This is a genomic window from Nocardioides candidus (genome assembly GCF_041321175.1).
In the GTDB taxonomy this organism is placed as follows: Bacteria; Actinomycetota; Actinomycetes; order Propionibacteriales; family Nocardioidaceae; genus Nocardioides.
In genome coordinates, this window is record NZ_JBGGWC010000004.1 from 1 (window position 1) to 450,472 (window position 450,472).

440 protein-coding genes, 1 tRNA gene and 2 pseudogenes (1 of these 443 cut by a window edge) are annotated in these 450,472 nt (G+C 71.2%); 166 read left to right on the forward strand and 277 right to left on the reverse strand.

The annotated features are described in order from the left end of the window. Positions 1–460, forward strand: a 460-nt coding sequence (locus ACAX67_RS17165) for a transposase (protein WP_370705097.1), incomplete at its 5' end; no start/stop codon positions are given. A gap of 365 nt (positions 461–825) precedes the next feature. Here the strand turns inward: ACAX67_RS17165 and ACAX67_RS17170 are convergent. The 5 genes from ACAX67_RS17170 to ACAX67_RS17190 form a co-directional block, all read right to left on the reverse strand. Next, on the reverse strand, positions 826–1,329 hold the full coding sequence (locus ACAX67_RS17170) for a hypothetical protein (RefSeq protein WP_370705098.1): 504 nt from the start codon (positions 1,327–1,329) through the stop codon (positions 826–828). Between the two features lie 52 nt (positions 1,330–1,381). Next, positions 1,382–2,035: a calcium-binding protein gene (locus tag ACAX67_RS17175; RefSeq protein ID WP_370705099.1), complete on the reverse strand. Its 654-nt coding sequence runs from the start codon at positions 2,033–2,035 to the stop codon at positions 1,382–1,384. Positions 2,036–2,215: 180 nt separating this feature from the next. Next, the gene (locus tag ACAX67_RS17180) at positions 2,216–3,430 is read right to left on the reverse strand and encodes an oxygenase MpaB family protein (RefSeq protein ID WP_370705100.1); all 1,215 of its coding nucleotides are present in this window, start codon (positions 3,428–3,430) and stop codon (positions 2,216–2,218) included. Between the two features lie 75 nt (positions 3,431–3,505). Continuing rightward, the gene (locus tag ACAX67_RS17185; RefSeq protein ID WP_370705101.1) at positions 3,506–3,955 is read right to left on the reverse strand and encodes a DUF6918 family protein; all 450 of its coding nucleotides are present in this window, start codon (positions 3,953–3,955) and stop codon (positions 3,506–3,508) included. A gap of 264 nt (positions 3,956–4,219) precedes the next feature. Next, positions 4,220–4,681 carry a VOC family protein gene (locus ACAX67_RS17190; RefSeq protein ID WP_370705102.1) on the reverse strand — a complete coding sequence of 154 codons (462 nt, stop codon included), beginning with the start codon at positions 4,679–4,681 and terminating at the stop codon, positions 4,220–4,222. Positions 4,682–4,770: 89 nt separating this feature from the next. On the opposite strand from ACAX67_RS17190, the gene ACAX67_RS17195 reads away from it, so the two are divergent. Continuing rightward, complete coding sequence (locus ACAX67_RS17195; protein ID WP_370705103.1) at positions 4,771–5,832, forward strand: tellurite resistance/C4-dicarboxylate transporter family protein; 1,062 nt, start codon at positions 4,771–4,773, stop codon at positions 5,830–5,832. Here the strand turns inward: ACAX67_RS17195 and ACAX67_RS17200 are convergent. Together ACAX67_RS17200 and ACAX67_RS17205 are read right to left on the reverse strand one after the other, a co-directional pair. Beyond that, positions 5,817–8,174 carry an ATP-binding cassette domain-containing protein gene (locus ACAX67_RS17200; RefSeq protein ID WP_370705104.1) on the reverse strand — a complete coding sequence of 786 codons (2,358 nt, stop codon included), beginning with the start codon at positions 8,172–8,174 and terminating at the stop codon, positions 5,817–5,819. The genes ACAX67_RS17195 and ACAX67_RS17200 overlap by 16 nt on opposite strands. A 26-nt stretch (positions 8,175–8,200) precedes the next feature. Continuing rightward, a complete protein-coding gene (locus tag ACAX67_RS17205; RefSeq protein WP_370705105.1) occupies positions 8,201–8,611 on the reverse strand; it encodes a VOC family protein in 411 nt (136 codons plus the stop codon). An 83-nt stretch (positions 8,612–8,694) separates the two neighbouring features. On the opposite strand from ACAX67_RS17205, the gene ACAX67_RS17210 reads away from it, so the two are divergent. Continuing rightward, complete coding sequence (locus ACAX67_RS17210; protein ID WP_370705106.1) at positions 8,695–9,858, forward strand: alpha-hydroxy-acid oxidizing protein; 1,164 nt, start codon at positions 8,695–8,697, stop codon at positions 9,856–9,858. Here ACAX67_RS17210 and ACAX67_RS17215 read toward each other — a convergent pair. From ACAX67_RS17215 to ACAX67_RS17235, 5 genes are all read right to left on the reverse strand, one after another. Beyond that, positions 9,845–10,693, reverse strand: coding sequence for an SDR family oxidoreductase (locus ACAX67_RS17215; protein ID WP_370705107.1), 849 nt, complete (start codon positions 10,691–10,693; stop codon positions 9,845–9,847). The genes ACAX67_RS17210 and ACAX67_RS17215 overlap by 14 nt on opposite strands. After that, the gene (locus ACAX67_RS17220; RefSeq protein ID WP_370705108.1) at positions 10,690–11,124 is read right to left on the reverse strand and encodes a helix-turn-helix transcriptional regulator; all 435 of its coding nucleotides are present in this window, start codon (positions 11,122–11,124) and stop codon (positions 10,690–10,692) included. The genes ACAX67_RS17215 and ACAX67_RS17220 overlap by 4 nt, the downstream gene beginning before the upstream one ends. A gap of 43 nt (positions 11,125–11,167) precedes the next feature. Continuing rightward, positions 11,168–11,923, reverse strand: a complete 756-nt coding sequence (locus ACAX67_RS17225; RefSeq protein ID WP_370705109.1) for an alpha/beta hydrolase family protein — start codon at positions 11,921–11,923, stop codon at positions 11,168–11,170. A 36-nt stretch (positions 11,924–11,959) separates the two neighbouring features. After that, positions 11,960–12,160 (reverse strand): hypothetical protein, encoded by a 201-nt coding sequence (locus ACAX67_RS17230; RefSeq protein WP_370705110.1) that lies wholly within the window; start codon positions 12,158–12,160, stop codon positions 11,960–11,962. Positions 12,161–12,266: 106 nt separating this feature from the next. Beyond that, positions 12,267–13,505, reverse strand: a complete 1,239-nt coding sequence (locus ACAX67_RS17235) for a GGDEF domain-containing protein (RefSeq protein ID WP_370705111.1) — start codon at positions 13,503–13,505, stop codon at positions 12,267–12,269. Positions 13,506–13,810: 305 nt separating this feature from the next. Here ACAX67_RS17235 and ACAX67_RS17240 point away from each other — a divergent pair, with 305 nt between their 5' ends. Further along, a complete protein-coding gene (locus tag ACAX67_RS17240) occupies positions 13,811–13,960 on the forward strand; it encodes a hypothetical protein (RefSeq protein ID WP_370705112.1) in 150 nt (49 codons plus the stop codon). A 53-nt stretch (positions 13,961–14,013) separates the two neighbouring features. Beyond that, complete coding sequence (locus tag ACAX67_RS17245; RefSeq protein WP_370705113.1) at positions 14,014–14,547, forward strand: META domain-containing protein; 534 nt, start codon at positions 14,014–14,016, stop codon at positions 14,545–14,547. Between the two features lie 3 nt (positions 14,548–14,550). Here ACAX67_RS17245 and ACAX67_RS17250 read toward each other — a convergent pair whose 3' ends face one another. Beyond that, positions 14,551–15,567 (reverse strand): zinc-dependent alcohol dehydrogenase family protein, encoded by a 1,017-nt coding sequence (locus ACAX67_RS17250; RefSeq protein WP_370705114.1) that lies wholly within the window; start codon positions 15,565–15,567, stop codon positions 14,551–14,553. 95 nt (positions 15,568–15,662) lie between these two features. Between ACAX67_RS17250 and relB the strand changes: the two genes are divergently transcribed. The 4 genes from relB to ACAX67_RS17270 all read left to right on the forward strand — a co-directional run bounded on the left by relB (position 15,663) and on the right by ACAX67_RS17270 (position 19,915). After that, on the forward strand, positions 15,663–17,213 hold the full coding sequence (gene relB / locus ACAX67_RS17255; RefSeq protein WP_370705115.1) for a type II toxin-antitoxin system RelB family anti-toxin: 1,551 nt from the start codon (positions 15,663–15,665) through the stop codon (positions 17,211–17,213). A gap of 8 nt (positions 17,214–17,221) precedes the next feature. Next, a complete protein-coding gene (locus tag ACAX67_RS17260; protein WP_370705116.1) occupies positions 17,222–17,995 on the forward strand; it encodes a glycerophosphodiester phosphodiesterase family protein in 774 nt (257 codons plus the stop codon). After that, the gene (locus tag ACAX67_RS17265) at positions 17,992–19,362 is read left to right on the forward strand and encodes an MFS transporter (RefSeq protein WP_370705117.1); all 1,371 of its coding nucleotides are present in this window, start codon (positions 17,992–17,994) and stop codon (positions 19,360–19,362) included. Before ACAX67_RS17260 ends, ACAX67_RS17265 begins: the two co-directional genes overlap by 4 nt. A gap of 163 nt (positions 19,363–19,525) precedes the next feature. Next, entirely contained in the window at positions 19,526–19,915 is a 390-nt protein-coding gene (locus ACAX67_RS17270) for an RNA polymerase-binding protein RbpA (RefSeq protein WP_370705118.1), read from the forward strand. 10 nt (positions 19,916–19,925) lie between these two features. On the opposite strand, the gene ACAX67_RS17275 is transcribed toward ACAX67_RS17270, so the two are convergent. The 7 genes from ACAX67_RS17275 to kdd form a co-directional block, all read right to left on the reverse strand. After that, positions 19,926–20,408, reverse strand: a complete 483-nt coding sequence (locus ACAX67_RS17275) for an FxsA family protein (RefSeq protein WP_370705119.1) — start codon at positions 20,406–20,408, stop codon at positions 19,926–19,928. A 10-nt stretch (positions 20,409–20,418) separates the two neighbouring features. After that, a complete protein-coding gene (locus ACAX67_RS17280; RefSeq protein WP_370705120.1) occupies positions 20,419–21,231 on the reverse strand; it encodes a polyprenol monophosphomannose synthase in 813 nt (270 codons plus the stop codon). Continuing rightward, positions 21,218–22,828 (reverse strand): apolipoprotein N-acyltransferase, encoded by a 1,611-nt coding sequence (gene lnt, locus ACAX67_RS17285; RefSeq protein ID WP_370705121.1) that lies wholly within the window; start codon positions 22,826–22,828, stop codon positions 21,218–21,220. Before lnt ends, ACAX67_RS17280 begins: the two co-directional genes overlap by 14 nt. Before the next feature lie 421 nt (positions 22,829–23,249). Next, positions 23,250–23,642, reverse strand: coding sequence for a 3-aminobutyryl-CoA ammonia lyase (gene kal, locus ACAX67_RS17290; RefSeq protein ID WP_370705122.1), 393 nt, complete (start codon positions 23,640–23,642; stop codon positions 23,250–23,252). Continuing rightward, positions 23,639–24,382, reverse strand: coding sequence for a lysine 5,6-aminomutase subunit beta (gene kamE, locus ACAX67_RS17295; RefSeq protein ID WP_370705123.1), 744 nt, complete (start codon positions 24,380–24,382; stop codon positions 23,639–23,641). Before kamE ends, kal begins: the two co-directional genes overlap by 4 nt. Beyond that, entirely contained in the window at positions 24,379–25,944 is a 1,566-nt protein-coding gene (gene kamD, locus ACAX67_RS17300; protein ID WP_370705124.1) for a lysine 5,6-aminomutase subunit alpha, read from the reverse strand. Before kamD ends, kamE begins: the two co-directional genes overlap by 4 nt. Further along, positions 25,941–26,981: an L-erythro-3,5-diaminohexanoate dehydrogenase gene (kdd, locus tag ACAX67_RS17305; protein WP_370705125.1), complete on the reverse strand. Its 1,041-nt coding sequence runs from the start codon at positions 26,979–26,981 to the stop codon at positions 25,941–25,943. The genes kamD and kdd overlap by 4 nt, the downstream gene beginning before the upstream one ends. A gap of 90 nt (positions 26,982–27,071) precedes the next feature. Here kdd and ACAX67_RS17310 point away from each other — a divergent pair, with 90 nt between their 5' ends. Then, positions 27,072–28,538 carry a KamA family radical SAM protein gene (locus ACAX67_RS17310; protein WP_370705126.1) on the forward strand — a complete coding sequence of 489 codons (1,467 nt, stop codon included), beginning with the start codon at positions 27,072–27,074 and terminating at the stop codon, positions 28,536–28,538. Positions 28,539–28,553: 15 nt separating this feature from the next. Here ACAX67_RS17310 and ACAX67_RS17315 read toward each other — a convergent pair whose 3' ends face one another. After that, positions 28,554–29,021, reverse strand: coding sequence for an Lrp/AsnC family transcriptional regulator (locus tag ACAX67_RS17315; protein ID WP_370705127.1), 468 nt, complete (start codon positions 29,019–29,021; stop codon positions 28,554–28,556). Between the two features lie 50 nt (positions 29,022–29,071). Here ACAX67_RS17315 and ACAX67_RS17320 point away from each other — a divergent pair, with 50 nt between their 5' ends. Beyond that, positions 29,072–30,004: a 5'-3' exonuclease gene (locus ACAX67_RS17320; RefSeq protein ID WP_370705128.1), complete on the forward strand. Its 933-nt coding sequence runs from the start codon at positions 29,072–29,074 to the stop codon at positions 30,002–30,004. 8 nt (positions 30,005–30,012) lie between these two features. Here ACAX67_RS17320 and ACAX67_RS17325 read toward each other — a convergent pair whose 3' ends face one another. The 10 genes from ACAX67_RS17325 to pafA form a co-directional block, all read right to left on the reverse strand. After that, a complete protein-coding gene (locus ACAX67_RS17325; RefSeq protein WP_370705129.1) occupies positions 30,013–30,900 on the reverse strand; it encodes an alpha/beta fold hydrolase in 888 nt (295 codons plus the stop codon). A 72-nt stretch (positions 30,901–30,972) separates the two neighbouring features. After that, the gene (locus ACAX67_RS17330; protein WP_370705130.1) at positions 30,973–33,708 is read right to left on the reverse strand and encodes a DEAD/DEAH box helicase; all 2,736 of its coding nucleotides are present in this window, start codon (positions 33,706–33,708) and stop codon (positions 30,973–30,975) included. After that, the gene (locus ACAX67_RS17335) at positions 33,705–34,577 is read right to left on the reverse strand and encodes a diacylglycerol/lipid kinase family protein (RefSeq protein ID WP_370705131.1); all 873 of its coding nucleotides are present in this window, start codon (positions 34,575–34,577) and stop codon (positions 33,705–33,707) included. The genes ACAX67_RS17330 and ACAX67_RS17335 overlap by 4 nt, the downstream gene beginning before the upstream one ends. Positions 34,578–34,599: 22 nt before the next feature. Further along, positions 34,600–35,025 carry a hypothetical protein gene (locus ACAX67_RS17340; RefSeq protein WP_370705132.1) on the reverse strand — a complete coding sequence of 142 codons (426 nt, stop codon included), beginning with the start codon at positions 35,023–35,025 and terminating at the stop codon, positions 34,600–34,602. Then, positions 35,022–35,789: a twin-arginine translocase subunit TatC gene (gene tatC / locus ACAX67_RS17345; protein ID WP_370705133.1), complete on the reverse strand. Its 768-nt coding sequence runs from the start codon at positions 35,787–35,789 to the stop codon at positions 35,022–35,024. The genes ACAX67_RS17340 and tatC overlap by 4 nt, the downstream gene beginning before the upstream one ends. Positions 35,790–35,865: 76 nt before the next feature. Then, the gene (locus ACAX67_RS17350; RefSeq protein ID WP_370705134.1) at positions 35,866–36,126 is read right to left on the reverse strand and encodes a twin-arginine translocase TatA/TatE family subunit; all 261 of its coding nucleotides are present in this window, start codon (positions 36,124–36,126) and stop codon (positions 35,866–35,868) included. Between the two features lie 56 nt (positions 36,127–36,182). Then, entirely contained in the window at positions 36,183–37,190 is a 1,008-nt protein-coding gene (locus tag ACAX67_RS17355) for a helix-turn-helix transcriptional regulator (RefSeq protein ID WP_370705135.1), read from the reverse strand. Further along, the gene (locus ACAX67_RS17360) at positions 37,190–38,149 is read right to left on the reverse strand and encodes a helix-turn-helix transcriptional regulator (RefSeq protein ID WP_370705136.1); all 960 of its coding nucleotides are present in this window, start codon (positions 38,147–38,149) and stop codon (positions 37,190–37,192) included. The genes ACAX67_RS17355 and ACAX67_RS17360 overlap by 1 nt, the downstream gene beginning before the upstream one ends. Positions 38,150–38,170: 21 nt before the next feature. Continuing rightward, positions 38,171–39,169 (reverse strand): FKBP-type peptidyl-prolyl cis-trans isomerase, encoded by a 999-nt coding sequence (locus ACAX67_RS17365; protein ID WP_370705137.1) that lies wholly within the window; start codon positions 39,167–39,169, stop codon positions 38,171–38,173. A 33-nt stretch (positions 39,170–39,202) separates the two neighbouring features. Beyond that, on the reverse strand, positions 39,203–40,564 hold the full coding sequence (pafA, locus tag ACAX67_RS17370; RefSeq protein WP_370705138.1) for a Pup--protein ligase: 1,362 nt from the start codon (positions 40,562–40,564) through the stop codon (positions 39,203–39,205). Between the two features lie 101 nt (positions 40,565–40,665). On the opposite strand from pafA, the gene ACAX67_RS17375 reads away from it, so the two are divergent. The 3 genes from ACAX67_RS17375 to ACAX67_RS17385 all read left to right on the forward strand — a co-directional run bounded on the left by ACAX67_RS17375 (position 40,666) and on the right by ACAX67_RS17385 (position 43,794). Then, positions 40,666–42,108 carry an FAD-dependent oxidoreductase gene (locus tag ACAX67_RS17375; RefSeq protein ID WP_370705139.1) on the forward strand — a complete coding sequence of 481 codons (1,443 nt, stop codon included), beginning with the start codon at positions 40,666–40,668 and terminating at the stop codon, positions 42,106–42,108. A 97-nt stretch (positions 42,109–42,205) separates the two neighbouring features. Next, positions 42,206–43,132: a helix-turn-helix transcriptional regulator gene (locus ACAX67_RS17380; protein WP_370705140.1), complete on the forward strand. Its 927-nt coding sequence runs from the start codon at positions 42,206–42,208 to the stop codon at positions 43,130–43,132. 86 nt (positions 43,133–43,218) lie between these two features. Next, the gene (locus ACAX67_RS17385; protein WP_370705141.1) at positions 43,219–43,794 is read left to right on the forward strand and encodes an ANTAR domain-containing protein; all 576 of its coding nucleotides are present in this window, start codon (positions 43,219–43,221) and stop codon (positions 43,792–43,794) included. An 11-nt stretch (positions 43,795–43,805) separates the two neighbouring features. Here the strand turns inward: ACAX67_RS17385 and prcA are convergent, their stop codons facing one another. The 4 genes from prcA to dop are packed head-to-tail and all read right to left on the reverse strand — an operon-like array spanning position 43,806 to position 47,202. Beyond that, on the reverse strand, positions 43,806–44,630 hold the full coding sequence (gene prcA, locus ACAX67_RS17390) for a proteasome subunit alpha (protein ID WP_370705142.1): 825 nt from the start codon (positions 44,628–44,630) through the stop codon (positions 43,806–43,808). After that, entirely contained in the window at positions 44,627–45,445 is an 819-nt protein-coding gene (gene prcB, locus ACAX67_RS17395) for a proteasome subunit beta (RefSeq protein ID WP_370705527.1), read from the reverse strand. Before prcB ends, prcA begins: the two co-directional genes overlap by 4 nt. Positions 45,446–45,474: 29 nt before the next feature. Then, entirely contained in the window at positions 45,475–45,672 is a 198-nt protein-coding gene (locus tag ACAX67_RS17400) for a ubiquitin-like protein Pup (protein ID WP_370705143.1), read from the reverse strand. Between the two features lie 21 nt (positions 45,673–45,693). Continuing rightward, a complete protein-coding gene (gene dop / locus ACAX67_RS17405) occupies positions 45,694–47,202 on the reverse strand; it encodes a depupylase/deamidase Dop (protein WP_370705144.1) in 1,509 nt (502 codons plus the stop codon). Between the two features lie 73 nt (positions 47,203–47,275). Between dop and ACAX67_RS17410 the strand changes: the two genes are divergently transcribed. Next, positions 47,276–48,109, forward strand: coding sequence for a DUF1206 domain-containing protein (locus ACAX67_RS17410; RefSeq protein WP_370705145.1), 834 nt, complete (start codon positions 47,276–47,278; stop codon positions 48,107–48,109). A 57-nt stretch (positions 48,110–48,166) separates the two neighbouring features. Here the strand turns inward: ACAX67_RS17410 and arc are convergent, their stop codons facing one another. The 4 genes from arc to ACAX67_RS17430 form a co-directional block, all read right to left on the reverse strand. After that, positions 48,167–49,918 carry a proteasome ATPase gene (gene arc / locus ACAX67_RS17415; protein WP_370705146.1) on the reverse strand — a complete coding sequence of 584 codons (1,752 nt, stop codon included), beginning with the start codon at positions 49,916–49,918 and terminating at the stop codon, positions 48,167–48,169. Between the two features lie 76 nt (positions 49,919–49,994). Next, positions 49,995–50,768, reverse strand: coding sequence for a glutamine amidotransferase (locus ACAX67_RS17420; protein ID WP_370705147.1), 774 nt, complete (start codon positions 50,766–50,768; stop codon positions 49,995–49,997). Between the two features lies 1 nt (position 50,769). Continuing rightward, positions 50,770–51,690, reverse strand: coding sequence for a tRNA (adenine-N1)-methyltransferase (locus tag ACAX67_RS17425; protein ID WP_370705528.1), 921 nt, complete (start codon positions 51,688–51,690; stop codon positions 50,770–50,772). A gap of 76 nt (positions 51,691–51,766) precedes the next feature. After that, entirely contained in the window at positions 51,767–52,921 is a 1,155-nt protein-coding gene (locus ACAX67_RS17430) for a site-2 protease family protein (protein WP_370705148.1), read from the reverse strand. Positions 52,922–53,019: 98 nt separating this feature from the next. On the opposite strand from ACAX67_RS17430, the gene ACAX67_RS17435 reads away from it, so the two are divergent. Beyond that, positions 53,020–53,937, forward strand: coding sequence for a RecB family exonuclease (locus ACAX67_RS17435; protein ID WP_370705149.1), 918 nt, complete (start codon positions 53,020–53,022; stop codon positions 53,935–53,937). On the opposite strand, the gene ACAX67_RS17440 is transcribed toward ACAX67_RS17435, so the two are convergent. From ACAX67_RS17440 to metH, 7 genes are all read right to left on the reverse strand, one after another. After that, positions 53,898–55,217, reverse strand: a complete 1,320-nt coding sequence (locus ACAX67_RS17440; protein ID WP_370705150.1) for an ABC transporter ATP-binding protein — start codon at positions 55,215–55,217, stop codon at positions 53,898–53,900. The two genes, ACAX67_RS17435 and ACAX67_RS17440, sit on opposite strands and share 40 nt — an antisense overlap. Continuing rightward, entirely contained in the window at positions 55,201–56,256 is a 1,056-nt protein-coding gene (locus tag ACAX67_RS17445; RefSeq protein ID WP_370705151.1) for an ABC transporter ATP-binding protein, read from the reverse strand. The genes ACAX67_RS17440 and ACAX67_RS17445 overlap by 17 nt, the downstream gene beginning before the upstream one ends. Then, positions 56,253–57,197: an ABC transporter permease gene (locus ACAX67_RS17450; RefSeq protein ID WP_370705152.1), complete on the reverse strand. Its 945-nt coding sequence runs from the start codon at positions 57,195–57,197 to the stop codon at positions 56,253–56,255. Before ACAX67_RS17450 ends, ACAX67_RS17445 begins: the two co-directional genes overlap by 4 nt. Then, entirely contained in the window at positions 57,197–58,225 is a 1,029-nt protein-coding gene (locus ACAX67_RS17455; RefSeq protein WP_370705153.1) for an ABC transporter permease, read from the reverse strand. The genes ACAX67_RS17450 and ACAX67_RS17455 overlap by 1 nt, the downstream gene beginning before the upstream one ends. 70 nt (positions 58,226–58,295) lie before the next feature. Then, positions 58,296–59,915, reverse strand: coding sequence for an ABC transporter substrate-binding protein (locus tag ACAX67_RS17460; protein WP_370705154.1), 1,620 nt, complete (start codon positions 59,913–59,915; stop codon positions 58,296–58,298). A gap of 87 nt (positions 59,916–60,002) precedes the next feature. Next, positions 60,003–60,710, reverse strand: coding sequence for an HAD family hydrolase (locus ACAX67_RS17465; protein ID WP_370705155.1), 708 nt, complete (start codon positions 60,708–60,710; stop codon positions 60,003–60,005). Further along, on the reverse strand, positions 60,710–64,459 hold the full coding sequence (metH, locus tag ACAX67_RS17470) for a methionine synthase (RefSeq protein ID WP_370705156.1): 3,750 nt from the start codon (positions 64,457–64,459) through the stop codon (positions 60,710–60,712). The genes ACAX67_RS17465 and metH overlap by 1 nt, the downstream gene beginning before the upstream one ends. Before the next feature lie 154 nt (positions 64,460–64,613). Here metH and ACAX67_RS17475 point away from each other — a divergent pair, with 154 nt between their 5' ends. Next, positions 64,614–65,462 (forward strand): PAC2 family protein, encoded by an 849-nt coding sequence (locus ACAX67_RS17475; protein WP_370705157.1) that lies wholly within the window; start codon positions 64,614–64,616, stop codon positions 65,460–65,462. 3 nt (positions 65,463–65,465) lie between these two features. On the opposite strand, the gene mshC is transcribed toward ACAX67_RS17475, so the two are convergent. The 4 genes from mshC to ACAX67_RS17495 form a co-directional block, all read right to left on the reverse strand. Beyond that, the gene (gene mshC, locus ACAX67_RS17480) at positions 65,466–66,707 is read right to left on the reverse strand and encodes a cysteine--1-D-myo-inosityl 2-amino-2-deoxy-alpha-D-glucopyranoside ligase (protein ID WP_370705158.1); all 1,242 of its coding nucleotides are present in this window, start codon (positions 66,705–66,707) and stop codon (positions 65,466–65,468) included. A gap of 64 nt (positions 66,708–66,771) precedes the next feature. Next, on the reverse strand, positions 66,772–67,527 hold the full coding sequence (locus tag ACAX67_RS17485; RefSeq protein WP_370705159.1) for an Rv2133c family protein: 756 nt from the start codon (positions 67,525–67,527) through the stop codon (positions 66,772–66,774). A gap of 8 nt (positions 67,528–67,535) precedes the next feature. Next, complete coding sequence (locus ACAX67_RS17490; protein WP_370705160.1) at positions 67,536–68,111, reverse strand: Rv2134c family protein; 576 nt, start codon at positions 68,109–68,111, stop codon at positions 67,536–67,538. Between the two features lie 9 nt (positions 68,112–68,120). After that, complete coding sequence (locus ACAX67_RS17495) at positions 68,121–68,837, reverse strand: histidine phosphatase family protein (RefSeq protein WP_370705161.1); 717 nt, start codon at positions 68,835–68,837, stop codon at positions 68,121–68,123. Between the two features lie 30 nt (positions 68,838–68,867). On the opposite strand from ACAX67_RS17495, the gene corA reads away from it, so the two are divergent. Next, the gene (corA, locus tag ACAX67_RS17500) at positions 68,868–69,851 is read left to right on the forward strand and encodes a magnesium/cobalt transporter CorA (RefSeq protein WP_370705162.1); all 984 of its coding nucleotides are present in this window, start codon (positions 68,868–68,870) and stop codon (positions 69,849–69,851) included. Positions 69,852–69,991: 140 nt separating this feature from the next. Here corA and ACAX67_RS17505 read toward each other — a convergent pair whose 3' ends face one another. Together ACAX67_RS17505 and ACAX67_RS17510 are read right to left on the reverse strand one after the other, a co-directional pair. After that, entirely contained in the window at positions 69,992–70,816 is an 825-nt protein-coding gene (locus ACAX67_RS17505; RefSeq protein WP_370705163.1) for a class I SAM-dependent methyltransferase, read from the reverse strand. A 74-nt stretch (positions 70,817–70,890) separates the two neighbouring features. After that, a complete protein-coding gene (locus tag ACAX67_RS17510) occupies positions 70,891–71,715 on the reverse strand; it encodes an undecaprenyl-diphosphate phosphatase (protein WP_370705164.1) in 825 nt (274 codons plus the stop codon). Between the two features lie 96 nt (positions 71,716–71,811). On the opposite strand from ACAX67_RS17510, the gene ACAX67_RS17515 reads away from it, so the two are divergent. After that, positions 71,812–72,762, forward strand: a complete 951-nt coding sequence (locus ACAX67_RS17515) for an aldo/keto reductase (RefSeq protein ID WP_370705165.1) — start codon at positions 71,812–71,814, stop codon at positions 72,760–72,762. A 14-nt stretch (positions 72,763–72,776) separates the two neighbouring features. Beyond that, on the forward strand, positions 72,777–72,959 hold the full coding sequence (locus ACAX67_RS17520) for a DUF5703 family protein (protein ID WP_370705166.1): 183 nt from the start codon (positions 72,777–72,779) through the stop codon (positions 72,957–72,959). A 13-nt stretch (positions 72,960–72,972) separates the two neighbouring features. Here ACAX67_RS17520 and ACAX67_RS17525 read toward each other — a convergent pair whose 3' ends face one another. Beyond that, positions 72,973–74,286 carry a M20/M25/M40 family metallo-hydrolase gene (locus tag ACAX67_RS17525; protein ID WP_370705167.1) on the reverse strand — a complete coding sequence of 438 codons (1,314 nt, stop codon included), beginning with the start codon at positions 74,284–74,286 and terminating at the stop codon, positions 72,973–72,975. 170 nt (positions 74,287–74,456) lie between these two features. Here ACAX67_RS17525 and ACAX67_RS17530 point away from each other — a divergent pair, with 170 nt between their 5' ends. Together ACAX67_RS17530 and ACAX67_RS17535 are read left to right on the forward strand one after the other, a co-directional pair. Further along, positions 74,457–75,029, forward strand: coding sequence for an ester cyclase (locus tag ACAX67_RS17530; RefSeq protein ID WP_370705168.1), 573 nt, complete (start codon positions 74,457–74,459; stop codon positions 75,027–75,029). Positions 75,030–75,086: 57 nt separating this feature from the next. Next, positions 75,087–75,527 (forward strand): hypothetical protein, encoded by a 441-nt coding sequence (locus ACAX67_RS17535; protein WP_370705169.1) that lies wholly within the window; start codon positions 75,087–75,089, stop codon positions 75,525–75,527. Positions 75,528–75,607: 80 nt separating this feature from the next. On the opposite strand, the gene ACAX67_RS17540 is transcribed toward ACAX67_RS17535, so the two are convergent. The 8 genes from ACAX67_RS17540 to ACAX67_RS17575 form a co-directional block, all read right to left on the reverse strand. Then, complete coding sequence (locus tag ACAX67_RS17540; RefSeq protein ID WP_370705170.1) at positions 75,608–76,930, reverse strand: choice-of-anchor P domain-containing protein; 1,323 nt, start codon at positions 76,928–76,930, stop codon at positions 75,608–75,610. Between the two features lie 87 nt (positions 76,931–77,017). Continuing rightward, positions 77,018–77,389 (reverse strand): cupin domain-containing protein, encoded by a 372-nt coding sequence (locus ACAX67_RS17545; RefSeq protein WP_370705171.1) that lies wholly within the window; start codon positions 77,387–77,389, stop codon positions 77,018–77,020. Continuing rightward, positions 77,322–77,822 carry a hemerythrin domain-containing protein gene (locus ACAX67_RS17550; RefSeq protein ID WP_370705172.1) on the reverse strand — a complete coding sequence of 167 codons (501 nt, stop codon included), beginning with the start codon at positions 77,820–77,822 and terminating at the stop codon, positions 77,322–77,324. The genes ACAX67_RS17545 and ACAX67_RS17550 overlap by 68 nt, the downstream gene beginning before the upstream one ends. A gap of 18 nt (positions 77,823–77,840) precedes the next feature. Continuing rightward, positions 77,841–78,566, reverse strand: a complete 726-nt coding sequence (gene narI, locus ACAX67_RS17555; RefSeq protein WP_370705173.1) for a respiratory nitrate reductase subunit gamma — start codon at positions 78,564–78,566, stop codon at positions 77,841–77,843. After that, entirely contained in the window at positions 78,566–79,294 is a 729-nt protein-coding gene (narJ, locus tag ACAX67_RS17560; RefSeq protein WP_370705174.1) for a nitrate reductase molybdenum cofactor assembly chaperone, read from the reverse strand. Before narJ ends, narI begins: the two co-directional genes overlap by 1 nt. Continuing rightward, complete coding sequence (gene narH, locus ACAX67_RS17565; RefSeq protein ID WP_370705175.1) at positions 79,291–81,033, reverse strand: nitrate reductase subunit beta; 1,743 nt, start codon at positions 81,031–81,033, stop codon at positions 79,291–79,293. Before narH ends, narJ begins: the two co-directional genes overlap by 4 nt. After that, complete coding sequence (locus tag ACAX67_RS17570; protein WP_370705529.1) at positions 81,033–84,722, reverse strand: nitrate reductase subunit alpha; 3,690 nt, start codon at positions 84,720–84,722, stop codon at positions 81,033–81,035. Before ACAX67_RS17570 ends, narH begins: the two co-directional genes overlap by 1 nt. Positions 84,723–84,826: 104 nt before the next feature. Continuing rightward, positions 84,827–86,080, reverse strand: a complete 1,254-nt coding sequence (locus tag ACAX67_RS17575) for an MFS transporter (RefSeq protein WP_370705176.1) — start codon at positions 86,078–86,080, stop codon at positions 84,827–84,829. Positions 86,081–86,343: 263 nt separating this feature from the next. Between ACAX67_RS17575 and ACAX67_RS17580 the strand changes: the two genes are divergently transcribed. Both ACAX67_RS17580 and ACAX67_RS17585 read left to right on the forward strand, forming a co-directional pair. Further along, positions 86,344–88,869: a molybdopterin oxidoreductase family protein gene (locus ACAX67_RS17580; RefSeq protein ID WP_370705177.1), complete on the forward strand. Its 2,526-nt coding sequence runs from the start codon at positions 86,344–86,346 to the stop codon at positions 88,867–88,869. Continuing rightward, the gene (locus tag ACAX67_RS17585) at positions 88,869–89,339 is read left to right on the forward strand and encodes a hypothetical protein (protein WP_370705178.1); all 471 of its coding nucleotides are present in this window, start codon (positions 88,869–88,871) and stop codon (positions 89,337–89,339) included. The genes ACAX67_RS17580 and ACAX67_RS17585 overlap by 1 nt, the downstream gene beginning before the upstream one ends. Positions 89,340–89,358: 19 nt before the next feature. Here the strand turns inward: ACAX67_RS17585 and ACAX67_RS17590 are convergent, their stop codons facing one another. Then, entirely contained in the window at positions 89,359–90,660 is a 1,302-nt protein-coding gene (locus tag ACAX67_RS17590) for a DUF2254 family protein (RefSeq protein ID WP_370705179.1), read from the reverse strand. Positions 90,661–90,755: 95 nt separating this feature from the next. Here ACAX67_RS17590 and ACAX67_RS17595 point away from each other — a divergent pair, with 95 nt between their 5' ends. Continuing rightward, positions 90,756–91,829: a potassium channel family protein gene (locus ACAX67_RS17595; RefSeq protein WP_370705180.1), complete on the forward strand. Its 1,074-nt coding sequence runs from the start codon at positions 90,756–90,758 to the stop codon at positions 91,827–91,829. 98 nt (positions 91,830–91,927) lie between these two features. Here ACAX67_RS17595 and ACAX67_RS17600 read toward each other — a convergent pair whose 3' ends face one another. From ACAX67_RS17600 to ACAX67_RS17635, 8 genes are all read right to left on the reverse strand, one after another. Next, on the reverse strand, positions 91,928–92,749 hold the full coding sequence (locus ACAX67_RS17600; protein ID WP_370705181.1) for a hypothetical protein: 822 nt from the start codon (positions 92,747–92,749) through the stop codon (positions 91,928–91,930). Continuing rightward, positions 92,746–93,927, reverse strand: a complete 1,182-nt coding sequence (locus tag ACAX67_RS17605; protein ID WP_370705182.1) for an enolase C-terminal domain-like protein — start codon at positions 93,925–93,927, stop codon at positions 92,746–92,748. Before ACAX67_RS17605 ends, ACAX67_RS17600 begins: the two co-directional genes overlap by 4 nt. Continuing rightward, positions 93,924–95,720 carry a thiamine pyrophosphate-requiring protein gene (locus tag ACAX67_RS17610; protein ID WP_370705183.1) on the reverse strand — a complete coding sequence of 599 codons (1,797 nt, stop codon included), beginning with the start codon at positions 95,718–95,720 and terminating at the stop codon, positions 93,924–93,926. Before ACAX67_RS17610 ends, ACAX67_RS17605 begins: the two co-directional genes overlap by 4 nt. Before the next feature lies 1 nt (position 95,721). Further along, the gene (locus tag ACAX67_RS17615; protein ID WP_370705184.1) at positions 95,722–98,721 is read right to left on the reverse strand and encodes an FAD-binding and (Fe-S)-binding domain-containing protein; all 3,000 of its coding nucleotides are present in this window, start codon (positions 98,719–98,721) and stop codon (positions 95,722–95,724) included. Between the two features lie 8 nt (positions 98,722–98,729). Further along, positions 98,730–99,074, reverse strand: a complete 345-nt coding sequence (locus ACAX67_RS17620) for a hypothetical protein (protein WP_370705185.1) — start codon at positions 99,072–99,074, stop codon at positions 98,730–98,732. Between the two features lie 56 nt (positions 99,075–99,130). Further along, on the reverse strand, positions 99,131–100,066 hold the full coding sequence (locus ACAX67_RS17625; protein ID WP_370705186.1) for an SDR family oxidoreductase: 936 nt from the start codon (positions 100,064–100,066) through the stop codon (positions 99,131–99,133). A 180-nt stretch (positions 100,067–100,246) separates the two neighbouring features. Beyond that, positions 100,247–102,082, reverse strand: coding sequence for a glycoside hydrolase family 15 protein (locus ACAX67_RS17630; protein WP_370705187.1), 1,836 nt, complete (start codon positions 102,080–102,082; stop codon positions 100,247–100,249). Continuing rightward, positions 102,075–103,136 carry a glucose 1-dehydrogenase gene (locus ACAX67_RS17635; protein ID WP_370705188.1) on the reverse strand — a complete coding sequence of 354 codons (1,062 nt, stop codon included), beginning with the start codon at positions 103,134–103,136 and terminating at the stop codon, positions 102,075–102,077. The genes ACAX67_RS17630 and ACAX67_RS17635 overlap by 8 nt, the downstream gene beginning before the upstream one ends. A 103-nt stretch (positions 103,137–103,239) precedes the next feature. Between ACAX67_RS17635 and ACAX67_RS17640 the strand changes: the two genes are divergently transcribed. The 3 genes from ACAX67_RS17640 to ACAX67_RS17650 all read left to right on the forward strand — a co-directional run bounded on the left by ACAX67_RS17640 (position 103,240) and on the right by ACAX67_RS17650 (position 106,387). Further along, positions 103,240–103,728 carry a MarR family winged helix-turn-helix transcriptional regulator gene (locus ACAX67_RS17640; RefSeq protein WP_370705189.1) on the forward strand — a complete coding sequence of 163 codons (489 nt, stop codon included), beginning with the start codon at positions 103,240–103,242 and terminating at the stop codon, positions 103,726–103,728. A 34-nt stretch (positions 103,729–103,762) separates the two neighbouring features. After that, positions 103,763–104,704 carry an aldose 1-epimerase family protein gene (locus tag ACAX67_RS17645; RefSeq protein ID WP_370705190.1) on the forward strand — a complete coding sequence of 314 codons (942 nt, stop codon included), beginning with the start codon at positions 103,763–103,765 and terminating at the stop codon, positions 104,702–104,704. A 141-nt stretch (positions 104,705–104,845) separates the two neighbouring features. After that, a complete protein-coding gene (locus ACAX67_RS17650) occupies positions 104,846–106,387 on the forward strand; it encodes a hypothetical protein (RefSeq protein WP_370705191.1) in 1,542 nt (513 codons plus the stop codon). Between the two features lie 313 nt (positions 106,388–106,700). On the opposite strand, the gene ACAX67_RS17655 is transcribed toward ACAX67_RS17650, so the two are convergent. Both ACAX67_RS17655 and ACAX67_RS17660 read right to left on the reverse strand, forming a co-directional pair. Beyond that, complete coding sequence (locus ACAX67_RS17655; RefSeq protein ID WP_370705192.1) at positions 106,701–107,378, reverse strand: type 1 glutamine amidotransferase family protein; 678 nt, start codon at positions 107,376–107,378, stop codon at positions 106,701–106,703. A gap of 66 nt (positions 107,379–107,444) precedes the next feature. Then, positions 107,445–107,530, reverse strand: a tRNA-Leu gene (locus ACAX67_RS17660). Between the two features lie 168 nt (positions 107,531–107,698). Between ACAX67_RS17660 and ACAX67_RS17665 the strand changes: the two genes are divergently transcribed. Beyond that, positions 107,699–107,977: a Fe-S cluster assembly protein HesB gene (locus ACAX67_RS17665; protein ID WP_370705193.1), complete on the forward strand. Its 279-nt coding sequence runs from the start codon at positions 107,699–107,701 to the stop codon at positions 107,975–107,977. A gap of 45 nt (positions 107,978–108,022) precedes the next feature. Here ACAX67_RS17665 and ACAX67_RS17670 read toward each other — a convergent pair whose 3' ends face one another. Both ACAX67_RS17670 and ACAX67_RS17675 read right to left on the reverse strand, forming a co-directional pair. Continuing rightward, positions 108,023–108,601: a M23 family metallopeptidase gene (locus ACAX67_RS17670; RefSeq protein ID WP_370705194.1), complete on the reverse strand. Its 579-nt coding sequence runs from the start codon at positions 108,599–108,601 to the stop codon at positions 108,023–108,025. A gap of 172 nt (positions 108,602–108,773) precedes the next feature. After that, complete coding sequence (locus ACAX67_RS17675) at positions 108,774–109,244, reverse strand: HNH endonuclease (RefSeq protein WP_370705195.1); 471 nt, start codon at positions 109,242–109,244, stop codon at positions 108,774–108,776. Between the two features lie 92 nt (positions 109,245–109,336). Between ACAX67_RS17675 and ACAX67_RS17680 the strand changes: the two genes are divergently transcribed. Continuing rightward, complete coding sequence (locus ACAX67_RS17680) at positions 109,337–109,927, forward strand: LysR family transcriptional regulator substrate-binding protein (RefSeq protein ID WP_370705196.1); 591 nt, start codon at positions 109,337–109,339, stop codon at positions 109,925–109,927. Positions 109,928–109,934: 7 nt separating this feature from the next. Here ACAX67_RS17680 and ACAX67_RS17685 read toward each other — a convergent pair whose 3' ends face one another. The 6 genes from ACAX67_RS17685 to ACAX67_RS17710 form a co-directional block, all read right to left on the reverse strand. Continuing rightward, complete coding sequence (locus tag ACAX67_RS17685) at positions 109,935–110,444, reverse strand: calcium-binding protein (protein WP_370705197.1); 510 nt, start codon at positions 110,442–110,444, stop codon at positions 109,935–109,937. A gap of 101 nt (positions 110,445–110,545) precedes the next feature. Beyond that, entirely contained in the window at positions 110,546–111,181 is a 636-nt protein-coding gene (locus tag ACAX67_RS17690; protein WP_370705198.1) for an RNA polymerase sigma factor, read from the reverse strand. Beyond that, on the reverse strand, positions 111,181–112,200 hold the full coding sequence (locus ACAX67_RS17695) for a serine/threonine-protein kinase (protein WP_370705199.1): 1,020 nt from the start codon (positions 112,198–112,200) through the stop codon (positions 111,181–111,183). The genes ACAX67_RS17690 and ACAX67_RS17695 overlap by 1 nt, the downstream gene beginning before the upstream one ends. Before the next feature lie 73 nt (positions 112,201–112,273). Beyond that, positions 112,274–113,596: a choice-of-anchor P domain-containing protein gene (locus ACAX67_RS17700; RefSeq protein WP_370705200.1), complete on the reverse strand. Its 1,323-nt coding sequence runs from the start codon at positions 113,594–113,596 to the stop codon at positions 112,274–112,276. 81 nt (positions 113,597–113,677) lie between these two features. Next, a complete protein-coding gene (locus ACAX67_RS17705; RefSeq protein WP_370705201.1) occupies positions 113,678–114,232 on the reverse strand; it encodes a nucleosidase in 555 nt (184 codons plus the stop codon). After that, on the reverse strand, positions 114,229–115,668 hold the full coding sequence (locus ACAX67_RS17710; RefSeq protein ID WP_370705202.1) for a GuaB1 family IMP dehydrogenase-related protein: 1,440 nt from the start codon (positions 115,666–115,668) through the stop codon (positions 114,229–114,231). Before ACAX67_RS17710 ends, ACAX67_RS17705 begins: the two co-directional genes overlap by 4 nt. 61 nt (positions 115,669–115,729) lie before the next feature. Between ACAX67_RS17710 and galK the strand changes: the two genes are divergently transcribed. Continuing rightward, a complete protein-coding gene (gene galK / locus ACAX67_RS17715; RefSeq protein ID WP_370705203.1) occupies positions 115,730–116,848 on the forward strand; it encodes a galactokinase in 1,119 nt (372 codons plus the stop codon). Between the two features lie 34 nt (positions 116,849–116,882). After that, positions 116,883–117,113 carry a hypothetical protein gene (locus ACAX67_RS17720; protein ID WP_370705204.1) on the forward strand — a complete coding sequence of 77 codons (231 nt, stop codon included), beginning with the start codon at positions 116,883–116,885 and terminating at the stop codon, positions 117,111–117,113. Between the two features lie 101 nt (positions 117,114–117,214). On the opposite strand, the gene ACAX67_RS17725 is transcribed toward ACAX67_RS17720, so the two are convergent. Together ACAX67_RS17725 and ACAX67_RS17730 are read right to left on the reverse strand one after the other, a co-directional pair. Further along, positions 117,215–118,438, reverse strand: coding sequence for an acyl-CoA dehydrogenase family protein (locus ACAX67_RS17725; protein WP_370705205.1), 1,224 nt, complete (start codon positions 118,436–118,438; stop codon positions 117,215–117,217). Beyond that, a complete protein-coding gene (locus ACAX67_RS17730) occupies positions 118,438–119,805 on the reverse strand; it encodes an acyl-CoA dehydrogenase family protein (protein WP_370705206.1) in 1,368 nt (455 codons plus the stop codon). Before ACAX67_RS17730 ends, ACAX67_RS17725 begins: the two co-directional genes overlap by 1 nt. Before the next feature lie 97 nt (positions 119,806–119,902). Between ACAX67_RS17730 and def the strand changes: the two genes are divergently transcribed. Further along, positions 119,903–120,499, forward strand: a complete 597-nt coding sequence (gene def / locus ACAX67_RS17735; RefSeq protein ID WP_370705207.1) for a peptide deformylase — start codon at positions 119,903–119,905, stop codon at positions 120,497–120,499. Positions 120,500–120,506: 7 nt separating this feature from the next. On the opposite strand, the gene ACAX67_RS17740 is transcribed toward def, so the two are convergent. After that, on the reverse strand, positions 120,507–122,042 hold the full coding sequence (locus ACAX67_RS17740) for a sensor histidine kinase (RefSeq protein ID WP_370705208.1): 1,536 nt from the start codon (positions 122,040–122,042) through the stop codon (positions 120,507–120,509). Then, positions 122,036–123,586: a sensor histidine kinase gene (locus ACAX67_RS17745; protein ID WP_370705209.1), complete on the reverse strand. Its 1,551-nt coding sequence runs from the start codon at positions 123,584–123,586 to the stop codon at positions 122,036–122,038. Before ACAX67_RS17745 ends, ACAX67_RS17740 begins: the two co-directional genes overlap by 7 nt. An 84-nt stretch (positions 123,587–123,670) precedes the next feature. Between ACAX67_RS17745 and ACAX67_RS17750 the strand changes: the two genes are divergently transcribed. Continuing rightward, positions 123,671–124,672 carry a response regulator gene (locus ACAX67_RS17750; protein WP_370705210.1) on the forward strand — a complete coding sequence of 334 codons (1,002 nt, stop codon included), beginning with the start codon at positions 123,671–123,673 and terminating at the stop codon, positions 124,670–124,672. 7 nt (positions 124,673–124,679) lie between these two features. Here the strand turns inward: ACAX67_RS17750 and ACAX67_RS17755 are convergent, their stop codons facing one another. The 3 genes from ACAX67_RS17755 to cobA form a co-directional block, all read right to left on the reverse strand. Then, positions 124,680–125,573: an alpha/beta hydrolase gene (locus ACAX67_RS17755; RefSeq protein ID WP_370705211.1), complete on the reverse strand. Its 894-nt coding sequence runs from the start codon at positions 125,571–125,573 to the stop codon at positions 124,680–124,682. 159 nt (positions 125,574–125,732) lie between these two features. Then, complete coding sequence (locus ACAX67_RS17760) at positions 125,733–126,536, reverse strand: TrmH family RNA methyltransferase (RefSeq protein ID WP_370705212.1); 804 nt, start codon at positions 126,534–126,536, stop codon at positions 125,733–125,735. Further along, entirely contained in the window at positions 126,529–127,794 is a 1,266-nt protein-coding gene (gene cobA / locus ACAX67_RS17765; protein WP_370705213.1) for a uroporphyrinogen-III C-methyltransferase, read from the reverse strand. Before cobA ends, ACAX67_RS17760 begins: the two co-directional genes overlap by 8 nt. Positions 127,795–127,898: 104 nt before the next feature. Between cobA and ACAX67_RS17770 the strand changes: the two genes are divergently transcribed. The 3 genes from ACAX67_RS17770 (at position 127,899) to ACAX67_RS17780 (ending at position 130,850) form a co-directional block, all read left to right on the forward strand. Continuing rightward, a complete protein-coding gene (locus ACAX67_RS17770) occupies positions 127,899–128,426 on the forward strand; it encodes a YbhB/YbcL family Raf kinase inhibitor-like protein (protein ID WP_370705214.1) in 528 nt (175 codons plus the stop codon). 10 nt (positions 128,427–128,436) lie between these two features. Further along, the gene (locus ACAX67_RS17775; protein ID WP_370705215.1) at positions 128,437–128,775 is read left to right on the forward strand and encodes a hypothetical protein; all 339 of its coding nucleotides are present in this window, start codon (positions 128,437–128,439) and stop codon (positions 128,773–128,775) included. Positions 128,776–128,837: 62 nt separating this feature from the next. Beyond that, a complete protein-coding gene (locus tag ACAX67_RS17780) occupies positions 128,838–130,850 on the forward strand; it encodes an elongation factor G (RefSeq protein WP_370705216.1) in 2,013 nt (670 codons plus the stop codon). On the opposite strand, the gene ACAX67_RS17785 is transcribed toward ACAX67_RS17780, so the two are convergent. From ACAX67_RS17785 to ACAX67_RS17795, 3 genes are all read right to left on the reverse strand, one after another. Then, positions 130,851–131,477 (reverse strand): CE1759 family FMN reductase, encoded by a 627-nt coding sequence (locus ACAX67_RS17785; RefSeq protein WP_370705217.1) that lies wholly within the window; start codon positions 131,475–131,477, stop codon positions 130,851–130,853. Next, positions 131,474–132,604 carry an LLM class flavin-dependent oxidoreductase gene (locus ACAX67_RS17790; RefSeq protein ID WP_370705218.1) on the reverse strand — a complete coding sequence of 377 codons (1,131 nt, stop codon included), beginning with the start codon at positions 132,602–132,604 and terminating at the stop codon, positions 131,474–131,476. Before ACAX67_RS17790 ends, ACAX67_RS17785 begins: the two co-directional genes overlap by 4 nt. Positions 132,605–132,685: 81 nt before the next feature. After that, positions 132,686–133,408 carry a PP2C family protein-serine/threonine phosphatase gene (locus ACAX67_RS17795; protein WP_370705219.1) on the reverse strand — a complete coding sequence of 241 codons (723 nt, stop codon included), beginning with the start codon at positions 133,406–133,408 and terminating at the stop codon, positions 132,686–132,688. A 68-nt stretch (positions 133,409–133,476) separates the two neighbouring features. Here ACAX67_RS17795 and ACAX67_RS17800 point away from each other — a divergent pair, with 68 nt between their 5' ends. The 5 genes from ACAX67_RS17800 to ACAX67_RS17820 are packed head-to-tail and all read left to right on the forward strand — an operon-like array spanning position 133,477 to position 138,170. Then, positions 133,477–134,718 carry a tetratricopeptide repeat protein gene (locus ACAX67_RS17800; protein ID WP_370705220.1) on the forward strand — a complete coding sequence of 414 codons (1,242 nt, stop codon included), beginning with the start codon at positions 133,477–133,479 and terminating at the stop codon, positions 134,716–134,718. Continuing rightward, positions 134,715–135,761 carry a tetratricopeptide repeat protein gene (locus ACAX67_RS17805; RefSeq protein ID WP_370705221.1) on the forward strand — a complete coding sequence of 349 codons (1,047 nt, stop codon included), beginning with the start codon at positions 134,715–134,717 and terminating at the stop codon, positions 135,759–135,761. The genes ACAX67_RS17800 and ACAX67_RS17805 overlap by 4 nt, the downstream gene beginning before the upstream one ends. Further along, positions 135,761–136,792, forward strand: coding sequence for a tetratricopeptide repeat protein (locus ACAX67_RS17810; protein WP_370705222.1), 1,032 nt, complete (start codon positions 135,761–135,763; stop codon positions 136,790–136,792). The genes ACAX67_RS17805 and ACAX67_RS17810 overlap by 1 nt, the downstream gene beginning before the upstream one ends. Before the next feature lie 28 nt (positions 136,793–136,820). Further along, positions 136,821–137,798, forward strand: coding sequence for an alpha/beta hydrolase (locus ACAX67_RS17815; protein ID WP_370705223.1), 978 nt, complete (start codon positions 136,821–136,823; stop codon positions 137,796–137,798). A 9-nt stretch (positions 137,799–137,807) separates the two neighbouring features. Continuing rightward, a complete protein-coding gene (locus tag ACAX67_RS17820) occupies positions 137,808–138,170 on the forward strand; it encodes a DUF4267 domain-containing protein (protein WP_370705224.1) in 363 nt (120 codons plus the stop codon). Between the two features lie 5 nt (positions 138,171–138,175). Here ACAX67_RS17820 and ACAX67_RS17825 read toward each other — a convergent pair whose 3' ends face one another. The 3 genes from ACAX67_RS17825 to ACAX67_RS17835 are packed head-to-tail and all read right to left on the reverse strand — an operon-like array spanning position 138,176 to position 140,290. After that, a complete protein-coding gene (locus tag ACAX67_RS17825) occupies positions 138,176–138,646 on the reverse strand; it encodes a DUF4190 domain-containing protein (protein ID WP_370705225.1) in 471 nt (156 codons plus the stop codon). 49 nt (positions 138,647–138,695) lie between these two features. Beyond that, positions 138,696–139,499, reverse strand: coding sequence for a sulfite exporter TauE/SafE family protein (locus ACAX67_RS17830; RefSeq protein WP_370705226.1), 804 nt, complete (start codon positions 139,497–139,499; stop codon positions 138,696–138,698). Continuing rightward, a complete protein-coding gene (locus ACAX67_RS17835; protein WP_370705227.1) occupies positions 139,496–140,290 on the reverse strand; it encodes an ABC transporter ATP-binding protein in 795 nt (264 codons plus the stop codon). The genes ACAX67_RS17830 and ACAX67_RS17835 overlap by 4 nt, the downstream gene beginning before the upstream one ends. A gap of 96 nt (positions 140,291–140,386) precedes the next feature. Here ACAX67_RS17835 and ACAX67_RS17840 point away from each other — a divergent pair, with 96 nt between their 5' ends. Next, a complete protein-coding gene (locus tag ACAX67_RS17840) occupies positions 140,387–141,124 on the forward strand; it encodes an Rv1486c family protein (RefSeq protein WP_370705228.1) in 738 nt (245 codons plus the stop codon). A gap of 25 nt (positions 141,125–141,149) precedes the next feature. Further along, positions 141,150–142,367: a phosphoserine phosphatase SerB gene (gene serB, locus ACAX67_RS17845; RefSeq protein WP_370705229.1), complete on the forward strand. Its 1,218-nt coding sequence runs from the start codon at positions 141,150–141,152 to the stop codon at positions 142,365–142,367. 126 nt (positions 142,368–142,493) lie between these two features. Here serB and ACAX67_RS17850 read toward each other — a convergent pair whose 3' ends face one another. After that, positions 142,494–142,838, reverse strand: coding sequence for a hypothetical protein (locus ACAX67_RS17850; protein WP_370705230.1), 345 nt, complete (start codon positions 142,836–142,838; stop codon positions 142,494–142,496). Between the two features lie 19 nt (positions 142,839–142,857). After that, positions 142,858–143,388: a SixA phosphatase family protein gene (locus ACAX67_RS17855; RefSeq protein WP_370705231.1), complete on the reverse strand. Its 531-nt coding sequence runs from the start codon at positions 143,386–143,388 to the stop codon at positions 142,858–142,860. A 37-nt stretch (positions 143,389–143,425) separates the two neighbouring features. Between ACAX67_RS17855 and ACAX67_RS17860 the strand changes: the two genes are divergently transcribed. After that, the gene (locus ACAX67_RS17860; RefSeq protein ID WP_370705232.1) at positions 143,426–144,139 is read left to right on the forward strand and encodes a YwaF family protein; all 714 of its coding nucleotides are present in this window, start codon (positions 143,426–143,428) and stop codon (positions 144,137–144,139) included. On the opposite strand, the gene fabI is transcribed toward ACAX67_RS17860, so the two are convergent. From fabI to ACAX67_RS17875, 3 genes are read right to left on the reverse strand one after another with little or no spacing between them, the layout of a single operon-like run. Then, positions 144,084–144,863: an enoyl-ACP reductase FabI gene (fabI, locus tag ACAX67_RS17865; RefSeq protein ID WP_370705233.1), complete on the reverse strand. Its 780-nt coding sequence runs from the start codon at positions 144,861–144,863 to the stop codon at positions 144,084–144,086. The genes ACAX67_RS17860 and fabI overlap by 56 nt on opposite strands. Before the next feature lies 1 nt (position 144,864). Further along, positions 144,865–145,602, reverse strand: coding sequence for a beta-ketoacyl-ACP reductase (locus ACAX67_RS17870; RefSeq protein ID WP_370705234.1), 738 nt, complete (start codon positions 145,600–145,602; stop codon positions 144,865–144,867). Positions 145,603–145,659: 57 nt separating this feature from the next. Next, positions 145,660–146,550 carry an HxlR-like winged helix-turn-helix transcriptional regulator gene (locus ACAX67_RS17875; protein WP_370705235.1) on the reverse strand — a complete coding sequence of 297 codons (891 nt, stop codon included), beginning with the start codon at positions 146,548–146,550 and terminating at the stop codon, positions 145,660–145,662. Positions 146,551–146,601: 51 nt separating this feature from the next. Here ACAX67_RS17875 and ACAX67_RS17880 point away from each other — a divergent pair, with 51 nt between their 5' ends. Next, positions 146,602–147,843, forward strand: coding sequence for an MFS transporter (locus ACAX67_RS17880; RefSeq protein WP_370705236.1), 1,242 nt, complete (start codon positions 146,602–146,604; stop codon positions 147,841–147,843). A 4-nt stretch (positions 147,844–147,847) separates the two neighbouring features. On the opposite strand, the gene ACAX67_RS17885 is transcribed toward ACAX67_RS17880, so the two are convergent. Beyond that, positions 147,848–148,060 (reverse strand): dodecin, encoded by a 213-nt coding sequence (locus ACAX67_RS17885; RefSeq protein ID WP_370705237.1) that lies wholly within the window; start codon positions 148,058–148,060, stop codon positions 147,848–147,850. 51 nt (positions 148,061–148,111) lie between these two features. Here ACAX67_RS17885 and ACAX67_RS17890 point away from each other — a divergent pair, with 51 nt between their 5' ends. From ACAX67_RS17890 to ACAX67_RS17910, 5 genes are all read left to right on the forward strand, one after another. Beyond that, entirely contained in the window at positions 148,112–148,396 is a 285-nt protein-coding gene (locus ACAX67_RS17890; protein ID WP_370705238.1) for a DUF3099 domain-containing protein, read from the forward strand. Beyond that, positions 148,393–148,605, forward strand: coding sequence for an acetone carboxylase (locus tag ACAX67_RS17895; protein WP_370705239.1), 213 nt, complete (start codon positions 148,393–148,395; stop codon positions 148,603–148,605). Before ACAX67_RS17890 ends, ACAX67_RS17895 begins: the two co-directional genes overlap by 4 nt. Before the next feature lie 63 nt (positions 148,606–148,668). Beyond that, positions 148,669–151,941: a hypothetical protein gene (locus ACAX67_RS17900; RefSeq protein WP_370705240.1), complete on the forward strand. Its 3,273-nt coding sequence runs from the start codon at positions 148,669–148,671 to the stop codon at positions 151,939–151,941. Positions 151,942–152,122: 181 nt separating this feature from the next. Continuing rightward, complete coding sequence (locus ACAX67_RS17905) at positions 152,123–152,455, forward strand: HEAT repeat domain-containing protein (RefSeq protein WP_370705241.1); 333 nt, start codon at positions 152,123–152,125, stop codon at positions 152,453–152,455. 119 nt (positions 152,456–152,574) lie between these two features. Beyond that, a complete protein-coding gene (locus ACAX67_RS17910; protein WP_370705242.1) occupies positions 152,575–153,009 on the forward strand; it encodes a hypothetical protein in 435 nt (144 codons plus the stop codon). 84 nt (positions 153,010–153,093) lie between these two features. Here the strand turns inward: ACAX67_RS17910 and ACAX67_RS17915 are convergent, their stop codons facing one another. Further along, a complete protein-coding gene (locus ACAX67_RS17915) occupies positions 153,094–153,372 on the reverse strand; it encodes a hypothetical protein (RefSeq protein ID WP_370705243.1) in 279 nt (92 codons plus the stop codon). 1,186 nt (positions 153,373–154,558) lie between these two features. After that, a complete protein-coding gene (locus ACAX67_RS17920; RefSeq protein ID WP_370705244.1) occupies positions 154,559–155,677 on the reverse strand; it encodes a hypothetical protein in 1,119 nt (372 codons plus the stop codon). A 167-nt stretch (positions 155,678–155,844) separates the two neighbouring features. On the opposite strand from ACAX67_RS17920, the gene ACAX67_RS17925 reads away from it, so the two are divergent. The 4 genes from ACAX67_RS17925 to ACAX67_RS17940 all read left to right on the forward strand — a co-directional run bounded on the left by ACAX67_RS17925 (position 155,845) and on the right by ACAX67_RS17940 (position 158,442). Beyond that, positions 155,845–156,330 (forward strand): SigE family RNA polymerase sigma factor, encoded by a 486-nt coding sequence (locus ACAX67_RS17925; RefSeq protein WP_370705245.1) that lies wholly within the window; start codon positions 155,845–155,847, stop codon positions 156,328–156,330. Next, a complete protein-coding gene (locus ACAX67_RS17930) occupies positions 156,327–157,484 on the forward strand; it encodes a DUF4232 domain-containing protein (RefSeq protein WP_370705246.1) in 1,158 nt (385 codons plus the stop codon). The genes ACAX67_RS17925 and ACAX67_RS17930 overlap by 4 nt, the downstream gene beginning before the upstream one ends. A gap of 84 nt (positions 157,485–157,568) precedes the next feature. Beyond that, positions 157,569–157,877 carry an immunity protein CdiI family protein gene (locus ACAX67_RS17935; RefSeq protein WP_370705247.1) on the forward strand — a complete coding sequence of 103 codons (309 nt, stop codon included), beginning with the start codon at positions 157,569–157,571 and terminating at the stop codon, positions 157,875–157,877. A 91-nt stretch (positions 157,878–157,968) separates the two neighbouring features. Continuing rightward, positions 157,969–158,442, forward strand: a complete 474-nt coding sequence (locus ACAX67_RS17940; protein ID WP_370705248.1) for a DUF4265 domain-containing protein — start codon at positions 157,969–157,971, stop codon at positions 158,440–158,442. Between the two features lie 123 nt (positions 158,443–158,565). Here ACAX67_RS17940 and ACAX67_RS17945 read toward each other — a convergent pair whose 3' ends face one another. Then, a complete protein-coding gene (locus tag ACAX67_RS17945) occupies positions 158,566–159,018 on the reverse strand; it encodes a hypothetical protein (RefSeq protein WP_370705249.1) in 453 nt (150 codons plus the stop codon). 158 nt (positions 159,019–159,176) lie between these two features. Here ACAX67_RS17945 and ACAX67_RS17950 point away from each other — a divergent pair, with 158 nt between their 5' ends. After that, complete coding sequence (locus ACAX67_RS17950; protein ID WP_370705250.1) at positions 159,177–159,581, forward strand: hypothetical protein; 405 nt, start codon at positions 159,177–159,179, stop codon at positions 159,579–159,581. 75 nt (positions 159,582–159,656) lie between these two features. Beyond that, on the forward strand, positions 159,657–160,301 hold the full coding sequence (locus tag ACAX67_RS17955; protein WP_370705251.1) for a class I SAM-dependent methyltransferase: 645 nt from the start codon (positions 159,657–159,659) through the stop codon (positions 160,299–160,301). 976 nt (positions 160,302–161,277) lie between these two features. On the opposite strand, the gene moaA is transcribed toward ACAX67_RS17955, so the two are convergent. Then, entirely contained in the window at positions 161,278–162,270 is a 993-nt protein-coding gene (gene moaA / locus ACAX67_RS17960) for a GTP 3',8-cyclase MoaA (RefSeq protein ID WP_370705252.1), read from the reverse strand. Positions 162,271–162,326: 56 nt separating this feature from the next. Here moaA and ACAX67_RS17965 point away from each other — a divergent pair, with 56 nt between their 5' ends. Beyond that, on the forward strand, positions 162,327–163,121 hold the full coding sequence (locus ACAX67_RS17965) for an SURF1 family cytochrome oxidase biogenesis protein (RefSeq protein WP_370705253.1): 795 nt from the start codon (positions 162,327–162,329) through the stop codon (positions 163,119–163,121). 17 nt (positions 163,122–163,138) lie between these two features. Here ACAX67_RS17965 and ACAX67_RS17970 read toward each other — a convergent pair whose 3' ends face one another. Beyond that, on the reverse strand, positions 163,139–163,906 hold the full coding sequence (locus ACAX67_RS17970; protein ID WP_370705254.1) for an SDR family oxidoreductase: 768 nt from the start codon (positions 163,904–163,906) through the stop codon (positions 163,139–163,141). 134 nt (positions 163,907–164,040) lie between these two features. Between ACAX67_RS17970 and ACAX67_RS17975 the strand changes: the two genes are divergently transcribed. Next, positions 164,041–166,002: a carboxypeptidase regulatory-like domain-containing protein gene (locus tag ACAX67_RS17975; RefSeq protein ID WP_370705255.1), complete on the forward strand. Its 1,962-nt coding sequence runs from the start codon at positions 164,041–164,043 to the stop codon at positions 166,000–166,002. On the opposite strand, the gene ACAX67_RS17980 is transcribed toward ACAX67_RS17975, so the two are convergent. The 4 genes from ACAX67_RS17980 to ACAX67_RS17995 form a co-directional block, all read right to left on the reverse strand. Next, positions 165,999–167,741, reverse strand: a complete 1,743-nt coding sequence (locus ACAX67_RS17980; RefSeq protein ID WP_370705256.1) for a glycerol-3-phosphate dehydrogenase/oxidase — start codon at positions 167,739–167,741, stop codon at positions 165,999–166,001. The genes ACAX67_RS17975 and ACAX67_RS17980 overlap by 4 nt on opposite strands. Positions 167,742–167,763: 22 nt before the next feature. Further along, complete coding sequence (locus ACAX67_RS17985) at positions 167,764–168,930, reverse strand: ATP-binding protein (protein WP_370705257.1); 1,167 nt, start codon at positions 168,928–168,930, stop codon at positions 167,764–167,766. Positions 168,931–169,017: 87 nt separating this feature from the next. Continuing rightward, complete coding sequence (gene glpK, locus ACAX67_RS17990; RefSeq protein WP_370705258.1) at positions 169,018–170,547, reverse strand: glycerol kinase GlpK; 1,530 nt, start codon at positions 170,545–170,547, stop codon at positions 169,018–169,020. A gap of 57 nt (positions 170,548–170,604) precedes the next feature. Then, the gene (locus tag ACAX67_RS17995; protein ID WP_370705259.1) at positions 170,605–172,389 is read right to left on the reverse strand and encodes a glycoside hydrolase family 9 protein; all 1,785 of its coding nucleotides are present in this window, start codon (positions 172,387–172,389) and stop codon (positions 170,605–170,607) included. 113 nt (positions 172,390–172,502) lie between these two features. On the opposite strand from ACAX67_RS17995, the gene ACAX67_RS18000 reads away from it, so the two are divergent. The 4 genes from ACAX67_RS18000 (at position 172,503) to ACAX67_RS18015 (ending at position 177,786) form a co-directional block, all read left to right on the forward strand. After that, entirely contained in the window at positions 172,503–173,243 is a 741-nt protein-coding gene (locus ACAX67_RS18000) for an SDR family NAD(P)-dependent oxidoreductase (RefSeq protein ID WP_370705260.1), read from the forward strand. A gap of 1 nt (position 173,244) precedes the next feature. Continuing rightward, on the forward strand, positions 173,245–174,327 hold the full coding sequence (locus ACAX67_RS18005; protein ID WP_370705261.1) for an S-adenosylmethionine:tRNA ribosyltransferase-isomerase: 1,083 nt from the start codon (positions 173,245–173,247) through the stop codon (positions 174,325–174,327). Between the two features lie 115 nt (positions 174,328–174,442). Further along, positions 174,443–175,237, forward strand: coding sequence for an ABC transporter ATP-binding protein (locus tag ACAX67_RS18010; protein WP_370705262.1), 795 nt, complete (start codon positions 174,443–174,445; stop codon positions 175,235–175,237). A 2-nt stretch (positions 175,238–175,239) separates the two neighbouring features. After that, on the forward strand, positions 175,240–177,786 hold the full coding sequence (locus ACAX67_RS18015; protein WP_370705263.1) for an ABC transporter permease: 2,547 nt from the start codon (positions 175,240–175,242) through the stop codon (positions 177,784–177,786). Between the two features lie 66 nt (positions 177,787–177,852). Here the strand turns inward: ACAX67_RS18015 and ACAX67_RS18020 are convergent, their stop codons facing one another. After that, positions 177,853–179,451: an ABC-F family ATP-binding cassette domain-containing protein gene (locus tag ACAX67_RS18020; protein WP_370705264.1), complete on the reverse strand. Its 1,599-nt coding sequence runs from the start codon at positions 179,449–179,451 to the stop codon at positions 177,853–177,855. A 67-nt stretch (positions 179,452–179,518) separates the two neighbouring features. On the opposite strand from ACAX67_RS18020, the gene ypfJ reads away from it, so the two are divergent. Further along, positions 179,519–180,499 carry a KPN_02809 family neutral zinc metallopeptidase gene (gene ypfJ / locus ACAX67_RS18025; protein ID WP_370705265.1) on the forward strand — a complete coding sequence of 327 codons (981 nt, stop codon included), beginning with the start codon at positions 179,519–179,521 and terminating at the stop codon, positions 180,497–180,499. A 27-nt stretch (positions 180,500–180,526) separates the two neighbouring features. On the opposite strand, the gene ACAX67_RS18030 is transcribed toward ypfJ, so the two are convergent. From ACAX67_RS18030 to ACAX67_RS18040, 3 genes are read right to left on the reverse strand one after another with little or no spacing between them, the layout of a single operon-like run. Next, a complete protein-coding gene (locus ACAX67_RS18030; RefSeq protein ID WP_370705266.1) occupies positions 180,527–181,426 on the reverse strand; it encodes a phosphotransferase in 900 nt (299 codons plus the stop codon). Positions 181,427–181,457: 31 nt separating this feature from the next. Then, entirely contained in the window at positions 181,458–183,020 is a 1,563-nt protein-coding gene (locus tag ACAX67_RS18035; RefSeq protein ID WP_370705267.1) for an ABC transporter permease, read from the reverse strand. Beyond that, positions 183,017–183,958, reverse strand: coding sequence for an ABC transporter ATP-binding protein (locus ACAX67_RS18040; protein ID WP_370705268.1), 942 nt, complete (start codon positions 183,956–183,958; stop codon positions 183,017–183,019). Before ACAX67_RS18040 ends, ACAX67_RS18035 begins: the two co-directional genes overlap by 4 nt. 15 nt (positions 183,959–183,973) lie before the next feature. Here ACAX67_RS18040 and ACAX67_RS18045 point away from each other — a divergent pair, with 15 nt between their 5' ends. After that, entirely contained in the window at positions 183,974–184,432 is a 459-nt protein-coding gene (locus ACAX67_RS18045) for a GNAT family N-acetyltransferase (RefSeq protein WP_370705269.1), read from the forward strand. Between the two features lie 26 nt (positions 184,433–184,458). Continuing rightward, complete coding sequence (locus ACAX67_RS18050) at positions 184,459–185,208, forward strand: hypothetical protein (RefSeq protein WP_370705270.1); 750 nt, start codon at positions 184,459–184,461, stop codon at positions 185,206–185,208. On the opposite strand, the gene ACAX67_RS18055 is transcribed toward ACAX67_RS18050, so the two are convergent. Continuing rightward, the gene (locus ACAX67_RS18055; RefSeq protein WP_370705271.1) at positions 185,205–185,822 is read right to left on the reverse strand and encodes an acVLRF1 family peptidyl-tRNA hydrolase; all 618 of its coding nucleotides are present in this window, start codon (positions 185,820–185,822) and stop codon (positions 185,205–185,207) included. The genes ACAX67_RS18050 and ACAX67_RS18055 overlap by 4 nt on opposite strands. A gap of 50 nt (positions 185,823–185,872) precedes the next feature. Between ACAX67_RS18055 and ACAX67_RS18060 the strand changes: the two genes are divergently transcribed. Beyond that, positions 185,873–186,364: an SRPBCC family protein gene (locus tag ACAX67_RS18060; RefSeq protein ID WP_370705530.1), complete on the forward strand. Its 492-nt coding sequence runs from the start codon at positions 185,873–185,875 to the stop codon at positions 186,362–186,364. A gap of 21 nt (positions 186,365–186,385) precedes the next feature. Further along, positions 186,386–186,904 carry an SRPBCC family protein gene (locus ACAX67_RS18065; protein ID WP_370705272.1) on the forward strand — a complete coding sequence of 173 codons (519 nt, stop codon included), beginning with the start codon at positions 186,386–186,388 and terminating at the stop codon, positions 186,902–186,904. Here the strand turns inward: ACAX67_RS18065 and ACAX67_RS18070 are convergent. From ACAX67_RS18070 to ACAX67_RS18115, 10 genes are all read right to left on the reverse strand, one after another. After that, positions 186,894–187,289: a metal-sulfur cluster assembly factor gene (locus ACAX67_RS18070; protein WP_370705273.1), complete on the reverse strand. Its 396-nt coding sequence runs from the start codon at positions 187,287–187,289 to the stop codon at positions 186,894–186,896. The two genes, ACAX67_RS18065 and ACAX67_RS18070, sit on opposite strands and share 11 nt — an antisense overlap. Further along, positions 187,282–187,737: a Fe-S cluster assembly sulfur transfer protein SufU gene (gene sufU / locus ACAX67_RS18075; protein ID WP_370705274.1), complete on the reverse strand. Its 456-nt coding sequence runs from the start codon at positions 187,735–187,737 to the stop codon at positions 187,282–187,284. The genes ACAX67_RS18070 and sufU overlap by 8 nt, the downstream gene beginning before the upstream one ends. Then, entirely contained in the window at positions 187,737–189,020 is a 1,284-nt protein-coding gene (locus ACAX67_RS18080) for a cysteine desulfurase (RefSeq protein WP_370705275.1), read from the reverse strand. The genes sufU and ACAX67_RS18080 overlap by 1 nt, the downstream gene beginning before the upstream one ends. A 2-nt stretch (positions 189,021–189,022) precedes the next feature. Next, on the reverse strand, positions 189,023–189,781 hold the full coding sequence (gene sufC, locus ACAX67_RS18085) for a Fe-S cluster assembly ATPase SufC (RefSeq protein WP_370705276.1): 759 nt from the start codon (positions 189,779–189,781) through the stop codon (positions 189,023–189,025). Then, entirely contained in the window at positions 189,778–190,128 is a 351-nt protein-coding gene (locus ACAX67_RS18090; RefSeq protein WP_370705277.1) for a non-heme iron oxygenase ferredoxin subunit, read from the reverse strand. Before ACAX67_RS18090 ends, sufC begins: the two co-directional genes overlap by 4 nt. After that, the gene (gene sufD / locus ACAX67_RS18095) at positions 190,125–191,315 is read right to left on the reverse strand and encodes a Fe-S cluster assembly protein SufD (RefSeq protein ID WP_370705278.1); all 1,191 of its coding nucleotides are present in this window, start codon (positions 191,313–191,315) and stop codon (positions 190,125–190,127) included. The genes ACAX67_RS18090 and sufD overlap by 4 nt, the downstream gene beginning before the upstream one ends. Continuing rightward, positions 191,315–192,733, reverse strand: a complete 1,419-nt coding sequence (gene sufB, locus ACAX67_RS18100) for a Fe-S cluster assembly protein SufB (RefSeq protein WP_370705279.1) — start codon at positions 192,731–192,733, stop codon at positions 191,315–191,317. Before sufB ends, sufD begins: the two co-directional genes overlap by 1 nt. Further along, positions 192,730–193,398, reverse strand: coding sequence for a helix-turn-helix transcriptional regulator (locus ACAX67_RS18105; RefSeq protein ID WP_370705531.1), 669 nt, complete (start codon positions 193,396–193,398; stop codon positions 192,730–192,732). Before ACAX67_RS18105 ends, sufB begins: the two co-directional genes overlap by 4 nt. Before the next feature lie 66 nt (positions 193,399–193,464). Further along, on the reverse strand, positions 193,465–193,875 hold the full coding sequence (locus tag ACAX67_RS18110; RefSeq protein ID WP_370705280.1) for a hypothetical protein: 411 nt from the start codon (positions 193,873–193,875) through the stop codon (positions 193,465–193,467). Next, complete coding sequence (locus ACAX67_RS18115) at positions 193,872–194,234, reverse strand: hypothetical protein (protein WP_370705281.1); 363 nt, start codon at positions 194,232–194,234, stop codon at positions 193,872–193,874. Before ACAX67_RS18115 ends, ACAX67_RS18110 begins: the two co-directional genes overlap by 4 nt. A gap of 114 nt (positions 194,235–194,348) precedes the next feature. Here ACAX67_RS18115 and ACAX67_RS18120 point away from each other — a divergent pair, with 114 nt between their 5' ends. Genes ACAX67_RS18120 through ACAX67_RS18135 form a run of 4 tightly spaced genes read left to right on the forward strand, consistent with a single transcriptional unit; the run spans position 194,349 to position 197,930 of the window. Beyond that, the gene (locus ACAX67_RS18120) at positions 194,349–195,311 is read left to right on the forward strand and encodes a hypothetical protein (RefSeq protein WP_370705282.1); all 963 of its coding nucleotides are present in this window, start codon (positions 194,349–194,351) and stop codon (positions 195,309–195,311) included. Positions 195,312–195,316: 5 nt separating this feature from the next. Next, positions 195,317–196,252 (forward strand): ABC transporter ATP-binding protein, encoded by a 936-nt coding sequence (locus ACAX67_RS18125; RefSeq protein ID WP_370705283.1) that lies wholly within the window; start codon positions 195,317–195,319, stop codon positions 196,250–196,252. After that, on the forward strand, positions 196,249–197,019 hold the full coding sequence (locus ACAX67_RS18130; protein WP_370705284.1) for an ABC transporter permease: 771 nt from the start codon (positions 196,249–196,251) through the stop codon (positions 197,017–197,019). The genes ACAX67_RS18125 and ACAX67_RS18130 overlap by 4 nt, the downstream gene beginning before the upstream one ends. A 2-nt stretch (positions 197,020–197,021) precedes the next feature. Beyond that, positions 197,022–197,930, forward strand: a complete 909-nt coding sequence (locus ACAX67_RS18135; protein ID WP_370705285.1) for a COX15/CtaA family protein — start codon at positions 197,022–197,024, stop codon at positions 197,928–197,930. A gap of 76 nt (positions 197,931–198,006) precedes the next feature. Here ACAX67_RS18135 and ACAX67_RS18140 read toward each other — a convergent pair whose 3' ends face one another. Continuing rightward, positions 198,007–198,981 carry a heme o synthase gene (locus ACAX67_RS18140; protein ID WP_370705286.1) on the reverse strand — a complete coding sequence of 325 codons (975 nt, stop codon included), beginning with the start codon at positions 198,979–198,981 and terminating at the stop codon, positions 198,007–198,009. Between the two features lie 136 nt (positions 198,982–199,117). Here ACAX67_RS18140 and tkt point away from each other — a divergent pair, with 136 nt between their 5' ends. Genes tkt through pgl form a run of 4 tightly spaced genes read left to right on the forward strand, consistent with a single transcriptional unit; the run spans position 199,118 to position 204,811 of the window. Beyond that, complete coding sequence (gene tkt, locus ACAX67_RS18145; protein WP_370705287.1) at positions 199,118–201,235, forward strand: transketolase; 2,118 nt, start codon at positions 199,118–199,120, stop codon at positions 201,233–201,235. Between the two features lie 48 nt (positions 201,236–201,283). Further along, positions 201,284–202,378, forward strand: coding sequence for a transaldolase (gene tal / locus ACAX67_RS18150; protein WP_370705288.1), 1,095 nt, complete (start codon positions 201,284–201,286; stop codon positions 202,376–202,378). A gap of 25 nt (positions 202,379–202,403) precedes the next feature. Further along, positions 202,404–204,074: a glucose-6-phosphate isomerase gene (gene pgi / locus ACAX67_RS18155; protein ID WP_370705289.1), complete on the forward strand. Its 1,671-nt coding sequence runs from the start codon at positions 202,404–202,406 to the stop codon at positions 204,072–204,074. Next, complete coding sequence (pgl, locus tag ACAX67_RS18160; protein ID WP_370705290.1) at positions 204,074–204,811, forward strand: 6-phosphogluconolactonase; 738 nt, start codon at positions 204,074–204,076, stop codon at positions 204,809–204,811. The genes pgi and pgl overlap by 1 nt, the downstream gene beginning before the upstream one ends. A gap of 27 nt (positions 204,812–204,838) precedes the next feature. Here pgl and ACAX67_RS18165 read toward each other — a convergent pair whose 3' ends face one another. The 9 genes from ACAX67_RS18165 to uvrC all read right to left on the reverse strand — a co-directional run bounded on the left by ACAX67_RS18165 (position 204,839) and on the right by uvrC (position 213,682). Beyond that, positions 204,839–205,198: an RNA polymerase-binding protein RbpA gene (locus ACAX67_RS18165; RefSeq protein WP_370705291.1), complete on the reverse strand. Its 360-nt coding sequence runs from the start codon at positions 205,196–205,198 to the stop codon at positions 204,839–204,841. An 81-nt stretch (positions 205,199–205,279) separates the two neighbouring features. Then, entirely contained in the window at positions 205,280–205,513 is a 234-nt protein-coding gene (gene secG, locus ACAX67_RS18170; protein WP_370705532.1) for a preprotein translocase subunit SecG, read from the reverse strand. A gap of 65 nt (positions 205,514–205,578) precedes the next feature. Further along, entirely contained in the window at positions 205,579–206,382 is an 804-nt protein-coding gene (tpiA, locus tag ACAX67_RS18175) for a triose-phosphate isomerase (protein ID WP_370705292.1), read from the reverse strand. Between the two features lies 1 nt (position 206,383). After that, on the reverse strand, positions 206,384–207,616 hold the full coding sequence (locus tag ACAX67_RS18180) for a phosphoglycerate kinase (protein ID WP_370705293.1): 1,233 nt from the start codon (positions 207,614–207,616) through the stop codon (positions 206,384–206,386). A gap of 2 nt (positions 207,617–207,618) precedes the next feature. Further along, positions 207,619–208,617, reverse strand: coding sequence for a type I glyceraldehyde-3-phosphate dehydrogenase (gene gap / locus ACAX67_RS18185; protein WP_370705294.1), 999 nt, complete (start codon positions 208,615–208,617; stop codon positions 207,619–207,621). Positions 208,618–208,780: 163 nt separating this feature from the next. Beyond that, positions 208,781–209,767: a DNA-binding protein WhiA gene (gene whiA / locus ACAX67_RS18190; protein WP_370705295.1), complete on the reverse strand. Its 987-nt coding sequence runs from the start codon at positions 209,765–209,767 to the stop codon at positions 208,781–208,783. A gap of 47 nt (positions 209,768–209,814) precedes the next feature. Then, on the reverse strand, positions 209,815–210,795 hold the full coding sequence (locus ACAX67_RS18195; protein ID WP_370705296.1) for a gluconeogenesis factor YvcK family protein: 981 nt from the start codon (positions 210,793–210,795) through the stop codon (positions 209,815–209,817). After that, on the reverse strand, positions 210,792–211,679 hold the full coding sequence (rapZ, locus tag ACAX67_RS18200) for an RNase adapter RapZ (protein WP_370705297.1): 888 nt from the start codon (positions 211,677–211,679) through the stop codon (positions 210,792–210,794). The genes ACAX67_RS18195 and rapZ overlap by 4 nt, the downstream gene beginning before the upstream one ends. Continuing rightward, entirely contained in the window at positions 211,676–213,682 is a 2,007-nt protein-coding gene (uvrC, locus tag ACAX67_RS18205) for an excinuclease ABC subunit UvrC (protein ID WP_370705298.1), read from the reverse strand. The genes rapZ and uvrC overlap by 4 nt, the downstream gene beginning before the upstream one ends. A 120-nt stretch (positions 213,683–213,802) precedes the next feature. Between uvrC and ACAX67_RS18210 the strand changes: the two genes are divergently transcribed. Beyond that, on the forward strand, positions 213,803–215,095 hold the full coding sequence (locus tag ACAX67_RS18210; protein ID WP_370705299.1) for a tetratricopeptide repeat protein: 1,293 nt from the start codon (positions 213,803–213,805) through the stop codon (positions 215,093–215,095). Here the strand turns inward: ACAX67_RS18210 and ACAX67_RS18215 are convergent. The 3 genes from ACAX67_RS18215 to uvrA form a co-directional block, all read right to left on the reverse strand. After that, a complete protein-coding gene (locus tag ACAX67_RS18215) occupies positions 215,085–215,507 on the reverse strand; it encodes a QcrA and Rieske domain-containing protein (RefSeq protein ID WP_370705300.1) in 423 nt (140 codons plus the stop codon). The two genes, ACAX67_RS18210 and ACAX67_RS18215, sit on opposite strands and share 11 nt — an antisense overlap. Further along, a complete protein-coding gene (locus ACAX67_RS18220) occupies positions 215,504–215,998 on the reverse strand; it encodes a Rieske (2Fe-2S) protein (RefSeq protein ID WP_370705301.1) in 495 nt (164 codons plus the stop codon). The genes ACAX67_RS18215 and ACAX67_RS18220 overlap by 4 nt, the downstream gene beginning before the upstream one ends. Positions 215,999–216,070: 72 nt before the next feature. Beyond that, positions 216,071–219,022, reverse strand: a complete 2,952-nt coding sequence (gene uvrA / locus ACAX67_RS18225) for an excinuclease ABC subunit UvrA (RefSeq protein ID WP_370705302.1) — start codon at positions 219,020–219,022, stop codon at positions 216,071–216,073. 163 nt (positions 219,023–219,185) lie between these two features. Between uvrA and ACAX67_RS18230 the strand changes: the two genes are divergently transcribed. From ACAX67_RS18230 to ACAX67_RS18240, 3 genes are read left to right on the forward strand one after another with little or no spacing between them, the layout of a single operon-like run. Beyond that, the gene (locus ACAX67_RS18230; RefSeq protein WP_370705303.1) at positions 219,186–219,872 is read left to right on the forward strand and encodes a maleylpyruvate isomerase family mycothiol-dependent enzyme; all 687 of its coding nucleotides are present in this window, start codon (positions 219,186–219,188) and stop codon (positions 219,870–219,872) included. Further along, on the forward strand, positions 219,869–220,552 hold the full coding sequence (locus ACAX67_RS18235; protein WP_370705304.1) for an MBL fold metallo-hydrolase: 684 nt from the start codon (positions 219,869–219,871) through the stop codon (positions 220,550–220,552). Before ACAX67_RS18230 ends, ACAX67_RS18235 begins: the two co-directional genes overlap by 4 nt. Further along, the gene (locus ACAX67_RS18240; RefSeq protein ID WP_370705305.1) at positions 220,549–220,806 is read left to right on the forward strand and encodes a hypothetical protein; all 258 of its coding nucleotides are present in this window, start codon (positions 220,549–220,551) and stop codon (positions 220,804–220,806) included. Before ACAX67_RS18235 ends, ACAX67_RS18240 begins: the two co-directional genes overlap by 4 nt. Before the next feature lie 10 nt (positions 220,807–220,816). Here ACAX67_RS18240 and ACAX67_RS18245 read toward each other — a convergent pair whose 3' ends face one another. Further along, positions 220,817–221,719 (reverse strand): cation diffusion facilitator family transporter, encoded by a 903-nt coding sequence (locus ACAX67_RS18245; RefSeq protein WP_370705306.1) that lies wholly within the window; start codon positions 221,717–221,719, stop codon positions 220,817–220,819. A gap of 258 nt (positions 221,720–221,977) precedes the next feature. On the opposite strand from ACAX67_RS18245, the gene ACAX67_RS18250 reads away from it, so the two are divergent. From ACAX67_RS18250 to ACAX67_RS18260, 3 genes are read left to right on the forward strand one after another with little or no spacing between them, the layout of a single operon-like run. Continuing rightward, positions 221,978–223,879 (forward strand): hypothetical protein, encoded by a 1,902-nt coding sequence (locus ACAX67_RS18250; protein ID WP_370705307.1) that lies wholly within the window; start codon positions 221,978–221,980, stop codon positions 223,877–223,879. Then, the gene (locus ACAX67_RS18255; protein ID WP_370705308.1) at positions 223,876–224,793 is read left to right on the forward strand and encodes an SDR family oxidoreductase; all 918 of its coding nucleotides are present in this window, start codon (positions 223,876–223,878) and stop codon (positions 224,791–224,793) included. Before ACAX67_RS18250 ends, ACAX67_RS18255 begins: the two co-directional genes overlap by 4 nt. Positions 224,794–224,795: 2 nt before the next feature. Further along, on the forward strand, positions 224,796–226,244 hold the full coding sequence (locus ACAX67_RS18260) for a flavin-containing monooxygenase (RefSeq protein ID WP_370705309.1): 1,449 nt from the start codon (positions 224,796–224,798) through the stop codon (positions 226,242–226,244). On the opposite strand, the gene ACAX67_RS18265 is transcribed toward ACAX67_RS18260, so the two are convergent. After that, a complete protein-coding gene (locus ACAX67_RS18265) occupies positions 226,237–226,650 on the reverse strand; it encodes a MarR family winged helix-turn-helix transcriptional regulator (protein WP_370705310.1) in 414 nt (137 codons plus the stop codon). The two genes, ACAX67_RS18260 and ACAX67_RS18265, sit on opposite strands and share 8 nt — an antisense overlap. Beyond that, the gene (locus ACAX67_RS18270) at positions 226,650–228,425 is read right to left on the reverse strand and encodes an MFS transporter (protein WP_370705311.1); all 1,776 of its coding nucleotides are present in this window, start codon (positions 228,423–228,425) and stop codon (positions 226,650–226,652) included. The genes ACAX67_RS18265 and ACAX67_RS18270 overlap by 1 nt, the downstream gene beginning before the upstream one ends. 176 nt (positions 228,426–228,601) lie before the next feature. Here ACAX67_RS18270 and ACAX67_RS18275 point away from each other — a divergent pair, with 176 nt between their 5' ends. Then, the gene (locus ACAX67_RS18275) at positions 228,602–228,979 is read left to right on the forward strand and encodes a hypothetical protein (protein ID WP_370705312.1); all 378 of its coding nucleotides are present in this window, start codon (positions 228,602–228,604) and stop codon (positions 228,977–228,979) included. A 4-nt stretch (positions 228,980–228,983) separates the two neighbouring features. On the opposite strand, the gene ACAX67_RS18280 is transcribed toward ACAX67_RS18275, so the two are convergent. Genes ACAX67_RS18280 through ACAX67_RS18290 form a run of 3 tightly spaced genes read right to left on the reverse strand, consistent with a single transcriptional unit; the run spans position 228,984 to position 231,565 of the window. Next, complete coding sequence (locus tag ACAX67_RS18280) at positions 228,984–230,084, reverse strand: 2Fe-2S iron-sulfur cluster-binding protein (protein ID WP_370705313.1); 1,101 nt, start codon at positions 230,082–230,084, stop codon at positions 228,984–228,986. A gap of 12 nt (positions 230,085–230,096) precedes the next feature. After that, positions 230,097–230,396 carry a hypothetical protein gene (locus ACAX67_RS18285; protein ID WP_370705314.1) on the reverse strand — a complete coding sequence of 100 codons (300 nt, stop codon included), beginning with the start codon at positions 230,394–230,396 and terminating at the stop codon, positions 230,097–230,099. After that, complete coding sequence (locus tag ACAX67_RS18290; protein ID WP_370705315.1) at positions 230,396–231,565, reverse strand: 3-ketosteroid-9-alpha-monooxygenase, oxygenase component; 1,170 nt, start codon at positions 231,563–231,565, stop codon at positions 230,396–230,398. The genes ACAX67_RS18285 and ACAX67_RS18290 overlap by 1 nt, the downstream gene beginning before the upstream one ends. Before the next feature lie 95 nt (positions 231,566–231,660). Between ACAX67_RS18290 and ACAX67_RS18295 the strand changes: the two genes are divergently transcribed. The 4 genes from ACAX67_RS18295 (at position 231,661) to ACAX67_RS18310 (ending at position 236,282) form a co-directional block, all read left to right on the forward strand. Further along, on the forward strand, positions 231,661–232,878 hold the full coding sequence (locus tag ACAX67_RS18295; protein ID WP_370705316.1) for an acyl-CoA dehydrogenase family protein: 1,218 nt from the start codon (positions 231,661–231,663) through the stop codon (positions 232,876–232,878). A 186-nt stretch (positions 232,879–233,064) separates the two neighbouring features. After that, positions 233,065–234,102, forward strand: a complete 1,038-nt coding sequence (locus ACAX67_RS18300) for an acyl-CoA dehydrogenase family protein (protein WP_370705317.1) — start codon at positions 233,065–233,067, stop codon at positions 234,100–234,102. A 24-nt stretch (positions 234,103–234,126) separates the two neighbouring features. Beyond that, positions 234,127–235,617, forward strand: a complete 1,491-nt coding sequence (locus ACAX67_RS18305; protein WP_370705318.1) for an acyl-CoA carboxylase subunit beta — start codon at positions 234,127–234,129, stop codon at positions 235,615–235,617. Between the two features lie 32 nt (positions 235,618–235,649). Next, positions 235,650–236,282 (forward strand): maleylpyruvate isomerase N-terminal domain-containing protein, encoded by a 633-nt coding sequence (locus ACAX67_RS18310; protein WP_370705319.1) that lies wholly within the window; start codon positions 235,650–235,652, stop codon positions 236,280–236,282. Positions 236,283–236,297: 15 nt separating this feature from the next. On the opposite strand, the gene ACAX67_RS18315 is transcribed toward ACAX67_RS18310, so the two are convergent. From ACAX67_RS18315 to ACAX67_RS18330, 4 genes are all read right to left on the reverse strand, one after another. Next, on the reverse strand, positions 236,298–236,531 hold the full coding sequence (locus ACAX67_RS18315) for a DUF1272 domain-containing protein (protein ID WP_370705533.1): 234 nt from the start codon (positions 236,529–236,531) through the stop codon (positions 236,298–236,300). A gap of 266 nt (positions 236,532–236,797) precedes the next feature. Further along, positions 236,798–238,279, reverse strand: coding sequence for an LVIVD repeat-containing protein (locus tag ACAX67_RS18320; RefSeq protein WP_370705320.1), 1,482 nt, complete (start codon positions 238,277–238,279; stop codon positions 236,798–236,800). 12 nt (positions 238,280–238,291) lie between these two features. Further along, the gene (locus ACAX67_RS18325; RefSeq protein WP_370705321.1) at positions 238,292–239,398 is read right to left on the reverse strand and encodes an NAD(P)H-dependent flavin oxidoreductase; all 1,107 of its coding nucleotides are present in this window, start codon (positions 239,396–239,398) and stop codon (positions 238,292–238,294) included. Further along, positions 239,398–241,062: an acyl-CoA synthetase gene (locus tag ACAX67_RS18330; protein WP_370705322.1), complete on the reverse strand. Its 1,665-nt coding sequence runs from the start codon at positions 241,060–241,062 to the stop codon at positions 239,398–239,400. The genes ACAX67_RS18325 and ACAX67_RS18330 overlap by 1 nt, the downstream gene beginning before the upstream one ends. A 47-nt stretch (positions 241,063–241,109) precedes the next feature. Between ACAX67_RS18330 and ACAX67_RS18335 the strand changes: the two genes are divergently transcribed. After that, on the forward strand, positions 241,110–241,892 hold the full coding sequence (locus ACAX67_RS18335; RefSeq protein ID WP_370705323.1) for a crotonase/enoyl-CoA hydratase family protein: 783 nt from the start codon (positions 241,110–241,112) through the stop codon (positions 241,890–241,892). Between the two features lie 39 nt (positions 241,893–241,931). Beyond that, positions 241,932–242,621: a type III secretion system chaperone family protein gene (locus tag ACAX67_RS18340; RefSeq protein ID WP_370705324.1), complete on the forward strand. Its 690-nt coding sequence runs from the start codon at positions 241,932–241,934 to the stop codon at positions 242,619–242,621. Positions 242,622–242,657: 36 nt separating this feature from the next. Here the strand turns inward: ACAX67_RS18340 and ACAX67_RS18345 are convergent, their stop codons facing one another. The 4 genes and pseudogenes from ACAX67_RS18345 to ACAX67_RS18360 form a co-directional block, all read right to left on the reverse strand. Continuing rightward, on the reverse strand, positions 242,658–243,977 hold the full coding sequence (locus tag ACAX67_RS18345; protein WP_370705325.1) for a hypothetical protein: 1,320 nt from the start codon (positions 243,975–243,977) through the stop codon (positions 242,658–242,660). A gap of 267 nt (positions 243,978–244,244) precedes the next feature. Continuing rightward, on the reverse strand, positions 244,245–245,516 hold the full coding sequence (locus ACAX67_RS18350) for a hypothetical protein (RefSeq protein ID WP_370705326.1): 1,272 nt from the start codon (positions 245,514–245,516) through the stop codon (positions 244,245–244,247). Between the two features lie 50 nt (positions 245,517–245,566). Continuing rightward, positions 245,567–247,072, reverse strand: a complete 1,506-nt coding sequence (locus ACAX67_RS18355; protein WP_370705536.1) for a hypothetical protein — start codon at positions 247,070–247,072, stop codon at positions 245,567–245,569. 69 nt (positions 247,073–247,141) lie between these two features. Beyond that, positions 247,142–247,207 (reverse strand): annotated as a pseudogene (locus tag ACAX67_RS18360) (zinc-ribbon domain-containing protein); the annotation flags it as partial. 164 nt (positions 247,208–247,371) lie between these two features. Here ACAX67_RS18360 and ACAX67_RS18365 point away from each other — a divergent pair. Both ACAX67_RS18365 and ACAX67_RS18370 read left to right on the forward strand, forming a co-directional pair. After that, positions 247,372–249,945 (forward strand): ATP-binding protein, encoded by a 2,574-nt coding sequence (locus ACAX67_RS18365; protein ID WP_370705327.1) that lies wholly within the window; start codon positions 247,372–247,374, stop codon positions 249,943–249,945. Between the two features lie 107 nt (positions 249,946–250,052). Beyond that, on the forward strand, positions 250,053–250,304 hold the full coding sequence (locus tag ACAX67_RS18370; protein ID WP_370705328.1) for a DUF4242 domain-containing protein: 252 nt from the start codon (positions 250,053–250,055) through the stop codon (positions 250,302–250,304). A 31-nt stretch (positions 250,305–250,335) separates the two neighbouring features. Here the strand turns inward: ACAX67_RS18370 and fadD8 are convergent, their stop codons facing one another. Continuing rightward, a complete protein-coding gene (gene fadD8 / locus ACAX67_RS18375; protein ID WP_370705329.1) occupies positions 250,336–251,952 on the reverse strand; it encodes a fatty-acid--CoA ligase FadD8 in 1,617 nt (538 codons plus the stop codon). Positions 251,953–252,056: 104 nt separating this feature from the next. Here fadD8 and lepB point away from each other — a divergent pair, with 104 nt between their 5' ends. Beyond that, positions 252,057–252,656: a signal peptidase I gene (gene lepB, locus ACAX67_RS18380; RefSeq protein WP_370705330.1), complete on the forward strand. Its 600-nt coding sequence runs from the start codon at positions 252,057–252,059 to the stop codon at positions 252,654–252,656. A 5-nt stretch (positions 252,657–252,661) separates the two neighbouring features. Here the strand turns inward: lepB and ACAX67_RS18385 are convergent, their stop codons facing one another. Together ACAX67_RS18385 and ACAX67_RS18390 are read right to left on the reverse strand one after the other, a co-directional pair. Further along, positions 252,662–253,045: a hypothetical protein gene (locus ACAX67_RS18385; RefSeq protein WP_370705331.1), complete on the reverse strand. Its 384-nt coding sequence runs from the start codon at positions 253,043–253,045 to the stop codon at positions 252,662–252,664. Between the two features lie 55 nt (positions 253,046–253,100). Beyond that, positions 253,101–254,144 (reverse strand): LLM class F420-dependent oxidoreductase, encoded by a 1,044-nt coding sequence (locus ACAX67_RS18390; protein WP_370705332.1) that lies wholly within the window; start codon positions 254,142–254,144, stop codon positions 253,101–253,103. Between the two features lie 55 nt (positions 254,145–254,199). On the opposite strand from ACAX67_RS18390, the gene ACAX67_RS18395 reads away from it, so the two are divergent. The 5 genes from ACAX67_RS18395 (at position 254,200) to map (ending at position 259,140) form a co-directional block, all read left to right on the forward strand. Further along, complete coding sequence (locus ACAX67_RS18395; RefSeq protein ID WP_370705333.1) at positions 254,200–255,231, forward strand: Zn-ribbon domain-containing OB-fold protein; 1,032 nt, start codon at positions 254,200–254,202, stop codon at positions 255,229–255,231. A 13-nt stretch (positions 255,232–255,244) separates the two neighbouring features. Further along, positions 255,245–256,312, forward strand: coding sequence for a thiolase family protein (locus ACAX67_RS18400; RefSeq protein WP_370705334.1), 1,068 nt, complete (start codon positions 255,245–255,247; stop codon positions 256,310–256,312). Then, positions 256,312–257,475, forward strand: coding sequence for a thiolase family protein (locus ACAX67_RS18405; protein ID WP_370705335.1), 1,164 nt, complete (start codon positions 256,312–256,314; stop codon positions 257,473–257,475). Before ACAX67_RS18400 ends, ACAX67_RS18405 begins: the two co-directional genes overlap by 1 nt. Before the next feature lie 9 nt (positions 257,476–257,484). Continuing rightward, complete coding sequence (locus tag ACAX67_RS18410) at positions 257,485–258,291, forward strand: enoyl-CoA hydratase (protein WP_370705336.1); 807 nt, start codon at positions 257,485–257,487, stop codon at positions 258,289–258,291. 81 nt (positions 258,292–258,372) lie between these two features. Beyond that, on the forward strand, positions 258,373–259,140 hold the full coding sequence (map, locus tag ACAX67_RS18415; protein WP_370705337.1) for a type I methionyl aminopeptidase: 768 nt from the start codon (positions 258,373–258,375) through the stop codon (positions 259,138–259,140). Positions 259,141–259,155: 15 nt separating this feature from the next. Here the strand turns inward: map and ACAX67_RS18420 are convergent, their stop codons facing one another. Genes ACAX67_RS18420 through ACAX67_RS18435 form a run of 4 tightly spaced genes read right to left on the reverse strand, consistent with a single transcriptional unit; the run spans position 259,156 to position 264,324 of the window. Continuing rightward, the gene (locus ACAX67_RS18420; RefSeq protein ID WP_370705338.1) at positions 259,156–259,311 is read right to left on the reverse strand and encodes a hypothetical protein; all 156 of its coding nucleotides are present in this window, start codon (positions 259,309–259,311) and stop codon (positions 259,156–259,158) included. Between the two features lie 18 nt (positions 259,312–259,329). Then, the gene (locus ACAX67_RS18425; protein ID WP_370705339.1) at positions 259,330–261,777 is read right to left on the reverse strand and encodes an ELWxxDGT repeat protein; all 2,448 of its coding nucleotides are present in this window, start codon (positions 261,775–261,777) and stop codon (positions 259,330–259,332) included. Positions 261,778–261,826: 49 nt separating this feature from the next. Beyond that, complete coding sequence (locus tag ACAX67_RS18430) at positions 261,827–263,071, reverse strand: cytochrome P450 (RefSeq protein ID WP_370705340.1); 1,245 nt, start codon at positions 263,069–263,071, stop codon at positions 261,827–261,829. Between the two features lie 17 nt (positions 263,072–263,088). After that, entirely contained in the window at positions 263,089–264,324 is a 1,236-nt protein-coding gene (locus ACAX67_RS18435; RefSeq protein WP_370705341.1) for a cytochrome P450, read from the reverse strand. A 165-nt stretch (positions 264,325–264,489) separates the two neighbouring features. Here ACAX67_RS18435 and ACAX67_RS18440 point away from each other — a divergent pair, with 165 nt between their 5' ends. Together ACAX67_RS18440 and ACAX67_RS18445 are read left to right on the forward strand one after the other, a co-directional pair. Continuing rightward, positions 264,490–265,653, forward strand: a complete 1,164-nt coding sequence (locus ACAX67_RS18440; RefSeq protein WP_370705342.1) for a steroid 3-ketoacyl-CoA thiolase — start codon at positions 264,490–264,492, stop codon at positions 265,651–265,653. A 179-nt stretch (positions 265,654–265,832) separates the two neighbouring features. After that, complete coding sequence (locus tag ACAX67_RS18445) at positions 265,833–266,777, forward strand: type IV toxin-antitoxin system AbiEi family antitoxin domain-containing protein (protein WP_370705343.1); 945 nt, start codon at positions 265,833–265,835, stop codon at positions 266,775–266,777. Positions 266,778–266,880: 103 nt separating this feature from the next. Here the strand turns inward: ACAX67_RS18445 and ACAX67_RS18450 are convergent, their stop codons facing one another. Continuing rightward, positions 266,881–267,759, reverse strand: coding sequence for an SDR family oxidoreductase (locus ACAX67_RS18450; protein WP_370705344.1), 879 nt, complete (start codon positions 267,757–267,759; stop codon positions 266,881–266,883). Further along, positions 267,756–268,535 carry an SDR family oxidoreductase gene (locus ACAX67_RS18455; RefSeq protein WP_370705345.1) on the reverse strand — a complete coding sequence of 260 codons (780 nt, stop codon included), beginning with the start codon at positions 268,533–268,535 and terminating at the stop codon, positions 267,756–267,758. The genes ACAX67_RS18450 and ACAX67_RS18455 overlap by 4 nt, the downstream gene beginning before the upstream one ends. Positions 268,536–268,575: 40 nt before the next feature. On the opposite strand from ACAX67_RS18455, the gene ACAX67_RS18460 reads away from it, so the two are divergent. From ACAX67_RS18460 to ACAX67_RS18475, 4 genes are read left to right on the forward strand one after another with little or no spacing between them, the layout of a single operon-like run. Beyond that, positions 268,576–269,340 carry an enoyl-CoA hydratase family protein gene (locus tag ACAX67_RS18460; protein WP_370705346.1) on the forward strand — a complete coding sequence of 255 codons (765 nt, stop codon included), beginning with the start codon at positions 268,576–268,578 and terminating at the stop codon, positions 269,338–269,340. Further along, the gene (locus ACAX67_RS18465; protein ID WP_370705347.1) at positions 269,337–270,227 is read left to right on the forward strand and encodes a CoA transferase subunit A; all 891 of its coding nucleotides are present in this window, start codon (positions 269,337–269,339) and stop codon (positions 270,225–270,227) included. The genes ACAX67_RS18460 and ACAX67_RS18465 overlap by 4 nt, the downstream gene beginning before the upstream one ends. Further along, a complete protein-coding gene (locus ACAX67_RS18470; RefSeq protein ID WP_370705348.1) occupies positions 270,224–270,994 on the forward strand; it encodes a CoA-transferase subunit beta in 771 nt (256 codons plus the stop codon). Before ACAX67_RS18465 ends, ACAX67_RS18470 begins: the two co-directional genes overlap by 4 nt. Next, positions 270,991–272,064 (forward strand): NAD(P)H-dependent flavin oxidoreductase, encoded by a 1,074-nt coding sequence (locus ACAX67_RS18475; protein ID WP_370705349.1) that lies wholly within the window; start codon positions 270,991–270,993, stop codon positions 272,062–272,064. The genes ACAX67_RS18470 and ACAX67_RS18475 overlap by 4 nt, the downstream gene beginning before the upstream one ends. Positions 272,065–272,068: 4 nt before the next feature. Here the strand turns inward: ACAX67_RS18475 and ACAX67_RS18480 are convergent, their stop codons facing one another. From ACAX67_RS18480 to ACAX67_RS18495, 4 genes are all read right to left on the reverse strand, one after another. Beyond that, positions 272,069–274,366, reverse strand: a complete 2,298-nt coding sequence (locus ACAX67_RS18480) for a M4 family metallopeptidase (protein WP_370705350.1) — start codon at positions 274,364–274,366, stop codon at positions 272,069–272,071. A 209-nt stretch (positions 274,367–274,575) separates the two neighbouring features. Beyond that, positions 274,576–274,953, reverse strand: coding sequence for a DsrE family protein (locus ACAX67_RS18485; RefSeq protein WP_370705351.1), 378 nt, complete (start codon positions 274,951–274,953; stop codon positions 274,576–274,578). A gap of 135 nt (positions 274,954–275,088) precedes the next feature. Further along, entirely contained in the window at positions 275,089–276,144 is a 1,056-nt protein-coding gene (locus ACAX67_RS18490; RefSeq protein WP_370705352.1) for an alpha/beta fold hydrolase, read from the reverse strand. Between the two features lie 28 nt (positions 276,145–276,172). Further along, positions 276,173–277,159 (reverse strand): GNAT family N-acetyltransferase, encoded by a 987-nt coding sequence (locus ACAX67_RS18495; RefSeq protein ID WP_370705353.1) that lies wholly within the window; start codon positions 277,157–277,159, stop codon positions 276,173–276,175. Positions 277,160–277,225: 66 nt separating this feature from the next. On the opposite strand from ACAX67_RS18495, the gene ACAX67_RS18500 reads away from it, so the two are divergent. Beyond that, on the forward strand, positions 277,226–277,579 hold the full coding sequence (locus tag ACAX67_RS18500) for a hypothetical protein (RefSeq protein ID WP_370705354.1): 354 nt from the start codon (positions 277,226–277,228) through the stop codon (positions 277,577–277,579). A gap of 9 nt (positions 277,580–277,588) precedes the next feature. Here the strand turns inward: ACAX67_RS18500 and ACAX67_RS18505 are convergent, their stop codons facing one another. Further along, complete coding sequence (locus ACAX67_RS18505) at positions 277,589–278,401, reverse strand: hypothetical protein (RefSeq protein ID WP_370705355.1); 813 nt, start codon at positions 278,399–278,401, stop codon at positions 277,589–277,591. Positions 278,402–278,436: 35 nt separating this feature from the next. Between ACAX67_RS18505 and ACAX67_RS18510 the strand changes: the two genes are divergently transcribed. Beyond that, positions 278,437–278,802: a hypothetical protein gene (locus ACAX67_RS18510; protein WP_370705356.1), complete on the forward strand. Its 366-nt coding sequence runs from the start codon at positions 278,437–278,439 to the stop codon at positions 278,800–278,802. Positions 278,803–278,851: 49 nt separating this feature from the next. Beyond that, positions 278,852–280,639 (forward strand): thiamine pyrophosphate-requiring protein, encoded by a 1,788-nt coding sequence (locus tag ACAX67_RS18515; RefSeq protein ID WP_370705357.1) that lies wholly within the window; start codon positions 278,852–278,854, stop codon positions 280,637–280,639. A gap of 435 nt (positions 280,640–281,074) precedes the next feature. Here ACAX67_RS18515 and ACAX67_RS18520 read toward each other — a convergent pair whose 3' ends face one another. The 4 genes from ACAX67_RS18520 to ACAX67_RS18535 are packed head-to-tail and all read right to left on the reverse strand — an operon-like array spanning position 281,075 to position 284,833. After that, complete coding sequence (locus tag ACAX67_RS18520) at positions 281,075–282,247, reverse strand: acetyl-CoA C-acetyltransferase (protein WP_370705358.1); 1,173 nt, start codon at positions 282,245–282,247, stop codon at positions 281,075–281,077. Further along, positions 282,244–282,843: a TetR/AcrR family transcriptional regulator gene (locus ACAX67_RS18525; protein ID WP_370705359.1), complete on the reverse strand. Its 600-nt coding sequence runs from the start codon at positions 282,841–282,843 to the stop codon at positions 282,244–282,246. Before ACAX67_RS18525 ends, ACAX67_RS18520 begins: the two co-directional genes overlap by 4 nt. Continuing rightward, positions 282,821–283,624: an SDR family oxidoreductase gene (locus ACAX67_RS18530; protein WP_370705360.1), complete on the reverse strand. Its 804-nt coding sequence runs from the start codon at positions 283,622–283,624 to the stop codon at positions 282,821–282,823. The genes ACAX67_RS18525 and ACAX67_RS18530 overlap by 23 nt, the downstream gene beginning before the upstream one ends. Beyond that, a complete protein-coding gene (locus ACAX67_RS18535; protein ID WP_370705361.1) occupies positions 283,625–284,833 on the reverse strand; it encodes an acyl-CoA dehydrogenase family protein in 1,209 nt (402 codons plus the stop codon). It abuts the gene before it with no gap. Positions 284,834–284,920: 87 nt separating this feature from the next. On the opposite strand from ACAX67_RS18535, the gene ACAX67_RS18540 reads away from it, so the two are divergent. The 4 genes from ACAX67_RS18540 to ACAX67_RS18555 are packed head-to-tail and all read left to right on the forward strand — an operon-like array spanning position 284,921 to position 289,466. Further along, complete coding sequence (locus ACAX67_RS18540) at positions 284,921–286,417, forward strand: FadD3 family acyl-CoA ligase (protein ID WP_370705362.1); 1,497 nt, start codon at positions 284,921–284,923, stop codon at positions 286,415–286,417. A gap of 34 nt (positions 286,418–286,451) precedes the next feature. Continuing rightward, complete coding sequence (locus tag ACAX67_RS18545) at positions 286,452–287,600, forward strand: acyl-CoA dehydrogenase family protein (protein ID WP_370705363.1); 1,149 nt, start codon at positions 286,452–286,454, stop codon at positions 287,598–287,600. Next, a complete protein-coding gene (locus ACAX67_RS18550) occupies positions 287,597–288,487 on the forward strand; it encodes an acyl-CoA dehydrogenase family protein (protein ID WP_370705364.1) in 891 nt (296 codons plus the stop codon). Before ACAX67_RS18545 ends, ACAX67_RS18550 begins: the two co-directional genes overlap by 4 nt. A 1-nt stretch (position 288,488) precedes the next feature. After that, on the forward strand, positions 288,489–289,466 hold the full coding sequence (locus ACAX67_RS18555) for an acyl-CoA dehydrogenase family protein (protein WP_370705365.1): 978 nt from the start codon (positions 288,489–288,491) through the stop codon (positions 289,464–289,466). Here ACAX67_RS18555 and ACAX67_RS18560 read toward each other — a convergent pair. Genes ACAX67_RS18560 through ACAX67_RS18570 form a run of 3 tightly spaced genes read right to left on the reverse strand, consistent with a single transcriptional unit; the run spans position 289,456 to position 292,277 of the window. Next, on the reverse strand, positions 289,456–289,905 hold the full coding sequence (locus ACAX67_RS18560) for an acyl-CoA thioesterase (protein WP_370705366.1): 450 nt from the start codon (positions 289,903–289,905) through the stop codon (positions 289,456–289,458). The genes ACAX67_RS18555 and ACAX67_RS18560 overlap by 11 nt on opposite strands. Positions 289,906–289,914: 9 nt before the next feature. Further along, on the reverse strand, positions 289,915–290,538 hold the full coding sequence (locus ACAX67_RS18565) for a TetR/AcrR family transcriptional regulator (protein WP_370705367.1): 624 nt from the start codon (positions 290,536–290,538) through the stop codon (positions 289,915–289,917). Further along, positions 290,535–292,277 (reverse strand): N-acyl-D-amino-acid deacylase family protein, encoded by a 1,743-nt coding sequence (locus ACAX67_RS18570; protein ID WP_370705368.1) that lies wholly within the window; start codon positions 292,275–292,277, stop codon positions 290,535–290,537. Before ACAX67_RS18570 ends, ACAX67_RS18565 begins: the two co-directional genes overlap by 4 nt. Before the next feature lie 162 nt (positions 292,278–292,439). Here ACAX67_RS18570 and ACAX67_RS18575 point away from each other — a divergent pair, with 162 nt between their 5' ends. Then, positions 292,440–293,696 (forward strand): serine/threonine-protein kinase, encoded by a 1,257-nt coding sequence (locus tag ACAX67_RS18575; protein WP_370705369.1) that lies wholly within the window; start codon positions 292,440–292,442, stop codon positions 293,694–293,696. Between the two features lies 1 nt (position 293,697). Here ACAX67_RS18575 and ACAX67_RS18580 read toward each other — a convergent pair whose 3' ends face one another. The 9 genes from ACAX67_RS18580 to ACAX67_RS18620 form a co-directional block, all read right to left on the reverse strand. Beyond that, positions 293,698–294,210, reverse strand: coding sequence for a TetR/AcrR family transcriptional regulator (locus ACAX67_RS18580; protein WP_370705370.1), 513 nt, complete (start codon positions 294,208–294,210; stop codon positions 293,698–293,700). Between the two features lie 42 nt (positions 294,211–294,252). Next, on the reverse strand, positions 294,253–295,170 hold the full coding sequence (locus ACAX67_RS18585; RefSeq protein WP_370705371.1) for a trypsin-like serine peptidase: 918 nt from the start codon (positions 295,168–295,170) through the stop codon (positions 294,253–294,255). Positions 295,171–295,263: 93 nt separating this feature from the next. Beyond that, the gene (locus tag ACAX67_RS18590) at positions 295,264–295,929 is read right to left on the reverse strand and encodes a flavin reductase family protein (protein ID WP_370705372.1); all 666 of its coding nucleotides are present in this window, start codon (positions 295,927–295,929) and stop codon (positions 295,264–295,266) included. 19 nt (positions 295,930–295,948) lie between these two features. Next, positions 295,949–296,845 (reverse strand): iron-dependent extradiol dioxygenase HsaC, encoded by an 897-nt coding sequence (gene hsaC / locus ACAX67_RS18595; RefSeq protein ID WP_370705373.1) that lies wholly within the window; start codon positions 296,843–296,845, stop codon positions 295,949–295,951. Then, positions 296,842–297,732: a 4,5:9,10-diseco-3-hydroxy-5,9,17-trioxoandrosta-1(10),2-diene-4-oate hydrolase gene (hsaD, locus tag ACAX67_RS18600; RefSeq protein WP_370705374.1), complete on the reverse strand. Its 891-nt coding sequence runs from the start codon at positions 297,730–297,732 to the stop codon at positions 296,842–296,844. Before hsaD ends, hsaC begins: the two co-directional genes overlap by 4 nt. Then, a complete protein-coding gene (hsaA, locus tag ACAX67_RS18605) occupies positions 297,732–298,913 on the reverse strand; it encodes a 3-hydroxy-9,10-secoandrosta-1,3,5(10)-triene-9,17-dione monooxygenase oxygenase subunit (RefSeq protein WP_370705375.1) in 1,182 nt (393 codons plus the stop codon). The genes hsaD and hsaA overlap by 1 nt, the downstream gene beginning before the upstream one ends. A 60-nt stretch (positions 298,914–298,973) precedes the next feature. Next, positions 298,974–300,065: a 4-hydroxy-2-oxovalerate aldolase gene (gene dmpG, locus ACAX67_RS18610; RefSeq protein ID WP_370705376.1), complete on the reverse strand. Its 1,092-nt coding sequence runs from the start codon at positions 300,063–300,065 to the stop codon at positions 298,974–298,976. Positions 300,066–300,080: 15 nt separating this feature from the next. Continuing rightward, a complete protein-coding gene (locus ACAX67_RS18615; protein WP_370705377.1) occupies positions 300,081–300,980 on the reverse strand; it encodes an acetaldehyde dehydrogenase (acetylating) in 900 nt (299 codons plus the stop codon). 8 nt (positions 300,981–300,988) lie between these two features. Further along, the gene (locus ACAX67_RS18620; RefSeq protein ID WP_370705378.1) at positions 300,989–301,795 is read right to left on the reverse strand and encodes a 2-keto-4-pentenoate hydratase; all 807 of its coding nucleotides are present in this window, start codon (positions 301,793–301,795) and stop codon (positions 300,989–300,991) included. A 35-nt stretch (positions 301,796–301,830) separates the two neighbouring features. On the opposite strand from ACAX67_RS18620, the gene kstD reads away from it, so the two are divergent. The 4 genes and pseudogenes from kstD (at position 301,831) to ACAX67_RS18640 (ending at position 304,875) form a co-directional block, all read left to right on the forward strand. Next, on the forward strand, positions 301,831–303,519 hold the full coding sequence (kstD, locus tag ACAX67_RS18625; RefSeq protein ID WP_370705379.1) for a 3-oxosteroid 1-dehydrogenase: 1,689 nt from the start codon (positions 301,831–301,833) through the stop codon (positions 303,517–303,519). Next, positions 303,519–304,394 (forward strand): enoyl-CoA hydratase ChsH3, encoded by an 876-nt coding sequence (chsH3, locus tag ACAX67_RS18630; RefSeq protein WP_370705380.1) that lies wholly within the window; start codon positions 303,519–303,521, stop codon positions 304,392–304,394. The genes kstD and chsH3 overlap by 1 nt, the downstream gene beginning before the upstream one ends. 39 nt (positions 304,395–304,433) lie before the next feature. After that, a pseudogene (locus ACAX67_RS18635) lies at positions 304,434–304,685 on the forward strand (OsmC family peroxiredoxin); the annotation flags it as partial. Between the two features lie 58 nt (positions 304,686–304,743). After that, the gene (locus tag ACAX67_RS18640; RefSeq protein WP_370705537.1) at positions 304,744–304,875 is read left to right on the forward strand and encodes an OsmC family protein; all 132 of its coding nucleotides are present in this window, start codon (positions 304,744–304,746) and stop codon (positions 304,873–304,875) included. An 87-nt stretch (positions 304,876–304,962) separates the two neighbouring features. On the opposite strand, the gene ACAX67_RS18645 is transcribed toward ACAX67_RS18640, so the two are convergent. Beyond that, a complete protein-coding gene (locus ACAX67_RS18645) occupies positions 304,963–305,523 on the reverse strand; it encodes a GNAT family N-acetyltransferase (protein ID WP_370705381.1) in 561 nt (186 codons plus the stop codon). Between the two features lie 159 nt (positions 305,524–305,682). On the opposite strand from ACAX67_RS18645, the gene ACAX67_RS18650 reads away from it, so the two are divergent. Then, complete coding sequence (locus ACAX67_RS18650; protein WP_370705382.1) at positions 305,683–306,441, forward strand: dienelactone hydrolase family protein; 759 nt, start codon at positions 305,683–305,685, stop codon at positions 306,439–306,441. 15 nt (positions 306,442–306,456) lie between these two features. Here ACAX67_RS18650 and ACAX67_RS18655 read toward each other — a convergent pair whose 3' ends face one another. From ACAX67_RS18655 to ACAX67_RS18665, 3 genes are read right to left on the reverse strand one after another with little or no spacing between them, the layout of a single operon-like run. Further along, positions 306,457–306,738: an LPXTG cell wall anchor domain-containing protein gene (locus ACAX67_RS18655; RefSeq protein WP_370705383.1), complete on the reverse strand. Its 282-nt coding sequence runs from the start codon at positions 306,736–306,738 to the stop codon at positions 306,457–306,459. A gap of 13 nt (positions 306,739–306,751) precedes the next feature. Continuing rightward, complete coding sequence (locus tag ACAX67_RS18660; protein WP_370705384.1) at positions 306,752–308,509, reverse strand: sodium:solute symporter family protein; 1,758 nt, start codon at positions 308,507–308,509, stop codon at positions 306,752–306,754. Between the two features lie 47 nt (positions 308,510–308,556). Continuing rightward, a complete protein-coding gene (locus ACAX67_RS18665) occupies positions 308,557–309,009 on the reverse strand; it encodes an MOSC domain-containing protein (RefSeq protein ID WP_370705385.1) in 453 nt (150 codons plus the stop codon). A 51-nt stretch (positions 309,010–309,060) separates the two neighbouring features. Between ACAX67_RS18665 and ACAX67_RS18670 the strand changes: the two genes are divergently transcribed. Then, a complete protein-coding gene (locus ACAX67_RS18670) occupies positions 309,061–310,257 on the forward strand; it encodes a DUF480 domain-containing protein (protein WP_370705386.1) in 1,197 nt (398 codons plus the stop codon). 36 nt (positions 310,258–310,293) lie between these two features. Here the strand turns inward: ACAX67_RS18670 and ACAX67_RS18675 are convergent, their stop codons facing one another. The 7 genes from ACAX67_RS18675 to ACAX67_RS18705 all read right to left on the reverse strand — a co-directional run bounded on the left by ACAX67_RS18675 (position 310,294) and on the right by ACAX67_RS18705 (position 316,983). Next, on the reverse strand, positions 310,294–310,779 hold the full coding sequence (locus tag ACAX67_RS18675; RefSeq protein ID WP_370705387.1) for a DinB family protein: 486 nt from the start codon (positions 310,777–310,779) through the stop codon (positions 310,294–310,296). Positions 310,780–310,849: 70 nt separating this feature from the next. Then, positions 310,850–312,019: a lipid-transfer protein gene (locus ACAX67_RS18680; RefSeq protein ID WP_370705388.1), complete on the reverse strand. Its 1,170-nt coding sequence runs from the start codon at positions 312,017–312,019 to the stop codon at positions 310,850–310,852. After that, positions 312,016–312,414, reverse strand: coding sequence for a MaoC family dehydratase (locus ACAX67_RS18685; RefSeq protein ID WP_370705389.1), 399 nt, complete (start codon positions 312,412–312,414; stop codon positions 312,016–312,018). Before ACAX67_RS18685 ends, ACAX67_RS18680 begins: the two co-directional genes overlap by 4 nt. Next, positions 312,411–312,800 carry a Zn-ribbon domain-containing OB-fold protein gene (locus ACAX67_RS18690; RefSeq protein ID WP_370705390.1) on the reverse strand — a complete coding sequence of 130 codons (390 nt, stop codon included), beginning with the start codon at positions 312,798–312,800 and terminating at the stop codon, positions 312,411–312,413. The genes ACAX67_RS18685 and ACAX67_RS18690 overlap by 4 nt, the downstream gene beginning before the upstream one ends. Next, positions 312,800–313,342, reverse strand: coding sequence for an FAS1-like dehydratase domain-containing protein (locus ACAX67_RS18695; protein WP_370705391.1), 543 nt, complete (start codon positions 313,340–313,342; stop codon positions 312,800–312,802). The genes ACAX67_RS18690 and ACAX67_RS18695 overlap by 1 nt, the downstream gene beginning before the upstream one ends. Continuing rightward, on the reverse strand, positions 313,339–315,528 hold the full coding sequence (locus ACAX67_RS18700; protein ID WP_370705392.1) for an acyl-CoA dehydrogenase family protein: 2,190 nt from the start codon (positions 315,526–315,528) through the stop codon (positions 313,339–313,341). The genes ACAX67_RS18695 and ACAX67_RS18700 overlap by 4 nt, the downstream gene beginning before the upstream one ends. A 42-nt stretch (positions 315,529–315,570) precedes the next feature. Next, on the reverse strand, positions 315,571–316,983 hold the full coding sequence (locus ACAX67_RS18705; protein WP_370705393.1) for a WS/DGAT/MGAT family O-acyltransferase: 1,413 nt from the start codon (positions 316,981–316,983) through the stop codon (positions 315,571–315,573). A gap of 60 nt (positions 316,984–317,043) precedes the next feature. Between ACAX67_RS18705 and ACAX67_RS18710 the strand changes: the two genes are divergently transcribed. Next, entirely contained in the window at positions 317,044–318,288 is a 1,245-nt protein-coding gene (locus tag ACAX67_RS18710) for an alpha/beta hydrolase fold domain-containing protein (RefSeq protein WP_370705394.1), read from the forward strand. Here ACAX67_RS18710 and ACAX67_RS18715 read toward each other — a convergent pair. Beyond that, positions 318,285–320,267 (reverse strand): acyl-CoA dehydrogenase family protein, encoded by a 1,983-nt coding sequence (locus ACAX67_RS18715; protein WP_370705395.1) that lies wholly within the window; start codon positions 320,265–320,267, stop codon positions 318,285–318,287. The genes ACAX67_RS18710 and ACAX67_RS18715 overlap by 4 nt on opposite strands. A 77-nt stretch (positions 320,268–320,344) precedes the next feature. Between ACAX67_RS18715 and ACAX67_RS18720 the strand changes: the two genes are divergently transcribed. Further along, entirely contained in the window at positions 320,345–321,010 is a 666-nt protein-coding gene (locus ACAX67_RS18720) for a class I SAM-dependent methyltransferase (protein WP_370705396.1), read from the forward strand. Here ACAX67_RS18720 and ACAX67_RS18725 read toward each other — a convergent pair. Genes ACAX67_RS18725 through ACAX67_RS18735 form a run of 3 tightly spaced genes read right to left on the reverse strand, consistent with a single transcriptional unit; the run spans position 320,984 to position 324,181 of the window. Further along, positions 320,984–322,153 carry a prenyltransferase/squalene oxidase repeat-containing protein gene (locus ACAX67_RS18725; protein WP_370705397.1) on the reverse strand — a complete coding sequence of 390 codons (1,170 nt, stop codon included), beginning with the start codon at positions 322,151–322,153 and terminating at the stop codon, positions 320,984–320,986. The genes ACAX67_RS18720 and ACAX67_RS18725 overlap by 27 nt on opposite strands. Beyond that, positions 322,150–322,908, reverse strand: coding sequence for a class I SAM-dependent methyltransferase (locus ACAX67_RS18730; protein ID WP_370705398.1), 759 nt, complete (start codon positions 322,906–322,908; stop codon positions 322,150–322,152). Before ACAX67_RS18730 ends, ACAX67_RS18725 begins: the two co-directional genes overlap by 4 nt. After that, complete coding sequence (locus tag ACAX67_RS18735) at positions 322,895–324,181, reverse strand: glycosyltransferase family 4 protein (protein ID WP_370705399.1); 1,287 nt, start codon at positions 324,179–324,181, stop codon at positions 322,895–322,897. Before ACAX67_RS18735 ends, ACAX67_RS18730 begins: the two co-directional genes overlap by 14 nt. Positions 324,182–324,388: 207 nt before the next feature. Here ACAX67_RS18735 and ACAX67_RS18740 point away from each other — a divergent pair, with 207 nt between their 5' ends. Next, the gene (locus ACAX67_RS18740; RefSeq protein ID WP_370705400.1) at positions 324,389–325,021 is read left to right on the forward strand and encodes a TetR family transcriptional regulator; all 633 of its coding nucleotides are present in this window, start codon (positions 324,389–324,391) and stop codon (positions 325,019–325,021) included. A gap of 12 nt (positions 325,022–325,033) precedes the next feature. Here the strand turns inward: ACAX67_RS18740 and ACAX67_RS18745 are convergent, their stop codons facing one another. The 11 genes from ACAX67_RS18745 to ACAX67_RS18795 form a co-directional block, all read right to left on the reverse strand. After that, positions 325,034–326,116, reverse strand: a complete 1,083-nt coding sequence (locus ACAX67_RS18745; RefSeq protein ID WP_370705401.1) for a hypothetical protein — start codon at positions 326,114–326,116, stop codon at positions 325,034–325,036. Between the two features lie 44 nt (positions 326,117–326,160). Next, positions 326,161–326,538 (reverse strand): carboxymuconolactone decarboxylase family protein, encoded by a 378-nt coding sequence (locus ACAX67_RS18750; RefSeq protein WP_370705402.1) that lies wholly within the window; start codon positions 326,536–326,538, stop codon positions 326,161–326,163. Continuing rightward, on the reverse strand, positions 326,538–327,347 hold the full coding sequence (locus tag ACAX67_RS18755) for an NAD(P)-dependent oxidoreductase (protein ID WP_370705403.1): 810 nt from the start codon (positions 327,345–327,347) through the stop codon (positions 326,538–326,540). The genes ACAX67_RS18750 and ACAX67_RS18755 overlap by 1 nt, the downstream gene beginning before the upstream one ends. Before the next feature lie 2 nt (positions 327,348–327,349). After that, positions 327,350–328,099, reverse strand: coding sequence for an SDR family oxidoreductase (locus ACAX67_RS18760; protein WP_370705404.1), 750 nt, complete (start codon positions 328,097–328,099; stop codon positions 327,350–327,352). Between the two features lie 107 nt (positions 328,100–328,206). After that, entirely contained in the window at positions 328,207–329,673 is a 1,467-nt protein-coding gene (locus ACAX67_RS18765) for an aldehyde dehydrogenase (protein WP_370705405.1), read from the reverse strand. Further along, on the reverse strand, positions 329,670–330,323 hold the full coding sequence (locus ACAX67_RS18770; protein WP_370705406.1) for a nuclear transport factor 2-like protein: 654 nt from the start codon (positions 330,321–330,323) through the stop codon (positions 329,670–329,672). Before ACAX67_RS18770 ends, ACAX67_RS18765 begins: the two co-directional genes overlap by 4 nt. A gap of 1 nt (position 330,324) precedes the next feature. Continuing rightward, on the reverse strand, positions 330,325–330,522 hold the full coding sequence (locus ACAX67_RS18775) for a ferredoxin (RefSeq protein ID WP_370705407.1): 198 nt from the start codon (positions 330,520–330,522) through the stop codon (positions 330,325–330,327). Beyond that, positions 330,519–331,883: a cytochrome P450 gene (locus ACAX67_RS18780; protein WP_370705408.1), complete on the reverse strand. Its 1,365-nt coding sequence runs from the start codon at positions 331,881–331,883 to the stop codon at positions 330,519–330,521. Before ACAX67_RS18780 ends, ACAX67_RS18775 begins: the two co-directional genes overlap by 4 nt. Continuing rightward, complete coding sequence (locus ACAX67_RS18785; RefSeq protein WP_370705409.1) at positions 331,880–332,656, reverse strand: SDR family oxidoreductase; 777 nt, start codon at positions 332,654–332,656, stop codon at positions 331,880–331,882. The genes ACAX67_RS18780 and ACAX67_RS18785 overlap by 4 nt, the downstream gene beginning before the upstream one ends. Beyond that, positions 332,656–333,897 carry a cytochrome P450 gene (locus tag ACAX67_RS18790; RefSeq protein WP_370705410.1) on the reverse strand — a complete coding sequence of 414 codons (1,242 nt, stop codon included), beginning with the start codon at positions 333,895–333,897 and terminating at the stop codon, positions 332,656–332,658. The genes ACAX67_RS18785 and ACAX67_RS18790 overlap by 1 nt, the downstream gene beginning before the upstream one ends. Continuing rightward, on the reverse strand, positions 333,894–334,472 hold the full coding sequence (locus tag ACAX67_RS18795; RefSeq protein ID WP_370705411.1) for a TetR/AcrR family transcriptional regulator: 579 nt from the start codon (positions 334,470–334,472) through the stop codon (positions 333,894–333,896). Before ACAX67_RS18795 ends, ACAX67_RS18790 begins: the two co-directional genes overlap by 4 nt. Positions 334,473–334,540: 68 nt before the next feature. On the opposite strand from ACAX67_RS18795, the gene ACAX67_RS18800 reads away from it, so the two are divergent. Further along, entirely contained in the window at positions 334,541–335,389 is an 849-nt protein-coding gene (locus ACAX67_RS18800; RefSeq protein ID WP_370705412.1) for an LLM class F420-dependent oxidoreductase, read from the forward strand. Then, complete coding sequence (locus ACAX67_RS18805; RefSeq protein ID WP_370705413.1) at positions 335,386–336,597, forward strand: hypothetical protein; 1,212 nt, start codon at positions 335,386–335,388, stop codon at positions 336,595–336,597. Before ACAX67_RS18800 ends, ACAX67_RS18805 begins: the two co-directional genes overlap by 4 nt. A 19-nt stretch (positions 336,598–336,616) precedes the next feature. Here ACAX67_RS18805 and ACAX67_RS18810 read toward each other — a convergent pair whose 3' ends face one another. Genes ACAX67_RS18810 through ACAX67_RS18880 form a run of 15 tightly spaced genes read right to left on the reverse strand, consistent with a single transcriptional unit; the run spans position 336,617 to position 350,392 of the window. Then, a complete protein-coding gene (locus ACAX67_RS18810) occupies positions 336,617–337,372 on the reverse strand; it encodes an SDR family NAD(P)-dependent oxidoreductase (RefSeq protein WP_370705414.1) in 756 nt (251 codons plus the stop codon). A 16-nt stretch (positions 337,373–337,388) separates the two neighbouring features. After that, complete coding sequence (locus ACAX67_RS18815) at positions 337,389–338,285, reverse strand: 3-oxoacyl-ACP reductase (RefSeq protein WP_370705415.1); 897 nt, start codon at positions 338,283–338,285, stop codon at positions 337,389–337,391. Then, positions 338,282–338,482 (reverse strand): ferredoxin, encoded by a 201-nt coding sequence (locus ACAX67_RS18820; protein ID WP_370705416.1) that lies wholly within the window; start codon positions 338,480–338,482, stop codon positions 338,282–338,284. The genes ACAX67_RS18815 and ACAX67_RS18820 overlap by 4 nt, the downstream gene beginning before the upstream one ends. 10 nt (positions 338,483–338,492) lie before the next feature. After that, the gene (locus ACAX67_RS18825) at positions 338,493–338,960 is read right to left on the reverse strand and encodes a pyridoxamine 5'-phosphate oxidase family protein (RefSeq protein ID WP_370705417.1); all 468 of its coding nucleotides are present in this window, start codon (positions 338,958–338,960) and stop codon (positions 338,493–338,495) included. A 5-nt stretch (positions 338,961–338,965) separates the two neighbouring features. After that, positions 338,966–339,943, reverse strand: a complete 978-nt coding sequence (locus ACAX67_RS18830) for an NAD(P)/FAD-dependent oxidoreductase (protein WP_370705418.1) — start codon at positions 339,941–339,943, stop codon at positions 338,966–338,968. Positions 339,944–339,999: 56 nt separating this feature from the next. Beyond that, positions 340,000–340,926, reverse strand: a complete 927-nt coding sequence (locus tag ACAX67_RS18835) for a hypothetical protein (RefSeq protein ID WP_370705419.1) — start codon at positions 340,924–340,926, stop codon at positions 340,000–340,002. Positions 340,927–340,936: 10 nt separating this feature from the next. Then, positions 340,937–341,602, reverse strand: coding sequence for an Rv1363c family protein (locus ACAX67_RS18840; RefSeq protein WP_370705420.1), 666 nt, complete (start codon positions 341,600–341,602; stop codon positions 340,937–340,939). Beyond that, positions 341,599–342,864: an MlaD family protein gene (locus ACAX67_RS18845; RefSeq protein ID WP_370705421.1), complete on the reverse strand. Its 1,266-nt coding sequence runs from the start codon at positions 342,862–342,864 to the stop codon at positions 341,599–341,601. Before ACAX67_RS18845 ends, ACAX67_RS18840 begins: the two co-directional genes overlap by 4 nt. Next, positions 342,861–344,216, reverse strand: coding sequence for an MCE family protein (locus ACAX67_RS18850; RefSeq protein WP_370705422.1), 1,356 nt, complete (start codon positions 344,214–344,216; stop codon positions 342,861–342,863). Before ACAX67_RS18850 ends, ACAX67_RS18845 begins: the two co-directional genes overlap by 4 nt. Further along, positions 344,213–345,457, reverse strand: a complete 1,245-nt coding sequence (locus ACAX67_RS18855) for an MCE family protein (RefSeq protein ID WP_370705423.1) — start codon at positions 345,455–345,457, stop codon at positions 344,213–344,215. The genes ACAX67_RS18850 and ACAX67_RS18855 overlap by 4 nt, the downstream gene beginning before the upstream one ends. Then, on the reverse strand, positions 345,454–346,437 hold the full coding sequence (locus ACAX67_RS18860) for an MCE family protein (protein ID WP_370705424.1): 984 nt from the start codon (positions 346,435–346,437) through the stop codon (positions 345,454–345,456). The genes ACAX67_RS18855 and ACAX67_RS18860 overlap by 4 nt, the downstream gene beginning before the upstream one ends. Next, positions 346,437–347,519 (reverse strand): MCE family protein, encoded by a 1,083-nt coding sequence (locus tag ACAX67_RS18865; RefSeq protein ID WP_370705425.1) that lies wholly within the window; start codon positions 347,517–347,519, stop codon positions 346,437–346,439. The genes ACAX67_RS18860 and ACAX67_RS18865 overlap by 1 nt, the downstream gene beginning before the upstream one ends. Further along, positions 347,516–348,829 carry an MCE family protein gene (locus ACAX67_RS18870; protein ID WP_370705426.1) on the reverse strand — a complete coding sequence of 438 codons (1,314 nt, stop codon included), beginning with the start codon at positions 348,827–348,829 and terminating at the stop codon, positions 347,516–347,518. Before ACAX67_RS18870 ends, ACAX67_RS18865 begins: the two co-directional genes overlap by 4 nt. Beyond that, positions 348,829–349,668, reverse strand: coding sequence for an MlaE family ABC transporter permease (locus ACAX67_RS18875; protein ID WP_370705427.1), 840 nt, complete (start codon positions 349,666–349,668; stop codon positions 348,829–348,831). The genes ACAX67_RS18870 and ACAX67_RS18875 overlap by 1 nt, the downstream gene beginning before the upstream one ends. A gap of 1 nt (position 349,669) precedes the next feature. Then, positions 349,670–350,392, reverse strand: a complete 723-nt coding sequence (locus ACAX67_RS18880) for an MlaE family ABC transporter permease (protein WP_370705428.1) — start codon at positions 350,390–350,392, stop codon at positions 349,670–349,672. Positions 350,393–350,638: 246 nt separating this feature from the next. Between ACAX67_RS18880 and ACAX67_RS18885 the strand changes: the two genes are divergently transcribed. Further along, complete coding sequence (locus ACAX67_RS18885; protein ID WP_370705429.1) at positions 350,639–351,316, forward strand: ion channel; 678 nt, start codon at positions 350,639–350,641, stop codon at positions 351,314–351,316. 94 nt (positions 351,317–351,410) lie between these two features. Here the strand turns inward: ACAX67_RS18885 and uvrB are convergent, their stop codons facing one another. From uvrB to ACAX67_RS18960, 15 genes are all read right to left on the reverse strand, one after another. Beyond that, complete coding sequence (uvrB, locus tag ACAX67_RS18890; RefSeq protein WP_370705430.1) at positions 351,411–353,540, reverse strand: excinuclease ABC subunit UvrB; 2,130 nt, start codon at positions 353,538–353,540, stop codon at positions 351,411–351,413. Between the two features lie 34 nt (positions 353,541–353,574). Continuing rightward, entirely contained in the window at positions 353,575–354,126 is a 552-nt protein-coding gene (locus tag ACAX67_RS18895) for a carboxymuconolactone decarboxylase family protein (protein ID WP_370705431.1), read from the reverse strand. Then, entirely contained in the window at positions 354,123–355,004 is an 882-nt protein-coding gene (locus ACAX67_RS18900) for an SDR family oxidoreductase (RefSeq protein WP_370705432.1), read from the reverse strand. The genes ACAX67_RS18895 and ACAX67_RS18900 overlap by 4 nt, the downstream gene beginning before the upstream one ends. Further along, on the reverse strand, positions 355,001–356,032 hold the full coding sequence (locus ACAX67_RS18905) for an MCE family protein (RefSeq protein WP_370705433.1): 1,032 nt from the start codon (positions 356,030–356,032) through the stop codon (positions 355,001–355,003). The genes ACAX67_RS18900 and ACAX67_RS18905 overlap by 4 nt, the downstream gene beginning before the upstream one ends. Positions 356,033–356,127: 95 nt before the next feature. Continuing rightward, complete coding sequence (locus tag ACAX67_RS18910; protein ID WP_370705434.1) at positions 356,128–357,393, reverse strand: phospholipase D-like domain-containing protein; 1,266 nt, start codon at positions 357,391–357,393, stop codon at positions 356,128–356,130. A 73-nt stretch (positions 357,394–357,466) separates the two neighbouring features. After that, complete coding sequence (locus ACAX67_RS18915; RefSeq protein ID WP_370705435.1) at positions 357,467–358,054, reverse strand: nuclear transport factor 2 family protein; 588 nt, start codon at positions 358,052–358,054, stop codon at positions 357,467–357,469. Then, positions 358,051–359,148 (reverse strand): MlaD family protein, encoded by a 1,098-nt coding sequence (locus ACAX67_RS18920; protein WP_370705436.1) that lies wholly within the window; start codon positions 359,146–359,148, stop codon positions 358,051–358,053. Before ACAX67_RS18920 ends, ACAX67_RS18915 begins: the two co-directional genes overlap by 4 nt. After that, the gene (locus ACAX67_RS18925; RefSeq protein ID WP_370705437.1) at positions 359,148–360,374 is read right to left on the reverse strand and encodes an MCE family protein; all 1,227 of its coding nucleotides are present in this window, start codon (positions 360,372–360,374) and stop codon (positions 359,148–359,150) included. The genes ACAX67_RS18920 and ACAX67_RS18925 overlap by 1 nt, the downstream gene beginning before the upstream one ends. Further along, complete coding sequence (locus ACAX67_RS18930; RefSeq protein ID WP_370705438.1) at positions 360,374–361,474, reverse strand: MCE family protein; 1,101 nt, start codon at positions 361,472–361,474, stop codon at positions 360,374–360,376. Before ACAX67_RS18930 ends, ACAX67_RS18925 begins: the two co-directional genes overlap by 1 nt. Further along, positions 361,474–362,451: an MCE family protein gene (locus ACAX67_RS18935; protein WP_370705439.1), complete on the reverse strand. Its 978-nt coding sequence runs from the start codon at positions 362,449–362,451 to the stop codon at positions 361,474–361,476. The genes ACAX67_RS18930 and ACAX67_RS18935 overlap by 1 nt, the downstream gene beginning before the upstream one ends. Continuing rightward, positions 362,448–363,488, reverse strand: a complete 1,041-nt coding sequence (locus ACAX67_RS18940) for an MCE family protein (protein WP_370705440.1) — start codon at positions 363,486–363,488, stop codon at positions 362,448–362,450. The genes ACAX67_RS18935 and ACAX67_RS18940 overlap by 4 nt, the downstream gene beginning before the upstream one ends. Further along, entirely contained in the window at positions 363,485–364,531 is a 1,047-nt protein-coding gene (locus ACAX67_RS18945) for an MCE family protein (protein ID WP_370705441.1), read from the reverse strand. Before ACAX67_RS18945 ends, ACAX67_RS18940 begins: the two co-directional genes overlap by 4 nt. A gap of 7 nt (positions 364,532–364,538) precedes the next feature. Then, complete coding sequence (locus ACAX67_RS18950; protein WP_370705442.1) at positions 364,539–365,411, reverse strand: MlaE family ABC transporter permease; 873 nt, start codon at positions 365,409–365,411, stop codon at positions 364,539–364,541. A gap of 3 nt (positions 365,412–365,414) precedes the next feature. Further along, positions 365,415–366,242: an MlaE family ABC transporter permease gene (locus tag ACAX67_RS18955; protein ID WP_370705443.1), complete on the reverse strand. Its 828-nt coding sequence runs from the start codon at positions 366,240–366,242 to the stop codon at positions 365,415–365,417. 245 nt (positions 366,243–366,487) lie between these two features. After that, entirely contained in the window at positions 366,488–367,429 is a 942-nt protein-coding gene (locus ACAX67_RS18960) for a DNA-3-methyladenine glycosylase family protein (RefSeq protein ID WP_370705444.1), read from the reverse strand. A gap of 79 nt (positions 367,430–367,508) precedes the next feature. Between ACAX67_RS18960 and ACAX67_RS18965 the strand changes: the two genes are divergently transcribed. The 5 genes from ACAX67_RS18965 (at position 367,509) to ACAX67_RS18985 (ending at position 371,739) form a co-directional block, all read left to right on the forward strand. After that, complete coding sequence (locus tag ACAX67_RS18965) at positions 367,509–368,096, forward strand: TetR/AcrR family transcriptional regulator (RefSeq protein ID WP_370705445.1); 588 nt, start codon at positions 367,509–367,511, stop codon at positions 368,094–368,096. 26 nt (positions 368,097–368,122) lie between these two features. Continuing rightward, entirely contained in the window at positions 368,123–369,649 is a 1,527-nt protein-coding gene (locus tag ACAX67_RS18970) for an ATP-dependent DNA ligase (protein ID WP_370705446.1), read from the forward strand. Positions 369,650–369,815: 166 nt separating this feature from the next. Then, positions 369,816–370,385: a hypothetical protein gene (locus ACAX67_RS18975; RefSeq protein WP_370705447.1), complete on the forward strand. Its 570-nt coding sequence runs from the start codon at positions 369,816–369,818 to the stop codon at positions 370,383–370,385. Then, on the forward strand, positions 370,382–370,969 hold the full coding sequence (locus ACAX67_RS18980) for a hypothetical protein (RefSeq protein ID WP_370705448.1): 588 nt from the start codon (positions 370,382–370,384) through the stop codon (positions 370,967–370,969). Before ACAX67_RS18975 ends, ACAX67_RS18980 begins: the two co-directional genes overlap by 4 nt. Positions 370,970–371,034: 65 nt before the next feature. Then, positions 371,035–371,739 carry a TetR/AcrR family transcriptional regulator gene (locus ACAX67_RS18985; protein WP_370705449.1) on the forward strand — a complete coding sequence of 235 codons (705 nt, stop codon included), beginning with the start codon at positions 371,035–371,037 and terminating at the stop codon, positions 371,737–371,739. A gap of 99 nt (positions 371,740–371,838) precedes the next feature. On the opposite strand, the gene ACAX67_RS18990 is transcribed toward ACAX67_RS18985, so the two are convergent. Then, positions 371,839–373,131, reverse strand: coding sequence for an acetyl-CoA C-acetyltransferase (locus tag ACAX67_RS18990; protein ID WP_370705450.1), 1,293 nt, complete (start codon positions 373,129–373,131; stop codon positions 371,839–371,841). A gap of 165 nt (positions 373,132–373,296) precedes the next feature. Between ACAX67_RS18990 and ACAX67_RS18995 the strand changes: the two genes are divergently transcribed. Both ACAX67_RS18995 and ACAX67_RS19000 read left to right on the forward strand, forming a co-directional pair. Continuing rightward, positions 373,297–374,643: a 3-oxoacyl-ACP reductase gene (locus ACAX67_RS18995; RefSeq protein WP_370705451.1), complete on the forward strand. Its 1,347-nt coding sequence runs from the start codon at positions 373,297–373,299 to the stop codon at positions 374,641–374,643. Position 374,644: 1 nt separating this feature from the next. After that, positions 374,645–375,490, forward strand: a complete 846-nt coding sequence (locus ACAX67_RS19000; protein WP_370705534.1) for a MaoC family dehydratase — start codon at positions 374,645–374,647, stop codon at positions 375,488–375,490. 60 nt (positions 375,491–375,550) lie between these two features. On the opposite strand, the gene ACAX67_RS19005 is transcribed toward ACAX67_RS19000, so the two are convergent. The 6 genes from ACAX67_RS19005 to ACAX67_RS19030 form a co-directional block, all read right to left on the reverse strand. After that, positions 375,551–377,692: an MBG domain-containing protein gene (locus ACAX67_RS19005; protein ID WP_370705452.1), complete on the reverse strand. Its 2,142-nt coding sequence runs from the start codon at positions 377,690–377,692 to the stop codon at positions 375,551–375,553. Between the two features lie 105 nt (positions 377,693–377,797). Further along, a complete protein-coding gene (locus ACAX67_RS19010; protein WP_370705453.1) occupies positions 377,798–378,646 on the reverse strand; it encodes an acyl-CoA thioesterase in 849 nt (282 codons plus the stop codon). After that, entirely contained in the window at positions 378,643–379,584 is a 942-nt protein-coding gene (locus ACAX67_RS19015) for a proteasome assembly chaperone family protein (RefSeq protein ID WP_370705454.1), read from the reverse strand. Before ACAX67_RS19015 ends, ACAX67_RS19010 begins: the two co-directional genes overlap by 4 nt. Positions 379,585–379,606: 22 nt before the next feature. Next, positions 379,607–380,872, reverse strand: a complete 1,266-nt coding sequence (locus ACAX67_RS19020; RefSeq protein ID WP_370705455.1) for a gluzincin family metallopeptidase — start codon at positions 380,870–380,872, stop codon at positions 379,607–379,609. Next, positions 380,853–382,784: a 1-deoxy-D-xylulose-5-phosphate synthase gene (gene dxs, locus ACAX67_RS19025; protein ID WP_370705456.1), complete on the reverse strand. Its 1,932-nt coding sequence runs from the start codon at positions 382,782–382,784 to the stop codon at positions 380,853–380,855. The genes ACAX67_RS19020 and dxs overlap by 20 nt, the downstream gene beginning before the upstream one ends. Positions 382,785–382,833: 49 nt before the next feature. Continuing rightward, positions 382,834–383,262, reverse strand: coding sequence for an NUDIX domain-containing protein (locus tag ACAX67_RS19030; RefSeq protein WP_370705457.1), 429 nt, complete (start codon positions 383,260–383,262; stop codon positions 382,834–382,836). A 35-nt stretch (positions 383,263–383,297) separates the two neighbouring features. Here ACAX67_RS19030 and ACAX67_RS19035 point away from each other — a divergent pair, with 35 nt between their 5' ends. From ACAX67_RS19035 to ACAX67_RS19050, 4 genes are all read left to right on the forward strand, one after another. Further along, positions 383,298–384,098 (forward strand): helix-hairpin-helix domain-containing protein, encoded by an 801-nt coding sequence (locus ACAX67_RS19035; protein WP_370705458.1) that lies wholly within the window; start codon positions 383,298–383,300, stop codon positions 384,096–384,098. Continuing rightward, complete coding sequence (locus ACAX67_RS19040; protein ID WP_370705535.1) at positions 384,098–384,790, forward strand: response regulator transcription factor; 693 nt, start codon at positions 384,098–384,100, stop codon at positions 384,788–384,790. Before ACAX67_RS19035 ends, ACAX67_RS19040 begins: the two co-directional genes overlap by 1 nt. Continuing rightward, positions 384,787–386,106, forward strand: a complete 1,320-nt coding sequence (locus ACAX67_RS19045) for a HAMP domain-containing sensor histidine kinase (RefSeq protein ID WP_370705459.1) — start codon at positions 384,787–384,789, stop codon at positions 386,104–386,106. Before ACAX67_RS19040 ends, ACAX67_RS19045 begins: the two co-directional genes overlap by 4 nt. Before the next feature lie 113 nt (positions 386,107–386,219). After that, complete coding sequence (locus tag ACAX67_RS19050; RefSeq protein WP_370705460.1) at positions 386,220–387,500, forward strand: COG4705 family protein; 1,281 nt, start codon at positions 386,220–386,222, stop codon at positions 387,498–387,500. A gap of 32 nt (positions 387,501–387,532) precedes the next feature. Here the strand turns inward: ACAX67_RS19050 and ACAX67_RS19055 are convergent, their stop codons facing one another. Continuing rightward, positions 387,533–387,937 (reverse strand): YjbQ family protein, encoded by a 405-nt coding sequence (locus tag ACAX67_RS19055; protein WP_370705461.1) that lies wholly within the window; start codon positions 387,935–387,937, stop codon positions 387,533–387,535. A gap of 29 nt (positions 387,938–387,966) precedes the next feature. Next, on the reverse strand, positions 387,967–388,593 hold the full coding sequence (locus ACAX67_RS19060) for a thioredoxin-like domain-containing protein (protein ID WP_370705462.1): 627 nt from the start codon (positions 388,591–388,593) through the stop codon (positions 387,967–387,969). A 97-nt stretch (positions 388,594–388,690) separates the two neighbouring features. Between ACAX67_RS19060 and ACAX67_RS19065 the strand changes: the two genes are divergently transcribed. Continuing rightward, positions 388,691–389,161, forward strand: a complete 471-nt coding sequence (locus tag ACAX67_RS19065; protein ID WP_370705463.1) for a SigE family RNA polymerase sigma factor — start codon at positions 388,691–388,693, stop codon at positions 389,159–389,161. Beyond that, the gene (locus ACAX67_RS19070) at positions 389,151–391,100 is read left to right on the forward strand and encodes a PASTA domain-containing protein (RefSeq protein WP_370705464.1); all 1,950 of its coding nucleotides are present in this window, start codon (positions 389,151–389,153) and stop codon (positions 391,098–391,100) included. The genes ACAX67_RS19065 and ACAX67_RS19070 overlap by 11 nt, the downstream gene beginning before the upstream one ends. An 87-nt stretch (positions 391,101–391,187) precedes the next feature. Here the strand turns inward: ACAX67_RS19070 and ACAX67_RS19075 are convergent, their stop codons facing one another. The 5 genes from ACAX67_RS19075 to ACAX67_RS19095 form a co-directional block, all read right to left on the reverse strand. Then, positions 391,188–391,802, reverse strand: coding sequence for a hypothetical protein (locus tag ACAX67_RS19075; protein WP_370705465.1), 615 nt, complete (start codon positions 391,800–391,802; stop codon positions 391,188–391,190). A gap of 27 nt (positions 391,803–391,829) precedes the next feature. Next, positions 391,830–392,264, reverse strand: coding sequence for a hypothetical protein (locus ACAX67_RS19080; protein ID WP_370705466.1), 435 nt, complete (start codon positions 392,262–392,264; stop codon positions 391,830–391,832). 41 nt (positions 392,265–392,305) lie between these two features. Then, positions 392,306–392,611, reverse strand: a complete 306-nt coding sequence (locus ACAX67_RS19085; protein WP_370705467.1) for a thiamine-binding protein — start codon at positions 392,609–392,611, stop codon at positions 392,306–392,308. 18 nt (positions 392,612–392,629) lie between these two features. Continuing rightward, positions 392,630–393,310, reverse strand: a complete 681-nt coding sequence (locus ACAX67_RS19090) for a hypothetical protein (RefSeq protein ID WP_370705468.1) — start codon at positions 393,308–393,310, stop codon at positions 392,630–392,632. 106 nt (positions 393,311–393,416) lie between these two features. Further along, entirely contained in the window at positions 393,417–396,236 is a 2,820-nt protein-coding gene (locus ACAX67_RS19095; protein WP_370705469.1) for an aconitate hydratase, read from the reverse strand. A 313-nt stretch (positions 396,237–396,549) separates the two neighbouring features. On the opposite strand from ACAX67_RS19095, the gene ACAX67_RS19100 reads away from it, so the two are divergent. Continuing rightward, positions 396,550–396,852 (forward strand): response regulator transcription factor, encoded by a 303-nt coding sequence (locus tag ACAX67_RS19100; RefSeq protein WP_370705470.1) that lies wholly within the window; start codon positions 396,550–396,552, stop codon positions 396,850–396,852. Between the two features lie 31 nt (positions 396,853–396,883). Here the strand turns inward: ACAX67_RS19100 and ACAX67_RS19105 are convergent, their stop codons facing one another. Next, the gene (locus ACAX67_RS19105; protein WP_370705471.1) at positions 396,884–398,764 is read right to left on the reverse strand and encodes an ABC transporter ATP-binding protein; all 1,881 of its coding nucleotides are present in this window, start codon (positions 398,762–398,764) and stop codon (positions 396,884–396,886) included. 74 nt (positions 398,765–398,838) lie between these two features. Here ACAX67_RS19105 and ACAX67_RS19110 point away from each other — a divergent pair, with 74 nt between their 5' ends. From ACAX67_RS19110 to ACAX67_RS19140, 7 genes are all read left to right on the forward strand, one after another. Further along, positions 398,839–399,648: an ABC transporter permease gene (locus ACAX67_RS19110; RefSeq protein WP_370705472.1), complete on the forward strand. Its 810-nt coding sequence runs from the start codon at positions 398,839–398,841 to the stop codon at positions 399,646–399,648. Beyond that, complete coding sequence (locus ACAX67_RS19115; protein ID WP_370705473.1) at positions 399,641–400,456, forward strand: ABC transporter permease; 816 nt, start codon at positions 399,641–399,643, stop codon at positions 400,454–400,456. Before ACAX67_RS19110 ends, ACAX67_RS19115 begins: the two co-directional genes overlap by 8 nt. Next, on the forward strand, positions 400,456–401,409 hold the full coding sequence (locus ACAX67_RS19120) for an ABC transporter ATP-binding protein (protein ID WP_370705474.1): 954 nt from the start codon (positions 400,456–400,458) through the stop codon (positions 401,407–401,409). Before ACAX67_RS19115 ends, ACAX67_RS19120 begins: the two co-directional genes overlap by 1 nt. A 157-nt stretch (positions 401,410–401,566) precedes the next feature. Next, positions 401,567–402,142, forward strand: a complete 576-nt coding sequence (locus ACAX67_RS19125; protein ID WP_370705475.1) for a dihydrofolate reductase family protein — start codon at positions 401,567–401,569, stop codon at positions 402,140–402,142. Positions 402,143–402,145: 3 nt separating this feature from the next. After that, the gene (locus ACAX67_RS19130; RefSeq protein WP_370705476.1) at positions 402,146–402,979 is read left to right on the forward strand and encodes a DUF4232 domain-containing protein; all 834 of its coding nucleotides are present in this window, start codon (positions 402,146–402,148) and stop codon (positions 402,977–402,979) included. Positions 402,980–403,042: 63 nt separating this feature from the next. Beyond that, positions 403,043–403,549 carry an RNA polymerase sigma factor gene (locus tag ACAX67_RS19135; RefSeq protein WP_370705477.1) on the forward strand — a complete coding sequence of 169 codons (507 nt, stop codon included), beginning with the start codon at positions 403,043–403,045 and terminating at the stop codon, positions 403,547–403,549. Continuing rightward, the gene (locus ACAX67_RS19140) at positions 403,542–404,534 is read left to right on the forward strand and encodes a hypothetical protein (RefSeq protein ID WP_370705478.1); all 993 of its coding nucleotides are present in this window, start codon (positions 403,542–403,544) and stop codon (positions 404,532–404,534) included. The genes ACAX67_RS19135 and ACAX67_RS19140 overlap by 8 nt, the downstream gene beginning before the upstream one ends. On the opposite strand, the gene ACAX67_RS19145 is transcribed toward ACAX67_RS19140, so the two are convergent. From ACAX67_RS19145 to ACAX67_RS19155, 3 genes are read right to left on the reverse strand one after another with little or no spacing between them, the layout of a single operon-like run. Next, complete coding sequence (locus tag ACAX67_RS19145) at positions 404,527–405,630, reverse strand: class I SAM-dependent RNA methyltransferase (protein WP_370705479.1); 1,104 nt, start codon at positions 405,628–405,630, stop codon at positions 404,527–404,529. The two genes, ACAX67_RS19140 and ACAX67_RS19145, sit on opposite strands and share 8 nt — an antisense overlap. Next, positions 405,627–407,666: an APC family permease gene (locus ACAX67_RS19150; RefSeq protein WP_370705480.1), complete on the reverse strand. Its 2,040-nt coding sequence runs from the start codon at positions 407,664–407,666 to the stop codon at positions 405,627–405,629. Before ACAX67_RS19150 ends, ACAX67_RS19145 begins: the two co-directional genes overlap by 4 nt. 38 nt (positions 407,667–407,704) lie before the next feature. Further along, positions 407,705–408,520: a class I SAM-dependent methyltransferase gene (locus ACAX67_RS19155; RefSeq protein ID WP_370705481.1), complete on the reverse strand. Its 816-nt coding sequence runs from the start codon at positions 408,518–408,520 to the stop codon at positions 407,705–407,707. Positions 408,521–408,577: 57 nt separating this feature from the next. On the opposite strand from ACAX67_RS19155, the gene ACAX67_RS19160 reads away from it, so the two are divergent. Genes ACAX67_RS19160 through ACAX67_RS19170 form a run of 3 tightly spaced genes read left to right on the forward strand, consistent with a single transcriptional unit; the run spans position 408,578 to position 410,601 of the window. Then, on the forward strand, positions 408,578–409,213 hold the full coding sequence (locus tag ACAX67_RS19160; RefSeq protein ID WP_370705482.1) for a TetR/AcrR family transcriptional regulator: 636 nt from the start codon (positions 408,578–408,580) through the stop codon (positions 409,211–409,213). A 9-nt stretch (positions 409,214–409,222) separates the two neighbouring features. After that, positions 409,223–409,888 carry a potassium channel family protein gene (locus tag ACAX67_RS19165; RefSeq protein WP_370705483.1) on the forward strand — a complete coding sequence of 222 codons (666 nt, stop codon included), beginning with the start codon at positions 409,223–409,225 and terminating at the stop codon, positions 409,886–409,888. 41 nt (positions 409,889–409,929) lie between these two features. Beyond that, positions 409,930–410,601: a potassium channel family protein gene (locus ACAX67_RS19170; RefSeq protein WP_370705484.1), complete on the forward strand. Its 672-nt coding sequence runs from the start codon at positions 409,930–409,932 to the stop codon at positions 410,599–410,601. Between the two features lie 4 nt (positions 410,602–410,605). On the opposite strand, the gene ACAX67_RS19175 is transcribed toward ACAX67_RS19170, so the two are convergent. From ACAX67_RS19175 to dut, 4 genes are read right to left on the reverse strand one after another with little or no spacing between them, the layout of a single operon-like run. After that, positions 410,606–411,382 carry a DUF3159 domain-containing protein gene (locus tag ACAX67_RS19175; RefSeq protein WP_370705485.1) on the reverse strand — a complete coding sequence of 259 codons (777 nt, stop codon included), beginning with the start codon at positions 411,380–411,382 and terminating at the stop codon, positions 410,606–410,608. Further along, positions 411,379–411,738, reverse strand: coding sequence for an OB-fold nucleic acid binding domain-containing protein (locus ACAX67_RS19180; protein ID WP_370705486.1), 360 nt, complete (start codon positions 411,736–411,738; stop codon positions 411,379–411,381). Before ACAX67_RS19180 ends, ACAX67_RS19175 begins: the two co-directional genes overlap by 4 nt. 1 nt (position 411,739) lies before the next feature. After that, positions 411,740–412,468, reverse strand: coding sequence for a DUF3710 domain-containing protein (locus tag ACAX67_RS19185; RefSeq protein WP_370705487.1), 729 nt, complete (start codon positions 412,466–412,468; stop codon positions 411,740–411,742). Further along, a complete protein-coding gene (gene dut, locus ACAX67_RS19190) occupies positions 412,465–412,965 on the reverse strand; it encodes a dUTP diphosphatase (RefSeq protein ID WP_370705488.1) in 501 nt (166 codons plus the stop codon). The genes ACAX67_RS19185 and dut overlap by 4 nt, the downstream gene beginning before the upstream one ends. 51 nt (positions 412,966–413,016) lie before the next feature. Between dut and ACAX67_RS19195 the strand changes: the two genes are divergently transcribed. Further along, positions 413,017–413,478 (forward strand): DUF3093 domain-containing protein, encoded by a 462-nt coding sequence (locus ACAX67_RS19195; RefSeq protein ID WP_370705489.1) that lies wholly within the window; start codon positions 413,017–413,019, stop codon positions 413,476–413,478. Between the two features lie 53 nt (positions 413,479–413,531). Continuing rightward, on the forward strand, positions 413,532–413,825 hold the full coding sequence (locus ACAX67_RS19200; protein WP_370705490.1) for a DUF4235 domain-containing protein: 294 nt from the start codon (positions 413,532–413,534) through the stop codon (positions 413,823–413,825). A gap of 176 nt (positions 413,826–414,001) precedes the next feature. Here the strand turns inward: ACAX67_RS19200 and ACAX67_RS19205 are convergent, their stop codons facing one another. From ACAX67_RS19205 to ACAX67_RS19215, 3 genes are all read right to left on the reverse strand, one after another. Further along, on the reverse strand, positions 414,002–414,292 hold the full coding sequence (locus tag ACAX67_RS19205) for a DUF4193 domain-containing protein (RefSeq protein ID WP_370705491.1): 291 nt from the start codon (positions 414,290–414,292) through the stop codon (positions 414,002–414,004). 147 nt (positions 414,293–414,439) lie between these two features. Then, on the reverse strand, positions 414,440–415,252 hold the full coding sequence (locus ACAX67_RS19210) for an inositol monophosphatase family protein (RefSeq protein ID WP_370705492.1): 813 nt from the start codon (positions 415,250–415,252) through the stop codon (positions 414,440–414,442). Next, positions 415,249–416,274 carry a ferrochelatase gene (locus ACAX67_RS19215; protein ID WP_370705493.1) on the reverse strand — a complete coding sequence of 342 codons (1,026 nt, stop codon included), beginning with the start codon at positions 416,272–416,274 and terminating at the stop codon, positions 415,249–415,251. The genes ACAX67_RS19210 and ACAX67_RS19215 overlap by 4 nt, the downstream gene beginning before the upstream one ends. Before the next feature lie 32 nt (positions 416,275–416,306). On the opposite strand from ACAX67_RS19215, the gene ACAX67_RS19220 reads away from it, so the two are divergent. From ACAX67_RS19220 to ACAX67_RS19230, 3 genes are read left to right on the forward strand one after another with little or no spacing between them, the layout of a single operon-like run. Then, positions 416,307–417,548, forward strand: coding sequence for an MFS transporter (locus tag ACAX67_RS19220; RefSeq protein WP_370705494.1), 1,242 nt, complete (start codon positions 416,307–416,309; stop codon positions 417,546–417,548). Continuing rightward, positions 417,502–418,836, forward strand: coding sequence for an FAD-linked oxidoreductase, L-gulonolactone oxidase family (locus ACAX67_RS19225; RefSeq protein WP_370705495.1), 1,335 nt, complete (start codon positions 417,502–417,504; stop codon positions 418,834–418,836). The genes ACAX67_RS19220 and ACAX67_RS19225 overlap by 47 nt, the downstream gene beginning before the upstream one ends. A 29-nt stretch (positions 418,837–418,865) precedes the next feature. Then, on the forward strand, positions 418,866–419,249 hold the full coding sequence (locus ACAX67_RS19230) for a YchJ family protein (RefSeq protein ID WP_370705496.1): 384 nt from the start codon (positions 418,866–418,868) through the stop codon (positions 419,247–419,249). A 22-nt stretch (positions 419,250–419,271) separates the two neighbouring features. Here ACAX67_RS19230 and ACAX67_RS19235 read toward each other — a convergent pair whose 3' ends face one another. After that, on the reverse strand, positions 419,272–419,793 hold the full coding sequence (locus ACAX67_RS19235) for a hypothetical protein (RefSeq protein WP_370705497.1): 522 nt from the start codon (positions 419,791–419,793) through the stop codon (positions 419,272–419,274). A 217-nt stretch (positions 419,794–420,010) separates the two neighbouring features. Here ACAX67_RS19235 and sepH point away from each other — a divergent pair, with 217 nt between their 5' ends. Both sepH and ACAX67_RS19245 read left to right on the forward strand, forming a co-directional pair. Beyond that, positions 420,011–420,919: a septation protein SepH gene (gene sepH / locus ACAX67_RS19240; RefSeq protein ID WP_370705498.1), complete on the forward strand. Its 909-nt coding sequence runs from the start codon at positions 420,011–420,013 to the stop codon at positions 420,917–420,919. 82 nt (positions 420,920–421,001) lie between these two features. Next, entirely contained in the window at positions 421,002–423,074 is a 2,073-nt protein-coding gene (locus ACAX67_RS19245; protein ID WP_370705499.1) for an SDR family oxidoreductase, read from the forward strand. Here the strand turns inward: ACAX67_RS19245 and ACAX67_RS19250 are convergent. Together ACAX67_RS19250 and ACAX67_RS19255 are read right to left on the reverse strand one after the other, a co-directional pair. After that, the gene (locus tag ACAX67_RS19250) at positions 423,040–423,900 is read right to left on the reverse strand and encodes a sulfurtransferase (protein ID WP_370705500.1); all 861 of its coding nucleotides are present in this window, start codon (positions 423,898–423,900) and stop codon (positions 423,040–423,042) included. The genes ACAX67_RS19245 and ACAX67_RS19250 overlap by 35 nt on opposite strands. After that, a complete protein-coding gene (locus tag ACAX67_RS19255) occupies positions 423,897–424,286 on the reverse strand; it encodes a universal stress protein (protein ID WP_370705501.1) in 390 nt (129 codons plus the stop codon). Before ACAX67_RS19255 ends, ACAX67_RS19250 begins: the two co-directional genes overlap by 4 nt. A 124-nt stretch (positions 424,287–424,410) precedes the next feature. Between ACAX67_RS19255 and ACAX67_RS19260 the strand changes: the two genes are divergently transcribed. The 3 genes from ACAX67_RS19260 to ACAX67_RS19270 all read left to right on the forward strand — a co-directional run bounded on the left by ACAX67_RS19260 (position 424,411) and on the right by ACAX67_RS19270 (position 426,498). Then, positions 424,411–424,818, forward strand: a complete 408-nt coding sequence (locus ACAX67_RS19260; protein ID WP_370705502.1) for a YciI family protein — start codon at positions 424,411–424,413, stop codon at positions 424,816–424,818. After that, positions 424,815–425,996, forward strand: a complete 1,182-nt coding sequence (locus ACAX67_RS19265) for an RNA polymerase sigma factor (protein WP_370705503.1) — start codon at positions 424,815–424,817, stop codon at positions 425,994–425,996. The genes ACAX67_RS19260 and ACAX67_RS19265 overlap by 4 nt, the downstream gene beginning before the upstream one ends. Positions 425,997–426,066: 70 nt before the next feature. After that, the gene (locus ACAX67_RS19270; RefSeq protein WP_370705504.1) at positions 426,067–426,498 is read left to right on the forward strand and encodes a hypothetical protein; all 432 of its coding nucleotides are present in this window, start codon (positions 426,067–426,069) and stop codon (positions 426,496–426,498) included. A gap of 16 nt (positions 426,499–426,514) precedes the next feature. On the opposite strand, the gene ACAX67_RS19275 is transcribed toward ACAX67_RS19270, so the two are convergent. Together ACAX67_RS19275 and ACAX67_RS19280 are read right to left on the reverse strand one after the other, a co-directional pair. Next, complete coding sequence (locus ACAX67_RS19275) at positions 426,515–427,975, reverse strand: glutamate-cysteine ligase family protein (protein WP_370705505.1); 1,461 nt, start codon at positions 427,973–427,975, stop codon at positions 426,515–426,517. 25 nt (positions 427,976–428,000) lie between these two features. After that, entirely contained in the window at positions 428,001–429,062 is a 1,062-nt protein-coding gene (locus ACAX67_RS19280; RefSeq protein ID WP_370705506.1) for a DUF4192 domain-containing protein, read from the reverse strand. A gap of 116 nt (positions 429,063–429,178) precedes the next feature. Here ACAX67_RS19280 and ACAX67_RS19285 point away from each other — a divergent pair, with 116 nt between their 5' ends. The 3 genes from ACAX67_RS19285 (at position 429,179) to ACAX67_RS19295 (ending at position 434,401) form a co-directional block, all read left to right on the forward strand. Beyond that, positions 429,179–430,579 carry a DNA polymerase IV gene (locus tag ACAX67_RS19285; protein ID WP_370705507.1) on the forward strand — a complete coding sequence of 467 codons (1,401 nt, stop codon included), beginning with the start codon at positions 429,179–429,181 and terminating at the stop codon, positions 430,577–430,579. Positions 430,580–431,053: 474 nt separating this feature from the next. Beyond that, positions 431,054–433,240: a S9 family peptidase gene (locus tag ACAX67_RS19290; protein ID WP_370705508.1), complete on the forward strand. Its 2,187-nt coding sequence runs from the start codon at positions 431,054–431,056 to the stop codon at positions 433,238–433,240. A gap of 168 nt (positions 433,241–433,408) precedes the next feature. Beyond that, complete coding sequence (locus ACAX67_RS19295) at positions 433,409–434,401, forward strand: sigma-70 family RNA polymerase sigma factor (RefSeq protein WP_370705509.1); 993 nt, start codon at positions 433,409–433,411, stop codon at positions 434,399–434,401. Here ACAX67_RS19295 and coaE read toward each other — a convergent pair. Then, positions 434,398–434,991 (reverse strand): dephospho-CoA kinase, encoded by a 594-nt coding sequence (gene coaE, locus ACAX67_RS19300; RefSeq protein ID WP_370705510.1) that lies wholly within the window; start codon positions 434,989–434,991, stop codon positions 434,398–434,400. The genes ACAX67_RS19295 and coaE overlap by 4 nt on opposite strands. Positions 434,992–435,039: 48 nt before the next feature. On the opposite strand from coaE, the gene ACAX67_RS19305 reads away from it, so the two are divergent. Further along, the gene (locus ACAX67_RS19305; protein WP_370705511.1) at positions 435,040–435,936 is read left to right on the forward strand and encodes an oxidoreductase; all 897 of its coding nucleotides are present in this window, start codon (positions 435,040–435,042) and stop codon (positions 435,934–435,936) included. Continuing rightward, positions 435,933–437,189: a class I adenylate-forming enzyme family protein gene (locus tag ACAX67_RS19310; protein WP_370705512.1), complete on the forward strand. Its 1,257-nt coding sequence runs from the start codon at positions 435,933–435,935 to the stop codon at positions 437,187–437,189. Before ACAX67_RS19305 ends, ACAX67_RS19310 begins: the two co-directional genes overlap by 4 nt. On the opposite strand, the gene ACAX67_RS19315 is transcribed toward ACAX67_RS19310, so the two are convergent. The 3 genes from ACAX67_RS19315 to rpsA form a co-directional block, all read right to left on the reverse strand. Continuing rightward, on the reverse strand, positions 437,186–438,040 hold the full coding sequence (locus tag ACAX67_RS19315; RefSeq protein WP_370705513.1) for a CE1 family esterase: 855 nt from the start codon (positions 438,038–438,040) through the stop codon (positions 437,186–437,188). The genes ACAX67_RS19310 and ACAX67_RS19315 overlap by 4 nt on opposite strands. A 34-nt stretch (positions 438,041–438,074) precedes the next feature. Continuing rightward, complete coding sequence (locus ACAX67_RS19320; protein ID WP_370705514.1) at positions 438,075–439,040, reverse strand: GlxA family transcriptional regulator; 966 nt, start codon at positions 439,038–439,040, stop codon at positions 438,075–438,077. 280 nt (positions 439,041–439,320) lie between these two features. Next, positions 439,321–440,802, reverse strand: a complete 1,482-nt coding sequence (rpsA, locus tag ACAX67_RS19325) for a 30S ribosomal protein S1 (RefSeq protein ID WP_370705515.1) — start codon at positions 440,800–440,802, stop codon at positions 439,321–439,323. A gap of 132 nt (positions 440,803–440,934) precedes the next feature. Here rpsA and ACAX67_RS19330 point away from each other — a divergent pair, with 132 nt between their 5' ends. The 3 genes from ACAX67_RS19330 to ACAX67_RS19340 are packed head-to-tail and all read left to right on the forward strand — an operon-like array spanning position 440,935 to position 443,429. Beyond that, positions 440,935–441,777 carry a class I SAM-dependent methyltransferase gene (locus ACAX67_RS19330; RefSeq protein WP_370705516.1) on the forward strand — a complete coding sequence of 281 codons (843 nt, stop codon included), beginning with the start codon at positions 440,935–440,937 and terminating at the stop codon, positions 441,775–441,777. 10 nt (positions 441,778–441,787) lie between these two features. After that, positions 441,788–442,486 carry a class I SAM-dependent methyltransferase gene (locus tag ACAX67_RS19335; protein WP_370705517.1) on the forward strand — a complete coding sequence of 233 codons (699 nt, stop codon included), beginning with the start codon at positions 441,788–441,790 and terminating at the stop codon, positions 442,484–442,486. Between the two features lie 7 nt (positions 442,487–442,493). After that, the gene (locus ACAX67_RS19340) at positions 442,494–443,429 is read left to right on the forward strand and encodes a hypothetical protein (protein ID WP_370705518.1); all 936 of its coding nucleotides are present in this window, start codon (positions 442,494–442,496) and stop codon (positions 443,427–443,429) included. A gap of 34 nt (positions 443,430–443,463) precedes the next feature. Here ACAX67_RS19340 and pgfA read toward each other — a convergent pair whose 3' ends face one another. The 7 genes from pgfA to ACAX67_RS19375 form a co-directional block, all read right to left on the reverse strand. Beyond that, positions 443,464–444,429, reverse strand: coding sequence for a cell envelope lipid trafficking protein PgfA (pgfA, locus tag ACAX67_RS19345; RefSeq protein WP_370705519.1), 966 nt, complete (start codon positions 444,427–444,429; stop codon positions 443,464–443,466). Continuing rightward, positions 444,426–445,679: a glycosyltransferase family 4 protein gene (locus ACAX67_RS19350; RefSeq protein ID WP_370705520.1), complete on the reverse strand. Its 1,254-nt coding sequence runs from the start codon at positions 445,677–445,679 to the stop codon at positions 444,426–444,428. Before ACAX67_RS19350 ends, pgfA begins: the two co-directional genes overlap by 4 nt. Position 445,680: 1 nt before the next feature. Beyond that, positions 445,681–446,517 carry a glycosyltransferase gene (locus ACAX67_RS19355; RefSeq protein WP_370705521.1) on the reverse strand — a complete coding sequence of 279 codons (837 nt, stop codon included), beginning with the start codon at positions 446,515–446,517 and terminating at the stop codon, positions 445,681–445,683. 108 nt (positions 446,518–446,625) lie between these two features. Next, positions 446,626–446,751 carry a hypothetical protein gene (locus ACAX67_RS19360; protein ID WP_370705522.1) on the reverse strand — a complete coding sequence of 42 codons (126 nt, stop codon included), beginning with the start codon at positions 446,749–446,751 and terminating at the stop codon, positions 446,626–446,628. Positions 446,752–446,815: 64 nt separating this feature from the next. Then, positions 446,816–448,525, reverse strand: a complete 1,710-nt coding sequence (locus ACAX67_RS19365; RefSeq protein ID WP_370705523.1) for an MmpA family trehalose lipid delivery protein — start codon at positions 448,523–448,525, stop codon at positions 446,816–446,818. Beyond that, positions 448,522–450,285, reverse strand: a complete 1,764-nt coding sequence (locus tag ACAX67_RS19370; RefSeq protein ID WP_370705524.1) for a hypothetical protein — start codon at positions 450,283–450,285, stop codon at positions 448,522–448,524. Before ACAX67_RS19370 ends, ACAX67_RS19365 begins: the two co-directional genes overlap by 4 nt. Continuing rightward, on the reverse strand, positions 450,282–450,472 hold the end of the coding sequence (locus ACAX67_RS19375; protein ID WP_370705525.1) for an alpha-(1->3)-arabinofuranosyltransferase domain-containing protein. It continues 3,862 nt past the right edge of the window; 191 of the gene's 4,053 nt are visible here — the last part of the coding sequence; the start codon falls outside the window, past its right edge; it ends in the stop codon at positions 450,282–450,284. Before ACAX67_RS19375 ends, ACAX67_RS19370 begins: the two co-directional genes overlap by 4 nt.

Here is a 450,472-nt window from a genome sequence, read left to right on the forward strand (position 1 = left end):
TCGGCTGTTGGTCGAGGTCGGCGACATCACTCGGTTCCCCGACCGCAACCACTTCGCCTCCTGGACCGGCACCGCACCCATCGACGCCTCCTCCGGCGACCATGTCCGCCACCGGCTATCGCGTGGCGGGAATCGGCAGATCAACAAGACCCTGCACATCATGGCCACCGTCCAGCTCCGCAATGCCACCGACGGCCGCGCCTACTACGACCGCAAGAAGGCCGCCGGCAAGACCTCGAACGAGGCGATGCGCTGCCTCAAACGCCGGCTATCCGACGCCGTCTACCGGACCCTCCTGGCCGACCTGGCCGCGCACACAGCGACGGGCCCGGGAGGGCAACAGGGAAACGTCTCTGAATCCAGCGCGACCGGCTCGCATCCCGATGCCGGCTCTTCGGACAAGCCACTCCGCGGACCCGCCACGAGCCAGCCTAAACCCGAGCTCCCGAAGGTGTCTTGACACAGAAGGGAGCCAATAGCGGGCGGATCCGCGCAGCAGCAGACCGTCAGCCGTGAGGCACTTCGGTTGTGTGCCGGTGGGGCCTCGTGCTCGGGAAGGCCCGTCCGCGCTTCGCTTGCCGGGCGGGCCTTCCCGAGCGCGGGTGGCTCCAGCGGTTCACGATCCGGGGTTGCAGCACGGTCCTACGCAGCCGCTGACGTGAGCACCCGCGGCGACGAGTTCGGCACGCAGGAGCGGCCAGCACTCCGAGCACGCCACTACCGCCAGGCCGTCATCGACCGGGACGACGTGATCGACCGGACGTTCCAGGCAGTTCGGACACAGACCCGCCCGAGCAGCGTTGCGCCGCATCCGTCGACCCGCCCTCATGCCGCCACCAACTCCCCCGACCAGCCCGCCAGCAACGCCAGTTCCAGCCCCGCCTGACCCGGCATCCACTCACCCACCCCACGCGCCGCAGATCGCCCGCGATCGTTGTTGCGCAGCATCGAGCGCACCCGCGACACCCGCCGCCACGCCCGCCGCGCCTCATCAGTGCCCGGACGCGTAGCCAGCGCCGCCGTCCGGGCCTCAGCGATGACGTAGGAGCGGACCAGGCGCCGCCAGCGATGGAACGCCAGCCCCTCCAGGGTCACCTTCAACGGCTCGCCGATCGGCCAGTCCCCGCCCTTGCCCCACAGTCGTCCGGTGGACTCCCAGCCCGCGGGCTTGCCCTGCCGTTGGTAGTGCGCCACACCGCGGGATGCGTGCTTGCTCAGGTACTTCAACCAGCCCTCAGGCCCGGTGATCGCACGAGCGTCCTGACTGATCGAGGCAGCCCCGTACGCGGCCGCCAGCCGGAGCCAGGTGGCGACTGTCCAGGTGCCCACGTTGTCACTTATCGGCGATACTCGTACGAGGGGCGACCAGCTGCCAGTTGAGTCAGGATCCGTCCGCCGCGGAGTGTCGCTCCTCGCAGGTGCGCGCCACGTCGTGCCCCTCTTCGCCGAAGCACTGGTCGTGCCCCGGACCGCCGGCGAGACGGTCGTCGCCCTGGCTGCCCAGGAGCGTGTCATCTCCGTAGCCGCCGAGAACGCGATCCTTCGAGCGGCCGCCCAGCAGGTCGTCGGGCCCGGGGCCGCCGAACACGAGGTCGGCGTGTCGACCGCCGACGATCCGGTCGGCGCCGTCTCCGCCGGTGAGCAGGTCGTTGTCGCCTCCGCCGTCCAGGGCGTCGTCGCCGGGGCCTCCGTCGATGACGTCGTCGCCTCCTCCTCCCCAGACGGCGTCGCCGCCGTCGCCAGCATCCACCTCGTCGGCGTCCCTGCTGCCGTCCACGCGGTCGGCGCCGTCCCCGGAACAGATCTTGTCCCTACCCGCCTCTCCGCGGATCACGTCGTCGCCGTCGGTCCCGAGGATGACGTCGTCGCCCTCCGTCGCCGACGCCTCCGGGCCCCAGAAGATGGTCACCGGCTCCCCGAGGCACACAGGAACGGGTCCGCGTTCTGCTGCGACCGTCGCGCCGCTCGTCGTCGCGAAACACACCGCGCCGACGGCCAGCAGGCTGGAGATCGCGGCCAGCCTCGATGTCGTCACCGAAGGAGCATCCCTCAACGAAGCACGTCGCGCAGCCCTCACGACTCGACGGTCGTAGTCGGACGGGAGGACTGGGACCCGTGAGCTTGATGTGACTCAGGAGGCGGCCTGCCGAGCTCCCCACCCCGCTTGCCCCCGTTCGGCTACGGCGACCCGGTAGTCGCTGGAGCCATCGGATGGTCAGCTGTAGTTCGGGTTGTTCCCCGTCGGCAGCGTGATGTTCACGCGCTTGCCCTCCCCCAGGAAGAACATCACACCCTGGCGGAGGAACTCGTCGAACAGCCAGTAGCCCTCCGGCGCCAGCGGCAGCGCCAAGCCGAGCTCGCGGAACCGGATGAACGGAGGCCAACCGGCCTTCACCATGCCGTCGTACGGTGACTTGGGGATCTGCAACCAAGCCGCGATCTGGTCGCCGAGGCAGAACCGGGCGAACGCCTGCAGCATCGGCTTGGTCAGGCCGTGGTCGTACTCCGCGGCGAGGTTGAGCAGCGTCTTCGCCAGCGAGATGCCCTCGGGCGTCGGCGCGAGGATCGGGTCGAGCACCTGACGCGACTGGTCGTTGGCGGAGGCCCAGTCGGCGGGGATGTACTCGTCCTTGACCCCGAGCATGTGCGCGGTGATCTGCCACAGGTGCAGGAACGCGTCGGAGTCCGCGGTCGTGACCGGCACCCGCCAGGCGGCGAGCTTGTTGCGGCTGAAGGTCGCGAGGCTGTGCCAGGTCACCATGATGTCGGCCTGGCTGATCGGGAGGTGCTCCTCGGCGCCGGCCTTCCAGTGGCCTGACTGCGGCAGCAGGTGGCGTACGGCGGCGTGGGTGATCCGCGTCTTGAGGCAGGTCACGACCATCTGACCGCTCGGGCCGTAGGCGCCCTTCGCGCCGATGTCGTAGCCGAGCTTCGCGGTCTTGGCGATCCGCTCCTTCATGTCCGCGCCGCCGGCGGAGTAGTACACCGCGCGCGCCTCGCGCGGGATCACGCAGCTCATCATCCCGCTGCCGAACCCGTAGAGGATCCCGAGGTAGAGCCCCCGCCTCTCGTAGAACCGGAAGACCCGGTCGAGCTTGGCCTGGTCGGTCCATGCCGGGAGCTGGCGCGCCCGCTCGAGGAAGGACCGGAGCTCGCTCGGAAGGCCGTCGGGCAACGGTTGCTCGTTGTGCGTCCAGCCGGCCAGCAGGTCGTTGACGAGGTCGACCTCCCCGCGCTCGAAGACGCCGGCGACGATCCGGTCCGCCTCGTCGTCCCAGACGTACTTCGGGTCGATGCCGGTGCCGGTGCCGAGGACGGACCGGCTCGGTGACCAGCTCCACGCCGCCGTCGGCGCGACGATCCCGAGCGCCCCGACCGCGCCCAGCGCGCTGCTCCCCCACAGCACCGAGCGCCTGCTCAGTCCGTCCATTCCGGCCTCCGTGACGATACGATGATACGCGTTGCGTCTCTTTGTATCAGAGCGGGCCGGACGACGGCAAGACCCTCAGGCCTCGCGCGCGGCGTGCTTCTGCAGCGTCGCGCCGAGGCGCGGCAGCGCGGCCTGGACGTGGGTGTCGGCCTTGCCCCGGAGCGCGCGGTAAACCTTCTTCAGCGCCTCCTTCGAGCTGGCCTCTGCCCGCGCGTCGGTGATCGCGAGCAGTGCCGCCGAGACCTGTGCACCGTGCTGGGCGAGATAGGCACCGAAGTCCGACCCGCCCTCGGCGACGAACCGGTCCCAGAACGGGTCCAGCGCCACAGCGGCGTCCGGCAGCAACCGCCGTACGGCCTTGCGCACCAGGTCGGGCATCACCTTGGTCGCGGTGGCGTACCCGGCCTTCAGGCCCGCGCCCGACATCCCCTTCTTGTCGGCGACCTCCTGCCGCACCACGTCGACCAGGTCGGTCACCACGGCGGGACGGTTCTTCTTGGCCAACAGCTGCTTCGAGAGGCTCATGGCACCGAACCGTATCGAGCGACCGCGAACGGCACACGACCACGGTCGACGGATGATCAGCGCGACAACGGGTACCTGGGGGTCACGGAGCGTGAGAGAGAACGGAGATGGAAATGGTCATTCTTGGCGTCATTCTGTTGATCATCGGCCTGGTGGCCAGCATCCCAGTGCTCACCACCATCGGCGCGATCCTGATCGTCGTCGGCCTGGTGCTGAACCTGGTCCCGATCGGCGGCACCCGTCGGACCTACTACTAGGTAGCAGTCAGTCCAGGCAGAACTCGTTGCCCTCGGGGTCCTTCATCACGATGAATCCCAGGCTCATCGGCGGGTCGGGCTCGTAGCGTCGGTAGCGCGACGCGCCGAGCCCGACCAGCCGGCCGCACTCGGCCTCGAGCGCCGCCATCCGCTCCTCCCCCTGGAGCCCCGGCGCCGCACGCACGTCGAGATGCACCCGGTTCTTCGCGACCTTGTCCTCCGGCACCTGCTGGAAGAAGAGGCGCGGACCGGCCCCCGCAGGATCCTCCACGGCCGATGCCGAGTTGCGCCGGTCGACCGGCACCCCGCTGCGCTCGAGGAAATCGTCCCAAGCGGCGAGCGGGTCAGCGCCCTCGTCGAGGTCGACCCCCGGGGGCCCCGGGTGGACGTAGCCGAGCACGTCGCGCCAGAAAGTCGACAGGGCGCGCGGGTCGTGGGCGTCGAAGGTGATCTGGATCTGCCGCGTCATCCCGCCATCGTGCCGCGACCCACCGACACCCGCCGAGCGGCGCAGAGCACCTCTCGTCGCCGATCTGCCGGCGACGTACGCTCCTGGGCGTGACGGACGCCCTCGTGACCCGCGTCCGGCGAGCGGTCGAGGAGCTCGCGCCCGGCTACTTCTCCCTCGTCATGGCCACCGGCATCGTGTCCATCGGCCTGCGCGAACGGGGCCAGGTGGTGGTCTCCGACGTCCTGCTGGCCGTGGCGGTCCTGGCCTACACCGTGATCCTCGCGCTGTCGGTCTGGCGGTGCGCGTCGTACCCGGCTGCGGTCGCCGAGGACCTCGCCGACCCACGCCGAGCGTTCGGCTTCTTCACCTTCGTCGCCGGCACCGACGTGCTGGCGGTGCGGCTCGGGATGACCGGCGGCCGGGAGTGGCTGGTCGTGGGCCTCGCGGTCGCCGGGACCGCCTGGCTCGTCCTGGGGTACGTCGTCCCGTGGACCGCCGTGCTGGGACGCTCCGCCGGACCCGTGCTGCGGTCCGCCGACGGCACCTGGTTCACCTGCGTCGTCGCGGCCCAGTCGGTCGCGATCGTCGCCGCGTCGCTCGAGCCCGGGGTCCACTCCGACCGTGCCGCGCTCGCCCTGCTGGCCGTGGGCTGCTGGTCGGTCGGCGTGCTCCTCTACCTCCTGGTCGGCCTGGTCGTCGTGGTCCGGCTGCTGCTCCACCCCATCGGTCCCGAGGAGCTGACCCCGCCGTACTGGGTCTCGATGGGCGCCCTCGCCATCACGGTCGTCGCGGGCGCACGCATCGTTGAGATGACGGCGGTCCCCGTCGTGGAGGTCACCCGCGGTCTCGTCGCAGGTCTGGCCGTCGTGCTCTGGTCCGTCGCGACCTGGCTCGTCCCGGCGCTGGTGGCCGCGGGCTGCTGGCGGCACCTGCGCCACCGGGTGCCGCTCGACTACGAGCCGTCGCTGTGGAACGTGGTCTTCCCGCTCGGCATGTACGCCGTCGCCGGCATCGACCTCGGCGAGGCGGACCACCTCCCGATCGTCGCGCGCGTCGGCGACGCGGTGGTCTGGGTCGCCCTGGCCGCCTGGGTCGTGCTGCTCGTCGCGATGGTGCGCCACCTGCTCGCGTCGGCGATCCGCCCCCCCGGGCCTCAGCCCGCGACGTAGTCCGCGAGGTGCTGGCCGGTCAGTGTCGACCGGGCCGCGACCAGCTCGGCCGGCGTCCCCTCGAACACCACCGTGCCACCGTCGTGGCCGGCGCCCGGGCCGAGGTCGATGATCCAGTCGGCGTGCGCCATGACGGCCTGGTGGTGCTCGATGACGATCACCGACTTGCCGGCGTCGACCAGCCGGTCGAGCAGCCCCAGCAGGTTGTCGACGTCGGCGAGGTGCAGGCCGCTCGTCGGCTCGTCGAGCAGGTAGGTGCCGCCCTTCTCGGACAGGTGCATGGCGAGCTTGATGCGTTGCCGCTCACCGCCCGACAGCGTGTTGAGCGGCTGGCCGAGCTTGACGTAGCCCAGTCCCACGTCCTCCATCCGCGCGAGGATCGCGGCGGCGGCAGGTGTCCGCGCGTCACCGTCGGCGAAGAAGGCGTGCGCCTCGGTCACCGGCAGGTCGAGGACCTCGGCGATGTTGAGCCCGCCGTAGCGCAGCTCGAGCACCTCGGCCTGGAAGCGCTTCCCTCCGCAGTCCTCGCAGACGGTCGCGACCGTCTCCATGAAGCTCAGCTCGGTGTACACCATGCCGTTGCCGTTGCACCCCGGGCAGGCGCCCTCGGAGTTGGACGAGAAAAGAGCGGGCTTCACGCCGTTGGCCTTGGCGAACGCCTTGCGGATCGGCTCGAGGAGCCCGGTGTACGTCGCCGGGTTGCTGCGCCGGGAGCCCTTGATCGCTCCCTGGTCCACCACGACCACGTCGGCGGAGGCGGGCAGGGAGCCGTGGAGCAGCGAGCTCTTGCCGGAGCCCGCAACGCCGGTCACCACGCAGAGCACCCCGAGCGGCACGTCGACGTCGACGTCCTGGAGGTTGTGCGCGTTCGCACCCCTGATCTCCAGGACCCCCGTCCGCTCGCGCACCTCCTCCTTCAGCCGGGCGCGGTGGTCGAGGTGGGTGCCGGTCAGGGTGCCACTCCCCCGCAGCCCCTCGACGGTGCCCTCGAAGCACACCGCTCCCCCGGCCGTGCCGGCGCCGGGACCGAGGTCGACGACATGGTCGGCGATCGCGATCGTCTCGGGCTTGTGCTCCACGACCAGGACCGTGTTGCCCTTGTCGCGCAGGTCGCCGAGCAACCTGTTCATCCGCTGGATGTCGTGCGGGTGCAGCCCGACCGTCGGCTCGTCGAACACGTAGGTCACGTCTGTCAGCGCGGACCCGAGGTGCCGGATCATCTTCGTGCGCTGGGCCTCGCCTCCCGAGAGGCTGCCGGAGGGCCGGTCGAGCGACAGGTAGCCGAGGCCGATCTCGACGAACGAGTCGAAGAGGTGCAGCAGGTTGTCGACGAGCGGGGCGACGCCTGGCTCGACGATGCCGCGAATCCACTCGGCGGCGTCGGTGATCTGCATCGCGCAGATCTCGCCGATGTGGCGACCGCCGATCGTCGAGGACCGGGCGGACTCGTTCAGCCGGGTCCCCCCGCAGGCCGGGCAGGCGGCGAAGACGGCCGCGCGCTCCACGAACGCCTTGATGTGCGGCTGGAGCGAGTCGACGTCCTTGCTGAACATCGACTTGCGGATCTTCGGGATCAGGCCCTCGTAGGTCATGTTGATCTTGTCGACCTTGACCTTGCGGGGCTCGGCGTAGAGGAGGTCCTCGCGCTGCGCGTCCGTGAGCTTCGCGACCGGCACGTCGGAGGGGACGACGGCCTTGAAGGCGGCCACCATCCAGCCGTCCGCGGTGTAGCCGGGGACGAGGATCGCACCCTCCACCAGCGACCGGCTCTCGTCGATGATCGCGGTCAGGTCGAGGTCGGAGACGGTGCCGCGCCCCTCGCACTCCGCACACATGCCGCCGAGGTAGATCGCTTGCCGCACGACGTTCTTCTCGACCTTGCCGCCGGCCTTCTCGGTCTGCATCACGCCGCTGGCCTTCCGCGTCGGCACGTTGAAGGAGAACGCCGTGGGCGGCCCGATGTACGGCGACCCGAGCCTGCTGAAGAGCACCCGGAGCATCGCGTTGGCGTCGGTCACGGTGCCGACGGTGGAGCGCGCGTTGGCGCCCATCCGCTCCTGGTCGACCACGATCGCGGGCGTGATGCCCTCGAGCGAGTCGTAGTCGGGCCGGGCGAGGTTGGGCATGAAGCCCTGCACGAAGGTCGAGTAGGTCTCGTTGATCAGACGCTGCGACTCGGCAGCGATCGTGCCGAACACCAGGGAGCTCTTGCCGGAGCCCGACACGCCTGTGAAGACGGTCAGCCGGCGCTTCGGCAGCTCGATGTCGACGTCCTTGAGGTTGTTCTCGCGGGCGCCGCGGACGCGGATCAGGTCGTGGCTGTCGGCAGTGGGGGTGGCCATGGTCGAAGTTCTATCCGACGGCGCCGTCAGGCCGTCTGCTGGATGCGGATCTCGTTGCCGGCCGGGTCCCGGAACGCGCAGTCGCGGACGCCGTACGGCTGGTCGATCGGCTCCTGGGCGACCTCCGCGCCGCGGGACTGCAGCTCGTCGAACGTCGCGTCGATGTCGCTGGTCGCGAGGTTGATCCCGAAGTAGGTGCCCTTCACCATCAGCTCGAGGAGCGTGCGCTTCTCCTCCTCGGTGAGGCCCGGCGTGGCGGCCGGCGGGTGCAGCACGATGTTGGTGTCGGGCTGTCCCGGAGGACCGACGGTGATCCAGCGCATGTCGTCGTAGCCGACGTCCATCCGCACCTCGAACCCCATCGTGTCGCGGTAGAAGACCATCGACTCCTCGGCGTCGCGATGCGGGAGGAAGCTGGCGTGAATCTTGATGTCCATGGCCAGAAACCTACGGGCGCGCCCGAGGCGGCGCTTCTCGATTCCTGACCGGTCCCGGCCGAGCGGTGCGGCATCATGCGCGCATGGCCAACTTCTCCGACTTCAACCTCGGCATCTACCTCGGCGGGCTGAGCGGCACCAAGCCCCCCTTCCCGGTGACGTACGACGGCCTGGCCGCTGCCGCCGCCGAGATCCTCGACCCCGTGCTGCTCGACTACGTCGCCGGGGGCGCGGGCGACGAGCACACCCAGACGGCCAACACCGCTGCCTTCCGGCGGTGGGGCATCTACCCGCGGATGCTGTCGGGTGCTGCCGAGCGCGACCTGTCGATCGAGCTCTTCGGGCGGCGTCACCCCTCGCCGGTCTTCATGGCGCCGATCGGGGTCGTGGGCATCATGCACGAGAGTCAGCACGGTGACATCGAGGTCGCTCGCGCCGCCGCGCTCTCCGGGGTGCCTGCCGTGATGTCGACCCTGATGCAGGACCCGATGGAGGACGTCGCGGCGGAGCTGGGCGACACCCCGGGCTTCTACCAGCTCTACACCCCCAACGACCGCGAGCTCGCCGAGAGCTTCGTCCGCCGCGCGGAGGCGGCCGGCTACGCCGGCATCGTGGTCACCCTCGACACCTGGTCGCTCGGCTGGCGGCCCCGCGACCTCCAGCACGCGGCGATGCCCCAGCTGCAGGGCAAGTGCCTGGCCAACTACTTCAGCGACCCGGTGTTCCGCAGCCGGCTGGAGCGGACTCCCGAGGACGACCCCGGTGCCGCGACGATCGCGTGGGCGCTGACCTTCGGCAGCCCCGCGCTCTCGTGGGACGACCTCCCGTGGCTGCGCGGCCTCACCGACCTGCCCCTGCTGCTCAAGGGGATCTGCCACCCCGACGACGTGCGGCGGGCCAAGGACGGCGGCGTCGACGGGATCTACTGCTCGAACCATGGAGGACGGCAGGCCGCCAGCGCACCGGCCCTCGACCTCCTGCCGGGCGTGGTGGCCGCCGCCGACGGCCTGCCGGTCCTGTTCGACTCCGGCGTGCGCACCGGCGTCGACGTCGTCAAGGCGCTGGCCCTCGGGGCGACCGCGGTCGGCATCGGCCGCCCCTACGGCTGGGGCATCACCCTCGGCGGCGCGGCCGGCGCCCACCACGTGCTCCAGTGCCTGCTGGCCGAGGCCGACCTGACGATGGGCCTCAACGGCTACCGCAGCATCGAGGAGCTCACGCCCGACGTGCTGCTCAGGACGCCCTGAAGTCCGACACCCACGCCTCGCTGCGCGCCCACAGCTCTGCGGCGAGCTCGGGGGTGGCGACCTTCGACGGCTCCTTCTCCTTGCAGCTGGAGTAGTAGCGACCGGTCCGGCCGGCCACGTCGGGCGACGTGGCGCAGTGGAGGGAGGTCCGCGCGCCCTGCTCCGGAGACTTCATGAAGAGCTTCATGACGTGGCGCAGCCCGCCGGGCACCTCCCGCCAGACGTCGGAGGCGATGGCGCCCGGGTGCAGTGAGTACGTCGTCACGCCAGTGCCCTCCAGCCGTCGGCCGAGCTCCTGGGCGTGCAGCACGTTGGCGAGCTTGGACACGCAGTACTCGTCGAACGCGGTGCGGGTCGCCGACGGACGCCTGGTCGCGTCCCAGTCGATGCCCTTGGCGCGGTAGTGGCCGTCGCTGGCGACGTTGACGATCCGGCCCGGGCCGCTCGCGACGATGTGGTCGCGCAGCAGCTCGGTGAACAGGAAGGTGCCGACGTGGTTGGTGCCGAAGGCCAGCTCGAAACCGCTGGCGGTGAGGCCGCGCCGTCCGGCGAGCCCGGCGTTGTTGACCAGGACGTGGAGCGGCTCGCCGCTCGCCAGGAAGGTCTCGGCAGCCGTCCGGACGGAGGCCAGGTCGCCGAGGTCGAGCGGCACGTAGTCGAGGTCGGTGTTGCCGGTCTCGTCGGCGATCTCCGTCATCGCAGCCCGGGTCCGCTCCTCGGACCGGCCTGCGACCACGACCCGAGCGCCTCGCCCGGCCAGGGCCCGCGCGGTCTCCTTGCCGATCCCGGTGTTGGCGCCGGTCACCAGGAAGGTGCGGCCGCGCAGCTCGCTCACGACTGCTCCGCCGGACGTCGGCGCACCGGCCGCGTCACCTTCTTCGCGACGCACGCGATCATGCCCTCGGTCGAGCGGTCCGGGTCGTCACGGTAGACGCTCGGCGACACCCCGACGAGCTCGGTGAAGCGGGTGCTGAAGGTGCCGAGCGACGAGCAGCCGACAGCGAAGCAGACGTCGGTGACGCTGAGGTCGCCGCGCCGCAGCAGGGTCATCGCCCGCTCGATGCGCCGGGTCATCAGGTAGGAGTACGGCGGCTCGCCGTAGGCCTCCTTGAACTGCCGGCTGAGGTGGCCCGAGGACATCCCGACCCCCGCCGCGAGCGCCGCGACGTCAAGGGGTTCGGCGTACTCCCGGTCGATGCGGTCCTTCACCTTCCGCAGTAGCGCGAGGTCGCGCAGTCGCTGCGCGTCGGCGGGTCGGCTCGTCACGACCCGATCGTGCCATGCCGGGAGGACACCCGCGGAGCGGCGCTCAGTCGACGAGGTATTGGTCGGCCCACGCGGAGATGATCCGCCCCGCGCGCCTGCCCTGGCCAGGGGCGGTGAGGAGGTGGTCGGAGCCCTCGAGCGCCACGAAGCTGCGCGGGTGGCGGGCGGTGCGGAAGATCTCGCTGGCGTTGGCGATGCCGACGGTGTTGTCGGTCGGCGAGTGCATGACGAGCAGCGGTCGGTGGAGTCCGCGGATCGACTCGCGCAGGTCCGCCCGGCGCATGTCCTCGACGAAGGAGCGACGCAGGGTCAGCGCCTTCCCGCCGACGAGCCACTCGGCCTGGCCCTCCTCCATCACCCGGTCGACCAGCGAGTCGTACTGCGACTCCGCGTGCGCCGGCTCGATCGGCGCGCCGATGGTGACCACGGCGCGCGCCTCGGCCTCCGCCGCGGCCACCAGGGCCGCCGCGCCACCCAGCGAGTGCCCCACGAGCACGTCGACGGCCGTCCCGCGCTCCGCCATGAACCTCGCGGCGCGGACGGTGTCGGCGACCTTCTGGCTGAAGGAACCCGCGTCCCAGTCGCCGTCGGAGTCGGCCAGGCCGAGGTTGTCGTAGCGGAGCATGCCGATGCCGTCGCTCGCGAGCTGCTTGCAGATGCGGGCGGCGGCCGGGCAGTCCTTGCCGAGCGTGAGGCCGTGGACGAACAGGCCCCAGCCCCGGGCCTCCCCCACCGGCTCGTCGACGATCCCGGCGAGCATCGGGCCCGAGCTGCTCTCGAACCGCACCCGCGTCGCCATGGTGCGCAGGCTACTCGCGCGGCAGCCTCGCGGCGCTCAGCTGGCTTCGAGCCAGGACCCCGTCCGCGACACCACGACGCGGTGGTGCACCTCGCACATGCCGTGCTCCGTCACCGGGTCACGGTCGCACGTCGGGAACCCGCACCCCGAGGTCAACCCCTCGGGTCCGCCTGCCGGTCCTGCGTCGGAGGACGATCCTGCGCTCATCGTGGCCACCTTCCCCATCGTGGTGATCACTCCATGCTCCTCCGGGCGCACGGGCAACCACGTCCTGCGCTCGTCCACAGGTGTCCTGGTCACGACGGACTACCGATCGTGTCGATCGACGCGAGCGCGGCAGGGCTCAGGCGGCGTCGAGCACGATCATCCGGATCCGGTTGCGGCCGTCGCTCTTGGCGACGAAGACCGCCCGGTCCGCGGCGGTGAGCGCCTGGACGAACTCGACCGGGCCGTCGTCCGGCAGGACCGCGGAGATGCCGAGGCTGATGGTCACGCCGCCGGCGCCCGGGACGGGCGTGCTGGAGACGCGCGCCCGGATCCGCTCGGCGATGGCCGCTGCCTGGTCGGCCGTCACGTCGGGCAGGAAGATGCTGAACTCCTCACCGCCGAACCGGCCCAGGAGGTCGACCGCGCGCAGCTCGGCTCGGATCGCGTCGGAGACCACGGCGAGCGCGTCGTCGCCGAGCAGGTGGCCCCACTCCTCGTTGAACTCCTTGAAGTGGTCGAGGTCGGCGAAGATAAGGGAGTAGGGCTGGGCCTTGCGCCGGCAGCGCTCGGCGCCCTGCACGGAGAGACGCCGCCACGACTGGAACCGGAGGGCGCGGGTCTTGTCGTCGTACTCGGCCTTCTCGCGGAGCGGCTCGTGGAGGGCGGCCCGCTGGGTGATCAGGTAGACCGGCGCCAGGAGGACGACGAACCAGCCGCCCCCGGTCCAGATCGCGGCGGACAGGCCGCCGACGAGCAGCACGCCGGCCTCCGTCAGGTAGAACGACCGGGTGGCGAGGGTCTTGCGCAACCACACCTCGTCGTCGGGCTCGTTGAGGTAGGCGCTGCCGTGGAAGAGGACCGTCTCGACCGCCAGGAACGCCGCGGTCGCGGCGAGGACCCCGAGCAGCCCCACCAGGCCGTCGTCGCGCATGAGGTCGCGTTCGGTGCCGAGCACGAGGTGCGCCACCACGGACGCGGCGACGGCGGCGACGACGACGTACGCCGCCGACCCCACCCACTTCCACGCCGGCACCCGCAGGCCGCGCCACGAGGCGTGCAGGTAGGTGACGGCGACGACCGGGAGGAGGCACCAGGTCGGCAGGAGCAGCGCGCTCGCGAAGGCCCACGCGGAGAGGCCCTTGTGGGGGCGCTGGCTGCGGCTGACCCCTCCCTCGAGGAGCCTGCCCAGCTCGACGTTCACGATCGACAGGGCGACCAGGAGCAGGCCCGTGACCATCGGGTCGACCGTCGAGCGGCCGTGGCCGGCGTCGACCAGCGCGAACGGCAGCACGAGTGCGGCGAGCACCGCACCGACAACCCATGCCTGGCACGCCCGCGGTGTACCGAGGAACGGCCAGCTCCGAATGCTGCCCATCGAGGCCCCATTTCCTTGCGACCTTGGAGCGGTCGCTTCTCCTCCCCCGCGGCCGAACCTAAGGTCCGGCCCGTCCTGTGCGCAGCATATCGGCGCGGAACAGGCCGACCGTCGATCGAACCCGGCACGCCCGGACGGCACGCCTGGTCACAACGGGCCAGGACCGGGGCGCCCGAGGGTCCGATGACTTCCCTGCCCACGATCGGTCATCGTGGACGGGACCCACGCCCCGGCGGGACGCCCGTCGCGGTCGATGTATCAGATCCCCGCTCCGGCGACTCTGGGAGGGGAAGGAGGTAACGACGATGTGGGAGCAGACCCTCACGATGACCCAGGTGGACCACCTGTCGCACGACCTGCCCTGCCAGCGGTGCGGCCACGGTGTGCACACGTTCCTCCCCTGCGACGACGGCTGCGACTGTCCGCCGGTCGTCATGCCGGGCGAGGTCGCCTGAACGCTGGACGCCGTCCACTCCCCGGGCAGGCGCAGCTGTGGGAACCTGAGCGGGTGACGATCCGTCCCATCGGCGTGAAGAAGACCACCACCCTGGGCGCGCTGGCTGCCGCGGCCCTGCTCGTCTTCGCCGTCGGGGGCTGCGGCGACGGGGACTCCTCCTCCCGCGCCGAGGACCCACCGGCGACCACCGGCCTCTCGCTCAACGACCTCGACGGGAAGGTCTTCGCCACGGCGCAGGTCGACGGCCACGCCCTGGTGGACGAGACGGTCGTCCGCATCGGGTTCGCCGACGGTCAGGTGTCGGTCGACGCCGGCTGCAACCACATGACCGGCGGTGTCTCCCTCGACGGCGACCGACTGAAGGTGAGCAACCTGGCCGGCACCGAGATCGGCTGCGAGCAGGACCGCGCCGACCAGGACGCCTGGGTCGCGTCGTTCCTGACCGACGGACCGACCGCGGCACTCGACGGGGACACGCTCACCCTCACCGGCGGCGACGTCTCGATGGCCCTGGCGGCACAGGCCGTCGACGACTCGTCGAGCGACGGTGGCGATCCCGACGGCACCGTCACCGACAACGGCTGAGGCTCACGGCTCCAGCATGACCTTGATCGCGCGGCGCTCGTCCATCGCCCGGTAGGCCTCGGGCGACTCCGCCATCGGCAGCGTCAGGTCGAAGACCTTGCCGGGGTCGATCCGGCCCTCGACGACGAGGTCGAGCAGCTCGGGCAGGTAGCGCCGGACGGGCGCGATGCCGCCGCGGAGGCCGATGTTCTTCTGGAACATCCGCGACACGGGCAGCTCGACCCCGTGCGGCACGCCGACGAAGCCGACGGTCGCCCCGGCTCGCGCGACCGCGAAGGCCGTGCCCATCGAGTCGTCGGTGCCGACACACTCGAGCACGGCATCCGCACCGATCCCCTGCGTGATCTCCTTGACCGCCTTCGCGCCCTCGCGGCCGCGCCCGGCGACGATGTGGGTGGCTCCGAACTCGGTCGCCAGGGCCTGGCGGTCCGCGTGCCGCGACATGGCGATGATCGTCTCGGCGCCCATCACCGACGCAGCGAGCACGCCGCACAAGCCGACCGCACCGTCGCCCACCACCACGACCGAGCCGCCTGCGCGCACCCCGGCGGAGACGGCGGCGTGCCAGCCGGTGGGCATCACGTCGGTGAGCGCCAGCACGGACGGCAGGAGCGCGGCGTCGGGTGTGCCCTCGGTCGCCACGAGGCTTCCGTCGGCCTGGCCGACCCGCGCGTACTGCCCCTGGCCGCTGCTCGTCATGCTCATGTTGTCGCAGGCCGACTGCACGCCGGCGACGCAGTGCGCGCAGGTGTTGTCGCAGTGGCAGAAAGGCACGACCACGAAGTCACCGGCGCGGAAGTCGGAGACCTCGGAGCCGACCTCCTCGACCACGCCGACGCACTCGTGCCCGATCGTCGCGCCGGCCGAGATCGGGTTCTCGCCCCGGTAGGGCCACAGGTCGGAGCCGCAGACGCACCCGGCGGTGACCCTCACGATGGCGTCGGTCGGCTGCTTGATGACCGGGTCCGGGACCTCCTCGAACCGAATGTCACGCGGGCCGTGGATGGTGGTGGCGAGCATGCCGCCATCCTGCCGCATCACCCCAGAGGGCTGCTCGCCCACGGCCGCCCAACTGGGCGGTTGGCGTTATCTCATATATGAGTTACCTTCGTGGCATGACGGTCTCCCCCCTCATCGAGAGCGACGTCGACTACAAGGGTCGCATCGGCCAGCTGATCCGCGACGCGCGCAAGCACCGCGGGTTGACCCAGACCCAGCTCGCCGAACGGCTGGGGACCAGCCAGAGCGCGATCAACCGCATCGAGAAGGGCCACCAGAACCTCTCCCTGGAGATGCTCGCGCGCATCGGCACCGCCCTCGACTCCGAGATCGTCGCGCTCGGGGCCGGCCCGACCCACCTCCGGGTCAAGGGGCCGACCACGCTGTCCGGCGACATCGACGTGAAGACGTCGAAGAACGCCGGGGTCGCACTGCTGTGCGCGTCCCTTCTCAACCGCGGCCGCACGACGCTGCGCAAGGTCGCGCGGATCGAGGAGGTCAACCGCCTCCTGGAGGTGCTCGGCAGCCTCGGGGTGCAGACCCGGTGGATCAACGCCGAGAACGACCTCGAGATCGTCCCGCCCAAGGCCATCGACCTCAGTCGCATCGACGAGGAGGCTGCCCGCCGCACCCGCTCGGTGCTGATGTTCCTCGGGCCGTTGCTCCACCGCGCCGACAGCTTCGAGCTCCCCTACGCCGGTGGCTGCAACCTCGGCACCCGCACCGTCGAGCCGCACATGTCCGCGCTGCGGCCCTTCGGCCTCGAGGTCCACGCGACCGACGGGTGGTACCACGGCCGCGTCGACCGCAAAATCGTCCCCGGTCGGCCGATCGTGCTCACCGAACGCGGCGACACCGTCACCGAGAACGCCCTGATGGCCGCGGCGCTGCACCCGGGCACGACCGTGATCCGCAACGCCTCGTCCAACTACATGGTCCAGGACCTGTGCTTCTACCTCCAGGCGCTGGGGGTCGAGATCGACGGCATCGGTACGACGACGCTGACCGTGACGGGCAAGAAGGACATCGACGTCGACGTCGACTACGCGCCCAGCGAGGACCCGATCGAGGCGATGTCGCTGCTCGCAGCGGCGATCGTGACGAAGTCGGAGATCACCGTGCGGCGGGCCCCCATCGAGTTCCTCGAGATCGAGCTCGCGGTGCTCGAGGAGATGGGCTTCCGCTACGAGCTGTCCTCGGAGTACCTCGCCGCCAACGAGCGCACCCGGCTCGTCGACATCCGCACGTTCCCCTCCGAGCTGGTCGCCCCGCGCGACAAGATCCACCCGATGCCGTTCCCGGGCCTCAACATCGACAACCTCCCGTTCTTCGCGGTCATCGCGGCAGTGGCGGAGGGTCAGACCTACCTCCACGACTGGGTCTACGACAACCGCGCGATCTACCTGACCGAGCTCAACAAGCTCGGCGGCCGGGTGAGCCTGCTCGATCCGCACCGGGTGATGATCGAGGGCCCGACCTCGTGGACCGGCGCGGAGCTGATCTGTCCGCCTGCCCTGCGGCCCGCCGTGGTCGTGCTGCTGGCGATGCTCGCGAGCAAGGGGACGTCGGTGCTCCGCAGCACCTACGTCATCCACCGCGGCTACGAGGACCTCGCCGAACGCCTCAGCTCCCTGGGTGCCGAGATCGAGACCTTCCGGGACATCTGAGGCTCCCGATGTACCTCGAGCCCGGCCGGGTGATCGCGTTCGCCCACCGCGGCGGCGCCTACCATCCGGAGATCGAGGGGCTGGAGAACACGCTCGCTGCGTTCCGCCATGCAGCGGCGCTCGGCTACCGCTACCTCGAGACCGACGTGCACGTGACCGCCGACGGCGCGCTGCTCGCCTTCCACGACGACGTGCTCGACCGGGTGACGGACAAGATGGGCGCGATCCGCGACCTGACCCTGGCAGAGATCCGTGAGGCCAGGATCGGCGGCAGGGAGGAGATCCCGACCTTCGACCAGCTGCTCGACGCCTTCCCCGACGCGCGCTTCAACATCGACATCAAGTCCGACGGCGCCGTGGCGGCCCTGGCGAGCACCGTGCGCGAGCGCGACCTGTGGGACCGCGTGCTGGTCGGGTCCTTCGCCCCCGCCCGGATCCGGGAGTTCCGCAGGCTCACCGACGGGCGGGTGCCGACGGCGGCTCATCCGTGGGAGATCGCGGCCTTCCGGCTGCTCCCCAGCGCGCGGCTCGCCGCCCTGGTCGGCGGCCGCGGTTTCCAGGCCTTCCAGGTGCCCCGACGGCGCCGCCGGATCACGATCGTGACGCCCGGCCTGGTCCGGCGCGCCCATGCCGCCGGCAAGCACGTCCATGTCTGGACCATCGACGACGCCGACCAGATGCACGAGCTGCTCGATCTCGGTGTCGACGGCCTCTTCACGGATCGCACCGACGTGCTCAAGGATGTGCTCGTCGCCCGAGGCCTCTGGGAGGGAGCCCCGTGAACACGATCGCCGACCTGTCCCCGCTCAACAGACGCGCCGAGCAGCGCGCCTGGAACTGGTACGACTGGGCCAACTCCGCGTTCTACACGACGACCCTGACGGTCCTGTTCGGCCCGTTCATGATCACCGTGGCCGGTCGCGCGGCGGGCTGCGGCGACAGCGCCGACGACACCTGCAGCAAGACGGTCTCCGTGCTCGGGCTGCATCTCGCGGCCGGGTCGCTGCCGTCGTACCTGACCAGCTTCGCGACCATCGCGAGTGCGTTCCTGCTGCCGATCGTCGGCGCGATGGTGGACCGCTCGGGCCGCAAGCGGCTGCACATGGCCTGGTTCGCGTGGGGCGGCGCCTTCTTCGCGGCGCTGCTCTTCTTCATGCACGGCGACCACTGGCAGCTCGGCGCGGTCGCGGTCGTGGTGGCGAGCATCCTCGCGGGCTGCTCGCTGGTCAGCTACTACGCGATCCTCGTCGACATCTCCGTCGAGCACGAGCGCGACACCGTCTCGGCCCGCGGGTGGGCGTTCGGCTACCTCGGGGGTGGGCTGCTGCTCGTCCTCAACCTCGTCATGGTCGAGCTCCACGACTCCTTCGGCATCGACAAGGAGCTTGCGGTCCGCCTGTCGCTGCTGACCGCGGCGCTCTGGTGGGCCGGGTTCACGATCATTCCCGTCCTGCGCCTGCGCGACCGGCCGCCGCGCGACGTGGTGCCGGAGAGCGGCGGACTGGTCCACCGCAGCTTCGGGCAGCTGTGGGCCACCCTCAAGGACCTGCGCAACTACCCGATGACGATGACGTTCCTCATCGCCTACCTCTTCTACAACGACGGCATCCAGACCGTCATCGGCAGCGCGGCCATCTACGGGTCCAAGCAGCTGCACTTCGGCGACACGGTCCTGATCGGCGCGATCCTGCTGATCCAGTTCGTGGCCTTCGGCGGCGCCCTGCTGTTCGGCAGGATCGCCCGGACCCACGGCGCCTACCGGTGCCTGGTCGTCGGCACGGTCGCCTGGATGGTGATCGTGGTCCTGGCCATGTTCCTGCCCGAGAAGAACATCGCGCTCTTCCTCGCCATCGGGGTGGCCATCGCCCTGGTCATGGGCGGCACCCAGGCCCTGTCCCGGTCGTTCTACAGCCTGTTCATCCCGGCGGGGCGCGCAGGTGAGTACTACGCCCTCTACAACGCCTGTGAGCGCGGCACGTCCTGGTTCGGGACGCTGCTCTTCGGCGTGGTGTTCCAGGTGACCGGCTCCTACCGCCCGGCGATCGTGTCGCTGATCGTGTTCTTCGCGCTCGGGCTCTTCTTCCTCCTCCGCCTCGATCCCGAGCGCGGGATCGCGGACGCTGGCAACCGAACGCCTGCGATCGTGTGAATTCCTCCGGGCCCGAGCACCGTGTCCGGAAGGATTGAAACCTTTTCGGGCTGGGTAACGTTGTAGAGATTGGCTGCGTCGGTCAAGCCTGTCCGGGGAGATCCCCCGGCGACCACGCGGCCCGACCCCGCCAGGAGCAGGGTCAGGGACAGAAGGGATTGACATGGCGGAGCGCACCCTGCGAGGCGCACGACTGGGCGGACAGTCCTTCGAGGACGAGCGCGGGATCGAGTTCGCGGCCCGCCAGCAGGTCGGCTACCTGTGCCCGCACGGGCACGGCTTCGAGATCACGATGTCGATCGAGGCCGACGTCCCGGCGGTCTGGGAGTGCCCGCGATGCGGCGCCGAGGCCGAGAGCACGGCCGGCATCGAGCGTGAGCAGAAGACCGAGAAGCCGCAGCGCACCCACTGGGACATGCTGCTCGAGCGACGCTCGGAGAAGGAGCTCGAGGAGATCCTGACGGAGCGGCTGGAGCTGCTCCGCGGCGGGGAGATCGGACCGGCCCACCTCCACCGCAGCCGCTCGGGCAAGCGCAAGGCGGCCAACGCCTGACGGCTCGTCCTCAGTCCTCGACGACCTCGCCCCGGACGACGGTGTCCCCTGCCGTCGGGCCGGGGCTTCGTCGTGCCTGCCCCGTGCCCGTCGCGACCACGGAGAGGCGAGCGCCCAGGTAGGCGGTCAGCAGCCGCCGGAACACCGGGCGGGTGAAGGGCAGCACGAAGAGGAAGCCGACCACGTCGCTGGCGAACCCGGGGGTCAGCAGCAGGGTGCCGCCGATCAGGATGAGCGCCCCGTCGGCCAGCTCCTTGGCGGGTGGGCGGTAGGTGCGCAGCGCCTCGCGGAGGGCCTGCCACGCCCGGCGACCCTCGCGCTTGACCAGCCAGGCGCCGATCACGCTGTCGACGACGAGCAGCAGGATCGTCCACCACGGCCCGATCGCCTGGCCGACCTGGATCACCAGGTAGATCTCGAACAGCGGCACCACGACGAACGCGATCACGATGGCCAGCGGCCACCAGCGGCGCCGGCGCCTCGTCGTACTCACGATGTCGAGGCTACCTGCGCGCGGCAACGTCGCCGGGGGCCGCGGCCGCACCGTGGCGCCGGCCACGGAGCTGCTCCACCCGCTCGCGGACACCCCACTGTGTGATCCGCCGGAGCGACTCCACGGCGACCTGACCGCTCATCTTCGACTCGCCGCGCACCCGCTCGATGAACTCGATGGGTACCTCACGCACGGTGAGCCCGTGGCGCAGGCACCGGGTGACCAGGTCGGTCTGGAAGACGTAGCCGGTCGAGCGCACCGAGGCGAGGTCGATCTTCTCCAGCGCCTGGCGCCGGAACACGCGGAAGCCGGCGGTCGCGTCGCGGACGTCGATGCCGAGCAGCAGGCGGACGTAGAGGTTGCCGCCGCGGGACAGCGCTTCGCGACGCCGCGGCCAGTTCACGACGCTTCCGCCGGGCACCCAGCGCGAGCCGATCACGAGGTCGGCGTCGCGCAGCGCATCGAGCAGCCGACCGAGCTGCTCGGGCTGGTGGGAGCCGTCGGCGTCCATCTCGCCGATGACGTCGTAGCCGGCAGCGAGCGCCCAGGAGAAGCCGGCGAGGTACGCCGCTCCGAGGCCGCCCTTCCCCGCGCGGTGGAGCACGTGGACCTGGGCGTCCTCGACCGCCAGCCCGTCGGCGATCTCCCCGGTGCCGTCGGGCGAGTGGTCGTCGACGACGAGCACGTCGACCTCGGGACGGGCGCGGCGCAGCCGCCCGACGATCCACGCGATGTTGGCGGCCTCGTCGTAGGTCGGGATCACGACCACGACCCGGCCGAGCGCGCTCGTCCGGTCGTCGTGCGCGGTCTCATCTCCTGGCAACGGGAGCCTCACTCCTGTCTGGGGGCGTCTCTGGTGCCGCCGGTGCGTCGGGCACCCGCGCGGGACCCGGATCTTCCTGCCGACGACGGTACGCGATCGCGCCCACCGCGAGGACGAGGACCGACAACCCGGTGAGGACGCGGGACGGCCACGGCCCGAGGCGGGTGGCCGGGGTCAGGTCGGTGCTCAGCCCGACACGTTCGACGATCACGGCCTGGGTCCTCGGGTCGGCGGAGGCGACGACGGTCCCGTCGGGGGCGACCACGCCGGTGATGCCGTTGACCGCGGCGACGACCAGCCACCGGCCCGACTCGATGGCGCGCAGCCGGGTGATGGCGAACTGCTGCTCCACCTGGTCGGTGAAGATGAAGCTCGCGTTGCTGGTCTGCACCGTCAGCAGCTCGGCGCCCTCGGCGACCTGGTCGCGCATCACGTCGTCGTAGGCCACGTCGAAGCAGATGGCGTCGGCGACGTCGATGCCGGCGACCCGCAGCGGGCTGGTGCGGGTGCCGCTCTCCATGTCGCGACCGATCGCCCTCAGCGCGCCGAAGTTCGGGTCCCAGTAGCGACGCAGCGGGATGTACTCGCCGTAGGCGACCGGGTGGTGCTTGGTGTAGCGGTCGCCGGGGCCGGTCACCGGGTCCCACACGATGCCCTGGTTGAGGACGTGGTCCGGGCCGTCGTCGACCAGGCCGCCGACGACGACGGGCACACCGATCGCCGCCACGGCCCGACGGATCCCGGCGTTGGTCTCGACGTCGGTGAACGGGTCGACGGCCGTCGAGTTCTCCGGCCACAGCACGAAGTCCGGACGCGGTCCGCCCTGGCGGGCGAGCCGGACCGTCGCGTCGACGTGGTTGCGGGTCACCTGGCGGTAGTGGGCCAGGATGTCGTTGGCCGGGTCGGGGATGTTGCCCTGGACCGCGGCGACCACCGCCGAGCCGGACTCGTGGGCCTGGAAGGGCGCCACCGCGGGCACGAGGAGCAGGGCCAGGATCGCCAGGACGCCTCCGAGCGCCACGGAGCGCGTACGACGGCGCGCCCCTCCCCCGGCGCCGCCGGCGTCGTCCCCGCCCGCCACCGGCGGTAGCCAGGTCTCCGCGGCCGCGGCCAGCAGCATGCCGGTGAGGGCCAGCAGGAACGAGAGGCCGGTCATCCCGACGTAGGCGACGGCGGGTGCGACAGGGGTGTCGATCATCGCGAAGGACAGACGCCCCCATGGCATCCCGCTGAACGGCCAGGTCGCCCGGATCCCTTCGGACGTCGTCCAGATCGCGGCGAGCCAGACGGGCCAGCCCGGCAGCCGGCGCACCACGGGCACGGTGAGGCCCACCGCGCCGTAGAACAGGGCCTCCGCGGCGGACAGGGCGATCCAGGCGTCGGTGCCGATGGACTGCTTCATCCAGTAGATGTGGGTGAAGTAGAACGCCACGCCGAAGACGAGCGCGACGGCGCCGGACCGCCAGAAGGTGAGGCCGCGGACCGAGAGCACGAAGGCCGCCACGGCGAGCGGCACGAGGTAGGGGACGGCGATCGGCTCGAAGGCCGCAGTCAGGGCCAGCCCGGCCGCGACGGCGAGGAGCAGGCGACCGACCACGGGGCAAGCGTAGTGATCGGGTCCGAGCCCGCTGACGGAGCGGTGAGCAAAAACGGAAAAGTCGAACCCGCCTTCGGACCATCCCCGCGGCCGACCGGCTGCCGGCACAGGGATGTTGTCTAGGGAGAGCCCGACCCTTCCGTGTTGCTCTCGAGGAGCGAACCGACCTCCGCGAACCGTGACCGGTGGCGTTGGCGCTACACCCCAGTCGGACGGCCACTCGGACGTCGGTCCGCCTACCGCGACCTGCACGAGCGAACGGACACGTACTTTGGCGACCGGGACGGTCAGTGTCAACCGTCCGCTGACCTGCGCAAATGCGTGAACGCGCAGGTCAGAGCGGGGGCCCGAGCAACGCAAATCCTGCGAAATTCCCCGGTAGAACCGGCGTGTCGCTTGCGACGCGCCGCTCCTCGACCCCTCAGGGGACGACGACGGTGCCGGTCGCCGTGGTGGCCACGACAGGCGGGTCGAGGACCTGCGCAGCACCCGGGCGTTCCTCGGTCGCGGCACCGCGGGCGACGACCGTCAGGGTGAAGGCCATGACGCGCGACCGGGTGCCGGCACGGACCAGCTCGGCGCTGGCCTCGACCACGTCGCCGGCGCGCACCGGCGCACGGAACTGCACGTCGTCGTAGGACGCGAAGAGTCCCTCGTCACCGTCGGTGAGGATGCACAGCTCGGTGGCGACGTCACCGAAGAGGCCGAGCCCGTAGGCGCCGTCGACCAGGTTGCCGGCGTAGTGCGCGTGGGCGTACGGCACGTAGCGACGCTGGGTGACGCGGGTGCCGACCTGCGGCGTGGACGCGCTCATGACGCCAGCCTATGGGCCAGGAAGCTCGCCACCTCGCCGGGCGTGGTGCCGCGACCGAAGATCCGGTCGACGCCGAGCTCGCCGGCCATCGCCTCGTCGAAGCGCGGTCCCCCGACGACAAGGAGGGGGCGCCGGTCGGCAGGGAAGGCCTCTCCGAACGCGGCCGACATCTCCCGGGTGTTGAGCAGGTGCGCGTCGCGCTGCGTGACGACCTGGGAGACGAGCACGGCGTCCGCCCGCTCGGCCACGGCGCGGTCGACCAGGTGCGGTACCGAGACCTGCGCCCCGAGGTTCACCACCTTGATCTCGCGGTAGTACTCCAGGCCCTTCTCGCCCGCGAAGCCCTTGATGTTCAGGATCGCGTCGATGCCGACGGTGTGGGCGTCGGTCCCGATGCAGGCACCGAGCACGACGAGCCGACGGCGCAGCCCGCGCTTGATCGAGGCGTTGACCTCCTTGGGCGTCATCAGCGGGTAGTCGCGCTCGACCACCTCGACCTTGTCGACGTCGACCAGGTGGTTGACCCGGCCGTAGACGACGAAAAAGGTGAAGCCCTCCCCCATCGGCTTGGCGTGCACGACGAGCGCCGGGTCCATCCCCATCTTGTTGGCGAGCTGCTGGGCGGCGCCCTCCGCCCGCTTGGCCTCGGCCCAGGAGTCCGAGGAGATCGGGAGGGTGAAGCTGAGCTGCACCATCCCGTCGCCCGTGGTGTCGCCGTAGGGCCGCACGATCGTGCTCATCTCGCCTCCAGGATCTCGGTCGCGGGGTTGAAGTAGCCGTCGGCCTTCTTGGCCACGCCCTCGAGGCCCTTGCCGGCGTCGGCAGGGCGGCGCATCAGGCCGAAGGTGCCGTCGGCGATCGCGTCGAGCAGGCCCTCGGCGGCGATCCGGTCGAGCAGGTCGATCGTCTCCCCCAGCACCTGGCGGGCCCGGGTCGCGATGAGGCCGTCCGGCGCGGGGTGGAAGTCCTCGTGCAGCCCGCCGGTCGCGTCCTGCACGTAGCGGACGTTCTGCAGGGCGAGGTCGCGGTCGGACAGCCACGGCGTGACGACGGCCTCGGTCATCATCCCGACGAGCAGGATGCCCTGGCCGGTCATCGCGCCGACCAGGTTGAAGAACCCGTCGAGCAGGTAGCCCCGGAACACGTCGCCGGTCATGTGCCGCGTCGGCGGCATCCACTTCAGCGGCGCGTTCGGGAAGAGCTCGCGGGCGAGCAGCGCGTGCGCGAGCTCCAGACGGAACGACTCCGGCACCGCCGGGTCGATCTCGAAGGCGTGGCCCAGGCCGAGCTGCCAGTCCTCGAGGCCCGCCTCCTTGGCGAAGTACTCGTTGAGCAGCTGGCTCGTCGTCACCGTGTGGGCGGCCTCGACGGCGTCGGCGGTGGTGAGGTAGTTGTCCTCGCCGGTGTTGATGATGATGCCCGCCCGGGCGTGGACCTGCCGGCTGAACCGCTGGTCGACGAACGTGCGGATCGGGTTGATGTCGCGGAAGAGGATCCCGTACATGGAGTCGTTGAGCATCATGTCGAGCCGCTCGAGGCCCGCGAGCGCGGCGATCTCGGGCATGCAGAGACCGCTGGCGTAGTTGGTGAGCCGCACGTAGCGGCCGAGCTCCTTGCTCGACTCGTCGAGCGCGGCACGCATCAGGCGGAAGTTCTCCTGCGTGGCGTAGGTGCCGGCGAAGCCCTCGCGGGTCGCCCCCTCGGGGACGAAGTCGAGCAGGCTCTGCCCCGTCGAGCGGATCACCGCGATGACGTCGGCACCCTCGCGGGCCGCGGCCTGCGCCTGCGGGATGTCCTCGTAGATGTCGCCGGTGGCGACGATGAGGTAGATCCACGGCGTGCGCGGCGCGTCACCGTGCCTCTTGATCAGCCGCTCCCGCTCGACGCGACGACGGTCGACCTGCTTGATGCCGGCCCCGACCGACCGGGAGCTGGCGGTGCGGGCGCGCTGGGCGTCACGGCCCTCGGGCAGGCGGAACCGCACCGATCCGGCCGACGCCTTCTGCGCCAGCGTGACCAGGTCCTCGGCCTCGCCACGCACGAGCGCGTCCCAGACGGGCAACGCGGCGCCGTGCTCCAGGCCCACGTCCGCGCGTACGGCGTCGAGCAGCCGGTTGACCCACGGCGTGCCCTCCGCGTCGGCTCCCCCGAGCCCGGCGAGGCGCAGCGTGGCGCGCTCGACCGACACGGTGGTGTGCTGCTGGGCGATCTTGACGATCGGCCGCCCCGCCTTCCTCGCGAGGGAACGGGCCTTCCGGACGGTGACCGGGTCCAGGTCGAGCTTGCCGCGTCGTCTCGTCACGCCAACCGCCCCTCGAACAGCCGGCGCACCCCGTCGTTGCTCCGGAGCACGTCCAGCGCGTAGGCGGCGTGGCCGGGCACGTAGCCGTTGCCGACCAGCATGGTCACGTCGGCAGCCACGCCCTCTGCCCCCAGCGCGGCGGCGGAGAAGGAGGTGGCCATGGAGAAGAAGACGACCGTGCCCCCCTCCGCGGTCGCGAGGATCGCACCGCCCTCGCAGCCGGGCACGTCCACGCAGACGACGGTGATGTCAGCGGGTCCGCCGGCGGCGGCGACGGCGTCACGCAGCCCGATCGGGTCGCGCGCGTCGCTGACCACGACCTCGTCGGCGAGCCCCGCCGCGGCCAGCGCCGCGGCCTCGCGCTCGGTCGGCACCACGCCGATCAGCCGTGAGGCTCCCTCGGTCCGGGCGGCAGCCAGGGCCAGCGAGCCCGACTTCCCGCCGCCGCCGATCACGGCCACGCGCGGCGGGAGGCCGCGGTCGGCGTACTGGCGCACGACGCGCGCGGTCAGTGCCGGCGCACCGCACACGTCCATCACCGCGAGGCTCAGGGCAGTGGGCAGGTCGTCGGGGAGCACCGCAGCGATCGAGCGGCCGAAGAGGACGGCGTAGCCGTCGCAGGGGACCTGCTCGGAGCGGCCGTCCCAGCTCGCGAGCGCGTCCTCGATCACCAGGGGCGTGAGGGTCAGGGAGACGAGGGTGGCCACGCGCTGGCCCACCTCGAGCCCGAGCGGGGACTCCAGGCCCACCTCCTCGACGGTGCCGATGAGCATGCCGCCCGAGCCGGTGACGGGGTTCTGCATCTTGCCGCGCTCGGACACGATCGCGAGCACCGCGGCGCGGACAGCCGCACCATCCCCGTGCTCCCCCTCGAGCTGGCGGAAGGACGCGGCGTCGAGGTTGAGCCGCTCGACCCGGATCCGTACCTCGTCGGGCCAGAGCTCCGCGCGCGTGTCGAGCCGCTGGGCCGCCTGGGGCAGCACCCGCACCTCGTCCATGACCCGGTGCAGACCCGTCGGATCGCCCTTGTGAACCACCGTCGACACTTTCCCTCCCACGTCGTGAAGCCGCAAATTCTCCGGCCTGTCGATGTTGCGGCCGGACGATCTTCACGTATTCTGACACACATGAGCATTGAGACGTCGATCGCAGCCGGGATCTCCGAGCCTGCGGGCCAGCCCTACCCCTACCGTCAGGTGGAGCTCGTCGAGCCCGACTGGAAGCGATTCCCGGGCTGGCGCGACGTGACCGCGGAGGAGTGGGCCTCGGTGCAGTGGCAGCGGGCCCACTGCGTGAAGAACATCAAGCAGCTGCGCGAGCTCCTCGGCGACCTGGTCGACGAGCGGTTCTACGCCGACCTGGAGCGCGACCAGGCCGAGCGGGCGACGATGTCGATGCTGGTGCCGCCGCAGATGATGAACACGATGGTGCCGCACCTGGAGCCCTCCGGTCCCGGCTCGCTGACCGACGCGTTCTACGCCGACCCGATCCGCCACTACATGCTGCCCGTGTTCTCCGACCGGCGCACCGACTGGCCGTCGCACCCCCACGCGACCCGCGACTCCCTCCACGAGCACGACATGTGGGTGGCCGAGGGGCTGACCCACCGCTACCCGACCAAGGTGCTCGCGGAGCTGCTGCCGACCTGTCCGCAGTACTGCGGCCACTGCACGCGCATGGACCTCGTCGGCAACTCGACCGCGCAGGTCGAGAAGCTCAAGTTCGTGGCCAAGCCCAACGACCGGCTCGAGTCGATGCTGGACTACCTCCGCCGTACGCCCTCGGTGCGCGACGTCGTCGTCTCGGGCGGCGACGTGGCCAACATGCCGTGGCCCCGGCTCGAGGCGTTCATCGACTCCCTCATGCAGATCGACAACATCCGCGACATCCGCCTCGCGACCAAGGCCCTCATCGGCCTCCCCCAGCACTGGGCGCAGCCCGACGTCGTCGACGGGGTGGCTCGGGTGTCCGCCACCGCGCGCAGCCGCGGGGTGTCGCTGGCGATCCACACCCACGCCAACCACGCGCAGTCGATCACCCCGCTCGTCGCCCAGGCAGCCGGGGCGCTCCTCGAGGCGGGCGTCCGCGACGTCCGCAACCAGGGCGTCATCCTCAACGGCGTCAACGCCGACCCGCACGCGCTGCTGGACCTGTGCTTCGCGCTCCTCGACGGCGCCCGGATCATGCCCTACTACTTCTACATGTGCGACCTGATCCCCTACAGCGAGCACTGGCGGATCTCGGTCGCCCAGGCGCAGCACCTGCAGCACCAGATCATGGGCTACCTGCCGGGCTTCGCGACGCCGCGCATCGTGTGCGACGTGCCGTTCGTCGGCAAGCGCTGGGTGCACCAGCTCGCCGACTACGACCACGAGCGCGGCATCAGCCACTGGACGAAGAACTACCTGACCTCCATCGAGGCCGGCAACCCCGACGCGCTGCAGCGCACCTACGAGTACTACGACCCGATCCACACGCTGCCGGTCAGCGGCCAGGCGTGGTGGACGCAGCACGCCGACCTCGACGAGTCGGCGCTGCGCGCGGCCGAGGTGGCCGAGGCGTCACGCCGTACGGCGGCCCTCCAGGCCCACTGACGGCCGCGGGTCCGCTCAGCCGGTGACGGGACGGTTCTCGTAGTACGTCGACAAGACGATCGTCGTGCGGGTCGACACGTTGCCGGCGGTGCGGATCCGCGCCAGGAGCTCCTCGAGCTCCGCGGGCGAGTGCGACCGGACCTTGATCATGTAGGACTCGTCCCCCGCGACCGACCAGCACGACTCGATCTCGGGGATGTGCTCCAACCGGGTCGGGGCGTCGTCGGGCTGGGACGGCTCGAACGGCCGGATCGCGATGAAGGCGGTGAGCGGGAGACCGATCTCGGCGTGGTTGACGGTGGCGCCGTAACCGAGGATCAGGCCGCGCTGCTCCAGCCGCTTCACGCGCTGGTGGACCGCCGACGTCGAGAGCCCCGTCGCCTTGCCCAGGTCGGTGTAGGACATCCGGCCGTCCCTCGCCAGGAGTTCGAGGATCTGGCGATCGATGGCCTCGACGGCGGAGAAACTACCGGACTGACTCACGCTGGTCACCCTAGGGCATCCGACCCGATCGGGGCCCTACGATCATCGTGATGGACACCAATCCTGCGCCCCGACTGCTCCTCCTCGACACCGCCTCCATGTACTTCCGGGCCTTCTTCGGCTCCCCGGAGATCAAGGCGCCGGACGGCACCAACGTCAACGCCGTGCGCGGCATGCTGGGCTACCTGAGCTACCTCGTCGAGCAGTACCGGCCCACCCACCTGGTGTGCTGCTGGGACGACGACTGGCGGCCGGCCTGGCGGGTCGACCTGCTGCCGACGTACAAGGCGCACCGGGTGGTCGAGCCGGTCGCCGGCTCCCCCGACATCGAGGAGGTGCCCGACCCGCTCGAGGTGCAGGTGCCGATCATCCGCGAGGTGCTGGGCGCGTTCGGGATCGCCGTCGTCGGCGCGCCCGGCCACGAGGCCGACGACGTCATCGGCACCCTCGCCACCGGCGCCGGGCTGCCGGTCGACATCGTCACGGGCGATCGCGACCTCTTCCAGCTGGTCGATGACGCCGCGGAGGTGCGGGTGCTCTACATCGGCAAGGGCGTCGGCAAGCACGAACGCGTCGACGAGGCCTGGGTGCTCGACAAGTACGGCGTCCGCGCCGATCAGTACGCCGACTTCGCGACGCTGCGCGGCGACGCCTCCGACGGCCTGCCCGGGGTGAAGGGCGTCGGCGACAAGACCGCGGCCACGCTGCTGCAGCGGTTCGGCACCCTCGACGGGCTCGTCGAGGCCGCGGCCGACCCGGGGAGCGACCTCGCCCCCGGCCCCCGGCTCAAGATCAAGGACGCCGCCGCCTACCTCGCCGTCGCCCCGAAGGTGGTCGCCGTCGTCCGCGACCTCGACCTGCCGCGCGGCGACGCGTTGGCGCTCCCGTCCGCCCCTGCCGACGAGGACGCTCTGGCCGAGCTCACCGAGCGCTGGGGCATCGGAACGGCCGTCGAGCGCCTCACCACGACGCTCGCTGGCTGAGCCTCTCCTCACCGGTCGTCGAAGAGGCGCCGTCCACCGGACGCGAGCACGTCCTTGAGCCGCGCGGCGAAAGCGGCGGGGTCGTTCGCGGGCGACCACTCGTGCGCCATGAAGCCGCCGTGGTCGCCCGGGAATTCCACGACCTCGACACCGAGCAGGTCGGCGAGGGCGCGAGCGCCCCGTGCGGGCATGCCCTCCCCGCTGCTGGCGCCCACCGCGGGCACGATCCGCACGGCGGAGGCTCGCAGCGCGTCGCCGTCGGGCTCGTACGGCGTCATCGCCATGTTGTAGGCGAGCAGCGGGTCGTCCCGCCGGCCGTCGTCGTCCGGCGAGAAGCCGAGCTGCGCCGGGTCGGGTCCGGGCTGCCCGACCATGTCCTCGGTGAACGGGCCCTGGTGCATCACGATCTGCATGAACTTCGCCATCGCCGGGCCCTGGCCGCTCCGGTGGTAGGTCGCGACGATGTCGGCGTTGATCCGGGCCAGGACGTCGCCGTCGTCGAGCAGCGCGGTGAGCGGCGGCTCGTGGGCGACCACGGTCCGGAGGTCCTCGGGGTGCGCGAGGGCCCACGGCAGCACGACCACGGCACCGCCGCTGGAGGCGAAGACGTCGACCGGGCCCAGCCCGGTCGCCTGGACCACGCGGTGGACGTCGTCGCCGTGGATCTCGAAGGACACCTCGCCGTGGTCCGCCAGGGTGCTCCGCTCGGCCATCCGCGGGTCGTAGGTGATGACCACCCGGTCATCGAGTAACGGCAGCAGCTGCTCGAACCCGGACGCGGCCATGGGCGAACCGAAGACCATCACCGGGCGGTGCGGGCCCGGCTGGGCCGGCTCGTGGACGTCGTAGGTCAGCACGGCTCCGGGCACGTCGAGCTGGTGGGTGGTCGTCGTCATCGATCCTTCTCCTCCAGTGGTGGGGTGCACGCTCTGACCAGGAGTACGGCGACAAGTCATCGCTCTCCGCGCTCACTCCGTCGAGACGATGCCCCGACGGAGGAGGCCGACGGCCGCACGTGCGGTCTTGCGGACGGGCGAGTCGCCCGCCGCGTCCGCGATCTGACCGGTGAAGTCGATGAGCTGCTTCATCTGTCGCACGAAGTCACCCGCCGTCAGGTCGGCGCGGGTGAGCACCTCGTCGAGCGCGTCGCCCTCCGCCCACCGGTAGGCGGTCCAGGCGAAACCCGCGTCGGGAGCTCGCAGGAAGGACAGCTTGTGGTCCTTCTCGAGCCGCTCCAGCTCGCCCCACAGCCGCTGCATCTGCTCGATCGTGGCGCTGACGGCACCGCCCGGCACCCGGGGCGCCGACTCGTCCGGTCGGCGCGACTCGTAGACGAGGACCGACAGCACCGAAGCGAGCTGGGCCGGCGACAGGTCGTCCCACATGCCCTCGCGCAGTGCCTCTGCTGCGACGAGGTCGAGGTCGGAGTAGATGCGCATCAGGCCGCGGCCGCGGTCGGTGACCCGGTCGTCCTCGAGGTAGCGGAGGGCGTCGAGCACCTCGCAGACCCGGTCGAACTCCCGGGCGACGGTGTTGGTGCGCCGCTCCACCCGCCGCGCGAGGGTCTCGGTGTCGCGCTGCAGCTTGAAGTAGCGCTCGGTCCACCGGGCGTGGTCCTCCCGGTCGCTGCACCCGTGGCACGGGTGTGCCCGCATCCGGGCCCGCAGAGCAGAGATCTCGTCGGCGGCGCCCGCATCGATCGCGGTCTTCTCCAGGCGCGGTCGCACGACGGAGTGCGGGAGGTCGGCCACCGCCTGCTTGACCGAGTCGGCGGCGAGCTTGCGCAGGTGCGGGTTGCGCGGGTCGAACTTCTTCGGCAGACGGACCCGGCCGACCGGTTCCACCGGCACCGGGAAGTCGATGATGGCGAGCCGCTTGGCCTGGCGGGTGGAGGTGACGACGAACGGGCGGTGGCCGTGCTCGGACAGCCCCGGGTCGACGACGACCGCGGGCCCGGAGAACTTCCCGGCCGGCACCACGATGACGTCGCCCGGCTTCAGCGCCTCGAGCGACCGGGCTGCGTCGTCGCGCCGCTCGGCCCTGCGGCTGCGGCTGGCGCCCTTCTCGAGCTCGTTGATGCGGCGGCGCAGGTCGGCGTACTCCATGAAGTCGCCCAGGTGGCACTTCGCCGCCTCCGCGTAGCCCTCGAGCGCGTCCTCGGCCTTGCGCAGCTGGCGCGCCAGCCCGACGACGGCGCGGTCGGCCTGGAACTGCGCGAACGACTGCTCAAGCAGCTCGCGCGAGCGGTGGCGGCCGTACTGGTGGACCAGGTTCACCGCCATGTTGTACGACGGCCGGAAGGACGACCTCAGCGGATAGGTCCGCGTCGAGGCGAGACCGGCGAGCTCGCGGGGGTTCATCCCCGGCTGCCACAGCACGACGGCGTTGCCCTCGATGTCGAGCCCGCGGCGGCCCGCCCGGCCGGTCAGCTGGGTGTACTCCCCCGGCGTGATGTCGGCATGGGTCTCGCCGTTCCACTTCGTGAGCTTCTCCAGCACGACGGTGCGCGCCGGCATGTTGATGCCGAGCGCGAGCGTCTCGGTCGCGAAGACCACCTTGACCAGGCCGCGGAGGTAGAGGGCCTCCACGCACTCCTTGAAGGCCGGCAGCATCCCCGCGTGGTGGGCCGCGACACCGCGACTGAGCGCGTCGAGGAACTCGTGGTAGCCGAGCACGTCGAGGTCGGCGCCAGGCAGCGTGCCGACCGTGCGCTCCACGAAGTCGAGCACCTCGTCGCGCTCCGCCGGCGTGTTGAGCCGGAGGTTGGAGTCGAGGCACTGCTGCACCGCCGCGTCGCAGGCCGCGCGGCTGAAGATGAAGACGATCGCCGGCAGCATCTTGTCGCGCTCGAGCCGCTCGATCACGTCGACCCGTCCGGGGATCCAGACCCGGCGACCGTTGCCGACGCTGCGGGGGTTCTTCGACGAGCCCGGCTTCCCCTTGCGCGGAGAGCGCCGGTCGCGCATCAAACGGGTGCTCGCCCAGTCGTCGCGCGCGATGCGCATCAGCTCGTCGTTGACCGGCGCGCCCTCGCGCACGAAGCCGGCCGACGCGTCGACGTCAGAGGACGCGAACAGGTCGAGCAGCCGGCGCCCGACCATGACGCGCTGGTAGAGCGGCACGGGACGGCGCTCGGCGACGATGGTCCGGGTCTCTCCCCGCACGGTCTCCAGCCACTCGCCGAACTCCTCGGCATTGGACACGGTGGCCGACAACGACGCGACGGTGACGGACTCGGGGAGGTGGATGATGACCTCCTCCCAGACCGCGCCTCGCGCGCGGTCGGCGAGGTAGTGCACCTCGTCCATGACGACGAACCCGAGGCCGATGAGGGTCCGCGAGCCGGCGTACAGCATGTTGCGGAGCACCTCGGTCGTCATCACGACGACCGCGGCCTCGCCGTTGATCGTGGTGTCACCGGTCAGCAGCCCGACCTTCTCGGGCCCGTAGCGCGCCACGAGGTCGTGGTACTTCTGGTTGGACAGCGCCTTGATCGGCGTCGTGTAGAAGCACTTGCGACCGGTCGCGAGCGCGAGGTGCACCGCGAACTCCCCGACCAGGGTCTTGCCCGCGCCGGTCGGGGCAGCGACGAGCACGCCGTGGCCCGCCTCGAGCGCCCGGCAACCCTCCAGCTGGAATTCGTCGAGCGGGAAGGGGTACGACGCCGCGAAGTCGTCGAGGACCGTGCTGTCGGACGCGGTCATGCGATCACCTGGAGGGCAGCGGGCACGCACTCGACCGTGAGCGGCAGCGCGCCGTAGCGCTCGCCGTCGGCGTAGCCGACGATGCCGGGGCAGGCCACGGACACCTTCCGGACGCGGTGGCGCGAGAACTGGGGGTGGTGGACGTGGGTGCCGCTGAAGAGCTTCGGGTAGGTGCGGACCAGGTCGGGCTTGGTCAGCGGACCGATCACGACCACGTCGAGCAGCCCGTCGTCGATGACCGCGCCCTCCGCGATGCGCAGCCCACCCCCGAAGGACGGCCCGTTGCCGACCGCCACCAGCATCGCCCGCAGGTGGTGCTGCTCGCCGTCGAGGTCGAGCTCGTAGTGGAGCGGCTCGAAGGTGCGCAGCTCGGCGAGCGTGGCGAGGTTGTAGCGCATCTGGCCCCGCGGCCACGTCATCTTGTTGGCGCGCTCGTTGACGACGGCGTCGAAGCCGGCCGCGAGCACCGTGAGGAACCAGCGGTCACCGGACCGCGCGAGGTCGACCGTGCGCTGCCGCCAGGCGATGAGCCGGGCGACCGCGGCGGCGGTGTCCTTCCGCGGGATCCCGAGCGTCCGCGCCGCGTCGTTGCCGGTGCCCGCGGGCAGGATGCCGAGCGGCGTGCCGGTGCCGGCGAGCACCTGCGCGGCGAGGTGCACCATGCCGTCGCCGCCACAGACGACGAGCGCCTCGGTGCCACCCGCGACCGCTTTGTGCCCGAGCTCGGCGGCCTCGTCCGCGTCGCGGCCCTCGAGCACCTGCACCCGCCAGCCCGCCCCGTGCAGCAGGGTGAGGGCGGCCTCGCGCACGCGCGCGCCGCGGCCCTTCCCCGCCGTGGGGTTCGTGAGGAGGGCGATCTCGCGAGTCACGACCCCAACCTATCGGCGCGGGTCACTGACCGCCGCGGTCCCAGCCCGAGCCGTCGCGCGCGACGCGCAGCCGGACCGAGAAGTGGTCGGGAGGTGCCCCGACGGCCTTGGCGAGCCGGCCCACGGCGTCGAGCACGCGGGGGGCGGTGAAGTCGGTTCCGGGCGCGCCGAGGGTGATCCGGTCGCCCCGGCGTACGACGTGCACCTGGCCGTGCCGCCACGCCTGGTGGATCTGCACCCGGGTCGCCTCGTCGACGACCGCGACCGGGTAGGCGACGTCACCGGCCATCAGGTCGCAGGGCAGCTCGTGGTCGGAGGTGTCGCTGTGCAGCACACCGGGGACGATGCCGTGCCGCAGCCGTCCGACAGCGGTCCACGTGACGGGGTCGACGCCCAGCCACTCGGGCAGGTCGAAGGCATCCACCGCAGCGCAGGCGGCCTCGCTCATAGCGGCGACGCCTCGCCGGGACTCAACCCGGCATTGAGGCTCTTGCTGCCGCGGCGGCGGTCGTTGATCCGCGCGATGACCTCGGAGATCAGGAACAGGATGACCATCGGTATGGCCATGAAGGACATCGTGAAGGGGTCGCCGGACGGCGTGATGACCGCGGCGAAGACGAAGGTGCCGACGATCATCCACGGTCGGTGGGCGCCGAGCTGGCGGCCCTTGACGATGCCGGCCATGTTGAGGAGCACGACGAAGACCGGGATCTCGAAGGCGATGCCGAAACCGAGCAGGGTCCGCATGAAGAACGACAGGTAGTCGTTGAAGTCGAGCAGGTTGGTCAGGTCGCCCGGGGTGAACCCGATGAGGATCTCCAGACCCTTGGGCATGGTGAGGTAGCCGAGCACGATGCCGACCATGAAGAGCGGGCCGGCGACGATGGCGAAGATCGCCGTCCACTTCTTCTCCTCGCGGTGCAGCCCCGGGAGGATGAACGCCCAGATCTGGTAGAGCCAGACCGGGCTGGAGGCGATCAGGCCGGCGAGTCCGCAGAGCTTGAGGTAGAGCAGGAAGCCGCCGGCCGCGCCGTTGGTCGTGGCGACGGTGCGGTCCTTGCCCAGCGACTCACGGGCCTGCTGGTAGGGCTCGTTGACGAAGTGGAACAGCGGGTCGAAGAAGAACAGGGCCACGACGAACGCGACGACGATCGCGAGCGCGGCCTTGAGGATCCGCGCGCGCAGCTCGCGCAGGTGGTCGGACAGGGCCATCCGCCCGTCGGACCCGACAGGATGGACCGGCTTGCCGACGAAGAGCTGGAGAACCCCCGGGAGCGACAATTCCGGCTCAGGCGTTGTGCTCGCGCTCGTCGACGATCTCGCCCTCGGCGACCTCGTCGGCGACCGGCGCCCTCAGCTCGGCCGTCGGAGCGGCCTTGGGCTTCTCGTCGTCGTCGGTGAGGCCCTTGGTCTCGGCCTTGAAGATGCGCAGCGCCTGGCCGGTGCCGCGGGCGAGCTCGGGCAGCTTCGCCGCACCGAAGACGAGCACGAAGATCGCGAGGATGATCAGCCACTCCGCCCCTTGGGGCATACCGATCAGGGGAAGCATCTGGGACCAACTCTCACTTCGAGGAACTGCCTGTCACACCCATCGTACGCCGCCGCTCATCGGTAGAGAGCCAGCGTCTCCTGTGCAGTTGCTGAGAACGACTCGCTGAACTGCCGGGGCGCCACGACCGAGGCGTGCGGTGCCAGGCGGAGCAGCAACCGCACCAGCCACCGCGGGTCGGCGACGGGCAGGTCGGCCTCGACGCTCCCGTCGGGGAGCGGCCGCACCTCCTGCATCGGGTAGTAGTGCGGCACCCAGTCGGCCTGCGGTCGCAGCAGCAGCGTCGCGACCGTGCCGCCTACCGGGGTCTCCCCGCTGAGGAGGCCCTCGGTCACCTCGCGCGGAGGCTGCGGGTCGGTCGCGATCGTCGTGTCGAGGACCGACGCCTCGGTGATCCGGTCGAGCCGGAACAGCCGCTCTCCCCCGGCGGTGTGGCACCACGCGTCGAGGTAGTGGAACCGGCCGTGGGGTACGACGCCCCGCGGGTCGACCACGCGCTCGGACAGCTCGTCGCGCGCCGGCACGTGGTAGGTCAGCCGCACCTGGCGCCCGTCGTCGGCCGCCCGCTGGAGGGCGTCGGCCAGGGCCACGAGCGCCACCTCGCCGGACCGCGGGTCGACCGCGATCCTGCGGTCGGCGGCGGCGGTCGCCGCGGCGGACTCGAGCTTGGCCAGCACCCGGTCGATGATGGCCTGGGTGTCGAGCGGCGAGACGTCGCGCAGGCTGTGGAGCGCGACCGTCACCGCCGAGGCCTCGGTCGGGCTCAGGCGCAACGGCCGCGCGAGGTAGTCGGCGTTGTCGATGCGGATCACCCCGTCGCTGACCGGCCCGGAGTCGGACTCGATCGCGTCGAGGTCGACGTCGATGAGGTCGTCGGGCAGCCCGCCCGGCAGGCCGCACATGAAGAGCACCTTGAGGTCGCCCAGCACCTGGGCGGGGGTGGTGCCGAGCAGCTCGGCCGCGTCGGCCAGGCGGACCTGGTCGCGATGGTGCAGGAACGGCACCAGGGTGAGCAGCCGGGCGACCTGGTCGCGGGCGCCGGGCGCTGGTGTCTGGGTCGACATCAGGCCACCGCCTCCAGGCGCGCCACGACCTCGGCACGGAGAGCGGCCGGCTCGACCAGCACCACGTCGGGGCCGTGGTAGAGCACCTCGTCGACCAGGCCGCGAGCGGGCCGGTCGAGCTCGACGCAGTCCCACGTCGTGCGGTCGTCCGGGCCGTCGACGCCCTCCTTCACGCGGGCCGCGCGCCGGCGGAAGCTGTGACCGGTGCCCTTGCGCACCAGCAGCACGGCGCGCTCGGCGGCGGGCACCGGGGCCAGCCGCTCGATCGTCTCACGCAGGTCGGTGTCGGGCGGGACGTCGTACGCCCTCGGGCCGCCGACCTTCTTCACCCCGCCCTGTACCCGGTCGAGCCGGAACACCCGCTCGGCGCCGCGGTCGGTGTCGAAGCCGACGAGGTACCACCGCCCGGACGTGCGCACCATCCCCCACGGCTGGAGGTGGCGCCGGCGCGACTCCGGCTCGTCGGGCCGCTGGTACTCGAACTCGATGCAGGTGCGGTCGCAGACCGCCTCCCAGCAGGTCGCGAACGCCGGCTCGTCGCCCGTCTGGCGCGGCTGGGCGATGTCGAGGGCGGTCAGGTCGACGTCGAGGCCGGCGGCGCTCAGCTTGCGGACGGCGTCGGTCGTCGCCTGCGCCATCGTCGCCTGCTGCCACACGCGTGAGGCCAGGCCGACGACCGCGGCCTCCTCCGGCGTCAGCTCGACGTCGGGCAGCGCGAACTCGTCGGGCGGGATCCGGTAGCCGACCTCGTCGTCGAACAGGGGGTCGAGCTGGGCGACCTCGACCGGGATCCCGAGGCTGCGCAGCTCCTCCTTGTCGCGCTCGAACATCTTCTCGAACGCGTCCGGGCGCGAGTCGGGGTAGAGCAGCTCGCGGATCCGGTCCTTGGCGATCGGACGGCGCTGCACGAGCAGCATGATGAGGAGGTTGAGCAGGCGCTCACTCTTGGGCGCGGGCATGTCCCCGATTCTGCCTGAGACCTAGGCCGTGGCGAGAACGTCGATGACGAAGTACAGGGTGTCGGTGCCCTTGATGCCGGCCTGGGAGTTGCCCTGCTTGCCGTAGCCGAGCTTCGGCGGGATCCGCAACAGCACCCGGCTCCCCACCTTCACGCCGACGAGGCCCTCGTCCCAGCCCTTCACCACCGCACCGGTGCCGATGGTGAAGCTCGCCGGCGACTTGTCGTCGTAGCTGAGGTCGAACGGCTTGTCCGCGTCGTAGACCTGGCCGATGTAGTTGGCGATGATCTCGTCGCCCTTCTCCACCGTCGGGCCGGTGCCCTCCACCAGGATCGCCTTCGTCAGGTCGGTCGCCTTCGCATCGGGTGCGGCCTCGGCACTGGAGTCCAGGCCGGTCAGGTCACCCTTCTCCTGCTCGATCTTCGGTGCCCAGCTGGGGGCCGCCTTCGACTTGCCCTTCGGCCCGTCGAGCGGCACCGCTTCGAGGTCGGCGACGACAGCGATGCCGTCCTCGTTGCCGACGTCGATACCGGTCAGGTAGAGCCCGGTGTCGCCCCACTCCTTCTTCACGTCGACCGTGAAGGCGAGGCGGGTGCCGGTCTTCATGCCGGACTTGACGTGCTCCTCGATGAGCTGGGTGATCAGGTCCTGCGCCTGCTGGGGCTCGACGTCCGTGCCGACCGTGAGGACGGAGGCACCCGTGTCGTCGCCGTAGGTGGAGTAGGACACGTCCCGGGAGAAGTCGTCGGAGACCGCGAAGTTGACCAGGAGCTGGTCGCCGTCCTTCAGCGCCGTGCCGTCACCCTCCTCGAGGACCTCGTCCTGGGTGTCGCCCGGCTTGAGGGCGGCCTTCCAGTCGAACGTCGGTTCCTCCCCCACGGGGCCCGAGATCGACACGGCGTCGAAGCCGCTCGCCTCCTTCACTCCGGAGGAGGCGTCGTCACCGCACGCCGTGAGCAGCGCGAGGCTGCAGAGGGCCACAGAGGCGAGTGCGGCAGGGCGGGTCAGTCGGCTCAGCACGCGCAAACCCTACAAGCCGAGCAGGAGGAAGCGTCACATGCCGTCGATCAGGCGCTGCACACGCTCGTCGTACGCCCGGAACGGGTCCTTGCAGAGCACCGTGCGCTGGGCCTGGTCGTTGAGCTTGAGGTGCACCCAGTCGACGGTGAAGTCGCGCCGGCGCTCCTGTGCCTTGCGGATGAACTCGCCGCGCAGCCGCGCCCGGGTGTTCTGCGGCGGCACCGACTTGGCCTCGAAGATCTTCAGGTCGCTGGTGACCCGGGTGACCGCTCCGCGCTTCTCCAGCAGGTAGTAGAGGCCGCGGTTGCGGTGGATGTCGTGGTAGGCCAGGTCGAGCTGGGCGACGCGCGGGTGGCTGAGTGGCAGGCCGTGCTTGGCGCGGTAGCGGTCGATCAGCTTCCACTTGATGACCCAGTCGATCTCGCGGTCGACCAGGCCGAGGTCGTCGGACTCCACGGCCTTCAGCGCGCGCTCCCACAGGTCCAGCGTGCGTTCGATGACGGGCGTGCTGATCGCGCGGCGATCGACGAAGTCGCGAGCCTTCTGGAGGTACTCGCCCTGGATCTCCAGGGCGCTGGCCTCCCTGCCGTTGGCCAGGCGCACCTTGCGGCGACCGGTGACGTCGTGGGAGATCTCGCGGATCGCCCGGATCGGGTTCTCCATCGTGAGGTCGCGCATCACCACGCCCTCCTCGATCATCCGGAGCACGAGGTCGCACGAGGCCACCTTGAGCATGGTGGTGGTCTCGCTCATGTTGCTGTCGCCGACGATGACGTGGAGGCGGCGGTACTTCTCGGCGTCGGCGTGCGGCTCGTCGCGGGTGTTGATGATCGGCCGGCTGCGCGTGGTGGCGCTCGAGACGCCCTCCCAGATGTGCTCGGCGCGCTGGCTGACGGAGTACGACGTCCCGCGCGGCGTCTGGGTGACCTTGCCCGCGCCCACGATGATCTGGCGGGTCACCAGGAACGGGATCAGCACGTCGGCCAGGCGGCTGAACTCGCCGGCGCGGCTGACGAGGTAGTTCTCGTGGCAGCCGTAGGAGTTGCCCGCGGAGTCGGTGTTGTTCTTGAAGAGGTAGATCTCGCCCGCGATGCCCTCGTCGTGCAGCCGCTGCTCGGCGTCGAGGAGCAGGCCCTCGAGCACCCGCTCCCCCGCCTTGTCGTGGGTGACCAGCTCGGTGACGTCGTCACACTCGGGCGTGGCGTACTCGGGGTGGCTGCCGACGTCGAGGTAGAGCCGGGCGCCGTTGCGGAGGAAGACGTTGCTCGAGCGGCCCCAGGAGACCACCTTGCGGAAGAGGTAGCGGGCGACCTCGTCGGGGCTGAGCCGACGCTGGCCCTTGAACGTGCACGTGACGCCGTACTCGTTCTCGATCCCGAAGATCCGGCGGTCCATGGAGCGAGCGTAGTCCCGAGGAGGTCGCCGTCACGGTCATCTCGGGTTGCTGTTTGGTCCCGATCCGGAATCTTCGGGCCCTGACGGGTACCGCCAGGGGCATGAACCCGATGACGCCGCTCTGGCTGGACCGACCTCGCGCCGCCCGTCCGTCGCTCCGAGGGGAGGCGTCGTACGACGTCGTGGTCGCCGGCGGAGGCATCGTCGGTCTGCTGACCGGGGTCCTCCTCGCCAGGGCGGGCCGCAGCGTCGCGGTGCTGGAGGCACGGCAGGTCGGGGACGGCACGACCGGCCACACCACGGCGAAGGTCAGCCTGCTGCAGGGCACGAAGCTGCGCAGGGCGCTCAGCACCAACCCGCCCTCGGTCGTGCGTGACTACGTCGCCGCCAACCGCGAGGGGCAGGCCTGGCTGCGCGAGTTCTGCACCGTGCACGGCGTCGACCACCAGGTGCGGCCGGCCTACACCTACGCCTCGACACGCGCCGGCGAGCTCCGCGCGAGGGCCGAGCTGTCGGTCGCGCAGCTCGCCGGGCTGGAGGCGACCTGGGAGGAGGCGACCGAGCTGCCGCTGCACGTGCGCGGGGCCGTCCGCCTTGCCGACCAGATGCAGCTGCACGCGATGGACCTCCTCGACACGCTCGCGGCCGAGCTGGTCGCCGAGGGCGGCGACCTCTTCGAGCACTCCCGCGTGACCGACCTCCATCACGGTGCGAGCGGCTCGGAGGTCGAGACCGACGAGGCGCGCCTCCGTGCCCGGCACGTCGTGCTCGCGACCGGCCAGCCCGTCCTGAGGCGCCACGGCTTCTTCGCGCGGCTGCACCCGCAGCGGTCCTACGCCGCCGCCCTGCGCTCGCCCTGGGCGCCGGAGGGCATGTACCTCTCGGCCGACCAGCCGTCCCGGTCTCTGCGCTCGCACCCGATCGCTGGCGGCGACGAGCTGCTCCTCGTCGGCGGCTACGGCCACACCACCGGCCGGGGCGAGGAGTCGGCGCACCTGGAGGAGCTGCTCGCCTGGGCGCGCGGCACGTTCGGCGGCGAGGTCACCCACACCTGGTCCGCCCAGGACCACGGCACCGTCACCGGGCTCCCCTACGTCGGACCGATGGTCCCGGGCCGTCACGACACCTGGGTGGCGACCGGGTTCGACAAGTGGGGACTGGCGGCCGCCCCCGCGGCCGCCCTCCTCCTGACGAAGTCGATCCTGGCCGAGCACGGCGCCGGCGAACGGCCGCCGTGGCACCGGGCCTTCAGCTCCTGGACCCCGCGCGAGGCGGTCGGCGTCGTGCGGGCGGCCCGCTACAACGTCGGCGTGGGCACCGAGCTGACGAAGGACGTCGTACGACGACGGTGGCGCGACGCCGCCCGCAGCGAGCGCCCGCTGAGCGGCGTCTGCACGCACCTCGGCGGGGCTGTGCAGTGGAACGACGCGGAACGCTCGTGGGACTGCCCCCTGCACGGCTCCCGGTTCGCCGAGGACGGTTCGGTGCTCGAGGGACCTGCGGTCTGCGGCCTCAAGAAGCTGGACCCCAAGGCCGGCGACTAGCGCAGAACCGTTATCGATCGTTAACCTGGGGACGTTGCTCTAGAAGCGGGCAGCTTGGATCGCGCTTGAAATCGGAGCCGCCATGCTGCACTCCCCCGTGAGCACACGATTCGTGACGACGGATCCCGACGTCGGCAGCGCCCGCGTCGCCGAGCTCTACGCGGACAACCGCCTCCGCGTGCGCGGCGAGCGCGACAGCTTCCGCTTCGAGCAGAGCCGTGACGACATCGGCGAGGTGCGGTTCGACCGGTTCGCCAACAGCCTCGTCACCGACTACACGGTCGACCCCCTCGGTCACGTGCTCATCGCGCGCATCGTCGAGCACCAGATGGAGATCTGGACCGACGGCACCCACCGTGTCCTCGGTCCCGGCGACGTGGCCCTGATCGCCCACCCCGACCGGGACTACTCGACCCGCCTGCACGGTGCCTCGATGCAGCTCATCGGCGTCGACACGTCGCTGCTCGACGCGGTCGCCGGCGGGGCGGCCTGGCGCGACCGCTTGCGCTACGAGACGCTCGACCCGGCACAGGTGGCCAAGTGGCACCGCACGATCGACTACGTCACCACCACGGTGCTCGACGAGTCCCTCCGAGACAGCGCGCTGGTGCTCGGAAGTGCCGGACGGCACCTCGCTGCGGTGCTGCTCGCCTCCTTCGGCGTCTCAGGCGCCGACACGGCGACGCAGGCCACCGCGCTGCCGAGCGTGGTACGTCGGGCCGTCGCCTTCTGCGACGAGAGCCCGGACCTCGACATCGGCGTCGCCGACATCGCGCGGACCTGCAACGTGTCCGTCCGCACCCTCCAGGTCGCGTTCCGACGGCACCTCGACACCACCCCGATGGCCTACCTGCGGCAGGTTCGTCTCGACCGGGTCCGCGCCGACCTGGTCGCCGCCGACCCGTCGCGGACGACCATCTCGAGGATCGCCGCGCGGTGGGGGTTCGCCGACCCGAGCCGGTTCACGGCGTCGTACCGCGCCGCCTACGACGAGTACCCCAGCGAGACCCTGCGACGCAGCTGACGGGTGGCGCCCCGGCTGCGCATTCGGTGCACAAGTGTGCGCTTCGTGCGCTACCGACGCAGGTCGCGCGCGCGTTGAATGCGGTTGTGTTGGACATCGCCAAGTGCAGGGAGCTCGACGCCGACCGCGTCGCCGGAGATCCCACTGATCGCGCCCTCCTCTCGGTGACCGAGCTGGCGGCCCGGCTCTGCGACGTGGCGCTGGCCGTCGTCAGCATCGACGGCGAGGACGACCTCCCCGGGTCGCTGGCCGACCCCGCAGCCGCCGCCGAGCGCGGCTACGCCTTCCACGTCACCGAGCCGCTCGTCGCGCGCGACGGTAGCGCGCTGGGCGTGCTGTGCCTGCTGTCGCACGAGTCGCGCGAGCTCACCGAGGAGCAGCGCGGCTCCCTGGCCGGCGTCGCCGCGCTGGCGAGCGACCAGGTCGCGCTGCGCAACCAGGCGCGCGAGGCCCGACGGACGGCCGACCAGCTCCAGGACGGGCTGATCAGCAACCGCACCATCGGGAAGGCGCTGGGCCTGATGATGGCGCAGTACGCCCTCGACGACGACGAGGCGTTCACCAAGCTCCGCAACCACTCCCGCGACCTCAACATGAAGATCCGCGACCTCGCCGAGCGGATCGTCGCCCACCACAACGGCGGGACCCGCTCGGCTCGGTGACGCGAGCCCCGTCAGAGCGGGGGCGCGATGGGCGGCTCGCCCTCCCCGGTCGTCCCGCCGTCGTCCGGCGCCGGCGTCTCGGGTACGTCGGGGGCCTGGCTCTCGACCGGTGCGGCCTCGGTGGGGCCACGGTCGCCGAGCAGCTCCTCGAGCCGAGCCGGACGGATGCGCGCGAACTTCCGCGGCTGGGTGCGGGTGCGGTCGAGCACCGCGACCTCGAGATCGGTCACGGGGATCACCCGATCGGTGGTCTGGCCACCCTCCGTCGCGTGCCCGAGCGCCGCAACGGTCACCGCGAGCGCCGCGTCGAGCGAGGCACCGTCCGTGTAGTGCTCGGCGAGGTAGGCCGAGACCGTGTCCGCGTCGCCCCCCATCACGGCATACCCGTGCTCGTCGGCGACGCGTCCCTCGTAGGTGAGGCGGTAGACCTGGTCGTCGCTGCTGTCCTCGCCGACCTCCGCCACGAAGATCTCCACCTCGTAGGGCTTCTCGCCGCCACTGGAGAAGATCGTGCCGAGCGTCTGCGCGTAGGCGTTCGCCAGCCCGCGACCGGTCACGTCGCGGCGGTCGTAGGAGTAGCCGCGCATGTCGGCCAGCCGCACGCCGGCGATCCGCAGGTTCTCGAACTCGTTGTAGCGACCCACCGCCGCGAAGGCGATGCGGTCGTAGATCTCCGAGACCTTGTGGAGTGCCTGCGACGGGTTCTCCGTGACGAACAGGACACCGTCGGCGTACTGCAGCGCCACGAGCGAGCGCCCGCGGGCGATGCCCTTGCGAGCGAAGTCGGCCCGGTCCTTCATCAGCTGCTCGGGCGAGACGTAGAACGGCATGCTCATCGCTGCGCCTCCCCACCCAGGAGCGGGGCGTTGGGCCCGTCGGGACGGTTCATCCGGCCGGCGACCACCTGGTCGGCGATCGCTGCGACGTCCGCGTCGGTGAGCTTGCGCCCGCCGTCAGCGGTGACCACGTAGACGACCGGGAAGATCCGGCGCGTCAGGTCGGGCCCGCCGGTCGCCGAGTCGTCGTCGGCGGCGTCGTAGAGGGCCTGGACGGCGAGCGTGACGCACTCGGCCTCCGAGAGGTCCTCGCGGTAGAGCTTCTTCATGGCCCCGCGCGCGAAGAGGGAGCCGGAGCCGACGGTGAAGAAGTGCCGCTCCTCGTGCCGGCCGCCCGTGACGTCGTAGCCGAAGATCCGTCCGACGCCCTCGTCGAGGTCGAAACCCGCGAACATCGGTACGACGGCCAGCCCCTGCATCGCCATGGCGAGGTTGGAGCGGATCAGCGCCGAGAGCCGGTTGGCCTTGCCGTCGAGGGAGAGGATGCTGCCCTCGATCTTCTCGTAGTGCTCGAGCTCGACCTGGAAGAGCCGCACCATCTCCACCGCGAGGCCGGCGGTGCCGGCGATGCCCACCACGCTGTACTCGTCGGCCGGGAAGACCTTCTCGATGTCGCGCTGGGCGATGACGTTGCCCATCGTCGCCCGCCGGTCGCCGGCCATCACCAGGCCGCCGGGGAAGGTCGCCGCGACGATCGTGGTGCCGTGCGGCGCGAGGTCACCCATGCTGCCCGCCGGGAGCGACTTGCGTGCCGGCAGCAGGTCGGGGGCGTGCTGCCCGAGGAAGTCGCTGAAGGACGAGGTGCCCGGCTGCATGAACGCGGCCGGGATCCGGGGCGAGTCCGTCACTGTCCACCCTTCTGGATGAACGACTTCACGAAGTCCTCGGCGTTGGTCTCGAGGACGTCGTCGATCTCGTCGAGGATCGCGTCGACGTCGTCGTCGAGGGCTTCCTTCCGCTCGGCGACGTCGGACTCGGGGGCGACCTGGGCCGCGTCCTGCTCCTCGCCGCTCTTGCGCGGCTGCTTCTGCTCCTGGGCCATGTCGGAGAGCCTAGCGAGTCGTCAACGGCTGAGGGCGGCGACAAGCGCCTCCGCGGTGTCGGAGGCGTCGATGAGGCCGCCCACGTGGGCCTTGCTGCCGCGCAGGGGATCCATCGTCGGCACCCGCTGCAGCGACTCCCTGCCGGGCAGGTCGAAGATCACGGAGTCCCAGGACGCGGCGGCCACATGGTCGGCGTACTTCTCCAGGCAGCGCCCGCGGAAGTAGGCCCGGGTCTGCTCCGGGGGCTCGGTCATCGCCCGCTCGACCTCGTCGTCGGTCAGCAACCGCTGGATCCGGCCGGCCTTGACCAAGCGGTGGTAGAGCCCCTTCTCGGGCCGGATGTCGGAGTACTGGATGTCGATGAGCTGGAGCTTCGCGTCGTCCCACTCGAGGCCGTCGCGCGAGCGGTACTGCTCCAGCAGCTTCAGCTTCGCGACCCAGTCGAGCTCGTCGGCCAGCGACATCGGGTCGCGCTCGAGCCGGTCGAGCACGTCCTCCCAGCGGGTGAGCACGTCGAGGGTCTGCTCGTCGGCGTCGGCGCCGAGGCGGTCCTCGACGTACTTCCGGGCCAGGTCGAGGTACTCCAGCTGCAGCTGGACGCCGGTCAGCCGGCGGCCGTCCGCCATGGTCACGGTCTGCTGCAGGGTCGGGTCGTGCGAGACCGACCGCAGGGCCGCGACCGGGGTGTCGACCATCAGGTCGGTCGCGATGAACCGGTCCTCGATCATGGCCAGGACGAGTGCGGTGGTGCCGATCTTGAGGTAGGTCGCGATCTCGGAGAGGTTGGCGTCGCCGATGATGACGTGAAGCCGGCGGTACTTCTCCGGGTCGGCGTGCGGCTCGTCGCGGGTGTTGATGATGGGCCGCTTCAGCGTCGTCTCGAGCCCGACCTCGACCTCGAAGAAGTCGGCGCGCTGGCTGATCTGGTAGCCCTGCTCCCGCCCGTCCTGGCCCTTGCCTACGCGGCCGGCACCGCAGATGACCTGCCGGCTCACGAAGAACGGCGTCAGGTGACGGACGATGTCGGCGAACGGCGTCGAGCGACGCATGAGGTAGTTCTCGTGGGCGCCGTAGGAGGCGCCCTTGTTGTCGGTGTTGTTCTTGTAGAGAACGATCGAGGGGTTGCCCGGCAGGTTCTGCGCGAGGCGAGCGGCATCGAGCATGACCTGCTCGCCCGCCTTGTCCCAGCGCACCACGTCGAGCGGGCTGACGACTTCGGGCGTGGAGAACTCCGGGTGGGCATGGTCGACGTAGAGCCGCGCGCCGTTGGTGAGGATCACGTTGGCCAGGCCGAGGTCCTCGTCGGTCAGCTGCGTGGGGTCGGCGACCTGCCGGGACATGTCGAAGCCGCGGGCGTCGCGGAGCGGCGACTCCTCCTCGAAGTCCCACCGTGCCCTTCGCGCTCGCACCGTCGCCGAGGCGTAGGCGTTGACGACCTGCGAGGAGGCGACCATCGGGTTGGCCGTGGGCACGCCCTGCACCGAGATGCCGTACTCGATCTCGGTGCCCATCACGCGCCGCACGCTCATGCCTTCAGCGTACGCGGGAGAGCCGATGGGCATGACGGGCGCGCCAAGCGGGTAGTGACGTGCAGGAGGAAACATGAGCACACATCGCGCGGTCGGCTCGACGACCGAGGGCAAGGCAGACCGAGCCAGGAACAACCCGGCGCTCGAGTGGCTGGCGAAGATCGGCACGGCGGTCTACGGCGTCATGTACGTCGTCGTCGGCTGGCTCGCCGTGCAGATCGCCTTCGGGGACTCCGCAGGGAAGGCGTCCGGGTCCGGAGCGCTGCGGGAGATCGCCCAGCAGCCGTTCGGTGAGCTGCTGCTCTGGGTCGCCTGCGCGGGGTTCGCCGCGCTGGTGGTCTGGAAGGGGTGCGAGGCCGTCGCCGGCTACCCGGACAAGGACGGCGGCGAGCGCGTCGCTGCGCGCGCGGGCTCCGGCGCGAAGGCGATCGTCTTCGCCGTGCTGGCCGTGGCCGCGTTCCAGACCGTCACGGGCTCCTCGGGCGGGGGCAAGAGCAAGGACAGCTACACCGCCGAGGTCATGAAGTGGCCGGTCGGGCCCGCCCTCGTCGTGGCGGTCGGGGTCGCGATCGCGGCCTACGGGCTCTTCAGCATCTACAAGGGCATCTCCGACAAGTGGCAGAAGAGCCTCGAGGCGGGTGGCCGCACCGGGGACATCGGCACCGCCATCACCGTGCTGGCGCGGACGGGCTACTCCGCGCGCGGCATGGCGTTCCTCGTCATCGGCGGCCTGTTCGTGTGGGCGGGCTTCTCGCACGACGCCCGGAAGTCCGGCGGGCTCGACCAGGCGCTCGTGACGCTGCGCGACGCCCCCTTCGGACAGGTGCTCCTCGTCGCCGTCGCCATCGGCCTCGCCTGCTTCGGCGCCTTCAACGTCGCGAAGGCCTGGTACCTCCGCCAGCGCTAGAGCTCGTCGGACCGAAGAACCCCTTGCCGCGTCGGGCCTACGGCACCCTGACCGGGGTCAGAGGTACTGGCCGGTGTTGGAGACCGTGTCGATCGAGCGGCCGGGCTCGGTGCCCTGCTTGCCGGTGATGAGCGTGCGGATGAACACGATCCGCTCGCCCTTCTTGCCGGAGATGCGAGCCCAGTCGTCGGGGTTGGTCGTGTTCGGGAGGTCCTCGTTCTCCTTGAACTCGTCCACGCAGGCCTGCAGCAGGTGCGAGACGCGGAGACCGCGCTGCTGGTGGTCGAGGAAGTCCTTGATGGCCATCTTCTTCGAGCGGTCCACGATGTTCTGGATCATGGCGCCGGAGTTGAAGTCCTTGAAGTAGAGGACCTCCTTGTCGCCGTTGGCATAGGTGACCTCGAGGAAGCGGTTCTCCTCCGTCTCGGAGTACATCCGCTCGACGGCCGCGCGGATCATCCCCGCAACCGTCGCCTGGGGGTCGTTGCCGAACTCGGCGAGGTCGTCGTCGTGGAGCGGGAGCGTCGGCGTGAGGTACTTGCTGAAGATGTCGCGCGCGGCCTCGGCGTCGGGCCGCTCGATCTTGATCTTCACGTCCAGACGGCCGGGCCGCAGGATCGCGGGATCGATCATGTCCTCGCGGTTGGAGGCGCCGATGACCAGCACGTTCTCGAGCAGCTCGACGCCGTCGATCTCGCTCAGCAGCTGCGGGACGATCGTGTTCTCCACGTCGGAGGACACCCCCGACCCGCGCGTGCGGAAGAGCGAGTCCATCTCGTCGAAGAAGACGATGACCGGCGTGCCGGCACTGGCCTTCTCCCGAGCCCGCTGGAAGACCAGTCGGATGTGGCGCTCGGTCTCGCCGACGTACTTGTTGAGCAGCTCGGGGCCCTTGATGTTGAGGAAGTACGACTTCCCCTCGGCACCGGTCTTGGCGGCGACCTTCTTGGCCAGCGAGTTGGCCACCGCCTTCGCGATCAGCGTCTTGCCGCAGCCCGGAGGGCCGTAGAGCAGGATGCCCTTCGGTGGCTTCAGCTCGTGCTCGGCGAACAGCTCGGGGTAGAGGTAGGGCAGCTCGACGGCGTCCTGGATCGCCTCGATCTGGTTGCCCAGACCGCCGATCGACTCGTAGGCGATGTCGGGGACCTCCTCGAGGACCAGCTCCTCGACCTCGGACTTCGGCACGCGCTCGTAGACGTAGCCGGCGCGCGAGTCGAGCAGCAGCGAGTCGCCCGCGCGCAGCGGGGCGTCGCGGAGCGGCTCGGCGAGGCGTACGACGCGCTCCTCGTCGGCGTTGGCGATCACGAGCACCCGCTCGCCATCGGCGAGCAGCTCCTTCATCATCACGACCTCGCCGACCGTCTCGTAGTCGAAGGCCGCGACGACGTTGAGCGCCTCGTTGAGCATGACCTCCTGGCCGCGCCGCAGCGCGTCGAGGTCGACGTTGGGGCTGACCGTCACCCGCAGCTTGCGGCCGCCGGTGTGGACGTCGACGGAGTCGTCCTCGTTGCGTTGCAGGAACGTGCCGAAGCCGGCCGGCGGCTGGGCCAGGCGGTCGACCTCCTCCTTGAGCTTGAGGATCTGGTCGCGGGCCTCGCGGAGGGTGCCGGCGAGGCGCTCGTTCTGCGCGGTCACGGCCGCGAGCGAACGTTGCGCGTCGGCCAGGCGCAGCTCCAGCGAGCGCGGACCGCCGCCCGGCGCGTCGCTCAGTCGGTGTCGCAGGTCGTGGATCTCCGCCTCGAGGTATCGGACCTGTTCCTCGAGCTCGTCACGGCTCTGTCGACGCCCATCGGCTCCCGTGCTCGACATCGGCGCACCTCCTGTCTCCGTCTCCGACCCTACTCGTCAGCCCCGCGCGGAAAAGGTCTCGACCACGGAGCGTCGGTCACGGATTCGTTGCGTCCGCGGGCCCGTCCGACCGGTAGCGGGCGGCGAAGTTCTTCAGGATGGTCATCGGATGCGACACCTCGACCGCCCGAGAGGCCGCGGAGAGGGCGTCCTGCTCCGAAGGGTCGAAGTAGCCGTAGCCGGCATAGACCGCGATGCGGGTCAGCACGCCCTCGAGGTCGAGCTCGGGGTGGAACTGGGTGGCGTAGACGTTGCGGCCCACTCGGAAGGCCTGGACCGGCGCGGCCTCGGACGTCGCCAGGGCCACCGCGTGGTCGGGCAGCCTGGAGATGGCCTCCTTGTGGCCGCCGTACGCCCGGAAGGATCGGGGCAGACCGGCGAACAGAGGGTCGGCCGCGCCGGCCTCGGTGAGCTCCACGCTCACGGGCCCGACGGGCTCCGGGTGGCTCCGGTCGACCACGGCGCCTTGGTGCAGACCGACGGTGCCGATGCCGTAGCAGGCGCCCAGGAACGGGTGGTCGCGTGCCACCACCTCGTCGAGCAGCCGCGCGAGGTCGGTCTCGGCCTGCACCTGCTCCGGGGACTTGCCCTCCTGCGGGTCCGACGCGGTGAACGCGCCCCCGCCGAGGATGATCCCCGACCACGCGTCCAGGTCGACCTCGCCCAGCGGAGCGGTGCCGAGCTCCACGCGCGGCAGGTCGGCCACCGTCGTACCGAGGAAGCGGGCGAAGGCCGCGTGCTCCTCCAGGGCCGCGCGCTCCTCGGTGCGGATCGACAGCAGCAGGAACGGCTTCCCTGCCGCCGTGCCCACCTCAGTCCTCCGCGTCGCCGGAGTCGACCTCCGGGGCGAGAGCATCGTCGGCGCGCGGCCCGGTGTAGTCCGGACCGTAGGCGCCCGGCGCCGGCCGGCGGGTCTTGCGCGGTGCGCGCTCCCCCGGCGCCATCCGGCGTGCGGTGACGAGGAAGGCGGTGTGGCCGATCATCTTGTGTCCCGGCCGTACAGCGAGGCCCTCCACGTGCCAGTCGCGCACCAGCGACTCCCAGGCGGCCGGCTCGGTGAAGCCCCCGTGCACCCGCACGGTCTCCACGAAGCGGGACATCTGCGTGGTCGTGGCGACGTAGGCGCACACGATGCCGCCGGGGCGCAGCGCGTCGGCCGCGGCGTCGAGGCAGTCCCACGGCGCGAGCATGTCGAGGATGATCCGGTCGCAGTGCTCCCCCGACCGCGGCAGCTCCTCGGCGAGGTCACCGATGGTGAGCCTCCAGGCAGGGTGCTGGGCCTCCCCCGCGCCGAAGAACTGGCCGACGTTCTTGCGCGCGACGTCGGCGAACTCCTCGCGACGCTCGTAGGACGACACCCGGCCGTGGGGGCCGACCGCACGCAGCAGCGAGCAGGTCAGCGCGCCCGATCCGACTCCGGCCTCCACCACGTGGGCGCCGGGGAAGATGTCGGCCATCGCGACGATCTGCGCAGCGTCCTTCGGGTAGACGACAGCGGCGCCCCGCGGCATCGAGACGACGAACTCCGACAGCAACGGCCGGAAGACGAGGTACTCCCCGCCCGCGGACGAGGCGACCGTGAAGCCCTCCTCGCGCCCGATCAGCTCGTCGTGGTCGAGGTGGCCACGGTTGGAGAAGAACCGCTTGCCTGCCTCGAGGCAGAAGTTGTGCTTGCGCCCCTTCCCGTCGACCAGGCGCACCCACTCGCCCTCGCGCAGCGGGCCACGGTGCACTCCGGACCACGCCTCGGCGGCGACGTCCCCGGCGTCTCCGGACGCGCCGGCATCGAGTTGGCTCACGGTCCGGACCCTATCCAGCCCGGATGGCGCGCTCCACGTCGGCGGTCGCCAGCACGCCGTAGATGGAACCGTCCGCGTCCATGAGGAGGTACTCGCTGGCGGGCGTCGTGCGGATCGCCTCGACCAGCTCGGAGCCGGTGATCGCCACCGGCAGGCGCAGCCCCGCCTCGAGCGTGCGGGTCACCACCGACGTGGCGACCCAGGGCCGCCGGTCGGCGGGCATCGCGCGCACCGCCGCTTCGTCGACGACGCCCACCGGTGCCCCGCCCGATGTCACGGTGATGATGCTGCCGGCCTGCGCCTCCTGCGCGCGGCGGAGCGCCTCCGCAAGCGGCAGGTCGTCGGGGACGGCGAGCGTACGGCGTGCGAGGTCGCGGGCGACCACGCGCGTGAGGCGCGACCGGATGCGGGCCGACATGATGGCCTGGGTCGCGCCGGACCACAGGAACATCGCGATGACGATGGAGAGCACGTAGTCGACGACGGTGGTCTGCACACCGAAGAACGCGGACTGCGCGACGGGGTAGAACAGCACCGCGACCGCGGTCACCCGGCCGCCCCAGCCGGCTGCGACGACGCCGGTCTCGACGTGCCCGGTCAGCTTCCACACGGCTGCTTTGAGCACCCGGCCGCCGTCGAGCGGCAGCCCCGGCACCAGGTTGAGCAGGCCGATCAGGATGTTGGCCCCGGCCAGGCCCTCCACGACGAGGAGGAGCAGGCCCTCGGGCGTGACGAACCACAGGCCCAGGGCGGCCGCGCCCACGACGAGCGAGGTCACCGGTCCGACGACCGCGATCCAGAACTCCTGGCGCGGGCTGCGCGCCTCGCCCTCGATCGCCGTCACGCCACCCAGGAAGTGGAGGGTGATCGAGTGCACCTGGAAGCCGTAGCGGCGCGCGGCCACCGCGTGCGAGGCCTCGTGGAGCAGGACGGCGCCGTAGAGAGCGACGGCGAAGACGACGCCCACGAGGTACTTCCAGGCGCCGAGGCCGGGCTCGATCTGGTCGACCCTCGGCGCCATCAGCACCGCGATCAACCCGGCGACCAGGAACCAGGACGACGAGACCAACACGTCGCTGCCGGCGATCGACCCGATCCGGAACGTCCCGGGAGGTCGCTGGGCACGACGCTCGGGCCGGTCGTCACCGGGATCGCTGGAGGACACCTTGGAAAGGCTATCCAACGCTGCCCCGGCCGGCCGCTTCGGCGCAGCGACGGGAGCAGTCCGGGCCGGTGTCGGTGGCGTCGCCTACCGTCGTCGACATGTCCACCCCGACCGTCCCCACCGGCATCGAGCCGATCGATCCCGCCGAGCGGGTCGGCACGCGGGTGGACGGCGTCGAGGTGCTCGGTGCGCTGTCCCCCTCGCGCGCGGGCGACTTCCTGGCCTGCCCGTTGCTCTACCGTTTCCGCACGATCGACCGGCTCCCGGAGCCGCCCTCGGTCGACGCGGTGCGGGGCACGGTCGTCCACAAGGTGCTCGAGGACCTCTTCGACCTGCCCGCCGCCGAGCGCACCCCCGAGCGCGCCGACGCGATGGTGGTGCCGTCGTGGGAGGCCGTCCGCGAGGCCGAGCCGGCTCTCGAATCGCTCTTCCCCGCCCACGACGAGGGCGCCGCCCTGGGCGCCTGGCTGGTGTCGTGCCGCGACGTCCTCGCGCGCTACTTCACGCTGGAGGACCCGCAGCGGCTCGAGCCGGCCGACCGCGAGCTCTACGTAGAGACGCTCACCGAGGCCAAGCTCCTGCTCCGCGGCGTGATCGACCGCGTCGACGTCGCCGCCGACGGCTCGATCCGCGTGGTCGACTACAAGACCTCGCGCTCACCGCGGGAGAGCTACGAGGGCAGTGCGCTCTTCCAGCTCAAGTTCTACGCGCTGGTCATCTGGCGGATGCGCGGCGTCGTGCCGAAGCGGCTCCAGCTCATCTACCTCGGCAACTCCGAGGTGCTCACCTACGACCCCGACGAGCGCGACCTGCTGGCGACCGAGCGCAAGATCCACGCGATCTGGGACGCCGTCCGCCTCGCCAAGGAGAGCGGTGACTGGCAGCCCAGCCCCGGCCCGCTGTGCCGATTCTGCTCCCACAAGGCTCTCTGCCCGGAGTACGGCGGCACCCCGCCGCCGTTGCCGGCGGGCCCGCCTCAGCCCGCGGAGGCCGCGTCGGTGCCGCTCTCGGGGTAGAGCACGCACGCGACCTCGACTCCCCCGGCCCTCCGCAGTGCGGGATCGACGCCGTCGTGGAACCGGATGCGCACCCCCGAGCCCTCGTCGGAGATGTCCTCCACGCCGGTCCAGATCGGGTCGTCCGGCACCTCGGCGCGCACACGGTCGAGGAAGGCGCGCGCCTCCCCGGCGCCCTGCCTCCCGAGCGTGGTCGACTTCGACGGCGTGTCGAAGTGGTCGATGTCGCCCACGACCGACTGCTCGGCGGCGTACTCCTCGGGCGTGCGGCGCGTCCAGTGCGCCTCGACCAGCGTGCGGAGGTCGCGCGACTCCCATCCGCAGGTCGAGGTCGCCTCGGGGCAGCGCGGGTGGAACGCGCATCCGAGCGGCGGCGCAGCCGCGTCGGGGATCTCGCCCCGCGGCAGGTCGCGGGGCATGTTCCGCGACGGGTCCGGGTCGGGGATCGCCTTGAGCAGGGCCTTCGTGTAGGGGTGACGAGGGTGGGCGAAGATCTCCTCGGTCGGACCGATCTCCACGATCCGGCCGAGGTACATGATCGCGATCCGGTCGCAGAAGTACTTCGCGCTGGCGAGATCGTGGGTGATGTAGACGTAGGTCAGGCCGAGGTCCTGCTTCAGGTCGAGCATCAGCTGCAGGATCTTCGCGCGCACCGACATGTCGAGCATCGAGATCGGCTCGTCGGCGACCAGCACGCTCGGGTCGGTGATGATCGCGCGGGCGATCACCACCCGCTGCTTCTGACCGCCGGACAGGTCGCGCGGGTACTTCTCGAGGAACAGCTCCACCGGGGAGAGGCCGACCCGCTCGAGCGCCTCGACGACCTTCACGCGGCGCTCGTCCGCCGAGCGCATGCCGTGGACGCGCAGGGCGTCACCGACCGCCTCCTCGATGGTCATCGCGGGGTTGAGGGCGGCGTTGGGGTCCTGGAAGACCATCTGGATGTGCCGGCGCAGGTCGCGCAGGTTGCGGTTGCTGAGCTGCGCCAGGTCCTGGCCCTCGAAGGTGATCGAGCCGCCGGTCGCGGGCGCCAGGCCGAGCAGCGCGCGGCCGAGGGTGGACTTCCCGCTGCCGCTCTCGCCGACGAGGCCGACCACCTCGCCGCGGCGCAGCGTGAGGTTCACGCCGTCGACGGCCTTGACGGTGCCGGCGTCGCGCCCGAACAGGCGCGCGAACGTGCTGCCGCGCAGCCCGAAGTGCACCGCCAGGTCGCGGACGTCGACGATCGTGTCCGCCCCGGTGGCCGACGGCGGGGTCGAGGTCTCAGGCTTCGTCGGCAACGGAGAGCTCCTCCTGCTTGAGCGGCTGCGTGCCGCCGTCCGGGATCTGGTCCTGCGGGCCGTTGAGCCAGCACTCGACCCGACCACCGCCGTGCCGCTCGATGTTGATCGGGTTCTTGGTCGCGCACACCGCCATCGCGTCGGGGCAGCGCGGGTGGAAGCGGCACCCGTCGGGCGGGTCCACGAGGTCCGGCGGAGCGCCCGGGATGTAGTTGAGACCCGTCGTCCGCAACGAGATCGTCGAGCGCAACAGCTCGCGCGTGTAGGGGTGCTGGGGGTTCTCGAAGACGTCGACGACGCGACCCTGCTCCACGATGCGCCCGGCGTACATCACCGCGACGCGGTCGCACGCCTCGGCGACGATCCCGACGTTGTGGGTGATGAGCAGCAGCGACGTGTGGAAGTTGCGGCGCAGGTCGTTGAGGATCTGCACGATCTGGGCCTCGACGAGCACGTCGAGCGCGGTCGTCGGCTCGTCCGCGACCACGAACGCCGGCCGGAGGACCAGCGCGAGGGCGATCATCAGCCGCTGCCGCATGCCTCCGGAGAACTCGTGCGGGTAGGACCGGTAGCGGGTCGGCGGGATGCCCATCAGCCGCAGGACCTCGAGGGCGCGGGCGCGGACCTCGTCCTTGGACAGGCCCGGCTGGTGCTGCTTGATCGACTCCTCGAAGTGCTGGGAGACCCGCATCAGCGGGTTCAGCCGGGTCAGCGGCTCCTGGAAGATCATGCCGAGCTCGTGGCCGCGCATCCGGTAGGCGTCCTTGGTGCGCATACCGAGGATCTCGCGCCCCTTGAACCACACCTCGCCGTCGCGCTTGGCCCCCTGCGGCAGCAGGCCCATCAGGCCGCGGCCCAGGGTCGACTTGCCGCACCCGGACTCCCCCACCAGACCGAGCGTCTCGCCCGGCGCGAGGTCGAAGCTCACGCCGTCGACCGCACGGATGGCGCCGCGGGTGGTGCCGTACCAGACGCGGACGTCGCGCGCCGAGATGACCGGCTCGCCCGGGTCGACCGGCTCCGTGATCTCCACGCTCACCGCTCCTCCTCCCGTGGGGTCATGACCACCGGCAGCAGCCGGCGGCGTCGCAGGGTCGGGTTGAGCGTCTCGTTGAGCCCCTCGCCGACCAGGGTCAGGCCCGTCACCAGCAGCACGATGGCCAGGCCCGGGTAGAGACCCGTCCACCAGACGCCGGAGCCCGCGTCGGCCAGCGCGCGGTTGAGGTCGTGGCCCCACTCGGCGGCGTCGGTCGACTGGATGCCGAGCCCGAGGAAGCCCAGGCCGGCCAGGGTGAGGATCGCGTCGGCGGCATTGAGGGTGCCGATGACCGGCACGCTCTGCACGACGTTGCCGAAGAGGTAGCGGCGCATGATCACGCCGTCGCTCGCGCCGATGGCACGCGCGGCTTCGACGTACGTCGCCTCCTTGGCGCTCACCGTCGTGTTGCGGACCACCCGGAAGTACTGCGGGATGTAGATCACCGACAGCGACAGCGACACCGCGAGCACGCCGCTGAAGCCACCCGGCGGGAGCTTGTTGGTCAGCAGGAACGCGAAGACGATCGCCAGCAGGAACGACGGGAACGCGAACAGCGCGTCCATCACGAGCACCAGGATCCGGTCGATCCATCCGCCGTAGTAGCCCGACACGAGCCCCACCGGCACGCCGACCGCGACGCAGATGACGATCGAGAGCACGACGACCTCGATCGCCGTACGGGCGCCCCAGATGGTGCGCGACAGCACGTCGAAGAGCAGCCGGTCGGTGCCGAAGAGGTGATCACCGGAAGGTGCCTGCCGCTTGACGAACTCGGTGCCGTGCGCCGATGTCTGGTCGAAGCCGTAGGGCGCCAGCCACGGTGCGAAGAGCGCACAGATGAGGAAGATCGCCGTGATCACCAGCCCGATGACGAGCATCCAGCGGGCCAGGCCGGCCGTCTCCGTGAACGGCCGGGCGAGAGCCTTGAGGACCTTGCGCATCAGTACCTCACCCTCGGGTCGATCAGGGCGTTGACGATGTCGACCAGGAGACTGATCAGCACCACCGCCACGGCGAAGATCGTGATGATCCCCTGCACCGCCCCGTAGTCACGGTCGTTGATGTAGTCGACGAGCTTCTTGCCCAGCCCGGGCCAGTTGAACGTCGACTCGGTGAGCACCGCGCCGCCGAGCAGCAGCGCGAACTGGAGACCGATCACGGTGATGACCGGCACGAGCGCGTTGCGGAACGCGTGTCGCCAGGTGACCTTGCTGCGGCCGAGGCCGCGCGCCTCCGCCGCCTCGACGTAGTCGCTCTGCAGGGTCTGGAGGATGTTGACCCGGACCAGCCGGATGAAGACGCCGCAGATCAGCAGGCCCAAGGTCGTCGCCGGGAGGACGAGGTGCTTCAGCACGTCCTCGATGGCCGTGCTGTCGCCGCTCAGGAAGACGTCGATGAGCAGGATGTGGGTCTTCGGCTCGACGGTGAAGACCGTGATCGGGCTCGCCATGCCGGAGGTCGGCAGGCCCAGGGGCTTGGCGACGTACGCCTGGAGCAGGAAGCCGACGAAGAAGATCGGCGCGGCGTAGCTCAGGATGCCGAATAGCCGGATCACCACGTCGGGCACCGAGTCGCGGAACCGTCCCGCGATCAGCCCGAGCGGGATCCCGACCAGCAGCGCCACGATGAAGGCGCACACCGTGAGGGCCAGCGTCGCTCCTCCGTTGTCGCGGACCACGTGCAGCACCGGCTGGTTGTCGCTGAAGGTGCGCCCGAAGTCGAGCCGGGCCACCGAGGAGAGGTAGTCCCAGTACTGGGCCAGGATCGGCCGGTTGAAGCCGAGCGCCTCGCGGCGCTGGTCGAGCGCGTCCTGGTCGAGCTTGCCGCCGAGCGCGGCCGACACCGGGTCACCGGGCGCCACGCGAAGCACGATGAAGACGAGGGTGAGGATCACCCAGATCATCGGGATGACGAGCAGCGTGCGCTGGAGGATGTAGCGCGGCAGCGATCCCGAGGCGGTACGAGTCATGTGTCGTGTCTCCTAGGCACGCCCGTGGGGAGAGAACCGACGGTCCTCTCCCCACGAGGTGCTCATGCGATCAGGAGTTCTTCGTCACCAGCCAGAAGCGGAAGATGAACGACGGGTCGAGGGTGTCCTCGACGCCCTCCATGCCCTTGCCGTAGACGCCGGTGTTCTGGCCCACCCACGAGGGGATGAACGGGACGTCGTTGGCGACGATGTCCTGCAGCTGGCCGAAGGCGTCCTCGCGAGCGGCGGCGTCGTCCGTGCCCTGCTCCTGGGTGACCAGGTCGTTGGCGTCCGGGTTCTTGTAGCCGTTCTGGAAGAAGCCGCCGTCGACGACGAACGGGGACAGGTAGTCGTCGGCGTCCGGGTAGTCCGGGAACCAGCCGAGCATCCAGAGGTCGTAGGCGCCCTCCTTGTAGATCGTCTGGTACTGCTCCCACTCGGTGCTCTTCAGCTCCACGTCGAACAGGCCGCTGTCCTCGAGCTGGCGCTGCAGCTCGTTGGCCTCGTCCTCGGCGCTCGGGCCGTAGTGCGTGGGCGTCCAGCCGACGGTGATCTTCACCGGCGTCTTGATGCCGGCGTCGTCGAGGATCTGCTTGGCCTTGTCGACGTCGGGCGTGCCGTACTTCTCCTGGAAGGAGTCCTTCTGCCCGGCGTAGCCCGGGGGCACGATCGAGTACAGCGGGTCGACGGTGCCGTCGTACGCCGTGTCGGCGATCGCGTCGCGGTCGAAGACCTGCGCGGCGGCCTGCCGGACGGCGGCCTCCTTGCCGATCCCCTTGTCGACGCGCCACACCCAGTAGCGGATCTCCGAGCCCTTGCCGGAGGCGACGGTGACGTCGCTGTTGCCCTGGAGGTCGGCGATGTCGGTCGGCGCGAGGCTGCGCCACGCCACGTCGACCTCGCCGTTCTCGACAGCCAGCTTGAGGGCCGAGGGCTCCGAGTAGTACTTCACGAAGACCTGGGAGGCGCCACCGGTGTTGTCGCCGGTGTAGTTGTCGTTGAGCTCGAGCACGGCCTGGTCACCGGCCTTGTACTGGCTCAGCTTGTAGGGCCCGGAGCCGATGATCTTGTCGTCGTCGAGCTTCGCGTCCATCGGGAACTCGTCCTCGTCGACGATCGCCGCGGCGCCGGGATAGGTCAGCACGTACTGGAACGTGGTGTCGGCGTGGTCGAGGTGGAAGACGACCGTCTGGTCGTCGGGCGTCTCGATCGCGCCGTCGGTCAGGGTGACGGTGCCGTCGTCGGCCGTGTCGGTGATGCTGCCGAGGAGGTAGATCGCCGCGCCGTTGGGGTCCTGGATGTTGATGGCGCGCTCGAAGCTGTACTTCACGTCGGACGACGTGAGGTCGTCCCCGTTGGAGAACTTCAGCCCGTCCTTGAGCTTGCACGTCAGGGTCTGCGGGTCGTCGTAGGTGCACGACTCCGCGGCGTCGCCGACGATGTCGGTCGAGTTCGCCGGCACCGTGACGAGGGTCTGGTAGAGGTTGTACTCGAGCGTCGAGGAGCCCAGGTCGTAGGACCCGGCAGGGTCGAGCGCCGTCACCGAGTCGGTCGTGCCGAGGATCCACGGCTCACCGCTACCACCCTTGGCTCCGCCGCCACCGCCGTCGTCGCTGTCAGACCCGCCGCAGGCAGCGAGGCTCACGGCGAGGGTTCCCGCTCCGACGAGCGCGAAGATCTTCCGCTTCACGTGCTGTCACCTCAAGATCAGTCACTACGGCGCCCGCTGGTCGGGAGCCGACTCCGTGCGGAAGATACTCCGGGGAGCAGAGAGGGGCTAGGGAAGATCCCTCGCGGCTATGTCTCGATCCGGCAACGTTTTCAGTGCGTGAGGCGTCACCCCGACGAGCGAATCCACGAAGGTACGGCGCTCCCCCGGCGGCACCTCGACGTGGTTGGGGACGACCAGCACCTGGCATCCGGCGGCCGCCGCGGAGGTGGCGCCCGTCGGTGAGTCCTCGATCGCGACGCAGTCCTCGGCCGCGACACCGAGGGCCGCCGCGGCGGTCAGGTAGGGCTCCGGGTGCGGCTTCCCCCGGTCCACCTGGTCGCCGGTCACGACCACCCGGAAGGTCTCCGGCGGCAGGTGCTCGAGGATCGGCGCGACGAAGCGCTGGTAGGACATCGTCACCAGCGCGCACGGGACGCCGGCGTCGTTGAGCGCGAGCAGCAGCTCGCGGGCGCCCGGGCACCACGGCACGGCGTGCTGCACCCGTGCCACGACCCCGTCGAGCAGCCGGTCCACGATCTCCTCCGGCGTCAGCGGGAGGCCCATGTGCCGGCGGATGTACTCCCCGGAGTAGAGCAGGCTGTTGCCGACCAGGTGCTGCGCGTCGGCGGTCGTCCAGGTGGCGCCGTGCTCCTCCGCCAGCGCCACCTCGGTCGCCATCCAGTAGGGCTCGGTGTCGACGAGGGTCCCGTCCATGTCCCACAGGACCGCTTTCGGTGGTCGAGGAGGTCGCGCAGCGACCGTCTCGAGACCCATCAGTCCTCCGGGTCGTAACCGAGGTTGGGCGAGAGCCACCTCTCGGCCTCGGCCAGGGTCCAGCCCTTGCGCTCGGCGTAGTCGGCGACCTGGTCGCGCCCGAGCCGGCCCACGACGAAGTACTGGGCATCGGGATGGCTGAAGTAGAGGCCGGACACGGCGGCGCCGGGCCACATCGCCATCGACTCGGTGAGCTGGATCCCGGTGCTGGCCTCGACGTCGAGCAGCTCCCAGATGGTCTGCTTCTCGGTGTGGTCGGGGCAGGCCGGGTAGCCGGGCGCCGGGCGGATGCCCGTGTACTTCTCGGCGATCAGGTCCTCGTTGCTCAGCTGCTCCTCCGGCACGTGCGCCCAGAACTCGGTGCGCACCCGCTGGTGCAGCCGCTCGGCGAACGCCTCGGCCAGCCGGTCGGCCAGGGATTCGAGGAGGATCGCCGAGTAGTCGTCGAGCTCCTTCTTGAACGCCATGATCCGCTCGGTCGTCCCGATGCCGGCGGTCACCGCGAACGCGCCGATCCAGTCGCCGTCGGTGACCCCGCTGCCGATCGGTGCGACGTAGTCGGCGAGCGACCGGTTCGGGACGCCGTCACGGTGCTGTCCCTGCTGGCGCAGGTGCCGCAGCGTCGTGCGTACGGCGGCCCGCGACTCGTCCTCGTAGACGACGACGTCCTCACCCGTGCTCGCGGCCGGGAACAGGCCGTAGACGCCGTTGGCCGTCAACCACTTCTCCTCGACCAGCCGGTCGAGCATGACCTGGGCGTCGTCGTACAGCTTGCGGGCGGCCTCGCCGTGGGTGGGGCTGTTGAGGATGTCGGGGAACTTGCCCTTCATCTCCCAGGCGTTGAAGAACGGCTGCCAGTCGATGTACTCGCGGAGCTCGCTGAGGTCGTAGTCGGCGAGCACGTGCACGCCGGTCGTGCGCGGCTGCGGGGGTGCGTAGCCGTCCCAGTCGATCGGAGACCTGTTGTCCTGGGCGTCGGCGAACGACAGCTGCGGTCGGTCGGACTTCTGGGAGTGCCGGGCGCGCAGGGCGTCGTAGTCGGCCTTCAGGTCCTCCAGCAGCTTCGGGCGCTGCTCGTCGGAGAGGAGCGTGGCCGCCACCGGCACCGAGCGCGAGGCGTCCTTGACCCACACCACCGGGCCGTCGTACTTGCGGTCGACCTTGACCGCCGTGTGGGCGCGCGAGGTCGTCGCACCGCCGATCAGCAGCGGGATGTCGAAGCCCTGGCGCTGCATCTCGGTCGCCACCGTGACCATCTCGTCGAGCGACGGGGTGATCAGCCCGGACAGGCCGATGATGTCGGCCTTGTGCTCGATCGCGGCGTCGAGGATCTTCTGCACCGGCACCATCACGCCGAGGTCGATGACCTCGTAGTTGTTGCACTGGAGCACGACGCCGACGATGTTCTTGCCGATGTCGTGGACGTCGCCCTTCACGGTCGCCATGACGACCGTGCCGTTCGTGTCCTTCTCGCCGGCCGTGCCGAGCTCGGCCTTCTCCTGCTCGATGAACGGGATCAGGTAGGCCACGGCCTTCTTCATCACGCGGGCCGACTTCACGACCTGTGGCAGGAACATCTTGCCGGCGCCGAAGAGGTCGCCGACCACGTTCATGCCGTCCATCAGCGGACCCTCGATGACCTCGATCGGCCGGCCGCCGCGGTCGGCGATCAGCTGGCGCAGCTCCTCGGTGTCGGCCTCCACGTGGGCGTCGAGGCCCTTCACCAGCGCGTGGGTGATGCGCTCGCCGACGGGCAGCGCGCGCCACTCCTCGGCAGCCGCCTCGGCGACCTCGCCCGTGCCACGGTGCTTCTCGGCGAGCTCGAGGAGCCGCTCCGTCGCCGCGAGCGAGTCGTCGGTGCGGTTGAGCACCACGTCCTCGATCGCGTCGCGCAGCTCGGGGTCGATCTCGCTGTAGGGCACCAGGGCGCCCGCGTTGACGATGCCCATGTCGAGGCCGGCCTCGATCGCGTGGAAGAGGAAGACCGCGTGGATCGCCTCGCGCACCTGGTTGTTGCCACGGAAGCTGAAGCTGACGTTGGAGATGCCGCCGGAGACCTTGGCGCCCGGGAGGTTCTGCTTGATCCAGCGCGTGCCCTCGATGAAGTCGACGCCGTAGCTGGCGTGCTCCTCGATGCCGGTCGCCACGGCGAACACGTTGGGGTCGAAGATGATGTCCTCGGGCGGGAAGTCCACCTCGTCGACGAGGATCCGGTAGGCCCGCTCGCAGATCGCCTTGCGCCGCTCGAGGTTGTCGGCCTGGCCGTCCTCGTCGAACGCCATGACGACCGCGGCCGCGCCGTACTTCTTGCACAGGCGGGCCTGGGCGCGGAACTCGTCCTCGCCGGCCTTCATCGATATCGAGTTGACGATCGGCTTGCCCTGGACGTTCTTCAGGCCGGCCTCGATGACCTCCCACTTCGAGGAGTCGACCATCACCGGCACCCGGCTGATGTCGGGCTCGGAGGCGATCAGCTTGAGGAAGCGGTCCATCGCCGCGACGCCGTCGATCATCCCCTCGTCCATGTTGACGTCGATGACCTGCGCGCCCGCCTCGACCTGCTGGGCCGCCACGGAGAGCGCGGCGTCGTAGTCGCCGTCCTTGATCAGGTTGCGGAACTTGGCGGACCCGGTGATGTTGGTGCGCTCGCCGACGTTCACGAAGAGGCTGTCCGCAGTGATGGTGAACGGCTCGAGGCCGGACAACCGGAGTGCGGGCTGGGCCTCCACGGGCTCGCGACGGGTCTTGCCCTCGACCGCCTGCGCGATCGCGGCGATGTGTGCGGGCGTGGTGCCGCAGCAACCGCCGACGATGTTCACGAACCCGGCCTCGGCGAACTCCGCGACGACGCCCGCGGTGTCGGCCGGCGCCTCGTCGTACTCGCCGAAGGCGTTGGGGAGGCCGGCGTTGGGGTAGGCGGACACGAACGAGTCGGCCAGCCGCGACAGCTCGGCGACGTAGGGCCGCATCTCCTTGGCACCGAGCGCGCAGTTGAGGCCGACGGCCAGCGGCTGGGCGTGGCGCACGGAGTCCCAGAACGCCTCCGTGACCTGCCCGGACAGGGTGCGACCGGACGCGTCGGTGATGGTGCCGGAGATGACCACGGGCCAGCGCCGCCCGGTCTCCTCGAAGAGCGTCTCCACCGCGAAGATCGCGGCCTTGGCGTTGAGGGTGTCGAAGATCGTCTCGATGAACAGCAGGTCCGCCCCACCGTCGACCAGGCCGCGTGCGGCGGTCAGGTAGGCGTCGACGAGCTGGTCCCACGACACGTTGCGCGCGCCCGGGTCGTTGACGTCGGGACTGATCGACGCCGTCCGCGTCGTCGGGCCGAGCGCGCCCGCGACGTAGCGGGCGCGGCCGGTCTCCGCGGCCACCTCGTCGGCGACCCGGCGGGCCAGCAGGGCGGACTCGTGGTTGAGCTCGTAGGCGAGCTCCTCCATGCCGTAGTCACCGAGCGAGACGGCGTTGGAGTTGAACGTGTTGGTCTCGACGATGTCGGCACCGGCCTCGAGGTACTCCCGGTGGATGCCGGCGATGATCTCGGGCTGCGTGATCGAGAGCAGGTCGTTGTTGCCCTGCAGGTCGGACGGCCAGTCGGCGAAGCGCTCCCCGCGGTAGCCGGCCTCGTCGGGCCGGTCCCGCTGGATCGCCGTGCCCATGGCGCCGTCGAGGATCACGATCCGCTCCCGCAGCAGTGCGGTCAGCTCGTCGGTCGCGTCCGGCCGCCAGTCACGGGGTGCCGCTGCCATGTCACATCCCTTCCGTCACGGAAGGCGCCCTTGCGAATGACTCACCGAGCGTGGCGGGCCTCCCTCGGGGGTCGGTCCCGTTGCAACGCCTCTCGGCAACATCGATCTTAACTGTCGGGCCAGGCGCCCAGGCCATTTCCCATAGGGTGAACGCGTGATGGAGATCGAGGACACGCCGGAGCTCGTACGGCCGGTGGTGATCGCGGCGTTCGAGGGCTGGAACGACGCCGCCGAGGCGGCTTCGGGCGTGGTGGACCACCTCATGAAGGTGTGGGACGCGCGCGTCGTCGCCGCGATCGACCCCGAGGACTACTACGACTTCCAGGTCAACCGGCCGACCGTCGGCGTCGACGACAACGGCTTCCGCAAGCTGACCTGGCCGAGCACCCACATCGCCGTCGCCTCGCCCCCCGAGCTCGACCACGACGTCATCCTCGTGCGCGGGATCGAGCCCAACATGCGCTGGCGCGGGTTCTGCGCCGAGGTGCTCGCCTGCATCGACGACCTGGGTGCAGAGCTCGTGGTCACGCTGGGCGCGCTCCTGGCCGACTCCCCGCACACCCGGCCGATCCCCGTGACCGGCACGGCGACCGAGCCCGACCTGGTCGACCGGATGAAGCTCGAGCAGTCCACCTACGAGGGGCCGACCGGCATCGTCGGGGTGCTCCAGGACGCGTGCGTGAAGCTCGACATCCCGGCGGCGTCCTTCTGGGCGGCCGTGCCGCACTACGTGGCGCAGCCCCCCTGCCCCAAGGCGACGCTGGCCCTCATCGGCCAGGTCGAGGACCTGCTCGAGGTCAGCATCCCGCTCGGCGACCTCCCCGAGGACGCCCGCGCCTGGGAGCGCGGCGTCGACGAGCTCGCCGAGGAGGACGAGGACATCGCCGACTACGTGCGGTCGCTGGAGGAGACCCGCGACACGGCCGACCTGCCCGAGGCCTCGGGCGAGGCGATCGCGCGGGAGTTCGAGCGCTACCTCAAGCGCCGCGGCGACGAAGGCTAGCTGCTAGAACGACAGGCCGAGCGCGGCGTCGACGACGAGCAGCAGCGTGGCCGCAGCGTCGGGATCGCTGTTGTCGGCCAGGCGACCCTCCCCGCCGAGCGTCGCGTCGACCCACCGGTCGATCGCGGACGTCGCGCGCGGCGCGTCGAGGTCGTCCGCCAGCGCGGACAGCACCTCCGAGACCACCGGCTCGGCGGCCGCGCCGGCGCCCAGCGCGAACGCCCGGCGCCAGCGGTCGACGTCGTCGACGGCGGACCACAGGATCTCGTCGGTCCACTCCCAGTCGTCGCGGTAGTGGTGGCGCAGGAGCGCCAGCCGGATCGCCATCGGGTCGATGTCGCTGTTGCGCAGCGCCGAGACGAAGACCAGGTTGCCGCGCGACTTCGACATCTTCTCGCCGTCGTAGCCGACCATGCCGGCGTGCGCGTAGGCCCGGGCGTACGGCGCCCCGGTCGCCACCTGCGCGTGCCCGGCACACATCTCGTGGTGCGGGAAGATCAGGTCGCTGCCGCCCGCCTGGACGTCCATCGTCGCCGCGCCGAGGTGCTCCAGCGCGATCGCCGCGCACTCGATGTGCCACCCCGGCCGGCCGCGGCCGAACGGGCTGTCCCAGGCCGGCTCGTCGGGGCGCTCGCCGCGCCACACGACGCAGTCGAGCGGGTCCTTCTTGCCCGCGCGGTCGGGGTCTCCCCCGCGCTCGCCGAAGAACCTGAGCATCGTCTCGCGGTCGTAGCCCGACTCGTCGCCGAACGCCGGGTCGGCGGAGACCGAGAAGTAGAGGTCCTGCTCGACCTGGTAGACCGCCCCGGCGGCCTGCAGCCGCTGGATCAGCTCGATGACCAGCGGGATCGACTCGACGGCGCCGACGAACGCTGCGGGGGGCAGCACGCGCAGCGCCTGCATGTCCTGGCGGAACAGCTCGGTCTCGCGCTCCGCGAGCTCGACCCAGTCGACACCGACCTTCGTCGCTCGCTCCAGCAGCGGGTCGTCCACGTCAGTGACGTTCTGGACGAAGCGGACGTCGTGGCCCGCCGTACGCCAGGCGCGGTTGAGCAGGTCGAAGGCGATGTAGGTGTTCGCGTGGCCCAGGTGCGTCGCGTCGTAGGGCGTGATGCCGCAGACGTAGAGCCGGGCCGGGCCTTCGGGCGTCGTGACGACCTTCTCGCCCGACGCGGTGTCGTGCAGGGCGACCGGCGGGCCGACCGCGGGCAGGGTCGGGATCTCGGGGCCGGTCCACGCTCGCATGCGGCGATCGTATCTGCGGCAGCCATCGCCCACCGCCTCGGTCCGGCCGCTCGGCCGATCCACCTCAGAAGGGGGGCCAGGGGATGCTGGGCCAGCCGCCGCTGGGGCCTGGCAGGACACCACGGGCGAGCAGCCTCTCGCAACGGCGCTCGAGAGCGTGGATCTCCAGGTCGGTGAGGTGGTCGGCAAGACGTGCGCCCAGGTCACCCCGCACCGCCGTGAGTACGGCGTGCAGGCCCGTCGTCTCCGCGTCGGTGAGCGGACTCCCCGCCCATCCCCACAGCACGGTGCGGAGCTTGGGCTCGTGGTGGAGGGTGACGCCGTGGTCGACGCCGTAGCGGTGGCCACCCGGCACCGGGAGCACGTGGCCGCCCTTCCGGTCGGCGTTGTTCACGATCACGTCGAAGACCGCCATCCGCCGCAGCGGCTCGGAGTCCTCGTGGACCAGGGTGACGTCGCGGTCGCGGTCGTCGACGCCGTCGAAGACGGCGAACCACCCGTCCGGCACCTGGCCGGACCGGACCAGGGTGACGGCGTCCTCGTCGGCGTCGACGGTCTGCCACTCCTGCAGCATCCCGCGACCGTGCGGGCCATCGCCGCACCACGTGCGCGGCACCACGTCCCAGCCGAGCGCCTCGCTGACCAGGTAGGCGGCCACCTCGCGGTCGGCCAGGGTCCCGTCGGGGAAGTCCCAGAGCGGCCGCTCCCCCGCGATCGGCTTGTAGACGACCTCGCGGCCGTCGAGCTCGGCGAGGAACGTCGCGTTCGACGCGGGCATGATCCGCCCGCGCAGCTCGAGCACGCCCCCCGGTGCCTCCATCACCCCGACTACTCCGCGCGGCGCTTGAAGCCGTTGGCCCGCACGCAGAGGTGACCGTCGGGGTCGATGGGCTGACCGCAGAACGGGCAGTCGGGGCGTCCCGCGCCGATCACCCGCTCGGCACGCTTCACGAACGCCCGGGCGTGACCGGCGTCGATGCGGACCACGAAGACCTCGGACGGTTCCTCGGCCTCCGCCTCGACCTCGACGTCGTCGGTCAGGCCCACCAGCTCCTCGCCGACGGGGAAGACCTCGATCACCACCCGCTCGGCCTGGGGGTCCCACGACAGCGTCATCGTGCCCGCGCGGAACTCCTCGGCGATCGGCAGCTCCAGCGGGTCCTCGTCGGCGAGCCCGATCGGCGCGACGGCGGGCACGACCGCGTCGGTGCTGGTCTCGGTCATCACCTCGTCGAGCAGCTCGTCGATGCGCTCGGCGAGCGCCGCGACCTGCTGCTTCTCGAGCGCGACGCTGACGAGGCGCGCACCCTCCCGGGCCTGCAGGAAGAAGGTGCGGGCGCCCGGCTCTCCGACAGTGCCGGCGACGAAGCGCTCGGGCGGGTCGAATGCGTGGACGATCGGCATGCGATCAGCCTACGAGCCCTCGGTTACGGGCTCGGGGCCGGAACCCCCACCCACGGCGGCACCCTTGCGCCGAGCCCGCTTCGCCGCGGGCCGGTTGAGCCAGGAGAGGTCGCCCGCCTGGGTGTTGGTCGCCAGCACGTAGGGCCGGTCGGCGGTGTACTGCACGACCGAGATCGACGCCGGGTCCACGTTGATCCGCTGGAAGAGGTCCAGGTGCATCCCCAGCGCGTCGGCGAGGACGGCCTTGATGACGTCGCCGTGGCTCACCGCGACCCAGACCGCGCCCGGCCCGTGCTCCGCCTCGACCGCGGCGTCCTGCCGCCGTACGGCGTCGACCGCGCGGTGCCACATGGCGACCATCGACTCCCCGCCGGGGAAGACCGCGGCGGACGGCTGGCGCTGGACGGTCGCCCAGAGCTTCTCCTTGGCCAGCTCGCGCAGGGGCCGGCCCTGCCACTCGCCGTAGTCGCACTCCGCGATGCCGCGCTCGGTCGCGGCCCGAAGCCGCGTCGCCTGCGCGTCGACGACGGCCTTCGCCGTCTGCTTGCACCGCTCCTGCGGACTCGTCACGAGCCGGGCGAGCGGTACGGCGCCGATCCGTTCCGCCGCCGCCCGCACCTGCTCCTGGCCGCGCTCGTCGAGCCGGATGCCCGGGAGTCGACCGGCGAGCACGCCGGAGGCATTGGCCGTCGTACGGCCGTGTCGCACCAGGAGAACCGTCGCCACGGACGCGAGCGTAGCCACTACCGTTGCAGCGTGATCGTCGACAGCGCCGTCTACCGGCAGGGATCCCGACTCCCCGTCGACTGCCGGGTCCACGACTATGCCGCCCTGCGCGACGCAGCTCGCGGCGGCGAGCACGACTTCGTCTGGGTCGGGCTCTACGAGCCCAGCCACCTCGAGCTGGAGGACATCGCGCAGGCGTTCGGTCTGCACCCGCTCGCTGTCGAGGACGCCGTGGTCGCCCACCAGCGCCCGAAGCTGGAGCTCTACGAGGACAACCTGTTCCTCACCCTCAAGACGCTCTGGTACGTGGACGAGGACGACGCCGTCGAGACGGGCGAGATCAATCTCTTCGTCGGCGAGGACTTCGTGATCACCGTGCGCCACGGCCGCGGCTCACAGCTGGCCGACGCCCGTCACGAGCTCGAGGGCAAGCAGTCGGTGCTGAGCCACGGCCCCTCCTCGGTGGTCTACGCCGTCTGCGACACCGTCGTCGACGGATACCTCGCCGTGATGGAGGAGCTCCAGATCGACGTCGACGAGGTGGAGACCTCGGTCTTCTCCGAGGAGCGCACCAACGACGCCGGCCGCATCTACACGCTCAAGCGCGAGCTCGCGGAGGTGCGCCGCGCGGTGCTCCCCCTGCGCGAGCCGATGCGCCGCTTCACGGTCGGCGCGGTGCCGGGCGTGCTGCCCGAGGCCGGGCCGTTCTTCCGCGACGTCGGCGACCACCTCTCCGTCGCGGCCGAGCAGATCGACACCCTCGACTCGCTGCTCTCCACCGCGTTCGACGCCCACGTCGCCCGCATCCAGGTGCAGCAGAACGACGACATGCGCAAGATCTCCGCCGGCGCCGCGCTGATCGTGGTGCCGACGCTCATCGCCGGCGTCTACGGCATGAACTTCGAGCACATGCCCGAGCTCGGGTGGACCTACGGCTACCCGTTCGCGGTGGCGCTGATGATCGTCACCGTCAGTGCGCTCTGGATCTGGTTCAAGAGGTCCGGCTGGTTCTAGAGCTGGCCGCGCGCCGACCGACGTACCTAACCCGTCGCGGGCGGCGGCGCTGAGCGGTCGGACCGAGGCGAGGAGACACTTGGGTACGTCCGTTCGCGCCCCAGCTCGCGATGACCGTCAGCCACCCACGTCCGCGGCGCTCACGACGGTCGCACGCACGCGAACATCACGGTGCGGATGCGCCGCTCGGCGAGGTTGGTCACCTGGTTGGCGGCCATCTGGGCGAACGAGTCGCCCAGGAACGTGGCGAACGTGACGGGCGGAGGTCCCTGCTGCTGGCTGCGGGCCCGCAGCTCCTGGAACCACCTGAGGCTCTCGTCCGAGGAGTCGGTCTCCGACACCACCTCGAAACCCGCCGCCGGCAACAGCGCGCGCATCTCCTGCGGTGTCGCGAGGAAGCTCGTCGAGGTGTCGTGGGCCCAAGGGACCGGGTACCGGACCTCGCCGCCCTCGCCCTGCAGCACGTCGTAGACGACGAACCGTCCTCCCGGCCGGACCACGCGGAAGGCCTCGGCGTAGAGCGCCTCCTTGTCGGCGATGTTCATCGCCACGTGGATCGTGAGCGCCGCGTCCGCCGCCGCGTCCGGAAGGTGGGTGGCGGTGGCGTCCCCGACGTGGAAGCGGGTGAGGTCCGACATGCCCGTCCAGTCCGAGAGCGCGGTCGCCACCTCACAGAACTCCGGCGTGAGATCGACTCCGGTCACCGTGCAGCCCACCACCTCGGCGACGGTCCGCGCCGGACCACCCAGGCCGCTGCCGAGGTCGACCACCTGGGAACCGGCATCGACGGCGAGCGCCTCGACGATCTCCAGCGTCGCGGAACGACCCCGGATGTGGAACTCGTCCACCGGAGCGAGGTCGGCAGGTCGCAGGGCGGACCGGTCCGCACCGGAGGCGTCGAGGGCGGAGCCGATCGCCGCCACGAGCCCGCCCGGGCCGCTGTAGAACCTCGAGACCGGGTCCATCCGCCCATCGTCGCACCGACGGTCGACGGCGTCGACCGGTGCGTCGCGAGACCGCGACCTGGCGGAGCCCGCGCTCAGGCGCTGAGCACGCCCGCGGCGAGCAGGGCGATCACGCCGGCACCGAGCAGCACCCGGTAGATCACGAACGGCGTCAGGTCGTGGGTGCTCACGTAGCGCAGCAGCCACGCGATCGCGGCGTAGCCGACGACGAAGGACACCACGGTCGCCACGATCGTGGGGCCCCAACCGTAGGGGTTGTCGCTGCCCGGGACGTCCTTGAGCTCGAACAGCCCGGCACCGACCACGGCCGGGATCGCGAGGAGGAAGGAGAAGCGGGTGACCGCGGCGCGCTCGTAGCCGAGTCCGCGCCCCATCGAGAGGGTCGCGCCCGAGCGGGAGACGCCGGGCACGAGGGCGGCGGCCTGGGCGGCGCCCATCAGGACCGCGTCGCGGAGGTTCATCTGCTTGATGCGCTTCTCGTTGCCGCCCAGACGGTCCGCGGCCCCGAGGACCAGGCCCATCACGATCAGCATCGTCGCCACCAGCCACAGGTTGCGGAAGTGCGACTCGATCGTGTCCTTGAAGAGGACGCCGAGGATGACGATCGGCAGCGAGCCGACGATCACGAACCATCCCATCCGGGCGTCGAGGTGGCCGCGATACTCCGCCTTGAAGAGCGACAGGGTCCACGCCCGGACGATGTCCCAGATGTCCTTCCGGAAGTACACGAGCACGGCGAGCTCGGTGCCGATCTGGATCACGGCGGTGAACGCCGCTCCCGGGTCGCCCCAGCCGAACAGCTCGGGGAAGATCCGCAGGTGCGCACTGCTGGAGATCGGGAGGAACTCCGTCAGCCCCTGGATGACGCCGAGGACGAGGGCCTGCAGGAAGTCCGTCACGGCTCGGGATCCTACGAGAAGCCACCTGGCACTTCCCTGAACACCCCGGGCGAGCCGCCATCGGGACGGCAGGGGTGACGGACTACCTTTGCCCCCATGCAGCAGCGGTACGTCGGCAGCAGCGGTCTCCGGGTGTCGCGGCTGGGTCTCGGGACCATGACCTGGGGCAAGGACACCGACGAGCACGAGGCGCGCGACCAGCTGATCGCCTTCTGCGAGGCCGGCGGCACCCTGATCGACACGGCGGCGGGCTACACCGACGGTCGCTCCGAGGAGCAGATCGGCGCGCTCCTGGGTGACGTGTGCAGCCGTGACGACGTCGTGCTCGCGACCAAGGCGGGGATCTGGCGGCGCGGGCAGGAGCGCCAGGTCGACACGTCGCGCCGCGCTCTCCTCGGCGGGCTCGACACCTCGCTCCGACGTCTCGGTGTGGACCACGTCGACCTCTGGCAGGTGCACATCTGGAGCGACGACGTGCCGCTCGAGGAGACGCTGAGCGCGCTGGACACCGCCGTCGCCTCCGGGCGCGCGACCTACGTCGGCATCTCCAACTACAGCGGCTGGCAGACCGCGCAGGCCGCCACCTGGCAGCGCGCCGCGGGCGACAGGGCCACGCTCGTGTCGACCCAGGTCGAGTACTCCCTGGTCAACCGCGACGTCGAGCGGGAGGTCGTTCCGGCCAGCAACGCGCTGGGCCTGGGCCTGCTGCCGTGGTCGCCGCTGGGCCGCGGCGTGCTCACCGGGAAGTACCGCACCGGGATCCCCGGCGACTCCCGGGCCGCCTCCCCCGTCTTCTCCTCCTTCGTGGAGCGTTACCTCGACGAGCGCAGCCGCGGCATCGTGGAGGCCGTGATCCGGGCGGCCGAAGGCCTGGACTGGACGCCGCTCGAGGTCGCCCTCGCGTGGGTGCGCGACCGGCCCGGCGTGTCCGCCCCGATCGTCGGCGCCCGGACCGCCGCCCACCTCAAGGGCGCACTCGGGGTGGAGGACAAGGAGCTGCCGCCGGAGATCCGCGAGGCCCTCGACGACGTGTCGGAGCCGGCCTGATGAGGAGTGGCTCGGTGGAGTGGCAGTTCGAGAAGGTCACCTTCTCGCGCGAGTATCCGCGCAACGTCGTCACCAAGCTCCTCGTCGAGCGCGCCGAGCACGGCGGCTGGGAGCTGGTGCGGGTGCGGATCAGCGCCGACGGCACGCGCCGGGTGATCCTGCGGCGCAAGATCATCCGGGCGATCCGGACCGCCTGACCTCGTTGCGGCCTCAGGCCTCCCCGAGGAAGCGGTCGAGCACACGCGCACCGAACTCCAGCGCGTCCACCGGCACCCGCTCGTCGACGCCGTGGAACAGTGCGGTGAAGTCGAGGTCCGACGGCAGCCGCAACGGCGTGAACCCGAAGCTGCTCATGCCCAGCTTGCGGAAGTGCTTGGCGTCCGTGCCACCGCTCATCAGGAACGGCGCGACGAGCGCGTCGGGGTCCTCCGCGAGCAGGCTGCGCGTCATCGTGTCGACCAGCGCGCCGTCGTACGGCGTCTCCCAGGGTGCCTGGTTGGAGACGTAGTCGACGCTGATGTCCTCACCGCACAGCTCCGCCAGGGTGCGGAAGAACTCGTCCTCGTAACCGGGCAGGGTGCGGCCGTCAACGTGGGCGGAGGCCTCCGTCGGGATGACGTTGACCTTGTAGCCGGCCGACAGCATCGTCGGGTTGGTGGTGTTGCTCAGGACCGCCCCGAGCATCCGGGTGGCGCCGCCGAACTCCTCGACCAGCTCGCGGGCGTTCTCCGGCGTCACGTCGACGCCCGCCAGGCTGCCCACCGTGCCGAGGAGCGTGCGCATCGTCGGAGTGAGCCGGACCGGCCACTCGTAGGCGCCGATCCGCGCGACCGCCTCGGCGATCCGGGTGACCGCGTTGTCGGCGTTGATCATGGAGCCGTGGCCGGCCGTGCCGCGCGCGGTCAGCCGCATCCAGGCCATGCCCTTCTCGGCGGCCTCGATGAGGTAGAGCCGTTGGCCGCGCACCGTCGCGCTGAACCCACCGACCTCGCCGACCGCCTCCGTGCAGCCCTCGAGCTCGTCGGCGTGGTCGCGCACCAGCACCTCGGCCCCGTGGTGGCCGCCCGCCTCCTCGTCGGCGGTGAAGCACAGCACCATGGGCCGGGCCGGGACCCGGCCGGTGCGCTGGCGGTCGCGCACGACCGAGAGCAACATCGCGTCGAAGTCCTTCATGTCGACCGCCCCGCGCCCCCACACGTAGCCGTCCTGCACCTCGCCGCTGAAGGGATGGACCGCCCAGTCCTCCGCTGCAGCGGGCACGACGTCGAGGTGACCGTGCACGAGGAGCGCGTCGTCGCGGCTGCCGTCGCCGCCCCACCGGGCCAGCACGTTGGCCCGCCCAGGAGCCGTCTCGATGATCCGGGCCGGGATGCCGACCTCCTCGAGCAGCCCGGCGACGTGCTCGGCCGCCTTCCGCTCGCCCGGCCCGTCCTCGGTGCCGTAGTTGGTCGTGTCGATCCGGATCAGGTCGCGACAGATCTCGACGACCTCGGCCTCGGGTGAGGGGGTGGGTGCACCGTCCATGCGCCCATCCTGACTCACGGGCCCAGCGCCGGTCGCGGCCGCGCCGTCAGCGATCCGGATCCGATCGTCCGGGTTGCGCGGCCAAGGTCTGCGGATGATCACGATCGTGGGACCGGTGACGTGGGCCTACGAGCAGGACCTCTGAGTCGATCCCTGGCTATCGTGCGCGGGTGCTGACACCCTCACGGCGCGCCGCGCGCGAGAAGCTCGTCCTCGACCACTTCCACGACGAGGTCGCCCAGGACTGGGATCGGACGCTGTCGACCTTCCCCCACCCGCACTACGAGCTGATCCCGATGCTGCTCGTGCACGACGGCGACTCCGACGTGCGGGAGTACTACCACGACACGCGCGTCGCCTTTCCCGACCAGGACCACGAGATCATCGCGCTGCGGCACAGCGACGACGCGGTCGTCGTCGAGTTCTGGCTGATGGGCACCCACCTCGGCCCGCTCGGCAAGATGCCGGCGACCGGGAGCACCCACCGCACCCGGATGACGGCGTTCTTCATCTTCGACGAGGACGATCGCCTGGTCTGCGAGCGGGTCTACTTCGACCGCCTGAGCCTGGTCACCCAGCTGCTGCGCGGCATCGACCTCAAGCGACCGCGCAACTGGCTCACCTTCGGCCGGGCGGTCGCAGGCATGCTGGCGATGTCCGGCAACGTGCCCGACCCTCGGATCACCGAGACAACACCCCAGACCTTCCCGGACTACACCTACGAACGGCACCGCCCGGTCTGAGCGAGTCGGTTCAGCGTTCGGGACACGCGGACCCGCGCACGCGGCTACCGTCGTCGGATGCGGAGGGACCTGCACGACCTGGCGTACGGCGTGCGCGGGCTCGCGTCCGTCCTCGCGCTGTGCTGCGTCGGACTCGGTGCGGGCTGCACGGTGGACGGCCTCGACGGCGCGGAGCCGTCCTCGCCCCGGACGCACCACTCCCCCGACGCTGATCGGCAGAAGCCGCACCGGGAGCAGCACCCGAGGGTCGACCGCCCCCGGAAGAAGCACACCGCCGGACCGTACGACGACGGCGTGCTGGTCCCGGAGGTCGAGGAGAGCGGTGTGTGGTCGTGCCGCTGGTCGCCCACGATGAACCGCGACTGGCACGACGACATGCTCTGCGCCAACGGCCTCGGAGACGAGAAGCGTCCCTACCTGCTCACCGACGACTCGTTCGTGGAGCGCTACGAGATCGAGCAGGCGGCGGCCGTCTGGGCCGCCTCGATGAACGACTGACCGGGCCCGCGCCGCCCGCTCCTGGGGCAGCGAACGGCCCCGCCGGCCCGAGGGTCCGACGGGGCGCGCTCGCGGTCAGCTCAGCGGTTGACCCACGCCGCGGCGACGCCGAGCTCGATGTCGATGCCGGCGATGTCGTCCGGGGCGTCGGGAAGCGCGATCACGTGGAGGGCACGAACGGCTCTTCCGTTGTAGGGGAAGGGCAGCTCCGTCTGCTCGTTGATGATCACCTTCACCAGCCCGGGGATCTTGATCACGGTGTTGGGATCGACACCGACCGGGATCGCCTTCCCGTTGATGGAGAGGTTGAGGATCTCGGCGTCGGCGGTCTTCGTAGGCGGATCGGACCCGTATTGCACGACGCGGGACGTGGCCGTGACCGCGTCGAGCGTGATGGCGCCGTTGAGGAGGTTCACCGCGCCGATCTTGGCCGTCATGGTGGCGTCGGTCTCCGCGCTCGTCACGACGGCGTTGGCGGTGTTGGCCAGCGCCTGGACGTCGAGGAGGCCGGGCAAACGCACGCGGGCGGTCGCATTGGTCAGATCGGCGCCGTTGGTGCCGCCGGCCGGGCAGATGACCACGGCGGTCGGCGCCGACATGATCCGCACGGCATCGCCGACGTGGGCCGACACGCGTGAGGAGTAGGCGAAGCCGAACGCGGGCTGCCCGTTGATCGGCACCGGCAGGAGGATGCGCGCCATGGTCGGCGTGACCTCGATGTTCGCACCTGCGCTGAGGTTGTCGCGTGGCTTGAGCAGCGTGATGTGGATGCCGGTGGCGGCGGACTTGATCAGGGCGTCTCCACCGAGCTGACCCTGCACCTCGTTGATGACGACCTTGGCGACACCGGGGATGGTGAGGCCGAAGTTCTTGGGCACCACAAGCGGGATCTTGTGGTCCTTGACGTGGACGCCGAGGAGCCGGGTGCCTCCGCTGCGGGAGACGTGTCCGCTGCCGTCGATGGAAGCGATCGCCTTGGTCTCGATGGCGTCGACGGTGATGGCGCCGTTGAGGAGGCTGACGCCCGCGATCTTGGCCTCGGAGGTGAGCCTGATGCCGCCGCCGAGCATGTTGGTGGTCCGCTCGTAGCTGGAGACGGCCTCGGCCTTGACCAAGCCTTCGAAGAGGTTGACGTTGGCCGTCTTGTTCTCGGTGTAGCGCGGCGCGGTCACCACCCGCATGGAGCTCGCTGCAGTGAGCTCTGACCGGACCACGCCGGCGACGTTGATGCGCGTGCCGCCGCTGACCGCGTGGAAGACGGGGTCAGTGGGTGAGGCTGTCGCAACCTGGGCAGGAGCCGACGGACGCGCGGAGGCCGCCGGGGCAAGAGGGCTGACGAGTAACGCAAGCCCCGTGAGGACTGCGAGGAATCCGGAGATTCCTGGTCGATGTGAAGGGAGCATGGATCCTTGCTGCCCGACCAGCGCGAAAGTAGACCCTCTCGGTGCGTCAGTCCCGGATCCGGGCAAGGGGATGCGCAGCCCCAGGCGTCAGCCCGCGCGGCCCGCAACCGTCAGCAGCACCACCGCGTCACTGAGTGCTTCGAGGTCGTGACGCCGGGCGGGAATGTGCACGTAGTCCCCCACGGCCCCGTCCCAGGTCTCATCGCCCGCATGGAGCCGGACCTCACCGCGAAGAACCTGGAGGGTGGCCTCCCCGGGGGATTCGTGTTCGCCCAGTCTCCGACCGTCGGCGAGAGCGATGACCGTCTGGCGCAGGTCGCGGCCCTGCCCGCCGTAGATGGTTGTCGATGCCCGCCCGCTGGACGCCGCGTCGGCGGTCGCGCACAGCTCCTCAGCCAGGCTGGTCAGTGATCGTGTCTCCACCTTGCGTCCTCTCGTGCAGAAACGTCGGATGCTCACTGCGAGCTCTTGCAACGCGTTCCCAGCCCTTGGCACCGAGCGTGACGACCGAGACCGGGAAGATTCCCAGGTTCTCCCGCTCCACGTGCTCGTCGAGCTCGACGAGGAGCCGGGACACCGACCGCTCGAAGTCGGGACGACCGGGATCCAGAGCAGTGATAGCGGCGTCGAACGCGTCGTGCTCCCGCTCCAGGGCTTCCACCTCGTCGAGGTAGTCGTTGCGTTCGCGGAGGGCTCGGAAGATGCCGGCCTCCTCGCGACGGACGTGGACATCGAGATGCCCGACGAGATCGTCGAGCAGTTGGCGGGCGCGTTCGCGGTCCCCTGCGGCCATCATCCTGCGGATCCGGTGGGCCTCGTCCAGCAGGTGGTAGTGCTCATCCATCAGTTCCGCGATCGGCTCGATGCCGCGACACCCGCAGTGCTCACACATCGCTCGGGGTCTCCGTGATCATCCGACGCGCTCCCACCCGCGCCGCGGGCCGTGGTTGCCCAGTCGGGCGTCCCGGCTGCGGTAGACGATGTAGGGCCGGGTGAGATAGCCCACCGGTGCGCTGAAGACGTGGACGAGGCGGGTGAACGGCCACAGGGCGAACAACCCGAAAGCGACCAGCGCGTGGAGCTGGAACCCGACAGGCGCGTCCGCCATCAGGGCGGCGTCCGGCTGGAACGCAAGGAAGGAGCGGTACCAGACCGAAACGCCTTCACGGTAGTTGTACTCACCGCCGATGGTCATGATCGACCCGGCGACGGTGTTCCACATCCCGAGGACGATGACCGCCGCCAAGAACCCGTACATCACCTTGTCCATGGTCGTAGTCGCGGAGAACACCGGCCCGACGGTCCGGCGGCGGTAGATCAAGATCCCCATCCCGATCACGGCCATCGCGCCCGCGAGGAGGCCGCCTCCCACGGCCGCGACGTGGTAGGCCTCGTGGCTGATCCCTACCGCGTCGGTCCACGACTGAGGCACGAGGAGCCCGATGACGTGGCCGCCGACGACGCCGAGCATCCCGAAGTGGAACAGCGGCGAGCCCAGTCGCAGCAAACGGTCCTCGTAGAGCTGGGAGGACCGAGTGGTCCACCCGAACTTGTCGTAGCGGTAGCGCCAGAAGTGCCCGACCACGAAGGTCGTCAGGCAGAGGTAGGGGACGATCACCCACAAGAAGGTGTCCATCAACGCACTCCTCGTCGAGACGGTGCGGGGAACGACGGCGTCGGCAGCAGGACCGGCGACCGGCCCGGCGGCGCCGGTCCAGGGTCGAACCCGGGGGTCGCGTAGGGCGTGAGCCCCACCTCTTCCTCCGGGGGCCCCTCCGCGGCGAGCCGCCGGATCGCGGAGACCTCGTCTCCGCGCAGCGGCGGGAAGGTGGCGCAGACCGCCTGCACGGCACCGGCCCATCGGGACCCTCCGTCGGTCAGCGACATCCGCAGCAGCTCCAGTCCCGCCCGATGGTCCATCAGCAGTGTGCGGCCGCGTGCACCATCGATGGTGGCCGCGTACTCCAGCACCACGCACAGGTGGTCGGGGAGCTCGTCAGCGGCCAGCTCGAACCCCGATTCCAGGTAGGTCTGCTTGAAGCGCAGCAGAGCCGTGCCTCGCTTGCGGGTGTCGCCGTGCGCGAAGTAGGTGAGGAACAGGCTGTTACGTCGGCGGTTGTCGAAGGTCTCGACGTAGTCGGCCTCGAGCTCGCCCAGTGGCGTGGCTGCCACGTGCTCGAGACAGGTCTGCAGAAGGTCACCCACCCGCGTCGGCAGCGCGGCCGACGCCTGCCGGATCAGGTGGAGACGGTCGAGCAGATGCTGATCGGGATAGCCGAGCAGCAGCGAGGCTGACTGCCAGGCACACGTCGTCTGGTCGGCTGTCAGCACCGGGACATCACGGGTGAGGCTCGGGCGGCTCATCGCACGTCAGCCCCGCCGGTCAGGCCGCCGGTGCCGCCCGGGCCGGACTCGCCGTCCGTCGTGGTCGACGCCGCAGGTTCCTGCACTGCTACCGGGCTGTCGGGCCTCGGTGGGAACAGCCCGGACGGCGCGCCCTTGCCGTCCCAGTTCAACAGGTTCACCCGCGCCGACTTGTCCGTCGGCGAGGCGATCGTGTCGGAGGTCTGCCGGTCCTGCAGCATCCGGAAGTTCTCGACCGCGATCGGGGTCAGGCTTCCGGAGCCCTCGCCGAAGATCTCCGGGTTGCCGCCGCCGTAGTCGGAGACGGAGCATTCCGTAGCGATCTCCTCCAGGGAGTGCGCCTGCTCGGCGTGCGCGGGCGGGATCACGTAGCGCTCGTCGTACTTGGCGATCGCGAGCAGTCGGTACATGTCGTACATCTCCTCCTCGCTCATCCCGACCGCGGCCGGGATCGAGGCATCCGGGTCGCGGCCCAGGTTGATGTCCCGCATGTAGGAGCGCATGGCAGCGAGCTTCCTCAGCACTCCGTCCACCGGGGCGACGTCGCCGGCGGTGAAGAGCTCGGCGAGGTACTCGATGGGGATCCGCAACGCGTCGATCGCGGCGAAGAGGTTGCCGGGGTCCTCCGCGTCCTCGCCGGTCTCGCGGACCACGTCGACGACCGGCGACAGCGGCGGGATGTACCAGACCATCGGCATGGTGCGGTACTCCGGGTGCAGCGGCAGCGCGACCTTGAACGTGTTGATGAGCGCGTGGATCGGGGACCGTTGCGCTGCCTGGATCCAGTCGTGCGGGATGCCGTCCCGCTCCGCAGCGCGCACCACCTCCGGATCGTTGGGGTCGAGCAGCACCGAACGCTGGGCCTCGTAGAGGTCGTGGTCATCGGGCACCGAGGCGGCCGCGAGCACCTTGTCGGCGTCGTAGAGGACCAGGCCGATGTAGCGCAGTCGCCCGACGCAGGTCTCGGCGCAGACGGTCGGTAGCCCGACCTCGATGCGCGGGAAGCAGAACGTGCACTTCTCCGCCTTGCCGGTGCGGTGGTTGAAGTAGACCTTCTTGTAGGGGCAGCCCGACACGCACATCCGCCAGCCGCGGCAGCGGTCCTGGTCGACGAGGACGATGCCGTCCTCAGCGCGTTTGTAGATCGCGCCGCTGGGGCACGACGCCGCGCAGGAGGGGTTCAGGCAGTGCTCGCAGATCCGCGGCAGGTAGAACATGAACGTCTCCTCGAAGGAGCGCTTCACCGCCGCCGAGACCCGCTGCAGAACCGGGTCCTTCTCATAGGTGGCCGCGGACCCGCCGAGGTTGTCGTCCCAGTTGGCAGACCACTCGACCTTCATGTCCTTGCCCGAGATCAGCGACTTCGGCCGCGCGACCGGCGTGTGCTCCTGTGCTGGAGCGTCGGTGAGCGTGGCGTAGTCGTAGGTCCACGGTTCGTAGTAGTCGTGGATCGACGGGAGCTTGGGATTGGAGAAGATCGTCAGCAGCTTCTTGAACCGCCCACCTGCCCTGAGGGTGAGACGGCCGGCGCGGTTGAGGGTCCATCCGCCCTTCCACTCCTCCTGATCTTCATAGGTCCGCGGGTAACCCTGACCGGGTCGGGTCTCCACGTTGTTGAACCAGACGTACTCGGTCCCGGTGCGGTTGGTCCACGCCTGCTTGCAGGTGACCGAGCAGGTATGGCACCCGATGCACTTGTCGAGGTTCATCACCATCGCCATCTGCGCCATGACCTTCATCAGTAGGTGACCTCCTGGCTGCGCCGGCGGATGACCGTGACCTCGTCACGCTGGTTGCCGGTCGGGCCGAGGTAGTTGAACGCGAACGACAACTGGGCGTAGCCACCGATGAGGTGGCTGGGCTTCACGAGGATCCTGGTCAGCGAGTTGTGGATGCCACCGCGCTTGCCCGACGTCTCCGCCAGCGGTACGTCGATCAGCCGGTCCTGGGCATGGTGCATGTAGACCGTGCCCTCCGGCATCCGGTGCGACACGATCGCCCGCGCGACGACGACGCCGTTGCGGTTGACCGCTTCGATCCAGTCGTTGTCGGCGACCCCGATCTTCGCGGCGTCCGTCTCGCTCATCCAGATCGTCTGGCCGCCGCGCGACAGCGACAGCATGAAGAGGTTGTCCTGGTACTCGGAGTGGATGGACCACTTGTTGTGCGGCGTCAGGTAGCGCACGGTCACGCTAGCCGTTCCGCCGACGTCTCCAGTGGAGCCGATCTCCGGTTCGGCGAACAGCGCTCCCATGTTGAGGGGAGGTCGGTAGACCGGCAGTCCCTCGCCGAGCTCGGTCATCCAGTCGTGGTCGAGATAGAAGTGCTGGCGGCCGGTGAGTGTGTGCCAGGGCTTCAGCCGCTCGATGTTGATCGTGAACGGCGAGTAGCGTCTGCCGCCGCTCTCCGAGCCGGACCACTCCGGGGAGGTGATCACGGGGACCGGCGCCGCCTGGGTGTCGGCGAAGGTGATCTGCTTCCCCTCGTGCTCCGCGGCCAGGTCTGCCAGCTCGGTGCCAGTGCGCTTCTCGAGGGTCTTGAAGCCCTGGGTGGCGAGGTGGCCGTTGGTCGTGCCGGACAGCGCGAGGATCGCCTCACATGCGTGCACGTCCCGCTTCAGCGATGGCCGTCCGGCTGCAGGACCGCCCCGGACCGCGCCGTTCTTCGCCCGAAGGTAGTCGATCGATGCGCTGACGTCGTATGTCACGCCCTTGGTGGTCGTGCCGAGGGCATCGAGGAGGGGCCCGAGAGCCGTCATCTGCTCGCCGACCGCTGTGTAGTCGCGTTCGACCTGGACGATCTTCGGCATGGTGACGCCGGGCACCGGCTCGCATTCGCCGTGCTTCCAGTCCCGGACCACGCCGTGGGGATTGGCCATCGCGTCCGGGGTGTCGTGCAGCAGCGGCACCGCGACGACGTCGGTGCGCGTGCCGAGATGCCCCGCGGCCAGCTCGCTGAACCTGGTCGCGATGGCCTGCCAGGCGTCCCAGTCCGTGCGGGTCTGCCACGGCGGGGCGATGGCCGGGTTGAACGAGTGCACGAAGGGGTGCATGTCGGTGGTGTTGAGGTCGTGCTTCTCGTACCAGGTCGCCGCCGGCAGCACCACGTCGGAGAAGATCGTGGTGCTGGTCTGCCGGAAGTCGAGGGTCAGCAGGAGGTCGAGCTTCCCCTCGGGCGCCTTCTCGTGCCACTCCACCTCCTGCGGCCGCTGCTGCTCACCGGCCTCGCTCGCGCGCAACGAGCTGTCGGTGCCGAGCAGGTGCCTGAGGAAGTATTCGTTGCCCTTGCCTGAGGAGCCCAGCAGGTTGGCGCGCCAGATGGCCAGCACGCGGGGGAAGTTCTCCGGGGAGTCCGGGTCCTCGGCCGCGAACCGTAGATCACCGGACTTCAGCTGGTCGACCACGTGCTCGGCGACCGGACGGCCGGCGGCGGCGGCTTCGTCGGCGAGGTCGAGCGGGTTGCGGTCGAAGGTCGGGTACGACGGCATCCAGCCCATGCGCGCGCTCTTGGCGATCACGTCGGCGGTGCTGAGCCCGGCCAGCTTCCCGGTGCCGGTCGCGGCCGCCACGGTGTCGGCGCCGAAGGTGTCGTAGCGGAACTGATCGGTGTGCAGGTACCAGTAGGCGGTGTGGATCATCTGCCGTGGCGGGCGCTTCCAGTCCAGCCCGAACGCGAGCTGCGCCCACCCGGTCACCGGTCGGCACTTCTCCTGGCCGACGTAGTGCGCCCAGCCGCCTCCGTTGACGCCCTGGCAGCCGGTCAACGTGGTGAGCCCGAGGAAGCCGCGGTAGATCGTGTCGGAGTGGAACCAGTGGTTGGTGCCGGCGCCCATCAGGATCATCGACCGGCCGCGTGACTCCTCGGCGTTGGCGGCGAACTCGCGGGCGATCCGGGCGGCGGCCTGGGCGGGCACTCCGGTGATCGCCTCCTGCCAGGCCGGGGTGTACGGCGCGGACGCGTCGTCGTACGCCGCCGCGTAGTCGCCCGCCAGGCCAGGCCGGCCGACGCCGTACTGGGCGAGCATGAGGTCGAACACCGTCGTCACCAGCCTCCCGGAGACCCGCCGAACCGGGACCGCACGGGTCAGTGAGCCCGGTCGGCCGTCGGGCTCGTCGAAGCGCGGCAGCTCGACCAGCGCCGTCTCGCCGTCCGGCCCGAGCAGACTCAGCCGCGGGTCGACATCTCCGAGGTCGAGGTTCCACCGGCCGGCGCCCGCCTCGCCGAAGCGGTCCCCGAGCGAGCCGTTCGGCACCACCGGCTGGTCGGTGCGGGCGTCCACGAGAACGGGCTTGAAGTGCGCGTTCGCCTCGTCGGCGTGCCCGGGCAGGTCGGCGGCGGTGAGGAACTTGCCTGCGCGGTAGGTGACCGAACCGGTGGAGACCTCGTCGAGTGTGACCAGGTAGGGCAGGTCGGTGAACCGCTTGGTGTAGTCGTCGAAGTACGGCGTGGTGCGGTCGACGAAGAACTCCTTCAGGATGACGTGCCCCATCGCCATCGCCAGCGCCCCGTCGGTGCCGGGCGCGATCGCCAGCCACTCATCGGCGAACTTGACGTTGTCGGCGTAGTCCGGGGACACGACCACGACCTTCTGCCCTCGGTAGCGGGCCTCGGCCATCCAGTGGGCGTCCGGCGTCCGGGTAACCGGCACGTTCGACCCCCACATGACGAGGTAGCCCGCGTCCCACCAGTCGCCTGACTCCGGGACGTCGGTCTGGTCGCCGAACACCTGGGGCGACGCGACCGGCAGGTCGGCGTACCAGTCGTAGAAGGACAGCATCGACCCACCGACCAGCGAGGTGAACCGGGCCCCGGATGCGTGGGAGACCATCGACATCGCCGGAATAGGTGAGAACCCGGCGACGCGGTCGGGTCCCCACTTGCCGATCGTGTGCACGTAGGCGGCCGCGATCAGCTCGGTTGCCTCCTCCCAGCTCGCACGCACCAGCCCACCCTTGCCGCGGGCGGACTTGTAGGCCTTCGCGCGCTGCGGGTTGTCGACGACGTGTGCCCAGGCCAGCACCGGGTCTCCGTGCTGGGCCTTCGCCTCGCGGTACATCTGCAGGAGGACGCCGCGGACGTAGGGGTAGCGGATCCTGGTCGGAGAGTAGGTGTACCAGGAGAACGCCGCGCCGCGGGGGCAACCGCGGGGCTCGTACTCCGGTGAGTCCGGGCCGACCGACGGGTAGTCGGTCTGTTGCGTCTCCCAGGTGATGATGCCGTCCTTGACGTAGACCTTCCACGAGCACGACCCGGTGCAGTTCACGCCGTGGGTGGAGCGCACCACCTTGTCGTGGCTCCAACGGTCCCGGTAGAAGTCGTCCGCTTGACGTCCGCCGGTCTTGGTGAGCGTGCGGCGGTCGGGAGAGACGGTGCCCTTGGTGAAGAACCTCCGCGTGCCGACCAGTGCCTCGCTCAATCGCCCGTCCAGGCCGGGTTCACGGGATTGTTCCGGCTGGACCTCAGTGCTCACTTGGGCCTTCCTCACCTTGCGTTCGGGTTGACGACGAACATACGCAGACAAGTCGGGACACGTCAGGGTTGAATCGGCGCCGAGGACTGTGTATTGACGGTGCGCGAGACGACGGTGACGACCAGGACCACGGTCACAGCAGCCGTGATCGACAGCATCCAGAGCCCGATCGCGTAGGAGTCGGTCCGGCCGTAGACGTAGCCCATCAGCAGGGGCGGCACAAATCCGCCGAGGCCGCCCGCGGCCCCGACCAGCCCGGTGACACCGCCGACGCGCGACGGCTCGGTCACTCTCGCGATGAGCGCGAACGTGGCGCCGCTGCCGGCCCCGAGTGCGGCCGCCATGGCGAGGAACGCGACCGTTCCGATGTGCTCGAGCAGCGGGTGGGTGGCCGCAACGCCGGCGCCCACCACGACGACCCCATAGCTGGCGGCGAGCACTGGGACCGGTCCGAACCGGTCGGAGAGCCAACCGCCGACGGGCCTCATGACCACCGCGACGACGACGAAGCCGGCCATCCGGTTCGCTGCGTCTGCCGGGGTCAAGGCGTAGTCGGTCTTGAGGTACGCCGGCAGGTAGACCGAGAACGCGACGTAGCCGCCGAACGCGACGGCGTACAAGATGCACGCCTGCCAGGTGATCGGCAGTCGAGCGTTCCCCGGCAACCGGGTCATCAACGGCGTGGTCGGGACGGTGCGTCCAGGTGCGTCGCGCAGCACCAACCACGACATCACGGCGTAGGCCACCAGCACGGCTGCGGTGATCAGAAAGGGGCTGGTCTTGCCGACTCCGGTGTAGAGCCTGACGGTGGTGAGAGCGCTGATCGCCGTACCACCCATGCCCGAACCGAAGATTCCGATCGCGAGGCCGCGGCGATCAGGAGGGAACCACGCGTTCACGAACGGCACTCCGACCGCGAACGCGGTCCCAGCGACCCCGAGCGCGAAGCCTCCGGCGATGATCAGCCAGTAGGACGACTGGCCGACGAACGCGATGAAGAGAATCGGCACGATGGTGAGCGCCGAGACCGACGGGAACATCACGCGGCCGCCGTAGCGGTCGGTCAGGGCGCCGACGAGGATGCGGCCGATCGATCCGACGATCACCGGAACGGCGACGAGCAGCGCCACATCGGACTCGTCGAGGCTGCCCAGAGTCCCCCGTTCGCGGAACAGCGGTCCGAGCGGACTCAACAACGCCCACGCCCAGAAGTTCACGGCGAAGCCGAGGGTGGCGATCCCGAGCATCACCCAGGCGCGCCCGAACACCGGCTGGGGGGACGTCCTCGGGGATGTCGCCGTCTGCGTCTGTTCCATCTTGCCTCCGTCGCACGTGGGCCCGAAGCCGGCCCGTGGACATCCTGTCGGCCCGCGCCTTGCCCCGCCCATGGACCAAGGTCCCGACCGCTGGTGTCCGCGGTCACGACCGCTCCGACCGCGGCGCCGCCCCCCTCGGGGCGACACCGAGAGCCCACTACGGACGGTCGCAAAATGCAATGGTTGCTTTGATGCAACGAATGGGTACCTCCCCGGGACATGCGCTGCACAGCTTCGAGACCCACGGCACAGCGAGGAGAGACATGACCGACCGGATCGCGGACATCTGGGGGGATCGCACCCCGCACCCCAAGGGCTCGGTCTGGCCCGCGCGGGTCGATCTCCACCTGGAGAACGGTCTCGGCGAGGCCGACGTGGACCGCTGGGTGCAATCGGCGTGCGTGCTGTGCAGCAACGGATGCGGGTGCGACATCGCGGTCAAGGACGGCCGCATGGTCGGCGTGCGCGGGCGGGCGGGCGACGTGGTCAACCACGGGCGACTCGGACCCAAGGGGCTGTACGGAAGCACCCCGTGGGCCTCCTCCGCGGATCGGCTGACGCGGCCGCTCGTCCGCGACGGGGGCGACCTCGTCGAGACCGACTGGGAGACCGCGATGGGCCGCGTCGTCGAGGTGTCCAAGAAGCTGCTCGACGAGAACGGTCCACTCACCCACGGCTTCTACACGTCGGGCCAGATGTTCATCGAGGAGTACTACACCCTCGCCGTCCTCGGCAAGGCGGGCCTGGGCACCCCTCACATGGACGGCAACACCCGTCTGTGCACAGCCACCAGCGCCGCCGCTTTCAAGGAGTCCTTCGGCGCCGACGGGCAGCCCGGCTCCTACACCGACATCGAGCACTGTGACGCCGTGTTCCTCTACGGCCACAACATGGCGGAGACCCAGACGGTGCTGTGGGCGAGGATCCTCGACCGCACCCGAGCCGCCGACCCGCCGACGTTGGTGTGCGTCGACCCTCGACGCACACCGGTGGCCGACGAGGCGGAGCGCACCGGTGGAGTCCACCTCGCGCCACGGGTCGGCACCAACCTCGCACTGATGAACGGGCTCACGCGCGAGCTGTTCGCCAACGGTTGGGTCGACGACGAGTGGGTCGCTGCCCACACGCTCGGGGTCGACGACCTCCGGGAGGTCGTCGAGCCGTACACGCCGGAGAAGGTTGCTGAGATCTGCGGCGTGAGCTCCGGTGACCTGTGCCGCGCGGCTGCCATCTTCGGCGAGAGCGAGAACGTCCTGTCCACCGTGCTGCAGGGTTTCTACCAGTCCCACCAGGCCACTGCCTCAGCCGTCGCCGTGCACAACCTGCACCTCCTCCGCGGACTGATCGGGAGGCCCGGCAGCGGTGTCCTGCAGATGAACGGCCAGCCCACCGCCCAGAACAACCGCGAGTGCGGCGCCGACGGCGACCTGCCGGGGTTCCGCAACTGGAACAACCCCGCGCACGTGCAACAGCTCGCCGACCTCTGGAACGTCGATCCCCTCACGATCCCGCACTGGGCACCGCCCACCAACGCCATGCAGATCTTCAACTACGCCGAGAAGGGGTCCATCGAGCTGCTATGGATCTCGGCGACCAACCCCGCGGTCTCGATGCCCGAGTCCGCCCGGATCCGACGCATCCTCAGCGGCGACCAGTGCTTCGTCGTCGTCCAGGACCTCTTCCTGACCGAGACCGCCCAGCTCGCCGACGTCGTCCTGCCTGCCGCGGGTTGGGGCGAGAAGACCGGCACCTTCACGAACGTCAACAGGACCGTCCACCTGTCCGAGAAGGCCGTCGAGCCGCCGGGCGAGGCCAGGAGCGACCTCGACATCTTCCTCATGTACGCCCGCGCGATGGGGTTCACCGACCTGGACGGTGCGCCGCTGCCGTCGTGGACGAACCCCGAAGAGGCGTTCGACGCCTGGCGGTCGGCCACCGCCGGCAGGCCGGTCGACTACACGGGCCTGTCCTACGACAAGCTCCGCGGGCCGAGCGGCATCCCCTGGCCCGTCAACGACCAGGCACCGCAGGGCACCGACCGTCTCTACACCGACCCGGTCTTCCCCACCGACACCGACCAGTGCGAGACCTACGGGCACGACCTGCTCACCGGCGGGGCGGTCACCGAGGAGGAGCACCGAGCCATGGCCCCCAACGGTCGAGCGTTCCTCAAGGGCGCGCCCTACACGCCCGCACATGAGCAGCCCAGCGAGGACTATCCGCTGCTGTACACGACCGGTCGGACCGTCTACCAGTTCCACACCCGCACCAAGACCGCCCGAGCGCGATCCCTGCACGACGCGGCACCGGACGCATGGGTCGAGCTCTCGCCGACGGACGCGGAGGGCCTCGGGATCTCCGAGGGCGATCTCGTCGAGGTGCGATCTCCCCGCGGCAAGATCGAGGTCCGTGCGCGCATCGGCCGCGTCATGGCGGGCGCGGTCTTCGCGCCCTTCCACTACGGGTCGTGGGACCTCGACGACATCGCACCGGGCCAGCAGCACCGCCAGGCCAACGAGCTGACCATGACCGTGTGGGACCCGGTGTCCAAGCAGCCCTACTTCAAGACGGCCGCCTGCCGGGTCACCAAGCTCGAGTCCGGCGACCGGCCGGCCCCAGCGCCTACCACGGCCGCGTCCGCACCGGCGCGCGGGTCTTCGGTGCCGCCCACCGAAGGCGGTGAGGCCACCACCTCCCAGATACTCGAGACCACTCCCACCTACGCCAACGACCCTGCCGCCGGCACCGCACACCCCGCCCCCACGGGCACCATCTCGGGGAGGTCCTGATGCCGCACCTGAGCACCTACGTCGCCCTCGCAGATCGCAGCGAGCAGACCTTGGCGGAGTCGTTCCGCGCAGTGGCTGAGGGCCACGCGGCGGAAGCAGACATCTTCCACACCTGCGAGATGCTCGCCCGGTGGAGCGACGGGCACCGGGACCGGCTCGCGCCGGTCGTCAGCCGCTACGGCGAGGACGACTCGATCACCGAGCCCGAGCGCCTGCATGCCTCGGGCCTTGCCGAGGTGCGCTCCGGGCAGATCGGGCTCCTCCGGGACCTCCAGGACCTCCACGTCCTGGCCACCCTGGTGCAGACCACCTGGACGGTCGTCGCCCAAGGCGCCCAGGGTCTGCGTGATCGGGAGCTGCTGAGCATCGCGACCTCGGCGAACGCCGAGACCTCACGCCAGCTCTCCTGGCTCAACACCCGGATGAAGGCGGCCGCCCCTCAGGCACTGATCGTGGATCCGAAGGAGTAGCTCCTGGTGGGTGCCGTCCCTACTGCTGGAGCTCTGCGGGACTGACGACGCGGCGGATCTCGACGGCACGTCGCGCCCGGTCGAGAGCCGGCGCCGGGGGGAGCTGTGCGAGCAGCGGCGCCATGACGTCGAGATCGCTGACCAGCCGTTCACGGACCGCGCCCTGCGCTCGCTCCAGCAACGACTCGTAGGCCTGTAGGACGCGAGCGGCTTGTTGGTGCTGGTGGGACTCGTGCGCGACGACCATGGCGGAGTAGAGGCCGTCGATCACCGTTGGCAGGTCGTCGTCCGGGTAGACGACCGGATGCGGATTCGATCCGATGCGGTCCTCCTCGATCCACCGCGCCGCAAGATCCCGCAAGGCGTGGAGAGCCTGTGCGGCGATGGCGGGGTTCTGCTTGGAGGTGGAGCCGCTCGTCCAGCCGATGTTGCTGATGTCGCGGATGGCGGCGCTCGGGTCCAGGTCGATGTCTGGCGACTTGCTCAGCGTGATCGCGCGCGCCGTCTGGGCTCTGATCGCCTCGGCCTCGACGCTGTCGTGGTGACGCACCGACGCAAGCAGCTCGTCGAAGACCACCGGCGCTCCGATCGTCAGGTGGAGCTCGACTTCGGCGTCGGTGCGCGTGCCGAGTGCTGCGACGACCCGTTCGAGATCGACGGACTCGACGTAGCCATAGGTCTGGCTGCGGACCTCCGCGGCCACCGGGGCGCTCGAGATGGAACCCCGGCGGGTTGCCGCGATAATCCGGCTCTCTCGTTGGTGGGCAGCGACCGCGCGGTCGTGGAGTTGGCGCATCACGTTGTCGGGCCGCATCTGGTCGATGGTCGAGTAGACCAAGAACAGTAGGCAGGCGAGCGCTACGACGGTGAGGACCGTGGCCAGGAAGGCACCGATGATGGGCGGGGTGCTCGGCTGCACAGCGGCCAGCACCACGTAGGAGTAGAGAGCCAGACCCACGAACAGGCCGAGATAGAGCTGGTTCGCGCGGCGACGGACGAACTGGTCGAACACCACCGGCGACAGGTTCGACGCTGTCTGCTGCACGGCAAGCAGCAGGACGGAGAAGGTGATGGACGTGACCGTGACCAGACCCCCGGCGACCGCCCCGAGCGTGTCGGTGGCTGACTGCTTGCCGATGAAGTGGCCGAGCCACTCCCGCAGCGCGGTGACCGCATGGCCGTGGGCCTGATCACCTGCGATCGAGACGCCCGCCAGAACAAGCAGTCCCAGAACCACCCCGACCGGCACGGCGGCGAACTCGCGCAATGCACGAGGGACGCGCACGCGAAGCGGCGTGCTGGCGCTCGCTGCGCCGTTCATCGCTGTCCTCGCGTGGATGGCAAGTCGGTGGCCTTTCGGCGGGCCGTCGGCGGACGACAATGTGTACCCATGCTGGTTCCGGGTAATCGGTGTGGGTGATCGGCGTTCTTGTCGCGCTGGCAGGCGCGCTGTTGGTGGGAGTCGCGACGGCCGACGTCTTCTACACCGTGCTGTTTCCTGCGAGCGGCCGCGGGCCTGTGCGTCGGCCCCTCAGCCGCGGGATCGACGCCGTCTTTCGGCAGTCGCGACGGCTGCCGCGGCGCCACCGGGCCACCGTCTTGGCCTACACGGGCCCGACCCAGGTGGCGGCCACCCTGGTTGCGTGGTTCGTGCTGTTGCTGGTGGGCTGGGCGGCCGTCTACTGGCCGGCGCTCGGTGACGGAGTTGCTGCGGCCAGCGGTCAGACAGACGACTCGTGGGGCACGGCGATGTACTTCAGTGGCTACACGTTGACAACGCTCGGCCTTGGTGACGTCGTGGCCGTCACGCCTCTGTACCGCGCGCTGACCGTCGCGGAGGCCGCGAGCGGTTTCGTGACGTTCACGCTCGTGATCTCCTACTTCGTCTCGGTCTACACCACCCTGCCGACCCGCAACGCGTTCGCACTGTCGCTGCACCAGCTCAGCGGGGAGACCGGGCGTGGTGTCGAAGTCGTCGGCGCGCTGTGGCGGGAGGGGCCGATGGCGGCCGCTGTCCACCTCACGGAACTTGCGGCGGGACTTCGACGACTCGTCCAGACCCACGCGTCCTACCCGGTGCTCCAGTCCTTCCACTACCGCAACGACTACGACGCGCTCCCCCGGATCCTCCAGACGTGCTGGGAGAGCGTTGCCCTGCTGAAGACAACCGTCGAGGTGCCGCCGACCCGACCCGAGCTCGCGGGCATCACCCTTCACGAGGTGGAGAACTCCGTGTTCGCGATGTGCACCCGAGTGGTCCGCGCACGAAAGGACGCTGCGATCGGCGCCGTCCCAGACAGGGTAGCCGCGCAACGGCACGCTGAAGTCCTTGCACAACTGAAGGCGTTCGGCGTGCCCACCCGAGACGCGGCCAACGCGACCGAGGACTACCTCACGGCAAGCGCAGAGTGGGACCCGTTGGTGGCCGGTCTCGCGGAACACCTGCTGTACCCGTGGCCACCACAAAGCGAGAGGCAGGACTCCCGGTAGCGCACCGCGCGGGCACCTGACGAACCAAGTGCCACCGACGGCGACAGCCAGTGGGCGGCACGGCGACCCTCCGCGGCGGACCTGAACGTCCAGCCGACTCACCGAAGCTCGTCCCGGGTCGACGAGTTCGACTCCTGCGCTGCGGAGGCGCCCAGGTCTGCCACGTCGCTGAAATCTGGTGTGTCGACGTGTGGCCGATAGGCGAAGACGACCCCGGCGCAGAGAACGGCGAGAAGGCCGCACAACGACTCGAGCACCGCCATGATCAAGCGGTCGTGAGGGCTGAGCAGCCCGTTGCACAGCAACGCCAGCCCCGCGACCCCCGCGAGCCCGGCCGAGGGACGCCGTCGGCGGAGCGGTTGGGCGAACCGGATCCTGAGACCGCAGGCTGCGAACAGAATCGCGCATCCCAGCGCGCGGTTGGCGTTGGTCTGGCCGGGAAACTCCAGCGGGTACAGCTCCCACTGGGAGACAAGGAGGAACAGCGCGATCAGCATCAAGATGACCGCCGGGGGTTTGACCGGGTAAGGCCTCGGCGCCGCGGCAGTTGCGGCCTCGAGTTGGTCGAGGCGGGCCTCCACGGCGCGGGCGCGGCGCCGGCTGCCAGGTGTCGAGCGGGTCTGCCCCGCCGCGACACCGGCACGGGTGCCGCCCTGCAGCACATGTTTGAGCTCCTCGGTGGGAGGGCCAGAGTGAGCGTCGTAGAGAACGCCGCCGGCGAAGGCGAGCCCGACGCCGGCGAGCAATGTCCCCGCTCCGACCAGAGACCAGATCCAAGACGTCGCCGCGACGCCGACGCCAGCCACGATCATGCCCGCGATAGCGGTGAGCAGCCCGCCCCAGATCCAGCGAGGTCGGGTGAAGGGCCAGTGGTGTCGTCGGGTGGTGGGTCTGTGGGTGGCGTGGTCGGGGGTCGTCATGCGACTCGGTACTCCTCGGCGTCAGAGGTGCGGAACGTCAACCCGTGGCCGGCGCCGCCGGACGGAGGAAGGGTGCCGTCGGTGGGGTCGGCGCAGCCGTCGAGCAGCAGGCGTTCGATCCGGACGTGGTCGTGGAAGTACTCCAGGTGCCGCAGCCGGGGCGTGCCAGCGGCGACAGGGACGCTGAGGTGCGGGGCGCAGTGCCCGGACAGCTCGATCCGGGCGATCGCCGGGTCGGCGGTGATGTGACGCCATCCGGTGTAGCCGCCGCACCGGGTGACGTCGAGCTGGAGGCAGTCGATGTGCGGGGCGAGGTGCTGGCAGTCGGCCACATCGGCGGCGTACTCGCCGGCAGCAACGTCGGCGCGGATGTGGTCGCGCACGGTGGCGAGGCCGACGTAGTCCTCGGAGCTGACCGGCTCCTCGAACCAGGTCACCTCGAGCATGTCGAGGAACGAACCGATCAGGCAAGCTTGCTGGGTCGTGTAGGCGCCGTTGGCGTCGACGAACAAGCTGGCGTCCTCGCCGATGGTCTGTTGTGCGATACGGACGCGGTCGAGGTCGCGTTCGCGGCAGGTGCCCCAGCTCTCTCCGATCTTGATCTTCACCTTGTCGCATCCCATTTCGAGCCAGTGGTGCAGCTGGTCGCGCAACCGGTCGTCGTCGTACGTGGTGAAGCCGCCGCTGCCGTAGATCTCCACCCCGGACGACGATGGCGACGCGTCGGGGTCCTGCCAGGGCGAGCGGGCGCCCCAGATAGCCGTGAGGGGTTGGTCGAGGAGGTGGCCGGCGAGGTCCCACAAGGCGGTGTCGACTGCCGATATCGCCATGCCGACGAGACCGCGGCGACCGGCGTTGCGTACGGCGGCGACCATCGCCATCCAGGCTCCTTCGACGTCGAGGGCGCTGCGACCGGTGACGATCGGCTCGAGCAGCTCCTCGATCACCGTGACCGCTGCGCGCGGCGCGTAGGTGTAGCCGATGCCGGTGCGGTCTTCGGCTCGGGCCTCGACCAGAACGAGGGTGGTGTGGTCCCAGGTGAGCGTCCCGTCCCCTTCGGGGGCATCGGTCGGGATGGTGTAAGCCGTGGCCCGGATCGAGGCGACCGGCGGCCCTTCGCCGGCCTGCTGCCCGGGGTCGGAGGCAGCAAGCCGGCCGTCGGCGGGCCGGCGCGTCATGACTGGTCGTCCCCGGTGGAGGGCAGCAGCTCCTGCGCCTTGGTCCTGATGCCTTCCTTCAGCACACCCCATCTGCTCGGGTCGCCCTTGATGAGAGCCTTGGCCGAATTGGTCATCTGGTCCAGCGTCGCGTGCGGCGGGATCGGGGGGACGTCGGGGTCGCAGTGGACGTCGATCACGTAGGGCCGGTCGGCGCTCAGGGCCGTCTCCCACGCTCCCGCCAGCTCATCGGGATCGGTGACCGTGATCGAACCCAGCCCCACCGAGGCGGCGAACCCCGCGTAGGAGACGTCGGGAAGCGCTTGGGACTCCACGAACTTCGGCGTTCCGCCCATCGCGCGCAGCTCCCAGGTGACCTGGTTGAGGTCGTTGTTGTGCAACACCGCGACCACCAGTCGCGGGTCGGACCACGTCTGCCAGTAGCGCGAGATGGTGATCAGCTCGGCCAAGCCGTTCATCTGCATGGCGCCGTCGCCGGTGAAGGCGATGGCAGGCCGGTCGGGGTGGGCGAACTTGGCGCCGATGGCGTAGGGCACCGCTGGACCCATCGTTGCGAGGTTGCCCGAGAGGCTGCCCCGCATCGAGCCCCGCATCTTCACCTGGCGGGCGTACCAGTTGGCCGCTGAGCCGCTGTCGGCGGCGATCATGGCGTCGCTCGGTGCTCGGGCGGAGAACTCGCTGAAGATCCGCATCGGGTTCACCGGGTCTGCCGAGACGTGGGCTTCGCCGTCCATGACCTCCCACCAGCGGGCGACCTGGTCGCAGATCCCGTCCTGCCAGGAACGTTCCTCCTTGCGTTCCAGGAGAGGGATGAGGGCCTGGAGGGTGGTCACCGCATCGCCCACGAGGTTGACCTCGTAGGGGTACCGCATGCCGATCATGGTGCCGTCGATGTCGATCTGGACGGCGCGCGCCTGGCCGGGCTCGGGCATGAACTGTGTGTAGGGGAAGCTCGAGCCGACGGTGAGCAGGGTGTCGCAGTCCCGCATCATCTCGTAGCTGGGCCGACTGCCGAGCAGGCCGATCGAGCCGGTGACCCACGGCAGCTCGTCGCTGAGGACGTCCTTGCCGAGGAGGGCTTTCGCGACGCCGGCTCCGGTCAGCTCGACGACGCGGGTGATCTCCCTCGTCGCCCCTCGCGCACCCTGTCCGACCAGGATGGCGACCTTCTTGCCGGAGTTGAGAACCTCTGCGGCCCGGGCGACACCAGCGGCGTCGGGCGCGAATACGGGCCGGGTGGTGCCGAGGCTGGAAGGCACCATCTTGAACGCGTGGGTGGGGGCGGAGTAGTCGAGCTCCTGGACGTCACTGGGGATCACGACGGCGGTCGGCGCACGGCGGGTCGTGGCGACGCGGATGGCGCGGTCGATCACGTTGGGGAGCTGTTCGGGGACGGTGACCATCTGCACGTAGTCGCCGGCGACGTCCTTGAAGAGGCTCAGCAGGTCGATCTCTTGCTGGTAGCTGCCGCCCATCGCGGTGCGTGCGGTCTGCCCGACGATGGCCACGACCGGCACGTGGTCGAGCTTGGCGTCGTAGAGACCGTTGAGCAGGTGGATGGCACCGGGCCCGGAGGTCGCCATGCAGACAGCGGTCCGTCCGGTGAACTTGGCGTAGCCGACCGCCTCGAAAGCTGACATCTCTTCGTGGCGGGACTGGATGAACCGTGGCTGGTCATCGGCGCGGGACAGGGCGCCGAGGATGCCGTTGATGCCGTCTCCCGGGTAGCCGAAGATCTGCTCGACACCCCACTCCCTCAGGCGTGCCAGCAGCTGGTCGGCGACGGTGGTCATCTCATGCTCCTTCGGGGTCGATCGATCCGGGTGGGACGTGCGGCTGGTCGTGCAGGGCGTCGGCGAGCAGCTGGGCGAGGTGCAGGCCCTGTCTGCCGCCGCTGTCGAGCTGCTCGATCTGGGTGCGGCAGGAGAACCCGTCGGCGAGGACTGCGGCGTCGGAGGGTGCTTCGCGCAGTCGTGGAAGCAGGACCTGTTCGGCGCACGCCTCGCTGATCTGGCCATGGCCCGCGGTGAACCCGAAGTTTCCCGCCAGCCCGCAGCAACCTGAGTCGAGCCGTTCGACGTCCGCACCGGCTCGGTCGAGGAGCTTTCGGTCGGCGTCCCACCCGAGCACGGCGTGCTGGTGGCAGTGCACCTGCGCCAGACCATGGGTGTTGTCCAGGCGCGGCGGCTCCCAACCGTCGCTGTGCTCGGTGAGGAGCTCGGCGAGCGTCACGGTGTGGTCCGCCAGCCGGTGCACGTCGGGATCTGCGGAGAAGAGCTCTTTCGCGTCAGAGCGGAACACGCTGGTGCAGCTGGGTTCGAGGCCTACGACGAGCCCTCCGGCGCGAACGTGGGGGGCAAGGGCGTCGACGGTGCGTCTCAGCCGCCGTCTGGCGACGTCGAGCTGTCCGGTGGAGATCCAGGTCAGTCCGCAGCACAACGGCTCGGCGGGGACGTCCACCTGCCAACCGGCGTCCTCCAGAACCGCGACGGCGGCGCGGCCCACGTCGGGATGGAAGTAGTTGGTGAAGGTGTCGGGGAAGAGCAACACCTTGCCTCGGGGCGCTGGGAGAGTGTCGACCGAGGGCAGGGGCCGCACCGCGTCGGACCGTTCGGTCCACCAGGCCTGAAGGGTCTGGGGGGCCAGGCGGGGGGCGTCGCGGTCCTCCAGACCGGCCATTCGGGAGCCGACCCTGCGCAAGGGACGGATCCCTGCCAACCGGTTGACCAAGGGCTGGAGGTGGAGCCGGTCGAGGGCACGCACGCCCGCGGGGAGCCAGCCGGTGACGTAGTCAGCGCGGGGCCGTCGCCGGTGGCGGTAGTGCTGGGCCAGGAACTCGGCCTTGTAGGTGGCCATGTCGACGGAGGCGGGGCAGTCGACCTTGCACCCTTTGCAGGCCAGGCACAGGTCGAGCGCTTCCTTGACGTCCTCCGACCGCCAGCCATCCGCGATGGGGCTGTCGCCGTGACCGTTCAGCATCTCGAACAGCAGCCGTGCTCGGCCGCGGGTCGAGTGCCGTTCGTCGCCAGTGGCCTGGTAGGAGGGACACATCACCTGGCCGTCCTCGTGGCTGTGCTGGCGACACTTGCCGACTCCGACGCAACGGTCGGCTGCCTGGATGAAGGAGTGACCGTCCTCGGGGTAATCGAAGAACAGCGGGAGCGGCTGGCGTGGCGCCCATGAGCCGCCCAGCCGGAGGTGGTCGTCCAGGGGGGCGGGGTGGACGACCTTGCCAGGGTTCATCAGGTTGTCGGGATCGAAGAGCGTCTTGACCTCTTCGAACAGCTCGACGACGTCTCGACCGAACATCCTGCCCAGCAGCTCGCCACGGCTCTGCCCGTCGCCATGCTCACCGGAGAGTGAGCCGCCGTAGGACACGCACAGATCGGCAGCGCGTTCCATGAACCGTCGGTAGGTGGCGACTCCTTCGGTCGTGAACAGGTCGAACGGGATGCGGGTGTGCACGCACCCTTGCCCGAAGTGGCCATACAGGCTGGGGCCGGTGTCAGTGGCGTAGCCGAACTCCTCGTAGAGCTCGCGCAGGTCGCGGAGGTAGTCACCCAACCGGGGAACGGGCACCGCGGAGTCTTCCCAGCCTTCGAAGGTGTCGGGCTTGTGCGGGACGTGAGCGGTGGCTCCCAGCCCCGACTCGCGGATCAACCAGAACTCGTCCTCGACTGCGGGGTCGTCGTAGAACGAGACGTCGGCGTCGTCCGGACTCCGTCCGATGGCGTCGAGCATCGCGTGGGCTCGGGCGTCGGCCTCGTCCTGCTCCTCGCCGCCGAACTGCACCATCAGGAAGCCGCGTCCCTCAGGCAGCTGGTCGAGACCTTCGAGGTTCATCTGCTTGAGGCGCTGGTCGTGGAGCAGGTAGTGGTCGATGCCCTCCAGCGCGATCGGCTCGTGCTCGACGATGCCCGGCACAGCATCGGCTGCGGCCGCGATGTCGTCGTAGCCGAGAACCACCAGCGTGCGCGCCTGAACCACGGGCACCAGGTTGAGCTCGGCGCGCAACACCGTCACCAGGGTGGCTTCGCTGCCCACGAGGAATCCGGCGATGTCGAACCCGTGCTCGGGCAGGAGCGAGTCGAGGTTGTATCCGGAGACCCGGCGGGGGATGTCGGGATAACGGTCCCGGATGAGATCCGCGTGGTCGTCCGTCAGGCGACGCAGCTGGCGGTGGACCTCGATGACGCGCGAGCTCTCGTCGGACTCGCCGGAGACGAGGGCTGCGAAGGCCTCGTCGTCGAGCGCGCGGGCGGTGAAGTGGGTGCCGTCGTGGAGGAGGACATCGAGGGAGACGACGTTGTCGACGACCTTGCCGGTGCGTTGCGCTGTGGCGCCGCAGGAGTTGTTGCCGATCATCCCGCCGAGCGTGCAGTTGGGGTGGGTGGCCGGCTCGGGACCGTAGCGCAGGCCGATCGGTGCGAGCTGACGGTTCAGGTCGTCCAGGACGATGCCGGGCTCCACGACACAGGTGCGCGCCTGCGCGTCGATGGAGATCAGGCGGTTGCAGTGACGCGAGAAGTCGATGACGACCGCCTCGTTGCAGCACTGGCCCGCCAGGCTGGTCCCCCCGCCACGCGAGACGATGGGCAATCGATGCCGGCGGCACACCGCGACTGCGTCAGCTGCCGCTGCGGGAGTGCGCGGCGTGACGACCGCGATCGGGACCTGGCGGAAGTTCGAGGCGTCGGTCGAGTAGGCACCACGAGTGCCGGCGTCGAAGAAGACCTCCCCGTCGACCTGCTCCCTCAGTTCGCGTTCGACTGCGGCCAGCGTGGCGTTCAGCATCAGGGATGTCATGGGGTTCGACCGGCCCGTTCGCTGGCGGAGAAGGCAGCCAGGTCCGCAACCGCGAACCCCACCGCGAGGGCACCACTGGCCAAGGCCGGCGTCCGGTGTCGGGAGAAGTACGTCGCGAATCCGACCGCGGTGAGCGCGTGGGCGATCTCGACGACGGTGTCGCCGAGCAGGATCCGACGGTCTCGGACGACCAGGCCAGTCACGGACTGGGCCAGGTAGCGGGCGCCGAGGAGCCGCGTGACACGGCGCGGCCAGGTCGCATCCACCGACCCGGCGGCGTGAAGCACCGAGCGCGGCAAGGTGAGAGCAGTGACGCCCAGTGCGAACCGGGCCACGTCCACCGAGCGGACTCGATCCTCGGGTGACCCAGCCGGTAGGCGGGGGCTGGTCCGGACGGTCATCCGACCCATCCGATGCGGTGGGCACGCTTGTCGAACGCGCCGTGAGCGCCGAAGTCGCGGCCACCGGCGCCGTCGGCGGGCTCCCACAGATTCGTCGGTTGATCGGGGTCTCTGGGCTGGCCGGTCTGCTGGGACGAGAAGCCGGTGCGGGCGAGGTAGCGGTCGAGCAGGCCGCCAGCGACGCGGTTGGCCATGATCGTGCCGGCGGTGCTCAACCCGACCCAACGGGCCCGGCGGTCAGGGTGGTCCATCGCCTTCAGGACACCGCGGGCAGCGACCTCGGGCTGGTAGATCGGAGGCACGGGTTGAGCCTGGTGAGGCAGCCGGGAGAGCACCCAGGAGAACTGCGGGGTGTTGACCGCAGGCATCTCGACGATCGTGACCCGGATGGCGCTCCCGTCGTGCATGAGCTCGGTGCGCAGCGCCTCGTGGAACCCTTCGATGGCGTGCTTCGCACCGCAGTACGCGGTCTGCAGGGGGATGCCGCGGTGGCCGAGTGCTGAGCCGACCTGGACGATGACTCCCCTGTCGCGTGGGCGCATCCTGCTCAGCGCGGCCCGGGTGCCGTTGACGTAGCCGTGGTACGTGACGTCGGTGACGCGCCGATACTCCTCCGCAGAGATGTCCTCGAACCTGGCGAACACCGAGGTGAAGGCGACGTTGACCCACACGTCGATCGATCCGAGCTCCGTCTCGACCTGTTCGGCCGCGGCTTCCACGGCGTCGTGGTCTGCCATGTCGACCACGATCGGGAGCGCCTTCCCGCTGGCCGCCTCGACCTCGCGGGCAGCGGCGTCCAGCCCGACTTCGCCGCGCGCCAGCAGTGCTACTCGGTTGCCACGTGCGCCGAGCATGCGGGCGGTTGCCCGGCCGATGCCGCCGGACGCGCCGGTGACGACGACGACCCGTGGGGACTTGGGGATCCTGCTCAAGGGTTCTCCTCCTGTGTCGGCCCGGGCCGGTGCGACCTCAGCGAGTTGCTGGTGGGCGGAGCGTCCTGGGAATTATATATGCGGCAACGCAAAGACTGCTTCTACGCAAGTAGTAACCCACGCAGGAGAAGGTATGCGGCCTCACCTGAAAAACTGCGCTGTCGATCGGACGTCGCGCGGTCATCGGTCGGCGCGGAGACCCTGCTCATGCCGGGTAGCGGAGGTGCGGGTGGTGGTGCCACTGAGGTGGCGCGCGGTGTTCACCAGTCCGACCAGGGAGAATGCTTGCGGGGTGTTGCCCAGCTGCCGGCGGGCTCGGACGTCGTACTCCTCACTCAGCATGCCGACGTCGTTGCGCAGGGCGGTCAACCGGGCGAACATCTCCTCCGCCTCGGCCTCACGGCCGGCGCCGTGCAGAGCGTCGGCGAGCCAGAAGCTGCACGCGAGGAACGCGCCTTCGCTGCCTGGCAGCCCGTCGCCCTCGTCCTCTCCAGGGTCGTAGCGCAGCACGAAGCCGTCCCTGTCCAGCTGCTGCCGCACCGCCTCGACGGTGCCGAGCACGCGCGCGTCGTCCCACGGCAGGAATCCGACGCGCGGGATCAGCAACAACGCGGCATCGAGGCCCTGGGAGCCGTAGGACTGGGTGAAGGTGCCACGGTCGGAGTCGTAGCCTCGTTCGCACACCTCGGCGTGGATCTGGTCACGGACACCGCGCCACCGGTCGACGGGACCGTCCAGGGCGTGGTTCTCGACGCTGCGTACCGCGCGGTCCAGGCCGGCCCAGGCCATCACCTTCGAGTGCACGAAGTCGCGGCGCGGGCCGCGGACCTCCCACAAGCCGTTGTCGGGTTCCTGCCAGTGTCCTTCCAGCCAGTCCAGCAACGATCGCTGGAGGTCCCACGCGGTCTCGGTGACCTGCAGCCCGGACTCACGAGCCAGGTGCAAACCGTCGAGGACCTCGCCCCACACGTCGAGCTGGAACTGACCAGCGGCGGCGTTGCCCACTCGGACGGGCCGCGAACCCCCGTGGCCGGCGAGCCAGTCCACCTCCCGCTCGGGAACATGGCGGCTCCCGTCGAGGGCGTACATGATCTGCAAGCGCCCCGGGTCGCCCGCCACCGCGCGGACCAGCCACTCCCGCCAGGCCTTCGCCTCCGCGGTGAACCCGGTCCCGAGCAGCGCCTGCAGCGTGAAGGTGGCATCGCGCAGCCAGCAGAACCGGTAGTCCCAGTTCCGCACGCCGCCGGGGTCCTCCGGCAGCGAGGTGGTCGCTGCCGCCACGATGCCGCCGGTGGGTTGGTAGGTGAGCCCCTTGAGCAGGACCAGGGACCGACGGACCTCGTGCGGCCAGCGGCCCTCGTAGGAGCACTGCCCCATCCATGAGCGCCACCATCGCAAGGTCTCGTCCAGCGCCGCCTCCGGGTCGAGGGGTTCGGGCTCGGGAAGGTGGGAGGCCTGGTAGCTCAACACGAAGGTGGTGCGGTCACCGGCCGACACCCGCCACCGGCAGCCGAGCGACCCGTCCTCGTGCTCCACCGGCACCGAGGACCGCAGCCAGGCGGCGTGCGGGCCGGCGACCGCGGCCGCGGTGCTGCCCTCGCACCGCACCCACGGCCGCACGTCGCCGTAGTCGAACCGGAGAAGCAGGTCCCCCTCCATCGCCACCGTGCCGGACAGACCCTCCACGATCCGGACGACGTGGACAGCGGCCCCGTTGGGAGGCAGCAGGTCCACCACCCTCACGGCGCCACTCTCGGTCTCCCAACAGGTCTCGAGGACCAAGGAGTCCTCCGCGTAGTCACGGCGCGAGCATGTGCCACCCCCCGCGGGCGCGATGCGCCAGTGGCCCGCCTGGGGACCATCCAGCAACGCCGCGAAGCAGGCGCCTGAGTCGAAACGAGGTAGGCACAACCAGTCGATCGACCCGTCGCGGGCCACCAGGGCCGCAGTCTGCAGACCGCCGATGAGTGCGTAGTCCTCGATCGGCTTGCTGGCCGTCCGGTGACGCTCAGGCACCTGCGTTCTCCAGGTCCAGGACCACCTTGACGTCGCGAGGGCCGGCCTCGAGTGCTTCGGCGTAGCGGTTCAGCGGCACCCTGCGCGTGATCAATCGGCTCAGCCAGGCGGTGTCGGCTTGGTGGAGTGCTTGTTCGGCCAGCTGGAAGTGGCGCTGGTTGGCGTTGACCGACCCCACCACCGCGTCGTTCTCGAGCACCAGGGCGCGATTCAGCGCACCGGCGTCCAGGCTCAGGGTCCGTCCACCTGAGGAGACGCCTGTCAGGCACACGATCCCGTACGGCCCGGTGCCGGCGAGGGCGTCGAACACCAACGACCCCACCCCTGTCCCCTCGATCACGACGTCGGGCTGCAACGCCGCGGTCACCTCGGCCACCGGGGCGTGGTGGTAGGTGGCCCCCAGATCACGCACCAGGTCCGGCTTCGGGCCGTCGGCGACACGGTCGAGCACGTGCACCGACAGCCCGCGTTGCACACCCATCAGCGCGGCCAACAGTCCTATCGGGCCGGCACCGGTGACCAGCACGGAGCGCGGCTCGAACCAGGCGCGCCGACCGACCGCCTCCACCTGCTCCCAGGCCTTGGCCACCACACTGGCCGGTTCGGTCAGCACCGCGCACAACCCCAGGGCGGGATCGACCGGCACCGCATAGGTCTCCGGGACCGTCCATCGCTCAGCGGCGTACCCGTCGATCTCCTTGATGCCCCGTTCGCGGTAGCGGCCGTTGCGACACATGTCGAACTCGCCGGCGGCACACGCGCCGCAGGGGACCGGGTCCGGGCGGCGAACCACGCCGACGACCAGGTCACCGGACGCGAACCGGCTGCCCTCGGGCGCTTCCAGCACCCGACCCAACGACTCGTGGCCGATCACCAGCCGTTCCGCACCCGGCGCGGCCCAGCCGTACTCGCCGGCGACGATCTCCCGATCGGTGCCGCACACCCCCAGCGCCACACCCTCGACCAGGAGCTCGCCGTCCGCGGGCGTCGGCTCCGGCCGCTGGTCCAGACGAAGGCTGCCGGCCCGACCCGGTTCGACCGTGAGGGCCCGCATCAGCGCAGCCCAGCGTTCGTCGCGTGCTTCCGTGACATGCTCCACCGATACCCAATTTGATTGCATATACGCAACCATTGCGAGTTCTGGCTAGGATAGGCGCATGCGGGAGGAACGCGGCGTCTCGGACGCCCTGATGGCAACCAGCCGAGTGATCACAGCGGCCGTGGTCCGGTCCCTGAGCGTGATCGACTCGAAGCTGACCGTTCCCCAGCTGCGGGTGCTGGTGATGGTCTCGGCGGAGCAGGGCTTGAGCATCAACAACGTGGCGAGCGGCCTCGGCGTCAACGCGTCCAACGCCAGCCGCACGTGCGAGCGGCTGGTGGCGGGAGGACTGTTGCAGCGAAAGGAGCACACCGACGACCGCCGTCGGGTGGAGCTGACGTTGTCACAAAAGGGCCGCCGCCTGGTCGACTCGGTGATGGAGGCCCGCCGCGCCGAACTGCTCGACGTCGTGGCCAAGATGAAGCCCGCCGACCGGCGTCGCCTGGCAGAGGCCCTCTCAGCGTTCAACACCGCCGCACAGCAGGTGATCGAGGAGCGGGGTCCCGACGATGCCCCCGACCAGCACCTGCTCGCCTGGCTCGACTGACGAGATCGACGTTCGGCGGGCCCGAGGAGAGCTGATGACTGACCACGACCAGCACGGCACGACGAGCAGCGCAGCGCTCGGGCAGCAGCACGAGCTGCGACACGGCAGCCAGCGTGCCGTCGTGGTCGAGGTCGGCGGTGGCCTGCGGCAGTACTGGCACGGAGACCATCCGGTCCTGGACGGCTACCCCGCGGACGGGATGGCGCCAGCTGCCCGCGGCCAGCTCCTGATCCCCTGGCCCAACCGGCTGCACACCGGCCGCTACGACTGGGACGGGACCTCGCACACCGTGCCGGTGAACGAACCGGACCAACAGAACGCGCTTCACGGGTTGACCCGCTGGCGGAGCTGGACCGTCGAGTCCTCCTCACCGACCGCCGTGACCATGCGTCACACGCTGCGGCCTCAACCCGGATACCCGTTCGCACTCGAGCTGGAAGCGCGCTACCAGCTGGACGACTCGGGATTGACGGTCACCACCAGGAGCACGAACATCGGCGACGCTGACGCACCGTTCGGGTACGGCGCACACCCCTACCTCACGGTGGGCACCGACGTGCTGGACGAGGCCGAGCTGCAGATCGGCGCTGAGACCTGGCTCCCCACCGGCCCCGCACAGATCCCGATCGGGCGCGAGAGCGTCGCCGACACTCCGTTCGACTTCCGACGGCGGCGTGCCATCGGCAAGACCCGGCTCGACTACACCTTCACCGATCTCGAACGAGACGCCGAAGGCCGGGCGTGGGTGCATCTGACCTCCCCCGCCGGTCGCGAGGTGGCCCTGTGGGTCGACAGGGCGTTCGCGTATGTCGAGCTGTTCACCGGCGACACGCTGCCCGACGTGGACCGCCGGCGGCGTGGGCTCGGCGTCGAGCCGATGACCTGCCCGCCCGACGCGTTCCGCACCGGTGAGGACGTGGTCCGGCTCCGCCCCGGCGCATTCTTCGAAGCCCAGTGGGGCATCAGGGCGGGCTGAGCCCGCCACTGACAAGCGCCGACCGGGCGTGAAGCGGGTTGGACGGCAGGACGAATCCGACCCGCCGCCACCAGCGAAGAAACCGCGACGGCGCCCGTTGGGCATGCTTAGGTGGGGATCCGCCTCCGGAGGAGACCCCCCATGACCGCACGGCGCTCATCTGCACACCGCCTCACCGCCGCCGCCCTGAGTGTTGCGCTCCCCGCAACGGTCCTCGTCGGAGGCGCCCGCCAGGTCTCTGCCGACGAACCAACGAGCACCACTTCGACCGCGACGCTCCATGCGAGCGGTCCCAGCGGCGGCCGTGACGTGGTGGTCACGGCTGAGCCTGACCTCGGCAGGGTCGAGATCAGCCCCTACTACTGGCCCTCCGGTGACGGCGGTCGTTACCTCCACGTCGGTCTCGGCACCAGCACCGGCAATGGCTGTCAGGTGCATCGGTGGGTGGTCGTCGACACGCTCGACCCCTCCGCGTCGACGGCTTACGACGCCGCCGGCACTGCACTCCCCGAGACCGAGCAGTTCACGGTCGCGCAGGACTGGGCCGACCAGGTCGCCCGGATCGGCGTCGCTCCGTTCGCGCCTGTCGACTGCGTGCGCGCCTCCAGCTACGGCTCCGCCGACCCCGCCCACCACGGAGCTCGCATCTGGAACGCCCCGGTCGCCGGCCTGGAGCCGGTCGGATTCGCGGACGCTCCCGGGAGCTTCCCCGCCTCGGTGACCTGTCCGCGTTCGATCACCTGGGGCGAACCCGTCGACCTCGAGATCGGGGTATCGACCGATCCTGGCGTCTACCCGCCAGCCGGCGTCATCCCGCATCCCAGCCGTCTCGCCGCGCTCTATGTGTCCCTCGACCCGGGGCCGTTCACGGTCGCCTCCACCCCCGATCCGCCCAGCGGAGTCGATCTCTGGACCGAAGAGCCCTGGAGTGGCTCCTTCGTGCTCCAGCCCGACACCGCAGAGGTCTACGGCGTCAAGCTCGCAGGAACGGTCAGCGTCGACGGCGCCACCAGCCGCTGGACCTGCGGGACGGTACCGGTATCGATGCCAGCGCCTGCGGACTGGAGCGGCTCGCTCGCCGGCGCCACCTGGTGGCGACGCGGCACCGACAGCAACTCTGGAATCGGCAGCTACCAGCTGCATCGCACGTATGAGTTCCTCGACGACTCCTGGGTCTTCGTCAGCGGCGAGTACGCCGGCGCACGGACCGAGCCCTGCACGACGGTGGCGCACCGCTGGCCCGAAGGCTGCCACCGCTACTACTACGACCGGTCCAGCGGTCGGCTCCAGCTCGACGATCGGCGAGCGAAGCCCGCTCCCGCGGGGTGGTTGATGCCCGTCAGCGGCAGCCGGTTCACGCTGTTCGACGAGACCCACGTCGTCGTGCCTGCCTCTCCGGGCCAGCGCTTCGCCTACGTCGGCGAGGGCGCGGGTGGCGACCTGAGGCTCCGCCGGGACGGCACCTACCACTACCAGGGCCAAGACCCCGACCACCCGCGCCATGTGGTCTGGTCCGGGCGCTACCGGTTCTCCGGCGGGGACGCCCACACGCTCGTCCTGCGCCACCCGGGGCACGACTTCCGAGATGCCGTCCAGCTCTACTTCGCCGATGTCGACGGGCGCCGCACGCTGGTCGACCTCGACACCCACCACCGGGTGTTCCGGTTCCGCGCCGAGCCCTGATCTGGAGGGCAGCGCCCGTCGACGCCAACAACGACTACGAGCTCTGGCGCTCCGACGGCACGGCCGCGACCACCCGCCGGGTGAAGGACATCAATCCCATTTCTCCGCAGAGGTCGCCGGCGATCTCTACTTCAGCGGAGAGACCGTCGCCCACGGCAAGGAGCCGTGGAGGCTCGCGGTCAAGGAGTGACCGTGACGTCGATCAGCAGTCGGAGGCCGTCGGCTCGTGCCGGGCTGGCGGGAGTCGCCCCGACGGGTCGTTGATGTGCTGGGGCGCCAACGCCCCGGGCGCTCCACGGCCCGCCGCCCGCCGTCAGGAGGTCGCGACGACGATGCGGACCGCGACGTCGTCGCCCTGGCGACGGACGTGGAAGGCGGCACCGGCGCCGGTCACCCGCGGCTCCGCACCGTCGAGGACGAGCGCGGTGTGCTCGTCGACGGCCCACGCCTCGGGGGCCAGCCCATCTCGCACGGCGTGCAGTGCACGCGTCACCGTGCCCCACTGGGCGGCATGGACGTCGACCGCGAAGCCGACCCGGCCGAGCCCGTCTACGACGGTGACCGGGCCGAGATCCTCGCTCGCGTCCTCGGAGCAGACCTCGAGCTCGTCCAGCAACCAGCCGCCGACGATCGCCCGCTCGGCGGCGATCGCCGCGCCGGCGGAGAATCCCGCGAACGGCAGCGCGTCCAAGGCGTCCTTGGCGCCGACGACCAGCGCGGCGTAGAGCGGCGTGAGACCGCCGGCCACGAACACACCGGCCGCACCGGCGAGGTCCTCCGCCCTCAGCGGGCGACCCTCCGTCAGCACGACGTGTCGCACCGAGGACGCATCCGACAGCACGCCAGACCAGCGGTCCAGGTCGACGCCGTCGCCGTCGTCCACGACCACGCAGACAACCTCCCCACCCTGGAGCGCCTGCACGAACGGGACGAGCGCGTCCCGCACCTTCTGCTCGTCGCGGCCACCGCCGACCAACACCGTCACTGACATGGCTCGAACCTACCGAAAACTGGGAGAACCCCAGGTCATCCCTGAGGTTCTCTCAACCAACTTCGGTGTCCGAGGGGGGACTTGAACCCCCACGCCCTAATACGGGCACTAGCACCTCAAGCTAGCGCGTCTGCCAATTCCGCCACCCGGACGAGTGCGGGGCAACGCTAGCAAAGGTCGACCCAGGATCCCGCATCGGGACTGGGTTCTGGTCGCAGCCGCACAGCCGGCGACGCGCCCGGGTGGGAGGTCGGCTTGAACGAGACCGGGATCCCTGCAACGGTGGAAGAGCCCTTGCACTCAACTCAGAAAGCAATCCATTGCTCACCCTGACCGAGAACGCATGCGACATCGTGAAGCGCTACGCCGAGCACCCGGACACTCCGGACGAGGCGGGTCTGCGCATCTCGACCACCCCAGGTGACCAGCTCACCGTGTCGACGGCCGACCAGCCGGTGGCCGGTGACCAGGTCGTCGACCAGGGCGGCGCGAAGGTCTTCCTCGACCAGAGTGCCGCCGAGCAGCTCGACGCGATGATGCTCGACGCCAGCCTCGACGAGGCCGGCAACGTGCAGTTCGGCATCCTCGCGCAGGCCTGACCTCAGGCCTGGTCGTCCAGGCCTAGCTGGGCGATCCCGCGCCGCTCAGGGCTTGATGCCCCAAGCGGCCAGCGCCACCTCGGGGTCGACCGGGTCTCCCCCATCCGGTCGCACCTCGAGGTGGAGGTGCGGGCCCGTGGTGTTGCCCGTGGAGCCGACCGCTCCGACCACCTGGCCGGTGGTCACGTGCTGTCCGGCCACGACGTCGGTGCGCGACTGGTGGCAGTACCACAGCTCGGTGCCGTCCTCGAGTCGCAGGACGGTCTTGTTGCCGTAGGCGCCGTCGTACTCGACGGAGACGACCACGGCGTCGCCGATGGCGACCAACGGCGTCCCCTTGGGCGCCGCGAAGTCCAGGCCGGTGTGGTCGTCCGACCACAGCCCGCCGGAGTCGTCGAAGCGCGCGGTCAGGTGGTAGCCGGCGACCGGCAGCACCCGCGGGACGGGGCGCACCTTCAGCCCCCGCACGATCTTCACGTGCGCGGCCCCGGTCGACACGAGCCACGGAGCCGCGTCGGCGGCGGCGGGTTGGGGGACGGCGACGATCGCCGAGCACGCCAGCGCGCCGATCAGTGCGGGCGCGGTGGCGGCCCGACGGATACGACGGGCTGGGTACGGGTCCATGAAGCTTCCTCTGGTTCGCAAGTGCTTGCTTTTGCAAGCAGCGCAGACCAGTGAGCCATCAGCACCACGCCGTCCTCAAGTCCGCGGGCGCGTCGGTGTGGCCGCGGTCACGAGAACCTGTTCTCGTTCTCGCTCAGCACGTCCCGGATTCGCGACGGAGGTCACACGGGCGTCAGACCGTCGTACGCCGGTGTCCCCATGCCGTGACCTGGCTGCGCGTGGGCACCCATGGCTCGAAGCGCAGGCGCATGCCGGCCTCGTGCGGGGTGCGGTCGCCCTTCCGGCTGTTGCACCGCCCGCACGCCGCCACGGTGTTCAGCCAGGTCCAGGTGCCGCCACGCGACCGAGGCACGAGGTGGTCGATCGTGTCGGCGTGCGCGCCGCAGTAGGCACACCGGTGCTGGTCCCGGCGCAGCACGGCCTCCCGGCCGTAGGCCGCAGGCCGGTACATCCAGGTCGCCACCACGTAGCGCACCAGGCGCAGCACCTTCGGCCACGGGTGCGGACCGATCCGCCGGTCGGCGTCGGCCTCGTGCACCACCGCGACACCACGGAAGAGCATCCGCACCGCGTGCGGGAAGGAGACGACGTCGTGGGGCTCGTAGGAGGCGTTGAGCAGCACGACAGGCGCGTACGTCGCCACGACGACCACCTCCTTCCGATGCCGCACCCTAAGCATGACGCAGGCAGGAGGCCTACGGGGTTTCCCCGCGGTCACCGAATATTCTTCGAACCGTGGATCGTCTGAGGGTCGCCTTCGCACCCGGTGTCACCCCTGACAAGTGGGCACGCGTGTGGCGGGAGCGCCATCCCCGTATCCGGCTGGAACTGCTGCCCATCGAGGAGGACCGTCAGCGTGCCGTCCTCGACGACGGCGAGGCCGACCTCGTGCTGGCGCGCCTGCCCGTCGATCGGGAGCACCCCACTCCCCTGCACTGCGTCGTGCTCTACGACGAGGTCCCCGTCGTCGTCGCCTCCGTCGAGCACTTCGTCGGGGCGGCGGACGAGGTGACCACCGCCGACCTCGACGACGAGCAGCTCGTGGCGCCCGAGCGCTCCGGCTGGCGGCCCAACGCCGAGCAGCTGACCTTCCCGCCGATGAGCGACAAGGACGCTATCGAGGTGGCGGCGGCGGGGACCGGGGTCGTCGTGCTGCCGATGGCACTGGCCCGGCTCCACCACCGCAAGGACGTGGTGCACCGTCCCGTCGCCGACCTGCCGCCGACCCAGGTGGGTCTGCTGTGGAAGGTCGAGGACGACGGACCGGTGCACCAGGACTTCGTCGGCGTCACCCGCGGCCGGCGCGCCAGCAGCGGCCGCGGCTGATCGCCGGTCAGAACGGCACGTAGTTGTCGCACCCGTAGAACTCGTCGCCCGGGTCGGTCGTGTCGTAGTAGACGGTGTCGTAGCCCGGTCCGCACTTGATGTAGTCGGCGCTGCCGTCGGAGTAGACGTAGATGTAGTCGTCGCCGTAGCCGGCCCGCACCTCGTCGGGACCGAAACCGGGCACCAGGTTGTCGACGCCGGCGTTGCCGTAGAGCCGGTCGGCCCCGCCACTGCCGTCGAGGTAGTCCGAGCCGGAGCCGCCGCGCAGCAGGTCGCGCCCGTCGGCGCCCGCGGCGTAGTCGTTGCCTGCCCCGCCGAGGATTGTGTCGGCACCGCTGTAGCCGTAGAGCGTGTCGTTGCCCTCGAACCCCGTGATGGTGTCGGCGTAGGGCGTGCCGTAGAGGTAGTCGTCGAGCTGCCCGCCCGGGATGTTCGCGGCGGAGGCGGGGCTGGCCGAGAAGGCGGCCACGCCGGCGACAGCAGCTGCTCCGAGGGCGAGGTTGCGGATGGTGCGCATGGTGGGTCTCCTTGGGTCGTGGCCCGCCGTTGCGGCCGGCCTCTGACCACGGGATGCGCTCCGGAGCCCACCCAGTTCCCGGATGCCCGGAAAAACTTTCGTCAGCCCCAGTGCCAGGTCTGCTTGGCCAGCAGGTCCCGGGCCCGCGAGATCCTCGATCGCACGGTGCCGACGGGCACGCCGAGCCGCTCGGCGATCTCGTCGTAGCCGAGACCGTCGAACTCCCGAAGGACCAGCGCCTCGCGGTACGGCTCGGGGACCCGCTCGAGCGCCTGCCGGACCGCCTGCTCGTCGGCGACGACCGAGCTGAGCCGCCTGCTGAAGGCGGCCAGCTCCGGGACTTCGTCGCCCGTGGGCTCGGACTTGCGCTGCTTGCGGCGCAGCACCTGCAGCGCCTCGTTGCGCGCGATCGCCCGGACCCAGGTCTGGAACCGCGAGCGACCTTCGAACTGGGCGATCTTCTCCATGACGGAGATGAGCGTCAGCTGTGCCGCGTCCTCGATGTCGGCCGGGTCGACGAGCAACGACGTGATGGCCGGCTGGGCGATCCGGTGCTTGTGGGTCAGCTCGAGCAGCACCTCCGTCGCGGGCACGGCGCCGCCCGCGCCGAGCACGGCGAGACCGTCGAGGATGGCGATCCGCTCCTCGGCCGGCGCGCCGGCGTACTCCGTCAGGACGGCGCCGCGCGCTGCCGCCTCGCCGCGGGCCGCCGCCTCGAGCAGGTTCTGGTCGGGCATCACGAGCCTCCGGTGTAGTCGAGCGCGACGACGATGCCGACCGCCACCGCGACGAGCAGGGCGAGGAGGACGGCGAGCAGGATCGGCCCACCCGGGAAGCCCGATCGGCCGGCGGTGCCCGAGGGCGCCACCGGCGCCACGGGTGCGAGGGACAACGGCGGCAGTAGCGGCGCCGCCGACGTCGGCGGTGCTGGCGGGACCGTCACCGTCACCGGTGCCAGGCTCGCGTCCAGTGCGCCGAGGAGGTCGTGGGCCCAGCTGCGCGCGTCGGGCTGACGCTCTTCGCGGTCGCGCGCCATGCCCCGCGCCACCGCCGCTGCGACGCGCGCGTCACGGGGGCCGGGCGTGCGGTCGAGCAGCTCCGCCACGACGGCCGATGCCGCGTAGATGTCGGCGCGCCCGTCGATCCGTGCGCCGATCGCAGCCTGCTCGGGCGCCATGTAGGCCGGGGTGCCGGCGGCCGCGGTGACCTGACGCGTCGAGTCCAGCGCCTTCGCCAGGCCGAAGTCCGCCAGGATCACGAAGTCGTCGTCGCGCAGCAGCGCGCCGCCGGGCCGGCCGTCGGGGGCGTGCCCCTCGGGCGCCGGACGGATCAGGACGTTGGACGGCTTGATGTCCCGGTGGACCACCCCGCGGTCGTGGATGACGGCCAGAGCGGTGCCGAGCGCCGATACGACCGCGCGCACGTCCGGGACGCCGATCCGCTGCTGGGAGAGGTCGAGCTCGTCGATCCGGTCGTCGAGCGTGCCGCGTTCGGCGAGCTCGAGCACCAGGTAGGGCCGTCCGTCGGGGAGCTGGCCGACGTCGTACACGGTCGCGGTGCGCGGCGAGTCGATCCGCCGCATCAACCGCGCCTCCTTGATGAAGCGCTCCCGGCCGTCGACGTCGAACGCCACGGTGGCCGACAGCACCTTGATGGCGACCAGCTGCTCGAGCACGGGATCCTCGGCGCGGTAGACCGCGGCGTGTGCCCCGACCCCGATGCGCTCGAGGACCACGAACCTGCCGATCGCGTCCACGGGGTCATCCTGACAGAGACGAGCGCCGCCGGCCCGAAGGACCGACGGCGCTCGTGCTGGACTGCTCAGCAGGTCAGCGGCTCACCCAGGCGGCGGCGACGCCGACCTCGATGTCCACGCCCGCAATGTTGTCCGGAGCGTCGGGCAGGGCCTCGATGTGCAGGGCCCGGACGGCCTTCCCGTTGTAGGGGAAGGGCAGCTCCGTCTGCTCGTTGATCGTCACCCGCACCAGGCCCGGGATCTCGATCACCGTGTTGGGATCGACTCCTACCGGCACCGGCTTGCCGCCGATCTTCAGGCCGAGGATCTGGCTCGACACCGTCTTGATCGGAGCGTCGGACCCGTGCTGCTCGACGTGGGACGTCGCGACGATGGCGTCGAGGGTGATGGCTCCGTTGAGGAGGTTCACCGCCGCTGTCTTCGAGGTCAACGTCTCGTCGGAGTCGGTGCTCGTCACCGTCGCGTTGCAGGTGTTGCTCAGACCCTTGACGTCGAGCAGGCCCGGCAGCCGCACCCGCGCGGTGGCGTTGGTCAGGTCGACGCCGTTGGTGCCACCGGCCGGGCAGATGACCAGGCCGAGCGGGGCGGAGAGCACGTTGACGGCGTTGCCGACGTGGACCAGGGCGCGCGTGGAGTAGGCGAAGCCGAAGACCGGCTCACCGTCGATCGGCGTCGGCAGCAGGATGCGCGCCATGGTCGGGGTGACCTCGACGTTGGCACCGACACTGAGGTCGTCGCGCGGCTTGAGCAGCGTGATGTGGATGCCGGTAGCCTGGGACTTGATCAGCGCGTCGCCGCCGATCTGGCCACGGACCTCGTTGAGCACGACCTTCGCGACACCCGGGATCGTGATGCCGAAGTTCTTCGGCACGTTGATCGGGATGTTCTGGTCCTTGATGTGCACCCCGATGAGCTTGGTGCCGCCGCTGCGGGAGACGTTCCCGGCGCTGTCGATCGAGGCGATCGCCTTGGTCTCGATCGCGTCGACCGTGATCGCGCCGTCGAGCAGGCTCACGCCGGCGATCTTCGCCTCGGAGGTGAGGGTGATGCCGCCGCCGAGACGGTTGCTCGTGCGCTGGTAGCTCGAGGCGGCCTCGGCCTTGATCAGGCCGTTGAGCAGGTTGATGTTGGCGGTCTTGTTCTCGGTGTAGCGAGGGGCCGTCTCGACGCGCATCGTGCTGGCCGCGGTGAGCTCGGACCGGACCACGCCCGCGACGTTGACGCGCGTGGCGCCGCTCACGGAGTGGAAGACCGGGTCGGTGGGGGTCGCTGCGGCCGCTCGGGCCGGGGCGGCAGGCGCGGCCTCAGCGGCCGGCATCGCCGGGCTGGCGAGCAGTGCCGCCCCCAGCAGTAGCGGGAGATATCCCGCGATCTTGTATCGAATTGAAGGGAGCATGGGCAAACGCTAACCCCGGAAGGGGGTTTCGGAAGAAAGACTCCCGGGATTTTGTCCTGGGTCTTCGCCACAGCAGGGCGGTCAGATACTCGCGTCCAGCCACGCGCCGAGCGCGCGAGCGCTGTGATCGACCATCTCGTTCCAGTCGAGGGCGGTCTCGTCGGCGTTGTCGGAGACGTGCTTGACCAGACGCACCGGCACCCCGAACTGCCGCGCCGCGTAGACCACGGCGTAGCCCTCCATGTCGACCAGGTCGGCGCGCTCGGCCAGGCGCGCCCGGACGACCGGGTCGGTGACGAAGACGTCGCCGGTCGCGAGGACGGTCTCACCGGCCCCGCACCGCAGCCGCTCCTCCGGGTCGTAGCCGAGCGCCCGGATCGCGTCGGCGTTGATGTCGTGGTTGAGCACGACACCCGGCTCGTGAAGGCCGGCGTGGTGGTCGTGGAGCGCCCCTGCGGTGCCGATGTTGACCAGCTCCAGGCCGGCCAGGTCGTCGTACGACGCCAGGGCCCGCGCCACCGCGAACGCCGCCGCCGTCTTGCCGATCCCCGTGACCAGGACCGGCAGGCCGTCGGGGACGTACGCCGCCTCCGCCCTCGTCGCCGCGACGACGAGGACCTGTCGCGCGCCGCTCACCAGCTCGTCGCCAGCGGGCGGCCCTCGTGGAACCCGGCGGCGGACTGCACGCCGACGAGTGCACGCTCGTGCAGCTCGGCCAGCGTCGTCGCGCCCGCGTAGGTGCAGGCCGACCGCACGCCGGCAGAGATCTGGTCGATGAGGTCCTCCACGCCAGGGCGGGCCGGATCGAGGTACATCCGAGACGAGGAGATGCCCTCCTCGTAGAGCCCCTTCCGGGCGCGGTCGAAGGCCGACTCGGTGGCCGTGCGGTTGGCCACCGCGCGCGCCGATGCCATGCCGAAGGAGACCTTGAACGACCGGCCGTCCGCGTCCTGGAGGAGGTCGCCCGGCGACTCGTGGGTGCCGGCGAACCAGGAGCCGATCATCACCGAGGACGCGCCCGCAGCCAGCGCGAGCGCGACGTCGCGTGGATGCCGCACTCCCCCGTCGGCCCACACGTGGGCGCCCAGGTCGCGTGCGGCGGCCGCGCAGTCGAGCACCGCGGAGAACTGTGGACGGCCGACCCCCGTCATCATCCGGGTCGTGCACATGGCGCCCGGCCCGACGCCGACCTTGACGATGTCGGCACCGGCGTCGACCAGGGTGCGGGTGCCGTCGGCGTCGACGACGTTGCCCGCGACGACCGGCACGCCGGGGTCGAGGGCACGCACCGCCTGCAGCGCCTCGATCATCCGGTCCTGGTGACCGTGCGCGGTGTCGACGACGAGGCAGTCGACGCCCGCCTCGAGCAGAGCGGCTGCCTTGTCGGCGACGTCTCCGTTGACACCGACCGCGGCGGCGATCCGCAGCGCGCCCGTCCCGTCGACGGCCGGCTCGTAGAGCGTGGCCCGCAGCGCGGCTGTGCGGGTGAGGACGCCGACGAGCCGTCCCTCCCCGTCGACACCGACGGCGATCGCCGCCCGCGCGTCGTCGAGGGCGTCGAACGCCTTGCGTGGCTCCGTGTCGGCCTCGACGAGCACCTCGACGGGCCGCATCACCTGGTGGGCCTGGGCGAACCGGTCCACGTCTGCGCAGTCGGGCTCCAGGACCACACCGATCGGCCGCTGCTCGTCGTCGACGACCACGGCCGCACGGTGGGAGCGCTTCGGCATCAGCGACAGCGCCTCGGCGACGGTCTGGTCGGGACGGAGCTGGATCGGGGTGTCGAGCACCAGGTGGCGCGACTTCACGAAGCCGACCACGTCGGCGACGACCGGTGCCGGGATGTCCTGCGGGATCACCACCAGTCCCCCGCGGCGGGCGACCGTCTCGGCCATCCGCTTGCCCGCGATGGCCGTCATGTTGGCGACCACGATCGGGATGGTCGCGCCGGTCCCGTCGGTGGTCGACAGGTCGACGTCGTAACGACTCCCCACCGAGGACCGCCGCGGCACCATGAAGACGTCGTCGTAGGTCAGGTCGTGGTCGGGCACCCGGTCGTCGAGGAAGCGCACACCGCGAATCTACCGTCGGCCCGATCCTCGTGCCCGCGCGCGGATCGGGTAGAGATGAGTGGTGACGTCCGCAACCGCACGGGCCCCGGGCAGGGTCAACCTGATCGGTGACCACACCGACTACAACGGCGGTCTGTGCCTGCCCTTCGCGATCCCCCTGGGCACGACGACGACGGCCCGGGCGCGCGGCGACGACCGGGTGCGCGTCCGCTCGACGGCGTACGACGACGTGTGGACCGGCCGCCTGGGCGACCTGACGCTCGGAGCTCGCGACGGGATGCCGGCGTGGGTGCGCTACGTCGCGGGCGTCCTGTGGGCGGCCCGGGCCGACGGCTGGCGGCTGCCCGGCCTCGACCTCCTCATCGACAGCGACCTGCCGTCCGGCGCCGGACTGTCGAGCTCGGCCGCACTGGAGTGCTCGGTGGCCGTCGCGGTCGCCGCGCTCGTCGACCGGCCCCTCGATCCTGGGAGCCGGCCCGGCCTCGCCGAGCTCTGCCGGCGCGCGGAGAACGACTTCGTGGGGGCACCGACGGGGGGCCTCGACCAGCTGGCGTCGCTGCTGAGCACTGAGGACCACGGCCTGCTCGTGGACTTCGCCGACACCAGCACGCGCCAGGTGCCGCTGCCGCTGCGCGAGGCCGGGCTCGTGGTCCTCGTCATCGACACCGGCACGAGCCACGACCTCGCCGACGCGAGCAGCGGCTACGCCCAGCGTCGCGCTGAGTGCGACGCCGCCGCCGCCGCGCTCGGACTTCCCCGCCTCGGCCTGGCCTGGGCCGACGACCTCAGCCGGCTCACCGACGAGGTCCAGCAGGCGCGCGCCCGGCACGTGCTCTCGGAGAGCACCCGCGTCGAGGACGCGGTCGCTGCGGTCGCCGATGCCGACTGGGAGCGGCTCGGTTCGGTGCTGACCGCCTCGCACGCGTCGCTGGCGCGCGACTTCGCCGCGTCCACCGACGAGCTCGACCTGGCCGTGGCGACCGCCGTCGAAGCCGGGGCGCTCGGCGCCCGGCTCACCGGCGGCGGCTTCGGCGGCTCGGCGATCGCGCTCGCCCCGCGGGAGCGGGTGGACGCCGTACGCCTGGCGGTGGGGACCGCGTTCGCCGCGGAGGGGCACGCCGCCCCGTCCTTCGTCGAGGTGCTGCCGTCGGCCGGTGCGGCGGTGCTGGATCAGGCCTGAGCGGGCCTGCAAGGTCTCCTCCGACCCCGACGTCGTGGCCGCCAAGAAGGCGGTGCTCCGCGCCGACACGTGGCGGCGCGTCGAGCGCTTGCGAGGACGAACCGCCGCGCCGTCGTACGCCGTCCGACACCATGCGGGCCCCGCAGCCGAGCACGCCGAGCGCTACGTCCGGCTCGCTGCCGAGGGCGTCGACGCCGTGTTCCTCGGCCTGCAGGACCTCAACGGACCGGATGACCTGGAGCGATTGGCACCGATGCTGGCCTGACGAGGGCGGACTGGGACGACGAAACTGTCGCTGGGACGCTGCAATTGCGTCGTCCCAGCGACAGTTTCACCGTCCGGACGGTGAAACTGTCGCCCGTCCGCTCACTTCAGCTGAGCGCTCGACAACCCCAGCACCCGGCGCGCCACGATGAGCTGCTGGATCTGCTGGGTCCCCTCGAAGATGTCGAGGATCTTGGAGTCACGCGCCCACTTCTCGAGCAGCTCGCCCTCCGAGTAGCCGACGGAGGAGCAGAGCTCGACGCAGCCGAGCGTGACGTCCGACCCGACCCGGCCGGCCTTGGCCTTCGACATCGAGGCCTCGAGCGAGTTGGGCTGGCGGTTGTCGGCCATCCAGGCCGCCTGGAGGGTGAGCAGGCGGCCCATCTCCCAGTTGGTCTCGAGCTCGAGGAACTTCGCGGCGGCGGCCGACTGCAGCTGGGCGGGGCGGTCGTAGTCGACCGTGACGCCCGCCTGCTCCAGCAGGTCGCGGGTGAGGTCGAGGGACGCGCGGGCGCAGCCCACGGCCATCGCTGCGACCAGCGGACGGGTGTTGTCGAAGGTCGCCATCGCGCCGGCGAAGCCCTGCTCGACGTTGACCTCCGGCGAACCGAGGAGGTTCTCCTTCGGCACCCGCGCGTCGGTGAACGTGATGACGGCCGTGTCGGAGGCCCGGATGCCGAGCTTCTCCTCGAGCCGCTCCACCTTCACGCCCGGCGTGTCCTTGGTGACGACGAACGACTTGATCGCCGCCTTGCCGAGCGACTTGTCGAAGGTCGCCCACACGACGATCGAGTCGGAGCGCTCGCCGGAGGTGACGAAGATCTTCTCGCCGTTGATGACGTACTCGTCGCCGTCGAGCACCGCGGTGGTCGAGATGGCCGAGGAGTCCGAGCCGAACGACGGCTCGGTGATCGCCATCGAGGCCCACGTGCCCTCGAAGCGCTCGAGCTGCTCGTCGGTCGCCACGGACGCGATGGCCGAGTTGCCCAGGCCCTGGCGCGGCATGGTGAGGAGCAGCCCGACGTCACCCCAGCACATCTCGGCGACCGAGGTCACCGAGGCCATGTTGGAGCCGTTCTTCACGGTGTTCTTCTTGTCGCCACCCTCGTCCTCGCCACGGCGGACGCCGGTCGCGCCGGCTCCCTCGCTCGCGCCGGACTCGTTGAGCCCGTCGATCATCGCGGCGAGGATGTCGAGCTCCTTGGGGTACTCGTGCTCGGCGATGTCGTACTTGCGCGAGATCGGTCGCAGCATGTTCATCGCGACCTGGTGTGCCTGGTCGATCAGTGCGCGGTGCTTCTTCGGCACCTCGAGGTTGATGGCCATCAGACCAGCACCGTCCCTTCCATGATCCCGATGGCACGCAGGTCGCGGTACCACCGCTCGACCGGGTGCTCCTTGACGTATCCGTGGCCACCGAGCAGCTGAACGCCGTCGAGGCCGATGCGCATGCCGTGGTCGGCGCACGCCTTGCGGGCGAGCGCGACCTCCTTCGAGAAGTCCTTGCCTGCGGCGGCGCGAGCTGCCGCGCGGTAGGTCAGCAGGCGCATGCCCTGCAGCTCGATCGCGATGTTGGCGACCATGAACGCCACCGACTGGCGGTGGCCGATCGGCTCGCCGAACGCCTCGCGCTCCTTGACGTACGGCGTCACGTAGTCGAGCACCGCCTGGGCCGTGCCGATCGCGAGCGCGCACCAGGCGAGGCGCGAGAGACGCACGCACTCGGTGTACGTCGACCCGTCGGTCTCGCCCAGGACGGCATCGGCCGGCACCTTGACGTCCTCGAGGACGAGGGAGGTCATCGAGGCGGCCCGCACGCCCATCGCGGGCTCGCCCTCGATGCTGAGGCCCTCGGTCGAGGACTCGACGAGGAAGAGGACCGGCTTGCCCTCGAGGGAGGCGCCGACGATGAAGAGCTCGGCGTGGTCGCCACGGGCGACCAGGCTCTTGCGCCCGTTGAGGACGTAGCCGTCCCCGCTCTTGGTCGCGGTGGTCGACGGGCTGAGCACGTCGAACAGCACGGTCGGCTCGCTCAGGGCGAGCGCAGCGGCCGGGACCTCGTCGCCGGTGAACGCCGGCAGGTAGGTCTGCTGCTGCGCATCGGTGCCCCACAGGCCGATCGCCGTGGCGACGGAGCCGGGCGCGAGGGTCGCGACCGCGAGGCCCATGTCGCCCTTGGCGAGAGCCTCGGCGACCAGCGTGCCCGCCATCGCCGAGCGCTCCTCGGAGACGCCGCCGAGCTCCTCGGGCAGACCGAGGATCGGCAGGCCGATCTCCAGGCTCGCCTTGAGGAGGTCGTCGGGTGCGGCACAGCCGGCGTCGGCCTCGGCGGCTGCCGGGCGGACGACCTCCGCGGAGAACTCGGAGACCACGTCGACGAGCATCTGCTCGTCCTCCGTCGGGGTCAGGTCGAAGACGCCGGTCGGGGCCGAGGTCGCGGCCGGGCGCACGCCCGGCTTCCCCTTCTTGCCCGCCTTGGCGAAGGTGCGGCTCGCCTGGGTGATGGTCTTGAACCCGCTGCGGGTGACCGTGAACACGACCTGCTCGGTCTGCTTGCGCATCCCGATCTTGTCGATGAGGTCGCTCTGCGCGAGCTTGCTGAGGCCTGCGACGAGGTAGCCGATGGGGTCACGCGTCTCGCGACTCGGGACCCCGTGCTTGCCACCTGGCTTGAGGTTGCTGATCAGGGACATGACCACAACTGTAACTACGAGTTACACATTGCGCTACAGCTGGTCCGGGAAATCCTCAGTGCGGCCCGTCACAGCGGCCCCTCTAGGGTTGCTGCTCATGCCGGCCTCCCGCCCCGACGACTCAGTGCACGCCCCGCACGGCCCGCTCCCCCGCGGCGGCACCGTCCGCCCCATCACGCGATGGGGCACCGACGTCATGCACCGCCCGCAGCAGCAGGTGACGGCGTACGACGACGAGCTCCGCGCCCTCGCGGCCGACATGGTGGCCACGATGTACGCCGCCGACGGCGTCGGGCTCGCGGCCTGCCAGGTCGGCGTCGATCTCGCCCTCTTCGTCTTCGACTGCCCCGACGAGGCGGGCGAGCGCTACGTCGGCGTGGTCTGCAACCCGGAGGTCAGCGTGCCCGAGGCGCGGGGCCGCGAGCTCGATGACGGCGACGAGGGCTGCCTGTCCTACCCGGGGGCGTTCTGCCCCTGCCCCCGACCTGCCTTCGCCTCCGTGACCGGCTTCGGGCTCGACGGCGAGCCGGTGTCGTTCGAGGGCGACGGGCTGCTCGCGCGGTGCCTCCAGCACGAGACCGACCACACCCGCGGCACGGTCTTCGGCGACCGGCTCTCAACGCGCAGCCGCAAGAAACTCCGGAAGCTGCACGACGCCGCCGCCGCTGACTACCCCCCGGAGTGGCCCACCTAGGCGTCGGTCAGGCCGGCACCCACCCGCTCACCGACGTGCCGTGACCGTCCGCGGCCGAGACGATGGTGACGTCGCCCCCGACCGCCCTGATCCGGTCGCGCATGTTCTCCAGGCCACGACCGCGGCCGCCGAGGTCGAAGCCGTGACCGTCGTCGGCCACCTCGAAGTAGATCCGCGCGTCGTCGCGGGACAGGCGCACCTCCGCGGTGGCGCCGGCGCCGGCGTGCTTGGCGGCGTTCTGGAGCGCCTCGTTGCAACAGAAGTAGACCGACGACTCCCTGGTGTGGTCGAAGCGGCCGACCCCGGCCGCGCGCAGCTCGGTGGGGATGGCGGTCCGGGCGGCCGTCGCGGCCAGGGCCGCCTCCAGACCGGACGCGGTGAGCTCCGCCGGGTAGACGCCGGCCGAGAGCCGCTGGATCTCCTCCTCGGCAGCCGCGACGGTGGCGCGCACGGTGCCGCACAGCCGGTGCAGCTCGGAGCGCTGGGCGAGCTGCTCCTCCACCTGCCCGACCTCGTCGGCGACGCGCTGGAGACGCACCATCACCCGCCGGCGGAGGTCGCGCTCCATCCGCTGCCGCTCGCCGTCGGCGATCGAGGCGAGCCGCGCGCGGGACGCCCGGACGGCGTCCTCGTCGGCCTCGATGCGCTCGGCCATCCGGTTCAGGCTCATCGCCGCCTCGTCGAGCTCGTCGCCGGCCCGCACGGCCACCCGGATGCTGTGCTCGCGCCGCCCGATGCGGTCCAGTGCCAGGGTCAGCTCGGACACCCGCATGAAGATCGAGTGCGACACCAGGCCGGTGATGATCCCGCCGAAGCTGACCGCGGACCCGATCGTCGCCAGCACGGCGATGCCGAGCGCCACCTCCCGGTCGGCGGTCGCCGACACCAGGCTCGACACCGCGGCGCCCGTGTACGCCATCGCGGACGCCGAGGCGAGCGCACTTCGGCGACTGAGCGTGAGCCAGCTGCGTCCGGGCGCGAAATCCGGCGGGAGCAACGGCTGCAGCTCGCGGAGGACCGGCCGGAACGCCACCTCCCAGATGAGCACGAAGAAGAACCCAGCGGCCGAGGTGATGATCGACGCGACGAGCCACCCGCTGACGTAGTCGCCGAGCGTGAAGTCGCGGGAGCGACCGACCTCGATCAGGCACGGGATGTTGCCGGCGAAGCAGTAGGCGGCCGTGCAGGTGGCGCTCACCCGCGGGACCCGTCGTACGGCGGCGTGCCAGACCTCGCGCGGGTCCACCTCCTCCCCGCGGAGGAACCGCACGATCGGGCGGAACGGTCCGAGCGCGATCCACGGCATCAGGACCAGCGTGATCAGCAGCCCGCAGGCCATCGTCACGAGGAACGGCCGCACCGCGTCCCCACCCGGTCCCCAGAGCGGGTGCAGCGTCCAGAACTGCGTCGGCCAGGCGAGGAGCAGGATGCCGCTCGCGCTGAGGAGCAGCCACGCCTCGACGTACCTCTTCCCCAACCGACGGTAGGACCGCTCGTAGAGCCGGTCGAGCCAGTGCGGCTCCTCCGAGGTCACCGTCAGCACGTCGGCACGTCCGCGTGATAGGCGACGCCGTGGTCGTCGGGCGTCGTCGCCACCGTGCCTCCGACGGCGCCGAGCCGGTCCTGGAGGTACTGCTCGAGGTCGGCGCCGTGCTCCTCGGGGAGCGCCGGCTGGACGCGGATGTCGACCAGGCCCGTCCCGCCGTCCTCGGTCAGTCCGATGCGCACCGTCAGGTCGTCGGACTCGACCTGCCCGACCCGCTGCAGGACCTCCCAGCAGCAGAAGTAGACGGCCGACTCGACCGCGTGGTCCCACCGCTTCCGGACCGCGACGTCGAGGCTCACCATGACCTCCGACTCCCTCGCCGCGGCCCGCAGCGCGGAGGTCAGACCCTCGGCCTCCAGGCTGGCGGGGTAGATCCCGTGCGCGAGCGCCCGCATCTCGGCGACCACCTCGCTGAGCTCGGCGCGGATCGCGTGGACCCGTTCGGCGGCCTCGGGCTCGGCGCGGCAGCCCGACTCCAGCTGGCCCAGCTGCATGCTCACCAGCGCGAGGTTCTGCTGGGCACCGTCGTGCAGGTCGCGCTCGATCAGCCGGCGCGTCGCGTCCGCGACCTCGATCAGGCGCGACCGCGACCGCCGCAGCTCCTGGGCGTGGTCGTCGAGCAGGTCGACCATGCGGTTGAACGAACGTCCGACAGCGTCGAACTCGTCCCCCGAGCTGGGGCGGATCCGGACGGCGTGCCGGCCGCTCGCGACCGCGTTGAGCGCGTCGGAGAGCTCGGCGACGCGGCGGGAGACGCTCGACGCGACCAACGCCAGCTGGGCGCCGACGTAGGTGCAGACCAGTCCGAGGGTCACCACGGCCACGACGAGCGGGCGCCCGGCCTGGGAGAAGCCCATGGCGAGCCCGGCCGCCTGGCAGCCGACGGTGAAGATGATCGCCGTGTTGAGGAAGACCAGGCGGCGGCGAGCGGACATGACCGCCGTGTCCGCGAAGTCCGGTGGCAGCTGGAGGGCGACCTCGCGCGCGATCGGCAGCAGGGCGACCTCGTAGATCATGAGGTAGAACGCGGCGACGCCCACCGTGACGAGCGCCTCGGAGGAGTAGGCACCGACGTACGTCGTCGCGGTGAAGTGCTCCCGCCGGCCGACGTAGACCAGGCCGAGCCCGATCGTGAACCCGCTCCAGACCGAGGAGACGACGGCCGCCGAGATCGGGAGCCGCGTCACGCAGTCGCGCCAGACCTCGACCGGATCGGCCTCCCGCCCGCGCAGGTGCGCCACGAGCGAGCGGTGCCGCGGGTAGAGCACAAGAGCCAGCATCAGCGGCGCCGACACGAACGCCAGCAGGCCGAAAACACCGACGTACCGCCACTGCCCGAAGCCGTGCGTCCAGAACGGCACCTGCGTGAGGTTCTGGTACGGCGTCGACACCCACGAGACGAAGATGCCGGTCGAGATCAGGAGGCCGTGGAAGTACCACTGGCCCATCGCCGCGCGCGCCCGAGCGACGAAAGCGTCCAGCCGCATGGTCACCCGGCCGGATGCCCCCGCCTCCACCTGCGGCGCGGCGCTGCTCGACATCGGCGCGATTCTCACACCGCCCGGGGGCCGCTGACCGTAATTCCACGGATCCCGTGGGCGACGCCGCGTGGGACAGTGTCCGTCGTGACCGTGCTGATCGTCGATGACCACGCGCAGTTCCGCGAGTACCTGCGCTCGGTCCTGGAGACCGACGGGTTCGAGGTGGTCGCCGACGTCGGCGACGGCACCGAGGCACTGGCCGCCGCCGCGGCGACCCACCCCGACCTGGTCCTCCTCGACGTGCACCTGGGCGACGGCCCGGACGGGTTCGAGGTCGCGCGCCGGCTCGCCGAGCTGCCGTCCCCGCCGTCGGTCATCGTCACCTCCAGCCGCAGCCGGACCGCCTACAGCGAGCGGATCGAGGCGGCGCCGGTCGTGGGGTTCGTGCCGAAGGAGGAGCTGAGCGCCGCGGTGATCCGCGGACTGGTCTCGCGCCGGCCGGTCTCGGTGGCGATCGCCGAGGACTCCGTGCTGTTCCGCGAGGGCCTGGTGCGCGTCCTCGGTGACCTCGGCTTCGTCGTGGCCGGGCAGGTCGCCGACGGCGCCGAGCTCCTGGCGCTGCTCGCGGCCACCCCGGTCGACGCGGTGATCGTCGACATCCGGATGCCCCCGTCCTTCACCACCGAGGGCATCACCACGGCCTCGGCGATCGCCAAGAGCTTCCCGTCGGTCGGTGTGATGGTGCTGTCCCAGTACCTCGAGCCCGACTACGTCCTGCGCCTCCTTGACAACCACGAGTCCGGGCGCGGCTACCTGCTCAAGGACCGGGTCGGGGACCTGCCGAGCTTCGCCGAGGCGCTCCACCGGGTCGCGACGGGCGGCCAGGCGGTGGACCCGGGGGTCGTCGCGCAGCTGATGGCCGACGCCTCGACCCCGCTGCGCAGCCTGACGGACCGCGAGAACGACGTGCTCCGGTTGATGGCGCAAGGCCTGTCCAACGACGGCATCGCCTCGGAGCTGGTGGTCAGTCCTCGCACCGTCGAGGCGCACGTCGGCCGGATCTTCGACAAGCTCGGCATCGACCGGAGCACCAGCCAGAACCCGCGCGTCCGCGCGGTGCTGCAGTTCCTCGACCAGCCCGTGTAGGGCGGGCTCAGGAGGCGGCCGCTCCGGAGACCCGCTCCTGCGCCGCCTCGACGCGCGCGACGAAACGGGCGACCTCGTCGAGCGCGCGTCCCGACTCCGGTACCGGGCGGATCATCTGGAAGACGTGGAAGAGGCCGGGCCACACCTGGACCTCGCACTCGCCGCCCGCCTCGCGCTGCGCGCGGGCGAATCCCTCGGCGTGCGCCCGCAGGTGCTCGTGCTCGCCGACCTGGAGGAGCATCGGCGGCAGGTCCGCGCCGACGACCTGGATCACGTCGAGACGGGGGTCGGCGGGGTCGGCGCCGTGGGTGTAGACGGCCAGCACCCGGCGCGCGGTGTCGCGGCTGACGAAACCGTCCCTCGGGTTCTCCGGCGGCTTGCCGAACAGCTCGTAGGTCAGGTCGACGACCGGCGAGAAGCCGACGACCGCTCCCGGCATGGGCACCTCGAGCCGGCGCAGCTCGCCGAGCAGCGCGAGCGCAAGGTGACCGCCGGCGGAGTCGCCCATGACGGTGATGTCGCGGGCGTCGTGGCCACGGTCGAGGAGCCAGAGGTACGCCGCCAGCACGTCGAGGTGCGCGGAGGGGAACCGGAACTCGGGGGCACGTCGGTAGCGCACGGCAAAGGCGGCGCGGTCGAGGCGGCGGCACAGCTCGGAGACCAGGCCGCGGTGGGTGGCCGGCGAGCACGCGACGTAGGCGCTGCCGTGCAGGTAGAGCAGCACCGGATCCCCCGGAGCCGGGACCGCACCGACCCACTCGCCGCGCACGGTGCCCGCCCCGCCCTCGGTGTCGACCGGGGTCGACGGCAGCCGCGGGTGGAGGCCGGCGTAGCAGGCGGCGCCGAGCACGAGCCGGATCACCGCGGCGCCCGCCAGGTTGCCCGGGAGCACGGCTCCCACGGGCCGGAACGTCAGGTGGAGGCCGGTCTGCACCAACCGGCCCCGATGTGATGCGCGCGCCGCGCGCGACCCCCCAGATCTCACGGCGTCATTGAAACACGTTGCACGACGCGGTGGCAGCGTCAGGCAGGTCAGCTGTCCTGATCGTTACCGCCGTCGTCACCGGCGCGCGGTGACGTAGCAGGCGACGGCCGATGCGGCCGCGACGTTGAGCGAGTCGATCCCTGCTTCCATGGGGATGATCGCGCGCCGGTCGGCGGCCTGCTCCCACCGAGCGGACAGGCCGTGTCCTTCCGAGCCGAGCACGAGCGCGACCTTGTCGAGGCCGGCGACGGACTCCTCGAGCGGCCGGGCGTCGGCGGCCAGGGTCAGCGCCACGGTCGTGAACCCCGCGGCCGACAGGGCCGGGAGGGCGTCGTGCCAGTCGGGCAGCCGGGTCCACGGCAGGCTGAAGACGGCGCCCATCCCCACCTTGATCGCCCGGCGGTAGAGCGGGTCCGCGCAGCGCGGGGCCAGCAGCGCCGCGTCGAAGCCGAGCGCGGCGGCGCTGCGCAGGATGGCCCCGACGTTGGTGTGGTCGACGACGTCCTCCAGCACCACCACCGAGCGTGCGCCGTCGAGCACCTCTGAGACCGACGGGAGCGGCCGTCGTACGAGGGAGGCGAGAGCACCGCGGTGCACGTGGAAGCCGGTGACCTCCTCGGCCAAGGCCTCGGGCACCACGTAGCAGGGCGCGTCGGTCGTGGCCAGCACGTCGGCGAGGCCGTCGAGCCAGCGCGGTGCCATGAGGAAGGAGCGGACGGGGAAACCGCCCTCGACCGCGCGCCGGACGACCTTCTCCCCCTCCGCGAGGAAGAGTCCCTGCTCGGCCTCGAGGTGCTTGCGGAGCTGGACGTCGCGCAGGTCGCGGTAGTCCGCGAGGCGCGGGTCGTCGCCCGCGGAGATCTCGACCAGCTCAGCCATCGGCGACCGCGGCCGCCCCGGCCGTCGTGGGCGCCGCGTCGGGGAACGCGTCGGGGAAGGCCACCCGGACGACCTCGCCCACCACGATGATCGCCGGGGGCTGGACCTTCTCCGAGGCGACCGTGGCACCCAGCGTGCTCAGCGTCGCGAGCACGGTGCGCTGGGTCGGCATGGTGCCGTCGCACACCACCGCGACGGGGGTGCCCGGCTCGCGACCACCGGCGAGCAGCGCCTTCGCGATCTCAGGGGAGTTCTCGACGGCCATCATCAGCACGACGGTCCCGCGCATCCGGGCGAGCGCGTCGTAGTCGACGAGCGACTCCGGGTGACCGGGCGGCAGGTGGCCCGACACGACGGTGAACTCGTGGGTCACGCCGCGGTGGGTCACCGGGATCCCGGCGATGGCCGGTACGGCGACCGGGCTCGTCAGTCCGGGGATCACGGTCACCGGCACCCCGGCCGCGCGGCACGCGATGATCTCCTCGTAGCCGCGGCCGAAGACGAAGTTGTCGCCGCCCTTGAAGCGCACCACGCGCTTGCCCTCGAGCGCACGCTCGACGATGACCCGGTTGATCTCCTCCTGCTGCGCGCTGCGACCGCGGGGCAGCTTGGCGACGTCGACCAGCTCGACGTCCGCCGGCAGCTCGCCGAGCACCTCGCGCGGGGCGAGCCGGTCGGCGACGACCACGTCGGCCTCCATCAGCGCGCGGTGACCGGCGATCGACATCAGGCCGGGGTCGCCCGGACCACCACCGACCAGGACCACGCCCGGCGTGCGGTCGTGGTGCTCCGGCGCGGCGATCCGGCCCTCGCGGAGGGCTTCGACGATCTCGTTGCGCAGCGCTGCCGAGCGCCGCGGCTCGCGGTTGCCGAGCACGGCGACCGTCACTCCCCCGTGCCGGCCGACGGCCGGGGTCCACGCGGTCCCCTGGGTCCCGTCGTCGGACCGGACGCAGAACACCCGCTGTTCCTCGGCCAGCGCGCTGACCCGGTCGTTGACGGCGACGTCGTCGGTGACCGCGATGACGTACCAGGCGCCGTCGAGGTCGGCGTCCTCGAACCCGCGACGGTGCCAGGTGACCTCAGCCGACCCGACCAGCCCCTCGATCGCGGGCGTCACCTCCGGCGAGACGACGTGCACGTCCGCGCCCGCCGCGATCAGGTGCGGCACCCGACGCTGGGCGACGGAGCCACCTCCGACCACCAGCACGCGCCGCCCGGCGAGGCGAAGACCCGAGGGATACGGCGGAAAATCCATGGCTCCATCATCGACGGGCCGTGTTGCGCCCCTGTCAACGACCCACCTGCCGGACTAGATTCGAAGGCGTCCGCCTCCTGTGCCTCCGTCTCGAAGGAGCTTCCATGTCCCTGGACCGTCCGGTCACGCCCGACCCCTACGAGCTGCTGCCCGCCGTACCTTCGTTCGGCGTCACCAGCGCCGACGTCGCCGACGGGCAGCCGCTGAAGGAGGACCAGGTCTACTCCGCCGGCAACACCTCCCCGCAGCTGTCCTGGGAGCCAGGCCCCGAGGGCACGCAGAGCTACGTCGTGACCTGCTTCGACCCCGACGCGCCGACGCCGAGCGGCTTCTGGCACTGGGTGGTCGTCGACATCCCGGCCGACGTGACCAGCCTCGACACCGGGGCGGGTGCGGGTGACGACTCGCTGCCGGGCGGCGCCTTCCACGTCCGCAACGACTTCAGCACCCGCGACTTCGCCGGCGCGGCGCCGCCCGAGGGCGACCAGGTGCACCGCTACTACTTCGTCGTGCACGCGGTGAAGGAGGCCGAGCTCGGTGTCGACGGCGACGCAAGCCCCGCCGTCGTGAGCTTCAACCTCGCCTTCAAGACGCTCGGCCGCGGCATCGTCATGGGCACCTACCAGCACTGAGGGATGCCAGGTGCGGAGATGGCTCGCCCGGATCACCCTGCTGCTCGGCGTCCTGCTGGTCGTCGGCGCGGGATGGTACGGCGCGACGTCGCTCCTCGACGACGATGACCCCGCGACCGGGTCCGACCCGCCTCCGGCCTGCTCGCCGACGTCCGAGCACCTGGCCAGGCTCGCCCAACGTGCCTTCGCGCGGCGCTACGCCGACGAGCGCTGGGTGAGCGGGTACGGCGTCCGCGAGCTCGACGGCAAGGGCTCGGTCGTCTTCGTGACCACCACGAGGAAGGCGCCGCTGGACGACCTGCCGGGGTGCGTGCAGGACGTGCCGGTGGTCTACACACCTGCCGGGTAGCGGCGCGACGCCCGGTCCGCTCGCCTCTTGTGGTCTACGGCCCAGGGGAGTTACGTAGTCCCATGGCCGACAAGACCCCCCGAAAGGCCAGCGACCAGGACCTCGCGGCGCCCGGGCCCGACCGGATCCGCAACGTGGTGCTGGTCGGGCCCACCCAGTCCGGCAAGACCACCCTGGTCGAGGCGCTCACGCACGTGACGCTCGGCGAGGGACGGTCCGTGTCGCTCGCGGTCGCTCCGGTGGTCGTCGAGGGCACCAAGGTCAACCTCGTCGACACCCCGGGCTACGCCGACTTCGTCGGCGAGGTGCGGGCCGGCCTGCGGGCCGCCGACTGCGCGCTCTTCGTGATCGCGGCCAACGAGGGTGTCGACGACACGACCCGTGAGCTGTGGCGCGAGTGCGCCGCCGTGGCCATGCCACGGGCCGTCGTGGTCACCAAGCTCGACCACCCCCGGGCCGACCACGACGGGGTGCTGCGCCAGGCACAGGACTCCTTCGGCGAGAAGGTGCTGCCCGTCCACGTCGTCCGCGACGGCGCGGTCATCGGGCTCGTCACCGGTGCGCTCGACGACCCCCGGCGCGGAGAGCTGATCGAGGCGATCATCGAGGAGTCCGAGGACGAGACGCTGATGGACCGCTACCTCGGCGGCGAGCAGATCGACGAGAAGCTGCTCGTCGACGACCTGGAGACGGCGATCTCGCGCGCGAACTTCTTCCCGGTGGTGCCGGTCTGCGCCCAGACCGGGGTCGGCCTGCCCGAGCTGCTCGACCTGTGCGTGCGGGCCTTCCCGTCCCCGCCGGAGCACGTGCCGCCCGAGGTGTTCACCCCGGAGGGGCGCGCGGCCGCCGCGGTCGCGTGCGACCCGGACGGCCCGCTGGTCGCCGAGGTGGTGAAGACGACCAGCGACCCCTACCTGGGGCGGGTCAGCGTCGTACGCGTCTTCTCCGGCACCCTCGACCCGGACGTGTCGGTGCACGTCTCGGGACACTTCTCGAGCTTCGGCGCGCAAGGTCACGAGGACCACGACGAGGACGAGCGCATCGGGTCGCTCGGCTTCCCGCTCGGCACCGGCCAGGTGGTGGCCCCGCGCGTGACCGCGGGCGACATCGCGATCGTCGGACGCCTCTCCCGGGCCGAGACCGGCGACACGCTCTCCTCCCCCGGTGCCCCGCGCGTGCTGCGCCCGTGGTCGCTGCCCGACCCGCTGCTCCCGATCGCCATCGAGGCGGCGACGCGCTCCGACGAGGACAAGCTCTCGGGCGCGCTCACCCGGTTGGCCGCGGAGGACCCCAGCCTGCGCGTGCACCACGACCCCGAGACCGGCCAGCTCGTCATCTGGGCGATGGGCGAGGCGCACGCCGAGGTCGCGCTCCACCGCCTTGAGGAGCGCTACGGCGTCTCCGTGGAGCAGCGCGACCTCGTCATCCCGCTCCGCGAGTGCTTCGTGGCCAGGGCCAAGGGCCACGGCCGCCACGTGAAGCAGTCCGGCGGCCACGGCCAGTACGCCGTCTGCGACATCGAGGTCGAGCCGCTGCCCGAGGGCTCCGGCTTCGAGTTCGTCGACAAGGTGGTCGGCGGCTCCGTGCCCCGCAACTTCATCCCGTCGGTGGAGAAGGGCCTGCGCGCGCAGATGCAGCGCGGCTGCCGGCTCGGCTATCCCGTCGTCGACATCCGCGTGACGCTCACCGACGGCAAGGCGCACAGCGTCGACTCCTCCGACATGGCGTTCCAGACCGCTGCGGCGCTCGCGCTCCGCGAGGCGGCCGACCAGGCCGGCATCTGCCTGCTGGAGCCCTACGACGAGGTCTCGGTGCTCGTCAGCGACGACCTCGTCGGTGGGGTGATGAGCGACCTGTCCTCCAAGCGCGGGCGTCTGCTCGGCACGGACCAGGTCGGCGACCGGGCCCTCGTGAAGGCGCACGTGCCCCAGCGCGAGCTGGTCCGCTACGCGATCGACCTGCGGGCGTCCTCCCACGGTGCGGGCACGTTCAGCCGCGCGTTCTCCCACTACGAGCCGATGCCCGAGGATCTCGCGAAGGGCGTCGCGCCGCGCGAGCACGCCTCACCGCACTGATCAGCGGACGGAGTCCCCGCCGGCCTCGCGGAGCAGCTGCTCGAACGGCGTCACCGCGACCGGCGCGGGGGGCGCGGGCGTCGTACGACCCTCGCCTCCGGCGACCAGCGCGGCCAGCTCGGCGGCCGCGCGGTCGACGCGCTTCTGGAGGAGTCCGTCGCTGCCGCCGAAGTCGTCGGTCGCGGCGAAGACGCCGGTCGGCACCACGACGGCGCGCAGGTAGGCGAACAGCGGCCGCAGCGCGTGGTCGAGCACCAGCGAGTGGCGGGCGGTCCCGGCCGTCGCGGCGATCAGCACCGGCTTGCCGTCGAGCGCGTCCTTGTCGAGCACGTCGAAGAACGTCTTGAAGAGCCCGGAGTACGACGCCGCGAAGACCGGCGTGACGACGACGAGCCCGTCCGCGCGGTGGACCCGGTCGATCACGGCCGCGAGCTCCTGGCCGGGGAAGCCGGTCAGCAGGTGGTCGGCGAGCGCGTGCGCCAGCGGGCGCAGCTCGACGACCTCGACCTCCACCTCGGCACCCCGCGCCTCGACCGCCCGCTCGGCGGCGTCGCCGATCAGGTCGGCCAGCAGCCGGGTCGAGGACGGGACGCTGAGGCCCGCCGCGATGACGACGATCCGCTTCATCGGTCGCTCCTTCCGGTGACGGCGTCGGCCTCGGCGTAGACGGTGGCGTCGTGCGCACCGCCCGCTGCGTCCACCAGCGAGGCGTGGGTGGGGGCTTCCGGGATGTGGGCGGGGCGTCCCTCGGCGAAGCCCTTCCTCATCTCCGGAAGGATCTCGCCGAGCAGGTCGAGCTGCTCGAGCACGGTCTTCAGCGGGAGTCCGGCGTGGTCCACCAGGAACAGCTGGCGCTGGTAGTGGCCGGCGTAGTCACGGAACGACAGCGTGCGCTCGAGCACCTGCTGGGGGGAGCCGACGGTCAGCGGCGTCTGCTCGGTGAAGTCCTCCAGGGAGGGCCCGTGGCCGTAGACCGGCGCGTTGTCGAAGTAGGGACGGAACTCGTTGACCGCGTCCTGGCTGTTGCGCCTCATGAAGAACTGGCCGCCGAGGCCGACGATCGCAGTGTCGGCGGGGCCGTGGCCGTAGTGCTCGAACCGCTCGCGGTAGAGCCGGACCATCTGCTCGGTGTGGGTGGCCGGCCAGAAGATGTGGTTGTGGAAGAACCCGTCGCCGTAGTAGGCCGCCTGCTCGGCGATCTCGGGGCTGCGGATCGATCCGTGCCAGACGAACGGCGGGGCGCCGTCGAGCGGACGCGGGGTGGAGGTGAAGCCGTGCAGCGGGGTGCGGAACCGGCCCTCCCAGTCCACGACGTCCTCACGCCAGAGCCGGTGCAGGAGCGCGTAGTTCTCGATGGCCAGGTTGATGCCCTGGCGGATGTCCTTGCCGAACCACGGGTAGACCGGGCCGGTGTTCCCGCGACCCATCATCAGGTCGACCCGGCCGTCGGTGAGGTGCTGCAGCTTCGCGTAGTTCTCCGCGATCAGCACCGGGTCGGTGGTGGTGATCAGCGTGGTCGCGGTCGACAGGATGATGCGCTCGGTCTGGGCGCCGATGTAGGCGAGCGTGGTGGTCGGGGCGGAGGCGATGAACGGCGGGTTGTGGTGCTCCCCCGTCGCGAAGACGTCGAGGCCGATCTCCTCGGCCTTCTTGGCGATGGCGACGGTCGCCTTGATCCGCTCGTGCTCGGTCGGCGTCCGGCCCGTCGTCGGGTCGGTCGTCACGTCGCCGACGGTGAAGATGCCGATCTGCATGGTGCCCATCCTCCTCTGTCCTCGTCGTCGCCATGCTAGTTGACATGGCAACCAATGAGCACAACCGGGGGTGGTGCGGTGCTATTCCCGGGCGAGCACGAGGACCGCGCGATCGTCGTCGCCCTGGGAGACCTGGGTCATGATCCGTCCCGGCACGTCGGCCAGGCGTCCCGTCGTGAGCGCCGTCCGGGCGGCGTAGAGGAGCCAGGAGATGCCGGTGTCGAGGTCGGAGTCGTGCCGCTCGACCACCCCGTCGGTGTAGAACACCAACGCGTCGCCGGGAGCGAGGACGCCCGTGCTCATCCCGAGCTCGGGGTCCTCCACGACACCCAGTGCGGTCCCCCGCGCGTTGTCGACGACGAGGGCGCGGTCGGTGCCGACCCACCGCAGCACGGGCGGGTGGCCGGCGCTGCGGATCCGGTAGTGGCCGTTGACGAGGTCGATGGAGACCTGCGCCGCGGTCGCGATGCACTCGTCGGACGGCTGCCGCTGCAGGTAGCCGTTGGCGCCCCTCAGCACCTCCGACTCGGGCAGTCCTCCCAGCAGGCCGCGCAGGGCCCCGGCGAACTGCACCGCCTCCGGGAGCGCCGTGGCACCCTTCCCGCACACGTCGACGAGCACCATCGTGAGCTGGTCGCGACCGGTCTCGGTGGGCACCAGGTCGGCCACGAAGAAGTCGCCGCCGTACTCGAAGCCCTGCGCGGCCAGCATCGCCGACGTGATGGTCCACCCGTCCGGGAGGTCCGGTATCCGGCACTGCTCCTGGAGCAGGTCGCGCAGCCCGCTCAGGAATGCCTCGTCCACTCCCTCACCCTAGAGGCGCGCCCTGGAAACCCGTCGGACCGAGGGGGCGCGCGCCGTAGGCTCACCCGGTGACCGAGGACCCGCTGATCGAGAGCCTGCGCCGTGCGGTGGCTGCCGCACCCGACGACACGACGCTTCGGCTGCACCTCGCGACCCTGCTCGTCGGCGCCGGAGACGGGAGCGCCGCGGTCGAGCACCTGGCCCAGGTCCTGAGCCAGGACCCCGGCTCCGACGCGGCCCGCGCGCTGATGTCGCGCGCCCTGGGGGTTCCTGCCGCGCCGCCCGCACCCGAGCAGGTGCCCGAGGACGGCGCGTCCGACGAGCATGCCGGGGATGGCGCGGGGTTCGACTGGCGCCGGGCCGAGAGCGACCTGGGCGACCGGGTGCCACCGATGTTCGCGGACTCGAGCGCCGGACAGTCGGAGGTGGCGGCGTACGACGTCGAGCAGAGCGCCCTCACGCTGGCCGACGTCGGTGGCATGGACGACGTCAAGAAGCGCCTCAACGCGGCGTTCCTCGCCCCGATGCGCAACGAGAAGCTGCGCAAGATGTACGGCAAGTCGCTGCGGGGCGGCCTGATGCTCTACGGCCCGCCCGGCTGCGGAAAGACCTTCATCGCGCGCGCCCTCGCCGGTGAGATCGGCGCCCAGTTCCTGACCGTCTCGATGGCCCAGATCCTCGACATGTGGATCGGCAACAGCGAGAAGAACGTCCACGAGCTCTTCGAGGTGGCTCGCGCGAGCGCACCCTGCGTGCTCTTCCTCGACGAGGTCGACGCCATCGGCCACAAGCGCAGCCGGCTCAGCTCCGACGGCATGCGCAGCGCCGTCAACCAGCTGCTGCTCGAGCTGGACAGCGTCGCCTCCGACAACGCCGGGCTGTTCGTCCTCGCCGCGACCAACCACCCGTGGGACGTCGACGCAGCGCTGCGCCGTCCGGGACGCCTCGACCGCACGCTGCTCGTCCTGCCGCCCGACAGGGACGCCCGGGTGGCGATCTGGCGCTACCACCTCTCCGAGCGGCCGGTGGCCGGCATCGACCTCAAGCGCCTCGCCAAGCTCACCGAGGGCTACTCCGGCGCCGACATCGCGCACGCGTGCGACTCCGCCTCGGAGCTGGCCCTGATGGAGTCGATCGATCTCGACGAGCCCCGCATGATCTCCCAGCTCGACATCGAGACCGCCCTGCGGGACATCCGGCCGTCGGTGACGGCGTGGTTCGAGACCGCGCGCAACGTCGCTCTCTTCGCCAACGAGGACGGCACCTACGACGACCTCGCCGCCTACCTCCGGAAGAACCGCAAGCTGTGAGCCCGGAGGGCGCCGCGAGCCTCGCGCGGGTCCGCCACCTCATCGAGGTCGACCGCTTCGCCGAGGCCCGGTCCGAGCTGGAGGCCGCGATCGCCCGCGACCCGGACGCGGCCGAGCTGCACGGGCTGCTCGCCCGCGCCCTGCTCGGGCTCGGCGATGCCCCGGGAGCGCTGCGGGCGGCCTCCCGGTTGGTGCAGCTCGACCCCGACGACGACTGGGGCCACCGCCTCTGCTCGGTCGCGCTCAAGCAGACCGGCCGACCGCACGAGGCGCTCGCCGCGGCGGGCGAGGCGGTCCGGCTCTCGCCCTCCAGCTGGCAGACGCACCTGCAGTACGCCAACGCCGCCCTCGACGTCTACGGCCGTCTGCTCGACGCCCTCTCCGCCGCCCAGCGCGCCGTCGAGCTCGCGCCCAACGAGCCCAACGCCCACCACGTCCTCGGTCTGGTGCACGCGCAGCGTCGCGAGGACGAGCTCGCGCGCGCCGCCTACCTCCGCACGCTCCAGCTCGCCCCGGACCACGCCGCCGCCCGCAACAACCTGGCCGTCCTCGACGGGGGGCTGCGCCTCGGCAGGCAGACCCGCGGCTTCCTCGCCGCGCTCCGCGCCGACCCGCAGAGCCAGGTCGTCCAGCAGAACCTCGAGATCTTCCTCCCGACGCTGTTCCTCCGCATCTGGCTGGCGTTCGGTGCGGGCCTGGTCGTCGCACTGCTGGTGACGATCCACGGGGACTCTCCCGACGAGTCCGACCCCGGCCCGGCGTCGTACGCGATCCTCGCCCTGCTCCTGCTCGGCTGCGGCGGCTACGTCGCCTCGCTCGTGCGGCACCTGCCCTCGCGCGTGCTCCGCGAGCTGTGGCGGCGGCAGCGCCGCAGCTTCCTCGCGTGGTGGGACATGGTCGCGACCGCTGTCCTGGTGGCCGCCGTCGCCGCCGTGTGCGTCGTGCCCGGCGCCGGCGAGCTCGGGATCCACATGCTGCGTCCGCTGTTCCTCGGGCTGATCATCGTGAGCATCGCGACCTACGTGCAGCGCCAGAACCGCTGATGGACGCAGCGTCGGAGCGGATCAGCCGGCTGCTCGAGGTCGGCCGTTTCGCCGACGCACGGTCCGAGCTGCAGGCCGCGATCGCCCGCGACCCCGACACCGCTGAGCTGCACGGACTGCTCGCCCGCGCGCTGCTCGGGCTCGGCGACGCACCCGGCGCGCTGGCGGCGGCCTCCCGGCTGGTGAAGCTCGCTCCCGACGACGAATGGGGCCACCGGCTCCGCTCCATCGCGCTCGTTCGAGCGGACCGGCCGCAGGAGGCGCTCGCGGCCGCGGCCGAGGCGGTCCGGCGTGCGCCGTTCAGCTGGCAGGCACACATGCAGCGCGCACAGGCCGGTGTCGACGCTGCCGGTCACCTGCACGACGCCCTCCAGGCCGCACAGCGTGCCGTCGAGCTCGCACCCGACCAGCCCGACGCGCACAACGTCCTCGGCCTGGTGCACGCCAAGGAGGGCGAGGACGAGCTCGCCCGCGCCGCCTACCTCCGGGCCCTCGAGCTCGCCCCGGGCCACTCCGCCGCTCGCAACAACCTGGCCGTCCTCGACGGCGGTCTGCGTCTCGGCAGACAGACCCGCGGCTTCCTCGCGGCTCTCCGGGCCGACCCGCAGAGCCAGGTGGTCCACGACAACCTCGATGCCTTCCTCCCGGCCCTGTTCGTCCGGGTCTGGCTGGCTCTCGGGGTCGGCCTGGTCGTCGCGGTGGTGGTGACCACCGTCGGTGGGGATGAGCCGTCCGCCCACGGCACCGGCCCCACGACGTACGCGATCCTCGCGGTGACCCTGCTGGGCTGCAGCGGTTACGCCTTCTCCGTAGCCCGACACCTGCCCTCGGGCGTGCTCCGCGAGCTGTGGCGACGGCGGCACCGCACCTTCGTCACGGGCTGGGACGTGGTGACCGTGCTGCTGGTGGCTGCCCTCGCCGTCGTCTGCGTGGTCCCCGAAGCCGGCGCGGTCGGCTTCCACTCGCTGCGCTTCTTCCTGCTCGGCCTCGGCATCCGTGCGGCCGTGCGCAGCATGCGCCGGCGATGGTGAGCCGCGATCGATCGGGCACACTTTCCCCATGACCGACGAGACCGTCGTGCCCGTCGCGGCACTCGCGACCGACGTCCTCGGGGAGCCCTGGCAGGCCGAGACCATCGCCCTGCCGCCGGACGAGGAGGGCGAGGTCGTCGCGACCCTCGTCAGCCGCTCGGCCGAGGCGCCGACGACCCGCGCCGTGCTCCACGTGCACGGGTTCGCGGACTACTTCTTCCATGTCGCGTACGGCGAGTGGTGGCTCGAACGCGAGCACGACATGTACGCCCTGGACCTGCGCAAGTACGGACGCTCCATCCGGCCGCACCAGACGCCCACCTACGTGGCCGACCTGGCGGACTACTTCGCCGAGCTCGACCTTGCCTGGGAGCGGATCACCGAGCGCGACGGTCACAGCGAGGTGGTGATCAGCGCCCACTCGACGGGCGGCCTGGTCGTGGCGCTGTGGGCCAACGCCCGCCAGCCGGAGGCGCTGGCCGGCATGGTGCTCAACTCCCCGTGGCTCGACCTCCAGGGGCCGGCGTGGCTGCGCTCCCCCGCGGCCACCCTGGCGCTGGGCCAGCTGGGACGCCTGCAGCCGATGCGGGTCCTGACCCGCGAGGTGAGCGGCGTCTACGCCAAGAGCCTGCACCTCGACCACGACGGCGAGTGGCCCTTCGACCTGACCTGGAAGCCGGTGGAGTCCTTCCCCGTGCGGTTCGGCTGGCTGCGCGCCATCCGCGCCGGCCACGCCCAGGTGCACCGCGGTCTCGACGTCCGGTGCCCGATCCTGGTGCTGTCGTCGGACCGCACGGCCTTCACGCGGACCCTCGACGAGCGCGCCCACAGCTCCGACATCGTGCTCGACGTCACCCAGATCCGCCGGTGGGCGAGCTCGCTGGGCAGCCACGTCACGTCGGTCGCCGTACCCGGCGCGAAGCACGACGTCGTCCTCTCCCGGCCCGAGGCGCGCGAACGCGCCTACACGGAGATCCAGCGCTGGTTGTCGGCATACGTCCTCTAGGGTCGCCCCATGGATCCTGTGACCGGCCTCTCCTTCGGCCGCATCATCATCGGCATCGGCTCGATCGTCTCGCCGAAGCTCACCGCGCGGCTGTTCGGGCTCTCGCCCCAGGCCAACCCGCACCTGGGTTACTTCGAGCGGATGTTCGGGGTGCGCGAGATCGCCCTCGGCACGCTGACCCTCATGGCGAAGGGCCCCGCGCGTCAGACCATGATCGTGGCCGGGATGGCCGTCGACGGGGGCGACGCCGCCACCGGTGCGATCGGCCTCGTGCGCAAGGACGTCCCGAAGCTCGCCGGCGTGCTGCTCACGGTCGTCGCGCTCGGTGCTGTCGGCTCCGGCGCGCAGGCGCTCAAGGACGCACGCGGCTGACCGCGTCAGTTGATGCAGACGTAGTAGCCGTCGCTGTCGGTGTGGCAGTTGTCGGCGTCGTCGCTGGCTGAGATGCCGATGATGATCGCGACGACGTAGAACGCGATCCCGACCAGGGACAGGCCGAACGCGATCCAGCCGACGATGATGCCGCCGAGCGCCATGCCCTCACCGGTCTGGTTGGGCTGGGTGCGGATCTGCTTGCGCGCCACGTGGCCGAGGATCGCGCCGACGATGCCGGCCAGGCCGCAGCAGACCGGGATGCTCGCGATGCTGACGATGAGCGACGCGATCGCGAGCCCGTTGGTCTGCGGCGGGGTGGGGTAGCCGGAGTACGGCGACGGCGCGCCGTAGGGCTGGTACGGCGACGCGGGCTGCCCGTAGGGGGCCGACCCCTGTCCGTAGGGCGACGACGGGGGCGGCGGGGGCGGCGGGGCCTGCTCCTGCGGCTCCTCGCCCCACGGTGGCATGGTCATCGGCTCTCCCTCATGGCGCGCATTGTGTCAGTGGCTCCGGCGTTGCGGGTCAGGTGAGCAGCATCGTGGTCACCGCCACGACACCGACGACGACGATGATCGCGCGCAGCGCGACGGGCGGGAGCCTCCGGCCGATCGACGCGCCGAGGAATCCCCCGACGACGGCGCCGATGCCGAGCACCACGGCCACCAACCAGTCGATGTCCGCGTCGCTGCCGAAGAGGCCGAGCTCGGCGACGAGGACGAAGATGACGGTCGCGACGCCGTTGACGGCGGCCGCGAGGATGTTCTTGAGCCCGTTGAGGCGCTGCAGCGTGTCGTTGATGCCGATGCCGAGCAGCGAGATGAGCAGCACGCCCTGCGCAGCGCCGAAGTAGCCGCCGTAGACGCCGGTGAGGAGGGTGCCGACCCACGCCCACCACGGGACGTCGCGGCGCTCGGCCTCCCCGGCCTCCGCGCGCGCCTCCGCCCGCGCCGCCACGAGCCTCGAGAGCCGCGGCTGCAGCACGACGAGGACGACGCCGAGCAGGATCAGGGCGGGCACGACGGCCTCGAACGCGCCCGGCGGGAGCACCAGCAGCAGGCAGGCCCCGACGACACCGCCGGACACCGAGGCGACGAGGAGTCGCAGGGTCCGGCTGCGCTGGCCCTCCAGCTCCCGCCGGTAGCCGATCGCCCCGGCCACCGAGCCGGGCACCAGCCCGATGTTGTTGGTGATGTTGGCCGTGACGGGAGGCACGCCGAGGGCCAGCAGCGTCGGAAAGGTGATGAGGGTGCCCGATCCGACGACCGTGTTGATCATCCCGGCCCACACGCCGGCCAGCAGGATCGCGGCGAGCTCGAGGGGGCTCATCCGCGGTGCAGGCGGCGCCGCGCTGAGTAGCGACCCTCGTGGTGCTCGAGCACGAGCGGCATGCCGAAGGTCGCCGACAGCGCCTCGGGCGTCAGCGTGTGCTCGATGGGTCCGCCCGCGACGACCCGGCCCTCGCGCAGCATCAGCACGTGGGTGAAGCCCGGCGGGATCTCCTCGACGTGGTGCGAGACGAGCACGGTCGCCGGCGAGCTCGGGTCGTAGGCGAGCACCGACAGCGTCGACACCAGGTCCTCACGGCCGCCCAGGTCGAGGCCGGCCGCCGGCTCGTCGAGCAGCAGCAGCTCGGGGTCGGACATCAGTGCGCGAGCGATCTGGACCCGCTTGCGCTCGCCCTCGCTCAGCGTGCCGAACGTGCGGTCGGCGAGCTTCTCCGCGCGCAGCTCGCGCAGGAGGGACCGCGCGCGGTCGTGGTCGAGGTCGTCGTACACCTCGCGCCAGCGGCCGACGACGGCGTACGACGCCGACACCACCACGTCGCTGACCTTCTCGTCGCGCGGGATCCGCTCGGCGAGCGCCGCGCTCGTCAGGCCGATGCGCGGTCGCAGCTCGAAGACGTCGACCGTGCCCATCAGCTCACCGAGCACGCCGACGGCGCCCGAGGTCGGGTACATCTGCGCGGCCGCGATCTGCAGCAGGGTCGTCTTGCCTGCCCCGTTGGAGCCGAGCACCACCCACCGCTCGCCGTCCTTGACGACCCAGGTCACGCGGTCGAGCAGGACTGCGTCGCCCCGGCGGACGGTCACCTCGGCGAGCTCCAGGACAGCGGACATGCGATCACCCTATAGAACTGAGGCAGCCCTTACCTCGGAAGGTCGGCATGCGCCGCACCTGCGCTGCGGGCAGTGCGTGGCATAGGGTCGCGCGGCGTGACGACCGAGATGCCGGTGGCCGCGCGGTGGGCGTGGTGGGGCACCGCTTTCCTGCGCGGTCGGGTCGACCCCGATGCGTACGTCGAGGGCGTGCTCGCCGACGACACGGCCCACGTCTTCGGCGGGCCGGAGGGACCGCACTCCCTGCTCGAGGCCACCGCGGAGGTCCGCCGCGCCGGCGCGACCGGGTTCGGTGCAGCCTTCCCGGCCCCGGGCGACCCCGTCGGGCTGGCGGGACCGGTCTCCTTCTCGACGGCCGCCACCGACGCCGGCGAGGCCGTGGTCGCCCTCGGCGTCCGCACCGAGCCGGGCACGGGCTGGGTGCCGGTCGCCGTCGGGCAGGCGGTCGAGTGGACGCCGTACCCCGCCCGCCGGCGGATGCCTCCTGACCTCGGTGAGGCCGACCGCACCCTGCGCCGCACGCTGCTCGACGCCGCCAACGACCTCGCCCGCCTCGACGTCGCCTCGTGGCGTCCCGAGGTCGCCGACGCACTCCACGACCTGCGAGCGGGCGCACCGCTCACTGCTCCGCCGGGAGTGCCCCCACGGGCCGTCGACGTCGCGCGGCGGGCCCTGCACCTGATGGCGGTCGTGGACCTGGCGCTCGACAGCGAGGGCGGGGCGGTCAGCGCCGGGGAGATCGCCGCACGGCGCGCAGCGCTCCAGCCGCTCGGCACGACAGCGCGGCACGCCCTGACGGCCGCCTGTTCACCGGACGGTTGGCCCGAGGACTGAGCGGAGCGGCTAGCCTCGACGCGACATGACCAGACCTGCTGACACGCTGCTGATCACGCTCACGGGCAAGGACCGACCCGGAGTGACCTCCGCGATCCTCGGTGCCCTCGCCCAGGCCGGGGTCAGCGTCATCGACCTCGAGCAGATCCTCCTCCGCCGCCGGCTGGTGCTCGGTGTGCTCGTCACCGCACCCCACGACGTGAAGCGGCTGCGCCGCGCCGTCGAGGGCGTCGCCGGCGACCTCGGCATGACCGTGGAGATCGAGCAGGGCAGCGGCGACAACAAGGCGCGCCGCGACGGCCGCTCGCACGTGACCGTCATCGGCTCGCCCCTCAAGGCGTCGGCCATGGCCGCGATCGCCGGGCGCATCGCCGACCTCGGCGGCAACATCGACCGGATCGAGCGGATGGCGCGCTACCCGGTCACCGCGATCGAGCTCGACGTCTCCGGTGCGGACCCGCTCGCACTGCGCGGGCAGCTCGCCCGGGAGGCGGCCGACCTCTCCGTCGACGTCGCCGTCCAGCCGGCCACCCTCCTCCGCCACGGCGTCCGGCTGATCGTCATGGACGTCGACTCCACGCTCATCCAGGGCGAGGTCATCGAGATGCTCGCGGCGCACGCCGGCCCCGAGGTCGCGACCGAGGTCGCCGCCGTCACCGAGTCGGCGATGCGTGGCGAGCTGGACTTCGAGACCTCGCTGCGAGCGCGCGTACGGCTCCTCGCCGGGCTCGACGCCGCGGTCATCGACAAGGTGTACGGCGAGATCGTGGTCAACCCCGGCGCCCGCACCCTCGTGCGCACGCTCGGCCGCCTCGGCTACCGCTTCGCGATCGTCTCGGGCGGCTTCAGCCAGATCACCAACCGCCTGGCTGCCGACCTCGGCATCCACTTCTCGCGCGCCAACACGCTGGAGATCGTCGACGGTCGGCTCACCGGAGAGCTCGTCGGCGACGTGGTCGACCGCGCCGGCAAGGCCCAGGCCCTGCGCGAGTTCGCGGCTCGGGCGGGCGTGGCCGCCGCCGCGACCGTCGCGATCGGCGACGGCGCCAACGACCTCGACATGCTGGAAGCCGCCGGGCTCGGCATCGCCTACAACGCCCGGCCTGTCGTGCGCGAGGCCGCCGACACCTCGGTGAACGTCCCCTACCTCGACACGATCATGTACCTCCTCGGCATCAGCCGCGAGGCCATCGAGGCCGCCGACGCCGAGGACGGCATCGTCACCCCCGCTCCCCCGATCTGACCTCGGCCGCGCCGCCCGCCCCGCTCATCGAGTAGCCGCCGCGAGGAACGAGCGGCGGCGTATCGAGACGCGGCGCCGTACCTCCGGCCTCTGCCCCGGGCGCGGTGCCACCACGCCGAGAAGGGGTCACGGCGCGCCGTACCTCTCCCACAGCCGGGTCCGCTCCGGCTCCCCCACGGGGCGCGCGTCGTAGCGCACGCCGTCGAGGTCGGGCACGAGACATCCCTGCTCGAGCTCGCCGACGGCGAGCCACCCGGGACCGTGGTCCTCCTGCGGGTTCGTCGGTCGGCCGTCGAGCCAGTGCACCTGCCACCAGACCCACTCCTGCTTGACCCAGAACCACGGCAGGGAGCGCATCCGCCCGACCGCCGTCAGCACATGGCCGACGACCTCGCCGTCGAGGCTCAGCTCCCACACCGCGTCGCGGAACGGGTCCAGCCTCGGCTCGCGGGGCCACGGGTCGCCGTACACCGACCCAGTCTCGCCGACGTCAGGCGTCGACGCTCTCCTGGCCACGCCCGACGTTGTAGAGGACGAGGCGGCAGCGGCCCATGGCCGTGTCGGCCCAGTTGCCCGGCAGCTCGAAGACCGCCGTGGCGCTGGTCGGGTAGCCCTTCATCAGCTGGTCGACCGACGCGGGTTCACCGTCGCCGTCGTCGAGCAGCTGCGCGAGCATGCCGACGGTCGGGTTGTGCCCGACCACCACGAGCGTGCCGACCGACTCGTCGGTCATGCGCACGAGGTCGAGGACGCCGTCCTCGTCGGCACCGTAGAGCGACGGGTCGAGCTCGGCCTCGACCGACCACCCGGCCGCCGACGACAGCAGCTCCCAGGTCTGGCGGGTGCGCTTAGCGGCGGACACCAGTGCGGCGTCGGCGCTCACGCCCTGCTCGGCGAGCCAGGCACCCGCCGCGGCGGCGTCGGCCTTGCCGCGCTCGGCCAGCTCGCGCTCGAAGTCGGTCGGGCCGAAGGCCTCGGCCTTCGCGTGCCGCACGACGACGAGCCGGTGAGGGGTGTCCACGCCGAGAAGGGTACGGGTCCTGGGTCAGGATGAGCAGGTGCCGTCGTACGGACCGAGCCACCTGGTGCCGCTGGCGATCTTCGCCGTGGGCCTGGTGGCCGCGGTGTGGGTCGGCCGCCGGCACCGTGAGCACGACGGCCCGACGGCCTCCAGCAGGGCACTGGCCACGCTCGTGCCGGCCGTCACGGTGCCGTTCCAGCTGCTCGACCTCGCCACCGACTTCGACATCGGCGTGACGCTCCCGCTCCACCTGTGCGACCTCGCGTGGATCGCCGCGACGTGGGCGTTGTGGACGCAACGGCCGTTCCCGGTGGCGCTGACGTACTTCTGGGGGCTCACCCTCACCATTCAGGGCATCATCACGCCGTCACTGGGTGAGGACTTCCCCGAGCCGCGCTACTTCGCGTTCTGGGCGCTGCACCTGCTCATCGTGTGGGCGGCGGTCTACCTGGTGATCGGGCTCGGCCTCGTGCCGCGCTGGCGCGACTACGCGGCGGCGGTCGCGACGACCCTGGCGTGGGCGGTCGCGACGTACTGCTTCAACGAGGTCGCCGACACCAACTACGGCTACCTCCAGCGCAAGCCGGACGGCTCGATCCTCGACCTGTTCGGCCCGTGGCCGTGGTACGTCGTCGAGGAGGTGGCCGTGGTCGTCGTGGCGTGGGCGGCGATGACCTGGGGCGCCCGGACGGCGCTCAGGCGCCCATCGCGTGGAACCCACCGTCCACGTGGACGATCTCACCCGTCGTAGCGGGGAACAGGTCCGACAGCAGCGCCCCGACCGCGCGCGCGGTGGGCTCGGTGTCGGTGTTGTCCCAGCCGAGCGGCGCGCGGGTCTTCCACATGTCCTCGAGGTCGCCGAAGCCCGGGATCGCCTTGGCGGCCAGGGTGCGCAGCGGTCCGGCGGACACCAGGTTGACGCGGATGCCCTGGGGTCCGAGGTCCCGAGCGAGGTAGCGCGAGGTCGACTCAAGACCGGCCTTGGCCACACCCATCCAGTCGTACGCCGGCCAGGCGACCGTCGCGTCGAAGGTGAGGCCGACGATCGAGCCCCCCGCCGGCATCAGCGGGCGGGCAGCGACGGCGAGCGACTTCAGCGAGTAGGCCGAGACCTGCACGGCCTGGGCGACGTCCTCCCAGGGGCCGTCGAGGAAGTTGCCGCCGAGCAGCGTCTCGGGGTTGCCGTAGGCGATCGAGTGGACGACGCCGTCGAGGGTGGCGCCCTCACCGATGTGCTCGCGCACGAGTGCCGGGAGCGCCTCGAGGTGGGCCGGGTCGGTGACGTCGAGCTCGAGCACCGGCGGCAGGGTCGGCAGCCGCCGGGCGATGCGCTGGGTGATGCGCAGGGCGCGCCCGAAGTTGGAGATGAGCACCGTGGCGCCCTGCTCCTGCGCGAACCGAGCGACCGCGAACGCGATCGACGAGTCGTGCGTGACGCCCGTGACGAGGATGTTCTTGCCGTCCAGGATGCCCATGTCAGTGCCCCATTCCGAGTCCGCCGTCGACCGGGATCACGGCGCCGGTGACGTAACCCGCGGCCGGAGCCGCCAGCCACGTCACCGCCGCGGCGACCTCCTCGGGGCGTGCGTAACGCCCGAGGGGGATCTGTGCCCGGATGCCTTCCTTCTGCTCGTCGCTGAGCACCGCGGTCATGTCGGTCTCGACATAGCCGGGCGTCACGACGTTGGCCGTGATCGAGCGCGAGCCGAGCTCGCGCGCCAGCGAGCGCGCCATGCCGACCAGCCCGGCCTTCGAGGCCGCGTAGTTGACCTGCCCGGGCGAGCCGAGCAGCCCGACCACGCTGGAGATGAAGATGATCCGCCCACGCTTGAGCCGCAGCATGCCCTTCGCCGCCCGCTTGGCGAGCCGGAAGGAGCCGGTCAGGTTGGTGTCGATCACCGAGGACCAGTCCTCCTCGGACATGCGAAGGAGGAGGGTGTCGGCGGTGATGCCGGCGTTGGCGACGAGCACCTCGACCGGGCCGTGAGCCTCCTCGGCCGCCTTGAAGGCCGCGTCGACGTCGGCCGGGTCGGTGATGTCGGCCTTGATCTCCAGCGCGCCCTCGGGGGCACCGCCGCTGCGCGTGGTCACCGCGACCTTGTCGCCCTGCGCCAGGAACGCCTCGGCGATCGCGCGGCCGATGCCGCGGTTGCCGCCGGTGATCAGGACCGAGCGGGGCTCGGGGACAGAGGCTGGGGAGGGGGTGGAGTTCACGCCTTCGACGGTAGTGGCTGCGCCCGGCGCCCTTCGCCTCCAGCGCCCAGCAACTTCTCAGTCGATCTTTGTGGGTTCCCCACAAAGATCACGGGCGACGGCAAGCATCTCCTCGACGGAGCCGGCGGGATCGGTGACCGGCATCTGTACATGCCGGACAACCCCGTCGGGGTCGATGAGGAGGGTCTGGCGCTTGAACCGGTCGACGCCGGCGGCCCGGAACATCGGTGGCCGCAAGCCGGCCGCGAGCCGGTGGTCCTGGTCGGAGGCCAGCCGGAACGGCAACGACGCGTGGGCGGCGAACGACGCCTGCTGGTCCGGCCGCTGGGTGCTGACCCCGACCACCTCGCACCCGAGGCCGGCGAAGGCCTCGTGTCGCCGCGCGTAGGTGGTGGACTCCAAGGTGCAGCCCGCCGCTCCGGGGATCTCCCCCCACGTCGCCGGATAGCCCTGAACGTCCGGGGCGAACGCGCCCGGGAAGAGGTAGAGCACCCGCCACCCCTGGCGCACGACGACGTCGGACCCGTCGTGGGCGACGAGCGTGACGTCGGGGACGGTGCGGCCGAGGAGGCCGTGGACCCGCATCACCTCCGGCGAGGCCGGTGTCGCCGTGGCGGTCAGCGACCCGTCCCCCAACAGGTGCCGGTCGCCGAACTCCTGGAGGGCGACCAGCACGGGCAGCAGGCCCTCGCCGCGATCGGTGAGCAGGTAGTCGTGGCGCGGGGGCCGGTCCGAGTACGCCGACTTCTCGAGCACCCCGCTCTCGACGAGCCGCGTCAGCCGCTCGGTGAGCGCGCGCCGGCTGATGCCCAGCGTCTGCTGGATCGCGTCGAACCGGGTGACCCCGCCCGCGATCTCGCGGACGACCAGCCAGGACCACCAGTCCCCCACGACTCCCAGAGCCTGGGCGATCCCGCAGTCGGCGTCGCGCAGGTCGTCGTACCTCATGGTCGGGAAGTGTAGTAGGTTCCACTTTGGAACTTACTCTTCGGGAAGACGATGACGACCGACACCCCTCTCCGCACCGACCAGCGGGTGCGCCAGTTCTGGACCTACTGGGCAGCCTCGACCACCTCGGGCCTGGGCAGCGCGGTCACCGCGGTCGCCCTCCCCCTGACCGCGGTCCTGGTGCTCCACGCGAGCACGTTCGAGATGGGGTTGCTCGCGGCCGCGGCGTACGTCGCCTGGCTCGTCATCGGGCTTCCGGCAGGCGCGATCGTCCGGCAGCTGCCGCTGCGCGGCACCCAGATCACCACGGACCTGCTCCGCGCGGCCGCGATCGCCACCGTGCCGCTCGCGTGGTGGCTCGACGTGCTGACCATCGGCCAGCTGCTCGGCGTCGCGCTGGTGATCTCCTTCGCCGACGTCCTCTTCTTCGTGGCCAACGCGACCTTCCTCCCCCAGGTCGTCGCCAGGGAGGACCTGCAGGCGCGCAACAGCCTGATGAGCGGCACCCACGCCGCCACCCAGCTCGGCGGGCCCTCCCTCGGCGGCGTGCTCGTGCAGCTCCTCGGCGCGGCACCGGCCCTCTTCGTCGACGCGGCGAGCTACCTCGGCTCCGCGGCGCTCCTGGGGCGTCTGCCCGCCCGGGAGCAGCCGCGCGAGGATCGCCCGCAACCGATGCGCGACCAGATCCGCGAGGGCTGGCGCTTCGTCGTCCGGCATCCTGTGATGAACCCCTGCATGTGGGACGCGACGGCCACCAACTTCGTGTGCGGCGCCCAGCTCGCCCTGTTCGCCGTCTACCTCGTCCGGGTGCTCGACGCACCCGCCGGCCTGGTCGGCGTGCTGCTCGCGGCGGAGGGCATCGGCTCGCTGGCCGGCGCCGCCGCCTGCCCCGCGATCGTGCGGCGGATCGGCTCGGCGCGCGCCTGCCTCGCCGGCAGCGCGGTGTCGGTCGTCGGCGCGTTCCTCATCCCGGTCGGGACGGGCTGGCCGGCGTACGTCGCCTTCGCGCTCGGCAACATCGTCTTCGCCGGAGGCGTCGTCGTGCTCAGCACGACCACGCGCACCTACCGGCAGATCGCGACCCCGCCCGAGCTCTTGTCCCGGGTGCTCGCGACCGTGCGGTTCGTTTCGTGGGGTGCCATCCCGGTGGGCGGTGTGCTCGCCGGAGCGCTGGGCGCCTGGCTGGGTGCGCGCGAGGCACTCTTCGTCTTCGCCGCCGTCAGCGTGCTGTCGCCGTTGGTGCTCTGGCTCAGCCCGATCCGGTCGTTGCGCGACTTCCCCGACGCCGTGTGACCTGTCAGTCGTCCTCGAGCCGGAAGCCGACCTTCATCGTGACCTGGAAGTGCTCGACGAGCCCGTCCTTGATCTGACCGCGGGTCCCGATCACCTCGAACCAGTCGAGGTGGCGCAGGGTGAGCCCGGCGCGCTCGATGCCGTTGCGCACGGCCTGGTCGATGCCGTCCGGCGACGTGCCGACGATCTCGGTGACGCGATAGGTGCGGTTGCTCATGGGGCCAGCCTAGTCCTGCTGTCCTGCCCGACCCCGGCGTAGGCTGCAGGTATGTCCGACGCCCCCATCCGGATCACGACCGCCGGGTCGACCGCGCAGGCCGACCTGGCCCGTCGGCAGCGTCGCTACATCATCTCGATGTCGATCCGCACCGTGTGCTTCATCGGTGCCGCGATCGCCGGCATGGCCGGACTCACCTGGCTGTGGCCGTTCCTCATCCTCGCCGCGCTGGTCCTCCCCTACGTCGCCGTGGTCGGGGCCAACACCGCCGTGACCCGCACCGACGAGCTGCCGCTGATGGGCAACAGTCGCAGCGACCGTCAGCTGGGCCAGTGAGCGAGGCGTCGGACACCGGCCCGGACCTCTGCTCCGCGAAGGGCTGTCGCAGCGAGGCCACGTGGCAGCTGCTCTGGAACAACCCGCGGATCCACACCCCCGACCGCCGCAAGGTGTGGCTCGCCTGCGCCGAGCACAAGGAGTCGCTCGAGGCCTTCCTCGGCGCCCGCGGCTTCCTGAAGGACTCAATCCCCCACGCCTCCGCCTGATCGCAGTTAGGGTCTCGGCAAGCGGCTCGGGCCGAGACGCTCGAGACCTGTGGGGGCCTGGCGATGCGACGTACGCCGCTCGTGCGCGCGATGGGCGCGTTCGCGCTTCTGACGACGACGGTGGCCGCCGCCTTCGCGACAGCGCCGAGCTCCGAGGCGGCCGGCCCCACGGTGGGGGTGGCCGACTCCATGACAGTGGTCCGGCCGACCATCACGCCCACGGGTCTCGGCTCGTCGATCGACCTCGTGGCAGCGCGCGGGGAGTACGAGTCCGTCCAGTTGGTCGTCAGCGGCCCCACCAGGATCGACCAGGTGTCGACCTCCCTCGGCCCCTGGGCACAGGCCGACGTCTACGCCGAGCGTCCCTACACGGTGGTCGACGACTTCCCGGCCGACACGGTCGCTGCCGACTACGAGTACCCCGGTGGCACCCGCCAGCCGACGGACACCGAGGCCCGGGGACCGAACGGCACCTGGAACCCGGCGGGGCGCTGGTTCGACGCACTCGTGCCGGAGCGCGACCTCGTCTACGGCGAGGACCGCACGGCGCTGCCGATGACGGTCGCGGCCGGTGAGGTCGGCGTCGTCTGGATCGACTTCTTCGTGCCGACGGGCGCGACGGCCGGCCCGCACGACGGCAGCGTCACGCTCACCGACAACGAGGGCGCCACCACCACGCTCCCCGTCCACCTCGAGGTGCTCAACTGGACGATGCCGGCGACCTCCGGACTCCCCACCGTCTTCATGATGCAGGGGCCGGGAGGCAAGGTCTGCGTCGCGCACGGATGCACCGGCACCGCAGCCGAGCAGCGCCAGCAGCGACAGCTCCTGAGCTCCCTCTACTCCCGCATGGCCGTCGAGGACCGGATCAGCCTCGGCAACGGGTTCGGCCTCGACTACGGCCAGGCGCCCACCGACGTCTACACCGCCCCTGAGTTCGAGACCAAGATCGAGGGCCCGGTCCTCAGGGGCGGGACGCCGTACCCGCCCGGTGCCGGCTTCCACCTCGGCGGCGCGCGGCAGACGGTCGTCTCCACCTACACCTACGCCACCAACCCGGCCGACAACCAGTACGCCTGCCGCACCGCCTGTGCCGACGGCTGGGAGCAGGTCGGCTCCGGCGAGTCGTGGGCGCCGAACCTCGTCTGGTACGGGTGCGACGAGGCCAAGGCCGACGGCGCGGTCGACAGCCACGGCAACCCGCTCTACCCCCAGTGGAGCCAGTGCGCGAGCACGGTCGCGGAGGCCGAGGCCGGCTGGAACCGCCGCGTGATGGTCACCGGGTCGTGGGAGAACTGGTCGTCCAACGGCGGCGACGTCAACGGGCACCGCGACGCCACGGCGACCGGACCGGCCCTGCAGATCGACGTGATCGCGCCGTACTTCGACCAGATCGTGCCGAACAACACGCGGACCAACGCCTCGTCCACCCGCGGGCAGTACGACGCCTTCCTCGCCTCCGACCCCGGGCACCAGGCCTGGCTCGTCACCGCCTGCAACGCGGGCGCGTGCGGCAACGTCAACTGGGAGTACGCACCCGCCAACTACACCGGCTCTCCCGGCTACGCCATCGATGCGCCGGCCAACCAGAGCCGCGCGATGTCGTGGTACGTCGACCGCTGGGACATGGACGGCGAGGCCAGCTGGGCCGCCAACCAGCGGCTCACGACCGCATGGACGGCCGGTGGCCAGTACGAGTCCGGCATGAACGGCGACGGCACACTCTTCTACCCGGGGACCACGGCCCAGATCGGCGGCGTCCACGACATCCCGATCGAGTCGATCCGGCTCAAGCGGGTCCGCGACGGGCACGAGGACTGGGAGTACATCCACTACCTGCGCACGCACGGCAAGAGCGCGGAGGTGGACGCGATCGTCGACGGCCTCTACCCCACGATGTACGACGCCAAGTGGACCAAGGACGGCCACGGCGCAGGCTCCCTGCTCGCCGCCCGTGCGCAGCTCGTAGACCTGGTGCGCGAGCTGAACCCGGTGACCCCGCCGACGACCACCGGTCGGATCGTCTACAGCACCACCGCCGGCGGCAACGCCGACATCCACAGCATCAAGCCGGACGGCACCGACGATCTCGCGCTGACCACCGACCCCGCGCCTGACGGGTTCCCGGCCTGGTCTCCCGACAGCACGAAGATCGCCTTCTCCCGCGGCACCCGGGCCACGGGGGCGAACATCTGGGTGATGGGCTCCGACGGGTCGGGCGCCGTGAAGCTCACCTCGAGCGCGGCCGGGACGAGCGCGAGCAAGCCGGCCTGGTCCCCTGACGGCGCGTTCATCTACTACGTGCGCACCAACGACGCAGGGAGCCAGATCCTCCGGATCCCCGCGGGCGGCGGCGCGCCCACCGCGGTGGTCGCCGGCTACGACCCATCGATCCACCCCGACGGTCGGATCTACCACAGCCACGCGATCTTCGGCGGCCAGCACATCTTCGCCAAGACCCTCGGCGGGAGCGACGTGGAGGTCACCTACGGCGCCGTCGACGAGGCCGTCGACGTCAGTCCGGACGGCAGCTTGATCACCTACAGCAAGACCAGCCTCGACTACAGCGCGCCGTACGACGTCTTCGTCACGAGCAGCACGGCCGGACCCGACGACGGGACAGCCGTCATCGAGGTCGCGGGCAACGCCTACCAGAGCGCGTTCTCGCCGACCGGCGACCAGCTGACCTACGTCTCCGACGACGGCGGCTCGCAGATCTGGCGCGCCGACGTCGACGGCACCGACCAGGTCGCGGTGACCTCCGGCCCTGGCCTCAAGCAGGACCCGGACTGGGGCACTCCCCCGACGACCCCGCCACCCGGCCCCAAGTGCAACGGCCTCGCGGTCACGGTCAACCTCAACCTGGCCCAGACGCCGACGGCACGGGCCGACGTCATCCTCGGCACCGCAGGCAACGACACCATCAACGCCGCCGGCGGCAACGACACGATCTGCGGGCTCGGCGGGGACGACGTGATCCAGGGCGGGCCGGGCGACGACTGGGTCGACGGCGGCGCGGGCACCGACACGGCGAGCTACGTCGCCGCCACCGCGCCCGTCACCGTGTCGTTGGCCTCGGCCACGCCGCAGGCCACCGGAGCCTCGACCGGCACCGACACCCTGCGCGCGCTCGAGCGCGCCTGGGGCGGCCAGGGCGCCGACCGCCTCACCGGCAACGGGGCCGCGAACCGCCTCGAGGGCCGGAACGGCGACGACACCCTGCTCGGCGCCAACGGCAACGACGCTCTGATCGGCGGCGCCGGCACCGACACCTGCAACGGCGGCGCCGGGACGGACACCGTCACGACCTGTGAGCGGAAGGTCAACATCCCCTGAGGTGGGCGATGTGCGGACCCCTACGAGGATCGGGCCGGACCAGCCGCACCTGTCGAGAAGCTCCCGCCCATCTCAGGGTCGCATCGCGCGATCCCCAATCGGGTGCTCAGCACCCAGAATCTCGAAGCCGGCCCCCTTGCTCACGCCCTCCTATGCCGAGAAGCGCGCATAGGCTCGTGGAGTGACCGACACCTTCCGCGCGGCGATGCGCCTGATGCGGAAGCGCGACCCGCAAGGGCAGGAGGACGGGTTTCACACGCTCCTGCCCGTCGCGTCTGACGTGCTGCCGCAGCTGGTCGAGGAGTACCGTGCGGAGCCGGATCCCGGGCTTCGGCGCTGGCTGCTGGAACTCATCGGGGAAGCGCGATCAACCGACGCTCTGCCGATCCTGGCGCAGGAACTGGGCAGCGAAGATGAATCCATCCGAGACTGGGCGCGCCGCGGACTAGAGAAACTGGACACCAAGGAAGCGCGGACCCTGCTCTGGCAGGACGGGCAGAACCGCAACGACTGAACGTCCGCTACTGCCGCTCGACGTGCGCGGTGTCACGCGCTACTGCGCTGCGCGTGCGTAGCATCTTCTTGACGTGCACGGTCTGCCGATTGGCTGCCCATCCCGGCAGGATGTCTCACATGGGTTACTCGGTGCGTCTGATCAAGGGCGAGGTCGTCATCCCGGCGTCGCGTGCGAATGCCGCTCTTGCAGCGGTGCGCGATCTGGACCGCCGTGACGACCTAAAGTCTGGGTGGTCTAGTGACGACGGAGTCGGGCATCGGCACTGGGCGTTCACCATCCCGGCCGAGATCCAGGCCGCACGCACCCTGGGTGACGTGCTGAGAGCCTTTCGCTTCGAGCCAAGCCTTGAGCCAGACGGCGAGTTGTATGGCGTCGAGTTCGTTGGCCAGAACAGAGGTCACGAGGCCCTTCTCTGGGCTGTCCTTGCGCCTTTCGTCGAGCCGGGTGGCGAGATGATCTGGTTGAGCGAGGACGAGGACGACGCATTGACTCGGTGGTCCTTCGATGGCCGCTCGCTAAGGGCAAGTGCCGGGAGGATGGTTTTCGACTGAGTTGGCAATCGTCCTGCCGCACGCTACTGCCGCTCGAAGTGTGCGCTCGTGCCGAGCACTGGGCGCTTGAGCAACTTCGGTCGTTCATCCCAGGCCGGCCGCGTCGCAGAACTTGGCCACGACGCCGAACGCTCGCTCGCTTCGAGAGTCATAGACACCGAGCAGACGGGTGAAGCTTTCAAGTCCAGCCCACTTGTCGTCCGCGATGCTGGCTTCCTGCGCGAATTGCTGAGCCTCAAGGATCAGGTTCGCGACCTGGTCGATCCTCGTTTCAGATGGCTCTTTGCCGTGGTCCAACGCGGCGAAGATCGGCCGCGCGGCGGAGCGTGCCTCCGATGTCTTCGCACACGCTTTCGCCGCCAAGGTGCTCGCGCCGACCGGAGCCGCGGACGTCGATGGCGTTGTTGAGTCAGGTGCAGAGGACCCTTCAGGTCCGGACGAGTTGTGTCACTACTGCAACCGCCGAGGGCCAGCAGGGCTGCAACGGCTAAGGCTTTTGTCCGCATCGGCGGGACGCTACTGGCCCATGACGCCGCAGGCCGGCTTCTGCCGCTCGGCGTGCCTACGGTGCAAGACCGGGCTGCACGATGGCGTCGCGTGACGGTTGCAGGGCATGATTCGACACTCACTCAAGAGTCCTCCAAAGTCACGGAGCTTCGCAGAAGGTGGGCATCGCATTGGCCAAGCGATTGAGGGCGCGACAAGTGCTTGCCGTCTGGTTCATCTCGACGGTTGTCGCTGGGTGCTCGGCCTCTCCGGCACCGTCGGAAAGGTCTCAACTGTCTGCGGAAACTGTCCCGCCCGACACGGGGCAGGCGGTGGGCACGAGCGACGTAGATGGCCTCGCCGACGCTGCTGCGTCAGATGCTGCCGCGACCTCAAGTCGCCTCATCATCGTCAATCGCAGCGGGCGCGATGCAGTACTGACCAGCGCCGACGGTTTGAACACCGTAATGGTCGACCGCGGAAAGACGGTTCAGTTTGCGTCTGAAAGGTCTTGCAAATGGTTGCCGCTGACTGCGAGCACGGCGAGCGGCTCGATTCTCGACCAACTCGCAGCCCTGCGACGGTCAGACCTGGGAGATCCGAGACCGTAGCGCTGACGATGCGTCCAGAGACGGCCAGCTGATGACGGTCGTACCGCCCGGGGTAGGCCCCGCGCACCTCGGAGCCAGCAAGGAAGAGCTCGCGGCGGCCGGAGCTAGGTTCGCACCCGGTCCGCCGGGATGCACCGCTTTCAAGGCATCGATCCACGGGGTATCGGTCCGCGGACAACTGGATCGCCGCGGCGTCGAGTTCCTTTACCTCGAGTCGTGGGGGAAGACGACCGCCGGCGTTGCCGCGGGAGACGTAGTTGGCAAGGTCGCAGCCGCGTACCCCGATTTCCGCCCCGAGTCGGGTCTACTGGTTGCGCGCGCTGGACCCATCGGGAACTGGGTGTTCGAGTTTGACTGGAGTCGCCGGCCACACACGGTCGCGTCGATTGCACTCGCCAGGTCAGACCAGAAGTGCGTCATCGTTTGAGCACGCCGCTTAGCTGCGACCGTGCCTAACCCGATCCGTTCTTCAACTCCATCGTGTCAAGGACCAGCAACCGCAGGTGTTCGTCGGTTCCCGACAGTTCCTCGGCGCGCGTGCTGAGGTAACGATTGCTCGCGCAGTGAAGGGCCGTGGCACTTTCGTCACGGCTGTGGCGAAGTTCCAAGACCTTGTTGGATTGTTGCGACCCTGGCTGCCATCCGAAGGGTGTGGTCGCTTCGCGCACCGGGTTGGTCCAAAACAGCATCTCTCCGCAAGCGACGAGGGAATCGGTGTCGACGTTTCCGAGTTCCGTCACCACCCCGTTGCGGACGTAGTACCCCTCTCCGCGAGCAACGTCGAGCGCGTTCGGGTCTGCGGTGTCCCAGGCGACGCCGCCACCGATCGGTACCGCGTCCCATGCCAGACAGTCGGACTGTCGAGCGATGGCTCGTTCGACGGGCCGGTCGTGACGCCCGTCTAGGTCGACGACAGAAACGCGCTTGCATCGATGTGTCGGCGATCCTGGGCGGGTGAGGCGGGTGAACATGACGCGCTGATCGTCCAGCGCAATGTCGTCAAGGATTGTTTTCTTTGGCGCGCAGTCGACCTCGCGATCGACGCCACTCTCTAAATCGGTCAGCATCACGCACATGCCGTCATCGGGCGATCCTTTCGTCCAAGCGATGCGATCTTCGGAGTACGCCACCGACGGCCCGGGCGACGAACGGTTCACCGAGGAGAGATCGACCGGCCATGCCGTCTCACCCGACAAGCCATAAGCCCGAAGCGTCACCACGCGCGCTTGAACATCGATGAACTCCATCACCGCGTACGTACCGAGCCAAACGTCCTGAACGTACCCGTGGGCGGGGGCCGCGAGGTCGAGGATGCCGTGGCCTTCGCGGGAGGTCAGAGCTACCCGCCCTCCCGAGGTGGTCGAAGTGAAGGCTGCAACGTACTTGCTGTCAGCCAATCCGAAGGAGGCATCCGGGTCGGTCCTCGACCAGGTCTGCACGACCTGCCATTCCGGCGGCCGCGCATCGCCCTGTTCCAGGGTGCTGTGTGGCGGACTCTGGCCCAGACGGGTTGGAGCGGAAGAGCGTGGCGTCGAGGACGCTTCGTGCGCGCAACCACCCAGCAGGATCAACAGGAGGGGTAGCGCAGCGCGCGCGAGAGTTGACCGTCTCACTGCCGAAATCCGCACCGTCTCAACCTAATCGTTCGTTGTCGGACACTCGCGCTCCGCGGGCGTGGATGATGACTCAACGTTTTGCGGGCATTCGGCGTTGAGGGTTCGGAAGGTCAGGAGGGAACATGCCCGTTGGCTTTGAGGACTTTGTGGCAACCGAGACGCCACGTCTCCTCGGGCTTGCGTACGCCCTCGCCGGCAACCCCCACGACGCCTGGGATCTCGTGCAGGAATCATTAGTGCGAGTGGGCGTCCGGTGGACTCGGCTGGACGGCCAGAATCCAGGCGGCTACGCGCGGACGACTCTCGTCCGTCTCAACGTAGATCGCGGTCGACGCACACGACGTGAGTGGCTCATGACCCACGTGCCCGACCGTCCGATCCGGATCGAAGTTCATGAGGAGCTCGAGCCGTGGCTCGTCGCTGGGCTCGCCGAGCTGACCCCGCAGCAGCGTGCGGCCGTGGTGCTGCGAGTGCTCGCCGACCTGGACCACCAGCAGATCGCCGAACACCTTGGGTGTTCGCCCGGGACCGCCCGGTCCCACCTGTCGCGCGGGCTGGCCCGGATGCGCGAACACGCCCGCGCCTACGCCGAGACGAGAGATTCATGAACCGCGAAGACGAGCGATGGGTAGCTGCACTGCGGCGAGCCGACGGCGCCCTCCATGCGGACGAAACGACGCTCGCCCTCGTGACGCGGGAGGTACGGCGGCGCCGCGGCCGTCGCTCCGTGTACACCGTCCTCGCGGCTGCTGCGGCAGTCGCAGTCCTCGCAGCAGGCGTCTCCCGATTCGCCCTCGATGACCCTCCCAGCGTCCCGGCCCCTCCGAGTAGCAACACCTCCTCGAGCCAATCCGCATCACCGACGACCACGCCCTCCGACCCGCAGGCCGCCAAGACCTGCACGACCGAACAACTCAAGGCGACATGGAAGGGCACCGTAGGAGTCCAAGCAGGAAGCCGAATCGTCTGGATAGGCCTGGTGAACACCAGCGGCTCGGCTTGCGCCCTACCTTCACGGGCACCCCACGAGCTCAGTGGCGTCGATTCCGATGGGGCGCACCACATCCCCACCAAGATCGTGGAATCAGCCCTATGGGGAATCGAACCCGTCCGAGTCCTTCCCCCAGACAAGCCAGCGGGGTTCGAGCTGAACCTTCCCGGACCCGGTGTCTGCAGCCCATATCGGGGAGCAGCGACCTATAGCCGCATCCGGCTCGATCTCGGCACCGGCGCGCCCCTCGTCGTCCAGATCGACACCGACGACCCGCTCAACGTCTCATGTCCGCACATCGACATGAGCGCGATCGGCACCAGCCCCGACGATCCAAACTACGCACAAAGCCAATCCGCACCCCCATGTCATGCGACCCAACTATCCGCGACTGTGCGGCACAACACCGATGGAGCCAGCAGTCACATCGCGAACCTTGTCGACCTCGCCAACGTCAGCGATCGCACATGCCTCCTTGAGGGCTACCCGTCTCTGGTGGTCGTCACGGAGGCCGGACATGATCCGATCACAGCGACCAGAGGCAGCTACTTCCCCTCCAGGTCACCAGGTCCGGTCGACCCCGGCGACACGGTCACCCTCGTCGTCGAAACAACAGTGGCGTGCGCGGACAGTGAGCAAGCGATCGCCAACGCACCCCGCTACCACCACATCCGAATCACCTTGAACGGTCAAGCCCTCGAGGTCGACGCCACCAGGGGCCTGTATGTCGCCTGCGGAGTCCGCTTCGGCGAGCTCACAACTTGGAAATGACACCCGAGCACCACGCCTTCGATGCGCGCGCTACTAGCCGAGTAGCGGGCATTGAGCAGTCAGACAAGCGACTACCTTGGCCGGATGGAGATGCGGGTTCGCGTCATGCACGACTACGGGTGCTGGCCGCTATGGGTTAAGCGGCACGAGGACGACATTCATCACAACACGCGACCGGAGACTCTTGGTCTCTCGTCGTCACTGGTGGGGCGGCTCGGTGCGTGGCAGCAATGGGGTGACAGCAAGGTGAACCTGGCTGACCCCCACGACAGCCGAGCCGTTTCCCGTGATGAAGAGGCTGCGTTCGAGGCCGAAGGGCGGCTTCTCGTCGAGCGGGTCCGGTCGGAGTTACCCAGTGCGATCGTGTACTACCGCCACGACGAGCCCTGGTAGGTGTCGCACGCTCTGCCGCCGTGCGTGCGCGCTCATGCCGAGGAGCGGGCAGTCTGCTGACGGGTCAGACACAACCCGCGAGGATGTGCCGATGAGTGATTTGGTCAAGATCCGGTTCGACCTCGATCAGGATGATTCGGGCTGGCCGCCAGCCGAGTCCGAGGGTCTGTGGGCGGCGACGGTCGAACCGAACACGTTCCGCATCGACAACACGCCGTGGTTCGTCCGGGGTGTAGCCGCCGATGACCTCGTTGAAGCCACGCCCGACCGGACCGGCATCCTGCGGTTCGTCCGCGTTCTGGAACGGGGCGGGCGCGTTGTCGTTCGAGTAATCCCGCGCCCGGACGGGCCCCTGCGCGGTGATCGTCAGTCTGTCCTGGATGCCTTTGCCGACCTCGGGGTCACGGGCGAGGGCATCGCCTCGCCCGTCAACATGGTGGCGCTGGACATCGGACCCGACGCTCCGATCGCCTCTGCGAAAGCACGCCTGGACCAAGGCGAGGCCGATGGTCGCTGGCACTACGAGGAAGGCTGCGTCACGGACGAATGGCTGGGCCTCACGTAGGCGAGTGCGCCCGCTATTGCCGCTCTGCGCGCGCGATCCTGCCGAATAGCGTGCATTTCACGTTGCGCTCGGTATCTGGCTCGGGATCGGACGCGCGCGTCCACGCGTTTGAGGCTCCCTGGCTCATGCTGGCGGGCGGGGCACGCGCGGATCCAAGACAACAGCGCGCAGCGCTTCGAATGACCATGACGCCTCAGCAGGCTGCATGTTGGGGTCCGCGTACCGATTGACGGTCACCACTAGCCCATCCGGGCGATAGCCGACCACGATGCGTACGATTTCGTAGACCTCGCCGTCAGCGTCTTCTCGCTGCTCCTCGAGAAACGCGACAATCGATCCGTCTGAAGCCTCTGCCACGAAGGCTTCGGGGGCGAAGCCCTCGGCATCTGGTGAATCGGGAAGATCAGGGCCGAACCAGAGGGCGAGTGGAAGACCCGAGCCCTCGCGCTGTACGAGAAGATCCGCTGACGAAGAGTCGGACTCGGCGGCCATGCTCACCGCTCCGAGCAGTGTGTGCGGACCGACAGGCGCCAAGGCGGCTGATAGCTCCTGGAAGAAATCCTGGTCGGGAATCACGCACCAACCGTAGTCGCGCTCGCACGCACTTCTCGCGCCGAACGCTCCGTCCGCTACTGCCGCTCGGCGTGCGCGGTGTCGCACGCTACTGCCGCTCGGCGTGGGCGGTGCTGATCGAAAGAGCGCGCGGGAGACCAGTGGTCGTCCATGATCGAGGGATGAGCAGGGATGACTGGAATCGCCTGATCGAGGCCTTGGACGATTGGACCTCTGCCGTCGAGATCGCTCCAGGCCACATCGAGGTGGCGCTGAGCGGACAGGACGGCACGAACCGTCGGGTGGTGATGGTGATGACCCCTGACCAGTGGGACGACATGGCGGGCGTCATGTGGGGCGACTTCGACTCTGCCCTCGCCGACGTCAAGGCGACTCTGCTGGAGATGCAGAGCCGGGAGAGCTTCGCCGTCTACCCCCAGTACCGACTGGAGCCGTCCATCACGGCCTCCTTGTCCAAGGAACCGCCTGGCCCGCCTTTCGCTGGCGGTCAGTGGGTCACCTACGACAGGGAGGGACGGATCACGAGCCGGTTCGCTGACTGGTCGGAGCCCGAGGATCGCAGCTAAGCGGTCGCACGCACCTGCCGCTCGTCGTGCGCGCTCATGCCGATTGGTCGGGGCGCGACAGCTATGTTCGCTCGCGTGCCAGACCGTTCGTGGGTCAACGACGCCAGCAAGTCGTACGACCGCGTCGCCATCCCCTACGCGGAACTCGTCCGCGACGGTTTTAAAGAACTCCCTCTCGAGCGCGCGATCCTCGACCTGTTCACATCGCAGGTACGCGCATCGGCCCAAGCGCCTGTTCTCGACGCCGGATGCGGTCCAGGAGTGTTGAGCCGCGAACTGGTCGAGAGTGGCCTCCCTGTCACGGCAATCGACGTGTCCCCGCGCATGTTGCAGTTGGCGCGAATGGTCGACGCTCGCCTCCATCTGGCCGTCGCTTCCCTCACGAGCCTTCCCTTCGCGACCGGCACCTTCGCGGGAGTGTTCTGCTGGTATGTCCTGCACCACGTCCCCGATCACGATCTCGCGCAGGTCGTCAGCGAGCTCGCGCGGGTCACGGCTCCCGGAGGTTCGCTCATGCTCGGGGGCCACGTCGGTGAGGGCTCGTACGTCAAGACCGAGGGCTATGGCGGCTTGCCCATGCGTGTGCTCTTCACGAGGCGGAGCGCACTTGCGTATGCAGCCGCGCTGCGAACGGCTGGCCTCGTCGTGGACGCCACGACGACACTCGGTCCAGACGACCCAGCCAAGGGCGCCATCTGGCTTGCTCACAAGCCATCCTGACCGCACGCAACTGCCGCTCGGCGTCCGCGCGTATGCCGACGATCGGGCGCAATCGGACGACCTGTTTTCTCCGTGCCGTCGGTCCGGAGGGGAGGCCCAGTTGCGGATTCGGCGATCGGCATACGGCGGAAGGCCAAGTCGACGATTCGGTCTGCTGCCGCTCGGTGCGCGCGCTGAGCCGATCCGGTTCACCTGATGCAGGAGCACGGCGACCGCGAGGAGGCCGGCTGCTGCGGTTGGGTACGCGCTCCTGTCGAGGAGCGAGCAGGAGGCCGCTTTGCGGACTTGCCTCGCAGGGTCGGTGCGATGCGTAGGGTTCCGACTCGTGTGGAAGTCAGCGTGCGTCGCTCTCCTGCTCGGCCTCTTCCTCGGCTATGACGTGTCGTCAGCAGGCGCCGCGGAGAAGGCGACGGTCGTGCGATCGACGGCAAGGGCCACCGTCGCCCGGGCTCCGGTGGGTGTCCTCTACGAGGATGGGGCGACGGCTCGCCAGCGGCGAGCATCGGACCTGCGACGCGTGTCCGTGAGACAGACCGGTCGCCGTTCCGCAGTGGTCTCCGTCGTCGTGGAAGGTGCCATGGCTCAGGGATTCCGAGGGCGATGGGGCGCGACCGTCGAGCTGCTGTCACTCCACAAGCGGGCCGACCGGCGCACGGTCACCATCGTCCTGCGGCGGGGATTCGCGTCGTGGGAGGTCCTGCGCCGCGACAAGACGACCACGCGCTGCCGAAGGACGCCGGTGAGGATCAGCGCGGACGGCCGGACGGTGTCAGCCCACCTGCCGTATCGGTGCCGATGGGGCGGAGTCAGATTCGCAACTGCCGGCGCAGGCGTCTCGACTCACGATCCACGACGACTCCGGGTCGTCGACTCCATCTCCTTCGCGAGCGAGCTGCGGTGGCAGGACTCCTAGACGCCCGCGAGGAGCACGACGGCCGAGCGGGCGAGGTGGCGCTCCCGACCCGCGCGAAAGGTGTCAGCCGCCGATGGCAGACATCGGCCGGTCGGGCTGGAGGAAGGTCGGGTCATCGATGCCGTGGCCCGCGGCCTTGCCCGCCATCGCGACCAGCCAGCGTCGGGCGAGGTCGTCGTCGGAGGCCCCGGCCCGCATGGCCTTGCGCAGGTCGGACTCCTCGCGCGCGAAGAGGCAGTTGCGCACCTGACCGTCGGCGGTGAGCCGCACGCGGTCGCAGTCGCCGCAGAAAGGCCGGGTCACCGAGGCGATCACCCCGACCGTCGCCGGACCGCCGTCGACGAGGAACAGCTCGGCCGGCGCGCTCCCGCGCGGCTCGGCCGCCGGGGTGAGCACGAACTCCTCCGCCAGGTGGGCGAAGATCTCGTCGGCGGTCACCATGCCCTCGCGGGACCAGCCGTGCTGGGCGTCGAGCGGCATCTGCTCGATGAAGCGCAGCTGGTAGCCGCGGTCGACGCACCACCGGAGCAGCTCGGGCGCCTGGTCGTCGTTGACGCCCCTCAGCAGCACGGCGTTGACCTTCACCGGCCCCAGTCCGGCTGCCTCGGCAGCGGCAAGCCCGGCGACCACGTCGTCGAACCGGTCGCGGCGGGTGATCTCGAGGAAGGTGTCGGCGCGCACGGTGTCCAGGCTGACGTTGACGCGGTCGAGGCCGGCCTCGGCCAGCGCACCCGCGGTCCGGGCCAGCCCGATCCCGTTGGTCGTGATCGACAGCTCGACCTCGGGGTCCAGCGCCCGTGTCCGGCGCACGATGTCGATGAGACCGCGGCGCACCAGCGGCTCCCCGCCGGTGAACCGGACCTCGCGCACGCCGAGCCGCTCGATGCCGACGGCGATGAGCCGGACGACCTCCTCGTCGCTCAGCTGCTCCTCGCCGGGCAGCCAGTCCAGACCCTCCGCGGGCATGCAGTAGGAGCAGCGCAGGTTGCAGCGATCGGTCAGCGAGACGCGCAGGTCGGTCGCGACCCGTCCGTAGCGGTCGACGAGGGGCTCCATCCCACCAGGATAGGCCGGGTCGGGGACACACCCGGCCAGGTCCTACCGTGGTGCCTGTGCGTGGGTGGCTGAGTTCATGGCGATTCCTGTTCAGCCGCCGCTGGATCCTGTTCTTCCTGACGGTCATCGTGCTCGCCTACGGGACCTGGTGGCTCGGTGAGTGGCAGTTCGGCCGGCTGCACGACCGGCGCGAGAGCAACGCGATCATCGAGGCCAACGAGCACCAGGACCCGGTGCCGGTCGCCGACGTGCTCGCGCCGGGCGATCCGGTCGCGAAGACCGAGGAGTACACCGTCGTCGAGGCCACGGGCACCTACGACGTCGCCGACTCCCTGCTCGTCCGCTACCGCACCCGCGACGGCGAACCCGGGGCCGACGTCGTCGTACCCCTCGTCACGGGCGACGGCACCGTCCTCGTCGTGGACCGTGGGTGGGTCAAGACCGACGACCCGCGCTTCGACCCGGCCCAGGACGCTCCGGCGCCCCCCGAGGGCGAGGTGACGATCACCGCCTGGGTGCGCGCCGACGGCGAGGGTGACAGCACGAACGTCTCCGACGGCGGCATGCGGGCGATCTCCAGCACGGCGGTCGGCAAGGCGATCGACAAGACCGTGTACGGCGGGTTCGTCGAGCTGTTGTCGGAGGACCCCGCCCCGGCGGACACGCTCGAACCGCCGGAGGCGCCCGACCTCGGCGAGGGCCCGCACTTCTTCTACGGTCTGCAGTGGTGGTTCTTCGGCGTGCTGGCCCTCGGCGGCTTCAGCTACCTCGCCTACGACGAGCGCAAGCACGGCCCGCGCGGCGAGCGGCACCGGCCCGCGCCGGCGCCGGACGACGCTCCGGTGGCCTGAGCGCCCGGACGCGGGCCTCAGAGCGAGCGGGACATCCCACCGTCGACCGGCACCATCGTGCCGGTGACGAAGGACGCCGCGGGCGAGAGCAGGAAGGCCGCGACCCGCCCGAACTCCGCGGGCGCGCCGTAGCGGCCCAGCGGGATCTTCGCGATCGCGCGCTCGCGGGCGGCCTCGGCGTCACCCGTGGCGTCGTCGAGCTCGCTCACCCGCTCGGTGCCGACCCGGCCGGGGAGCAGTCCGTTGACCCGGATCCCGCGCGGGCCGAGCTCGTCGGCGAGGTCCTTGGCGACCATCGCGAGTCCGGGTCGCAGACCGTTGGAGACGGTGAGACCGTCGACCGGCTCGCGCGCGCTGGTCGAGAGGACGAGGGCGAGCGCGCCGTCCTCCTCGAGGACCGCTCCGATCTCGCGCGCCAGCCGCACGGTGCCGAGGAACACGGCATCGAAGGCGGCCGACCACTGGTCGTCGGTGATCGTGCTCAGCCGCCCCGGCGGCGGACCGCCGACGCTGACGAGTGCGCCGTCGACGCGACCCCAGCGCTCCTGAGCGGCGCCGATCAGCCGGGCCGGCGTGTCAGCCGACGCGTTGTCGGCGGCCACCCCGACCACCCGGTCGCTGTCGACCACCGACAGCGCGGCGACGGCGGCGTCGACCTGCTCCTGCGAGCGGCCGGAGACGACGACCCGCGCGCCGTCGGCGACGAGCGCCTCCGCGGTGGCACGGCCCAGGCCGCGGGTGCCGCCCGTGACGATGTAGACGCGATCGCGCAGATCCAGGTCCATGGGTCGAGGTTACGGGTTAGGGTCACCTACATGCCCCGCGGCCTCCGGGCCGGCCGGGCGTCGTGCTCGGGCTTCGCTCTGCTGCTGGCACTGCTCCTGCCGCGGACGTGTCGAACAGGAAGAGCGTGAGAAGAGTGCCGACGATCCCCCGCCCCCGTCCCGCACTGCTCCGCGGGGTCCTGCTCGTCCTCGCGCTGGTCCTGTCCCTCCTCGTGGCAGCCCCGGCCCACGCCGCCGGCGGCACGCTGAAGGGCACCTTGAAGGGTTCGGACGGCAGCCCGTTGTCGTACTTCCGCGTCGACCTCTACCAGTCGACGGGTGCCGACACCTGGGGCCTCGCTGTCACCCGCACGTTCGGCGGCTTCGGCTCCACCCTGCCTCCCGGCGTGTTCGAGGTCTCCGGCATCCCGGCCGGCACCTACCGGGCCTGTTTCAAGACGGCCTACGACAACACCTACGAGTGGGCCGAGTCGTCGGGGATCGGCTGCTGGCAGGGGGCGTTCGACATCCGCAACGGGGTCGACGTGACGATCACCGACGGCGGCACGACGACGATCACGCCGCGGCTGCCTGCAGAGTCCTCCGTGCACGGCACGGTCACGGGACCGGCCGGCGTGGTGGTCCCCGCCTACGTGACGCCGTACCGCCGCGCGCCCGACGGCACCTGGGAGTACCGCCAGGGCGCGCACACCGATCTCGCCGGCGCCTTCACCATCACCGACCTCGACCCCGGGACCTACCGCTTCTGCCTCAGCGACGTGGCGCGGGAGTACGTCGCCGGGTGCTGGCGCGACGCCGCTGCGATCGCGGGCGCCACCGACCTGGTGGTCAGGCCGGGCGCCGCCCCCTCCATCGCCTTCCGGGTCGCCCGGCGCGCCAGCATCTCGGGTGCGGTGACCCGGCCGTCGGGCTCGACCTCCTCGCTCTACGTCAACGCCTACTGGTACCGCCACGACCGCTGGGAGGCGGTCGCCTACGCCGCGGTCGACGGGGACGACCGCTACCGGATCTCGGGGCTGGACGCCGACACCTACCGTGTCTGCGTCAGCGGCGACGACGTGGTGCCGACCTGCTGGCAGCAGGGCAGCGGTCCCGACGACGCGACCGACGTCGTGCTCGCCGCCGGTCAGGCGCGGACCGGCGTGGACCTGGCCCCGGGGCCCGCGGGCTTCGTCGCGGGCACCCTCCCGGACATGTACCTCGGCGCCCAGGGCTACCCGGTGCCGGTGGCGTGGACGGAGCGCGACGGCCAGTGGGAGGCGGTCTCCAGCGGGGACGCGTACCCGACCGGGGTCGGCAGCAACTGGGAGTACCGGATCGGACAGCTGCCGACCGGCCGCTACGTGATCTGCGTGCACCACGAGGACCCCGAGTTCGTGCCGGCCTTCCCCGAGACGTGCAACGGCGACAGCCCGACGCCCCAGGGTGGTGAGCCGGTCGACGTCGTCGCCGGCCAGACCACCGGCGGCGTCGACATCGCCACCGATCGCGCCGGGGAGATCCGAGGTCAGGTGACCGGCACCTCCCAGCAGGTCCGGGTCGACCTCTACACGCGCAGCGGACGGGTGGCGGCGAGCCGCCTCACCGACGCCGAGGGCTTCTACCGGTTCCGTGACCTGCCGCAGGGCGACTACCGCGTCGGCTTCCACCGCCAGACGGCCTCCTCCGCCTTCGCAGCCGAGTGGTGGCGCAACAAGACCGACGGCGCGGGCCTGGCCGCCGCGAGCCCGGTCACCGTCGACGGCGACATCGTCACCGGGATCCGCGCGGTCCTCGACCCCGGCGGCACCGTCACCGGTCGTGTCCTCGACGGCGCCGGCGCACCCGTCGTCGGCTGCCGGCTCCAGGCGCGCGCGCCCGACGGCACGCTCGCGGTCCGCACCACCCTGACGGGCGCGGACGGCAGCTTCTCCCTCGGCGGGCTCAGCACGGCGTCGTACCAGCTCGTCGTGCCGGCGGCCTGCACCGGCGGCCCGGCACGCTTCTACGACGCGGGCTCGCCCGGCCGCACCTCGACCCGGGTCCGCGACGCCGACGCCGTCGCGGTGGTGCTCGGCGCCACCACCGCGCTGCCGGGCGACCTCCAGCTGCCCTAGTCCACCGACTCGGCGGTGTGGGAGACCGGCACCACGTCGAGCGCGCCCTTGCGCGCAGCGTCGGCCGTGAGGTCGTCGGGCTGGCGCTGGCTCTCCCGCTCGGCCTCGACCCGCTTCACGTAGTGCTCGACCTCGCGCTCGCGCTGCTCGCTGTCCCAGCCGAGGTGGCCGCGCGCCAGGTCGGCGACGTACGGCGCCGCAGCCACGCCGCGGTCGAACGTCTCGATCGAGATCCGCATCCGCCGGGTGAGGACGTCGTCGAGGTGCCGGGCGCCCTCGTGGGTGACGGCGTAGACCGCTTCCGCCTGGAGGTAGTCCTCGGCTCCTGGCAGCGGCAGCCCGAGGTCGGGCTCGGCGGCGATCAGGTCGAGCACCTCGAGCACGAGCGATCCGTAGCGCTCGAGCAGGTGCTCGACGCGGTTGATCGCGAGGCCCGACTGCGCGGCGAGGGTGCGTCGCTGGTTCCAGAGGGCCTGGAACCCGTCGGCGCCCACGAGCGGCACGTCCTCGGTGACGCAGGGCCCGACGGTCCTGCCCTCGGCGTTCTCCAGGCCGCGCACGGCTTCGTCGACGGCGTCGGCGGCCATCACCCGGTAGGTCGTGTACTTGCCGCCCGCGACGACCACGAGGCCGGCCACCGCGTGCGCCACCGCGTGCTCGCGGGACAGCTTCGACGTCGCCTCGTCCTCCCCGCGAAGGAGGGGCCTCAGTCCGGCGTACACGCCCTCGACGTCGTCGCGTGACAGCGGCACCTCGAGCACCCGGTTGACGTGCTCGAGCAGGTAGTCGATGTCCTTCGAGCTGGCCGCCGGGTGGTCCTTCGACAGCTCCCAGTCGGTGTCGGTGGTCCCGATGATCCAGTGCCGCTTCCAGGGGATCACGAAGAGCACCGACGTCTCCGTGCGCAGGATCAGGCCGGTCTCGCCGCGGATCCGGTCGCGCGGCACGACGAGGTGGATGCCCTTGCTGGCCCGCACGTGGAACTGGCCGCGCTCGCGCGCCATCGCCTGGGTCTCGTCGGTCCACACCCCCGTGGCGTTGATGACCTGCGCGGCCCGGATCTCGAACCGGCGGCCGGTCTCGAGGTCGATCACCTCCGCACCCACCACCCGCTCGCTCTCCTTGAGCAGGCCGAGCACGCGCGTCCGGCTGGCGACCGCGGCGCCGTAGGTGGCCGCCGTACGCGCCAGGAACATCGTGTGGCGGGCGTCGTCGACCTGGGCGTCGTAGTACTTGATGGCGCCCACCAGCGCGTCCTTGCGCAGCGACGGGAACGCCTTGCGCGCGCCGTGGCGGGTGAGGTGCTGGTGCACCGGCGTGCTGCGGCCGTAGCCGCTGGCCTTGGACAGCGTGTCGTAGAGCGCGACGCCCGAGCCGGCGTACCACCGCTCCCAGCCACGGCCGGTCAGCGGGTAGAGGAACGGCACCGGGCGGACCAGGTGCGGGGCGAGCCGCTGCATCAGCAGCCCGCGCTCCTTCAACGCCTCGGCGACGAGGCGGAAGTCGAGCATCTCCAGGTAGCGCAGGCCGCCGTGGATCAGCTTCGAGCTGCGGCTCGACGTGCCCGAGGCGAAGTCGCGCGCCTCGACCAGCCCGACCTTCAGACCACGGGTCGCCGCGTCGAGCGCACAACCCGACCCGACCACGCCGCCGCCGATCACGAGGACGTCGAGCTGCTGGGCCTCGAGCCGTTTCAGCGCCGCGGTGCGGGCGCGGGGCGAGAGTGCTGCCGGCGTCATCGAAGCCTCCTGGGGGCCGTGTTCAGTCGCTGTCGAGCGCGCGGATCCACGCGCCCATGCCGGGGGTGATGAAGTGGAGGCCGCCGCCGGCCTCCCGGTAGATGGTGCCCTTGCGGAAGAGCCGCGCCCGCAGGTAGGACACGCTGGTCACCGGCACGGCCAGCTCGGCCGCGACCAGCCCACCCGTGGGCAGCTCGCCCCGCCCGGCCACCGCGGCCATGGCCCGCAGGTAGTCCTGCTCCTTCTGGCTGGCGTCGTCCCAGCGCGACCGGAACAGGTGCGCGAGGTCCGCCTCGATCCGGGGTACGGCGGCGCGCGCGTGCTCCAGCCCGATGGCCCTGCTGCCGTGCGACGCCCGCCACGCGAAGTGGCCGGCGACCTGGATGGCGTAGGGGTAGCCGCCCGACTGCTCGAGCAGCAGGTCGGCCGCCTCGGGGGTCATCGGGCGGCCGGCCTGCTTCGCCGGACCCGCCAGCGCCTCGCGGGACTCGTCGGGCGGGAGCGTGTCGAGCGCGTGCCACTCCGCGCGCTCGAGGTAGGTGGGCAGCCGCCGCCTGCCGCGAGACTCGCGCAGCGCGGGCAGCGCCGCGAGGGCGATGACCAGGGGCCACCCGTCCGGGACGTGCTCCTGGATCACGGCGAAGAGGATCGACAGCTCTCCTGGGTCGGCGTTCTGCACCTCGTCGAGGGTGAGCACGAGGCCGGCCGAGCGGTCTGTCGCCACCTGGAGGGTCCGCGACAGCGCACCGCGCAGGTCGGGCGCAGTGCCGTCGCCCGCCGGCGCCTCGAACTGCAGCTCGCCGCCGACCCCGAAGGCGTGCGCCTCGATCCGCCCGCCCGTCACGCCGATCCGCCGGCGCCGCTGCTGGGGGTCCGCCCCGTCCAGCACCCGCCCCGCCGCGACCAGCCCGGTCACCAGGTCGGGGAGGAACTCGCCACGCAGGTTCACCTCGACGTGGACGGTCGGCCAGGAGTGCTCGGTCGCGGCCAGCTCCGAGACCTCGCCCAGGGTGACCGTCTTGCCGACCCCGCGCGGCCCGAGCAGGATCAGCGGACGAGGGGTGCGGCCGTCGTACGCCGCGATCTCGAGGGCCTCACGGGCGCCGTCGAGGACGTCCCTCCGGCCCGCGAACACGACCGGCGGCTGGTTGAAGCCCGGTCGGTACGGGTTCTCCTGTCGCGCCGCCATGGCCGCCCTTCCTGGCATCTCAGGGTCCGGTGCACGTTCGAGCGCGTATAGCGCAAATATCCTTGCTATAGCACGTTATAGCACGAGTCAGTCCACATCGACCCAGTCGAGCGTGCGTTGCACGGCCTTCTGCCAGCGTGCGTAGCCCTCGCTGCGGCGCTCCTCGTCCCAGGTGGGCTCCCAGCGGGTGTCCTCCTGCCAGTTGCGCCGCAGCTCGTCGGTGCTGGACCAGAAGCCGACCGAGAGTCCCGCGGCGTAGGCCGCGCCCAGCGCCGTCGTCTCGGGGACCACCGGCCGGCTCACCGGGACGCCGAGCACGTCGGCCTGGATCTGCATGCACAGGCTGTTGGAGGTCACTCCCCCATCGACCTTGAGCACCTCGAGCTCGACCCCGGAGTCCTTGCACATCGCCTCGACGACGTCGCGCGACTGGTAGCAGATCGCCTCGAGGGTCGCCCGGGCCAGGTGCGCGTTGGTGTTGAAGCGCGAGAGCCCGACGATCGCGCCGCGGGCGTCGGAGCGCCAGTACGGCGCGAACAGGCCGGAGAACGCGGGGACGAAGTAGACGCCGCCGTTGTCGTCGACCTGGCGTGCCAGCGACTCCGACTCCGCCGCGCCACTGATGATCCCGAGCTGGTCGCGCAGCCACTGCACCGCCGAGCCGGTCACCGCGATCGAGCCCTCCAGCGCGTAGACGCAGGGCTCGTCGCCGAACCGGTAGGCGGGCGTCGTCAGGAGGCCGGCCCGCGAGCGCACGATCTCGGTGCCGGTGTTGAGCAGCATGAAGTTGCCCGTGCCGTAGGTGTTCTTGGCCTCGCCGGGCTCGAAGCAGACCTGCCCCACCGTCGCCGCCTGCTGGTCGCCGAGGATGCCGGTGATCGGGACCTCGCCACCGAACGGGCCGCTGCGAAGGGTGGTACCGAACGGACCCTTCGCGGCCGATGCGGAGGACTCCCTGATCTCCGGCAGCATCGCGCGCGGCACGCCGAAGATCCCGAGCAGCTCGTCGTCCCACTGCAGGGTCTCGAGGTCCATGAGCATGGTGCGGCTGGCGTTGGTGACGTCGGTGACGTGCACGCCGCCGTCGGGGCCGCCGGTGAGGTTCCACAGCACCCAGGTGTCGGGGGTGCCGAACAGCGCGTCCCCCCGCTCGGCCGCCTCGCGCACGCCCGCGACGTTGTCGAGGATCCACTGCAGCTTCCCGCCCGAGAAGTACGTCGCCGGGGGCAGTCCCGCGCGGTGGCGGATCAGGTCGCCGCGCCCGTCCCGGTCGAGGGCGGCGGCGATCGCGTCGGTGCGCGTGTCCTGCCACACGATCGCGTTGTGGAGCGGCCGCCCGGTCCGCCGGTCCCACACGAGGGTGGTCTCCCGCTGGTTGGTGATGCCGACGGCGGCCAGGTCCTCCGCATCCAGTCCCGCCTTGCCCAGCGCCGTCTTCACGACCGCTGACGTGCGCTCCCAGATCTCGACGGGGTTGTGCTCGACCCAGCCCGCGCGCGGCAGCACCTGCTCGTGCTCGAGCTGGTGGCGCGCCACCTCCGCGCCGTCATGGTCGAACACCATGAAGCGCGTGCTGGTCGTGCCCTGGTCGATGGCTCCCACGAACGATCCCGCCATGGGGCAACCCTGCCAGATCCGCCCGCCCGTCCCGATGGTCCGCGCGGTGCGGCGCGGTCAGGCCGGCGAGAGCAGCGCGAAGAGCAGCAGGGCGGGCGCGTTGTAGGCCAGCCCGATCTCGTTCATCACGTAGTCCTGGTGGTCGTCGCGGTGGTAGACCTGCTCGGGCGTGTCGAGGTTGGTGAGCACGACCGGCGGGCAGCAGTAGCCGCGCTGGCTGTCGATGTCGGCCTGGGTGTCAGGCCCTCCCGGCACGGCGCCCGCGATGCGAGGCGCTCCGATCCCGGTCGTCCAGTGGTAGGGGCCGGTCACCCCGTTCGTCACCGTCCCGGTGCCCGACCTGCCGACCACCTGGAGCCGCACGCCCCACGGGTTGACGCCGAGGAACCAGCCCGTCGCCCGTCGCATGCTCGGGCTGTAGTCGTGCGGTCCGGCGCGGTCGGCGAGCTGCAGCGTGACCGCGTCGGCGAGGTCGTTGCGCACGGCGCCCCAGAGCGGCTGACCGGCGCGGCCGAAGGCGGTGCGGTGCGCCACCTCCCACTCCATGTTGTCGCCGCCGGAGGCGAGCACGGCGCACGCCGGGTTCTTGTACGCCGCCGGGGCGGCCGGCGCGCCGAGTGATCCGCACAGCTCGGCCGCCGGCAGCACGGCTACGTCGTAGCCGTCGGCAGTGATGCGCCAGCTGTCGGCCCCGCTGTTGGTGACGGTGTTGAGCGCCGCGACCGCCGCCTGCGCGTGGCTGGTCTGTCCGGTCACCCGCCACAGCACGGCGTGGGCGAACGCGACGTCGTCGCGCCAGGTGTCCTGCTGGTAGCAGCAGTTGACCCACGCCTTCTTCAGCGACTCCGCCTTGGCCAGCCACTCCTCGGCCGCGGTGACGAGCTGCGTGCGGTAGGTCCCGCTGCGGTGCTCGGCCTCGAGCGCGAGGGCCGCGGCCGCCATCGCGGCGACGTCGGACCCGCCGGTCGTGGCGCCGTTGATGACGTAGGTCTTGCGGTGGGCGATGCCCTGGTTCGCCGACGCGTCGTCGGTCGCCGGGTCGCGGAACCCGTAGTCGTGGTCGATCGTCGCGTTGCCGACCTGGGTCACGAACACGTCCGGGGACGGGTGGGCCTTGAGGAGGAAGCGGATGCCGATCGCGGCGCGGGCGTAGAGCGTGGACCGGGTCGCCGCCTCGTTGCGCCCGGCGAGCTCGAACATGGAGGTGGCGTAGGCGATGGTCTGGGTGAACTTCAGCTGGTCGCCCGCGTCCATCCACCCGCCGCGCACGTCGATCGCCGTGCCCGCGTGCGGGCCGTTGGCGATCTTCGACGTGGCGTCGTTGAGGTGGCTCGGCGCGTGGTACGGCGTGGCCGGCTCCGTGCCGTCGGCGTTCGCGCGGAAGACCGGCAGCAGTGTCTGGAGGACGTCGGCCCACGCTGTCGTCGTGACGTCGAAGTACGCCGACCTGACGCCGTTGACCCGCACCTGGTAGCGCCCGGGCGTCAGCTGGTTGAGTGCCGCCGAGTAGTAGTGCGACCACACCTCGTGGGCGTCCCGGTCGGCCGAGGCCGCGAGGGAGGCGTTCTGCACGGTGCCGGTCAGCACGAGGGTGTCCGCGTCGTCGTACACCTTGTAGGCAGCGCCGCTGATCGCCGTCGGACTCCCGATGATCGCGGGCGGCACGTCGCCCGGCGCGGCGACGAAAGCCACCCGGATCTTCATCGCCGGCTGGGCGAGCGCAGACGAGCCTGCCGGCGACGGCCCGGCCAGGGCGGGGCTCGGCGCGGGTCCGGTCAGGGTCGCACCGGCGAGGAGGACGGTGGTGGTGAGCGCGGCGGCCCACCTTGCCCAGGAGCGCATCCACCGATCGTCGCCCCCCGTGAGCCCGCGCGCATCGTTCTCCAGGATGTTTTTGCGATTCTCGACGCACGGGACTTGACCTCAAGTTAACTTTAAGTTCCAGGATGGAGGGCATGACCTACGAATCCACGACCAGGACCGCCCTCGTCACCGGCGGAAGTGCCGGGCTCGGTCGCGCGCTCGTCGCCGCGCTCTCGGAGCTCGGCTGGCACGTCGTCACCGACGCACGCGACGCCGGTCGCCTGACCGAGCTGCGCCGCCTCCCCCACGCCGACCGGATCACCGCCATCGCGGGCGACGTGACCGATGCCGCGCACCGCGACGCGCTGGCCGCGGCCGTCGACGAGCTCGGTGGCCTCGACCTTCTCGTCCACAACGCCAGCACGCTCGGCCCGGTCTCGGGCGAGTCCCGTTACCGGCTGCTCGCCGACACCACGCCCGAGGATCTCCAGCACGTCTGGCGGCACAACGTCGGCGCACCGCTGGTGCTCACCGCGCTGCTGCTGCCGCGGCTCGCGGCCTCGCGCGGCGTGCTGCTGTCGATCTCCTCCGACGCCGCCGTCGAGCACTACGCGGGCTGGGGTCTCTACAGCGCGTCCAAGGCGGGCCTCGACCACGTGACCCTCACCTTCGCGGCCGAGAACGACGCCATCACCGCCTACGCCGTCGACCCCGGCGACATGCGCACGCAGATGCACCAGGACTGGTTCCCGGACGAGGACATCTCCGACCGGCCCCTGCCCGAGGCGGTGGTGCCACACCTCCTCGCGCTCCTCGCCTCCCGGCCGCCGTCGGGGCGCTACCGCGCGGCCGACTTCCCGGCCCTTCGGGCCGTCGAGCGGACGGGAGCCTGACATGCCGCTGCTCGACGAACGCCCCTCCACGTCGTTCTCCGCACCCAAGTCCGGCTTCGCGCCCGCGCCGCCCGAGCGTCGCGGCGTCGCCCGCGACCGGGTCCGCCTGCTCGTCGCCGACGGCGCGCGCGGGCTCACCCACACCCGCTTCACCCATCTCACCGAGCACCTCCGCGCGGGCGACCTGGTGGTCGTCAACGACTCCGCCACCGTCGCCGGCCAGCTCGACGCCACCTCCGACCGGCTCGGTCCGGTGGTCGTCCACCTCGCGGCGCCGCTGCCCGACGGCACCTGGGTGGTGGAGGTACGACGAGCGCCCGACGCCGACCGTGCCGTGCTCGACGCGCGGCCCGGTGACCGGCTCGAGGTCGCGGCCGGCCTCGCGAGGTTGGAGCTCACGTCGCCGTACCCGGAGCACGCGTCGTCGCCGACCGGTTCGGGCAACCGCCTCTGGCGGGCCACCGCGCAGGGCGGCGACCTCGCCGCGGTGGCGCGCCGCTACGGTCGGCCGATCTCCTACGGCTACCTCGCCGACCGGTACCCGCTCAGCGACTACCAGACCGTCTTCGGCCACCGGCCCGGTAGCGCCGAGATGCCCTCGGCCGGGCGTCCCTTCACGGCCGACCTGGTCACCCGGCTGGTCGCTGGGGGCGTGATGGTCGCTCCGATCACCCTGCACACCGGGGTGTCGTCGCAGGAGGCCGGCGAGGCGCCGCAGGACGAGCGTTTCGAGGTCAGCGCCGCCACGGCGGCGGTGGTCAACGCGGTCAAGGCGGCCGGCGGCCGCGTCGTCGCTGTCGGCACCACCGCCACCCGTGCCCTGGAATCGGCGGTCGAGGAGTCGGGCGGCGTGACCCGTGTCGTACCGGCCCGCGGCTGGACCTCGCGCGTCGTCACCCCGGCGGACCCGCCGCGGGTGGTCGACGGGCTCGTCACCGGCTGGCACGACCCCGAGGCCTCCCACCTGCTGCTCGTCGAGGCCGTCGCGGGCCGCGAGCTCACCCAGCAGGCGTACGCCGCGGCCACGGAGGCGCGCTACCTGTGGCACGAGTTCGGCGACTCCGCCCTGCTGCTGCCGCGCTGAGGCCTCGAGACCGCGGGGGTCGCGCGGCTCGGTCGCAGGCGGCACCGTCCGATCAGGGACGCCTCAGGGGATATCCCGATGCGGGTCTCACCAACGATCCGGCAGGGTGGGGGCCATGACGACCGACTCCCCCATGGCGGCGCCGCCGCGGGCTGCCGCCCGCGCCCATGAGCTGCACAAGGTCTACGGCGCCGGACTGTCCGCCGTCCGCGCGCTCGACGGTGTCAGCGTCGACCTCGAGGCGGGCAGGTTCACCGCGATCATGGGGCCCTCGGGGTCCGGCAAGTCGACGCTGATGCACTGCCTCGCGGCCCTCGACGTCCCGACGTCCGGCACCATCGAGGTCGACGGCACGTCGCTCGCCGGCCTCCACGACAAGGCGCTGACCACCCTGCGTCGCGAGCGGATCGGGTTCGTCTTCCAGGCGTTCAACCTGATCCCGACCCTCACCGCGCGGGAGAACATCCTGCTGCCGCTCAACCTGGCGGGGAAGAAGCCCGACCAGGAGTGGTACGACACCGTCATCGACGCCGTCGGGCTGCGCGACCGGCTCGGCCACCGCCCGAGCGAGATGTCGGGTGGTCAGCAGCAGCGGGTCGCGTGCGCGCGGGCGCTGGTGAGCAAGCCGTCGATCGTCTTCGCCGACGAGCCGACCGGCAACCTCGACAGCACCTCCGGCGCCGAGGTCCTCGCGTTCCTGCGGCGCAGCGTCGACGAGTTCGGCCAGACCGTGGTGATGGTCACCCACGACGCCGTCGCGGCGTCGTACTGCGACCGGGTGCTGTTCCTCGCCGACGGCAAGGTCGTCGACGAGATCCACTCCCCCGACCGCGAGCAGATCCTGGAGCACATGACGGCGCTGCAGGCACGCGTCGCAGGCCCGGGCGAGCCGACGGCGGAGACCGCCTGACCATGCTCAAGCTCACCCTGCGCAACCTCCTGGCGCGCAAGCTCCGCCTCGTCATGAGCGGGTTGTCGATCGTGCTCGGGGTCGCCTTCCTCTCCGGTGTGCTCGTCTTCAGCCACGGCCTGTCCTCCACCTTCGACAACATCGTCTACGGCTCCACGCCCGACGGTGTCGTGCGGCCCGAGGCGCTCTCCGACATCAGCGCGGACGCCCCGATCACCCAGACCACCGCCACCCTGACTCCCGACGTCGTCGACCAGCTGTCCGCCCTCCCGGAGGTCGCCCGCGCCGACGGCGAGGTGCAGGGCCTGGGCATGAACCTGCTCGCGAAGGACGGCACGCTCGTGGGCGGCACGGGCGCGCCGACGCTCGCCTTCAACCACACCGGCGCACCCAACATGGCCGGCGGTGACGTGCTGAGGCTCGACAGCGGGCGGTGGCCGGAGCGACCCGGCGAGGTCGTGATGGACAAGCAGGCCGTCGAGAACGGCGACTACCAGGTCGGCGACGACGTCAAGCTGCTCGCGCCGCGCGGCCAGCTGCAACGCACCGCGACCCTCGTCGGCACGGCGGAGTTCAACGGCGGCGGTACGGCGGGCGCGACCCTGCTCATCTTCTCCACCGACGGCGCCCAGGAGCTCTTCCTGGACGGCAAGGACGTCTTCAACCAGATCAGCCTCACCGCGGCGCCGGGCGTGTCGCAGGAGGAGCTCGCCGAGGCCGCCCAGAAGGTCGCGCCCGAGGGCTTCGAGGCCGTCACCGGCGACAAGGTGGCCAAGGAGGCGCAGGACTCGTTCGGGACGTTCCTCAACGTCATCAACATCTTCCTGCTGGTCTTCGCCGTGATCGCGGTCATCGTCGGCGCCTTCATCATCGTCAACACCTTCACGATCCTCGTCGCCCAGCGCACCCGCGAGCTCGCCCTGCTGCGGGCGCTCGGCGCGTCTCGCGGCCAGGTGACCCGGTCGGTGCTGCTGGAGGCGTTCGTCCTCTCGATCGTCGCGTCCACGCTCGGGCTCGTCCTCGGCCTGCTGCTGGCCCGCGGGCTCGCAGGCGTCTTCCGCGCCGTGGGTCTCGACATCTCGAGCAGCGTGCTCACCTTCACCGGCGGCACGGTGGTCACGGGCTACACCGTCGGCATCCTGGTGACCGTCCTGGCCGCGTTCCTTCCCTCGCGTCGTGCGGGCCGGGTCTCACCGATGGCGGCGCTGCGCGCCGACGTCGCGCCGGAGCGCCGCTCCCTGCTGCGCCGGATGGCGATCGGGGCCGTCGCGTTGGTCGTCGGTGCCGGCTTCGCGGTGGTCGGTCTGCTCGGAGCGCCGGGATCGGACGCCCTCTGGGTCGGCATCGGCTCGGTCATCTGGATCCTCACCGTCGCGGTGCTCTCCCCCGTCATCGGCAAGCCGGTGCTGATCGCCTGCCGCAGCGCCTTCGCCCGGTTGTTCGGCACCCCGGGCCGGCTCGCCGGTGAGAACGCGCTGCGCGACGCCCGCCGCACCGGCGCGACCGCGTCGGCCCTGATGATCGGCCTCGCGCTCGTCTCGACGATCGGCGTGCTGGCGTCGTCGCTGAACAAGTCCATCGACGACTCCGTCGACGAGCAGTTCACGGCCGACTTCCTGGTCAACGCCGTGAACTTCCAGCCCTTCGCCACGACCGTCGGCGACCAGCTCGAGGACGTCGACGGCGTCGGCGTGCTCAGCCGGCAGCAGTACGCCGCGGCGACCGTCGACGGGAAGGCCGAGATCGTCGCCGGCAACGACGAGCACTTCGACGACATCTACACCCTCGACGTCGTGCACGGCACCCAGCACGTCACCGGCGACGAGGTGATCGTCTCCGACGACTACGCCTCGGACCACCACGTCGGGGTCGGCGACAGCCTGGACATGAAGTTCCAGGGCGGTCACACGCTCGACGCGAAGGTCGTCGGCGTCGTGCGGTCCAACGACATCACCGCGTCGATCTCGCTGCCTCTCAGTGCGTTGGAGGACGCCGGGGTCGCCCGCCAGGACACCTCGATCAGCATCAAGCTCGCCCCCGGTGCCGATGCGTCGACCGTCCACGACGCCCTCGACGACGCGGTGAAGTCGCTGCCGATCGTCGGCGTGAGCGACAAGCAGGAGTTCAGCGACTCCATCCGCGGCCAGGTCGACCAGCTGCTCTACTTCATCTACGGCCTGCTGGCCTTCGCGATCATCATCGCGGTGTTCGGCATCGTGAACACGCTCGGCCTCAGCGTCTTCGAGCGCACCCGCGAGATCGGGCTCCTCCGAGCGATCGGCATGAGCCGACGCAAGCTGCGACGGATGATCACCCTCGAGTCGGTGACGATCGCGGTGCTCGGCGCCGTGCTCGGACTCGCCCTGGGTCTGGTGATCGGCATCCTCATCCGCGAGACGGTGAAGGACGACCTCACCACGCTCGCCCTGCCGATCTCCCAGCTGGTCGTGTTCCTGGTGATCGCCATCGTGGTGGGGGTGCTCGCCGCCGTACTCCCCTCGACCCGGGCGGCCCGGATGAACGTCCTCGAGGCGATCGCGAGCGAGTGAGTCGTTTCCCCTGACCTACCGGTCGGGAATTCGCGATTTTTCGACCCGTAGGTCAGGGGAAACGCGTCAGGCGAGCGAGACGAGGTCGGCGTACTCCACGTTCCAGAGGTCCTCGACGCCGTCGGGGAGGATCAGCACCCGGTCGGGCTCGAGCGCGTGCACGGCGCCCTCGTCGTGCGTGACCAGCACGATGGCGCCCTCGTAGGAGCGGATCGCGGCGAGCACCTCCTCGCGGGAGGCGGGGTCGAGGTTGTTGGTGGGCTCGTCGAGGAGCAGCACGTTGGCCTGCGAGACCACGAGGCTCGCGAGCGCCAGCCGGGTCTTCTCGCCGCCCGACAGCACGCCGGCGGGCTTGTGCACGTCCTCCCCGGAGAAGAGGAACGACCCCAGCACGGAGCGCGCCTCGGTGTCGGTGAGCTGCGGCGCGGCCGACTGCATGTTCTCCAGCACGGTGCGCCCGACGTCGAGGGTCTCGTGCTCCTGGGCGTAGTAGCCGAGCTTGAGCCCGTGGCCCGGGACGACCTCGCCCGTGTCGGCCCGGTCGACTCCGCCGAGGATCCGGAGGAGGGTCGTCTTCCCGGCACCGTTGAGCCCGAGTACGACGACCCGCGACCCCTTGTCGATGGCGAGGTCGACGTCGGTGAAGACCTCGAGCGAGCCGTAGGACTTCGAGAGACCGCCCGCCGTGAGCGGGGTCTTGCCGCACGGCGCCGGCTTCGGGAAGGCGATCCGCGCGACCTTGTCGTCCTGCCGCTCCGCCTCCACGCCCGCGAGCATCCGCTCGGCGCGCTTGAGCATCGACTGGGCGGCCTGCGCCTTCGTGGCCTTGGCGCGCATCTTGTTGGCCTGGTCGGTGAGCGTCTTGGCCTTCGCCTCGGCGTTGGCCCGCTCGCGCTTGCGCCGCTTCTCGTCGGTCTCGCGCTGCTGGAGGTAGGCCTTCCAGCCGATGTTGTAGGTGTCGATCGCGGCCCGGTTGGCATCGAGGTGCAGCACGCGGTTGACGGTCGCCTCGAGCAGGTCGGTGTCGTGGCTGATGACCACGAGCCCGCCCGAGAAGGCCTTGAGGAAGTCGCGCAGCCACACGATCGAGTCGGCGTCGAGGTGGTTGGTCGGCTCGTCGAGCAGCAGGGTCTGGGCGTCGGAGAAGAGGATCCGCGCCAGCTCGACGCGGCGCCGCTGGCCACCTGAGAGGGTCTTCAGCTCCTGGCCGAGCAGCCGGTCGGTGATCCCGAGGCTGTGCGCGATCGTCGCGGCCTCCGACTCCGCCGCGTAGCCGCCACCGGCGTGCAGCTCGGCGTCGGCGCGCTCGTAGCGTCGCATCGCCCTCTCGCGCACGGCGACGTCGTCGCTGCCCATCTCGATCTCGGCGGCCCGCAACCGTCGTACGACGTCGTCGAGGCCGCGCGCCGACAGGATGCGGTCGCGGGCGAGCTGGTCGGGATCGCCGGAGCGCGGGTCCTGAGGGAGGTAGCCCACCTCGCCGCTGGTCGTGACCGACCCACCGGCGGGCAGTGCCTCGCCGGCGAGGATCTTGGTGAGGGTGGTCTTGCCGGCGCCGTTGCGCCCGACCAGACCGACCTTGTCGCCTGCAGCGACCCGGAAGGTGACGTCCTCCATCAGGAGCCGGGCACCGGCTCTGACCTCGAGCTGGTGAACGGTGATCATGACATGACCGAGTCTCCCACGGAGCGGACACACGAGCCCAAACGGGCCGATCGCCTAGGGTGCTCGGGTGCGATTCAATCCGAAGGCTCGGCTCGATCGATCTCGCATCCGCGACGCCGGCAGGGGCAGCGGCGGTGGCGGAGGTCTGGGCGGCGGTGGGGGCATGCGCCTCCCGATCCCCAGCAGCCTCGGCGGCAAGGGGATCGGCGGCATCGTGCTGCTCATCGTGCTCTTCGTCGTCGGGCGGATCCTCGGGGTCGACCTGCTCGGCGGCGGCTCGTCGGTCGGCAGCAACGTCTACGACCCGGCCCGGCTGAGCTCGGCCGGCGGCGACACCGGCCGCTACGACGACTGCAAGACCGGCGACGACGCCAACAGCTCCGCCGACTGCGCACGCGTGGCTGTCGAGAACTCGCTCGCCGACTACTGGGGCGACCAGCTCGGCGGGAAGTTCGAGTACGAGGAGGGTGTCGTCACCTTCACGGGCGACATCCAGACCGGCTGCGGCGACGCGACCGCCGACGTCGGCCCGTTCTACTGCCCGACCGACGAGACCATCTACCTCGACACCTCCTTCTACAAGGACGTCCTGCAGGGACAGCTCGGCGGGCCCAGCGGAGCGTTCGTCGAGCCCTACGTGCTCGCCCATGAGTACGGCCACCACATCCAGAAGCTCCTGGGCTTCATGAAGAAGGTGAAGACGCAGGAGGGCCCCAACAGCGACAGCGTCCGGCTCGAGCTCCAGGCCGACTGCTATGCCGGCATGTGGGCCAACCACGCGACGACCACCGAGGACGCGGCCGGCGAGGTGCTCATCCTCGACCTGACGCAGGACGACATCGACACCGCGATGGCCGCCGCCCAGTCCGTCGGCGACGACCGCATCCAGCAGGAGACGCAGGGATCCGTGGACGAGGAGTCGTGGACGCACGGCTCGGCCGCCGAGCGGCAGGGCTGGTTCATGGTCGGCTACAAGTCCGGCGACCTCGACCAGTGCGCGAAGCTGTGGGAGAAGGACCGGGACGTCGACGACATCCCGAGCGTCTGACCTTACCGATCGACCCTGGGCGGGACGTCACAGCTGGAGCAGTGCCTCCATGTGCGGGAACTGGCGCTGGAGCGTGCGCAGGTGCGGCGCGACGGCGGGGTGACGGTACTTCGAGGCGAGCGCACCCTCCCCCTGCGCCGCCCGGGCCAGCGCCCACTCCGCGCGGCTGAGAGCGGTGTAGACCGCCACGACCTGGGCGCCGAGCACCACGTCGTCGCGGTCCGCCGCCGGCAGGCCGAGCAGGTAGGCGTCGAGCAGCGGCTCGAACCCCTCCCGGGCCGAGAGCGAGAGGTAGCCGAGGTCGCCGCCGATCGGGCCGGTGCCGAGGGTCCCCCAATCGATCGCGATCGCCTCGTCGTCCTCCCGTCCCGGGATGTTCCTCGCCGTGGGGTCGCCGTGCTGCGGCACCTGCGGCAACGCGTCGAGCAGGTCGAGCATGGGCTCCCGCCGGCGCCAGAGGTGGTCCGCGACGTCGGCGACCGTGGTCCGGTCGAGGGTCGGCCAGCCGCCGTTGCGGGCGACCCGCTCCATCCGGTCCCGCATCACGTGGCGGGCCAGGAAGCGCGGCCGGGGCAGGTCCGCCGCGGCGAACCGGCCGAGGGCGAGCGCCACGAACAAGCCGCTCGACGACGCGTCCTCGACCCAGTCGCGCACGATCGTGATGCCGTCGGCGTCCTCCTCGGCGGACGCCGGCGAGCCGCGGAGTCCCGGCGTCGCGTCGGTCAGTCCCGTGACGATCACGTCGGCCTCGCGCCGCCAGTAGCCGACGTGCGCCGGGTCCTGGAGCGCGGCCGGGTCGCCCGGCAGGGGCGCGGAGAGCCGCTTCACGACGACCGGGCGGCCGCCGAGTGCCGTACGCCAGACGCCGACGGTCGACGTCCCGGTGCCACCGGGGAGCGCCACCCAGTCGGGCTCGGGCTGCCACATGGCAGGGACGCTAGCGGACCGGAAGCCGGATTCAGCCGATATCGCGCCCGCGGAAGCGCCACCAGGCCACCGCGACGAGGACCGCGGCGACGCCGAGCAGACCGGTCTCGGCGCCCCAGTCCCAGCGCTCGGCGGGCACCTGCGGCACGTGGGAGTACGGCGACAGGTCACCCACCCACGACGGCAGCTCGAGCAGCTCGGCGACCAGGGTGAGGACGAGGAAGAGCGCCGGCCACGCCCATCCCGCCACGGTCCAGCCCGGTCGCAGCGCGAACCCGAGCGTCGCGAGCCCGGCCACCACCCAGACGGCCGGCACCCAGGCGAGTGCCGCGACCACCAGGTCGCCGATGTCCGGGCCGGACGCGGCGACGTAGCCGATCTCGAGGCCGAAGCCGGTCACGAGGAGCAACCAGGCCGCGCCCAGAAGTGCGACGAGCAGCGTGGCGAGCAGCCAGCGCGACCGCGACGTGGCGGTCGCGAGCACCAGCTCGGTGCGGCCCGAGCCCTCGTCGCTGCCGGCCCGGGCGACGACGGAGACGGCGAAGTAGCTGACGACCACCGCGATCATCGACAGCACGGCGGCGACGAGGAGCCCGCCGAGCTTGTCGATCAGCTCCTTGGCGGTGCCGGAGTCCAGCAGGTCGCCGACGCCGGGCGCGATCATGCCGAAGGCGACACCGAGGACGCCGACGGCGACCGTCCACAGCACCACCGCCGCGCCGTGCACCTGGATCGCCAGGGTGATCGCGTCGGCCAGCCGCGGAGAGCCGTGCGCCGGTCCTGGGCGCGCGGAGAGGATGCCTGAGCCGAGGTCGCGGCGCCGCTGGAGCGCTGCCGCGACGACGAGCAGGGCGGCCGCGAGCAGCGGGTGGAGCACGAGGACCCACCAGCGCGGGTCGCCGTACGCCCGGGTCTGGGTGTTCCAGCCGAGCGGCGGGCACCAGCTCAGCCACGCCGGCCCGGTGTCCCCGACAGCCCGCACGACGAAGAACGCGCCGACCGCCCCGGCGGCCGCCGCACCGCAGGTCCGGGCACTGGCCGACAGCTGCGCCGCCACGGCGGCCACGCCGGCGGCGACCAGCGCCGTGCCGGCCCACACCGCCCCGAAGGCCACCGATCCCGCCGCGTCCAGCCCGCCGGCCGTGTTCGCCGCCGCGACCAGCACTCCGAGGAGCGCCGCGAGCGCCACGGCCTCGAGCGCCGCGGCGGCCAACGGCGCGGACCGGCCGACCGCACCCGCTCCGACCAGCTCCGTGCGGCCCGCTTCCTCCTCGACCCGGGTGTGACGTCGGAGCAGGACGATGAACAGCGCGGCGACGAAGACGGCGTAGAGCACCGTCATCTTGGTCATCGCCAGCTCGCCCTCGCTGCGCACGTCCAGGATCGGGCCGTAGAGGGCGACGATCGCCGGGCTGCGGTTGATCGCCTCCGCCGCGCGGACCCGCTCGGCCTCGTCTCCGTAGAGGCCCGCCGTCGCCGCGGCGGAGGCGTAGCAGAGGAGCACCAGGGCGCCGATCGACACCGAGGCGAGGAGGCGGTCACGCCGGAGGGCGAGCCGGACGAGCAGGCGGGTGCCGGCCAGCTCGTCGGTCATCGGCCTGATCCGGTCGGCTGGCGGTAGGCGTCGAGGAAGAGCTCCTCGAGGGTAGGCGGCGTGCTGGTCAGCGCGACCACACCGGCTGCGGTCAGGGCGGCGAGGACCTCGGGAAGGGCGTCGGGGTCGACGGTGCAGCTCACCTGCGCACCGTCGACGGCGAGGTCGTGGACCCCCACGACGCCCGCCAGGTCGGGCAGCTCGCCGCTCACCGTCGCGACCACCTTGCTCCGGTGGAGGTGGCGGAGCGAGGCCAGCGTCCCGGTCTCGACGGTCCGCCCCTCCCGGATGATCGTGACCCGGTCGGCCAGCCGCTCCACCTCGCTCAGGATGTGGCTCGACAGCAGCACGGTCGCGCCGCGCGCGGTGTGCTCGGCGACGCAGTCGTTGAACACCTGCTCCATCAACGGGTCGAGCCCGGAGGTCGGCTCGTCGAGGAGGAGCAGCTCGGGATCGGTGGCGAACGCGGCGACGAGCACCACCTTCTGGCGGTTCCCCTTGGAGTAGGCCCGGGCCCGCTTCGTGGGGTCGAGCGCGAACCGCTCGACCAGCTCGTCGCGCCGCGACGAAGCGGGATCGCCGTGCCGCATCCGGATGAGCAGGTCGACGATCTCGCCGCCGCTGAGGTTGGGCCAGAGGCTCACGTCGCCCGGCACGTAGGCGAGGCGGCCGTGCAGGGCTGCCGCATCGCGCCACGGGTCGCCGCCGAGGAGGCACACCTCACCCGCGTCCTTGCGCAGCAGGCCCAGCAGCACCCGGATCGTCGTCGACTTCCCGGCGCCGTTGGGCCCCAGGAAGCCGTGCACCTCTCCGGGCGCGACGTCGAGGTCGAGGCCGTCGAGGGCACGGAACGCCCCGAAGCTCTTGACCAACCCGTTGATCCTGATCGCCCGCTCGGTCGTCACGGGTCGACGGTATCGAGGGCCGGGCCCCAGCATGGGAGGCTTCGGTCCATGGTGATCGGGCAGGACGACCCCTTGCGCGGCGACGTCGTGGCGCTCCTCGAGGAGCACCTGCGCGACATGCACGCGACGTCGCCCGCCGAGAGCGTCCACGCCCTCGACGCGACCGCGCTCACGGCACCGGGCCTCACGTTCTGGACCCTGCGGGAGCGCGGCGCCGTGCTCGGCACGGCGGCGCTGAAGGAGATCGACCCGGAGCACGGCGAGATCAAGTCGATGCGGACGGCAGCCAGGGCTCGCCGGCGCGGGGTGGCGGGTCGGCTGCTCGACCACGTCGTCCGCGAGGCCACCGCCCGTGGCTACGGCCGGCTCAGCCTGGAGACCGGCACGCAGGACTTCTTCGCGCCGGCCCGGGCGCTCTACGCCTCGCGCGGCTTCACGTCGTGCGGCCCGTTCGAGGGCTACGTCGAGGACCCCCACAGCGCCTTCTTCACGAGACGGCTCCCATGAGGCGCATTTCTCGGTAGTTTCGCCGCATGCGCTCCACACGTACGGCGGCGGCCTCGGCCGCCCTGCTGACCCTGACCTTCCTCGCCGGCTGCGGCGGTGGCGACGACGACAAGAAGTCCTCCGACCCCGAGACCACGGTCGTCACCGAGTCCCCGTCGACGTCCGCGACGTCCGAGGCCACGACCACCAGCCCCACCACCGACACCTCGGTCTCCCCGATGGACCCCACCGACGGTGCCGACGTCACCCAGGACCAGCTCGACGCCGCGCTGCTGACGCCCGAGGAGGTCGGCGCCGACTTCGTCGCCGGCAGCTACGCCGACTCCGACGACCCGCCGCCGTGCGACCCGAGCGCGACGCCGCTCGACCAGCAGGTGCCCCCAACCGTCCAGGGCGGGGTCGAGATCGACCACTCCAGCGGCCAGGCGGCCATGCAGGAGGAGATCTCGATCTACGGCTCGGACGACGACGCGGCCAACGCACTGACGCTCGGCACCAACGGCCTCGCCTGCAGCGACGGCACCCTCCCCGACGGGTCCGCCGTGAAGATCGAGGCCCCGCAGGACGTCACCGCCGACGTCGACCCGTCCGGGCTCGGCACCAGCACGGCCTACTCCTTCAGCGGCGACGGCTACGACGGCGTCCTGATCATCACGATCGCCCACCAGGTGATCCTGACGACCACCTTCCAGTCCGCGACCGGTGCCGACACCTCGACGCTGCCCAACCCGGTCGACGTCGCCGCGACCGCGTGGGCGAAGGCGCTGGCCAACTAGCGCCGCTCGGCGTTCACCACCTCGAAGCGCACGGCCTGGGCGTCGCCGACGGCGGCGTCCAGGACCGCGCGCCGCGGGTCGGGTCCGGCGAGCCACGGCCCGACCACCGGGAGACCGGACAGTCGCGGGTCGGCGAGCACCGCCTCCACCGCGACGCGGTCGCCGCCGGTCACCAGCGGACCGTCGGTGCCCGCCAGGATCCGTGCCGCGTGGTCGGCGGCCGCCTGGTAGGCCTCGCGCGCCTGGTTGCCCCTGCGGCGCGCGAACCGCTGCTGCGACTGGCCGCCCGCCTTCGTGCGGCCCTGCACGTGGCGCTGTCCGACCTTCGACTCGACGACGGTCTCCCCCTCGACACGGGCGATCGCGAAGCCGCCCTTGCGGACGAGCAGCACCCCCCACCGCGACGGGGGCGCCGCGGCGGCGACGAAGGACGCGGCATCGGCCGGGCCGTCGTACTCGTGGTCGAAGGGAAGCCTGGCTGCGAACCACGACCCGTCCGCAGCCTCGCCGCGCAGCGCTCCGTCCGCCACCGCGAGGGCGGCCTCGCCGTGCCGGCCCTCGAAATTGGCCACCCAGCGCTCCACGCGGCCCGACGGCACCAGCACGACAGTCACGGGTCGACGCTACCGACCGGTGGCTCCCCTACGCTCGGTCCGTGCCGCGGATGCGTGAACTCCAGCAGGTCGGTGAGGACTTCGTCGAGACCGCGCCGTTCACCTTCGCCAACAGCGTGGTCCTCGCGGTCAGCCCCGAGCACCTCTTCGAGGTCTTCCACGACGCCGAGGCGTGGCCGCGGTGGGTCAAGGCGCTGGCGAAGGTCACGTGGACCAGCCCCACGCCCTTCGGCCCGGGCACGACGCGCACCGTGCGCCTGCGCGGCGGGATCGTCGGGGACGAGGAGTTCTTCACCTGGGACGAGCCGCGGCGGATCGCGTTCCGGTTCGTCGCGACCTCGACCCGGCTGGTGACGGCCTTCTCGGAGCGGTACGACGTCGAGCCGGTGCCCGGAGGGTGCCTCATGACCTGGTCGGTGGGTCTCGACGTGCCGACCGTGCTGCGGCCCGCCGTCCGGGCGAGCCGGCCGGCGATCGACCGGTTGCTCGCGAGCTTCCTCCGGCACCTGCGCCGTCTCACGGACGAGCAGCCCGCCAACTAGAACTTGTTCTAATATCGGGCCGTGACCGAACTCCACCCCTGCCGCCTGGTCGACGTCGACTTCACCGACACGGCGAAGCACCGCTACGCCAACAGCGTCGACCTGGCGATCACCCCTGAACAGCTCTTCGAGGTCCTCGGGGACGCGGACGCCTGGCCGCGCTGGGCGAAGGTCATCACCCACGTCACCTGGACCACTCCCGAGCCGCGCGGCGTCGGCACCCGGCGCACCGTCGACATGCGCGGCGGGCTGGTCGGCGACGAGGAGTTCCTGGTGTGGGCACCGCCGACCCAGATGGCGTTCCGCTTCAACGCCTCGTCGGAGAAGACCGTGCGGGCCTTCGCGGAGCGCTACGACGTGGTGCGCACCGCCGAGGGCTGCCGTCTCACCTGGACGCTCGCGCTCGAGGTCGCCGGGCCCTCCCGGTTCCTCGTGCCGCTCGGCAAGCCGGTCATGAACCTGACCTTCCGGTGGTTCCTGACGAAGCTGCGCCGCTACACCGACGAGACCTACGCCCGGTCGGGCTCGCTCAGACGTTGAAGCCGAGGGCGCGCAGCTGCTCGCGGCCGTCGGGCGTGATCTTGTCGGGGCCCCACGGGGGCATCCAGACCCAGTTGATCGCGACGTCGTTGACCAGGCCCTCCAGGGCCTGCTCGGTCTGGTCGGTGATCACGTCGGTCAGCGGGCACGCGGCCGAGGTGAGCGTCATGTCGAGCACGACGTTGGAGCCGTCGTCGAGGTGGACGCCGTAGACCAGGCCGAGGTCGACGACGTTGATGCCGAGCTCGGGGTCGACGACGTCCTTCATCGCCTCGGTGACGTCGTCGACGCTGGTCGAGGTGCCGACGCCGGCGGATCCTGTGGCCTCGGGGACGTCGGGCAGGTCGCCGTGGTCGACGGTCGTCTGCTCGGTCTGCTCAGTCATTGCTTCCTCCGGCTTGAACGGTGGCGTCTTTCCATGCCATCCACGACAACAGTGCGCACTTCACGCGCGCCGGGAACTTGGCCACGCCGGCGAAGGCGATGCCGTCCTCGAGCACGTCCTCGTCGGGCTCGACGTTGCCCTTGCCCTGCATGAGGGCGAGGAACTCCTCGTGGATCGCCATCGCGTCGTCGACCGGCTTGCCGACCACGAGGTCGTAGAGCACCGAGGCCGACGCCTGCGAGATCGAGCACCCCAGGGCGTCGTACGACACGTCCTCGACCACCCCGTCGCTGACGTGGACCCGCAGGGTCACCTCGTCGCCACACGTAGGGTTGACGTGGTGCACCTCGGCCTCGAACTCCTCGCGGAGTCCCTTGCCGTGGGGGTTCTTGTAGTGGTCGAGGATGATCTCCTGGTAGAGAGCATCGAGATCCTGTGCGCTGCTCATCATCCGTCCAACTTGAAGTAGGAGCGGGTGTATTCCAGGCCCTCGACGAGGGCGTCGATCTCGGCCGGCGTCGTGTACAGGTACGACGACATGCGCGTCGAGCTCTGCACGCCGAAGCGCGCGTGCGCGGGCTTCGCGCAGTGGTGGCCGGCGCGTACGGCGACCCCCCGCGAGTCGAGCACCTGGGCGATGTCGTGCGGGTGCACGCCGTCGAGCTCGAAGGAGATCGCTCCCCCGCGCAGCGCCGCGTCGGTCGGGCCGAGGATCGTCAGACCGGGCACGGTCGCCAGGCCGTCGAGCGCATAGGCGGTGATCGCCTGCTCGTGGGCGTGGACCGCGTCCATCCCGAGGTGGCCGAGGTAGTCGACGGCGGCTCCGAGGCCGATGGCCTCGACGATCGGCGGGGTGCCGGCCTCGAACTTGTGCGGGATGCCGGCGTACGTCGACGCCTCCATCCGCACGGTCTCGATCATCTCGCCGCCACCGAGGAACGGCGGCAGCGCCTCGAGCACCTCGCGGCGCCCCCAGAGGACGCCGATGCCGGTCGGGCCCACGACCTTGTGGCCGGTGAACGCCACCAGGTCGGGTCGTTCCTCGTCCGGCATGCCGGCGAGGTCGATCGGCAGCTGCGGCGCGGCCTGCGAGGCGTCGACCACCACGAGGGCGCCCACCTGGTGTGCGCGACGGGCGATCTCGGCGATCGGGTTGATGGTGCCGAGCATGTTGGACACCCAGGTCAGGGAGACGACCTTGGTGCGCTCGGTGATCAGGTCGTCGATGGCGCTCAGGTCGAGCTGGCCGTCGTCGGCGATGCCGAACCACCGCAGCGTCGCACCCGTGCGCTGGGTGAGCAGCTGCCACGGCACGATGTTGGAGTGGTGCTCCATCTCCGTGATGACCACCTCGTCACCCGGGCCGACCTGCCGCTCCCCTGCCCAGGCGAGGGTGCTGGCGGCGAGGTTGAGCGCCTCGGAGGCGTTCTTGGTGAAGATGACCTCGTCGCGACCCGGGGCGCCGATGAACCTGGCGACCTTGTCGCGCGCCGCCTCGAACGCCTCGGTCGACTCCGCACCGAGCTGGTGCATGGCGCGAGCGATGTTGGCGTTGTGCCGCTCGAGGTGGTCGACCATCGCGTCGATCACCACCTGCGGCTTCTGCGAGGTGTTGGCGCTGTCGAGGTAGACCAGCGGCATCCCTCCCGCCAGGACTCGCTCGAGGATCGGGAAGTCCTTGCGGACCACCTCGAGCTCGGGCAGCAGACCGGGGAGGGCGAGCGCGCTCATCGTCAGACCTTCGTCCCGACGTACTTCTCGTAGCCGTTGGCCTCCAGCTCGTCGGCGAGCTCGGCGCCACCCTCGTCCGCGACGCGGCCGTCGACGAACACGTGGACGAAGTCCGGCTTGATGTAGCGCAGGATGCGGGTGTAGTGCGTGATCAGCAGGACGCCCTTGCCCTCACGCTCACGGAACCGGTTGACGCCCTCGGAGACCACCTTGAGCGCGTCGATGTCGAGGCCGGAGTCGGTCTCGTCGAGCACCGCGACCTTGGGGTCGAGCAGGTCGAGCTGGGCGATCTCGTGGCGCTTCTTCTCGCCACCGGAGAAGCCCTCGTTGACGGAGCGCTGCGAGAACGACGCGTCGAGGTTCATCCGGTCCATGACCGCGTTGACGTCCTTGACCCAGGTGCGGAGCTTGGGGGCCTCGCCGTCGATGGCGGTCTTGGCCGTGCGCAGGAAGTTGGCGACCGAGACGCCGGGCACCTCGACGGGGTACTGCATCGCCAGGAACAGGCCGGCACGCGCCCGCTCGTCCACCGTCATCGCCAGCACGTCCTCGCCGTCGAGGGTCACCGTGCCGCCGGTGATCTCGTAGCGCGGGTGGCCGGCGATGGAGTACGCCAGCGTCGACTTGCCCGAGCCGTTGGGGCCCATGATGGCGTGGGTCTCGCCGTCGTTGATGGTCAGCGTGACGCCCTTGAGGATCTCCTTGGGGCCGTCCTCGGTGTTGACCTGGACGCGCAGGTCCTTGATCTCAAGCGTGCTCATGCCGGCTTGACTCCGTTCAGGGTGGTGGTGATGTCGACGAAGACGGACATGACTCCACGACTGTCTTCTTTGATGGCGACGGGGAAGGTGGCGACAGGCTCGGTCGCCGGGAAGTGGGTCGGCTTGCCGGTGCGCAGCTCGAAGCAGGAGCCGTGCAGCCAGCACTCGACGGTGCCGTCGGCGACCTCGCCCTCGGAGAGCGAGACCGCGGCGTGCGAGCACTGGTCCTGCAGCGCGAAGAACTCGTCGCCGTCGCGGGCAACCGCGACGTCGTACTCACCGATCTTCACGGCGAGCGCCTCGTCCTCGGGCACGTCGGTCAGCGCGCAGGCGCGTTCGAAGCTCATGCGTCGCCCTCGTCGGCAGCGATCTTCAGGACGTTCTTGGCCAGCTCGGCCTCGACCGTCGACGCGAGCTGCCCCTCGAGCTCCGGCACGCCGATCTTGCGGATCAGGTCGTTGAAGAAGCCGTGCACGACGAGTCGCTGCGCCTCCTTCTCGGAGATGCCGCGCGAGCGCAGGTAGAAGAGGTGCTCGTCGTCGAACCGGGCGGTCGCGGACGCGTGGCCCGCGCCCTCGATCTCGCCGGTCTCGATCTCCAGGTTGGGCACGGAGTCGGCCTGGCAGCCGTCGGTGAGCACGAGGTTGCGGTTCTCCTCGTAGGTCTCGATGCCCTCGGCGACCTTGCGGATCAAGACGTTGCCGATCCACACGGTGTGCGCCTTCTCGCCCTGCAGCGCACCCTTGTAGACGACGTGGCTCTTGGTCTTCGGAGCGGTGTGGTCGACGAAGAGACGGTGCTCGATGTGCTGGCCGGCGTCGGCGAAGTAGAGCCCGAGCATCTCGACCGAGCCACCGGGACCGGAGTAGTCGGCGGTCGTGTCGTGGCGCACGACGTCGCCGCCGAAGGTCACGTCGACGTGCTTGAACTCGGCGTCGCGACCGACCCGGATGTGCCGGTGGCCCACGTGGACGGCGTCGTCGGCCCAGTCGTCGATGGAGACGACGGTCAGCCTCGCACCGTCCTCGACGACGACCTCGACGTTGTCGGCCAGGGTCATCGAGCCCTCGAACCTGATGACCACCACGCCGGAGCTGAAGCGCCCCGCGCGGATGACGGCGTGGGTCGCGGTGGCCTCGTCGGTGCCGGTGCCCTTGAGGGTCACGAACACCGGGCGGTCGAGCTCGGTCTCGGCGGGGATCGTCACCGCCAGCGTGCTCGTCGCCTCCGCGAACGCGCGTGCGGAGATCCGGTCCCACGGCACGAGGCCGCTGACACCCTTGAGCGACCCGTCCTCCACGCGCTCGATGACGACGCCCTCGGGCGCGTCGAAGGCCGGCGAGTACGACGTGCCGGTCAGCGCGGCGTCCTGGTGCAGGCCCTTGAGGCGCTTGAGCGGGGTGAACCGCCAGATCTCCTCGCGGCCGGTGGGCACCGGGTGGTCGTCGACGTCGAACGAACCCTCCGGGTGCAGGTGGGACTCGACCTTCTCCACCTCGAGGGCCTCCTCGAGGTGCTGTGCGACAGCCGACATCAGCCGACGGCTCCTTCCATCTGCAGCTCGATGAGCCGGTTGAGCTCGAGGGCGTACTCCATCGGCAGCTCCTTGGCGATCGGCTCGACGAAGCCGCGCACGATCATCGCCATCGCCTCGTCCTCGGCCATGCCGCGCGACATCAGGTAGAAGAGCTGGTCGTCGGAGACCTTCGAGACGGACGCCTCGTGGCCCATGGACACGTCGTCCTCGCGGATGTCGACGTAGGGGTAGGTGTCGGAGCGGCTGATCTGGTCGACCAGCAGCGCGTCGCACAGCACGTTGGACTTCGAGCCGTAGGCGCCCTCGTTGACCTGGATGAGCCCGCGGTACGACGTCCGGCCGCCCCCGCGCGCCACCGACTTGCTCAGGATCGAGCTCGAGGTGTGCGGCGCGGCGTGCACCATCTTGGCGCCGGCGTCCTGGTGCTGGCCCTCGCCCGCGAACGCGATGGACAGCGTCTCGCCCTTGGCGTGCTCGCCCATCAGGTAGACGGCCGGGTACTTCATCGTCACCTTGGAGCCGATGTTGCCGTCGACCCACTCCATGGTGGCGCCGGCCTCGCAGACCGCACGCTTGGTGACGAGGTTGTAGACGTTGTTGGACCAGTTCTGGATCGTCGTGTAGCGGCAGCGGCCGCCCTTCTTCACGATGATCTCGACGACCGCGGAGTGCAGCGAGTCCGAGCTGTAGATCGGCGCGGTGCAGCCCTCGACGTAGTGCACGTAGGCGTCCTCGTCGACGATGATCAGCGTCCGCTCGAACTGGCCCATGTTCTCGGTGTTGATCCGGAAGTAGGCCTGGAGCGGGATGTCGACGTGCACGCCCTTCGGCACGTAGATGAACGAGCCACCCGACCACACCGAGGTGTTCAGCGCGGCGAACTTGTTGTCACCCACCGGGATCACCGTGCCGAAGTACTCCTGGAAGAGCTCGGGCTGCTCCTTGAGCGCGGTGTCGGTGTCGAGGAACAGGACGCCCTGCGCCTCGAGGTCCTCACGGATCGAGTGGTAGACGACCTCGGACTCGTACTGCGCGGCGACGCCGGAGACCAGGCGCTGCTTCTCCGCCTCGGGGATGCCGAGCTTGTCGTAGGTGTTCTTGATGTCCTCGGGCAGGTCGTCCCACGTCGCAGCCTGCTTCTCGGAGGACCGCACGAAGTACTTGATGTTGTCGAAGTCGATCGCCGACAGGTCCGAGCCCCACGTGGGCATGGGCTTGCGACCGAAGAGCTTGAGCCCCTTCAGCCGCAGGTCGAGCATCCACTGGGGCTCGCTCTTCTTCGCCGAGATGTCGCGCACGACGTCCTCGTTGAGCCCACGCTTCGCAGCAGCACCGGCGACGTCGGTGTCGGCCCAGCCGAACTCGTAGCGTCCGATGCCCTTGAGCTCCGGGTTGAGGTCTTCGATCGAGGTCATGAGCTGACCTTCTCCTTCTTCTCGGGGATGCACGTCGTGCAGACGCCGTCGCCGTGGGCGATCGTCGCCAGCCGTTGGACATGGGTGCCGAGCACGCGGCTGATCGCCTCGGTCTCGGCCTCGCACAGCTGGGGGAACTCGTGGGCCACGTGGGAAACCGGGCAGTGCTGCTGGCACAGCTGCTGCCCTACGACGGGCAGCTCGCGGACCGTCGCCGCGTAGCCCTCGTCGGAGAACACCAGGGCCAGCACCTCGGCGGGGGTCGCCTCGGGGTGAGCCGCGGCCACGACCGGGAACCGGTGCTCGATGAAGCTCGCGCGCCGCTCGGCGAACGCCTTCACCGCGTCGGGACCAGCCGTCTCGGCGAGGAACCGCAGCGCCTCGCTGGCCAGGTCGTCGTACTGCTGGTCGAAGCCGTCGCGCCCCTGCTCGGTCAGGGCGAACGCCTTGGCCGGTCGCCCGCGCCCGCGCGTGCCGACGGCCCGCGGGTCGCGCGCCTCCACGACGCCCTCCTCGACGAGGTGCTCGAGGTGGCGTCGTACGGCGGCCGGGGTCAGGTCGAGCCGCTCGGCGAGAGCCGCTGCCGTGGACGGGCCGTTGACCAGGATCGACCGCACGACGCGCTGCCGCGTCGGCTGGTCGAGGTCCGGGTTGTGGCTGTCCACGTTTTCCACAACATCAGTGTGACGTTAATGCTTCCCCCGCTTCAAGGAAGGTCACCCTAAGTGCCGTCAGGGGCGCGTGTGGCGCAGCCAGGCGAGCCCGGCGAACGGCAGCACGAGCGGGAAGTACCCGTAGCCCTGACCGAAGTGCGACCAGACGGTCTTGTCGGGGAACAGGTCGGTCGCGACGTAGCTGAGGGTGCCGACCGCGAGCACCCCGACGAGCTCCACGCAGACGGCGAGCGCAGCGACACGCCAACCGGTGCGGCCACCGAGCAGCAGCGACGTCGTCGCGACCAGGTAGACGACGGCCGCGAGCAGGGAGAGGCAGTACGCCAGCGGGGCGTTGTCGAACTCCGTGCTGATCTGGAGGATCGACCGGCCGGTGGCGGCGACGGCGAAGACGCCGTACACGAAGACGAGCGCGCGGCCCCAGCCCACCGCGAGGGCGCCCTCGCGGTCGACCCCGACGCCGCTCATGCTGCTCCGCCCCAGATCGCGTCCAGCCGCACCTCGAGCGCGGCCACGGTCAGCACCGCCAGGAGGAGCACCGCGGTGCCGGACCGGTTGCGCTCGGCCAGCGACCAGAACGCGCCGACGGGGAGGGCGAGGATGTTGCCGACCAGATAGCTCGCGAAGAGCACACCCGACACGTCGCGGTCGGTGTGGGCGAGCGCGACGCAGCCGCCGACCAGCTGTCCGATCAGCGCCAGCTCGATGACGCCGAGCAGGAGGAACATGCCGTCGTCGACCACACGGTCGCGCGCCAGGTGCACGAGCAGGAGGATCCCGGCGATCCCGCACAGCACCAGCACGGCGCCGAGGACCCAGGGACTCACGGCGCACAGCGTAGTCATGGCCCCGCCGCGGCCCGACGCGATGCCCGTGAGTGGGACCGGGACGGTGATCTGCGCGACAATGCCCCGGCACTGCTGCTGCACCCCGGGGGAGCCATGACCGACACCACCACGACCGACGACGCGCACGCGACGGCCGACGACCTGCTCGCCGCGCTCGCGGCCGGCGACCGTGCCGCCGAGTTCGCGGTCCTCCACGGCACGTGGGACGACCTGCGCGACGATCCCGACGCGACCGGCCTGCAGCCCTGGCTCGACGCCGCGGGCGTGGGCCGGCTCCCGCGCGAGCAGCGCGTCGAGGCGCTGACGACGCGCGCCCTCGATGCCGCGACCTGGCCGGTCGCCATCGGCCGGCCGACCCTGCCGCGCGACACCTCGCTCGTGGCCGCCTGGTTGCGCCACCAGGGCGTCGACGCCTCGCTCGCCGCGCTCCTGCGGCGGTCCCTCACCGCGATGGCGCACACGCCCGCAGCCTGCGACGCCGGTTACGACGACCTGCTCGTCGCCCTCCTGCACGCGGAGTACGACGGCGACGACTTCCCCGACGAGGAGCTGGCGGTCCTGGTGATGGACTACGCCACCGTCCACGAGCGGATCGAGGCGGCACGGGCCGGCGTCGACGCCGCCGACAACACCACGCTCCGGCCGCTCCTGGCGAGCCTGGAGACGTGGGGCCCCGCCGTGGCGCCTCAGCTGGCCCACTGCCTCCTCGACGCGGCGGACACCGCGACGGTCGACGCCGTGGCCGAGGCCGCCGGCGAGTGGACCGCCGCGGGCGTGCGCGCGGCCCTCCGGGGTCGTTTCGCGGCGACCCGGTCGGCGACCGTGCGCACGGCGGTGGACGTCGCCGGGTCCCGCCACCCGGCGATGGCGGACGGCGCCCGGGCCTTCCTGGCCGAGGACGTCAAGGCCAGCTCGCTCGAGCGCGTGCGGTCCTCGTGGGACCGGCGCGAGCGCGACCGTCTCGACGCCGTCCTCAGGTCGCCCCGCGCCGATCGCCGCCGCGGTCTCGGGTTCGGTGCCCGGCTCAAGGACGCGGCGCGCCGCTCCGTAGACTGAGGGGCGTGCCGCCCGCTGTCGAGATCGCCGATCTCCGCATGTCCTACGGCGGGAAGTCGGCTGTCGACGGCCTCTCGCTCGAGGTGGCCAGCCACACGATCACGGCCGTCCTCGGCCCCAACGGGGCCGGCAAGACCACCACGCTGGAGACCTGCGAGGGCTACCGCCGCCCGCACGAGGGCACCGTCCGGGTGCTCGGCCTCGACCCGTTCGCCGACCGCAAGGCGCTGATGCCGCGCATCGGCGTCATGCTGCAGGCCGGCGGCGCGTGGAGCGGGGTGCGCGCCGACGAGATGCTGCGCCACGTCGCGCGCCTGCACGCACACCCGCTCGACCCCGACCTCCTGGTCGAGCGGCTGGCGCTGCACGAGTGCGGCCGGACGCCGTACCGGCGGCTCTCCGGCGGCCAGCAGCAGCGCCTCGGGCTCGCGATGGCCCTGGTCGGGCGACCCGAGCTGGTCTTCGTCGACGAGCCGACCGCGGGCCTCGACCCCCAGGTGCGACGCACCGTGTGGGAGCTGCTCGAGGAGCTGCGCGCCGACGGCGTCACCGTGGTGCTGACCACCCACTACCTGGAGGAGGCCGAGCGCCTCGCCGACCAGGTGCACATCCTCGACAAGGGCCGCCTGGTCGCGAGCGGCTCGCCGCTCGAGCTGACCCGCGGCGGCTCCGTGGCGACGATCCGGCTCGTGGTGACCAAGCCGTTCCCGCCCGGCGCGCCCCAGTCCCTCGCGAGCGCCCTCGGCACGGCGACGGAGCTGATCGTGCTCGACGAGCTCAGCCTGCAGGTGTCCGGCCCGGCCGACGGGTCCACGCTCGCCGTGGTGTCGCGCTGGTGCGAGGACAACGATGTCCTCCCCGAGTCGCTGACCCTCGGCCAGCGCAACCTGGAGGACGTCTTCCTCGAGCTCACCGCCCGCGAGAAGGGGGTCGACGCGTGACCACGACGAGCGGCACCTTCACGCCGGCCCCCGGCGCCGCACCGCTCCCCCGCCAGGTCCTCGCCCAGACGGCGATGGAGGCGAAGCTGATGCTGCGCAACGGCGAGCAGCTGCTGCTGGCCGTCGTGATCCCCCTGATCGTGCTCGTCGGCGCGGTGAAGGGCGCCTCCCGGCTCGACCTCGAGTCGCAGCACACCTCGGTCGACGTGCTCACCCCCGGCGTGCTGGCGCTCGCCGTCATGTCGACCGCGTTCACCTCGCTGGCGATCGCCACCGGGTTCGAGCGGCGCTACGGCGTGCTCAAGCGGCTCGGCACCGCTCCCCTGGGCCGCGGCGCCCTGCTCGGCGGCAAGATCGGCGCGCTGCTGTGCGTGGAGGTTCTGCAGTTCGCCGTGATCGGCACCGCCGGGCTGCTGCTCGGCTGGTCGCCCTCGATCTCCGTCGTCGGGCTCGTCCCGGTCGTCCTGCTCGGCACGGCGGCCTTCGCCGGGCTCGGCATGCTGCTCGCCGGCACCCTTCGCGCCGAGGCCACCCTGGCCGCCGCGAACCTGGTCTACCTCCTGCTGATGGCGGGCGGTGCCGTCGTACTCCCTGCCGATGCGTACGGCGGCCTGGGCGATGTCGTCTCCTGGCTTCCCTCGGGTGCCCTGGGCGAGGGCATGCGCGAGGCGTGCGAGGGCTCGATCCCGGGCCGCGAGCTGCTGGTTCTCGCGGCGTGGGCGGTCGGCGGCGGCGCGGCCGCGGCGCGGTGGTTCAAGTGGGAGTGACCATGACCGAGCAGCCCGTGACGCAGGCGCCCTCCCGCACGCTGGTGCATCTGGCGTGGGCCAACCTGGTCGCCAACGTCCTCATCGTCGTGACCGGCGGGGCGGTGCGCCTGACCGGCTCGGGGCTCGGCTGCCCGACGTGGCCGCACTGCTCCGAAGGGTCCTACGTCCCGCACCGCGAGCTCGGGATCAACGGCGCCATCGAGTTCACCAACCGCACCCTCACCTTCGTGCTCGCGGTCATCGCGATCGCCTGCTGGGTCGCCGCCCACCGCGCGGTCACGGCCGGCGGCCCGCAGGCCGACCGGCGGCCCCGGCAGCTGGCGACGATCGTCGCGCTCGGCATCCCCGCCCAAGCGCTCCTCGGCGGCGTGACGGTGCGCACCGACCTCAACCCGTGGGTCGTCTCGCTCCACCTGCTGCTCTCGATGGGCATCATCGGCGTCTGCGTGATCCTGGTCGACCACCTCGTCGGCCGGCCGCGCGCCTGGGCGTCGCTCCGCGCCCGCCGCGCGGCCATCCTCACCCTGGTGCTGGGCATCGCGGTGATCTACCTCGGCACGATCGTGACCGGCTCCGGTCCGCACTCCGGCGACCTCGACTCGCGGCGCACCGGGCTGGACCCCCGGGTGCTCTCGCACGTCCACGCCTGGGTCGTCTACGGGCTCGTCGCGGCGACGGTGCTGACCCTGGTCCTCGCGCGACGCGACGGCAACGTGCCGCTGCGCACCGCCGCCACCGCCCTGGTCGCGGTCGAGCTCGTCCAGGGAGCCGTCGGCTTCACGCAGTACTTCCTCGACCTGCCCGTCGCCCTCGTGCTGCTCCACATGCTCGGCGCCGCCCTGACGGCCGCCTCGCTCGCCTGGCTCGTGCTGACGACACGGGCCCGCCGCGGCGCCGCGTCCGCCTGAGCACTCGGCCGTCTCCCCCACCGCTCGTCGAGCAGTCCGAGCCCTCCCGCTCGTCGAGCGGAGGGACCGAGAGCGATCAGTGCAGGAGCGGGTCGATCGCCACTGCGACGAACAGCAGCGAGAGGTAGAGGTTGCTGCTGTGGAACAGGTGCATCGGGCGGATCACCGAGAGGTCCTCGGTGCCCTTGGCACGGCGTTCGAGCTGGTGGGCCTGGAGGAGGAACACGGCGCCCAGGACGGCGGCGGCGACCGGGTAGACCGGTCCGGTGCCGGCGACGGGCCAGAGCACCAGGCTCGTGGCGACCATCACCCAGCTGTAGACGACGATCTGCACCGCGACGTTGTGCGCCGAGCGCACCACGGGCAGCATCGGCACGTCGACCTGCTTGTAGTCGTCGCGGTAGCGCAGCGCGAGCGCCCACGTGTGCGGCGGGGTCCAGAAGAACACCACACCGAACAGCACGACAGGCGCCCAGGCGAGCTCACCGGTGACCGCGGTCCAGCCGATGAGCGCCGGGAAGCAGCCGGCGATGCCGCCCCACACGATGTTCTGGGTCGTACGGCGCTTCAGCAGCATCGTGTAGCCGAAGACGTAGAACGCGTTGGCGCCCACCGAGAGGGCGGCAGACAGCGGGTTGACCCACGCCCACAGGACCACGGTCGACAGCACGCCGAGGACCACGCCGAAGACCAGCGCCGCCCGCGGCGTGACGATGTGGCGCGGCAGCGCCCGGCGTCGGGTGCGGCGCATCTGCTCGTCGATGTCGCGGTCGTAGACGCAGTTGAAGACCGACGCGGAGCCCGCCGAGAACGCCCCGCCGACGACCGTCGCGACGACGAGTCCGAGACCGGGCACACCCCGGGCGGCGAAGAACATCACCGGGACGGTGGTGAGGAGCAGCAGCTCGATCACGCGCGGCTTGGTGAGGCCGACGTACGCCATCACGACGTCGCGGGCCGTGGCCCGCTCCCGGGGCGCCCCAGGCTCGACGACGCCGTTCACTCCGACGACCAGCCCGGGGGCTGGGCGATCAGGGTCGACAGTCGTCACGGAGTACCTCACAGCGAGCGGTCAGAGCGACTGCGAGTGTATCGGTCGCACGGGCTCCTTCCGCCATCCGGCCCACTCGCGCCACCCTCGCAGGCTGCGTGCGGGAGCGTCTCCAGCGCTGAGTAGGCTCGGAGCCATGATCCCGGAGCTGGAATGGACCGACCTCGACCGCAAGGCCGTCGACACCGCACGGGTGCTCGCGATGGACGCCGTGCAGAAGGTCGGCAACGGCCACCCGGGCACGGCGATGTCGCTCGCACCGGCGGCCTACCTGCTGTTCCAGAAGGTCATGCGCCACGACCCCGCCGACCCCGACTGGATCGCCCGCGACCGGTTCGTGCTGAGCGCCGGCCACAGCTCGATCACCCTCTACACCCAGCTCTACCTCGGTGGCTTCGGGCTCGAGATCGAGGACCTCGAGTCGTTGCGCACCTGGGGTTCGAAGACCCCGGGCCACCCGGAGTACGGCCACACCTCGGGCGTCGAGGTGACCACCGGTCCCCTGGGCCAGGGCGTCGGCAACGCGGTCGGCATGGCGATGGCCGCCCGTCGCGAGCGCGGGTTGTTCGACCCCGAGGCCGCCGCCGGCGAGTCGCTCTTCGACCACCACGTCTACGCCATCGCGTCCGACGGCGACCTCGAGGAGGGCGTGAGCAGCGAGGCGTCCTCGATCGCCGGCACCCAGGAGCTCGGCAACCTGACGGTCATCTACGACGCCAACCGGATCTCGATCGAGGGCGACACCGACATCGCCTTCAACGAGGACGTCGCGAAGCGCTACGAGGCCTACGGCTGGCACGTCCAGGTCGTCGACTGGACCAAGGACCAGGACCACACCAACGGCAAGGACTACCACGAGGACGTCCCGGCCCTCTACGAAGCGATCCGGGCGGCCGAGGCGGTCACCGACCAGCCCTCGCTCATCGTGCTCCGCACGATCATCGCGTGGCCGGCTCCGAGCGCCCAGAACACCGAGGCCGCGCACGGGTCGGCCCTCGGCGACGACGAAGTCGCGGCCACCAAGGAGATCCTGGGCTTCGACCCGGAGAAGAAGTTCGCGGTGCCCGACGACGTGCTCACCCACACCCGGTCGCTGCTCGAGCGCGGCAAGGCCTGGGGCGCCGAGTGGGACCTCCGCTACGACGAGTGGGCGGCCGCCAACCCCGAGCGCGCCGCGCTGCTGCACCGGATGAAGGGGCGCGCGCTGCCCGAGGGCCTCGAGGACGCGCTCCCCTCGTTCCCCGCTGACGAGAAGGGGGTGGCCACCCGCGCCGCCTCCGGCAAGGTGATCAACGCGATCGCGCCGCTCATGCCCGAGCTGTGGGGCGGCTCGGCCGACCTCGCCGGGTCCAACAACACCACGATCAAGGACGTCCCGTCGTTCCTGCCGAAGGACCGCTCGGTCGAGGAGTGGCCGGCCGACCCGCTGCACGGCCGGGTGCTGCACTTCGGCATCCGCGAGCACGGCATGGGCGCGATCATGAACGGCATCGCCGTCCACGGAGGCACCCGCGTCTTCGGCGGCACCTTCCTCACGTTCTCCGACTACATGCGGGGCGCCGTCCGTGTCGGAGCCCTGATGAAGGCTCCGGTCATCTACATCTGGACCCATGACTCGATCGGCCTCGGCGAGGACGGCCCCACCCACCAGCCGGTCGAGCACCTCTGGGCGCTGCGGGCGATCCCCGGCCTCGACATCGTGCGTCCCGCCGACGCCAACGAGACCACCGCGGCGTGGCTGCAGATCCTGAAGAACTCCGACCGCCCCGCCGGTCTGATCCTCACCCGCCAGAACGTGCCGGTCTTCCCCCGGGGCGAGGAAGGCTTCGCCACGACCGAGGACGTCGGCAAGGGCGGCTACGTCCTCGTCGAGGCCGACGGGGGCGAGCCTGACGTGCTGCTCATCGGCACGGGCTCCGAGGTCCAGCTCGCCGTGCAGGCGCGCGAGCAGCTCGCCGCTGACGGCATCCGCGCCCGCGTGGTGTCGATGCCGTCGATCGAGTGGTTCGAGCAGCAGACCCAGGCCTACCGCGACCAGGTGCTCCCGCCGGGCGTGAAGGCCCGCGTCAGCGTCGAGGCCGGCATCCGCCAGGGCTGGAGGGAGTACGTCGGCGACACCGGCCGCATGGTGAGCCTGGAGCACTTCGGCGCCTCTGCGGACTACCAGCGCATCTACCGAGAAGTGGGTATCACTGCAGAAGCGGTGGCCCAGGCCGCCAAGGACAGCATCGAGGCAGCCGCCAAGACCCACTAGCAGGCGGCGGCGCACCCAGCTCAACGAACGCACGAAGGAGAACCCGGAATGAGCGATCGTCTGAAGGCACTGGCCGACGCCGGTGTGTCCATCTGGCTCGACGACCTGTCGCGTGAGCGGATCGAGACCGGAAACCTGGCCGAGCTCGTCGCGGAGAAGTCGGTGGTCGGGGTGACGACCAACCCGACGATCTTCGCCTCGGCGATCTCCGACGGGGAGCGCTACGACGAGCAGGTCACCTCGCTGGTGAAGGAGGGCGCCGACGTCGACAAGGTCATCTTCGAGCTCACCACCGACGACGTGCGCAACGCGTGCGACGTCCTCGCCGAGGTAGCGCAGCGCACCGCCGACGACGGGCGGGTCTCCATCGAGGTCGAGCCCACCCTCGCCAACGACACCGACGCCACGATCGCGTCGGCGAAGGCACTGTGGGCCGCGGTCGACCGTCCCAACGTCCTCATCAAGATCCCGGCCACGCTCGAAGGCCTGCCGGCCATCACGGCGGCGATCGCCGAGGGGATCAGCGTCAACGTCACCCTCATCTTCTCCACCGAGCGCTACCGCGAGGTGATGGACGCCTACCTCGCCGGGCTCGAGCAGGCCAAGGAGAACGGCGTCGACCTGGCCGGCATCCGCTCCGTCGCCTCGTTCTTCGTGTCCCGTGTCGACACGGAGGTGGACGGGCGCCTGGAGAAGATCGGCAGCGACGAGGCGCTGGCCCTGCGGGGCAAGGCCGCCGTCGCCAACGCGCGCATCGCCTACGGCGCCTTCCAGGAGGTCTTCGGGTCCGAGCGGTGGCAGGCGCTGGCCGACTCCGGCGCCAACGTGCAGCGTCCGCTGTGGGCCTCGACCGGCGTGAAGAACCCGGCCTACCCCGACACGCTCTACGTGTCCGACCTCGTGGTCGCCGACACCGTCAACACCATGCCGGAGAAGACGCTCGACGCCTTCGCCGACCACGGCGAGGTGACCGGCGACCAGGTCACCGGCCGCGCGGACGAGGCCCAGCAGCTCTTCGACCAGCTGGCCGAGGTCGGGATCGACGTCGACGACGTGTTCCTCACCCTCGAGACCGAGGGGGTCGACAAGTTCAAGGCCTCCTGGGTCGAGCTGGTCGACACGGTGAAGGGACAGATGGGCTGAAGGTCGACGAGGCGAGGAGCGCGTGGTGAGCGAGCAGTCCCCGGTTGACCCCACGACGACCCCTGCCTGGGGCCGCCTGACCGAGCTCGCCGCGGCGGGCACCCCCGACCTCCGCGCTGAGTTCGCCGACGACCCGACCCGGGTCGGGCGGATGACCTTCACCGCGGCCGACCTCCACGTCGACCTGTCGAAGAACCTGGTGCGCGACGACGTGGTCGCCGCGCTGGTCGACCTCGCTCGCGAGGTCGGCCTCGAGGAGCGGCGCGAGGCGATGTTCACCGGTGCGCACATCAACGTGACCGAGGACCGCGCCGTGCTCCACACGGCGTTGCGACAGCCGTCCGGGACCCGGCTCGAGGTCGACGGCCAGGACGTCGTCGCCGACGTCCACGACGTCCTCGAGCGGGTCTACGCGTTCGCCGACCAGGTGCGCTCGGGGGCGTGGACCGGGGCGACCGGTCGTGCGATCGAGACGGTGGTCAACATCGGCATCGGCGGTTCCGACCTGGGCCCCGTGATGGCCTACGAGGCGCTCAAGCCCTACCGGCACGAGCGCATCGAGTGCCGCTTCATCAGCAACATCGACCCCACCGACGCGGCGGAGAAGCTCGCGGGGCTCGACCCCGAGACGACGCTGTTCATCGTGGCGAGCAAGACCTTCGGCACCCTCGAGACGCTGACCAACGCCCGCCTGTGCCGGACCTGGCTGCTCGACGGGCTCTTCGGTCTCGACGAGCCCGAGGGCGCGGTCGCCCGGCACTTCGTCGCGGTCTCGACGGCGCTCGACAAGGTGGAGGCCTTCGGCATCGACCCGGCCAACGCCTTCGGCTTCTGGGACTGGGTCGGCGGCCGCTACTCGGTCGACTCCGCCATCGGCACGTCGCTCGCGATCGCCGTGGGCCCCGAGCGCTTCGCCGAGCTCCTCGCGGGCTTCCACGCCCTCGACGAGCACTTCCGCACCACGCCGCTCGAGAGCAACGTCCCCGCGCTGATGGGTCTCCTCAACGTCTGGTACGTCAACTTCCTCGGCGCGCAGTCCCACGCCGTCCTCCCCTACGCCCAGTCGTTGCACCGTTTCCCGGCCTACCTCCAGCAGCTGACGATGGAGTCCAACGGCAAGGGCGTGCGGTGGGACGGGACGCCGGTGACGACCGACACCGGGGAGATCTTCTGGGGCGAGCCGGGCACCAACGGGCAGCACGCGTTCTACCAGCTCATCCACCAGGGCACGCGGCTCATCCCCGCCGACTTCATCGCGGTGGCCAACCCGTCGCACCCGCTGAGGGACGAGCACGACGGCGAGACCGTCGACGTGCACGAGCTGTTCCTCGCCAACTTCTTCGCCCAGACCAAGGCACTGGCGTTCGGCAAGACCGAGGACGAGGTGCGCGCCGAGGGCACCAAGGAGGCGGTGGTCCCGGCGCGGGTCTTCACCGGCAACCGGCCGACGACCTCGATCATGGCGCCGGAGCTGTCGCCGTCGGTGCTCGGCCAGCTGATCGCCCTCTACGAGCACATCACCTTCACCCAGGGCGTCGTGTGGGGCATCGACAGCTTCGACCAGTGGGGGGTGGAGCTCGGCAAGCAGCTCGCCCTCCAGATCGCGCCGGCCGTGACCGGTGACGACCACGCGCTCGAGCAGCAGGACGCCTCGACCCGAGGCCTCATCGACTACTACCGGAAGCACCGCCGCTGATGGATCTCGCCGACCGGCCCGCACCCCTCATCGAGGTCCACGACGACCCCGCTTCCCTCGCCACCGTCGTCGCCGGCGAGCTCCTCAACCGCATCGCCGACGCGCAGGCCGCCGGAAACGTCCCCCACATCGGGCTGACCGGCGGCACGATCGCCGACCGGATCCACCGCGAGGTGGCCAGGATGGCGCCCGAGTCGGGCGTCGACTGGGGTGCGGTCGTCTTCTGGTTCGGCGACGAGCGGTACGTCGCCAGCGACTCCCCCGACCGCAACGCTGTCCAGGCGCGTGAGGCCTTCCTCGACGCCGTCGGGGCGACGCGCGTGCACGAGGTCCCGGCCGCCGACCAGGTGCCGTCGGCGGAGGAGTCGGCGTCGTCGTACTCGTCGGAGATCCGGGCGTCCGGCGCCGGCGCGTTCGACATCGTCATGTTCGGCGTCGGGCCGGACGGGCACATCGCCTCGCTCTTCCCCCACCACCCCGGCCTGGACGCGGAGGACGCGATCGCGATCGCCGTCCACGACTCCCCCAAGCCGCCCCCGGACCGCGTCTCCCTGACCTATGAGGCGTTCGAGCGCTCCCACGTCGTCTGGTTCGTCGCCTCCGGCGAGGAGAAGGCCGACGCCGTCGCCCGGGCCCTCGCCGACGACGGCGACCTCCACGCCACCCCGGCGCGTGGCGTCAAGGGCATGCAGGAGACGACGTTCTTCCTCGACCACGCCGCCGCGAGCAGGTTGTAGCGCCGCGCCGCCGCGGTCGCGCGATCCTCAGAAGATGATCTCGCCGGACTTGCGCCGAGAGCGGAGCAGCTGGATCGCCTCGTCGAGGATGACCTCGGCCTCCTTGTCGGAGCGACGCTCCTTCACGTAGGCGAGGTGGGTCTTGTAGGGCTCGATCTTCGGGGCCGGAGGGGCGTTCTCCGAGTCGAGACCGGCGGGAAGGCCGCACTTGGGGCAGTCCCACGAGTCGGGGACGACCGCCTCGACGGCGAAGGCGATCACGGAGCGGTGTCCGTGAGCGCAGAAGTACGTCACTGCCTGACGGGGCGCGGCCTCGCCACGCTCGGCCTCGCCCATCGGGCCTGCTCCGACTCGGCTACCGCGAATCGCGTTGCCACCACCAGCCAACGGACACTCTCCTCAGCTTCGGTCCGGTGGAGCTACCGGACTCAGTCGTTCGATCTCGGGGGGACGATCTTTCGGTGACTGCTACTGGTAGGCCAGCAGGAGGCCGAGGGCGATCACTGTGGCGAACCAGATCACGCCGATGCCGATCGTGAACCGGTCCAGGTTGCGCTCCGCGACGGACGAGCCGCCCAGGGAGCTGGAAACGCCGCCGCCGAACATGTCGGACAGACCGCCGCCACGCCCCTTGTGCAGGAGCACGAGGAGGATGAGGATCACGCTCGCGAGCATGAGGATGACGGTGAACAGAGTTTCCAGCACGGCAGGAATCCTACGTCAGCGGTGGGCCGAGCCCGAACCGGGCAGGGCGTTGCGGACAATCATCACAAGGTCGGCATGTCGTAGAACCGGCAGATGCCGCCGAACTCGTCGGCCTGCAGGCTCGCTCCGCCGACGAGACAGCCGTCGATGTCGGGCTGCGCCATGATGCCGGCGACGTTGGCCGCCTTCACCGAACCGCCGTACTGGATGCGTACGGCGTCGGCGACGTCGGGACCGAACGACTCCTTCACCTGCCCGCGGATGGCAGCACAGACCTCCTGCGCATCGTCCGGGGTGGCGACCTCGCCGGTGCCGATCGCCCAGACCGGCTCGTAGGCGATCACGAGGCTCGCGACCTGCTTCGCCGTCAGACCGGCGAGCGAGCCGACCACCTGGGCGGTGTTGTAGGGCACGTGGGTGCCCTCCTGGCGGATCTCCAGGCCCTCGCCGACGCAGACGATCGGGGTGATCTTCGCGGCCAGCGCGGCCTTCGCCTTCGCCGCCACGAGAGCGTCGGTCTCGGCGTGGTACTGCCGGCGCTCGGAGTGGCCGACCGTCACGTAGGAGCAGCCGAGCTTCGCCAGCATCGCCGCGGAGATCTCGCCCGTGTAGGCGCCCGACTCGTGGACGGAGATGTCCTGGGCGCCGTACTTGATCGAGAGCCGGTCGCCGTCGACCAGCGTCTGCACGGACCGGATGTCGGTGAAGGGCGGCAGCACCGCGACCTCCACCTTGCCGTAGTCGTGCCGCTTGTCCGCCAGCGTCCAGGCGAGCTTCTGGACCAGCACCACCGCTTCCTGGTGGTTCAGGTTCATCTTCCAGTTGCCCGCCATGATCGGCGTGCGGCCCGATGACGCGGATGCCATGTCAGCTCTCTTCCAGGACGGTGATGCCGGGGAGTTCCTTGCCCTCGAGGTACTCGAGGCTGGCGCCGCCGCCGGTGGAGATGTGGCCGAACGCCGCCTCGTCGAAGCCGAGCGTGCGGACGGCTGCGGCGGAGTCGCCGCCCCCGACCACGGTCAGTCCCCCGGCGGCGGTGACCTTCGTCAGCGCCTCGGCGACCGCCCGGGTGCCGGCGGCGAAGGCGTCGACCTCGAACACGCCCATCGGGCCGTTCCAGAAGACCGTCCTCGCGTCGGCGAGGGCGTCGGCGTAGGCCGCTGACGCCTCCGGGCCGATGTCGAGACCCAACGCGTCGGCCGGGATCTCCGAGGCGGGCACGACGGTCGGTGTGGGCTCGCGGTCACCGGACGGGAACGCGGTGTCGACCACCACATCGGCCGGCAGCACGAGCTCGACGCCGGCGTCCTTCGCCCGTGACAGGTACTCGCGGCAGGTGTCCAGCTGGTCGGACTCGAGCAGGCTCTTGCCGACCTCGTGCCCCTGGGCCGCGAGGAAGGTGAAGACCATGCCGCCGCCGATGAGCAGCTTGTCGGCCTTGCCGAGCAGGTTGTCGATGACGCCGAGCTTGTCCGAGACCTTCGACCCGCCGAGCACGACCACGTAGGGCCGCTCCGGGTCGACCGTCAGCCGCCGCAGCACGTCGACCTCGGCGGCCACCAGGCCGCCCATCGCGTGAGGGAGGCGCTGCGCGACGTCGTACACGGACGCCTGCTTGCGGTGGACCACGCCGAAGCCGTCGGAGACGAACGCGCCGTCGGGCCCGACGAGCGCCACCAGCTGGTCGGCGAACGCACCGCGCTCGGTCTCGTCCTTGCTGGTCTCCCCGGCGTTGAACCGGACGTTCTCCAGCACGGCGACCTGCCCGTCCTGCAGCGCACCGACGGTCTCCTTCGCGGAGTCGCCGACGGTGTCGGTCGCGAACGCGACGTCCTGGCCGATCAGCTCCCCGAGGCGCGCGGCCACGGGCTCCAAGGAGTACGCCGGATCGGGCTCCCCCTTGGGCCGACCCAGGTGCGCCATCACCACCACCCGCGCGCCGGCATCGGCCAGCGCCTCGATGGTCGGCACGCTTGCGCGGATCCGGCCGTCGTCGGTGATCGTCGTCCTCCCCTCGTTGCGCTCGAGGGGCACGTTGAGGTCCGACCGGACGAGGACCCGCTTGCCGGCGACCTCACCCAGTCCCGTGAACTCCGCCATCCTCAGAGGGTGGCGCCGACGTGGACGATCAGGTCCGCGAGGCGGTTGGAGTAGCCCCACTCGTTGTCGTACCAGCCCGCCACCTTGACCTGGTTGCCGATGACCTTGGTCAGCGGCGCGTCGAAGATGCACGAAGCGGAGTCGGTGACGATGTCGGAGGACACGATCGGGTCGGTCGAGTACTTCAGGATCTTGCCGTCGGCGGCGGCCTTCACGGCCTCGTTGACCTCCTCGACGCTGGTCTCGCGCGACGCCTCGAAGGAGAGGTCGGTCAGCGAGCCGGTCGGGGTCGGGACGCGCAGCGCGTAGCCGTCGAGCTTGCCCTTGAGCTCGGGCAGGACCAGGCCGATGGCCTTCGCCGCACCGGTCGAGGTCGGCACGATGTTGAGGGCGGCGGCCCGGGCACGACGCGGGTCCTTGTGGATGTTGTCGTGCAGGTTCTGGTCGGCCGTGTAGGCGTGGATGGTCGTCATCAGGCCCTTGTTGATGCCGATGGCGTCGTTGAGCGCCTTCGCCATCGGGCCGAGGCAGTTGGTGGTGCAGGACGCGTTGGAGATGACCGTGTGCTGGTCGGCGTCGTAGAGGCCGTCGTTGACACCCATCACGATCGTGATGTCCTCGTTGGACGCGGGCGCGGAGATGATGACCTTCTTGGCGCCGCCACCGTCGACGTGCGCGCGGGCCTTGGTCGCGTCGGTGAAGAAGCCGGTGGACTCCACCACGACGTCGACACCCAGGTCGGCCCACTTCAGCATCGCGGGGTCGCGCTCGGCGAACGCCTTGATCTCGGTGTCGCCGACGACGATCGCGTCGGACGTCGAGCTCACGTCGGCGTCGAGCCGACCGAGGATCGAGTCGTACTTCAGCAGGTGGGCGAGGGTCGCGTTGTCGGTGAGGTCGTTGACGCCCACGATCTCGATGTCGAGACCACTGGCGCGCACCGCGCGGAAGAAGTTGCGGCCGATGCGGCCGAATCCGTTGATGCCTACTCGTACGGTCACTCGGAGCTCCTTGTCTCGGTGGTGGGCGTTCGGTCGCCCGCCTTGACGGAAGGGTGCGGGCGTTCAGTCACCCACATCACGACCCTACCGCCCGTGCTCCGAGGCGCGAGGGCCCGTCCCGTCGTACGACGGCAGGGCCTCGACGACCGCGCGGCGGATCCGCTCAGGACTCCCCGGCCAGCATCTCCGGCGTCAGCGACGCCTCGGTGTCGGGGATGCCGAGCTCCTCGGCGCGCTTGTCGGCCATCGCCAGCAGCCGGCGGATGCGACCGGCGATCGCGTCCTTGGTGAGCACCGGCTCGTGCAGCTGCCCGAGCTCCTCCAGGGAGGCCTGCTTGTGCTCGAGCCGCAGCTCGCCGGCCATCTTGAGGTGGTCGGGCACCTCGTCGCCGAGGATCTCCATCGCCCGGTCGACGCGAGCGCCCGCCGTGACGGCCGCGCGGGCGGAGCGACGCAGGTTGGCGTCGTCGAAGTTGGCGAGCCGGTTGGCGGTGGCGCGGACCTCGCGCCGCATCCGGCGCTCCTCCCAGGCCATCAGCGTCTCGTGCGCACCCAACCGGGTCAGCAGCTGGCCGATCGCGTCACCGTCGCGGATCACGACCCGGTCGACGCCCCGGACCTCGCGGGCCTTGGCCTGGATGCCGAGCCGCCGCGCGACGCCCACCAGGGCGAGGGCGGCCTCGGAGCCGGGGCAGGTCACCTCGAGGGACGACGAGCGGCCGGGCTCGGTCAGCGAGCCGTGCGCCAGGAAGGCTCCCCGCCACGCGGCGACCGCGTCGCAGCCGCCACCCGACACCACGGCCGGCGGCAGGCCCCGCACCGGTCGGCCGCGCTGGTCGAGCAGGCCGGTCTGGCGCGCGAGCGCCTCGCCGTCCTTGACCACGCGCACGATGTAGCGGCTGCCCTTGCGGATGCCGTTGCCCTGCACCATGACCACGTCGCTGGACTGTCCGTACATCTCCGCGATGTCGCGTCGGAGCCGCCGCGCGGCGGCGCCGGTGTCGAGCTCGGCCTCCACCACGATGCGGCCGGCGACGATGTGCAGCCCGCCCGCGAACCGCAGCGTCGAAGCGACCTCGGCCTTGCGACAACACGCCTTGGTGACCGGTGTGCTGGCCAGTTCCGCCTTGACCTGAGCCGTCATCGCCATAGGGCTGATCCTGCCACGGAGGTCAACAACCCTCGCACCGAATCCGGTCAGCCGGACTGCATGATCTCGGCGTAGGCGGCGGCGAGCAGAGCCGGGTCGTGGCGGGGGCTCCCGTCGGCCATCGCGACGTCGTCGATGACCAGTCGCGCGCCGAGCGCGGCAGCCGTCGCCGTGAGCTCGTCGAGCTGGTCGGCATCGTCGCCGAGGCTGGCCCGGTCGGCCAGCACGGTGTGCACCTGCAGGTCGGGCGCGTGCTCCGCGAGCACGGCCAGGTGGTCGGCAGGGCCGAAGCCGTGGGTCTCCCCCTGCTGCTCCTCGAGGTTGAGCACGACGATCAGCCGGGCGTCGGTCTTCACCAGCGCCTCGCGGAGCTGGGGCACCAGCAGGTGCGGGATCACCGAGGTGAACCACGACCCGGGCCCGAGCACCGCCCAGTCGGCCTCCCCGATCTTGTCCAGCACGATGGGGCTCACTGCCGGGTCGGGCGGCTCGAGCGCGACCGACGCGATGGTGCCGTCGGTCGTCGCGACCTCGACCTGGCCGCGCACGGTGACCAGCTCGTCGTCGTGCGTCCCGATGCCGCGCACCTCGGCGGTGATGTCCATGGGGGTCATCGCCATCGGCAGCACCCGGCCCTTCGCGCCGAGCAGCCGACCGACCCAGTCGAGCGCGTCCACGTCGTCGCCCAACAGCTCCCACAGCCCGACGATGAGCAGGTTGCCGACCACGTGGCCGCGCATCTCCCCGTCGCCCTGGAACCGGTGCTGCAGCACCCGTGCCCAGGTGTCGCCCCACGCGTCGTCCCCGCAGAGGGCCGCCAGCGCCATGCGGAGGTCGCCCGGCGGCAGCACCCCGAACTCGCCGCGGAGCCGCCCGGACGAGCCGCCGTTGTCGGCGACCGTCACGACCGCGGTCAGCTCGTCGACGGTCAGGTCGTCGACCAGCATCCGGAGGGCGGTCAGGGAGGTGTGGAGCCCGTGACCCCCGCCGAGCGCGACGACGGCCTGAGCCCGCTGCTGGGCCCTCACTCGCGCCCCAGGTCACGGTGGATGGCGCGCGCGAGGTAGCCGAGCTCCTGCATCCGGCTCGCGATCTCCTCGCTCATCGCGACGCTGCGGTGCTTGCCGCCCGTGCAGCCGATCGCGACGCGCATGAAGCGCTTGCCCTCGCGCAGGTAGCCCTCCGCGACACCGGTCAGCAGGTCGACGTACTTGTCGAGGAACTCCTGGGCTCCCGGCCGGCTCAGGACGTAGTCGGACACGTCGCGGTCGCGACCGGTGTGCGAGCGGAGCTCGGGCACCCAGTGCGGGTTGGGCAGGAAGCGCATGTCAGCGACGTAGTCGGCGTCGACCGGGATGCCGTACTTGAAGCCGAAGCTGATCGTGGTGACCCTCAGCTGGGTCGTGGCCAGGGTGCCGAACGCCTCGGCGATCCGATCGGTCAGCTGGTGGACGTTGAGGTTGGTGGTGTCGATGACGAGGTCGGCGTCGCTGCGCAGGTCGGCCAGGACGAAGCGCTCGCGCTGCAGCCCGTCGAGCAGCCGACCGCCCTCCTGCAGGGGGTGGGGCCGGCGCGCGGCCTCCTGCCGTCGGACGAGCACGTCGTCGGTCGCATCGAGGAACACCAGGGTCGTGTTGCGCCCCCGCACGCCATGGGCCAACGCGCTGCGCAGGCCCTGGAAGAAGGAGCCGGACCGCACGTCGACGACCACGCCGATGCGCTGGCTGCGACCCTGGCCGGCGTCGACGATGCGCACGGCCTCCGCCAGCATGCTCGGCGGCAGGTTGTCGATGACGAAGAAGCCCAGGTCCTCCAGCTCCTTGGCCGCGGTGCTGCGGCCTGCGCCGGTCATGCCCGTGATGACGACGAGCTCGCCGATGCCGACCTGGCCGTCCTCCTCCATCTCGCTCATGACGCTGCAGTCTTCCCGGACTTCTGCCCTCGTGTCGCGTCACTCGCCGCGATGGCCTCCTTGATCGCGGAAGCGGTGCGCGGACCGATGCCGGGCACCTCCGCGATCGCCTCGACCTCCGCCTCGCGCAGCTTCTTCAGCGACCCGAAGTGGCGCAGCAACGTCTTGCGGCGCACCTCGCCGAGCCCGGGCACGTCGTCGAGCAGGCTCTCGACCATCGACTTGGAGCGCCGGCCGCGGTGGTGGGCGATCGCGAAGCGGTGCGCCTCGTCGCGCACCCGCTGCAGGAGGTAGAGCCCCTCCGAGGTGCGCCGCAGGATCACCGGGTCCTCCTCACCGGGCAGCCACACCTCCTCGAGCCGCTTCGCCAGGCCACAGATCGGGATGCCCTCGATGCCGAGCTCGTCGAGGGCGCGCTGGGCGGCCGCGACCTGGGGCGCCCCGCCGTCGACCACGACGAGGCCCGGCGCGTAGGCGAACTTCCGCGCCCGGCCGGTGTCCGGGTCGACGAGCATCGGCCGACCAGGCTCCGAGGGCTCGGAGGCGTCGGTGGTCGAGGAGCCCTCGCCAGGGACGACCGACGGCGTCTCGAAACCCTCGTCGAGCAGCCGGCGGAAGCGCCGGGTGATCACCTCGTGCATCGCCGCGACGTCGTCCGACCCCTCCTGGTCGCGGATGACGAACCGGCGGTACTCGCTCTTGCGGGCCAGCCCGTCCTCGAAGACCACCATCGAGGCGACGATCTCGGTGCCCTGGGTGTGCGAGACGTCGTAGCACTCGATGCGCAGCGGCGCCTCCTCCAGGTCGAGCGCCTCGGCGATCTCGGCCAGGGCCAGGTTGCGGGTGGTCAGGTCGCTCGCGCGCTTCGTCTTGTGCAGGGCCAGCGACTCGGCGGCGTTGCGCGCGACGTTCTCCTGCAACGACTTCTTGTCGCCCCGCTGCGGCACCCGGATCGCCACCCGCGAGCCCCGGAGGTCGCTGAGCAGCTGCTCGAAGGTCGCCTGGTCGGGCGGGAGCTCCGGCACCAGGATCTCCTTGGGCACGGCATCGGCCCCGTCCTCGGGGCTGCCGCCGGCGTAGAGCTGGAGGAGGAAGTCCTCGACGAGCTCCGCGGTGCCGCCCTCGTCGGTGCGGTCGGCGACCCACCCGCGCTGGCCACGGATCCGGCCGCCGCGGACGTAGAAGACCTGGACCGCGACCTCCAGCGGGTCCTCCGCCAGGGCGATCACGTCGGCGTCGGCGCCGTCGCCGAGCACGACCGCCTGCTTCTCCAACGCCTTCTGCATCGCGCCGAGGTCGTCGCGCAGCCGGGCGGCCTTCTCGAAGTCGAGGGCGTCGCTCGCGGCGTACATCTCCTGCTCGATGCGCCTGATGAAGGGCCTCGTGCGGCCGGCCATGAACTCGCAGAAGTCGTCGACGATCGCGCGGTGCTCCTCGGCGCTGACGTTGCCGACGCACGGCGCCGCGCACTTGTCGATGTAGCCCAGCAGGCACGGTCGGCCGATCTGCTGGGAGCGCTTGAAGACGCCGTTGCTGCACGAGCGCATCGGGAAGACGCGCAGCAGGATGTCGACGGTCTCGCGGATCGCCCACGCGTGGCTGTAGGGGCCGAAGTAGCGGGTGCCCCTGCGCTTGGCGCCACGGCCGACCATGACCCGCGGAAACTCCTCGCCGACCGTGACCGCGAGCCACGGGTAGGACTTGTCGTCGCGGTACTTCACGTTGAAGCGGGGGTCGAACTCCTTGATCCAGGAGTACTCCAGCTGCAGCGCCTCGACCTCGGTCTTCACCACGGTCCACTCGACCGACGCAGCCGTCGTCACCATCGAGGCCGTGCGTTGGTGCAGGTTGGAGATGTCCTGGAAGTACGACGACAACCGCGCCCGCAGGTTCTTCGCCTTCCCGACGTAGATGACCCGCCGGTTCTTGTCGCGGAAGCGGTAGACCCCTGGCTCGGTGGGGATCTCGCCCGGCTTGGGGCGGTAGCTCAGGGGGTCGGGCACGGTCCCAACCCTACGGACCGGCGCCGACCATGCGGGCCCGCCACGGGCCTGACATCGTGATCGGCAGACTCATGCACCGAATCCGTGAACGAACGGCTCCGCGGGGAGAGACTGGCCGGCATGGAGGGTCCGGACGGCTGTCGCGACGACTACGGCTATCGGCTCACGACGAGCGCCGCGGCGGCCGAGGCGTACGTCGACGGCGTCCGCGACCTGCTCCGGCTGCGCCGTGACGCCCACGTCCGGATCGCGGCGGCGCTCGCTCACGACCCCACCTTCGCGATCGCGCACGCCGACCTCGCGCTGCTCGGCCACGAGATGTGCGTCGACGTGGACATCGCCTCCCGGCTCGACGACGCGCGCCGGCTCGCCGCGCGCGCCAGTGACCGCGAGCGCAGCCACGTGCACGCGGTCGACCGGCACCTCCAGGGAGACCACGCTCCCCTGCTCACGCACCTCAGGACCTACCCCCGCGACGCGGTGCTCCTGTCCGTCGCCATGCCCACGATCGCCTTCGCCGGGGTCACCGAGGTGCCCGCGCACGCGTGGGCGATCGTGGAGGACGCAGGGCCGTCGTACGGCGACGACCCGTGGTACCTCGGCCTCCTCGCCTTCGTCCGTCAGGAACAGCGCCGCTTCGACGAGGCGATGGCCCTGTCCTGCAGAGCACTCGCGGCGGACCCGGCGTCCGGTCACGCGGCGCACGCCCGCGCCCACGCGCACTACGAGACGGGCGACCACGTCGAGGGGCTGGCGTGGATGGACGCCTGGGTGGTCGGTGCGGGCGCGCACAGCGAGAGCCTCACCCACTTCTCCTGGCACGCGGCGCTCCACGAGCTCTCACTGGGCGACCTCGAGGCCGTACGCCGGCGCTACCTCGCCCAGCTCCAGCCGCGCCACGCCGTCGGGTGCCGGGCGCTCGTCGACACCGGCTCGCTGCTCTTCCGGTGGGCGCTGACGCCCGAGGCCGAGGAGGTGCCCGACCTCGAGGACGTCGCGCGGGTCACCGGCCGTGGCGTGCTCGAGTCGCCGGCGACACCGTTCCTCGGCCTCCACGCGGCGGTGACCCTGCTCGCGCTCGGTGACCTCGACGGCCTGCAGCGCCTCGGCCACCGGTGCGGCAGCCACCCGCACCCGGCGCAGCGCGAGGTCGTGGCCCCGCTCGTCGACGCCCTCTGCGCGCTCGGCGCCGGCCGCGCGTCCGAGGCCGCCGACCGGCTGGCGGACCTCGCGCCCGTCGTCTGGCGGCTCGGCGGCTCCGACGCGCAGCGGGAGATCGTCGAGGAGATCCGGATCGCCGCCCTGCTCCGCGCCGGGCGGTACGACGACGCCCGGATGGTCCTCGACCGCCGCCTCGACCGCCGTCCCTCCGCCCGCGACGAGCGGTGGCGGGCGACGGCGGTCAGGCCTTGAGGATCTTGTCGCCCTTCACCTCGATGTCGACCGTGGCGAGCGGCTGGCTGGCCGGCCCCTGGGTGACCTGACCGGTGGCGTAGTCGAACTCGCTGCCGTGGTTGTCGCAGTGGATGACGCCGTTCTCGACCTCACCCACCAGCAACCCCTGGTGCGTGCAGATCGCGGTGAAGGCCTTGAAGTCGCCCTCGGTGGGCTGGGTGACGACGACCTTCGCGTCGACGAGCACCACGCCTCCACCGACCGGCACCTGGTCCGTCGTGGTCAGCACGGTGCCCGCGGCGACCTCCTTGTCGGAGCCGCCCTCTCCCCCGGCGCAGCCGGCGAGCGCCACCGCGACGCCGAGGGCGCCGAGTCCCTGGAAGACGATCCGGCGACTGGCCCGGACGTCGGCCACTCGGTCGACGGTCATCCGACGGTGATCTCTCCGCCGGCGACGGAGATGTCGACCGTGCCGAGCGGTGCGGTGGCCTCGCTGTCGGACGTCGGCGCACCGGTGTCGATGGCGAAGTGGCTGCCGTGGCACGGGCAGATGATGAAACCGTCGGACACCGACGTGACCAGGCACCCCTGGTGGGTGCAGGTGGCCGAGAACGCCTTGAAGTCGCCCTTGGTCGGCTGGGTGATGACCGTCTCGCCGTCGATGATGCCGCCGCCGACGGGAACGTCGGCGGTCGAGATGCCTCCGCCTCCTGGTGCGGACGACGACCCGCCCGGGTCGGCGCCCTGGGACGTGCTGGCCGGCGCCGGCGCGGACGACGCCGGCGTGGTGCTCCTGGCCTCGGAGGCCGAGGAGTCCGAGCCGTCGTCACCGCAGGCGGCGAGCAGCGGCACGCCGATCCCGGCGGTGGCGGCTCCCGAGAGCACACGTCTCCTGCCGATGGCAGATCTGTTGACCGTCATGACCCCACTAACGGACGCAGCGGACCGATGGTTCAGACCGGCCCGGGATTCTAAGAGGACTCACAGGTTGGCTCAGCGCTTGGCGGTCGTCGCCTTCTTCGCGCGCGACGTCGCCGCCGAGGCGCGCCTGCGCTTCGGCTGAGCAGCGGCGCGCCCCTCGAGCAGCGGCTTGAGGAACTCGCCGGTGAAGCTGCCGGGCGTCGCCGCGATCTGCTCGGGCGTGCCCTCGGCCACGACCGTGCCGCCGCGGGACCCACCCTCCGGACCCATGTCGACGATCCAGTCGGCGGTCTTGATGACGTCGAGGTTGTGCTCGATCACCAGCACCGAGTTGCCCTTGTCGACCAGCGAGGACAGCACGCCGAGCAGCTTGCGGATGTCCTCGAAGTGCAGGCCGGTGGTGGGCTCGTCGAGGACGTAGACGGTGCGCCCGGTCGACCGCTTCTGCAGCTCGGTCGAGAGCTTCACCCGCTGTGCCTCACCGCCGGACAGCGTCGTTGCCGGCTGGCCCAGCCGCACGTAGCCCAGGCCGACCTCGACCAGCGTCTTCATGTGCCGGGCGATGGCCGGGACGGCCCCGAAGAACTCCAGCGCCTCCTCGATCGGCATGTCGAGGACCTCGGCGATGGTCTTGCCCTTGTAGTGGACCTCGAGCGTCTCCCGGTTGTAGCGGGCGCCGTGGCAGACCTCGCACGGCACGTAGACGTCGGGCAGGAAGTTCATCTCGATCTTGATCGTGCCGTCGCCGGCGCACGCCTCGCAGCGACCGCCCTTGACGTTGAAGGAGAAGCGACCCTGCTGGTAGCCCCGGATCTTCGCCTCGGGCGTGGACGCGAAGAGCTTGCGGATGTGGTCGAACACCCCGGTGTAGGTCGCCGGGTTGGACCGCGGGGTGCGGCCGATCGGGCCCTGGTCGACGTGGATGACCTTGTCGACGTTGTCGATGCCGGTGATCTTCTGGTGCCGCCCGGGGATCGAGCGCGCGCGGTGCAGCTCCTTGGCCAGCGAGGTGTAGAGGATGTCGTTGACCAGGGTCGACTTGCCGGACCCGGACACGCCCGTGACCGCGACGAAGAGGCCGAGCGGGAAGCTCACGTCGATGTTCTGCAGGTTGTGCTCGCGCGCACCGTGCACCTTCAGCTCGCGGCCGACGGTGCGCGGGCGTCGTACGGCGGGCACGCCGATCTCACGACGGCCGGAGAGGTACTCCCCCGTCATCGAGTCGGGGTGCTCCAGCAGCGCCTTGACCGGCCCCGAGTGGACGACCTGGCCGCCGTGCTCGCCGGCGCCCGGACCGATGTCGACGACCCAGTCGGCGACCTTGATCGTGTCCTCGTCGTGCTCGACGACGATCAGGGTGTTGCCCAGCTCCTTGAGCCGGACCAGGGTCTCGATCAGCCGCTGGTTGTCGCGCTGGTGGAGGCCGATCGACGGCTCGTCGAGCACGTAGAGCACGCCGACGAGACCCGCGCCGATCTGCGTGGCGAGCCGGATCCGCTGCGCCTCGCCGCCGGACAGCGAGCCGGACGGCCGGTCGAGGGTGAGGTAGTCCAGGCCCACGTCGAGCAGGAACTGCAGCCGTTCCTGGATCTCCTTGAGCACCCGCTCGCCGATCTGGCGCTCGCGCGTGGAGAGGTCGAGGTTGCGCAGGTAGTCGGCCGCCTCGTTGATCGGCAGCGCGCAGACCTCCGCGATGTTGAGGCCGTCGCGCCCTCCGTCCGTCGCCGTCTTCGCGCCGAGGGTGACGGCCATCGAGACCGGCTTGAGCCGCGACCCGGCACAGACCGGACAGGGCACCTCGCGCATGAAGCCCTCGAACCGCTCGCGGCTCACGTCGCTCTCGGCCTCGCGGTGGCGGCGCTCGACGTAGGAGCGGACGCCCTCGAAGTCGGCGTAGTAGGACCGCTGCCGTCCGTAGCGGTTGCGGGTGACGACGTGGACCTTCGTCGGATGTCCGTCGAGGATCGCCTTGCGGGCCTTGGCCGAGAGCTTCTCCCACGGCGTGTCCATGTCGAAGCCGAGCTCCTCGCCCAGCGCCTGGACGAGCTTGCCGAAGTAGTCGGCGACGTGCGCGTGGCTCCAGGGCTGCAGCGCGCCCTCGGCGAGGGTCGCGGTCTCGTCGGGCACGACGAGCTCGGGGTCGACCTCCATCCGGGTGCCGAGGCCGGTGCAGGTCGGGCAGGCGCCGAACGGGCTGTTGAACGAGAACGACCGCGGCTCGAGCTCGTCGGTGTCGATCGGGTGCTCGTTGGGGCACGCCATCTTCTCGCTGAACCGCATCTCGCGGCCCGCGTCCTTCTCGGGGAGATCGACGAAGTCGAGCACCACCAGGCCGCTCGCGAGGCCCAGCGCCGTCTCGACGGAGTCGGTCAGCCGGCGCTTGGCCGAGGCCTTGACCGCGAGCCGGTCGACGACCACCTCGATCGAGTGCTTGTACTTCTTGTCGAGCGTGGGCGGCTCCGCGAGGTCGTAGGTCGTGCCGTCGACGCGCGCGCGGCTGAAGCCCTGCGTCTGCAGCTGGCGGAACAGGTCGACGAACTCGCCCTTGCGACCACGCACGACAGGTGCGAGGACCTGGAACCGGCGACCCTCCTCGAGCGCGAGCACCCGGTCGACGATCTGCTGCGGGGTCTGCCGCTCGATCGGCGCACCGCAGGTCGGGCAGTGCGGCCGGCCGGCGCGGGCGTAGAGCAGACGGAGGTAGTCGTATACCTCGGTGATCGTGCCGACCGTGGAGCGCGGGTTCTTCGACGTGGACTTCTGGTCGATCGACACCGCCGGCGAGAGGCCCTCGATGAAGTCGACGTCGGGCTTGTCCATCTGGCCGAGGAACTGCCGGGCGTACGCCGACAGCGACTCGACGTAGCGACGCTGGCCCTCCGCGAAGATCGTGTCGAAGGCCAGGCTCGACTTGCCGGAGCCCGAGAGGCCGGTGAACACGATGAGCGCGTCGCGCGGGAGATCGAGCGACACGTCCTTGAGGTTGTGCTCACGAGCACCGCGGATGATGAGCTGGTCCGCCACTGACGATCCGTTTCCTGAGCCGGGACGAGCCCGTCGGGGCTCTTCGAACAAGTGTTCGCCATAGTACGACGGCAGGGCAACCCGCCGGCGCGCCGCACCACGACATCGGCACGATCTCACGCCCCACCGACAACGGCCCTGTCGAGGGACGATGATGGGGCCCGTGACGGACCTCATCTCGGCCGCGACGGAGCGGCTCCTGACCACCGTGCACGGTCTCGCCGACGGCGACTGGGCGGCCCCCAGCACCTGCCTGGGCTGGTCGCGCGCCCACGTGCTCGCCCACCTCGCCCTCAACGCGGAGGCCCTCGCCGGCGTCGCTCGCGGCCTGGCCGCCGGCGAGCAGCCCAACATGTATCCCTCTGACACCGTCCGGGACGCCGACATCGAGCAACTCGCGCAGCAGCAGCCGGCCGTCGTACGCGAGCGGTTGCAGGTGTCGACGGTGGCGTTCGCCGACGCACTGCCGCGGCTGGCCGCGGCCGCCCCGGGTGCCACCTTCGAGCGCACGCCCGGCGGCGCGGTGATGGCCGGGGCGCTGGTCCCCCTGTTGCGGCTCCGGGAGGTGGAGATCCACCACGCCGACCTCGACGCCGGCTACGGGTACGACGACTGGCCGGCGGCGACCGCGATCGCCTTCGCCGACCTCGACTCCCGGCGGTACGCCGGCGCGCCGTTCGCCGCGGTCGCGACGGACCTCGGCCTGCACTGGTCCTTCGGCAGCGTCGAGCCCGGCTCGCCCGTGCTGAGCGGGCCGGCGGCGGGCATCGCCTGGCTCGCCACCGGTCGCGACCCCGGCGCTACCGTGACCAGCTCCACCGGCACACTGCCCACCCTGGAGGGACGATGACCAGCCACACCGACTACAACGGCCGCGTGAAGGTGGGCGGCGGGCCCCAGGTCCGCGAGCTCGCCCACCTGACGATCACCAAGGTGGCGGTCGACGAGCAGATGTCCAACAACGCCTACCTGCTGCGCTGCAGCGACACCGGCGACCAGGTGCTCATCGACGCCGCCGCCGAGCCGGACACCCTGCTCCCCCTCGTCGGCGACGGCGGCCTCGCCTCCGTCGTCACCACCCACCAGCACTGGGACCACCACCGCGCACTCGCCGACGTCGTCGCGGCGACGGGGGCCGAGGTCGTCGCGGGCGGACCCGACGCCGACGCGATCACCGAGCAGACCGGCGTCGAGGTCGGCCGTCGGGTCGGTGACGGTGACACCGTGGCGGTGGGGAGCTGCCGGCTCGAGGTCATCCGGGTCACCGGCCACACGCCGGGCTCGATCTGCCTGCTCTACCGGGACCCCGAGGGCCACGGCCACCTCTTCACGGGCGACTCGCTCTTCCCGGGCGGCGTCGGCAACACGTTCGGCGACAGCGCCGCGTTCGCCACCCTCGTCGACGACGTCGAGACCAAGCTCTTCGGAGCGCTGCCCGACGACACCTGGTTCTACCCCGGTCACGGCGACGACTCCACGCTCGGCGCCGAGCGGCCGCACCTGGCCGAGTGGCGCGAGCGCGGCTGGTGAGCCGGCCCGAGGAGCACGGCAGCGGCCTCTTCGTCCCCGACGAGCGGTGGAGCCCGCTCTCGGTCCTCCTCCGGGGCGTCCTGACGACCCTGACCGGACTGGCGATCGCCTGGTGGCTGCGCCCCGGTCCCGACGACGGCGCCGGGAAGGCGATGCTGACCTACGCCGGGCTCGGCCTGGCCCTGATCGGCGTGGCGATGGTCGGCTACGGCGTGTGGCGGGTGGTCGAGGTGCTGACCGGCCGCGAGCGCTGACCGCGGCCGGCTACCAGGAGATCTCGCCGCAGGCGCTCGCGTCCGACTCGACCTGGAGCGTGGCGTGCTCGACGCCGTACTCCTCGCGCAGGGCGGCCCGCGCGCCGCTGAGGACCGTGCCGGCGTCGGCGCCCTGGACCGCGACGAGGTGTGCCGTCGCGACGTTCATCCCCGAGGTCAGCGTCCACAGGTGCAGGTCGTGCACCTCAGCGACGCCGGCCACGGCGGTCAGCACGGTCTCCACGTCTGCGGGGTCCATCCCCGCCGGCGCGTGCTGCCCCAGGACGGCGAGCACCTCCCGGCCCAGCATCAGGGCACGTACGACGACGAAGAGCCCGATCGCGAGCGCGATCGCGGTGTCCCACCCGGCGCTGCCGGTGGTGGCCACGAGCACGCCGGCGGCGATCACGCCGACGGAGCCGACCGTGTCGGCGACCACCTCGAGGTACGCGCCCTTGACGTTGAGGCTCTCGCCCGCGCCACCGCGCAGGAGGGCGAGCGCGACCAGGTTCACCAGCAGGCCGATCGCTCCCACGACCACCACGGCACCGGTGTCGAGCGTGACGGTCTCGCCGATGCGCCGTACGCCCTCGATCGCGACGTAGACGCCAGCGGCGAGCATGAGCAGGACCGTCAGCCCCGAGGCGAAGACCTCGGCGCGGTAGGAGCCGAACGTCTTCCGGCCGGTGCGGTCGGGCATCGTCGCGATCCGGGTCGCGGCCAGGGCGGCGCCGAGCGCGACGACGTCGGCGGCCATGTGCCCGGCGTCCGAGAGCAGGGCCAGCGAGCCGGACCAGAGGCCGACCCCGAGCTCCACGCCGAAGTACGCCGCCACCAGCCCGAACGCGACCGCCAGCCGCCACCGGTGCCGTCCCCCGGCGTGGCCGTGCCCGTGCCCATGACCGACGCCCATGGCGGCGATCGTAGTGCCGCACCGGCCCTCCGGCCGGGGTGATGGTCGCCACGTGGCGGACCCGTCGCAGATAACCCGTACGCGCTGTAGCGTGTACTTTCTGCGCCGGGCGCAGACGACGGCGAGGTTCCTTGACCGGGCGAACCGCTGACCCCTACGTTGCGAATCGTTGACGACGAATGAGCGGGACGTGACCGTGGGGTGACGCGATCTCGTGGCGCGGACCTCGTGGCCACACGAGTGAACGGAGCGTTGTCGATGACCACCGCAGCCCAGGCCACCCCGCCAGCAGGTGGTGCGGCCACCAACGAGATCCTCATCGCCGCCGCGATCGCCGGCGTCGTCATCCTCTTCTTCGGCTGGGTGATCCTCAGCGAGCGCGCGGACCGGCCGACGTTCGTCAGCCGGCTCGCCGACTGGGCGGCCGACCTGGTGAAGCTGCCGCGCTGGGTGGCCCTCCCGGCCGCGCTCGGGCTGGTCTCCGTGCTCGCCGCGGGCTGGGGCGTGTGGTGGGACGTGCCGATCCACATGCAGCGTGGCCGCGACTCCGGTCCGCTGGCCAACCCGAGCCACTACCCGATCTTCCTCGGCATCCTCGGCTTCACCCACGCGGGCCTGCTGAGCATGGGCCTCGCCCGCGACCCGCTCCCGCGCCACACGATCAAGCTGTCGAGGAGATGGCGGGTGCCGCTGGGCTCCGCGATCATCACCGGTGCCGGACTGATCGCGCTCGTCGGCTTCCCCGCCGACGACATGTGGCACCGGTTCTTCGGACAGGACGTCACCGAGTGGGGCCCGACCCACGTCATGATGATCGGCGGCGCCGTCACCTTCGTGATCGGCATCCCGCTGCTGCTGGCCGAGGCCGCGCAGGTCAGTGCCCCGCGGACGTCCGGCGTCATCGGGCGCTTCCTGGGCGCCCTCGCCATCACGGTGTGCGGCATCCCGTTCGCGTTCCTGATGGAGTTCGACCTCGGCGTGCCGCAGTTCCCTGCCGTCACCCAGTTCATCATCTTCGGCTTCCTGGCCGCGTGGATCGGCTGCGCCGTACGCCTGTGGCTCGGACCGGGCGGCGCACTCCTCACCGCCGCTGCGTTCTGGGTCGCGCACGGCTTCCTCTGGTTCAGCATCTGGCTGCTGCCCGACGTCCTCACGGCCCGCTTCCTGCTGCTCTGGCCCTCGGCGATCCTCATCGAGCTGGTCGCCCTGGTCCTCCAGCCGAGGAAGAAGGACCGCACGGTCCCGTTCGTCGTCGTGTCCGGCCTGCTGGTCGGCTCGCTGGGGATGTACGGCGAGTGGCTGTGGTCGAAGTTCTTCATGCCGCTCCCGCAGCCGTTCAACGCGGACGCGCTGCCGTTCCTCCTCGGCGTCGCGACGGTCGCCGCCGTCGGCGGTGGCCTGATGGCCGCCTGGATGGTCAGCCGGCTCCGCCTCACGGGCAGCAGCACGCCGCCCCCGCCCGGCCCGCTCCCGCGGCGCTACCTCGGTCTGGTGGGCCTGGTGATCTTCGTCGGCCTGATGGGCGCGTTCGGCGTACCCAAGGCACCCGATGCGTACGACGCCACGCTGACCTTCTCCGACGTGACCGGCGGCGCTGCCGCCTGCCCCGGCACCGACGACCTCTGCGAGGCCCGGGTGACCGTCACGTTCCAGGGCGAGGACCCCGTGCCCGACGCCGTCTGGTTCTACGCACTGGCCTGGCAGGGCAACCCGAAGGGCACGACCGGAGAGGTGCCGCGCGACCCCTCGGCCGACGTGCCGGGCATCGTGCGCACCGAGATGGTCGCCACCGGCAACCCCGGCGAGTACCGCACCAAGGACCCGATCCCGCTCTACGGCCCGTGGAAGACCCTCATCCGGCTGCACACGCTGCCGAGCACGATGATCTCCTTCCCGGTCTATGCGCCCGACGACCCCGCCATCAAGGGCGAGCAGGGCCGCGTCGTGAAGGTCGAGAACGGCCAGACGGTCACGACGGTGCTCGAGAGCAAGTTCCTGCAGCGGGAGAAGAAGGACGACGTCCCGGCCTGGGGCTGGACCGCGGGCTACGCCCTGGTGCTCCTCGCGTGGATCGGCCTGCTCCTCTTCTACGGCTGGTGCTACAACCGCGCCTCGCAGCCCGAGGCACCGACGACCGCACGGATCAAGGAGACAGTGTGAGCGGGCAGACCCCTTCCCTCGGCGACCAGGTCGTCCTGATCACCGGCGGTGCCCGCGGCATCGGCGCCGAGACCGCCAAGGCCCTGGCCGCCCGTGGCGCCCGGCTGGTCCTCACGGACCTCGACCGTGCTGCCCTCGACGCGACCGCGGCCGAGATCGGTGAGGACCGGTGCCACGCAGTGGTCGCCGACGTGTGCGACCTGCCTTCCATGGAGGGCGCCGTCCAGACGGCCCTGGCCCGGTTCGGCCGGCTCGACGCGGCCGTCGCCAATGCCGGCATCGCCTCCTACGGGTCGGTGATGTACACCGACCCGGCCGCCTTCAAACGGGTGCTCGACATCAACGTGCTCGGGGTCTTCCACACCGCCCGGGCAGCGCTGCCCGCCCTCGTCGAGAGCCAGGGCTACTTCCTCGTGGTCTCCTCGCTGGCCGCCTTCGCGGCGGCGCCGGGCCTCGCGGCCTACAACGCGAGCAAGGCGGGAGCGGAGCACTTCGCCAACGCGCTGCGGCTCGAGATGCACCACCAGGGCGTGAAGGTCGGCTGCGCCCACATGTCGTGGATCGACACCCCGCTCGTGCAGGACGCCAAGAAGGACCTCGGGTCGTTCAACGAGCTGCTCGGCAAGCTGCCCTACCCCCTCGGGAGGACCACCTCGGTCGACGCCTGCGTCAAGGCGTTCGTGAAGGGCATCGAGAAGCGGCAGCGCCACGTCTACTGCCCCGGCTGGGTGCGGGGCATCGGCCTCAACCGCAACGTCGTCAACTCCGCCGCCGGCAGCCGCGCGGTCCTCCCGCACGTCCCCGACATCCTGCCGCGCATGGACGCCGAGGTGGCCGCGCTCGGTCGCTCGACGAGCGCGCGCAACATCGCCAACGAGCACGACCCGGCCGCCGCCGTCGACCCGCAGGAGTGAGCATGAGCACCGACCACCTCGACGTCCTCATCGTCGGCGCGGGCCTCTCCGGCATCGACGCGGCCGTGCACATCGGCAAGGCCTTCCCCGACAAGAGCTACGCGCTGCTGGAGCAGCGCGGCGAGCTCGGCGGCACCTGGAGCCTCTTCAAATACCCCGGCATCCGGTCCGACTCCGACATGTACACCCTCGGGTTCGGCTTCCGGCCGTGGGACGGCAAGCACGCGATCGCCGACGGTCCCGACATCCTGCGCTACCTCCGCGACACCGCCGAGGAGTACGGCGTCGACCAGCGCATCCGCTACCACCGGAAGGCCACCACCTACGAGTGGTCGTCCGACGACCAGCGCTGGACCGTCACGGTGGACGACACGGAGACCGGCGCGACCGAGACGCTCACGTGCGACTTCCTGTTCAGCACCAGCGGGTACTACAACTACGACGCCGGCTACACGCCCGACTGGCCCGGCTTCGCCGACTTCCAGGGCACGGTCGTGCACCCGCAGCACTGGCCCGAGGACCTCGACTACGAGGGCAAGCGCGTCGTGGTCATCGGGTCCGGGGCGACCGCCGTCACCCTGATCCCGTCGATGGCCGAGAAGGCCGGCCACATCACGATGCTCCAGCGCACCCCGACCTACATCGTCAGCCAGCCGAAGATCGACCCCATCGCCGAGACGATCAAGAAGATCGCCCCGAAGAAGCAGCGCGCCAAGCTCATCCACGCCCGCTACGCGGCGATCACCATCGGCTTCTACGAGTTCTGCCGGCGCAACCCGACGGCCGCGAAGATCCTCCTCAAGCGCTGGGCCAAGATGCACCTGCCGAAGGACTTCGACTACGACACGCACCTGACGCCGCCGTACGCGCCCTGGGACCAGCGCCTCTGCGTCGTCCCGAACGCCGATCTCTTCCGCGCGATCCACAGCCACAAGGTCGACGTGGTGACCGACCACATCGAGGAGTTCACCCCGACCGGGATCCGGCTGAAGTCGGGCGAGGAGCTCGAGGCCGACGTGGTGGTCACGGCCACCGGCCTCGACGTGGTGGCCATGGGCGGCGCCGACTTCGTGGTGGACGGCGAGAAGGTCGACCTCGGCGAGAAGTTCACCTACAAGGCGCTGATGCTCAGCGACGTGCCCAACTTCGCGTTCATCATCGGCTACTCCAACGCGTCCTGGACCCTGAAGGCAGACCTCGTGTGCGAGTACGTCGTCCGGGTGCTCAGGCACATGGACAAGCACGGCCGAAGGGTCGTCGTGCCGCGGATCGCCGAGGGCATGCACCCGGAGCCGGTGCTCGACCTCACGTCGGGCTACATCCAGCGCGCCGCCGGGAAGCTGCCCTCGGCCGGCGACCGGGACCCGTGGCGGCTCAAGCAGAACTGGTACTTCGACAAGAAGTTCCTGCGCTCGAGCAAGGTCGACGACGGGGTCGTGGAGTTCAGCTGACGCCGAGACCGCGCAGCACCTCGATCGCGTCGTCGAGACGCTGCCTGTCCTCGGAGCCGAGCGCCTCGATCCGGCGACGGAGGGCCTCGACCCGCGCAGCCCGACCCTCCTCCACGAGGCTCCGGCCCGCGGCCGTCAGGTCGACGAGCTGGGCCCGGCCGTCGGCGGGGTCGGGGCTGCGCTCGGTCAGGCCATCCTCGCAGAGCCGGTCCACGATCCGGGTCATCGACGCCGCGGAGACGCCCTCGACCTCGGCGAGCACGGTCGCGCGGAGAGGGCCGCTGCGGGCGAGCGTGAACAGCGCCGAGAGGCCGCCGGCCGCCACGCTCCCGGCCGGGGCGTCCCTGCGCAGCCCGCGGACGAGACGGACGAGCGCGACGTAGAGGTCGGTCGCGTGGTCGCCCATCACCCCTCCTCGGGCAGCGCCGCGTTGGTCGCCGCCTCGCCGATCACGGGCTCGTCGACGTGGACGTACTTGCCGCCCGCGAACCACGACGCGACGGCAGCGAGCACGCACATGACGGCGGCCGCGGCGAAGACGACGACCAGGCCGTGGTGGAAGGGGTCGGACATCAGCTGCGGGAAGAAGTGCTGGTCGGTCAGCTTGGCGTAGCGCGGGTCGGAGTCGCCCAGCGTGATCCCGACCGGGACCCCGAGCCTGTCGATCTGGCCGAGGATCGTGGCGATCGGGTTGAAGCCGAGGAAGGACGCGAAGAGCGACGCGACCGGCGGCAGCTGGCCGGCGGCATCGGCCGCCTGCGGCGTGACGCCGTGGTCCTGCAGGCCGCCGGTGAGCGTGCTGGGGAGCCGCGCGGCGAGGCCGGCGATCATCAGCGAGAAGAACACGCCGATCGAGAGCGAGGAGCCGGCGTTGAAGAAGGTGCCGCGCATGCCCGACGCCGCGCCGCGCTGGTGCGCCGGGACGGAGTTCATGATCGCGGAGGCGTTGGGGGCGGCGAACAGCCCGGAGGCGAGTCCGTTGACCAGCAGGATCACGGCGAAGAGCCAGTAGGGGAAGTCGACGGGGATCAGCAGGAACCCCACGAACGTCGCGCCCACGAGCAGGCACCCGGCCGTCGCGAAGATGCGCGCGCCGAAGCGGTCGGACAGCACGCCGGAGATCGGGCCCGCGATGAGGAAGCCGACCGTCAGCGGCAGCATGTAGATGCCGGCCCACAGCGGCGTCGACTCGTAGGAGTAGCCGTGGATCGGCAGCCAGATCCCCTGCAGCCAGATGATCAGCATGAACTGCATGCCACCGCGCGCCACGGACGCGAGCAGCGAGGCCAGGTTGCCGGCCCAGAACGGCCTGATCCGGAAGAGGCTCATGGCGAACATCGGGTCCGTGACGCGGGTCTCGATCCAGCAGAACAGGCCCAGCACGGCCGAGCCGCCGATCAGCCCGAGCAGGACCCAGGGACTCGTCCACCCCATCGTGCTGTCGCCGTACGGCTGGATGCCGTAGGTGATCGCCACCAGGATCGAGGTGAGGCCGACGGCGAAGGTCAGGTTGCCCCACGGGTCGAGACCGCCCGGCCGCCGCTCCCCCGTCTCGTGCAGCGACAGGTAGGACCAGACGGTGCCGACGATCCCGATCGGCACCGACACCCAGAAGACCAGGCGCCAGTCGATCTCGGAGAGCACGCCGCCGATCACCAGGCCCAGGAACGAGCCCGCCACGGCCGCGACGTTGTTGATGCCGAGCGCCATCCCGCGCTTCTCCGCCGGGAACGCGTCGGTGAGGATCGCGGTCGAGTTGGCGAACAGCATCGACCCGCCCACGCCCTGGACCATCCGGCCGATGATCAACCACAGCGCCCCGGCATCCCCCTGGAAGGGATCGAGCGACAGCGCGACGGAGGCGATCGTGAAGATGACGAAGCCCAGGTTGTAGATCTTGACGCGCCCGAAGATGTCGCCGAGCCGGCCGAGCACGACGACCAGGACCGCGGAGACCACGAGGAACCCCATGATCATCCACAGCAGGTAGGTGACGTTGCCCTCGCCGAGCGGGTCGACGTGGATGCCCTTGAAGATCGCCGGCAGCGAGATCAGCACGATCGAGGAGTTGATCGTGCTGATCAGGATGCCGAGGGTCGTGTTCGACAGCGCCACCCACCGGTAGCGGGGGCTGTCGGCCGAGGTGCGCTTGCGGGACGGCGGAAGGGTCTCGGCGGTCACGTCGTCAAACTACTTCACATCGACTAAGCACTTCTCGGCGTCTCGACCCGGGACTTCAGTCCCGGTTCGGGGGCCGATGTAACGCCGGACCTGTCTCGCGACAGGTAGGGGTGGAAAGTAGAAGCAGTGGGCCCCGACCGCACGGTCGTGGCCGCCCGAACACCTGGGGAGCAACCATGAAGCTGACCGTCCGCGCACTCGGCATCGTCGCCGCAGCCGCCCTCTCGGTCCCCGCCGTCTCGATGACGGCGCACGCCGACGACACCGACCCGGCCCCGGCCCCCTGCGCCACGCAGCAGGCACAGGTCGACGACGCGACCGCCGCGCTGGCTCGGGTCCAGGCCGTCTTCGCGCGCCAGAAGGCGCACGTCCGGCACGCCCGCGCCGACCTCCGTCACGCCGACAACCGGGCGGAGCGCCGTGCGGCCCGGGCCGAGCTGGCCCAGGCCAAGGCGAAGAAGGAGCACGTCGCCAAGGAGAAGACCGCTCAGCAGGTGCGCCTCGCGAAGGCGACCGAGCGGCTCGACGCCTGCATGGCCGCCCAGGGCTCCTGAGCCCCTAGGAGTACGTGACGCGGACGGTGTCCGTCGCGGGCAGCGACTGGCAGCCCAGGCGGATACCGTCCGCGAGGTCCTCGCTGTCGAGGACGTCGTTGTGCACCATCTGCACCTCGCCCTCGAGCAACCGGATCGCGCAGGCCGAGCACTCCCCCTCCCGGCAGGAGTACGGCGCCTTGACGCCCTTGCTCTCGAGGAAGTCCAGCAGCTTCACCTTCGGGTCCCAGTCGTCGAAGGTGTGGTCCTCGCCGTCGAGCTCGACCTCGAGCTTCACCGGGCCGGCGACCGCCGGCTCCGGGGTCTCGTCCGCGGTCGGGCCCTCGTCGTCCGACTCGGCCGCGGCGATCTCGCTCTCGGCGAGCTCCAGCTCCGCGATGTCGCCGAACGGGTTGCCGCCCAGGGAGACGAACTTCTCCTGGTGGCGTCGCTGGCGCGGGAACTCCAGCTCGCGCAGCACCGTCGTGACCATCTTCATGTAGGGCGCGGGCCCGCACACGAACGCGTCGTAGTCCACGTAGGGCTCGACGAACGCCTTGATCTGCTCGGGGCTCGGGAGTCCCTGCACCGACTCGAGCCAGTGCACCACCTGGAGCCGGTCGGGGTGTTCGGCGGAGAGCCGGGTGAGCTCCTCGGCGAAGATGACCGACCTCTCGTCGCGGTTGGCGTAGAACAGCACGATCCGGCCCGTGCCCTCCTCGAGGGCGGTGCGCGTGATCGACATGATCGGCGTGACGCCGCTGCCGCCGGCGAAGAGCAGCAGGTCGGCGTCGAGCGAGGCCGGCGTGAAGATGCCCGAGGGCGGCAGCACCCGCAGGGTGTCGCCGACCTCGAGGTTCTCGCAGATCCAGTTGGACGCGTAGCCCTCGGCCGTGCGCTTGACCGTCACCGTCAGCGGTCCGCCGTCGTGCGGGCTGCTCGAGAGCGAGTAGCACCGCGCGGCGATGCCGGTCTGGTCGCTGGGCACCGCGACGGTCAGGAACTGGCCGGGCTTGTAGACGAACTTCTCAGGGGCGTCGGCAGGCACTTCGAAGCTGACCGAGCGGGCGTCGGCGGTCTCGTCGACGACGTCGACCACGGTCAGCAGGAAGGACTCGATGTCCACGCAGAACTCTTTCTAGTAGCCGTCTTCGGCCCCGACCGGGATCTCTCCCGATCGGACGGCGGCGTCGATGCTAGCCGTCATGCGGGGGCAGGCCTGGTGGCTGTCCCGACCATCGGTTCGTGTCCTACGACACAGCTCGGGACATGCCTTGCGGGCCTCGGCGCTCCACTGGATCGACGTGTGGTGCTCGCTGTTCTTCTTCGCCCGCACCCGCGCCAGGCAGTCGAGGCACTCCACCTCAACCATCCGCGCGCTGGTGTAGAGCCGTTGCTCCTCCAGCGTCGCGGGGTCCCGGGGGACGAAGGAGGCCATCAGTGGCTCACGGGCGCCTGTGCCGGGTCCTCGGCCGACTCCTCGGCCGACTCCCCCGCCGCGCGCTTGGCCAGGTTCTCGGCCACCTCGGCGTGCCAGAACTCGTTGGCCTTGGTGGTGTCGACCTCGAACTCGAAGCGGTCGGTCATCTCCGGCTTGATGTCGGCGACGTCGGTGTAGAACTGCTCGTACCAGCGGCGCAGCTGGTAGACCGGCCCGTCCTCCTCGCAGAGGAGGGGGTTCTGCACGGCGACCTTGTTCTCCCAGATGTGCACGTCCTGGAGGAACCCGTCGCCGAACGACTCGGTGTAGCGCTGCGCGATGTAGTCGACGGTCTTGTCGTCGAGGCCCTCGGGCTTCTGGACGGCGATGCCGTACTGCAGCGTGAACGAGTCCGGCCCCGTCGGGATGTGGCAGTTGATGAGGACGACCTCGGTGACGAAGCCCTTGTAGTCGACCGTGAGCCAGTTGATCATGTACGACGGCCCGTAGTAGGTCGCCTCCGACTTCAGCGTCGAGTCCTCCCCGCTGTAGCCGCCCTCCGACTTGTCGGGCCGCCCCTTCGACTCCATGAACTGCGTGGCGGTGTGTCCCTCGAAGATGTTGCGGAAGCTCGTCGGGAACGCGAAGTGCACGTAGTAGAAGTGCGCCATGTCCGCGACGTTGTCGATGAGCTCGCGGCAGTGCGAGCCGTTGATCTCCTTGGTGTGCCAGGACCAGTCGGTGTACTTGTCCGTCATCACGTCGTGCAGCTCGGGCGGGAGGATGTCGCGGTCGGCCGGCGAGCCCTCCGGGTCGTTCCAGATCATCAGCTGGCCGTTGACGATGGCCGTCTCGTAGCGGTGCGTGCGGGCCCGGAGGGGCACCCGCCGCGCGTACGGGATCTCCTTGCACTTGCCGTCGCCACCCCACCGCCAGTCGTGGAAGGGGCAGGCGATGTTGTCGCCCTTGACCTCGCCCTGGGTGAGGTCGCCGCCCATGTGGCGGCAGAAGCCGTCGAGCACGTTGAGCTCGCCCTTGCTGTCCTGCCAGACGACGAGCTTGGTGCCGAAGCCGTGGATGGCGTGCGGCTTGCCGTCGGCGAAGTCGCTGGCCAGCCCCAGGCAGTGCCAGCCGCGAGCGAAGCGGATCGGCGTCGTGCCCTGGTCCAGCATGCGGGTGTCACTCATGTAGAACACGTTACAGTTTTGCGGGTAGTCTGACAACGAAGACCCCGGCTCAACGGGGCTTGATCTACGCCACAGCGTTGGAAATGGGAGGCGTCGTGCACGTCGAGTTGGAGCCGCAGCAGACCGCGCTGCGCGAGGAGCTGCGCGCGTACTTCGCCCAGCTGGTCACGCCCGAGATCAAGGCCGGGCTCTCCGCCGCCACCAACGAGTTCGGCGAGGAGGTCGGCGGCGAGTTCGGTGACGCCAACGTCTACAAGAGCGTGATCCGCCAGATCGGCAAGGACGGCTGGCTGGGCATCGGCTGGCCCAAGGAGTACGGCGGCCAGGACCGCTCGATGATCGAGCAGCTGATCTTCACCGACGTCGCGGCGAACTTCGGCGTGCCGATCCCCTACCTGACCCTCAACACGGTCGGGCCGACGATCATGCGCTTCGGCACCGAGGAGCAGAAGGAGTACTTCCTCCCCAAGATCCTCGCGGGCGAGCTGCACTTCTCGATCGGCTACTCCGAGCCCGGCTCCGGCACCGACCTCGCGTCGCTGCAGACCAAGGCGGTGCTCGACGAGGCGGCCGGCGAGTGGGTGATCAACGGCCAGAAGATGTGGACCTCGCTCATCCAGTACGCGGACTGGATCTGGCTGGCCTGCCGCACCGAGCCCGACCAGTCGCGGCACAAGGGGCTGTCGATGATCCTGGTCCCGGCCGGCGTCGATGGCTTCTCCTACACCCCGGTGCACACCGTCGCCGGGGTCGGCACGTCCGCGACCTACTACCAGGACGTCCGGGTGCCGGCCTCGAACCTGATCAGCGAACGCGGCGGCGGCTGGGCTCTGATGACCAACCAGCTCAACCACGAGCGGGTCGCGCTCACCTCGGCCGCGCCGCTCATCCAGTCCCTGGGGATGGTGAGGGACTGGGCGACGGAGACCGTGGACCCCGACGGTCGGCGGGTGATCGACTCCGAGTGGGTGCAGATCGCCCTGGGCCGGGCCCACGCCCGCGTCGAGGCGCTCTCCCTCATCAACTGGAAGCTCGCCGCCGACGCCGACCACGGCGTCGCCCTCTCCCCCGCGGAGGCCTCCGCGACGAAGGTCTACGGCTCCGAGCTGGCGACCGAGGTGTACCGGTCGCTGATGGAGGTCGTCGGCCCCAACGCCGGTGTCGCCGCGGGCTCCCCCGGCGCGGTGCTCGCCGGCCGGCTCGAGCGGTTCTACCGGTCATCGCTCGTCATGACCTTCGGCGGCGGCACCAACGAGATCCAGCGCGACATCATCGGCTACGTCGGCCTCGGCCTCCCCGCCGCCAAGCGCTAGCCACCCCCCTGGTCGAGCAGCCCGAGAACCGCAAGCCCCCGCTCGTCGAACAGCCCGAGAACCCGCAAGCCCCCGCTACCCCCGCTGGTCGAGTACCCCGAGAACCCGCAAGCCCCCGCTACCCCCGCTGGTCGAGGAGGTCGCGCAGCGACCGTCGCGAGACCCCGCAAGACGAAAGCAGACATCATGGACTTCCTCTTCACCCCCGAGCAGGACGAGGCGGCGGCCCTCACGGCCGAGATCCTCACCGACAAGGCGACCAACGAGCGGATGAAGGCCGTCGAGGCCTCGGGCGACCGCTTCGACCGTGAGCTGTGGGCGACGCTCGGCGACGCGTTCGACTGGACCGAGCTCGACCTGATGGAGCTGGCCCGGGTGCTGGTCGAGGTCGGCCGCAAGGTCGCTCCCGTGCCGCTCGCGGTCCACGCCGCCTGCCTCACCTTCCTGAAGGCTGCCGGCCTGCCGACGGACGCCGCCCTCTACGCGGCTGCCGTCGCCGAGGAGCGGTCCCACCTGCCGGAGTCACCGCAGGTGACCGCCGACGCCGACGGCCGCCTCACCGGCACCAAGACGCTCGTCCGCGCCGGCATGTCCGCCGACGCGCTGCTCGTCACCGCGACCGGCCCCGACGGACCCACCGTCCACCTCGTGGACCCGACGGCCTCGGGCGTCGACCGGCAGGCCCAGCGCACCAGCGACGGCGACGCCGCTGCGCTGATCACCCTCGACCACGCACCCGGGACCCGTGTCGTGATCGAGGGCGGGTCAGGACAGGACTCCCCCGTGCGCCGGCTGCACCAGCTGCTCACGGTGACCGCTGCCGCCGAGCAGCTCGGGGTCACTGAGGGAGCACTGGCGCTGACGTCGTCGTACGCGAAGACGCGCGAGCAGTTCGGGCGACCGATCGGGACCTTCCAGGCGGTCTCCCAGCGGCTCGCGGACGGGTTCATCGACGTCCTCGCCCAGCGGCTCACCCTGTGGCAGGCGGTGTGGCGGCTGCAGGAGGGCCTGCCCGCCGCGACCGAGGTGGCCGTGGCCAAGCTGTGGGCGGCGGACGCCGGCCACAAGCTCGCGCACACGACCGTCCACGTCCACGGCGGGGTCGGCATCGACCTCGACGGCGAGGCGCACCGCTACTTCACGACGGCGAAGCGCTTCGAGTTCCTCTTCGGCAGCAGCACCGACCAGGCGCTCGCGATCGGCAGGTCGTTCGCCACCGCCTGAGCGGGTTCGGGCACCCTTGGGTCCGTGACCGACGCACAGGACCCCGCCGACGGGCTCACCGAGCTCCTCGCCCGCCGCTTCCTCACCACCGATGCGGCGCGGCCGGAGAAGATCGAGCGGTGGCACGGACGGGGTCGTCGTACTGCTCGGGAGAACCTCGCCGACCTCGTGGACCCCGGCTCGTTCGTGGAGTACGGGCGCTTCGTGACCGCTGCCCAGGAGAGCAGGCGCGATCTCGCCGACCTGGTCGTCGAGACCCCGGCCGACGGCATCGTCGGCGGCACGGCCGAGGTCGGCGGGCAGCCCTGCGCAGTGATGTCCTACGACTACCTGGTCCTCGCGGGGACCCAGGGCATGCGCGGGCACCGCAAGACCGACCGGCTGGTCGAGGTCGCGCGCCGGATGCGACTGCCGGCCGTGTTCTTCACGGAGGGCGGCGGCGGGCGCCCGGGTGACACCGACATCCCGCTCGTCTCCGCGCTGGACCTGGACCTCTTCGGCCTCTGGGGAGAGCTGGACGTGCCCAAGATCGCCGTGGTGTCCGGCCGCTGCTTCGCCGGCAACGCCGTGATCGCGGGCTGCGCGGACCTGCGCGTGGCCACCCCCGACGCCAACCTCGGCATGGCGGGCCCGGCCATGATCGCCGGCGGCGGGCTGGGCGACTTCGCACCGGAGGAGATCGGCCCCGTCGCCGAGCAGGCGGCCAACGGCGTGGTCGACGTGGTCGCCGACGACGAGGAGCACGCCGTGGAGGTCGTACGACGACTCCTCGGCCTGCTGCGGGGGCCGGCCGCTCCCGGGGAGGCGCCCGAGGTCGACCTGCGCGACGCGCTCCCGGAGAACGACCGCGAGGCGTTCGACGTGCGGCCCGTCGTCGAGGGCATCGCCGACGAGGACTCGGTGCTCTGGTTGCGCGAGGCGTTCGCGCCGGAGCTCGTCACGGCGCTCGCGCGTGTGGAGGGCAGGCCGGTCGGGTTCGTCGCCAACCAGTCGACGCGGCTGGCCGGGGCGATCACCACGGACGCGTCGGTCAAGGGAGCGGACTTCCTCGAGCTGTGCGAACGGTGGCGCATCCCGGTCGTCTCCCTCGTCGACACCCCCGGCTTCATGGTCGGCCCGGAGGCCGAGCGCACCGGCCTGGTGCGCCAGGCGTCCCGGCTCGTCACCGCGGGCTCGCGACTGTCGGTGCCGCTGGTCGGGGTGGTGCTGCGCCGCGGCTACGGGCTCGGCGCGCAGGCGATGCTGGGCGGCAGCACGCACCGTCCGCTGCTGACGGTCGCCTGGCCCGGGGCCCACCTGGGTCCGATGGGGTTGGAGGGCGCCGTACGTCTGGCGATGGCGAAGGAGCTCGCGGCCCTGCCCGAGGCGGAGCGCGAGCCGGCCGTCGCGGAGCTCACCGCCACCTACCGCGAGCACGCCAAGGCGCTCAACGCCGCGCGGGTCTTCGAGATCGACGACGTGATCGACCCGGCCGAGACCCGGGGTCTCATCGCCGCCACCCTGCGCCGCGCCTGATCGGGCTCGGCCGGCCGACGTACGCTCGCCGCGTGCACCGCGACTCCTTCGTCACCGCCGCGACCACCGCCCACGAGCTGGCCTCCACCCCGGAGGTCCGGGCCGCCTGGGACGACGAGAGCGCCTGTGCGGGCATGACCGTCGGCGGGCTCGCGCACCACCTCGTGCACCAGGCCGTCAACACGGTCCGCCTGCTCGGCATGGAACCGGTCGCCGAGGCGCCGATCCCGCTCCTGGAGCACTATGCCCGCGCCGCGTGGGTGAGCAGCGCTCCGGAGGACGAGGCCAACGTCTCGATCCGCGACGACGCCGACGCCGCCGCCGGCCAGGGCGCCGACCTGGTGCTCTCCCAGTCTGCCGCGGCGCTCGACCGGCTCGCTCCGGCTCTCCGGGACCACCGGGTCCCCGACCAGGTTCGGATCCCCTGGCAGGGGTGGTCGCTCACGACCGGCGACTTCCTGGCGACCCGGGCGATGGAGATCGTCGTCCACTCCGACGACCTGGCAGCCAGCGTCGGCCTCGACACCCCCGAATTCCCCGACGACGTCGTCGCCGAGGTGCTGCGCCTCCTCACCGGGGTGGCCATCCGCCGCCACGGGCAGACCGCCGTGGTCCGCGGGCTCAGCAGGCCCCAGCGGGCGCCGTCGAGCATCAGCGCGTTCTGAGCCACCTGCTGCAGGTCAGGGACACTGCGCCCTCACGACACGCTCGGTCGACGCCGGGTGCCGAGCGAGCTGGAGCGCCGTCCGGATCGGTCGGCGCTCCAGGTTCCCGCCACAGTTGGGGCAGACGCCGCCCAACCGGTCCGTGACGCACGCATCGCAGAACGTGCACTCGTAGGTGCAGATGTTCGCGTCGGTCGCGTGCGGCGGCAGGTCCTTGCCACAACACTCACAGTTCGGCCGGAGCTCCATCACGAGGACGATCCTCGCCGGAGGTCGTCGGTGCCGAAAGGCGGAACAGGGTCAAGGACGGTCGATTTCGCGCCAGGCACCGCGCGCACCGACGTACCCAACTCGGTCGGACGACGATGCCCCCGCGGGCAGCGACACCGGATCCGGAGGTTGGGTACGTCCGGGCGGCGTCCGGCTCGTCGGATGCCCAGCGCGCGGCATGCGTCGACAGCGGTCGGAGAGGCGAGAGCTGCAGCCGCCGGCGGGCGTCGTGACGCACGGCCCGGTCAGGGGCGAAGGAGCCTGCCGACACCGTTGGTGAGCCTGACCGCGTAGAAGCCGGTGTGCACGTCGGTGTACCAGATCTGGCGGTGGGCGATGTCCCAGGCGGGTCGTGACATCGCGTAGGAGCCGGCCTCGGGCGTGACGCCGGCGTGGGGCAGCTCGGGCTTGTTGAAGTAGGCGACCTCGCGCGGGTGCTCGGGATCGCGGATGTCGAAGACGCGGAGTCCCGACAGGATCATCGAGCAGGCAGCCAGACCGGGGTCGTCGCGGCGCGGGACCGAGCAGTAGTGGGCCGCATAGCCCTGGGCGGGCGACACGTTGCCCGGGTCGCGGAAGAGGTCGCCGTCGCGGTGGGACGGCTGGTGCACGGCGAGCCTGATGTCGGAGACGACCTCGGGGTGGCGCGGGTCCTCGACGTCGATGATCCGCGCGGCGCCGACGGGCGCGGTGCGGAAGCGGCCGATCGACTGGAAGGTGAAGAGGTCGATGAACTCGTCGGTCTCGAGCACGTAGTCGTGCCCGTGGACGGTGAACGGCTCGGCCGACTGCGGGATCGACACCTCGGGCCAGGTGATGTCCGACAGCAGGTGGATCTGCGGGTCGTCCTGGTGCGCGTTGACCTCCGAGACGTCGTAGATCCGCATCCCACCGCCGCTCAGGATGCCGCCGGTGCCGGGTGACCCGATGTTGGCGACGTACATCGTCCGGCCGTCGGCGGAGAAGCGGAGGCCGTGGTAGACGAACCCGTTGACGTTGAAGATCTTGGTGGGGTGCCGCGGGTCGGAGATGTCGAGCGCGGTGAGGTTGCCGCCGGCCGCGCCTGCCGCCCAGAACGTCTTCCCGTCCGGCGACAGCCCGCTCTCGTGGCCGAAGGACGCCGAGGGGAAGGTCGACAGCAGCTGCGGGTGCCGGCAGTCGCGCTTGACGCTGTAGACGTCGACGAAGCCAGGCGCGGTGGCGGCGGTGCCCATCACGGCGACCAGGAGGCCGCGGCGCTGGTGGACGAGGAGCGACTCGTGCGGAGCGATCATCGCGGGCGTCATCAGGTTGGCCGTGCGGCGGGGCTTGCGCGGGTCGCTCATGTCGAGCGCCACCACGCCGAGGCCGTCGGCGAGGATCCCGCCGAGGATGTCGTGGGGCGCGATCGGGTCGGAGTCGTAGTAGGCGCAGACCCGGCCCGAGCGGTCGACGTAGCGCAGGGTCTTGAAGCCACCGGACTTGCCGTAGTGCCCGACCTGGCGGGTGTTGCAGAGGTAGCCCCGCGCCGCTCGGCCCGACTCGTAGTCGGCCTTCGGCACGCGGCCCTGGATGTCGGTCTCCGGGCGCGAGCCGGGACCGCACTTCGCCTCCGGCACCGCCCGCGCGGCAGGCGGCTCGTGCTCGTAGGCCTCAGCGGCGAGTGCACCCGCGACGACGGCACCGACCGCGACACCGGTCACCAGCATCCGGCGCCACGGGCTCGGCCGCGCTTGCTCCCCCTGCATCCCCGAAGGCAATCAGATGCCGGCGATGCCGTCCAGCCGCTTCACGGTCGTCTCGAATTCGGCGACCAGGTCGGCCATCACCTCGGCCACCGGGCGCACCTCGTTCATCCGGCCGACGATCTGGCCGACGGGCATCGAGATCACGTCGGGGTCGCCGGAGGCGTTGATCCGGTTGTGCGCGTCGGAGACCAGCAGGTTCTGCAGGGGCATCGGCAGCGGCGCCGGAGCGCCCTCCTCCGCCCAGGCCTCGGTCCACTTGGTCTTGAGCAGGCGGGCCGGCTTGCCCGTGTAGATGCGGGTGCGGACCGTGTCGGAGGAGGACGCTCGCAGGAACGCCGTCTCCCACCCCGTGTTGCTGGCGAGGTTGCGGTACTCCTCGGTGCCGAGCCAGATCGAGCCCGTCCACACGCCGGCGGCGCCGAGCGCGAGCGACGCGGCGATCTGCCGGCCGGAGCCGATGCCCCCGGCGCCGAGCACCGGCACGTCGGGGCCGACGGCGTCGACGATGTCGGGGGTCAGCACCATCGAGGCGATCTCACCCGTGTGGCCGCCCGCCTCGTAGCCCTGGGCGATGATGATGTCCACGCCGTTGGACACGTGCGACACCGCGTGTTTCGGGGCGCCGGCGAGCGCCGCCACCTTGAGGCCGGCCGCCTGGCACTGCTCGATCACGTCGTTGGGCGGCGTGCCGAGCGCGTTGGCGATGAGCACCGGCCGGTGCTGCAGCGCGACGTCGACGTGCGAGCGCGCCATCGAGTGCAGCCAGCCGAGCACGCCCTCGCGGCCCTCGCCCTCCGGCAGGGGCGGGACGCCCAGCTTGAGCAGGGTCTCGTCGACCCACTTCTTGTGGTCGTCGGGGATGTACGTCGACAGGTCGGTCGAGGTGCCCTCGGTCGGGATCTTCATGGGCATGACCACGTCGACGCCGTACGGCTTGCCGTCGGTGTTCGCGTCCATCCAGTCCAGCGTCTTGTCGAGCTCCTCGGCGTCGTTGAACCGCACGCAGCCGAGGACGCCCAGGCCGCCCGCGCGCGACACCGCCGCCGCGACGTGCTCGGACGGGGTGAAGGCGAAGATCGGGTAGTCGATGCCGAAGGCGTCGCAGAGGTGGGTGCGCATCAGGCGTTGGCTCCGTTCGTGGTCCGGCCGTCGGTGGTCTGCGCGGTCCCGGCCTGCTGCGCACTCAGCGCGAGGTCCTTGGCCGCGGGGTACTGCGCCTTGCCGGTGGCGTTGCGTGGGATCTCGTCGACCAGCGTCAGCACGCGCGGCAGCTTGTAGCCGGACAGCTGGGTGCGCAGGAAGGTGCGGAGCTCCTCGAGCTCGACCTTCTGCCCCTCACGAGGTTGTACGACGGCGGCGACCGTCTGGCCGTACTTCTCGTCGGGCAGGCCGACCACCAGCACGTCGTACACCGCCGGGTGACCCTTGATGGCCATCTCGACCTCTTCGGGGAAGACCTTCTCGCCGCCGGTGTTGACGCAGTTGGAGCCGCGTCCCAGCAGGGTGATCCGGTTGCCCTCCTCGATCCGCGCGTAGTCGCCGGGGATCGAGTAGCGCACGCCGTCGATGTCGACGAACGTCTTCGCGGACTTCTCCGGGTCCTTGTAGTAGCCGACCGGGACGTTGCCCGAGCGCGCCGTGCGGCCGACCTTGCCGACGTCCTTCGCGGGGTCGAGCAGCACGTTGTCGTCGCCGATGATCACCGTCGTCGCGGGGATCGACACGACGGGACCGTCGGTCGACAGCGCGCTGGCGTCCTGGAGACCGGTGCCCTGGAAGCCGGTCTCGGAGGAGCCCACGGAGTCGGTGAAGACGGCGTTGGGGAACTTCGCCATCCAGCGCTCCTTGATGGCCTTCGAGAAGATCGCGGCGCTGGAGGCGATCGCGAAGAGCGTCTGCCCGTCGTAGCCGCCCTCCTCGTAGGCCTCGATGAGTGGGCGCGCCATCGCGTCGCCGGTCATGAAGAGCATCTGGACGCCGTACTTGTCGACGATCTCCCAGGTCCGCACGGGGTCGAACTTCGGCTCGAGGATGGTGTTCTGGCCGGCGAACAGGTGCATGAGGAGCGACGCCTGTGCGCCGCCGTGCATCAGCGGGCTCAGCGGCAGGGTCACCAGGCTGTCCTGGAGCGCCTTCTTCGACTGGTCGTACTCCTCGAGCGGCTCGCCGGTCATGAAGTCGATGCCGCCGCCGAGCACGCGCCAGAAGTCCTCGTGGCGCCACATGACGCCCTTCGGGTAGCCCGTGGTGCCGCCGGTGTAGATGATGTGGAGGTCGTCGGGGCTGCGCTCGCCGAAGTCGCGCGCGTCGCTCTGGTCGGCCACCGCGTCGGCGAGCATGACGCCGCCGAACCGCTCGACGTCCGAGGCGTCGTCGACGTCGATGGGGTCCGGTAGCCCGACGAAGGTCTGCAGGAGCTGGTGCTTCGGGGAGACCTCGGCCACCAGGTCGGCGTACACGCGGTCGAACACCAGACCCTTGAGGTCGGCGTTGTCGAAGATGTAGTCGAGCTCGCCGGCAACGTAGCGGTAGTTGACGTTCACGGCCACGGCGCGGACCTTGAGGACCGCCAGCAGCGCGATGACGTGCTCGATGCTGTTCTTGGCGTAGAGGCCGACGTGGTCGCCGGGTCCGATGCCGCGACCGGCCAGGAAGTGGGCGAGCTTGTTGGACTCGGACTCGAGCTCGCCGAAGGTGATCACCCTGTCCCCGACCTGCACGGCGGGCTTCTCGGGGACGGCGTCGACGGCATGCTCGAAGAGGTCAGCGATGTTCAGGGCCACACGTCTCAGACTAGAACACGTTCCAGTTTTTCGCTAGCGTGGTCCGCGTGAGTGATTGCCTCGTCGAGCAGGACGGCCACAAGCTGGTCGTCACCATGAACCGTCCCGAGCGGCGCAACGCGCTGTCCTCCGAGATGCTGCGGATCATGGAGTCCGCATGGGACCGCGTCAACGAGGACCCGGAGATCCGGGTGTGCATCCTCACCGGCGCCGGCGGCTACTTCTGCGCGGGCATGGACCTCAAGGCTGCGGACGAGAAGCCGCCCTCGGAGAGCTTCGAGTCCGGCGAGTTCGACCCCTCGGTGATCAAGGGCCTGCTCAAGGGCTTCCGGCTCACCAAGCCGCTGATCGCGGCGGTCGAGGGACCTGCGATCGCGGGCGGCACCGAGATCCTGCAGGGCACCGACATCCGGGTCGCCGGTGAGTCCGCGAAGTTCGGCGTCGCCGAGGCGCGCTGGAGCCTCTACCCGATGGGGGGCTCGGCCGTCCGGCTCCCCCGCCAGATCCCCTACACCGTCGCGGCGGAGCTGTTGCTGACCGGGCGCACCCTGCTCGCGCCCGAGGCGAAGGAGCTCGGGCTCATCGGGCACGTCGTGCCCGACGGACAGGCGCTCGCGAAGGCGCACGAGCTCGCCGACATGATCGCCGCCAACGGCCCGCTCGCCGTCCAGGCGATCCTCAAGACGATGCGCGACTCCGAGGGCAAGCACGAGGAGGACTGCTGGGCCGACGACGCCAAGGTCGGCGCCGCCGTCTTCTCCAGCGACGACGCCAAGGAGGGCCCGCGGGCCTTCCTGGAGAAGCGCAAGCCCGAGTTCGAGGGTCGCTGACACTCCCCTGCTGCCCGCCACCGCGCGCATACTCGCTGCATGCCCGCGGCGCTGGTCCTGCTGATCGTCCTGGTGACGATCCTCGTGGTCGCCGCGATCGTCCCGTGGGTCCTGATCGCCCGCTGGAAGAAGCGCCGCCGCGTCGAGGTGGCCGACTACGCGCGGCGCCGCGAGTGGGAGTACCGCGCGTCCGACCCGACGCTCCTCGACCGGTTCCACGGCCCGCCGTTCACCTACGGCCACGGCAACAAGGCGGAGAACGTCCTGCTCGGCCAGTACGGCGGCCGCCCCTTCGTCGCCTTCGACCTCCAGGTCGACACCACCACGTCGATCGCTGGGCACGGCGCAGGCGCCATCGTCTGGTACTCGGTGGCCGCGCTGAACCTCGGCACCACGGTCCCGGACCTGTCGGTCGGCCCGAAGGGCGTGCTCGGCCGACTCCTGGCCGGGATCAGCGACCGCGACGTGCCGATCGGCAACGCCGAGCTCGACGAGGGGTTCTCTGTTCGGTCGCCGTCCCCCGCGTTCGCACGCGCGGTGCTCAACCGCGACGTCGTCGCCCTGGTGCTGGCCCACTGCGACAACGGCTGGCGCCTCGACGGCGACTCGATCCTGATGCTCAGCCCGCGCGTCCTGCGCCGGCCACCCGAGGAGATCGAGGAGCGTCTCGCGCTGATGGACCAGATCCTTGGCCTGGTGCCGCCCGGTGCCTGGCGCACGACGGGCTAGTCTCGCCGCCGCCTGGACGGCAGTCCGCCGCCACGGTCACTCCGAGCCCGGCGGCCTCGACGGGTTCTGCTGGAGCGACCTCATCGACTGCCAGGCAGGCCCGAGCGGGAGGTCCCGTCGGCCGAACAGCAGCGCGCCGAGCGCGCCGACGACGAGTGCGGCGCCCGTGACGAAGAGGAAGGTCTGCAGGACGTCCGCCCCTTGGAAGAAGGTGAACCCGTCCCGGTCGACCGAGTCCTCGGAGCTGGAGCGCGATGCGCTGAGGAGAGTCAGGAGTGGCGTACCGACACCGACGGCCACCGCCCAGCCGCCCAGCCGCACCCAGAGGGGTGCCGTGCCTCGCGACGTCCGGCCGGCGACGACCGCACCCGCCACGAGCACGAGCGCGAGCACGGCGGGGGCCGCCGCTAGCCATGGGTGGCCGTCGTCGACGGGATAGGCGATCTGGTAGGGCAGGTCTCCCTCGGAGACGTACCAGTCCAGCCGGTGCATCTCGGACTCCTCGTCGTCCCCGAAGCTGGTGCGGATCCCTACCTCGGCACCGGATCCGAGCGCGATCAGGTTCCAGCCCTGGTTGGGCAGGGAGAGCACGTCGTCGACGATGGCGACGGTCCGCACGCCTGGGTCCATGTCCGCGTAGCGGAACTCGTCCTCGGACACCTCTCGCAGGACGATGGCCACGATCCCGCAGACCGGGAGCAGGACGGCGATGACGGCGACACCCCGCACGGCCGCGCCGATGACCCGCACCACCGCGCGACCACGGCCGTCCCACCACTCCGACCGGAGGCCCGCGAGCAGGAGCACGAAGCACGGCACGAAGAACCCGACGAGGCCGGCGCTCACCGCCCCCGGCCCCCATCGATCGTCGGAGCCGGGGTCGAACGGTGCGCCGACGGTCACGGTCTGCACGTTCTCGAGGGACGCACGGGTCGTGAGCGCCAGCACCACCAGAGCGAGTGAGAGGAAGGCCGAGACGCGGACCACCTCGCCGATGGCTGCGGTCCACCGGGGGTACCCCCGCACCATGCGGCGGAAGGACAGGACGAGCACACCCAGGGTCACGAGGGTGATCGTCAGGTTGGCGGCGTGAAGGCTGTAGTCCGTGTCGGAGCTGGTGACAGCGACCTCACCGCCCAAGCTGCGCACCAGCATCGATGCGGTGTCGGTCACGATCTGCCGGGGCTGCAGGTCCCATCGAGAGTCGATGTCGGTGCCGGCCACGGCAGTGGCGACCGCTGCGGCCGCGCTCACCAGCAACGCGGCGGCCAGGGTGACGAGCGCGACCGCCAGCGAGCCGAGCCAGTTGCCCCGGAGGACGTGAGCGACGTTGAGCTGCTGGGGTCGCGCCGGCACACCGAGGTTCCCGCTCGGCGGCGGGAGTGTCGGAGGGGGCCCGAGCGGGGCCGGAGAGCCCACGGGCGCTCCGCATTCGATGCAGAAGCTCGCGCCAGGACTCAGCTCCGACGCACAGTTGCCACACAGCGCCACGACGCCGCCTCCCTCACCCGCCGGGCCGGCGGAGCTGATCGGACCTCGCCGAAAGGTTAAGGCACCGTCGCGGCGGGGGCGGCCGTTCCTGACATCGCTTCGCCCGGTCGGGACGAGGGACCGGCCACCGCGTCAGCGACAGGGGCGCGTCGCGACCGTGGCCTTGGCCAGGTGCAGGAACTGCACGTTGCTCGCCGTCGTCCCCTCGCCGCTCCAGCGCACGCGCTCGATGCGCGACGGACGGCCCAGGCCGAGCAGGCCCCGCACTCCCCCGCCGTCGCGCTCGACCACGGCGTAGCGGTCGTCGGGGGCGTAGGTGAGCGCGGCCCACGGCACGTGGGCGCCCGGCGGTGCCTTCCGGCAGGTACGCCGACGAGCGATGTCGCGCACGAAGAGACCCTCGGCCCGGGTGAAGGCCGCGCCGACGTAGTTGGCGTAGCTCCAGCTCACGATGCTGCCTCCCGAGGAGAGGCCGAGCACGGCGATGAGTCCCTCGCCACCACGCGGCTGTCGTGGGCGGATCCGCTGCACCACGCGGCCGCGCGCACTCAGCACCTCCACCCGCTGGTGACCGGGGTCGCCGTGGAGCACCGCGAACCGGCGTCCGTCGGCCGACCAGACCAGCTCGGGCACCTGCTCGGCCGGTCCGACCGACATCAGGGTGCGCCGCACGGCCAGCCGCGCGCCGACCTGCACGATGTCGGCACCGGCCGAGGTGCGGACGACCGCGATGCCCGTCCGAGCGCGTGGCCGCGCCGCGTAGGCCTCCCAGCCCGGGAGGTCGCGGAGGGTGCCACCGGCACCGCTCACCTTCAGGTACGCCGGCCGCTCGGTGCCGTCCGCGCTGCTCGTGCCGAGGAACAACGCCACGGAGCCGTCGGGCGACCACCCGGCCGGCGCGACGTTGGAGGCGGCCGTCGCGCCGGCGTACGCCAGGTGGACGGCGGCGCCGCCGTCGACCGGCACCGCGAGCAGCTCCGGACCGCTCCCGCGGTCGGCGGTCATCAGCAGGGTGCGCGAGTCGGGCGACCAGACCGGCTCGTAGGAGAACTGGTTCTCCGTGGAGGTGAAGACGTTGTGGCGGCCTGCTCCGGTCGGGTCGGCCACGTCGATCACGGCCGGGTAGTCCCGCAGCGCCACCATCGTGCGATCCGGCGACAGGGTCGACGAGGTGAAGGTGGTGCTCGGACGCGTCAGTCGGCGCAGCCCGGTGCCGTCGGCGTGGATGCGCGCCGCGAACGACGTGCCGTCGGACCGCGTCACGTCGAACAGGGCGACCTGGTGCGCCCGGACCGAGCCCGCGAGCACAGGGTCGTCACCCCCTGCTCGAGCGGGCGCGACACCCCCGACGATCAGCGCTCCTGCGAGCGCGCCGGTGAACATCCCGAGAAGAGCTGGTCGCACGTTTCCCCCTGAGTCGGCGAGCGGCGCTCATCATGACACGTGCGGCGCGCTCATCCTGACGACGAGGACGGCGGCGAGGCCGGCGGGAAGCTCGGTGGGTAGCTGGGCGGATAGCTCGGGGGGTACGGCGCCGGCGCCGGCTGCGCCGGGTTGACCTGCAGCCGCCCGAGCGCCGAGCGAAGGTGCTCGGTGCGCAGCCCACCCCAGACCAGTGCGACCAGGAGGGAGACGACCACGGCGATCAGGAACGTGTAGAACGTCGCCTCCCCGCCCGCGAGGCCGATGTAGCCGCTGAAGCTCGCCTCGTCGCCGTCGTACTCGTAGCTGCCGCTGCCGTGCAGGTTCGCGACCCGGATCAGCCAGGGCACCGCCAGGAGGAGCAGTCCGCACCACACCGCCAGGTTGCGGGCGACGTGGGCGACGTCGCGGCTGCGGCTCGCGACCCACGCGGCGCAGCCGGCGAGCACGGCGAGCAGGATGACCGGCGCGGCCCAGAGGCCGGGCTCGTCGCCCTCGTCGCCGGCGTACCAGGCGAGGCGGTGGAACTCCTCCTCGCTGCCGTCGTCGTCGAACTCGCCGTCACCCTCGTACTCACCTGCCGCACCCAGCTCGGCGCCGGCACCCAGGCCGAGCAGGGCCTCCCCGCCGTTCCCGACACCTCCGGCGATGACCGCGATCGCGGCCCAGCGCTCATCGGACGACGTGTCGTGCAGGTCGACGTCGTTGTCCGGTCCGAATCCGAGCAGGCCGATGCCGATCACGCCGATCACGGGGAGCACGACCGCCATCAGGGCGAGGCCCTGCACAGCGGGCGCGACGACCTCTGCCACGCCGCGCGACCGTCCCGGCCACCACTCCCGCCGGGCCACGCAGGCGAGGAGGAGCACCAGGACCACCAGGCCGAACGGCACGAAGAACGCCGAGACGGCACTCAGCCCCCATGTCCCGTCGTCGCCCCGTCCCAGCTCGTCCTCGGCCTCCGCGATCCAGCCGCCGCCGAGGTCGTCGAGGTCCGAGCGGAACACGAGCGCGCCCACCATCAGGGGCGATGCCACGAACAGTGCCACGCGGAACACGTCGCCGAGCGCGGGCAGCACGGAGGGGTAGCCGCGCACCATCCGCCGGAAGGCGACCACGCCGACGAGGAACGTGATGATCGTGACCGTCAGCGGATAGGTGCTGGTCACGGTGGACACGTCGACGTCGTCGGAGCTGAAGGTGCCGTCGAGGAACGAGTCGGCGCCGAAGACCGCGCCGACGATCATCATCACGCTGGTCAGCGTGTTGTCGATGCCGAAGTCCTCGGGCTTGGCCATCAGGGCGAGCGCGGCCCCGAGCACCGTGGCGGTCACGAGCATGATCGCGGCGACGCCGAGCGAGCCGAGCCAGTTGCCGGCCAGCAGCCGGGTCATGTCGAGCTTCAGCGGCGGCAGGCCGGTCTGCTGGGACGGCGGGTACGCCGGCGGCGGCATCGGGGGCGGCACGGACGTCGGCATCGCGGTGGTCGGCGCGACCATCGGGGGTGGCATGGGGGGCGGCATCGGAGGTGGTGCCATCGTCGGCCCCGTCGGCGGCACCGGCGGTGCGGCCGCTGCCGGGCGCTCACCGCCCTGGTGCGCGACGGCCCCGCACTCGACGCAGAACCGATCTCCTGCCGCGAGCTGGGACCCGCAATTCCCGCAGAAAGCCACGCTTCCCCCTTCGTCCCCCGGCCGGCCCGCCCGGCGAGGCTGGACGCAAGGTTAAGGGCGCGGGGGCGCCCGCGCCGAGCGATTCGGCATTCGGCCGTCCTCCGACCGGACGAATCCGCTCGAGTGTGCTCCCCCAGGGCTCCCGGTCGCCGTACGCTCCCGCTGTGGAGCTCCTGGAGCGCGACGCTCACCTCGTCGCCCTCGACGAGTACGTCGACTCCGCCGCCACGGGGCGCGGGCGGCTGGTGCTGCTCGCCGGCGACGCCGGCATCGGGAAGACGAGCCTGGTCGATGCGTTCCGGGAGCGGCACCCGGACGTGAGCTGGCTGTGGGGAGCCTGCGACGCCAGCTTCACCCCGCGGCCGCTCGGACCGCTCTTCGAGATCGCCGCCGACGCCGGTGGCGAGCTCGCCGACCTCGCGGGGGTCGGTGCCGAGCGCAACCAGCTCTTCGCCGCCTCCGTGCGGGCCCTCGAGCGGCCCGACCTGCCGGTCGTGATGGTGGTCGAGGATCTCCACTGGGCAGACGAGGCCACCCTCGACTGGCTCTCCTACCTGGCGCGCCGGGTCGGGCGCACCCGCGCACTGGTCATCGTCAGCTACCGGTCGATCGAGGCGGCCGCCGACCCCGTGCTGACCGCAGTGATCGGCGGGATGGCCTCGCACGGTTCCACGCGGCGGATCTCGCTGCCGCCGCTGTCGGCCGCGGCGACCGGGCGGCTCGCCGCCGGCGCCGGCCTCGACCCCGACCGGCTCTTCGACGTCAGCGGCGGCAACCCGTTCTACGTCCGGGAGGTGCTCGCCGACCCCGAGCGCGAGGTGCCCACCTCCGTCGCGGACGTCGTGCGCGCACGCGTCGCCCGGCACTCCGCGCCTGCGCAGCGACTCCTGGCCTCGGCCGCCGTGGTCGGCCGTCCCGCGACGGCACACCTGCTGGCGCGCATCGCCGCCGTGGACCTGACCGTCCTCGACGAGTGCGTCGCCCAGGGCGCGCTCGTCGAGGACGAGGGGCGGTACGCCTTCGACCACGAGCTCACCCGCCGGGCCGTCGAACGGGCGCTGCCGGCCCACCTGGCGACCGAGCTGCACCAGGCGGCGTACACGCTGCTCAGCCGGGAGGGCGGCGATGCCGCCGCCCTTGCGCACCACGCCGAGCGGTGCGACGACCCGCGGGCGACCTTCGAGCACGCGCGTGCCGCCGCGGCCGAGGCGATGCGCTTCTCCTCCCTGCGCGAGGGGATCGCCCAGCTCCGACGGGCGCTCGGCGCCGCCGACCGGATCGACGTCGAGGACGACGTGCGCGCCGACCTCCTCGACGAGATCGCGTCGCTCCACGGGCTGACCGACCACTGGGACGCAGCGCTGGAGGCCACCACCGACGCGTTGCGGATCCGCCGACGGCAGGCCGACGACGACGCGCTGGCGCGGACCCTGCGGCACCGGGCCCAGTGCCTGTGGCGGCTGGGCCAGCCGCGCTCCGCCGTGGCCGCTGCCGAGGAGCTGCTCGCGCTGTCGCAGTCGGAGCCCGAGTCCGAAGCACGCGCCTGGGCGCTCGCCTACCACGCGTTCGTGGCCGACACCCCTCCGCCGGACCGGATCGCCGAGCTCGACGAGGCCGTCCGCATCGGCACCGAGCTACGCGTCGCCGAGGTCGTCACGCACGCGATGCTGACCCGAGGGATGATCCGTGAGCAGATCGGCGAGGACGGCGTCGCCGACGTCGAGCGGGCGCTGCGGATCTCGCGCGGCACCGGGGCCGACGCCCAGGCCGGCCGGGCGTTCGCGATCCTCTACGAGCTCGGGGTCACCCGCCTGCGCCTCGATGAGCACGAGTGGGCCTGGGCCGAGGGCACCCGGTGGTGCGAGGAGCACGAGCTGCGCACCTGGAGCCTGTGCCTGTCCGCCACCCGCGCCCAGGTGCTGCTGCGCCGCGGCCGCCACGGGGAGGCGATGTTGCTGGCCGGCCGCCTGCTCGCACAGCCCGCGTCGGAGGAGAACCGGGCGCGTCTGCGCATCCCGTACCTGACGAGCAGGGTGCGGCGCGGCAACGACGGTGCCGCCGCGGAGCTGCGCGACGCGTGGACCCTCGCCGAACGGGCCGGGGACCGCTCGCGGCTGCTCCCCATCGGCAGCGCGCGGTGCGAGCTCGCATGGCTCAGCGACGACCCGGCGGGCCTGGAGGAGGTACGGCGAGCGCACACCGACCCCGCGCCCGCCAGCCCGTGGCTGCACGCCGACCTGGCCGTCGGCCTGGCCAGGCTGGGACTCCTCGACGTCCCGCCGGTCGATGCCCCGTCGCCGTACGCCGAGGAGCTGCGGGGCGACCACCGCGCAGCCGCCGAGGCGTGGCGCGGTCGCGGGTGTCCCTACGAGGCTGCGGTCGTGCTTGCCTGCTCGGGCGACGCGGGCCTCGTCGAGGAGGCGAGCCAGGCCTTCGACCGCCTCGGCTGCGAGCCCGCCGCGGAGAAGGCGCGCCGGCTGCTGCGCGACCTGACCGGGACCCCGTCGCCCCGCGGTCCGCGGCGCTCGACCAGAGCGCACCCCGCCGGTCTGACCGCGCGGGAGGCGGAGGTGCTGCAGCTCCTCGCCCAGGGCATGACCAACGCCGAGATCGCGGAGCGCCTCGTCCTCTCGACACGGACCGTCGACCACCACGTCAGCGCGGTGCTCGCCAAGCTCGGCGTGGGCAACCGGGCCGACGCCGCACGCCGGGCGGCCGACCTGTTGTCCGCAACCTAGGCAGCCCGGCCACCAATCTGGGCAGTCGCCACCGATCCGCGGGGATGCCGCCGGCGCCTAGCTTCAGGGATGTCAGCTCCACAACAACTCCCCGAAGGAGAAGTCCGATGGCACTCTTCATGGACGTCCACCACATCGACGGCGGCGTGAACATCGACGACGTCGTCAAGGCGCACCAGGCCGACCTGGCCACCCAGGGCGGGCACGACGTGCAGTACCTGCGCTACTGGGTGGACGAGGCGGCCGGCAAGATCTTCTGCCTGGTCGACGCGCCCGACGCCGAGGCGGCCAACACCGTGCACCGCGAGGCCCACGGCCTGGTGGCGGACGAGATCTACCCGGTGCAGGAAGGCGTCTGAGCCCTCTCGCCACGGGACCCGGGCCGCATCGTCAGCCGACGGTGCGGCCCTTGCCTTCCCAGTAGCGCGCCCGCAACGCCTTCTTGTCCGGCTTGCCGAGCGCGGTCAGCGGCAGTGACTCCGCGACGATCACGTCCTTCGGGACGTGCACCGAGCCCTTCCGCTCCTTGACGGCGGCCTTGATCTCCTCGGCCATCCGCTCCACCGACTCGTCGTCGGTCGGGGCGTCCGAGCGGAGCACGACGATCGCCGTGACCGCCTCGCCGAACTTCTCGTGGGGCGTGCCGATGACACCGACCTGCGCCACCATCGGGTGCTCGGCCACGACGTCCTCGACCTCACGCGGGAACACGTTGAAGCCACCGGTGACGATCATGTCCTTGGTGCGGTCGACGATGTACCAGAAGCCGTCCTCGTCCTCGCGGGCCACGTCGCCGGTGTGCATCCAGCCGTCCCGGAAGGTCTCGGCCGTCTGCTCGGGCAGCTGCCAGTAGCCACCGGCCAGCAGCGGGCCCGCCACGCAGATCTCCCCCGGCTCGCCCTGCTTGACGGGCTCGCCGTCCTCCCCGAGAAGCGCCGTGCGCAGGAACGCCGCGGGCCGCCCGCACGAGGTGAGCCTCGACTCGTACGGCTTGCCGTCGGCGTCGACGTGGTCGCCCTTCGGGAAGTAGGTGATGACCATCGGCGCCTCGGACTGGCCGTAGTACTGCGCGAAGATCGGCCCGAAGCGCTCGATCGCCTCCTTCAGCCGGACCGGGTTGATCGCCGAGGCGCCGTAGTAGACGGTCTCGAGCGACGACAGGTCGCGGGTGCGCGAGTCCGGGTGGTCCATCAGCGCGTAGAGCATGGTCGGGACGACCATGAGCGAGTTGATCCGCTTCTCCTCGATCGTGGCCAGCACCTCGGCGGGGTCGAAGCGGGCGGAGACGTAGAGGGTGCCGCCCTTGATCACGGTCGGCACGAAGAAGGCCGCGCCCGCGTGGGACAGCGGGGTGCACATCAGGAAGCGCGGGTTCTCCGGCCACTCCCACTCCGCGAGCTGCACCTGGCTCATCGTGTTCATCGCCTGCACGGTGCCGATGACGCCTTTGGGCTTGCCCGTCGTGCCGCCGGTGTAGACGAGGGAGACGATGTGGTCCGGCGGCAGGAGCTTGGCCTGCAGCGGCACCGGGTCGAAGGTCGCCGCGACCTCGGTGAGGTCGGAGCCGACGGCGGAAAGGGACTCGGGCACCGCTCCGATCGTCAGGACCTGCTTGAGACCGGGGCACTTGTCGAGCAGCTCGAGCGCCCGGGTCTCGAAGTAGGGGTCGATGATGAGGGTGTTGATGCCGGCGTCGTTGATCACGTAGGCGTGGTCGTCGGCCGAGCCGAGCGGGTGGAGCGAGGTCCGCTGGTAGCCCTGGGTCTGTCCGGCGCCGAGGATGAAGAGGACCTCAGGACGGTTGAGGGCCAGGAGCGCACCGGGCGAGCCGGTGCCCGCACCGAGCGACTCGAAGGCCTGCACGTACTGGCTGATCCGGTCGGCAACCTGACCACCCGTGAGGGTGACGTCGCCGAGGTGGATCACCGGGCGATCCTTGTGCCGCTTGAGAGCCGCGACCATCAGGTGGCCGTTGTGGGCACCGATCCGCAGGGTGTCGTCCGTCATGCGAGCCTTCCGGTTATCGAGGAGCACGCGAGGAACGTGCGTGCATCTGGAATATAGAACGTGTTCTAGTCACGGACAACCTCCGTCACCGATACCGTCCCGCCATGCGGAGGGGACGTACGGCGGCCGGGGCGCCCATCCTCGCGACGCTCGCGGTCGCGTGCCTGGCGCTGACAGCGTGCTCCGACACCACGCACTACGTGATGCCGGCCGGATCGATGGAGCCGGGCCTCACGGCCGGCGAGAGGTTCGAGGCCACCCTTGTCGACGACTACGACCCGCAGCGCGGCGACGTCGTCGTCTTCGAGGATCCCGGCGGGTGGCTCGCCGGCGACGACCACGGCAAGCCGGGCAAGCTCGTCAAGCGGGTGATCGGACGCGAGGGCGACGTCATCGAGTGTTGCACCGACGGCGGCTGGCTGCTCGTCGACGGCGACGAGCTGGACGAGTCGGACTACCTCCTCGCCAGGCACGGCCGCTGCGCCGCCGAGCTCGCCGGGTGGGAGCTGCTCCCAGCGGGCACGGCCACGGGTCCGTGCGACTGGCGGCTCGGCCCCGTGCCGGACGGCACGATGTTCGTCCTCGGCGACAACCGCCAGGCCTCCGCCGACTCCCGCTTCCACCTGTGCCACGACGGGACCGAGACCTGCGACGAGGGGCCGTGGGTCGACGCCGAGCAGGTCGTGGCCGTGGTCGAGGGGTAGCGCTCCTACCCCGTCGCCTCCAGCGGCACCTGCAACGGGCGCACACCGCCGAGGCGTCGGAGGTAGCGGACGTGGTCGCCGTGCTGCTCGAGCGTGCGCCACAGCGTCTGGTGCGCGGCCCACGGCAGCGGCTCGTCACCGAAGCGCCACTGCTCCCCGAAGCTGATCCACACCGGGGTCCAGTCGGCGGCGAGGTCCCAGGCGCCGCGATGGCGCTCGAGGAGGGCGCGCCGGATCTGGAAGGCCTGGCGCGGCCCGTCGACCGAGATCGGCGCGGTCGCGACCGGCCAGAGCCGCAGGTCGAGCTCCATCAGCTCGATCTCCAGGTCTTCGAGCACGCGCGGGTCCACCAGGACGGTGGCGACGTTCTCGTGCGGGGGCCGCAGCATGCCCGCACGCTAACCCCTGGGGCCGACAGCCGTCAGTCCCTCGGGCGGCGGAGGCTCAGGCGAGCAGCTCGGCGACCTGGCGCACCTCGTCGGCGCTGCGGCAGCTGAGGAGCAAGGTGGTCACGCCCGTCTCCTCCCACTGCGCGACGCGCTCCTTGACGTAGGACGCGTCGCCGACGATGTGCATGTCCTCGACCAGGTCGTCGGGGATCAGCGCGGTCGCCTCCTCGCGCTTCTGGGCGAGGAAGAGCTCCTGGACCTGGTCGGTGATCGACCCGTAGCCCATCCGCTCGAAGACGTTCTTGTGGAAGTTCTGGTCCTTCGCGCCCATGCCGCCCATGTAGAGCGCGACGACGGGCTTGATGCCGTCGATGACGGCCCGCCGCTCCTCCTCGCTCCGGGTCACCTGCAGGTGGCAGGTCGCGGCGATCTCGAAGTCCGCCCGCGTCCGGCGCGCCCCCTCCCGCGCGAAGCCCTCGTCGAGCCACGGCTGGTACATCCCCGCGCTCTTCGGCGTGTAGAAGATGGGGATCCAGCCGTCGGCGATCTCCGCGGTCTGCGCGACGTTCTTCGGTCCTTCCGCGCCCAGCCAGATCGGGATGTCGGCGCGGAGCGGGTGGACGATCGGCTTGAGCGGCTTCCCGAGCCCGACCGAGCCGGGGCCGTTGAACGGCAGCGGGTAGTGGGGCCCGTCGTTGCTGACCGGCGCCTCCCTGGCCAGCACCTTCCGGATGATGTCGACGACCTCGCGAGTGCGGGCGAGCGGCTTGGCGAAGGGCTGGCCGTACCAGCCCTCGACGACCTGCGGGCCGCTGACGCCCATGCCGAGGATGAGCCGGCCACCGGTCAGGTGGTCGAGGGTCAACGCGTGCATCGCGATCGACGTCGGCGCGCGGCCGGACATCTGCACGATGGACGTGCCGAGCCGGACCCGCGAGGTGTCCTTGCCCCACCAGGCCAGCGGCGTGAAGGCGTCGCTCCCCCATGCCTCCGCGGTGAAGATCGCGTCGAAACCGGCGTCCTCGGCAGCCGCGACGAGCTCCCCGACACCCTGCGGGGGCTGCGCCCCCCAGTAACCCAGCTGGAGTCCAAGCTTCATGAGACACAGCATGCCCTACTTGAAGCAGAAACTAGAACGTGTTTCACTTTCGGCCATGAGCAGCCGCACCTTGCAGGCGCCGGTCACGGTGGCCTTCGACTACACCCGCTCGACCGGCCCCGTCGTCGGGCGCTTCCTCACCGGCCTGCGAGACGGCGTCGTCGTCGGCGGTCGTACGGCGGCCGGCGAAGTCGTCGTACCCCCGCTGGAGTTCGACCCGGTCACCCACGAGCCGACGACCGACTTCGTCGAGGTCTCCTCGGTCGGGACGGTCTCCTCGTGGACCTGGGTGCCCGAACCGGTGAAGGCGCAGCCCTTCGACCGGCCGTTCGCGTTCGCCCTGGTCACCCTCGACGGCGCCGACGCTCCCCTGCTGCACGCCCTCGACGTCGCTTCCCCCGACGAGGTCAGCACCGGCATGCGCGTGCGGATCCGCTGGGCCGCCGAGCGCACCGGGGCGATCACCGACATCGCCTGCTTCGAGCCCGCAGCTTCGCTCGACGAAGGAGAGCGGAGCGTCGCGGGCGAAGATCGAGCGCGACCGCAGCCGAGGGACGAGGCTGCGACGGAGCAGTCGAGATCCGGCGACGTACCCACCAACGGCGACCCGGTCACCGGCGTGGTGGTCCCCGTGTCCCTCGACTACGACTACGCCGCGTCCCCCGAGGAGTCGTTGTTCTACCGCGGCCTCAACGAGGGCCGCATCATGGGCCAGCGCTGCCCCACCTGCCAGAAGGTCTACGTGCCTCCGCGCAGCGCCTGCCCGGCCGACGGCACGCCGACCGCGGAGGAGGTCGAGCTCTCGCAGACCGGCACCATCACGACTTTCTGCATCGTCAACGTGCCCTTCCTCGGGCAGAAGATCACGCCGCCGTACGTCTCCGCCTACGTGCTCCTCGACGGTGCCGACATCGCGGTGCTGCACCTGATCCTCGGCGTCCCCGCCGACGAGGTCCGGATGGGCATGCGCGTCAAGGCGGTGTGGAAGCCGAAGGACGAGTGGACGTTCTCGCTGGAGAACATCGACCACTTCGAGCCCACCGGCGAGCCGGACGCCGACTACGACACCTACAAGCACCACCTCTGAGAGGGAGAGTCAGATGCGTGACGTCGCCGTCGTCGGGTTCGCCCAGCGACAGATGCCCGAGTTCGACGGGTCGCCGACCTGTGTCGAGCTCCTCGTGCCGGTCTTCAAGGAGTGCTACGAGCAGACCGGCTGGACCCGCAAGGACGTGGGGTTCTGGTGCTCCGGCTCCTCCGACTACCTGGCCGGACGGTCGTTCTCCTTCGTGCAGGCGGTCGACGCGATCGGCGTCATCCCGCCGGTCAACGAGTCGCACGTCGAGATGGACCTGGCCTGGGCCATGTACGAGGCCTGGCTGAAGATCCAGACCGGCGAGGTCGACACCGCCCTGGTCTACGCCTTCGGCAAGAGCTCGGCCGGCGTGCTCCGCCGTACCCTCGCCCTCCAGCTCGAGCCCTACACGATGACGCCGTTGTGGCCGGACACCGTGTCGCTCGCGGGTCTGCAGGCCCGCGCGGGCATCGACGCCGGACTGTGGGACGAGCGCGTGATGGCGGAGGTCGTCAACCGGTCGCTGACCGACGCGGAGAAGAACGACCACGCCATCCGCAAGGGAGGCTCGTCGGTCGAGGAGCTGCTCGCGCGTCCGATGTACGCAGACCCTCTGCGCAAGCACGACTGCGCCCCCGTCACCGACGGGGCGGCTGCCATCGTGCTCGCCGCCGGCGACCGCGCCCGCGACGTCCGCGAGCGCCCGGCCTGGCTCACCGGCATCTCCCACTTCATCGACCCGATGGGGATGGGCGTGCGCGACCTGACCAGGTCGCCCTCCGCGCAGCGCGCGGGTGCGGCGCTCGACCTCGACGGGGTCGAGGTCGCCGAGCTGCACGCGCCGTTCAGCCACCAGGAGCTGATCCTGCGCCGCGAGCTCGGACTTGCCGACGACGTCGCGATCAACCCGTCCGGCGGCGCTCTCGCGAGCAACCCGATGTTCTCCGGCGGCGGCATCCGGGTCGGCGAGGCCGCGAAGAAGATCTGGTCCGGCGAGGCCGACAAGGCGCTGGCGCACGCCACCAGCGGTCCGGCCCTCCAGCAGAACCTGGTGTGCACCCTCGGCGCCGTCAACGAAGGAGCGGGAAACTGATGGGCAAGCAGCCTGCAGCGATCATCGGCGTCGGCCAGACGCACCACCGCGCCCAGCGCAAGGACGTCTCCATGGCGGGTCTGTGCCGGGAGGCGATCGACCGCGCGCTCCTCGACGCCAACCTGACGCTCGACGACATCGACGCGATCGTGGTCGGCAAGGCACCCGACCTGTTCGAGGGCGTGATGATGCCCGAGCTGTTCCTGGCCGACGCGCTCGGCGCGGCGGGCAAGCCGCTGCTGCGCGTGCACACCGCCGGATCGGTCGGCGGGTCCACCGCGATCGTCGCCTCCTCGCTGGTGCAGGCCGGCGTGCACAAGCGGGTGCTGACCGTGGCCTACGAGAAGCAGTCGGAGTCCAACGCCATGTGGGCGCTGTCGGTGCCCCTGCCGTTCAACATGCCGGTGCACGCAGGCGCCGGTGGCTACTTCGCGCCGCACGTCCGCTCCTACATCCGTCGCTCGGAGGCGCCGACCCACATCGGTGCCATCGTGGCGGCCAAGGACCGCAACAACGCGCTCAAGAACCCCTACGCCCACCTGCACAACGAGGGCACCACGGTGGAGTCGGTGCTGGCATCCCAGATGCTGTGGGACCCGATCCGCTACGACGAGACCTGCCCGTCGAGCGACGGCGCGTGCGCCTTGGTGATCGTCGACGAGGACACCGCGAAGTCCTCGCCCAACCCGGCGTGGATCCACGGCACCGTGATGCGGTCGGAGGCCACCTCGGCAGCCGAGCGCGACCAGGTCAACCCGCAGGCGGGTCGCGACGCGGCCGCCGCGCTCTGGAAGCAGACCGGCATCACCAACCCGCTCGAGGAGATCGACGCGGCCGAGATCTATGTGCCGTTCTCGTGGTTCGAGCCCATGTGGCTCGAGAACCTCGGCTTCGCCGAGGAGGGCTCCGGCTGGAAGCTCACCGAGGCCGGCGAGACCGCCATGGACGGCAGGATCCCGGTCAACTGCTCCGGCGGCGTGCTGTCGTCGAACCCGATCGGCGCTTCCGGGATGCTGCGCTTCGGCGAGGCGGCCCTGCAGGTCCGCGGCGCCGCGGGCGAGCACCAGGTCGACGGTGCGCGGCGCGCGCTCGGCCACGCGTACGGCGGCGGGTCGCAGTTCTTCGCGATGTGGGTCGTCGGCGCCGACAAGCCCCAGAACTGAGGGACGCCGATGTCGTTCGTCGAGGTCACCCGGCCCCGTCCCGAGGTGGCCGTGGTGACGCTCAACCGGCCGGAGCGGATGAACTCCATGGCGTTCGACGTCATGGTGCCCTTCCGTGACGAGCTGCGCCGGCTCGGCGACGACAACGAGGTGCGGGTGGTCGTGCTCACCGGCGCCGGGCGGGGCTTCTGCTCCGGAGCCGACCAGAGCGGCGAGAAGGGCGGGATGCCCAACACCTCAGGGCTCACCGGCGTCACCGTCGCGCTGCGGGCGATGGAGCTGCTCGACGACATCATCGTGACGCTCCGGCGGCTGCACCAGCCGGTGATCGCCGCCGTCAACGGGCCCGCCATCGGTGGCGGGCTGTGCCTCGCCCTGGCTTGCGACGTGCGGGTGGCGAGCGAGTCGGCGTACTTCCGCGCCGCCGGGATCAACAACGGCCTCACGGCCAGCGAGCTCGGGCTCAGCTACCTGCTGCCGCGGGCCATCGGCTCCTCCCGCGCTGCCGAGATCATGCTGACCGGGCGCGACGTCGACGCCGCCGAGGCAGCCGCGATCGGTCTGGTGTCGCGGGTGGTGCCCGACGACCGGCTGATGGAGAGCGCACTCGAGACCGCCGCCGACATCACCCGGTGGAGCCGGCCCGGGGTCGAGCTCACCAAGCGCACGCTGGTGGACGGCCTGGACGCCGCCAGCTTCGAGCAGCACATGCACGCCGAGGGCGTCGGTCAGCTGCTCGTCCGGCTCCTCACGCGGAACTTCGAGGAGGCGGTCGTGGCCCGCAAGGAGAAACGAGATCCAGTCTTCCGAGACTGACGATCGGTGGTCGCGGAGGCCCCAGCCTTCGGAGGCTTCACCTCGCGGTTGTGGCGTCACGAGACCCCGTAGGCTGGCCTCGTGATCGAGCTCCGCACCCCGACCCAGATCGAGCAGATGCGCCCCGCCGGGCGCTTCGTCGCCTCGGTGATCAGCGCCCTCGCCGACAAGGCGGACGTCGGGGTCAACCTGCTCGAGCTCGACGAGCTGGCCCACCGCATGATCAAGGACGCCGGCGCGACCTCCTGCTACATCGACTACCACCCGTCGTTCGGCGCGATGCCCTTCGGCAAGGTGCTCTGCACGTCGGTCAACGACGCCGTGCTGCACGGGCTGCCGCACGACTACACGCTGCAGGACGGCGACCTGCTGTCGGTCGACTTCGCCGCATCCGTCGACGGCTGGGTCTCGGACTCGGCGCTGTCGGTCGTCGTCGGCACTCCCCGCGAGGAGGACCTACGCCTCATCGACACCGCGCAACGGGCGCTCGACGCCGGCATCGGCGCCGCCCGCTCGGGCAACCGGCTCGGCGACATCTCCTTCGCCATCGGCTCGGTCGCCCATGCCGAGGGCCTGCAGGTCAACCTCCAGTTCGGCGGCCACGGCGTCGGCCGCACGATGCACGGCGACCCGCACGTGCCCAACGACGGTCAGGCCGGGCGCGGCCTGAAGCTGCGTCCCGGGCTGGTCATCGCCATCGAGCCGTGGTTCCTCCACACGACGGGCGAGATCCGCTTCGACCCCGACGGCTGGACGATCCGCAGCGCCGACGGCTCCCGCGGCGCGCACGTCGAGCACACGGTCGCCATCACGTCGGGCGACCCGGTGGTGCTCACCGCCCGCGACTGATCAGGGGTTCCGGCCTCAGTCAGCCAGGCCGTGGATGAAGCCGAAGACGCCGAACGCCACGCCGATGCCGATGATCAGCCACAACGAGATCCACGCCAGCGTGTGCATGTTGTGCTGGTACCCGTTCTCCGAGAAGCCGGAGAACTGCTCGCGGTTTTCCGTGTTGCTCATGCCACAACGGTAGCGGAATCAGGGCACCTCGGTGATGACGTCCTCGGGGTCGAAGACGGCCGTGTCGGTGCCAGGCCCGCCGGACGCGTAGTCCCTGCTCGCGTCGTCGTCGTGGGTGTCGAGGGCGTCGTCCCCGGCTCCACCGTCCAGCGTGTCGTAACCGCGCCGACCGACGAGGTGGTCGTTGCCCGGACCGCCCCAGATCATGTTGCCGAAGTCGTTGCCCACCAGGGTGTCGTCACCCTCGCCACCGCGCACTGCCTCGGTCGTGGAGCGGACGTCGTCCCCCTCCCCGGTCTCACCGTCGCCGCCGCCGGGCCCATCGAAGTCGTCCTGGTCCACCACGACAGCGCGCCGCCGCGCGGAGTAGTCGACGAGGTCGAGGCCGTCCTGCCCCTCGAGCACGTCGCCCCCGTCACTCACGCTGCCGGCGAGGAACGTGTCGTCCCCGCCGCCGCCGTACTCGCGGTCGTCGCCGGCGCCGCCCGTGATGGTGTCTGCACCGCCACCGCCGTCAAACGTCTCGTCGCCTGGTCCCCCGATCAGTACGTCGTCAGCAGAGCCGGCCTCGACCACCTCGACGGCACGCAGGTCGTCGTGCTCGCCCACGACGCCGTCGTCGGCAGTCACGCTCGAGTCGAGCGTCACGTGCAACGGCGTCGTGCGTGCGGCGTAGTCGATGGTGTCATCGCCACGGCCCCCACGGATCTCGTCGGAGCCGTCCCCTGAGCTGCCTGCCAGGAAGGTGTCGTCGCCACCGCCTCCGATCTCCACGTCGGCGCCGGCTCCCCCGTCGATCGTGTCCCAGCCGCCGCCTCCGCAGATCACGTCATGACCGCCGAGCCCGTCGATGGTGTCGGTGCCCCCGCTCCCGACGATGACGTCGTCGCCGGGCGTGCCGACGATGTCGTCGAACCCGACGATCGTGGGCTCGAGCCCGTCGCACCGCGGTACCCGTGGCTGCGGACCCCCGACGCGGAAGATCTCCTCCCCGTGGCGGTCGTCGCGAGCGATGAAGAACAGCGTCCCGCCCGACACGGTCAGGTAGCCCGGGTAGGCGCCGCCGTCGCCGTAGGCGGTGCCGTGGTAGATGTCCTCGACGGGTCCGGTCCCTTCCGGGGTGCCGTTCGAGACCCAGACCTCGGTTCCGATGCCTTTGTCGTTGGCGACGAAGTAGAGGGAGTGGCCCTTCGCCGCGAGCTGGCTGGCGATCTCGCAATATCCCGGTGAGTGGCATCCGCTGTCGGTCGCGAGGTCGGTCACAGCGACGGTCCCCTCGGGAGTGCCGTCGGTCTTCCAGAGGCCGTCGTAGTCCGTCAGGAAGTAGAGCTCCGCGCGCTCGCCGCGGCCCAGCACGGCACCAGGCAGGTTGGCGTTGAGCCTGTGCAGGAACTGGGTGCCCTCGGTGGTCCCGTCGGAGATCCACACACCTGAGCCGACGGAACCGTCCTTTCCTTCGAACACCAGCCGATCACCGAGCCTCCCGAGGGGGTAGGGCGAGCCGTCGCGGTCGCCCGGACTCGCCATGTCCCCGACCATCACGGTTCCGCTGGTCGTACCGTCCGAGGTCCACAGCTCCCGACCGTGCTCGTCGTCCGCTGCGCTGAAGAACATGGTGTCTCCGACAGCCGTCATCCGTCTCGGCGCGCTCGAGCCCGCACCCGGCCTGATGTCTTGGAGGAGGACGGTCCCGTCGGTGGTGCCGTCGGACTTCCAGAGCTCGAGACCATGCGTGCCGTCGTTCGCGGCGAAGAACAACGTCCCTCCCGCGGCGGCGAGGTAGCTGAAGACGTACGACCCGTCCTGGGGCGGATCGGCGGGGTTGACGTCCTTGACGAGCTTCGTGCCGCGGCGGGTGCCGTCGGACTTCCACAGCGCGCGCCCGTGGACTCCGTCCTCGGCAGTGAAGAAGAGCGTGCCGTCGACGTTGGTCAGGTTCGACGCGTAGTAGCCGGTCGCGCCCGGGTAGATGTCGCGCACCCTGACCGTGCCAGCCGTGGTGCCGTCGGACTTCCAGAGCTGCAGGCCGTGGGTCCCGTCGTCGGCGGCGAAGAACAGCTCGTCGCCCACAGCGGTCAGCTCGTAGGGGTTGCCGCCCTTCTTGCCCGGCCAGATGTCCTTGACGATCTTCGTGCCTGCAGTCGTCCCGTCGGACTTCCAGAGCTCGCGTCCGAGCCGGGGGTCGACCGCGGCGAAGTAGAGGGTCCCCCTCACGTTGGTGGGGTCGGCAGGGAAGCTGGTGCCGTCTCCTGGGCGGATGTCGCGCAGGAGCTCGATCCCGTGCGGGGGTCTCGGCGACGGGTAGTGGTCCGCGTCGGCCGCGGGCAACCCGGTGAAGGTCAGCGACGCGGCCGCGGCCGCAGCTCCCACAGACCTCGCCGCCGTCCGGCGCGCCCGCCGTTGCGCCTTGCGTACCGCCCGCTGCCGGATGCCCCGCGCACGCGGCGTGCGGTCGCCTCTGCTCATGCCGCGCACACTAGGTGAGCGGCAGCGGCGCGTCAGGCGATCCGCGGGACTACCGGTAGCTGACCCGGAGCTCCTTGATGCCGTTGATCCAGCCGTGGCGCAGGCGTCGGGGCTCGGCCAGCTTGGTGATGTCGGGCGCGACGTCGGCGAGGGCGTCGAAGATCAGCCGGATCTCCTGGCGCGCCAGGTTGGCGCCGAGGCAGTAGTGCGCGCCGTGGCCGCCGAACGCGACGTGCGGGTTGGGGTCCCGGGTGATGTCGAAGCGGAAGGGGTCGTCGAAGACCTCCTCGTCGAAGTTCGCCGACGCGTAGAACAGTCCGACCCGCTGGCCCTTCGACACCTCGACACCGCCCACCTCGACGTCGGTGAGGGCGGTGCGCTGGAAGACCGTGACCGGCGTCGCCCACCGGACGACCTCGTCGATCATGGTGTCGGGCCGCTCGCGCTTCCAGAGCTCCCACTGGTCGGGGTTGTCGAAGAAGGCGTTCATGCCGTGCGTTATGGCGTTGCGGGTCGTCTCGTTGCCGGCGACGGCGAGGATGATGACGAAGTAGCCGAACTCGTCGTCGTTGAGACCCCGGCCGTCCTTGTCGGCTTCGAGAAGTCGGGTGACGATGTCGTCGCGCGGCGAGGCCTTGCGCTCGGCCGCCATGCCCATCGCGTACATCAGGACCTCGGCCGCAGCCTCCTGACCGTCGACCTCGCCGTAGTCGGGGTCCTCGTTGGCCAGCATCTGGTTGGACCAGTGGAAGAGCTTGTGCCGGTCGTCCATCGGCACGCCGAGCAGGTCGGCGATCGCCTGCAACGGGAGCTCGGCCGCCACCTCCTGCACGAAGTCACCCTCGCCCCGCTCGACCGCCTCGCGGACGATCCGCTGCGCGCGGTCGCGCATGATCTCCTCGAGGCCGGTGATCGACCGCGGCGTGAAGGCGCGCGACACGATGTGCCGCATGGCGGTGTGCTCGGGCGGGTCCTGGTTGAGGATCATCACGCGCTGGAGCTCGAGGCTCTCGCGGTCCATGCCCTCGGGGAACCGGATGATCGCCCCGTTCTCCGCGTTGGAGAAGCGCTTGCTGTCCTTCGACACCGCCGCCACGTCGGCGTGGCGGGTCAGCGCCCAGTAGCCGGTGCCGGACTCCTCGGCGAAGCCGTCGTACGCCCCGGGTTGCTGCTGCACCCACGTGATCGGCCCGCGGCCCCGGAGCTCGCGGAACTGGTCGTGCGGAACCGCCGACCAGTTGATGTCCGGGTCGGTGAAGTCGAACTGCCAGGTCTGGGTCTGGTCAGCGGTCACGCTCGTCCTCCGCGGTTCTACTTGTAGTTGACCTGCATCTCCTTGATGGCGTTGAGCCATCCGCTGCGCAGGCGCGTGGGCTCGCTGGCCAGGCTGATGTCGGGCACCAGGTCGGCGAGGGCCTCGAAGATCAGCTTGATCTCCATGCGGGCCAGGTTGGCGCCGATGCAGTAGTGGGCGCCGTGGCCGCCGAAGGCGACGTGCGGGTTGGGGTCGCGGCGGATGTCGAACGTGAACGGGTCGTCGAAGACGGTCTCGTCGAAGTTCGCGGAGGCGTAGAAGAGACCGACACGAGCACCCTTCTTGACCTCCTGGCCGGCCAGGACCGTGTCCTTGATCGCCGTGCGCTGGAAGACGGTGACCGGGGTCGCCCAGCGGATGACCTCGTCGACCATGGTCTCGGGGCGCTCGTTCTTCCAGATCTCCCACTGCTCGGGGTTCTGGAAGAAGGCGTGCATGCCGTGGCTGATCGCGTTGCGCGTCGTCTCGTTGCCGGCGACGGCCAGCAGGATCACGAAGAACCCGAACTCGTCGTTGGTGAGGGAGCCGTGGCCGTCCTCGCCCGCGCTGATCAGCTTGGTGACGATGTCGTCCTGCGGCGTCTCCCGGCGCTCGTTGGCGAGGCCGTCGAAGTAGGCGAGCAGCTCCATGGAGGCGATGGCGGGATCGACGTCGAAGTCGGGGTCGTCGTACGCCATCATCTGGTTGGACCACTCGAAGAGCTTCTTGCGGTCCTGCTGCGGGACGCCGAGGAAGTCGGCGATCGCCTGCAGCGGCAGCTCGGCGGCGAGGTCCTCGACGAAGTCGCCGGTGCCGCGGGCGGCAGCCTCCTCGACGATCGTGTACGCGCGGTCCTTCAGGTTCTCCTTCAGCGAGGCGATCGCGCGCGGGGTGAACCCGCGGGAGACGATGCCGCGCATCTTGGTGTGGTCCGGCGGGTCGTGGTGGATGAGCAGCGCGCGCTGCACCTCGACCTGGTCGCGGGTCATGTCGGGAGCGAAGCGGATGATGACGCCGTTCTCGGCGGTCGACCAGTGCTCGTTGTCCTTGGAGACCTCCCGCACCTCCTGGTGGCGGGTGCAGGCCCAGTAGCCGGTGTCGAGGAAGCCGGCGCGGTTCTCCGGCGGCTGCTCGATCCAGCGGATCGGCTCCGTGGTGCGGAGCGCCTTGAACTCCTCGTGCGGCAACGCCACGGCGTTGATGTCGGGGTCCGTCGGGTCGAACCCGGCCGGGATGAGGTCGACAGCGGTCACGTCGGGGGAACCTTTCAGTTGCTCGAGCACGAGGGCGCTCGGCTGGAACACGTTCTAGTCGCACACTACAGACCATCGGCCAAATACGAAAGGCTTTCGTTTCGGCGATTCTGCGGCCTGCGCCACACAATGAGAACGTGTTCTAGTTTCCGCTATCATGGCGTCATGGGCAACCCCGTGATCATCGACGCCGTCCGCACTCCCCTCGGCAAGCGCAAGGGCTGGCTGGCCGGCCTGCATCCCGCGCAGATGCTCGGGTTCGTGCAGGCCGAGGTACTCCGTCGGGCCGGCGTCGACCCCGAGCTCGTCGAGCAGGTCGTCGGCGGCTGTGTCACCCAGGCGGGCGAGCAGTCCAACGACATGGTGCGCCGCGCCTGGCTCTACCAGGGACTCCCCCAGCACACCGGTGGCACGATCCTCGACGCGCAGTGCGGCTCGGGCCAGCAGGCCGCCCACGTGGTCAACGACATGGTCGCCGCCGGGAGCATCGACGTCGGCATCGGCTGCGGCGTCGAAGCCATGTCGCGGATCCCGCTCGGCGGCAACGTGCCCCCGGGTCTCGGCGACCCGCGACCCGACGACTGGTCGATCGACATGCCCAACCAGTTCGAGGGCGCCGACCGGATCGCGCGGGACCACGGCATCACCCGCGCCGACCTCGAGGCCTTCGGGCTCGCCTCGCAGCAGAAGGCCCGCGTCGCGGCCGACGAGGGCCGCTTCAAGCGCGAGATCGCACCGATCACCGCGCCCGTCCTCGACGAGGAGGGCAAGCCGACGGGCGAGACCCGGGTCGTCGACACCGACCAGGGCCTGCGCGAGACCACCTTGGAGGGCCTCGCGAACCTCAAGACCGTGATGCCGGACGGCTTCCACACCGCCGGCACCTCCTCACAGATCACCGACGGCGCCGCGGCGCTGCTCATCATGGACGAGGACCGCGCCCGGGAGCTCGGCCTGACCCCCCGGGCGCGGATCAAGTTCCACTGCCTCGTCGGGTCCAACCCGTACTACCACCTCGACGGCCCCATCGACGCCACCCACCGGGTCCTGCAGAAGACCGGCATGGCGATCAGCGACTTCGACCTCTTCGAGGTCAACGAGGCCTTCGCCTCCGTCGTCCTCTCCTGGGCCGGCGTCCACAAGGTCGACATGGACAAGGTGAACGTGAACGGCGGCGCGATCGCCCTCGGCCACCCGGTCGGCGCCACCGGCGTACGCCTCATCACGACCGCCCTGCACGAGCTCGAGCGCCGCGACGCCTCCACCGCCCTCATCTCCATGTGCGCCGGTGGTGCCATGGCGACCGGGACGGTCATCGAGCGGATCTGAGAGCGGTGACAGTTTCACCGTCCGGACGGTGAATCTGTCGCTGGGACGCTGCAATTGCGTCGTCCCAGCGACAGTTTCATCGTCCCAGCTCGAGGCCCCCGCGGGCGCACTCGACTGTTATCCACAGGCAGCGTCGAGCATGGATGCGTCGAGCCGGCGTACGAGGCACGCTGCTCGTCATGTTCGAGCTCCTGGCCGATTCGCAAGGCATCCTGCTGAGGCGCGACGTGGTCGCAAGCGGCATCGACGACGCCGCGCTCCGGCGCGCGGTCCAGGTCGGACGGTTGGTGCGCATCCGTCAGGGTGCCTACGTCCTGAGCGCGGTGTGGAACCAGCTCGACCGGCTGGCCAGGTACCGGGCTCTGACCTCCGCCGTCCTCCAGCTCTACGACGACCCTGCATCGCCCGTCGCCCTGTCGCACACGAGCGCCAACATCGAACAGGGCGGACCCTCCTGGGGGCTCGACCTCAGCGCGGTGCACCTGACCCATCTGAACGAGACCGGCGACCGGTCGAGCGCGAAGGTCATCCATCACCGCGGAACATGCCGAGTCAACGACCTCAGCCGGATGGATGGTCGCTGGATCACGTCCCCTGCGCGCACGGCCATGGACACAGCGAGCATCGCTCCGCGGGCCGCAGGGGTCGCTGTGCTCGACGACTACCAACGACGCGGCCTGGCGACGAGAGAGGAGCTCGAGATCGTCCTGACGGCCATGAAGCTGTGGCCCGACACGCTCGGCCTCCTCCGCATCCTCCAACTGTCGGACGGAAAGGCCGAGTCCGTAGGAGAGACCCGCACGCGACTGCTCTGCAGGTCGCAAGGGCTCCCCGCACCCGTGCCGCAATTCGAGATCTTCCACCCGTCGGGTCGGCTGGCAGGCCGCGTCGACTTCGCCTGGCCCGACCGCCGCACGATGCTGGAGTTCGACGGCATGCAGAAGTATCTGCGCCTCCGACGCGCCGGCGAGACGATCGAGCAGACCGTGCTGCGCGAGAAGGCGCGCGAAGACCGGCTGCGGGAACTGACCGGTTGGCTGATGATCCGACTGGTCTGGGCCGACCTCGAGCACCCCGAGGCCACGGCCGCCCGAATCCGTCGGATGTTCGCTCAGGCTGCCTGAGGCTCGCGAGTGCCGAGCTGGGACGATGAATCTGTCGCTGGGACGACGCAATTGCAGCGTCCCAGCAACAGTTTCACCGTCCGGACGGTGAAACTGTCGCGCCCTACGCGCCGTAAACCGGCTCAGGCCCGGGCGCGTCGGAGATGAGCTTGCGGAGTGCCGGGCCGACGTCGGCGGCAGCCCAGCGACCGTCCGCACGGGCGGAGGGACCGTGGGACCAGGCGTTCTCGACGGTCATCACGGGGCCGTCGACCTCGATGACCCGACCGGTCACGTCGCCGGCCTCCTCGGAGGCGAGCCAGGCCACGAGCGGTGAGTTGTCCTCCGGGAGGGCCATCTGGGAGGTGTCGAAGGCGCCCTCGGTCATCCGGGTCTTGGCCACGGGCGCGATCGCGTTGACGGTGACCCCGACCCGACCGAGCTCGGCAGCGGCCACCAGCGTCATGGTCGCGATGCCGCCCTTCGCGGCGGAGTAGACGACCTGGCCGATGGAGCCCTGCAGGCCGGCTCCGGAGGTGGTGTTGATGACACGGGCGACGCGCTGGCGTCCCTCCTTGGACTCCGCGCGCCAGTAGGCGGCGGCGTGGCGCAGCGGGGCGAAGTGGCCCTTGAGGTGCACGCGCATCACGGCGTCGAACTCCTCCTCCGTCGCGTTGACGAGCATCCGGTCGCGCACGAAGCCGGCGTTGTTGACGAGGATGTCCAGGCCGCCGAAGGTGTCGATCGCCTGCTGCACCATCGCCGCGGCCTGCTCGAAGTCGGCGACGTCGGCGCCGTTGACCACCGCCTCACCGCCGATCGCCTCGATCTCGGCGACGACCTCGTGCGCGGGCGAGTCGGTCTTCTCGCCGTTGTTGGAGACGCCGTAGTCGTTCACGACGACCTTGGCGCCGTGCCGGGCGAGCTCCAGGGCGTGCGCACGGCCGATGCCTCGGCCCGCACCGGTCACGATCGCGATGCGACCCTCCAACAGCTTGGTCACTTCTGCTCTCCTTGCGGGCTTTGGTGCTGGGCGATGTAGAGGAAGACGGGCTGCTCCCCGCCGCCGTGGCAGGCGACGTGGGCACCCGAGACGTACGACGACAGGTCGCTCGCCAGGAAGGCGACCACCTGCCCGATCTCCCGGACGTCGGCCATCCGGCCGGCCGGGATGGTCCGTTCGATCGCGGCGACGGTGTCGTCGCCGCCGTAGTGGTCGGCGGAGTCCGGCGTGCGCACGAGGCCGACGTCGACGGCGTTGACCCGCACCCGCGGCCCCCACTCCTGGGCCAGCGAGGTGGTCAGCGCGTCGAGGCCGGCCTTCGCGGCGCCGTACGCCGCCGTGCCGGGCGACGCCCGCTTCGAGGAGACCGAGGAGATGTTGACGATCGAGCCCCCGCCGTCCTGCGCCTGCATCACCCGGTTAGCCACCTGGCTGACGAGCAGTGCCGCGGTCAGGTTGAGGCCCACGATCTTGTCGTGGAAGCGCGGCGAGGCGGTGGCCGCCATGGCGTACGGCGCCCCGCCCGCGTTGTTCACGACCAGGTCGAGACGCCCGTGGTCGGCCACGACGCCGGCGACGAGGGCCTCGACGGAATCGGCGTCGCGGACGTCGCAGAGCCGGTGGGTCGCGCCCTCGGGTGGAGTCGCCTCGGAGCGGCCGCAGGTCACGACGGTCGCACCGGCCTCGAGAAGCACCTCGGAGATGCCGCGACCGATGCCCCGTGCGCCGCCCGTGACGAGGGCGACGCGCCCGGCGAGGTCGATCGTGAGAGCCATGCCACCACCCTACCAAGCATTTGCTTGGTAGGGTGCGTTCATGACAGTCACCAGCGAGCTGCTCGATGGGGCGCACGCGGGGATCCACGTGATCACCATGGACGCTCCCCCCGTCAACGCCCTCACGGTCCAGGGTTGGTACGACGTCGCCGCCGCCCTCGAGGAAGCAGGCGCCGACCTCGCGACGAAGGTCGTGGTCCTGCGTGCCGAGGGGAAGGGGTTCAACGCCGGCGTCGACATCAAGGAGATGCAGCACACCGAGGGCTTCGACGCGCTGATCGGCGCCAACAAGGGCTGCTATGCCGCGTTCAAGGCCGTCTACGAGTGCGCGGTCCCCGTCATCGCCGCGGTCAACGGCTTCTGCGTCGGCGGCGGCGTCGGCCTGGCCGGGAACGCTGACATCGTCGTCGCGAGCGAGGACGCCTACTTCGGAGTCCCCGAGGTCAAGCAGGGCGCCCTCGGCGCGGCCACCCACATGGCCCGGCTCGTCCCCCAGCAGATGATGCGCGCGCTCTACTTCACCGCGGCCACGATCCCGGCGACCGAGCTGCACCGCTTCGGGTCGGTCTACCGGCTGGCGCCGCGCGAGCAGCTGCTCGACGTCGCCCTCGAGGTGGCCAGCAGCATCGCCGACAAGGACACCCGGGTCATCCGCGCCGCCAAGGAGGCACTCAACGGCATCGAGCCGGTCGACGTCAACAAGAGCTACCGGTTCGAGCAGGGGTTCACCTTCGAGCTCAACCTCGCCGGTGTGTCCGACGAGCTCCGCGACGAGTTCGCGGGAACGGAGAAGAGCAAGAAGTGACCAAGCCTCGCGACAAGCAGATGACCATCGACGAGGTGGTCGGCCAGCTCTCCGACGGGATGACCATCGGGATCGGCGGCTGGGGGCCGCGGCGCAAGCCGATGGCGCTGGTGCGCGCGATCCTGCGCTCGGACCTGAAGGACCTCACGATCGTGAGCTGGGGCGGCGCCGACGTCGGCCTGCTCGCCCGTGCCGGAAAGATCAGGAAGCTGGTCTACGCGTTCGTGTCCCTCGACTCGATCCCGCTCGAGCCCAACTTCCAGCGGGCCCGCCAGGGAGGCACGATCCCCGAGGTGGTCGAGCTCGACGAGGGCATGTTCCAGACCGGCCTCTACGCCGCCGCGCAGCGACTCCCGTTCCTGCCGATGCGCGCCGGGCTGGGGTCCGACGTGCTCGTCAACAACGACTGGATCAGGACCGTAACGTCGCCGTACGCCGACGCCGCCGGCGACTTCGAGGAGCTGACCGCCGTGCCGGCCCTCCACCTCGACGTCGCGCTGGTCCACCTCAACCGCGCCGATGCCCACGGCAACGCCGTCTACCTCGGTCCGGACCCCTACTTCGACGACCTGTTCGTGCAGGCGGCCGACCGGGCGTTCGTGAGCTGCGAGCAGGTCGTCGACACCGCCGGCCTCACCGTCGACGCCGCCGTCCAACGGCTGCTGATCAGCCGCATGAGCGTGACCGGCGTCGTTGAGACGCCGAACGGTGCGCACTTCACGACGTGCACGCCCGACTACGAACGGGACGAACGCTTCCAGAAGGCGTACGCCGCCGCGGCCGGCGGGTCCGACGAGGACTGGGCCGCGTTCTCGGCCCGGTTCCTCGAGGGCGACGAGGCCTCCTACCAGGCGGCCGTCGCCGCGTTCGCCGAGGAGCAGGCATGACCGACCACTCACGCGCAGAGGTCTGCGCCGCCGCCATCGCCGACGCGTTCAAGGACGACGGCGAGATCTTCGCCTCGCCGATGGGCATGCTGCCGATGCTGGGTGTGCGGCTCGCGAAGCTGACGTCCAACCCCGACCTGGTCATCTCCGACGGGGAGTCGCTCTTCCTCGGCGGCGTGCCGCCGCTCTTCGCCAAGGCCGACGTGGTCGAGGGCTGGATCCCGTTCCGACGGGTCTTCGACGTCGTCGCGTACGGCAAGCGCCACGTGATGATGGGCGCCACCCAGGTCGACCGGCACGGCAACCAGAACATCTCCGCGATCGGCGACTTCGCCCGTCCGACCCGACAGCTGCTCGGCTCGCGCGGCGCACCCGGCAACACGGTGAACAACCGGACGTCGTACTGGGTGCCTCGCCACTCCCCCAAGGTCTTCGTCGAGCAGGTCGACGTCGTCTCCGGCGTCGGTCCCGCCCGGGCGAAGGCGGCCGGTCCCGGCGCGGCCAAGTACAACGACATCCACCGGATCGTCACCAACCTCGGCGTCTTCGACGTCAGAGGCGCCGACGACACCGTGCGCCTGCTCAGCACCCACCCCGGGGTGAGCGTCGACGACGTGGTCGCGGCCACGGGATTCGCCCTCGAGATCTCCGACGACGTGCCGACCACCCGCGAGCCCACCGAGTCGGAGCTGATGATCATCCGCAACGTGCTCGACCCCAAGAACCTGCGCGACCGCGAGGTCCCGCCCGTGGAGGCTGCGAAGTGATCGACCAGCTGCTCAGGACACCGCTCACCGAGCTCACCGGCATCCGGCACCCCGTCGTCCAGACCGGCATGGGTTGGGTCGCCGGCCCGCGTCTGGTGTCGGGCACGGCCAACGCCGGCGGCCTCGGCATCCTCGCCTCGGCGACGATGACGCTCGACGAGCTGGAGAAGGCGGTCGTCGAGGTCAAGGGCCGCACCGACGAGCCGTTCGGCGTCAACCTGCGCGCCGACGCCGGCGACGCCCCGGACCGCTGCCAGGTGCTCATCGACCACGGCGTGAAGGTCGCGTCGTTCGCGCTCGCACCGAAGCCGGAGCTCATCGCGAAGCTGAAGGAGCACGACATCGTCGTCATCCCGAGCATCGGCGCCCCCAAGCACGCCAAGAAGGTCGCCTCCTGGGGCGCCGACGCGGTGATGATCCAGGGAGGTGAGGGCGGCGGCCACACCGGCAACGTCCCGACGACGCTGCTGCTCCCGACGGTGCTCGACGCGGTCGACATCCCGGTGATCGCCGCCGGCGGCTTCTTCGACGGACGCGGCCTGGCCGCGGCGCTCTCCTACGGCGCCGCCGGCGTCGGCATGGGCACCCGTTTCCTGCTCACTCAGGACAGCCGCGTGCCGGACGCGGTCAAGCAGCGCTACCTCGAGGCCGACCTCAACGGCACCGTCGTCACCGCGAAGGTCGACGGGATGCCGCACCGGATGCTCCGCACCGACCTCGTCGACTCCGTCGAGGAGTCCAGCCTCCTCAAGCGTCTCGGCCCCACGACGCGCCGCACGATCGCCTTCAAGAAGATGAGCGGGATGTCGTGGCGCGAGCTGGTCAAGGACGGCCAGGCCATGAAGCACGGACAGGACCGCACCTGGACCCAGCTCGTCCTCGCGGCCAACACGCCGATGATGCTCAAGGCCGGGCTGGTCGAGGGCGACCCGGGCGCCGGGGTGCTCGCCAGTGGCCAGGTGGTCGGCGTCATCGACGACCTGCCCACCTGCGAGGAGCTCATCGACCGCGTGGTGACGCAAGCCGCCGCCCAGCTGAGCCGGGCGGCGGCGTACGTCCTTCCTGACTAGCTGATCAGCTCAGCGTCAACGCGGTGTCGTCGACGACGAAGCTGGTCTCCAGCGAGCTGTCCTCCGTCCCCGAGAAGCTGATCGTGACCGTCTGGCCAGCCAGCGAGGACACGTTGAACGACTTCAGCGCGTAGCCCGAGGCCTTGTTGAGGTTCGAGTACGTCGCCAGCGTCGTCGAGCCCGCCTTCACGGTGAGCTTGTCGTACGCCGTCGTGCCGGTCGTCTCCGCAGAGTCGATGTGCAGGTAGAACGACAGCGTCGCCGTGCACCCGGCCGGGATGGTGACCGACTGGCTCAGCGTGTCGGTGTGGGTCGTGCCGTAGCCGTCGAGCCACGCCTTCCAGCTGCCCGCGTGGGCGGCCTCGCCGGTGTCGGTCGTGATCACGCCCGAGGTCGAGCTCCACGAGGCAGCGCCCGACTCGAAGCCCGGGTTGGCGATCTTCTGGCCGGAGCAGGTGCCCCCGCCGCCGGACCCGGAGATCGTCCACGTGAACGTGGCCGACCCCGTTGCACCGGTGGTGTCCTTCGCGGTCACGGTCGTGCTGTAGGTGGCCGCGGTGGTCGGCGTACCGGAGATCAGGCCGCTGGAGGCGTTGATGGTCAGGCCTGCCGGAAGACCGGCCGCCGAGTAGGTCAGCGTCTGGCCGGAGGCCGAGTCGCTGGCCGACACCTGCAGGCTCTTCGCGGTACCGACCGTGCCGGTCTGGTTGCCCGGGTTGGTCACCGTGACGGTGTTGCCGCCGGTGGAGCAGGTCGGCTCACCCGTCTGGGCAGGCACGCTGACGGCGTTCCACGCCGCCTTCACCACGTTGAACTCGGCGCACGAACCCGGATAGAGGTTCTTCGCCGCGGTGAGCGTCCAGGTGCGGTACTTCAGGTACGACGACGACGAGGTCTTCATCAGCATCGCGTTGTACATGATCGTGATGGCCTTCTGGATGCCGAGGCCGGTGATCGACGTGCTGTTGCACGTCGGGCTGGTCGGCTGGCCGTCGGACGGGTTGGTGCCCTCGGCGAGCAGGTAGAACCAGTGGTTGCCGGGCCCCGCCGCCGAGTGGACCTCGGAGCTCGGGGTGGAGGAGGAGTAGCAGTTGGCGTCACCGGCCAGCGACGGGTTGTACATGTAGCGGATCGGGCCCGCGCCGACCAGGTTGACCTCCTCCCCGACGGTGAAGTCGGGGGCGTCGGCCGGGTTGTTGGCGTACCACTCGGTAGTCGCGCCGAAGGTGTCGGCGACGAACTCCTGGGTGCCGCCGCCGGAGATGCCGCCCGGCGTGTGGTCGTCGATGCCGTGCCCGAACTCGTGGGCGACGACGTCGATGGAGCCGATCCACTTGCTGCCGGTCTGGGTGTGGCCGACCTGCACCTGGGTGCCGTCGTAGTAGGCGTTCACGTCAGCGAGACCGACGCGGATCGGCACCCAGCCGCCCGAGCCGTCCATGCCGTTGCGGCCCAGCCAGCCCGACAACATCTGGCGCTCCTTCTCCGCGGAGTAGAAGGCGTCGACGCAGCCGGTCTCCCGGTTGGTCGGGTCACCGTTGCCCCAGACGTCATCGGTGCCGGTGAAGGTGGCGTTCCCGCTCGCGTTCTGGCACTTCATCGTGGTGGCGTTGGAGTTCGTCATGGAGTACGACGTCCCGGAGCCCGACGTCGGAATGGTGACCGAGCCCTCCCAGCCGCCGTTGCCGGTGCCCTCGGCAACGTGCTCGACGGTCTTCAGGACCTTCCCCGACCGTGCGCTGACGTAGACGCTGAGGCGGCTCGCCTCGCCGGCGCGCCGACCGACCACCGTGGTCTCCCAGGCCAGCGCGGAGTGGATGCGCTGCAGGACGACGAGCCGGGTCCGGCCGTCGTACCTGCCGTGGCGGACCTGCCGCAGTGCCGCGTGCCGCGCTGCGTCACGGGCGACGCGCGGGGTGATCGACGAGAGGGACACGGGCCGGGTCTGGGCGACGCTGGTGTCCAGCAGCCGTCCGGCGGCGTCGGTGACGACGACGAAGTCGCCGCCGATGACCGGGAGTCCGCGGTAGGAGCGCTCGTAGGGCACGTACTGCAGACCGTGGGAGGACACCACCGGGTGGGCACGGAACGTGTCGTGCGCGGACGCGCGGAGGAGGGCCGGCGGCGAGGCCACCAGCTTCTGGGCGGTGTCGGCCGCCTCCGCCTTGGCGTCCCCGTGGCGGTGCACGGGCTTGACGTGGGGATCACTCGTCCTGGCTGTTGCCTCGGTCGTGGAGACCGAGACCAACGCCAGGGTCGAGACGAGGGCTGCGGCGAAGCCCGCTACGACAGGTCGTTTCATTGACACTCCTTGAGGCCGGGCTCGCGGTTGAGCCCTGGGTGGGGGGTGGCCCGACGACAAGGGCGGGGGTGTTGCCCGAGAGACGAACCTTGCGAACTGTCGCGCTGGCGCAAAGACTGCGTCAACGGCAGTTGGACTCAGAAACATGCAATGCACGTTCTTGCGTCGCTCGGAAGGTTTCCGGCCCCTCGGCGGCCGACCGCACGATCTCAATAGCTGAAGGTCGTCGCGCCCTCGTCCCCGCTGTCCCCGCCGATCCACTCCCAGAGGGAAATGGTTCCCCCGAGCTCCGCGCCCTTCACCAGGTCGTCCTCGTCGAGCGCCTTGGCGTTGAAGCAGAGCGGGCACACGAGGTAGCTCCCGCCCGCGGCGAGGAACCGCTCCTGCAGCTCGGGCAGGGAGGGACAGCCGGCACACGCCGTACCGACGGCCACGCCCGCTACCGCGAGACGCACCGCCTCCTTCGTCAGGAACATCAACGTCGGTCTGCCGTGCTCGGCCGCGCCGAGCGCGACGAGGTAGGCGACGGTGACCTTCTCGGGGTCCTCCATGCCGGTGGCGAGACTGATGACCGCCTTGTTCGACATCGCGTTCTCCTTCGTCCGCGCCGGCCGTGCGGCCGGACGGCTCGACGGTAGGAACCGGAGGGGCTCGCCGGCATCCGCGCCGACGCGCAGGTCGGGGGCCCTCCGGGGGACGCGGTGGCGGTGGACGCGTAGCGGTCAGGCGAGCACGCGGGCGACGGCCGCAGCCCGGGCGGTCCGGCCGGAGACGCCGAGCTTGAGGTAGACGTTCTGGAAGTGGCGCTCGACCGTGCGGACACTGAGCGTGAGCCGCTCGGCGATCTCGGTGTTGTCGAGCCCGTCCGCCGCGAGGAGGAGGAGCTCGTGCTCCCGGTCCGACAACCCGGCCGCCGACGGCCGGGCGCGCTGCTCGCCGAGGAAGCCCGCGATCTCCTGGATGAAGACCGGCCACGCCGGCTCGTCGGCCAGGAGGATGTGGTTGGCGGACTCCAGCACCACCAGCCGCGCGTCCGGGATGGCGGCCGCCATCTCAGCCCCTTCGTCGGGCTCCATCGTGTGGTCGTCGCGCGCGACGAGCACCAGCGTCGGTGCCGTGATCCGGGGCAGCAGGTCGCTGACGTCGGTTTCGCGTCGCGCGCTCCTGCTCGCCAGGGCGTTGTCGGTGCTGGTCGAGGTGCGCATCAGCTCGTCCATCCAGCACATCTGCTGCTCGTTCGCCCCGGGGATGAACGCCGTGGTGAAGACCCGCCGGAACAGGTGGTCGGGGCGGGCCCAGCCGGCCCGGATCATCGCGTTGAACGCGGCGTCGGACTCCGGGTCGTCGCCTCCGAGCGCACCGCCGGCCGAGGCGCCGTAGGTGATCAGCTGGGTGACCCGCTCGGGATGCTCGGCCGCGTAGGCCAGTGCCACCGGTGCCTGGCCGGACATCCCCATGATCACGAACCGGTCGAGGCCGGCAGCATCGACGAGCGTCTCCAGGTCGCGCAGGCGGCGTTCGAGGGAGAAGTCGTCGACGTCCCAGTCCGACAGCCCGAACCCGCGCTCGTCGTAGCGGTAGACCGTGGCGATCCGGCCGAGGTCGTCGAGGAAGTGCCGCCACACGGGGCTCTGCCAGTCGTGCTGCAGGTGGCTGAGCCAGCAGGCGGCGATCACCAGCGGCGGTCCCGAGCCGTGCCGGGCCCACGCCAGCCGGACGCCGTCGTCCGCGCGGCAGAACCGCAGCTCCTGGTTGACGCGCGACTGCCCGGCGGACACTCCTCCAGGCTACTGGCAGCTCGTGGGGTCAGAGGGACTTCTGGAACGCCAGCTCACGACCCATGATCCGGTAGCCGAGCAGCTCGTTGACCCCGATCATGTGGTCGTTGGACTCCGCGTTGAACGTGTCGATGTGCTCGACCTGCGGCTCGACCTCGTCGAGCCACCGGATCATCTCGGCCTTGAGGAGCAGGCCGAGCCGGTGGCCGCGGTGGGCCTTGACGACCGACGTGTCGTGCTGGTCGCCGTATGTCGGCGCCAGCGAGTCGACCACGACGACCGTCTGCCCGGCGAGCTGCCCTGACGGGACGTGCCGCGCGACGACGCGGTAGGCCCGTTCCTTGCGGAACGCGCACGCCTCCTCGTAGGCGCGCATCCGGTCGGCGTTGAACACCTCGTCCTCGATGTCGAGGTCGTCGGTCGGCGCGTCGTTGATGGCAGCGGCCATCTCGGCGATCTCGGCCAGCTCCTCGTCGGGCGTCGGGAACAACCGCCGTTCGAGCACGTAGTCGGCCGCAGCCTCCAGCGCCTCGTCGTACCGCTTCTGCAGCTCGGCGCGGTCGACGTCGGCGAGGTACTGCCGGCGGTTGATCGCCTGGTGCTTCTTCTCGAACCCGTGCCGCGCGGCGAAGCCCCGCGTCGCCTCGGACTCCCACCCGCCGATGCCCATGCTGGTGCGGCCGTGACGACGCGCCTCGTCCTCGAGGAAGGACAGGATCTCGCTGCCGTAGCCGTGACGGCGATGGTCGGGGTGGATCATCACCCCGGCCCACGAGAGGTGCAGGTTGTCGTACTCGCTCATCGCCAGCGCACCACCGCCGACGACGGTGCCGTCGACGGTCGCGAGGTACGGCGTCGAGGGCTCGCCGTCCCAGCCGACCCGGAAGCGTGCCTCTACGCGCAGCAGCGTGGGCTCGGCCTCCCACGGCGAGTCGGCGTGCTGCACCGCGCGCGAGAAGTCGAGCCACTGCTCGAGCGCGGCGACGTCGTCGGGGCCGAACTGTGTGATGTCCATGACGGTCAAGGAAACTCTTCTGGATCCCGCTTCGCCACTGGGTTTCGGGCTCCGTAGGCTGGAGGCGTGAGCCAGCAGACGCCCGCGCCCCGCCGTCGGCACCTGATGGACCCCGACGCACCCCGCAAGGTCGCCGACCCCCAGGACCTCGAGCGCCTCGCCCGGGTGCAGCGCAGGGTCGTGTCGGTGCTGCTCATCACCACCCTCATCCACCTGACCGTCGGCCTGATCCTCGCCGCCGAGCTCGTCGCCGACGACCGGCTCGACGCGCAGCTCGGCCTGATCGTGGTGGGCGTCGCGTTCTACGTGGTCGGCGTCGCGGCCGTGCGGGCGATCAACCGCAAGCCGATCCTGACCTGGTGGATGCTCACCGGCCTGGTCCCGCTCGTGGGCGGGATCTGGTGGGTCGTCCTCCGCTGAGCGCCCGCGTCAGGTGACGGGCGCGAGCAGCACCCGCTCGCGGACCGCTCGGTAGCCGAGGGCGGCGAGCCTCGCGGTGCCCTCGCGGTCGGTGGTCCCGGCGAGCACGAGCACCTGGTCGGCCACCTCGGCCGCCTTCACGCACGCCGCCGCGAGCACGGCCGTCTCCACGCGCGGGTCGCCGCTCGACACGTGGACGGCGCCCACGCGTGTCATCCCGTGGAGGGGGCGGGTGTGTCCGGCCATCGCCACCGGCACCCCCTCGACCTCCCAGAGCACGATCCGGCCGTCGTCGAGCGGGTCGTCGACGACGTACTCCCGGTCGCTGGGGTCGCCGGGGTGGGCCGCCATCAGCTCGTCGAACCATCGGTGCAGCAGCGCTCGGTCGTCCCGGTCGGCGGTGCGCGACATCCCCGCCGTCGGCGCCGGCGCGCGGAAGGTCCCCAGCCGGTGGATCACCAAGCGCTGCCGCGGCCGCAGGCTGACACCCTCCCGGGCCCAGACCTCCTCGACGCGATCGACGGTCGTCACGTCGCAGCCCACTCCCCCGTCGACGTCGAGCACGGCGACCAGCCCGTCGACCGCGGCGTCCGGCATCGGGGTCAGGACCGGTGGGTGGTGCGGAGCGCGCACGAAGGCGCCGGCGACGGCCCCGCCCGAGTCGGTCCACCACCCGTAGGACTGGTCCTCGTCGGGCCTGGGTCGGCGCGCCAAGTAGGCGGCCTCGGTGAGCAGGGGCGTGTGCTCGACAGGGCTGGCCGCGAGGAACTCCCCCGCGCTCGCGAGGAGCTCGCGGACGTCCGACGTGATCGACCAGGGCACGTCTGATCATCCCAGGCCGGGGGTACCGCCGGGCCATGGCAGTCACCGCGTTCCAGGACCTCCCCCTGGCCGACCGCGACCGCGAGTGGGACGGCGACGCCGCCGACAAGCGCGTGCGCACGTGGGCCGGGGCGGAGGACGAGCCGAACGAGAAGTACCGCGACGCCCATGTCTGGTACGACGCGGACAAGAAGGGCAACTTCACCGCGTACAAGCTGCTGATCGCCGACGTCGTCGACGGCCGCCTGAAGGCGGTCCCCCGCGGCGTGATGGCCGCCGGCGGCATCATGCAGGGCTCCCGCGGCGGCGTCGACCTCCCGGGGAAGGACGTCGACCGAGTGAAGAGCCACCTCGCCAAGTACTACGAGAAGATGGGTGACACCGCTCCGTGGGAGGACTAGGCGGGTCACCCCAGGCCACAGACGTCCCGCCCTCCGAGGGGAGCACCCCATGACCACCACCGTCGCCGACCAGCTCCTGACCCGCTTGCGGGAATGGGGCGTCGACCAGGTGTTCGGCTACCCGGGTGACGGGATCAACGGGATCCTCGGCGCCTTCTCCCGCGCCGACGACCAGCCGCGGTTCCTCCAGTCGCGGCACGAGGAGATGAGCGCGCTGGCGGCCGTGGGCTACGCCAAGTTCAGCGGCAAGCCCGGCGTCTGCCTGGCGACCAGCGGTCCGGGCGCGATCCACCTGCTCAACGGCCTGTACGACGCCAAGCTCGACCACGTGCCCGTCGTGGCGATCGTCGGGCAGACCGCACGCACGGCCATGGGCGGCAGCTACCAGCAGGAGGTGGACCTGCTGAGCCTCTTCAAGGACGTCGCCAGCGACTACGTGCAGGTCGTGACGGTCCCGGAGCAGCTGCCCAACGTGCTCGACCGCGCCATCCGGATCGCCATGGCCCGCCGCGCCCCGACCGCGATCATCATCCCGAGCGACGTCCAGGAGCTGGAGTACGCCGGCCCGACCCACGAGTTCAAGATGGTCCCCTCCAGCCTGGGGATGTCCTGGCCCGAGGTGCAGCCGAACGACATCGCCGTACGGCGGGCCGCCGACCTGCTCAACGCCGGCAAGAAGGTCGCGATGCTGGTCGGCCAGGGTGCCCGGGGCGCCGCGGCCGAGGTGACCGAGGTCGCCGACCTGCTCGGCGCGGGTGTCGCCAAGGCGCTGCTCGGCAAGGACGTGCTCAGCGACGAGCTGCCGTGGGTCACCGGCTCCATCGGCCTCCTCGGCACGAAGCCGAGCTACGAGATGATGCGCGACTGCGACACGTTGCTGACCGTCGGCTCGAACTTCCCCTACTCGCAGTTCCTGCCCGAGCCGGGTGGGGCACGCGGCGTCCAGATCGACGCCGACGGTGGCCTCATCGGCATGCGGTACCCCTACGAGCTCAACCTCGTCGGCGACGCCGCGACGACGCTCCGTGCCCTGATCCCGCTGCTGGAGCGCAAGGAGGACCGCGCCTGGCGCGACGGCATCTGCGCCGACGTCGAGCGCTGGTGGCAGGTCATGGACAGCGAGGCCCACGTCTCGGCCGACCCCGTCAACCCGATGCGCATCTTCCACGAGTTCTCGGCGCAGGCCCCCGACGACGCGATGATCGCCGCCGACAGCGGCTCGGCGGCGGACTGGTACGCGCGCCACGTGCGGATGCGCGGCGCGATGCGCGGCACCTTGTCGGGCACCCTGGCGACGATGGGACCGGCCGTGCCCTACATGATCGGCGCCAAGTTCGCCCATCCCGACCGGCCGGCGATCGCGTTCGAGGGCGACGGGGCCATGCAGATGAACGGCATGGCGGAGCTGCTGACCATCTCCCGCTACTGGCGGGAGTGGGCCGACCCGCGGTGCGTGGTCGCCGTGCTCCACAACAACGACCTCAACCAGGTCACCTGGGAGCTGCGCGCGATGGGCGGCACCCCCGAGTTCGTGGAGTCGCAGGCGCTGCCCGAGGTCTCCTACGCGGAGTTCGCCGCGAGCATCGGCCTGGGCGCGATCACCGTCACCGATCCCGAGGAGCTCGCCGGGGCGTGGAGGACCGCGCTCACGGCGGACCGCCCCTACGTGCTCGACGTGCACTGCGACCCCGACGTGCCGCCGATCCCGCCGCACGCGGACCTCGAGCAGATGAAGGCCACCGCGCAGGCCCTCATCAAGGGCGACCCGAGCAGGTGGGGCGTGATCAAGGAGGGCCTCAAGGTGAAGGCCCAGGAGATCCTGCCGCACAGCGACTGAGCGGGCCGCCAGCGGGCCAGCCAGCCCGCGGGGCGGCCAGCCAGCGCGGAGCGGGAGTCGTGTGCCTCACGACGACCCCCAGGTCGGTCACAGGCACACGACCGCGAGCGGCCAGCGCGAAGCGGGAGTCGTGTGCCTGAGGACTCCCCCCAGGTCGGTCACAGGCACACGACCGCGAGTGGGCGAGCGGGGACCCAGCGCGGAGCAGGAGTCGTGTGCCTGAGGACTCCCTATAGGTCGGTCACAGGCACACGACCGCGAGTGGGCGAGCGGCGGCCAGCGCGGAGCAGGAGTCGTGTGCCTGAGGACTCCCCCCAGGTCGGTCACAGGCACACGACCCCGAGTGGGCGGGCGGCGACCCAGCGCGGAGCAGGAGTCGTGTGCCTGAGGACTCCCTATAGGTCGGTCACAGGCACACGACCGCGAGCGGGCGGGTCAGCCCAGCCGCTCGATGATGGTGACGTTGGCCTGGCCGCCGCCCTCGCACATCGTCTGGAGGCCGTAGCGTCCGCCGGTGCGCTCGAGCTCGTTGAGCATGGTCGTCATCAGCCGGGCGCCGGTCGCGCCGATCGGGTGGCCGAGTGCGATGCCGCCGCCGTTGACGTTGACCTTCTCGTGCGGGGCGCCGGTCTCCTTCATCCACGCGAGGACGACGGAGGCGAAGGCTTCGTTGCACTCGAAGACGTCGATGTCGTCGATCGACATGCCGGTCTTCTCGAGGGCGTGCCTCGTGGCCCGGATCGGGCCGGTGAGCATCCACACCGGGTCGTCCCCGCGCACGGACAGGTGGTGGATGCGGGCGCGCGGCTGCAGTCCGTGCGTCTCGACGGCCGACTCCGACGCGAGGAGCAGCGCGGAGGAGGCGTCACAGATCTGGGACGCGACGGCCGCGGTGATGCGACCGCCGGGCGCGAGCGGCTCCAGCCCGGCCATCTTCTCCAGCGAGGTCTCCCGCGGGCACTGGTCGGTGGTGAAGTCCTCGCCGGCGACACTGATCGGCACGATCTCGCCGGCGAAGCGCCCCTCGGCGATCGCCGCACGGGCCCGCTCGTGCGAGGCCAGCGCGTAGGCCTCCATGTCCTCGCGCGAGATGTCCCACTTCTCCGCGATCATCTCGGCGGAGCGGAACTGGCTGACCTCCTGGTCGCCGTAGCGCTTGAGCCACCCGGGCGACTCGGCGAAGGGGGTGGTGAAGCCGTACTGCTGGCCGACGATCATCGCCGCCGAGATCGGGATGGCGCTCATGTTCTGCACGCCGCCGGCCACGACGAGGTCCTGGGTGCCGGACATGATGCCCTGGGCGGCGAAGTGCACCGCCTGCTGCGACGACCCGCACTGGCGGTCGATCGTCACGCCCGGCACGTGGTCCGGCAGTCCGGCCACCAGCCACGCCGTACGTGCGACGTCGCCGGCCTGCGACCCGATGGTGTCGCAGCAGCCGAGGATCACGTCGTCGACCGCGCCCGGGTCGACGCCGGTGCGGTCGACCAGCGCGGTGATCGAGTGGGCCGCGAGGTCGGCGGAGTGCACGCCGGCGAGGGCTCCGCCGCGCTTGCCGACCGGCGTGCGGACGGCGTCGATGATGAAGGCGGTGCTGCTGGCGGTCATGAGCTGATCCCGTCGAGGAGGATGCGGATGTACTGGTCGGCGACCTCCGTGTGCGTGTGTCGCCCGCCGGGTCGGTACCAGCGGACGGCGACCCACACGGTGTCGCGGATGAAGCGGTAGGTGAGCGTCACGTCGAGGTCCGCCCTGAGTACGCCGGTGCGCACACCCTCCTCGAGGAGGGTGACCCAGACCTGACGGGACTGGGCGTTGCGCTCGGCGAGGTAGGCGAACCGCTCGAACGTGACGAGGTGGTCGGCGTCGTTCTGGAAGATCGCGACCTCGGGGCCGTGCTCCTCGATCGCCTCGAACGAGACGCGGACGGCCTGCTCGAGCTTGGTGCGAGCGTCGGCATCGCTGGCGAGGATCTCGTCGTAACGCGCGAAGAGCCCCTCCTGGAACGTCGACAGGATCTCGTCGACCATCGACTCCTTGGAGTCGAAGTGGTGGTAGAGGCTGCCGGACAGGATGCCCGCGGCGTCGGCGATGTCGCGCACCGTCGTGTTCGTGAAGCCCTTCTCGGCGAAGAGCCGGGCGGCGATCGCGAGCAGCTGCTCGCGGCGCGACCCGCCCGCGTCAGGCGTGCTGGCTGCTGACACTGATCACCTCACCGGTCAGGTACGACGAGTAGCCGCTCGCGAGGAACACCATCACGTTGGCAACCTCCCACGGCGCGGCGGCGCGGCCGAACGCCTCCCGCTGCTTGAGCTCCTCGAGCAGCTCCGGCGAGGTCACCTTCTCCAGGAACGGGTGCATGGCCAGGCTCGGCGAGACCGCGTTGACGCGGATGCCGTGCGGCGCCAGGTCGATCGCGGAGCACCGGGTCAGCGCCATCACCCCGGCCTTGGCGGCCGCGTAGTGGGCCTGCCCCTCCTGCGCGCGCCACCCGATGACCGAGGCGTTGTTGATGACAACGCCCCGCTTGCCGGCGGCGACCATGCGCTGGCCGGCCGCGCGCACGCACCGGAAGGTGCCGGTCAGCGTGATGTCGAGGACCTTCGACCACTGCTCGTCGGTCATCTCGAGCACGCTGGCGGTCCCGCCCAGGCCGGCGTTGTTGATCATGACGTCCACGCCGCCGTACTCCTCGGCGAGGTCGAGCAGTGCCCCGACCTGCGCCTCGTCGGTCACGTCGCAGACCAGCTGGGCGACCCGGTCGGCGCCGAACTCCGCGCCGAGCGCCTCCTCGGCCTCCCTCAGCCGGCGCTCGTGGGTGTCGCTGAAGACGACCGCCTTCGCCCCCTCCTCCAGCGCCCGGCGTACGACGGACGCGCCGATGCCGGCGCCGGCCGCAGCCGTGACCACGACGACCTTGTCGGTCAGCAGGCCGTGCCCCGGCACGTAGTCGGGGGTCGGCTGCTCGATCCGGGTGGTGGTCATTCAGGCTCCCTTGGGTTCGCGCGGCAGGCCGAGCACACGCTCGGCGAGGATGTTCTTCTGGACCTCGTCGCTGCCGCCGTAGATCGTGTCGGAGCGGGAGAAGAGGAAGAGCCGTTGGTGCTCGTCGAGCTCGTAGGGCGTGGCCGTCCCGCGTGTCAGCAGCCCCTCGGCGCCCGCCACGTCCATCGCGACCTCGCCGAGACGACGGTGCCAGTTGGCCCAGGCCAGCTTGAAGATCGAGCCGGCTCCGCCTCCGGCGGCCGAGTCCTGGCCGCCCTCGACGAGCGCGAGCGCTCGCAGCGCGAAGCTGCGGATCGCGCTCAGCTCGGTCTTCAGGCCGGCGAGCCGGTCACGCACGACCGGGTCGTCGATCCGCCCGTTGCCCTTGGCGCGCTCGATCACGGTGTCCAGCTCGCGCGCGAAGCCGACGGTCTGGCCGAGGGTCGACACACCGCGCTCGAACCCGAGCAGCCCCATCGCGACGCCCCAGCCCTGGCCGGGCTCGCCGACCACCAGGTCGGCCGCGGTGCGCGCGCCGGTGAAGAAGACCTCGTTGAACTCCGAGCCGCTCGTCAGCTGCTCGATGGGTCGGACCTCCACGCCATCCTGCTCCAGCGGGACGAGGAGGAAGGAGAGACCATGATGACGACGTGACCCGGCCTCGGTGCGGGCGATGACGAAGCACCAGTCGGAGAGGTGGGCGTTCGACGTCCACACCTTCTGTCCGTCGATGACCCACTCGCCCGACGACTCGTCGAGGCCGGCCTTGGTCTGCACGTTGGCGAGGTCGGACCCGGCGTCCGGCTCGGAGTAGCCCTGCGCCCAGAGCTCGGTGACCTCGCGGATCGGCGGCAGGAAGCGCTGCTTCTGCGCATCGGTGCCGAACGCGATCAGGGTCGGGCCGAGCAGGGTCTCGCCGAGGTGGTTGACGTCGTGGGGCGCCTCGGAGCGGGCGTACTCCTCGTGGAAGATCACCTGCTGCCACAGCGAGAGGCCACGGCCACCGTGCTCCTCGGGCCAGCCGACACAGGTCCACCGGTGCTCGGCCAGCAACCGGTTCCACGCGAGCCGTTCCTCGAAGCCCTCGTGGTCGCGACCCGGACCCCCGAGCCCCTTGAGCCCACGCCACTCACCGACGAGGTGGTCGGCGAGCCAGGTGCGCACCTCCTCGCGGAAGGCGCGGTCCTCGGCGCTCTCGGAAAGGTCCATGCCCCCACCCTACCAAGCAAATGCTTGGTAGGCTTGGAGACGCCGCTTCGTTCCTCGGCGGCTCCTCAACCAACGAAAGGCAGGGCGGTGGACACGATTCCGGCGATCCTGCGTGCAGCAGCGGAGAGGTACGGCGACCGGCCGGCCTACGTCGAGGGCGACCGCACGCTGACGTACTCCCAGCTCCTCGAGCAGGTACGCGAGCTGGCTCGACGCTACGTCGGGCACGGCCTGGGTGCGGGCGAGCGCGTGGTCGTCTGGGGTCCCAACAGCATCGAGTGGGTCGTCGCGGCTCTCGCCACCACCTATGCCGGCGCGACCCTGGTGCCCGCCAACTCCCGCTACACCGGGCACGAGGTCGCCGAACTGGTGGACCGCACGGGCGCGACGACCGTGATGGTCGCCGACGGGTTCCTGGGCCGCAAGCAGCTCGAGGAACTGCGCGCCGCGAGCGAGATCGCCTCCGTGCGGGTGCTCGGCAACCTGGCGAAGCTCTCCCTCGACCATCGCGGGGAGGAGCGGCACGTCCGCGAGGCGAGCGTCGAGGAGGTCGAGGCACGGGCCGACGCGGTGACCCCCGACGACGTCGCCGACATCCTCTTCACCTCCGGCACGACCGGGCGGCCGAAGGGCGCGATGAGCGCGCACCGCCAGAGCATCGGCGTCGCCCGCGCCTGGGCGGAGCTCGGCGGCGTCTCACCCGACGACCGCTACCTGGTCATCAACCCCTTCTTCCACTCGTTCGGCTACAAGATCGGCATCCTGGTCGGCCTGCTGACCGGCGCCACCCTCTACCCCGTCGCGACGTTCGACCTCGACGAGACCATGCGGATCATCGAGTCCGAGCGGATCACGCTGCTGCCGGGTGCGCCGACGATCTACCAGTCCCTGCTGACCGCGCCGGGCCGCGACGAGCGCGACCTCTCCTCGCTGCGGCTCGCGGTGACGGGTGCGGCCGTTGTCCCCGTCGTGCTCATCGAGCGGATGCGCGAGGAGCTCGGGATCGACCACGTCGTCACCGCGTTCGGCATGACCGAGGCCGTCGTCGTCACGATGTGCCGCGAGGGCGACTCGGCCGCGACGGTCGCGACGACGAACGGCCGCGCCATCCCCGGCATGGAGACCCGGATCGGCGAGGGCGGCGAGCTCCTCGTCCGGGGCGACTACGTGATGCTGGGCTACCTCGACGACCCCGCGGCCACCGCCGAGGCGATCGACGAGGACGGCTGGCTGCACACCGGCGACATCGGCGAGCTCGACGAGCAGGGCAACCTGCGGATTACCGACCGGCTCAAGGACATGTACATCTCCGGCGGCTTCAACGTCTATCCCGCCGAGGTCGAGCAGGCCCTGCTCCGGATGGAGGGGATCGACGACGTCGCCGTCGTCGGCGTGCCCGACGAGCGCATGGGCGAGGTCGGCAAGGCGTACGTCGTGGGGTCCGCCTCCAGCGAGGACGTCATCGCGTTCGCCAAGGAGCGGCTGGCCAACTTCAAGGTGCCGCGTCTCGTCGAGCACGTCGACGCGCTCCCCCGCAACCTGTCCGGCAAGGTCCTGAAGAACACCCTTCGAGACGGTCGCTAGCGCGACCTCCTCAGGGACCGAAAGAGAGAAGCACGTGGATCTCGAACTGACTGAGAGCGAGCTCGCCTTCCAGGCGGAGGCGCGCGCGTGGCTGGCGGCCAACGTGCCGAGCGAGCCGCTGCCGTCGATGGACACCGAGGAGGGCTGGCGGCTCCACCAGGAGTGGGAGGCCCGGCTCACCGCCGACCGGTGGTCGGTCGTGTCGTGGCCGCGGGCCTACCACGGCCGCGAGGCGTCGCTGATCGAGTGGGTGATCTTCGAGGAGGAGTACTACCGCGCGGGCGCACCCGGCCGCGTCTCGCAGAACGGGATCTTCCTGCTCGCGCCGATCATCTTCGACCACGGCACCCAGGAGCAGCAGGACCGCTTCCTGCCCACGATGGCGTCGGGCGAGAAGATCTGGGCGCAGTGCTGGTCCGAGCCCGAGGCCGGCTCCGACCTCGCCTCCCTGAAGTCGACCGCGCGGCGCGACGACGAGCGCGGCGGGTGGGTGCTCAACGGCCAGAAGACCTGGTCGTCGCGGGCGACCTACGCCCACTGGGGCTTCGGGCTGTTCCGCTCCGACCCCGAGGCGGCCCGGCACAACGGACTGACCTACTTCCTCTTCCCGATGGACGCCGACGGCGTCACCGTGCGTCCGATCGCCCAGCTCGACGGAGAGGCGGGCTTCGCCGAGGTGTTCTTCGACGACGTCTTCGTGCCGGACGCCGACGTGCTCGGTGCGCCCGGTGACGGCTGGCGCGTCGCCATGAGTACGGCGGGCAACGAGCGCGGCCTCTCGCTGCGCTCCCCCGGGCGGTTCTGTGCCGCCGCCGACCGGCTCGTGGAGCTCTACCGCCAGCGCCCCGACACCCGGGTGGCCGACGGCGTCGTCGAAGCGTGGCTGAAGGCGGAGGCCTACCGGCTCTACACGTGGGGCACCGTCACCCGCCTCGCCGACGGCGGGGAGATGGGCGCCGCCGGGTCGGTCAACAAGGTGTGGTGGAGCGAGCTCGACATCTCCCTGCACGAGACCGCGCTGGACCTCCTCGGCCCGGAGGCCGAGCTGGAGTCCCGCTGGCTCGACGGCTACACGTTCGCCCTCTCGGGTCCGATCTACGCCGGCACCAACGAGATCCAGCGCAACATCATCGCCGAGCGGATCCTCGGCCTCCCCCGCGAGCCCAAGGGGTCCCGACGATGAAGTTCGAGCTCACCTCAGACCAACGCGACTTCGCCGCGTCGCTCGAGGCACTGCTGGCCTCCGCCGACACCGCGAGCATCGCCCGCGCCTGGGCCGACGGCGACCACGCCCCCGGCCTCAAGCTCTGGGACCGGCTCGCCGAGCAGGGCCTCACCATGCTGGCGACGGAGGCGACCCCGGTCGAGGTCTGCCTCGCCTTCGAGGCTCTCGGCCGGCACGCCGTGCCGGGTCCTTGGGTCGAGTCGGCCGCCTACCTGCCGCTCGCGCTGGGCCACGAGGTCGAGGGGATCGCGACGGTCGCGGTGCCGCCGCACACGCCGTACGCCCTCGACGCGGACGTCGCGGACTCGGTCTTCCTCGCCGGTGCCGACGGTCTGACCGAGGCACAGCCCGGCGAGCGGCACAGGTCGGTCGACCGGGCCCGCCACCTCTTCTCGGTGACCGCGACCGGTCCTGCCCCGGACGACAGCGCGTTCGAGCTCGCCGTCCTCGCGACCGCCGCCCAGCTCCTCGGCGCGGGCGAGCGGGTCCTGGCCGACTCGGTGACCTACGTCAAGCAGCGACGGCAGTTCGGGCGCGAGATCGGGAGCTACCAGGCGATCAAGCACCAGCTCGCCGACGTGCGGATCGCGCTCGACTTCGCCCGCCCGCTCGTCCTGGGGGCAGCGCTCGATCCCACCCCGCGCGCGGTCTCGGCCGCGAAGGTGATGTGCGGCGACGCCGCCTACCTCGCCTCGCGCACCGGGCTCCAGGTCCACGGCGCGATCGGCTACACCCAGGAGTTCGACCTGAGCATCTGGATCACCAAGATCCGCGCGCTGGTCACCGCCTGGGGCACGCACGCCTTCCACCGGGGCCGGATCCTCGACTCGCTCGTGGGGGCCTGAGGTGGAGTTCGCACTCAGCGAGGAGCAGGCCGAGCTCGCGTCGACCGTGCGGGCGGTGCTGGCGAAGCAGGCCGACAGCGCCGCCGTGCGCGCCGCAGTGGCGTCGGAAGCCGGCTACGACGCCGCGCTCTGGTCAACGCTGTGCGAGCAGGTCGGCGTCGCGGCCCTCGGCGTCCCCGAGGAGCACGACGGTTTCGGCGCGACCTTCTTCGAGACCGCGGTCGTGCTCGAGGAGCTCGGGCGCTCGCTCGCCCCCTCCCCGCTGCTGGCGACCGTCATCGCGACCGAGGCGCTGCTGGCCGGAGGCACCGACGAGGCGAAGGCGCGGCTCCTCCCCCGGATCGCCGCCGGTGAGATCGCCACGTTCGCGCTCGACCCCGGACCCGTGCTCGACGGGGCCGACGCGGCGATCGTCCTGGCGACGGTCGGGCCGCAGCTCGTCGAGCTCGCGCCGTCGAGGGTGGAGCCGCTCGAGACGATGGACCAGACGATCCGCCTCGCGACCATCTGGGCCGAGGAGCCGGTCGCGATCGGCGAGGGAGGTGTCGCCCGCGCTCGCGCCGACCTCGTCGCGGCCGCCTCCGCCGCCGCGCTCGCCGTCGGGCTGAGCGCCCGCGCACTTCAGATGACGGTCGACTACAGCAAGGAACGGGTGCAGTTCGGTCGTCCGATCGGCTCGTTCCAGGCGCTCAAGCACCGGATGGCCGACATGCTCGCGAGGCTGGAGATCGCCCGGTCGGCGTCGTGGGCAGCGTCGTACGCCCTCGCCACGCACGCACCCGACGCCGAGCAGCTGACCCGGACGGCTGCGTCGTACTGCCTCGAGACCGCGACCCACCTCGCCGGCGAGTGCATCCAGCTCCACGGCGGCATCGCGATCACCTGGGAGCACGACGCCCACCTGGTCTTCAAGCGCGCCCACGCGCTCGGTCAGCTGTTCGGCGCCCCCCACGAGCAGCGGGCGAGGATCACGCTCTGACGTCACGCAGCGCGTCGAGCTGCGCGCGGAGCGCCTCCGGGATGGGCGCCTTGGTGCCGGCGGCGTAGTCGAACGCCACAACGAGGGTGTCCCCCTCCGCCGCGACCGCGCCGTGCCGGTGGCTGACCGCGCGGTGGCGCATCACGTAGCGGTCGTCCTCGATGTCGCCGATCCCGGCACCGACGGTGACGGTGTCGGGATAGGTCAGCGGGATCCGGAAGCGGCAGCTCGCCGTGTGCACGATCGGACCGACGCCACCGAGGTCGCCGGCCGGGTCGCGGGCGAGCTCCTCGAAGCAGCGGATCCGCGCGGTCTCGAAGTAGCGGAAGTAGACGGTGTTGTTGACGTGCCCCATGGCGTCCATGTCGCCCCAGGCGACGGGGATCTCCACGCGGACGGGGTAGTCGGCCAGCAGGTCGTCGATGCGCGCGTCCGTCACCGGGTCAGGCTAGCGAGCCGGCCCGCCGAGCGCTGCGCCCAACGTGCGGAGCAACCGGACGGCGGCGTCGGCCCGGGCGGCGTCGACCTCGGGCCTGGGGTAGCTGTAGCCGACGATCGCCTCGCCGTCGAACATGTGCACCGCGGACGTGACGGCGAGCCGGACCACCTCCTCGGGGACGTCCAGGCCCTCGAAGTTCTCGACGGCGCGCTCCTCGATGGCGTCGTAGAGGTGCTTCGTGATCGGCGCGAGCCGCTCACGCAGGTCCGGTTCGGTGCGCGCGGCCACCATCACCTCGAACCACACGACGTTGGTCTCGTGCCGGATCCGCTGGCGTGCGAACGCGACGACCTCCTCGATGGTGAGCGCCGGCGCGCCTCGGGGCCGCAGTTCGTCGAAGGCGACCATGTGCCGCCGTGCCACCTCCTCGGCCGCAGCGATGATCAGGTCGAGACGCGAGTCGAAGTGACGGAACAACCCGCCCTTAGACACCCCCGAGCGCGCGCAGACCTCGCCGAGGGAGGTGCGGTGGTAGCCGACCTGCTCGATCGACTCGATGGTCGCCTCGACCAGCTTCCCGATCGTCTCGGCCCGGCGCTGCTCCTGCGTGCGCCGCCCGGGAGCGGCGCTCATCGCCCCGCGCGGAGGAACCGGCCCGTACGACGGGTGCCGAGCACCTCCGCGGCCTCGCCGAGGCCGAAGACGTGCTCGCCGTTGACGAGGACGGCGACGACGGCGTCGTCGTTGCGGTTGACCATGCGGGACAGGTTGCCGTAGGAGACGACCGGGCTCTCGGCGTACTCGTCCAGGCGCTCGTCGAGCGCGGTCGGGTCCACCACGACGACATCGGCCCGGTCGCCGACGCGCAGGTGCCCGGCGTCGAGGCCGTACCAGTCGGCGAGCTCACCGGTGAGCCGGTGCACGGCGTGCTCCACCGTCATGAACGGCCGTCCGGCCTCCTCGGCGTCGCGGACCCGGCGCAGCAGCCGCAGGCCGAAGTTGTAGAACGCCATGTTGCGCAGGTGGGCGCCTGCGTCGGAGAACCCGAGCTGCACGCCGGGGCTGGTCGCGAGCCGGTCGAGCACCTCGGGTCGGTCGTTGGAGATCGTCGTGCGCCAGCGGACCTTCGTGCCGTGCTCGACGACCAGGTCGAGGAAGGCGTCGACGGGGTGCACCCCACCGCGCTCGAGGCCGACCTGCCCGAAGGACTTGCCGATCACCTCGGCGTCGGGGCAGTCGACGATCTCGGCGTCGAAGAAGTCGCGGTGCCACACGCGCAGCCCGAACTTGGCGTCGTAGTCCTTGCGGAACCAGCGTCGGTAGTCCTCGTCCTGGAGCAGGGCGTCCCGCTCGACCTGCTCCGCGAGGTGCAGCGCGGCCGCCCCGGACCCGAACTCCTCGAAGATGACCAGGTCGATGCCGTCGGCGTACACCTCGAACGGCACCGGCAGGTGCTGCCACCGGAAGTCGCCGCCGAGAGCGTTGAGCAGCCGCGCGCTCGGCGGCATGATCGCCATCAGCGCCCGGTTGGCCTTGATGTCGGCGGCCGAGAGCAGGCTCGTCTTCAGCGGCTTGCGGAAGATGCCGAGGGTGCTGAGCGTCATCGCGAGGATGCTGCGCGGGCTCTTGATGTCCGGACCGCCCTGGAGCACGCGCCGGCGTCGGCGCAGGATCGCGTTGAGCCGACGACGCTCGCGCGCCTTGGCGTACGTCGACGGCAGGGTGCGCGAGCGGCAGGTCTCGCCGTCCAGCTTGTCGAACATCAGCTGCTGGGCGGACATGCCGACGAAGCCGGCGTCGAGTGCCTCGGTGAGCCAGCGCTCCATCGTCGCCCGCTCCGCAGCAGACGCGCGGACCCCGCTGCGGGTGGCCCGGTCGAGCCCCATGGCGGCGGCCCGGAGGTCGGAGTGGCCGATGAAGGCCGCCAGGTTCGGACCGAGGGGAAGGGCCTCCAGCGCGGCCACGTAGTCGGCCGCGCTCGACCAGGTCTTCGACGTCTCGACGGCATCGATGACGTGCGCCCGCGGGATCGCCTCCACCCGCCCGAACAGGTCGCCCGCGTCGGTCGCGTCGACGTGGACCGTCGACAGCGAGCACGAGCCGAGCAGCACGGTCGTCACCCCGTGGCGCACCGACTCCGCGAGGGCCGGCTCGTTGAGCACCTCGACGTCGTAGTGGGTGTGGATGTCGATCATCCCCGGCATCACCCACTGGCCGGTGGCGTCGACCACCCGGGAGCACCCGGTCACGTCGAGCGGATCGGCGCTGACCGCGGCCACCCGGCCGTCGCGGATCCCGACGTTGCGGACGTTCGGCGGCGCGCCGGTCCCGTCGAGGAGGAGACCGTTGTTGAGGACGACGTCGTAGGCCATGGCGATATAGAAACCAATCGGTCTCTATCTGTCAATCACCGCGGTTCGGCCGCGATTTTCGTCACTCGTCCGGTTGCCTGGCGCGACCGAGGGGTACCAGCCCTCAGTAGCGACCGGACAGGAGCCGGCCCGAGCCGGAGGAGCAGGACCATCGACGCGCGGATGTTGAACAACCGGTACGAGCTGAAGGAGCTCGTCGGCCGGGGCGGCATGGCCGCGGTCCACCGCGGCTACGACCACAACCTGAGCCGGGATGTCGCGATCAAGGTGATGCACGCCTCGCTGGACAACGACGTCGACCACCAGCGCTTCCTGTCGGAGATGCGGCTCCTGGCCACGCTGAACCACCCGAATCTCGTCATGCTGCTCGACGCGGGGGCCGAGGCGGACTCCGTCGACCCGTCCCCGTGGCTCGTCATGGAGCTGGTCGGCGGCCCGTCCCTCGCGCAACGCCTGGGCGGCGGCCCCCTGCCGGCCACGGAGGTCGCGGCGATCGGCGCCGGCGTCGCCGCCGGCCTCGCCCACGTCCATGCCAACGGCATCGTCCACCGCGACGTCAAGCCGGCCAACATCTTGCTGACGGCGAGCGGCGAGGCGAAGCTGGCGGACTTTGGCATCGCCCGGGCGGCCAACGAAGGCTCGGGCCTGACCGCCACGGGCAGCACGATCGGTACGGCGTCGTACCTCTCGCCCGAGCAGGTCAAGGGCACCCCGGTCACCGGGGCGAGCGACATCTACTCGCTCGGTCTCGTGCTCCTGGAGTGCCTCACCGGCCAGCGGGCGTACGCCGGCACACCGACCGAGGCGGCCCTCGCCCGCCTCCACCGCCGCCCCCTCATCCCGGTGTCGCTCGGCGCCGGCTGGGTCCACCTGCTCGACCAGATGACGGCCACCGAACCGACCGAGCGCCCGACCGCCGCCGAGTGCGCCGGGCGGCTCACCGCCCTCGCGGCGGGCGACGCCAGCGACAGCGCAGCCGGCGCGGTGCTGAGCCTGCAGACCACCGGTCTCGTGGGCGGGGCCGCGCCCGCACGCCGCCAGGTCGAGAGCGGAGCGACCTCGATCTGGTACCGGCGTTCGGCCCTGGCCGCCGCCGCGGCCGCCGTCCTCCTCCTGCTCTCGGCCGGGGTCGCCCACGTCGTCGACGGCTCCGCGCCCGCGCCGTCAGCCGCTGCGGCCGACGCTCCGACCGCCAGGAAGGATCTCGGCAGCAAGCCGAGAGGCGTGGCCCCCTCGATCAGCGCGGCGCCTGCGGAGGCGACGGCCTCGGCCCCGGTCGTACGGCACCGCCCGCACCACCACGCGAAGCCGCACCGGCACCACCGGCACCACCGGCACCACCACGCGCACAAGGCGCACCACAAGCACGGCAAGGGCCACGGGCACCACGGCAAGGGTCACGGCAAGAAGCGGAAGTAGCTCAGCTGCGGCCGTGCTGGACCCGGCGCAGCGCCGCCCCTCCAGCGGGCATCGCCCGATCGCGTGCGGGCTCCGGACGGACCGCGTCCTCGAGGTCGGCGAGCTCACCGAGGTCCGAGAGGTCCTCGTCGTCGTCGACGACCAGAGCGGTGAAGACCTCGTCCGGCCCGCGCAGGACCGCCAGCACGCCCGGCGCCATCATCGCCACCACGGTGTCCCGGTCGGCCGAGGCGATCGGCTCGAGCTCGTGGAGGTAGCGCATCGTCGCCATGCCGAAGAGCTGCGAGGCGACCAGCTCCCACTTCATCGCCGAGACCGGGCGGGTGCCGCGGCGCATCTGCGGCATCAGCAGCGCCCGCTTCAGCCACCGAAGCACGCGGGGGGCGTCGTCAGGCCGGCTGCTGCGCGCCACCAGCCGCAGCATCCGGGCGCGGGTCCGCGGGTGCTCGCAGAGCACGAGGAACCGTCGGACCAGCTGCAGGGCGACGTCTTCGGTGGGATCCAGGCTGCGCATGACCCACCGATGGTGCCAGTCGACCGCCCCTGCGCCGCTTCCTCAGCGGTTGGCCGCGCGGATCATGCGACGGATCTCACTCGGGATCGGTCGCGCGAGGAGCACCGGCCGCTCCAGCACCCGCCGCGACGTGACAGCCCAGATCCGGCCGCTGTTGGCCGTCCTCCCGCGCGGGAGGAACCACGGCCCGCCGCTCGCCCCGCCGGTCAGCGCGCAGGCGTGCATCGACGCGTCCGCCGAGTCGTGGAAGGGCACGGTCCGACCGTCGCAGCGCTTCGCCGTCTCGCCGTCGAAGGGGTCCTCGGCCGGCCAGCCCCAGATCCGCACGCCCCACTCGCGCTGCGGCTTGCCCCACACGACGTCGTTGCCACCGGTCACGTCGACGAGGCGGTGCCGCCCGTGCCGCTTGAACGAGATGATCGCCTGGTCGAAGCGGAACGCCTCGTGCTCGATCCAGCCGTTGAAGGCGTAGGCGTTGTTGGCCACCCACTTGCCGTAGGGCGCGTGCCCGTTGCGGTAGCGCGGCACGTAGACCCAGTCGCTGTAGAAGTGCGGCTGCTGGAGCAGCCCGACGTCGGGTCCGGTGTGGACGCAGTGACCGGCCGTGATGACCTGGTTGCGCTTCTTGGTGTTGATCGCCGACGCGGTGCATACCGCGTCGGCGCCGTCCACGCGGAAGAACAGCTTGCCCGTCGACCGCGGGGCGCGGACCTGGCGAGGCCGGGTGCGCGCCCGCGCCGCGTGCTCGGCTGACCGACCCGGACCGAGGGAGCGGGTCAGCCCGTCGACGAGCTGCTCGATCGGCAGCGCCGCGCGCATCCGGGCGGACGTCCAGTAGCTGCTGATCTCCCGGGCGGTGCCGGCAGCCGTGGGCGCCTCGGTCACCACTGCGTGGCGGGCGGGGACGGCCGCCGTACGAGCACCTGACCTGGCGTCGGCCGGTGTCGGGGCTGCGCTCACGGTGGCTGCTACGACCACGGCCGACGCGACGGCGGAAACCGCTCGGAGGGACCTCATAGGAAGCAAACTGCGGCGGCGCGCACGAGTCACGGGTCAGTCGGTCGATCGGTAGCGACCACGGAAGTACAGCAGCGGGTCCTTCGCCTCGTCCTCGGCCGTCTCCAAGTGCTCCACGCGGCCGATGACGACGTAGTGGTCACCGCTCTCGTGGACCGTCTGGATCGTGCAGTCGAGGTGGGCCAGCGTCCCACGGATCACCGGCGAGCCGGTCACCTCCGCCGGGTGCCAGTCGACGTCGGCGAACTTGTCGACGCCCTTGGTCGCCATCTGCTGGGAGACGTGCTCCTGGTCAGCAGCCAGGATGTTGACGCAGAACCGGCCGGTCCGGTGGATGACGGGCCACGCCCGCGACGACTTCGCCGGCACGAACAGCACCAGCGGGGGGTCGAGGGAGACGCTCGAGAAGGACTGGCAGGTCATGCCGACCGGCTCGCCACCGCTGATCGTGGTGATCACGGTGATGCCGGAGGCGAAGGTGCCGAGCACGTCGCGGAAGCGCCGCGCGGCCGCGCGGGCCTCGGGGTCGTCGTGGACGGCGACGTCCTCGCCCGGCCGGAACTCGAAGTCGATGTCGGCGTCGCCGAGCCACGAGTCGATCAGGGCCGGGTGCGGCCAGGTCTCCCGCGCGTCGGGGCTCATGCCGTCGGGGATGTCCCCCTCGGGCACGCGCCCGCGGGAGGGATGGGACTCGGCCGGCATGCTCGCCACGGTAGCGACCTCAGCTCCCGCCACCGAAGTCGTGACCCCAGTACGAGACGGCGGTGGACTCGCGTGCGACCCACTTGTGGTCGTCGACGCGCAGTCCCTCGGTGCCGAACTCCACGTCGAAGCCGCCGGGCGACCTCACGTAGAACGAGACCATCTCGTCGTTCATGTGCCGCCCAAGGGTCGCCGACAGCTTGGCGCCGTGCTTCTTGACCCGCTCGAGCGCGCGTCCGACGTGGTCGAGCTCGTCGACCTCCAGCATGATGTGGACGCACTTCGACGGGTTCGGCATCGGGAGGAACGCGAGCGAGTGGTGGCGCGGGTTGACCCCGAGGAACCGGAGCCACACCTTGCTCCCGGGCTCCTTGCCGACGAACTCCCCCGGCATGCTCATCGAGTCGCGGAGCCGGAAGCCCAGCACCTCGGTGTAGAACCGCAGCGCCTCGACGTCGTCGAGGACGGGCAGGACGATGTGCCCCATGCCTTGGTCGGCGGTGACGAACCGAGCGGCGTACGGCGTCACGACCGGTCGCGACTCGTAGGTGATGCCGTGGAACAGCTCGAACACGTTGTCCCAGGGGTCCCTGAAGCGCACGAGCTCCTGGACGCGGCGCTCGGCGAGCTCCTCCTTCGTGCCCTCCTCGAACTCGACGCCGGCCTTCTGCAGGTGCTCGCGGGCGGCCTGCAGGGCCTGGTGGTCGGCGAGCTCCCAGCCGGAGCAGGCGAGCTCGTCGACGTCGGAGGGGAAGACGACGATGCGCGCGGAGACCTCGTCGAAGCGCCAGTACTGGTGCGCGGGGTCGGGACCGCGACCCTCGGCCAGCCCCAGGACCTTGCCCGCGAAGGTCTTCCACGCGTCGAGGTCGGTGCTGGCCACGCGGACGTAGCCCATGGACTTGATGTCGATCATGCCTTCGCCCTTTCGACGTGGGCCGCGAGGAAGGTCGTGCAGACCTGCGCGAACTCCTCGGCCGCCTCGATCTGCGCCCAGTGCCCGCAGTTGGGGAACACGTGCAGCTGCGCACGCGGGATCTGCTTGAGCGCCACCAGTGCGCCGTCGAGCGGGTTGACCCGGTCCTCGCGACCCCAGGTCAGCAGGGTCGGCTTGCGGATGGCGTGCACCTCGCGCCAGAGCATGCCGTCCTCGGCCCACTCCGGGTTCCAGAAGGACGCCCCCATCGACCGCATCGCCTCCATCGAGCCCGGCGCCGTCGCGTCGGCGAAGCGCTCCTCGACGAGCTCGTCGGTGACCAGCGACTGATCCACCACCATGCTCGAGATGAACGCCCGCAGCCGCTCCCGGGTCGGGTCCATGCTGAAGTCCATCAGCCGCTGGACGCCCTCGGTCGGGTCGGCGTGGAAGAGGTTGAGCGAGAGCCCGCCGGGGCCCATGAGCACGAGCCGGCCGACCCGGTCGGGGTAGGACAGCGCGAAACGGGTCGCCGTGCCGCCGCCGAGGGAGTTGCCGAGCAGGTGGACCTTCTCGATCTGCAGCTCGTCGAGGAACCTGACGAGGTAGTCGGCCGAGTGCCGGAAGTAGTTGGCCTTCACCTCGGGCTTGTCCGACTGCCCGAAGCCGGGCTGGTCGACCAGCAGGGTGCGGAAGCGCGGCGCGAAGCGCGGCAGTGCGGAGCCGAAGTTGCTCCAGGCCGACGCACCCGGTCCCCCGCCGTGCAGCAGCACGAACGGAAGACCGGCGCCCCCGTCGTCCGGGCCGGCCTCGTAGTAGTTCAGGGTGATGTCACCGGCCTTCGCGGACCGGCGGACAGCCTCCTTCTCGTACGACGGCAGGGCCATCAGTACATCCCGGGGTCGACCTTGTGGCCGAACTGCTGCGCGCCGTACATCTGGAGGGCGCGCTCGGGGTCGTTGGCCGCGTGCACCCGGCCGGCGTGCGCGTCGCGCCACGCCCGCTGCAGGTAGGTGCCCTCGGCGAGCGCCCGTCCACCGGAGGCCTCGAACAGCGCGTCGATCGCCTCGATGGCGCGCGCGGTGCCGAGCACCTGGTCGCGCCGCACCCGCAGCCGCAGCTCGAGGGGGATCTGCTCGCCGCGCGCGACCAGGTCCTGCTCCTCGCGGATGTTGGCCATGAGCAGCGCCCAGCCGGCGTCGATCTCCGAGGAGGCCCGCGCGATCCGGACCGCGGCGAACGGGTCGAGCGACGCCTTCTCGCCGAGGTACGCGGCGCGCACGCGCTTCTGCTGCATCTCCACGTGCTCGGCGTAGGCGCCCTTCGCGATGCCGAGGAGCGGCGTGGCGATCGTCGAGGTGAAGATCGAGTGGAAGGGCAGCTTGTAGAGGTCGCTGGTGTTCACGGCCTGCCCCGGACCCTTGCACTGACCCGTCTCCCCCATCGACAAGGTGAACGCCTCGGGGATGAAGGTCTCCTCGACCACGATGTCGTTGGAGCCGGTGCCGCGCAGGCCCACGACGTTCCACACGTCGACGATCTGGTACTTCTCCCGCGGCACCATGAACGTGCGGAAGTCGACGACCTGGCCCTCCTCGTTGAACACCAGGCCACCGAGGAGCACCCAGGAGCAGTGGTCGCAGCCGGAGGAGAAGCTCCACCTGCCGGACAGCGTGAAGCCGCCCTCGGTGAGGACCGCCTTGCCGGTCGGAGCGTACGACGAGCTCAACCGCACGCTCTGGTCCTCGCCCCACACGGCCTGCTGCGCCTCGTCGGCGAAGAGCGCGACCTGCCAGGGGTGCACGCCCACGACGCTGGACACCCAGCCGGTCGACCCGTCCGCGGACGCGATGTCGCGCACGGCGGTGTAGAAGTCCACGGGATCGGCCTCGAAGCCGCCGTAGCGCTTCGGCTGGAGCAGCCGGAAGAAGCCGGTCTCCTCGAGCTCCTTGATCGACGCCTCGGGGACGACGCGCAACCGCTCGGCCTCGTCGCCGCGCTCGCGGAAGGTCGGAAGCAGGTCGCGGATGCCGTCGAGGACGGTCTGCACCTCGGGGCTGCGGTTCATGTGGGAGCTCCTGTCGGATGTACTGATGTCAGCAATACTAGAACACGTTCTAGTTTTCTGTCACGCGTTCGCGTCCTGTTTGGCCTTGAGCATCAGGGCGATGTCGATGAGCTGGTCCTCCTGGCCGCCGATCAGCTTGCGGTTGCCGGCCTCGAGCAGGATCTGCGCACCCGAGACGCCGTAGCGCTCGGCGGCGTTGCCGGCGTGCTTGAGGAAGCTCGAGTAGACGCCGGCGTACCCCATCATCAGCGTCATCCGGTCCAGCTGGCACTCCTCCGGCATGGCCGGCTTGATGACGTCCTCGGAGGCGTCGACGATCTTGAGGAAGTCGACCCCCGTGGTCCAGCCGAGCTTGTCGCAGACCCCGATGAACGCCTCGAGCGGCGTGTTGCCGGCGCCCGCGCCGAAGCGGCGCACCGAGCCGTCGATCTGGGTGGCGCCGGCCCGGGCGGCGGCGACGGTGTTGGCGACGCCCAGGCCCAGGTTCTCGTGGCCGTGGAAGCCCACGTCGGCCTGGCCGCCGATCTCGGCGACGACCGCCGCGACGCGGTCGGAGGTCTGCTCCATGATCAGCGCGCCGGCGGAGTCGACGACGTAGACGCACTGGCACCCGGCGTCGACCATGATCCGGGCCTGCTGCGCGAGCACCTCGGGCGACTGGGTGTGGCTCATCATCAGGAAGCCGACGGTCTCCAGCCCGAGCTCGCGCGCCAGGCCGAAGTGCTGGATCGAGACGTCGGCCTCGGTGCAGTGGGTGGCGATCCGGCAGATCTGTCCGCCGTTGTCCTGCGCGGCGCGGATGTCGTCCTTGGTGCCGACGCCGGGGAGCATCAGGAAGGCGATCTTGGCCCGCTTCGCCGTCTCGGCGGCGATCCTGATGAGCTCCTGCTCCGGGGTCCGGGAGAAGCCGTAGTTGAAGCTGCTGCCGCCGAGGCCGTCGCCGTGGGTCACCTCGATGACCGGGATGCCGGACTCGTCGAGGGCCTCGACGATGTCGTGCACCTCCTGCGCGGTGAACTGGTGGCGCTTGTGGTGCGAGCCGTCGCGGAGGCAGGTGTCGGTCAGGCGCAGGTCGAGCTTTCCGAAGGGCTCGTCACCGTGGGTCCCGCTCCAGGTCCGGCCGAGCGCGTTGAGGTCGGCGAAGGTGGTCATCTCAGTGCTCCGTCTTCAGTTCTGGCCGAGGATCGAACGGGCGATGTGCTGACCGACCTGCGTCGCCGCCGCGGTCATGATGTCGAGGTTCCCCGAGTACGGCGGCAGGTAGTCCCCTGCGCCTTCCACCTCCACGAAGACCGAGACCCGGCGCATGCCCTGGGTGAAGTCGGAGGGTCCGTCGAACTGGGGCTCCTGGAGCAGGCGGTAGCCCGGCACGTACTCCTGGACCGCACGCTCCATCGCGTGGACCGACTCCGCGATCGCATCGGTGTCGGCGTCGGGGTCGACCGCGCAGAAGATCGTGTCGCGCATGATCATCGGCGGCTCGGCCGGGTTGAGGATGATGATCGCCTTGCCCCGCTCGGCGCCGCCGATCGTCTCGACCCCTGCCGCCGTCGTACGGGTGAACTCGTCGATGTTCGCGCGGGTGCCCGGCCCGGCGCTCACACTGGAGACGGAGGCGACGATCTCGGCGTACGACACCGGGGTGACCCGCGAGACCGCCGCGACCATCGGGATCGTGGCCTGGCCGCCGCAGGTGATCATGTTGACGTTCATCGCGCCGACGTGCTCCTGGCCGTTGACCGGCGGGATGACGGCCGGACCGACGGCGGCGGGCGTCAGGTCGATCGCGCGGATGCCCGCCTCGGCGTAGCGCGGTGCGTACTCCTTGTGCACGTAGGCCGACGTGGCCTCGAAGAGCAGGTCCGGGAGCTCGTCCTGCTTCAGCAGCCAGTCGACCCCCTCGTGGGACGACTCCAGGCCCTTGTCGCGGGCGAGCTTCAGGCCCTCGCTGGACGGGTCGACGCCGATCATCCACCGCGGCTCGATCACGTCGGACCGCAGCAGCTTGTACATCAGGTCGGTCCCGATGTTGCCGGGGCCGACGATGGCGGCTGTCACCTTGCTCACGACTACTCCTACTCCTCGAAGTCCACGGTCAGCGGTGCGAAGCCGCTGATGGAGGCGACCACCCTGTCGCCCGGGGCGAACGGCACGAACGGCCCCAGTGCGCCGGAGAGCACCACCTGCCCGGCGCGCAACGGGTCACCGAAGCGGTGCGCCTGCACGGCCAGCCAGCGCAACGCCTCGAGCGGGTCGCCCAGGCAGGCCGCGCCGTTGCCGGCCGACCGCTCCTCGCCGTTGACGGTCAGCGACATCTCGACGTCGCGGGGCTCCAGCTCGGCCAACGCCTTGCCGTCCTCCCCCACCACGAACAGGCCGCTGGAGGCGTTGTCGGCGACCGTGTCGGTGAAGCCGATCTTCCAGTCGGCGATGCGCGAGTCGACGATCTCCAGCGCGGGCAGCGCGACGTCCACCGCGGCACGCACCGCCTCGATCGTGATGTCGGCCTCGTCGTCGGGTGCGATGTCCGTCGCCAGCCGGAAGGCGACCTCGGCCTCCACGCGCGGCTGCACGAGGGTGCGCATCGACACCGGCTCGCCGCGGGCGCCGTGGCTGACGTCCATGTCGTCCAGGAGGTAGCCGAAGTCCGGCTGGTCCACGCCGAGCTGGTCCTGGACCGCCTTCGACGTGGCGCCGATCTTGCGGCCGACGACCGCCGCCCCGGCAGCGATCCGCGCCTGCACCAGGCCCTGCTGCACGGCGTACGCCGCCGGCAGGTCGTCGGCACCGATCAGGTCGCGGACGGGCGCGCACGGCACCCTGGTGCGCTGGGCGTCGGCGAGGCGCTCGACAGCTGCCGAGATCGCGTCCTGGGAGGTCACGAGAGCAATACTAGAACCTGTTACAGTTTTGTGCCATGACGGGTGGTACGCCGGACGCTCCGGCCACGCTTCCAGCTGAGGTCGACGTCGTCGTGGTGGGCGCCGGCGGTGCCGGGATGAGCGCCGCGCTCGCGGCGGGACGCCGCGGCCTCGACACGATCCTGCTCGAGAAGAGCGCCTACTTCGGCGGCTCGACCGCCCGCAGCGGGGGCGGCGTCTGGATCCCCGGCAACTACGCCCTCAAGGCGGCCGGCGAGGACGACGACCTGGCCAGCTCCAAGCTCTACCTCGACTCCATCGTGGGCGCCGCGGTGTCGAAGGTGCGCCGCGACACCTATGTGGAGCGCGGCGCCGAGGTGATGGACTTCCTCAAGGAGAACACCCCGGTGCGCTTCACCTGGGTGCCGGAGTACGCCGACTACCACCCCGAGGCCCCCGGCGGGCGGCCGCGCGGGCGCACGGTCGAACCGGTCCCGATCGACGCGCGCTTCCTGGGCGACGAGCTCGAGAGGCTGCACCCGCCGTACACCAAGGCGCCGGCCAACCTCATCGTCACCCAGGCGATGTACCGCAGGATCAGTCTCGGCCTGCGCACGATCAAGGGCCCGGTCACCATGTTCCTGGTGGTCTTCCGACGACTCGTGAGCATGCTGCTCGGCCGCAAGATGTACGCGATGGGCAACGCGATCGCCATCGGCCTGCGCAAGGGGCTCATGGACGCCGGCGTACCTGTCCACTACGAGCAGGAGCTCACCGACCTGCTGCTCGAGGGCGGTCGGGTCGTGGGCGTCGCCGTCGAGCACGACGGCGTGCGCCACGAGATCCGCGCGCGGCGGGGCGTGATCCTCGGCAGCGGCGGGTTCGAGCGCAACGCCGAGCTGCGCGCGAAGTTCCTCCCGCAGCCGACCTCCGAGGAGTGGAGCACGGGGTCGCAGTTCAACACCGGCGCCGGCCTCGAGGCCGGCATCGCCGCAGGTGCGGCCACCGACGTGATGGACGACGCGTGGTGGGGACCGACGATCCCGCTGCCCAACGGCCCGTGGTTCTGCCTCGCCGAGCGCAACCTGCCCGGCTCGATCATGGTCAACCAGGCAGGCGAGCGCTACATGAACGAGGCGCTGCCCTACGTCGAGGCCGTGCAGGAGATGTACAAGGTCGAGCACGCAGGCGTCCGCACGGTCCCGAGCTGGATGATCATCGACCAGCGCTACCGCAATCGCTACCTCTTCGCCGGCCTCGGCCCGCGCCAGCCCTTCCCCGGCCGCTGGTACAAGAGCGGCACGATCAAGAAGGGCGCCACGATCGAGGAGCTCGCCGCCGAGATCGACGTGCCGGCGGACGCCCTCAGGGCGACCCTGGAGCGGTTCAACGGCTTCGCGGTGAGCGGCGTCGACGAGGACTTCCACCGCGGCGAGTCGGCCTACGACAAGTACTACTCGGACCCCACCGTGAAGCCCAACCCCTCGCTGCACGTGATCGACCAGGCGCCGTACTACGCCGTGAAGATCGTCCCCGGCGACCTCGGCACCAAGGGCGGTCTGCTCACCGACGAGCACGCCCGGGTCGTGCGACCCGACGGCTCCGTGATCCCTGGCCTCTACGCCGCCGGCAACGTCTCGTCAGCCGTCATGGGCTACACCTACGCCGGTCCCGGTGCCACGATCGGCCCCGCGCTGGTCTTCGGCTACCTCGCCGCAGAGGACATCGCCAAGGAGGCGCACTGATGCCCATCGACCCGTCCGTCGCGATCGGCGCCGACCTCGGCTCCACGTCCTTCTCGTGGACCGAGAGCGACGTGCTGCTCTACCACCTCGGCGTGGGCGCGGGGTCCCGCCCGGGAGACAACCTCTCCCCGGCGGCCCTCCGCTACACCCTCGACGACCCGGCCCTGCACGTGCTGCCGTCCTTCGGCGTGGTCGTGCCGACCTTCCACATGACCGACCCGCCGCCCCTGGACCTGCCGGGCTGCGAGATCAACCTGGCCCAGGTGGTGCACGGCTCGCAGTCGATCTCCGTGTCGGGACCGCTGCCGACCAGCGGCACGGCGACCGTCTCGACGACGCTGACCGACGTCTGGGACAAGGGCAAGGCGGCCGTCATCTGGCAGGAGGGCGTCGCTCGCGACGAGGCGGGCACGGAGCTGTGGCGCACCCGCTCGTCGATCTTCGTGCGCGGCGAGGGTGGCTGGGGCGGCGACCGCGGGTCGTCCGAGGCGGTCGCCCTGCCCGAGCGCGAGGCCGACCACGTGTCGTCGTACGCCGTGACGCCCCAGCAGGCGCTGCTCTACCGGCTCTGCGGCGACCGCAACCCGCTGCACGCCGACCCCGACTTCGCGAAGGCGGCCGGCTTCCCGGCGCCGATCCTGCACGGCCTCTGCTCCTACGGCATCGTCCTGCGCGAGCTCACCGACGGTGTCCTCGGCGGGGACGCGACGGCCGTCCGCGGGTTCACCGCACGGTTCGCAGGCGTGGTGTTCCCGGGCGAGACCATCCAGGTCGCGGGCTGGCGCGAGGACGACCGGGTGGTCGCGTCGGCGACGATCGCGGGCGGCGATCGCGACGGCTCGCCCGTGCTCGCGGACTGCGTGCTCTCCCTCTGATCCTCGCGCGGGGTTGCGGTGGTGGCTACCGTCGTCACCATGCCAACTCGCACTGCACGCACAGCATGGAACGGCGGCCTCCAGGACGGCTCGGGGCAGGTCGAGCTGACCTCCTCGGGGCTCGCGACGTTCGACGTGTCCTTCCCCAAGCGCGCCGCCGACGATGCCGACGGCGCGACCAGCCCTGAGGAGCTCATCGCCGCAGCCCACTCGGCCTGCTACGCGATGTCGTTGTCCAACGAGATCGCCCAGGCCGGCGGCACTCCCGAGTCGCTCGACGTCTCGGCCGACGTCACCCTCGGACCCGACCCCGCGGGTGGCTTCAAGCTGACCGGCATCAAGCTCACCGGTGCGTGCCGAGGTCAGCGGGCTCGACGAGGCGGGCTTCGCCGAGGCGGCCGACACCGCCAAGGCCGGCTGCCCGGTGAGCAAGGCGCTCGCAGGTGTCGAGATCACCCTGGACGCCGCGCTCGAGGACTGACGAGCCGCGAGCGTCAGGGACGAGCTCGAGGCCCTTAGCCGGCTCGTCCGGGACGCCGATGGCGACTGCCGCCGGGGAGGCTGAGCCTCAGGCCCGGTGCTCCGACGCGAGGATCCCCATGATCACGTCGTCGTGCCACTCGCCGTCCACCAGCGCGGCCTGACGCTCACGACCCTCCTCGACGAACCCGCAGGCCTGGTAGCAACGGATCGCGCGGGTGTTGAAGGCGAGCACCCGGAGGTCGACCCGGTGCAGGTCGAGCTTGCCGAACGCGTGGTCGAGGACGATGCGGGTGACCTTGCGCCCGATCCCCTGTCCCAGGAGCGCGGGGTCCAGGATGCCGACCGCGTAGTGCGCCCGGCGGTCGTGCTCGACCAGGCCGTGCAGGCGCGCCGTGCCGACGAACCGTCCGTCGACCTCCACCGCCCAGCTGTGCGGGTTGTCCTCACCGCTCACCGCGTCGTACCAGGCCTCGGCGGCCTTGATGGGCAGCGAGCGCCTGCCCTCCCAGGTCGGCGACCCTCCGAACATCCGCACGATCGAAGCGTCCTGCCCGAGCATCGACCGCGCCGCGACGTCCGCCCACTCGAAGGGCCGCAGCAGCACCTGGGCCGTCTCGACCGTGCTGGTCGGCCCGCCGTCCGTCATGGACCAAGAGGCTACCGTGCTCGGGCTCTCCGGCGGACGTACCGAACTCGGAAAACCGTGGCGAGCCGAGCGTGGAGCCCCGGGCCGATCGGGACTTGGGTACGTCCGTCGGCGACCACCCCCGGAAGACCAGGCTCGGCGAGGGCTAGGTTTCACCGCATGACCGCGCCGACCGGCCTCCTGGAGTCCTGGACCTGCGGGGAGCACACCGCCGACGCCCTGGACGGACGCTCCCTGACGTTCCCGACCTACCGCAAGGGCAGCGGGCCCGGGGTGGTCGTCATCCACGAGATCCCGGGCATGACACCGGAGTTCGTCGGGTTCGCCGAGGAGCTGGTCGCGGCGGGTTTCACGGTCGTGCTGCCGCACCTCTTCGGCGAGCCCGGAGCGCCCTACAGCAACCGCAGGGTCGCCTCGGTGCTCGGCACGGTGTGCGTCCGCAAGGAGTTCGTGACGCTGGCCCGCCGCCGCACCTCTCCCGTCGCGGGCTGGCTGCGCAGCCTGGCGCGCGAGCTCCACGCCGAGCTCGGCGGGCCGGGCGTGGGTGCCCTCGGGATGTGCTTCACCGGCGGCTTCGCGCTCGGGATGATGGTCGACGCCGCGGTCGCCGCGCCGGTGCTGTGCCAACCCTCCGTGCCGTACGCCGTCACGCCCTCCCGCGCCCGCGACGTCAACCTCTCCCCCGCGGACCTGTCGGTGGTGAAGGAGCGTGCGGCCGGCGGCTGCGAGGTGCTCGGCCTGCAGTACGCCGGCGACCCGATGACCGGGCGCCGCTTCGACACGCTCGAGCGCGAGCTCGGTGATGCCTTCATCCGCGTGGACTTCCCCGGGCGAAGGCACGCGACGGTCACCCGCCACCGTCAGCAGGAGGGCGTCGACAAGGTCGTCGCCTTCCTGCGGGAGAAGCTCGCCCAGTGACCGCTCAGTGACCGCTCAGTGACCGCTCGGCGGCGCCTCGCGGCTCTCGCGCTCCTCGGCGACCGCCTTCTCGTCGACGACCGTCGGCCGTAGCCGCGACCACACCAGGAACGCCGCCGCCGCCACCAGGAGGCCGAGGCCGGTCCAGATGTTGGCGTTGATGTCACCGGTCCGGTCGGGCGCCTCGTCGCTGACGAGGCCGGTCACGAGGAGGACCACCCCGTAGAGACCGAGAAGTCCGCCGATCACGTTGCGGATGTCGAACGCGCCAGCGGTGTGGCGGTCTGCGTCTGCCATGACGGGCTCCTTGCTAGAAGATCACGTTGAGGGCGACGACCATGACGAGCGCGATGCTCGCGAGCGGGACCGTGCGGCGGTACCAGGGATAGCTCGCCTCGTCGGGGTCGGTGAGGGTGTCGCGCGGGGTCTCGGAGTAGACCAGCCCTCGCAGCTGGTCCGCCGGCTTGGGTGCGGTGACCGCGGAGACCACCAGGCTGAGCACGATGTCGACGACGAAGGCCGCCGACGCGCTCAGGAAGGCCGCGCCCTGACCGCTGACGGCGATCACACCCGTGCTCCACGAGCCGAACGCGTCCTCGCTGAGGAAGGCGACCACGACCGCCGCCGCCGTGCCGGAGACCAGGCCCACCCAACCGGCGGTCGGTGTCATCCGGCGCCAGAACATTCCGAGGATGAACGTCGCGAACAGCGGGGCGTTGAAGAACCCGAAGAGGGTCTGCAGGTAGACCATCACGTTGGAGTAGTTCGACGCCACGAGCGCGGTGAGGATCGCGATGAACGTCGCACCGACGGTCGCGATCCGGCCCACCCGGATGTAGTACGCGTCCGGGCGGTCCTTGGCCACGTAGTCACCCCAGAGGTCGTAGCTGAAGACCGTGTTGAAGGCCGAGATGTTGGCCGCCATGCCGGCCATGAAGGACGCCAGCAGCCCGGTGATCGCGAGACCCAGCAGCCCGTTGGGCAGGAGGTCGCGCATCAGGTAGAGGAGGGCGTCGTTGTAGGTGACCGCGTCGCCGGTCGCGGCACCCTTCGGCGCTCCCCCGCTCTTGAGGTCGGCGATCTCGGAGACCATGACCGCCGCGATCATGCCCGGCACGATCGTGATGAACGGGACGAACATCTTCGGGAAGGCCCCCAGGATCGGGGTCTTGCGGGCCGCCGAGATCGAGTTCGACGCCATCGCGCGCTGCACCTCGACGAAGTTCGTCGTCCAGTAGCCGAACGAGAGCACGAAGCCGAGGCCGAAGACGATGCCCACGACGGACAACCAGGACGAGTCAAACCCCGACAGCGCCTGCCCCGGCCACGACTCCGACTGCTGGGCCACGGTGGCCGTCGTCGCACCGTCGGCGACCGTGGGCTTGAGGCTGTCCATCAGGCCGTTCCAGCCGCCGACCTCGTGGAGCCCGATGATCGTGAGGGGCAGCAACGCGGCGACGATCACGAAGAACTGCAGGACCTCGTTGTAGATGGCGGCGGACAGGCCGCCGAGGGTGATGTACGACAGCACGACGGCTGCGGCCACCACGAGCGAGATCCACAGGTCCCAGCCGAGCAGCGCCCGGATGATCGCGCCGAGCAGGAACAGGTTGACCCCCGCGATCAGCAGCTGGGCGAGGGCGAAGGAGATCGCGTTGACGAGGTGGGCACCCGGCCCGAACCGGCGGAGCATGAACTCCGGGACCGATCGCACCTTCGACCCGTAGTAGAACGGCATCATGACGAGGCCGAGGAACAGCATCGCGGGGATCGCGCCGACCCAGAAGTAGTGCACCGTCGGCAGGCCGATCTCCGCGCCGTTGGCCGACATGCCCATGATCTCGACCGCACCGAGGTTCGCCGAGATGAAGGCCAGCGCGGTCACCCACGCCGGCAACGACCGACCCGACAGGAAGAAGTCCACGGAGTCGGAGACCTGGCGCTTGGCGAGCCAGCCGATGCCGAGGACGAACACGAAGTAGGTCGCGAGGATGAGGTAGTCGACGGCGTTCGCGTCGATCAGCGTGTCGGACGCGAGCGGCAGCACGGCCGAGGTCCCGAGAGCCATCAGATCGCCCTTCCGCGCGTCTCCGCTGACGCGCTCCGCGGTCAGCGCTACCCAGCCGGAGGATCGCCAACCGGTACGACGACGTCGCCGATCCCGATCGTGCCGCCCTCGAGCACCCGGAAGACCGTGCCCGCCCGCCGCCGGAGCGCCTCCTGCGCACCGCGCCCGATCGTGTCGTCGAGCAGCTTGCACGGCGCGGCCACCCGCACCGCCTCCAGCACCACGTCCCCGATCCGCAACCGGGCACCGGGGTCCCGCGGCACCGCGCCGTGGCTGATCGTCAGGTTGCGCCGGGTCAGCTCCGACCGCACCTCGGCGCCGAACACCGCGGCGGCCTCGTCGAGGCTCTCGCGGCTCTGCACGGTGACGTGGCGGTGCTTGGTGCCGTGGTAGCGGTCGCCCACGATGCCCTTGCCCGCCTCCGCCTCGACGCGATCCTTGGCCTGCATGGGCAGCCGCGACCCCTTGGCGACGTGGATCGCGACGATCGTGGGACTCACAGCCGTGATTATCCCGGGGCACGCCGCCGCGGCGCCGCCTAGGCTCGCCCCGTGCCCGACCTCCCCGTCCTCAGCGTCGTCGACCAACGCATCCTCGGCTGCCTGCTCGAGAAGGAGCGCACCGTCCCGGGGTCCTACCCGATGACGCTCAACGCGCTGCGCAGCGCCTGCAACCAGACGTCGAGCCGGGAGCCGGTGGTCTCCTACGACGAACCCCTGGTGCAGCAGGCGTGCCGCGACCTGAAGGAGCGCGGCCTGATCCGCATCGTGTGGGCCGATCGCGGGCCGCGCACGCTGAAGTACCACCAGCTGCTGGCCGAGCAGCTCGACCTGGCCGAGGACGCCCGCGCGCTGCTCACCGTGCTCCTGCTCCGGGGTCCGCAGGCAGCCGGGGAGCTGCGCACCCGCACCGAGCGGCTGCACGCGTTCGCCGACCGTGCCGACGTCGAGGCGACGCTGGAGCGGATGGCGGCCGAGGAGGCTCCGCTGGTGCGGGCGCTCCCGCGCAGGGCCGGCGAGCGCGACCCGCGCTGGGTGCACCTCCTCGGCGAGACGCCGACCGACGAGCCCGCCGTCGCCGCTGTGGCGGGCCCCGAGCTCGACCTCGCCACCCGCGACGACAGGGTGCGGTCGGCGTACGACCTCGTCGCGCCCGCGTACGCCGACGCGCTCGTCGACGAGCTCGACGACCAGCCGTTCGAGCGCTGGCTGCTCGACCGCGTCGTCAGGCTCGCGGGCGGCGCACCGGTCGTCGAGGCGGGCTGCGGCCCCGGCCACGTGACCGCCTACCTCGCGGACCGCGGCGCGATCGCGACCGGCGTCGACCTGACGGCCGGCATGGTCGAGCAGGCGCGGGCGCGCTTCCCGCAGGCGTCGTACGACGTCGGCGACCTGCGCCGCCTGATGCGTCCGGCGACGGCGGACGGGTGGGGCGCGGTGCTGGCGTGGTACTCGCTGGTGCACACGGCGCCGGGCGAGATGACCGACGTGATCGCCTCGCTGGTGCGGCCGCTCCGGCCCGGCGGCTGGCTGGTCTACGCGGGGCACGCGGGCACGGGCGTGGTGCGCCGCGAGGAGTGGTTCGGTGCGGACGTCGACCTCGACTTCGTGCTGCAGGAGCCCGGTGCCGTCGCGCTGCTCCTCGAGCGGGCGGGGCTGGTCGACGTCGAGTGGTACCGCCGCGCTCCGATCACCGCCCGCGGCGAGACCACGGAGCGGTGCTACGTGCTCGGCCGTACCGCACGGTGACCCCATGTCCTACCCGCAACCTCTGGACCGAGCAGGTCAGCCGCGCGCGGCCAGCACCTGCTCGCGGAGGATGTCGCCGTGGCCCGCGTGGCGGGCCAGCTCCTCGATCATGTGGGCATACATCCACCGCACGCTGACCGGACCGCGGCGGGCGTGCGCGCCGACGTCGTCGAGGTCGTGGTCGAAGGCGATCCGGTCGGACTCCGCGCACACCTCGCGGAACCGCCGGCTGATCGAGTCGATGGTGTCGTCAGGAGCCAGGCGGAAGCTGTCGTCGATGTCCTCGGGGACCCCGAGCTCGGCACGCGTGCGGCCGGCGAGGGTGACGTGGAACCACACCTGCTCGGCGAACGCTGCGTGCTTCACCAGGCCCAGCAGCGTGGTCAGCGACGGCACCAGGCTGCGCCGCGCCTCCTCCTCGGTCAGTCCCTCGAGCAGCTCGAGGAGCTCCGCCCGGTTCGCAGCGAGGACGTCGACGAGGGTCTTGCGCTCGTCGGCCGCGTAGTCGGGATGCTCGGTCACGGGCGCAAGGGTAGAGGTCGTCCAGCACCTCCGGCGGGCGCGGTGCCGGTCCGGCACCGGGCGACCGACGCTAGTGAGCGCTGAGGATCAGCCCGCTCGTGGGCACACCGGTGCCGGCGGTGACGAGCACGTGGTGGGCGTCCTCCACCGGGTTCACCGAAGTGCCGCGGACCTGGCGGACGGCCTCGGCGATGCCGTTCATGCCGTGGATGTAGGCCTCGCCGAGCTGGCCGCCGTGGGTGTTGAGCGGGAGCCGGCCGCCGACCTCGATGGCGCCGTCGGCGACGAAGCCGGGCGCCTCGCCGCGGCCGCAGAAGCCGAGCTCCTCCAGCTGCATGAGGACGTACGGCGTGAAGTGGTCGTAGAGGATCGCCATCGGCACCTCGTCGGGCGTCAGTCCGGACTGCTTCCACAGCTCGCGCCCCACGACGCCCATCTCCGGGATGCCGATGTCGTCGCGGTAGTACGACGTCATGACGAACTGGTCGCGCCCGCTCCCCTGCGCCGCAGCGGTGACGTACGCCGGCGGGCGGGCCAGGTCACGCGCACGCTCCGCGCTCACGATCACCAGGGCGACGGCGCCGTCGCTCTCCTGGCAGCAGTCGAGCAGGTGCAGCGGGTCGACGATCATCCGCGACGCCTGGTGGTCCTCGATCGTGATCGGCTTGCCGTAGAAGAACGCGTTCGGGTTGGTCGCCGCGTGACGCCGGTCCGCGACGGCGACCGCGCCGAAGTCGGCCGACGTGGCGCCGTACTCGTGCATGTAGCGCCGCGCCTGCATCGCCACCGTCGCCGCGGGGGTGCCGAGACCCATCGGGTAGGTCCACGCGTTGTCGAGGCCGTTGGTGTTGACCTGGGTCGCGGCCGCCACGCTGACCTGGCCGAACCGGCTCTCCGAGCGCTCGTTGAAGCCGCGGTAGGCCACCACGACGTCGGCCACCCCGGTCGCGACGGCCATCGCCGCCTGCTGCACCGTGCCGCACGCGGCGCCGCCGCCGTAGTTGATGCGGCTGAAGAACCGCAGCTCCGGCACACCCAGCTCGCGCGCGACCGCGATCTCCGAGGAGGTGTCCATCGTGAAGGTCGTCAGGCCGTCGACGTCGGCGGCCGTCAGCCCGCAGTCGGCGAGCGCGGAGCGCACCGCCTCGACGGAGAGCTGCAGCTCCGAGCGGCCGGACTCCTTGGAGAACTCGGTCGCGCCGATGCCGGCGATCGCCGCCTTGCCGCTGAGGCCGCTCATGCCGCTCCGTCCGCGACGACCCGGACCGTGCCGGTCACGTGGTCGCCCAGCGACACCCGGCCGACGATCTCGATCGTGGCGATGCCGTCCTCCACCGAGGCGACCGTGCCGCTGAAGGTCAGCGTGTCGTAGGGGTGCGCGGGCGCACCGAGCCGGATCGCGATGCCCTTGAGCTCGCAGTCGTGTCCCGCCCAGTCGGCGACGAACTTCTCCACCAGCCCGTTGGTGGTGAGGATGTTCATGAAGATGTCCTTCGACCCGGCCGCCTGGGCGACGTCGCGGTCGTGGTGGACGTCCTGCCAGTCACGGGTCGCGATCGCCGTGCTCACGATCGTCGTCGGCGTCATGGGCAGGCTCCACTCGGGGATGACCTGTCCGGCCTCGAGCGTCCTCACAGCTTCCTCCAGATCGGCAGCGTCAGCTCGTCGTCGATGGTGTTGAACTCCACCCGCAGGCGGGTGCCGATCTCGATCTCGTCGTCGGCCACACCCGCGACCTCCCCGACCATCCGCACGCCCTCGTCGAGGTCGACGAGCGCGATGACGATCGGCAGCTCCTTGCCCGGCACGGGCGGGTGCCGGTGCACCACGTAGGAGAAGACGGTGCCCTCCCCCGACGCGACGTCGTAGCCGCGGTCGTAGGCCTCGCAGCTCTGGCAGGCGGGACCCGGAGGGAAGCGCCTCGCCCCGCAGGCGTTGCACTTCTGGATCCGCAGCTCCCCCTCCCGCGTGCCGTCCCAGAAGAACTGGGAGTCGCGGTTGACCATGGGCCGGATCGCCATCAGCGCTCCTTCGGGATGAACTTGAGCACGCGGAAGAGCATGCTCGCCACGAGCTCGTCGCCGACGTACCAGCGGTTGCGCGAGGTGACGAAGTAGCCGAGCCCCATGCCGGTCTGCTTCGGACCGATCACCGAGTCGAGCGCCGTGGTGACGCGGACGTGCTCGCCGACGCGGAGGTAGCGCTCGTAGGTCTGCTCGGTGTTGGTGCCGAGCACGGCCGTGAAGCCCTCGGCGGTGAGCAGCTCCATCATCGAGTGGAGCGGGTCGTCCGACGCGCGCTTGCGGCCGAGGCCGGGCATCGTCCAGACCTGCGCCATCGACGGCGGTGCCTCGCCCTCGAGGAACCGCTCGTTCTCGTAGCCCATCGCGTCGAGCCAGGTGCCGATCGTGGGCTGGTTGACCGGCCAGCGGGCCACCGTCTCCGAAGCCTCGCCGAGTGCCTTGATCCGTTCGGCCTCGGCCATGATCCGCTCGTGACGCTCGTCGGTCTCGTGACGGTCGCCAGGGCGACCTCCTCGACCATCGGTGGGTGTGTCACTCATCGCGGCACCCGCGGGAGGCCGAGACCGAACATGGCGATCAGCTCACGCTGCACCTCTTGTACGCCGCCTCCGAAGGTCAGCACCAGGTTGCGCTTGGCCTGCGCGTCCAGGTAGTCGAGCAGCTCCCTGGTCTCCGGGTCGCCGGCGTCGCCGAGCCGGTGCACCGCGGCGATCAGGTCGGCGTTGAGGTGCTGCACGTGGTCGGAGGCGAACACCTTCGACGACGACGCGTCGGCGACCGCCCTTCGAGACGCTCGCTCGTCCCTCGCGACCTCCTCAGGGACCGCCCCTGCCGTCTCGGCTGCACGTGCTACGTCCCAGTTGAGCAGCTCGTTGACCCGGAAGATCGCGGTCGCCTCGCCGAGCAGGGCGGCCAGGCCTGGATCGTCGAGCACGCCGGCCTTCTCGGCCCAGCGCATGACCCGGTCGCGCAGGCCCTCGATGCGGCCGGCCGGGCCGAGCATGACGCGTTCGTGGTTGAGCTGGGTCGTGATGAGCCGCCAGCCCTCGTTCTCCTCGCCGACGAGCATGTCGGCCGGCACGCGCACGTCGTTGTAGTAGGTGGCGTTGACGTGGTGCGAGCCGTCCGCGGTGATGATCGGCGTCCAGCTGTAGCCGGGATCGGTGGTGTCGACGATGAGGATCGAGATGCCCTTGTGCTTCGGGGCGTCCGGGTCGGTCCGCACGGCGAGCCAGACGTAGTCGGCCTGGTGCCCGCCCGTCGTCCACATCTTCTGGCCGTTGACGACGTAGTGGTCGCCGTCGAGCCTGGCCGTCGTGCGGAGGGACGCGAGGTCGGTGCCGGCATCGGGCTCGCTGTAGCCGATCGCGAAGTGCACGTCGCCGGCCAGGATGCGCGGGAGGAAGAGCTCCTTCTGCTTCTCGGTGCCGTAGCGGATCAGCGTCGGGCCGACCGTCTGCAGCGTCACGGCCGGCAGGTGCACGTCGTGGTACTGCGCCTCGTTGGCGAAGATCGTCTGCTCGATCTCGCCGAGCCCGTGGCCGCCGTACTCCTTCGGCCAGCCGACGCCCATCCAGCCGTCGTCGCCCATCCGCTTGATGAGCCGCTGGTACGACGGGCCGTGCCGGTCCCACGCGCCCTCGACCGCGCCGGGGTCGGCCGGGTGGCCGAACTCCGCGGACAGCCCGGCGAACCACGCTCGCAGCTCGGCCTTGAGCGCCCGCTGGGCCTCGGTGAGCTCGAGGTTCTTCGCCTCGGCGTCCTCCAGCGGGACCTCGGCGGCCGAGGTGTCGAGCGCGTAGGCGAGGTCGCTGGCCCAGCTCGAGTAGCCGACGAGGGGGTAGGTGACGTCGACGCCCATGCCGCCGTGGAGGTGGTGGCAGGTGCGGAACGCGGCCGGGACCACACGGCTGACCCAGTAGCCCGCGACCGCGAGGTCGTCGGAGGCGGGAAGACCGGCCGCGACCCGCCAGATCGCGTTGTCGGCGGCCAGGTCGAGGGTGCGGCTGGCGACGTAGACGTCGGCCATCTGCAGGGAGACCGCCTGGAACTCGGCCAACGACCGGCCGAACTGCTGACGCTCCTTGACGTAACCGGCCGTGAGGTCGCGGGCACCGGCCAGCACCCCGGCCGCGGTGACGGCGAGGCCCGCCGCTGCGACGTCGCGGAGGTACGGCGCCGCGCCCGTCCCGAGCGCGGCGGCCGGAGCGTCGTCGAGCACCACGGTGAAGGTCGGCGTGGCCGTCGACGCGCTCGCCGGCAGCAGCGTGACGCCGGGGCCGCCCGGGTCGACCAGCAGGACCTCGTCGCCTGCCAGCACGAGGAGCGCGGTGGCGCTGTCGGCGTAGGTGACCGCGACCTTGCGACCGCTCACCCGTCCGTCGGCGTGGTGCGTGGTGGTGCCGTGCGCGTCCCGCAGGGCGGGCGTGAGCACCGCACCGTCGGCGATCGCCGGCAGGTGCTCCTTGCGCTGCTCCTCGGTGCCGTGGGCGCCGATCGTCAGGGCTGCGCAGCAGAGGGTCTCCCACGCGGGGACCGGGCGGGCACGCCTGCCGGCCTCGCGGAGCAGCACGCCGACCGCCTCGAGACCGAGCCCGTCGCCGCCGTACTCCTCGGGGAGCGGGAGCGCGGTCAGGCCGGCGGCCTGCCACGCGTCCCAGTCGCCGGACCGCTCCAGGACATCGGTCGCCACCGCGCGGACGGCATCGATCTCATCAGGTTCCACGGACAGAACTGTAACGTGTTCTAGTTCTGAGCGCACCCGGTGTCACCGGTCGGCGACGGCCCTCTTCAGCCGCTCCAGCTCCCCGGGGAAGTGCTGGACCAGGGCGTCGGCGTCCGGCACGGACTCGCGGCAGGCGATCGCGCCGACGTGCACGGAGCCGGCGTTGGACATCACCGTGATGTTCAGCCCGGCGCCGTGGAAGACCGGACCCAGGGGGTAGAGGGCATCGATGCGCGCGCCCATGAAGTAGAGCGGGACCGGCGGCCCGGGGACGTTGGAGATCACCAGGTTGTGCACCACGGGGTGCTTCTCGGCCAGGCGCAGGTTGGCGTAGGTGCGGACCGCGAGCCCGAAGACGCGGGGCGCCGCGAACTCCGCCCAGTCCTGCAGCGCGTCGGCGCTGATGGCGTTGTGGTGGTCCTTGGCGTGGCGGTTGCGCTCCGACAGCATCTCGAGCCGCTCGAGCGGGTCGTCGGTGTCGGTGCCGAGCTTGGTGAACAGGGCGGAGACCTTGTTGGCGCCCTTGGTGCGCTTCGAGGACTCCCGCACGCTCACCGGGACGGTCGCCATCAGCGAGCTCGCGGGCAGCTCTCCGCGCTCGTCGAGGTAGGCGCGCAGGGCACCACCGCAGAGGGCCAGCACGACGTCGTTGACCGTCGTGCCGGTGGCCTTTTTGATCTCCTTGATGTCGTCGAGCCCGATGTCGGCGAGCGCGATGGAGCGGTGGGAGGTGATGGTGCCGTTGAACGAGGTGCGCGGCGCCGAGAACGGCGCGGCCATCGCCGTGCCCTCGCGGGCCCGGCCGATGCTCTTGGTGATCAGCCCGGCCGACGGACCGAGGACCTTGGCCAGGGTGACCGGCTTGCTGGCGGGGCCGACGAGCGCGCGGACCAGGAGCTCGGGCCGTCCCGGGTCGCGCGGGTAGTGGTGCGGCTCGCCCAGCGCCATCGGCGGCGCATCGGGCTCGAGGGCGCACAGGTGCGAGATGAGGTTGGCGCCGGAGACCCCGTCGACGGTCGCGTGGTGCATCTTGGCGAAGACCACGACGTTCTCGTCCGTGCCCTCGCCGTCGGGGCGGTACTCCTCGATCACCCACATCTCCCACAGCGGCCGCGACCGGTCGAGCGGGAGCGCGGCCAGGTGGGCGCAGAGGTCCATCAGCTCGCGGTAGCCGCCCGGCTTCGGTAGCGCGAGGCGGTGCACGTGGCGCTCGATGTCGAACTGCCGGTCGTGCACCCACACGGGGTGGTCCAGGCCCATCGGCACGCCGCGCAGCTTGCGGGTGAAGGCCGGCACCTCGTGCACGCTCTCGTCGATGCTCGCCATCAGCTCGTCGAAGGAGTAGGGCAAGGGCATCGTGCTCTGGTCGAGCACCATCACCGCACAGACGTGCATCAGCTGGGCGGGCGTCTCGAGGTAGAGGAAGCTCGCATCGAGCCCCGAAAGTCGGTCCATTGCTTGGCCTCCCGTAGAACGTGTTCCAATTTAACGCAAGGCCGCCGGTAGGCTCGAATCATGGGTTTCGTACGTCGACAGGCCGTCACCGCAGCGCTCACGGCCAACGCGATCCGTCCTCTGCCCGGCTTCCGCGCCGGCATCCCGGCCTTCTTCGCCGGCTGGGTCACCGGTGAGCTGGCACCTCACTTCCTCGCACTGACCGCGGCCGACGCCGCCGTGCAGCTCGGCCGGGGGCGGCGCGACCGGCTGGGCCTGGCGCTCGCCGGCGCGAGCGCGGCCGGGCTCGGCTACCTGATCGCGCAGAGCCGCCGGGCCGCCGACATCGCCGAGGACGCCCTGGTCGAGGGGCTCGGCATCGACTACGTCGAGCAGCTCGACCAGGCGCCGACGCCCGCCGAGCTCGCCACGCCCTGGCGTCGGGTCGCGAACCCCTTCCGGTTCGGGAGCGCCCGACGTCGGGCCGGTGTCGTGGTGGAGCGCAACGTGCCGTTCGCCCCCTACGGCAAACGCGGCATGCTCGACGTCTACACCTCGTCGGAGACCCCGCCGGAGGGTGCGCCCGTGCTGCTCCAGGTCCACGGTGGCGCCTGGGTCCTCAGCAAGAAGGAGGAGCAGGGGCTCGCGCTGATGGAGCACCTGGCCGCGAAGGGCTGGGTGTGCGTGGCGGTCAACTACCGCCTCGCCCCGCGCGACCGGTGGCCCGCGCAGATCGTCGACGTCAAGCAGGCCATCGCCTGGATCCGCGAGCACATCGCCGACTACGGCGGCGATCCCGACTACATCGCGATCACCGGCGGGTCCGCCGGTGGACACCTCACCGCGCTGGCGGCCCTCACGCCCAACGACCCCGACTTCCAACCGGGCTTCGAGGACGTCGACACCACCGTGCAGGCCGCGGTGCCGCACTACGGTGTCTACGACCTCGCGGGCGCCTCCGGCCTGCGCAACGTGGAGCTGATGCGCGACCGGTTCCTCGGGAAGTGGGTCATGCCGTCGTCGTACGCCAGGACACCGGAGGTCTACGAGTCGGCCTCTCCCCTGCTCCGCGTCACCCCCGACGCGCCGGACTTCTTCGTGCTGCACGGCCGCAACGACACCCTGGTCGGGGTCGACCAGGCCCGCCAGCTCGTCGCCCGCCTGCGCGAGACCTCCAAGCGCACCGTCGTCTACGCCGAGCTCCCCCACGCCCAGCACGCGTTCGACGTCTTCCCCTCCATCCGTTCGCAGCACGTCGTGCGCGCCATCGACCGCTACCTGCACTGGCACTGGAACACCTGGCGTCGCCAGCAGGGCGAGCGCTAGCGCGGCAGACCGAGGATCCGCTCGCCGGCGACGTTGCGCAGGATCTGGGTCGTGCCCCCGGCGATCGAGAGGCATCGGGTGTTGAGCATCTCCCAGACGTCGGCGGAGATGCCCGGGGTGTCGCGCTCGATGGCCCCGACGGTGGCGACCGCGTCGCCCTGGAGATCGACGACGAGGGCCGAGGACGTCTGCCTGCTGCGTACGCCGAGCAGCTTGGCCACGCTCGACTCGGCTCCCGGTCCGTGGCCGCCGAGGGCGCGCAGCGTGGTGCGCACGCCGAGGAGGCCGCAGACGGTCGCCAGCGCGACGGCGTGACCGACCCGCGCCGACCCGGCGGGGTCGAGACCCGCAGCCGCCAGCTCCACGGCGCGCTCGACGCTCTTGCCGAGACGCGCGCTCGCCATCGCCACGCGCTCGTTGGCGAGCGTGGTGCGGGCGAGCCGCCAGCCGTCACCCGGCTCCGCGACGACGCAGTCGTCGGGCACGAACACGTCGTCGAGGAAGACCTCGTTGAAGAGCGCCTCGCCGGTGATCTCGCGCAGCGGTCGCACGTCGATGCCCTCGGAGCGCATGTCGACGAGGAAGTAGGTGATGCCCTTGTGCTGCGGGACCTCGGCGTCCGTCCGGGCCAGGCAGATCGCCCAGTCGGCGCGCTCGGCGACCGAGCTCCACACCTTCTGGCCCTTCAGCGACCAGCCGCCCTCGACCCGGGTCGCCCGGGTCCGCAACGACGCCAGGTCCGAGCCGGACCCCGGCTCGGAGAAGAGCTGGCACCAGGTGAGGTCACCGAGCAACGAGGGGCGCACGAAGCGTTCGCGCTGGGCATCGGTGCCGTGCTGCAGGATCGTCGGCACCGCCCAGCCGGCGATCACGAGGTCGGGCCGGGTCACTCCGGCACGACCGAGCTCCTGGTCGATGACGACCTGCGTCACGGGGTCGGCGCCGAGGCCGTAGGGCGCGGGCCAGTGCGGGGTCTGGTAGCCGCACTCGACGAGGGCCGCTCGTCGCTCCTCCTCCGGCAGGGCCGCGATGCGCTCGGCCGTGGCGCGGACGTCGTGGCGCAGCGGCTCGTCGAGCCCGCCGAGGTCGACGTCGACCCGCCGTCGTACTCCCGCGACAGCGGCGGCCGTCAGTCGGGCGGCCGCCTCGTCGCCGGAGCCGACCAGGCCGCGCAGCGAGACCGCGCGACGCAGGTAGAAGTGCGCGTCGTGCTCGTAGGTGAAGCCGATCCCCCCGAGGACCTGGATGCACGACTTGGCCACCTCGACGGCGCCGGAGAAACAGGTCGCGAGCGCGACGTCGACGGCGAAGGCCCACTGCTCCTCGTCGCCGTCCGCGGCGCAGGCCGCGTCCCACGCGGCCGCCGTGACCGCCTCGGCGGTCTCGAGCATCTCGGCACACAGGTGCTTGATCGCCTGGAAGGACCCGATCGGCCGGCCGAACTGCTCGCGGACCTTGGCGTACTCCACCGCCGTGTCCAGGCACCACCGCGCGATGCCGGAGGCCTCGGCGGCGCCCAGCGTCACAGCAGTACGACGGCCGGACTCGTCGAGCACGACACCCTCACCCGTCGCGGCGTGCCGCGCCGACAGGTCGATGCCGATGACTCCCGGGGCGACCCCCGCGGTACCGCCGTCCCACAGCACGCCTCCGGGGTGCGCCTGCACGGCATGGCGTCCGGGACGGCCCGTCACGATCGCACCGACGGCTGCTCCCAGGAGACCTCCGGGCACTAGCTCGTAGGCGCACGCCTCCAGCGCGACCGCCTGGTCGAGCAGCGACCCGCCCCCTCCGCCGGTCGACTCCGGCACCGCGATCGATGCCACGCCCATCTCCTCGACGGCGGTCCAGACCGTGTCGAAGCGCGCGTCGGCGTCGCCCTCGGCCGCGCGGACGGCGTCAAGCGCGTCGAGGCTGGCCGCCCACTTGCGCAGGCTGGCAGCGAGCTCCTCGTGCTCGTCGGAGAGGGCGATCGACATCGTGCTCCTTGGTCTCGAGGCTCGCTGCACTCCGGAGCCCAAACTAGAACGTGTTCTAAGTCTACTAGAGTTGCGCCGTGACCGACACGATGCCGCCCGACCTGCTCGAGCACGCGCTGGCAGCAAAGGGGTTCATGCCGCCCGACGAGGGCGAGCTCCTGCACCGCGTCGCGCGCGAGCGGCTCCGCCACGGCCCGGCGCTCGAGGTCGGCACCTACTGCGGCAAGTCGGCCGTCTACCTCGGGGCGGCCGCCCGCGAGGTCGGGGGCCCCGACAGCGTGGTCTTCACCGTCGACCACCACCGCGGCTCGGAGGAGAACCAGGCGGGCTGGGAGCACCACGACACCAGCGTGGTCGACCCCGAGGTCGGCCTGATGGACACCCTGCCGACGTTCCGTCGCACCATGGCCCGGGCGGGCCTGGAGGAGCACGTGGTGGCGATCGTCGGTCGGTCGAAGGTCGTCGCCGCCCACTGGCGCACGCCGCTCAGCCTGCTCTTCATCGACGGCGGCCACGGCGAGCAGCCGGCCCGCGACGACTTCGAGGGCTGGGCGCACTGGGTCGACCTCGGCGGCTACCTCGCCATCCACGACGTCTTCCCCGACCCCGCTGACGGCGGGCGGCCGCCGTACGAGCTCATCTACCTGCCGGCGATCGCCAGCGGCGCGTTCGAGGAGATCGAGGCGGTGGGCTCGATGCGGGTGCTGCGACGCGCCTCAGGCTCGGCCGGCCAGGCTCTCTGACGGGCAGTCGCACTCCAGCGCGATCTCCTGGAAGTGCGGCGCGAGCGACGTGCCGCGCATGATGCCGGACCCCGGCGTGCTGTGCCCGCCCGTCTCCCCCAGCGCGTCGACGGCCAGGACCACCGCTGCGGCCGTGTAGGTCGTCTGCTCGTCGGGCCAGTGCACGTTGCGCGGCTCGACCTCGCCGTCGGCGTTGACGACCTCGGCCGTCGTGGCGTCGTCGCCGTAGACCCAGCCGGTCCAGTAGGCGCCGCCCTCACCGCGCAGGTGCTGCATGTCGGCGACCAGCTGGCGGGCCCGCCGGTGGTCGCCGAGCAGGTCGAGCGCCATGGCCAGCTCGCACGTCTCGGCGCCGGTGACCCACGGGTTCGTGTCGACGCAGCGGATGCCCAGGCCGGGCACGACGAAGTCGTCCCACCGCGACTCGAGCAGCTCGAACGCGGCCCGTCCCCGCACGGCACCGCCGAGGACCGGGTAGTACCAGTCCATCGAGAAGGTGCTCTTGTCGGCGAACAGGTCACGGTGCACCCGGACGGCGTGGCCGAGCCGGCCTCCGGCCAGCTCCCACTCCGGCTGGGGGTCGTCCATCAGGTCCGCGAGCGCGACGCCGGCACGCAGCGAGTGGTAGATCGAGGAGTTGCCGGTGAGCAGGCAGAAGTCGTCGACCGGCGTCCAGCGGATGCCGCCGAAGGGCTCCTGGAGGGAGACGACCCAGTCGAGGGCCGCGCGCACCGTCGGCCAGTAGAGCTCGACGAACCGGATGTCGCGCCGCACCAGCCAGTGGTGCCAGAGGCCGACGGCGAAGTACGCCGACATGTTGACCTCGCCGCGGTCGTCCTCGACCGTGTTGTCGACGATCTTCATCGGGAAGGACCCGTCCGGCCGCTGCATCGTGGGGATCCAGGCGTAGGCGCGCTCGGCGGCCGCGACCTGGCCGCCGACGAGCAGCGCCATGGCGCCCTCGACGTGGTTCCAGATGTCGACGTGCTCACCGACGGTCCACGGGATCGCGCCGCACGGCTCCTGCATCGCGGCGATCGATGCCGCGGTCGCGGCCACGTCGACGGCGCTCATCAGCCCGTCGACGTACGGCAGCCGCGCCAGCGGGACCTCGAGGCCGGCGATCTGCTGCTCCTGGGTCACCGGGGCGCCACCGCCACCGGCTTGCGGAAGTAGAGCACCATGCTCTTCCCGATCATCGGGTCGAGCACCTTCCCCGCGAGGCGGAGGGCGGTGGGCTGCTTCATGATCTCCCACACCAGGAGCTTGTGGTACGCCTTCGCCAGCGGGTGCCCGTCGTTGTCGACGCCGACGGCGCACTTGATCCACCAGTACGGCGAGTGCAGCCCGTGCGCGTAGCCCTTGCCCTCGAACACCATCGCGTCACCCGGCGTGCCGTCGTTGGGACGCCCGCCCTTGGTGACCTTGTCGATCAGCTCGTGGTCGGTGTAGATCCGGATGTGGCCGCCCTCGGCGTTGTGGTAGTCGTCCGAGAGCTTCCAGTTGATGACCTCCGGCAGCCAGCGCGGCACCGAGATCGCCAGCGTGCCGCCGGGGCGCAGCACCCGGACGAGCTCCTTGATCGCGTCGACGTCGGCCCAGATGTGCTCGAGCACCTCGGCGGCGACGATCCGGTCGAACTCGCCGTCGGCGAACGGCAGCGCGAGCGCGTCGCCCTGCTTGACGTCGGCCTCGGCACCCTCGGGCACCTCCCCGGCCTCCTTCATCGCGGCGAAGAGGTTGCGGACGTTCTCCAGCTCCTCGGCGTCCATGTCGAAGGCGATGACGTCCGCGCCACGGCGGTACATCTCGAAGCTGTGCCGGCCCGCGCCGGCACCCATGTCGAGGACCCGGTCACCCGGCTGGAGGCCGAGTCGGTCGAAGTCAACGGTCAGCATCTGCTCGCTCCTGGTGGTACTGGGTGATGACGTCCTCGAGCACGGCGGCGGTCTTCACCGCGACCGCGCTCCAGCTGAAGAGCTCCTTGACGCGCTCGCGTCCGGCGGCGCCCATGCGCGCGCGGCGCTCGGGGTCGTCGAGCAGTGCGGCGACCGCGTGGGTGAGCGCACCGACGTCGCCGGGCTCGACCACGTCGGCGCAGAGGCCGTCGGGACCGACGACCTCCGGGATCGCTCCCGCGCGGGAGACGACGAGCGGGGTCTCGCAGGCCATCAGCTCGGCGGTCGGGAGCGAGAAGCCCTCGTAGAGGGAGGGGACACAGGCCAGCTCGGCGGACCCCATCAGGGCGACCAGCTCGTCGTCGGTCAGCCCGTTGGCGAAGCTGACGTGGTCGGCGATGCCGAGCTTGTCGATGAGCTTCTCCGTGACCCCGCCCTCCTTCGGCTTGGTCACCAGGACCAGCTCGAGGTCGCGCTCGGTCAGCAGCTTGGCGAAGGCCTCCAGCAGGATGTGGATGCCCTTGAGCGGCGCGTCGGCGCTCGCCATCGCGAGGATCCGGCCCTCCACCCGCGGCTCGGTCGGCGCCCGGAACCGGTCGTCGACGCCGAGCAGGATCGTCTCGATCCGAGCGGGGTCGACGCCGAACTCACGCGCCACGTCGCGCTTGGACGACTCGGAAGGCACCAGGACCTGGCGCAGCCGCGGTGCGGTGCGCTTCTGCTCGTTGAGGAAGGAGTACCAGCGCCACACGCCGATCTTGGGGAACTCCAGGCGCCACCGCGATCCCGCCTTCCGCCGTGCCCACGGGGCGACCTCGAGCTCGATGGCGCGGTCCATGGTGATCGGGTGGTGGATCGTCGAGGCCAGCGGCAGGCCCGCGTCCTCGACGGCGAGGATCGGCGTGGCCAGGGTCTGGTTGTCGAAGACGATGTCGAACTCGTCGCGGCGAGCCTTCAGGATCTTGACCACGCGCTTCGCGAAGGTGATCGGCTCGGGGAAGGCGCCGCTGCGCATGCGCACCCACTCCTCGACGTCGACCAGGTCGCGGAACTCGCGCGGGTGGGGATTGCGGAACTCGTCGCCGGGCCGGTAGAGGTCGAGGCTCGGCACCTTCGTGAGGAGCACGCCCTCGTCGAGCTCGGGGTAGGGCTGACCCGAGAAGACCTCCACCGTGTGGCCGAGCGCCACCAGCTCGCGGCTCAGGCGCCGGATGTAGATACCCTGGCCGCCCACGTGGGGCTTGCTGCGGTAGGACAGCATCGCGATCCGCATGCCGACTCCTCCTCGTGATGCCGGAGCGGGCCGACACAACCTAGAACGTGTTCCTATTATGGGTTACGTACGGGTAGCCTATAGTCCGGGCGTCCGCTCGCGAGATTCGCGAGTCGACGCTCACGAACCGAACAAGTGGGCTCGGGTGCGCCATTCCAGTGACGTGCGGCACACTCCCGCCCTCCCGACGTCGCAGGGGAGACAGTCGTGACCACCACCAACCCGCTCGGCTCGGCCGTGGGCGCGGACGACCGCGTCGACAACGCCGGCAGCGCGGCTCAGCGCGAACGCCGCAAGCGGATCCTCGACGCGACCTACGACCTCGCCAAGGACGGTGGGTTCGACGCCGTGCAGATGCGCGCCGTCGCCGAGCAGGCCGACGTCGCCCTCGGCACCCTCTACCGCTACTTCCCCTCCAAGATCCACCTGCTCGTCTCCGCCCTCGACCAGCAGTTCGAGGACGCCCAGAGCCGACTGCAGGCCCGCGACATCCCGGGTGACACGCCCGCCGAGCGCGTGCTCTACGTCCTCAAGCGGCTGACCCGCGGCATGCAGGGAGACCCCAAGCTCACCGAGGCCCTCACGCGCGCCTTCATGTTCGCCGACAGCAGCGTGGCCAGCGAGATCCACGCCGTCGGCATGTCGATGACCTCGATCGTCACCCAGGCGATGCACGGTGGTGCCGTCGAGCGCGACGCGATCACCGACGATGACGTCACCCTCGCCCGGGTGATCGGCGACGTCTGGCTCTCCGCCCTGATGGCGTGGGTCACCGGCCGGTCGACCGCCCCCGAGACGGCGGCCCACATGGAGACCGCGGTCCGGCTGATCCTGCGCTGAAGGGCCGGCACGCTAACGCAGCGGTACGACGTCGTCAGGTCCGAGCTCGGCCGCGACCTCGCACGCGTGTGTCGGCAGGTGGCACCGCACCCAGGCACGTGCGCCCGAGCGGTCCGTGGCGTCGACCAGTACGTCGTGGCGGTCCTCCCCCACGACGCCGGCGACCGTGAGGCCGTCCGGAAGCCGCAGCCTGCTCCGCCCGCCCGTGAGACCTCGCCACCCGTGTCCCTCCTGGTCCGAACGGAGGCTGGCCCCGAGCTCCACCAGCCGGCCGTCGGCCTCGAGGGCGACGATGCCCGGCGAGGTCAGCCACACCCGCTCCGCCGACAGGTGCTCGCGCTCCCGGTAGTCGACCGGGGTGCTGCTGCCCGGCACGCGAGGCCCGACCACGTAGCCCCAACCCCACTCGTGGCCGGGGTAGCTCACGAGGACCTCCGAGGAGATGCCGGTACCGACGAGCTCGCCCGACCCCGTCCCCGCCACCGGCCAGAAGTACCGATCGGTGTCGGGTGGCGGGTACTCCGAGCCCTCGCGGCCCTCGTAGGTGTCCCACATCCACACCTTGCCGTCGGCCCGGACGAAGACGTCGGGATCCATGTCGAGGTCGGCGCCGATGACGACCGCGTCGTGGCAGCAGCCGTCGGGCAACGGCTGGGGATCGGCGGGCTTGTCGGCGTTGTACATGATCCGGTGGTCGTCCTCGATCCAGTACGGGATGCCGACGGCGTAGGCCGGAGACGTCGCGCGGGAGGAGACCACCACCACGCGGCGTCCCAGGACCAGGGAGACGGTGTGCTCCCTCGGCGCGTAGAGCCACACCACGGAGCTGCCCGCGGTCAGGGCCGACACCCGTCGGTGCAGCTCGACGGAGCGATCTCCGAGGACGACGGTCCGACCTGCTCTGACGTAGGCGAGCGCGGGCGGCTCGCCGATCGCCAGCCCGCCGAAGGACGCCGGCGGTCGCGTCGACCCGCCCGGCTCCGCGCCAGGCTCCGCGCCCGGGCTCGACGATGGTCCGGGAGCTGGCGCGTCCCGCGCCGCGCTACAGCCGCTCATGGCTGCGGCGACCACGACGGCGACCACCATCGTCCTCATGCGGTGACGACGCCTGAGCGGCGCCGCTGGTTGCGCGCGACCGGCTACGGCTTCCGCTTCGCCTTGGCGATCGTGTCCTCGACGATCGAGTTGAGGCGTGCGCCGTTCGGCCAGCCGGCGTAGTGGCTCAGGAAGACCACGATCTCGCGCAGCGCCGCGTCGTCGAGCTCGCCGTTGGCGTGCGCGGCCGGTACCTGGATCCCGAGCACGTCGGCAGCCCCCTGCCCCGCGAGCAGGCCGATCAGCAGCAGCCGCCTGTCCCGGTCGCTGAGGCCGGGGCGGTCCCAGATGTCGGCGAAGAGGTGGTCGGCGGTGTAGCGGAAGAAGTCGCCGTCCCCGTCGGACATCTCGAAGCCGTAGACCTGCTCCATCCTCTCCAGGCCCCTGCGTCGGGCCTCCGGAAGATCATCGAACTTGCCCATCAGAGACCCAGTCCCTTCCCCAGTCGCGGCAGCGCTTCGCGCGCCAGTGGTACGTCGACACCCAGCTCGTCCGCGAGCGCGATCGCGAAGCCGAGGTCCTTCTCCCCCAGCGCGCGCACGTGGTCGAACACGCCGTGCCAGAAGTCGTCCGGCGCGATCGGCGCCGTGGTGTCGCGGTACATGATCGCGCCGGGGCCGCCGGTGATCGCGTCGGTGTGACGGACCACCTCGCCGAGCGCGACCAGGTCGAGGCCGGCCGCCTCCGCGAGGCGCTGTGCCTCTGTGACGGCGGTGAAGGCGACGAAGTGGATGAGGTTGCGGGCCAGCTTCATCCGCGTGCCGGCTCCGAGCGGGCCGGCGTGGACGACCTTGGAGCCCATCGCCTCGAGCGCGGGGCGTGCGGCCGCGAAGGCCTCATCCTCGCCGCCGACCATGATCGCCAGCGACCCGTCGGCAGCGCCCATCGGCCCGCCGCTGACCGGCGCGTCGAGAACCGTCAGCCCGCGTGCGGCGAGCTCGGCGGATGTGCCGGGAGCGACGGTCGAGTGGAGGACGAGCACCGCACTCTCGCCCACCTCGTCGGCCACGGCGCGCACCTGGTCGTCGTCGCGCACCATCACGCACACCACGTCCACCGCCGCCGCGAGCTCACCCACGCTGCCACCGGCCCTGGCGCCGGCCGCGGTCAGCTCCGCGACCGGGTCGGGCATGACGTCGTACACCCACAGCTCGATGTCCTCAGCGGCCGCGAGCCGCAGCGCCATCGGCCTGCCGATGTTGCCGAGGCCGACGAACCCCACCTTCGTCATCGTCAGAGCCTGAAGGTCTGGCCGCCGTCGACCGCCAGGATCTGGCCGGTGACCCACGACGCGTCGTCGGAGAGGAGGAAGAGCAGCGCGCCGACCATGTCGGCGGTCTCCCCCATCCGCTTGATCGCCAGTGAGCTCCGCACGATGTCCTTGGCCGCGTCGCCGGCCTGGATCCGCGTCGCTTCGGTCGCCACGGGGCCCGGCGCGATCGCGTTGACCCGGATGCCCTGTCCGCCGAGCTCGTGGGCGAGCTGCTGCGTCAGGCTGTTGGTGGCGGCCTTGGCGAGCCCGTAGAAGCCCGAGTAGAGGTAGGCGGCGGTCGAGCTCTGGTTGACGATCGCTCCCCCACCGCGCCGGGCGATCTCCGGGTAGACGGCGCGGGTCATCACCAGCGCGCCGTCGAGGTTCACCGACATGAACCTCTTGTAGTAGTCCCAGTCGACGGAGATGAGCAGGTTGAACTCCATCGCCCCGTAGATGGCGGCGTTGTTGACCAGGTGGTCGATGCCGCCGTACTCCTCCACCGTGCGAGCGACGAGCGCCTCGGCCGACTCCGCGGACGAGACGTCGCACGCGACGAAGATCGCCTTGCCGCCCTCCTCGTTGATCGACGCCGCGACCTTGGCGCCGGCCTCCTCGTTGAGGTCGGCGACCACCACGGCCGCACCCTCCGCCGAGAGCGCCCGTGCGTAGGCCTCGCCGATCCCCTGTGCCGCGCCGGTCACGACGACGGTCTTGTTCTCGAATCTCATCTGCTTGATGCTGCCTTTCGTCTCACTGGGTTTCGACGCGCGGTCGCGACCTCGTGCCTCGGTCGCGCGCTTGCTCAACCTTCGCCCGCGACGGCGGCTTCGCGGGCTCAGCCGCCTGCGGGCTCCGCCATCGTCTTCGTCTCGAGGTACTCCTCGAACCCGGCCACACCCATCTCGCGGCCGATCCCGGACTGCTTGTAGCCGCCGAACGGGGCGTCCGGGCTGAACCACACGCCGCCGTTGACGGCGAGCGTCCCGGTCCGGATCCGCGCCGCCACTGCCTTCGCGCGCTCCAGCGATCCCGAGTCCACCGATCCGGAGAGGCCGTACGGCGAGTCGTTGGCGATCCGCACCGCGTCGTCGTCCCCGTCGTGGGGGATCACCACCAGCACGGGCCCGAAGATCTCCTCCTGTGCCAGGCGCGAGGAGTTGTCGAGGCCCGCGACGACGGTCGGCTGCACCCAGTTGCCGGGCTGGTCGATGACCGCCCCACCCGTGGCGAAGGTGCCGCCCTCGGCGAGCGCGACGTCGAAGTACGCCGCCACCCGGTCGCGCTGGACGGGCGAGATCACCGGGCCGCAGATCGCGCCGGGGTCGGCGGGGTCCTTCGCACCGATCGACTCCATCGTCGCGGCGGCCACCTGGACGGCCTCGTCGTAGCGGTCGCGCGGCACGATGAGCCGCGTCGTGATCGCGCAGCCCTGTCCGGCGTGGATGCACGCGGCGAACGCGGTCCCGCCCGCCACCGCTGCCACGTCGGCGTCGTCGAGGGCGATGGCGGCGGACTTGCCGCCCAGCTCCAGGAAGACCTTCTTCAACGTGGGCGCGGCTGCGGCCATGATCGCCCTGCCGACGGCCGTCGAACCCGTGAACGACACCATGTCGACGCGCGGGTCGGTGCTCAGCCGGGCCGCGACCTCGTTGGACCGCGGCGTCACCACGTTGAAGACTCCCGCGGGGATGTCGGTGTGCTCGACGACCAGCCGGCCGAGCTCCGCCGCCACCCAGGGCGTGTCGGGTGCCGGTTTGAGGACGACCGTGCAGCCCGCGGCCAGGGCCGGGCCGACCTTGGCCAGGTTGATCTGCGTGGGCACGTTCCAGGGGGTGATGGCGGCCACGACGCCGACCGGCTCCCGCCGTACGGTGCGTCGCGAGGCGATGCCCATCGGCGCCGCGACGCCCAGGTCGCTCTCGAACTCATAGGTCTCGACGAGGTCGGTGACCCACTTCAGCCCCTCGACCGGCACGTCGAAGCCGGCCGCGCCCATCATGAAGCCGGGCATGCCGACCTCGGCGAGCGTCAGCGCACGGAACGCGTCCGCCTCCGCCAGAAGAGCAGCGTGGAGCTGGCGCAGGCAGCGCACCCGGAGGTCGCGGTCCGTCGACCAGTCGGTCTCGTCGAAGGCGCGCCGCGCTGCCGCGATCGCGGCGTCCACGTCGTCAGCGGTGCCGTCGGGCGCCTGTCCGATCTCCTCGCCGTTCGCCGGGTTGAAGATCGGGTACGACGCCCCGTCGGAGGCCGCGACGAGCTTGCCGTCGATCAGCTGCTGCGCTGCAGGAGGCAGTGCACTCACGCGATCACCTCCGGCGCAGGGTCCTGCGTCACGTAGTCGCCGCGCTCCACCGGCGGTGGCCACACCGTCGAGGGGAGGTCCTTGTAGTGGTAGTGCCCGGGGACGCCGTGGCCGGCCACCGACATCCGCTTCAGCAGCGTGTCCGGCGCCTTGCCCGCCTTGATGATGTCGAGGAAGGTGCTGGCGGTGGACGGCATGTCGAACCAGTCGCGCTGCCACGCGAACTTCAGCTTGCCGTTGTCGGGATGGCCGGCGCCGCGTTGTTGCCTCTCGACGCCGAACCACGAGCCGCCCAGGCCGAGGATCTCGTACTCCCTGCCCGTCGCGTCGTCGATGATCCCCGAGCGCTGCTTCCAGAACCCGAGCACCATCGACTTCTGCTCGTCGATCATCGTGCACACGTAGTCGTAGTGCCACCCGTCGAGGCCGTCCATCTCGATGCCGATCGCCCAGTCGCGGATCTGGTCGCGGCCGACCGCCATGAAGTGCTCGTCGGGCGAGTACATCCAGCCGTAGGTCGCGTCCTCGGCGTACCAGTCGGCCATCACCCGCCAGTCGCCGGTGCGCTCTCCCTCGCGGTTGACCTCCAGCCAGGTGTCCCAGAACTCCTCGATCTCGACCCTGCTGGGTGGCGCGGTGGGTTCCGTCATGTCAGTCCTCCTCGATGGAAAGGGCGAAGGCCGGGCAGTACCTCACGGCCGTGGTCACGTCGGGCCGACGGGCCTCTTCGGGGTGCTCGTCCAGCAGGAGCACGACGTCGGCCTCCTCGTCGAAGCCGAAGACGTCGGGAGCCTCGCCCTGGCAGAGCTGGTGTCCCTGGCACAGGCCGGTGTCGGCCACCACCCTCATCGCGACCGCCGCCGGTAGCGCACCTTGGCCGGCTGGGCCAGCTGGATCACCATCTTCGTGAAGTCGTCCTGGTACGACTCCAGCGGCTGCACCGCCTCGAACTCGAAGTCGCGCAGGATCACCGAGAAGATCGCCTTCATCTGCATCATCGCGAACGCGTTGCCCACGCAGCGGTGCTTGCCGGCGCCGAACGGGATCCAGGTCCAACGGTTCTGCAGGTCCTCCTGGCGCGGGTCAACGTAGCGCCCGGGGTCGAACGTGTCGGCCTTCGGGAAGTCGTCCTCGATCCGGTTGGAGACCCGCGGCGAGGCCGCGACGACGGTGCCCGCAGGGATCGTGTGCCCGAGCAGGTCGAAGTCCTCCTGGACGACCCGCATCAGGATCACCAGCGGCGGGTGCAGCCGCAGCGTCTCCTTCAGCGTCGACTCCAGGAGGGGGATCGAACGCAGTGCCTGGAAGGACACCTCCGAGCCATCCGCGTAGAGCTCGTCGAGCTCGGCGACGACGTCGGCCATGACGTCGGGGTGGCGGAGCAGCTCGATCATCGCCCACGACGCGGTGCCCGAGGACGTGTGGTGCCCGGCGAACATCATCGAGATGAAGATGCCGGTGACCATGTCGGCGTCGTAGCCCACGGCGACGAGCACGTCGAGCAGGTCCCGCTCCTCCTTGGGGATCTCGCCCTTCGCGAGCCGCGCCGAGATGATCGCCTGCACCTTCGCGACCAGCTCCTCGCGCGCCTCGTCCCGCACCCGGAAGCTCTCGATGTCGGCGTAGGGGTCGACGTACGCGATCGCGTCGGTGCCGTGCTCGAGGCGGTGGTAGATCTCGGCGAAGGTGCCGTCGAGCTGGTCGCGGAACGGCTTGCCGATCAAGCAGGAGGAGGTCGTGTAGATGGTGAGCTCGGCGAAGAAGTCGAGCAGGTCGATCTCGCCCTCGTCGCCCCAGTCCGCGACCATCCGGCGGATCTCGGCCTCGATGGTCTGCGCGTGGCCGCGCATCATCTCGCCGCGCAGCGCCTGGTTCTTCAGCATCTGCTGCCGCTCCTCGGGCGAGGCGTCGAAGACGACGCCCTTGCCGAAGATCGGCGTCATGAACGGGTACGCCGCGGCCTGGTCGAGCACGCTCTCCGGCGCCCGGAAGAACGCCTCGTTGGCGTCGGCACCGGTCACCAGCACGACCTGCTTGTCGGCGAGCCGGAACCGTCCGATGTCCCCGCACTCCTCGCGCACGCGGTGGAAGAGCCGGATCGGGTCCACCCGCATCTCGGGCAGGTGGCCGGTGCCCTTGATGATCGCGGGCACGCTCGGGTCCTGGTCGTCGAGCGCGCTCGAGACCTCGGGGATGTCGGAGAGGGTCACGCGTCCTCCAGCGGTGCTTCGGGGTTGACGTCGATCGGACTCAGGTGCACGCCGCGCGGCGCGCTGACCACGGTGGTGATCGCGTCCGCGATCGCCCGGGCCTTGAGGAAGTGCGAGTGCCGCGCCTGGCCGAACCTGACCCACTGGTTCAGGACCATGGCGGCGGCATCGGGGTCCCAGTCCATGCCCATCTCGCTCCACGTCGGGCCCGGGCGTACGACGGACGCCCGGACACCGCTGCCCTCGAGCTCCATCTGCAGGGCCCCCACCAGTCCCTCCAGCCCGGACTTCGTCGCGCTGTAGCCGCCCATGTAGGGACGCGGCCGGATCGCGACGTCGGAGGAGACGAACACGATGTCGCCGCGCCGCCGGTCCACCATGCCCGGCACGAACGCCCGGACCAGGCGGTGCGGCCCGAGCAGGTTGACGTCCACCTCGCGCCGGAGCCGCTCGCTGTCGGTGTCGAGGAGGCTGCCCGGTCCGATCAGCGCCGCGTTGCTGACGACGACCTCGACGTCGCCGAGGTCGGCGGCCGCCTTGGCGGCGAAGTCGGCGACACAGTCGTCGGAGGAGACGTCGAGCGCGTGCGCGACCGCCTCCCCTCCCTCCCCGCGGATCCGCGCGGCCAGCTCCTCGCACCGGTCGACCCGGCGTGCGCCGAGGGCGACCGGGTGACCGGCGGCGGCCAGCGCGAGCGCCGTCTCCGCCCCGATCCCGGACGAGGCGCCGGCGACCACCGCCGGACGCCGGGCGGGCCGCTCGTACCGCCCCATCACGCCTCCTCGCGCTCGACGAAGGTCACCGGCAGCGACGCGAACCCACGCACGCTCACCGAGTGCACCCGCACCGCACGGTCGGCGTGCACCTCGAAGTGCACCACCCGCCGCACCAGCTCGTCGAGCACGACCCGCGCCTCGAGCCGCGCGAGGTTGGCGCCGAGGCAGAAGTGCCGACCGGTGCCGAACGCGAGGCTCTCGGACAGCTCGTCCTTCGAGCGGTGCACGTCGTAGCGGTCCGGCTCGGTGAACACCCGTTCGTCGCGGTTGGCCGCTCCGATCAGCAGCAGCAGCTTCGACCCGGCCGGCATGGTCCGTCCGTGCAGCTCGACGTCGCGCGTGACGTAGCGCGCCAGCATCTGCGTGGAGTTGTCGTGCCGCAGCGTCTCCTCGACCCACGGCACCACCAGCGACGCACCGGGCGCCAGGACCGCGGCGCGCTGGACCGGGTCGGCCGAGAGGTGGAAGAGCGCGTTGCCCAAGAGCTTCGTCGTCGTCTCGTTGCCGGCCACGACCATCAGCGTGAGGAACGCCATGATCTCCTGGTCGGTCAGCCGGTCGCCGTCGAGCTCGGCCTCGACGAGCGCCGACGTCAGGTCGTCGGTCGGCTGCCGACGCCGCTGCGCGACCATGTCGCCGTAGTAGCCGAACAGCTCGATCGCCGCCTCGATCCCCGCGGGCGGCACGTCCCGGACACCCGCCTCGCGGTGGACCAGGAGGTCGGCCAGGCGTCGTACCTCGTCGCGGTCGGCCTCCGGCACGCCCATCATCTCGGAGATCACGTCCATCGGCAGCCGGCCGGCGATCCCACTGATCCAGTCGGCCTCGCCGTCCTCCGCGCTACGCGCGAGCACCTCCCCCAGGTAGCGCTCGGTGAGCTGCTGGACCTGGGGCTCCAGCTCCCGCACCCGGCGCGGGGTGAACGCCGCCGACACCAGCTTGCGGATCCGGCTCTGCGCCGCGCCGTCGAGGGCGAGGAACGACATCACCCGGTGCGCCTCGGGGTTCCACGCACTCGCGTCGAGGGTGACCCCCATCCGGTTGGAGAAGCCGACGTCGTCACGGAAGGCGGCGAACACGTCCGCGTGCCGCGACAACGCCCAGAAGTCGTCGCGCTCGCTGTAGTAGAGCGGAGCCTCGTCGCGGAGCCGGGCGTAGACCGGGTAGGGATCCTCGTGGAAGTCGTAGTCGTAGGGGTCGAAGAGCAACGGCTCCGCGGTCGTGAGGGACGAGGTCATCGGTCTGCTCCCAGGATCGTGGCAACGACGGTGTCGAGCCGGTCGCCGAGCTCGGCATAGGTGATCAGGCCCATCCCGGCCTGCAGCAGCGCCCCGGAGAAGGCCAGGACGAGGACGTCGACCAGCTCGGGGGTGCTGCTCTCCCCGAGCGCTGCGTCGAACCGGGCGACGAACTCGCCGCCGATCCGCAGCCGGAGCCGCTGGACGTCGGGGTCGGAGCCGAGCAGTGCGAAGTTCGCACCCGCTGCGACGTGCGGGTTGCGCTCGCAGAGGTCGGTGAGCGCCCGGGTCAGCGCCCGGACCCGCACCGTCGCGCTCGCGTCGTCGGACGCCGGCGGCGACTGCTCGACGAGCGCGCGGTGGAAGAGCTCCGCGAGGAGGTGGTTCTTCGAGGAGAAGTACGTGTACGCCGTCGCCGGGGAGACGCCCGCCCGCTCGGCCACCTGGCGCACGGTCAGCGCCTCGGGCCCGACCTCGGCGAGCTGGGCCAGGCCGGCCTCGAGGAGTCGCTGCACGGTCGCCGCCTGACGCTCGTTGAGCTCGCGGCGCGGCATGCTGGTCACCTGACTGGACACCTGTCCAACATAGGAGACGTTCTGACCGGATGCAAGACATTTCTAGAACGTGTTCTTATTCTGGACGCATGCGCAACGGCATCGTCCTCTTCACCTCCGACCGCGGCATCACGCCGGCCGAGCTCGCCGTCGCCGCGGAGGCTCGCGGCTTCGACACGATCTACGTGCCCGAGCACACGCACATCCCGGTGCGCCGCGACGCGCTGCACCCCACCGGTGGCGAGGAGCTGCCCGACGACCGCTACCTGCGCACGCTCGACCCCTGGGTCTCCCTCGCCACCTGCGCGGCGGTGACGGAGCGGATCGGCCTGTCCACCGCCGTCGCCCTCCCGGTGGAGTCCGACCCGATCACGCTGGCGAAGACGATCGCCACCCTCGACCACCTCTCCGGCGGGCGGGTCACCATCGGCGCCGGCTTCGGCTGGAACACCGACGAGCTCACGGACCACCACGTGCCTGCCGAGAAGCGCCGCACGGTGCTCAGGGAGTACCTCGAGGCGATGCGCGCCCTCTGGACGCAGGAGGAGGCGGCGTACGACGGCGAGTTCGTGTCGTTCGGCCCGTCCTGGGCCTACCCCAAGCCCCCGCAGGGCAGGGTGCCGGTCATCATCGGCGCCGGCGCGGGCCCCAGGACCTTCGAGTGGATCGCTCGCAACGCCGACGGCTGGATGACCACGCCGACCACCAGCGACGTGGCCGCCAACGCCGACAAGCTGCGCAAGGCCTGGGCCGACGCCGGCCGCGACGGCGACCCCGACATCCGCATCCTCGTCGCCAAGCGGCCGACCGAGGACGACTTCGCCGACTGGATGGCCGCCGGCCCCTCCGAGCTGATCTGGGGCGTCCCCGACTCCGACAAGGACGCGGTCCTCACCTACCTCGACAAGATGGCGGCCCGGCTGGGCCTCACTCCGTGAGCCGCTACGCCGACCTGAGCCGCGACGAGCTCGCGGTCCTGGTGCCCGAGCTGCTCCTCGTCGGGCAGCTGATCGACCGGTCCGGCATGGCGTGGTGCATCGCGGAGCTCGGCCGCGACGAGATGCTCCGGATCGCGATCGAGGAGTGGGCCGCTGCCAGTCCGATCTACACCCGCCGGATGCAGCAGGCCCTCGGCTACGCACCCGAGACGCCCGGTCGCGGCGACGTGGTCACGATCTTCAAGGGGCTGCAGCTCGACATCGGCGCTCCCCCGCAGTTCATGGACTTCCGCTACACGGTCCACGACCCGCACCACGGTGAGTTCCGGCTCGACCACTGCGGCGCCCTCATGGACGTCGAGCCGATGGGGCCCGACTACGTCACCGGCATGTGCCACGACATCGAGGACCCCACGTTCGACGCGACGGCGATCGCCTCCAACCCGAAGGCGCAGGTCCGACCGATCCACCGGCCGCCCCGGGTGCCGGCCGACCGCAGCCCGCACTGCGCGTGGACGGTCGTCATCGACGAGTCCCACCCCGACGCGGAGGGCATCCCCGCGCTCGCCGTGAACCAGGCGTCGCACGCGGCCACGCTGGAGCTGGCGCCGATCGACGCCACCGACGACGGGGCCTCCGACTACTCCGGACCCCTCGTCAGCGACCTCGACTTCGCGTCCTTCTCGCGCTCCGCGCTGGTCAGGATCGCCGACGAGGTCTGCCTGCAGATGCACCTGCTCGACCGGGCGTTCACCATCGCGCTCGAGAAGCGCTGCCCCGACGAGCAGGTCCTCCGGCTGCGTCGCCAGCAGCTCGTCGGCATCGCCGGCGTCGGAGCGATGCGCATCGCGCGGGCACTCGGGATCAGCCACGACGAGGACGGCGCCCGCCGGCTGCTCGCGCTGCACCCCTTGCTCAACCCGGCGGCGTACGTCGACACCGGCCTCGCCCACGACGACGGCGCCTGGGTGTCGTTGTGCGGCCCGGCCTGGACCGACGCGCTCGCCGCGATCGCGCAGGCCCTCGACCCGCACCTCGACGTGGTGGTCGAGACCGCGGCCGAGGGATCGCTGCGGCTCGACGACGTCGCCGTCGTACGACGGCCCGAGCCCGCGCCCGAGCGCAAGGAGGTCGCCGTCGTGAGGTTCAGCACCGGCACCGACTTCGCGTTCGAGGAGCGGCGCTCGCTCCCCATCACCCCCGTCTGACGCCGGCCCGGCGCAGGCGTCAGGCGCCGAACGCGTGGGTGGAGGTCACTCCGCCGTCGACGGTGATCTCGGCGCCGTTGATGTAGGACGACTCGTCGCTGGCGAGGAAGACGTAGACCGGCGCGATGTCCTCGGGGTGGCCCACCCGGCGCAGTGGCACGCGGGAGGCGCCGAACTCCATCGCGGCGTCGCCGCCGTGCACCCGGGTCATCGGGGTGTCGATCATGCCGGGGTGCACCGAGTTGACCCGCACCCCCTTGGGACCGAGCTCCATCGCCGCGCACTTGGTCATGCCACGGATCGCCCACTTGGTGGACGCGTAGGCCGTGCAGGACGGCATGCCGGCGATGCCCTCGATCGACGAGGCGTTGATGATCGACCCGCCGCCGTTCTTCCGCATGGTGCGCGAGACCGCCTGCATGCCGAGGAAGACCCCGACCTGGTTGACGTTCACGAGCAGCATGAACTCCTCGAGCGGCATCTCCTCGATGCGTCCGAAGCGCAGCAGCCCGGCGTTGTTGGCCAGCACGTTCACCGGCCCGAACCGCTCGTCGGTGTCCTCGACGACCGATGCCCACGACGCCGGGTCGCTGACGTCGTGCTCGGCGAAGTGCGCACGCGCACCCAGCTCGTCAGCCAGTGCCTGCCCCGCCTCCTTGGCGATGTCGGCGATCACGACCTTCGCGCCCTCGGCCACGTAGGCGCGCGCGATCGCCTCGCCCTGTCCCATCGCGCCACCGGTGACGATGGCGACCTTGCTGTCCAGACGTCCCACTGCGGATTCCTCCTGCTCAGACCGAGAGGCTCATGATGGAGTCGGCGGCGAAGCCGTCGGAAGGGTCGCGGTCGGCGAACCAGCCGCCGAGCTGCTTGTCGAGGTCGTCGGACGTCCAGACGTCGCCGGAGGCGTCGAAGCGCTGCGCCACGACCGGCGCCGCGACGACGGCGACCATGCCGCCGTACACGACGAAGACCTGGCCGGTCACCCGCTCGGCCGCAGGGGAGGCCAGGTAGGCCACGAGCGGAGCGACGTGGTCGGGCGAGTAGGGGTCGACCGAGCGGCCCGAGGTGTCCTCCCCGAAGACCTCGGCGGTCATCGCCGTGCGGGCACGGGGGCAGATCGCGTTGGCCCGCACGCCGATGCGCGACAGACCGCGGGCGGTCGACAGGGTGAGCGCGGTGATGCCCGCCTTGGCTGCGGCGTAGTTGGGCTGCCCGGGCGAGCCGCCCAGGAAGGCCTCCGACGCGGTGTTGACGACGCTGCCGTAGACCGGTCCACCGACCTCCTTCGACCTGCCGCGCCAGTACGAGGCGGCGTTGCGGCTGAGCAGGAAGTGGCCGCGCAGGTGGACGGCGATGACGGCGTCCCACTCCTCGTCGGCCATGTTGAAGAGCATCCGGTCGCGCGTCATGCCGGCGTTGTTGACGACGATGTCGAGGCCGCCGTACCCGTCGACGGCGGCGGCGACCATCGCGTCGGCGGTCGCCCGCTCGCTGACGTCGCCCGCGACGACCGTCGCCTCGCCGCCCCGGCCGCGGATCTCCTCCACGGCCTCGTCCCCCGCGCCCGGGAGGTCGTTGACGACGACCCGGGCACCGGCGTCGGCGAGAGCGAGCGCCTCGGCGCGCCCCAGCCCGGCCCCGGCACCGGTGACGATCGCCACCTTGCCGTCGAGGGAGGTCGTCACTCCGAGTCCTCGACCAGCGAGATCGCCGCACGCGGGCAGGCGGCGACCGCCTGGCGGACGCGCTGCTCGTTCTCGTCGGTCACCTCGTCGGTGTTGAGCTGCAGGAAGTCGTCGTCGTCCAGCTCGAAGACGTCGGGGGCGAGCGCCTCGCACATCGCGTTGGACTCGCAGAGGTCGAAGTCGACCTTGATCTTCATCAGTTTCTCCTCACACCATCTTGCGGTGGTCCCAGGTGGCGACGTGATCGGGATGGATGATCACGGCGACGCGCTTCTGCGCCTGCTTCTCGACGGTCTCGCGGCCGAAGTCCCCCAGTGCCTCGAACGACTCCGCGGCGAGCATCCGGGTCGCCACCTCCGAGCCGATCGAGAAGATCGCGTCGTGGTCGCGGACGATCTCGGCCTTGCCCTTGATCGACACGCCGCGCAGCTCGAAGTAGTCGGTGCCGTCCTCGACGAGAGCACTCACCCGCGGGTCGCGCTCGAGGTTGAGGATCTTCTGGCTGCGACCGTAGGTCCAGAACGCGATCTTGCCGTCGCGCACGATGTAGAAGAGCGTGGTCAGGTGCGGCACGCCGTCGGGTCCGTTGCTGGCGACCTGCACCTTGAGGTTCTCGCCGAGGAGCTCCTGCACCTCGGCGTCGGTCAGCTTCACCGCGTCGCGTCCGCTCGCCATGTCGGTCAGGATCCTTCCGAGGAGTGTCCGGGGAACACGTGGGCCGAGGGGTCGATGACGACCGCGGCGTTGTTGACGGCGGTGGCCGCCTCGCCGAAGCCGACCGCGATCAGGCGGACCTTGCCCGGGTAGTCGGTGATGTCCCCCGCCGCGAACACACGCTCGAGGTTGGTGCGCATCGAGGAGTCCACGACGAGGTGCCGCTTCTGGGTCTCGATCCCCCACTGCTGGAGCGGGCCGAGGTCGGCGATGAACCCGAGCGCGGCGACGACCGCCTGCGACTTCCGGGTCACGACCTCGCCGTCCACGCTGAGCTCGACCTCCGCGAGTGGTCCCGCGCTGCCGCCCGCGGCGTCACGGAGCGCGGTGACCTCCGCCTTGGTGATGATCTCGACCGAGGAGTCCCGCACCTGCTCGACCGTGCGCGCGTGGGCGCGGAAGGCGTCCCGCCGGTGCACGAGGGCGACGGAGTCGGCGACCGGTTCGAGGTGCAGCGCCCAGTCGAAGGCGCTGTCACCGCCGCCCACGATCACGACGTCCTTCCCGGCGTAGGGGGCGAAGCTCGGCACGAAGAACTCCACGCCCCGGCCGAGCCACCCGTCGCCCGCGGGTAGCGGGCGCGGGCTGAACTTGCCGATGCCGGCCGTGATCAGCATGACCTTGGCGCGCACGGTGGTGCCGTCGTCGAGGCCGAGGGTGACCCCGTCGGCGTCGTGCTCGAGGGTGGTGGCGGTGCGGTCGAGGAGGTACGTCGGCGATGCCGCGGCGGCCTGCTCGACGAGGCCCGCCACCAGGTCGCGGCCCTTGACGTTGGGGAAGCCGGCGACGTCGAGGATCGCCTTCTCGGGATACATCGCGGTGATCTGGCCGCCCAGCTCGGGCAGGGAGTCGACGACGGCGACGCTGAGCCCGCGGAATCCCGCGTAGTAGGCAGCGAACAACCCGGTCGGGCCGGCGCCCACGATGACCAGGTCGTGCTCCACGGGAGAAACTGTAACGTGTTCTACTTCCTCGTGGGGCATGACCCGGGGTCCTCCTGCTACTTGGTGTCGAGACCGTCGACCAGCCAGCCCTGGTCGGTGTGCACCATCGTCAGCAGCGCACGGTAGGGGGTGTACGTCGTCTTGGCGGCCTTGCCCTCGCCGCGGATGACGTACTGGTTGAGGAAGATCAGCGCTTCGAGCTCGGTCTCGTTGGCACGCACGACGCTCTGCGCGACGACCCGGACCTCCACCTGGGTCTTCCGCTTGATGAACTCGTCGCGCACGTCGTCGGTCGTCGCGCGGTACTCCTTCGCGAAGGAGTCGGTCATCAGCTTCACCGCGTCGTCGACGCCGTCGTCGTAGGTCTTCCAGCTGCGGGCGAACATGGTGGACGCGGCGGCGGCCGCCGCGTCGACACCGTCCTGCACCGCCACCTCGTTGAGGACGACCGGCCGCCCCGACGGCACCGCGATCGGCTCGTGGCTCGCGTCGTCGCCCGGCTTCTCGGACGAGCTCGACGAGGCCGTCGCGGGGTCGGCGTCGTCGTCGTGGTTCTTGTGGACGAAGAACCAGATCGCCTGGAGCAGGAGCAGCAGGACGCAGACCGCCACGAGCGACAGCAGCACGGCCGTCGTACGGGGGCCGCCCAAGCCTCCTGAGGACGAGCCTGCCTGGTCCGGCGGCGGTGTCACGGGCGGCGCCGCCCGCGTGGGCCGCGGAGCCGTGACCGCGCGCGGCAGCGTCGGCGGCGCGGAGGCGGGCGGGGCCGTCCGCGGAGCGACGGTGGCGTCGGCGGCGGTGGTGTCGGCAGCAGAGATGTCGGGAGCGTCCAGGCCAGGGGTGTCGGCAGCAGAGATGTCGGTTGCGTCCGGCGCAGGGGCGTCCTTGGCGGGGACGTCCGTGGCGGGGACGTCGCGACCGGCGATCTTGCGCGGCTTCGGTGTGTTGGTCCGCGAGGGACGGCGGGGGGCGGGACGGCTCATCGAGGAGATCTCAATTCACGTACTGGAGGTCGCTGGTCAGCCACTGGCCGTCGACGAGCTCGAGGTGGAGCTGCAGCCGGTAGCTCCGGGCCTGTTCCTTGAAGTCGGTCACCTTGTTGGACACGGTGCCGTTGGTCGCCAGCACGACGTCGGCACTGTCCTTGTCACCGGACACCAGGCCGGCCCAGACGACCTCGCCGGTCTGCGTCGCCTTCGCTCGACGCGTGAGCTTCTCCAGGTCGTCGGAGGCGTGGTTGTACTGCTTGAGGAACGCGCCGGACGCGAGTGCCTTGACGGCCGCGATGTTGGCATCGACGTGCTGGTACTGGATGTTGAGGAACGCGTTGACCATCTTGGTCGCGGCCTCGATCTGGTCGGCCGCGCGGACCTGCTCGGCCTCCGACGCGAGGTCCATCTTCTGCACCGTGCCGTCGCCGACGTCCTCACCGACCCGGGTCTCGCCGGCGGACTCGATGCGCTTGTCCTTGACCAGGTTCCAGGCGTCGGCGGCGAACCCGCCCGAGGTGTCGGAGGTCGCCTCGGACCTGTAGGTGTCCCACATGATCGCCGTCAGCACGACGACCGCGCCGAGGCACAGCACGACGACGACGTAGAGGATGGCGTTGAGGTTGCCCGGACCGCGGCGCCCCTGCTCCCCTGGCGAGCCAGGCGTCAACGCGCCACCGGTCCCACGAGCAGCCACTTCCACGCATCCCCTCCCAGGACGGACATGTTCTCCGGCTGGTGCACTGCCACCTGCCGCCCCTCGTCGTCACGCACGCCCGGGACGATGCCCGTCCGCGTGTCGTAGACGCCACTGTAGACGCGCGGCCCCGAGGCGTTGCCGCGCCGGGCCGGTACGTACTTCGGACCGCGCATGACGTACGGCGGCCCCGACTTGCACTGGGCGTGGAAGTACGGCGCGTCCGTGAGGTCGTACGGCGAGCGCCACTGGCTCGGCGGCAGGTAGCCGTCGGTGCAGGGCGGGACGCTGTAGTCGAACTGCAGGTTGATGTGGCCCCAGCCGTCGCGCGTGCTGCCGGTGGGACCGCCCGCCATCAGCGTCGGGTAGGTGACCAGCAGCTGCTCGAGCCCGTCGAGGTTCGCGGTGACCACCTGGTCGACCGTCACCAGGTCGCTGAAGAGCACCGGCAGGGTCGGCTCAAGGTCCTCGAGCAGGCCCTGGAGCTCGCGGGCGGCGCCCGGCGTGCTAACCAGCACCTTGCGCAGGTCGCCGTCGCTCTGCGCGAGGGCGGTGGTGAGCGTGTCGAGGTCGTGCGCGAAGGAGCGGATGTTCTCGCTCTGGCCCTGCTGGGTGCGCAGCACCGTGAGGCCGTTCTTCAGCAGCGCGATGGTCTCGTCGCTGTGCTCGGTCGCCTCGTTGATGAACTGCGACCCGCTGTCGAGCATGGTCTGCAGGTCGCGGCCGGTGTCGCCGAACATGGTGCCGAGCTCGTCGATGACGACGCGGAGGCTCTTCTTGTCGACGGAGTCGACGAAGTCGCTGAGGTCGACGAGCAGGTCGCCCTCGTCGACCGGCAGCGAGGCGTCGTCCCCGTGGAAGACCGTGCCGTCCTTGGCGTAGGGGCCGTCCTCGTCGTCGGGCTGGAAGTCGAGGTACTGCTCCCCCACCGCCGACAGGTTGTGGACGTACATCACGGAGTCGGTCGGCAGCTTCGTGTCCTGCTCGATGGCGAGCTTGAGCTTCACGCCGTCGGTCGTCGGCGTCATCTCGGTGACCTTGCCGATCTTGACGCCGCGGTAGGTGACCTCGCTGCCCTCGAAGAGGCCGCCGGAGCCGGGCAGGGTCGCAGTGACCGTGAGCCCGTTGCCGGTCAGCTTGTCGATGAAGCCGAGGTAGTTGGCCGTGATGTAGGTGATGCCGATCGCGCTGAGGACGACGAAGGCCATCAGCCGGATCCGTACGCCGCGGCTCATGCCGTCACCCCCAGCAGCCCGGAGGGGTCGTCGGGATCCGCGGATCCGTCGCCGGCCGAGTCGCCGAGCAGCCCGCGGGTGAGGCCGTTGACCCCATCGGTGTAGCCGTTCATCGTGTCGTCGAGCACACCCTTGTTGAGCAGCCCGCCGAGGTCGATGTCGGGCAGCGCGTTCAGCAGCCGGCAGACCGGGCTGTCCTCGATCTCCTGGTCGCGGCACGCGTCCTTGAGCTGGCTCAGCAGGTCGGCGCTGCGCAGCACCTTGGCGCACGCGGCGCTGGCGAGGGTGCCGCTGCGCAGACACCGTTGTACGGCGTTGAGCAGCTGTCCCGGGTCCGGCAGCTGGATCTGCGGGATGCCGAGGTTCTTGAAGAGGTTGTCGAAGTCGATGTCGAGCCGGCCGATGCTGTCGGCGTAGTCGCCCTCGACGATGTTGTTGGCGGCCTTGGGGAACGGGAAGCTCACCAGCAGGTTGACGCCGGGCCCGAGGTCGTGACCGGCGGCCGTGAGGCGGGTCAGGATCGGGTAGAGGTGCCCGAGCATCTTGAGGATGTCCTCCTTGCTCGCCCGGATCACCCGCGTCCCGACCTTGCCGAGGCGCTCGAGCGAACCGAGCATCGCCACCAGCTCGTCGTGCTGGCCGTCGAGCACCTTGATGGCCGGGCCGACCGCGTCGAGGGCCTCGCCGATGGTGTCCTTCTCGGCGTTGAGCGTCGCGGTCAGGTTGTTCATCGACTCGAGGGCGTGGATGATGTCGCCCTTCTGCTGGTCGAGCGTGCCGATCACGCCGTCCAGGGAGTCGAGGAGCGCGCGCAGCCGGTCCTCCCTGCCCGACATCACCAGGTTGGCCTCGTGGGTGATCGTGCCGAGCTGCGCGACCCCGCCACCGCTGAGCAGGAAGGAGAGCGCGCCGAGCACCTCCTCCACCTCGGGGTTCCGACCGGTGACCGACAGCGGGATCTCGTCGCCGTCCTCGAGCCGGTGGTCGGAGGGGGCCTGCTCGGTCGGCGGCACCAGGGCGACGTACTTCTCGCCCAGGAGCGAGACCTGGCGGATCTCCGCGATCGCGTTGTCCGGGAGGTCGACGTCGTTCTTGACGAGCAGGTCCACCTTGGCGTGCCAGCCGACTCGCTCCACCGACGTCACCTGCCCGACGACGACGTCGTCGACCATCACCGGCGACTTCGGCACCACGTTGAGCACGTCGGCGAACTCGGCGGTCACGTGGAAGCCGTCGTCCTCGTCGACCGGGTTGCCCGGCAGCGGGAGGTCGTAGGCGCCGTTGAAGTCGCACGCCGAGAGCATCGACGTGCCGAGGAGCAGGGCGACCAGCCAGCTCAGTGCGCGCTTCACGACGTGCCTCCCAGCAGTCCGCTCATCGACGGGTCGTCGACCGGGACGTAGTCCATCGGGGGGGTCGCGGGCACGTTGAGCACGCCCTTCTTGGTGTCCACCGCCTGCTTCGGGACGTACTGGTCGTATTCCGGGGGCAGCGGCGGGATGTTGTCGATGATCGGGCTCAGCAGCTGCGAGATCAGGTCGCAGGCGGTGTCCTTCAACACCCGCGGCATGCCGGGGTTCTGCTGGATGATGCTGCAGAGGAAGCCGTCTGCCGTCCAGATGTTGCCCGCGATGCCGACGCGGGAGTTCTGGGTGCCGCTGGAGTGGTCGAAGCCGAGGTGCAGGCTGTCCATCGCCGTCGGGGCGATCTCGAGAGCGGTGTTGAGGTTGTCCTTCTCCGAGGCGATGGTCGTCATCACCGTCGTGAGCTGGCGGATGTCCTTGGCGAGGCCGTCGCGGTTGTCGCGCACGAAGGTCTCGACGCTGCCCACGGCGCGGGCGACCGACGCGACGGCCGCCTGCAGCTCGTCGCTCTCCGTCGCGAGCGTGTGCGAGACGCCGGTGAGGTCCTCCATGAAGGCCTGCACGAGCTTGTCGTTGTCGGCGAGCGTGGAGGTGAAGTCGGCGAGGTTGCTCACGGTGTCGAAGAGCGGGCCGGCACCGTCACCGAAGGTCTTGGCGGCCAGGGCCAGCTCGCGGATCATCTCGTTGCCGGCGCCGCCCTGTCCCTGGAGGGCCTTCTGGCCCGCCTTGAGCAGGTGGTCGAGGGAGCCGTCCTTGTTGACACCGTTGGGGCCGAGCGCCCGGGTCAACGCCTGGAGGCTGCTGTAGATCCGGTCGAGCTCGACCGGCACCCCGGTGTCGGGCAGGGCGATCTCCGCCCCGTCGGCCATGACGTCGCCCGTGCCCTTGTAGACCGGCGTCAGCTGGACGAAGCGGTCGGCGACCAGCGTGGGCGTCACGATGACCGCCTTGGCGTTGGCCGGGACCTTGTACTTCGCGTCGTACTCCATCTCGACGCGGACCGCGTTGCCTGCCGGGATGACCTCGGTGACGCGCCCCACGGTGACCCCGAGGATGCGGACGTCGGTGCCCTTGTAGACGCTCACCGCTCGGGGGAACATCGCGGTCACGGTCTTGTTGTCGTGCGGCGAGCGCGCGACGTTGAGCACGGCCGCGAGCGCGACGAGCATCACGACGAGGATCACGATCCTGCGATCGACGCGCTGCCAGACCTTCGCCACCATCGTCATCCCTCGAACTTCCCCGGCACGAACTCGCCGGTGGGGATCGTGAGCAGGTTGACCGCCAGGGCGTCGAACCACGGACCGGTGCCGATGATGTTGCTGAGGATCGACACGTAGGGGCCCAGCTGGTGCAGGGTCGCCTTGAGCTCCTCCTTCTTGTCCACGAGCATCGCGGTCAGCTCGTCGACCTCCTTGAGCGCCGGCCCGATCTGCTCGGAGTTGTCGTCCGCGACTCCCTTGAGCTCGTCGGCGAGCACCCGCGCGTTCACCAGGAGGCGGTGGACGGCGGCCTTCCTCTTCTGCAGCTCCTTGAAGACGAGGTCGCTGTGGTGCATCAGGTCGACGATGTCCTTGCTGCGGTTCTTCAGCACCTTGGTGACCTGCTGGGAGCTGTCGAAGAGCGACTGCAGCTCGTCGTCGCGCTGCGACACGCTCCGCGACAGACGGGCGATGCCGTCGAAGGCAGCGGCGATCTCCGGCGAGGAGTCGTCGAGGGTGCCGGACACCACGTCGAGCGCCTTCGAGAGCTGGTGGGTGTTGATCTCCTCGGTGGTTGTGGTGAGGTCGCTGAAGACGCCGACGATGTCGTAGGCGGACTCGGTGTGCTCCAGCGGGATCGTGTCGCCCGCCTCGAGCTGCCCGTCACCGACCGGCGTCACGTCGAGGTACTTCTCACCGAGCAGGTTGAGCACCTCGATCGAGGCCTTCGAGTCCGGGCCGAAGTCGACCTCGCCGTTGATCTCGAACTTCACCACGACGCGGTCGTTGTCGAGGTCGACCGCGGTGACGCGGCCGACCCGGATGCCGCCGACCTGGACGATGTTGCCCTTGTGGATGCCACTCGCGTCGCTGAACTCGGCGTAGTAGGTGGTGCCGCGGAACCCCGGGAACTTGCCGAGGTTGAAGGTCGCCGCCGACACCAGCGCCATCACCACGAGCGTGATGACCCCGAGTCGCATGACCCGTGCGTCCCTGGTGCCGCGCATCAGTCGTTGCACCTCGCAGCCGTGGAGTGGAAGTCGAAGTGGGAGATGTACTCCTGGATCTGCTGGACGATCGGGATGTTGCCGAGCGCCGGGAGGTCGATACGCGCGGTGAACCCGCAGAAGTAGTACTGGTACCAGGACCCGTAGGTGCCGGTGCGCGTCTGGTCGGCCATCACCTCGGGCATCCGGTCGAGGAGGTCGATGAACTCCTTGCGCTGGTCCGGCGAGTTGATCAGCTGGGCCACGTCGTGCAGCGCAGCGATGTCGCGCTTCAGCAGCGGGCGACCGCGGTGGAGCAGGTCGGCGACCTCGACGGTGAGGTCGGAGATGTTGTCGAGCGAGCCGCCGATCGTCTTGCGGTCGCGGGACAGGTCCTGCATCCAGTTCTTCAGCTCCACCACGAGGCTGCTCAGCTGCTGGTGACGCCTGTTGACCGTGTCGAGGGTCTGGCTCAGGTTCGTGACGACCTCGCCGATGAGCTTGTCGCGGTCGGCGAGCGACGTGGTCAGCGACGCGGTGTGCTCGAGCAGGCCTCGCACGGTGCCGCCCTCGCCTTGGAGGACCTGCACCAGGTTCATGCTCAGCTCGTTGACCTGGTCGGGCGTCAGGGCCTGGAAGAGCGGCTTGAAGCCGTCGAAGAGCACCGTCAGGTTCAACGAGGGGCTGGTCTGCTGCACCGGGATCGTGTCGCCGTCGTCGAGCGCCTCGGCGTCTGCTGAGTCCTTGCCCTGCTCCAGCGCCATGTAGCGATCGCCGATCAGGTTGAGGAAGCGGATCTCCGCGGTCGACGAGGTGGTCAGCTTCACGTCGGAGTCGACCTTGAAGGTCACCAGCGCCATGGTCCGCTCGTAGTGCTCGACGTCCTTGACCTCGCCGACCGAGACACCGGCGATCCGGACGTCGTCGCCCTTCTCGAGCATGCTCGCGTTGGTGAAGACGGCCTTGTAGGTGGTGGACGAGCCCAGCCCGATGTTCCCCATGATGATCGTCAGTCCACCGGTCAGGAACACCGACAGCGCCGTGAAGACCGCGAGCTTGATGCCTGCGGAGTAGAAGGTCCGGTTGCGGCTGTGCGTGTTCATCCCACCGGCCTCCCCTTGCGCACGACGGGGCCGTAGAGGAGCGGACCGAGCGAGCCGTAGGAGTCGGGCTGCTTCCCGCTCCTGGTGGCGAGCAGGGCGTTGACGACCTCCTGGTCGCCCTGGCTCCCCGCGAAGCCACTGGTCAGGTTGATGTCGGGCAAGGCACCGAAGTTGGGGATCGGGCTGGTCGGCGGGTGCTCGTCGATGTCGCTGCCGTTGTCGAGGGGCACGGCGTCGCCCGGCACCTTGAACTTCGGCAGGCCCAGGCACCACGGCCCGTGCCCGACCTCGCCGTACTCCATGAAGTCGTCGGCGGTGAAGTGCCGGAACTGGGCGTTGCCGAGCTCGAAGTACTGCTTGACCACGTTGCCCTCGAACGTGCGCGACAGGATCGGCGCGTACGCCGCCGCACCCTCGAGCAGGCAGGGGAACTCGGGCGAGTAGGTGTCGAGCAGCTGCAGGACCGGCACGGTGACCTTGCCGGCCTCCACCATGTTCTGCTCGTTCTCCCGCAGCACCCGCGTCGCGGTGTCCGCCAGACCGCCGAGGTCGGAGAAGAACACGTCGAGGTCCTTGGCCTTCTCCGTGATGGTCTTGCTGGTGACCGTCACGTTGTCGAGCACGTCGAGCAGGTCGGGCGCGGCCACGTCGTACGCGTCGGCGACGTCGGCCAGCGCGATCAGGTCCTGGCGCAGCGTCGGCAGGTTCTCGTCGATGATGCCGAGGTAGTCGCCGAGCTGGTCCATCGTCTCGCCGATCTGCTCACCGCGGCCGTCGAGGGCCGTCGCCAGGGCGTGCAGGGTGGCGTTCAGGTCGGCCGGCCGCACGGCGCGCAGCAGCGGGAACAGGTGCGCGAGGACCTGGCTGAGCTCGACGTTGGTCGTCACGTGGTCCGCTGGGATGACGGCGCCGTCCTGCAGGCTCTCGGACGACGGGGAGTCGGGGCGGACGAACGAGATGTACTTCTGGCCGAAGAGGGTGGTGGGCAGGATCTCGACCTGGATGTTGGCCGGGATCTGCTTGGCCGCGTCGCGGTTGAGCGCGACGTGGATCTCGGCCTCCTTGCCGTTCTGGTCGATCTCGCGGACCTGACCGACGAGGGCGCCGTTGAGGCGGACGTCACCGAACTTCGCGAGCTGCAGGCCGGCGCGGTCGGCCTTGATGGTGACCATCGTCGACCGGTCGAAGTCCTTGTTGTAGATCGCGATCGAGAGCCAGATGAGCAGGGCCATCGTCAGGATGAAGCCGATGCCGGCGACGAGCAGCCGGTTGTGCTCCTTCGCGGAGTCGTGGTGGATGTTGACCAGCATTATCCGGTGATCCTCACCGTGGTGGTCGATCCCCAGATCGCGAAGCTGAGGAAGAAGTCGGCGACGACGATGGTCACGATGCTCGTGCGGATCGCCTGGCCGACGGCGCGGCCGACGCCGGCGGGACCGCCGCTGGCGGTGTAGCCGTAGTAGCAGTGGATCAGGATGACCGCGACGGCGAGGAAGAGAAGCTTGCCGAAGGACCACAGCATGTCGATGGGCGGCAGGAACTGCAGGAAGTAGTGGTCGTAGGTGCCCGGCGACTGGCTGTAGATGAGCGTCACGATCAGCCGGGGCGAGAGGTACGACGCGCAGAGCGCCACGATGTAGAGCGGGATCACCGCGATGAACGCCGCGACGATGCGCGTCGTCACGAGGAACGGCAGCGACGGGATCGCCATCACCTCGAGCGCGTCGATCTCCTCGGAGATGCGCATCGCGCCGAGCCGTGCGGTGTAACCGCAGCCGACGGTGGCCGCGAGCGCGATCGCGGAGACGAGGGGGGCGACCTCACGGGTGTTGAAGTAGGCCGAGATGAAGGCGCTGAACTTCGCGACGCCGATCTGGCTCAGGCTGGCGTAGCCCTGGAGGCCCACCTCGGTGCCGGCGAAGAAGGACATGAACGCGATGACGCCGACCGAGCCCAGGATCACGCTGAGCCCGCCGGCGCCGAAGGCGACCTCGGCCAGCGTGTTGAGGATCTCCCGCGGGTAGCGCTTGATCGCGGCCGGCACCCACGCGATCGCGCGGACGTAGAAGAGCAGCTGGTCGCCGTACCCCTCGAGCGTGCGACGACGGGCCTGGACCGTGTCGCTGACGAAGTCGGAGAGCGCGGCCATGTCAGAGGCCCACCGGCGGCGAGACCTGGAAGTAGATCGCGGAGATGACCGCGTTGAGGAAGAACAGCAGCATGAACGCGACGATGACCGACTCGTTGACGGCGCGGCCGACGCCGAGCGGGCCGCCCCCGGCGTTGAGACCCTTGTAGGCGCCGACGATCGCGGCGAGCCAGCCGAAGATGATCGACTTGATCATGGCGATGTAGAGATCGGGCAGCGACGCGAGCGCGGTGAACGAGGACAGGAACGCGCCGGCGGAGCCGCCCTGGACGATGACGGTGAAGTAGTAGCCGCCGCCGATGCCGGCGACGATCACGATGCCGTTGATCATCGCGGCCACGAACATCGTGGCGACCACGCGCGGGGCGACCAGGCGTTCGAGCGGATCGATGCCGAGGACCTCCATGGCATCGATCTCCTCGCGGATCTTCCGCGCGCCGAGGTCGGAGCAGATCGCGGAGCCGGCCGCGCCGGCGATGATCATGGCCGCGGCGATCGGGGCCGCCTCGCGGACGGTCGCGAGCACGGCGGTGGCGCCGGCGAAGGACTGCGCGCCCAGCTGCCCGGTCAGGTTGCCCACCTGCAGCGAGATGACCGCACCGAACGGGATGGAGACGAGGATCGTGGGCAGCAGGGTGACGCTGGTGACGAACCACGCCTGCTCGATGAACTCCCGGAACTGGAAGGGACGGGTGAAGATCCGCTTCGTCACCTCGACCGTCATGAGCGCGAGCTCACCCGGTCCGCGAATGACCGATGCAGCGCTGAACGCCACCTGGCCACCTCCCCGTCGTCCTGACGGCGTTGATACTAGAACGTGTTCTCGTTGCAGGGGTTAACGAACCACATAGTGACCCGTTACACAACTTGCTAACGGCTCCGGCGCGTCGCGTGTCACGGTATCGGGTCAAATGTCCTGAAACGTGCGGATCCGCCGAAGAGGACGGCGGGCCCCGTAGCATTCGGCAGCGTGATCGCACCGGAGAGCCAGCTGCGGAACCTCGGCCGCCACCCGTCCGCGCTGCTCCTCGGGGCGCAGCTCGTGGTGGTGCTGCTCTATCCCTTCCTCGACAGCTCCACGGCGGGCCGCGCGGTGGTCGGCGTCGTCCAGATGGTCGTCGTCCTCATCGCCGCGTGGGCGGTGCGCGCGACCCCCGCGCTGAGCTGGGTCGCGGTGGTCCTCGGTCTGCCGGCGATGGTGTTCGCCGTGCTCGAGCCGGTCACGCGCGACCACGACGGAGTGGTGCTGGCGTCGGCCGCCTTCCACGTGCCGTTCTACCTCTTCGTCTCCTACGCGATGATCCGCTACCTCTTCCACGACGACGTCGTCACCCGTGACGAGCTCTACGCCGTGGGAGCGGCGTTCACGGTGGTGGCGTGGGCCTTCGCCTACGTCTACGCCGCCGCCCAGGTCCTGTGGCCCGGTTCGTACGTCGGCTCCGGCACACCGGCCGGAGGGGACGTGAGCTGGTTCGAGCTGCTGTTCCTGTCCTTCACGACCCTGACCAGCGTCGGGCTCTCCGACATCTACCCGGTGCTCGACCACGCCCGTTCACTGATCATGGTCGAGCAGGTCGCCGGGGTCCTCTACGTCGCGCTGGTGATCGCCCGGCTGGTCAGCCTGAGCCACCTACGTCGCGGGAAGTAGCTGTCCGCGGCGTCGGCTCATGGCTCGCGCTCGCGCATGGCTCCTCGCTCGTCGGGGGTGCTTCGACCTCGTTCCTCGGTCGGCACCCCGCTCCTCACTTGGTCGCTTCCACCATCTGGCGCAGCTCCTTGCGGAGCTCGTTGATCTCGTCGCGGAGCCGGGCGGCCAGCTCGAACTGCAGCTCGGCGGCCGCCCCCTTCATCTGGTCGGTGAGGTCCTGGATCAGCTCGGCGAGGTCGGAGCTCGGGAGCCCGGCCAGGTGGGCGGCGTGCTCGCCGACGGCGCCCTCGCCGAGGGTCGGCACCGGGGCCCGGCGCCCCTTCACTCCCCCGGCGCGGCCGCGGACGCCCGCGTCGGCCCAGGTCTGCAGGAGCTGCTGCGTCGTCTCGTCCTCGCGGGCGAGCATCTCGGTGATGTCGGCGATCTTCTTGCGGAGCGGCTGCGGGTCGACGCCGTTGGCCTTGTTGTAGGCGATCTGCTTCTCTCGCCGACGGTTGGTCTCGTCGATGGCCGACTCCATCGACGCCGTGATGCGGTCGGCGTACATGTGGACCTGCCCGGACACGTTGCGCGCTGCGCGACCGATCGTCTGGATGAGCGACTTGTCCGACCGCAGGAAGCCCTCCTTGTCGGCGTCGAGGATCGACACGAGCGACACCTCGGGCAGGTCGAGGCCCTCACGCAGCAGGTTGATGCCGACGAGCACGTCGTAGGCGCCGAGCCGCAGGTCGCGCAGCAGCTCGATGCGCTTGAGCGTGTCGACCTCGGAGTGCAGGTAGCGGGTGCGGACGCCGGCGTCGAGGAGGTAGTCCGTCAGGTCCTCCGACATCTTCTTCGTCAGGGTCGTCACGAGCACCCGCTCGTTGCGCTCGGTGCGCAGCCGGATCTCGTGGATCAGGTCGTCGATCTGGCCCTTGGTCGGCTTGATCACCACCTCGGGGTCGACCAGGCCGGTCGGCCGGATGATCTGCTCGACGACGTCGCCCTGCACCTTGTCGAGCTCGTAGTCGCCCGGGGTCGCCGAGAGGTAGATGGTCTGGCCGATCCGCTCGAGGAACTCCTCCCACCGCAACGGCCTGTTGTCCATCGCGCTCGGCAGCCGGAAGCCGTGCTCCACCAGGTTGCGCTTGCGGGACATGTCGCCCTCGTACATCCCGCCGATCTGCGGCACCGCCACGTGGGACTCGTCGATGACGAGGAGGAAGTCCTCGGGGAAGTAGTCGAGCAGGCAGTTGGGCGCCGAGCCGCGGGCGCGGCCGTCGATGTGCATCGAGTAGTTCTCGATGCCCGAGCAGGTGCCGATCTGCCGCATCATCTCGACGTCGTAGGTCGTGCGCATCCGCAGCCGCTGCGCCTCCAGCATCTTGCCCTGGCGCTCGAACGTCGCGAGCTGGTCCTCCAGCTCGAGCTCGATGCCGCGGATCGCGCGCTCCATCCGCTCCGGGCCGGCGACGTAGTGGCTGGCCGGGAAGACGTGGAGCTCCTTGTCCTCGGTGAGCACCTCGCCGGTGATCGGGTGCAGCGTCATCAGCCGCTCGATCTCGTCGCCGAAGAACTCCACCCTCACGGCCATCTCCTCGTAGACTGGGAAGATCTCGAGGGTGTCGCCGCGCACGCGGAAGGTGCCCCGCGTGAAGGACAGGTCGTTGCGCGTGTACTGGATGTCGACCAGCTGCCGCAGGACGCTGTCACGGTCGTGCTCCTCGCCGACCCGCAGCCGCACCATGCGGTCGACGTACTCCTGGGGGGTGCCGAGGCCGTAGATGCACGACACCGTCGACACCACGATCACGTCGCGCCGGGTCAGCAGGCTGTTGGTGGCCGAGTGGCGCAGCCGCTCGACCTCCTCGTTGATCGAGCTGTCCTTCTCGATGTAGGTGTCGGTCTGGGGGACGTAGGCCTCGGGCTGGTAGTAGTCGTAGTAGGAGACGAAGTACTCGATCGCGTTCTTCGGGAAGAGCTGGCGCAGCTCGTTGGCGAACTGCGCGGCCAGCGTCTTGTTGGGCTGGAGCACCAGCAACGGGCGCTGCACCTGCTCGGCGACCCAGGCGACCGTGGCCGTCTTGCCGGTGCCGGTGGCACCGAGCAGCACGACGTCCTGGGTGCCGGCGTCGATGCGCTTGGAGATCTCCGCGATCGCCGCCGGCTGGTCGCCGGACGGCTGGTAGTCGGACTCCACCTTGAAGGGGGCGACTCGACGCTCGAGGTCGGTGATCGGACGCATGCCCCGAGCCTACGGGCGCCCACCGACGGCGGGGTCAGGACCGGGGCCGGTCCGGCTGGACGCGCAGCACGCGCAGGGCGGTGGCGAGCATCCGGTAGTGGCCGACGAGCAGGACGACCTCGATGGCCGTGCGCTCGTCGTACTCCTCGCGCAGCGCGGCCCAGCCGTCCTCGCCGAGGTCCTCGGTGGCCAGCAGCTCGTCGGTCGTCGCGAGCAGCAGCCGGTCGGAACCGTCCCAGCCGTCGAGCCCGCCCGCCTCGACCAGGGCGATCTCGTCCTTCGAGAGCCCGGCACGGCGGCCCAGCCGACGGTGCTGCGTGAGCTCGTACTCCGAGCCGCACGTCGAGCCGACGCGGAGGATCACCAGCTCGGACTGGCGCCGCGGCAGGCGTCCACCCGGCATCATCCGGCCGGCGAAGTGCAGCCAGCCCCAGAAGAGACCGCGGTTGCGGCCCAACGTGCGGAAGACGGCCGGCGACTCGGTGCCGGTCACCCGCCCGGCGGCGTAGGCGAAGGCGGCGACGAAGGGGCCGGTCTGGCGCCAGGTGCCGGGTGGGACGCGCGGGGCCGGCGAGGAGGACGTCATCGCAGGTCCGACCGCCGGGCGTCGTCGACCGCCGGCAGCACCCGGTGCGCGCCCCAGCTGAAGACCCGCATCGCCGCGGCGTAGCCGGGCGGGAAGTAGCGCTGCAGCAGGTGCACCAGCCGGATGTCCACGGAGGTGTAGACCCAGTACTTGTTGCGCCGCACACCCTTCCAGATCGCCTCGGCGGCCTTCTCGGGCGTGACCGCGTGCGCCTGGAACCGCTTGCGCGCGCGCCGGAACCTTCGGTCGTTGCTGTCCACCCCGGCGATCCGGATGGTCTGCACCAGGCCGGTGTCGACCCCGCCCGGGGCCACGAGCGTCACGCCGATGCGGTGCCGGCGCAGGTCGTAGCGCAGCACCTCGGAGATACCGCGCAGCCCGAACTTCGTGGCGCTGTAGGCGGCGTGCCAGGGCATCGCGATGATGCCCGCGGCGGACGACACGTTGACGAGCTGGCCGCCCCGCCCCGCGTCGATCATCGGCGGGACCAGCTCCTCGATCACGTGGATCGGCCCCATCAGGTTGACCTCGACCAGCGAGCGCCAGTGCTCGTGCTCGAGCCCCCGCACGGTGCCCCAGATGGCGATGCCGGCGACGTTGAGCACCACGTCCATCGCGCCCGACGTGTCGGTGACGAGAGAAGCGAGGCGCCGTACGGCGTCGTGGTCGGTGATGTCGGCCGCCTCGGCGACGGCGACCCGGGCACCCGCGGCGGTGGCCTCCTCCGCCACCGCGGCCAGCTGCTCGGCCTGGATGTCGGTGAGGTGCAGCACGGCGCCCTCGCGTGCGGCCTGGAGCGCGACCGCGCGGCCGATCCCGCTGGCCGCGCCGGTGACGAAGACGTTCTTCCCGGCGAGGTCGCGGACGGGGGGCCTCATCCGGCCTGCCCGACCAGGGAGGCGAAGGTGGGGCGGTCACCCTCGCCGTAGTAGTCCGGCTGGTCGAAGCGGAGCCACGCGACCGTGCGGAGCTGCCCGTCGTCGATGGTGGTGGGGAGCTTGCGGCCGATCCGCAGGTTCAGCGTGATCGCGTCGGTGATGCCCACCCGGCGGTTGTCGTAGAGCACGTCGACGAACGTACCGGTGCCGCGGATCCACCGCACCAGACGCTGCTGGTTGGCGTCGAGGAAGTCCGACGACACGTTCGCGAGGTCCGTCCCGCCGGCGATCAGCGACGTCACGGCAGCCTCCTGCCGGACCAGGTCGCCCAGGAAGCCGAGGCTGTCGTCGGTCGCGTCGAGCAGGTCCGGTGCGACGTCGTCGAGCACGGCCGTGCTGCGCGCGAGGTCGTCCAGGTCCGCCCGGACGGCGGGCAGCCGGGGGTTGATGCGGGCGAGATAGGAGTTGAGCGTGTTGACGACGGCCGCGAGCTGGCCGCCCCGGCCATCGAGCGCCCGTGCCGCCGACCCGATCGCGGAGGCCAGCTCGGCCGGGCCGAGCGCCTTCACCAGGCGGTCGATGTCGTCGAGGGCCTGCTGGAACTCCAGCGTCGCCTGGCTCCGGTCGGCCGGCACGACGGAACCGGCCTCGAGGCTCGCCGAGCTGCGGTCGCCGTGGACGACCAGGTCGACGAAGGTCGTCCCGAACACCGTGGCGGGAAGGATCCGGGCCACCACGTTGGCAGGCACGTGGTCGAGGTCGTCCGACGACATCTCCATGTCGACCGCCACTCCCCCGGACGCGTCGCGCGAGACCGAGGACACCTTGCCGACGACCGCCCCGTCGAGCTTGACGTCGGAGCCCTTGCGCAGCGCCCCGCCGGCATCGGCGACGACAGCGGTGACGTGGGGGGTCGACCCGAACGTCCCGTTGGTCCGCAACGTCACGAACGTGAAGACCAGCGCCAGCCCCACCAGCGCGAGGAGGCCGCGCCGCGCCAGCACGTGGCGGGGCACGTCGCGTGCCATGGCCATCACCTCGGGGGGTCGGTGGACGACTGTTCTCCGGGTGTAACGGGGGTCACACCGCGAGGGTCACGCGGACGCCGCCGGCGATCGCCGCGTCAGAGCAGTGTGCGGAGCGGCTTGAGGAAGGCCTCGGTGAACTTACGGTGGAGGTCGCGCGCCTCCCACTCGCCGCTGGTCAGCTCCAGGCAGTTGGACTGGTCGACGAGGAAGATCTCCTCGAGCTCCTTGGCGAGCGTCTCGTCGATGGCCTCGAGGTTGATCTCGTAGTTGCCCTGCAGGCTGAGCCGGTCGATGTTGGCGGTGCCGACGGTGCACCAGGTGCCGTCGACGGTGGCGGTCTTGGCGTGGACCATCGCGTCACGGAACCGCAGCACGCGCACACCGGCGTCGAGGAGCTGGCTGAAGTAGCCGCGGGAGATCCAGTCGGCGACGATGTGGTTGGACTTCAGCGGCACCAGCAGCCGCACGTCGACGCCGCGTCGCGCCGCGTCCTTGAGGGCGTCCACGAAGTCCTGGTCGGGCATGAAGTAGGCCTGCGTCAGCCACACGTTGCGGCTGGCCCGGTTGATCGCCTCGAGGTACATCCCCCGGATCGGGAAGACCCAGAGCCGCGGCACGTTGCGCTGCAGCCGGATCCGCGGCTCCCACGTCGAGGCCGTCTCGAGCAGCAACGGGCGCTCCGAGGCGCGCAGCCGGCGCCGCCGGTTGAGGTTCCAGAAGTCGGCGAACGCGCGCTTGAGGTCCCAGACCGCGGGGCCGGTCAGTCGCACGTGCGTGTCGCGCCACTCCGTCTCGTACGCCGACCCGATGTTGTAGCCGCCGATGAACCCCGTGTGGTCGTCGACCACGAGGATCTTGCGGTGGTCGCGGCCGTAGCGGCGCAGGTCGAAGAACCGCCAGCCGGCCGCGTAGATCGGGTAGCGGAGCACCTTCATCGACGCCGGGAAGCGTTTGAAGGTCGGGGAGACGACGAGGTTCGCGAACCCGTCGTAGATGCAGAAGACCTCCACCCCGCGGTCGGCCGCGGCGGCCAGGGCGCGCTTGAACCGCTCGCCGGTCGCGTCGCCCTTCCAGATGTAGGTCTCGAAGAGGATCTGGCGCTGGGCGCCCTCGATGGCGGCCAGCATGTCGTCGTACAGGTCGCGACCGTAGGTGTACGTCGTGACCTCACCGTCGCCCACCGCGACCGTCTCCGGCCTGCGGGTCGGGAAGGGCTTGGGACGCTTCCCGCGTCGGCGGTAGGAGTCGACCAGCGACATCCCGATCGCGAGGCCCAGCTGGATGCCGAAGATCGTCAGCAGGAGCCGGCGGACCGTGCGCGACAGGTCCCACCCGTCGCTGAGTGCCTCGCGCCGTCCCACGGCCCTCAATCTAGTGCGGCCGCCGGGCGCGGCCGGCGCCGACCCGCTGGTGGGTCGGAGCGCCAGCACGGCATCACGAGACCGGCGGCACGGTGGCGATGTCGATGTCGCCGATCTTCCACCCGTCGCCCTGGCGGACCATCTTCAACGTCGTCCACTGGTCCTCGACGTGACCGCGCTTGTCGCCCTTGGTCCTCAGGACCTGGCGCACGTAGGCGAGCACGGTCGCTGTGTCGTCGTCGATCGTGTTGTAGGCCGACTGTCGGACCTCGCCCTCGGCGGACGCCTGGGACGCCTTGATGATCTTCTTCAGCTTCGGGATCTGCTGGGCGTAGCGCTTGCGCAGCGCGTCGCTGGCGAAGTTGTCGAGCCAGGAGTACTCGTCGTCGATGTCCTTGTAGGAGTACGACGTCATCTCCAGCAGCATCTTCTCGGCCGCGTCGCGCGCCTCCGGCCCGGCCGCGTAGGCCGCGTTGTCGGCCTTCTCCTTCGAGAGGTCGTCCTCGGCGCTGTTCTTCGCCGAGACCAGCCACACCAGGCCGATGCTCGGCGCGAAGAGCACCGCGAGCAGCACGACCAGCAGCACGAGGATGGCGAGCTGGTAGCGCCGCTCGTTGGGGGTCGGACCGCCGGGTGTCTCACCCCTCTGCACCACGCTCATCGGACCGGTCCCGGGGCGTGCGCGGCGCCGCGCTGCAGGTGGGCGAAGGTGGGAGCGCAGTGCGCACCGGTCTGGAACGGGTAGCGCTCCGGGTCGTAGGGCTGGTGGCGGGGGGTGTGGTAGTTGCAGCGGTCGGTGCGGACCGGGATCACGTCGATCCGGAGCTCACCGCCGCGGATCACCGCCAGCACGGTGCCGAGGCCGCGTGCGTACTCCTGGAGCAGGGTGCGCAGGTGCGGTTCGTAGGACATCACGACGTCAGTAAAGCTCACGCCCTCGTCGAGGAACCCGGGCAGGACCTTGTCGGCGTCCTGGACGAGTGCCTTGAGCTGGTCGAGCTGCTTCGGCGTGCGGTCGAGGACCCGGCTGAACTCCGGCTCGTAGCCGCGGAGGAACGAGGCGAACTGCTTGGCCTTCACGCCCAGGTCGCGCAGCTCGCCGGCGTTGTCGCTGACGATCCGCAGCACCGTGCCGCCGTTGTCGATCACCCGGTTGGTCTCGGGCCACACCTCGTCGAGGGTGTCGAGCAGGTCGGTGCCCTGGTCGAGGATCCGGCCGAGGTCGTCGCCGGTGCCGGCCAGGGCGGTGCTCAGCTCGCCGAGCACGATCCGCAGCTTCTTGTCGTCGATCTGGCGAAGCACCTTGTTGACCGCGATGACGGTCGAGCTGAGGCTCTTGGGCAGGTCGGTGGACTCGGCCGGGATGGACTCGCCGTCCTCGAGGAAGGGGCCGTCCGAGGTGTTGGGCTGGAAGTCGAGGTACTGCTCGCCCACGGGCGAGAGGCTGCGCACCTTGGCGACCGAGTCCTTCGGGATGTCGGTGCCGGAGCTCAGCTTGATGGTCGCGACGACCCCGTTGTCCTCGGGCACGATCTCGGTCACCTTGCCGACCTTGATGCCGCGGTAGGTCACCGACGAGCCCTCGTAGAGACCGCCTGTCTGCTTCAGGTGCACCTCGAGGCTGAGCGGCCGCGAGGTGAGCGGCTCGTCGAGGATCGCCGCGAACAGGTAGGCGATGGCGACGAGGAAGACCACCACGACGCCGACCGCGCTCAGGTAGAGACGGTCGCTGAGGATCTTGCGCAGGTTCCGCATCAGTTCCCTCCCCCGAGCAGTCCGGTCACCAGGCCGCCGAGCGAGAGCGGGCTGGTCGACCCGCCTCCAGGTCCACCGCCGGGTCCGCCGGTGCCCGTGGTGCGACGCCCGCCGGCCCGGGACGCGTCGGTGCCCGTCGCCGACTTCGGCGCCAGGCCTCCGAGGAGCCCACCGAGGCCGAGCGCGTCGAGCACGTCGCCGATCGGCGCGGTGATGTCGAGCAGGTCGAGCAGGTTCTGCAGCACGGGCAGGTTGCCCGCGGAGATGCCGTCGAGGTGCAGGTCGAGCGACAGGGAGAGGTACTCGCCGGGGACCACGCTGCGCAGGGAGTCGGCCGCGGTCGACAGGTTGCGCAGCATCTGGTTGAACCGTCCCTTGTTCGACGCCAGCTCGGCGAGCACCGGCTCGGTCTCGCTGAGGAGCTGGAGCAGCTGGGTGCGGGTCGCGTCGACCGTGCTGTTGGCTGCGGCGGAGAAGCGGTCGACCGCTGCCAGCAGTGCGGTGAAGTCCGGCGTCGCCCGGCGCAGCACGGCCGCCGCGGGCCGGATCTGCTTCATCGCCCGGTTGATCGTGTCCTGCCGGTCGCCGAGGGTGCCGGACAGCGAGTCGAGCGAGGTGAGCACCGCGTCGATGCTCGACGTCGTCGAGTTGGCCTGGGTCAGGAACGTCTGCGCCTGGTTGAGCAGGAGCCGGATGTCGTCCTCGTGCCCGCCGATCGCGGTGTTGAGCTCCTCGGTGATCGTCTGCAGCTGGTCGAGGCCGCCTCCGTTGATGAGCAGCGACGCCTCCGACAGCGCGTCCTCGACCGTCGGCGCGGTCTCCGTCTCCTTCAGCGAGAGGGTGGCGCCGTTCTTCAGGTCGGTGCCCTTCGGGGGGTTGGTGACGTCGACGAGCAGCTCACCGAGCGGCGTGGTGTAGCGCAGCCGCGCGGTCGCGCCCTCGTGGATCTGGGCGTCCGTGCGCACGTCCATCGTCACCACGGCGGTGTAGTCGTCGATGTCGATCGACTTCACCTTGCCGCTGTCGACGCCGTTGACCTTCACGGGCGCGCCCTCGGCCAGGTTGAGCGCCTCGTCGAACTTCGCCTTGATCTCGATGGTGTCGCCGGACACCCCCGTCCCGGGGATGGGGAGGTCACGCATCGTCGTCGAGCAGCCGCTCGCCGCCAGGAGCATCGCGCCCAGCGCCACGGCGGCCACTGCGGACCGCAGCCGGTGCCTGGTCATCAGTTGCCCCCCAGCGGGTCGGTGCCGAGCAGGTTGCAGATCGCCGGAGGCAGCCGGTCGCAGATGCTCCGCAGGACGCCGCCGAGCGGGTCGAGCGCGACCGGGTCGAAGGTCACCCTGAGCCGATCGCCGTCGCGCGCCTTCTGGAGGTTCTGCAGCGCCAGCGGCATCACCTGGAGGATCTCGGTGAGCTGCTTCTGCTTGGCCATGATCGTCTTCATGACCCGGGTGGACCCGCCGAGGGCCTCCACGATCTGCTCGCGGTTGTCGACCGCGAACTGCGCCACGACCGTCACCGCGTCGTTCAGCGCACGGAGGGCCGAGCGGAAGTTCTCCCGCTCGTCGGCCAGGAGGTCGGCGGCGGAGGAGACCTGGTGGATGAACTCCCGGGCCGTGGACTCGTTCTGCGAGACCTCGCCCAGCAGCGTGTCGAGGGACCTCAAGGTGGAGGCGACGTTCTCGCGCTGGGCGTGGAAGCCGTTGACCCCCTCCTGGAGCGCGTGCACGGTCTGGTTGATCAGCGGCCCGTTGCCCTGGAGCGCCTGGGTGCCCTCGTCGATGAAGTGCTTGATCGCCTCCGTCGCGTTCTTCGACCCGGCGATGCCGGTGGCGAAGTGGTTGAGCGAGGCGAGCACCGCGTCGAAGTCGACCGGCGTCCGGGTGCGGTCGATCGGGATCTCCGCGCCGTCGTCGAGCTTCGGCCCCTTCTTGTAGACCGGCGTCAGCTCGACGTAGCGGTCGGTGGCCACCGAGCGGGCGACCACGACGGCTCCGGCATCGGCCGGGACGTCGTACTTGTCGTCGATCTCCATGGTCACCTTGACCTGCTGACCGTCGGGCTCGATCGAGGTGATCTTGCCGACGACGACGCCGAGGATGCCGACGTCGTTGCCGACGAAGAGACCGGCGGAGTCCTCGAAGTAGGCGGTGACCTCCATCTTCCCGCCGCCGATGCCGTCGGGCAGCGCGCTGCACGCCGGCGTGAGCAGGAGTACGACGGCCAGCAGCACCGTGCGCAGCGTGCGCCACCGGCGGGGACCGCGCGCCGGCGCGGCCTGGACGACCCGCACGGTCATCCCCTGGTCTGCCTGGGTGCTCATCAGCAGTCCCCCCTCGCGCCGCAGGTCAGCTCGTCGCCGGGCAGCGCAGGCTCGTGGGCGAACAGGTCGAGCCACGGCCCGTTGCCGGTCGCGTTGGCGACGTAGCGGACCGCGGGGGCCATCACGTCGAGCACGTGCTGCAGCTGGTCGTCCTGCTGGTTGAGGAAGTCGAGCACGTCGTTGAGGTCGCGCAGCGCAGGCTGCAGCTTGGCCTTGGTCGAGTTCACGATGGCCTCGAGCGCCCGGGCGAGCTCGGTGGTCTCGGTGAGCAGCTGGTGGATGGCCTGGCGCCGGGCGGTGACCTCGGTGACGACCAGGTTGGTCTGCTTCATCAGTCCGATGATGTCGTCGCTGCTGGCGGCCAGCTGGTCGGTCACGCTGCGTGCGGCGGTGAGCAGCTCACCGGTCTGCCCGGAACGGGTCGCGATCACGTCGGAGAGCCGGGCGACGCCCTCGAGCGCGGGCCGGATCTCGCCCTGGGAGGCCCCCAGGGTGTTGGCCATCTGGGTCAGGGCCTGGGCGAGCAGGTCGGGGTCGAGCTCGTCGAGCGCTCCCGCACCGCTCTCCAGGACGTCCTGGAGGTTGTAGGGCACCGACGTCCGGTCGAGCGGGATCTTCCCGCCTGCCAGCTCGCCGGGACCGCTGGGGTCGACCTCGAGGTAGTGGGTGCCCAGCAGGGTGGCGACCTTGACGGTCGCTTCCGTCGTCGACCCGAGCTCGATGTCGCTGTCGAGCACGAAGGTCACCAGCACGTGGTCCTTCTCGAGCTCGATGCCGGTCACCTTCCCCTTGTCGACGCCGTGCACCTGCACGTCCTCCCCCGACCGGAGCCCGCCGGTGTGCTCCAGGACCGCCGTGTAGGAGTTCGTGCCGAAGTTCGCGACGCTCAGGAGCACCACGCCCGCCGCGACGACGCCGAGGATGGCGATCGCGATGAGGCCGATCTTGAAGGGATCGCGCTGCGTGATCGGCTTCATCGGCACACCTCCGAGAACGGGCCGTTGCCGCCGGCCGGATTGATGCTGGTGTTGCCGATGGCCACCGCGAACGTGCAGACGTAGACGTTGAGCGCGTTCTCGTAGGACGTCGCCCGGCCGAGGGTCTCGAAGATCGTCCCGAACGCGCCCAGCGCGTTGTCGAGGTCACCCCGCGAGTCGGCGAGCATCTGGGCGACGGTCGCGAGCTGGCCGGTGGTGCGCGTCATCGGCACCTTCACCTGCTGGAGCAGGCTGCTGGTGGCGCCGACGAGGGAGCTGATGCCGTCGATCGACGACCCGATGGACTTGCGGTCCTTGGCCAGGCCGGTCATCAGGTCCTTGAGCTCCACGACGGTGGCCCGCAGGTCGTCGCCCCGCCCGGCGAGGTTGGCCAGGACCGGGGTCAGGTTGGTCATCACGTTGCCGATCACCTTGTCGCGGTCGGCGATGAAGTTGGTGAGCTGGTCGGTCTGCTGGAGCAGGCCCTCGACCGTGCCGCCCTCGCCCTGGAGGACCTTCACCATCGAGGTGGCCAGCTTGTTGACGTCGGCGGGCTGCAGGATCTCGAAGAGCGGGCGGAAGCCGTTGAGGAGCTCGGTGAGGTCGAAGCCGGGGCTGGTGCGCCACCGGTCGTTGCGCGGGCCGTAGTCGACCTGCATCGGGATGCTCGCGCCATCCTTCAGCTCGTCGCCCCGCGCGCCCTCCTGTCGCAGCTGCAGGTAGCGCTGACCCAGGAGGTTCTGGTAGCGCATGATGACCTTGGTGGTGTCGTAGATCTTCTGGTCGGCGACGAGGACGAAGTCGACCATCGCCCCGTCCTCCGTCGTGTCGATCCCGGTCACCTGGCCGATGCGGACACCAGCAGCCTTGACGTCGTCGCCGACGCGCAGCCCGCTGACGTCGGCGAACTCCGCGTGGAACTCGTTCTTGTCGCCCGGCACGCCGTTGGCCATGGTGTTCACGAGGAGCCACAGCAGCAGCAGGCTGACGATGGCGAACGCCGCGACCTTCGCGGCGACCGTCTTGATGCCGGTCACCGGGCACCTCCCACGAGCGAGCCGAAGCCGGTCCGGTAGGACGGACCTTCGTTCGACGTGTAGTAGCGCGGCCGGTCGGTGTTGAGCGTCGCGTCGGTCCGGATGAACCCGCCGTCGATGGCGGGCGGGATCGCGGTGCCGAGCGCGGAGTTGATGCTGATCGCGTCGGTGATGCCGGCCCTCCGGTTGTCGTAGAGGACGTCGATGAATCCGCCGGTGCCGCGGATCCACCGCACCAGCCGCTGCTGGTTGTCACGAAGGAAGCGGTCGGACACGTCGGCCAGCTCGGTGCCGCCCGCGATCAGGGCCGTGAGCGACGCCTCCTGACGCACGAGGCTGCCGAGGAACACCAGGCTGTCGTCGGTGGCGTCGAGCAGGTCGGGCGCCACGTCGTCGATCACGTCGGAGCTCCTGGCCAGCGCGTCGAGGTCGCTCCTCACCGCCGGCATCCGCGGGTTGATGCGGGCCAGGTAGGAGTTGAGCGTGTTGACGGTGGCGGCGATCTGACCGCCACGGCCCTGGAGGGCCTGTGCCGCGGAGCCGATCGCGGAGGCCAGCTCGGCGGGTCCGAGGGCCTTCACCAGCCGATCGATGTCGTCGAGCGCCTGCTGGAACTCGAGGGTCTGCTGCGTGGTGTCGGCCTTGACGTCGTCGCCGGCCTCCAGGCTGGACCGCGCCGGCGAGCCGTGGACGACGAGGTCGACGAAGGTGGTGCCGAAGACCGTGGCCGGGAGGATCCGGGCCACGACGTTGGACGGGACGTGTCCGAGGTCGTCCTTGGACATCTCCATGTCGACCCGCACACCGCCCGACCTGGTGTCGCGCTCGACGGCGCTCACCTTGCCGACGATGACACCGCCCATCTTCACGTCCGAGCCCTTGCGCAGCGCCCCGCCGGCATCGGCGACGACCGCGGACACGTGGGGCTTGGAGCCGAAGGTCCCGTTGCTGCGCAGTGTGATGAAGACGCCGATCACCGCCAGGGCGACCAGCACGATCAGGCCGCGCCGTGCCAGCGCGTGCCGAGGAACATCCCTTGCCATCAGTCAGTCACCCCGAGATCCGGAAGCCGGGATCGCCGCCCCAGAAGACCAGGGTGAGGATCATGTCGATCACGACGACAGAGACGATGCTGGCGCGGATCGCCGTACCGGTGGCCTCACCGACGGCCTGCGGGCCGCCGCCGACCTTCATGCCGTACCAGCAGTGGATCAGGGCGATCGTGAGCGCGAAGATCAGGATCTTGATGACGGACAGGAAGACGTCGCGACCCTGGATGAAGGTCGAGAAGTAGTGGTCGTACTGGCCCGGTGACTGGCCGAAGAGCACGACGACCGAGATCTGGGAGGCGGCGTAGCTGCCGATCAGCCCCACGAGGTAGAGCGGAAGGATCGCGAGCATGCAGGCGATCACGCGCGTCGTCACGACGTAGCGCATCGGGCTGACCGCCATCACCTCGAGCGCGTCGATCTCCTCGTAGATCTTCATCGAGCCGATCTGCGCGGTGAAGCGGCAGCCGACCTGGGCCCCCAGCGCGAGCGCCGCGATGAGCGGGGCGAGCTCACGGGTGTTGGCGCTCGCCGAGATGAAGCCGGTCAACGGCGACAGGCCGACGATCTCCAGTCCGTTGAACCCCTCGATGCCGATGGAGGTGCCCGCGGCGACGGAGAGCAGCGCCATCACGCCGACCGTGCCACCGCCGACGAGGAGCGCGCCGCTGCCCCAGGCGATGTCCTTGAGCTGGCGGAACATCTCCTTGGGGTAGAGCGCCAGCGTCGACGGGACCGCCTTGACGACGTCGATCGAGAAGGTCGCGAAGAATCCGATGGTCGCGAGTCCCGACATGATCGCGTCGAAGACGCCGACCATGCTGTCGGACAGCCGCTCCCCTGCGCTGCGCGCGCGTGGCTGGATGCTTGCCATGGCTCAGGCCACCCCCTGGGGCACGAGCATCACGTAGGCCTGCGTGATGCCGACGTTGACGACGGCGAGCAGGATCACGCTGAGGACGACGGCCTGGTTGACCGCGTCGGCGACCGCCTTGGGCCCGCCGCGCGCCTGCAGGCCCTTGTGGGCGGCGACGACCACGGCGATGAAGCCGAAGATCAGTGCCTTGAACTCCGCGAGGAACAGGTCGGTCGGCTGGCTCAGCCCCACGAAGGAGTCGAGGTAGGTCCCCGACGAGATCTGGCCGGTGCCGACCACCAGGGCGAACGCCGTGGTCATCGCGGTCATCGCGACGATCACCGTGAGGAGGACCGCGACCAGCAGCGCCGCGAGCACCCGGGGGGCGACGAGGCGCTGGATCGGCGAGATGCCCATGACCATCAGCGCGTCGGTCTCCTCCCGCACGGTGCGGGCGCCGAGGTCGGAGCAGATGGCCGAGCCGACGGCGCCGGCGATCATCAGCGAGGTGACCAGCGGTGCCCCTTGGCGGAGCACGCCGATGCCGTTGACGGCGCCGATGAACGACTGGGCGCCGATCTGGTTGGCCGCAGCGCCGATCTGCACCGACGTGATGACGCCGAACGGGATCGACACCAGGATCGTCGGCAGCAGCGAGACCCGCGTCATGAACCAGCACTGCAGCAGGAACTCGGTCCACGAGAACCGGCGGGCCACGATGTCGGTCGCGATGAACTTCGCTGACTCCACCGAAAGCACGACGAGCTGGCCGGTCGTGACGACACCTGCCTTCAGGCGACTGACGAGGTTGTCGAGCATCCCTCGACCGCCGAGCAACACTGCCGTCATCGCGGCCCCTTCTGGTTCATCGGGCGGCAGGACGAAGCTCGGGTGCTGAACTCCGTGGCTGGGGTCATGCAGCCACCGCCGTCGGGTCGTCGGTCGCGCGGGCCGGCTCAGCGGCCACCACGTCGACGGCGAGAGAGGGATGCACAGCACGCGTCTGCACGCCCATGCGCCACCCCTGTCGCTGGATCATTTCTCGGCCCAGGCCAGTGCCTGTTGCTCGGTGTAACAGATATCACGGGAAAAGGTCACACCTGCGGGAGGTGTCCACGAAGTGAGGCCCGGTGACCACGCCTCGGACGTCGCAGTCCGGCGGCCCCGAGGAGCAGGAGGACACGGCCCCGGTGGGGCCTCCAGGGCTCGAGGAGGGCCGCCATCCCGACGTCGTCGGTCTCCTCGCCGGTCAATGCCCACCCCACGTCCTTGGCCACGTGGAAGTCGCCGAACGGTACGGCGTCGGGGTCGCCCAGCGCTCGCTGCCGGACCTCGGCGCTCGTCCAGATGCCGAGCCCGGGCAGGCTGCGCAGCGCGCGGTCCAGGGCTTCGGCAGCGCCCTCCTCCGCCGCGATGCGCTCGAGGGCGTCGGCCCGCCGAGCGGCGGTGATCACCGCGCGCGAGCGGGCCGGGTCGATGTGGAGCCCCAGCCACGCCCACGACGGGACGCCGACCAGCACCTCGGCCGACGGCTGGACCCGGAGGCCGAGCGCCGCTCCCGGACCAGGGGCCGGGTCGCCGTACTTGCGGACCAGCGCGCGGAACCCCGCGAACGCCTCGGCGCCGGTGACCTTCTGCTCGATGATGGTCGGCACGAGCGCCTCGAGAGGGCGACCGGTGCGCCCGATGCGGACGTGCGGATGACGCCGCAGCGCCTCGACGACCACCGGGTGCCGCGGCTCGAAGCCGGTCCAGTCATCGGCCGCGCCGAGGAGGGCGGGCAGCTGGTCGAGCGCCCACGCGGCGCCCGGCCCCCACGCCTGCGCCCGCACCTCGCCGTCGGCGCCGCGCGACTCGATCGCGAGGGTCACCGGTCCCGCGGGGGTCCGGCTGGCCCGCCAGTGCGGACCGCGCTCCCCCGGCGGCGCGAGCCGCAGCGTCGGGTCGCCGGCACCGCGCCGCTGCTGGGCGAGCGTCGAGCGCACGGCGCACGGCCACTCCGGCCGCCACACCCGCGTCGCGTCCGGCCCCTCCACGTCGACCAACACTAGGGTGTGTCACCGACACGAAAGTCCTTCGTTGTTCCACGAGACGACATCTGCGAGGAGGAGGAGCGTGACCGCCGCACCCGAGGCACGCCGCCCGCGCCTGGACCAGGAGGCGGTGCTGCAGGCCGCCGAGATCCTGGTCGACCGCGAGGGGTACGACGCGCTCACCATGACGTCGCTCGCCGGCGAGCTCGACACCCGCGTCTCCTCGCTCTACAACCACGTCGCCAACCTCGAGGACCTGCGGGCCTCGATCCAGGTCCGCGCGATGCGGCTGCTCGGCGACCACGTCCGGCGGGCCGCCATGGGCCACGCCGGGGCCGACGGCCTGCGGGTGCTGAGCCACGAGCTGCGGTCCTTCGCCCGGGCGAAGCCGGAGCGCTACGCCGCGATCACCCGGCCGCCGATCGACCGTGAGGCGTTCTTCGCGGCGGCCCTCGAGACGATCGAGGCGCTGGCGGTGATGGTCCGTTCCGCCGGGCTCGCCGAGGACCGGCTGCTGCCGACCGGCATGGCGGTCTTCGCCGCCCTCCACGGTTTCGTGTCGCTGGAGGCGGCCGGCTACTTCGGCGACGTCGAGGACGACCTCGACGCCGTCTACGAGATGGTGATCCGCGGCGCCGTCACCGCGGCGGTCCTCGAAGCGACCCACTGACGGCGGTCCCGGCTAGCGTCGGGCGCATGCTGCTCCACGAGGTCGTCGACGTGTCCGCACGCGTGGGCGCCACGCGGTCGCGCAAGGCGAAGACCGCCGAGATCGCCGACCTGCTGGCACGCGCCGAGCCCGAGCAACGGGAGCTGGTCGCGACCTACCTGAGCGGACGGCTGCGCCAGCGGCGCACCGGGCTGGGGTGGCGGGGGTTGCAGGCGCTGCCGCCGCCTGCCTCCGCGCCGACGCTGGCCGTCGACGAGGTCGACCGGGCGTTCGAGCACCTCGGGTCGCTCTCGGGTGCCGGCTCCGTCGCGGCCCGGGCCGCAGCGGTCGTCGACCTCTTCGGGCGGGCGACCGAGGAGGAGCAGCAGTGGCTGCGTGCGGTCGCGCTCGGCAACGTCCGGCAGGGAGCGCTCGAGGCGGCGATGACCGAGGGCGTCGCGCAGGCGGCCGGGGTGCCCGTCGCCGACGTCCGCCGCGCGGCCATGCTCGCCGGCGGCGCGCCCCACGTCGTCGAGGCCGCCTTCGCGGGCACCGACGCGCTCGCCGCGATCGGGCTCACCGTCGGCCGCCCGGTCCAGCCGATGCTCGCGTCGTCGGCCCCCGACCTCGACGCCGCGCTCGACAAGCTCGGCGCCGACGCCGCCGGGCTCGCCGTCGACGCGAAGCTCGACGGCATCCGGATCCAGGTGCACCGCCGGGGCGAGGAGGTCCTCGTCGCGACCCGCAGCCTCGAGGACATCACGCGCCGGCTCCCCGAGGTCGTCGAGGCCGTCCGCGCGCTGCCCGCCTCCGACCTGGTGCTCGACGGGGAGGCGATCTCCCTCGACGAGCGCGGCCGCCCGCGGCCGTTCCAGGAGACGGCCTCCCGCACGGCATCGGCGTTCGACCACTCGGCCCGCGTGACGCCGTACTTCTTCGACCTGCTGCACCTCGACGGTCGCGACCTCCTCGACCTGCCGGCGACCGAGCGCTGGGCCGCGTTGGAGGCGCTGGTGCCCGAGGAGCACCGCGTGCCGCGGTGGCGCGGCACCGACGCCGTCGAGGCGCGGGCGTTCTCCGACCAGGTCCTCGCCGACGGGCACGAGGGAGTCGTCGTCAAGGCCGCAGGAGCGTCCTACGCCGCCGGACGTCGTGGTGCCGCCTGGATCAAGGTGAAGCCCGTCCACACCCTCGACCTCGTGGTGCTGGCCGTCGAGTGGGGCTCCGGCCGGCGGCGGGGCACGTTGTCCAACATCCACCTCGGAGCCCGCGACGACTCGGACCCGTCGCGCTTCGTCATGCTCGGGAAGACGTTCAAGGGCATGACCGACGAGATGCTCGCGTGGCAGACCGAGCGCTTCCAGGAGCTCAGGACGAGCGAGGACGACTGGGTCGTGCACGTGCGTCCGGAGCAGGTCGTCGAGATCGCCTTCGACGGGGTCCAGCGCTCCACCCGCTACCCCGGGGGCGTGGCTCTCCGGTTCGCCCGCGTCCTTCGCTACCGCGACGACAAGACGCCCGCGGAGGCCGACACGATCAGCTCGGTCCAGGCGCTGCGATCCGAGGGCCCCTGAGCCGGCCGGCGCTGGTCCCCTCGCCGACGGGCGTACCGAAGGTGCATCTCCTCGAAGGGCCCCCGCGGGGGACGGCGCTCCGGCACGGGTTCGGTACGTCCGTCGGCGAGGCTCCGCGTGCTCGAGTTCGCCAGCGGGCCGGCACTTCCTGAAGCAGGATGGGGTCATGACCTCTCCCCCGCGCCGCTGGGCCGTCGCGCTCGGCGCCGCGCTGGCCGCGACGGTCCTCGTCCCGACGGCTGCGTCGGCCGAGCGGGCGACGCTGCACGACCGCGCCCACGACGTCGTCGACGAAGGGCGCGGCGACGCCGTCGTACGGCGAGCGGCGTCGCCCGACATCGTGGCGGCACACGTGCGGCACACCATGCGCGACATCATCGTGCGCACGGAGTACCGCGACCTGCGCCGTGGGCCGGACCAGGTCACGCAGGCGCTCATCGTCATCCACCACGAGGTGTACGGCGCCGTCGTCACCACCTCGCGCGCCCACCCCGGCGGCACCGTCGCCTTCGGCGGTGACTCGGGCCCGATCCGCTGCGACGTCCCGGTCGCCCATCACGTCAGCTACCGCCACGACGTGGTGCGCATCGTCGTGCCGCGCGTCTGCCTGGGTGATCCACGGCGCATCCAGGTCGCGGTCACCGCCTGGCGGGGCGAGCTGGTCGACGAAGCCGGTCAGGACGGACGCGACGGGCTCGGTCCGCCCGCCTACACCCGGGAGCTGCGCCCGCGGTGAGGCGGCTGCCTCGCGGCGCCGCGGTGCTGTCGCTGCTCGTCGTGGCTGCGGCGGGCTGTCGGGACACCGGCCCCGCCGACCCCGTCGCCGGTCCGGCGCTGGCTCCCTCGGATCGCGAGCTCCGACAGGCGATGACCCGCTCGACCGACGCCGAGGTGGGTTGGGCCCACTGCGGGCGTCGTGCACCGGAGTCGCCGTCCACCCGCGTGGGGCAGTTCACCGGCGACGCCGACTTCTTCGAGGGTGGGATCACCGTAGGGACCTCCTTCGTGCCGGAGGGCGCCACGTCGCTCGCGATCTGCAGCATCGGCGCGCAGGGCGACGACGTGTGGTTGGTGGACGGGGCCGTGATGCTCGAGGTGCTGGACTCGCTGAACGGCGCGTCCTCCGAGATCGGGGAGGGCGGCTGCACCGCCGACTACGGCATCCCCCAGCGGATCGTCTTCCGCTACCGCGGCGGCGAGGTCGCCCCGGTGAGCTGGTCCGCGAGCGGTTGCGGCTACGCCTGGAACGGCACGGTCGAGCACGTCGGTCTCAAGCTGCTCGTCTCCCGCGTGCAGGAGGCGATGTCACGGCTCGGCTGAGCCGCCGGCGTCGTACCCGTCACAAACGTGCAACTCGGAGTTGCACGTCGCGTACAGTTCCGCCCATGGCGACCCGTGCCCCCCAGATCGACGGACGGCGGAAGGCTGCTGCCGCGCGCCGGCGCGCGCGCAAGGAGGAGATCATCGCCGCCACGCGGGAGATCTTCGACTCCAAGGGCGTGCGTGACGTGCAGATCGAGGAGATCGCGAGCGCCGTCGGCATCAACCGGGCGATCGTCTACCGCCACTTCACCGGCAAGGAGGAGCTCTTCGCGCTCACCCTCGTCGGCTACCTCGACGAGCTCCACGACGCCATGCGCTCGGCCGTCGACTCCAGCCCCGATGCACGGGAGCAGCTGATCGCGGTCGTCGGCGCCTTCTTCGACTACGGCGTCGCGCACCCCGCGTTCGTCGACTGCGCGCTCGCGCTGATGGTCCGTCCCGGCGACGAGCTCCTCGACGACATCTCCGAGGGCGCTCTCTTCCGCCTGGGCCGCGGCATCACCTCGTGCATGACGATCCTGTCCGAGGTGCTCGCCGACGGCATCGGGGCCGGCAGCTTCACCGTGCGGGGAGACCCGGCGGTGGTCGCCAACACGATGTACGCCAGCGGCCTGGGCGCACTCCAGCTCGCCCGGCTCGGCATCCTCGTCACCGAGGCCGCGCCCGGCATCCCGACCGTCGCCGAGCTCTCCTCGGACCTGGTGCGCGACTACGTCGTGAACTCCGCGCTCGCGCTCGTCACCGCGCCGCGGCCCGCGACCGCCTGAGGCCGGGCCGCCCCGGACGGGTCCAGGGCGGCCCTCACAGCGAGTACGACGACGGGCCGGCCGTTGCCGGCTGCCGGTCACCGCGGGGGTGGCTGTCGGTCAGCGCTCCATGATCGCGACGACGCCCTGGCCGCCGGCGGCGCAGACCGAGATCAGCGCGCGACCGGAGCCCTTGTCGGCGAGCAGCTTGGCCGTGTTGGCCACGATGCGGCCGCCGGTGGCGGCGAAGGGGTGACCCGCGGCGAGCGAGGAGCCCTTGACGTTGAGCTTGGAGCGGTCGATCGAGCCGAGGGGCGCGTCGAGGCCGAGGCGCTCCTTGCAGAAGACCGGGCTCTCCCAGGCGGCGAGCGTCGAGAGCACCTGCGAGGCGAAGGCCTCGTGGATCTCGTAGAAGTCGAAGTCCTGGAGGGTCAGGCCGTGGCGGGCCAGCATCCGCGGGACGGCGTAGGCCGGAGCCATGAGCAGGCCCTCGTGGCCGTTGACGAAGTCGACGGCGGCGACCTCGGAGTCGACGAAGTAGGCGAGCGGGGTGAGCCCGTGCGCCTCGGCCCACTCGTCGGAGGCCAGCAGCACGGTCGACGCGCCGTCGGTCAGCGGGGTCGAGTTGCCGGCCGTCATGGTGGCGGCCTCGCCCTTGCCGAAGACCGGCTTGAGCTTGGCGAGCTTCTCCACGGTCGAGTCACCGCGCAGGTTGTTGTCGCGCTCGAGTCCGCGGAACGGCGTGATCAGGTCGTCCTGCCAGCCCTCGTCGTAGGCCTTCGCCATGTTCTGGTGGGAGGTCGCGGCGAGCTCGTCCTGGGCCTCGCGGGCGATCTGCCACTCCAGTGCGGTCAGCGCCTGGTGCTCGCCCATCGAGAGCTTGGTGCGCGGCTCGCCGTTGGACGGGACGGCCAGGCCGATGTCGCCCGGGCGGATGGCGGCCAGCGCGGCGAGCCGGTCCTTGGTGGTGCGGGCGTTGTTGACCTGGATGAGCTTCTTGCGCAGCTTCTCCGAGATCGCGATCGGGGCGTCGGACGTGGTGTCGACGCCACCGCCGACGCCGGCGTCGATCTGGCCGAGCTTGATCTTGTTGGCGATGTAGTTGATCGCCTGGAGGCCGGTGCCGCAGGCCTGCTGCAGGTCGATCGCGGGCGTCTCGGGCGCGAGCGCGGTGCCGAGCACGGACTCGCGGACCAGGTTGAAGTCGCGGCTGTGCTTGAGCACGGCGCCACCGGCGACCTCACCGAGGCGCTCGCCCTGCAGACCGAAGCGCGTCACGAGCCCGTCGAGCGCGGCCGTGAACATCTCCTGGTTGGAGGCGGTGGCGTAGGCACCGTTGGATCGGGCGAAGGGGATGCGGTTGCCGCCGATGACAGCAGCGCGGCGTACCGAAGGAGTAGCAGTGTCAGCCATGTTTCCTATCCTCATACTCCGAGCCCCACGAGAGAACCGTTTGAGGGCCAGATCACGAAATGTGGACTCAGAGTTACACATCTAGTTACATAGAACGTGAGCGGGCCGGTCGTCGAGACCGGAGCCCGTGGACCTAGAACCAACGCGCGCGGAGGCATCGCACACATGAGCGACAAGTACCAGGGGTTCGTCTCGTCCCCGATCGGCAAGCTGCTGGTCAAGAACCTCGGACTCCCCAACCCGACCAAGCTCGACCGCTACAACGCCGGCGACCCGCTGGTGGACGGCACCGTCCTGGTCGGCGGCACCGGCCGCCTGGCCGAGTCGCTCACCGGCCTGCTCGACGTGCTCGGCATCGCCTCGGCGACGACGGCCGACGAGGGCCAGCGCTTCAAGGGTCTGGTCTTCGACGCCTCGGGCCTCAAGGACTCCTCCGAGCTGGTCGCCCTGCGCGACTTCTTCCAGCCGCTCCTGCGCAGCCTCGAGAGCTGCCCGCGGGTCGTCGTCATCGGCACCCCGCCAGAGCTCGTCTCCGGCGCCGAGCGCGTCGCGCAGCGGGCCCTCGAGGGCTTCACCCGCAGCCTCGGCAAGGAGATCGGCAAGGGCGGCACCGTCCAGCTGGTCTACGTCGCCGAGGGCGCCGAGGCAGGCATCACGAGCACGCTCGGCTTCCTCCTCTCCCCCAAGTCGGCCTACGTGTCCGGCCAGGTCGTCCGCATCGGCGCGCACGGCAAGGGCAAGGTCACCGAGGTCGCCGACCAGCTCCGCCCGCTCGCCGGCAAGGTCGCCCTCGTCACCGGCGCCAGCCGCGGCATCGGCGAGTCGATCGCCCGCACGCTCCACCGCGACGGCGCGACGGTCGTCGGGCTCGACGTGCCGCAGGCGGCGAGCGAGCTGCAGAGCCTCATGAAGGAGCTCGACGGCGACTGGCTCACCCTCGACATCAGCAGCGACGACGCCCCCCAGCGCATCGCGCACCACCTCACCGAGAAGCACGGTGGCGTGGACGTCGTCGTCCACAACGCCGGCATCACCCGCGACCGCAAGCTGGCCAACATGGCGCCCAACGACAAGGGCGACCGCTGGGCCCAGGTCCTGGGCGTCAACCTGACCGCTCCCGAGCGGATCACGCGCGAGCTCCTCGCGCAGGGTGTCATCAACGAGGGCGGCTCGGTCATCGGCGTGGCCAGCATCGCCGGCATCGCGGGCAACGTCGGCCAGACCAACTACGCGGCGTCGAAGGCGGGCGTCATCGGCCTGGTCGACTCGCTGGCCGACGAGCTGAAGGACGGCATCACCATCAACGCCGTCGCGCCGGGTTTCATCATCACGCAGATGACCGCCGCAGTGCCGTTCGCGACCCGCGAGGTCGGTCAGCGGCTCAACGCGATGTCGCAGGGCGGCCTGCCGATCGACGTCGCCGAGACCATCGCCTGGTATGCCAACCCCGCCTCCAGCCTGGTCAACGGCAATGTCGTGCGGGTGTGCGGCCAGATGATGCTGGGTGCCTGACATGGCCCTCCCCGTGATGCTGAAGGCCGCGCTGCCGGCGATCCCAGGAGTCAACCAGCTGCCCGGCGTCAAGAAGACCGCCACGGAGCTGCCCTCGGGCGAGCTGCGGCGCGACGACGTGCCGGTCACCCGGGCCGAGGTCGACCGCTACGCGGCCGTGTGCGGCTTCCCGAAGAAGGACGTCGCACCGGTCCCCTACCTCCACATGCTGGCCTTCCCGCTGCACATGGAGCTGATGACCGACGCGAGGTTCCCCTTCCCGGCCATCGGCTCGGTGCACCTCGAGAACTCCATCACCCAGATCCGTCCCGTCGCCATCGGCGAGACGGTGTCGCTCTCGCTCCGCGCCGACAACCTGCGGACGAGCACGAAGGGCCGCGCGTGGGACATGAACGTGACGGGCACCGTCGGGGACGAGGTCGTCTGGGAGTCCACGTCGACGTACCTCCGGGTGGGCAAGGGCGACAAGGAGCACGGTGACCCGGGCACCTCCTTCACGCCGGTGGAGGCCAAGGGCCCGGTGTGGAGCCTGCCCGACAACCTTGGCCGGACGTACGGCGCCGTGTCGGGCGACCGCAACCCGATCCACCTCTACCCGCTCACCGCCAAGGCGCTGGGCTTCCCGCGCCACATCGCCCACGGCATGTGGAGCAAGGCCCGGTGCATCGCGGCCCTCGAGAACCGCCTGCCCGACCACGTCAAGGTCGAGGTCGCCTTCAAGAAGCCGATCTTCCTGCCGGGCAAGGCGCAGTTCGGCGCGGAGGCCAACGCGGCCGGGTGGGACTTCACCCTGGTCAACCCGAAGTCGGGCGCCCCGCACCTGCTCGGACGTACGACGGACCTCTGATCGAGAAGACACGTCGACCCCGCGCGTGCAGGCGCGACGGGTCGACGTGCTCTCGCTCCGCTACAGCAGCGGACCCTGGTGCTTCTCGCCCGCGGCGACACCGGCGGTGCCGTCGAAGTGGGCGGTGTAGCCACCGAGGAGGATCGGCGTCCGGGTGAGGTTCGGCGCCGTGCAGGTCGCCTTGCCGTTGACGTCGGTGACCGCGGTGCACGCCACGGTGGTGCCGCTCCCCACCGTGAAGGTGATCGTCGAGCCCACCACCGGGTTGTTGGCCGTCCCGTAGGTGACCGTGGCCGACAGCACGCCGGCGTTCATCCGGGTGGTCGTCAGCTTCGCGGCGGCCTGGGTGACGGTCAGCGTGCTGCTGCCGCTGGCGAAGCCGATGAACGAGTAGTTCTGCGCGTCGAGCGGGCCCTGGGCGATGGTGACCGGGTAGCTGCCCGGGTCCGAGGTCGCCGTGGCAGTGGTGCTGAACGCCGGCGTCCCGGTGAACACCGCACTCGTGTCACCGTTGCGGAAGCCCGTGTAGGTGGCGGTGAAGGCGGGATTCGTCTCGCCGTACGCACGGGTGGCGGGGTCGGCCTTGACGACGATCTGCTTCTTGAGGACCGTCATCGTGCCGGGCACGAGGACGAACTTGTAGTCGGCCGCGCTCAGCGTGCCGCCGGAGATCGTGATCGGGAAGGTCCCGACGTTGCTCCGCACGACCGCGCTGGTCGCCAGCGCCGGAGCGCCGGAGACGTCCGAGGCGTCGTCGCCGTTCTGGAAGCCTGAGAACGTGTAGCCCAGCGGCGGGTTGGCGAAGCCGTAGGTGCGGCTCGTGTCGGTGGCCGTGACGGTCAGCGTCGCCTTGGCCACCGCGAAGGACTTCGCCGCGTAGCCGTCGACCGCGTAGTTCGTGCTCGACAGCGTCGCGCCGCTGCAGGAGGCCGGGTCGATCGCGTAGTCGGCGGCGACGGGCAGCGTCGGCGCGATCGCCGTCCCGTCCGCGAGAGCCGTGCAGGACACGCCCGAGGCGGTGACGCCGGCCGTGCCGGTGGTCCCCACGAAGTCGGGAGCGCCGCCGTACGTCTGCGTGCCGGACACCGTGACCGTGACCGGCTTCGGTACCACGGTCAGGGTGCCGGGAACCAGGATGAACGAGTAGTTCGGCGACGTCAGCGAGCCCTTGTTGGTGGTGATCTGGTAGCTGCCCACGTCGGAGCTCGTCGTGGCGATCGTCGAGAGGTTGGGCGAACCGGTCAGCACCGAGCCGTCCTCGCCGTTCTGGAAGCCGGTGACCGTGTAGCCCAGGGCCGGGTTGGCCGCACCGAAGCTGCGGGACGCGTCATCGGCGGTGACCGTGAGGGCCGCCTTCGCGACGCTGAACTTCACCGACTGGTAGGACCCGACCTCGAGGCTCGGGTTGGAGAGCACCGCACCGGAGCACGACGCCGGGTCGATGGCGTAGGCGGTGCCGACCGGGAGCGTCGGCGCGATGTCGCGGCCGTCGCTCAGCCTGGTGCAGGAGACCCCGGTGGCCGTGACGCCCGCGACGTTGGTCGTGGCGGTGAAGACCGGGGCCGCGCCGTAGCTCTGGGCGCCGGTGACCGAGACCGAGACCGGACTCTGGCGGACCGACATCGTGCCGGGGACCAGGGTGAACGTGTAGTTGGCGGCCGTGAGACCGCCCTTGGTGATACCGATGGCGTAGTCACCGGGAGCGGTCGAGGTGGTGACCGACGTGAAGAGGTTGGGGGCTCCGGTGAGGACCGAGGCGTCCTCGCCGTTGACGAAGCCCGTCGTGGTGGAGGTCAGCGGCGGGTTCGGGTCGCCGAAGCTCTTGGTCTTGTTGTCGGCGGCGACGGTGAGCGCAGCCCGGTTGACCGTGAGCTTCAGGCCCGTGTAGCCGGCGATGGCGTAGTCGGGCTTCGAGAGCACACCGCCGCTGCAGGTGGCGCCGTCGATCGTGTAGGTGCCGAGGGCTGCCACGGTCGGCGCGATCGGCGTCCCGTCGCTCAGGCTGGTGCACGTCATGCCGGTGGCCGTCACGCCGGCGACACCGGTGGTGCCGGTGAAGACCGGCGAGCCGCCGTAGGTCTGGACGCCGGTGACCTTGACCGTCACCGACGTCACCGCGTGGGCCGGCGACGGGGTGGCGGCGACGAGACCGCCGACGGCGAGCAGGGTCGCGATGGGCGCGACCGACTGAGGAATGTTCACGGATTTCCCTCCCCATGAAAGAACAAGCGAGGGGAACGTAACACCGGGTGACCGGCCGCGTCCGGCGAACAGGATGCCCCGCGGAGGACAGGGCGTTCAGATCCCTCAGCGCGTCCGCGGACGGATCAGGCCCTCCTGGGCGACCGTCGCGACCAGGGTGCCGTCCTGGGTGAACACCCGGCCCAGGGAGAGGCCGCGCGCGCCGCACGCGGACGGCGACCACTGGTCGTAGAGCCACCACTCGTCGGCGCGGAACGGCCGGTGGAACCAGATGGTGTGGTCGAGCGAGGCCATCTGCACCTGCTGGGCGTCGGTGTCGTGGGCGGCGAGCGTCGCCCCCAGCAGCGACACGTCGCTGGCGTAGGTGAACATCGCGAGGTGCTCGAGCGGGTCGTCGGAGAGCCGGCCGTCGATCCGGATCCACACCTGCGCCTTCGACGGGTGGCGCGGGTCGGGGTCGAGGCCGTAGCGGGAGCTGCCGAGCCAGCGCACGTCGAGCGCCGCCCACTCGGTGGACAGACCGTCGTCCGCGCCTCGCTCCTGCATCAGGTCGATCAGGTTCAGGCCGTCGTCCGGGCCCTTCACCTCGGGCATCACGTCCTGGTGCTCCAGGCCGTCCTCGGCGCGCTGGAAGTTGAGCGACTGGTAGTAGATCGGCCGGCCGTGCTGGCGCGCGAGCACCCGTCGGGTCACGAACGACTTTCCGTCGCGGATGCGCTCGACGTCGTAGATGATCGGCACGTTGTAGTCGCCGGGCAGCAGGAAGTAGGAGTGCAGCGAGTGCACGTGGAAGCCGGGGTCCACCGACCGGGTCGCCGCGATCAGGGCCTGGGCCGCGACCTGGCCGCCGTAGACCCGCTGCCGGGTCGTCTCGGGCTGCGTGCCTCGGTAGAGGTCGGTGTCGAGCTGCTCGAGGTCGAGCAGCGCCACGAGCTTCTCGGTCGCGTCGCTCACGGCTGACCCCCACTCTCGTCGGGCCCCTCGAGGCCTGCCAGGAACTGCTCGAACTGCTGCCCGATCTCCTCGCCCGTCGGCAGCGGCTGGTCCTGGGCGAGCAGGCTGGAGCCGCTCTCCTCGGCACGGGCGAACGCGTCGTACTGCTGCTCCAGCGCCGTCACGACGTCGTCGACCTCGCTGTTGGCGGCCAGGTAGCGAGCGATCTCCTCGTCGCGCTCCTCGGCCTCGACTCCGAGCGCGGACAGGTCGATCGTCAGCCGGCCGGCACGCTCGACCTGCTCGAGCAGCGCGATCGAGGCGCGCGGGTAGTCCAGCTGCGCGAGGTAGTGGGGGACGTGCGCGACGAAGCCCAGGGCGTCGTGGCCCCACTCCCCGAGCCGCAGCTCGAGGAGGGCCTGTGCACTGCTCGGGATGCGCAGCTCGCCGCGCCACGGCGAGGTGCCGGTGAGCAGCTCGGCGTTGTTGGCGTGGTGGGTGATCGCGATGGGCCGGGTGTGCGGCACCGCCATCGGGACCGCGCCCATGCCGAGCACGAGCGAGACCGAGAACCGCTCGATCACCTCGACCACGGCACGGCAGAAGGCCTCCCAGCGGATGTCGGGCTCGGGTCCGTGCAGCAGGAGGTACGGCGTCCCGCCGACGTCGCGCAGCAGCCGCACCACGAGCCGCGGCGCGTCATAGGCCTCGTAGTGGTCGCGGACGAAGGACATCGGGGGCCGGCGCGCACGGTAGTCGTGCAGCTGGTCGACGTCGAAGGTCGCGACCACGACGCTGCCCTCCTCGCCACGCTCGGAGACGAGGTGGCGGCAGGCGATCGCGCCGGCACTGCCGGCGTCGAGGAAACCGTCGAGCGCGACGACCAGCCGCAGGTCGTCGACCCCGTCGAGCTCCGGCACGTCGTCGACGATGTGCACGAGGCGAGGAGCGGAGGTCACGGGGAAACGATACTGACGACGCTCACGCGTAGGTGCGCCGCATCAGCGCGATGCCCTCGGCGACCAGCTGCGCCGTCGAGATGCCGAGCTGCTCGGGGACCACGTCGGCCTGGTCCCCGCCGTCGTGGAGCGCGTCGAGCAGGGCCCACAGCGCGGACGCGCCGTAGGTGGCTGCGATGTACTCGCACACCCACCACGACACCGCGTACCACCCCTCGGCGTCCGCACCGGAGAAGTCCGCGTCGGACGGCAGGTCCTCGACGCCGCGCGCGGCCAGGTCGAGCGCGTCGGTCTGCAGTCGGCGCTCGGCGGGGGCGATGGGCTGGACGGAGACGTACTCGGCGATCCCCTCGCTGAGCCACAGCGGCACGCCGCGCGCCCGGGAGCCGACGGCGACGTGGGTGAGCTCGTGGCGCACCAGCCGGTCGAGGACGTCGCCGGTCTGGTCGAGCACGTGGGGGGTCAACAGCACGCGGTACGACGACACCCGCCCGTCGCCGCCCTCCGCGTCGTGCGGCACCGGGACCGTCGCCCCGTCGAGGCGGTCGGGATCGTTGACGGGGAGGCTTGAGAGGGACTCGACGAACTCCGGGTCGGACAGTGCGTAGACCACCACCCCACCGGGGTCCGTCAGGTCGGCCGGCAGCACGGACCTCACCTGGAACCGGCCCTCCGCCACGGCGTCGAGCACCGTGCTCGCACTGCCGACCGAGCCGTCGTCGAAGATCCCGAGCACGCCGGGGGCGTCCCGCACCTCGATCTCCTCGTCGAGGTCCCACGGCTGCGGCTGCGAGGGGTGGTCGGCCTCCCAGCGCTTGTCGGTCGTCGACGCCAGCAGGTAGCGGCGCTGGTTGCGGGTGGGCGCGAAGCGCCAGTGGTCGTGGGTGATGACGGGCGAGACGTCGTACCCCTGGAGCCGGAGGCGGACCGTCACGTCGGCCCAGTAGCCGTCGCCGTCCTTGTCCAGCGACGTCGGGTCGAGGTCGAAGCGCAGCATGCCGAGCGGCAGCTGACCCAGGTTGTCGAAGTAGCGGTCCTGGTCGTCGAGGAAGGTCCCCCGCCCGGCGACGGTCCGGTGGAAGAGCACCGAGTCGCCGTCGAGGATCGCCCGCGCACGCTGGCGCAGGGTGTGCTCGATCTCCTGGACCGCCAGACCGGTGGGATCGCCCGGACTGGAGGGCGGGTCGTCGTCACCGCAGGCGGCGAGGAGGGCCCCGGCCAGCGCGAGGGGCAGCAGGGTCGCGACGAACCCGCGTGCGCCCCGGGTCCTAGCTCTTCCCGTCGACATCGAGGAGCGTCCGGTGGTCCGCGTCGGACGCCGCGTCGGAGCCGGCTGCGGCTCCCGCGATCTCGTGCACGATGTCGAGGGCGATGGCCTGGGCCGAGAGACCGATCCGCTCGAGGATCACGTCACGCTTGGCGTGGTCGAGGAACTGCTGCGGGATCCCGTGGATGCGCACCGGGGTGTCGACGCCCGCTGCGGACAGGGTCTGCAGCAGCACGGCCCCGACGCCGCCGATCACACCGTTGTCCTCGATCGTGACGACCAGTCGGTGGTCGCGCGCGAGGTCGACGAGAGCGGGGGCGACCGGCTTCACCCAGCGCGGGTCGACGACGGTGACGCCGATGCCCTGGGCGCTCAACCGCTCAGCGACGTCGACGCCGGTGCCGGCCATCGAGCCGACCGCGACCACGAGGACGTCCTTCCTGCCGTCACGGACGAGCACGTCGACGCCGCCGACGTGGCCGACGGCCTCGATGTCCGCGGGCGGCGGGCCCTTGGGGAAGCGCACCACGGTGGGGGCGTCGGAGACCTCGACCGCCTCGTCGAGCAGCTCGCGCATCCGAGTGACGTCACGCGGGGCGGCGAGGCGCAGGCCCGGCACCACCTGCAGCATCGACATGTCCCACATGCCGTTGTGGGAGGCGCCGTCGTCGCCGGTCACGCCGGACCGGTCGAGCACGAAGGTGACGCCGCACCGGTGCAGCGCCACGTCCATCAGCACCTGGTCGAAGGCGCGGTTGAGGAAGGTCGCGTAGACCGCGACCACCGGGTGCAGGCCGCCGATGGCGAGGCCGGCCGCGGAGGTCGTGGCGTGCTGCTCGGCGATGCCGACGTCGAAGGTGCGCTCGGGGAAGCGGGCCTGGAACTTGTCGAGCCCGACCGGGTGCATCATCGCGGCGGTGATGGCGACGACGTCGGGCCGGCGGGCGCCGATGCGCACGATGTGCTCGGCGAAATGGTCGGTCCAGATGAGGCCCTTCGGCTTCTCCTGCCCCGTCTGCACGTCGAACGGGCCGGGCGCGTGGAACTGGTCGGCCTCGTGCCGCTCGGCGGGGTCGTAGCCGAACCCCTTGCGGGTGATGGCGTGCACGATCACCGGACCGCCGAACCGCTTGGCCTGCGCGAGCGCCTGCTCCATGGCCTGGCGGTCGTGGCCGTCGACCGGGCCGACGTACTTCAGGCCGAGGTCCTCGAAGAGACCCTGCGGCGCCAGCGCGTCCTTGAGTCCCTTCTTCACCGCGTGGAGGGCGTCGTAGGCCGTCGGGCCGACCGCCGGCACGGCGTTGACGCGCTTCTTCACCAGGTCGAGCACCTGCTCGTAGCGCGGGTTGGTGCGCAGGCCGGTCAGCGCCGTCGCGAGACCGCCGATCGTCGGGGTGTAGCTGCGGCCGTTGTCGTTGACGACGATCACCAGACGCGAGCTCCTGGCGATGGCGATGTTGTTGAGGGCCTCCCAGGCCATGCCGCCGGTGAGCGCACCATCGCCGATCACGGCGACGACGTGGCGGTCCTCGCCACGGATCGCGTAGGCCTTGGCGATGCCGTCGGCGTAGCTGAGCGCCGTGGACGCGTGGGAGTTCTCGACGATGTCGTGGTCGGACTCGGCCTGGCTCGGGTAGCCGCTCACCCCGCCCTCGCGGCGCAGCGTGCCGAAGTCGGCGGCGCGGCCGGTGACCAGCTTGTGCACGTAGGACTGGTGGCCGGTGTCGAACACGACGCGGTCGCGCGGGCTGTCGAAGACGCGGTGGATCGCGAGGGTCAGCTCGACGACGCCCAGGTTGGGCCCCAGGTGGCCGCTGTTGGTCGCGACCGTCCGGATGAGGAGGTCACGGATCTCGCTCGCGAGCGTGGTGAGCTCCGCCTCGGAGAGGTCCCGCAGGTCACGGGGCGTGGTGATCCGGTCGAGGAGGGCCATGGCCCTCAGTCTAGGTCGTCGGCCTTCGATGACCGCGATCGACGGATCCTCACCCGGCCAGGGACCGGTAGCGGTCGGAGGCGAGGAACTCCGGCAGGATCCGGGACGCCGACGCGGTGAGCGGCAGGCCGTCGATCCGGGAGGGATCGACGAACACGATCTGCCGGCCCTCGCCCACGACGATGTCCTCGTCGGTGAGCGTGGTCGCGGCCGCGTAGACGAAGACGTCGTCGAACGACTCGTACGACGCGTGGTAGACCGAGAACTCCCGCCAGAGCTCCAGCGCGCCCTCCTCGAGCCGCACGCCGGTCTCCTCCGCGAGCTCCCGGTAGGCCGCCGCGCCGGGCTCCTCGCCGCGGTCGACGTGGCCGCCCACGAAGCCCCAGCACTCCGGGTCGATCACCGGGTGCTCGTCGCGTTCCTGGAGCAGGACCCGGCCACGCGGGTCGACGAGCAGGATCGAGGCGAAGCGGCGCACCCGGTCACGCTAGCGGGCGGTCGTATCCTCGCTGCGTGATGATCCGACCGGCCGAGCTGGAGGCCATCCGTCGTGGCGAGATCGACCTCGCCTTCCGCCGGTGGGACCGCCCGCGGGTGCGCGTGGGAACCCGGCTTCGCACCGCCGTCGGCCTGATCGAGGTCGTCAGCGTCGAGCAGGTCGCCCCGTCGGCGCTGCGCGCCGAGGACGCGCGCCGGGCCGGGGCCTCTTCGCTGGCCGCGCTGAAGGCCGCGCTCGCGGCCAAGGCCGACCGGCCGGCGTACCGCGTCGGGTTGAGGTACGCCGGCGCCGACCCCCGCGAGGCGCTGCGCGCCGAGCTGCCGGAGGCCGAGGAGATCGCCGCGATCCTGGCCGGGCTGGACCGGTTGGACGCCTCCTCGGCCGTCGGACCGTGGACGCGCGCGACGCTACGGCTGATCGACGCCCGGCCGGAGGTGCGCGCGCCGGAGCTGGCGGCCTCCCTCGGTCGGCCGACGGCGGAGTTCAAACGCGACGTGCGCAAGCTCAAGGAGCGTGGCCTCACCGAGTCGCTCGCGATCGGCTACCGGGTCTCGCCGCGCGGTCAGGCCGTGATCGACCACGAGGACGGACCGCGGCAGCGCGCCCCGCAGCGCGAGGGCACCCCGCTCCCCCGCACCATCGGCGCCCCGGCCACCAGGGCGTTGCGGGCGGTCGACGTGCACACCCTCGAGGCCGTGAGCGGCTGGACGCGGCGCGACCTCGCCGCGCTGCACGGGGTGGGCCCGATCGCACTGGACCGGATCGAGGCCGCGCTCGCGGACCTCGGGCTGTCCTACGCATCGGATCCATCGTGATGCTCCGGGTCGGCGTGTGCGAGGACGATCCGGGTCTGCGGCGTGCGCTGAGGAGCGCATTGGAGCACGACGGTCACGAGGTCGTCATGACCCACACGGGCGCGGAGGCCGTCGTCGCGCTCGGGACCGCGGCGGCCCTCGACGTGATCGTCATGGACATCGGCCTCCCGGACGCCGACGGTCGAGATGTCTGCCAGGCGCTCCAGGCCGGTGGACAGGCGGCACCCGTCCTGTTCCTCACAGCGTTGGGCGCGCAGCACGAACGCCTCGCCGGTTTCGGAGCGGGCGCCGACGACTACGTGAGCAAACCCTTCGACATCAAGGAGCTGTTGGCCCGCATCGCCGTGCTGGGTCGGCGCGGGCGCCAGCTGCGACCGCAGGACGACCAGGCCGGTCTCGCCCTGGACCCCGCCCGTCACTCGTTGCGGACCGCGAGTGCCGAGGTGGCGCTCTCGCCGACCGAGTTCCGGATGCTGGCCGCGATCGCCGCCCGCCCCGGCGAGGTCGTACGGCGCCGGACCGTCGTGGCGGCTGCCTGGCCCGACGGCGCGGTCGTCAGCGACAACACCGTCGACTCCCTGATGCGCCGCCTGCGCAGCAAGCTGGACGAGGTGGGCGCACCGAGCGTGATCGAGACCGTGCGTGGCCTGGGCTACCGGCTCGTCCGGGTCGAGGAGGACGCCTCCCCGTGAGCGCTCGCCTCTCGCGGGTCGCGTCGTTCCGCGCGCAGCTGGTCGGGTTGACCACGGCGGTGACCGCGGCGTTGGTGCTGGCGCTGACCATCGTGGTCCAGCTCGTCCTCGCCGCATCGACGAACCACAGCCTGGACACCGTCCTGGCCGACCGCGCGGAGGCCGTCATCAGCTCTGCGTCCGCCGGTGCCGACGGCCGACTCGTGGTGCCGCAGGAGCACCTCGACGCGGGCGTCGCGGTCTACGACGCCCACGGCCGGGTCGTCGCCGGGAGCGCTCCGTCCTCCGAGCGCACGACCTACGCCCGGTTGGCGACCACCGACCGGGTGCGGACGATCGCCGAGGACGGGGCGGAGGAGAGCCGGGTCCGCGCGGAGCCGTTCCGCACCGGGGACGGAGCGAGCGGCGTGGTCGTGGTGAGCGAGCGCCTGGCGCCGTACGAACGAGGCGAGCGACAGGCGTTGCTCGTCTGCGTGGGTGCGGGTGCGGTCATGATCGCTCTCGCTGCCGGTCTCGCCCAGTGGGTCAGCCGGCGGGCCCTCGCCCCGGTGGCGGCCATGACCCGCTCGGCCGACGACTGGAGCGAGCACGACCTCACCCACCGGTTCGACCTGGGGCCCGGCGGCAACGAGATCGCCGCACTCGGCCGGACCCTCGACCGGCTGCTGGAACGTGTCGCCCATGCGATCCGCTCCGAGCAGCGGCTGACCTCCGAGCTGGCGCACGAGCTGCGCACGCCGCTCGCCGTGATCCAGGCCAACGCGGACCTGCTCCTCCTGCGCCGAGACGGTCTGGCTCCGGAGCTCGTGGAACAGCTCGACGAGATCGCGGGGTCGACGAGGCGGATGGCGGCGGTGATCCGCAGCCTGCTCGAGCTGGCGCGGACCGCGTCGTCAGAAGCGCTGACGGGACTCTGCTCACTCAGGGACGCGGTCGCGGAGGCCGCGTCGTCCACACAGGGGGGTGTGGTCGACGTGAACGTCGACGAGACGGTGCGCGTCGCGCTCCCGGAAGCCTTGGCCGTGCGCGCGATCACTCCGGTCCTCGACAACGCGCGCCGGCTCGCGGGCCGCACCGTCGTGTCGTCGAAGCCGGCGGGACGCGCCGGCTTCGTCGACCTCCTCGTGGATGACGATGGCCCGGGCATCCCGACCGGCGACCGCGACCTGGTCTTCGACGCAGGTCGTACGACGGGCGATGGCGCCGGTCTCGGCCTGCCTCTCGCCCGCCGGATCGCCCGCAGCATGGGCGGGGACGTCCGCGTCGCCGAGGGCCCCCTGAGCACCCGCATCGTCGTGACCTTGCCGACCGCCTGAGCCCCACCGCGTCTCGATACGCCGTCGCTCGTCCCTCGCAACGCCTACTCGACGAGGGGGTGCCGCTCCCGTGCTCAGGTCGGTGTCAGGAAGATCCGCCGATCCTGGGCGGCATGTCAGCCACCACGCCCACGCCGCACCGGGCGACGTCCGCCCGGCAGATGCTCAACAAGGTGCCCGAGGTCACCGTCTGGTTCTGGATCATCAAGGTCCTCTGCACGACGGTGGGCGAGAGCTTCGCCGACTACATCAACGAGACGCTCGGTGTCGGCCTGGTCCGCACGTCGGTGATCTTCACCGTCGCGTTCGTGCTCGCGCTCGCCGTGCAGATGCGGCTGCGCCGCTACGTGCCCGCGGCCTACTGGCTCACGGTCGTGATCGTGAGCGTGACGGGCACGCTCTACACCGACATCCTGACCGACCAGCAGGGCGTGCCGCTCTGGATCAGCACCACGCTCTTCTCGGTCGCCCTGGCCGCGGTCTTCGGCGTCTGGTGGGCCCGGGAGCGCACCCTGTCGATCCACAGCATCGTCACCACGCCGCGCGAGTCCTTCTACTGGCTCGCGGTCCTCGTCACGTTCGCGCTCGGCACCGCGACCGGCGACTGGACCCTCGAGCTCACGGGCTGGGGCCCGGGCAAGTCCGTCCTGCTGCCGCTCGCGCTGATCGGCATCATGGCCGCACTGTGGCGCTACGGGGCCGACCCGGTCCTCACGTTCTGGCTCGCCTACATCCTCACCCGGCCGCTCGGCGCCAACATCGGCGACTGGCTCGCCAGCCCGAGCGACGAGCAGGGCCTCGGCCTGGGCACGTTCGGCACCAGCCTGGTGTTCCTCGGCGCGATCCTCGCCACCGTGGTCTACCTGACGCTGTCCCGGGCCGACGTCATCGAGGAGGACGATGACCGCACCGCCGTGCTCGCTCCGCCGCCGCGCCGCGACCGGCGCCGCGAGCGGGTGTCCCTCGCCGTGATCGGCGCGACCGCCGTCGCGACGGTGGCGCTGCTCGCCTACGCCGACAGCCGGCCGCACGTCAACGCGCTCGATGCCGAGGAGGGCAACACGCCCTCGTGCTCGGACGGCTCGGTCTCCGCCTCCGGCGCGCAGAGCGGGGTCAGGGCCTACCCGTCCAGCGACGTCGACCGGTTCCGCACCATCTCGCAGGACACCCTCGACCTGGTGAGGTCCGGCGACCAGTCCGGCGCGTCGTCGCGGGCGACCGACCTCGAGACGGCGTGGGACGACGCCCAGGGCCGGCTCGTCGCCGAGGACTGCGCGACCTGGACCTACCTCGACCGCGAGGTCGACGACGTGCTCACCGCTGTGCGCGCGTCCAGCCCGGACCAGAAGACCGAGAGCGATGCCCTCGACACGCTCCTCACCACGCTGGGCTGACCGCGCGACCGGCTCGCGCGGCTTCGTCGCGGTCAGCCCGTCAGGAAGCTGAGCCGGACCTCGCGCTCGTCGTTGTCGACGTTGAGGTCCACCAGGCACACGCTCTGCCAGGTCCCGAGCGCCAGCCTTCCGTCCAGCACCGGCACGGAGGCGTACGGCGGCACGAGCGCCGGCATCACGTGGGAGCGGCCGTGCCCGGGCGATCCGTGGCGGTGCTGCCAGCGGTCGTCGGCCGGGAGCAGGTCGCCGAGCGCCGCGAGCAGGTCGTCGTCGCTGCCCGCGCCGGTCTCGATGATCGCGATGCCCGCGGTCGCGTGCGGCACGAAGACGTGCAACAGGCCGTCGCCCCGCCCCGACGCGAAGTCCGCGCAGTCGCGGGTGATGTCGAGCACCCGCTCCTCGTCACCGGTCCGGTAGCGGAAGGTCTCGCTGTCCATGCCACCCACCGTAGGCGGGCGCCGGGGACTCAGCCGCCGTCGGGAGGTGCGGTGAGCCCGCCCGCGCACGAGGCGAAGGGCTCCGGCGAGGTCTCACCGGCGCCGTACGCCCGGACGAAGAGGCGCACCCGCGGGTCGTCGGGACCGAGCAGGTCGAGCTGGCGGCCCCACGCGGTGATGACGACGGGTGCGTCCTGGGTGGGGTACGGCGACATGATGCCGTTCTGCGGGAGCTGGCCGGCGAGCTCGTCGATGCCCGCCTCGTCGACCTCGTCGGGTCGGTAGGTGATCCAGACCGAGCCGTGCTCGAGGTCGTGGACGGCGTACTCGTCCGGCACGGCACCGCCGTAGACGCCGCACTCCAGCCAGGCGTTCCAGTGGTCGCCCCCCATCGGCGGCGACTGCGCGTAGGTCACGTCCACGTCGTCGGTGACGTGCGTGTACGGCGGGACGTCGTACTCCTGCACGGCGGAGAGGTCGCTGGTGTCGACGGTCCCGGTCGCGTCGCCGGGGCCCTGCCTCTCGTCCGGGTCGTCGTCGAGGAGCGGTGGCAGCACCACGGCTCCGAGGACCACGAGGGCGCCGACGACGACGGCGACGACCACCGCCGCGAGCCGCTTCCGGGACCCCCTGCCGGCCTGCTCATCCTCGGACACAACGCCCGAGGGTAGTGGTGGAGCGACTGCTTCGTGCCCGGATGCGACCAACCGCGCCGCCGACCGGTCATACGTTGTGACCGAGGAAAGGCCCCGGGTGGACTTCAGCGAGTACGTCGCCGCGCGCCGCACCAGCCTGGTGCGGAGCGCCGTGCTGCTCGGCTGCCGGCTGCCCGAGGCGGAGGACGTCGTCCAGACCACGCTGCTCAAGTGCTTCCGGAGCTGGGCGCGTGTGCAGCAGGCGAGCAACCCGGAGGCCTACGTCTACACCGCGCTCGTCAACACAGTGCGCGACGCACGCCAGCGCCGCTGGCATGGCGAGGTGCCCACCGTGGAGCTGCCCGAGACCGGCGCCGAGCCGGACCTCAGCCGGCCCATCGCCGTACGGCGGGCGATGGCCGGGCTGAGCCACGAGCACCGCGAGGTGCTGGTGCTGCGGTTCTACGCCGACCTCTCCGAGCGCGAGGTGTGCGACGCACTGGGCCTGCCGCCCTCCACGGTCAAGAGCCGGACGGCCCGCGCGAAGCAGGCCCTGTCCACGTTGCTGGAGGCCGAGGATGCTCACTGACCACGAGGCGCACGACCTGCTGCACGAGGCGGCGGCGACCATCGAGGTGCCGGCGCGCACCGTCGCGCCCCCGCGCCGGCGGGCCTGGCCCGTCCTGGTCGCGGTCGCTGCGGCCGTTGTGGCCGTGGCCGGCGTCGGGGTGGCGCTGCGGCCCGATGCCAGCGCGCCGCGGCCGCGCGGACCCGCCGACAACAGCACCAGCACGACCGCCGAGCCGTCCCTCACCGGCGTCGCCTTCCGGCTCGGACCCGACCAGGTGCCCAGCGTCGTCGGCCTGACAGCCGAGGCCGCCGAGCGTCTGCTGGTCCGCGACGGTTACGTCGTGACGGTCCGCGACGAGCCGTCGTGCGGGGCGGGGCAGGCGGTCGGGACCGACCCGTCCGTCGGCGCGATCATCGAGCCCGGGGCGGCCGTCACGCTGCTGCGCGGCGACGGCAGCCGACGCTGCCTGGCCGGCTCGGTCCCGGACCACGGTCTGCTCGACTTCCTCCTGAGTGGCGGTCCGGCGCCGAGGTTCGCCGACGAGGTCGGGATCTACACCGGCGACGGGGCGCCGCGGGTCGTCAGCGGCGAGGAGGCCGCCGACGCCGCGACCTGGCCGCGGCGCGACGTCATCGAGGCGGTGCGGAGCTCCGTCGTGTACGCCGACGGCGAGTTCCACCCGGTCGACATCAACGTCGGCGACGATCCCGGCGACTTCAGCTGCGGCCGCACGGAGGGGCCCTCGGGACTGACCGACCGGGGCACGGCGGTCATCCTGGCGCCGTGGCACCTCGGGCCGACCCCGCTGCGCGGCGGGTGCGTCGACCTCGGGATCCACCAGGACGACGACGGCGCGATCACCGCGGTCGAGGTCGACGCGCAGGGCGGCGCCTTCGGCACCGCACCCTCCGAGGCACCGCCCAGCGTGCTCGGGAACTCCGAGGCGTTCGCGCGGGCCCGGGTCGCGGCCTCGGGCTACCGCGCACGGTTCGTCGACATCACCGACTGCGCCCCGGTCGGGATCGTCAGCCGGATGATGGGCGCGATCGACTTCTACCCCGGCGACCTGCTCACCTTCGGGGTCACCACCCGCACCGGCGCGTGCGCCGGCGAGGACTGGGTGGACTCGATCCCTCCGCGCGGCGGGACGGACGGGGTGGCCGACTCGTTCCTGGCGTTCGCCCGGGGCGGTCCCGAGCCCGCGTGGGCCGACGAGGTCACGCTGTATGTCGCGGACGAGACCATGGGCGTGGTGGAGGCGCCGGGCGACCACCCGGCATGGGGCTTCTGCCTGTCGCCGGACGAGCTTCCCTCCGGCCGCGACTGCCTCGCCGGCAACGTGCTCGACGTCGTCGCCGGCGACGGGGTCACGGCCGCAGACGGCTTCGCCACCGGGCCGTGCCTGTTCCACTCCTCGGCGTCGCTCAACGACTTCACGACGCCGGCCGCCACCCTGCGCGGGCCGGGCGGCTGCAGCTTCGCGGTGGAGATCTGGACGGACGAGGCGGGCGCCATCAGCGGGGTGGACTACCTCTACGACCGCGACGAGCGCCTGCCCGGTGCCTGCACCGAGACCGACCACGTCCGGATCACCGACGGTGGCAGCGAGGGCGCCGGCGCCACCCTGCTGCACTACTGGCACCTCGCCGCCGACCGGCCGTGCACGCTGCGCGGCTACCCGACCGCCACCTTGTACGACGACGCGGGCACCGCGCTCGACATCCCCGCGAGCCGGAGCGGCCGCGACGCCGAGACCATGCTCGTCGGCGGCGACCTCGACCCCGCCGTGGTGCTGGGCACCAGCCGTTGCGACACCACCGTCGATCCGGACCGCGCTGCCGCCGTACGGGTCGAACTGCCGGGCGGTGCCGGCATGGTGACCGCGGACGCGTCCGTGCCGTACTGCCCGGACGAGGGCCAGCACCTGACGATCGAGCCCGTCGAGTCCTGGCAGTGATGCCTGCCGGGCCGGCCACCGGCGCTGTGCGACCCGGGAGGGGGGAGGACGTGACTCACCCGGTGCGACGGGTCCCCCCGACGGCCCTCAGCCCGAGGCCGCGAGCGAGTCCTCGACGCGGAGGTCCGGCCGGTGGTCGCGGACCCATGCGAGCAGCTCCCGCAGGTCAGCGTCCCACGTGGCCCCGGTGACGAAGCAGAGCGCCGCCTCCCGCGCCGGGAGGGCGACGCCACGGTTGCCCCACCCGACCGGTCCGCGCGGGACGTCGGCACCTTCCCGGGGGACGAACCGCAGCAGCCGCAGGACTGCTGGTACGGCGCTGGCTCGCGGCGCCGTCGCGACGGCCGACAGCGAGACGCCCTCGACGACGTCCCACGGCACCCGGAGCCAGGTCTCGTCCCGATAGCGCCCCTTCCTCAGCTGCACTTCCGTCTCGTCGAGCCTGATGACGACCAGGTCGGGGGACACCGCCGGCCAGGTCCGCCACGTGTGGTGGAGCACGAAGGCACCGCCGGAGATCCCGCCGACGACGAGGAACCACGCCGTCAACCGCTGGTCGGCCTCGAGGTCCTGGGTGCCGAGCGCGACGCCGCTGGCCGCGGCCGCGGCGAGCGCCACCGCTGCGAGCACCAGTGGGAGCACCCGCACGCGGAAGACCGCGGACGCAGCCGGTCGGTGGCGGAGCTCGAAGACCGAGGACATGGGAGGGACCCTCTCACGCGGGGCGGGTCAGCGCGGGGGACCCTCGGGGAACGGATGCGACCTGCCGTCCCGGCCGATCGCGACCCACGTGCCCGCCGGGCGGCCGGGGTTGTCGCGCATCCACTGCTTCAGACGTTCCTCGGCAGGATCGGGCGGCACGACCACGGTCATCGACGGCACCAGCTCGTAGGTCTCGAACACCAGGAACGGCTCGGACGAGGAGTGCTGGGCGACCGAGTGCTTCACGTCGTCGAGGGCGTCCTCGAAGCTGCCCGTCACCGTGCTCGACCAGGTGTCCCAGTCGTCGGGCGACATCACGACGTCGACGTACTCCAGCTCCGACGGTGCCTCCTCGGGCAGCCACACCCGGAACCGGTCCTCTGCGATCTCGCGCGCCGCGGTCCAGCTGTCGAGTGCCTCGACGAGCCGTCTCCACTGCTCACGCTCCGGGTCAGGGTCCATGGCACCCGATCGTCGCAGAGCGCGCCCGATCCCGGGAACGACTATTCGTCGCGCAGGGCAGCCTCGACCCGCGCGACCTTCGCGTCCAGCTCACCGTCGTAGCCCGGGCGGATGTCGGCCTTCAGCACGAGCGACACGCGCGAGCCGTACGGCGCGACGGCGTCGGTCGCCCGCTTGACGACAGCCATGCACTCGTCCCAGGTGCCCTCGACGGTGGTGAACATCGCGTCGGTGCGGTGGGGCAGCCCCGAGTCGCGGACGACGCGGACGGCCGCGGCGACCGCCTCGGAGACGGAGCCGTCGGCACGGCCGGTGCCACTGGGAGCGACGGAGAAGGCGACGAGCATGCGGCCACGGTAGCCGGGTCAGAAGACGTGGTACTCCCGCGGGCCGATGAAGAAGCCCGTGTGGGACCCCGCGTCGGTGCAGGTCACGCCGATCGACTCGACCGCGCAGGTGATGGGACCGCTGGCCACCACCGCCGGGGCGGCGACGACCGGCGCACCGGGTTCGCGGATGGTGTCGGAGTTGCAGACCGGGCGCGCCCGTCCCTTGTAGGTCTCGATCCGCCCGACTCCGTCCGCGATGTCGCTCCCGCACACGGCGTCGTCCTTGACGAACCCCGTGCGCAGCTCGCAGCTCGGGCCGATCACCGGGTCGTCGAGGAGGCAGTAGACGACGTCCTTCGTCGTCGAGAAGCGCTCGGCCGCGACGACCTCCTGGGTCGAGGCCGCGCCGACCTCCGCGATGCGCGTCTGCGCGTCGTCGTACGACGTCGGCCCGCCCGGGTCGTCCGTCGGCGGCTCGGGCGACGGCCCGCTCTCGGTGGTCCCGGTGGCCGGCAGCGCCGTCGGGGACACGGTCGTCACCGGCGGGGTGCTCGCCGCCGAGGGCAGCTGCGTGGCGGTCTCCATCGGCTTCGCCGACCGGCTCGCCGACGGGCGGGTGGTGATCGTCGGCACGTCGTCGGGGTCGCCGTCAGCGGCACCACAGCCGGTCAGTGCTGCGAGCGCGAGGAGGAGGGCCGCCGTACCGAGGAAACGCATTGCCCCATGGTGGCAAGCAGAGATGCCGATGGCCCGCCACCACACCGGTGACGGGCCATCGGTCTCGCGACGGTCGCCGGCGCGACCTCCTCGACCAGCGAGAGGTTCAGCTGCGGCGCAGGTTCCGCAGGACGTACTGCATGATGCCGCCGTTGCGGTAGTAGTTCGCCTCACCGGGGGTGTCGATCCGGACCACGGCGTCGAACTCCACGTCGTCCGCCTTGACCTTCACCGTGCGCGGCGTGGTGCCGTCGTTGAGCTCGGTGATGCCGGTGATGGAGAACGTCTCCTCGCCGGTCAGGCCGAGCGACTCGGCGGTCTCGCCCTCGGGGAACTGCAGCGGGATGACGCCCATGCCGATGAGGTTGGAGCGGTGGATCCGCTCGTAGCTCTCGGCGATGACCGCCTTCACACCCAGCAGCGAGGTGCCCTTGGCCGCCCAGTCGCGCGACGAGCCGGAGCCGTACTCCTTGCCGGCCAGGACGACCAGCGGCGTGCCCGCGGCGATGTAGTGCTCGGAGGCCTCGAAGACCGAGGTCACCTCGCCGTCGGCCGTGAAGTCGCGGGTGACGCCGCCCTCGGTGCCCGGCGCGAGCTGGTTGCGCAGGCGGATGTTGGCGAACGTGCCGCGGATCATGATCTCGTGGTTGCCGCGGCGCGAGCCGTAGGAGTTGAAGTCGCGCTGCTCGACGCCGTGCTCGGCGAGGTACTTGCCGGCCGGCGAGTCCTTCTTGATCGCACCCGCCGGGCTGATGTGGTCGGTCGTGACCGAGTCGCCCAGCTTGAGCAGCACCCGCGCACCGTCGATGTCGGTGACCGGGGTCGGCTCCTCCGGCATGTCGTCGAAGTACGGCGCCCGGCGCACGTAGGTCGAGTCCGGGTCCCACGCGAAGGTGTCACCCTCGGGCGTCGGCAGCGAGCGCCACTGCTCGTCGCCGGCGAAGACGTCGGCGTAGGACGAGCTGAACATCTCCGAGGTGATCGCGCCGGCGATGGTCTCCTCGACCTCCTGCGGCGAGGGCCAGATGTCCTTGAGGAAGACGTCGTTGCCATCGGAGTCCTGGCCGAGGGGGTCGCCGAACAGGTCGACGTCCATCGAGCCGGCCAGCGCGTAGGCGACGACCAGCGGCGGGGACGCCAGGTAGTTCATCTTGATGTCCGGGTTGATCCGGCCCTCGAAGTTGCGGTTGCCGGACAGCACCGAGACGACGGCGAGGTCGTTCTCCTGCACCGCGGCGGAGACCTCGGGGATGAGCGGGCCCGAGTTGCCGATGCAGGTGGTGCAGCCGTAGCCGACGAGGTTGAACCCGAGCTTGTCGAGGTACGGCGTCAGGCCGGCCCGCTCGTAGTAGTCGGACACGACCTTCGAGCCCGGCGCGAGCGTGGTCTTGACCCACGGCTTGCGCTGCAGACCCTTCTCGACGGCCTTCTTGGCGACCAGGGCGGCGCCGATCATGACCGAGGGGTTGGACGTGTTGGTGCACGACGTGATGGCCGCGATCGTGACCGCGCCGTGGTCGAGGGTGAACTCGGTGCCGTCCTCGAGCGTCACCTCGGCCGGGTTGGAGGGCCGGCCGCCGTCGAGGGGTGCTGCCGAGGGCTTGCGCGGCGCGCCGTTGCCACCGGAGTGCGAGGGCGAGTCGGAGGCCGGGAAGGACTCCTCGACGGCCTCGTCGTAGCCGGTCGCCTCCGCGGCGTCGTCCGGGTCGGAGTCACCCTCGGTGACGTAGTCGGCCAGGGCGCCCCGGAAGGAAGACTTGGCCTCGGACACCTGGACCCGGTCCTGCGGACGCTTCGGGCCGGCCAGCGACGGTACGACGGTCGCGAGGTCGAGCTCGAGCTTCTCGGAGTAGCGGGGCTCGGCGTCGGGGTCGAGCCAGAGGCCCTGCTCCTTGGCGTAGGCCTCGACGAGCGCGAGCTGCTCGGCCGAGCGGCCGGTGAGCTCGAGGTACTTGACGGTCTCCTCGTCGATCGGGAAGACCGCGATCGTGGAGCCGAACTCCGGCGACATGTTGCCGATCGTGGCGCGGTTGGCCAGCGGCAGCGCCGAGACACCGGGGCCGTAGAACTCGACGAACTTGCCGACCACACCGTGCTTGCGCAGCATCTCGGTGATCGTCAGCACCAGGTCGGTGGCGGTGGAGCCCTCGGGCAGCTCGCCGGACAGCTTGAAGCCGACCACGCGCGGGATGAGCATCGACACGGGCTGGCCGAGCATCGCGGCCTCGGCCTCGATGCCGCCGACGCCCCAGCCGACGACGCCGATGCCGTTGACCATGGTGGTGTGGGAGTCGGTGCCGACGCAGGTGTCGGGGTAGGCCTGGGTCACGCCGTCCACCTCGCGGGTGAACGCGACGCGGGCGAGGTGCTCGATGTTGACCTGGTGGACGATGCCGGTGCCCGGCGGGACGACCTTGAAGTCGGAGAACGCGGTCTGGCCCCAGCGCAGGAACTGGTAGCGCTCGCGGTTGCGCTCGTACTCGATCTCGACGTTGCGCTGGAAGGCCTCCGGCGTGCCGAAGACGTCGGCGATCACGGAGTGGTCGATGACCATCTCGGCCGGGGCGAGCGGGTTGATCCTGGTGGCGTCGCCACCGAGCTCGGCCATCGCCTCGCGCATCGTGGCGAGGTCGACGACGCAGGGCACGCCGGTGAAGTCCTGCATGATCACGCGGGCCGGCGTGAACTGGATCTCCTTGTCGGGCTGGGCGGTCTCGTCCCACCCGGCCAGCGCCTTGATGTCGTCGGCGGTGATGTCGGAGCCGTCCTCGGTGCGGAGCAGGTTCTCCAGCAGCACCTTGAGGGAGAACGGCAGGGACGCCTGGTCCAGGCCCTCTCCGGTCACCGCATCCAGGCGGAAGATCTCGTAGGACTTCCCGTCCACGTCCAGGGTGCCCTTGGCGCCGAAGCTGTCCTTGCTGGCCATCCGCGTCTCCGTCCTCTTGCGACTTCTCGATCGTCCGCCGGTCTGCCTCCCCATCCTGCCGCCGCGTGCCGGTGGACGGATAGTGAGGCTGTCCTAACTGACCGGACCTCGGGATCCGAGGTCTCTTGATATCAAGATACATGATCCCGGGCGCGATCTCCAGCCCCGTCCGCGGCGCGTGGCCCGGTCTCAGATCAGTCTCACGTGCCCGCGCTTCCTCTGCGGGTCCGGCCCCGGGCTCCCTAGCCTCGGCGTTGGCTCCCGACTCCGGAGCCGTCTGCGAGCCGGGGCACAGACCGAGGGGAAGTCCGCGATGAGCGAGGTGCAGCGCACCGACGAGGCGGCGTACCGCCACCTGAAGGTCGTCCGCGTCGCCGACGTGCTGCCCGCGTCACTGCAGGTGGGCCCGTGGACCGAGCGGCTGTCCCGTCGTGAGGCCGACGTGCTGCGCTGCCTGGCCGACGGCCAGTCCACCAACGAGATCGCCGCGACGCTCTTCATCTCCCCCGCCACCGTCAAGTGTCACGTCGCGCGCCTGATCGCCAAGGTCGGCGTCCGCGACCGGGTGCAGCTGGTGATCGCGGCCTACCGCAGCGGGTTCGCGCAGGTCGACTGAGGCACAGGTCGTCTGCGACGCGGCTCTCCCGTCAGGCGGGCAGCGGGTCGGCGTCCTCCGAGAACTGCGTGCGGTAGAGCTCCTCGTAGCGGCCGCCGAGGGCCAGGAGCTCGGCGTGGGTGCCGCGCTCGATGACCCGCCCGTCCTCGACGACCAGGATGAGGTCGGCCGTCCGGATGGTCGAGAGCCGGTGGGCGATGACGATCGCGGTCCGGCCCGTGAGCACCTCCGACAGCGCCGCCTGCACCGCCGCCTCCGAGGTGGAGTCGAGCGATGCCGTCGCCTCGTCGAGGACGACGACCCGCGGTCGCTTCAGCAGCAGCCGGGCGATCGTCAACCGCTGCCGCTCTCCCCCGGACAGCCGGTAGCCGCGTTCGCCGACGACCGTGCCCAGTCCGTCGGGCAGAGAGCGGACGAGGTCGGCGAGGCGGGCGCGCTCCAGGGCGTCCCACACCTCGTCCTCCGTCGCCTCCGGTCGGGCGAACAGCAGGTTGCCACCGATCGAGTCGTGGAAGAGGTGCCCGTCCTGGGTCACCATCCCGACCGCGTCGCGGATCGCCGCAGCCGTCAGGTCGCGCACGTCGACGCCGGCCAGGCGTACGGCGCCGGAGTCGACGTCGTAGAGCCGGGAGACCAGCTGGGCGATCGTGGACTTCCCCGCCCCGGACGAGCCGACGAGGGCGACCACCTGGCCCGGCTCCGCCCGCAACGTGACGCCGTGGAGGACCTCCTCGCCCCCGCGCGTGTCCAACGTCGAGACCTCCTCGAGCGACGCGAGCGAGACCCGCTCCGCCGACGGGTAGGAGAACCGCACGTCGTCGAGCTCCACCGCCACGGGCCCCTCGGGCACCTCGCCCGCACCCGGCCGGTCCTGGATCAACGGCTCGAGGTCGAGGATCTCGAAGACCCGCTCGAAGCTCACCAGGGCAGACATGACGTCGACACGCGCGCTCGCGAGCGCGGTCAGCGGGGCGTAGAGGCGGACGAGCAGCAGCGACAGAGCCACGACGTCGCCGGCGTCGAGCGCGCCGGTCAGTGCGTAGTAGCCGCCGAGGCCGTAGACCAGGGCCACCGCGAGGGCGGACACCAGCGTCAGCGCGGTCACGAACGTCGTCTGCACCACCGCGGTCCGCACGCCGATCTGGGCCACCCGCCGGGCGCGGGCCGCGAACTCGGCGGACTCCTGGTCCGGCCGCCCGAAGAGCTTGACCAGCGTCGCGCCGGGCGCGGAGAAGCGCTCGGTCATCTGGTTGCCCATGGCGGCGTTGTGGTCGGCGGCCTCGCGCTGCATGCCGGCGATCCGGCTGCCCATCCGGCGCGCCGGGAGCACGAAGACCGGGAGCAGCACCAGCGCCAGCACCGTGACGCGCCACGAGATGCCGAGCATGACCACCAGCGTGAGGACGAGCATCACGAAGTTGCCGACCACGCCCGAGAGCGTGCTGCTGAAGGCCCGTTGCGCGCCGATCACGTCGTTGTTGAGGCGACTGACCAGGGCCCCCGTCCGCGTGCGGGTGAAGAACGCGATCGGCATCCGCTGCACGTGGTCGAACACGGCCCTGCGGAGGTCGAGGATCAGCGACTCCCCGATGCTGGCCGACAGCCAGCGCGTCACCAGGCCGATCGCGGCGTCGAGCAGCGCGACGCCGGCGATCACGAGCGCCAGCAGCACGACCGTGCGCCGCTCCGAGCCGGAGACGATCGCGTCGACCACGCGCCCGGCCAGCACCGGTGTCGCCACCGCGAGCGCGGCTCCCGCCACGCTGAGCACGATGAAGCCGACCAGCATCCGGCGGTGGGGCCGGGCGAAGTCCATGATGCGACGGGCGGTCGCGGCGCTGAACGCGCGCCGTTCGTCCGGCGCGCTCATCCGCCGGTACAGCTGGTTCCACGCGATCGACTCCATGCTCATGGCGACGACCCTAGGACTTGAAGTCGACTTGAAGGCAAGTCGGATCGCGTAAGTTGCTGTCCCTCATGCGCGGGGTGACGAGGACGGTCCGGGTCTACTGGCGCATCCTCGTCGCCGGGTTCCGGCGCCAGTCCGCCTACGTGATGGCCGCTTTCGGGGGCCTGGTCGCCAACACCACGTTCGGCCTGCTGAAGGTCGCGATCCTGTTCGCGACGGTCCGGGCCGCCGGCGGCGAGCTCGAGGGGTACGACGTCGCCCTGATGAGCACCTACATCTGGATCTCGCAGGGGCTGCTCGGCTCGATCAACATGTCCGGCCGCATCGAGATCGCCGACCGGATCAAGTCCGGCGACGTCGCCGTCGACTTCCTCCGGCCCCTCGACGTGCAGGGCGCCGCGATCACCACCGAGGTCGGCCGGGCCGTCTTCAACCTGATCCCACGCGGCCTGCCGTCGGTGCTCATCGGCGGGATCTTCGTGGGCATGGCGCTTCCGGCCGACCCGTCGGCGTACGCACTGGGCGCGGTGAGCGTCCTGCTGGCCATCGCCGTCTCCGCCGCGACCGTCTACCTGCTGGTGGGTGTGCCGGGGTTCTGGATCGTGGAGACCCGCGGCCTCCAGATCCTCTACATGGTCGTCTCGGGCTTCCTCGCCGGGCTGTTCGTGCCGATCTGGCTCTTCCCCGACGTCCTGGAGGTCGCCGCCCAGGCCACGCCCTTCCCCGCCACGATGATGTATCCGGTGGACGTGATCTCGGGACGTGCGGCCGGGCTCGACGCGGTCGCCCTCGTGGCCGCCCAGGTCGCGTGGCTGCTCGGGGTCCTCGCCGTCGGGCAGCTGCTCACGCGGGCCGGCCGGCGGCACCTGGAGGTGCAGGGTGGCTGAGTCCGCGCTCTCCCGGCTGCGGCCGTACCGCGAGGTGCTCGCCTCGCGGGCCCGCTCGCAGACCAGCTACCGCGCGAGCTTCGTCCTCGACCTGGTCAGCTCCCTGCTCATCGGCGTCGTCGAGCTCGCCGAGGTGTCGATCCTCTTCCACAACGTGGTGCGGCTGGGCGGGCTGGAGTTCTCCCAGATCCTGCTCGTCTTCGGCCTCGCGGACCTGTGCTTCTCCCTGGCCGACATGACGTTCGGCCACTGCGACAACCTGCCGGCGTACCTCCGTGCGGGCACGCTCGACGTCTTCTACCTCCGCCCCCAGCCGCTGCTGATGCAGCTGGTCACCAGCGACCTCTCCCTGCGCCGGTTGGCGCGCGCTCTCGTCGGCCTGGTCGCCCTGGTCGTCGGCCTGACGATCAACGACATCGCCTGGAGCGTGCCGCACGCGGTGCTGCTCGGGCTCGCGATCGTCAGCGGCTACGCGACGTTCGCGGCGATGTTCGTGTGGGCGGGCGGCGCGCAGTTCTTCCTCGTCGAGGGCGCCGAGACGACCAACGCGTTCGTCTACGGCGGCCGCTACGCCGCCACCCAGGCCGCGTCCGTGTGGACGCGCCCGCTGTGGGTGGTCTTCGGCTTCTTCTTCCCCATGGCCTTCACCGCGTTCCTGCCGGCGATGTGGCTGCTCGGCGTGCACGAGCCCGACTGGCTGCCCCACTGGCTCGGCTGGTGCGCCCCGGTCGCGGCGGTGTGGGCGTGGGCGCTGGCCCTGCTGAGCTGGCGGTGGGGTGTGCGGCACTACCAAGGAGGTGGCGGTTGATGGACCCGATCATCGAGACCGGCGGGCTGACGCGGGAGTTCCGCGTGCGCTCAGGGGTACGGCGGCACACCGTCCTCGCCGTCGACGACCTCTCCGTGCGCGTGGAGCCCGGCGAGGCCGTCGGCTACATCGGCGCCAACGGCGCGGGGAAGTCGACCACGATCAAGATGCTCACCGGGATCATGGTGCCCACGCGCGGCTCGGTCACGACGTGCGGGCTGCGGCCCGTGCAGGACCGCCGGCGGCTGGCGCGGCAGGTCGGGGTCGTGTTCGGGCAGCGCTCGCAGCTGTGGTGGGACCTGCCGGTGCGCGAGTCGTTCCGGATCCTGGCGGCGATCCACTCCCTCCCCTCGACGGCCGCGCGCGAACGCACCGACGAGCTCGTCGAGCGGCTCGAGATGGCCGACTTCCTCGCCACCCCGGTGCGCCAGCTCTCGCTCGGCCAGCGGATGCGCGCCGAGGTCGCCGCCGCCCTGCTCCACTCCCCCCGCCTGGTGATCCTCGACGAGCCGACGATCGGGCTCGACGTTCTGTCCAAGCAGCGGCTGCGCGAGTTCCTCGTCGCCGAGCGGCGTGCGCACGGCACCACGCTGCTGCTGACCACGCACGACATGGGCGACGTCGAGCGGCTCTGCGACCGGATCCTCGTCATCGACCGCGGCCGGCTCGCCTACGACGGCGACCTGCCCGGGCTCTCCCGCACGGCGGGCGCCCAGCGCGTCCTCGTGGTCGACCTGGCCGAGCCGACCGCAGACCTCGTCGCGATCGCCGGCACGACCCACCTCGGGTCCGAGGGGCACGGGCTGCGCCAGCGGCTCTCCTTCGACGCGGAGTCGACCACCGTCCCGCGCCTGCTCGCCTCCGTGGCGGAGCGGGCAGAGGTGCTCGACCTCACCGTCGAGGAACCCGACATCGAGGACGTCGTACGCCGGATCTACGCCGCGCGCCGCTGATCCCTCGCCGCGTTGGCCCGTCGCCCCTGACGTGCGGGTCGCGATTCTCGGAATCTCGACCCGGTGGTCAGGTGCGACGAGAAATCCGGGCGGAGGTGTCGTACCGAACCACTTCCGTTCGTGGTGAGGTAAATCCACCACACGCAAGGAGCACCCCATGCGCACCCTGTACGTCACCGAGTTCATCAGCCTCGACGGCGTCATCGACTCCCCCGGAGGCGACGACGGCCACCCGCACGCGGGCTGGACCTTCAAGGACGTCGACTTCCTGCCCGAGGCCTACGAGCTCAAGGGCCAGGAGCAGGAGGAGGCGGGCGCCCTGATGCTCGGGCGCGCCAGCTACGACCTCTTCGCGCCGGTCTGGCCGTCGATGACGGACGAGTTCCCGAAGTACAACGCCATGCGGAAGTACGTCGTCTCCACCACGCTCGAGGACGACGACCTCGTCACCGACTGGGGCGACATCACGATCCTGCGCTCCACGGACGACGTCGCGGCGCTGAAGGAGACCGACGGCGGCCCGATCAGCGTGCACGCGAGCAGCCGGCTCGCCCAGTCGCTCGCGGCCGCCGGCCTGGTCGACAGCTACCACCTCCTCGTCTTCCCGGTCGTGCTCGGCTCCGGCAAGCGGTTGTTCGCCGACGACAACCCCGCGAAGCAGCGGCTGCGCCTTACCGACAGCGCGACCTACGGCAACGGCGTGCAGAAGCTCGTCTACGAGGTCGTGCGCTGACCGATGCCGAGGACTGATCGCGACAGCATCGCGGCCGCGGCGACCGTGGCCGTGCTGCTCGCGCTCGCGATCGGGTTCTTCGTGGTCAACCGCGACGACAGCAGTACGACGCCCGAGCCCCCCACGACGCAGACCGGGCTCGCCCCCTGCGGAGCCGGTGACCTGGTGCTCGGGCAGCAGCAGGAGGACTCGGCGGACGGATCGTCGTACGTCACGGCGACCCTGCGCCTCGGCGAGGGCGCGGAGCCGTGCACGGTCGAGGGCTACCCGCGCACGATCGTGCTCTCCGACGGGCGGCCCGCAGGCGTGCCGACGGTCTCGGACCAGACGCTCGGCCGCCCCCGCGAGCTCACCGTGCTGCCCGACCGCGCGGCGAGGGTCACCCTGGCGTGGGCGGTCAGCCACTACTGCGGCGCGATCGTCAACGACTCGGTGCGGCTGTGGCTCGCGCCGGACCTGCCGGTCGACCTTCCGGGGTTCGGCGCGACGAGGTGCGACGGCGACGAGGGCCGCCCACCGGTCCGGGTCGGCGCGTTCACGTACGTCGACCCGCGGGCCGAGCGGGGCACGGTCACCGGGCTCGTGACGCTCAACGACGGCCCCGAGCCGGGCACCGGGGAGTACGCCCACTCCGGACAGGTCGAGTTCACCGGCGCCGACACCTTCCGCGCCCCGATCCGGACCGACGGGTCCTACCGCCTCTCGCTGCCCACGGGCGGCTACGACGTGCGCGTGACCACGCACCAGTGGCACGCGGGCGAGCGCTACTACGCCGGCAGCTTCTCGGTGAGCAGCGGAGAGCTCGGCGAGCTCAACATCCCCCTTCCGGCGCGGTGACTAAGCGGGACGGCCCGCTCACGGTGTAGACCGTCTGTGAAAGCTCTCACCGACGGAGGCACGGTGCCGGGAGACGGACCCAGCGAGGCGACCAGGAGCCGGCGACACCCCGACGACTTCGACGCATGGGTGCGCCCCCACCTGGCCGTGCTGCACCGCTACGCCGCCCGCCTGGTCGGACCCGCCGACGCCGACGACGTCGTGCAGGAGGCCCTGGTGCGGGCCTGGCGGCGCCGGTCGACCTACGACGAACGCCGGGGCGCCCCGCTCCCCTGGCTCGTCGCCATCGTCCGCGACCGCGGCACGCGTCTCCGCAGCCGTCGGCGCGACCACCTCGAGCTCGTCGCGGCGGACGGTCCCGTCACCGCGCGCGACCCCGACCTCGACCTCGAGCGCGCGATCCGCGCGCTCCCCACCCGCCAGCGCGAGGCGGTCGACCTCTACTACTTCGTCGACCTCGACGTCGCGGCCATCGCGGAGGTCATGGGCTGCGCACCCGGCACGGTGCGCGCCACCCTCCACCAGGCCCGCGCCGCCCTCCGCACCCAGATCGGAGACGACCATGAGTGACCCCCTCGGCCCCACCGACCCGTCCGGGCGGGACCTGCTCGACGAGCGGATGGACGCCCGGCTGAAGGAGCACGGCGCCCGCTGGCGGGACGCTCTCCCCGAACCGGCGCCGGTCGTCGAGCCGGCGACCCGTGCCGGGGCGCGCCCCGCACGGCCGTGGCTGGTGCCCGCTGCCGCCGCGGCGGCCGTCGCCCTGGTGCTCGGCGTGAGCGCGACCCTGACCCGTGGCGGCGACGACGAGGCCGGCCCCGCGGGTGGACCCTCGTCGTCCCCCACCTCCGACGACACCTGTGGGCCGGGCGACCTGGTGGCGAGCAGTCGCTACCTGAGGGAGTCCGGCGACGACACGAGGCTGAGCGCGGTGCTGACCCCCACGGACGGCACGTCCTCCTGCCTCGTCACCGACTTCCCCCGCGTCGAGCTCCTCGACCACGGCGTGGTCGCGCCCGTCAGCACGACCCACGCCGGGCTGGACCCCGGCGGCACGACGGTGATCTCGCGAAGCGACCCGGCGATCGTCGAGCTCGTCTGGAGGCCCGCCCACAGCTGCGCCGGGATCGACAACGACACCGTGAGGATCACGGTCGGCGACGGAGCAACGGTCGAGATCCAGGGTTTCGGCGAGACCGGCTGCGGCTCCGGTGACCATGCAGTGCCCCTACGGGTGAACCCGTTGGAGCAGGTGTCGGACCAGCAGCCGCCGGAGACGGGCGGACTCCGGATCACCGTGACCATGGACGGCGGACCGGACGGTCGGAGCACCCCGGTCACGTCCGGGACACTCACGGTCGACAACGGCTCGATGAGCTCGGGGATGTCGATCGGTCCGGACGCCGGTCCCGCTCGGCTCGAGCTGCCGCCGGGTGACTACGACGTCACGGTGAGCACCCCGCAGTGGAACGACGGCGCGGTCTTCGACTACGGCACGGTGCACGTCACCAGCGGTGATGACCGCGACGTCCACGTCTCGCTCCCTGTCAGGTGACCGGCGTGATCAGCGCCACGCACTCGACGTGGTGGGTCATCGGGAAGAGGTCGAAGGCGCGCAGGCGCGTCAGCACATAGCCGTGCTCGGCGAAGATCGCGACGTCGCGGGCCAGCGCCGCGGGGTCGCAGGCGACGTACGCCACGGCGCGGGGCCGGCGGTCGACGACCTGCTCGACCACCTTCCGCTTCGCGCCGGTGCGGGGCGGGTCGAGGACGACCAGGTCGAAGGGTTCGTCGTACGCCGTCGTCAGCACCGTGCCCACGTCGCCGGCCGTCGCGTGCAGACCGGGCACGTTGCGCTTCGCCAGCCGGGTCGCGGCCGCGTCCCCCTCGACCGCGCACACCCGGCCGTCCGGACCGACGACGTCCTTCAGGAAGCGGCTGAAGAGCCCGACGCCGGCGTAGAGGTCGAGCGCCCTCTCCCCCGGCTGCGGGTCGAGCGCCTCGAGCACGGCGGAGACCAAGGCCTCCGGCGCGCCCGGGTGGACCTGCCAGAAGCCGCCCTCGGCCACCTCGAACCGCGCTCCGCGCACCTCGTACGACGGCCCGGCCGGTGCCTCGAGGAGGCACTTCTCGACGGGGACCACCTCGTGGGACCGGTGCTTGCGCATGCCCCGACGACCGCCCGGGAGCGGGACGTAGCGCTGACGGGTGCGCCAGCCGAGGCCGTCGACGTCGCCGGGCACCGGCTCGACCTCGACGTCCACGTCGAGCCCCGCGAGCCGGCGCAGCTGCTCGGAGACCACCGCGGCCTTCAGCGACCTCTGGCCGGGCAGCGCCACGTGCTGGAAGTCGCAACCGCCGCAGAGGTGCGGGCCGGCGTACGGGCACGGTGCGACCACCCGGTCCGGCGACGCGGTCAGCACCTCGACCGCGTCCCCGCGCCAGAACCGGTCGCCCTCCGTGCCCTCGGTGAGCTCGACGACGACCCGCTCGCCCGGCAGCGCATGCCGCACGAAGACGACCCGGTCGGCGTGCCGCACGACGAAGTGGCCGCCGTGCGCGACCGGACCGACCTCGGCCTCGAACCGCTGACCGACGACGGAGCTCCCGCGCACCTTCTTCGGCCGCGGCCGGCGCGGCGCAGGGCTCACTGGACCTGGCGGTCGCGCTTGTCGACGCGGCCGCGACGCAGGTCGCCCGGCCGCACCCGGGTCTCCTCGCGCTCCTCGCGCTCACGCGCGATCTGGGAGGAACGCAGCTGGTAGGGCACCGAGGTCACCATCACCCCGGGGGTGAAGAGCAGCCGGCCCTTGAGCCGGAGGGCGGTCTGGTTGTGGAGCAGCTGCTCCCACCAGCGGCCGACGACGTACTCGGGGATGTAGACGGCGACCACGCCGCGCGGGTTGGCGTTGCGGATGGCGGTGGCGTACTCGACGATCGGCTTGACCACCTCGCGGTAGGGCGAGTGCAGCACCTTGAGCGGCACTCCCGTGTTGCGCTCGTCCCACTCCTCCATCAGCCGTGCGGTCTCGGCGTCGTCGGTGGAGACGTACACGCCCTCGAGCGAGTTGGGCCGGGTCGCCTTCGCGAACGCGAGCGCGCGGAGCGTCGGCTTGTGGAGCTTGGAGACCAGCACGATCGCGTGCACCCGCGTCGGCAGCGCCTTGTCGGTCTCGGTGGCCGCCAGCTCGCGCTCCACCTGGTTGTAGTGCCCCTTGATGCCGCGCATGAGCATGAAGAAGAAGCACATCGCCAGGATCGCGATCCACGCACCGGCGAGGAACTTGGTCAGCAGCACGACCACGAAGACCACCGCGGTCATGCCGAGCCCGAAGGTGTTGATGATCCGCGACCGCTGCATGCGCCGCCGTACGGCGGGGTCGCGCTCGGTCTTCAGGTGGCGCGTCCAGTGCCGGATCATCCCCAGCTGGCTGAGGTTGAACGACACGAACACGCCGACGATGTAGAGCTGGATCAGCCGGGTGACCTCGGCGTTGAACGCGAAGATGAGCACGATCGCGAGGATCGCCAGGAAGAGGATGCCGTTGCTGTAGGCCAGTCGGTCACCGCGCGAGCCGAGGGCCCGCGGAGCGTAGCCGTCGCGCGCGAGGATCGAGCCGAGCACGGGGAACCCGTTGAAGGCGGTGTTGGCCGCGAGCACGAGGATGATGCCGGTCATCGCGACGACGAAGTAGAAGCCCGGCGGGAAGTCGTGGAAGACCGCCCGCGCCAGCTGGGCCACCACCGTGTGCTGGTCGTAGCCGTCGGGCAGCCGGCTGCCGTCGGGGTTGCGCAGCCGGTCGATGTCGCTGGGGTCGACGTACTTCATGCCCATCGACCGAGCCAGCAGCATGATGCTCATCAGCATCGTGATCGCGATGCCGCCGAGCAGGGCCAGCGTGCTCGCGGCGTTCTTGCTCTTGGGGCGCTTGAACGCCGGGACGCCGTTGCTGATCGCCTCGACACCTGTCAGCGCCGCGCACCCGGACGAGAACGCGCGTGCGAGCAGGAAGATGAGCCCGAGCTGGGTGAGCGTGCCCTGGTGGTCGGCGTCGGGCACCACGGTCAGGTGGGCGCTCTCCACCTGCGGGAGGTCGCCGCCGATCGACTGGAAGAGGCCGAAGGCGCCCATGCCGATGATCGCGATCATGAACCCGTAGGTCGGGATCGCGAAGAACGTGCCGGACTCGCGCACACCGCGCAGGTTGAGGGCAGCGAGGAGCACGACCAGGCCCGCCGCGAAGAGGGCTTCGTGCCCGGAGACGAAGTGCAACGCGGACGCGGCGTTCTGCACGCCGGAGGAGATCGACACCGCCACGGTGAGGACGTAGTCGACCAGCAGCGCGCTCGCCACGGTGATGCCGGCGTTGGGGCCGAGGTTGACGGTCGCGACCTCGTAGTCGCCGCCGCCGGACGGGTAGGCGTGGACGTTCTGCCGGTAGGACAGCACGACGGTGAACATCACGATCGCGACGGCGACGCCGATCTTCCACGACCAGACGTAGGCCGAGGCACCCGCCAGCGACAGCATGATGAAGACCTCGTCGGGCGCGTAGGCGACCGAGGACAGCGCGTCGCTGGCGAAGACCGGCAGCGCGATGCGCTTGGAGAGCAGCGTCTCCCCCAGCTGTGCGCTCCGGAGCTTGCGCCCGAGCACGATGCGCTTCGCGACGTCGCCGACTCCCACGAGCGACAACGTTAGGGCATCACCCCCGACGCGTACGGTCAGGAGGCCCGCAGCACCAGTGCGCGTGCGGGGACGTCGTAGCCCCCGCTGTCGCCGGCGTACGGCGCCACCGCCTCCTCCGCGGTCCTCCGGACCGCCGCGACCTGCTCCTCGGTGGCCACGGCGAGGGCCGCGGCGATCGGCGGAGCGAGCACCCGCACCATGTCGAAGTGCTCCGTCGCGCTGGCGTAGTGGCGGGTGAGCTCGACGACCTCGACGCGCACCTCGGCGAAGCCGGCGTCGTGCGCGAGCTTCTCGAGCAGGTCGGGGTCGCCGAGGGAGAACGGGCCGCCCGGCTCGGTCGGCATCGGACCCGACAGCACGCCGTTGACCACCGCGGCGAAGCCGACCGAGGCCATCCACGGGTTGCCGCCCATGTCGCCCCACACCGCGGCAGCGAGACGCCCGCCCGGGCGCAGGACGCGCCGGATCTCCTGCAGCGCGCGGAGCGGTTCGGGCACGAACATGAGACCCATGCGGGACACCACGACGTCGTACTCCTCGGCCGGACCGGGGATCGCGGCCGCATCGACCACCGCGCCTCTCGCCTGCCGCACACCGGCGAGCTTGGCGGTGATCAGCGCGACCATGCCGGGTGCGACGTCCGTCGCCACGAGCCGGCCCTCCGGCCCGACCAGGCCCGCCAGGTCCACCGCGAGGTGGCCGGTGCCGGCGCCGAGCTCGAGCACGCGGTCACCGGCGGCGATGCCGGCCGCCTCCAGGAGGACGCGCGTGACGTCCCCGTGCGTCTCCTCGATGTCGCCGGCGCGCGCCTCCCACGCCTCGGCCACCTGCGACCACCCGTCTGCGGACATCCGACCCACCTCATTCGATATAGTAGAACTGTTTCCAGTACAGCGATGGTGTATCCGATGACTCGACCTGTCAAGAGGCAGTACGACGGCAGCCGCCGCCGCGCGCAGGCGCGCGAGACGCAACGCGCCGTGCTGCGCGCGGCGCACGACCTCTTCGTCGAGCAGGGCTACGGCCGCACGACCATCACGCAGGTCGCCGAACGGGCCGGGGTCTCCCCCGAGACGATCTACGCGACGTTCAGGAACAAGGCGACGCTGCTCCACCGCACCTGGGACGTGACGATCGGCGGCGACGACGACGAGGTCGTCTTCCACGAGCGTCCCGAGGTCGTGGCGATCCGCGCCGAGCCCGACCTCGCGAAGCGGTTCCTGATGCACGCGCGGCTGTCCACCGCGACGGCGCGACGGATGACCCCCTTCGTACGGGCGGTCCAGGGCGCAGCGGCGAGCGAGCCGCGGGCGGCCGAGATGGCCGCGGAGATGGAGCGGCAGCGGCTGGCGGGCATGGGCGTGATGGCGGCCGAGGCCGCCGCCACCGGGCAGCTCAAGGTGTCGGAGGAGCAGTGCCGCGACATCATCTGGTCGATGACCGACGGCCACCTGTGGCACCGGCTCGTCGTCGAGCGCGGCTGGAGCGACGAGCGGTACGCCGACTGGCTCGGCCGCACGTGGGTCGCGATGCTGGTGCTATAGCGTTCAACCGTGCACGTCGTGATCATGGGTTGTGGCCGCGTCGGCTCGACGCTCGCCCGCAGCCTCGAGGACCGCAACCACACCGTGGCCGTCATCGACAGCGAGCCCGACGCGTTCCGTCGCCTGGGCCCCGGCTTCAACGGCGACAAGGTCGCCGGGATGGGCTTCGACCAGGGCGTGCTGGAGAAGGCCGGCATCCGCCGCGCCGACGCGTTCGCCGCCGTCTCGAGCGGTGACAACTCCAACATCATCGCGGCCCGGGTGGCCCGCGAGACGTTCGGCATCCAGCAGGTCGTGGCCCGGATCTACGACCCCGGTCGCGCCGAGGTCTACCAGCGGCTCGGCATCACGACCGTCGCGACGGTGAAGTGGACCGCCGACCAGGTGCTCCGCAGGCTGCTCCCTGCGGGTGCCGAGCCCGACTTCCGCGACCCGTCGGGCACGATCCGGATGGACCACATGCTCGTGCCGGAGCGCTGGGTGGGCTCATCGGTGGGCAGCTTCCAGGAGCAGGCACGGGCGCGGGTCGCCTGGATCGACCGGCTGGGCGAGGGGATGCTGCCGACCCGCGAGAGCGTCATCCAGGAGGGCGACCTGCTCCACGTGGTCGTCCGCGAGGAGCACGCCAGCCACGCCTACGAGGTGCTCGAGGCGGGCCCGGAGCACAATGAGTGACGACATCGTCGGCCAGACCGAGAGAGACTGAGGGACCTGCCATGCGCGTCGCCATCGCCGGTGCCGGGGCCGTCGGCCGCTCGATCGCCCGCGAGCTGATCGAGAACGGCCACGAGGTGCTGCTCATCGACAAGTCCCCCGCCTCCATCCGCCCCGAGCGGGTGCCCGACGCGGAGTGGCTGCTCGCCGACAGCTGCGAGCTCTCGTCCCTCGAGGAGGCCCGCCTCGACAAGTGCGACGTGGTCATCGCGGCCACGGGCGACGACAAGGCCAACCTGGTCACCTCGCTGCTCGCGAAGACGGAGTTCGGCGTCCCCCGCACGGTCGGCCGGGTCAACCACCCCAACAACGAGTGGCTCTTCACCGAGGCCTGGGGCGTCGACGTCAACGTGTCGACGCCGCGCATCATGTCCGCGCTCGTCGAGGAGGCGGTCACGGTCGGCGACCTGGTGCGCCTGTTCACGTTCCGCCAGGGCAACGCCAACCTGGTGGAGATGACGCTGCCCGCCGACTCGCCCTTCGTCGGCAAGGAGTCCGGCCTGATCCCGCTCCCCGAGAACTGCGCCCTCGTCACGATCCTGCGCGACGGCCAGGTCTACGTGCCGACCCCCGAGCAGCCGGTCGAGTCGGGCGACGAGCTGCTGTTCGTCGTACCCGCCGAGGCGGAGGACGAGCTCGAGCGTCTGCTCGCGCCGATGTCCCACCCGGGCTGACGACTCAGCCGGCTCCGGGCTCCGGTTCCAACGGGGTCGCGTTGCGGGCCAGCAGCCAGATCATCAGCGCCCACGACCCGATGCGCAGCGCCCAGCCCAGCCCGGTGCGCAGCACGAGGATCACGACGACCGCGACGTCGGCGTCGATGGTGCCGGCGTGGCCCAGCAGCCACACCGGGCCCTGTCCGATCACCCCGATGGCGCCGGGCAGGAGCATGACCCAGGTCAGCCGGCTGCACAGCTTCACGACCTGCTCGTTCTTGTGCCAGCCGACCGGGTCCTCCGTCGCGGCGCCCAGCATGAAGCCGAGCACCGGCCAGCCGACCAGGCACGAGGCGCTCATCACGACGGTGTAGGCCAGGCTGATCAGGATCCCCGGCAGGAAGAACGCGAGCGCCTTGTCGGACTCCGAGCCGCCCGAGGACTCCGCCCAGCGCACGAAGACCCAGCCGATGCCGATGCCGAAGATCGCGTTGAAGACGTACTGCGTCGGGCTCTTCTGGATCACCCGCGCCACCAGCGCGGCGCCGGCCACGGCGAGGCTGGCGATGAGAGCCAGGTGGAGGTCCTTGGTGGGCAGCCAGATGCCGGAGAAGATCACACCGGGGATGGCGGCCTCGAGCATGCCGCGCTTGCCGCCGAGGGACGCCGCCAGCTGGTGCCGGACGAACGCCTCCACCGTGCCGACGTCGAGCTGCGCGGCGGCCGTGTTCGTCAACGAGTGGTCCTCGTGGTCCGGGTCGACCGCCGGGGTGCCGGCGCTCTCCTCCGTGCCGCTCACAGCAGCTCGTACTTGGGGTTGTAGAGCACGCGCTCACCGTCGTGCTCGCCGATGCGGCCCGACACCTCGATGGCGCGGCCCGGGCCGATGCCGGCGATCCGCCGGCGGCCCAGCCAGATCAGGGTCAGGGTGGCCGTGCCGTCGTAGAGCTCGGCCTCCAGCGCCGGCACGCCGCCGCGCGGGCGCAGCGTCACCGTGCGCAGCGAGCCCCTCAGCTGCACGGGCGTGCGGGAGGGCGCGTCGGCGATCGTGATCACACCGCTGCCGGAGAAGGTCTTGCGGAGGTCGCGCGCCTCCGCCTCCTCGGGACTCGCCCACTTGCTGATGGTGCGCCGCAACCGGCTCTTCGTCGGCACGTCAGGCCTCCGGCGCTCGTCCCTGGGCCGCGGCCCGGGCAGCCTGCTCCTGGGCCTGCTGGGCCTGCTCCTTGATCTCCTCGGGGAGGGTCAGCGGCAGCGCCTCGCCGACAGGCATCGCCTGCGAGCCGCGGCGTACGGCGACGTTGCCGATCGCCGAGCGCCACTCCTCGAGCGCCGCCTGCTCGACGGCGGGACGGCCGAGGAACGTCGCCCGGAGCAACCACCGCGGCCCGTTGAAGCCGATCACCCGCGACGTCTGGTTGCCGGTCTGCCCGTCACCGGTCTGCACCTGCACCTCGCAGAGCAGCTCGGTGCCGAACGGCCCGTCCTGCTCGGTCGCGGTGCCGCCGCGGCGCGCGGCGTCGGCCGCGATCTGCGGGCGCACCTCGCTCCAGAGGTCGCCGTTGCGTGGCGCCGCGTAGGCACGAAGCTCCACCGCGCCGTCCGGCCCCGCCAGCACGACGGACCGGACCTCGCCGGAGCGCTCGTCGACCTGGACGCGCAGGTCGCGGCCCGCGACGGGCGCGACCAGCAGGGCTCCGAGGTCCACCCGGCCCACGCCGTCGTCGGGGAGGTCGTCGTAGTCGTAGGGACCGTCGCCGTTGCCCTCGGAGAGGTCGGCGGAGTCGCCCGACGTGCGGTCGTCCGACGCCTCGGCGCCCGTCTCCGGGGCGCCGTCCCCCTCGATGTCGTCCGAGACGGTGCCGGCCTTGCGGCGGAACTTCACGACTTGCTCTCCTTCGCCTGCGCATGGGTGGGGCCGAAGCCTCCAGTAGAACCGTAGCCGCCGGTCCCGCGGACGCTCTCGGGAAGGTCGGCGACGGGCACGAACCGGGCCCGTTCGAAACGCTGCACGACCAGCTGGGCGATCCGGTCGCCGCGGCTGAGCACGATCGGGTCCACAGGGTCGTGGTTGATCAGCATCACCTTGATCTCGCCGCGATAGCCGGCGTCGATCGTGCCCGGCGTGTTCACGATCGACAGGCCGTGGCGGGCAGCGAGGCCGCTGCGGGGATGCACCAGCGCGACGTAGCCGTCGGGCAGTGCGATCGCCACGCCGGTGGGCACGAGCATCCGCTCCCCCGGCTTCAGCTCGACGTCGACGGTGGTCATCAGGTCGGCGCCCGCGTCGCCGGGGTGGGCGTAGGCCGGCAGCGGGAGCTCCGCGTCGAGCAGGGTGACCGGGATCTCGAGGTCCGCCGCGGGGTCGTGTTCAGGAGGCACGGACCCACCCTAGAGAGGATGCGTGCGGCAGCGGATGGGATCCTTCCTCCCGTGAGCAACGAGCAGGAGCACGACGAGCGCCTCGCCGTACCCCTGCGCTGGTGGGCCCAGGGCACCATGCTCGTCGCGACCCTCTGGCTGACGGTCGTCGTCGCCGTACCCGGCCCGACCGCGTGGATCGTCACGGCGGTGTCGCTGTCGCTGCTCGCGCTCGCGCTCTGGTGGTACGGCGACGCGCGGGTCGTCGTCCGCGACGGCTGGTTCCAGGCGGGCCGCGCGCGCATCGAGGCCGGCTACGTCGGCGAGGTGGCGGCCCTGGATGCCGAGCAGACCCGTCTCGTGGCCGGCCGCGACGCCGACGCCCGGGCGTACCTGCTGCTCCGCCCCTACATCCACCGCGCGGTGAAGGTCGAGGTCGTCGACCCGGCCGACCCGACGCCGTACTGGCTGGTCAGCTCACGCCACCCCGAGGCGCTGGCCACCGCGCTGACCGCGCTGCCGCGTCGCAGCTAGGTCCGGCCCGGGCCGAGGTCGGCGAGGGCCGGGACTTGGGTAGGGTCGCCCTCATGGCAAAGGGCGACAGTTCCAAGGTCTGGTCGATCTTCTCGCTGGTGGCCGCTCTCGGCGGCGCCGCGGCGGCCCGGCAGGCGATCGACAAGTCGTGGAAGCTCAGCACCGGCAAGAAGCCCCCGGAGAACCCGGCCGACCCCGACGTCGACCTCTGGGAGGCGGTCGCCTGGGCCGCCACGACCGGTGCCGCCGTCGCGCTGGCCAAGATGTACGCCCAGCGCCGCGCGGCGTCGTACTACTTCAGGTCGACCGGCGAGCTGCCCCCGCCGCTCCGCAAGGACGGCGCCTGACCCGCTCGACGGGCGTCGAGCAGCCCCGACCCCCGGTCGAGCAGCCCCGACCCGCGGTCGTCGAGTAGTCCGAGCCCCTGGGCGAGGACGTATCGAGACGCCCGCACCCGCGCGCCGGCAGCGTGCGGGTGCGATGGTCCGGGCGGCGATGATCGATCAGCGTCGCGCTCGGCCGATCAGGCGCAGTCGCGACAGATCATCTTCTTCGGGTCGGCGAGCTGCGAACGGTGGTGCACGAGGAAGCAGCTCATGCAGGTGAACTCGTCCTCCTGCTTGGGCTTCACCTCGACGGCCAGCTCCTCGTGGGAGAGGTCCGCACCGGGCAGCTCGAAGGACTCGGCGGCTTCGGCCTCGTCCTCGTCGACCTTGCCGGAGTTCTTGTCGTGGCGGCGCGCCTTGAGCTCTTCGATGCTCTCCTCGGACTGCTCGTCCTCGTTCTTGCGCGGCGCGTCGTAATCGGTCGCCATGACGCTCACTCCCCTTCAGTCGCCGCCGATCATCCCCCGTCCTCCCAAAGAGCGGAGTTCCGATCGGCGCGGCAGATTGTGCACTATCCGGATCCGGGACGAAACCTCGGCCCCGGGCGAGTCGTCCGAACCACCGATCGACCCACGCTATTCCCGCGTGAAACCTACCGACCGGATGAGCTCCAGAAGCTCCTCGAAGCCGTGATGAGGACCACACGCGAGGAGGTCAGTACCCCCCGCGCCGGGAAGTACGACGAGACGTGCTCCGGCGATGCGCGCGATGAGTCCTCCGGCCGCGTGGTCCCAGAGGTTCACGCCCTCCTCGACGTAGCCGTCGAGGGCTCCCTCGGCGACGTGGCAGAGCTCGAGGGCGCACGAGCCGTGGCGCCGGATGTCGCGGACCAGGGGCAGCAGCCGGGCCGTCGCCGCGGCCTGCACCGCGCGCTTCTCGGCGCTGTAGGAGAACCCGGTCGCGAGCAGCCGCTGGCTGACCGGCGCCGGCCCGCGCACCTGCAACGGCTCGCCGTCGCGGGTCGCCACACCTCCTCCGGGCCTCGCCGCGTCGAGGTACCCGACGTACGCCCGGCCGTTGGCCGCGTCGAGCACGACGCCCGCGACGACCTCGCCGTCGACCTCGGCGGCGATCGAGACGGCGTACTCCTGCAGGCCGTAGAGGAAGTTGACCGTGCCGTCGATCGGGTCGACGATCCAGCGCACCCCACTGGTGCCGACGACGTCGTCACCCTCCTCCCCCAGGACGGAGTCCCCGGGGCGGGCTGCCAGCAGCCGGGCCCGGATCAGCTCCTCCGACGCGCGGTCGGCGACCGTCACCACGTCGACGTCGCTGGACTTGGTCGCGGCGACCGAGACTCCCCGGCCGGCGTGCTCCTGGACGAGCGCGGCCGCCTCGCGGGCCGTCGCCAGCGCCAGTGCGGCGAGCTCCTCCGGAGCGACCGTCACCGGGCCGCCGCTCGGGGAAGGCAGCAGCCGTCCGGGCACGACGGGATGGGCCGCTCCAACGCGAGCTCGCGCAGCGCCGCCACGAACCGCGGGTCGACGCCGGCGGTGCCGGCCCGACGCGCCTCGATGCCGAGCTTGTCCGCCGTCGCCAACGCCTCGGTGTCGAGGTCGTAGACGACCTCCATGTGGTCGGAGACGAAGCCCACCGGCACGAGCACGACGGCGCGCACCCCGTCGCCGGCGAGCTCCTCGAGCCGGTCGTTGACGTCGGGCTCGAGCCAGGGCGTGCGCGGCGAGCCGCTGCGCGAGCAGAACACCAGCTCGTGCGCCCGCTCGTGGCCGGTCCGGGCCGCAACCCCGGCGGCGACGGCCGCGGAGACCTCGAGGTGCTGGGCGAGGTAGGCGCCGCCGTCCGGGCCGCTCTCGTCGTTCATCGCGGTCGGGATCGAGTGGGTGACGAAGACCAGGCGAGCGTCGGCGCGGAGGTCCTCGGGCAGCTCGTCGATCGCCGCGATCGTGCGATCGACGTTGGCGTCGACGAAGCCGGGATGGGCCGCGAACCAGCGGATCTTGTCGATCCGGGGGGCGCCGGGCACCTCCGCGACCGCCGCCTCGATGTTCTCGCGGTACTGCCGGCAGCTCGACCACGACGAGTAGCCGCTCGTGGCGATGCAGGCGACCCGCTTCCGGCCGTCGGCGGCCATCTGGCGCACCGTGTCGACGAGGTAGGGCGCCCAGTTGCGGTTGCCCCAGTAGACGGGCACGTCGATCCCGGCAGCGGCCAGGTCGGACTCGAGCGCGGCGATCAGCGCCTTGTTCTGGTCGTTGATCGGCGACCGGCCGCCGAAGAGGAAGTAGTGCTGGCCGACCTCGGCCAGCCGCTCCTTCGGGATCCCCCGGCCCCGGGTCACGTTCTCGAGGAAGGGCACGACGTCGTCCGGACCCTCGGGCCCGCCGAAGCTCAGGACCAGCAGTGCGTCGTAGGCCACATCGGCGTCGGGGACCGGATAAGGATTCGTCACCGCACCATCGTAGGGAGCACGATCACCCCGTCATGCTCGAGTCTGCCCTTGCCCCCTACCGCCGCATCTTCACGCGCGCCACCGCCCTGTTCAGCCTGACCGGCCTGGTCGCCCGTCTGCCCATCTCGATGGTCGGGCTCGGCATCGTGCTGCTCGCGGAGCACGAGACCGGCTCCTACGCCTTCGCAGGCGCGGTCTCGGCGGTCGCGCTGGTGGCCAACGCCGCGCTCGCCGTCGTCCAGGGGCGGATGCTCGACCGGCTCGGGCAGAGCCGGGTGCTGCCGCTGCTGATCACGGTGTGGGGCATCGGCCTCGCGGGCGGCATGTGGTCGTTGATGGCCGACTGGCCGACCTGGACCACGTTCGTCCTGGCAGCCGTTGCGGGCGCCTCGCTGCCCTCGGTCGGCACCTGCGTGCGTGCGCGCTGGTCGCACTGCCTCACCGACGAACCGGCGGCACTCCACACGGCCTTCTCCTTCGAGGCCGTGGCCGACGAGGCCGTCTTCCTGCTCGGCCCGATCATCGTGACGACGCTCGCGACCGCCGTGCACCCGGCGGCCGGGCTCACCGCCGCGCTCGCCTTCGGCCTGGGCGGCACCTACGTCTTCGCCGCGATGCGGTCGACCGAGCCGCCGGTCCAGGCGCGCACCGACGGTCGGCCCGCGGCCGCGATGCCGTGGGCCACGATCGCCCCGCTCACGCTGCTGACCCTCGCGCTCGGGGTGCTCTTCGGAGCGGCCGAGGTCGCGACCGTCGCGTTCGCCGAGGAGGAGGGGCACCAGGGCGCCGCCGGGTTCCTCCTCGCCCTCTGGGCGTTCGGCAGCCTGGTCGCGGGGCTGGTCTCCGGCGCGATCAGCTGGCGGCGGGGCCCGCTCGTCCGGCTGCGCTGGGGCGCGCTCGGCATGGTCGCCGCGATGGCGCCGCTCGCGCTGGTGCCGTCGATCCCCGTGATGTGCGTCGTGCTGCTCCTCGGAGGCTTCGCGATCTCGCCCACGCTGATCGCCGCGATGTCCCTGGCCGAGGGTGTCCTGCCGACGGCCCGGCTGACCGAGGGCATGATGCTGCTCCAGACCGGCGTCGCCCTCGGCCTCGCTCCTGGCGCCGCGCTCGCCGGCATCGTGATCGACGACGCGGGCGCCTCGCCGGCGTACCTCGTCTCCCTGGGGGGCGGCCTGCTCGCGCTCGGCGCCGCCCTCGCGACCCGGGTGCCCGCTAGCGTGCGGTCCCATGACGAGGTCGCAGCCGCCGACGGGGTCGAGCGCAACCTGGCGTAACTGGTCCGGCCTGGAGCGGGCGAGCGGTCTGCGCGTCGTCACGCCGGGCTCGGCGGAGGCCGTGGTCGAGGAGGTACGCCGGGCCGCGGACCTCGGCGAGACCGTGAAGTTCGCCGGCGCCGGCCACAGCTTCACCGGCATCGCGCGCCCGCGCCACACCCTGCTGCTCCCGGACCGGCTCGGCGGCGTCACCGGCATCGACCGCGAGGCGATGACCGTCACCGCGCTGGCCGGCACGCGGCTGAAGGACCTCAACGCCGAGCTCGAGCGCCAGGGCCTGAGCCTGCACAACATGGGCGACATCGCCGAGCAGACGCTCGCCGGCGCGATCTCGACCGGCACCCACGGCACCGGTGGCCGCGCGGCGGGGCTGGCCGCGCAGGTGGTCGGACTCGAGCTGGTCACCGGCGCCGGCGAGCTCCTCCCGCTCTCCGCCACAGAGCACGCCGACCTGCTCGACGTCGCCCGGGTGGGGCTCGGCGCCCTCGGCATCCTGGTGTCGGTCACCTTCGCCGTCGAGCCCCTCTTCCTCCTGCGCGCCGAGGAGAGGCCGCTGCGCTGGGACGAGGCGCTGGCCACCTTCGACGAGGTCGTGGCAGCGCACGACCACGTCGACATGTACTGGTTCCCGCACTCCGACCGGCTGCTCACCAAGCGCAACGACCGCGTCGGGACCGACCTGTCGAAGGCCGAGCCGCTGCCGCGCTGGCGGCACTGGCTCGACGACGACTTCCTCTCCAACACGGTCTTCGGCGCGCAGACGGCGGCGCTCAACCGGGTGCCCCGGGCGATCCCGCGGGCCAACCGGGTCGCGTCGCGGCTGCTCGCCCCCCGCACCTACACCGATGTCGCGCACAAGGTCTTCACCAGCGAGCGGCGGGTGGTCTTCCGCGAGATGGAGTACGCCGTGCCGCGCGCCGCCGGCCTCACCGCTCTCCGGGAGGCCCGGCGAATGCTGGAGGCCTCGGGCCTCTCCATCTCGTTCCCGGTCGAGATCCGCGTCGCCCCGGCCGACGACGTGCCGCTCTCCACGGCCCACGACCGCGACTCGCTCTACCTGGCCTTCCACACCCACCACGCCGCCGAGCACGCCCGCTACTTCGCGCTGATGGAGGCGGTCATGCGCGACCACGACGGCCGCCCCCACTGGGGCAAGCTGCACACCCGCACAGCCGACGACCTCGCACCGCTGTATCCCCGCTTCGAGGAGTTCCTCGCCGTCCGCGACCGGCTCGACCCCGCCCGGGTGTTCGGGAACGACTACCTGCGGCGGGTCCTGGGGTCCTGAGCTCGGCGCCGACCAGGGACAATCTCCCCGTGGCGAGAGATCGGCGGTGTCCTTGCGGGTCCCTGACGCCGTACGGCGACTGCTGCGGCGCGCTGCACCGCGGCGCCCGGGCGGCGGCGACCGCGGAGGAGCTGATGCGGTCGCGCTACAGCGCGTACGTCGTCCACGACGAGGGCCACCTGCTGCGCTCCTGGCACCCGGCGACCCGGCCGGCGTCGATCGGCTTCGACGACGACCTGCGCTGGACCGGTCTGGAGATCGTCGCGACGGAGGCGGGCGGGACCGCGGACGTCGACGGCGTGGTCGAGTTCCGGGCGCACCACACGGTCGCCGGCGAGCCGGGGGTGCTCCACGAGGTCAGCCGCTTCCGTCGTCACGACGGGGCGTGGACCTACGTCCGCGGCCGCTCGTAGACCCCGGCTGCCGTCTCGTCGGTCAGCCGTCCCAGCGGACGACGTCCTCGCCGTCCCAGCACTGGTGGGCACCGCTCATCCGCGGGATGTCCCAGCGCCGGAAGGTCCGGCAGCTCATCACGTCCTGCCCTCCGAGTGCCCGCGGAGCCTTCCACGCCCCGTCCCGCTTGACGAAGAAGTGGTAGTTGCCACCGGTGGCACACGAGTCGGGGGCGCCGCCCGGTCCGCCGGGGAAGCTGCCCTCGTCGGAGATGTAGGCGACCTTGCTGCGCACCTCCTTCACGACGACGAGCGGCGCCTGGGCGCAGGCCGGGTCGTTGTCGGTCCAGCCCCAGATCTGGTCGAGCCGGGTGCGCACGAACGACCGGAAGGCCCGGGGCGTCTCGGCGAGCCGGTGGTCGACCTGGCCGCTCGCGCGGTGCACGGTCGCGCCCTGCCCGTGGTAGACGACCGGGGCGGCCGCGGACGCGGGCGCGCCGAGGGCGGCGACCGTCAGGACGGGCACGGCGAGCGCGAGGGCGGCACGGGCAGCGGGGCGGATCATGGTTCCTCCGAAGGGTGGTGGGTGACGTGCGTGCACCTCCCTGACGCGCCACACCGCCGCCCGGTTGCATCGCGGTCCGGATCTCCTCGGATATCGACTTATCGGCACGCCGGGCGCGCATCCCCTATCCGGCGCTCCGCCGCGCGTAGGCTCCGAGACACCCGAGCACCACCACCGAGGAGCACGACGGGCCCGACCGGGTCCGGAAGGACGGAGCATGGCGCATCTCGATCTCGCAGGAGTCAGCGCCGACGGCCGTCGTCTGCTCCTCGTGGGTCAGCAGGGCGAGGAGTTCACCCTCGCGATCACCCCTGCACTGCGCGCCGCGCTCCGCGGTGAGACCACCCGCATCGGCCAGTTGGAGATCCAGATGACGAGCACCCTGCGCCCCCGCGAGATCCAGACCCGGATCCGGGCCGGAGAGACGCCCGAGGCGGTCGCGACCGCGGCGCAGACGACCGTCGAGGCGATCATGCCCTACGTCGGACCGGTGCTGGCCGAGCGCGAGCACATCGCCCAGCGTGCGCAGAAGTCGTCCGTGCGCCGACCGGTCGGCGACAGCGGCAGCGGCGCGCGGGTGCTCGGCGACGCCGTCGCCACCCAGCTGGCCGACAACCAGACCAAGCTCGAGACCGTCGCCTGGGACGCCTTCCGGCGCGACGACGGCCGGTGGGAGCTGACCGGCACCTTCGAGACCGCTGCGCGGTCGGGCACCGCCCGGTTCACCTTCGACGCTCCCGGCAACTACGTCGTGGCCGACAACGACGACGCCCGCTGGCTGGTCGGCGGTCTCGTGGCCCCGTCCGAGCAGCAGCACCGCGACGACCTCCAGCAGGTCCGCGAGCGACGGCTCGCGGCGGTCTCCGACGAGCTGCCGCTCGGTGACGACGCGCTCGACCTGGTGACCGACGAGGAGAGCGAGGTGCTCGTCGAGGAGCCGACCACCAGGCCGTCGTACGACGAGCCGCTGCGCGACACCTCCGTCCACGCCGACCCCGACCCCGAGGTCAGTGCCGCTGAGGCGGCCGCCGAGGCGTCCAAGCACCGGCGACCGGTCGCCAAGAAGCGCGGCCGGGCGTCCGTGCCGAGCTGGGACGAGATCATGTTCGGCGGCTCGGGCGAGTGAGGTTGACGCAGGGCTAGGCCCTGTCCAGGCCGCCTGAGACGAGGGGCGGCGCAGGGCCCGGTGTTCGGACTACGCTGCCCGCATGTCTTCCTTCGTGACCGGCGCCACGGGCTTCATCGGTCGTTTCCTCGTCAGTGAGCTGGTCGACCACCGCGAGGGTCCGATCTTCGTGCTGGTGCGGCAGTCCTCCCTCCACCGGATGGAGACGCTGATCCAGCAGTGGACCGGCGGGTCGAGCAAGACGAAGGTCGTGCCGGTCGTCGGCGACCTCAGCCAGCCCGGTCTGGGCGTCGACCCGACCTGGGTGGAGGAGAACGCCGGGACGATCGAGCAGTTCTTCCACCTCGCGGCGATCTACGACATGACCGCCGACGACGCGACCAACGACGCGATGAACGTCGACGGCACGCGCAACGCCCTCGAGCTGGCCGAGGCCCTCGACGTGGAGTGCTTCCACCAGGTCTCCTCCGTCGCCGCCGCCGGTGACTACCGCGGCCGGTTCGACGAGTCGATGTTCGAGGAGGGCCAGCCGCTCCCGTCGCCCTACCACCGCACGAAGTACGAGTCGGAGAAGATCGTCCGCGAGGAGTCGAAGGTCCCGTGGCGGGTCTACCGGCCGGCGATCGTGGTCGGCCACTCCGAGACCGGCGCGATGGACAAGATCGACGGTCCCTACTACTTCTTCCCGCTGATCAAGCGGCTGCGCGACAACCTGCCCTCGTGGCTGCCGCTCGTCGGCATCGACCTCGGGGACACCAACCTGGTGCCGGTCGACTACGTCGCCAAGGCGATGGACCACATCGCCCACCTGCCCGACCGCAACGGCGAGGCCTTCCACCTGGTCAACCCCGAGCCGCAGTCGACCGTGGAGATGATCAACGCCTTCTGCGCCGCGGCCGGTGCGCCCCGGTTCGCCACGCCGATCGACCGCAGCCTCACCGCGGGTGCGACCGGCCTGCTGCCGCGGGCGCTGCGACCCAGCAACCTCCTCAACGCCGTCGTGCGCACGACGCCCGCCCAGGTGCTGCTCGACCAGACCCTCGGCCGCGTGGGCATCCCGGCGGAGGTCGTGAGCCACGCGTCGTTCACTGCCGTCTTCGACTCCCGCGCCACCATCAAGGCGCTCGCCGGCAGCGGCATCGACGTGCCCGACCTGGAGTCCTACGCCCGGACCCTGTGGACCTTCTGGGAGGAGAACCTCGACGACACCACCGGTCGCGACAAGAAGACCCGCTCGGCCCTCAACGGCAAGCACGTCGTCATCACCGGTGCCTCCTCCGGCATCGGCAAGGTGACCGCGCTGAAGGTCGCCCAGGCCGGCGGCATCCCCGTGCTGGTCGCCCGCGGCAAGGACAAGCTGGAGGAGACCAAGGCCGACATCGAGCTGCGCGGCGGACAGGCCCACGTCTTCCCCTGCGACCTCTCCGACCTGCGCGCCATCGACGACCTGTGCGAGCGGCTCTCCACCGAGCTGCCCTCGATCGACTTCGTCGTCAACAACGCCGGGCGCTCGATCCGCCGCTCGCTCAAGCTCTCCCACGACCGCTTCCACGACTTCGAGCGCACCATGCAGCTCAACTACTTCGGCGCGATCCGGCTCATCATGGGCGTGATGCCGAAGCTGCACGAGCAGCGCTCCGGGCACATCGTGAACATCTCCTCGATCGGCGTGCAGACCAACCCGCCGCGCTTCTCCGCCTACGTCGCCTCGAAGGCGGCGCTCGACGCCTGGAGCAACGTGGTGGCGTCCGAGGTGGTCGGGCACGGGATCTCCTTCACCAACATCCACATGCCGCTCGTGCGGACGCCGATGATCGCGCCGACCAAGATGTACGACAAGTTCCCCACCCTCTCCCCCGCCCAGGCGGCCGACCTGGTGGTCAAGGCGATGGTGGAGAAGCCTCACGAGATCAACACGTTCGCCGGCAACGCCGGTGCGGTCGCGCACACCTTCGCCCCGAAGGCGGCGTTCCGGGTGCTGAACCTGGCCTACCAGGTCTTCCCCGACAGTGCCGCGGCGAAGGCCAAGTCGGGCCCGACCGACGCCGCGCCCGAGGTGGCCGTCACGGCGCCCGAGGCCGGTGCCGAGGGCGCGGGCGGACGCGAGTCCGAGCAGATGCTCATGGCCCGGCTGTTCCCCGGCGTCCACTGGTGACGGCCACGGGGCGGGTCGGGTCGGTGATCCACTCGCTCCAGCTGCCGGGGTAGAGCGCGGCGGTGACGCCGGCGACCTCGAGGGCGAGCACGTCGTGAGCCGCCGTGACCCCGGACCCGCAGTAGGCCGCAACCGTGGTGTCGTCGGTGACGCCGACCTCGGCGTAGAGCTCCCGTAGCTCCGTGGCCGGCCGGAAGAACCCGTCGGGGGTCAGGTTGCGGGCGGTCGGCACGTTGACCGCGCCCGGGATGTGCCCGGCCACCGGGTCGATCGGCTCGGTCTCACCGCGATAGCGCTCCGGCGCTCGCGCGTCGATGAGTACGCCGACCTGCTGGACGTCCTCCGCGGACACCACGGGCATGCCCGCCCCGGTGGTCGCGGCGAAGCGACCGGGTGCGACCGGCCCGGGGCACCCGGTCTCCACGGGCAGCCCGGCCGCGAGCCAGGCGCTCCACCCGCCGTCGAGCACGCGCACGTCGCGGTGGCCGTGGTGGCGCAGCAGCCACCAGCACCGGGCGGCCGCGTGGCCCGACCAGTCGTCGTAGACGACCACCGGCAACCCACCACCGACACCGCCCGACACCCCGGCCTCGCACATCGCGGCCTCGAACACGGCGACGTCCGGCAGCGGGTGCCGTCCTCGTGCACCCGGCGGCGCCGCGAGAGCGGTGTCGAGATCGACGTAGCGCGCTCCGGGGACGTGCCCGCCGTCGTACGCACCGCGCCCGGAGGGCCCGCCGCCCATCCGGTAGCGCACGTCGAGGACCGTCACGTCACCGAGCAACCCGGCGACCTCGTCGACGGTGACGAGCGGACTCGCGCTCAATGCCGGCCGGTCCGCGGCTTCACCGTCAGCACGGGGCACGGCGCGTCGAGCATCACCCGCTGCGCGTTGGTGCCGAGGATCAGCTTGCCGACCGGTGAGCGGCGGCGCAGCCCGATGACGATGAGCTCGGCGGACTCCGCCTCCGCGACCTCGACCAGCCCGTCCGACGCCGCGGTCCCGCTGTCGAGCACGCGCAGGTCGTGGTCGACGCCCGAGTGGTCGAGGACGCCGCGGACCTCCTCGACGTAGTCGGGCTCGCCGTTGCCGTCACTGTGTGCGTGCACGACGAGAGCGCGCGCACCGCGCCTCTGCGCCTCCTCGATCCCGGCCAGCAGGGCTGCGTCTCCCTCCGGCTTCGGGACGTACCCGATCACGACCGTCGCCATGTCCGTCACCTTAGGCGAAAAAACTTCCGCCCGGCCGGGCCGGCGATGTCGAGGAGCCCGCGCCTGCTCCGTCCCTGGTGTGAACGCGGCCAGAATGGCTGCACCGCAACCGAGGAGACCCACGATGGCGAAGTACCTGTTGCTCAAGCACTACCGGGGCGCCCCGGCCCCCGTGAACGACGTCTCGATGGACCAGTGGACGCCTCAGGAGATCACCGACCACATCCAGTTCATGCGGGACTTCGCCGCGAGGCTCGAGGGCACCGGCGAGCTGGTGGACGCGCAGGCGCTGGCGCCCGAGGGCACGTGGGTGCAGTACGGCGGCGAGGGCCGCCCCCCGGTCACCGACGGGCCCTTCGCGGAGACCAAGGACCTCATCGCCGGCTGGATGGTGATCGACGTCGACAGCCACGAGCGCGCGGTCGAGCTGGCGGGCGAGCTCTCGGCCGCCCCCGGTGCCGGCGGGAGGCCGATCCACGAGTGGCTCGAGCTGCGGCCGTTCATGGTCGAGCCGCCGACCGTCACGGAGTGACGGTGACGGACCGGCAGCCTGCGGTGGGTGGGGTCGACGAGGCGCTGCTGCGGTCGGTCATCCCCGCCGTGATCGGCGTCCTCGTCCGTCGCGGAGCCGACTTCGCGTCGGCCGAGGACGCCGTGCAGGAGGCTCTCGTCGAGGCCCTCCGGGCGTGGGGCGAGGACCCGCCCCGCGACCCGCGGTCCTGGCTCACCAAGGTGGCCTGGCGCAAGTTCATCGACGCGACCCGGTCGGAGACGTCACGCCGACGCCGGGAGGAGCGCGTGGACGCCGAGCCGCCGCCAGGACCCGGCGCAGCGACCGACGACACCCTCCGGCTCTACTTCCTGTGCGCCCACCCGTCCCTCACCGCGGCGTCGGCGGTGGCGCTGACGCTCCGTGCGGTCGGCGGGTTGACCACCCGGCAGATCGCGCGGGCCTACCTGGTGCCCGAGGCGACCATGGCGCAGCGCATCAGCCGGGCCAAGCGGACCATCGCCGACGTCGACCTCGACCAGCCCGGCGACATCGCGACCGTGGTCCGCGTGCTCTACCTGGCCTTCAACGAGGGCTACTCCGGCGACGTCGACCTCGCCGCGGAGGCCATCCGCGTCACCCGGCAGCTGAAGGGCCTGACCGACCACCCCGAGGTCGCCGGGCTGCTCGCCCTGATGCTGCTCCACCACGCGCGGCGCGCTGCGCGGACCCGGCCCGACGGCAGCCTGGTGCCGCTGGCCGAGCAGGACCGGACCTTGTGGGACACCTCCCTGATCGCCGAGGGCGTCGAGGTCCTGCAGGCGGCCCTGGCTCAGGACCGCCTGGGCGAGTACCAGGCCCAGGCCGCCGTCGCCGCGCTCCATGCCGACGCGCGCACGGCCGAGGAGACCGACTGGGTGCAGGTCGTGGAGTGGTACGACGAGCTCGTGCGGATCACCGACAGCCCGATCGCCCGCCTCAACCGGGCCGTCGCCGTCGGCGAGGCCGACGGGCCGCGGGCCGGCCTCGCGGCACTGGCCGCGCTCGACCGGTCGCTCCCGCGGTACAGCGCCGTGGCGGCGTACCTCCACGAACGGGACGGCGACCTCGCCACCGCCGCGCGCCTGTACGTCGAGGCTGCGGCTGCTGCGTCCAACCTCGCCGAGCGCGACCACCTGACCCGGCAGGCAGCGCGGATCAACGCGGCGCTGCGCGGCTGACCGGCGCGAGCGCCCGGGACGCCTGTGGAGGAGGACCCTGCAGCCCCGTCGGATCGGGCAGGCTGCGCGCATGGGGTACGACGGAGGCACCTTGCGGGAGCCGGTCGACAGGGCCGTCCAACGGCTCCTGCGGCAGGCCGTGCTCGACCATGCCTCCAGCGAGCACCGCAAGGTGTTTCCCCCCGCGCTCCACGTCGGGGTGCCGGGCGCCGCGTCCCGGCGCTTCGAGATCGAGGAGTCGCTCGACCACGCGCTGCGGGTCGACATCGTCGAGACCATGCTGCGCCGGGCCGTGGAGAAGCAGGTCGTGCCGCTGCTGTGGCTGACGCGACGCGGCCCGATGGCGGCCCACGACGTCGATGCGGCCTGGTCGGCCGCGGTGCACGCCGCGGGCGGTGAGCTCGGCCTTGCGCTCGGACTCGTGGTCGTGACCCGGCACAGCTGGCACGACCCCCGGTCGGGCGTGTGCCGCACCTGGAAGCGGATCCGTCAGAAGGGCTGACCCGCGACGGCCGGGCCTACCAGGTGTGGACCGGCTCGTTGGCGTGCATCCGCTCGCGGTACTCCGCCAGCACGGCCCGGATCGCGTCGTAGCGGTCGGCGTCCTCGCGGGCGGCCATCCGCCGCACGAACCACTCCGCTCCGTTGGTCGCGTTGAGGCACCGACCCTCGATGATGCCGAGGTAGCGCTGGATCGCGTCGTCGGCGACACCCCAGGCGGCAAGCCCCTCGCGAGCGAGCGGGAGCAGCCGGCGCAGCACCAGCTCCGTCGCCCGGACCCGGCCGACGCCCGGCCAGTAGATCTCGGCCTCGATGCCGTCGCGGGCCGCGGTGTGGAAGTTCTCCTCCGCGGCGCTGAAGGACATCTGCGACCAGAGCGGACGCTCGCTCTCGGCGAGGCTGCGCACCAGGCCGAAGTAGAACGCGGCGTTGGCGACGACGTCGACGACGGTCGGTCCGGCGGCGAGGGCACGGTTCTCGACGCGCAGGTGCGGTCGGCCGCCCGCGATGTCGTAGACCGGGCGGTTCCACCGGTAGATCGTGCCGTTGTGGAGCCTGAGCTCGGACAGGTTGGGGGTGCCGCCGGCCTCGAGGACCACGAGTGGGTCCTCCTCGTCGGTCACCGGCAGCAGGGCCGGGAAGTAGCGGACGTTCTCCTCGAAGAGGTCGAAGACCGAGGTGATCCACCGCTCGCCGAACCACACCCGCGGGCGCACGCCCTGGGCCCTGAGCTCCTCGCTCCGGGTGTCGGTCGACTGCTCGAAGAGCGGCACCCGGGTCTCGCGCCACAGCTGCTTGCCGAGGAGGTACGGCGAGTTCGCGGCGAGCGCCACCTGCACGCCGGCGATCGCCTGGGAGGCGTTCCAGTAGGCGGCGAACCGCTCCGGGGGCGTCTGGACGTGGAACTGCGTGCTGGTGCAGGCAGCCTCGGGCAGGATCGAGTCGGCCGTCGTGCGCAGCACCTCGGGACCGCCGATGTCGATCGTGATGTCCTCGCCCCGCGCCCGCAGGACCTGGTCGCTGAGCAGCCGGTAGCGCGGGTTGTGGCTGATCGCGTCGATGGAGAGGTGACCGTCGGCGAGGGTCGGCAGGATGCCGATCATCACCAGGTGGGCGCCGATCTCCGCCGAGCGGCGCTCGGCCTCGTTGAGGCTGCGGCGCAGACCGGCCTCGAACCCCTCCAGCCCTCCCTCGCGCAGCGTCGCGGGAGGCACGTTGATCTCCACGTTGAACTGACCGAGCTCGGTCTGGAAGTCGGGGTCGGAGATGACCTCGAGTGCCTCGGAGTTGCGCAGCGCGGGATCGCCGACCTCGTCGACGAGGTTGAGCTCGACCTCCAGACCGGTCATCGGGTCGTCGGTGTCGAAGGCCGCCTCGCGCAGCATCCGCTCGAAGACGTCGAGGCAGCGACGGACCTTCTCCCGGTGCCGCGTGCGATCAGCGCCGGTGAACTCCTGTGCGTCGACCTCCTCGCCCATGACGTGACCCTAGGCCGTCGTGGGGTCAGGCTGGCAACCCCTCGTCCCATTCGCAGTCTTCGTCGTCCCATCGGTCGTCGTCCTCGTCGTCCCATCCGAGCTCATCGGCAGGGTCGTCCTCGTCCATCCCCGCGAACGCGTCCGGCGGGATCGCGTCCTCGAGGCACCGGGCCACGAGCTCGGCCAGCGGGTGGTGCTCGTGCACCTCCCGGCAGCGGTCGATCGCCATCCAGGCCACGGCACCGTGTCCCGCCTGGTAGGCCGACCAGGCGAGCAGCGCCGCCGGCGCGGGCGCGAACCGGTCGGGTGCGCGTCGGACGACGTCGAGCCAGAACTCCTGGTGCGCCCGGGCGTCCGCGCGACGCACCAGGGCGCTCAGCACGTCGCGACACGCCGCGTCCTGGAGCAGCCACAGGAGTCGCGCGAGGTCCGCGTCACCGATCGGGGTGCCGGCGACCAGGTGGTCGACCACCGCCGCCGCCAGCCTGTCGAGCCACCGCAGCCGCTCCTCCCCCTTCCGCGGCCCCGGCGTCGTCTCGAGCCGCTCGCGCTCCACGACCGCCTGCACCGCCGCCTGCGCGGCCGGATCGGGCGCGAGCCGGGCGGCGAGAGCGGCGCGGTCGTGCTCCACGACGATGCCCCGCATCACCGCCTCCGCGACGAAGGGATGCGCCGACACGTCGTAGGCCACGCCGATCTCCCGCAGCCGCCGCGCCCCCAGCAGTGGGTAGTAGCGGCGCGGCTCGACCCGGAAGGACGCCACGACCTCCAGGCGCGCCTGCCGGCACGCGCGCTGCAGGGCGCGCCACACCGGTCGCACCCTGCGCTCGTCGTCGGCGTAGAACAGCAGCGCGAGCCGGTGCACCCGGTTGCGCCGCGCGGCGTCCACCAGCACCTCCGCGGTCAGGCGTGGCGCGTCGGCCGGGTCGGCGTCGGTCGGGAGGTCGGCGCGAGCCTGGAACGGGTGGCCGCCGTCGCTGGTCATCATCACGACGGAGTCCACCGGGTGGAAGCCGAGCACCAGCGGCGCGGCGGCGATCAGGTCGTCCGCGCTCCGCGCGGTCAGGGTCATCGGTGTCGAGGTCATGGCGCCACGCTCCGCCTCGCCCCCGACGACGAGCACCTGCCGACGACCGCCCCTGTGGACGGCGCGTGTCGGCAGGCGCCCTGTGGACGGTGGGCGGTCCGTCGTACCGTTCCCCCGTGCGCGCCCAGGCCTCGGTCCTCCACCTGGACCTCGACGCCTTCTTCGCGGCGGTCGAGCAGCGCGACAAGCCGTCGCTGCGCGGCAAGCCGGTGGTCGTCGGCGGCGTCGGCGGCCGCGGGGTGGTGGCGACGGCCTCCTACGAGGCCAGGGAGTACGGCGTCCGGTCGGCCATGTCGACGAGGGAGGCCCGTGCGCGGTGCCCCCACGCGGCGTACCTCTCCGGCCGGTTCGACGCCTACCGCGCCACCAGCCAGGCCGTGATGGGGCTGTTGCGCTCCTGCTCGCCGCTCGTCGAGCCGCTGTCGCTCGACGAGGCCTTCGTCGACCTGGCGCGGGCGGGCCTGCCCGACCTCGAGGTCGCGACGGTCACGGACTTCGCCGAGGACCTCCGCACCCGGGTGCACGACGTGACGGGCGGCCTGACCGCGTCGGTGGGGGTCGCCAGCTCGAAGTTCCTCGCCAAGGTCGCCAGCGACCTCGACAAGCCCGACGGGCTGGTCGTGGTCTCCCCCGGCACGGAGCTGGACCTGCTGCGCCCGATGCACGTGAAGGTGATCCCCGGGGTCGGCCCGGCGACCGTCGACCGGCTGCGACGGTCGGGCGTGCACACCGTGGCCGACCTGCAGGAGATCAGCGAGGACGAGCTGGTCCGGATGCTCGGCAAGGCACACGGCCACCTGCTCCACGAGCTGGCCTTCGCCCGCGACGACCGCCGTGTCGAGGCAGAGCGCGAGACCAAGTCGGTCAGCGTCGAGGGCACCTACGAGCAGGACCTCACCGACCGACGACTCATGGAGAGCCTGCTCACCCGCCAAGCGAGCGAGGTCGCCCAGCGCCTCCGCAAGCACGGCATGTCGGGCCGCACGGTGTCGATCAAGGTGCGGCTCTACGACTTCACCACCCTGAGCCGCTCGACCACGCTGCCCTCCCCGACCGACGACGAGGCGGTCGTGGGGCGGCTCGCGCGCCGGCTGCTCGAGGACCTCGACACCTCCGGCGGCGTCCGGCTCCTCGGGGTCGGTGTCTCCGGCCTCGCCGACTGGGTGCAGGACGAGCTCTTCGGAGCCGAGGAGGAGCCCGAGGGCGAGGACGACGCGGCGCCCGAGGTCGTCCTCCCCCAGCAGTCGGGCGCGACCGCGCCCGACCCCTCCGGCGGCTACCGACCCGGCATGGACGTGATCCACGCCGAGCTCGGCCGAGGCTGGGTCTGGGGTGCCGGCAAGGGCGTGGTCACCGTCCGGTTCGAGACCGCCGACACCCCACCCGGGCCCGTGCGGACGTTCCCCGTCGACGACGAGGCCCTGGCTCGCTGGAAGCACCCGAGCCCGGACGACCCCGACCAGACCGGCCCCGACCAGACCGACCCCGACCAGACCGATCCCGACCGCGAACCGTAAGCCGCCCGACACTCTCGCGTTGCACCGGGTCAACCGCGCCGCGGCAGCGTGGCGCTCGCGACACGCTCGCGGAGACAAAAATAGGTGAGGGCCTCTTGGTGGTATGAGCATCAAGAGGCCCTCGGCTTTGACCGGTTGCGGTGGCTCCGATCGACCCGGACCTCCGTACCTCTCGCCGCCGGACCCGCCACCGGGGTCGGCGCCCGCAGGTTGCCCCGCGGATGGAGAGGACTTCCGTCCGGCTCCCCGATCCTTCCCGCCTGGCCCGGAGGCCTTGCGTTCCGTTTCGGTAGGGAGAGTTCTACGCCGCCTGAAACCAGCAGCACAAGGGGTTTGCGCAAAGAAACTTCACATTCTTCGGGTCCCACAGGATCATCCACATCCAGACCCGGTCTCCTCCACAGGATCCGGGCGAACTCCACAGGAAATCCACCGGTGCCTGTGGATGCAGGAGGGCCGGATACGGTGGCGCTCGTGCCCGCACCTGCCACCGATCCCGGACCGCCGATCGCCGACCGCCGGCCGGTCACCAGCGTCCACCACGGCCACTCCCGCACCGACGACTACGACTGGCTGCGCGCCAAGGACGACCCCGAGGTGGTCGCCCACCTGGAGGCCGAGAACGAGCACACCCGGGCCCGCACCGCCCACCTCGCCGAGCTGCGTCAGCAGATCTTCGAGGAGATCAAGGCGCGCACCCTCGAGACCGACCTGTCGGTCCCCACCCGCGTGCGCGGGTACTGGTACTACGGCCGCTCCTTCGAGGGCCGGCAGTACGGCGCCAGCTGCCGCGTGCCCGTCGCGGATCCCGACGGTCCGGACGGCTGGGTGCCTCCGCGCCCGGCGGAGGCCGCGAAGCCCGACGAGCCGGCCCTGCCCGGCGAGGAGGTGCTCCTCGACCTCGACGCGCTCGCGGGCGAGCACGAGTTCTTCTCGCTCGGCGGCTCGGCGGTGAGCCCCGACGACCGGCTGCTCGCCTACGCGACCGACGTCGTCGGCGACGAGCGCTTCACGGTGCGGGTCAAGGACCTCGCGACCGGCGAGCTGCTGCCCGACGAGCTGACCGACGTGCTCGGCGGCGCCACGTGGGGCGCGACGCCCGACCACTTCTACTACTCGACGATCGACGAGAGCTGGCGCCCCGACAAGATCTGGCGGCACCGGCTCGGCACCGAGCAGGCCGACGACGAGCTCGTGTTCCACGAGACCGACGCCCGTTACTACGTCGGCGTCGGCCGCACGCGGAGCCGGCGCTACGTCGTCATGGCGGCCTCGTCGAAGAACACGTCGGAGTACCACGTGCTCGACGCGGCCGACCCGACGGCGGAGCCGTGGTGCTTCGCCGAGCGCGAGGAGGGGGTCGAGTACTCCCTCGACCACGCCGTCATCGCCGGGGAGGACCGGCTGCTGGTGCTCCACAACGGCAGCGGCCCGGAGTTCGAGCTGGCCACCGCACCCGTGGCGCCGACCCCGCGCGCGGAGTGGGTGCCGCTGCTCCCGCACGACGTCGCCGTACGCCTGGAGGACGTCGACGCCTATGCCGGCCACGTGGTCGTGCAGCAGCGCAGCGACGGCCTGCCGCGGGTGCGCATCCTCGAGCTCGGCGACGAGGGCGTGTCCGACGACTGGGTCGTGCAGTTCCCCGGCGAGCTGGCCACCTCGGGCGCCGGCGGCAACCCCTCCTTCGAGCAGCCGACGGTCCGCGTCGGCATGACGAGCATGGTCCAGCCCTCGTCGGTCTACGACGTCGACGTCCGCAGCCGCGAGCGCACCCTGCTGAAGCAGGCGCCCGTGCTCGGCGGCTACGAGCCCGACGACTACCAGGAGCACCGCCTGTGGGCGACCGCGCCCGACGGCGCCCGGGTGCCGATCTCGCTGGTCGTGCGCAAGGACGCGGGCGGCGACGACGGCACCGCCCCGGTCCCGCTGCACCTCTACGGCTACGGCGCCTACGAGACGTCGATCGACCCGTACTTCTCCGCCGCGCGGCTCTCCGTGCTCGACCGGGGCGCGGCCTTCGCGATCGCGCACGTGCGCGGAGGGGGCGAGCTCGGCCGGCACTGGTACGACGACGGCAAGCTCGAGCACAAGCAGCACACCTTCGACGACTTCATCGCCTGCGCGCGCCACCTGGTCGACAACGGGTGGACGACGGCCGACCGGCTGGTCGCCGAGGGCGCGAGCGCCGGCGGCCTGCTGATGGGCGCGGTCGCCAACCAGGCGCCCGAGGCGTTCGGCGGCATCGTCGCCGGGGTGCCGTTCGTCGACACGCTCACGACGATGCTCGACGCGAGCCTGCCCCTCACGGTCACCGAGTACGACGAGTGGGGCAACCCCGAGGACGACCCGGCCGCCTACGAGCGGATCGCGTCGTACGCCCCCTACGACAACGTCGCCGACCGGCCCTACCCGCCGATCCTGGCGGAGACCTCGCTCAACGACACCCGGGTGCTCTACGTCGAGCCGGCCAAGTGGGTCGCTCGGCTGCGCGCCGCCGCACCGGAGGCCGACGTGCTGCTGCGCATCGAGATGTCAGCCGGCCACGGCGGCGTCTCGGGCCGCTACCGGGCCTGGCACGACCGCGCGTTCACGCTCGCGTGGATCCTGGACCGGATGGGGCTGGCCACCGCGGGTATCCCTTCCGCGTCCTCCACTGACTGAGAAGTCCCTGAGAGTTGCCGCTCGCGGCAACTCTCACGCCCCCTGGGACGTCTGAGCAGTCGAGAGCACTTCTCCGGAGCGCATCCCCGAGACCTTGGGAACACGGCGCCACGGCAGTGCGTTGAAGACGAGTACCGGCTCCGGGCCGGTATGCGAAGGAGGGTCGCGATGACTGCAGCAGTGGTGACCGGAGGGACGGGGACGGGGAGCGCGCGCCGTCGTCCGTCGACGGGCCGCGAGATCGAGGGACGCGACAGCGTCGGGCTCTACCTCGACGAGATCGCCCGCACCCCCCTGCTCGACGCCGCCCGCGAGGTGGAGCTGGCGAAGACCATCGAGGCCGGGCTCTACGCCCAGAGCCTGCTCGACCAGGGCCGGATCGGCCGCGCGAAGGGCGGAGCGCCCAAGCGCGCCACCCGGGAGGAGCTGGAGTGGATCGCGGAGGAGGGCCGCAAGGCCACCACCGAGTTCATCAACGCCAACCTGCGCCTCGTCGTCTCCATCGCCCGCAAGTACGGCCGCGCGCAGATGCCGATGCTCGACCTGATCCAGGAGGGCAACACCGGCCTGATCCGCGCGGTCGAGAAGTTCGACTACGCCAAGGGCTACAAGTTCTCCACCTACGCGACGTGGTGGGTGCGCCAGGCGATCACCCGCGGCATCGCGCAGCAGGCCCGCGTCGTACGGCTCCCCGTCCACGTCGTCGAGGAGCTCAACCAGGTCGGCGGTGCGCGCCGCACGCTGGAGCGCCAGCTGGGCCGCGACCCGCTCCCCGAGGAGATCGCCGCCGAGCTCGGCATGGAGCTCGAGCGGGTCCTCGACCTGATGTCCTGGGGCCGTGAGCACGTCAGCCTCGACACCCCGGTCGACGAGGACGGTGACACCTCGCTCGGCGACCTGATGGCGCAGGAGACCGCGCCGGGCCCCGACCTGACCGTCCTCGACACCGAGGCGCGCGACCGGCTCAACACCCTGGTCGAGCAGCTCGACGACCGGGCGGCCGACATCATCCGGTCGCGCTACGGCCTGGTCGACGGTCGCCAGCACAAGCTGGCCGACATCGGCGCCAAGCACGGCATCTCCGCCGAGCGGGTGCGCCAGCTCGAGCGGGAGGCGCTGCAGAAGCTGCGCCGGCTCGGCGACCCGGACCTGGCCGCCTAGCGCTCCGGTCCCAGCAGCTCCTCGACGACCTCCGTCACCCGGCGACGGAGGTCGTCGAGCGTCCCGGTGTTGTCGATGACGTGCGTGGCGACGGCGAGCCGGTCCGCGCGGGTGGCCTGGGCCGCGATCCGCGACTCCGCGTCCTCCTGGGTCCAGCCGCGGTCGCGCAACATCCGCTCCACCTGGACCTCGGCGGGAGCGTCCACGACGAGCACCGCGTCGAACGTGTCGGCCCGGCCGGACTCGGCCAGCAGCGGGATGTCGTGGACGACCAGGTCGTCGGCTCCGGCCGCCGCCTCCAGCTCGACGACCCGCTCGAAGACGAGCGGGTGGACGATCGACTCGAGCACCCGGCGCCTGCCCTCGTCGGCGAACACGATCGCGCCGACGGCCGCCCGGTCCATCTCCCCCTCGGGCGTGAGGATCTCGGGGCCGAACGCCTCGACCACCTGCTCCAGCCCGGGCGTCCCCTTCGCGACGACCTCCCGCGCCAGCTGGTCGGCGTCGATGACGACGGCCCCGTGCTCCCGCAGGAGCGCCGACACCGTGCTCTTCCCCGAGGCGATCCCGCCGGTCAGTCCGATCCGCACGCCGAGAACCTACCCTCCGCCCGACCGGATCCTCCCTAGGCTGCTCCCATGAGCTGGACCGCGACCGACCTGCCCGACCTCACCGGCAAGGTCGCCGTCGTCACCGGCGGCAACTCCGGGATCGGTTTCCACACCTGCCGCGAGCTGGCCGCCCACGGCGCGAGCGTGGTGCTCGCCTGCCGCGACGCCGCAGCCGGGACCCGGGCGGCCGCACGGATGGGCGGCACGGTGCGGGTGGAGCAGCTCGACCTCGCCTCGCAGGCATCCGTCGCGGCCTTCGCGGGGCGGTGGACCGGACCGCTCGACCTCCTGGTCAACAACGCGGGAGTGATGAACCCGCCCGCCTACCGCACCACGGCCGACGGGCACGAGCTGATGTTCGGCACCAACCACCTCGGCCACTTCGCGCTCACCGGGCGGTTGCTGCCCGCGCTCCTGGAGGCACCGGCCGCACGGGTGGTGACCGTCTCCTCGATCGCCCACCACGGCGGCAGCGCCGCGGTCCTGGACGCCAACCCCGAGCGCGGCTACACGCCCGAGCCCTACTACGGCAACACCAAGCTGGCCAACCTGCTCTTCGCCCGCGAGCTGCACCGTCGCGCGAGCAACGCCGGCGTCGCCCTGACCTCCTCCGCGGCCCATCCGGGAATCTCCGCGACCGGGCTGGTGGCCGACCCCAACGGGATGGGCGCCAACCGGCTGGTGCGGCTGACGGCGCCGTACTTCATGCCGGTGCTGTTCCAGTCGGCGGCGAAGGGTGCGAACCCGACCCTCTTCGCCGCGACGGCTGCCGAGCCCGGGTCCTACACGGGCCCGACCCGGTTCCGCGAGCAGCGCGGAGCGATCGGGCCGGCGCGGCTGAGCACGGCGGCTCGCGACGACGAGCTGGGACGGCGGCTGTGGCGGATGAGCGAGGACCTCACCGGGGTCCGCTACCCCTGGTGAGCGGCGCGGTGCCCCCTGCCCTCCGCCCCGGGGACCGGGTCGCGCTCCTCGTCCCCGGCTCCCTGGAGTACGTCGACGTGGTGCTGCGGCTGCTGACCGCCGGCGTCTTCCCGATCCCCCTCGACCCGCGGCTCACGCCGGTCGAGCGCGACCGGATCCTGGCCGGCCTCGACCCGACGCTGCTGGTGGAGGACGGGATCACCTTGACGGAGCTGGCTGCCTCGCTGCCACGTCCGGGCCTCCCGCGCGGCCGGCCGATGCACTGCACGAGCGGCACGACCGGGACGCCCAAGGGCGTCTGGTCGGGCCTCCTCGACGACGACGCGGCGAGGGCGCTGCTGGCCGAGGAGCGCGACCTGTGGGGCTTCCGCGCCGACGACGTCAACCTGGTCCTCAGCCCGCTCTACCACTCGGCGCCGCTGCGCTTCGCCACCGGGACGATCCTCGCGGGCGGGCGGATCGTGGTGCCGGGCCCGTTCGACCCGGCCGTCGTCACCGAGGCGATCGAGCGGGAGCGTCCCACCACGATGTTCTGCGTGCCGACGCACCTCCAGCGCCTCTTCGCGCACTGGGACGAGCACGGCACGCCGGACCTGTCCTCCTTCCGACTCGTGGCGCACGCCGGCGCCCCGTGCCCCGCGGAGGTCAAGCACCGCCTGATCGACCTCTTCCCGTCGGGCTCGACGTGGGAGTTCTACGGATCGACCGAGGGCCAGTTCACCGCGTGCCGCAGCGAGGAGTGGCTCGAGCACCCCGGCACAGTCGGTCGCGCCCGCCCCGGTCGCCTGCTCACCGTCGACGACGACGCCACGCTGTGGTGCGTCGTGCCGGACCACGCGCGCTTCACCTACTACGGCGACCCCGACAAGACCGCCGCCGCGTGGCGGGAGACGGCCGACGGCCCCGCGTTCACCGTCGGCGACCACGGCCGCATCGACGACGACGGCTACGTGCACCTCGACGGCCGGCGCGAGGACCTCATCATCAGCGGCGGCGTCAACGTCTACCCCGCCGAGGTCGAGCAGGTGCTCGGCGCGTGCCCCGGCGTCCGCGACATCGCCGTGTACGGCGTCCCCGACCCCGCCTGGGGACAGCGGGTCTGCGCCGCGGTGGTCGGCGACGTCACCGAGGACGCACTGGCGTCGTACGCCCGGGAGCACCTGGCGCCGCCCAAACGCCCGAAGACCTACGGCTTCCGCGACGACCTCCCGCGCACCCTCACGGGCAAGGTCCGCCGCAGCGAGCTGGGCTAGCGGAAGTTCTCGAGCAACCAGGTCGTGGAGCGCCCGAAGTCCTTCCACGTCATCGAGTGCCCCCGGCCCGGGATCACGCGGAGCATGTAGACCGAACCGCGCGCCATGCGCTGCGCGAGCGAGGCGACGGGCGGGATGTCGCGGGCGTGGCCGAGGATCGTCACGGTGCCGCCCTCGAGCGGCACGGTCGTGTCCTCGCCCCCGTGCCACTGCCCGACCCGGAGCCTGCCGGCGTCGCAGCTGCCGGGATAGGTGGCCGCCAGGCCGACGACCACCGAGAAGACGTCGGGCCGCTCGCAGCCGGCGCGCAGCGCCAGCATGCCGCCGTTGGAGAGGCCGGTCGCGCCGACCCGGTCCCGGTCGACCCCCCAGTCGCTCGCGATGTCGTCGACGACGTCCATCAGGTAGCCGACGTCGTCGACGGGCTCCTCGGTGCAGCAGAAGCCGGCGTCGAAGCGCTTGGTGCCGCCCTGGCTCACGCCGTAGACGAAGATCGTGTCGGGCCCGAACCCGTTCAGCCCCTGGAGCCAGCTCGCCGCGGTGTCGCGGTCCTCGGGGCCGCCGGCGCCGTGCAGGAAGAACACCACCTCGCGCGGGCGGGCGAGCAGGTCGGTGCACGCCGGGTTGTCCTTGTTGCAGTGCGGCGCGCGGAGGAAGTACGCGCGCCCGTCGTCGAGGACCCGCCGGGTGGTCGCCCAGGTGACGTGGACGCCCTTCGGCGCCACCGAGGACCTCGCGGGAGCCGAAGACCCGCCCTCCGTCGCCACCCGCGCGGCGACCTGCGCCGACAGCGGCACAGCCAGCGTCAGGGCGACGACGAGCCCGACCCGGGCGAGGCGCTGGAGACCCACGCCTCCTCAACGCGGCAGGGCGGCGATCGTCACGTCAGGCGGAGGCCTCCACCGGCGCGGGGCAGAACGTCCGCCGGTACTGCTGCGGGCTGACCCCGCGGACCCGCTGGAAGTGGTGGCGCAGGGCGGCGGCGTTGCCGAAGCCGACCTCGGCGGCGATCCACTCGACCGGGTGGTCGGTGGTCTCGAGCAGCTCCTCGGCCGCCGCGACGCGCTGACGGGTCACCCAGCTGTGCGGGGTGGTCCCGGTCTCGTCGCGGAAGCGCCGAGCGAAGGTGCGCGGCGACATCAGTGCCCGCCGGGCGAGGGTGTCGACGCTGTGCTCCTCCGCGAGGTTCTCCAGGATCCAGGTGAGCAGCGGACCCAGCGTGTCGGCCTGGCAGTCGGGCACGGCCCGCGCGATGTACTGCGCCTGCCCGCCGTCGCGATAGGGAGGTACGACGGCCCGGCGCGCCACGCTGTTGGCGACGGCGGCGCCGTACTCCTGCCGCCAGATGTGGAGCGCGGCGTCGAGGCCGGCCGCGCTGCCCGCACCGGTGACGATCTGTCCCGCGTCGACGTACAGCACCTCGGGCACCACCTTCGCCGCCGGGAACCGGCGCTGGAGCTCCTCGGTGTACATCCAGTGGGTGGTGCACTCGCGGCCGTCGAGCAGGCCCGCCATCCCGAGCGTGAAGGCACCGCTGCAGACCGAGAGGATTCGCGCGCCGCGGTCGTGGGCCGCCCGGAGGGCCTCGATCACCGCGTCGGGCGTCTGCCGCCCGCGCGGCAGGGCCGGCACGGCGACCAGGTCGGCCTCGCGCACCCGGTCGAGACCCTCGTTGACGGCGATCGAGAAGCCCATCGAGGTGGGGATGGGCTCGGTGGTCTCGGCGCACACCGCGAAGTCGAGCAGGGGCACGCCGTGCGCGGTGCGGTCGAGCCCGAAGGCCTCGCAGAGCACGCCGAGCTCGAACGGCGCGACCCCTTCGTAGGCCAGCACGGCCACGTTGGTCAGCATCCGCCCACGATCGCATCCGCTTGGCAGAAAATCAACGTCCAACGGCATCTCTGCCACTGGTGGCAGGATCTCGCAAAGAGGAGACTTTCTGCCATGGCCATCGCACTGATCCTGACGCTCCTGATCGGCGCCCTCTCACTCCTCGTGCAGTGGGCGCGCCACGACGACCTGTCCACCCATGGCCGGGTCGCCTGGTTCGACTGACCCCGGTCCGGCGGACCCCTGCAGAACGCCGAAGGCCCCGGCCACCCTCGCGGGTGCCGGGGCCTTCGTGCGTGGATCAGTTGCCGCCCGTGAGCTTCTCGCGGAGCGCCTGGAGCGCCTCGTCGGAAGCGAGCGAGCCGCCGGTGTCCTCGTCGGTGGCGGTGTCACCGGTGGAGTACGACGTCGCCTCGCCGGCCTCGATCTCGGCCTGCTTGGCCTCGGCCTGCTGCTTGACGTGGGCCTCCCAGCGAGCGTGCGCCTTGGCGTACTGGTCCTCCCAGATCGCCCGCTGCTCGTCGAAGCCCTCGAGCCACTCGCCGGTCTCGGCGTCGAAGCCCTCGGGGTAGAGGTAGTTGCCCTGCTCGTCGTAGCTGGCCGGCATGCCGTAGAGCGTCGGGTCGAACTCCTCGACGTCCGAGGCGGCCGGGTTCTCGTTGGCCTGCTTCAGCGACAGCGAGATCCGGCGACGCTCGAGGTCGATGTCGATGATCTTGACCATGACGTCGTCGTTGACCTGGACGACCTGCTCCGGGATCTCCACGTGGCGCTCGGCCAGCTCGGAGATGTGGACCAGGCCCTCGATGCCCTCCTCGACCCGCACGAACGAGCCGAACGGGACGAGCTTGGTGACCTTGCCGGGGACGATCTGGCCGATCTGGTGGGTCCGCGCGAAGTGCTGCCACGGGTCCTCCTGCGTCGCCTTCAGCGACAGGGAGACACGCTCGCGGTCCATGTCGACGTCGAGCACCTCGACGGTGACCTCGTCACCGACGGTGACGACCTCGGACGGGTGGTCGATGTGCTTCCAGGACAGCTCCGAGACGTGGACGAGACCGTCGACGCCGCCGAGGTCCACGAACGCACCGAAGTTGACGATCGAGGACACGACACCCTTGCGGATCTGGCCCTTCTGGAGCTGGGTGAGGAAGCCGTGGCGCACCTCGGACTGGGTCTGCTCGAGCCAGGCACGGCGCGACAGGACCACGTTGTTGCGGTTCTTGTCGAGCTCGATGATCTTGGCCTCGAGCGTCTGGCCCACGTAGGGCTGCAGGTCGCGCACCCGGCGCATCTCCACCAGCGAGGCGGGAAGGAAGCCGCGCAGGCCGATGTCGATGATCAGACCGCCCTTGACGACCTCGATCACGGTGCCCTCGACGACGCCGTCGGCCTCCTTGATCTCCTCGATCGTGCCCCAGGCGCGCTCGTACTGGGCGCGCTTCTTGGACAGGATCAGGCGACCCTCCTTGTCCTCCTTCTGGAGGACCAGGGCCTCGACCTTGTCGCCGACCTCGACGACCTCGGACGGGTCGACGTCGTGCTTGATCGACAGCTCGCGCGAGGGGATGACGCCCTCGGTCTTGTAGCCGATGTCGAGGAGGACCTCGTCGCGGTCGACCTTGACGATGGTGCCGTCGACGATGTCGCCGTCGTTGAAGTACTTGATGGTCTGGTCGATAGCGGCCAGGAAGTCCGCCTCGGAGCCGATGTCGTTGACCGCGACCTGGGGCGCGTTGTCGTCGTACTGGCTGTAGAGGGGGGTCGAGAGGGTGCTCGTCATGTAGAGGGTCAGTCCTTGGGTGGGCAGAAGTAGTAGGAAGGTCGTGCTCACGGTCGAGGGACCGCGACATTCCAGGGTACGCGGGAGCGGAGCGCGGAGTCCAACTCGCGGCGCCTCGGTAACCTCGGGGGCGTGGAGCAGGTCGGCACCCCCCGCCAGGAGCACTGGCCCCATCCTCCCGTGACCGCCCACCGGCGCGATGCCACCGAGGAGGAGTCGCGGCGGGCGAACGGACCCGACTGGGACCGCTACGCCGACGAGTACCAGGCGACCCACGGCGACTTCCTCGGCGACGTGGGCTTCGTGTGGGGGCCCGAGGGCCTCACCGAGGCCGAGGCGGGCGTGCTGGGGCCGCTCGCGGACCGGGACGTGCTCGAGCTCGGCTCCGGCGCCGGCCAGTGCTCGCGGTGGATCCGCAGCCAGGGCGGCCGCGCCTACGGCCTCGACCTCTCCCACCGCCAGCTCCAGCACTCGCTGCGCATCGACGACCTCACCGGCATCGCGGTGCCCAGCGTCCGGGGCACGGCGACCGAGCTGCCCTTCGCCGACCGCTCCTTCGACGTGGTCTTCTGCGCCTTCGGGGCGCTGCAGTTCGTCGCCGACATCGAGCAGGCGGTCGCGGAGACGGCCCGCGTCCTGCGCCCGGGCGGGCGGTTCGCCTTCTCGATCACCCACCCGACCCGGTGGATGTTCCCCGACGACCCGACCGAGGAGGGTCTGACGGCCACGCAGTCCTACTGGGACCGCACCCCCTACGTGGAGGTCGACGACGAGACCGACGCGGTCGCCTACGTCGAGCACCACCGCACGCTCGGCGACTGGGTCGCGATCCTCGCCGGGGCGGGCTTCCGGCTGACGACCCTGCTCGAGCCCGAGTGGCCCGAGGACCACGAGCGGCTCTGGGGCGGCTGGTCGGCGGTGCGAGGCCGGCTGACCCCCGGCACGGCGATCTTCGGCCTGGACCTGGCGCTCTAGAGTCCTGCCTGTGGACGACGAGGAGATCGCCAAGTCCGCCGCGCTCGAGGAGCGGCACTGGTGGTACGCCGAGCGGCGGGCCATGGTCCGCCGTACTGCTGCGGCGTGGCCGGCCGGGCGGGCCCTCGACGTCGGCTGCGGCGGGGGCGGCAACACCGCCGTGCTGCGCGACCTGGGCTGGTCGGTGACCGGGCTGGAGCACTCCCCCGCCGGCGCCGCGGCGGCCGCCTCCCGCGGACTCGACGTGGTCCGCGGCGACGCGACCCGGCTCCCCTTCGCCGATGCCTCGCTCGACCTGGTGATGTCCACCGACGTGTGGGAGCACATCGAGGACGACCGGCTCGTGGCCGGCGAGGCCGCGCGGGTGCTGCGGCCCGGGGGGCGGCTGCTGGTCGCCGTACCGTGCTCGATGAAGCTCTGGAGCGGCCACGACCTGGCCCTGGGGCACTACCGCCGCTACGAGCGCGACGGGCTCGCCCGCCTCGTGACGGGCGTCGGTCTCGAGATCGACGACCTCTGGTCCTGGAACGTGCTGCTGCGGCCCGTGGTGCGGGCACGACGGCGGGGGAAGCACGAGTCCGAGAGCGAGATGGAGCAGGTCAACCCCGTGCTCAACGCGGGCCTGCGCACCGCCGTCGCACTGGAGCGCGTGCTGCCGCTGCGCCGGTTGCCGGGCGTCAGCCTGGTGGTCGCGGCGCACCGGCCGTGAGCCGTCGATGACCGAGCCGGCCCGCTGGGTGGCCGACCCGTCGATCGGCTGGCGGATCCTGCTCACGGCGACGCCTGCCGGACCGTTCGTCGCGCCCCCCGACGCGCGCTCCGCGACCTCGCTCGACGCCCTGCGCCGCGAGCTGGCGGCGCCCTCTCCCGACCCGGTCGTGATCGGCACCGCGGGCCGCGACCTGGTGGTCTCCGCCCACCACAGCGCGGTCGACGGCCTCGGTCTGCTCTCCGTGCTCGACGAGCTGGACCTCGGCCCGGCGACGTCGTCGGCGCGCGGCATCGGCGAGCGCCCCGCCGCGCACGGGTACGCCGGCACGGTGACCCGCCGGCTCGCCGAGGCCGCCTTCCGGCCGCCGGCCGCGGTCCGGCCCCGCCGGGAGGGGCCGCCGGGCGAGGGCGACGTGATGGTCGAGCTCGAGGTGGCCGGGATGGTGCGGACGGCGGACCTCGTGCACGCGTCCGCGCACGCGCTCGCCCGGCTCGGCGCGAGGCGGCACGTGGCGGTGGCGGTCGGCGTCACGCGGGACCCCGGCGCCGGCGTCCAGGACCGCAGCGCGCTGCTGCGGCTGCGCGACGTCGAGCGGATGGACCGGGCCGCGGTCGCGCGCCGGCTGCGGGAGGCTCCGGCCGAGCGCCCCCCGGTGAGCCGCGCGGGAGCGGTCGACCGCGTCGCCGCCGTGGCCATGCGCGCCCTCGCCCGCCGGCTCGGCTCCACGCTGCTCGTGTCCCACCTCGGCGAGGTGAGCGCGCCCGCCGTGGAGCGGCTCGCCTTCCACCCGGTCACCGCCGGCGGCACCGGGCTCGCGCTCGGCGCCGTGGGCCACTCGGGCCGCACGGTCCTCGGCCTCCGCGCCCGGGCCTCGGCGTGGGACGCCGACGGCCTCGAGCAGGTGCTCGAGGCCGTCGGGGGCAGGCTGTCGGAGCGCTAGAGCAGCCCGCCCGCTCCCTCCTGGGAGTTCGGGGTCAGGCCGTGACCAGAGGTCGCTCCTGCTTGTTGTCGTGCTCCAGGCTGCCGGCCTGACGGCGGTTGATCACCAGGCCGAGACCGAGCATCGCCAGGCCGAGGACGAGCATGATCAGCGGGTAGAGGACGCGCATCCCGCCGAGCAGCATCGCCTTCGTCGAGATCTCGTCGACGAGGTCCTTGACCTGGGCGTCGGTGTAGTGGACGTTGCCGACGAACGCCGGGACCTGCTGGCCGTCGTACACCAGCTCCTGGTCGCGCTCCTCGACGCGGTGCACCGGCGAACCCGTGATGGGCTCGACGTAGAAGGTGCGCGTCATCGAGTAGAGCATGTCCGCCTCGACGGAGGGCTCGTCGGAGCCGAAGACCGAGCCGGGCACCTCGCGGGTCTCGACGACCGTGGGGTCGATGACCTGGACGAACTTGTAGACCTTCAGGCCCTCGACGGTGTCCTCACCCTCGTAGGTGGCGGGGGTCGCCTTGCCGAGCTCGCCGTCCCACACCTGGTAGGTCTTCTTCTCGGTGTTGAACGGGAACTTGTAGATCTGGCCCTCGGGGACCACCGGCACGCGGGTGATCTTGGTGCCGTCGGACTGCTCGACCCAGCTGTCGCAGCAGTCCGAGCCGACACCGGAGACCTCGTCGAAGGCGAACTGCTCGGTCGAGAGCTGGAAGTTGCCGCCGTCGGCCTTGTCGACGGTGGTGACGTTGGTCCACTCCGTGTCGCCGTCGGGCGTGTCGGCGTTGGTGACCTCGCTCGTCTTCGACGTGATGTCGAGGTCGTGGACCTCCGGCGCGAGCACGTCCGGGTCGGAGTTGAAGATCTGGGCGCCGGTGGCCTCCAGCTCCGTGGTGCTGTGGTAGCCGGCGGGCACACGGGCGAGAGCCGGGTAGGCGTAGAACCGCACGAGCGCGGCCGCCACGACGAGGAACACCCCCAGTCCGACGAGAACCGGTCCGATCATTCGACGCATTGCGTTCCTCCCATGATGGCCACCCGGGCGCCGCCCGGGTGGAGCTGTGCGACGGGCGCAGGCGCGTCCTTCGCGAGTTCGTCGGCGACCAGCGCGCGCGCCTCGCGGCGCATCGCTGACCAGTCGAAGTGGTGGGCCCACCGCTGGCAGGCCTCGAAGTGCCGCGCGCGGACCGCGGGGTCGTCGGCCTCGGTGAGCGCGGCCGTGAGCGCGGCCGTCAGCCGGCCGCCGACCGTGACCAGGTCGGCGTCGTCCGGCACCAGCCAGCCGGTCTCGCCGGCCCGGATGGAGTCGCGCAGCCCGGGGACGTCGCGGGCCAGCGTCGGTACGCCGTGCCCCGCCGCCTCGATGACCGCCTGGCCCCAGCCCTCGGCGTCGGACGCGCAGACGTGCAGGGCTGAGCGGGTCAACAGCGCGGCCTTGGTGTCCTCGTCGACGAAGCCGTGGAAGGTCACCCGGTCGCGGAGGCCGAGCCCGGCGACGAGGCGCTCGAGGCCGTCGCGCTCCGGGCCCTGCCCGATCACGTCCAGGTGCAGGCCCGGGCGCGTCGGAGCGAGGATCGCGACCGCGCGGATCACCAGGTCGACCCGCTTGTGGGCGACCAGGCGCCCGAGCACCGCGATCCGGTCGGGGTCCTTCGCGGCAGGGTCGCCGGCGCCGAGCGGCGGCAGCTCGGCCCCGTTGTGGAGCAGGCCGACCGGGCGGGTCCAGCCCAGCTGGTCCCGCATCTCCTCGACCGTCGACGTGGAGACGGCGACGGTGGTGCTGCGGCGGTAGATCCGCGGCATCACCGAGCGCTCCATCCAGCGACCGAACGCGGCGACCGGCGCCGGGAAGTGCGTGGAGAACTGCTCCTGGTGCACGTGGTGCATCACCAGGACGACCGGGGTGCGCCGGCGCAGGAAGAGCGGCGCGAACGAGGGCAGGCCGCACGACGGGTCGACGACCGCGTCCGCGCGCCGCCGCCGCGCCAGCAGGCGCAGGGCCGTGTGCGGGTAGAAGGACAGCGCACCGCCCCGCCGCCGTACGACGATGCCGTCGCGCACCTCCTCGGCCGCCTGGCCGGGCTCGCGGGCCGTCAGGAGCTCGACCTCGGCGCCGCCCTCGCGGAGGCCGCGGGCCAGCTCCCAGGCGTAGATCTCCGACCCGCCCGCCAGGGAGTGGTCGAGGTCGCGCCAGTTGACCACCACGACCCGCCGGCCGGCGAGCGATGGGGTCGGGACGGGGGCGACGGGGGTCATGTCAGCGGTCCCCCAGCAGGGAGGCGACGACGGGTACGGCGATGGCGACCGGCAGGGCGACAGGGGCGGGCAGCGGCATGGGGGACCGCTGACCCGCACCGGCCGTCGCCCTGCCGGCGATCGGGGCACCGAGGTGGCGCGTGCGCCAGGCGATCGCGGCGAGCTCGGTGAACGCACCGGCGCCGTGCCGCGCCGGCTGGAAGGTGGAGCCGGGCACGTCGGTCCAGGTCACCGGGATCTCGGTGATGTGGGCGCCCAGCGCGCGCAGCCGCACGAGCAGCTCGACGTCGAAGGAGAAGCCACGTGCCTCCAGGCCCTCGGCGACCGCGCGCGCGAGGTCGCCGCGGATCACCTTGAAGCCGCACTGCGTGTCGGCGATGCCGGCGACGAGGCGGCCGGCGATGCGGCGGTAGAGCGCCGCGCCAGCGGCGCGGGTGCGGCAGCTGCGTACGTCGGCGACGGAGCCCGCGAGGGCGCGCGAGCCGATCACGACGTCGGACCCGAGCCGGATCCGGCGCATCGCCTCGTCCAGGGCCTCCAGGTCGGTGGCACCGTCGGCGTCCATGAAGGCGACGACGTCGGCGTCGCTCGCCATCAGGCCCGCGCGTACGGCGGCACCCTTGCCCCGCACGGAGCAGGCCACGACCCGCACCGGCAGTGCGGCCGTCGACGCGGCACGGGCGATCGCGGCCGTGCCGTCGGTGCTGCCGTTGTCGACGACGAGCACCTCGACGCGGCCGAGCGACGAGTGCCGCTGCGCGACGAAGCGGCGCAGCGTGCGCAACGTGCGAGGCAGCCTGAGCTCCTCGTTGTACGCAGGAATGACGATGTGCAGCATCGGACCCTCCCAAGCCGTCTGCATCACGACCCCGGCCCGCTCCCGAGGGACGAGGTCTTGAACTACCCGGCCGCCCGCATGCTCCCCAGCCGCGGTCGGCCGTCGCGCCTACTCGCTGGAGTAGGTGTAGAGATCCTTGTCGGCGACCGGCTTCTGGCCGTCGCTCGCGACGTTGACGCCGCCGACGAGCAACGCCCCAGCGGCCAGCGCTCCGACAGCCGCAGAAATAAGCATGTTCATAAGAAGGTCCCCTCCCAAAGACCTTTGCCGGGCCGGTGAACCGGCCCGTGTGATCGCGTCACCCGGAGTGACGCAGATCTCTCCCTGAACGGATTCTGACCGTCAGGGCAACCAAAAGCAAAACCAACGTAGCGGTGTGTCCGAGGCAGATCAGGACAATTGACCCGATTTTCCGTTCATTGTCCTCAACGCCGTTCTCAGGCACCCCGTCGACGTCCAGTCGCACCAGGGTCAGGCCGGCTCCGTCGTGCACCACTCGACCGGCCGGTACGTCGGTCTCGCCGGTCCCCTTCTCGACCAGCACCCAGTCGACGCCGGCGGCGCGGAGGGCTGCCGCGGGGTCCTCGAGCGCCAGTGCGTCGGCGACCTCGTCGGTGCGCGGGTCCTCGGCCGGCACGGTGCGGTCGTCGAGCAGCACGGAGTCGTCGACCAGCACCTCGCCGGGGAAGAACCGCGGGGCCGGGTCGAGCACGGCGCGCCGGTGGTTCCAGCCGAAGCCGCGGTAGCTGCCGTCCCAGGGCAGCACGACCACCCGACCGGGGTCGTCGCCGAGCAGCCCGGCGACGTCGGTCCACTCCCCCGGGTAGGTGGAGCGGTCCAGCTCGCCACCGGCGCCCCACGCGAGGACCGGGAGGAGCAGCACGGGTGCGACGACGAGGAGCCCGACGACGCCCCACAGGGCCTCCCGGCCACGGTCGACGTGCTCGCGCACCGCCGTGGCGGCTCCGGCCGCCCCGATCGCCAGCACGACCGCCAGCGGCGCGAGGAAGCGGTGGGAGTCGCGGAGGAGCGCCACCCCGGGGAGGTGCGCGGCCAGGGTCTCCAGCACGTCCGCTCCGCCGGGCACGGTCGGCGCCGCGGCGAGCAGCAGGGCGCCCACACCCAGCCCCAGCAGGCGCCGCCACTCGCCCTCCCACTCCCGCGTCGCGCGCCGGAGGCCGGCCACGGCGGCGACCGTCAGCAGGCACGACAGCAGCACCAGCGCCGTGCTCGTGCGAGCGCCGGGCAGGATCGACGTCTTCCAGATCCCCCCGAGGGACACCAGGCTCGCGAGCGCTCCGGCGCCGGACTCCGCCCGCGCGGCGAAGGCGCCGAAGACGCCGTCGGTCGAGACCGTCGCGGACTCCGCGGTGAACGCCGGCACGAGCCAGGTCAGGTTGGCGAGGATCGCGATCGCGCCGGCGACCAGCCAGGACCGCCGGTCGCGGGTGAGCCCGAGCACGACGAGCACCACCGCTGCCATCACGCCGCTCGACGGGCTGCAGACCGCGGCCGCGACGAGGGCGATCGCGGCCGGTGCCCAGCCCCGGCGCGGGTCCCGCCGGAGCGAGCGCGCGGCGAGCACCACCCACGGCAGCACGAGGTAGCCGAGCAGGATCGCCCACTGCCCGATGAGCAGCCTCTCGTAGACCCACGGGTTCCAGAGCAGCAGCGTGATGGCGGCGGCGCGGGAGTACCACGGGTGGTCGCGCACCGCACGGCCGATGCCGACGCCACCGAGCAGGAAGCCGCCGACGAGCAGGGCGCGCTGCACCCAGGAGCCCGGCACGACGTGGGTCGCCAGGGAGACGAGGGCGTCCATCGGGACCGCGCGCGGCAGTGAGCCGTCGAGACCGAGCCACGCGGCCTTCCAGGGCTGCTCAGGCACGAAGACCATGTCGCCGAAGAGCCAGTAGCCCGGACCGACCAGCAGCGGCCCGAACACGGTGAGCGCGAGCGCCGCGCTCCAGACGAGGTCGACCGTCGCGGCGCGCTCCGGGCGCCTCACGGCGCCTCCGGCAGGCCCGCGGCCACCTCGGTGACGCACACCGTCGAGGTGCCGTCGCCGCCCAGCTCGATCCGATCCACGTCGCCGGGAAGGTCGGGCAGCACCAGCCAGACCTCGTTCGGCCCGCGCCGCGCGAGGAACTTCTCCTGCCAGTCGCCGACGCCGACCGTGACCGTCGACTCCGCGCCGGTGTAGTAGCGGACCCGGAGCAGCAGCCGGCCGTCGACGGGCGCCCGGAGGCGGACGTCGACCGGCCCGCGGGACAGCGCGTAGCCGCAGTCGCGCGACGGGCCCCTCCGGCTCGAGACGAACCCCGCCAGCTCGGCCGGGTGGAGGGTGCCGTCCTCCCCCACGACCCGCATCCGGGCCGAGGGCTCGTCGAAGGCCGGCAGCTCCGGCAGGGGGCCGAAGATCACGGAGTAGCGGTTGTCGTCACCCACCAGCGGCAGCACCAGCTCGGGCGGCGCCGGACCGTCGAAGACCACCTGGGTCGGGTCGGCGGCCAGGCTGTTGCGGAAGTTGGTGACGAACGCGCGGTCGGCGACGTTCTGGAACTGCGGCACGAGGAGCGCGGTGCCGGCGACGGCTGCGACGCCGTACGCCGTCAGCAACCCGCCGACCGCGAGGCCCCTCCCGCGACGCGTGGTCGGCGCCGGCCACGCGGTCGACCCGCGCAGGCAGAGCGCCGCGCACAGGACGGCGGCGTGGAGCGTGTCGGAGGAGTAGCGCGGGTCGAGACCGATGATCGAGCCGAAGGCCGAACGGCCCGACAGGAGCAGGGCCAGGTCGGCGACGACGTAGCCGACGAACACGGCCACGCCCCACCTCCGGGCCGGTCCGCCCCGCCACAGCAGGAGCCCGATCACGGCGAGCACCAGCAGTCCACTGACGACCGTCACCCACGTGGCCGGCACCACCGCGCCACCCTGGACGTGCCCGGCCCACGGGCCGCCGACGAGCCCCGGCACGACGTTCTTCCCGACGTAGGCCCACGACACGTCGAGCTTCTGCGACGTCGTGCCGCCGCCGCCCTCCACATCGGTCAGCACCGCGTGGACCGCGAGGAAGCCGACGGCCGCGGCGAGCAGGGCGAGCCACAGCCACCGGAACCGCACCAGCGCCGCGGTGATCCGCCGCCAACCGCTCGCCTCGTCGGCGAGGGCGACCGCGACGCCGAGGAGCAGCGGCACGATCAGCACCGCGCGCTCGTGCCAAAGCAGGCCGGTCGCCGTCGCGAGGACGATGCCGGTCGCGTTGACGAGGCCGCGCCCGTCGCCCTGCCGCCACCTGATCAGCAACCAGACCGCGACGAGCGAGCAGAGCACGTGCGGCCACAGGAACATCGCGGCGCTCCACCACAGCGTCGGCACCAGCGTGATCGGTGCCCACGCGAAGACCGCGAGCAGCACGACCCGGGACCACCGTCCGCCCAGGAGCCGGGTCAGGATCAGCCACACCATCACGGTCGCCGCGAGGTCGACGGCCAGGATCGCGGTGGCGATCAGCGCCCAGTCGTAGGGCGCGTCGTGCGCCACCAGCCACAGCGCGAGCTGCTGGAACGGGTTCACGTGCCCGGCGAAGTCGGAGAACAGGTAGTCCCAGGTGAGGTCCGAGCGATAGGCCCGGCCGGTCATGTAGAAGTCGTCCTGGTTGAAGAACGAGCCCGCGAGCAGCCGGCCGCGCACCACGAGCATCACGACGACGACACCGATCGCAGCGGCGCCCTGGGCGCCCCGCCAGGGCGCGAGTGCCTTGCTCATGCCGCTCCCTCCGTGGGGACCGCCCGCTCGGGCCGCCTCTCGGGGAGGCCGGCGACGATGCCCACGGCCAGGCCGACGCCCAGTGCGGCGACGACGTCGGCTGCCGTCTCGAAGGCCGTGGGCCGGTCGAGGGCGTCGAGGAGGCCCGAGAGCGCGACCAGCGCCCCGCCCGCGACCGCGGCCTCCA

What these genes read in the sequence shown, in the direction of transcription:
- ACAX67_RS17180 (WP_370705100.1), bottom strand. Translation starts at nt 3,430, where the DNA reads ATGGACGGACTGAGCAGGCGCTCGGTGCTGTGGGGGAGCAGCGCGCTG.
- ACAX67_RS17185 (WP_370705101.1), bottom strand. Translation starts at nt 3,955, where the DNA reads ATGAGCCTCTCGAAGCAGCTGTTGGCCAAGAAGAACCGTCCCGCCGTG.
- ACAX67_RS17190 (WP_370705102.1), bottom strand. Translation starts at nt 4,681, where the DNA reads ATGACGCGGCAGATCCAGATCACCTTCGACGCCCACGACCCGCGCGCC.
- ACAX67_RS17200 (WP_370705104.1), bottom strand. Translation starts at nt 8,174, where the DNA reads ATGGCCACCCCCACTGCCGACAGCCACGACCTGATCCGCGTCCGCGGC.
- ACAX67_RS17205 (WP_370705105.1), bottom strand. Translation starts at nt 8,611, where the DNA reads ATGGACATCAAGATTCACGCCAGCTTCCTCCCGCATCGCGACGCCGAG.
- ACAX67_RS17210 (WP_370705106.1), top strand. Translation starts at nt 8,695, where the DNA reads ATGGCCAACTTCTCCGACTTCAACCTCGGCATCTACCTCGGCGGGCTG.
- ACAX67_RS17225 (WP_370705109.1), bottom strand. Translation starts at nt 11,923, where the DNA reads ATGGCGACGCGGGTGCGGTTCGAGAGCAGCTCGGGCCCGATGCTCGCC.
- ACAX67_RS17235 (WP_370705111.1), bottom strand. Translation starts at nt 13,505, where the DNA reads ATGGGCAGCATTCGGAGCTGGCCGTTCCTCGGTACACCGCGGGCGTGC.
- ACAX67_RS17240 (WP_370705112.1), top strand. Translation starts at nt 13,811, where the DNA reads ATGTGGGAGCAGACCCTCACGATGACCCAGGTGGACCACCTGTCGCAC.
- ACAX67_RS17250 (WP_370705114.1), bottom strand. Translation starts at nt 15,567, where the DNA reads ATGCTCGCCACCACCATCCACGGCCCGCGTGACATTCGGTTCGAGGAG.
- relB (WP_370705115.1), top strand. Translation starts at nt 15,663, where the DNA reads ATGACGGTCTCCCCCCTCATCGAGAGCGACGTCGACTACAAGGGTCGC.
- ACAX67_RS17260 (WP_370705116.1), top strand. Translation starts at nt 17,222, where the DNA reads ATGTACCTCGAGCCCGGCCGGGTGATCGCGTTCGCCCACCGCGGCGGC.
- ACAX67_RS17270 (WP_370705118.1), top strand. Translation starts at nt 19,526, where the DNA reads ATGGCGGAGCGCACCCTGCGAGGCGCACGACTGGGCGGACAGTCCTTC.
- kal (WP_370705122.1), bottom strand. Translation starts at nt 23,642, where the DNA reads ATGAGCGCGTCCACGCCGCAGGTCGGCACCCGCGTCACCCAGCGTCGC.
- kamE (WP_370705123.1), bottom strand. Translation starts at nt 24,382, where the DNA reads ATGAGCACGATCGTGCGGCCCTACGGCGACACCACGGGCGACGGGATG.
- ACAX67_RS17310 (WP_370705126.1), top strand. Translation starts at nt 27,072, where the DNA reads ATGAGCATTGAGACGTCGATCGCAGCCGGGATCTCCGAGCCTGCGGGC.
- ACAX67_RS17320 (WP_370705128.1), top strand. Translation starts at nt 29,072, where the DNA reads ATGGACACCAATCCTGCGCCCCGACTGCTCCTCCTCGACACCGCCTCC.
- ACAX67_RS17325 (WP_370705129.1), bottom strand. Translation starts at nt 30,900, where the DNA reads ATGACGACGACCACCCACCAGCTCGACGTGCCCGGAGCCGTGCTGACC.
- ACAX67_RS17330 (WP_370705130.1), bottom strand. Translation starts at nt 33,708, where the DNA reads ATGACCGCGTCCGACAGCACGGTCCTCGACGACTTCGCGGCGTCGTAC.
- ACAX67_RS17340 (WP_370705132.1), bottom strand. Translation starts at nt 35,025, where the DNA reads ATGAGCGAGGCCGCCTGCGCTGCGGTGGATGCCTTCGACCTGCCCGAG.
- tatC (WP_370705133.1), bottom strand. Translation starts at nt 35,789, where the DNA reads ATGGCCCTGTCCGACCACCTGCGCGAGCTGCGCGCGCGGATCCTCAAG.
- ACAX67_RS17350 (WP_370705134.1), bottom strand. Translation starts at nt 36,126, where the DNA reads ATGCTTCCCCTGATCGGTATGCCCCAAGGGGCGGAGTGGCTGATCATC.
- ACAX67_RS17355 (WP_370705135.1), bottom strand. Translation starts at nt 37,190, where the DNA reads ATGTCGACCCAGACACCAGCGCCCGGCGCCCGCGACCAGGTCGCCCGG.
- ACAX67_RS17360 (WP_370705136.1), bottom strand. Translation starts at nt 38,149, where the DNA reads ATGCCCGCGCCCAAGAGTGAGCGCCTGCTCAACCTCCTCATCATGCTG.
- pafA (WP_370705138.1), bottom strand. Translation starts at nt 40,564, where the DNA reads ATGGACCGCCGGATCTTCGGGATCGAGAACGAGTACGGCGTCACGTGC.
- ACAX67_RS17375 (WP_370705139.1), top strand. Translation starts at nt 40,666, where the DNA reads ATGAACCCGATGACGCCGCTCTGGCTGGACCGACCTCGCGCCGCCCGT.
- prcA (WP_370705142.1), bottom strand. Translation starts at nt 44,630, where the DNA reads ATGAGCATGCCGTTCTACGTCTCGCCCGAGCAGCTGATGAAGGACCGG.
- prcB (WP_370705527.1), bottom strand. Translation starts at nt 45,445, where the DNA reads ATGCAGCCGGGCACCTCGTCCTTCAGCGACTTCCTCGGGCAGCACGCC.
- ACAX67_RS17400 (WP_370705143.1), bottom strand. Translation starts at nt 45,672, where the DNA reads ATGGCCCAGGAGCAGAAGCAGCCGCGCAAGAGCGGCGAGGAGCAGGAC.
- dop (WP_370705144.1), bottom strand. Translation starts at nt 47,202, where the DNA reads ATGAGCGTGCGGCGCGTGATGGGCACCGAGATCGAGTACGGCATCTCG.
- ACAX67_RS17410 (WP_370705145.1), top strand. Translation starts at nt 47,276, where the DNA reads ATGAGCACACATCGCGCGGTCGGCTCGACGACCGAGGGCAAGGCAGAC.
- arc (WP_370705146.1), bottom strand. Translation starts at nt 49,918, where the DNA reads ATGTCGAGCACGGGAGCCGATGGGCGTCGACAGAGCCGTGACGAGCTC.
- ACAX67_RS17435 (WP_370705149.1), top strand. Translation starts at nt 53,020, where the DNA reads ATGTCCACCCCGACCGTCCCCACCGGCATCGAGCCGATCGATCCCGCC.
- ACAX67_RS17450 (WP_370705152.1), bottom strand. Translation starts at nt 57,197, where the DNA reads ATGCGCAAGGTCCTCAAGGCTCTCGCCCGGCCGTTCACGGAGACGGCC.
- ACAX67_RS17455 (WP_370705153.1), bottom strand. Translation starts at nt 58,225, where the DNA reads ATGACTCGTACCGCCTCGGGATCGCTGCCGCGCTACATCCTCCAGCGC.
- ACAX67_RS17465 (WP_370705155.1), bottom strand. Translation starts at nt 60,710, where the DNA reads ATGGGTCTCGAGACGGTCGCTGCGCGACCTCCTCGACCACCGAAAGCG.
- metH (WP_370705156.1), bottom strand. Translation starts at nt 64,459, where the DNA reads ATGGCAGCGGCACCCCGTGACTGGCGGCCGGACGCGACCGACGAGCTG.
- mshC (WP_370705158.1), bottom strand. Translation starts at nt 66,707, where the DNA reads ATGCGAGCGTGGACCGGCCCCGAGATCCCGACCCTGCCCGCGGTCGGC.
- ACAX67_RS17485 (WP_370705159.1), bottom strand. Translation starts at nt 67,527, where the DNA reads ATGGAGGCACCGGGGGGCGTGCTCGAGCTGCGCGGGCGGATCATGCCC.
- ACAX67_RS17490 (WP_370705160.1), bottom strand. Translation starts at nt 68,111, where the DNA reads ATGCCGATCGTCCACGCATTCGACCCGCCCGAGCGCTTCGTCGCCGGC.
- ACAX67_RS17505 (WP_370705163.1), bottom strand. Translation starts at nt 70,816, where the DNA reads ATGGACCCGGTCTCGAGGTTCTACAGCGGCCCGGGCGGGCTCGTGGCG.
- ACAX67_RS17515 (WP_370705165.1), top strand. Translation starts at nt 71,812, where the DNA reads ATGCAGCAGCGGTACGTCGGCAGCAGCGGTCTCCGGGTGTCGCGGCTG.
- ACAX67_RS17525 (WP_370705167.1), bottom strand. Translation starts at nt 74,286, where the DNA reads ATGGACGGTGCACCCACCCCCTCACCCGAGGCCGAGGTCGTCGAGATC.
- ACAX67_RS17535 (WP_370705169.1), top strand. Translation starts at nt 75,087, where the DNA reads ATGCGGAGGGACCTGCACGACCTGGCGTACGGCGTGCGCGGGCTCGCG.
- ACAX67_RS17540 (WP_370705170.1), bottom strand. Translation starts at nt 76,930, where the DNA reads ATGCTCCCTTCACATCGACCAGGAATCTCCGGATTCCTCGCAGTCCTC.
- ACAX67_RS17550 (WP_370705172.1), bottom strand. Translation starts at nt 77,822, where the DNA reads ATGTGTGAGCACTGCGGGTGTCGCGGCATCGAGCCGATCGCGGAACTG.
- narI (WP_370705173.1), bottom strand. Translation starts at nt 78,566, where the DNA reads ATGGACACCTTCTTGTGGGTGATCGTCCCCTACCTCTGCCTGACGACC.
- narJ (WP_370705174.1), bottom strand. Translation starts at nt 79,294, where the DNA reads ATGAGCCGCCCGAGCCTCACCCGTGATGTCCCGGTGCTGACAGCCGAC.
- narH (WP_370705175.1), bottom strand. Translation starts at nt 81,033, where the DNA reads ATGAAGGTCATGGCGCAGATGGCGATGGTGATGAACCTCGACAAGTGC.
- ACAX67_RS17575 (WP_370705176.1), bottom strand. Translation starts at nt 86,080, where the DNA reads ATGGAACAGACGCAGACGGCGACATCCCCGAGGACGTCCCCCCAGCCG.
- ACAX67_RS17580 (WP_370705177.1), top strand. Translation starts at nt 86,344, where the DNA reads ATGACCGACCGGATCGCGGACATCTGGGGGGATCGCACCCCGCACCCC.
- ACAX67_RS17585 (WP_370705178.1), top strand. Translation starts at nt 88,869, where the DNA reads ATGCCGCACCTGAGCACCTACGTCGCCCTCGCAGATCGCAGCGAGCAG.
- ACAX67_RS17590 (WP_370705179.1), bottom strand. Translation starts at nt 90,660, where the DNA reads ATGAACGGCGCAGCGAGCGCCAGCACGCCGCTTCGCGTGCGCGTCCCT.
- ACAX67_RS17600 (WP_370705181.1), bottom strand. Translation starts at nt 92,749, where the DNA reads ATGACGACCCCCGACCACGCCACCCACAGACCCACCACCCGACGACAC.
- ACAX67_RS17605 (WP_370705182.1), bottom strand. Translation starts at nt 93,927, where the DNA reads ATGACGCGCCGGCCCGCCGACGGCCGGCTTGCTGCCTCCGACCCCGGG.
- ACAX67_RS17610 (WP_370705183.1), bottom strand. Translation starts at nt 95,720, where the DNA reads ATGACCACCGTCGCCGACCAGCTGCTGGCACGCCTGAGGGAGTGGGGT.
- ACAX67_RS17615 (WP_370705184.1), bottom strand. Translation starts at nt 98,721, where the DNA reads ATGCTGAACGCCACGCTGGCCGCAGTCGAACGCGAACTGAGGGAGCAG.
- ACAX67_RS17635 (WP_370705188.1), bottom strand. Translation starts at nt 103,136, where the DNA reads ATGCGGGCCCTCACGGTCGAACCGGGTCGGGCCGGCAGCCTTCGTCTG.
- ACAX67_RS17640 (WP_370705189.1), top strand. Translation starts at nt 103,240, where the DNA reads ATGCGGGAGGAACGCGGCGTCTCGGACGCCCTGATGGCAACCAGCCGA.
- ACAX67_RS17645 (WP_370705190.1), top strand. Translation starts at nt 103,763, where the DNA reads ATGACTGACCACGACCAGCACGGCACGACGAGCAGCGCAGCGCTCGGG.
- ACAX67_RS17650 (WP_370705191.1), top strand. Translation starts at nt 104,846, where the DNA reads ATGACCGCACGGCGCTCATCTGCACACCGCCTCACCGCCGCCGCCCTG.
- ACAX67_RS17655 (WP_370705192.1), bottom strand. Translation starts at nt 107,378, where the DNA reads ATGTCAGTGACGGTGTTGGTCGGCGGTGGCCGCGACGAGCAGAAGGTG.
- ACAX67_RS17670 (WP_370705194.1), bottom strand. Translation starts at nt 108,601, where the DNA reads ATGGACCCGTACCCAGCCCGTCGTATCCGTCGGGCCGCCACCGCGCCC.
- ACAX67_RS17685 (WP_370705197.1), bottom strand. Translation starts at nt 110,444, where the DNA reads ATGCGCACCATCCGCAACCTCGCCCTCGGAGCAGCTGCTGTCGCCGGC.
- ACAX67_RS17690 (WP_370705198.1), bottom strand. Translation starts at nt 111,181, where the DNA reads ATGCCCGACCAGAACCTGCTCGAGGCGGCGGCCCGCGGCGAGGCGGCA.
- ACAX67_RS17700 (WP_370705200.1), bottom strand. Translation starts at nt 113,596, where the DNA reads ATGCTCCCTTCAATTCGATACAAGATCGCGGGATATCTCCCGCTACTG.
- ACAX67_RS17725 (WP_370705205.1), bottom strand. Translation starts at nt 118,438, where the DNA reads ATGGCCATCAACCTCGAGGTGCCGAAGAAGCACCGCGCACTGATCGAC.
- ACAX67_RS17730 (WP_370705206.1), bottom strand. Translation starts at nt 119,805, where the DNA reads ATGTCCCTGATCAGCAACCTCAAGCCAGGTGGCAAGCACGGGGTCCCG.
- def (WP_370705207.1), top strand. Translation starts at nt 119,903, where the DNA reads ATGCCGGCCTCCCGCCCCGACGACTCAGTGCACGCCCCGCACGGCCCG.
- ACAX67_RS17745 (WP_370705209.1), bottom strand. Translation starts at nt 123,586, where the DNA reads ATGTCGAGCAGCGCCGCGCCGCAGGTGGAGGCGGGGGCATCCGGCCGG.
- ACAX67_RS17760 (WP_370705212.1), bottom strand. Translation starts at nt 126,536, where the DNA reads ATGGCTGAGCTGGTCGAGATCTCCGCGGGCGACGACCCGCGCCTCGCG.
- cobA (WP_370705213.1), bottom strand. Translation starts at nt 127,794, where the DNA reads ATGGATTTTCCGCCGTATCCCTCGGGTCTTCGCCTCGCCGGGCGGCGC.
- ACAX67_RS17770 (WP_370705214.1), top strand. Translation starts at nt 127,899, where the DNA reads ATGTCCCTGGACCGTCCGGTCACGCCCGACCCCTACGAGCTGCTGCCC.
- ACAX67_RS17780 (WP_370705216.1), top strand. Translation starts at nt 128,838, where the DNA reads ATGGCCGACAAGACCCCCCGAAAGGCCAGCGACCAGGACCTCGCGGCG.
- ACAX67_RS17785 (WP_370705217.1), bottom strand. Translation starts at nt 131,477, where the DNA reads ATGAAGCGGATCGTCGTCATCGCGGCGGGCCTCAGCGTCCCGTCCTCG.
- ACAX67_RS17790 (WP_370705218.1), bottom strand. Translation starts at nt 132,604, where the DNA reads ATGCAGATCGGCATCTTCACCGTCGGCGACGTGACGACCGACCCGACG.
- ACAX67_RS17810 (WP_370705222.1), top strand. Translation starts at nt 135,761, where the DNA reads ATGGACGCAGCGTCGGAGCGGATCAGCCGGCTGCTCGAGGTCGGCCGT.
- ACAX67_RS17815 (WP_370705223.1), top strand. Translation starts at nt 136,821, where the DNA reads ATGACCGACGAGACCGTCGTGCCCGTCGCGGCACTCGCGACCGACGTC.
- ACAX67_RS17820 (WP_370705224.1), top strand. Translation starts at nt 137,808, where the DNA reads ATGGATCCTGTGACCGGCCTCTCCTTCGGCCGCATCATCATCGGCATC.
- ACAX67_RS17825 (WP_370705225.1), bottom strand. Translation starts at nt 138,646, where the DNA reads ATGACCATGCCACCGTGGGGCGAGGAGCCGCAGGAGCAGGCCCCGCCG.
- ACAX67_RS17830 (WP_370705226.1), bottom strand. Translation starts at nt 139,499, where the DNA reads ATGAGCCCCCTCGAGCTCGCCGCGATCCTGCTGGCCGGCGTGTGGGCC.
- ACAX67_RS17835 (WP_370705227.1), bottom strand. Translation starts at nt 140,290, where the DNA reads ATGTCCGCTGTCCTGGAGCTCGCCGAGGTGACCGTCCGCCGGGGCGAC.
- serB (WP_370705229.1), top strand. Translation starts at nt 141,150, where the DNA reads ATGACCAGACCTGCTGACACGCTGCTGATCACGCTCACGGGCAAGGAC.
- fabI (WP_370705233.1), bottom strand. Translation starts at nt 144,863, where the DNA reads ATGGGCATCCTGGACGGCAAGAACATCCTCGTCACGGGCGTCACGCAC.
- ACAX67_RS17875 (WP_370705235.1), bottom strand. Translation starts at nt 146,550, where the DNA reads ATGAGGTACGACGACCTGCGCGACGCCGACTGCGGGATCGCCCAGGCT.
- ACAX67_RS17880 (WP_370705236.1), top strand. Translation starts at nt 146,602, where the DNA reads ATGACGACCGACACCCCTCTCCGCACCGACCAGCGGGTGCGCCAGTTC.
- ACAX67_RS17885 (WP_370705237.1), bottom strand. Translation starts at nt 148,060, where the DNA reads ATGAGCAACCGCACCTATCGCGTCACCGAGATCGTCGGCACGTCGCCG.
- ACAX67_RS17890 (WP_370705238.1), top strand. Translation starts at nt 148,112, where the DNA reads ATGTCCGACGCCCCCATCCGGATCACGACCGCCGGGTCGACCGCGCAG.
- ACAX67_RS17900 (WP_370705240.1), top strand. Translation starts at nt 148,669, where the DNA reads ATGCGACGTACGCCGCTCGTGCGCGCGATGGGCGCGTTCGCGCTTCTG.
- ACAX67_RS17910 (WP_370705242.1), top strand. Translation starts at nt 152,575, where the DNA reads ATGGGTTACTCGGTGCGTCTGATCAAGGGCGAGGTCGTCATCCCGGCG.
- ACAX67_RS17925 (WP_370705245.1), top strand. Translation starts at nt 155,845, where the DNA reads ATGCCCGTTGGCTTTGAGGACTTTGTGGCAACCGAGACGCCACGTCTC.
- ACAX67_RS17930 (WP_370705246.1), top strand. Translation starts at nt 156,327, where the DNA reads ATGAACCGCGAAGACGAGCGATGGGTAGCTGCACTGCGGCGAGCCGAC.
- ACAX67_RS17935 (WP_370705247.1), top strand. Translation starts at nt 157,569, where the DNA reads ATGGAGATGCGGGTTCGCGTCATGCACGACTACGGGTGCTGGCCGCTA.
- ACAX67_RS17940 (WP_370705248.1), top strand. Translation starts at nt 157,969, where the DNA reads ATGAGTGATTTGGTCAAGATCCGGTTCGACCTCGATCAGGATGATTCG.
- ACAX67_RS17950 (WP_370705250.1), top strand. Translation starts at nt 159,177, where the DNA reads ATGAGCAGGGATGACTGGAATCGCCTGATCGAGGCCTTGGACGATTGG.
- moaA (WP_370705252.1), bottom strand. Translation starts at nt 162,270, where the DNA reads ATGGAGCCCCTCGTCGACCGCTACGGACGGGTCGCGACCGACCTGCGC.
- ACAX67_RS17970 (WP_370705254.1), bottom strand. Translation starts at nt 163,906, where the DNA reads ATGGACCTGGATCTGCGCGATCGCGTCTACATCGTCACGGGCGGCACC.
- ACAX67_RS17980 (WP_370705256.1), bottom strand. Translation starts at nt 167,741, where the DNA reads ATGACGCCGGCAGCACTCTCGCCCCGCGCCCGCACCGCGGCGCTGAAA.
- ACAX67_RS17985 (WP_370705257.1), bottom strand. Translation starts at nt 168,930, where the DNA reads ATGGCGGCGCGACAGGAGAACCCGTACCGACCGGGCTTCAACCAGCCG.
- glpK (WP_370705258.1), bottom strand. Translation starts at nt 170,547, where the DNA reads ATGGCGGGATCGTTCGTGGGAGCCATCGACCAGGGCACGACCAGCACG.
- ACAX67_RS17995 (WP_370705259.1), bottom strand. Translation starts at nt 172,389, where the DNA reads ATGCGCTCCTGGGCAAGGTGGGCCGCCGCGCTCACCACCACCGTCCTC.
- ACAX67_RS18000 (WP_370705260.1), top strand. Translation starts at nt 172,503, where the DNA reads ATGACCTACGAATCCACGACCAGGACCGCCCTCGTCACCGGCGGAAGT.
- ACAX67_RS18005 (WP_370705261.1), top strand. Translation starts at nt 173,245, where the DNA reads ATGCCGCTGCTCGACGAACGCCCCTCCACGTCGTTCTCCGCACCCAAG.
- ACAX67_RS18010 (WP_370705262.1), top strand. Translation starts at nt 174,443, where the DNA reads ATGACGACCGACTCCCCCATGGCGGCGCCGCCGCGGGCTGCCGCCCGC.
- ACAX67_RS18015 (WP_370705263.1), top strand. Translation starts at nt 175,240, where the DNA reads ATGCTCAAGCTCACCCTGCGCAACCTCCTGGCGCGCAAGCTCCGCCTC.
- ACAX67_RS18020 (WP_370705264.1), bottom strand. Translation starts at nt 179,451, where the DNA reads ATGATCACCGTTCACCAGCTCGAGGTCAGAGCCGGTGCCCGGCTCCTG.
- ACAX67_RS18030 (WP_370705266.1), bottom strand. Translation starts at nt 181,426, where the DNA reads ATGTGGCAGCCCGAGCCCGACTGGGTGGCGCTCCCCGGTGGCACCGGG.
- ACAX67_RS18035 (WP_370705267.1), bottom strand. Translation starts at nt 183,020, where the DNA reads ATGACCGACGAGCTGGCCGGCACCCGCCTGCTCGTCCGGCTCGCCCTC.
- ACAX67_RS18040 (WP_370705268.1), bottom strand. Translation starts at nt 183,958, where the DNA reads ATGCTGGGGCCCGGCCCTCGATACCGTCGACCCGTGACGACCGAGCGG.
- ACAX67_RS18045 (WP_370705269.1), top strand. Translation starts at nt 183,974, where the DNA reads ATGGTGATCGGGCAGGACGACCCCTTGCGCGGCGACGTCGTGGCGCTC.
- ACAX67_RS18050 (WP_370705270.1), top strand. Translation starts at nt 184,459, where the DNA reads ATGCGCTCCACACGTACGGCGGCGGCCTCGGCCGCCCTGCTGACCCTG.
- ACAX67_RS18060 (WP_370705530.1), top strand. Translation starts at nt 185,873, where the DNA reads ATGCGTGAACTCCAGCAGGTCGGTGAGGACTTCGTCGAGACCGCGCCG.
- ACAX67_RS18070 (WP_370705273.1), bottom strand. Translation starts at nt 187,289, where the DNA reads ATGACTGAGCAGACCGAGCAGACGACCGTCGACCACGGCGACCTGCCC.
- sufU (WP_370705274.1), bottom strand. Translation starts at nt 187,737, where the DNA reads ATGAGCAGCGCACAGGATCTCGATGCTCTCTACCAGGAGATCATCCTC.
- ACAX67_RS18080 (WP_370705275.1), bottom strand. Translation starts at nt 189,020, where the DNA reads ATGAGCGCGCTCGCCCTCCCCGGTCTGCTGCCCGAGCTCGAGGTGGTC.
- sufC (WP_370705276.1), bottom strand. Translation starts at nt 189,781, where the DNA reads ATGAGCACGCTTGAGATCAAGGACCTGCGCGTCCAGGTCAACACCGAG.
- ACAX67_RS18090 (WP_370705277.1), bottom strand. Translation starts at nt 190,128, where the DNA reads ATGAGCTTCGAACGCGCCTGCGCGCTGACCGACGTGCCCGAGGACGAG.
- sufD (WP_370705278.1), bottom strand. Translation starts at nt 191,315, where the DNA reads ATGTCGGCTGTCGCACAGCACCTCGAGGAGGCCCTCGAGGTGGAGAAG.
- sufB (WP_370705279.1), bottom strand. Translation starts at nt 192,733, where the DNA reads ATGACCTCGATCGAAGACCTCAACCCGGAGCTCAAGGGCATCGGACGC.
- ACAX67_RS18110 (WP_370705280.1), bottom strand. Translation starts at nt 193,875, where the DNA reads ATGAGCGGCGTCGGGGTCGACCGCGAGGGCGCCCTCGCGGTGGGCTGG.
- ACAX67_RS18120 (WP_370705282.1), top strand. Translation starts at nt 194,349, where the DNA reads ATGACCGACACCACCACGACCGACGACGCGCACGCGACGGCCGACGAC.
- ACAX67_RS18135 (WP_370705285.1), top strand. Translation starts at nt 197,022, where the DNA reads ATGACCGAGCAGCCCGTGACGCAGGCGCCCTCCCGCACGCTGGTGCAT.
- tkt (WP_370705287.1), top strand. Translation starts at nt 199,118, where the DNA reads ATGATCCCGGAGCTGGAATGGACCGACCTCGACCGCAAGGCCGTCGAC.
- tal (WP_370705288.1), top strand. Translation starts at nt 201,284, where the DNA reads ATGAGCGATCGTCTGAAGGCACTGGCCGACGCCGGTGTGTCCATCTGG.
- pgl (WP_370705290.1), top strand. Translation starts at nt 204,074, where the DNA reads ATGGATCTCGCCGACCGGCCCGCACCCCTCATCGAGGTCCACGACGAC.
- tpiA (WP_370705292.1), bottom strand. Translation starts at nt 206,382, where the DNA reads ATGGCATCCGCGTCATCGGGCCGCACGCCGATCATGGCGGGCAACTGG.
- ACAX67_RS18180 (WP_370705293.1), bottom strand. Translation starts at nt 207,616, where the DNA reads ATGGCGGAGTTCACGGGACTGGGTGAGGTCGCCGGCAAGCGGGTCCTC.
- whiA (WP_370705295.1), bottom strand. Translation starts at nt 209,767, where the DNA reads ATGGCGATGACGGCTCAGGTCAAGGCGGAACTGGCCAGCACACCGGTC.
- rapZ (WP_370705297.1), bottom strand. Translation starts at nt 211,679, where the DNA reads ATGAGCGAGATGGAGGAGGACGGCCAGGTCGGCATCGGCGAGCTCGTC.
- ACAX67_RS18210 (WP_370705299.1), top strand. Translation starts at nt 213,803, where the DNA reads ATGGAGGGTCCGGACGGCTGTCGCGACGACTACGGCTATCGGCTCACG.
- ACAX67_RS18215 (WP_370705300.1), bottom strand. Translation starts at nt 215,507, where the DNA reads ATGACCGTCGACCGAGTGGCCGACGTCCGGGCCAGTCGCCGGATCGTC.
- ACAX67_RS18220 (WP_370705301.1), bottom strand. Translation starts at nt 215,998, where the DNA reads ATGACGGTCAACAGATCTGCCATCGGCAGGAGACGTGTGCTCTCGGGA.
- ACAX67_RS18235 (WP_370705304.1), top strand. Translation starts at nt 219,869, where the DNA reads ATGACCAGCCACACCGACTACAACGGCCGCGTGAAGGTGGGCGGCGGG.
- ACAX67_RS18245 (WP_370705306.1), bottom strand. Translation starts at nt 221,719, where the DNA reads ATGGGCGTCGGTCATGGGCACGGGCACGGCCACGCCGGGGGACGGCAC.
- ACAX67_RS18250 (WP_370705307.1), top strand. Translation starts at nt 221,978, where the DNA reads ATGACCACCGCAGCCCAGGCCACCCCGCCAGCAGGTGGTGCGGCCACC.
- ACAX67_RS18260 (WP_370705309.1), top strand. Translation starts at nt 224,796, where the DNA reads ATGAGCACCGACCACCTCGACGTCCTCATCGTCGGCGCGGGCCTCTCC.
- ACAX67_RS18265 (WP_370705310.1), bottom strand. Translation starts at nt 226,650, where the DNA reads ATGGGCGACCACGCGACCGACCTCTACGTCGCGCTCGTCCGTCTCGTC.
- ACAX67_RS18275 (WP_370705312.1), top strand. Translation starts at nt 228,602, where the DNA reads ATGAAGCTGACCGTCCGCGCACTCGGCATCGTCGCCGCAGCCGCCCTC.
- ACAX67_RS18285 (WP_370705314.1), bottom strand. Translation starts at nt 230,396, where the DNA reads ATGGCCTCCTTCGTCCCCCGGGACCCCGCGACGCTGGAGGAGCAACGG.
- ACAX67_RS18290 (WP_370705315.1), bottom strand. Translation starts at nt 231,565, where the DNA reads ATGAGTGACACCCGCATGCTGGACCAGGGCACGACGCCGATCCGCTTC.
- ACAX67_RS18300 (WP_370705317.1), top strand. Translation starts at nt 233,065, where the DNA reads ATGGACTTCCTCTTCACCCCCGAGCAGGACGAGGCGGCGGCCCTCACG.
- ACAX67_RS18315 (WP_370705533.1), bottom strand. Translation starts at nt 236,531, where the DNA reads ATGGAGCTCCGGCCGAACTGTGAGTGTTGTGGCAAGGACCTGCCGCCG.
- ACAX67_RS18320 (WP_370705320.1), bottom strand. Translation starts at nt 238,279, where the DNA reads ATGCAGGGGGAGCAAGCGCGGCCGAGCCCGTGGCGCCGGATGCTGGTG.
- ACAX67_RS18325 (WP_370705321.1), bottom strand. Translation starts at nt 239,398, where the DNA reads ATGCGCACCCACCTCTGCGACGCCTTCGGCATCGACTACCCGATCTTC.
- ACAX67_RS18340 (WP_370705324.1), top strand. Translation starts at nt 241,932, where the DNA reads ATGCCCGCGGCGCTGGTCCTGCTGATCGTCCTGGTGACGATCCTCGTG.
- ACAX67_RS18355 (WP_370705536.1), bottom strand. Translation starts at nt 247,072, where the DNA reads ATGGCACCACCTCCGATGCCGCCCCCCATGCCACCCCCGATGGTCGCG.
- ACAX67_RS18370 (WP_370705328.1), top strand. Translation starts at nt 250,053, where the DNA reads ATGGCACTCTTCATGGACGTCCACCACATCGACGGCGGCGTGAACATC.
- fadD8 (WP_370705329.1), bottom strand. Translation starts at nt 251,952, where the DNA reads ATGACGGACGACACCCTGCGGATCGGTGCCCACAACGGCCACCTGATG.
- lepB (WP_370705330.1), top strand. Translation starts at nt 252,057, where the DNA reads ATGCGGAGGGGACGTACGGCGGCCGGGGCGCCCATCCTCGCGACGCTC.
- ACAX67_RS18385 (WP_370705331.1), bottom strand. Translation starts at nt 253,045, where the DNA reads ATGCTGCGGCCCCCGCACGAGAACGTCGCCACCGTCCTGGTGGACCCG.
- ACAX67_RS18390 (WP_370705332.1), bottom strand. Translation starts at nt 254,144, where the DNA reads ATGAAGCTTGGACTCCAGCTGGGTTACTGGGGGGCGCAGCCCCCGCAG.
- ACAX67_RS18395 (WP_370705333.1), top strand. Translation starts at nt 254,200, where the DNA reads ATGAGCAGCCGCACCTTGCAGGCGCCGGTCACGGTGGCCTTCGACTAC.
- ACAX67_RS18400 (WP_370705334.1), top strand. Translation starts at nt 255,245, where the DNA reads ATGCGTGACGTCGCCGTCGTCGGGTTCGCCCAGCGACAGATGCCCGAG.
- ACAX67_RS18405 (WP_370705335.1), top strand. Translation starts at nt 256,312, where the DNA reads ATGGGCAAGCAGCCTGCAGCGATCATCGGCGTCGGCCAGACGCACCAC.
- ACAX67_RS18410 (WP_370705336.1), top strand. Translation starts at nt 257,485, where the DNA reads ATGTCGTTCGTCGAGGTCACCCGGCCCCGTCCCGAGGTGGCCGTGGTG.
- ACAX67_RS18420 (WP_370705338.1), bottom strand. Translation starts at nt 259,311, where the DNA reads ATGAGCAACACGGAAAACCGCGAGCAGTTCTCCGGCTTCTCGGAGAAC.
- ACAX67_RS18425 (WP_370705339.1), bottom strand. Translation starts at nt 261,777, where the DNA reads ATGAGCAGAGGCGACCGCACGCCGCGTGCGCGGGGCATCCGGCAGCGG.
- ACAX67_RS18440 (WP_370705342.1), top strand. Translation starts at nt 264,490, where the DNA reads ATGGGCAACCCCGTGATCATCGACGCCGTCCGCACTCCCCTCGGCAAG.
- ACAX67_RS18445 (WP_370705343.1), top strand. Translation starts at nt 265,833, where the DNA reads ATGTTCGAGCTCCTGGCCGATTCGCAAGGCATCCTGCTGAGGCGCGAC.
- ACAX67_RS18455 (WP_370705345.1), bottom strand. Translation starts at nt 268,535, where the DNA reads ATGGCTCTCACGATCGACCTCGCCGGGCGCGTCGCCCTCGTCACGGGC.
- ACAX67_RS18460 (WP_370705346.1), top strand. Translation starts at nt 268,576, where the DNA reads ATGACAGTCACCAGCGAGCTGCTCGATGGGGCGCACGCGGGGATCCAC.
- ACAX67_RS18470 (WP_370705348.1), top strand. Translation starts at nt 270,224, where the DNA reads ATGACCGACCACTCACGCGCAGAGGTCTGCGCCGCCGCCATCGCCGAC.
- ACAX67_RS18480 (WP_370705350.1), bottom strand. Translation starts at nt 274,366, where the DNA reads ATGAAACGACCTGTCGTAGCGGGCTTCGCCGCAGCCCTCGTCTCGACC.
- ACAX67_RS18485 (WP_370705351.1), bottom strand. Translation starts at nt 274,953, where the DNA reads ATGTCGAACAAGGCGGTCATCAGTCTCGCCACCGGCATGGAGGACCCC.
- ACAX67_RS18495 (WP_370705353.1), bottom strand. Translation starts at nt 277,159, where the DNA reads ATGGACATCACACAGTTCGGCCCCGACGACGTCGCCGCGCTCGAGCAG.
- ACAX67_RS18510 (WP_370705356.1), top strand. Translation starts at nt 278,437, where the DNA reads ATGGCAGTCACCGCGTTCCAGGACCTCCCCCTGGCCGACCGCGACCGC.
- ACAX67_RS18515 (WP_370705357.1), top strand. Translation starts at nt 278,852, where the DNA reads ATGACCACCACCGTCGCCGACCAGCTCCTGACCCGCTTGCGGGAATGG.
- ACAX67_RS18520 (WP_370705358.1), bottom strand. Translation starts at nt 282,247, where the DNA reads ATGACCGCCAGCAGCACCGCCTTCATCATCGACGCCGTCCGCACGCCG.
- ACAX67_RS18530 (WP_370705360.1), bottom strand. Translation starts at nt 283,624, where the DNA reads ATGACCACCACCCGGATCGAGCAGCCGACCCCCGACTACGTGCCGGGG.
- ACAX67_RS18535 (WP_370705361.1), bottom strand. Translation starts at nt 284,833, where the DNA reads ATGGACCTTTCCGAGAGCGCCGAGGACCGCGCCTTCCGCGAGGAGGTG.
- ACAX67_RS18550 (WP_370705364.1), top strand. Translation starts at nt 287,597, where the DNA reads ATGAAGTTCGAGCTCACCTCAGACCAACGCGACTTCGCCGCGTCGCTC.
- ACAX67_RS18565 (WP_370705367.1), bottom strand. Translation starts at nt 290,538, where the DNA reads ATGAGCGCCGCTCCCGGGCGGCGCACGCAGGAGCAGCGCCGGGCCGAG.
- ACAX67_RS18570 (WP_370705368.1), bottom strand. Translation starts at nt 292,277, where the DNA reads ATGGCCTACGACGTCGTCCTCAACAACGGTCTCCTCCTCGACGGGACC.
- ACAX67_RS18575 (WP_370705369.1), top strand. Translation starts at nt 292,440, where the DNA reads ATGTTGAACAACCGGTACGAGCTGAAGGAGCTCGTCGGCCGGGGCGGC.
- ACAX67_RS18580 (WP_370705370.1), bottom strand. Translation starts at nt 294,210, where the DNA reads ATGCGCAGCCTGGATCCCACCGAAGACGTCGCCCTGCAGCTGGTCCGA.
- ACAX67_RS18590 (WP_370705372.1), bottom strand. Translation starts at nt 295,929, where the DNA reads ATGCCGGCCGAGTCCCATCCCTCCCGCGGGCGCGTGCCCGAGGGGGAC.
- hsaC (WP_370705373.1), bottom strand. Translation starts at nt 296,845, where the DNA reads ATGATCGACATCAAGTCCATGGGCTACGTCCGCGTGGCCAGCACCGAC.
- hsaD (WP_370705374.1), bottom strand. Translation starts at nt 297,732, where the DNA reads ATGGCCCTGCCGTCGTACGAGAAGGAGGCTGTCCGCCGGTCCGCGAAG.
- hsaA (WP_370705375.1), bottom strand. Translation starts at nt 298,913, where the DNA reads ATGAACCGCAGCCCCGAGGTGCAGACCGTCCTCGACGGCATCCGCGAC.
- dmpG (WP_370705376.1), bottom strand. Translation starts at nt 300,065, where the DNA reads ATGACCACCTTCGCCGACCTCAACGCGCTCGGCCGGACCTGGAGCGGG.
- kstD (WP_370705379.1), top strand. Translation starts at nt 301,831, where the DNA reads ATGACGGGTGGTACGCCGGACGCTCCGGCCACGCTTCCAGCTGAGGTC.
- chsH3 (WP_370705380.1), top strand. Translation starts at nt 303,519, where the DNA reads ATGCCCATCGACCCGTCCGTCGCGATCGGCGCCGACCTCGGCTCCACG.
- ACAX67_RS18645 (WP_370705381.1), bottom strand. Translation starts at nt 305,523, where the DNA reads ATGACGGACGGCGGGCCGACCAGCACGGTCGAGACGGCCCAGGTGCTG.
- ACAX67_RS18650 (WP_370705382.1), top strand. Translation starts at nt 305,683, where the DNA reads ATGACCGCGCCGACCGGCCTCCTGGAGTCCTGGACCTGCGGGGAGCAC.
- ACAX67_RS18655 (WP_370705383.1), bottom strand. Translation starts at nt 306,738, where the DNA reads ATGGCAGACGCAGACCGCCACACCGCTGGCGCGTTCGACATCCGCAAC.
- ACAX67_RS18660 (WP_370705384.1), bottom strand. Translation starts at nt 308,509, where the DNA reads ATGGCTCTCGGGACCTCGGCCGTGCTGCCGCTCGCGTCCGACACGCTG.
- ACAX67_RS18680 (WP_370705388.1), bottom strand. Translation starts at nt 312,019, where the DNA reads ATGAGCGGCCTCAGCGGCAAGGCGGCGATCGCCGGCATCGGCGCGACC.
- ACAX67_RS18690 (WP_370705390.1), bottom strand. Translation starts at nt 312,800, where the DNA reads ATGGCGATCCGGCCCATGGTCAACCGCGACTCCCAGTTCTTCTGGGAC.
- ACAX67_RS18695 (WP_370705391.1), bottom strand. Translation starts at nt 313,342, where the DNA reads ATGAGTGACACACCCACCGATGGTCGAGGAGGTCGCCCTGGCGACCGT.
- ACAX67_RS18705 (WP_370705393.1), bottom strand. Translation starts at nt 316,983, where the DNA reads ATGGACCGACTTTCGGGGCTCGATGCGAGCTTCCTCTACCTCGAGACG.
- ACAX67_RS18710 (WP_370705394.1), top strand. Translation starts at nt 317,044, where the DNA reads ATGGGTTTCGTACGTCGACAGGCCGTCACCGCAGCGCTCACGGCCAAC.
- ACAX67_RS18715 (WP_370705395.1), bottom strand. Translation starts at nt 320,267, where the DNA reads ATGTCGATCGCCCTCTCCGACGAGCACGAGGAGCTCGCTGCCAGCCTG.
- ACAX67_RS18730 (WP_370705398.1), bottom strand. Translation starts at nt 322,908, where the DNA reads ATGCTGACCGTTGACTTCGACCGACTCGGCCTCCAGCCGGGTGACCGG.
- ACAX67_RS18735 (WP_370705399.1), bottom strand. Translation starts at nt 324,181, where the DNA reads ATGCGGATCGCGATGCTGTCCTACCGCAGCAAGCCCCACGTGGGCGGC.
- ACAX67_RS18745 (WP_370705401.1), bottom strand. Translation starts at nt 326,116, where the DNA reads ATGAGGACGATGGTGGTCGCCGTCGTGGTCGCCGCAGCCATGAGCGGC.
- ACAX67_RS18750 (WP_370705402.1), bottom strand. Translation starts at nt 326,538, where the DNA reads ATGGGCAAGTTCGATGATCTTCCGGAGGCCCGACGCAGGGGCCTGGAG.
- ACAX67_RS18755 (WP_370705403.1), bottom strand. Translation starts at nt 327,347, where the DNA reads ATGACGAAGGTGGGGTTCGTCGGCCTCGGCAACATCGGCAGGCCGATG.
- ACAX67_RS18760 (WP_370705404.1), bottom strand. Translation starts at nt 328,099, where the DNA reads ATGAGATTCGAGAACAAGACCGTCGTCGTGACCGGCGCGGCACAGGGG.
- ACAX67_RS18770 (WP_370705406.1), bottom strand. Translation starts at nt 330,323, where the DNA reads ATGACGGAACCCACCGCGCCACCCAGCAGGGTCGAGATCGAGGAGTTC.
- ACAX67_RS18775 (WP_370705407.1), bottom strand. Translation starts at nt 330,522, where the DNA reads ATGAGGGTGGTGGCCGACACCGGCCTGTGCCAGGGACACCAGCTCTGC.
- ACAX67_RS18785 (WP_370705409.1), bottom strand. Translation starts at nt 332,656, where the DNA reads ATGGGGCGGTACGAGCGGCCCGCCCGGCGTCCGGCGGTGGTCGCCGGC.
- ACAX67_RS18790 (WP_370705410.1), bottom strand. Translation starts at nt 333,897, where the DNA reads ATGACCTCGTCCCTCACGACCGCGGAGCCGTTGCTCTTCGACCCCTAC.
- ACAX67_RS18800 (WP_370705412.1), top strand. Translation starts at nt 334,541, where the DNA reads ATGCGCAACGGCATCGTCCTCTTCACCTCCGACCGCGGCATCACGCCG.
- ACAX67_RS18820 (WP_370705416.1), bottom strand. Translation starts at nt 338,482, where the DNA reads ATGAAGATCAAGGTCGACTTCGACCTCTGCGAGTCCAACGCGATGTGC.
- ACAX67_RS18825 (WP_370705417.1), bottom strand. Translation starts at nt 338,960, where the DNA reads ATGGCGAGCGGACGCGACGCGGTGAAGCTGACCGACGCCGAGGTGCAG.
- ACAX67_RS18835 (WP_370705419.1), bottom strand. Translation starts at nt 340,926, where the DNA reads ATGAGCCGTCCCGCCCCCCGCCGTCCCTCGCGGACCAACACACCGAAG.
- ACAX67_RS18845 (WP_370705421.1), bottom strand. Translation starts at nt 342,864, where the DNA reads ATGAGCCGCGGCGTACGGATCCGGCTGATGGCCTTCGTCGTCCTCAGC.
- ACAX67_RS18855 (WP_370705423.1), bottom strand. Translation starts at nt 345,457, where the DNA reads ATGACGATGGTGGCGAAGGTCTGGCAGCGCGTCGATCGCAGGATCGTG.
- ACAX67_RS18860 (WP_370705424.1), bottom strand. Translation starts at nt 346,437, where the DNA reads ATGCGCGGCACCAGGGACGCACGGGTCATGCGACTCGGGGTCATCACG.
- ACAX67_RS18865 (WP_370705425.1), bottom strand. Translation starts at nt 347,519, where the DNA reads ATGAACACGCACAGCCGCAACCGGACCTTCTACTCCGCAGGCATCAAG.
- ACAX67_RS18870 (WP_370705426.1), bottom strand. Translation starts at nt 348,829, where the DNA reads ATGCTGGTCAACATCCACCACGACTCCGCGAAGGAGCACAACCGGCTG.
- ACAX67_RS18875 (WP_370705427.1), bottom strand. Translation starts at nt 349,668, where the DNA reads ATGGCCGCGCTCTCCGACTTCGTCAGCGACACGGTCCAGGCCCGTCGT.
- ACAX67_RS18880 (WP_370705428.1), bottom strand. Translation starts at nt 350,392, where the DNA reads ATGACGGTCGAGGTGACGAAGCGGATCTTCACCCGTCCCTTCCAGTTC.
- uvrB (WP_370705430.1), bottom strand. Translation starts at nt 353,540, where the DNA reads ATGCGTCCGATCACCGACCTCGAGCGTCGAGTCGCCCCCTTCAAGGTG.
- ACAX67_RS18895 (WP_370705431.1), bottom strand. Translation starts at nt 354,126, where the DNA reads ATGACGTCCTCCTCGCCGGCCCCGCGCGTCCCACCCGGCACCTGGCGC.
- ACAX67_RS18900 (WP_370705432.1), bottom strand. Translation starts at nt 355,004, where the DNA reads ATGAGGCCCCCCGTCCGCGACCTCGCCGGGAAGAACGTCTTCGTCACC.
- ACAX67_RS18905 (WP_370705433.1), bottom strand. Translation starts at nt 356,032, where the DNA reads ATGGCACGCGACGTGCCCCGCCACGTGCTGGCGCGGCGCGGCCTCCTC.
- ACAX67_RS18915 (WP_370705435.1), bottom strand. Translation starts at nt 358,054, where the DNA reads ATGAGCGTGGTGCAGAGGGGTGAGACACCCGGCGGTCCGACCCCCAAC.
- ACAX67_RS18920 (WP_370705436.1), bottom strand. Translation starts at nt 359,148, where the DNA reads ATGCGGAACCTGCGCAAGATCCTCAGCGACCGTCTCTACCTGAGCGCG.
- ACAX67_RS18925 (WP_370705437.1), bottom strand. Translation starts at nt 360,374, where the DNA reads ATGACCAGGCACCGGCTGCGGTCCGCAGTGGCCGCCGTGGCGCTGGGC.
- ACAX67_RS18930 (WP_370705438.1), bottom strand. Translation starts at nt 361,474, where the DNA reads ATGAGCACCCAGGCAGACCAGGGGATGACCGTGCGGGTCGTCCAGGCC.
- ACAX67_RS18935 (WP_370705439.1), bottom strand. Translation starts at nt 362,451, where the DNA reads ATGAAGCCGATCACGCAGCGCGATCCCTTCAAGATCGGCCTCATCGCG.
- ACAX67_RS18945 (WP_370705441.1), bottom strand. Translation starts at nt 364,531, where the DNA reads ATGGCAAGGGATGTTCCTCGGCACGCGCTGGCACGGCGCGGCCTGATC.
- ACAX67_RS18950 (WP_370705442.1), bottom strand. Translation starts at nt 365,411, where the DNA reads ATGGCAAGCATCCAGCCACGCGCGCGCAGCGCAGGGGAGCGGCTGTCC.
- ACAX67_RS18955 (WP_370705443.1), bottom strand. Translation starts at nt 366,242, where the DNA reads ATGACGGCAGTGTTGCTCGGCGGTCGAGGGATGCTCGACAACCTCGTC.
- ACAX67_RS18970 (WP_370705446.1), top strand. Translation starts at nt 368,123, where the DNA reads ATGCTGCTCCACGAGGTCGTCGACGTGTCCGCACGCGTGGGCGCCACG.
- ACAX67_RS18975 (WP_370705447.1), top strand. Translation starts at nt 369,816, where the DNA reads ATGACCTCTCCCCCGCGCCGCTGGGCCGTCGCGCTCGGCGCCGCGCTG.
- ACAX67_RS18985 (WP_370705449.1), top strand. Translation starts at nt 371,035, where the DNA reads ATGGCGACCCGTGCCCCCCAGATCGACGGACGGCGGAAGGCTGCTGCC.
- ACAX67_RS18990 (WP_370705450.1), bottom strand. Translation starts at nt 373,131, where the DNA reads ATGGCTGACACTGCTACTCCTTCGGTACGCCGCGCTGCTGTCATCGGC.
- ACAX67_RS18995 (WP_370705451.1), top strand. Translation starts at nt 373,297, where the DNA reads ATGAGCGACAAGTACCAGGGGTTCGTCTCGTCCCCGATCGGCAAGCTG.
- ACAX67_RS19000 (WP_370705534.1), top strand. Translation starts at nt 374,645, where the DNA reads ATGGCCCTCCCCGTGATGCTGAAGGCCGCGCTGCCGGCGATCCCAGGA.
- ACAX67_RS19020 (WP_370705455.1), bottom strand. Translation starts at nt 380,872, where the DNA reads ATGTCGACGGGAAGAGCTAGGACCCGGGGCGCACGCGGGTTCGTCGCG.
- dxs (WP_370705456.1), bottom strand. Translation starts at nt 382,784, where the DNA reads ATGGCCCTCCTCGACCGGATCACCACGCCCCGTGACCTGCGGGACCTC.
- ACAX67_RS19040 (WP_370705535.1), top strand. Translation starts at nt 384,098, where the DNA reads ATGCTCCGGGTCGGCGTGTGCGAGGACGATCCGGGTCTGCGGCGTGCG.
- ACAX67_RS19050 (WP_370705460.1), top strand. Translation starts at nt 386,220, where the DNA reads ATGTCAGCCACCACGCCCACGCCGCACCGGGCGACGTCCGCCCGGCAG.
- ACAX67_RS19055 (WP_370705461.1), bottom strand. Translation starts at nt 387,937, where the DNA reads ATGGACAGCGAGACCTTCCGCTACCGGACCGGTGACGAGGAGCGGGTG.
- ACAX67_RS19070 (WP_370705464.1), top strand. Translation starts at nt 389,151, where the DNA reads ATGCTCACTGACCACGAGGCGCACGACCTGCTGCACGAGGCGGCGGCG.
- ACAX67_RS19075 (WP_370705465.1), bottom strand. Translation starts at nt 391,802, where the DNA reads ATGTCCTCGGTCTTCGAGCTCCGCCACCGACCGGCTGCGTCCGCGGTC.
- ACAX67_RS19080 (WP_370705466.1), bottom strand. Translation starts at nt 392,264, where the DNA reads ATGGACCCTGACCCGGAGCGTGAGCAGTGGAGACGGCTCGTCGAGGCA.
- ACAX67_RS19085 (WP_370705467.1), bottom strand. Translation starts at nt 392,611, where the DNA reads ATGCTCGTCGCCTTCTCCGTCGCTCCCAGTGGCACCGGCCGTGCCGAC.
- ACAX67_RS19090 (WP_370705468.1), bottom strand. Translation starts at nt 393,310, where the DNA reads ATGCGTTTCCTCGGTACGGCGGCCCTCCTCCTCGCGCTCGCAGCACTG.
- ACAX67_RS19095 (WP_370705469.1), bottom strand. Translation starts at nt 396,236, where the DNA reads ATGGCCAGCAAGGACAGCTTCGGCGCCAAGGGCACCCTGGACGTGGAC.
- ACAX67_RS19100 (WP_370705470.1), top strand. Translation starts at nt 396,550, where the DNA reads ATGAGCGAGGTGCAGCGCACCGACGAGGCGGCGTACCGCCACCTGAAG.
- ACAX67_RS19105 (WP_370705471.1), bottom strand. Translation starts at nt 398,764, where the DNA reads ATGAGCATGGAGTCGATCGCGTGGAACCAGCTGTACCGGCGGATGAGC.
- ACAX67_RS19120 (WP_370705474.1), top strand. Translation starts at nt 400,456, where the DNA reads ATGGACCCGATCATCGAGACCGGCGGGCTGACGCGGGAGTTCCGCGTG.
- ACAX67_RS19125 (WP_370705475.1), top strand. Translation starts at nt 401,567, where the DNA reads ATGCGCACCCTGTACGTCACCGAGTTCATCAGCCTCGACGGCGTCATC.
- ACAX67_RS19130 (WP_370705476.1), top strand. Translation starts at nt 402,146, where the DNA reads ATGCCGAGGACTGATCGCGACAGCATCGCGGCCGCGGCGACCGTGGCC.
- ACAX67_RS19140 (WP_370705478.1), top strand. Translation starts at nt 403,542, where the DNA reads ATGAGTGACCCCCTCGGCCCCACCGACCCGTCCGGGCGGGACCTGCTC.
- ACAX67_RS19155 (WP_370705481.1), bottom strand. Translation starts at nt 408,520, where the DNA reads ATGTCCGCAGACGGGTGGTCGCAGGTGGCCGAGGCGTGGGAGGCGCGC.
- ACAX67_RS19160 (WP_370705482.1), top strand. Translation starts at nt 408,578, where the DNA reads ATGACTCGACCTGTCAAGAGGCAGTACGACGGCAGCCGCCGCCGCGCG.
- ACAX67_RS19170 (WP_370705484.1), top strand. Translation starts at nt 409,930, where the DNA reads ATGCGCGTCGCCATCGCCGGTGCCGGGGCCGTCGGCCGCTCGATCGCC.
- ACAX67_RS19200 (WP_370705490.1), top strand. Translation starts at nt 413,532, where the DNA reads ATGGCAAAGGGCGACAGTTCCAAGGTCTGGTCGATCTTCTCGCTGGTG.
- ACAX67_RS19205 (WP_370705491.1), bottom strand. Translation starts at nt 414,292, where the DNA reads ATGGCGACCGATTACGACGCGCCGCGCAAGAACGAGGACGAGCAGTCC.
- ACAX67_RS19220 (WP_370705494.1), top strand. Translation starts at nt 416,307, where the DNA reads ATGCTCGAGTCTGCCCTTGCCCCCTACCGCCGCATCTTCACGCGCGCC.
- ACAX67_RS19225 (WP_370705495.1), top strand. Translation starts at nt 417,502, where the DNA reads ATGACGAGGTCGCAGCCGCCGACGGGGTCGAGCGCAACCTGGCGTAAC.
- ACAX67_RS19235 (WP_370705497.1), bottom strand. Translation starts at nt 419,793, where the DNA reads ATGATCCGCCCCGCTGCCCGTGCCGCCCTCGCGCTCGCCGTGCCCGTC.
- sepH (WP_370705498.1), top strand. Translation starts at nt 420,011, where the DNA reads ATGGCGCATCTCGATCTCGCAGGAGTCAGCGCCGACGGCCGTCGTCTG.
- ACAX67_RS19245 (WP_370705499.1), top strand. Translation starts at nt 421,002, where the DNA reads ATGTCTTCCTTCGTGACCGGCGCCACGGGCTTCATCGGTCGTTTCCTC.
- ACAX67_RS19255 (WP_370705501.1), bottom strand. Translation starts at nt 424,286, where the DNA reads ATGGCGACGGTCGTGATCGGGTACGTCCCGAAGCCGGAGGGAGACGCA.
- ACAX67_RS19260 (WP_370705502.1), top strand. Translation starts at nt 424,411, where the DNA reads ATGGCGAAGTACCTGTTGCTCAAGCACTACCGGGGCGCCCCGGCCCCC.
- ACAX67_RS19270 (WP_370705504.1), top strand. Translation starts at nt 426,067, where the DNA reads ATGGGGTACGACGGAGGCACCTTGCGGGAGCCGGTCGACAGGGCCGTC.
- ACAX67_RS19275 (WP_370705505.1), bottom strand. Translation starts at nt 427,975, where the DNA reads ATGGGCGAGGAGGTCGACGCACAGGAGTTCACCGGCGCTGATCGCACG.
- ACAX67_RS19280 (WP_370705506.1), bottom strand. Translation starts at nt 429,062, where the DNA reads ATGACCTCGACACCGATGACCCTGACCGCGCGGAGCGCGGACGACCTG.
- ACAX67_RS19295 (WP_370705509.1), top strand. Translation starts at nt 433,409, where the DNA reads ATGACTGCAGCAGTGGTGACCGGAGGGACGGGGACGGGGAGCGCGCGC.
- ACAX67_RS19305 (WP_370705511.1), top strand. Translation starts at nt 435,040, where the DNA reads ATGAGCTGGACCGCGACCGACCTGCCCGACCTCACCGGCAAGGTCGCC.
- ACAX67_RS19320 (WP_370705514.1), bottom strand. Translation starts at nt 439,040, where the DNA reads ATGCTGACCAACGTGGCCGTGCTGGCCTACGAAGGGGTCGCGCCGTTC.
- rpsA (WP_370705515.1), bottom strand. Translation starts at nt 440,802, where the DNA reads ATGACGAGCACCCTCTCGACCCCCCTCTACAGCCAGTACGACGACAAC.
- ACAX67_RS19340 (WP_370705518.1), top strand. Translation starts at nt 442,494, where the DNA reads ATGACCGAGCCGGCCCGCTGGGTGGCCGACCCGTCGATCGGCTGGCGG.
- pgfA (WP_370705519.1), bottom strand. Translation starts at nt 444,429, where the DNA reads ATGATCGGACCGGTTCTCGTCGGACTGGGGGTGTTCCTCGTCGTGGCG.
- ACAX67_RS19350 (WP_370705520.1), bottom strand. Translation starts at nt 445,679, where the DNA reads ATGACCCCCGTCGCCCCCGTCCCGACCCCATCGCTCGCCGGCCGGCGG.
- ACAX67_RS19355 (WP_370705521.1), bottom strand. Translation starts at nt 446,517, where the DNA reads ATGCTGCACATCGTCATTCCTGCGTACAACGAGGAGCTCAGGCTGCCT.
- ACAX67_RS19360 (WP_370705522.1), bottom strand. Translation starts at nt 446,751, where the DNA reads ATGCTTATTTCTGCGGCTGTCGGAGCGCTGGCCGCTGGGGCGTTGCTC.
- ACAX67_RS19370 (WP_370705524.1), bottom strand. Translation starts at nt 450,285, where the DNA reads ATGAGCAAGGCACTCGCGCCCTGGCGGGGCGCCCAGGGCGCCGCTGCG.